378 protein-coding genes, 5 pseudogenes and 5 riboswitches (2 of these 388 cut by a window edge) are annotated in these 461,373 nt (G+C 39.0%); of the genes and pseudogenes, 78 read left to right on the forward strand and 305 right to left on the reverse strand.

All coding sequences use genetic code 11. The features are described 5' to 3' along the window. From NST91_RS22490 to NST91_RS22610, 25 genes are all read right to left on the reverse strand, one after another. Positions 1 to 940 carry the start of a lamin tail domain-containing metallophosphoesterase family protein gene (locus NST91_RS22490; RefSeq protein WP_341332929.1) on the reverse strand. 2,819 nt of this gene lie to the left of the window's left edge, so the window shows 940 of its 3,759 coding nt (coding positions 1–940); the start codon lies at positions 938 to 940; its stop codon lies off the left edge, out of view. 318 nt (positions 941 to 1,258) lie between these two features. Next, entirely contained in the window at positions 1,259 to 2,062 is an 804-nt protein-coding gene (locus NST91_RS22495) for a YfjC family protein (protein ID WP_341332930.1), read from the reverse strand. Between the two features lie 374 nt (positions 2,063 to 2,436). Next, the gene (locus NST91_RS22500) at positions 2,437 to 2,595 is read right to left on the reverse strand and encodes a hypothetical protein (RefSeq protein ID WP_341332931.1); all 159 of its coding nucleotides are present in this window, start codon (positions 2,593 to 2,595) and stop codon (positions 2,437 to 2,439) included. A gap of 55 nt (positions 2,596 to 2,650) precedes the next feature. Then, a complete protein-coding gene (locus NST91_RS22505; RefSeq protein WP_341332932.1) occupies positions 2,651 to 2,992 on the reverse strand; it encodes a hypothetical protein in 342 nt (113 codons plus the stop codon). A gap of 23 nt (positions 2,993 to 3,015) precedes the next feature. Beyond that, a complete protein-coding gene (locus NST91_RS22510; RefSeq protein ID WP_341332933.1) occupies positions 3,016 to 4,248 on the reverse strand; it encodes a hypothetical protein in 1,233 nt (410 codons plus the stop codon). A 257-nt stretch (positions 4,249 to 4,505) separates the two neighbouring features. Next, positions 4,506 to 9,881: an Ig-like domain-containing protein gene (locus tag NST91_RS22515; protein WP_341333589.1), complete on the reverse strand. Its 5,376-nt coding sequence runs from the start codon at positions 9,879 to 9,881 to the stop codon at positions 4,506 to 4,508. Positions 9,882 to 10,113: 232 nt separating this feature from the next. Then, positions 10,114 to 10,671 (reverse strand): hypothetical protein, encoded by a 558-nt coding sequence (locus NST91_RS22520; RefSeq protein ID WP_341332934.1) that lies wholly within the window; start codon positions 10,669 to 10,671, stop codon positions 10,114 to 10,116. Between the two features lie 60 nt (positions 10,672 to 10,731). After that, on the reverse strand, positions 10,732 to 12,672 hold the full coding sequence (locus tag NST91_RS22525) for a protein kinase domain-containing protein (RefSeq protein ID WP_341332935.1): 1,941 nt from the start codon (positions 12,670 to 12,672) through the stop codon (positions 10,732 to 10,734). 31 nt (positions 12,673 to 12,703) lie between these two features. Then, on the reverse strand, positions 12,704 to 13,471 hold the full coding sequence (locus NST91_RS22530) for a PP2C family protein-serine/threonine phosphatase (protein WP_341332936.1): 768 nt from the start codon (positions 13,469 to 13,471) through the stop codon (positions 12,704 to 12,706). Between the two features lie 202 nt (positions 13,472 to 13,673). Beyond that, the gene (locus NST91_RS22535; RefSeq protein WP_341332937.1) at positions 13,674 to 14,930 is read right to left on the reverse strand and encodes a DUF6382 and FHA domain-containing protein; all 1,257 of its coding nucleotides are present in this window, start codon (positions 14,928 to 14,930) and stop codon (positions 13,674 to 13,676) included. Positions 14,931 to 15,057: 127 nt separating this feature from the next. After that, positions 15,058 to 15,360 (reverse strand): pore-forming ESAT-6 family protein, encoded by a 303-nt coding sequence (locus NST91_RS22540; protein WP_099354912.1) that lies wholly within the window; start codon positions 15,358 to 15,360, stop codon positions 15,058 to 15,060. Positions 15,361 to 15,400: 40 nt separating this feature from the next. Continuing rightward, a complete protein-coding gene (locus NST91_RS22545; RefSeq protein WP_099354911.1) occupies positions 15,401 to 15,703 on the reverse strand; it encodes a WXG100 family type VII secretion target in 303 nt (100 codons plus the stop codon). Between the two features lie 102 nt (positions 15,704 to 15,805). Further along, complete coding sequence (locus NST91_RS22550) at positions 15,806 to 15,997, reverse strand: hypothetical protein (protein WP_099361338.1); 192 nt, start codon at positions 15,995 to 15,997, stop codon at positions 15,806 to 15,808. Positions 15,998 to 16,033: 36 nt separating this feature from the next. Next, positions 16,034 to 16,750 carry a hypothetical protein gene (locus NST91_RS22555; protein WP_341332938.1) on the reverse strand — a complete coding sequence of 239 codons (717 nt, stop codon included), beginning with the start codon at positions 16,748 to 16,750 and terminating at the stop codon, positions 16,034 to 16,036. Between the two features lie 2 nt (positions 16,751 to 16,752). After that, positions 16,753 to 18,150, reverse strand: coding sequence for an Mbeg1-like protein (locus NST91_RS22560; RefSeq protein ID WP_341332939.1), 1,398 nt, complete (start codon positions 18,148 to 18,150; stop codon positions 16,753 to 16,755). Positions 18,151 to 18,155: 5 nt separating this feature from the next. Next, positions 18,156 to 18,881: a hypothetical protein gene (locus NST91_RS22565; RefSeq protein WP_341332940.1), complete on the reverse strand. Its 726-nt coding sequence runs from the start codon at positions 18,879 to 18,881 to the stop codon at positions 18,156 to 18,158. Positions 18,882 to 19,301: 420 nt separating this feature from the next. Further along, entirely contained in the window at positions 19,302 to 19,553 is a 252-nt protein-coding gene (locus NST91_RS22570; RefSeq protein ID WP_099354906.1) for a methyltransferase, read from the reverse strand. Next, entirely contained in the window at positions 19,546 to 24,156 is a 4,611-nt protein-coding gene (gene essC, locus NST91_RS22575; RefSeq protein ID WP_341332941.1) for a type VII secretion protein EssC, read from the reverse strand. The genes NST91_RS22570 and essC overlap by 8 nt, the downstream gene beginning before the upstream one ends. A gap of 550 nt (positions 24,157 to 24,706) precedes the next feature. Beyond that, complete coding sequence (locus NST91_RS22580) at positions 24,707 to 25,051, reverse strand: kinetochore Spc7 family protein (protein WP_121445802.1); 345 nt, start codon at positions 25,049 to 25,051, stop codon at positions 24,707 to 24,709. 667 nt (positions 25,052 to 25,718) lie between these two features. Then, complete coding sequence (locus tag NST91_RS22585) at positions 25,719 to 26,699, reverse strand: substrate-binding domain-containing protein (protein ID WP_121445801.1); 981 nt, start codon at positions 26,697 to 26,699, stop codon at positions 25,719 to 25,721. Between the two features lie 79 nt (positions 26,700 to 26,778). Continuing rightward, on the reverse strand, positions 26,779 to 27,822 hold the full coding sequence (locus NST91_RS22590; protein ID WP_341332942.1) for an aldose epimerase family protein: 1,044 nt from the start codon (positions 27,820 to 27,822) through the stop codon (positions 26,779 to 26,781). 175 nt (positions 27,823 to 27,997) lie between these two features. After that, positions 27,998 to 29,494, reverse strand: coding sequence for a UDP-glucose--hexose-1-phosphate uridylyltransferase (gene galT, locus NST91_RS22595; RefSeq protein WP_341332943.1), 1,497 nt, complete (start codon positions 29,492 to 29,494; stop codon positions 27,998 to 28,000). 10 nt (positions 29,495 to 29,504) lie between these two features. Then, positions 29,505 to 30,494, reverse strand: a complete 990-nt coding sequence (gene galE, locus NST91_RS22600; RefSeq protein WP_341332944.1) for a UDP-glucose 4-epimerase GalE — start codon at positions 30,492 to 30,494, stop codon at positions 29,505 to 29,507. A gap of 153 nt (positions 30,495 to 30,647) precedes the next feature. Then, entirely contained in the window at positions 30,648 to 31,811 is a 1,164-nt protein-coding gene (locus NST91_RS22605; protein ID WP_341332945.1) for a galactokinase, read from the reverse strand. A gap of 156 nt (positions 31,812 to 31,967) precedes the next feature. Then, positions 31,968 to 32,792, reverse strand: a complete 825-nt coding sequence (locus NST91_RS22610; RefSeq protein WP_445724520.1) for a sulfite exporter TauE/SafE family protein — start codon at positions 32,790 to 32,792, stop codon at positions 31,968 to 31,970. A gap of 182 nt (positions 32,793 to 32,974) precedes the next feature. Between NST91_RS22610 and NST91_RS22615 the strand changes: the two genes are divergently transcribed. Beyond that, positions 32,975 to 33,859, forward strand: coding sequence for a LysR family transcriptional regulator (locus tag NST91_RS22615; protein ID WP_341332947.1), 885 nt, complete (start codon positions 32,975 to 32,977; stop codon positions 33,857 to 33,859). A gap of 140 nt (positions 33,860 to 33,999) precedes the next feature. Here the strand turns inward: NST91_RS22615 and mgrA are convergent, their stop codons facing one another. From mgrA to NST91_RS22630, 3 genes are all read right to left on the reverse strand, one after another. Next, on the reverse strand, positions 34,000 to 34,995 hold the full coding sequence (mgrA, locus tag NST91_RS22620) for an L-glyceraldehyde 3-phosphate reductase (protein WP_341332948.1): 996 nt from the start codon (positions 34,993 to 34,995) through the stop codon (positions 34,000 to 34,002). 86 nt (positions 34,996 to 35,081) lie between these two features. Continuing rightward, positions 35,082 to 36,578: a methyl-accepting chemotaxis protein gene (locus NST91_RS22625; RefSeq protein ID WP_165918116.1), complete on the reverse strand. Its 1,497-nt coding sequence runs from the start codon at positions 36,576 to 36,578 to the stop codon at positions 35,082 to 35,084. A 113-nt stretch (positions 36,579 to 36,691) separates the two neighbouring features. Next, complete coding sequence (locus NST91_RS22630; protein WP_121445793.1) at positions 36,692 to 37,435, reverse strand: DUF4230 domain-containing protein; 744 nt, start codon at positions 37,433 to 37,435, stop codon at positions 36,692 to 36,694. 453 nt (positions 37,436 to 37,888) lie between these two features. On the opposite strand from NST91_RS22630, the gene NST91_RS22635 reads away from it, so the two are divergent. Further along, the gene (locus NST91_RS22635; protein WP_341332949.1) at positions 37,889 to 38,020 is read left to right on the forward strand and encodes a hypothetical protein; all 132 of its coding nucleotides are present in this window, start codon (positions 37,889 to 37,891) and stop codon (positions 38,018 to 38,020) included. Positions 38,021 to 38,055: 35 nt separating this feature from the next. Further along, complete coding sequence (locus tag NST91_RS22640) at positions 38,056 to 38,214, forward strand: Fur-regulated basic protein FbpA (protein WP_121445792.1); 159 nt, start codon at positions 38,056 to 38,058, stop codon at positions 38,212 to 38,214. A 185-nt stretch (positions 38,215 to 38,399) separates the two neighbouring features. Here NST91_RS22640 and prfB read toward each other — a convergent pair. From prfB to NST91_RS22675, 7 genes are all read right to left on the reverse strand, one after another. Next, positions 38,400 to 39,501 (reverse strand): peptide chain release factor 2 gene (gene prfB, locus NST91_RS22645; protein ID WP_341332950.1). Its coding sequence is split into 2 segments (ribosomal slippage): positions 38,400 to 39,428 and positions 39,430 to 39,501, totalling 1,101 coding nucleotides; the frame shifts between segments, so codons are not numbered across the junction. 322 nt (positions 39,502 to 39,823) lie between these two features. Beyond that, complete coding sequence (secA, locus tag NST91_RS22650; protein WP_341333590.1) at positions 39,824 to 42,334, reverse strand: preprotein translocase subunit SecA; 2,511 nt, start codon at positions 42,332 to 42,334, stop codon at positions 39,824 to 39,826. A 186-nt stretch (positions 42,335 to 42,520) separates the two neighbouring features. Beyond that, a complete protein-coding gene (locus NST91_RS22655) occupies positions 42,521 to 43,588 on the reverse strand; it encodes a GGDEF domain-containing protein (RefSeq protein WP_341332951.1) in 1,068 nt (355 codons plus the stop codon). Positions 43,589 to 44,131: 543 nt separating this feature from the next. Then, positions 44,132 to 44,689 (reverse strand): ribosome hibernation-promoting factor, HPF/YfiA family, encoded by a 558-nt coding sequence (gene hpf / locus NST91_RS22660; RefSeq protein WP_121445788.1) that lies wholly within the window; start codon positions 44,687 to 44,689, stop codon positions 44,132 to 44,134. 760 nt (positions 44,690 to 45,449) lie between these two features. Further along, positions 45,450 to 46,574 (reverse strand): IS110 family RNA-guided transposase, encoded by a 1,125-nt coding sequence (locus tag NST91_RS22665; RefSeq protein WP_341331531.1) that lies wholly within the window; start codon positions 46,572 to 46,574, stop codon positions 45,450 to 45,452. Between the two features lie 331 nt (positions 46,575 to 46,905). Beyond that, positions 46,906 to 47,265 (reverse strand): winged helix-turn-helix transcriptional regulator, encoded by a 360-nt coding sequence (locus NST91_RS22670; protein WP_341332952.1) that lies wholly within the window; start codon positions 47,263 to 47,265, stop codon positions 46,906 to 46,908. 294 nt (positions 47,266 to 47,559) lie between these two features. Next, the gene (locus tag NST91_RS22675) at positions 47,560 to 48,789 is read right to left on the reverse strand and encodes an IS110 family RNA-guided transposase (protein ID WP_341330810.1); all 1,230 of its coding nucleotides are present in this window, start codon (positions 48,787 to 48,789) and stop codon (positions 47,560 to 47,562) included. Positions 48,790 to 49,224: 435 nt separating this feature from the next. Here NST91_RS22675 and fdhA point away from each other — a divergent pair, with 435 nt between their 5' ends. Together fdhA and NST91_RS22685 are read left to right on the forward strand one after the other, a co-directional pair. After that, on the forward strand, positions 49,225 to 50,442 hold the full coding sequence (gene fdhA / locus NST91_RS22680) for a formaldehyde dehydrogenase, glutathione-independent (RefSeq protein WP_341332953.1): 1,218 nt from the start codon (positions 49,225 to 49,227) through the stop codon (positions 50,440 to 50,442). A gap of 28 nt (positions 50,443 to 50,470) precedes the next feature. Beyond that, entirely contained in the window at positions 50,471 to 50,890 is a 420-nt protein-coding gene (locus tag NST91_RS22685; RefSeq protein ID WP_341332954.1) for a GlcG/HbpS family heme-binding protein, read from the forward strand. A 103-nt stretch (positions 50,891 to 50,993) separates the two neighbouring features. Here NST91_RS22685 and fliT read toward each other — a convergent pair whose 3' ends face one another. From fliT to flaG, 4 genes are all read right to left on the reverse strand, one after another. After that, on the reverse strand, positions 50,994 to 51,344 hold the full coding sequence (fliT, locus tag NST91_RS22690) for a flagellar protein FliT (RefSeq protein ID WP_341332955.1): 351 nt from the start codon (positions 51,342 to 51,344) through the stop codon (positions 50,994 to 50,996). Next, positions 51,344 to 51,745, reverse strand: a complete 402-nt coding sequence (gene fliS, locus NST91_RS22695; RefSeq protein WP_341332956.1) for a flagellar export chaperone FliS — start codon at positions 51,743 to 51,745, stop codon at positions 51,344 to 51,346. Before fliS ends, fliT begins: the two co-directional genes overlap by 1 nt. Positions 51,746 to 51,900: 155 nt before the next feature. Further along, entirely contained in the window at positions 51,901 to 53,475 is a 1,575-nt protein-coding gene (locus tag NST91_RS22700; RefSeq protein WP_341332957.1) for a flagellar hook-associated protein 2, read from the reverse strand. A gap of 15 nt (positions 53,476 to 53,490) precedes the next feature. Next, on the reverse strand, positions 53,491 to 53,853 hold the full coding sequence (flaG, locus tag NST91_RS22705) for a flagellar protein FlaG (RefSeq protein ID WP_341332958.1): 363 nt from the start codon (positions 53,851 to 53,853) through the stop codon (positions 53,491 to 53,493). A gap of 151 nt (positions 53,854 to 54,004) precedes the next feature. Here flaG and NST91_RS22710 point away from each other — a divergent pair, with 151 nt between their 5' ends. Then, on the forward strand, positions 54,005 to 54,859 hold the full coding sequence (locus NST91_RS22710) for a DNA endonuclease (RefSeq protein ID WP_121445784.1): 855 nt from the start codon (positions 54,005 to 54,007) through the stop codon (positions 54,857 to 54,859). 397 nt (positions 54,860 to 55,256) lie between these two features. Here the strand turns inward: NST91_RS22710 and NST91_RS22715 are convergent. The 24 genes and pseudogenes from NST91_RS22715 to NST91_RS22830 form a co-directional block, all read right to left on the reverse strand. Next, positions 55,257 to 55,370, reverse strand: a pseudogene (locus tag NST91_RS22715) (flagellin); the annotation flags it as partial. A gap of 345 nt (positions 55,371 to 55,715) precedes the next feature. Beyond that, on the reverse strand, positions 55,716 to 57,047 hold the full coding sequence (locus tag NST91_RS22720) for a flagellin N-terminal helical domain-containing protein (RefSeq protein ID WP_341332959.1): 1,332 nt from the start codon (positions 57,045 to 57,047) through the stop codon (positions 55,716 to 55,718). 201 nt (positions 57,048 to 57,248) lie between these two features. Continuing rightward, positions 57,249 to 57,482: a carbon storage regulator CsrA gene (csrA, locus tag NST91_RS22725; protein WP_341332960.1), complete on the reverse strand. Its 234-nt coding sequence runs from the start codon at positions 57,480 to 57,482 to the stop codon at positions 57,249 to 57,251. 11 nt (positions 57,483 to 57,493) lie between these two features. Then, positions 57,494 to 57,937 (reverse strand): flagellar assembly protein FliW, encoded by a 444-nt coding sequence (gene fliW / locus NST91_RS22730; protein WP_341332961.1) that lies wholly within the window; start codon positions 57,935 to 57,937, stop codon positions 57,494 to 57,496. 16 nt (positions 57,938 to 57,953) lie between these two features. Beyond that, positions 57,954 to 58,544 carry a DUF6470 family protein gene (locus tag NST91_RS22735; protein ID WP_341332962.1) on the reverse strand — a complete coding sequence of 197 codons (591 nt, stop codon included), beginning with the start codon at positions 58,542 to 58,544 and terminating at the stop codon, positions 57,954 to 57,956. Between the two features lie 42 nt (positions 58,545 to 58,586). Then, a complete protein-coding gene (gene flgL, locus NST91_RS22740; RefSeq protein WP_341332963.1) occupies positions 58,587 to 59,465 on the reverse strand; it encodes a flagellar hook-associated protein FlgL in 879 nt (292 codons plus the stop codon). A 9-nt stretch (positions 59,466 to 59,474) separates the two neighbouring features. Next, positions 59,475 to 61,025, reverse strand: coding sequence for a flagellar hook-associated protein FlgK (gene flgK, locus NST91_RS22745; protein ID WP_341332964.1), 1,551 nt, complete (start codon positions 61,023 to 61,025; stop codon positions 59,475 to 59,477). Between the two features lie 141 nt (positions 61,026 to 61,166). Further along, the gene (locus tag NST91_RS22750; protein ID WP_341332965.1) at positions 61,167 to 61,649 is read right to left on the reverse strand and encodes a flagellar protein FlgN; all 483 of its coding nucleotides are present in this window, start codon (positions 61,647 to 61,649) and stop codon (positions 61,167 to 61,169) included. A gap of 20 nt (positions 61,650 to 61,669) precedes the next feature. Further along, positions 61,670 to 61,930 (reverse strand): flagellar biosynthesis anti-sigma factor FlgM, encoded by a 261-nt coding sequence (gene flgM, locus NST91_RS22755; protein ID WP_341332966.1) that lies wholly within the window; start codon positions 61,928 to 61,930, stop codon positions 61,670 to 61,672. Between the two features lie 72 nt (positions 61,931 to 62,002). Continuing rightward, positions 62,003 to 62,410, reverse strand: a complete 408-nt coding sequence (locus NST91_RS22760) for a TIGR03826 family flagellar region protein (RefSeq protein WP_341332967.1) — start codon at positions 62,408 to 62,410, stop codon at positions 62,003 to 62,005. Between the two features lie 84 nt (positions 62,411 to 62,494). Then, positions 62,495 to 63,199, reverse strand: a complete 705-nt coding sequence (locus NST91_RS22765; RefSeq protein ID WP_341332968.1) for a ComFC family protein — start codon at positions 63,197 to 63,199, stop codon at positions 62,495 to 62,497. A gap of 3 nt (positions 63,200 to 63,202) precedes the next feature. After that, positions 63,203 to 63,484: a late competence development ComFB family protein gene (locus NST91_RS22770; RefSeq protein WP_341332969.1), complete on the reverse strand. Its 282-nt coding sequence runs from the start codon at positions 63,482 to 63,484 to the stop codon at positions 63,203 to 63,205. A gap of 187 nt (positions 63,485 to 63,671) precedes the next feature. After that, positions 63,672 to 64,259: a class D sortase, LPxTATN-specific gene (gene srtD / locus NST91_RS22775; RefSeq protein WP_341332970.1), complete on the reverse strand. Its 588-nt coding sequence runs from the start codon at positions 64,257 to 64,259 to the stop codon at positions 63,672 to 63,674. Positions 64,260 to 64,325: 66 nt separating this feature from the next. Next, positions 64,326 to 65,816 (reverse strand): ATP-dependent helicase ComFA, encoded by a 1,491-nt coding sequence (locus tag NST91_RS22780; RefSeq protein WP_341332971.1) that lies wholly within the window; start codon positions 65,814 to 65,816, stop codon positions 64,326 to 64,328. Positions 65,817 to 65,869: 53 nt separating this feature from the next. Continuing rightward, a complete protein-coding gene (locus NST91_RS22785) occupies positions 65,870 to 66,712 on the reverse strand; it encodes a DegV family protein (RefSeq protein WP_341332972.1) in 843 nt (280 codons plus the stop codon). Between the two features lie 143 nt (positions 66,713 to 66,855). Then, entirely contained in the window at positions 66,856 to 67,392 is a 537-nt protein-coding gene (locus tag NST91_RS22790; RefSeq protein WP_341332973.1) for a BsuPI-related putative proteinase inhibitor, read from the reverse strand. 92 nt (positions 67,393 to 67,484) lie between these two features. Further along, a complete protein-coding gene (locus NST91_RS22795) occupies positions 67,485 to 71,987 on the reverse strand; it encodes a S8 family serine peptidase (protein ID WP_341332974.1) in 4,503 nt (1,500 codons plus the stop codon). Positions 71,988 to 72,436: 449 nt separating this feature from the next. Next, positions 72,437 to 73,279 (reverse strand): hypothetical protein, encoded by an 843-nt coding sequence (locus tag NST91_RS22800; RefSeq protein WP_341332975.1) that lies wholly within the window; start codon positions 73,277 to 73,279, stop codon positions 72,437 to 72,439. A 71-nt stretch (positions 73,280 to 73,350) separates the two neighbouring features. Continuing rightward, positions 73,351 to 74,247, reverse strand: coding sequence for a hypothetical protein (locus NST91_RS22805; RefSeq protein WP_341332976.1), 897 nt, complete (start codon positions 74,245 to 74,247; stop codon positions 73,351 to 73,353). An 89-nt stretch (positions 74,248 to 74,336) separates the two neighbouring features. After that, entirely contained in the window at positions 74,337 to 75,407 is a 1,071-nt protein-coding gene (locus NST91_RS22810; RefSeq protein WP_341332977.1) for a hypothetical protein, read from the reverse strand. A gap of 97 nt (positions 75,408 to 75,504) precedes the next feature. Then, positions 75,505 to 76,047: a signal peptidase I gene (locus NST91_RS22815; protein ID WP_341332978.1), complete on the reverse strand. Its 543-nt coding sequence runs from the start codon at positions 76,045 to 76,047 to the stop codon at positions 75,505 to 75,507. Between the two features lie 218 nt (positions 76,048 to 76,265). Then, positions 76,266 to 77,216, reverse strand: a complete 951-nt coding sequence (locus tag NST91_RS22820; RefSeq protein WP_341332979.1) for a DUF4145 domain-containing protein — start codon at positions 77,214 to 77,216, stop codon at positions 76,266 to 76,268. Positions 77,217 to 77,338: 122 nt separating this feature from the next. Further along, positions 77,339 to 78,028, reverse strand: a complete 690-nt coding sequence (locus NST91_RS22825) for a response regulator (protein ID WP_341332980.1) — start codon at positions 78,026 to 78,028, stop codon at positions 77,339 to 77,341. A gap of 191 nt (positions 78,029 to 78,219) precedes the next feature. Next, the gene (locus NST91_RS22830) at positions 78,220 to 79,359 is read right to left on the reverse strand and encodes a histidine kinase (protein WP_121445763.1); all 1,140 of its coding nucleotides are present in this window, start codon (positions 79,357 to 79,359) and stop codon (positions 78,220 to 78,222) included. A gap of 238 nt (positions 79,360 to 79,597) precedes the next feature. On the opposite strand from NST91_RS22830, the gene NST91_RS22835 reads away from it, so the two are divergent. Both NST91_RS22835 and NST91_RS22840 read left to right on the forward strand, forming a co-directional pair. Further along, a complete protein-coding gene (locus NST91_RS22835; RefSeq protein ID WP_341332981.1) occupies positions 79,598 to 80,230 on the forward strand; it encodes a YigZ family protein in 633 nt (210 codons plus the stop codon). Between the two features lie 30 nt (positions 80,231 to 80,260). Further along, a complete protein-coding gene (locus NST91_RS22840; protein ID WP_341332982.1) occupies positions 80,261 to 81,286 on the forward strand; it encodes an LCP family protein in 1,026 nt (341 codons plus the stop codon). Between the two features lie 30 nt (positions 81,287 to 81,316). Here the strand turns inward: NST91_RS22840 and NST91_RS22845 are convergent, their stop codons facing one another. From NST91_RS22845 to NST91_RS22920, 16 genes are all read right to left on the reverse strand, one after another. Next, the gene (locus NST91_RS22845; protein ID WP_341332983.1) at positions 81,317 to 82,003 is read right to left on the reverse strand and encodes a hypothetical protein; all 687 of its coding nucleotides are present in this window, start codon (positions 82,001 to 82,003) and stop codon (positions 81,317 to 81,319) included. Next, complete coding sequence (locus NST91_RS22850; RefSeq protein ID WP_341332984.1) at positions 81,984 to 83,474, reverse strand: O-antigen ligase family protein; 1,491 nt, start codon at positions 83,472 to 83,474, stop codon at positions 81,984 to 81,986. Before NST91_RS22850 ends, NST91_RS22845 begins: the two co-directional genes overlap by 20 nt. 146 nt (positions 83,475 to 83,620) lie before the next feature. Next, the gene (locus tag NST91_RS22855; RefSeq protein WP_341332985.1) at positions 83,621 to 84,328 is read right to left on the reverse strand and encodes a DapH/DapD/GlmU-related protein; all 708 of its coding nucleotides are present in this window, start codon (positions 84,326 to 84,328) and stop codon (positions 83,621 to 83,623) included. Between the two features lie 14 nt (positions 84,329 to 84,342). After that, entirely contained in the window at positions 84,343 to 85,410 is a 1,068-nt protein-coding gene (gene wecB / locus NST91_RS22860) for a non-hydrolyzing UDP-N-acetylglucosamine 2-epimerase (protein WP_341332986.1), read from the reverse strand. Between the two features lie 3 nt (positions 85,411 to 85,413). Next, positions 85,414 to 86,529 (reverse strand): DegT/DnrJ/EryC1/StrS family aminotransferase, encoded by a 1,116-nt coding sequence (locus NST91_RS22865; protein WP_341332987.1) that lies wholly within the window; start codon positions 86,527 to 86,529, stop codon positions 85,414 to 85,416. Continuing rightward, complete coding sequence (locus tag NST91_RS22870; protein ID WP_341332988.1) at positions 86,526 to 87,773, reverse strand: glycosyltransferase family 4 protein; 1,248 nt, start codon at positions 87,771 to 87,773, stop codon at positions 86,526 to 86,528. The genes NST91_RS22865 and NST91_RS22870 overlap by 4 nt, the downstream gene beginning before the upstream one ends. A 31-nt stretch (positions 87,774 to 87,804) precedes the next feature. After that, the gene (locus NST91_RS22875) at positions 87,805 to 88,899 is read right to left on the reverse strand and encodes a glycosyltransferase family 4 protein (protein WP_341332989.1); all 1,095 of its coding nucleotides are present in this window, start codon (positions 88,897 to 88,899) and stop codon (positions 87,805 to 87,807) included. 66 nt (positions 88,900 to 88,965) lie between these two features. After that, positions 88,966 to 90,297 (reverse strand): nucleotide sugar dehydrogenase, encoded by a 1,332-nt coding sequence (locus tag NST91_RS22880; protein WP_341332990.1) that lies wholly within the window; start codon positions 90,295 to 90,297, stop codon positions 88,966 to 88,968. Between the two features lie 229 nt (positions 90,298 to 90,526). Then, positions 90,527 to 91,432 (reverse strand): NAD-dependent epimerase/dehydratase family protein, encoded by a 906-nt coding sequence (locus tag NST91_RS22885; RefSeq protein ID WP_341332991.1) that lies wholly within the window; start codon positions 91,430 to 91,432, stop codon positions 90,527 to 90,529. Then, a complete protein-coding gene (locus tag NST91_RS22890; RefSeq protein ID WP_341332992.1) occupies positions 91,429 to 92,787 on the reverse strand; it encodes a flippase in 1,359 nt (452 codons plus the stop codon). Before NST91_RS22890 ends, NST91_RS22885 begins: the two co-directional genes overlap by 4 nt. Continuing rightward, positions 92,753 to 94,027: a glycosyltransferase gene (locus NST91_RS22895; protein WP_341332993.1), complete on the reverse strand. Its 1,275-nt coding sequence runs from the start codon at positions 94,025 to 94,027 to the stop codon at positions 92,753 to 92,755. The genes NST91_RS22890 and NST91_RS22895 overlap by 35 nt, the downstream gene beginning before the upstream one ends. Before the next feature lie 57 nt (positions 94,028 to 94,084). Next, positions 94,085 to 95,143 carry a glycosyltransferase family 4 protein gene (locus NST91_RS22900; protein ID WP_341332994.1) on the reverse strand — a complete coding sequence of 353 codons (1,059 nt, stop codon included), beginning with the start codon at positions 95,141 to 95,143 and terminating at the stop codon, positions 94,085 to 94,087. 317 nt (positions 95,144 to 95,460) lie between these two features. Continuing rightward, positions 95,461 to 96,960, reverse strand: a complete 1,500-nt coding sequence (locus NST91_RS22905; protein WP_341332995.1) for an N-acetylmuramoyl-L-alanine amidase — start codon at positions 96,958 to 96,960, stop codon at positions 95,461 to 95,463. A gap of 163 nt (positions 96,961 to 97,123) precedes the next feature. Next, on the reverse strand, positions 97,124 to 99,109 hold the full coding sequence (locus tag NST91_RS22910; protein WP_341332996.1) for a cell wall-binding repeat-containing protein: 1,986 nt from the start codon (positions 99,107 to 99,109) through the stop codon (positions 97,124 to 97,126). Between the two features lie 253 nt (positions 99,110 to 99,362). Continuing rightward, positions 99,363 to 100,232 carry a UTP--glucose-1-phosphate uridylyltransferase GalU gene (gene galU, locus NST91_RS22915; protein ID WP_341332997.1) on the reverse strand — a complete coding sequence of 290 codons (870 nt, stop codon included), beginning with the start codon at positions 100,230 to 100,232 and terminating at the stop codon, positions 99,363 to 99,365. 75 nt (positions 100,233 to 100,307) lie between these two features. After that, on the reverse strand, positions 100,308 to 100,952 hold the full coding sequence (locus NST91_RS22920; protein WP_341332998.1) for a sugar transferase: 645 nt from the start codon (positions 100,950 to 100,952) through the stop codon (positions 100,308 to 100,310). 288 nt (positions 100,953 to 101,240) lie between these two features. On the opposite strand from NST91_RS22920, the gene NST91_RS22925 reads away from it, so the two are divergent. Both NST91_RS22925 and tagU (NST91_RS22930) read left to right on the forward strand, forming a co-directional pair. Then, complete coding sequence (locus tag NST91_RS22925) at positions 101,241 to 103,589, forward strand: cell wall-binding repeat-containing protein (protein ID WP_341332999.1); 2,349 nt, start codon at positions 101,241 to 101,243, stop codon at positions 103,587 to 103,589. A 152-nt stretch (positions 103,590 to 103,741) separates the two neighbouring features. Continuing rightward, positions 103,742 to 104,698: a polyisoprenyl-teichoic acid--peptidoglycan teichoic acid transferase TagU gene (gene tagU / locus NST91_RS22930; RefSeq protein ID WP_341333000.1), complete on the forward strand. Its 957-nt coding sequence runs from the start codon at positions 103,742 to 103,744 to the stop codon at positions 104,696 to 104,698. 44 nt (positions 104,699 to 104,742) lie between these two features. On the opposite strand, the gene wecB (NST91_RS22935) is transcribed toward tagU (NST91_RS22930), so the two are convergent. From wecB (NST91_RS22935) to NST91_RS22945, 3 genes are all read right to left on the reverse strand, one after another. Beyond that, a complete protein-coding gene (wecB, locus tag NST91_RS22935; RefSeq protein WP_341333001.1) occupies positions 104,743 to 105,885 on the reverse strand; it encodes a non-hydrolyzing UDP-N-acetylglucosamine 2-epimerase in 1,143 nt (380 codons plus the stop codon). Between the two features lie 140 nt (positions 105,886 to 106,025). Then, positions 106,026 to 108,047, reverse strand: a complete 2,022-nt coding sequence (gene tagH, locus NST91_RS22940) for a teichoic acids export ABC transporter ATP-binding subunit TagH (protein WP_341333002.1) — start codon at positions 108,045 to 108,047, stop codon at positions 106,026 to 106,028. Between the two features lie 217 nt (positions 108,048 to 108,264). Next, positions 108,265 to 108,540, reverse strand: coding sequence for a hypothetical protein (locus NST91_RS22945; protein ID WP_341333003.1), 276 nt, complete (start codon positions 108,538 to 108,540; stop codon positions 108,265 to 108,267). Positions 108,541 to 108,922: 382 nt separating this feature from the next. Between NST91_RS22945 and NST91_RS22950 the strand changes: the two genes are divergently transcribed. The 5 genes from NST91_RS22950 to istB (NST91_RS22970) all read left to right on the forward strand — a co-directional run bounded on the left by NST91_RS22950 (position 108,923) and on the right by istB (NST91_RS22970) (position 115,133). Next, positions 108,923 to 109,939: a DUF6270 domain-containing protein gene (locus tag NST91_RS22950; RefSeq protein WP_341333004.1), complete on the forward strand. Its 1,017-nt coding sequence runs from the start codon at positions 108,923 to 108,925 to the stop codon at positions 109,937 to 109,939. Between the two features lie 86 nt (positions 109,940 to 110,025). Further along, positions 110,026 to 111,588 (forward strand): IS21 family transposase, encoded by a 1,563-nt coding sequence (istA, locus tag NST91_RS22955; protein WP_341330073.1) that lies wholly within the window; start codon positions 110,026 to 110,028, stop codon positions 111,586 to 111,588. Then, a complete protein-coding gene (istB, locus tag NST91_RS22960) occupies positions 111,578 to 112,327 on the forward strand; it encodes an IS21-like element helper ATPase IstB (RefSeq protein ID WP_341330072.1) in 750 nt (249 codons plus the stop codon). Before istA (NST91_RS22955) ends, istB (NST91_RS22960) begins: the two co-directional genes overlap by 11 nt. Positions 112,328 to 112,831: 504 nt before the next feature. Further along, positions 112,832 to 114,394 carry an IS21 family transposase gene (gene istA / locus NST91_RS22965; RefSeq protein ID WP_341330073.1) on the forward strand — a complete coding sequence of 521 codons (1,563 nt, stop codon included), beginning with the start codon at positions 112,832 to 112,834 and terminating at the stop codon, positions 114,392 to 114,394. After that, entirely contained in the window at positions 114,384 to 115,133 is a 750-nt protein-coding gene (istB, locus tag NST91_RS22970) for an IS21-like element helper ATPase IstB (protein ID WP_341330072.1), read from the forward strand. The genes istA (NST91_RS22965) and istB (NST91_RS22970) overlap by 11 nt, the downstream gene beginning before the upstream one ends. Positions 115,134 to 115,751: 618 nt before the next feature. On the opposite strand, the gene NST91_RS22975 is transcribed toward istB (NST91_RS22970), so the two are convergent. The 13 genes and pseudogenes from NST91_RS22975 to tagD form a co-directional block, all read right to left on the reverse strand. Continuing rightward, on the reverse strand, positions 115,752 to 117,770 hold the full coding sequence (locus NST91_RS22975) for a DUF6270 domain-containing protein (RefSeq protein WP_341333005.1): 2,019 nt from the start codon (positions 117,768 to 117,770) through the stop codon (positions 115,752 to 115,754). A gap of 59 nt (positions 117,771 to 117,829) precedes the next feature. Beyond that, positions 117,830 to 118,915 carry a hypothetical protein gene (locus NST91_RS22980; protein ID WP_341333006.1) on the reverse strand — a complete coding sequence of 362 codons (1,086 nt, stop codon included), beginning with the start codon at positions 118,913 to 118,915 and terminating at the stop codon, positions 117,830 to 117,832. A gap of 16 nt (positions 118,916 to 118,931) precedes the next feature. Further along, a pseudogene (locus NST91_RS22985) lies at positions 118,932 to 119,831 on the reverse strand (CDP-glycerol glycerophosphotransferase family protein); the annotation flags it as partial. A gap of 382 nt (positions 119,832 to 120,213) precedes the next feature. Further along, on the reverse strand, positions 120,214 to 120,963 hold the full coding sequence (gene istB / locus NST91_RS22990; protein ID WP_341330072.1) for an IS21-like element helper ATPase IstB: 750 nt from the start codon (positions 120,961 to 120,963) through the stop codon (positions 120,214 to 120,216). Then, the gene (istA, locus tag NST91_RS22995; RefSeq protein ID WP_341330073.1) at positions 120,953 to 122,515 is read right to left on the reverse strand and encodes an IS21 family transposase; all 1,563 of its coding nucleotides are present in this window, start codon (positions 122,513 to 122,515) and stop codon (positions 120,953 to 120,955) included. The genes istB (NST91_RS22990) and istA (NST91_RS22995) overlap by 11 nt, the downstream gene beginning before the upstream one ends. 86 nt (positions 122,516 to 122,601) lie before the next feature. Further along, entirely contained in the window at positions 122,602 to 124,011 is a 1,410-nt protein-coding gene (locus tag NST91_RS23000) for a glycosyltransferase family 2 protein (RefSeq protein ID WP_341333007.1), read from the reverse strand. Positions 124,012 to 124,130: 119 nt separating this feature from the next. Further along, positions 124,131 to 125,291: a CDP-glycerol glycerophosphotransferase family protein gene (locus NST91_RS23005; RefSeq protein ID WP_341333008.1), complete on the reverse strand. Its 1,161-nt coding sequence runs from the start codon at positions 125,289 to 125,291 to the stop codon at positions 124,131 to 124,133. A 127-nt stretch (positions 125,292 to 125,418) separates the two neighbouring features. After that, positions 125,419 to 126,579, reverse strand: a complete 1,161-nt coding sequence (locus NST91_RS23010) for a CDP-glycerol glycerophosphotransferase family protein (protein ID WP_341333009.1) — start codon at positions 126,577 to 126,579, stop codon at positions 125,419 to 125,421. 34 nt (positions 126,580 to 126,613) lie between these two features. Beyond that, positions 126,614 to 127,639, reverse strand: a complete 1,026-nt coding sequence (locus NST91_RS23015; RefSeq protein ID WP_341333010.1) for a ribitol-5-phosphate dehydrogenase — start codon at positions 127,637 to 127,639, stop codon at positions 126,614 to 126,616. Next, a complete protein-coding gene (locus tag NST91_RS23020) occupies positions 127,632 to 128,348 on the reverse strand; it encodes an IspD/TarI family cytidylyltransferase (protein WP_341333011.1) in 717 nt (238 codons plus the stop codon). Before NST91_RS23020 ends, NST91_RS23015 begins: the two co-directional genes overlap by 8 nt. A 179-nt stretch (positions 128,349 to 128,527) precedes the next feature. Then, positions 128,528 to 129,334 (reverse strand): ABC transporter permease, encoded by an 807-nt coding sequence (locus tag NST91_RS23025; RefSeq protein WP_341333012.1) that lies wholly within the window; start codon positions 129,332 to 129,334, stop codon positions 128,528 to 128,530. A 17-nt stretch (positions 129,335 to 129,351) separates the two neighbouring features. After that, positions 129,352 to 130,533, reverse strand: a complete 1,182-nt coding sequence (locus tag NST91_RS23030; protein ID WP_341333591.1) for a CDP-glycerol glycerophosphotransferase family protein — start codon at positions 130,531 to 130,533, stop codon at positions 129,352 to 129,354. Further along, complete coding sequence (gene tagD, locus NST91_RS23035; RefSeq protein ID WP_341333013.1) at positions 130,526 to 130,927, reverse strand: glycerol-3-phosphate cytidylyltransferase; 402 nt, start codon at positions 130,925 to 130,927, stop codon at positions 130,526 to 130,528. Before tagD ends, NST91_RS23030 begins: the two co-directional genes overlap by 8 nt. Before the next feature lie 288 nt (positions 130,928 to 131,215). Between tagD and NST91_RS23040 the strand changes: the two genes are divergently transcribed. Further along, the gene (locus tag NST91_RS23040) at positions 131,216 to 131,968 is read left to right on the forward strand and encodes a WecB/TagA/CpsF family glycosyltransferase (RefSeq protein ID WP_341333014.1); all 753 of its coding nucleotides are present in this window, start codon (positions 131,216 to 131,218) and stop codon (positions 131,966 to 131,968) included. 46 nt (positions 131,969 to 132,014) lie between these two features. Here the strand turns inward: NST91_RS23040 and NST91_RS23045 are convergent, their stop codons facing one another. The 3 genes from NST91_RS23045 to NST91_RS23055 all read right to left on the reverse strand — a co-directional run bounded on the left by NST91_RS23045 (position 132,015) and on the right by NST91_RS23055 (position 136,220). After that, on the reverse strand, positions 132,015 to 133,097 hold the full coding sequence (locus NST91_RS23045; protein WP_341333015.1) for a Gfo/Idh/MocA family protein: 1,083 nt from the start codon (positions 133,095 to 133,097) through the stop codon (positions 132,015 to 132,017). Between the two features lie 141 nt (positions 133,098 to 133,238). Next, a complete protein-coding gene (locus NST91_RS23050; RefSeq protein WP_341333016.1) occupies positions 133,239 to 134,054 on the reverse strand; it encodes an SGNH/GDSL hydrolase family protein in 816 nt (271 codons plus the stop codon). A gap of 150 nt (positions 134,055 to 134,204) precedes the next feature. Continuing rightward, positions 134,205 to 136,220, reverse strand: coding sequence for a penicillin-binding transpeptidase domain-containing protein (locus NST91_RS23055; RefSeq protein ID WP_341333017.1), 2,016 nt, complete (start codon positions 136,218 to 136,220; stop codon positions 134,205 to 134,207). Positions 136,221 to 136,712: 492 nt separating this feature from the next. On the opposite strand from NST91_RS23055, the gene NST91_RS23060 reads away from it, so the two are divergent. Continuing rightward, positions 136,713 to 138,881, forward strand: coding sequence for a N,N-dimethylformamidase beta subunit family domain-containing protein (locus tag NST91_RS23060; RefSeq protein ID WP_341333018.1), 2,169 nt, complete (start codon positions 136,713 to 136,715; stop codon positions 138,879 to 138,881). A 527-nt stretch (positions 138,882 to 139,408) separates the two neighbouring features. Here the strand turns inward: NST91_RS23060 and NST91_RS23065 are convergent. Then, positions 139,409 to 140,533 carry an IS110 family RNA-guided transposase gene (locus NST91_RS23065; RefSeq protein WP_341331531.1) on the reverse strand — a complete coding sequence of 375 codons (1,125 nt, stop codon included), beginning with the start codon at positions 140,531 to 140,533 and terminating at the stop codon, positions 139,409 to 139,411. Positions 140,534 to 140,815: 282 nt separating this feature from the next. Continuing rightward, a riboswitch (cyclic di-GMP riboswitch) is annotated at positions 140,816 to 140,901 on the forward strand. 19 nt (positions 140,902 to 140,920) lie between these two features. Between NST91_RS23065 and NST91_RS23070 the strand changes: the two genes are divergently transcribed. The 3 genes from NST91_RS23070 (at position 140,921) to NST91_RS23080 (ending at position 145,281) form a co-directional block, all read left to right on the forward strand. Further along, positions 140,921 to 141,052, forward strand: a complete 132-nt coding sequence (locus NST91_RS23070; protein ID WP_341333019.1) for a hypothetical protein — start codon at positions 140,921 to 140,923, stop codon at positions 141,050 to 141,052. Between the two features lie 425 nt (positions 141,053 to 141,477). Then, on the forward strand, positions 141,478 to 141,936 hold the full coding sequence (locus tag NST91_RS23075; RefSeq protein WP_341333020.1) for a VanZ family protein: 459 nt from the start codon (positions 141,478 to 141,480) through the stop codon (positions 141,934 to 141,936). Between the two features lie 666 nt (positions 141,937 to 142,602). Further along, positions 142,603 to 145,281, forward strand: coding sequence for a GTP-binding protein (locus NST91_RS23080; RefSeq protein WP_341333021.1), 2,679 nt, complete (start codon positions 142,603 to 142,605; stop codon positions 145,279 to 145,281). Positions 145,282 to 145,341: 60 nt separating this feature from the next. Here the strand turns inward: NST91_RS23080 and NST91_RS23085 are convergent, their stop codons facing one another. The 15 genes from NST91_RS23085 to NST91_RS23155 form a co-directional block, all read right to left on the reverse strand. Beyond that, positions 145,342 to 146,067, reverse strand: a complete 726-nt coding sequence (locus NST91_RS23085; RefSeq protein ID WP_341333022.1) for a CBS domain-containing protein — start codon at positions 146,065 to 146,067, stop codon at positions 145,342 to 145,344. A 231-nt stretch (positions 146,068 to 146,298) separates the two neighbouring features. Further along, positions 146,299 to 147,249 carry an acetylxylan esterase gene (locus tag NST91_RS23090; RefSeq protein WP_341333023.1) on the reverse strand — a complete coding sequence of 317 codons (951 nt, stop codon included), beginning with the start codon at positions 147,247 to 147,249 and terminating at the stop codon, positions 146,299 to 146,301. A 52-nt stretch (positions 147,250 to 147,301) separates the two neighbouring features. Then, the gene (locus tag NST91_RS23095) at positions 147,302 to 148,360 is read right to left on the reverse strand and encodes an SGNH/GDSL hydrolase family protein (protein ID WP_341333024.1); all 1,059 of its coding nucleotides are present in this window, start codon (positions 148,358 to 148,360) and stop codon (positions 147,302 to 147,304) included. Positions 148,361 to 148,449: 89 nt separating this feature from the next. Beyond that, positions 148,450 to 150,318 (reverse strand): beta-N-acetylhexosaminidase, encoded by a 1,869-nt coding sequence (locus NST91_RS23100; protein WP_341333025.1) that lies wholly within the window; start codon positions 150,316 to 150,318, stop codon positions 148,450 to 148,452. Positions 150,319 to 150,371: 53 nt separating this feature from the next. Continuing rightward, on the reverse strand, positions 150,372 to 151,103 hold the full coding sequence (locus tag NST91_RS23105; protein WP_341333026.1) for an alpha/beta hydrolase: 732 nt from the start codon (positions 151,101 to 151,103) through the stop codon (positions 150,372 to 150,374). A 19-nt stretch (positions 151,104 to 151,122) separates the two neighbouring features. After that, complete coding sequence (locus NST91_RS23110; protein WP_341333027.1) at positions 151,123 to 152,001, reverse strand: ROK family protein; 879 nt, start codon at positions 151,999 to 152,001, stop codon at positions 151,123 to 151,125. 83 nt (positions 152,002 to 152,084) lie between these two features. Next, positions 152,085 to 152,777, reverse strand: coding sequence for an N-acetylmannosamine-6-phosphate 2-epimerase (locus tag NST91_RS23115; RefSeq protein WP_341333028.1), 693 nt, complete (start codon positions 152,775 to 152,777; stop codon positions 152,085 to 152,087). A gap of 14 nt (positions 152,778 to 152,791) precedes the next feature. Continuing rightward, the gene (locus NST91_RS23120; RefSeq protein ID WP_341333029.1) at positions 152,792 to 153,973 is read right to left on the reverse strand and encodes an alpha amylase family protein; all 1,182 of its coding nucleotides are present in this window, start codon (positions 153,971 to 153,973) and stop codon (positions 152,792 to 152,794) included. Positions 153,974 to 153,988: 15 nt separating this feature from the next. After that, positions 153,989 to 155,563: an FAD-dependent oxidoreductase gene (locus NST91_RS23125; RefSeq protein WP_341333592.1), complete on the reverse strand. Its 1,575-nt coding sequence runs from the start codon at positions 155,561 to 155,563 to the stop codon at positions 153,989 to 153,991. A gap of 57 nt (positions 155,564 to 155,620) precedes the next feature. Beyond that, positions 155,621 to 157,186, reverse strand: a complete 1,566-nt coding sequence (locus tag NST91_RS23130; protein WP_341333030.1) for a DUF4127 family protein — start codon at positions 157,184 to 157,186, stop codon at positions 155,621 to 155,623. Between the two features lie 42 nt (positions 157,187 to 157,228). Beyond that, complete coding sequence (locus NST91_RS23135) at positions 157,229 to 158,062, reverse strand: carbohydrate ABC transporter permease (RefSeq protein WP_341333031.1); 834 nt, start codon at positions 158,060 to 158,062, stop codon at positions 157,229 to 157,231. Between the two features lie 13 nt (positions 158,063 to 158,075). Next, the gene (locus NST91_RS23140) at positions 158,076 to 158,975 is read right to left on the reverse strand and encodes a carbohydrate ABC transporter permease (protein WP_099361259.1); all 900 of its coding nucleotides are present in this window, start codon (positions 158,973 to 158,975) and stop codon (positions 158,076 to 158,078) included. A 243-nt stretch (positions 158,976 to 159,218) separates the two neighbouring features. After that, entirely contained in the window at positions 159,219 to 160,505 is a 1,287-nt protein-coding gene (locus NST91_RS23145; RefSeq protein WP_121445708.1) for an extracellular solute-binding protein, read from the reverse strand. 204 nt (positions 160,506 to 160,709) lie between these two features. Continuing rightward, on the reverse strand, positions 160,710 to 161,306 hold the full coding sequence (locus NST91_RS23150; RefSeq protein WP_341333032.1) for a DUF624 domain-containing protein: 597 nt from the start codon (positions 161,304 to 161,306) through the stop codon (positions 160,710 to 160,712). A 337-nt stretch (positions 161,307 to 161,643) separates the two neighbouring features. Next, entirely contained in the window at positions 161,644 to 162,501 is an 858-nt protein-coding gene (locus tag NST91_RS23155; RefSeq protein WP_121445706.1) for an SIS domain-containing protein, read from the reverse strand. Positions 162,502 to 162,834: 333 nt separating this feature from the next. Between NST91_RS23155 and NST91_RS23160 the strand changes: the two genes are divergently transcribed. Continuing rightward, positions 162,835 to 163,905, forward strand: coding sequence for a hypothetical protein (locus NST91_RS23160; RefSeq protein WP_121445705.1), 1,071 nt, complete (start codon positions 162,835 to 162,837; stop codon positions 163,903 to 163,905). Between the two features lie 221 nt (positions 163,906 to 164,126). On the opposite strand, the gene NST91_RS23165 is transcribed toward NST91_RS23160, so the two are convergent. The 3 genes from NST91_RS23165 to NST91_RS23175 form a co-directional block, all read right to left on the reverse strand. Further along, positions 164,127 to 167,000 carry a family 10 glycosylhydrolase gene (locus NST91_RS23165; RefSeq protein ID WP_121445704.1) on the reverse strand — a complete coding sequence of 958 codons (2,874 nt, stop codon included), beginning with the start codon at positions 166,998 to 167,000 and terminating at the stop codon, positions 164,127 to 164,129. A 545-nt stretch (positions 167,001 to 167,545) separates the two neighbouring features. Further along, on the reverse strand, positions 167,546 to 168,685 hold the full coding sequence (locus NST91_RS23170; protein ID WP_341333033.1) for a M15 family metallopeptidase: 1,140 nt from the start codon (positions 168,683 to 168,685) through the stop codon (positions 167,546 to 167,548). An 11-nt stretch (positions 168,686 to 168,696) separates the two neighbouring features. Further along, the gene (locus NST91_RS23175; protein WP_341333034.1) at positions 168,697 to 169,437 is read right to left on the reverse strand and encodes a TraX family protein; all 741 of its coding nucleotides are present in this window, start codon (positions 169,435 to 169,437) and stop codon (positions 168,697 to 168,699) included. Between the two features lie 342 nt (positions 169,438 to 169,779). On the opposite strand from NST91_RS23175, the gene NST91_RS23180 reads away from it, so the two are divergent. Continuing rightward, positions 169,780 to 170,304, forward strand: a complete 525-nt coding sequence (locus NST91_RS23180; protein ID WP_341333035.1) for a hypothetical protein — start codon at positions 169,780 to 169,782, stop codon at positions 170,302 to 170,304. Positions 170,305 to 170,523: 219 nt separating this feature from the next. On the opposite strand, the gene NST91_RS23185 is transcribed toward NST91_RS23180, so the two are convergent. Then, positions 170,524 to 171,921, reverse strand: coding sequence for a VWA domain-containing protein (locus NST91_RS23185; protein ID WP_341333036.1), 1,398 nt, complete (start codon positions 171,919 to 171,921; stop codon positions 170,524 to 170,526). A 312-nt stretch (positions 171,922 to 172,233) separates the two neighbouring features. Here NST91_RS23185 and NST91_RS23190 point away from each other — a divergent pair, with 312 nt between their 5' ends. Next, positions 172,234 to 173,211 (forward strand): M20/M25/M40 family metallo-hydrolase, encoded by a 978-nt coding sequence (locus NST91_RS23190; RefSeq protein WP_341333037.1) that lies wholly within the window; start codon positions 172,234 to 172,236, stop codon positions 173,209 to 173,211. A 101-nt stretch (positions 173,212 to 173,312) separates the two neighbouring features. Here the strand turns inward: NST91_RS23190 and NST91_RS23195 are convergent, their stop codons facing one another. Next, complete coding sequence (locus NST91_RS23195) at positions 173,313 to 175,130, reverse strand: sulfatase-like hydrolase/transferase (protein WP_341333038.1); 1,818 nt, start codon at positions 175,128 to 175,130, stop codon at positions 173,313 to 173,315. A 1,273-nt stretch (positions 175,131 to 176,403) separates the two neighbouring features. Between NST91_RS23195 and NST91_RS23200 the strand changes: the two genes are divergently transcribed. Then, a complete protein-coding gene (locus NST91_RS23200) occupies positions 176,404 to 177,609 on the forward strand; it encodes an IS256 family transposase (RefSeq protein WP_341332423.1) in 1,206 nt (401 codons plus the stop codon). A 324-nt stretch (positions 177,610 to 177,933) separates the two neighbouring features. After that, positions 177,934 to 178,812, forward strand: a complete 879-nt coding sequence (locus NST91_RS23205) for an N-acetylmuramoyl-L-alanine amidase (protein ID WP_341333039.1) — start codon at positions 177,934 to 177,936, stop codon at positions 178,810 to 178,812. Between the two features lie 98 nt (positions 178,813 to 178,910). Here the strand turns inward: NST91_RS23205 and gloA2 are convergent, their stop codons facing one another. From gloA2 to NST91_RS23255, 10 genes are all read right to left on the reverse strand, one after another. Continuing rightward, positions 178,911 to 179,297 (reverse strand): SMU1112c/YaeR family gloxylase I-like metalloprotein, encoded by a 387-nt coding sequence (gene gloA2 / locus NST91_RS23210; protein ID WP_341333040.1) that lies wholly within the window; start codon positions 179,295 to 179,297, stop codon positions 178,911 to 178,913. 226 nt (positions 179,298 to 179,523) lie between these two features. Further along, positions 179,524 to 180,939, reverse strand: coding sequence for an L-arabinose isomerase (araA, locus tag NST91_RS23215; protein ID WP_341333041.1), 1,416 nt, complete (start codon positions 180,937 to 180,939; stop codon positions 179,524 to 179,526). Positions 180,940 to 180,955: 16 nt separating this feature from the next. Beyond that, a complete protein-coding gene (locus NST91_RS23220; protein WP_341333042.1) occupies positions 180,956 to 181,651 on the reverse strand; it encodes an L-ribulose-5-phosphate 4-epimerase in 696 nt (231 codons plus the stop codon). Next, positions 181,645 to 183,261 (reverse strand): xylulokinase, encoded by a 1,617-nt coding sequence (locus NST91_RS23225; RefSeq protein ID WP_341333593.1) that lies wholly within the window; start codon positions 183,259 to 183,261, stop codon positions 181,645 to 181,647. The genes NST91_RS23220 and NST91_RS23225 overlap by 7 nt, the downstream gene beginning before the upstream one ends. Positions 183,262 to 183,420: 159 nt before the next feature. Continuing rightward, on the reverse strand, positions 183,421 to 184,584 hold the full coding sequence (mmsB, locus tag NST91_RS23230; protein WP_341333043.1) for a multiple monosaccharide ABC transporter permease: 1,164 nt from the start codon (positions 184,582 to 184,584) through the stop codon (positions 183,421 to 183,423). Then, positions 184,568 to 186,118 carry a multiple monosaccharide ABC transporter ATP-binding protein gene (gene mmsA / locus NST91_RS23235; RefSeq protein ID WP_341333044.1) on the reverse strand — a complete coding sequence of 517 codons (1,551 nt, stop codon included), beginning with the start codon at positions 186,116 to 186,118 and terminating at the stop codon, positions 184,568 to 184,570. Before mmsA ends, mmsB begins: the two co-directional genes overlap by 17 nt. A gap of 77 nt (positions 186,119 to 186,195) precedes the next feature. Further along, positions 186,196 to 187,287 (reverse strand): multiple monosaccharide ABC transporter substrate-binding protein, encoded by a 1,092-nt coding sequence (gene chvE / locus NST91_RS23240; RefSeq protein ID WP_341333045.1) that lies wholly within the window; start codon positions 187,285 to 187,287, stop codon positions 186,196 to 186,198. Between the two features lie 140 nt (positions 187,288 to 187,427). Next, a complete protein-coding gene (locus NST91_RS23245) occupies positions 187,428 to 188,645 on the reverse strand; it encodes a response regulator (protein WP_341333046.1) in 1,218 nt (405 codons plus the stop codon). Next, complete coding sequence (locus NST91_RS23250; RefSeq protein ID WP_341333047.1) at positions 188,638 to 190,467, reverse strand: cache domain-containing sensor histidine kinase; 1,830 nt, start codon at positions 190,465 to 190,467, stop codon at positions 188,638 to 188,640. The genes NST91_RS23245 and NST91_RS23250 overlap by 8 nt, the downstream gene beginning before the upstream one ends. 24 nt (positions 190,468 to 190,491) lie before the next feature. Next, a complete protein-coding gene (locus NST91_RS23255) occupies positions 190,492 to 191,487 on the reverse strand; it encodes a substrate-binding domain-containing protein (RefSeq protein ID WP_341333048.1) in 996 nt (331 codons plus the stop codon). Positions 191,488 to 191,783: 296 nt separating this feature from the next. On the opposite strand from NST91_RS23255, the gene NST91_RS23260 reads away from it, so the two are divergent. Continuing rightward, entirely contained in the window at positions 191,784 to 193,253 is a 1,470-nt protein-coding gene (locus NST91_RS23260; protein ID WP_341333049.1) for an amidase family protein, read from the forward strand. A 75-nt stretch (positions 193,254 to 193,328) separates the two neighbouring features. Here NST91_RS23260 and NST91_RS23265 read toward each other — a convergent pair whose 3' ends face one another. The 7 genes from NST91_RS23265 to NST91_RS23295 all read right to left on the reverse strand — a co-directional run bounded on the left by NST91_RS23265 (position 193,329) and on the right by NST91_RS23295 (position 201,672). Continuing rightward, the gene (locus tag NST91_RS23265; RefSeq protein WP_341333050.1) at positions 193,329 to 194,966 is read right to left on the reverse strand and encodes a xylulokinase; all 1,638 of its coding nucleotides are present in this window, start codon (positions 194,964 to 194,966) and stop codon (positions 193,329 to 193,331) included. Between the two features lie 131 nt (positions 194,967 to 195,097). Then, entirely contained in the window at positions 195,098 to 195,802 is a 705-nt protein-coding gene (araD, locus tag NST91_RS23270; protein ID WP_341333051.1) for an L-ribulose-5-phosphate 4-epimerase, read from the reverse strand. Positions 195,803 to 195,909: 107 nt separating this feature from the next. After that, positions 195,910 to 196,986 (reverse strand): alcohol dehydrogenase catalytic domain-containing protein, encoded by a 1,077-nt coding sequence (locus NST91_RS23275; RefSeq protein ID WP_341333052.1) that lies wholly within the window; start codon positions 196,984 to 196,986, stop codon positions 195,910 to 195,912. A gap of 87 nt (positions 196,987 to 197,073) precedes the next feature. After that, positions 197,074 to 198,045 (reverse strand): ABC transporter permease subunit, encoded by a 972-nt coding sequence (locus NST91_RS23280; protein ID WP_121445685.1) that lies wholly within the window; start codon positions 198,043 to 198,045, stop codon positions 197,074 to 197,076. Further along, a complete protein-coding gene (locus tag NST91_RS23285) occupies positions 198,042 to 199,541 on the reverse strand; it encodes an ATP-binding cassette domain-containing protein (RefSeq protein WP_121445684.1) in 1,500 nt (499 codons plus the stop codon). Before NST91_RS23285 ends, NST91_RS23280 begins: the two co-directional genes overlap by 4 nt. A 75-nt stretch (positions 199,542 to 199,616) precedes the next feature. Next, on the reverse strand, positions 199,617 to 200,576 hold the full coding sequence (locus NST91_RS23290) for a substrate-binding domain-containing protein (RefSeq protein WP_121445683.1): 960 nt from the start codon (positions 200,574 to 200,576) through the stop codon (positions 199,617 to 199,619). A 499-nt stretch (positions 200,577 to 201,075) separates the two neighbouring features. After that, positions 201,076 to 201,672 (reverse strand): response regulator, encoded by a 597-nt coding sequence (locus NST91_RS23295; RefSeq protein ID WP_121445682.1) that lies wholly within the window; start codon positions 201,670 to 201,672, stop codon positions 201,076 to 201,078. Positions 201,673 to 201,970: 298 nt separating this feature from the next. Here NST91_RS23295 and NST91_RS23300 point away from each other — a divergent pair, with 298 nt between their 5' ends. Then, positions 201,971 to 203,824, forward strand: a complete 1,854-nt coding sequence (locus tag NST91_RS23300) for a histidine kinase dimerization/phosphoacceptor domain -containing protein (protein ID WP_341333053.1) — start codon at positions 201,971 to 201,973, stop codon at positions 203,822 to 203,824. Between the two features lie 188 nt (positions 203,825 to 204,012). On the opposite strand, the gene NST91_RS23305 is transcribed toward NST91_RS23300, so the two are convergent. The 6 genes from NST91_RS23305 to NST91_RS23330 form a co-directional block, all read right to left on the reverse strand. After that, the gene (locus NST91_RS23305) at positions 204,013 to 205,029 is read right to left on the reverse strand and encodes a zinc-binding alcohol dehydrogenase family protein (RefSeq protein WP_341333054.1); all 1,017 of its coding nucleotides are present in this window, start codon (positions 205,027 to 205,029) and stop codon (positions 204,013 to 204,015) included. Positions 205,030 to 205,087: 58 nt separating this feature from the next. Continuing rightward, positions 205,088 to 206,371: a TRAP transporter large permease gene (locus tag NST91_RS23310; protein ID WP_341333055.1), complete on the reverse strand. Its 1,284-nt coding sequence runs from the start codon at positions 206,369 to 206,371 to the stop codon at positions 205,088 to 205,090. Between the two features lies 1 nt (position 206,372). After that, a complete protein-coding gene (locus tag NST91_RS23315; RefSeq protein WP_341333056.1) occupies positions 206,373 to 206,855 on the reverse strand; it encodes a TRAP transporter small permease in 483 nt (160 codons plus the stop codon). Between the two features lie 129 nt (positions 206,856 to 206,984). Further along, a complete protein-coding gene (locus NST91_RS23320; RefSeq protein WP_341333057.1) occupies positions 206,985 to 208,028 on the reverse strand; it encodes a C4-dicarboxylate TRAP transporter substrate-binding protein in 1,044 nt (347 codons plus the stop codon). A 92-nt stretch (positions 208,029 to 208,120) separates the two neighbouring features. Beyond that, the gene (locus tag NST91_RS23325) at positions 208,121 to 209,296 is read right to left on the reverse strand and encodes a UxaA family hydrolase (RefSeq protein WP_341333058.1); all 1,176 of its coding nucleotides are present in this window, start codon (positions 209,294 to 209,296) and stop codon (positions 208,121 to 208,123) included. Continuing rightward, entirely contained in the window at positions 209,283 to 209,594 is a 312-nt protein-coding gene (locus tag NST91_RS23330) for a UxaA family hydrolase (protein ID WP_341333059.1), read from the reverse strand. Before NST91_RS23330 ends, NST91_RS23325 begins: the two co-directional genes overlap by 14 nt. 488 nt (positions 209,595 to 210,082) lie before the next feature. On the opposite strand from NST91_RS23330, the gene NST91_RS23335 reads away from it, so the two are divergent. After that, positions 210,083 to 210,775 (forward strand): FadR/GntR family transcriptional regulator, encoded by a 693-nt coding sequence (locus tag NST91_RS23335; RefSeq protein WP_341333060.1) that lies wholly within the window; start codon positions 210,083 to 210,085, stop codon positions 210,773 to 210,775. A 284-nt stretch (positions 210,776 to 211,059) separates the two neighbouring features. Here the strand turns inward: NST91_RS23335 and NST91_RS23340 are convergent, their stop codons facing one another. The 15 genes from NST91_RS23340 to kdgT all read right to left on the reverse strand — a co-directional run bounded on the left by NST91_RS23340 (position 211,060) and on the right by kdgT (position 227,828). Next, positions 211,060 to 211,671, reverse strand: a complete 612-nt coding sequence (locus NST91_RS23340; protein ID WP_341333061.1) for a flavin reductase family protein — start codon at positions 211,669 to 211,671, stop codon at positions 211,060 to 211,062. Between the two features lie 297 nt (positions 211,672 to 211,968). Continuing rightward, positions 211,969 to 213,198 carry an FAD-dependent monooxygenase gene (locus tag NST91_RS23345; RefSeq protein ID WP_341333062.1) on the reverse strand — a complete coding sequence of 410 codons (1,230 nt, stop codon included), beginning with the start codon at positions 213,196 to 213,198 and terminating at the stop codon, positions 211,969 to 211,971. A gap of 57 nt (positions 213,199 to 213,255) precedes the next feature. Then, the gene (locus tag NST91_RS23350) at positions 213,256 to 213,951 is read right to left on the reverse strand and encodes an ABC transporter ATP-binding protein (protein WP_341333063.1); all 696 of its coding nucleotides are present in this window, start codon (positions 213,949 to 213,951) and stop codon (positions 213,256 to 213,258) included. After that, positions 213,944 to 215,731: a branched-chain amino acid ABC transporter ATP-binding protein/permease gene (locus NST91_RS23355; protein ID WP_341333064.1), complete on the reverse strand. Its 1,788-nt coding sequence runs from the start codon at positions 215,729 to 215,731 to the stop codon at positions 213,944 to 213,946. The genes NST91_RS23350 and NST91_RS23355 overlap by 8 nt, the downstream gene beginning before the upstream one ends. Next, positions 215,728 to 216,603 carry a branched-chain amino acid ABC transporter permease gene (locus NST91_RS23360; protein WP_341333065.1) on the reverse strand — a complete coding sequence of 292 codons (876 nt, stop codon included), beginning with the start codon at positions 216,601 to 216,603 and terminating at the stop codon, positions 215,728 to 215,730. Before NST91_RS23360 ends, NST91_RS23355 begins: the two co-directional genes overlap by 4 nt. An 11-nt stretch (positions 216,604 to 216,614) precedes the next feature. Beyond that, positions 216,615 to 217,766 (reverse strand): ABC transporter substrate-binding protein, encoded by a 1,152-nt coding sequence (locus NST91_RS23365; protein ID WP_341333066.1) that lies wholly within the window; start codon positions 217,764 to 217,766, stop codon positions 216,615 to 216,617. Positions 217,767 to 217,942: 176 nt separating this feature from the next. Further along, on the reverse strand, positions 217,943 to 218,989 hold the full coding sequence (locus NST91_RS23370) for a 2,5-dihydroxypyridine 5,6-dioxygenase NicX family protein (protein WP_341333067.1): 1,047 nt from the start codon (positions 218,987 to 218,989) through the stop codon (positions 217,943 to 217,945). After that, positions 218,986 to 219,828, reverse strand: coding sequence for an alpha/beta fold hydrolase (locus tag NST91_RS23375; protein WP_341333068.1), 843 nt, complete (start codon positions 219,826 to 219,828; stop codon positions 218,986 to 218,988). Before NST91_RS23375 ends, NST91_RS23370 begins: the two co-directional genes overlap by 4 nt. Positions 219,829 to 219,945: 117 nt before the next feature. After that, positions 219,946 to 220,611 (reverse strand): isochorismatase family protein, encoded by a 666-nt coding sequence (locus NST91_RS23380; protein ID WP_341333069.1) that lies wholly within the window; start codon positions 220,609 to 220,611, stop codon positions 219,946 to 219,948. Between the two features lie 78 nt (positions 220,612 to 220,689). Continuing rightward, positions 220,690 to 221,478, reverse strand: coding sequence for a maleate cis-trans isomerase family protein (locus NST91_RS23385; protein WP_341333070.1), 789 nt, complete (start codon positions 221,476 to 221,478; stop codon positions 220,690 to 220,692). A gap of 318 nt (positions 221,479 to 221,796) precedes the next feature. After that, positions 221,797 to 222,576: an isochorismatase family protein gene (locus tag NST91_RS23390; RefSeq protein WP_341333071.1), complete on the reverse strand. Its 780-nt coding sequence runs from the start codon at positions 222,574 to 222,576 to the stop codon at positions 221,797 to 221,799. A 484-nt stretch (positions 222,577 to 223,060) separates the two neighbouring features. Then, on the reverse strand, positions 223,061 to 223,960 hold the full coding sequence (locus NST91_RS23395; RefSeq protein ID WP_341333072.1) for an AEC family transporter: 900 nt from the start codon (positions 223,958 to 223,960) through the stop codon (positions 223,061 to 223,063). 227 nt (positions 223,961 to 224,187) lie between these two features. Further along, the gene (gucD, locus tag NST91_RS23400; RefSeq protein ID WP_341333073.1) at positions 224,188 to 225,657 is read right to left on the reverse strand and encodes an alpha-ketoglutaric semialdehyde dehydrogenase GucD; all 1,470 of its coding nucleotides are present in this window, start codon (positions 225,655 to 225,657) and stop codon (positions 224,188 to 224,190) included. Positions 225,658 to 225,686: 29 nt separating this feature from the next. Next, entirely contained in the window at positions 225,687 to 226,589 is a 903-nt protein-coding gene (locus NST91_RS23405; protein ID WP_341333074.1) for a fumarylacetoacetate hydrolase family protein, read from the reverse strand. 246 nt (positions 226,590 to 226,835) lie between these two features. Beyond that, complete coding sequence (kdgT, locus tag NST91_RS23410) at positions 226,836 to 227,828, reverse strand: 2-keto-3-deoxygluconate transporter (RefSeq protein ID WP_341333075.1); 993 nt, start codon at positions 227,826 to 227,828, stop codon at positions 226,836 to 226,838. Positions 227,829 to 228,255: 427 nt separating this feature from the next. Between kdgT and NST91_RS23415 the strand changes: the two genes are divergently transcribed. Continuing rightward, on the forward strand, positions 228,256 to 229,485 hold the full coding sequence (locus tag NST91_RS23415; RefSeq protein WP_341330810.1) for an IS110 family RNA-guided transposase: 1,230 nt from the start codon (positions 228,256 to 228,258) through the stop codon (positions 229,483 to 229,485). Positions 229,486 to 229,814: 329 nt separating this feature from the next. On the opposite strand, the gene NST91_RS23420 is transcribed toward NST91_RS23415, so the two are convergent. The 3 genes from NST91_RS23420 to NST91_RS23430 are packed head-to-tail and all read right to left on the reverse strand — an operon-like array spanning position 229,815 to position 232,293. Then, positions 229,815 to 230,717 (reverse strand): fumarylacetoacetate hydrolase family protein, encoded by a 903-nt coding sequence (locus NST91_RS23420; RefSeq protein ID WP_341333076.1) that lies wholly within the window; start codon positions 230,715 to 230,717, stop codon positions 229,815 to 229,817. Positions 230,718 to 230,731: 14 nt separating this feature from the next. After that, entirely contained in the window at positions 230,732 to 231,505 is a 774-nt protein-coding gene (locus NST91_RS23425; RefSeq protein WP_341333077.1) for an SDR family NAD(P)-dependent oxidoreductase, read from the reverse strand. After that, complete coding sequence (locus NST91_RS23430; RefSeq protein ID WP_341333078.1) at positions 231,502 to 232,293, reverse strand: IclR family transcriptional regulator; 792 nt, start codon at positions 232,291 to 232,293, stop codon at positions 231,502 to 231,504. The genes NST91_RS23425 and NST91_RS23430 overlap by 4 nt, the downstream gene beginning before the upstream one ends. A gap of 237 nt (positions 232,294 to 232,530) precedes the next feature. Between NST91_RS23430 and NST91_RS23435 the strand changes: the two genes are divergently transcribed. Beyond that, positions 232,531 to 233,367 (forward strand): isocitrate lyase/PEP mutase family protein, encoded by an 837-nt coding sequence (locus tag NST91_RS23435; RefSeq protein ID WP_341333079.1) that lies wholly within the window; start codon positions 232,531 to 232,533, stop codon positions 233,365 to 233,367. Positions 233,368 to 233,735: 368 nt separating this feature from the next. On the opposite strand, the gene NST91_RS23440 is transcribed toward NST91_RS23435, so the two are convergent. Then, positions 233,736 to 235,571 carry a diguanylate cyclase gene (locus NST91_RS23440; protein WP_341333080.1) on the reverse strand — a complete coding sequence of 612 codons (1,836 nt, stop codon included), beginning with the start codon at positions 235,569 to 235,571 and terminating at the stop codon, positions 233,736 to 233,738. Positions 235,572 to 235,732: 161 nt separating this feature from the next. After that, a complete protein-coding gene (locus NST91_RS23445; RefSeq protein ID WP_121445628.1) occupies positions 235,733 to 236,326 on the reverse strand; it encodes a DUF5317 family protein in 594 nt (197 codons plus the stop codon). Between the two features lie 232 nt (positions 236,327 to 236,558). On the opposite strand from NST91_RS23445, the gene NST91_RS23450 reads away from it, so the two are divergent. Continuing rightward, on the forward strand, positions 236,559 to 238,778 hold the full coding sequence (locus tag NST91_RS23450; protein ID WP_341333081.1) for a YhgE/Pip family protein: 2,220 nt from the start codon (positions 236,559 to 236,561) through the stop codon (positions 238,776 to 238,778). 246 nt (positions 238,779 to 239,024) lie between these two features. Here the strand turns inward: NST91_RS23450 and NST91_RS23455 are convergent, their stop codons facing one another. The 28 genes from NST91_RS23455 to NST91_RS23590 form a co-directional block, all read right to left on the reverse strand. Then, positions 239,025 to 239,660: a YesL family protein gene (locus tag NST91_RS23455; protein ID WP_341333082.1), complete on the reverse strand. Its 636-nt coding sequence runs from the start codon at positions 239,658 to 239,660 to the stop codon at positions 239,025 to 239,027. 53 nt (positions 239,661 to 239,713) lie between these two features. Continuing rightward, positions 239,714 to 241,120, reverse strand: coding sequence for an FAD-dependent oxidoreductase (locus NST91_RS23460; RefSeq protein ID WP_341333083.1), 1,407 nt, complete (start codon positions 241,118 to 241,120; stop codon positions 239,714 to 239,716). A 13-nt stretch (positions 241,121 to 241,133) separates the two neighbouring features. Further along, a complete protein-coding gene (locus NST91_RS23465; protein ID WP_341333084.1) occupies positions 241,134 to 242,471 on the reverse strand; it encodes an extracellular solute-binding protein in 1,338 nt (445 codons plus the stop codon). A gap of 26 nt (positions 242,472 to 242,497) precedes the next feature. Further along, positions 242,498 to 243,385 carry a carbohydrate ABC transporter permease gene (locus NST91_RS23470; RefSeq protein WP_341333085.1) on the reverse strand — a complete coding sequence of 296 codons (888 nt, stop codon included), beginning with the start codon at positions 243,383 to 243,385 and terminating at the stop codon, positions 242,498 to 242,500. Positions 243,386 to 243,401: 16 nt separating this feature from the next. Then, positions 243,402 to 244,286, reverse strand: coding sequence for a carbohydrate ABC transporter permease (locus NST91_RS23475; RefSeq protein WP_341333086.1), 885 nt, complete (start codon positions 244,284 to 244,286; stop codon positions 243,402 to 243,404). Between the two features lie 203 nt (positions 244,287 to 244,489). Further along, a complete protein-coding gene (locus tag NST91_RS23480) occupies positions 244,490 to 245,986 on the reverse strand; it encodes a response regulator transcription factor (protein ID WP_341333087.1) in 1,497 nt (498 codons plus the stop codon). Positions 245,987 to 246,050: 64 nt separating this feature from the next. Continuing rightward, positions 246,051 to 247,793, reverse strand: coding sequence for a sensor histidine kinase (locus NST91_RS23485; protein WP_341333088.1), 1,743 nt, complete (start codon positions 247,791 to 247,793; stop codon positions 246,051 to 246,053). A gap of 346 nt (positions 247,794 to 248,139) precedes the next feature. Beyond that, positions 248,140 to 249,129, reverse strand: a complete 990-nt coding sequence (locus NST91_RS23490) for a C-terminal binding protein (protein WP_341333089.1) — start codon at positions 249,127 to 249,129, stop codon at positions 248,140 to 248,142. 108 nt (positions 249,130 to 249,237) lie between these two features. Beyond that, complete coding sequence (locus NST91_RS23495; protein ID WP_341333090.1) at positions 249,238 to 250,248, reverse strand: Gfo/Idh/MocA family protein; 1,011 nt, start codon at positions 250,246 to 250,248, stop codon at positions 249,238 to 249,240. Positions 250,249 to 250,330: 82 nt separating this feature from the next. Next, the gene (gene nagA / locus NST91_RS23500; RefSeq protein WP_341333091.1) at positions 250,331 to 251,470 is read right to left on the reverse strand and encodes an N-acetylglucosamine-6-phosphate deacetylase; all 1,140 of its coding nucleotides are present in this window, start codon (positions 251,468 to 251,470) and stop codon (positions 250,331 to 250,333) included. Further along, positions 251,430 to 252,530 carry a LacI family DNA-binding transcriptional regulator gene (locus tag NST91_RS23505; protein ID WP_341333092.1) on the reverse strand — a complete coding sequence of 367 codons (1,101 nt, stop codon included), beginning with the start codon at positions 252,528 to 252,530 and terminating at the stop codon, positions 251,430 to 251,432. Before NST91_RS23505 ends, nagA begins: the two co-directional genes overlap by 41 nt. A gap of 90 nt (positions 252,531 to 252,620) precedes the next feature. Continuing rightward, a complete protein-coding gene (locus tag NST91_RS23510) occupies positions 252,621 to 253,934 on the reverse strand; it encodes an ABC transporter substrate-binding protein (RefSeq protein WP_341333093.1) in 1,314 nt (437 codons plus the stop codon). Positions 253,935 to 254,004: 70 nt separating this feature from the next. Continuing rightward, positions 254,005 to 254,829: an ABC transporter permease subunit gene (locus tag NST91_RS23515; RefSeq protein ID WP_121445613.1), complete on the reverse strand. Its 825-nt coding sequence runs from the start codon at positions 254,827 to 254,829 to the stop codon at positions 254,005 to 254,007. Between the two features lie 16 nt (positions 254,830 to 254,845). Next, positions 254,846 to 255,784 carry a carbohydrate ABC transporter permease gene (locus NST91_RS23520; RefSeq protein ID WP_341333094.1) on the reverse strand — a complete coding sequence of 313 codons (939 nt, stop codon included), beginning with the start codon at positions 255,782 to 255,784 and terminating at the stop codon, positions 254,846 to 254,848. 43 nt (positions 255,785 to 255,827) lie between these two features. After that, positions 255,828 to 256,580 (reverse strand): glucosamine-6-phosphate deaminase, encoded by a 753-nt coding sequence (locus NST91_RS23525; RefSeq protein ID WP_341333095.1) that lies wholly within the window; start codon positions 256,578 to 256,580, stop codon positions 255,828 to 255,830. Between the two features lie 1,119 nt (positions 256,581 to 257,699). Then, positions 257,700 to 258,683 (reverse strand): agmatinase family protein, encoded by a 984-nt coding sequence (locus NST91_RS23530; protein ID WP_341333096.1) that lies wholly within the window; start codon positions 258,681 to 258,683, stop codon positions 257,700 to 257,702. Next, complete coding sequence (gene hutI / locus NST91_RS23535) at positions 258,655 to 259,944, reverse strand: imidazolonepropionase (RefSeq protein WP_341333097.1); 1,290 nt, start codon at positions 259,942 to 259,944, stop codon at positions 258,655 to 258,657. Before hutI ends, NST91_RS23530 begins: the two co-directional genes overlap by 29 nt. Before the next feature lies 1 nt (position 259,945). Continuing rightward, positions 259,946 to 261,619 carry a urocanate hydratase gene (hutU, locus tag NST91_RS23540; RefSeq protein ID WP_341333098.1) on the reverse strand — a complete coding sequence of 558 codons (1,674 nt, stop codon included), beginning with the start codon at positions 261,617 to 261,619 and terminating at the stop codon, positions 259,946 to 259,948. A gap of 61 nt (positions 261,620 to 261,680) precedes the next feature. Beyond that, positions 261,681 to 263,204: an HAL/PAL/TAL family ammonia-lyase gene (locus NST91_RS23545; RefSeq protein ID WP_341333099.1), complete on the reverse strand. Its 1,524-nt coding sequence runs from the start codon at positions 263,202 to 263,204 to the stop codon at positions 261,681 to 261,683. Between the two features lie 40 nt (positions 263,205 to 263,244). After that, positions 263,245 to 264,825: a BCCT family transporter gene (locus tag NST91_RS23550; RefSeq protein WP_121445837.1), complete on the reverse strand. Its 1,581-nt coding sequence runs from the start codon at positions 264,823 to 264,825 to the stop codon at positions 263,245 to 263,247. A 290-nt stretch (positions 264,826 to 265,115) separates the two neighbouring features. Next, positions 265,116 to 266,600: a helix-turn-helix domain-containing protein gene (locus NST91_RS23555; RefSeq protein ID WP_341333100.1), complete on the reverse strand. Its 1,485-nt coding sequence runs from the start codon at positions 266,598 to 266,600 to the stop codon at positions 265,116 to 265,118. A gap of 422 nt (positions 266,601 to 267,022) precedes the next feature. Then, positions 267,023 to 267,547: a type 1 glutamine amidotransferase domain-containing protein gene (locus NST91_RS23560; protein ID WP_341333101.1), complete on the reverse strand. Its 525-nt coding sequence runs from the start codon at positions 267,545 to 267,547 to the stop codon at positions 267,023 to 267,025. A 309-nt stretch (positions 267,548 to 267,856) separates the two neighbouring features. After that, complete coding sequence (locus tag NST91_RS23565) at positions 267,857 to 268,603, reverse strand: GntR family transcriptional regulator (protein WP_341333102.1); 747 nt, start codon at positions 268,601 to 268,603, stop codon at positions 267,857 to 267,859. A gap of 118 nt (positions 268,604 to 268,721) precedes the next feature. After that, positions 268,722 to 269,540: a PfkB family carbohydrate kinase gene (locus NST91_RS23570; protein ID WP_341333103.1), complete on the reverse strand. Its 819-nt coding sequence runs from the start codon at positions 269,538 to 269,540 to the stop codon at positions 268,722 to 268,724. Between the two features lie 17 nt (positions 269,541 to 269,557). Then, on the reverse strand, positions 269,558 to 270,412 hold the full coding sequence (locus NST91_RS23575) for a carbohydrate ABC transporter permease (protein WP_341333104.1): 855 nt from the start codon (positions 270,410 to 270,412) through the stop codon (positions 269,558 to 269,560). 1 nt (position 270,413) lies between these two features. After that, the gene (locus NST91_RS23580) at positions 270,414 to 271,298 is read right to left on the reverse strand and encodes a carbohydrate ABC transporter permease (protein ID WP_341333105.1); all 885 of its coding nucleotides are present in this window, start codon (positions 271,296 to 271,298) and stop codon (positions 270,414 to 270,416) included. A gap of 129 nt (positions 271,299 to 271,427) precedes the next feature. Further along, positions 271,428 to 272,699, reverse strand: a complete 1,272-nt coding sequence (locus tag NST91_RS23585) for an ABC transporter substrate-binding protein (protein WP_341333106.1) — start codon at positions 272,697 to 272,699, stop codon at positions 271,428 to 271,430. A 211-nt stretch (positions 272,700 to 272,910) separates the two neighbouring features. After that, positions 272,911 to 273,885 carry an SIS domain-containing protein gene (locus tag NST91_RS23590; protein WP_341333107.1) on the reverse strand — a complete coding sequence of 325 codons (975 nt, stop codon included), beginning with the start codon at positions 273,883 to 273,885 and terminating at the stop codon, positions 272,911 to 272,913. Between the two features lie 267 nt (positions 273,886 to 274,152). Between NST91_RS23590 and NST91_RS23595 the strand changes: the two genes are divergently transcribed. The 5 genes from NST91_RS23595 to NST91_RS23615 all read left to right on the forward strand — a co-directional run bounded on the left by NST91_RS23595 (position 274,153) and on the right by NST91_RS23615 (position 278,768). Next, the gene (locus tag NST91_RS23595) at positions 274,153 to 274,638 is read left to right on the forward strand and encodes a DUF2062 domain-containing protein (protein WP_341333108.1); all 486 of its coding nucleotides are present in this window, start codon (positions 274,153 to 274,155) and stop codon (positions 274,636 to 274,638) included. Positions 274,639 to 275,075: 437 nt separating this feature from the next. Next, on the forward strand, positions 275,076 to 275,621 hold the full coding sequence (locus tag NST91_RS23600) for an RNA polymerase sigma factor (protein ID WP_341333109.1): 546 nt from the start codon (positions 275,076 to 275,078) through the stop codon (positions 275,619 to 275,621). A 4-nt stretch (positions 275,622 to 275,625) separates the two neighbouring features. Then, positions 275,626 to 276,954 (forward strand): LolA family protein, encoded by a 1,329-nt coding sequence (locus NST91_RS23605; protein ID WP_341333110.1) that lies wholly within the window; start codon positions 275,626 to 275,628, stop codon positions 276,952 to 276,954. A 344-nt stretch (positions 276,955 to 277,298) separates the two neighbouring features. Then, positions 277,299 to 277,787, forward strand: coding sequence for a hypothetical protein (locus NST91_RS23610; protein WP_341333111.1), 489 nt, complete (start codon positions 277,299 to 277,301; stop codon positions 277,785 to 277,787). Positions 277,788 to 277,892: 105 nt separating this feature from the next. Then, positions 277,893 to 278,768 carry a M15 family metallopeptidase gene (locus NST91_RS23615; protein ID WP_341333594.1) on the forward strand — a complete coding sequence of 292 codons (876 nt, stop codon included), beginning with the start codon at positions 277,893 to 277,895 and terminating at the stop codon, positions 278,766 to 278,768. A 225-nt stretch (positions 278,769 to 278,993) separates the two neighbouring features. Here NST91_RS23615 and NST91_RS23620 read toward each other — a convergent pair whose 3' ends face one another. From NST91_RS23620 to NST91_RS23640, 5 genes are all read right to left on the reverse strand, one after another. Continuing rightward, a complete protein-coding gene (locus NST91_RS23620; RefSeq protein ID WP_121445595.1) occupies positions 278,994 to 280,442 on the reverse strand; it encodes a sodium:solute symporter family transporter in 1,449 nt (482 codons plus the stop codon). 145 nt (positions 280,443 to 280,587) lie between these two features. Further along, positions 280,588 to 280,734, reverse strand: coding sequence for a hypothetical protein (locus NST91_RS23625; RefSeq protein WP_165918107.1), 147 nt, complete (start codon positions 280,732 to 280,734; stop codon positions 280,588 to 280,590). 28 nt (positions 280,735 to 280,762) lie between these two features. Then, on the reverse strand, positions 280,763 to 282,502 hold the full coding sequence (locus tag NST91_RS23630; RefSeq protein WP_121445594.1) for a hydantoinase B/oxoprolinase family protein: 1,740 nt from the start codon (positions 282,500 to 282,502) through the stop codon (positions 280,763 to 280,765). Then, a complete protein-coding gene (locus tag NST91_RS23635) occupies positions 282,483 to 284,576 on the reverse strand; it encodes a hydantoinase/oxoprolinase family protein (protein ID WP_341333112.1) in 2,094 nt (697 codons plus the stop codon). The genes NST91_RS23630 and NST91_RS23635 overlap by 20 nt, the downstream gene beginning before the upstream one ends. A gap of 20 nt (positions 284,577 to 284,596) precedes the next feature. After that, positions 284,597 to 285,718, reverse strand: coding sequence for a tyramine oxidase subunit B (locus NST91_RS23640; protein ID WP_341333113.1), 1,122 nt, complete (start codon positions 285,716 to 285,718; stop codon positions 284,597 to 284,599). A 221-nt stretch (positions 285,719 to 285,939) separates the two neighbouring features. On the opposite strand from NST91_RS23640, the gene NST91_RS23645 reads away from it, so the two are divergent. Further along, complete coding sequence (locus NST91_RS23645) at positions 285,940 to 287,736, forward strand: sigma 54-interacting transcriptional regulator (protein ID WP_341333114.1); 1,797 nt, start codon at positions 285,940 to 285,942, stop codon at positions 287,734 to 287,736. 840 nt (positions 287,737 to 288,576) lie between these two features. Here the strand turns inward: NST91_RS23645 and NST91_RS23650 are convergent. Beyond that, complete coding sequence (locus NST91_RS23650) at positions 288,577 to 289,758, reverse strand: M14 family zinc carboxypeptidase (protein ID WP_341333115.1); 1,182 nt, start codon at positions 289,756 to 289,758, stop codon at positions 288,577 to 288,579. Positions 289,759 to 290,158: 400 nt separating this feature from the next. On the opposite strand from NST91_RS23650, the gene NST91_RS23655 reads away from it, so the two are divergent. Next, the gene (locus NST91_RS23655; protein ID WP_121445589.1) at positions 290,159 to 291,088 is read left to right on the forward strand and encodes an ATP-binding cassette domain-containing protein; all 930 of its coding nucleotides are present in this window, start codon (positions 290,159 to 290,161) and stop codon (positions 291,086 to 291,088) included. A 1-nt stretch (position 291,089) separates the two neighbouring features. Continuing rightward, the gene (locus NST91_RS23660) at positions 291,090 to 292,211 is read left to right on the forward strand and encodes an ABC transporter permease (RefSeq protein ID WP_341333116.1); all 1,122 of its coding nucleotides are present in this window, start codon (positions 291,090 to 291,092) and stop codon (positions 292,209 to 292,211) included. A gap of 142 nt (positions 292,212 to 292,353) precedes the next feature. Here the strand turns inward: NST91_RS23660 and NST91_RS23665 are convergent, their stop codons facing one another. From NST91_RS23665 to NST91_RS23695, 7 genes are all read right to left on the reverse strand, one after another. Then, positions 292,354 to 292,947, reverse strand: a complete 594-nt coding sequence (locus tag NST91_RS23665; RefSeq protein ID WP_341333117.1) for a ribulose-phosphate 3-epimerase — start codon at positions 292,945 to 292,947, stop codon at positions 292,354 to 292,356. 146 nt (positions 292,948 to 293,093) lie between these two features. Next, the gene (locus tag NST91_RS23670) at positions 293,094 to 293,900 is read right to left on the reverse strand and encodes a BtpA/SgcQ family protein (protein WP_341333118.1); all 807 of its coding nucleotides are present in this window, start codon (positions 293,898 to 293,900) and stop codon (positions 293,094 to 293,096) included. A gap of 26 nt (positions 293,901 to 293,926) precedes the next feature. Further along, positions 293,927 to 295,267 (reverse strand): PTS galactitol transporter subunit IIC, encoded by a 1,341-nt coding sequence (locus NST91_RS23675; protein WP_341333119.1) that lies wholly within the window; start codon positions 295,265 to 295,267, stop codon positions 293,927 to 293,929. Positions 295,268 to 295,291: 24 nt separating this feature from the next. Then, positions 295,292 to 295,567, reverse strand: coding sequence for a PTS sugar transporter subunit IIB (locus tag NST91_RS23680; RefSeq protein WP_341333120.1), 276 nt, complete (start codon positions 295,565 to 295,567; stop codon positions 295,292 to 295,294). Further along, a complete protein-coding gene (locus tag NST91_RS23685; RefSeq protein WP_341333121.1) occupies positions 295,564 to 296,682 on the reverse strand; it encodes a M42 family metallopeptidase in 1,119 nt (372 codons plus the stop codon). The genes NST91_RS23680 and NST91_RS23685 overlap by 4 nt, the downstream gene beginning before the upstream one ends. 4 nt (positions 296,683 to 296,686) lie before the next feature. Continuing rightward, entirely contained in the window at positions 296,687 to 297,166 is a 480-nt protein-coding gene (locus NST91_RS23690) for a PTS sugar transporter subunit IIA (protein WP_121445584.1), read from the reverse strand. After that, complete coding sequence (locus NST91_RS23695) at positions 297,167 to 297,955, reverse strand: DeoR family transcriptional regulator (RefSeq protein WP_121445583.1); 789 nt, start codon at positions 297,953 to 297,955, stop codon at positions 297,167 to 297,169. A gap of 477 nt (positions 297,956 to 298,432) precedes the next feature. Here NST91_RS23695 and NST91_RS23700 point away from each other — a divergent pair, with 477 nt between their 5' ends. Both NST91_RS23700 and NST91_RS23705 read left to right on the forward strand, forming a co-directional pair. Further along, the gene (locus NST91_RS23700) at positions 298,433 to 298,873 is read left to right on the forward strand and encodes an SRPBCC family protein (protein WP_121445582.1); all 441 of its coding nucleotides are present in this window, start codon (positions 298,433 to 298,435) and stop codon (positions 298,871 to 298,873) included. A gap of 402 nt (positions 298,874 to 299,275) precedes the next feature. After that, on the forward strand, positions 299,276 to 299,509 hold the full coding sequence (locus NST91_RS23705) for a hypothetical protein (RefSeq protein WP_341333122.1): 234 nt from the start codon (positions 299,276 to 299,278) through the stop codon (positions 299,507 to 299,509). Positions 299,510 to 299,615: 106 nt separating this feature from the next. On the opposite strand, the gene NST91_RS23710 is transcribed toward NST91_RS23705, so the two are convergent. From NST91_RS23710 to NST91_RS23845, 28 genes are all read right to left on the reverse strand, one after another. Next, positions 299,616 to 300,251, reverse strand: a complete 636-nt coding sequence (locus NST91_RS23710) for a PAS domain-containing protein (RefSeq protein WP_121445581.1) — start codon at positions 300,249 to 300,251, stop codon at positions 299,616 to 299,618. Between the two features lie 69 nt (positions 300,252 to 300,320). Then, positions 300,321 to 300,698 (reverse strand): Rid family detoxifying hydrolase, encoded by a 378-nt coding sequence (locus tag NST91_RS23715; RefSeq protein ID WP_121445580.1) that lies wholly within the window; start codon positions 300,696 to 300,698, stop codon positions 300,321 to 300,323. Between the two features lie 13 nt (positions 300,699 to 300,711). Then, on the reverse strand, positions 300,712 to 301,761 hold the full coding sequence (locus tag NST91_RS23720) for a serine hydrolase (protein ID WP_121445579.1): 1,050 nt from the start codon (positions 301,759 to 301,761) through the stop codon (positions 300,712 to 300,714). Then, positions 301,762 to 302,919: an ArgE/DapE family deacylase gene (locus NST91_RS23725; RefSeq protein ID WP_121445578.1), complete on the reverse strand. Its 1,158-nt coding sequence runs from the start codon at positions 302,917 to 302,919 to the stop codon at positions 301,762 to 301,764. A 14-nt stretch (positions 302,920 to 302,933) separates the two neighbouring features. Further along, positions 302,934 to 304,190 carry a threonine synthase gene (locus NST91_RS23730; RefSeq protein ID WP_341333123.1) on the reverse strand — a complete coding sequence of 419 codons (1,257 nt, stop codon included), beginning with the start codon at positions 304,188 to 304,190 and terminating at the stop codon, positions 302,934 to 302,936. Positions 304,191 to 304,205: 15 nt separating this feature from the next. Continuing rightward, positions 304,206 to 305,051, reverse strand: coding sequence for an ABC transporter permease (locus NST91_RS23735; RefSeq protein WP_341333124.1), 846 nt, complete (start codon positions 305,049 to 305,051; stop codon positions 304,206 to 304,208). A gap of 14 nt (positions 305,052 to 305,065) precedes the next feature. Next, positions 305,066 to 305,983, reverse strand: a complete 918-nt coding sequence (locus NST91_RS23740) for an ABC transporter permease (RefSeq protein ID WP_341333125.1) — start codon at positions 305,981 to 305,983, stop codon at positions 305,066 to 305,068. Between the two features lie 23 nt (positions 305,984 to 306,006). Then, a complete protein-coding gene (locus NST91_RS23745) occupies positions 306,007 to 307,524 on the reverse strand; it encodes an ABC transporter substrate-binding protein (RefSeq protein ID WP_341333126.1) in 1,518 nt (505 codons plus the stop codon). 31 nt (positions 307,525 to 307,555) lie between these two features. Beyond that, entirely contained in the window at positions 307,556 to 308,677 is a 1,122-nt protein-coding gene (locus tag NST91_RS23750; RefSeq protein WP_341333127.1) for an amidohydrolase family protein, read from the reverse strand. An 18-nt stretch (positions 308,678 to 308,695) separates the two neighbouring features. Then, a complete protein-coding gene (locus NST91_RS23755) occupies positions 308,696 to 309,664 on the reverse strand; it encodes an ABC transporter ATP-binding protein (protein WP_341333128.1) in 969 nt (322 codons plus the stop codon). A gap of 28 nt (positions 309,665 to 309,692) precedes the next feature. Continuing rightward, the gene (locus tag NST91_RS23760) at positions 309,693 to 310,658 is read right to left on the reverse strand and encodes an oligopeptide/dipeptide ABC transporter ATP-binding protein (RefSeq protein ID WP_121445571.1); all 966 of its coding nucleotides are present in this window, start codon (positions 310,656 to 310,658) and stop codon (positions 309,693 to 309,695) included. A 199-nt stretch (positions 310,659 to 310,857) separates the two neighbouring features. Then, on the reverse strand, positions 310,858 to 312,048 hold the full coding sequence (locus NST91_RS23765) for an enolase C-terminal domain-like protein (protein ID WP_341333129.1): 1,191 nt from the start codon (positions 312,046 to 312,048) through the stop codon (positions 310,858 to 310,860). 14 nt (positions 312,049 to 312,062) lie between these two features. Beyond that, positions 312,063 to 312,728, reverse strand: a complete 666-nt coding sequence (locus NST91_RS23770) for a GntR family transcriptional regulator (RefSeq protein ID WP_341333130.1) — start codon at positions 312,726 to 312,728, stop codon at positions 312,063 to 312,065. Positions 312,729 to 313,176: 448 nt separating this feature from the next. After that, positions 313,177 to 314,055 carry an ROK family protein gene (locus NST91_RS23775; protein ID WP_341333595.1) on the reverse strand — a complete coding sequence of 293 codons (879 nt, stop codon included), beginning with the start codon at positions 314,053 to 314,055 and terminating at the stop codon, positions 313,177 to 313,179. A 267-nt stretch (positions 314,056 to 314,322) separates the two neighbouring features. Further along, positions 314,323 to 316,710, reverse strand: a complete 2,388-nt coding sequence (locus NST91_RS23780) for a GH36-type glycosyl hydrolase domain-containing protein (RefSeq protein ID WP_341333131.1) — start codon at positions 316,708 to 316,710, stop codon at positions 314,323 to 314,325. A 76-nt stretch (positions 316,711 to 316,786) separates the two neighbouring features. Beyond that, positions 316,787 to 317,677, reverse strand: a complete 891-nt coding sequence (locus NST91_RS23785; protein WP_341333132.1) for an ROK family protein — start codon at positions 317,675 to 317,677, stop codon at positions 316,787 to 316,789. Between the two features lie 80 nt (positions 317,678 to 317,757). Further along, complete coding sequence (locus tag NST91_RS23790; protein ID WP_121445565.1) at positions 317,758 to 319,197, reverse strand: family 1 glycosylhydrolase; 1,440 nt, start codon at positions 319,195 to 319,197, stop codon at positions 317,758 to 317,760. A gap of 219 nt (positions 319,198 to 319,416) precedes the next feature. Continuing rightward, positions 319,417 to 320,571 carry a response regulator transcription factor gene (locus tag NST91_RS23795; RefSeq protein WP_341333133.1) on the reverse strand — a complete coding sequence of 385 codons (1,155 nt, stop codon included), beginning with the start codon at positions 320,569 to 320,571 and terminating at the stop codon, positions 319,417 to 319,419. Then, entirely contained in the window at positions 320,568 to 322,289 is a 1,722-nt protein-coding gene (locus tag NST91_RS23800) for a cache domain-containing sensor histidine kinase (RefSeq protein ID WP_341333134.1), read from the reverse strand. Before NST91_RS23800 ends, NST91_RS23795 begins: the two co-directional genes overlap by 4 nt. Before the next feature lie 88 nt (positions 322,290 to 322,377). Beyond that, complete coding sequence (locus NST91_RS23805; protein WP_440273038.1) at positions 322,378 to 323,226, reverse strand: carbohydrate ABC transporter permease; 849 nt, start codon at positions 323,224 to 323,226, stop codon at positions 322,378 to 322,380. A gap of 12 nt (positions 323,227 to 323,238) precedes the next feature. Then, a complete protein-coding gene (locus NST91_RS23810) occupies positions 323,239 to 324,114 on the reverse strand; it encodes an ABC transporter permease subunit (RefSeq protein WP_121445562.1) in 876 nt (291 codons plus the stop codon). A gap of 57 nt (positions 324,115 to 324,171) precedes the next feature. Continuing rightward, complete coding sequence (locus NST91_RS23815; protein WP_341333135.1) at positions 324,172 to 325,455, reverse strand: extracellular solute-binding protein; 1,284 nt, start codon at positions 325,453 to 325,455, stop codon at positions 324,172 to 324,174. Between the two features lie 452 nt (positions 325,456 to 325,907). After that, complete coding sequence (locus NST91_RS23820) at positions 325,908 to 326,420, reverse strand: P-loop nucleotide/nucleoside kinase family protein (RefSeq protein WP_341333136.1); 513 nt, start codon at positions 326,418 to 326,420, stop codon at positions 325,908 to 325,910. Positions 326,421 to 326,467: 47 nt separating this feature from the next. Next, positions 326,468 to 327,340, reverse strand: a complete 873-nt coding sequence (locus tag NST91_RS23825; RefSeq protein WP_341333596.1) for an ROK family protein — start codon at positions 327,338 to 327,340, stop codon at positions 326,468 to 326,470. A 132-nt stretch (positions 327,341 to 327,472) separates the two neighbouring features. Next, positions 327,473 to 329,980 (reverse strand): beta-mannosidase, encoded by a 2,508-nt coding sequence (locus NST91_RS23830; protein ID WP_341333137.1) that lies wholly within the window; start codon positions 329,978 to 329,980, stop codon positions 327,473 to 327,475. Positions 329,981 to 330,017: 37 nt separating this feature from the next. After that, the gene (locus tag NST91_RS23835; RefSeq protein ID WP_341333138.1) at positions 330,018 to 331,088 is read right to left on the reverse strand and encodes a glycoside hydrolase family 130 protein; all 1,071 of its coding nucleotides are present in this window, start codon (positions 331,086 to 331,088) and stop codon (positions 330,018 to 330,020) included. Between the two features lie 89 nt (positions 331,089 to 331,177). Beyond that, complete coding sequence (gene manA / locus NST91_RS23840) at positions 331,178 to 332,128, reverse strand: mannose-6-phosphate isomerase, class I (protein WP_341333597.1); 951 nt, start codon at positions 332,126 to 332,128, stop codon at positions 331,178 to 331,180. Between the two features lie 122 nt (positions 332,129 to 332,250). Next, positions 332,251 to 333,261: a LacI family DNA-binding transcriptional regulator gene (locus NST91_RS23845; protein ID WP_341333139.1), complete on the reverse strand. Its 1,011-nt coding sequence runs from the start codon at positions 333,259 to 333,261 to the stop codon at positions 332,251 to 332,253. A 354-nt stretch (positions 333,262 to 333,615) separates the two neighbouring features. Between NST91_RS23845 and NST91_RS23850 the strand changes: the two genes are divergently transcribed. The 11 genes from NST91_RS23850 to NST91_RS23900 all read left to right on the forward strand — a co-directional run bounded on the left by NST91_RS23850 (position 333,616) and on the right by NST91_RS23900 (position 345,799). Next, positions 333,616 to 334,941, forward strand: a complete 1,326-nt coding sequence (locus NST91_RS23850; RefSeq protein ID WP_341333140.1) for an ABC transporter substrate-binding protein — start codon at positions 333,616 to 333,618, stop codon at positions 334,939 to 334,941. Then, on the forward strand, positions 334,941 to 335,819 hold the full coding sequence (locus NST91_RS23855; protein WP_121445554.1) for an ABC transporter permease subunit: 879 nt from the start codon (positions 334,941 to 334,943) through the stop codon (positions 335,817 to 335,819). The genes NST91_RS23850 and NST91_RS23855 overlap by 1 nt, the downstream gene beginning before the upstream one ends. Next, complete coding sequence (locus NST91_RS23860; RefSeq protein ID WP_341333141.1) at positions 335,806 to 336,633, forward strand: carbohydrate ABC transporter permease; 828 nt, start codon at positions 335,806 to 335,808, stop codon at positions 336,631 to 336,633. Before NST91_RS23855 ends, NST91_RS23860 begins: the two co-directional genes overlap by 14 nt. A gap of 14 nt (positions 336,634 to 336,647) precedes the next feature. Then, positions 336,648 to 338,273, forward strand: coding sequence for a glycoside hydrolase family 13 protein (locus NST91_RS23865; RefSeq protein WP_341333142.1), 1,626 nt, complete (start codon positions 336,648 to 336,650; stop codon positions 338,271 to 338,273). Continuing rightward, entirely contained in the window at positions 338,273 to 339,217 is a 945-nt protein-coding gene (locus NST91_RS23870) for an MTP-1 family protein (RefSeq protein WP_341333143.1), read from the forward strand. Before NST91_RS23865 ends, NST91_RS23870 begins: the two co-directional genes overlap by 1 nt. Positions 339,218 to 339,256: 39 nt before the next feature. Continuing rightward, entirely contained in the window at positions 339,257 to 340,222 is a 966-nt protein-coding gene (locus NST91_RS23875) for a DUF1861 family protein (RefSeq protein ID WP_341333144.1), read from the forward strand. Between the two features lie 70 nt (positions 340,223 to 340,292). After that, entirely contained in the window at positions 340,293 to 341,351 is a 1,059-nt protein-coding gene (locus NST91_RS23880; protein WP_341333145.1) for a BtaManbiosPhlase, read from the forward strand. A gap of 288 nt (positions 341,352 to 341,639) precedes the next feature. Next, the gene (locus NST91_RS23885; RefSeq protein WP_341333146.1) at positions 341,640 to 341,993 is read left to right on the forward strand and encodes a helix-turn-helix domain-containing protein; all 354 of its coding nucleotides are present in this window, start codon (positions 341,640 to 341,642) and stop codon (positions 341,991 to 341,993) included. 121 nt (positions 341,994 to 342,114) lie between these two features. Then, positions 342,115 to 342,615: a competence protein ComK gene (locus NST91_RS23890; RefSeq protein WP_341333147.1), complete on the forward strand. Its 501-nt coding sequence runs from the start codon at positions 342,115 to 342,117 to the stop codon at positions 342,613 to 342,615. Between the two features lie 163 nt (positions 342,616 to 342,778). Then, positions 342,779 to 343,798, forward strand: coding sequence for a DnaD domain-containing protein (locus tag NST91_RS23895; RefSeq protein WP_341333148.1), 1,020 nt, complete (start codon positions 342,779 to 342,781; stop codon positions 343,796 to 343,798). Between the two features lie 1,425 nt (positions 343,799 to 345,223). Beyond that, positions 345,224 to 345,799: a hypothetical protein gene (locus NST91_RS23900; RefSeq protein WP_341333149.1), complete on the forward strand. Its 576-nt coding sequence runs from the start codon at positions 345,224 to 345,226 to the stop codon at positions 345,797 to 345,799. A 451-nt stretch (positions 345,800 to 346,250) separates the two neighbouring features. Here the strand turns inward: NST91_RS23900 and NST91_RS23905 are convergent. The 6 genes and pseudogenes from NST91_RS23905 to NST91_RS23930 form a co-directional block, all read right to left on the reverse strand. Next, a pseudogene (locus tag NST91_RS23905) lies at positions 346,251 to 346,604 on the reverse strand (GDP-mannose 4,6-dehydratase); the annotation flags it as partial. 193 nt (positions 346,605 to 346,797) lie between these two features. Next, the gene (gene srtD, locus NST91_RS23910; protein ID WP_341333150.1) at positions 346,798 to 347,361 is read right to left on the reverse strand and encodes a class D sortase, LPxTATN-specific; all 564 of its coding nucleotides are present in this window, start codon (positions 347,359 to 347,361) and stop codon (positions 346,798 to 346,800) included. Between the two features lie 89 nt (positions 347,362 to 347,450). Continuing rightward, positions 347,451 to 348,620, reverse strand: a complete 1,170-nt coding sequence (locus NST91_RS23915; RefSeq protein WP_341333151.1) for an LPXTG cell wall anchor domain-containing protein — start codon at positions 348,618 to 348,620, stop codon at positions 347,451 to 347,453. Between the two features lie 138 nt (positions 348,621 to 348,758). Next, entirely contained in the window at positions 348,759 to 350,966 is a 2,208-nt protein-coding gene (locus NST91_RS23920; protein WP_341333152.1) for an O-antigen ligase family protein, read from the reverse strand. Positions 350,967 to 351,005: 39 nt separating this feature from the next. After that, entirely contained in the window at positions 351,006 to 352,598 is a 1,593-nt protein-coding gene (locus NST91_RS23925; protein ID WP_341333153.1) for a transglycosylase domain-containing protein, read from the reverse strand. Positions 352,599 to 352,888: 290 nt separating this feature from the next. Further along, the gene (locus NST91_RS23930; RefSeq protein WP_341333154.1) at positions 352,889 to 353,053 is read right to left on the reverse strand and encodes a hypothetical protein; all 165 of its coding nucleotides are present in this window, start codon (positions 353,051 to 353,053) and stop codon (positions 352,889 to 352,891) included. 48 nt (positions 353,054 to 353,101) lie between these two features. Beyond that, positions 353,102 to 353,188: riboswitch (cyclic di-GMP riboswitch) on the reverse strand. Positions 353,189 to 353,643: 455 nt separating this feature from the next. Beyond that, positions 353,644 to 353,729, reverse strand: a riboswitch (cyclic di-GMP riboswitch). A 226-nt stretch (positions 353,730 to 353,955) separates the two neighbouring features. Between NST91_RS23930 and NST91_RS23935 the strand changes: the two genes are divergently transcribed. Further along, positions 353,956 to 354,525 carry a hypothetical protein gene (locus NST91_RS23935; RefSeq protein WP_341333155.1) on the forward strand — a complete coding sequence of 190 codons (570 nt, stop codon included), beginning with the start codon at positions 353,956 to 353,958 and terminating at the stop codon, positions 354,523 to 354,525. Between the two features lie 99 nt (positions 354,526 to 354,624). Here the strand turns inward: NST91_RS23935 and NST91_RS23940 are convergent, their stop codons facing one another. Both NST91_RS23940 and NST91_RS23945 read right to left on the reverse strand, forming a co-directional pair. Next, entirely contained in the window at positions 354,625 to 357,651 is a 3,027-nt protein-coding gene (locus NST91_RS23940; protein ID WP_341333156.1) for a fibronectin type III domain-containing protein, read from the reverse strand. Positions 357,652 to 358,014: 363 nt separating this feature from the next. Next, on the reverse strand, positions 358,015 to 361,146 hold the full coding sequence (locus tag NST91_RS23945; RefSeq protein WP_341333157.1) for a S8 family serine peptidase: 3,132 nt from the start codon (positions 361,144 to 361,146) through the stop codon (positions 358,015 to 358,017). 651 nt (positions 361,147 to 361,797) lie between these two features. Between NST91_RS23945 and NST91_RS23950 the strand changes: the two genes are divergently transcribed. Next, on the forward strand, positions 361,798 to 363,183 hold the full coding sequence (locus tag NST91_RS23950) for an SGNH/GDSL hydrolase family protein (RefSeq protein ID WP_341333158.1): 1,386 nt from the start codon (positions 361,798 to 361,800) through the stop codon (positions 363,181 to 363,183). A gap of 66 nt (positions 363,184 to 363,249) precedes the next feature. Here the strand turns inward: NST91_RS23950 and NST91_RS23955 are convergent, their stop codons facing one another. From NST91_RS23955 to NST91_RS23985, 7 genes and pseudogenes are all read right to left on the reverse strand, one after another. Next, on the reverse strand, positions 363,250 to 366,396 hold the full coding sequence (locus NST91_RS23955) for an FIMAH domain-containing protein (protein ID WP_341333159.1): 3,147 nt from the start codon (positions 366,394 to 366,396) through the stop codon (positions 363,250 to 363,252). Between the two features lie 409 nt (positions 366,397 to 366,805). Next, positions 366,806 to 367,576 carry an SDR family oxidoreductase gene (locus NST91_RS23960; RefSeq protein ID WP_341333160.1) on the reverse strand — a complete coding sequence of 257 codons (771 nt, stop codon included), beginning with the start codon at positions 367,574 to 367,576 and terminating at the stop codon, positions 366,806 to 366,808. Between the two features lie 202 nt (positions 367,577 to 367,778). Continuing rightward, positions 367,779 to 368,408 carry a GTP cyclohydrolase I FolE gene (folE, locus tag NST91_RS23965; RefSeq protein WP_341333161.1) on the reverse strand — a complete coding sequence of 210 codons (630 nt, stop codon included), beginning with the start codon at positions 368,406 to 368,408 and terminating at the stop codon, positions 367,779 to 367,781. Between the two features lie 440 nt (positions 368,409 to 368,848). Continuing rightward, on the reverse strand, positions 368,849 to 369,934 hold the full coding sequence (locus NST91_RS23970; RefSeq protein ID WP_341333162.1) for a hypothetical protein: 1,086 nt from the start codon (positions 369,932 to 369,934) through the stop codon (positions 368,849 to 368,851). A 127-nt stretch (positions 369,935 to 370,061) separates the two neighbouring features. Next, positions 370,062 to 371,258: pseudogene (locus tag NST91_RS23975) on the reverse strand (glycosyltransferase family 2 protein); the annotation flags it as partial. 37 nt (positions 371,259 to 371,295) lie between these two features. Next, positions 371,296 to 373,050: a DUF2334 domain-containing protein gene (locus NST91_RS23980; RefSeq protein WP_341333163.1), complete on the reverse strand. Its 1,755-nt coding sequence runs from the start codon at positions 373,048 to 373,050 to the stop codon at positions 371,296 to 371,298. Further along, complete coding sequence (locus NST91_RS23985; RefSeq protein ID WP_341333164.1) at positions 373,047 to 374,660, reverse strand: DUF2334 domain-containing protein; 1,614 nt, start codon at positions 374,658 to 374,660, stop codon at positions 373,047 to 373,049. The genes NST91_RS23980 and NST91_RS23985 overlap by 4 nt, the downstream gene beginning before the upstream one ends. A 445-nt stretch (positions 374,661 to 375,105) precedes the next feature. Between NST91_RS23985 and NST91_RS23990 the strand changes: the two genes are divergently transcribed. Beyond that, positions 375,106 to 376,662: an ATP-binding protein gene (locus NST91_RS23990; RefSeq protein ID WP_341333165.1), complete on the forward strand. Its 1,557-nt coding sequence runs from the start codon at positions 375,106 to 375,108 to the stop codon at positions 376,660 to 376,662. A 99-nt stretch (positions 376,663 to 376,761) separates the two neighbouring features. Here the strand turns inward: NST91_RS23990 and NST91_RS23995 are convergent, their stop codons facing one another. Next, positions 376,762 to 377,946 (reverse strand): acetyl-CoA C-acetyltransferase, encoded by a 1,185-nt coding sequence (locus NST91_RS23995; protein ID WP_341333166.1) that lies wholly within the window; start codon positions 377,944 to 377,946, stop codon positions 376,762 to 376,764. A 590-nt stretch (positions 377,947 to 378,536) separates the two neighbouring features. Here NST91_RS23995 and NST91_RS24000 point away from each other — a divergent pair. The 7 genes from NST91_RS24000 (at position 378,537) to NST91_RS24030 (ending at position 385,787) form a co-directional block, all read left to right on the forward strand. Continuing rightward, positions 378,537 to 379,016, forward strand: a complete 480-nt coding sequence (locus NST91_RS24000) for a sigma-70 family RNA polymerase sigma factor (protein ID WP_341333167.1) — start codon at positions 378,537 to 378,539, stop codon at positions 379,014 to 379,016. 229 nt (positions 379,017 to 379,245) lie between these two features. Continuing rightward, positions 379,246 to 379,776, forward strand: coding sequence for a hypothetical protein (locus NST91_RS24005; protein ID WP_341333168.1), 531 nt, complete (start codon positions 379,246 to 379,248; stop codon positions 379,774 to 379,776). 848 nt (positions 379,777 to 380,624) lie between these two features. Beyond that, on the forward strand, positions 380,625 to 381,908 hold the full coding sequence (locus tag NST91_RS24010) for a M20 family metallo-hydrolase (RefSeq protein WP_341333169.1): 1,284 nt from the start codon (positions 380,625 to 380,627) through the stop codon (positions 381,906 to 381,908). 361 nt (positions 381,909 to 382,269) lie between these two features. Continuing rightward, entirely contained in the window at positions 382,270 to 382,734 is a 465-nt protein-coding gene (locus NST91_RS24015) for a CBO0543 family protein (RefSeq protein WP_341333598.1), read from the forward strand. 3 nt (positions 382,735 to 382,737) lie between these two features. Continuing rightward, positions 382,738 to 383,223, forward strand: a complete 486-nt coding sequence (locus NST91_RS24020; protein WP_121445519.1) for a CBO0543 family protein — start codon at positions 382,738 to 382,740, stop codon at positions 383,221 to 383,223. A gap of 458 nt (positions 383,224 to 383,681) precedes the next feature. Beyond that, positions 383,682 to 383,783, forward strand: a riboswitch (purine riboswitch). Positions 383,784 to 383,892: 109 nt separating this feature from the next. Continuing rightward, entirely contained in the window at positions 383,893 to 384,483 is a 591-nt protein-coding gene (locus NST91_RS24025) for a xanthine phosphoribosyltransferase (RefSeq protein ID WP_121445517.1), read from the forward strand. Beyond that, the gene (locus tag NST91_RS24030) at positions 384,483 to 385,787 is read left to right on the forward strand and encodes a solute carrier family 23 protein (RefSeq protein ID WP_121445516.1); all 1,305 of its coding nucleotides are present in this window, start codon (positions 384,483 to 384,485) and stop codon (positions 385,785 to 385,787) included. Before NST91_RS24025 ends, NST91_RS24030 begins: the two co-directional genes overlap by 1 nt. A gap of 70 nt (positions 385,788 to 385,857) precedes the next feature. Here NST91_RS24030 and NST91_RS24035 read toward each other — a convergent pair whose 3' ends face one another. The 6 genes from NST91_RS24035 to rbsK form a co-directional block, all read right to left on the reverse strand. Next, on the reverse strand, positions 385,858 to 386,994 hold the full coding sequence (locus tag NST91_RS24035) for an SEC-C metal-binding domain-containing protein (protein WP_341333170.1): 1,137 nt from the start codon (positions 386,992 to 386,994) through the stop codon (positions 385,858 to 385,860). 120 nt (positions 386,995 to 387,114) lie between these two features. Next, positions 387,115 to 388,065: a ribose-phosphate diphosphokinase gene (locus NST91_RS24040; protein ID WP_341333171.1), complete on the reverse strand. Its 951-nt coding sequence runs from the start codon at positions 388,063 to 388,065 to the stop codon at positions 387,115 to 387,117. Between the two features lie 162 nt (positions 388,066 to 388,227). Further along, the gene (gene purU, locus NST91_RS24045; RefSeq protein ID WP_121449185.1) at positions 388,228 to 389,115 is read right to left on the reverse strand and encodes a formyltetrahydrofolate deformylase; all 888 of its coding nucleotides are present in this window, start codon (positions 389,113 to 389,115) and stop codon (positions 388,228 to 388,230) included. Positions 389,116 to 389,286: 171 nt separating this feature from the next. Beyond that, positions 389,287 to 390,435 carry a M20 family metallopeptidase gene (locus tag NST91_RS24050; protein WP_341333599.1) on the reverse strand — a complete coding sequence of 383 codons (1,149 nt, stop codon included), beginning with the start codon at positions 390,433 to 390,435 and terminating at the stop codon, positions 389,287 to 389,289. Positions 390,436 to 390,635: 200 nt separating this feature from the next. Further along, positions 390,636 to 391,562 (reverse strand): nucleoside hydrolase, encoded by a 927-nt coding sequence (locus NST91_RS24055; protein WP_341333172.1) that lies wholly within the window; start codon positions 391,560 to 391,562, stop codon positions 390,636 to 390,638. A gap of 41 nt (positions 391,563 to 391,603) precedes the next feature. Then, complete coding sequence (gene rbsK, locus NST91_RS24060) at positions 391,604 to 392,536, reverse strand: ribokinase (RefSeq protein ID WP_341333173.1); 933 nt, start codon at positions 392,534 to 392,536, stop codon at positions 391,604 to 391,606. 358 nt (positions 392,537 to 392,894) lie between these two features. Here rbsK and tagU (NST91_RS24065) point away from each other — a divergent pair, with 358 nt between their 5' ends. Beyond that, the gene (tagU, locus tag NST91_RS24065) at positions 392,895 to 393,827 is read left to right on the forward strand and encodes a polyisoprenyl-teichoic acid--peptidoglycan teichoic acid transferase TagU (RefSeq protein WP_341333174.1); all 933 of its coding nucleotides are present in this window, start codon (positions 392,895 to 392,897) and stop codon (positions 393,825 to 393,827) included. Positions 393,828 to 394,005: 178 nt separating this feature from the next. Beyond that, positions 394,006 to 394,461, forward strand: a complete 456-nt coding sequence (locus tag NST91_RS24070) for a hypothetical protein (RefSeq protein WP_341333175.1) — start codon at positions 394,006 to 394,008, stop codon at positions 394,459 to 394,461. Between the two features lie 88 nt (positions 394,462 to 394,549). Here NST91_RS24070 and NST91_RS24075 read toward each other — a convergent pair whose 3' ends face one another. The 11 genes from NST91_RS24075 to NST91_RS24125 all read right to left on the reverse strand — a co-directional run bounded on the left by NST91_RS24075 (position 394,550) and on the right by NST91_RS24125 (position 407,487). Next, positions 394,550 to 394,699 carry a hypothetical protein gene (locus tag NST91_RS24075; protein WP_341333176.1) on the reverse strand — a complete coding sequence of 50 codons (150 nt, stop codon included), beginning with the start codon at positions 394,697 to 394,699 and terminating at the stop codon, positions 394,550 to 394,552. Between the two features lie 185 nt (positions 394,700 to 394,884). Further along, complete coding sequence (locus tag NST91_RS24080; RefSeq protein ID WP_341333177.1) at positions 394,885 to 396,561, reverse strand: methyl-accepting chemotaxis protein; 1,677 nt, start codon at positions 396,559 to 396,561, stop codon at positions 394,885 to 394,887. Between the two features lie 88 nt (positions 396,562 to 396,649). Beyond that, positions 396,650 to 396,735: riboswitch (cyclic di-GMP riboswitch) on the reverse strand. Between the two features lie 338 nt (positions 396,736 to 397,073). Beyond that, positions 397,074 to 398,045, reverse strand: coding sequence for a Gfo/Idh/MocA family protein (locus NST91_RS24085; RefSeq protein ID WP_341333178.1), 972 nt, complete (start codon positions 398,043 to 398,045; stop codon positions 397,074 to 397,076). A 317-nt stretch (positions 398,046 to 398,362) separates the two neighbouring features. After that, complete coding sequence (locus NST91_RS24090) at positions 398,363 to 398,491, reverse strand: YwzD family small protein (RefSeq protein ID WP_341333179.1); 129 nt, start codon at positions 398,489 to 398,491, stop codon at positions 398,363 to 398,365. A gap of 129 nt (positions 398,492 to 398,620) precedes the next feature. Further along, entirely contained in the window at positions 398,621 to 398,986 is a 366-nt protein-coding gene (locus NST91_RS24095; protein WP_341333180.1) for a hypothetical protein, read from the reverse strand. A 145-nt stretch (positions 398,987 to 399,131) separates the two neighbouring features. Beyond that, positions 399,132 to 400,226: a YecA family protein gene (locus NST91_RS24100; protein WP_341333181.1), complete on the reverse strand. Its 1,095-nt coding sequence runs from the start codon at positions 400,224 to 400,226 to the stop codon at positions 399,132 to 399,134. A gap of 846 nt (positions 400,227 to 401,072) precedes the next feature. Next, entirely contained in the window at positions 401,073 to 401,357 is a 285-nt protein-coding gene (locus NST91_RS24105; protein WP_341333182.1) for a LysM peptidoglycan-binding domain-containing protein, read from the reverse strand. After that, positions 401,354 to 406,459 (reverse strand): LysM peptidoglycan-binding domain-containing protein, encoded by a 5,106-nt coding sequence (locus NST91_RS24110; RefSeq protein WP_341333183.1) that lies wholly within the window; start codon positions 406,457 to 406,459, stop codon positions 401,354 to 401,356. The genes NST91_RS24105 and NST91_RS24110 overlap by 4 nt, the downstream gene beginning before the upstream one ends. A 313-nt stretch (positions 406,460 to 406,772) precedes the next feature. Continuing rightward, positions 406,773 to 406,943: a YvrJ family protein gene (locus NST91_RS24115; protein ID WP_121449195.1), complete on the reverse strand. Its 171-nt coding sequence runs from the start codon at positions 406,941 to 406,943 to the stop codon at positions 406,773 to 406,775. Positions 406,944 to 407,004: 61 nt separating this feature from the next. Further along, positions 407,005 to 407,220: a DUF2922 domain-containing protein gene (locus tag NST91_RS24120; RefSeq protein ID WP_341333184.1), complete on the reverse strand. Its 216-nt coding sequence runs from the start codon at positions 407,218 to 407,220 to the stop codon at positions 407,005 to 407,007. A gap of 36 nt (positions 407,221 to 407,256) precedes the next feature. Beyond that, entirely contained in the window at positions 407,257 to 407,487 is a 231-nt protein-coding gene (locus NST91_RS24125) for a DUF1659 domain-containing protein (RefSeq protein ID WP_121449197.1), read from the reverse strand. Between the two features lie 259 nt (positions 407,488 to 407,746). Here NST91_RS24125 and NST91_RS24130 point away from each other — a divergent pair, with 259 nt between their 5' ends. Next, positions 407,747 to 410,107, forward strand: a complete 2,361-nt coding sequence (locus tag NST91_RS24130) for a putative bifunctional diguanylate cyclase/phosphodiesterase (protein WP_341333185.1) — start codon at positions 407,747 to 407,749, stop codon at positions 410,105 to 410,107. Between the two features lie 349 nt (positions 410,108 to 410,456). Here the strand turns inward: NST91_RS24130 and NST91_RS24135 are convergent, their stop codons facing one another. After that, positions 410,457 to 410,993 carry a glycerol-3-phosphate responsive antiterminator gene (locus NST91_RS24135; protein ID WP_341333186.1) on the reverse strand — a complete coding sequence of 179 codons (537 nt, stop codon included), beginning with the start codon at positions 410,991 to 410,993 and terminating at the stop codon, positions 410,457 to 410,459. Positions 410,994 to 411,822: 829 nt separating this feature from the next. On the opposite strand from NST91_RS24135, the gene NST91_RS24140 reads away from it, so the two are divergent. The 3 genes and pseudogenes from NST91_RS24140 to NST91_RS24150 all read left to right on the forward strand — a co-directional run bounded on the left by NST91_RS24140 (position 411,823) and on the right by NST91_RS24150 (position 414,811). After that, on the forward strand, positions 411,823 to 412,284 hold the full coding sequence (locus NST91_RS24140) for a hypothetical protein (RefSeq protein WP_341333187.1): 462 nt from the start codon (positions 411,823 to 411,825) through the stop codon (positions 412,282 to 412,284). Between the two features lie 345 nt (positions 412,285 to 412,629). Beyond that, positions 412,630 to 413,789: pseudogene (locus tag NST91_RS24145) on the forward strand (IS3 family transposase). A gap of 317 nt (positions 413,790 to 414,106) precedes the next feature. Further along, a complete protein-coding gene (locus tag NST91_RS24150) occupies positions 414,107 to 414,811 on the forward strand; it encodes a YwaF family protein (protein ID WP_341333188.1) in 705 nt (234 codons plus the stop codon). A gap of 108 nt (positions 414,812 to 414,919) precedes the next feature. Here NST91_RS24150 and NST91_RS24155 read toward each other — a convergent pair whose 3' ends face one another. The 3 genes from NST91_RS24155 to NST91_RS24165 all read right to left on the reverse strand — a co-directional run bounded on the left by NST91_RS24155 (position 414,920) and on the right by NST91_RS24165 (position 417,930). Beyond that, positions 414,920 to 415,570: a response regulator gene (locus NST91_RS24155; RefSeq protein WP_341333189.1), complete on the reverse strand. Its 651-nt coding sequence runs from the start codon at positions 415,568 to 415,570 to the stop codon at positions 414,920 to 414,922. Beyond that, positions 415,527 to 417,401, reverse strand: coding sequence for a GAF domain-containing sensor histidine kinase (locus NST91_RS24160; RefSeq protein WP_341333190.1), 1,875 nt, complete (start codon positions 417,399 to 417,401; stop codon positions 415,527 to 415,529). The genes NST91_RS24155 and NST91_RS24160 overlap by 44 nt, the downstream gene beginning before the upstream one ends. Positions 417,402 to 417,768: 367 nt before the next feature. Further along, positions 417,769 to 417,930 (reverse strand): YwzD family small protein, encoded by a 162-nt coding sequence (locus NST91_RS24165; RefSeq protein ID WP_165918276.1) that lies wholly within the window; start codon positions 417,928 to 417,930, stop codon positions 417,769 to 417,771. Positions 417,931 to 418,275: 345 nt separating this feature from the next. On the opposite strand from NST91_RS24165, the gene NST91_RS24170 reads away from it, so the two are divergent. The 3 genes from NST91_RS24170 (at position 418,276) to NST91_RS24180 (ending at position 422,929) form a co-directional block, all read left to right on the forward strand. Continuing rightward, positions 418,276 to 419,874 (forward strand): SWIM zinc finger family protein, encoded by a 1,599-nt coding sequence (locus tag NST91_RS24170; RefSeq protein ID WP_341333191.1) that lies wholly within the window; start codon positions 418,276 to 418,278, stop codon positions 419,872 to 419,874. A 12-nt stretch (positions 419,875 to 419,886) separates the two neighbouring features. Then, positions 419,887 to 422,640 carry a DEAD/DEAH box helicase gene (locus tag NST91_RS24175; RefSeq protein ID WP_341333192.1) on the forward strand — a complete coding sequence of 918 codons (2,754 nt, stop codon included), beginning with the start codon at positions 419,887 to 419,889 and terminating at the stop codon, positions 422,638 to 422,640. A 163-nt stretch (positions 422,641 to 422,803) separates the two neighbouring features. Next, positions 422,804 to 422,929, forward strand: coding sequence for a hypothetical protein (locus NST91_RS24180; protein WP_262983929.1), 126 nt, complete (start codon positions 422,804 to 422,806; stop codon positions 422,927 to 422,929). A gap of 78 nt (positions 422,930 to 423,007) precedes the next feature. On the opposite strand, the gene NST91_RS24185 is transcribed toward NST91_RS24180, so the two are convergent. The 8 genes from NST91_RS24185 to ssb form a co-directional block, all read right to left on the reverse strand. Further along, positions 423,008 to 423,631, reverse strand: coding sequence for a hypothetical protein (locus NST91_RS24185; protein ID WP_341333193.1), 624 nt, complete (start codon positions 423,629 to 423,631; stop codon positions 423,008 to 423,010). A 71-nt stretch (positions 423,632 to 423,702) separates the two neighbouring features. After that, complete coding sequence (locus NST91_RS24190; RefSeq protein WP_341333194.1) at positions 423,703 to 424,248, reverse strand: RNA polymerase sigma factor; 546 nt, start codon at positions 424,246 to 424,248, stop codon at positions 423,703 to 423,705. Between the two features lie 81 nt (positions 424,249 to 424,329). After that, complete coding sequence (locus NST91_RS24195; RefSeq protein ID WP_341333195.1) at positions 424,330 to 425,520, reverse strand: hypothetical protein; 1,191 nt, start codon at positions 425,518 to 425,520, stop codon at positions 424,330 to 424,332. 16 nt (positions 425,521 to 425,536) lie between these two features. Continuing rightward, positions 425,537 to 426,367: a hypothetical protein gene (locus NST91_RS24200; RefSeq protein ID WP_341333196.1), complete on the reverse strand. Its 831-nt coding sequence runs from the start codon at positions 426,365 to 426,367 to the stop codon at positions 425,537 to 425,539. Continuing rightward, complete coding sequence (locus NST91_RS24205; protein WP_341333197.1) at positions 426,364 to 427,053, reverse strand: ABC transporter ATP-binding protein; 690 nt, start codon at positions 427,051 to 427,053, stop codon at positions 426,364 to 426,366. Before NST91_RS24205 ends, NST91_RS24200 begins: the two co-directional genes overlap by 4 nt. An 11-nt stretch (positions 427,054 to 427,064) precedes the next feature. Further along, positions 427,065 to 427,430, reverse strand: a complete 366-nt coding sequence (locus tag NST91_RS24210; protein WP_341333198.1) for a GntR family transcriptional regulator — start codon at positions 427,428 to 427,430, stop codon at positions 427,065 to 427,067. A gap of 819 nt (positions 427,431 to 428,249) precedes the next feature. Continuing rightward, the gene (locus tag NST91_RS24215; RefSeq protein WP_341333199.1) at positions 428,250 to 428,426 is read right to left on the reverse strand and encodes a hypothetical protein; all 177 of its coding nucleotides are present in this window, start codon (positions 428,424 to 428,426) and stop codon (positions 428,250 to 428,252) included. A 31-nt stretch (positions 428,427 to 428,457) separates the two neighbouring features. After that, positions 428,458 to 428,799 carry a single-stranded DNA-binding protein gene (gene ssb / locus NST91_RS24220; RefSeq protein WP_341333200.1) on the reverse strand — a complete coding sequence of 114 codons (342 nt, stop codon included), beginning with the start codon at positions 428,797 to 428,799 and terminating at the stop codon, positions 428,458 to 428,460. A gap of 303 nt (positions 428,800 to 429,102) precedes the next feature. Here ssb and NST91_RS24225 point away from each other — a divergent pair, with 303 nt between their 5' ends. After that, entirely contained in the window at positions 429,103 to 429,540 is a 438-nt protein-coding gene (locus NST91_RS24225) for a YwpF-like family protein (RefSeq protein ID WP_341333201.1), read from the forward strand. Between the two features lie 44 nt (positions 429,541 to 429,584). Here NST91_RS24225 and NST91_RS24230 read toward each other — a convergent pair whose 3' ends face one another. Next, positions 429,585 to 429,941, reverse strand: coding sequence for a hypothetical protein (locus NST91_RS24230; protein ID WP_121449212.1), 357 nt, complete (start codon positions 429,939 to 429,941; stop codon positions 429,585 to 429,587). 428 nt (positions 429,942 to 430,369) lie between these two features. Between NST91_RS24230 and NST91_RS24235 the strand changes: the two genes are divergently transcribed. Next, a complete protein-coding gene (locus tag NST91_RS24235; RefSeq protein WP_341330810.1) occupies positions 430,370 to 431,599 on the forward strand; it encodes an IS110 family RNA-guided transposase in 1,230 nt (409 codons plus the stop codon). A 310-nt stretch (positions 431,600 to 431,909) separates the two neighbouring features. Here the strand turns inward: NST91_RS24235 and fabZ are convergent, their stop codons facing one another. The 21 genes from fabZ to NST91_RS24340 form a co-directional block, all read right to left on the reverse strand. After that, positions 431,910 to 432,344 (reverse strand): 3-hydroxyacyl-ACP dehydratase FabZ, encoded by a 435-nt coding sequence (gene fabZ, locus NST91_RS24240; protein WP_099354540.1) that lies wholly within the window; start codon positions 432,342 to 432,344, stop codon positions 431,910 to 431,912. A gap of 152 nt (positions 432,345 to 432,496) precedes the next feature. Beyond that, positions 432,497 to 432,793 carry a DNA-directed RNA polymerase subunit beta gene (locus NST91_RS24245; protein WP_341333202.1) on the reverse strand — a complete coding sequence of 99 codons (297 nt, stop codon included), beginning with the start codon at positions 432,791 to 432,793 and terminating at the stop codon, positions 432,497 to 432,499. A 280-nt stretch (positions 432,794 to 433,073) separates the two neighbouring features. Continuing rightward, positions 433,074 to 433,916 carry a flagellar hook-basal body protein gene (locus NST91_RS24250; protein ID WP_341333203.1) on the reverse strand — a complete coding sequence of 281 codons (843 nt, stop codon included), beginning with the start codon at positions 433,914 to 433,916 and terminating at the stop codon, positions 433,074 to 433,076. A gap of 94 nt (positions 433,917 to 434,010) precedes the next feature. After that, a complete protein-coding gene (locus tag NST91_RS24255) occupies positions 434,011 to 434,847 on the reverse strand; it encodes a flagellar hook-basal body protein (RefSeq protein ID WP_341333204.1) in 837 nt (278 codons plus the stop codon). 398 nt (positions 434,848 to 435,245) lie between these two features. Next, on the reverse strand, positions 435,246 to 436,247 hold the full coding sequence (locus tag NST91_RS24260; protein WP_099354544.1) for a rod shape-determining protein: 1,002 nt from the start codon (positions 436,245 to 436,247) through the stop codon (positions 435,246 to 435,248). Positions 436,248 to 436,510: 263 nt separating this feature from the next. Continuing rightward, the gene (gene spoIIID, locus NST91_RS24265) at positions 436,511 to 436,786 is read right to left on the reverse strand and encodes a sporulation transcriptional regulator SpoIIID (RefSeq protein WP_010677153.1); all 276 of its coding nucleotides are present in this window, start codon (positions 436,784 to 436,786) and stop codon (positions 436,511 to 436,513) included. A 293-nt stretch (positions 436,787 to 437,079) separates the two neighbouring features. After that, a complete protein-coding gene (locus NST91_RS24270) occupies positions 437,080 to 437,742 on the reverse strand; it encodes a 3'-5' exonuclease (protein ID WP_341333205.1) in 663 nt (220 codons plus the stop codon). A gap of 14 nt (positions 437,743 to 437,756) precedes the next feature. Then, the gene (locus tag NST91_RS24275; protein WP_341333206.1) at positions 437,757 to 439,637 is read right to left on the reverse strand and encodes a DUF294 nucleotidyltransferase-like domain-containing protein; all 1,881 of its coding nucleotides are present in this window, start codon (positions 439,635 to 439,637) and stop codon (positions 437,757 to 437,759) included. An 80-nt stretch (positions 439,638 to 439,717) separates the two neighbouring features. Further along, positions 439,718 to 441,376: a sodium:solute symporter family protein gene (locus tag NST91_RS24280; protein WP_341333207.1), complete on the reverse strand. Its 1,659-nt coding sequence runs from the start codon at positions 441,374 to 441,376 to the stop codon at positions 439,718 to 439,720. A 174-nt stretch (positions 441,377 to 441,550) separates the two neighbouring features. Next, positions 441,551 to 441,853, reverse strand: coding sequence for a DUF4212 domain-containing protein (locus NST91_RS24285; protein ID WP_341333208.1), 303 nt, complete (start codon positions 441,851 to 441,853; stop codon positions 441,551 to 441,553). Positions 441,854 to 441,946: 93 nt separating this feature from the next. After that, positions 441,947 to 442,126, reverse strand: a complete 180-nt coding sequence (locus tag NST91_RS24290; protein WP_341333209.1) for a hypothetical protein — start codon at positions 442,124 to 442,126, stop codon at positions 441,947 to 441,949. Between the two features lie 394 nt (positions 442,127 to 442,520). Further along, a complete protein-coding gene (locus NST91_RS24295; protein WP_341333210.1) occupies positions 442,521 to 443,048 on the reverse strand; it encodes a chromate transporter in 528 nt (175 codons plus the stop codon). Then, positions 443,045 to 443,596, reverse strand: a complete 552-nt coding sequence (locus NST91_RS24300; RefSeq protein ID WP_341333211.1) for a chromate transporter — start codon at positions 443,594 to 443,596, stop codon at positions 443,045 to 443,047. Before NST91_RS24300 ends, NST91_RS24295 begins: the two co-directional genes overlap by 4 nt. 199 nt (positions 443,597 to 443,795) lie before the next feature. Beyond that, on the reverse strand, positions 443,796 to 444,398 hold the full coding sequence (gene pcp / locus NST91_RS24305; RefSeq protein ID WP_341333212.1) for a pyroglutamyl-peptidase I: 603 nt from the start codon (positions 444,396 to 444,398) through the stop codon (positions 443,796 to 443,798). After that, on the reverse strand, positions 444,395 to 445,270 hold the full coding sequence (locus NST91_RS24310) for a PhzF family phenazine biosynthesis protein (protein WP_341333213.1): 876 nt from the start codon (positions 445,268 to 445,270) through the stop codon (positions 444,395 to 444,397). The genes pcp and NST91_RS24310 overlap by 4 nt, the downstream gene beginning before the upstream one ends. A 134-nt stretch (positions 445,271 to 445,404) precedes the next feature. Then, complete coding sequence (locus NST91_RS24315) at positions 445,405 to 445,935, reverse strand: chromate transporter (RefSeq protein WP_341333214.1); 531 nt, start codon at positions 445,933 to 445,935, stop codon at positions 445,405 to 445,407. Beyond that, positions 445,935 to 446,516, reverse strand: coding sequence for a chromate transporter (locus NST91_RS24320; RefSeq protein ID WP_341333215.1), 582 nt, complete (start codon positions 446,514 to 446,516; stop codon positions 445,935 to 445,937). Before NST91_RS24320 ends, NST91_RS24315 begins: the two co-directional genes overlap by 1 nt. A gap of 48 nt (positions 446,517 to 446,564) precedes the next feature. Further along, complete coding sequence (ggt, locus tag NST91_RS24325) at positions 446,565 to 448,175, reverse strand: gamma-glutamyltransferase (RefSeq protein WP_341333216.1); 1,611 nt, start codon at positions 448,173 to 448,175, stop codon at positions 446,565 to 446,567. 117 nt (positions 448,176 to 448,292) lie between these two features. Continuing rightward, entirely contained in the window at positions 448,293 to 449,810 is a 1,518-nt protein-coding gene (locus tag NST91_RS24330; protein ID WP_341333217.1) for a tripartite tricarboxylate transporter permease, read from the reverse strand. A gap of 20 nt (positions 449,811 to 449,830) precedes the next feature. Beyond that, positions 449,831 to 450,304, reverse strand: a complete 474-nt coding sequence (locus NST91_RS24335; protein ID WP_341333218.1) for a tripartite tricarboxylate transporter TctB family protein — start codon at positions 450,302 to 450,304, stop codon at positions 449,831 to 449,833. A gap of 20 nt (positions 450,305 to 450,324) precedes the next feature. After that, complete coding sequence (locus NST91_RS24340) at positions 450,325 to 451,332, reverse strand: tripartite tricarboxylate transporter substrate binding protein (protein WP_341333219.1); 1,008 nt, start codon at positions 451,330 to 451,332, stop codon at positions 450,325 to 450,327. Between the two features lie 289 nt (positions 451,333 to 451,621). On the opposite strand from NST91_RS24340, the gene NST91_RS24345 reads away from it, so the two are divergent. The 3 genes from NST91_RS24345 (at position 451,622) to NST91_RS24355 (ending at position 453,943) form a co-directional block, all read left to right on the forward strand. Beyond that, complete coding sequence (locus tag NST91_RS24345) at positions 451,622 to 452,071, forward strand: Lrp/AsnC ligand binding domain-containing protein (protein ID WP_121449226.1); 450 nt, start codon at positions 451,622 to 451,624, stop codon at positions 452,069 to 452,071. A gap of 179 nt (positions 452,072 to 452,250) precedes the next feature. After that, complete coding sequence (locus NST91_RS24350) at positions 452,251 to 453,351, forward strand: BMP family lipoprotein (RefSeq protein WP_341333220.1); 1,101 nt, start codon at positions 452,251 to 452,253, stop codon at positions 453,349 to 453,351. A 226-nt stretch (positions 453,352 to 453,577) separates the two neighbouring features. Continuing rightward, entirely contained in the window at positions 453,578 to 453,943 is a 366-nt protein-coding gene (locus NST91_RS24355; RefSeq protein ID WP_341333221.1) for a cupredoxin domain-containing protein, read from the forward strand. Between the two features lie 33 nt (positions 453,944 to 453,976). Here the strand turns inward: NST91_RS24355 and NST91_RS24360 are convergent, their stop codons facing one another. The 5 genes from NST91_RS24360 to spoIIQ all read right to left on the reverse strand — a co-directional run bounded on the left by NST91_RS24360 (position 453,977) and on the right by spoIIQ (position 457,603). Further along, positions 453,977 to 454,756, reverse strand: coding sequence for an ABC transporter permease (locus NST91_RS24360; protein ID WP_341333222.1), 780 nt, complete (start codon positions 454,754 to 454,756; stop codon positions 453,977 to 453,979). Next, positions 454,753 to 455,664 (reverse strand): ABC transporter ATP-binding protein, encoded by a 912-nt coding sequence (locus NST91_RS24365; RefSeq protein WP_341333223.1) that lies wholly within the window; start codon positions 455,662 to 455,664, stop codon positions 454,753 to 454,755. Before NST91_RS24365 ends, NST91_RS24360 begins: the two co-directional genes overlap by 4 nt. Position 455,665: 1 nt before the next feature. Next, positions 455,666 to 455,854, reverse strand: coding sequence for a PLDc N-terminal domain-containing protein (locus NST91_RS24370; protein WP_121448478.1), 189 nt, complete (start codon positions 455,852 to 455,854; stop codon positions 455,666 to 455,668). 194 nt (positions 455,855 to 456,048) lie between these two features. Continuing rightward, a complete protein-coding gene (locus NST91_RS24375) occupies positions 456,049 to 456,480 on the reverse strand; it encodes a DMP19 family protein (RefSeq protein WP_341333224.1) in 432 nt (143 codons plus the stop codon). A gap of 187 nt (positions 456,481 to 456,667) precedes the next feature. Further along, the gene (gene spoIIQ, locus NST91_RS24380) at positions 456,668 to 457,603 is read right to left on the reverse strand and encodes a stage II sporulation protein SpoIIQ (RefSeq protein WP_341333225.1); all 936 of its coding nucleotides are present in this window, start codon (positions 457,601 to 457,603) and stop codon (positions 456,668 to 456,670) included. A gap of 142 nt (positions 457,604 to 457,745) precedes the next feature. On the opposite strand from spoIIQ, the gene NST91_RS24385 reads away from it, so the two are divergent. Together NST91_RS24385 and NST91_RS24390 are read left to right on the forward strand one after the other, a co-directional pair. Then, complete coding sequence (locus NST91_RS24385) at positions 457,746 to 457,898, forward strand: hypothetical protein (protein WP_341333226.1); 153 nt, start codon at positions 457,746 to 457,748, stop codon at positions 457,896 to 457,898. 799 nt (positions 457,899 to 458,697) lie between these two features. Next, a complete protein-coding gene (locus NST91_RS24390) occupies positions 458,698 to 459,144 on the forward strand; it encodes a VanZ family protein (RefSeq protein ID WP_341333227.1) in 447 nt (148 codons plus the stop codon). Positions 459,145 to 459,155: 11 nt separating this feature from the next. Here NST91_RS24390 and spoIID read toward each other — a convergent pair whose 3' ends face one another. Together spoIID and murA are read right to left on the reverse strand one after the other, a co-directional pair. Next, the gene (gene spoIID, locus NST91_RS24395; protein WP_341333228.1) at positions 459,156 to 460,175 is read right to left on the reverse strand and encodes a stage II sporulation protein D; all 1,020 of its coding nucleotides are present in this window, start codon (positions 460,173 to 460,175) and stop codon (positions 459,156 to 459,158) included. Between the two features lie 396 nt (positions 460,176 to 460,571). Then, positions 460,572 to 461,373 carry the 3' portion of a UDP-N-acetylglucosamine 1-carboxyvinyltransferase gene (gene murA, locus NST91_RS24400; RefSeq protein WP_121448482.1) on the reverse strand. Its footprint extends 497 nt past the window's final position, so only the last 802 of its 1,299 coding nucleotides appear in the window; its start codon lies off the right edge, out of view; it ends in the stop codon at positions 460,572 to 460,574.

The following is a 461,373-nucleotide window of genomic DNA, read 5'->3' on the forward strand; positions in this document are numbered from 1 at the left end:
GAACAGGCTTTTTCGGTACCTGGTAGCTTTCTACCTTACCAGGAGTCGCATCCTTTGTGCCGATTCTTTTAGAGACCGTGGATTTGTTGGTTGGATATCGGTATATAATTGCCTTGTCAACTTCTGTCTTGTTATAGTATGCAACTGAAATTTCACGATGCGTATTCGTTCCAATCACGACACCCCGCATGCTTTTGTTTGCCATACCGCCACTGTAAACCCGCACAATATCCTGATTTTCCTTCAAGTTAGTTCCATAATGTGCATTAAAATCCTCCACCGTCTGCTCGCTATTTTCGCCATTGATGATCCAGAGCACAAGTGTTTTGCGGGCAGGAATGACCACATTCTCTTTTACAGAAGGCCACATCACATCTGTTCGGGGATTCTTTCCATATCGATAGTAGAGTTTATAATCCTTAAAGTTGATTGCTTTGTTGCTGTTATTGTAGATTTCTACAAATTCAAATCCATCTGCACTGCCCACATTCGTTGAGTCTGGAAGAACCTCCGTCACAAGCAGCTGAGGCATTTTGGTATAATCGATTTCTTTTTGAATAACTTGTATGGTGTTCTCGTCCGTTTTTTCCGTATTGGTTCCGTCACTTGCCTCGATATAATAAGTGATTTCATCATATACGTGAAAGCCCGGGATTTCGGCAATGTATGTTTTTTCCTCGTTCAATTGCATCGGGATTGCTTTGAAGTCATCTGAGTTACCTGTCTTATAAAAAAGTGTTACATGTTGAATGGTGGTGTCATCCGTTACACCAGCCTTTATTTTGATGGGTAATAGCGGCTCACTTGTTGTTTTCGGATTATGTGTGATGACAGGTGAATGTGTGTCCCGTTGTGCAACTACCATGTCTGGGCTTACTGTAGTTGTTAAAAGTAGTAAGAATAGAACAGCTATTTTCAGCACGTGTTGCCAAAAAATCATACAGCATACCCTCCAGAATTATTTTCCAATCTTAGTTTGCCAATTGCTTATAAAATGATGTATTAACTAGAATGAAATAAGCAAAAAGGACTAGATTCTGGATAAAAAAAAGACGACTTATGAAAGTCATCTTAATCAGATACGCCAAGGCGTATCTGCGCCCAGATTTTTTCGCGCCCACGCGAAAAACTTCATTTGAAAATCTGTGGCATCCGCCGGAGGCTTTAACTTTATTCAAATAAGGTTAAAACAACACTTAATATAATTCCTAGCACTTATCCTAGTTACAATATCTAGGGGAAATAGTCCTGAATAAAGTTAAACTTCAATAGCGGCTGCCACGGTGCCTACTGCATCGAGCATTTCGTGCCATTCCTCGTATGTATTTAGTTTAATGTGGACTGGATTTTTAACATCCTCTTTATATTCCACAATCCACATTCCTTTTTTGGATGGTAAAAAGAAGACGATGTTCGCGAGTAGAAAATCACCTTCAATGTTCGGAATCTCGAAGTGTGAAATATTATAAAGTGACCATTCATGCTCTTCTAGATCCTCAATGAATAAATTGAAGCTCTGTTCCTCAGTCGGTGTTAACTTTGCTTTCTTCCGGACCTTCTCTGTTTTTGACTGGTCACTTAGCCAATCGAATAATTTGTCTGTGAGGAAGAATTCGTGTGTCCCCTCGATTTTTGTACCTTCGAACGAATAAAAGTCTTTGATCACCGTTGGAATTTCATCATTTGATAATAATGCAAATTCATGCATGATGTCTTCTGCGATGACATGGGCAAGCCAGATATCTTCTTCGAAATGGTGGATCATTAATACGTTTCGCCCCATCATATTCGAGCAACGGATCATCCATTTGGATTCTACGTATTGCTTGATAAAAATTTGCATTTCTTCGCTAAGTGGATGCTCATCCTCACCTGTTTTATTTGGGTCCCATAAGGACTTGATTACCAACTGGTGGATCGTGGATTCCATGATGGCGTCCCATTCTTCAGGAGACTTCTCTCCGTACGAAGCTTCTGCAATACCTTTGGCAACAGTTGGGTATCCACACACTGTAACCAATAATGCCAATTCCTCCGTCGTACATGTTAAAGCATGTTTCATGACGGGTACCTCCTTTGTTTTTTGAATGCTATGTTGTAGTTTAATTTATGGTGTCTAGCGGTTTCTTTGTTTTGTACCGTCATCCCTTTAGGTGCTTAGTGGGTGGGGGACGATTACGATTGAGGAATTTTCTTACCCTCAATCCCTCGATTGCTTGACTGTGAGGGTACGAGTACGACCTATTCTTACCCTCGACCACTCGAGCGCTTGATTGTGAGGGTACGAGTACAGCATTTTCTTACCCTCAATCCCTCGCTTGCTTGCCGGTGAGGGTATGATAAACATTTTTTAGCATCACTCAATCAACTTAATTCCTACTAGAAAACGAGGTCGTTTTACAGTGTAATCTATTAGGATAATAAAGGTGATAAATTTTAGAATTGGATTTTTGTGTTCCTGGAAATACCTAATTCCACATGTTCAACCAGTGCATCCCCTAGTAAAATGGTTAATGCGCTGATACCAACTTGAAGTGAGAGCCACCAGATTAACAAAGTTGTAATTATTTCTATTATTTCTACTGAATTGTTCATAAAAACTCTTCCATTCTATATTAGAAACTTGTCCTCACATACCCGCCTTGATCATCTATAAAAATACTGCATGCAGCGCAGTTTTAATAATATAGTAGACAAGCATAAACAGAAGTCCCAAAACGAGTGTAATGACTAACATGAACAGTCTCCGCACAATCCATGAAAATCGGTCTAGCTTTTTGTAAATGAGTGGACCTATTCCAAATAAGAATAAGACAATAAAGGTAAAAAATTTGAGAAAGGGATTCTTTGTGTTTCTAAAAACCCCTGTTTCTACGTGTTCCACCATCACATTTCCTAGCAAAAACGTAACTATACATACGACGAACTGAAGTGTTAACCAAGCACCTATAACAGTAGTGATTAATTCAATTATTTCTGCAGTACTATACATAATTTTCATCCTTCAATTTTGATTTAGTCAAACCAACTACTAACAGATTTGAAGACTGATTTCCCAAAATCCTCAACTGCTCCACCAATCTTTTTACCAACATCCTCTGCAAATCCAGCTGCTTTCTGACCAAAATCCTTTATTTGATCACCATACTTAGAGCTGACAAATCCACCTACTAGTCCTCCAACAGCTCCACCAACTACGATTCCCACAGGGCCACCGAAGCTTCCAATCATAGCGCCAAGCTTCGCACCACCTGCGATTGCAACCATATCTGCTCCAACTCCTGCACCAAATCGGACAAATTTTTCAGTCATTGATAAATTGGCGTTTTTGGGGTCTACAAACTCTGTTGCATTCGCCCCTACAGAGATGACCTGACTCAAAATTGGTATTCTCTTTGCAACACTTGTAAATCCTCTTGCATTAGCTAAGCTCTTCGCTACGTCTTTCGAGCCAATTGTAATACGATCTTGGAAACGCCCCATTAATGTTGAGCCATGCATGGCTGCATTTACATTTTTCGAAAAACCTGCAGCATGCTTTAATAGAGCAGCTGGCCCATTATAGGAGCTGACGAAGGAATGTATGGTTCTTGTAACAGCATTCGAAGGTGTGGACCTTGAAAAATTATGGATATACCTTGCTATTTTCGAACTATAGCCACCTCGACTCGTCCAGGAAGGCTTTGCAGTTACAGTGAATTTATATCGACCGCGAAATTTTTGCCATATGGTAGGCTTTCCACCAATATAGTTTATTTTTAAATTGCGCATTAAAAAAGAAGATGTTGCCACAGATAATAACTGTGACCCTACTAATGCGACGTCCCCCGCACTTAACCCTTTATTAACGGAGTCAAAGTAAGAAAGGATTTTATGTGCTAGTGAAGATGTATCCTTGCTTGAGGATTCAACATTTTTACCATTTGCTGGCTGATTTGCCGGGGCCATACCCCGAACTGCCTCCATCGCCATAAACGAGGTGTTTAAATATCGCTCTGTTGACGAATAGCGAGTTACAGCTAAATTTAAAAAGGACTGCAGCTTTCTTACTTTTGCTTCCAATTGATCAATTGAAGAAGTTACCTCTGTTAGTTGCGGCCGGATGGAGGTTCTAGCTAAGATTCGATAATCAATGGAATTTCTGACAGAAGCCACGCCTCCTTCAACCTGTGAAAGTTTTGAGGCTACAGACCCTACCATGGGACTTAATCCGATAACTTGATTCGGTTTAATCGTGATTCTAGACAAAACGATGCCTCCTTTTATTCTATTATAAATCAAATACGCCTTGGCGTATTTGCGCCCGGTTTTAGGCCAACACGACGTGGGTCACAAAGACGTTGCCACAGGAAGTGGCGTCCTTAGTCTTTGATCTTACCGCTCGAAAATTCCCTCTAAAAAATCGTGGCATCCGCCGGGGCTTTAACTTTATTCAGCCGGGTTTGCTGAATGAAGTAACTTTCTTTAAAACAGGCATCCGCAAAATGCGAATGCCTACATTTTTGTTACATATCTTTCTCGTCTTTTCTGCGGATGATGGTTCTGCGGAGAGCGACAGCACCTGCTGCTGCAATTCCAACAAGACCTACCATTGCGCCCGCAAATAATGGTTTGTTTTCATAGAACTTTACAAGTACGCTTTTCTCAACGATTTCGAATTCAACGACTTCGTTCATTTCATTACCAGCTTCGTCTTCTGCTAATACTTCCACCTTGTATTTGTTGATATCAGATAGTGTTACGGAAATGACTTTCGTTCCGTTCACATCTTTTACCTCACCATTGAAGAGCTCTCCATTAATCATGACAGACTTGAGTGTATCACTAGGATTATCAAGGCTGATTGAGAGAGTTACAGGGTCACGGTATGTTTCGTTTTTCTTGACTCCATCGACGATGACTTTCGGAGGAGTTTTATCAATAATAAACTCAACACTTAGCTGTTGGATATTCCCTGCTTTGTCCTTCACCTCAAAGAAGAGCACATGCTTTCCTTCTTCCTCAATTGGGTCACCAAGATTATAAGGCTGACCATTCAAGGTCTGTGAGATGATGTCATATGCATTTAAATCCTCAATGAGCAATTCAGGAAGTAAGCTTTCCTTGAAGTACCCCTCAGAAATAGCTTCCTTAAATTTGATCACTGGTGCTGTTTTATCAATCGTAAACACTATTGTTCGGGAAGAAACATTGTTAGCTAAATCATAGATCTCAGCTTTTAAAATGTAATCTCCTTCTTCACTTAGCTGCACCCCATTTACAAATGGGCGTCCATTTAATGTGACACTTGAACGACTTGAATCGAGGTAACGATCCGAGTAGGTCACAGTCGGCATTTGATTGTTATTAAAGAATCCATCAATAACGCCTGTGATATTCAAGTTTGGCTTTGTCGTATCAAGGATAAAGCTGATATCAATGGTCGACTCGTTTCCTGCTTTATCTCGTGCAAGAACCCTGAAATCGTACTTCATTTCCAATGTAGCCGTTGGAATTCGACCTGTTACATTTGAGCCATTCATTGTTACTGAAACGATGGTGTCCTCACCTTGGTCTAGCGCAAATTCCGGTGTGAATACTTCATTAATATATTCGCCATTCTTGATGACACGGCTTTGACCTTTAAATTTCGGTGTGATGACCGGAGCTGTTTTATCAATTGTAAAAGCAATCTGTCTGCTGAATTGGTTACCCGCTTTGTCAATCGCTTCTACGTTGATCGCATAGTCACCTTCCTGGCTAAAGTTGTGGCTGAGTCGAGCAGTTTGATTCGCTACTCCAAATCCACCAGCGTTATAGCCTCTACCATTTCGAGTCACGGTGATGCGGTTCACATCTAAGTTCACATCACGAATTTCCACGCTCACTGGCTTATCAACGTTATAGTGTGCTGCATTTTCAACACCTGTAATATCAATTGCTGGCTTTGTTGTGTCAATTGTGAATGTCTTGTTCGCTGTGATTGGACCATTGCCAGCCTTATCTTCAGCGCTAATTGCAATGGTGTACAAGCCATCATCATTAAAATTGTAGCCTAAGCTTGAAAGCTTGTTGTTATTCTTCCAAGTTCCAATATTAAATACTTTGCCATCCTTTGTTACAGAAAGCACTACGTAATTCGTACCAAAGTTCAATTCATCAACAGAAACAGTTACGCGCTTGCCAGTTGGATTGAAGGATTGGTGATCAACACCGTCAATTTTGACAACTGGATTTGTTTTGTCGATGATGAATGCAATTTCTTCATGCGTTGTTTTGTTACCGGATTTATCCGTTGCATTGAAGTAAAGCACATAGCTGCCTTCTTCAGCAAAATTGTGTTGTAAGCTCGCTTTTGTTCTCGATTGTTGTAGTGCTGGAATCTCATATTCCTTGCCGTTCTTTGTTACGTGTAATGAAGTTTTGTCAATGTTCGCATCCGTTACTTCAAATGAAACTAGCTTCGTAACATTGTAATTCGTCATGTGGTCGACACCTGTGATTTTGAGGGTCGGGAAGCTTTCATCAACAGTGAACTTCACTTCTTTTGTGTCCGCAATGTTGCCTGCTGCATCCTTTGAAGACACCTTAATCACATAGTCACCGTCTTCGTTAAATGGAATCGCAAGACTTGATTCAATACCTTGGTTTTTCCACTCGTACGGCTTATTGTTTACTTTTACTTCTACTTCATTGTTTGCAAAGTTCAGCTCGTTAACCTTGATCGTAGCTGTTTTCTTTTTATCGTAAAATGTTCCGTCTTTTAAATTTTCAATCGTGATAACCGGTTTTACGTTATCCACTGTGAAATTGTGTTTTTTCTCCGTTGCTTTGTTACCCGCAAAGTCTACAGAACGAACCGTTACTTCATATTCTCCATCCTCTGGAAAGCTTTGTTTGAACTGATAACCTTTTGCAGTTTCTTTCCACTGGGCATTCTTAACCGGTTTGCCGTTTACAAGGACTTCATTTTTACTTTCGTCAAAATGAAGGTCATTGATGTCTACGACTAACTCATTGTCACCTTTTACAAATCCACCGTTCGGGATATTCCCGCTGATTTGAATTTCAGGTGATGTGCGGTCAATTGTAAAGCCAAGATCCTCAGTGCTTTCAGCGCCAAAGTAGTCCTTTGCTTTTACCTGAACGGAGTAAACTCCTTCGTCTTCAAGTTCAACACTTAGTTCTTGAGTGATTAACCAGACGATTTTTTTCATCCATCCGTCTGTTGGAACCTTGATGTCTTTATCCCCATTTTTCACTGTGATTTCAGGAACAAATGGTGTGTAGTCATCGACAGTAACAGTTAGGCTCACTTTTTTATCATTAAAATACGTACCATCTTTAATCGAGTATTTAATCGCAGGTCCTGTTTTATCGACCGTGAATTTTATAGTTTCTGAGCTTTCGTTTCCTGCTTTATCCGTTGAAACGACGTGAAGCTCGTAAACCCCTTCTTCAGTGAAGGTGTGTTTAGTTGTTGCCATCTTGCCATCAAGTACGAGTGGGTCAATCTCATATGACTCCCCATTGTACTTAACTGTTGCATTTGACTCACCCATATTTAGGTCAGTTACCGTAATGGTTACTTCACGATTATCATTGTATCTGCCATCTTCTCCGATGTTTGTTACAACAATCTCAGGCTTGATTTTATCGATTGTAAAACGAACTTCTTTTTCTGCTGAAATATTTCCTGCTTCATCAGTTGACTTGAGTTTTACAACATAAACGCCATCGCCGGTAAATGTATGCTCTGCCTCAGCGTATCGGTTCCTTTGTTTCTTGAATTTGATTTCATCCGTCGGATAAGCCTTGCCATCCTTCGTAATAGATAGTTCAATATTGTCTAGGTCGATATGTGAGTCCTCAACCGTAAACTTGACTTCTTTGTCTGTATTCGCGAACTCATTTTCATTTACACCCGTAATATCAACCTCTGGCTTCGAGTTGTCGATAACAAATGTAATCGTTGAAAAATCAGCTTTGTTTCCAGCTTTATCAAAGTAGTCTACATTGAGTTCATAGACACCTTCTTGTTTAAAGCTATGTTTCTCATGTGCCTTTTTACCTTCAAACGTTTCTGATTTCCCATCTTTTGTTACTGTTAAAATGGTCTTGCTATCATCTTTGTTTGTGTCTTCTCCTACAATCTCCACATCTACTTGACGGTTGTACTTCTTATTATTTTCAGCGCCAGTAAGAGAAACAGTTGGCTTCGTTTTGTCGAGTGTGAATGTTTTCGTGATTTTGTCTGCATCATTTCCAAATTGGTCTGTTGCATTTAACTCGATTGTGTATTTTCCTTCAGTTTTAAACGTATGACTTGCTTCAGCCACTGTACCATTCTGTTTTAATTTGATTTCTTCCTCATAATCGGTATCGTTGTGCTTTACAACAAGTGTTGTTTTCGCTAAATCAAGTGTAAGATCTTCAACTGAAAAACGAACAGTTTGGTTTTCAGGATAATACTTCCCAGTTTCAACTCCTGAAATCTTTAATTCTGGCTTCTTGGTATCAATTGTAAAATTGAGTGCTGGGGATTTTGTTTCGTTCCCTGCTTTATCAAACACACTTAGTTCAACAGAGTATACTCCATCTGTTAAGTTGCGTTTTTCAAGAGCTTCTTTTCCAGTGATTGTTTGAACTTTTCCGTTTTTCGTTAATTTTAAAACGGATTTGTTTTGATCTAAATATGTGTCAGTTGCTGAAATTATGATGTCCTTAGATTCTGTATATTTGCCACCATTTTCAACACCACTAATTGTTAATTCAGGTGCTGTCTTGTCGATAATGATATTTTCATAGGTTCCGAGATCAAACCCAGTTGGTCTCCAATAGTCTGTTATCTTTGCACTAAATTCATATTTTCCTGCTTCAGTTAGAGTGTAAGTTGCTGTCTTAGAAGAAAGGGAATTTTTAATTTCCATATCCACAGTCTGTGGCTCGCCGCCATCCTTCGTATAGGTGAGCTTCGCTGACTCGATAAAGAGTGGATTAGTGATAACGATATTTACTCCATCGTTATAAAAATCATTTTCCGTTTTATTTTTAATGGCCAATTGCGCAACCTTGCTGACATTTGCAAAGGAGATGGACTTAGTGTCACTTACGTTTCCAGCCTTATCCTTAGCGGTTACTGTTACTTCATATTTCCCAACTTGGTCAAATGCAATAGAAGCTTTCTTCCCATCCCATTCGGTTGAAGGCGTTTGGAAATCTGAGCCATCTTTTTTAACCTTTATATCTACTTTATCTTCTGAGAAATTTTCTTCTTTTACATCAATTTGAAGGTTGACTGTATGCTCAAAAAACCCGCCCTCATATGCACCTGATAAATTAACTATTGGTGCCGTAGTGTCTTTTATTACACTAAAAGTAGAATTGTTTGGTGGATCAACTACCCATGTGTCATCTTTAAAGGTGATTTCCATCGGGATATCACCATCTTTATGATTGGCACCAGAGATGGTTACTTTATACAGACCTTTAAATCCGCCATCTGTGATTGGGGTAATAGTTGCATTTCCAGGTCCTTTCTTTACTTCTACATCAAAAGGTGACCCACCTTCAGGTACCTCACCTGCTACTGGAGTTGCCGTTTCCTCAGCTGTTTCAGTTCCGTCAGGATTTTCCGGCTCCTCCGGTGTTTCTTTTGGCTTTAGGTAATTCTCATAGTCCTCACTTAAATCAACCTGGACTTGAAAGGTGTCTCCATTTATGTACCATTCATTTGAGAACTTTTTCCCAATTTCCCATTGTTCATTGTTATATTTTATATACTGCTTTGTTTCAACCTGGGATGATACGTTCAGGCTAAACAGTACTACCGAAAGCACCATAACCAATGCAATCGGTAACCAGAGTACCGATTTGTTTTTTCGGTAGCTTTTTGAAATCATTGCTATCACTTTACTACGCTCCTTTTATTATCAAATGCGCCTTGGCGTATTTGCGCCCGATTTTTAGGCCCACAGGAAGTGGGTCATAAAGACGTTGCCACAGGATGTGGCGTTTTTAGTCTTTGAACTTACTGATCGAAAAACTTCCTTTAAAAAATCGTGGCATCCGCCGGGGCATTAACTTTACTCAGCCAGGGTTTAACCCCAGCAGTAGTGTTTACTCCTTTTACATTCATCCCCTTATTGAAGAAGCAGGGGACTTCTGCTGAGTAAAGTTAATTACATTATTTGTATGGACTATCATGACATCGACTTCGATTTGGAAATCGGATTCTTCTTCTTTTTCAGTGAGGATTGCGGTTTCGCCATCGCCTTCAAGGAGAATCGTTGTTTCGTCATCCCCGACTAGCAATGTCGTCTCATCGTCATCCTGTAAGAGAGCCGTTTCCTCTGATAGAAGTGAAGTTTCTTCTACCAACAATTCCGTCGGTGCTTGTGAACTTTCCTCAAGTAATGAGGTCGGTTCAAGTCCCTGGCTCATGAGGGCTGTATCCTCAACTGATGCTGCAACTGGATCATCTTTTTTCCGAAGCTTGATTTCACTTGTTGTTCGTTTTGTTTCATGAGCCTCAAGGGAAGTGCGGCTGTTTTGCTTCTTTCTCATAAACCGGTTTCCCGTGATATCCGCAAAAACCTGAGAGATTTGTAGTTTCATATAGACGATGATGGAGATGATGAGCGTGACCACAGCGCCCGCTAATCCCCCGTAAAACATAATTTGGTATTCCAATTGAGAGCCCCCCTTCTTAGGAATTCGCCGCTGGGACAAGGGACCTGTCCCTTTGTCCCACTATCTGATATTTAGATTGCTCATGCGTCTGGATAGTTTTTTGTAGGCTTCATTGTCTTTAGCGCCTTCAAGCTTTCCTGCTTTGTCAAAGACTTCCTTTGCCTTGTTGTAGTTGCGCTTGTCTTCTTGTTTACCTTGCTCAATGTCTAGCAAAAGATTGCCTAACTTCACGTATGCATTTAGGCTTTTCGGATATTCCTTAATCGTTCCTTCAAATTGCTCAACCGCTTGTGAATGCTCACCCATCTCCTGATAAATCACACCGATATTGATCATAACCTCTTCCTTATTCGATACGTTCAAATCAAGAAGATTGTTGTAGTGCAGTGTTGCCTGTTCGAAATCGTCACGGGCAGCAACTTGATCCCCAGAGTTTACGCCTCTTGAGTAAAAGGCTTGAGCGAGTTTTTGCTCGAACTCAATCTCGTATTTTAACTGCAGTTGCTCATCTGGAGCCAACTCGAGAACCTTCTGCGCCTTCTGGACAACCGTGATGGCTTTCGTATTGGCGTCCGTGATTTGACCTTTATAAGAAATGTAAATGTTCGCCAGCGAATTATAGTTATCCACTTTTTTCGAGTTGTTTGGAAGGTTGTCATTGAATGACTCGAACTCTAAGAGATTCGTAGAAAACTGGTCATAATCAATGTTCATGCCGCCCAATGTTGTCGCAAGAGTAATATAGTAACTCGCGTCCGGAATTTCTTTTTCACTCACCTGCTTAAAATACTTCAGTGCAACAGGGTAATCGCGTTTTCGGTCAAAATAGGTCATCCCCAGTTTAAAAAGAACCTCACTATTCTTATGGATGTTGCCGTATTCGTCATTCACATAGGCCTCAATTTTCGATAGTCCTGTGTCCACTTCATTTCGGTTAATGTACACATCTAGCAGATTGATATAAGCAGCAGCACGTCCCTTGTCGACTTTAATGGCTTGCTCTAGAAGCTTAATTGCCTCCGTATCATTGCCCTCGATTAATGAAATACTAGATTCATTGACTAGTCCGATGTAATCCTGGAATTGCTCATTTTGCATACCTTGATAGCCAAGTACTGACGTCGTTGAAAAACCAAGGCATAATACGGCTGGAACCAAAAAGAGATAGAGCCGCTTCATCATTTTTTTACGGTAACCTGCTGTCAGTTTGTTGATATTTTCAAGATCGTATAGGAGCTCCTCACTGGTTTGATAGCGGTTCTCCGGTTCTGCCTGGGTACATTTTAGAATGATATGCTCGAGTCCCTCTGGTAAGGTCGGGTCCCATTGGCGAATCGGCCTTACCTCATACGGCGGGTCTGCTAGGCTTTTACCAGTTATGAGCTGATACAAGGTTAGACCTAGGCTATAAATGTCCGTTCTGGCATCTGTTCGTTTGCCTGACAACTGCTCGGGTGCCGCATAGGTTTTCGTTCCGAGATTCGTCGTATCGGTCAGGCTCTCATCCTTAAACTCACGCGCAATCCCGAAGTCTATCAGTTTGATTTTCCCTTCCGGTGTAAGCATGATATTGTCCGGCTTCATGTCCCGGTAAATAATCGGATGTGGCTTTCTCGTATGCAAATAATGAAGAACCTCTGCAAGCTGCTTTGCCCAGTTAATCACAAGCTTCGCCGAGATGATTTTTTCCCGCTTCAACTTTTGCTTGAGCGACTCACCCTCGACATAGTCCATGACCACATAGATATCACCCTCAGATTCGATGATGTCGTAAATCTTTGGAAGTGAACCGTGGTCTAGTTTTTTCAGCATGTTCGCCTCGACAACTAGACTATTAATGAGGAGCTCGTTGTTACTGTTGTCGCGCTTACGGATATCCTTGACGACCAAAGACTTATTAAGTCGGTTGTCCATCGCCAAATAGACAATACTCATTCCACCGCGTCCGATTTCCTTCAATATTTCGTATCTGTCATCTATAAAACTTCCGATTTTAATCAACGTAATTCCTCCTATGAATGGCCTTGACCATTCATACTACATGCGCAAGAACAATTGAGATATTGTCGACCTCTTTTCGTTCCTTCACCGCATCGACGAGTTTAATCGCCTTGTATTTTAATTGCTTTTCATTTAAAAATTGGTTCGGACGAAGCTCCTCAAGTATCTCTTTATCCGTGATCTTATGGTAAAAACCATCCGTACAAAGTAAGAACACGGTTCCTGGCTCTGTCTCACCTGTTAGAATCACGACATCAAGCTCCCTTGTCGCTCCAACACATTGTAAAAGGACATTGCGCCGCGGATCCTTCAGGGCTTGCTCCGGTGTAATGTTTCCGCGCTCTACTTCACGTTCCACCAAGGTTTGATCCTTCGTCAACCTTGTCACTTGCTGCTGAATTTGATAAGCACGGCTGTCTCCGATATGTACGATATAATAACGCGAATGAATGATGAGGAGTGCAGTCACCGTTGTTCCGACCTGGGTGTTTGTTTCGTCCCCATATTCTAAGATTTTTTCATTTTGCTCCGTAATACAGACTTCGAGCGCTTGGCGGATGTCTTCATCCTGTTGGTCAGAATGAAGTAATTCAGGTAACTTCTGTTCGAACCAGTCGGAGAGCCCGCGAACGACTGTTGCACTGGCGAGTTCCCCATGGTCGAGTCCACCCATTCCGTCACACACGACGAACATTCCGACATATCCATTCGGTGTTTTTGCGGTCTTAACGAGCAACGCATCTTGGTTTGTTTTCTTTTTTATTCCCACATCCGTGTGGTATGCATGTATGAACGACACTTATTTCACCTCTTTTGAAATGCGTAAGGCGCCCCCAATTCCAGCTAAAGGCATGCACGTCCTGTGCCTAACGCTGGAATCCTTGCCATCCTGGCATGAGCGACAAGCACAAGACAAGCCCAACCTTCCGAAGCGATTGGCTTGTGACCTCGAGCCGATGGCGCCTGAAGCTAGACAATAAAAACCATTTTATCTTCGTATTTTAAAAAAGCCTAAATACGTATTCTTCGTTCGCAAGCTTGATTTTGTCTTCGTGCTTGATTTTTACCTTGTTATTAGGAACTAGCTTGACGCCATTTACATAGCTGCCGTTTCGCGATTCTTGGTCGACAATAAAATATTCCCCGTTTTCGGTAATCACCTCCGCATGAACACGCCCAATGACTTTATTGTTAGATGTATAATCAGTAACCCCTGGATCACGGCCAATCTTAAACACTCGCTTGGATAGGATAATTTTTTCCTGAGTGGTCGTTAGTAGGAATGGCTGCTGCTGTTGGAAACTGGTGCCTACACCCAGCGCCGTTGTTCCTTCTTCCTCTTCTGGCTCTTTATAAGCGGTGAGGACAGTTGTCCCCTCTTCCTCATCAGGTTCATCTGTATCAAACGAAATTGGACTTCCCACATTTGGCTTGATGTTGATGGAAGTTCCACCTGAAAGGAGTGGATTTCCTTCGCCTAGTTCGGTGCGGGTGATTCGCTTGTACTGAACTTCTTCCTCGATTTCAAGCTTTTGTTTTGTTTTTTTATCAACCTTTTTACTGCTATATTCTGAAGTAATCACGCCGTTTTCTTCAGATGCCTTGATTTCACTGCTAGGACTATAATAGTTTGGTGTTTTGGGTTCTTCATCCTGAATCGGCAGCTTTCTGAAACTTTGTGGTGATGTTGGTTTATTCATAAGAAACTCATTAAGCTTTTGTTGAAGCGCATATAAGTTGATTTCCTCAGATGTTGCGAAATAATTATGTAGCCGCACAAAAAAAGCAAGGTCATCATTTTCATCATAGGAGTGGGAGTGTAAGAAACTGGTGAAGTATTCCCGGATTGATACCTTTTCAAAAATATTATTTTTAATCGGCATGTACAGTAGAATTAATCTGTTTGAAAAATTATCAATAAAGATGTAGTTCTCATCAAAAACAAAGTTGTTCACATTTAACCCAAGTCGCTCAGCTTCGATTAATGTTTCGATGATATTTGAAAAATAGCTATGGAGCTGCTCCTTTGTGAGTGGGTTTGTTGTCTGTTGGTTAAGAGTCACTTCAGAGACTAAGTCATAGCGAAAATACCCCTCATCTTCCTTGTTAATCACAACACATGGCAAAAGCCCTGGAACCTTGTTGTTTTTAAGCTTATCAGCTTCTGTAAAATCAACACGAATCGCAGGTGGCACCTTGTAAAATATGAACTTCGAAACACCGTAATTTTCAATATGTAAATCAACATGTTTGATCATTTTCTTGCACTCCCATTGTTTATCAAATGCGCCATTTGCGTATTTGCGCCCAGATTTTTTTCACGCCATTCCTGAATAAAGTTATGAGTTGAGGACAACCGGCGAGGCCAATTGCCCTCCTCATGGATTATTTAAATGCGCTAGCGTTATTGTTGATTGCAGTTTCTGCAGCGTTGTAGTTTGTAACTGTGTTATCTAGAAATTTCGCATAGCTATCAATAACTTGGCGATACTCCTCAAAACGTGGAGCCAACGCATTGAAGTTTCCGCGAATTGTATTAGAAGCATCGGAGTTCCATGTAGCAGATAAGCCATTCATTTCCTTCTTAATGTCTTCTAGTGCAGTTGCAAGCTGTTGGTTTAGGTTACGGATTTGCCCAGCGGTTTTACTAACCTCGCCAAGGGAAATCTTGATTCCATCAACTGACATCGTGCCACCTCCTTTTTTGGTAGTTTTATAGGTATGGAGATTAGTTAGTTAAGCGACGAGCTTGGTTCACTACCTCGCTTTGTGTTTCACGGTATGTTTTTGCGCTAAGCTTTAAGAACTCAGAGTATTGTCTCATCAAGTTCGTCATTTTTTGGAAGTCATCCATGAAGCCCTTGATTTGAGAAACATATGCCTGGTTATCAGTACCTTGCCACGCAGCACCCATGCCCTCAACCTCTGTGTAAAGAGCCTTGTAAAGTCTCTCATAGTCAGCAGATTGTTGGTCAATTTTAGTAGCCGCAGTGTCTAATTTCGCTGGATCAACTGTGATTGAACGTGCCATTGTTTTTTCACCTCCTTAAAATGAGATATGTATGAGTTAACTCGGTTTTGGCCGAGAGAACTTTGGATTGCAGTGGTCTAGTAATCTAGAATTCTATATAACTTAAATCCTTCTAAGGTCATTCCCGACTCTGCGGTATTTGTCCGCTGCACTCTGCAAGCTTGATGCACTTTTTGTAGAGCCAATCCCTTTGAATTCACGGTTGAGACCATTTGAGATTTCATCAAGTTCCCTTGAGATGGCATTGATCTCATAAATAATGCTATTAATCTTTCGTCGAACATGAGGTTTCATTGGGTTACCTCCCTTACAATTTAAAATCTCTGATCCTTAGAACTTCTGATAATGTTTTTCTACATCTTCCACATCTTTTAAAATCAAATTAGGGTCTACCAATGTACTAGGATAATCTGCATTATGTCTTTCATCAATTCCTAATTCTCCGTATACGGTAGCGTCTAAATTTGACCAGCTCATATTATTGACATAAGATGTTTGGATAAACTCTGAAATATCTTCAGAATTATTAACAAACCCAACAGAAATTAAATAATTCTTTAATCCAAGACTTTTTAAGAGATTATATAGATTATAAAGACCTTGACTATATTGATTAATATCAGGTTCTCCCGCTGTCTTAATCCCTACAACTAAATCAACACCCATATTCTTGTTTTGCTCTATTAGTTCATTAATACTCATATCAGCCATGGATTCGTTAAAACTTGTTCTACTTAAAACAAGTTTAAATTCAGAATTGGCAGGAAGCTCTTTTTCGATATCAACCTTTAGCTTTTCCTGTAACTCTTGAGCCCATTTTGCTGGCAGGTATGTGTCAACATAACCATTGCCATCTTCTTGGATTGAAAAAACCACATCTGTTTTACCCTTTGGATGAACAGTAACGAGATCATCATTCACCCACATAACCTCAAATTCTTCAGCATATTTATCTTCCAAATACTGAAGTGCTTTTTCTTCAGTGTTACTGCAGCCAACAACTCCCATAAAGAAAAATAGTAACATCGTTATTTTTACTATTTTCATAGCTATTGAATAATCCTTGCCTTTCCGACTAGCTTCGTTTCGTTCGCATCTAGTAACCGGGCAGCCGTATTTAGGTAGTTAATGTTTTGATTGAGCCTGTATGAGAAGGACGTTAAAATATCGGCGCTCAACACATGACGGATATCTAGAAGGTCAACCTCCCAGTATAGAGAGTCAATCTGATTATTAAGTGCATTCACTCGGCGCTTGATACTTTCAAGTCGTTGTGCATAGTAGTAGAGCCTTGCAACATTGACTTTCAGGTATGGTTCAACTGGGAAGTAACCACCAATCTTTGCTGCTACTTTTACAAAAAGTATTGCCGCCTTCGTTGCCACATTCGTGATGAATTGGTTAATTTCGTTTTTCACCTGTTGTGAAAGTTCTTTTACTTTCGCAATAAATTTTGTTGCTTGATCTTTCACCCAGTTAACTGCTTTTTCAAGTCCTCTTTGTGCAGCTTCTAAGATGTATAAAGTAGCATCGCGAATCGCCGCTGCTGCTCGATATGCCAATACTTTTGGATGAAGTGAAACCGCTAGAAAAATGGCTCCAGCAACTGGATTTGCAATATCACGTACTAGTGAAGCACCATCAGATGCATTATTAAAGTCTCCACCTGGGGTAAAATCAACACTATCAAGTCCATGTGCATACATAAGACCTTCTTCAGTGCTATTTAATTTAACTGTTTTATCCACATAAGGTGCGTATCCTAGGGACGAAACGAAGTCACCCTCGTGTACGATAAATGTATTTCGACTACTTAATGCATCTCTTTGCTCCTGTGTTAGAGTCCAATAATATAAAGGTGCACCATTCACAATATAAGAAGTCAATTTTTCATCCTCTAGATTATTGACAAGTACGAATTCCGCCAAATTTCCACCCTTCGAGTGGCCAAATACATACTGTTCCCCATCTAGACCTTTAATGTATCGTTCATAAAATTCATTTGCTTCCCTTTGCTGCTGGATCGTTACTCCAAGACCAGCCTCAACATTGGATACCCAGTCTGTTGCTATGTGAGCGACATTTGTTAAATCTTCACTGCCTCGATAAACAGCTGTACCGTTCCCTTCCTTATCGGTAAAAGCATAGCCTACAAATCCGGTATGGGAATTCCCACCTGAATTATTACTTGTAGTAGGGTTATTATTTTGATATCCTACCAGCTTAACGTCATGGAGTGGGGAATCACTATTTTGGTGCAGATACTTCTTTATTTCAGCAAAATTAGTATCCGATGCATCCGGTTTATTCTGATATTCGATCGACTTAATCATATCCTCGATGGTTAGAGGTTTTTTTTCATTAATTGGTTTTCTTAAATCTAGGTCATAGTACGAAAGCTGTAGTAAAAGATATTTTTCCTTTTCACTTAAATTAGATAGCGACATCTTCCTCACCCCTCAAAAGGCGTGTAATTTTCGACCACGTTATTTTCACTGTTAAGGATTAAAGTAGGGTCAAAACTTTCGCTCGGATTGTCAGGATTATTTCTCTCATCCAAACCAAGTTCACCATAAACCTTAGCATTTAAATTAGACCAGCCCATGTTATTCACATTAATTGTGCGAATATACTCTGAGATATCTTCAGATGAATCAACGAACCCAACTGAAACAATATAGGATTCCACACCAAGTCCTTTTAGAAGATTGTAAAGGTTAAAGATACCTTGACTATAGGCATTCACATCAGGTTCCCCAGATGATTTTATACCCGCAGTCAACACGACTCTTACATTTTTATTCTGTGATAAGTATTCATCCACTGTCATACTAGCCATTGATGGATCGAATTCTTTTGAATTCACATGAAATGTAAGCTTATATGGACTATCCTCAGGCAATTCGTTTTCAATGCTATCTGCAAGCTTGCTCTGCAATTCTTGCCCCCATTTTGCTGGAATATAACTATCCATTAAATCGCCTTCGGTGTTCGCTTCCTCAACTAGGAAAATTGCCTCAGAATCATCCTTGGGGTGAACAACCACTTTATCTCCCCCATATAAATCCTGAAAAAGTTTACTTCCCTCTTTTGCAAACATGACCTCAAATTCTTTGTCATACTTCTCCTCTAAATACTGGATTGCTTTTTCCTCGGTACTCGCATTACTCGAACTCATACACCCTGTTCCTCCTATTATGAGAATGAATAGAAGAAGGAATAAGACTACCCTCTTTTGTAACCTCATTTTGCACCTTCCTTACGTAAAAATGACTTTGATTCCTAGTAAAAATTGTTTGTTGGACATTGTTGACTTAGGCTGGCGGGGGGCGGGACCCTTTTTCGAAGTGGCCCAGGCCCGCTTTTTTGAGATATCGGACATAGTTTTGAGTTTATCGGACATTTTCGGCAAGATATCGGACAAACTTTTCAATATATCGGACAAAGCCGTCATTTCCGTTTGAGCTGGCGGCGGGGATAGTGCCCGAACTCCGATTAATTGTTCCCTAACTTTCAAGAATTGTGCCCTACCCGCCGGGAATTCTGCCCTAACTCCAACTCATTATGCCCTAAGCCAAAATTCAGCTCTAACCCCAATCTAAACCAGCATCAATTTCTTCCCGTTCATAAATCCTAGTTCTTCCACTGTTTGGTTAATGTCGAAGATCTTTCCGGTTTCGCGGTCGCACACCACGGTGGTGTCGGTTGCGACGAAGTAGCCGTTGGATAGCTCGGTCATGGTGTTTGCGAGTAAAAAGGTTACTTCATAGAGCTTGCTTTGGGCCGGGATGAAGACGTCGTAGGATTCACCGGCTGCTGGAATGAATACTTCGACCAACACTTTATCCATTGAAAACTGCCTCCTCTTCACGAACTGCCGAACCCGTCAATAACTTGACTAACTTTGGTTTTCCTTTAGTGAGCACATATCCGAAGTCTTCTGGAATCTCTTGGTACATGCTGTTTGTGACTTTTGAAACTTTTAATAAAAATTGATCAGTAATTCCGTTTCCAACCCAGATGCCGTCGCTAAGTGAGACTTGCTTTTTAAACCAAGGCTCAAATGCAACTGAGTTCAGTGCATCGGCGCGGTCTGAGATGATCATAAAGACATTGAGTCCGTCAATTCGTTCTAAGAATACCTTCAGCTTATCTTGACCATCCTCGGATAACATCAGCAACATGTCGTTGAAGGAATGAACGATGCAGTAAAGCGGTTCGAAAACTGGTGGTGTCGTTCCTTCCGCAATTGCATCCTTCATTGTGTTGTTGCGGAATACTAGTGTGTTAAACAACTCAACGACCGTTTCCTCAATCTCCGTTGGACTAGAAACATGTTTTCCACCAACTTCAATCAGTTCCCCATTCGGGTCGATCACAATCACTTCATTTTTCTCATTCTTCGTAACAATTTCTGAAATTCCCTGCATCACTTCTAAGCAGGCATCGCTGCTACTGCCAAGGACTAGATTTACAGGTGAATCACCGAAATCAAAATACGTGATAGCGAGGGACTCTTTTTCAACACCAACCGGTAGTTTACTTGACTTGTTGTACTGAATTTCATCTTGTAGATACTCAATATCTACTTTTTCAGGCAAGACTGGAATTCGTTTCGCAGCACCCTTGCCCCAATTGTCACGCAGGTTGCGACAGTAGTCCGTAATGTATTGGTACATGTCCTCAACACCCTCGGTAATGAGGGCCACTTGGAATTCATACACACTGTCCGCTTTGAAAATGCCTCGACCTTTGTGCTTCGATGGGAAGACGCCGTCCACATTTCCAAGTACAGCTGAATATTCAGATGTGTCATTAAGCTGTAACACATACAGTTGCTTGAAGTTTTGCATCAAGCGGTAACGAACCGCGCCGGTATGTGCCGCGGTCACGATAAAATAAATGCCATACTTTGTTCCTTCACGGGTGAGGAAAGAGATTGCCTCTTCGTGTGACTCGTACATTTCAGAGAACGCAGCATAGTTGTGAATTACAATTACAATCGATGGTAGGCCATCCTCTGACAGACGATTGTATGTCTGCAAATCACCGCCATAATTGGACAACTGCTTTTTACGTTTCTCAATTTCGCTGTTAAGCATTTTAAAGAGATTATCAATCTTCTCACTATCATGGGATAACAGAACATCCCCGATATGTGGCGCATCACGGAACCAACTTAACGTCTCCGAGCTAAAATCTAGTAAATAAGCGTGTAGCTCATCTGGCGTATGGGATTCCATTAGCGAGTACATTAACGTTGCAATGAACGTGGTCTTACCGCTACCGGCAACTCCATAGATGATAGTATTGCCATCCTGTGTGATTGGTAGTCTCATAACATTTTGGCGTTGGTTCGCCGGATCGTCATATTCCCCAATCACAGGGTTCAGTTCAAAGCGATTCGTTGTTTCTTCACTGTATTTTTCAACTAACTGATCTAAATAGATCCTTGCAGGTATCGGCTCGAGCCATAGCTGCTTGACTTTGATATTTTCCTGTTTTGCTAGAGTTTCTAAGTACTTTGTGACTTCATCAATTTGCTTCGGTGGGTTTTTCACCATCGTTTTACGGTCAATTTTTGCACTTTTGATGACACGACCTAGGTGGTCAATGACACGAATGCTTTCATCCACCCGTTTTTCAATCTTATCGGATGGATAATACGGTGCCCCAGCCCATGCCGATTGACCAAGCTCGAACAACTCGTTATACCCCACTTGCAGGTAAAAACGACCGGTCGTTGATAGCTCGGCAGCATCTGGTCGCTTGATGACTTCCATACTATCGGCTTTTTCCTGTACCTTCAGACTGATTCTGAATTTCGAGTTACTCCAAATTTGATCGTCCACGACACCAGAAGGCTTCTGAGTAGCTAGTATCAAGTGGACACCTAAGCTTCGTCCGATACGAGCCGCACTCACCAGTTGCTCCATGAACTCAGGTTGCTGGGTTTTTAGCTCGGCGAACTCATCGGAAATCATGAATAAATGCTGAAGCGGCTCACTCACTAAGCCTTCACGGTACAGCTTTTGGTATTTATAAATGTCAATATTACTTGTATTCATACGTCGACTCGTCTCACTGAAAATGGACTGACGACGCTTTAGCTCACTTTGGATTGAAATCAACGAGCGTTTCACCGCTGCCCCATCGAGGTTTGTAATCGTTCCAGCTAAATGCGGCAGATTTAAAAAGGCGTTCGCCATTCCGCCACCCTTATAGTCGATTAAAATAAAGGCAACCTCATCTGGGTGATAGTTCACCGCAAGCGATAAAATGAACGTCATAATGAACTCAGACTTACCAGACCCGGTCATACCAGCAATCAGCCCGTGTGGACCGTGGTATTTTTCATGAAGGTCTAATTTGAACGACTCACCCATCGTGTCGACCCCAATTGGTGTTTCAATGGAGAGCACAGGGTTGTTTTCCTTCCAACGAGTCAATGCGTTCAAGTGCTCGATTTTACTTACACCAAACATCTCAAGGAACGTAATCATGTCTGGTAGCGTGTATGCCTCAACGGAGGATGCAAGCTGGATGTTCGCTAGGCGAATCGCAACCTCTTCCGCATCCTCACGCTCATAAAATTCCGCATCAAATGCAGTGTACAAACCGGAAATGTCGTCCTTGTCATAAATTTTGGACATATCATCCGCAAGCTCGACAACCATCGTACATTCCTTCGGTAAATTTTTAAGCTCATCGTATAACGTGACAAGGCTAATTCCAATGTTCTTATTTTCCTCTAAAAGGAGGTTGATCATCTCAGCCCTTGATGCGAGTGACTTACTCATGGAGAAAATCAAATAATGCTGGTCAAGGTCCTGTATCTCTGCCTCATCAAGGCTTGCGCGGTAGGCAATTTCCTTTTCAAAATAGGAAGACAGCTCCTTCACCTCAGTCGCATCTGTTGCGATATAACGAATCTGCATCGCTTCATCCCATACATGTGGTAGCCATCTCGCAAACTTCCAATACTCTTCCTCATTTTTGTCGTAAAGAAACACTAGCTTCAGCTCGTCATAACTATGTAAGGCTGTTAATTGAAAAATAAGTCCCTTCACAAAATCCTGCACGCGACTGCGGCGTCCAATCACCCCACTGACATACTCCTCAACAAAACTTAAGGTTACGGGCACCTGTTTTAAAATGTGAGGTGTCTCAACCAATTTATAGAGTTCATCCTGGAGGTTGTCGTCCTCTAGGGTGAATTTCTTCTCAGGGTATTTTAGCTCTGCATTTAATGGAAGATCGCCAATCCCAAGACGAACCTTAAGGAAATCATCTTGACCAATGGCGCGCTCCCACAGATTTCTTTTTCGCATTGTAATTCGTGAAATTAAATTTTGGAGGGCGACATGGTTTTCATGAAGAATTTCACTTTGACGTTGACATTCTTCTTCTATCTCCTGCGCCATTTCTTCAATGTATTTTGAGTATTTTTCCTGACGTTTGCCTTCAAGCTTTATCCGCTGCTTCTTCTCATATTTCTTCGTTAAAATTGGCCAAAGCACTGTTCCGATCAACATACTAAAGGACATGATCAATGTCGGCATCGCGTATGTAAGACTTTCGCCGCGTGCCAGTACGTTATTTAGCATAAATATCCCCATGGACAAGGATGCCATTCCCATTGTGAGAGAAGGTCCGAGGATGAACATCAATGGAGTCTCATCGATATTCGGCTTCGAAGGCGGTGGGTCGATTCTAATTTCTGTCCTTTTAATATCCCGCTTAAAACGTGGTGAACGATAAAAGAGGTCATCATTTAATTCCTCGGTTTCGAAATCGTCAAGTGGCTCCTCTTCTTCTATAATCGGCTTTTGCACTTCAAACGGACGAAACGCATTTCGGTCTAAAAATACTAATTGATGTGGGTTATTCAGAGATAAGAGCTTGCCGTTGTAAATGATCTTCAATCCCATGATGTAAATAACATCACCTGTTGAAAGAACTTTCTCCGTCACACGTTCTCCGTTGACATATGTACCGTTCGAACTATTGTTGTCACGAATGATCGCATGGCCTTGTGCATCATACTGAATCACGCAGTGGGAACTAGAGACAAGCTTATTCGAAAATCGGATGTGGCTGTCATTGCCTCGACCAATCCGAATGCTACTTCCCGTCACCTCATGCTTTGTAAACTCATTTCGATCGTTTGTCGGTGGCTCTACATAAAGGAGAGCAGATGCATCATTGTTCCGTGAAATCGAGTATGTTTTAAACGGCTCTATTTCCTGTTTGACAAGTATTTCTTGCTTATCACTTGCCAAAAATGCCGACTTGTTCGATTTCAAGAACCATTTGCCATCTTCTGCCTCGATGGCAATTAAATCTTTCGGTTCCCCATGAGCATCTTCAGAGGTTAAGATATAGCGGCCTGTGATGCGCTCTGGCAGTACATATGTAAATGCCTTTTCCCGATCAAATAGAGTTAATATCAAAGCAAATCTCTCCTATCAATAAGTACGTTTAAAAAACTACTTTTTAAACGACTTCTTTTGAAACCTTAGGGACGTATCCCTTTTCCCTTTTTTCTTTCTAAATACTTCTAAAATATTAAAATTCCACCAAAACACAGCAGATATCAGACCAGTTATAAGGATGAAGTAACCTACAACATCGTCAAAAGTACGTCTACCGGTTATGAAAATTAGTAAATAAATGATGAAAATAATACTAATCAGGGTTAATATTCCATTCAAAAAATACAACCCTGGGTATGAGACAGGGTACTTACTCATCCATTTTAAAATCCGATAGTTTAATAGAAATAAGATGATGAGCATAATTAAACCGCCCGTAATATTCCCAATATAGATACTCTCCAAGGCCTCGATATAAAAAATCATCACACAAAATAAGGAGAGGTATTGAACTAATTTTTTGAGTATAAGCAAGGCTTTTTACCGCCCTTCATTGCATGCAATTCAAACGTTTGACTAAGAAAAGCAAAAGAAAACACACATTACCACGACAGCAAAAGTATTAGATTTAACGAAGATGCGGTGCCCTTGCGTCAGCTCTTTTTTGTGCTTCTTCTTCAGCCTTTCTTCTCGCTTCCGCTGCTGCACGAGCAGCTGCTTCTTCTTCTCGCTTAATTTGGTTTGCAACAGATATGATGTCTGGAGCAACAGAGTCTAGTTTAGAGGCAATCGAATTTAACTCTCGGTTAATCTCGGCGATCGCTTGGTTGATATACTGAACCTCTGTTGCCTGCCAAGCTGAATTGATATTTCCTTGAAACCCATTTAAAGAGGTTTTTAGATTCCGAAGCTGTGTGGCATAATTGCGAAGTTGGTTTGCCTGTGAAATTGCTGCCGAAACACTAATTCCCATAAAAATCACCTGCTTATCGTAAATAAGTTTTATATAGTGCAATGCCCTTACACGGGGCAAAATTGACATAGTACGGTCACATTTTTTCCAGATATATACTAAAAATTACTTGATATTTAGGATTAGGTCAATTTTTCCAGAATATTCAACCAACTTAATAACCGAGACGAAAGACCTGTTTATTCTACATTTTTCTACAAATTGTCGTTTCTTTTGGAGCCACTTACTACATAAGGTGTACTACCCCACTAGTACTTTTGAGAAATTCATTAGACTGAAGAACGTTGATATCCCTCGACATAATATCTTGGTTTCAAGCCTCTTGACTCCCTTTATTACAATTAGTAGGAAATTAGTCCTTTTATCATTAATGTTTGTAACATAAATGTAACTTGACAGTATTCGGCGCCTTAAATTTTCTTGTAAGCACTTTCATTCGTGTGAAGGAATAATTTCGTCTTCCTCTTAAAATGAGGTAATGTTTTTGTAAAATAGGATTTTATTTTCGAAGAATGATTATTTGAAGTGGTAAATGCTGGTGAATAGGTAAGGAAAAGGTACGAGAATTCGACTTAATTCTCTAGGAGTTTCGTGGTTGTTATAGGGAAAGTTGGTAATCTTTCTTTCCTATTATATTGGATTGTAAAAAACCTAGTCAGTTGGTTGACTAGGTTTCTCGTATCACTAATTTAGTAGTAATGAATACCTTTTTTGCGATTTGTCTACCAGAAATCCGTTCAAGAATCGTGTCGACGGCGGTTTCACCCATGACTTCGGTATGGACTTTGACCGTTGACAGTGGCGGGAAGACGTATTTGGAGACGCTAATATCATTGACCCCAATTAGACTTACACGGTCCGGCACGGCGAGTTTTTCTTCATTTAATGCACGCAATGCACCGATTGCAATCAAGTCATTAGCAGCAAAAATAGCCGTTGGGAGATTGTCTCCTTTTTCTACGATCGCCTGTTTCATCAACTGGTAACCGTCCTCGACCGTAAAGCTTCCTATATAAATATTGCTCTCATCTAGTAGATTGGCTTCGGCAAGATAGGTTCTGAACGTTTTTTCTCGTATTTCTTCAATTTCAGCAGAGTGATCTTTGAATTCCTCACGGCCACCAAGATAGCCAATATTCGTATGACCATTCTCGATAAAATGCTTCAACACCGTTCGGGTCGCTTTTTCAAAGTCCACAACAACCGCATCGTACACATCCTCATCAGGGTTTGAATCAACAAACACGATGTGCTCGGCCAATTTCGATAGCTCATCAATTTGATTTGTGCTGAACTTACCAACCGCAATGATTCCCTGAAACTCCTCTTGCTTCATGCTGTCAATGCTATTGTAAAAATTCGCTACTTGGATACCATGCTGCTCACAACGCTGCTCAATCCCAAGACGAATCGACATGTAATAGAGATCGTTGAGCTCCTCTTTTTCCGTGTACCAAAGGAGAATGCCAATCCGAGCAGAAGATGACTTTTTAGTGGAACGTTTTTTATAAGAAAGCGCCTCAGCAATCTCAAAGATCCTCTTTTTAGTTTCATCACTGACAGATAAGCTGGAATCATAGTTGAGCACTCTTGATACCGTTGCAATAGAGACACCCGCTTTTTCCGCAATATCTTTTATTGTTGCCATGTTTCATCTCCTTTCTATTAAAAATGTCCTGAGTTTTATGGAAACGCGCTCGGGAAATGGTTTTAGCCCAAATACAGTTTCACCGGAATTTATTCACCGAGAATGTGTACTTCGTTTCCCAATTGTATTCTCCACCCTTTTTGACGATCGTGGATGGGAAGTTCGGATGATGGATTGCATCAGGTGGTGCTTGTGTTTCTAGGCAAACGCCAAAATACGGACGTGCACTACCATCGCGCATTTTAAATCCTTTCATTGTGTTGCTTGAGTATACGACAACGGCAGGCTGGTTCGTTTCTACCTTCAATAGGCGACCGGATGCTTCGTCATAAAGCGTAACCAATTTTTCATCGAGCAAAAATGGATGGTCATATCCTTGACCGACAATGGCAATCTGCTCATCAGCTGAATTCGGGCCGTCTGCTATTTTTCGACCTTCTCGAAAATCAAAAACAGTGCCAGTGACATCAAGGAGTTCACCAGTAGGAAGAAACTCTTGGTCTAATTCGAGAAACTTACTACTATTAATTGTAAGTTCATGATCAAGCACATCATTTTTCATGTTACCTGATAGGTTAAAATAAGCATGATTTGTGATATTTAAAATAGTGTCTGCATCAGGAACACCTACTGCAGAGATCGATAATTCATTTTCATTATTGAGTGAATAAGTGACTGTCATTTCAATCGTTCCAGGATAGCCACCTTCACCGTCCTTACTGACATACTTAAACTCAACGCCGACATGATTTTCTTCCTTTATAATAGTGGAATCCCACATGACTTTGCTAAACCCTTTTACTCCACCATGGATATGGTTTGGTTTTTCATTTTTATCTAATGAATATGTTTTACCGTTTAGCTCAAATTCGCCACCTCTAATACGGCCTGCAATCCGACCCACAATCGTCCCTTGATAGGTTTGGTCTGCAAGATATCCATCCAGGCTATCGAATCCGAGTACAACATTCTCCTGTGCACCGTTTCGATCTGGAGCGAGGATTTCCGTAATAATGCAACCATAGTCAATGCAGGTAACGCTTAGCCCGTGGTCATTTTTTAACGTATAAGCTTGAACTTCTTGGTTATCATGCTTTCCGTAGGGATGTACTGTAACTTCCATATTGATAATCTCCTATCTAGTATCAAATGCGCCTTGGCGTATTTGCGCCCAGATTTTTTTCGAGCGCGCTCGAAAAGTTTCCATTGAAAATCTGTGGCATCCACCGGAGGCTTTACCTTTATTCAGCCAATTTAAGTGCGAAAAAAATATATTCTACAAAATACTATTTAAGAGATTACTGCTGAATAAAGGTAAAATGGTCTATAAATCTCTTAAATGCATTTTGGCCAACTTCATCACGTTTGTATACGCCTCCGTCTTCAAGCACACGCATGAACTTTTTGCCGACTTCTTGTTTTACAAACTCGTGAGCATTTTCTATTGTTGGGTTATAAGTTTTCAGTTCATCCACCCATTCTTGGTGGATTGGATTGACTGAGTCTGCTTCGCCGATTAAATAATTTTCAACTTCTTGCAGCTCTGTTTTGAGTCGAGCCGGAAGTACCGCTAATCCCATAACCTCGATGAGACCAATGTTTTCCTTTTTAATATGATGCACATCGGCATGCGGATGGAATATGCCTAGTGGATGCTCATCATTTGTTCGGTTGTTACGAAGAACAAGGTCGAGCTCGAATTTGCCGTCTCGTTGCCTAGCAATCGGTGTAATCGTGTTATGCGGCGTGTCGCCCGTAAACGCGATGATGTCGACTTCAGGGTCGCTGTAGTTGCGCCATGCTTGTAAAATGTGGTCACCCGCTTCTATCAAGGCATCCTTATCCGAGCTTCTTAGGCGCAGAACTGACATTGGCCAGTTTACCGTTGAAAATTCGATGGTGTCATAACAATCCCACGTGAATTTGATATCGTCTTTTGCCTTTGCCATCGCAAAATCATAGTTTCCACCCTGATAGTGATCATGGGTTAAAATCGAGCCCCCCACAATTGGGATGTCTGCGTTTGAACCTATAAAATAGTGTGGAAACTTTTCAACAAAACCAAGTAATCGTGCAAATGTTGCCTTGCTAATTTTCATATCACGATGCTCTTCGCAAAGCAGGATACTGTGTTCGTTGTAGTACACATATGGCGAGTACTGCAAATACCAGTTTTCTCCCTCAAGTGGCACCGGGATGATGCGGTGATTGGAGCGAGCCGGATGACCGATGCGGCCCGCATACCCTTCATTTTCTACACAGAGCAGGCATTTCGGATACTTCTCACCGCTGATTTTTGTCTCTTTTTCAAGCGCAATCTGCTTTGGATCCTTTTCAGGCTTAGACAAATTGATAGTAATATCAAGCTCGCCGTACTTTGTTTCTACTTTATATTCAATGTTTTTTTCGATTCGCTTCATTTGAATGTAGTTGCTATTTTTACTCAACTCATAAAAATAGGTGGTCGCTGCTGCCGGGTCTTGTTGATAAAGGTCATAAAACTGGCGTGTCACCGCGGACGGCAGTGGAATCATCACGTTCATGATTTTACTTGCAAGTATTTCTTTTGCGTCAAAATAGTCCCCGATAACACCTTGTTCGCACGCGTATTCAACTAGATCCTCAACCAGAGTTGGAATGTCTTTTTCAGGTGAGACATGTTCGGTTGGGACGAAATCCTCTAAGTTTAATAAGGAAAGGACTTGGTTGCGAACATAAATCTTATCTTCTTTTTCAATAAGTCCAACCTTGATAGCCTGTTCCGTTAGCTGTTGTACAGCTCCGTAGATCGTCAAGTTACTCCCCTCAGCTTTCATACCCATTTGGGTGGTTTACATGCCAGTTCCACGCATCCTTGATGATTTCGTTGATAGAAGTACGCTTTGGCTCCCAGCCTAGCACTTCCTTCGCTTTTCCTGATGATGCGATTAGAATACTTGGGTCACCTGCACGGCGCTCGCCAATATTGACAGGGATATTGCGTTGTGTAACCTCTTTAGCTGCTTCAACCATTTCTTTTACAGAGAATCCACTGTTACTTCCAAGGTTAAAATAGTTACTCTCGCCTCCGTTTTGGAGATATTTAAGCGCTAGAATGTGCGCATTAATTAAGTCCTCAACATGAATATAATCACGGATGCATGTTCCGTCTGGCGTATCATAGTCCTCACCGAAGATTGTGATGGCATCTCTTTTTCCTAACGCCGCTTGTAAAATAACCGGGATCAGATGTGTTTCTGGATCATGATCCTCCCCGATTTCACCAGTTGCGCGAGCCCCAGCTACGTTAAAATAGCGGAGTGAAACAAATTTAATGTCATGCGCAATCTCAGACCACTTCATCATTTTCTCCATCGCAAGCTTCGTTTCACCGTACGTATTTGTTGGAACAGTCGGCATTTCCTCCGTAATTGGCACCTGCTTCGGTTCACCGTATGTAGCTGCAGTAGATGAGAAAACGATATATTTCACATTATTGTTTTTCATTGTTTCAAGTACAATTTGTGTTCCAAACACATTGTTGTCATAGTATTTTAACGGGTCGACCATTGATTCGCCGACAAGTGAATTTGCCGCGAAGTGAATCACCGCGTTAATATCTTCTTTTTCAAAAACAGATTGCATAAACGCACGGTCACGGATGTCACCTTGATAAAACTTCGCTTTCGGGTGAACCGCCTCCTTATGACCTGTTTGAAGATTGTCAACAACCACAACATCCTCGTTTGCGTCAATTAACTGATAAACCGCGTGTGAGCCAATATAACCCGCTCCACCTAATACTAAAATACTCATATTCATTCGCTCCTTTTTTTGTTCAGGGGGTTTTCACCCTGGCTCGGTCATGGGCCTGCTGGGTCAGGTGCTTTCACCCTAAATTGGGTCAGAGGGACAGTTCCCTCGTCCCCCTGACAGCCTGTGTCCCACCCGAACTTGTGTCCTACCCTGTTATATTTCTTTTGCGCCGTCGCCGATGCTTACTTCATAGAAGGATGCTGGGTAGCCGATGGTTTTTTCGTATAATTTTCCGATGGCATCTATGATTGCTTGCGCTTTGTCTTTTTCGACGAGGGCAATCGCACAGCCTCCGAAGCCAGCGCCTGTCATTCTTGCACCAAGCACACCCTCTTGCGCCCATGCTGCTTCTGCTAACGTATCAAGCTCTTTTCCGGTTACTTCATAATCATCACGCAATGATGTGTGTGATGCATTTAGTAAACGACCGAATTCTACGAGGTCCCCCGCTTTTAGGGCTTTTAGCGCCTCTAATGTTCTTTCATTTTCGTAAATCGCATGTTTGGCACGCTTTTGTAAGGTTTCGGTTTCGATTAGATACTTGTACTGTTCAAATTTTTCGCTTGTGATATTACCAAGCGCTTGAACATCCAGCTCCTTTCGAAGTTGAGAAAGTGCCTGTTCACACTCACTACGACGCTCATTGTATTTAGAATCCGCTAGCTCACGGCGCTTGTTTGTGTTCATAATTAAAATGAGATGATCATCCAACTCAATTGGTGCGTATTCATACTTTAATGTATCACAATCTAGTAAAATTCCTGCATTCTTTTTACCCATTCCGATTGCAAATTGATCCATGAACCCACTGTTCACACCAATAAACTTATTTTCTACAAGTTGACCGATTTTTACAAGTTCAACACGATCAATTTCAAGGTTAAATAATTTTTCGAACATCACACCTGACACAAGCTCGATAGATGCCGATGAGGATAAACCTGCACCATTTGGGATATTGCCGTAAAAAAGCACGTCAACACCAGTTGCAATGTCATAGCCTTTTTCACGTAAATAACGGAGCATTCCCTTCGGATAATTCGCCCAATCATGGGCTTTATTGTAGTCAAGGTCGCTTAAGTCAAACTCGATTACCCCGAGGTCTTCAAAGTTCATCGAGTACATTCTGAATTTGTCATCGTCACGTTTTCTAGCAAGCGCATACGTTCCTTTTGTGATTGAAGCCGGAAAAACATGGCCGCCATTGTAATCAGTATGCTCACCAATGAGATTAATACGCCCAGGCGCGAAGAAGCTTCTGTAATCGGTTTCGTTAAATACTTCTATAAATCTATTTGAAAGTTGTTCGTGATCCATAGTGGATTTGCCTCCAATACTTTGGTTTCTATCTACATTGTAGAGTCATTAGTAAAAAAGGTCAATGAATTTTAGTTAAAGTTTTACTAAACATTTAATTGCGGTTTTCTGGGTCCATACAAAAAAAAGAACCAAAGAGGTATCCCCCTTTGGTTCTTAATGAAAATACATTCGAAACCCTATGATTATTAATAGAAAAGATAGCATTTGCATGATGACTCGACTTGGTATTTTTTGTGAGAGCAAGACGCCTAGCTGTGAACCAATGATAATCCCGGCTCCACCAAACGCAACGATCAGCCAATCGATATTCCCATGCCAGACCTGAAGAAAAACACCCACAGAAGAATACAAACATAAAGAAAAGATTGAGGTTGCGGTTGCGATATGGGTTGGTACACGAAAGATGTATACTAGAATTGGGACAAGCATCCAGCCTCCACCAATCCCAAGATAGCTTGAGAGAATCCCCATGAATAAACCAAGTGGAATGAGCCATTTACCTTGTAATCTTGTATTTACTTGTAGATTAGAGCTGACGTTATTCTCTGATTCCCCAGTTGCTGCGGTTTCTTTTTTTGCTTCCTTCGTCATATTCTTCTTTTTTAGCAGATTTGTATTTTTCACGACTAAAAAGAAGCCCAAAAAGACAAGTACACTAGCAAAGAAAAAATAAAAATACGTAGAAGAATAGGCTTGAAGAAGTTGCACACCGATAAAAGTCCCTGGGAACGCCCATATACCTAGCATGATTCCGGTTCGATAATCAATCCGTTTCTGTTTTGCAAATCCAAAAACACCAGACAATGAGTTAATGAGTACAATGACTAGTCCTGTTCCTGCGGCAAGAACGGGATCAACATGAAAGAGAAGCAAGAGTGCCGGTACAAATAGAAAACCTCCACCTGCCCCAACAATCGCTCCATAACCACCAGCAAATATCCCGATTGCCACAAGTAAAACACCTGTTACGATATCCATCATTACGTTCCCCCTATGTATGACTCTCTATTAACCTATCAAACCTTTAAGTTGTAGTAAAATAACAATGTATAATAGGTCATAACAAAACGTAATACTGCTCACGATATAGAATAATACGAACTCATTCTTATATAATGAAAGTAATGAATATGGAAATTACGTATGAAAGGAGGGATACCATGAACATTGAAAATCTTAAACTCTTTTGCCTCGTGGTAGAAGAGGGAAGTATTACAAACGCTGCACGGATAAGTTATATCTCTCAACCAGCTGTCACGAAAAAGATTAGCCAGCTTGAAAATGAATATGGCACTTTGCTTTTTGAGAGAAATGGCGGGAGACTTGAACTAACAAAGGCTGGGGAAGTCCTTTATCCTTATGCGAAAGAAGTTATTGAAAATATCAAAAGGTCTTTCGATGCTGTTCAAAAAATGACTGGCAATGAGGAAGTCAATTTACATATAGGCGCAAGCTTAACGATTGGTGAATATCTATTACCTCAAATACTTGGCATGATCAAAAAAGGACATCCACATATCACATTCAGTCTTACAATCGGGAATACTCCAAATATGATTGCAATGCTTGAAAACAATGAAATTGATATCGCTCTTGTGGAAAGTCAAATAGAAAATCCAAACCTAAAAATTGAAAAATTCGCTGAAGATGAGCTTATTTTAGTCACTTCGAATGACCATCATTGGAAGAATCGAAAAACAATTACGATAGATGAATTAGTAGAGGAAAAAATGATTTGGCGGGAGCCTGAATCTGGTTCACGTCTAATTGTTGAAAATTACCTTCGTGATTTTGGAATCCTTGAGGACATTGAGAGCGAAATGGAGCTAGGGAGTATTCAATCTATCAAAAGCGCCGTAGAAGCAGATCTAGGAATCAGCATTCTTCCAAGGATTACTGTTTTAAAAGAATTAGAACTAGGAACATTATGTCAGATTAACATGGCCGATTTTTCTCTCACACGGTCACTATGGATGGTTCAAAAACCACATCGTTTTCCAAAAATAGGATTGCAACATTTTGTAGACTTTATCCGAAATCACTAAATACATCTTCTTTGGGGTTATTACCATTCGGCCATGTAAAGAGAGTGTGCACTCCCCAATTACCTTTATTGGAATATAAAAGAGGAGTAACCTATCACTCACAGGCTACTCCCCTTTTATTATGCGCTGTACTAGTATAACTAGTTTTGCGCCAAAATATCCTCAATTTTGGTTAATTCCTCTTGAGTGAAGGAAAGATTTCGTAAAGCCGAAACATTGTCCTCGAGTTGACTCACTTTACTTGCACCAACCAGCGCTGATGTTACACGACCTTCACGGAGAACCCATGCCAATGCCATTTGCGCAAGACTTTGTCCTCTTTCTATCGCAAGAGCGTTTAACTGTTGGATTTTCCCTAATATATTCTCTGTGATTTGATCTTTTTTAAGGAATGTATTTTGCTTAGCAGCCCTTGAATCAGTTGGAATGCCGCCAAGATATTTATTCGTTAATAATCCTTGTGCCATCGGGGAGAACACAATCGATCCCACACCATTTTCGGCCAACACATCCTGCAAGCCGTCCTCAATCCAGCGGTCAAACATCGAATATCTTGGTTGATGAATAAGGAGTGGTGTACCTAACTCTTTCAGTATCCGAATGGCTTCTTGTGTTTGAGTCGGACTATAATTTGAAATTCCCACATATAGCGCTTTTCCTTGTCGTACGATCTGATCAAGAGCACCCATCGTTTCTTCAAGTGGTGTATGAGGATCCGGGCGGTGTGAGTAAAAAACATCAACATACTCAAGGCCCATCCGTTTTAGACTTTGATCAAGGCTTGAAATCAAATACTTTCTTGAACCCCAGTCCCCATATGGACCTTCCCACATCTGGTAGCCAGCCTTTGTGGAAATAACCAATTCATCACGATACGGGGCAAAATCTACCTTCATCATTTTCCCAAGCATTTCTTCAGCACTGCCTGGTGGTGGACCATAATTATTCGCTAAATCAAAATGAGTAATCCCAAGGTCAAATGCCTTTCTTAAGATGTTTCGTCCATTCTCAAAAGAATCGACTCCCCCGAAGTTGTGCCATAACCCTAATGAAATCGCTGGCAAAAATAAACCTGACTTTCCAACCCGATTATACTTCATCCCACCATAACGCCCTTCACTTGCCACATAAACCATTTGTATCCTCCTTTGGGACAGAGGGACAGGTCCCTCGTCCCACTTATTAATGATTGTGGGACAGTGGACCTTGTCCCCTTGACCTACTATTTTTCTTTAAAAATTTCCATCAATTCGGCTGTTGCGTCGTCTGTGTTTTGGACATAGGAGACGAGGTGTTGCATTTGGCCATTCTGGTTTTCGATGGATGCCGTAATTTCCTCAAGAGAAGCTGTTGTTTCTTCTATGATTGCAGCAAATTCACTCACTGATGTTTCAATGGAAATCGATGACTGGCTGATTTGGTTTGAGATTTTTTCGAAATGCTTAACGGCATCGTTCAGTTCGGACACTGTATCATCGATAACAGTGAAAACTCCTTTTGCATCCTTTGTAAGTTGAACACTTTCGTCCATTTTTATCGCATTTTCTGCCATATGCTTCTGCGTTAATGTCGTACTCTCGTTTACTTCTTTTAAATTCTCAGAAATGAGATTCGCCGTATTTGATGTCACCTCTGAAAGTTTTCGTATTTCAGATGCAACTACCGCAAATCCTCTACCACTATCACCTGCTCTTGCCGCTTCAATCGAAGCGTTAAGCGCTAATAAATTCGTTTGTGACGCAATTTCCTGAATTCGATCCGTAAACCCATTTGTTTCATTGATTTTTTCAACTAATAAATTCATTGTTTCAGACATTGAATGGACAGATACTTGAAAGTCTGTAATTTTTGAGAGTAAAAGGTCAATGGATTTATTTCCATTGTCAGCTGCTAAATTCGTATTCTCGGTCTGATTACTTAGGTGGTTCGAACCTTTTACAAGTTCCTGGACAATACGATTAAGATCTTCGATGGATTCAGTAATGGTTGTCGCTGCCTCATTTTGCGTGTTCATTCCAGATGAGATTTCCGTAACGGCGATTGTCATCTCGTTAAAGGAGTGCATTTGCTCCTCACCTTGGCGACGGATGTTTGTGATGTTCTCGCTGATCACTTGTGAGTTTTCCTCAAGCTGTGCCGCATGATGCCGTCTCATCTCAAGTAGGTGCTCGGTGTGCTTATGCGTTGCCTGAATATCCTGAGTCAACCTTCCAGTAACAATACTCTGGAAAAACAGAGTCGCAATAATTACCGAAAAGATCAAATAATAAATCACAATTTCCTTTGAGGTGTAGTTGAACTCATGTCCACTTGTAAGAAAAAATAAAACCGTTAATGCAATGGCACAAACTACGCCAAAGATTAGCGTTTTCCGTTTATTATAGATTGCAACCGTTGTTAATAGGTATAACGGTAAAAGGACAATTGGCGCCGATTGTGAGCTAGACATAATCACAAAGATAACCACCGAAATCCCTACGACCGAAATATAAGGTGTTTGTGTTAATAGGAGTTTCTTGTAAATCAGTAAGCATAAGATAGCAAGAAAGATCGCACCGCCAATTCCGATTATGAGAATCATTTGAAGTGGCTGACGAATCGAAACCTCAACAATAATTGCTAGAATGATAGAAATAAGTGAAACAATGCCGACCAATTTGTTTTTTCGGATAAGATCCTCTCGTTTTAACTCCTCAATAGATAAAACCGTTTCGTTCATAAGGTTGTCCCCCATTATTGATATCACCCTCTATTTTACCGTTTTTTAGGAGGTTTGAATATAGTAATTATGGGAAAGTGGGATTCAAACCAACTTGTATTGAGAGTGACATATTATTTAAAGGTTAGGTTCACTGTATAGTCTAGATTGTTAAAAAAGCTAGTCAAAACGTTTTCTGCGTTTCTTTCGGCGGTTTCTAATAGTCCCATCTCGATTGCCTCTTTCCGAATATCATCCTGGGCTTCAGCCACTAAATCAAAGCCTTCATCCCATTTCACCTCACCACGGAATATTCCTTCGTCTGAATATGTGATTAACTTTTCCATCTGTATTGCTGGATCTTGGATTAGCTCAGCATGTGGGAGAACAATATCTAGCACTTTTTCTTTTTCATTTACTTTTAAATCATCCTTAGTAATTCCTTTTAAATCAACACCAGCAATCACGGTGCCCGGAACAATTAAAAATATCTCTCTCTTTGTTCCTGGAAGATTAATTGATATATCATTTCCAAACAACTTATTATCCTCTTGCTTGATAACTGCTTTCACAGAGGCTTCAGCTGTTGCGAGTGTAGCGAGTTCTTTGATATCTTCAACAAAAAACGTACTTTCTTTCTTAAACGTACTTCCAGATATAAGCCAAACACTCCCTACTGAAACCGCAACGAGAATGACAGCAACTAGAAGAATCCTTGCTCCTAGAGCTCGAAATAGAAACTTAAATAGTGTCCCAGACATGTTGCGATTTCGTCTTCTCTGGCCGACCACCGCAGTGGCCGCACTTTCTTCATTTGCTGTTTTTAGTTCTTTTAAAATAGCTTCCAACTGGGCTATTGTTTCATCCTTTTTCCTCATAGAATCCAACCCCTTAAATGATAGTTTACTAGTTTTTTAAATAGGCAGATGAAAGGCTACACCTAACAGGGGTGTAGCCAAAGATATATGTGATATTAAAATGCAGTTCTTTCGTCATATTCTGAGTCATTTCTACTATTTTTTACAGTTTTCACTTATGGTTATTTTATCACAGGTCATTTTTAGCTGTCACTCATTGATTGATACAAATAAGATTGAAAGTTTTGAGGTGATGTTGGGTAATTTTTATAGAATTGACAAGGGGTATGAATCATTACAAGTTTTTCTTTTATTAATGAAAGTTAACAATTCATTTAAGAGTTGTAAATTACAGATGAATCGACAAATTTTAAAGGTATGATTGTATATAATGACAAGAGTTGGAGGTTAGGAGTCAAAATTTGTTTTGCGCCTTTCTATGAATTGGAAAAGGACAAATGGTGGAGGTAATTTATGATGACTGTCGTTAACTTACTTGGTACATATATCTTGGGTGCCGTTATGATTATTTGGCTTTTGAATATCGTTTTTAAACAGCTAAGTAAATATAATACTCGAATCAATGAAAATAAACACAATGAATGACCTACATATTATTTTTACTAGATAGAGGTGTTAAAATGGGAAATCTACTGCGAAAAGCTAGTCAGTCAAAAAAGAAGGTTCTAATTAATAAGTTGATAAAACAAGGAATTTATAAAAAAAATGAAAAGCATCTTTATGAATTGACTTTAAGAGAGCTTGAAAATGAGTATAAATTAATATACGACCGTGAATGACCTTCGTTCCTTTTACATATCAGTGGCTCATCGAACTGCTTATGGCCGATAAATCGAGTTTATGGCTGTTAGCTTAAGGGTTATGGACGATAATTTTCATTTATGGCCGTTATTTTACTTTTTTGGCCGATAGCAAATTTCCGCTTAAAAAAAGAGACAGCCACAAGGCTGCCCCTCTCCACTTATTAATTCAATTTCGATCTCAAATATGCATCAATAAACAAGTCAATCTCGCCGTCCATCACACTTCCAGTATTACCAACCTCTACATTTGTGCGGTGGTCTTTTACCATGGAATATGGGTGGAAGACATAGGAGCGGATTTGGCTGCCCCAGCCGATTTCTTTTTGTTCACCACGAATTTCGTCTAGTTCGGCTTGTTGTTTTTCAATCTCAAGCTGATATAACTTAGACTTCAACATTTTCATTGCTTGTTCGCGGTTTTTGATTTGTGAACGCTCAGTTTGACACGTTACAACCGTATTTGTTGGGAGATGTGTGATCCGAACAGCTGAGTCAGTGGTGTTGATGTGCTGACCACCCGCTCCACTCGCACGGTACGTATCAACTTTTAAATCTTCAGTGCGGATATCAATTTCGATATCATCGTTAAACTCAGGCATTACTTCACATGACACGAATGATGTGTGACGACGGCCAGAAGAGTCAAACGGTGAAATACGAACTAAGCGGTGTACTCCTTTTTCAGCCTTCAAATAGCCGTAGGCATTGTGTCCTTTGATTAAAAGAGTCACACTCTTAATACCAGCTTCGTCACCTGGAAGATAGTCCATTGTTTCCACCTTGAAGCCTTTTTTCTCGGCCCAACGAGTGTACATACGAAGAAGCATGGAGCCCCAGTCCTGTGATTCGGTACCACCTGCACCTGGGTGAAGCACTAGGATCGCACTATTTTTATCATAAGGCTCGCTCAATAGGAGCTGTAATTCGAAATCACTTAAGCTTTTAGACAATTGTTGAATTTCTTCGTCTAGCTCGGCTTGCAAATCTGCATCAGGCTCTTCCTTCACAAGTTGATAGGTGAGCTCAAGATTCTCATAAGAATCGTTTAAATTCACAAATTCATTGACTTGATCCTTTAATGCATTTGCTTCGTTGATGACAGTTTGGGCAGCATTCTGGTCATTCCAGAAGTCGGGCATTGACATAATTTCGTCAAGCTCGGTGATGCGCGCTTGTTTGGCCTCTAAGTCAAAGAGACCCCCTAAAACCCGCTAATTTCTTAGCCATTTTATCAAGTTCGTGCTTAATTTCTACTAATTCCATAATTTTTCCTCCAAGATGTAATCATTTAGTCAAATTCGCCTTGGCGTATTTGCGCCCAGATTTTTTCGAGCCTGCTCGAAAAGTTACCTTTGAAAATCTGTGGCATCCGCCGGAGGCTATAACTTTATTCAGTGAGGTTTTTAATCCCCTACTGAATAAAGTTATATCATGATTCCTACTTCATTATCTTACTCATTTTTAAATGATTAGTCTCTGATTTTTTTCGAAACAAAAGGTGAGAGTTGGCTCTCACCTTTTTCAATATTCATGTCTGGGACAAGGGACCTGTCCCTCTGTCCCAATTTGGGAAATCTCTGTCCTTTTATTGACCGTGACAGTTTTTGAATTTTTTGCCGCTTCCGCAGTAACATGGGTCGTTACGGCCGATGTCAACGGATTTTTGAACTGGGCGTTTTTTTGGCTTTTCTTCGCCGCCTTCTTTTGGTTGAACAGCATGGCCTTTCGCCACTTCTTCACGCTGAAGGTTGCTGCGGATTTGTGCCTTCATTACAAACTTCGCAACATCGTCTTCAATGGAAGCAATCATGTTTTCGAACATTGCAAAGCCTTCAAAGTTGTATTCACGAAGTGGGTCGTTTTGACCGTACGCACGTAAATGGATACCTTGGCGAAGCTGATCCATTTGGTCAATGTGATCCATCCACTTACTGTCAACAGCACGAAGCACGACAACACGCTCGAATTCACGCATTTGCTCAGGCTCAATTTGCTCTTCTTTTTCATCATAGCGTACTTTAACCTTTTCAAAAATGAGCTCGGACATTTCTTCAGGTTCTTTTCCACGAAGGTCGTCAATTGAAATGTCACCTTCATTTAGAAGATTCGCATTCACATGATCAACGATTCCTTTGTAGTTCCAGTCTTCTTCTACCTCATCCTTTGGTGTATGAGCGTGAATGACACGATCAAGTGAAGACTTAATCATATTTTCAACAACATCACGAAGGTTCTCAGAATCAAGAACTTCATAACGTTGTTTATAAATAACCTCACGTTGCTGACGAAGAACATCATCATATTGTAAAAGTTGTTTACGTGCATCAAAGTTGTTACCCTCAACGCGTTTTTGCGCAGATTCAACTGCTCTGGAGACCATCTTACTTTGAATTGGCTGGGAATCATCCATGCCAAGGCGCTCCATCATATTTTTCATATTGTCAGAACCGAAACGGCGCATAAGTTCATCTTCCATTGAAAGATAGAACTGTGTTACCCCTGGGTCCCCTTGACGACCTGCACGTCCACGAAGCTGGTTATCAATACGACGGCTCTCATGTCGCTCAGTACCAATTACCGCAAGTCCACCAAGTTCCTTAACACCCTCGCCAAGCTTGATGTCCGTACCACGACCAGCCATGTTTGTCGCGATTGTTACCGCGCCTTGTTGACCAGCTTGCTCAATGATTTCAGCTTCACGAGCGTGGTTTTTCGCGTTCAAGATATTATGCTTAACGCCTTTTTTCAATAAGTACTTCGAAATAATTTCAGATGTTTCAATCGCAACCGTACCAACTAAGACAGGTTGTCCCTTCGCATGGCGCTCAGCAATATCCTCAGCAACCGCGCGGAACTTGCCCTCGATGGACTTATAAATTAAATCAGGACGGTCATCACGGGCAATCGGACGATTCGTTGGAATCACAACAACATTCATATTGTAAATATTGCGGAATTCTTCTTCCTCAGTCTTTGCCGTACCCGTCATACCAGAAAGTTTCTCATACATACGGAAGTAGTTCTGGAATGTAATCGTTGCTAGCGTCATGCTTTCGTTTTGAATTTCGACGCCTTCTTTCGCCTCAATTGCTTGGTGAAGGCCTTCGCTATAACGACGTCCCTTCATGAGACGACCTGTGAATTGGTCAACGATGACGATTTGATCTTCCTCAACTACATAGTCAATGTCACGGTGCATACTCGCATTCGCTTTTAACGCTTGGTTGATGTGATGAATCAACGCTACATTCGAAATATCAAATAGGTTTTCAATACCGAAGACACGCTCAGCCTTTGAAATTCCTTCTTCAGTGAGTTGAACACCTTTTGTTTTTTCATCATAGGTGTAGTCTTCTTCTTTTTTAAGAGTTGTCACAAATCCGTTCGCTTGAACGTAGAGTGCTGTTGATTTTTGAGCAGAACCGGAAATGATTAACGGTGTACGCGCCTCATCGATTAAGATTGAGTCAACTTCGTCAATAACGGCAAAATAAAGCGGACGTTGCACCATTTGTTCCTTATAAAGGACCATGTTATCACGTAAATAGTCGAAACCAAATTCATTGTTCGTACCATACGTAATATCAGCACGGTATGCTTCAATTTTTTCATCACGGGACATGGAGTTAAGGTTTAACCCAACACTTAGACCTAAAAACTCATAAAGTTGACCCATCTCGTGCGCATCACGGCTTGCAAGGTATTCGTTGACAGTGACAACGTGAACGCCTTTTCCAGTGATCGCATTTAAATAAACAGGCATAGTGGAAGTTAACGTTTTACCTTCCCCTGTTTTCATCTCAGAAATATTTCCTTCATGAAGGGAAATCCCCCCCATTAACTGAACGCGGTATGGGTGCAGACCCAACACACGCTTTGCACCTTCACGAACAACAGCGAAAGCTTCAACTAGTAAATCATCAAGTTTTTCACCTTTTTGGTATCGTTCCTTGAACTCTTCGGTTTTGTTGCGAAGGGCTTCATCAGAAAGCTTCTCCATCTCAGGATGAAGGGCCTCAATTTTATCTGCAAGTGTTTCCAAGCGCTTGATTGTGCGTTTGTTTGGATCAAAAACTTTGTTTAAAATTCCAAGCATCATGTACGCTCCTCTATCGTAAGTTTCATTCATTACGGGATTATGTATATCATCCATTTTACCACTAAAAGGGACAAGGGTAAAATATTATCGAGTTTCGTGATGTGAGGGGATTCGACAAAATCGAGATGCACGAGGTGCTTAGTGCAAGCCAAATCAAAAAGTACCCCGCACTTAACGAGATACTTATATCGCATAACTGATTTGATTCCGGCCATTTTGCTTAGACGCATAGAGGGAGTTGTCCGCCTTTTCAATGGCGTGATAAAGGTGATCCGGGTCTTTCAGTTCAGAAACACCGATTGATACGGTAATAGATAGCTTTTTGTTATCTGCCCAAAACGGCGTTGACTCAATCCCGCTACGAATATCAGAAACGATATTCATCAGCTTTTCTTTTGATTCTGCCTCTAATAGTAAAATAAATTCCTCCCCACCATATCTTCCAAGTATCGATTTATAGGGGTGAACTTTTTTATACAAGGTTTGTGCGACATTTTTCAAAACAGAATCGCCATTTAAGTGGCCGAACGTGTCATTAACTTTTTTAAAATGATCGATATCAATCATTACAATGTATTTTTTACGTTGGTTTGAGACTTTCTTAACGCGACTTTCGAAACAGCGCATATTGTATAGGCCTGTAAGAGGATCACGTTCTGCATAAAATCGAAGCTTTCGTTTCAACTCAATTTCTTGATTAAGTAGGTTAATGAAAAAATATAGGATAAATGCTGATACCTGTAGGGCAATCATCCGAACAAGATGGATTTCACTGAAAATCTCTAATCCATTTGGTACGAGAAAGATAATCGGGACATCCGAGATGAGCCAGCTGGCTATGATTAAAATGAACAGGGTATACGGCTTTGGCATGACTCGATCTTTTCTATGAAAAAGAAGAGCCAGCAACACAGGTAATACCATACCAAATACCACGCCTGGCATAGCTCCCACGCCAGCCATGCCAAGCCTCCAGCTAACCGTTATGATTAGGATAGGAATCGCATGTTTCCACCCCAGCAAAAGTGAAAAAACCACCAATGGCACAAGGCGGAGATCGAACTGATATCCTTCAAAACGGATCGGCAAATAGAACAGAAAAATAACACAAGTCGCGGTAAGAATAAGAATACTCGCTGAGAAAAGATACTTGTGAATGGATTTTCGGTTGGATACTAATAGACTAATACACATATATAGAAATAAGATAATTGCAATATTTGAAAGAGTAGGTTGTAGGATAGTTGTCATTTAGATCCCTGCTTTAAAATCATTTAGTAAGGGTTGTCCCTCAATTTTATTATCAATGTTGTGGGAGTATTTGGCCATGGGGGATTTACCCTATTTTTTAGTATGGTAGGAATGTCCTTTACATAAAGGCTCTGTTAATTAATAGTGTTGATTTCCGCTGCAGGTACTCGCTTTCCGCGGGCGGTCCGGAAGCCTCCTTAACGAATGTGGAGGCGGCTTGCACAGAAACGAGAAAATTGGAAACTCCGACAAAGAGGCGTATTTTGCCTCTGAAGGAGGAGTTGAAATTTCTCGAGTTTCTAGCCGCTGCAACTGGACAAGTCGCTATGCTCCTGCGGGGTCTCCCTTGGACACGCTTTTCCCGCAGGACGTTGAATTTGCTTCCTTGAAACTACACCGCACGAAGAAAATGCCAGCATTTTCGAGGATCTCGTACCTTCCACTCCAATCAACAAAATATAAGGTTCAACATCGACATTTAACACAGCCTACATAAAAGAGGCACAGTCTGAATTCAGACTGTGCACTCGTAAGTTAGTTTTATTAGTTAGGTTCAATGATTCCGTATTTACCATCTTTACGACGATACACGACATTGGTTGTATTGGTTTCCGCATTTGTGAAAACAAAGAAATTGTGGCCAAGCATATTCATTTGAAGAATCGCTTCTTCACTATCCATCGGTTTCAAATCAAAACGCTTGGTACGAACTAATTCGTAATCCTCGTCCTCGATATCCTGAACCGCAGTAGCAGTAGCTGCCCCGCCATTCTCAAACAGAGTGCGAGTAGAGCCTTTCTCACGAAGCTTACGGTTGACTTTTGTTTTATGCTTGCGGATTTGGCGTTCAAGCTTATCAGTCACAAGGTCAATCGCTGCATACATATCCTCATTAGACTCCTCCGCACGAAGCACAAGCTGTGTCATCGGAATCGTAACCTCTATTTTATGGTCCTTCGCATTATTTACTTTTAAGTTAACATTTACTTTTGCATCTGGAGTGCCATCGAAATAGCGTTCAAGCTTTCCTACCTTTTTCTCAACATACTCTCGCAATGCTGGAGTTACCTCAATGTTTTCACCACGAACGTTGTAATTCATACATGAACTCCTCCTTTTAACTCTAATGCATTGGACACAGCCAAGACCCTTTTTAGGGTAACCAACCTGTGTAACAATATAACCCTTTTTAAATTAAGGTTATATTAACTAATTCTACACACCCCTCCCCAATTCCTGCTTTTTTGTAAAATAAATATGGAGAAATTGTGAAATTGTAAACAATGTTTACACAAACAAAGCTATCCCCGTGGGTCACGGATGCGCCTTGGTTGGGTCACAGGGACAGGTCCCTGATATGAACGAAACTGTCAAGTTCCCCTCGAATCCCTAATTATAATTGCCGTTTTTTGGCGCACTTAAGAAGAGAAGCATTTTTGGGCTTCTTTTCTTTTTTATAAATGTTGGAGACATTTTATGTCTAGGGATTACCCTTCTCAGCTTACTGACTACTCCTCAATCTATGGATTGCCTGTCAAGTGCTCTCCTTGACTGGTAATCCATAGATTGAGACACTTTTTAAAGCTGAGAATTAAATTCCTCCTTTATTCAGAAGTTAAGAACACGGCACGAAGGCAAAAATCTAAGCTTCGGTAAGCACTCTGATATTCGTGGATTCTCACATTTTATCTTTCCGTATAAAGGATCTACCACCAACTCGTCACGTGCGTTAGCCTATTTAGACATAGCACAAAGGGACCACGTGGATTATCCTTTCCGGTGTTATACTTTGCCTTCGAGCCCTACTCTTAAAATCACATAATTTAACTGCAGTTTTTTATAAACGAATTTTTATAATAGATTAAGATTCAATTAAAACTCTAGAGTTTGTTTCTATTTCCTGCGTGACTGCCCAGATAAACCCAGCTAGTTCTCTTGCCACTGCCGTTACGACTTTCCCACTTTCTTTACCCCTTGATAATAATCGGAAATACTTTTTATGAAGACGATTTTGAGCTTTCCATGATATAGCTTGAACAACGGCCGACTGACCTTCTTGTCTTCTTTTTAATTCTCCTTTTACTGCAGGTTGATATCGATAACTCCAGGCTGCTTCTATCAGAAGACGGCGAACGTGTTTATTCCCTGTTTTCGTAATCTTACCTTGTCTTCGACTCTCACCACTAGAATATTCGCTTGGGATAAGACCTACATATGACATGAATTGTTTAGCCGAGGTAAATCTTTTAAAGGACCCAATCTCTGCCACTAAACTTGTGGCTGTAATAGTTGCCACACCTCTAAGCGATTGAAGTGCTTGAATTACAGGAGCGTGTAAACCTTCGGTTGCTTGGATATCTATTTCTTTCTCTAACCGTTTTATCCGTTGTTCGATCTCTTGAAGTTGATAGTAATATTCTTGGAATACAATTCTAGACGTAGAACGAGTAAATTTTAACTTGTTTAACCATTCCCGATACTTAAGGGTCCATTTGCGAACACCAGTAGGAGGCTTAATATTGTGTCTTAATAAAAACTTAGTGAGTCGATGTTTTGCCCTTAATTCATCCTCTTTGGCATCTTCACGAGCACGAACTAAATCTCGAAGAGCTTCATCGTCTTCAGTTGGTACATAAATAGATGTTAATTCACCAGCACGGAATAATTGAGCAAGCCTAACCGCATCCCTTCGGTCTGTTTTAATCCGTTCTCCTGGCTTAGAAGGGATTAGGGATGGTGCGATTACAAAACACTCTATTCCTAAACTTAAGAAGAAGCGGTACAATGGGTAACCTGTTGGGCCTGCTTCATAACATACCTTTATCTGTTTTTTATCTCCTAATTTCTTAACTAATTTTCTAATAGCCTCTAAAGAGTGTGGGATCATTCCATAATATCTAGGTGCGTCTCTTCCTTCTTCAGCAATCGCAACAGAAATTTTTTCCTTTGAAACGTCTAAACCTACGTATTTTATGGTATCCTTCATAATATAACTAGCTCCTTTCGTAATGTAGCTCTGATTTGGTTTGATTTTTTAATCTCCGTTAAACAGTCTAACCAAATTAACCTACGGGATTACGACAAGGGGCTAGTTTCGTTCATGTTAACTTGTCCCACCAGAAAATGGATAAAATCGTCCCCGTTATCCTTTTTTCCTGCTAGTAATGTGAATTTGTAAACATTATGTGTAGGTGTAAAAATATATGCATGTCTAAGGTGAGTTATGAATGGAACTTGTGTGGTGTCTTAGATGGGATTGCTTGAAGAATTCTTCAGTAGTAGTATGTCCAACTATTTATTTTTTACCAGCGTTTACCTTAATTAGTAAACGATTTGATATTTTGTTTTCCCCAATCGTACATCATGAAAACAATCGGCATTAGGCTTTGACCTAAATCTGTCAATGAATATTCCACTCTCGGAGGAACTTCGGGATATACTTTCCGATGAACAATGCCATCTTCCTCCAACTCTCGAACCTGGGTCGTTAACACCTTATGCGTTATTTTCGGAAATAATCGTTTAATTTCACTAAAACGTAATGGACCACCAGTTGCTAAATAGTAAATAATCGTAATTTTCCATTTGCCGCTAATAATGGATAATGTCAATTCCTTTTCACAATTAAATTCACCATTCTCAAGTTTCTTTCTGACTTCCCTCCGTAAATCATCCATTAAATACTTCTCCTCCTCACTGGCTCAAAAGTATCCTTAAGGTAATCTTCTCACAAAAAAGTGCGTTCTTCCAAACAAAAGATTTATTTTTTAGACTAGATGTAAGGTAGAGAATATTCAAATTCAAGGGAATTAACTCTATCAAAAGTCCTGCGGTAATATGTCAAGTACCAAAATCTAAGGAATTGGAAATTGTAAGCCAACCAATACCTAAAAAAGACAATACTTAAGAAACCCAGTAAGATATTAAACCATTTACTGGAAAACATTGAAGGATTTAGGATGTTTTATCCTTTAGTTATTCACCTTCCTTCTTGGCGTGTAGACTTGATCGTTGCGTAGCAGCGCATCGACCAACCGCACAAGTTTTCTTGCCGTTAAGACGAGTGCTCTTTTGTGTTGATGCTTAGGAACCTCACGATATTTTTTCAGGTAGTATGCCCGAAATTCAGGTTCATTTCGTTGAACCGAGTTGGCAGCTTCAACAAGGTAATAACGAAGAAATCTATTTCCTGAACGTATCATTTTGGTTTCCTCAGCTTGGAACTTGCCTGATTGATGCTTGGACCATGTAAGTCCACTATATTTGGCAATGGAAGCTTGGTTATCAAAGCGATCAATTTGTCCAATTTCGGCTAAAATACCAGCGGTATAGACTGGGCCTATTCCTGGAATCGTCTGTAAGGTATTAGGGATACCTTCTAGAAGCTTTTGGATGGCTTTGTCAAGTTCTTTAATCTGTTTAGTTATACTACGGATGGACTCTATTGAAGTCCCTAATAATAGGTCGATAGAATCTTCCACACACTTTGATAATCGGTAGGAAGATCTCGCAGCCTTTTGAATGGATTTCGCCACACACTCGGCGTCAGTAAAGCGATTTTTGCCCTTATCTTGAAGATAATTCGCAAGTTCTTGAAGATCCATTGAGCTAATTTCATCTAAGCTATATTGTTCAAGAAATAGCTCTAACATGGCATTTCCAAAAACCGAACTATCCACTTCAGTCGTAAAGGAACTACACTTATAAAATAAGTGTTGCAGAAAATATTGCTTTTCTCGCGTTAGGTTATGAACGAGATGATATCTCATTCTTGTCAACCTTTGAAGAGCAATAAATTGTTCCTGCATGACCGCCGTTAGTGGAAGACGTCCAAACCGTAAGCGATCTGCAATAATCCAAGCATCGACTTGGTCTGTTTTATCCAGGTCAACATATGACTCTTTAAATTTTTTAATTAGTTTTGGATTAATAGTAAAGACTGTTGTTTTAAATTCTTTAAGAGATTCATCCTCGTGAAAAAACATAGCAGGATGCCAACTATAGACTGAAGTGGCCTCCATCCCGATTTGAATCTCGGAAATTGAGTTACTTTGGGCTATCTTGACAATCAGATCTTTCAGATAAGATGCCCCTGTCAAATTGTTGTCAACAGTGAGAGCAGTTAATGCTTTTCCTTCAAAATTCATGACACAAGCTTTCATATCTTGAGAGCTAACGTCTATTCCAACAAATAATTTCATGGTGGCTAACCTCCTTTCAATCTAGGATCAAGGGAAGGACTCTTCGGGATATCCCCAGTGTACTTGTCGGTCAATCACCCTCGCGTATTAGAACTCACTTTGGTCCATGAGCTGCCTGGAAGCTGCAACTTCCAGCATGGGCTGCCAAAGGGAACAGCCTGCGGGTTAGAAGTTCGAACAAGGACTGGGGAGACAGACTTTTGTAGTAGTCAAAGCTACAGGAGATGATAGAAATCCCCCAAACGATCCTAAGACCATTATCTAGGGACATCACGAAAAGTCCACCCTTTGGAAAACTTTTTCAGATGGTGGGGGGCTAGCCCCCCACTATCTGAACTAACATCTATAGAATTATCAAAGAACAATATTTTAATTGGAAATTACCTCGAAAGAGGACTATAAACTTACTATACGAGGAGATTGGGGGAAGGAAAAATGGCAGGAAACAGAGCTGTAGTATACAAAGGTCCTGGACGTGTAGCGATTGAAGATATTACCTACCCAGATTTGATTCTTAGAGACGGACCGGGAGTAAATCCTTTAAATGTTGGTCGTAAGTGTGACCATGGGGTCATTATAAAAGTTGTTACCACTAATATTTGCGGAAGTGATCAGCATATGGTTCGTGGTCGGACGACGGCTCCATCGGGGCTTGTTCTCGGTCATGAAATTACGGGTGAGGTCATTGAGGTAGGACGCGATGTCGAATTTATTAAAAAAGGAGATCTTGTTTCCGTACCTTTTAATATTGCGTGTGGCCGTTGCCGTAGTTGTAAAGAACAGAACACACATATTTGTGAAAATGTAAACCCAGACCGTCCAGGCTCCGCTTACGGATATGTCGACATGGGAGGCTGGGTCGGTGGACAATCCGAGTATGTAATGGTTCCTTATGCGGACTTCCAGTTGCTGAAGTTTCCAGATAAAGATCAAGCCTTAGAAAAAATCCTTGATTTAACGATGCTTTCTGATATTTTCCCAACAGGCTATCATGGTGCGGTGAGTGCTGGCGTAAAGCCTGGTTCAACTGTATATGTTGCGGGAGCAGGCCCTGTTGGCTTGGCTGCAGCCCATTCTGCTCAACTTCTAGGCGCTTCGGTTGTAATTGTTGGTGACTTAAACAAGGAGCGTCTTGCACAAGCGAGAAGTTTCGGCTGTGAAACTGTAAACCTTAGAGAGCATCCAGACCTCGGCGAGCAAATCGAACAAATCTTAGGTGTTCCAGAGGTAGATTGTGCCATTGACTGTGTCGGTTTTGAAGCCCACGGGCATGGTGCTGGCGCTGGTGAAGCGCCTGCTGCTGTTTTGAACTCCATTATGGAAGTAACCCGTGCCGGAGGTCGACTTGGTATTCCAGGATTATATGTTACAGGTGACCCAGGTGCAGTAGACAAGGATGCGAAAATCGGTACGTTAAAAGTTCGACTGGGACTTGGATGGGCGAAAGCACATACTTTCGTAACGGGCCAAACACCGGTTATGAAATATCACCGTGACTTGATGATGGCAATCCTAAGTGGGAAAGCACAAATTGCAAAAGCTGTAAATGCAACACTCATCTCCTTAGATCAAGCACCGGCCGCGTATGCTGAATTTGATCAAGGTGCTTCCAAAAAATTTGTCATCGACCCTCATGAAATGTTGAATAAATAAGATATTTGAAAATAAGGAGGTTATTATTATGAGTAAAATCACATTAGATTTAGCTAAAAAAATCATTGCAGGTGCGGAAGAAGAAGCCAATAAAATTGGAGTATCCATGGTGATTTCAGTTGTGGATGAAGGTGGAAATCTGATTGCGATTCACCGGATGGATGATGCTTGGTTAGCGAGCATTGATATTGCTCAAAATAAGGCCTGGACATCTGTCGCATTAAAAATGCCGTCAGCAAACTTAGCAGATGCAACGGTTCCTGCAGCAGAACTTTATGGATTGAATACAACAAACAATGGACGCCTTGTCGTGTTCGGCGGTGGGATCCCACTTGAGATTGACGGAAAAGTTGTAGGAGCTGTCGGAGTAAGTGGTAGTACAGTTCCTCATGATGTTCAAGTGGCGGAGGCTGCTGTAAAAGCGTTTAATAATTCGGTAAATCTGTAATAAATTGGTGGGACCTAGGGACAGGTCCCGCGTCCCACCATTATAGCAATTCTTATTTTGAGTAAATACGTCATAGAAAAAAGCCACCTTTTCTAGATGGCAACTATTTCTTCTTATCAAAGAACATTCCGTCAGAAGGTGCCGATTGATAAGGATTGACGTATTTGGTTGTCGTTACTTTTCGCTTTTTTTGGTTGGCGATATCCAATTCGATCTCTTTTTTTAGACAAACTAGTTTACTATCTATAAATACATTCATTTGGACAATTTCAGCACCAAATTTCCCCTCTTCCTCGGTGAAAGGGGGTTTTACTTTTGATATTAGCTGCTCCCGTTCATCAAGGAGACCCGTAATTTTTTCAATGACCTCATCACGTTTTTCCTGTGGAACAGGTTCCGACAAGATGCCATGTAATTCCTTTGTAATGCGGTACAGACTATTTACCGGATTCACTAGATTTGTCCACCTTGACCGTGCTGACGTTGACGATTCAGTTGAATAACTTCCTTCCATGTGTCACGGAAGTCTGTTACAAGTTCCTCTACCTCAGCCAAAATCTCAAGGTCATTCTTAAGATTTACTTCCATTAGGCGGCGATTCATATAGTCATACATCGCCATCATGTTTTTGGATACTTCCACATCCATGTTTAACGTGACCATGAACTCACGAATGATGTTTTGGGCCTTTTGCAAATTTGTATTTTTTGCTTCAATATTATTTTCCTCAATCGCTTTGTGTGCGAGTTTAATGAATTTCAAACAACCATTGTAGAGCATTAACGTAAGCTCACCTGGTGATGCAGTCGTAACTGAGTTTGATTGATATGCTTGATACGGATTTCCAATTGCCATTTACGTTACACTCCTTTTATCCCTCTTAACGGGCAGTATATCCCCCACCTCAAAATTTTGTGATCCAATAAGGATGAGTAGTGGGAGATAACTGCCCATAAAACTAACAATCTGTCTGGGTTGAAAATCCCCCTCACTGATGAAGTTTCACTTTATTATCCACTGAAAAAGTTCTGCATGAGGTATGCGGATTGTTGATTCGCACGTTGAATTGCTTTTTCCATCGCTGTAAATTGACGCCAGTAGCGATCTTCGATTTGCATGAGACGGTCTTCGAATCGATCGATTTGGCTATCTATATTTGTTAAATTTCTACCAATCGTAAACTGCTGGTTTGTCATGGTAGATTTCCCTGCCTTAGATTCAATATTTGTAATTGTTCCTTTAATCGAATCTCTTAGGCGTCTAGCAATCCCTTTATCTTCATAGGCTGTCCCTTCAGCAGAAAACATCTTATAAATTGCATTTGGGTCTTCTGCCAGCTTTTGCTTCAATTTATCAGGATCGTCGATAAATAACTTTCCTCTATCCAAATAGTTAGATGAAGTTTTAATGCCAATCTCAGCTAATTGACTAAATCCTTCTTTAAGGCCAGAGATAGGTGAATAAAAGTCCATTCGCATTTGGTTAAGGCCACTGGATAAAATAGAATCGTTCCTCAATAAGCCACTTTGAGCCATCTCGTCCCATTTTTCAGCTTGCTTATCGCTCATTCCTTCGCGTTCTTCATCGGATAACGGATGATAATCTCGGTATCGGGTTTCACCGAGTTTACTATTAATTTTTTCAATGACTTCATTGTACTTATCAACGAATTTAACGATTTTATCAAAGGCATCTTCGGTATTTTGAGAAACTGTAATGGTCTCTTCGCCAGTAGTAACTGCATTGAATTTCAATGTAAGGTCGTTTATTGTATATTCATTTTTAGTTGGCTCAACCGTCAAGACACCATTATAAGTGAATTTCGCATTGGTACCGCCAGTTTCATTTTTTGTCCAATTACCTGTTACAGGATCCTGATTACCAGCTTTTATTTGTAATGTATTCGCTAAGAAGCTAGCCGTAGTACCGTTGTACCCAATCTCTGCTCCTAAAAATTCTGTATTATCTTCTGTTTTATTAAAATCACCAGTAACTGTACGTTCAAGGACCACCTTATCAGAGGTACTATCATAGAATGCACGCACTCCTAAATCGGAATCTGTAATCTTTTTTAAAACAGTATTTAGTGTATCTTTACTAGGATCAATTTCAAACGTTACAGGTTCTTTTCTTGTGCCATCCTCATTATATGTGACGATTGTAAAATCACTAAAATCATTTCCACCAGCAAAGGATTGTGTATTTAATGCCTTATTTGGGTCAATTTTTGTACCAGTAGCAGAAATCCCAGTTTGACTAACTCGTGTTGCGGCTGTTGCTAGCTGGTCTACTTTAATTTTATAATTACCATTCGATGCTGCAGTACTTGCAGTTGCTGTAACAGCGCTTGGATTCGAACTAATTGCTGTTTTCGTTTGATAAGTTCGTTGCAATGTCATATCAAATGCCATCGTATCAAGTTCAGCCAACAATTTATTCATATCACGATATTGATCACGTTGCCACTCATAGATTTGTTTTTGTTGATTGAGCTTGTTTAACGGAATACGCTCAGCCTTCATTAAATCAGTAACAATCTGATCAATATCCATTCCACTTGCCAATCCACCAATTCTCATATTCATGGGTGCTCACCACCTTTAAATCTTTTTATCTACCACAAAACCAAGAAACTCAGTCATTGCAGCATAGATATCTAGTATTTTCTTTGAAGGGATTTCACGTACTACTTCATGTGTATCGTTGTTCACAATTGTCACGTAGTATTCGTTTAATTGCTCATGAAGCTCAAACTTTAAGGAAGTATTATTTGGTTCTAAAAATTTATTAAGGCTATCAATGACCTGTTGGACGTTATCTTTTGAGTATATTTGGGACGAAAGGGTTGGTTCCGTGTCACTCAGGGTAGCCCCTTTGAATTCAGATTCATATGATTTTTTTGATTGAGTATAGTCTGTGTTGAAGTTCATCGTTGTGCCAGAAGAGACTTTATCGATCGACATTTAATTTCCTCCTAAATGAACTGGCCTTTATTAGTTATATCGGTATGATAAAAAAAATATTAAGCTAACTTCATTATGTTCTACATTATTTTAATTTACCTCTTATACAGGGAACGTACGTTTGGTATAATATGTACAGGGAGGGGATACGATGGATTTTTACAATCTTACAGATATTCAACAAAATGTACTAATTGGAAGTATTATTGGAGATGGTGAAATAACAAAGTTGTATAAAGGCTCCAGAAGTAAAAATAATAGTTACCGTGAACATTTTGGTATCAAACAAATAGACTATCGAAAATGGAAGATGTCATATATTCCTGATTTATTGTACATCACACCTAAGAGCAATACATTAAGGTCAAAATCACTGCCTCTATTTACTGAATTATATCCGCATTTCTACAATCCTTCTGGAGAAAAAGTTATACCAATTGAATTATTATCTAAGTGTACACTTTTACACTTTTTAGCTATTATTTACATGGACGATGGAACTCTCTCAATTACCTCAAGAATAAACCACAATAAAAAGATTATATATTTAACTCCAAATGTATTTCTGTATTTGCAAAACTTTCAACTTGACCAATTACAAATACTTAATAATCATATTCAAAAAACCTTTCAAATAAAATTTTCAATTAACAAACGCGGAGATGGATATGGCCACATCTTAAGGTTCACTTCAACAGATATTACATACGATTTTCTAAAAAGAATATCCCCAATCACCGCTACTTGCCAAAGTATGTACTATAAAACTAACTGGGAGTGGCGGCTTCAACAAGAAACAGAAATCTATCAAAAAAAATATCCAGGTTATAAAGTTCTTTCCTCCAATAGTGATAGGAATAAGAATTATACAGAAACTGAAATTCAAAAAATAGTTCAGCTGAAATTGAATGGAGAAAAAGACAGGGGTATAGCAGAATGTTTAAATAGATCTTATTGGTCAATAGTTTACAAATTAAAAGAATTAAGAAAAGATGGCCGCCTTTAATGGTAGCCATCTTTAATGAAAATTTATTAACGAAGAAGTTGTAGAACTCCTTGTGGTTGTTGGTTCGCTTGCTTTGCGACTGTATCTTTCGATGACAGAATAGACTATATCTTCATCCATAATCTTTATGGAGCTGGGCACTTCGAACAGAATTTGCTGCCCTACGAGATTCATAGTCATAGCTCTCGCCTTAGACCGTTTTCCCTAGTCGTTGAACCTTCTCCAGAGTTTCCTCACAGGAGCTTGGCTGCTGATTATCCATTGTTTCATCTACATCATTTTCACACCTTCACGTTTACCGTTTCCAGTTACGTTGTGGTTGATGAGGCTTTAGGAAGTTCCAGCAATTCACCCAGTTATACTCTAGCTCGTTACCAAGCTAGACGCCCTTCAATCATTATCTCAAGAGTTGTAATACTCCTTGAGGCATTTGATTAGATTGAGCCAACATTGCTTGTGCTGCTTGAGAAAGAATAGAATTCTTAGTTTGGTTCATCATTTCTTTCGCCATCGTGCGAACATTTGCTTTCACAAATGACTAGACTATATCTTCACCCTCTAGCAATCTAGTAGGGGTCGGGCACTACGGATTCACAATGCTGATGTACATTGTTTCACCTATGGATTTCATCATCATAGCATTTGCCTTAGATGGTCTATCCTAGTCGTTGAACCTTCTCCACTCTTTCGAGACAGGAGCTTGGCTGCTGATTGCCCATATCTTTTCTTTTTTCAAACCATCACGCATGTCGTTTCCAACTACGTTGTGGTAAGAAAAGCTCTAAGGGTTTTCCAGCAATTCACCCGATCATAATCACTAGCCGTTACCAGCTAGGACGACTGTGCTTGTCACTGCTTAAGCAGCTAAAGCATAATCTACGTCACGGATACGAGATTCCGCAGCAGTTAGGTTTTCAGAAGACGTACCTAGGTTGTTTATTGTGTGTTCTAGACGGTTTTGGAAGGCACCAAGTTTAGAACGCTCAGCCGAAACACTTGTAATAGCATCATTAATTGCTGTAATCGCAGTTTCCGCACCAGCTTGAGTTGTAACATCAATATCTTTAATGCCTAGGATTTCAGTGTCCATTTTATTGATATCAACTTTCATTGTTTGGTTCTCATTAGCACCAATATGCATAGACAAAGAACTGTTTGAAGTTACTACTTCTGTATCACCAGTGGCTAATGCAATATCGGTGGTCATCTTAAATGATAACCCACCTGCTTCAAAATCACTATCATTGATAGTTAGGCTATCATTACTTTCAAAGGTAGTTGTTCCTGCAGTATTTGTAATTGAAAAGTCATCTGCTGCTGTAGCATAAGTTGCATTTAAGTTAAATGTCATTTCACCAGCTTGTACAGTAGATGAACCAGCTGAAATTGTGAATTTTTTACCATCTGTGCTTTGAAGAACAGCATCATCGGCTGTACTATCTCCAGCAACGTCGTTAAAATCTACACCCGCTGCTTTAGCAACTTCTGTTCCATTTTCATCAACTAATGAGAAATCAAATTTTCCACCTGCAGCATCTGACACTTTTAATGTGTAATTACCTAGTTCTAAACCTGCAATATCACTTGTAGCTGTCATTGCAAAATCACTGCTAGCATCTAAACCAGTTGTATTCGTTTTAACATCTGCTGCTAATTCAGCAGCATTATTTGTAGTTATAGTATAAGTATCTGATGCTAAACCTGAGTCAGTAACTTTAACACCTGAAATACCCAATTCATTTGTAGATGTAGTATTAGCATTATTTCCAACACTACCGTTTAATAATTTCTTAGTATTAAACTCAGTATCAGTTGAAATACGATTTACTTCATCCTTTAACTGACTGATTTCTTTTTGAATTTCTTTACGGTCAGAATCAGTATTTGTATCGTTAGAAGATTGAACTGATAATTCACGCATACGTTGAAGAATGCTTTCTGTTTCGTTTAAAGCTCCTTCTGCTGTTTGAATTAAAGATGTTGCATCTTGAGCATTCTTAGAAGCCATATCCAATCCACGAATTTGACCACGCATTTTTTCAGAGATTGCAAGACCTGCTGCATCATCTGCTGCATTGTTAATACGAAGACCTGAAGACAATTTCTCCATTGATTTTGATTGAGCTGTTGAAGCACTATTCAACTGACGATACGTGTTAAGCGCCGCAATATTATGATTAATTCTCATTTCTTATTTCCTCCTTGAATGTTTGTAATCCCACATCCTTGTGGAATTTAATATATTTACAAATAGTACAAAAGTCGGCCGCCTTTTATACTTATTTGTTTTACATACTTAATATCGACATGTTTTGTAATTGTTTAATAGATTTTTAGATTTTTTCCAACAAATATTTCGCGAATAAAAAAACCCGCTATCATTTTTAGTTTAACGGGTTTTCTTAAAATTGAGATTCAGTTGTTTTAACAAATTAATTGAAGTTTGGGAGGCTTGGTTGTTTTCATTTTGAATATCTAGGTAAACTTCTTTCCTGTGGATTTCAATATATTTTGGTGCTTCTATTCCGATTTTAATTTGGTCTCCACTCACTGATAATATTGTAATTTCAATATCATCACCAATTTTTATTGATTCATTGATTCTTCTAGTTAATACAAGCATTCTCCCACCTCCTATTTAGCTGATACTTTTCCTTTTTCAAAAATCGAATGCTTTGTTTGATATGAAGTATTTGTTAAAATAACTTGCTTAGCTAATTGTTTTTTTGTATTTATAATAACAGGAGCTTGCATGTTCGCTGTTGTTTTTTCGAATGGATCTTGAACGGTTAGTATCACATAAACCGTAACATCTTTTTCTGATTCGAGTTGGAGCTGTTCGACCACTTGATCGTCAATTGTAAAATCATATTCTTTTAAGAAAAGGAATGGGTTAGTAACAACGAAGGCTAGTCCAGCATTGCTAACAGATTGCATAATTGAAATACCTGTATCTTCACCAAAGGGTAAAAAGATAAATTTCTTTTCTTCTAAAAATCCGGGTATTCCATTCGCAAACGTAATAATATCCTTTTCTTCTATATGTATCTCACCATGATATTTCGTTTCAATTTTCATTTCTTCACAACCTTTTTTAAATCTGTTGCTCGTAGTTTACACCGATATATTTTAAATTAGCAAAATCTACTTTCAATGATTGTTTTTGGTCCAAAGTTATATCTACTTTTCCAGGAGTGTATTCGTGAATTGGTTTGTTAATCCCAACATTTATATTTGGTTTTTTCACATTCACTTCAATGTCTACCTCGGCCGGAACATAATTAGTCTTAACACTAAAGTGAGATGGTATCCATCCTACGTTAAACTGGAGCTCTGGTCCTTCACTATTTCTTTTGGCAATTTGTGCGATTGGATTTCCACCATTCTCTATTGTCATGAGTTCCTGGCCTTCTTGTGCTCGTCTCGCAATTCCTTCAAGGGAATCTTGGTACCCTTTATCAGCGGCTTCCGCGATACGACGTGAAATATGCTTTAAATCCATATCTGCCCATGCTTCAGTTTGATCAATTGTCAGCTTTCCCGGTGTAGTTTCGATCTTCAACTCGGCCTTTGGCTGTTCGATTGATAAATCCGCTTTAGGTTGCTTGATTTCTTGAACTGGTTTTGTAGTTCGCATACCTATTTTTGCATTCTGAGATTCTAAACGTATTTGAGCTAACTCCATAGTTTCACCTCTAATAAAAAAGCTATCTCCTAAAAAGATAGCTTAACGTAAAAAGTCCATAAGTGTTGGCTGCATAATTTTTGCGCCTACTCCAAGAGCTGCACGGTGTACTGCTTCTGCTGTTGTTAAGTTAATAATCACTTTTTCCATTTCAGCATCCTCATTTTCAGAGATAATCTTAGTTGCAATCACCTCTTGCGAACCTAGTCGTTCATCAATGAGTTCTATGCGGTTATATCTTGCCCCCAAATCTGCACGATTTGCTACGACATTGGATACATGAGAATCTATTGTATCTAGATATTTTCCAACATCTCCGTCGGAGTTAAGATCATTAATTAAATGATCAAGCTCGGTAAAGATATCATTTGTGTTACTGCCTTGTAAAAGGTCCTTAGCTTTTACATTCACATTCATGTGTATGCCTTTAGAAACTTCAAGCAATACATCACTATTTGACATTGAAATATTAGAAGTAGCTAAATCAACCGGTGCTTCTGTTGTATTTGTACCATTGAAAATAAACTTATTCCCAACCTTTGTATTCGCAATCGTTGCAATGTGCTCTTTTAATTGCTCAATCTCAACTGCAATATTAGCCTTTTCATCAGGTCCATTCGTTCCTGTACTCGCCTGCACCGTTAACTCCCTTACCCGATGAAGTGCCTGTGTCATTTTATCCATCGCATCATCGGCTGACTCCATCCAAGTGTAAGCTTCAGATAGATTGCGCTGATATTGCTCAATTTCCTTAAGGTCTGTACGATAACGCATTCCCTTGATTGCCACTACTGGATCATCAGAAGGCTTTGTGATTTTCTTTTGTGTATTTAATTGGTCCTGGTATTTTCCAAGTCTTTCATAGCTGTTGCTTAGATTTCGCAACATGTTATTCGTTAGCATCGATTGTGTTACGCGCATTTTTTACACCTACCTTCCACCAGTTCCTAGGCCGTTAATGACTCGATCAAGCATTTCATCGAGTACTGTAATCATTCTTGCAGACCCGTTGTAGGCATGCTGGAATTTGATCATGTTCGTCATTTCTTCATCTAATGAAACCGCACTAACGGACTGACGGCGGTTTTCTACAGAATCCTTCAGTACTGCCGCATTATCCGCCATACGGATTGCTTCCTGTGAATCAACTCCCATAGAACCGATAAGAGATTCATAGAAGGACTGAATACTACCTGCCTTAATTTCTGAACCTGGTATATTGCTAAAATCAGTGTTCTTTACATTTGCTAGATTTGTAGAATTCAAGCCATTTCCTGATTCCCCAGGGGCATTTGAAGCAGCGATATTACTTAAATTGTCTATGTTAGAAGAAACGCTTATTGTTGCTGCTGCGTTTTTATATCCATTGTTAAACGGTTCAAAGAAGTCGCCACCAGGATTACTTTCATCTGTTGAAGTCTTCAATGTATACCCCTGACTATGCACAGCATTGAACTGTGTGACAAACGAATATGCCATTTTATCCAAGTCATCTAGCATTTTGTTGTAGATGCCTTTTTCCTCGCCATTTTCCACATAACCGTAAGCATCAACTAATGCCTTCATTTCTCCGCTACGAATAAATGGAACAGCTTGTCCATCTAATTGAAATCCAGTAACAGGACCCGTTGGCTGATCATTTACTCCGTCACCATCTGAATCGATTGCTGGTACGACAGAAAGCTTTTTAAAATTACTTCCTTCTATCAGTTTCGTCTCAGTCCCATTTTCACCAACAATTGAAATATCTAGAATACCCTCTGCAACTGGTAATGAGTCACCACCGCTACTTCGTGGAGGATGAACCTTAACTTCAACATACTTCGAAAGCTCATCAATTAACCGATCACGTTCGTCGTATAAATCATTTGGTAAATAACCAACTGGTTCAATCTCTGAAATTTGCTTATTAATTTTACTAATTTGGTCAGAAAGCGAGTTTACTGTTTTCACAGTTACACTGATTTGCTTGCCAAAATCGTCCTTTATCGCAGTTAATGAGTTTGATAGATAGTTGAACGTGTTTGCCACCATTTCACCACGCTGGCGCACAACCGAACGTGCACCTTGGTCTTCTGGGTTAGCCGCTAAATCCTGCAGGGATTGCCAAAACTGATTCAATGTGTTTGCAAGACCCGTTTCCGTTGGCTCGTTCATTATTTCTTCCATCTTTCCTAAGGCACTTGCGCGTGTTCCCCAGTAACTGGTTTTCGTTTGCTCACCCCGGAATTGTGCGTCTATAAAGCTCTCACGCACACGTTGAATCGTACCAGCCTCAACACCTGTTCCAAGCTGACCTGGAAATTTTGGTGCATTTAGACCAGGAGATGGATATGGAGTTGTCTGGGTGAAGTTGACCCGCTGTCTTGTGTAGCCAGGTGTGCTCGCATTCGCAATATTATGTCCAGTTGTATATAATGCACTCTGCTGGGTCATCATGCCACGGCGTGCTGTTTCTAGTCCATGAAAGGTTGATACCATTTTTCCATCCTCCAATAAATCAAATGCGCCTTGGCGTATTTGCGCCCAGATTTTTTCGAGCTTGCTCGAAAAGTTCCTTTAAAAATCTGTGGCATCCGCCGAAGGCCTTTACTTATTCTCGGTAAACCACCACTGAATAAGTTAAGCTTTCGAATCGAACATTGAGCGTGTTTGCTTTTTCTCTTTTGTACCCGCTGGGTTTCCGTAAGTAGCAGTTTGTTCCTGTGGCAGTAACATGTCCAACGACATGTTCACATACTGCAATGACTGGTGTGTGAGCTGTTGATTTAATTCATTAACTGCTTTTAATTCTTGTGTCACTTTAAGCAGGTCTTCTTGTAATTCGATCAACTCCGAACGAATTGGGTCTTCAGCAACTTCGATACATTTTGATAATGTCTTCTCTTGAATTCGTGGTCCAAGCCATTTATCAACAATAGTCATCCGTTCATTTTCCATTTGCTTGATTGCTAAAATGTATTTTTGTTCTTCCTTCATTTGTTCGTTGAGGGCATCGATGTCGCCTTTTTTCAGAATTTCTTTTTTTCGCTCGGATAGCTTAAATAGGTTTTGATGTAAAATAAGTATCTTTTTGAGCGTTGAGACTAAGTTTTCAGCTGACATAATGACCCTCCTTTTTTACATTACTTTTTAAAATAAAAATCGTAAACGCTCTTCGCAACGTCCTCTACGTTCACTTTATATGTACCACTTTGTACTTGTTGCTTTAGGGCTTCAACCTTTTGTTGACGTTCAACGGTTATAGGTGAAGTTTCCTGCAACTGTTTTGCAGCCGAAGAAATCTCAACTTTATCCGTTTGAGTTGACTTTTCTGTAGCAGCTACCTCGTTCATCTGCTTCTTATATGGATTCATTCCGACTGGTCCGAACTGGTTAATTTTCATTGTAAAACCTCGCTTTCTATCCGAACTTTATTTCTTTTTACTTATATCGGCAGCGACATGAAAAAGTTTAGATTATTTATCAACAAAATACGTTCTTTTTTCACGATTTCGTAGTTCCTGGATTCGTTTCTGCTCTTTTTCGAAAGTTGATAATTCACTGCGAAGTTCATTTACACATTCATCACATAAATTTCCTTCCCTAATTATAGTACGACATTTTTGACAAGGATATCCAAGGTTTGGAAATTGCGCCAGACGCAATCTGCCTGTCTTAATAAATTTGATGATTAATTCCTCATCAACACCCGTGCCCTCTGAGGTCTCAAAAATGGTAGCTGTCCGATTTTCTTTTTTTCTAATGAACGTATAAACTGTTTCGAATGCGATTTCTTCTTCTTTATAGCATGTTTCACAAACATCACGTAGATTCGTTTTCACAAAAACACTGCCACAATTTGGGCAATTCGCTAGTTCTGCCATTTTGACTCTCTCCTCAATCACCTTTTTTCTATCTATTATATCGGTGGTTTTAAAGGAGTTTATAGTGAAAGTTTTTTGAAATGACTATCCCCTCATCAAAGTCAAAGCGGAGACCGATTTCGCCCCAGCCTCTAGCAACACTTTCCCCGCATGCCTCAGCGTCGATCCCGTTGTATAAATATCATCCACTAACAAAATTTCTTTACCCTGAACCTCTCCAGTCACACGGAATACATTTTCGGCAAGAATTCGCTCGGAACGGCTCTTTTTCGATTGCTTCTCAAGGTGAGTCCTCGCCAGCACTTCATGTACCTGCACATCTAACAATGCTGCTAACGCCTTAGCCTGGTTAAATCCACGTTCAAACAATCGCTCGTCACTTAATGGAATGGGAACAACAAGATTGGAAGAATTAAAATGAGTTTTGAAAGCTTTTTTAAGAGGGGTTTTAAAGATGGAAGAAATCACATAATCACCGCGGAATTTATAGAGAGAGATCACATCTTTTGCAAAGTCATTATAGAGATAAATCGACCGGTTCTTTGTGAGGACACCCTGCCAACGAGAATCCTGGTCCCACCGAACGCAGTCATAGCAGAGGTTTCCTTCGCGATATTCATCTGCCACACCCGAAAAAGGTCGTCCGCAACATTCACAAAGTTCACCTTCTATCATTTCGAATTTCTCACTACAAGTAGAACAAAGTGGATCAGGCTCTACTAGAGAAAACAAGGATGCCCATGAATCCACTTCTTCAAAATATTGATGACAAAGTATACATGTAGACATCGGTTAGTTCCTTTGAAAATTAGCGCATTGAGGATTTTTTGCTACGATGTTCACGGCTTCTGCGATTTTCACATAGATATTAGCCATCATTTGTTTATTAAAATATTGAGCACGAACATACGCCATACCACTATCTTTCGAGACATAACGCGGCTGTATATTATTAAGCGTGAGGGCAAATACATCATTTTTACACTGTTCACATTTACAAGGCAGGTTAAATTCAGACCAATTATCATTAATTGCTTCAGCTACTAATGGCTCCATTGCATTAAAAACCTTCATATGAACCTCTCCATTCTCTTTATCTTTTTTCATTATTACATGATAAACATAAATTGGAAATGATTTTGTCCTCCTCCATTAATTTGACATCACTTTGTAATATTCCTTTTAAACGCTTGAAAAACTATACTTTGGACCTATCCAAAAACCCCTATGCCAGATTCCGTCCGGCTTAGGGGTCACAAGGTCAATTCACCATTTTTCCATAGAAAATAAAGCGGTGTGGCGCGTTTCCAATGTATCCGAATGGATAACAGGTTGTCACTACAAGCTCCTCATTTGGGGCCGTTGATTTAATGATGGTCCGGTCGTCCGCATCCACGATTTTTGTGTCCACAATTTCATAGGTAAAATCACCGTATGGCATTTTCACAACAAAAGTGTCACCAATCTCGAGCTCATCAAATCGTCTAAAAGTTGTATCGCGGTGACCGGATAGAACGATTTGATCATTTTGCGTAGGTAGCGCGGTGCCGAGATAATGCCCCACACCCTTTGCCAGCTCATCCTCATCCGTTCCCTCGATAATTGGCATTTTCTCACCAAGCTTTGGAACTTCTAAAACTCCCATTGTCTCGCCTTTTTCAAAAGTTGGAATTACCATATCCTTCTTTGCTTCTTCCTCTACAGGATTCGTTGAAATGAGTTCCTCCGCCTGAACCAATGCTTCTTTTTGTGCTTGATTTGAATCCCAAATTTGAAAAACCGAGTAACCTGTCAATGATACTCCACCGATGATTAACAAAAGCGCAAACGTATAAACAACCTTTTTCACTGGAAACCACCACCATATTCGTTCTTTGTCCGTTACCTTTAATCATAATCAAAATGGGCTGCAAAATCAATCAATGAAGCCATTTTGGAGAGCCTCTTTGTTCATTTTTTCGATATGCTGTTTCGCCTTCACCATTTCCATTGTTCTTCCAAAATGAAAAAATAATATCTGACCGGTTGGAAATTGAGCGCTGCGGCCAACCCGGCCTGAAATTTGCACTAAGGCACTCTCCGTAAAAATTCGATCCTCTGCGCCCAGGACGGCCACATCAATATTCGGAACAGTTACTCCTCTTTCTAAAATGGTCGTTGTGACGATAATTGGGATTTCGCCAGTACGAAATCGAGCTACCTTTTCTTTACGATCGGGGGCCTCAGCATGGACACCTTGTATTCGTGGTTCGATAGACTGCAAAACTTGGACGATGCTTTCCAGATATGTAATACGTGGGACAAACAAAAAAGCCTGTTTCCCCTTTTCAAGATGTTCCTTAATCCAGGCCATCAGATTCCCTGGCAATCTCTTCTTTTTTAGTCTTTTCTCCCAGTTCCCGCACCATACATACTCAGGCACAGGCAATGGTTGACGATGGTACCTCGCAGGAATCGTGACAGCTTTTCTTTTCCCGGCTGAAATTTCTTTTTTCCATGTTTTATTTGGAGTGGCGGTAAGGTAGATGGTGGACGAGATATCCTTTTTAGCTTGGTTGACAGCATATTGAAGCATCGGTTCCACGGAATACGGGAAGGCGTCCACTTCATCGATGATGATCATGTCGAAGGCTTTGTAAAAGCGAAGCAATTGGTGGGTTGTGGAGAGTGTAATGGGGGCTGTTTTGTTACGATCCTCGCTCCCTCCATACAAGGCGATGACATCAACCTGGGGGAATGCGGCTTTTATCCGAGGGGCTAGCTCAATGACAACATCGGTTCGTGGTGTAGCGATACAAACTCTTTTACCAGCTTGAAGTGCTGTTTCAATTCCTTCAAACAGAATCTCTGTTTTTCCCGCTCCACAGACGGCCCAAATCAGAAGCTGATCATTTGTCTGAACAGCCCGTATAAGTTCAGTTGAAGCTTTTTGTTGTCCAGCTGAGAGTGATCCTTCCCACACAAGAGGTTTAGCAGGGATTTCACCCGTCGGACTTGGCCCCGCCCAACTTACCATAACTGTACATTCACTCATCCGCCCCATATTAATGCACTTCCTGCAATACGTACATTCCTGCTGACATCGCGCACATTCAAACAAGGCAAAAAGCTTTTGGTCCGAATTCCCACAGCGAACACAGGAATACCCTTCTTTAGTTTTTGTGATGCATTTTCGATAATGCACAAAACCATTCACATAATGTTGTTGTATGTCTTCAAGAGAAAACGGAATTTCTTCGAGTAGGAGTTGCTTGCCGTAGAGTAGTTGTTGGAGTTCCGGAGAGTAGTCATAAGAGGGATTTAGTGGTTGGGAGTGGCCAGATTCATGATCTGAAATTCGTTTGACTCCAGGCTTGTCCGATAAATGTTCGGGGATTAATAGTTCGTTTTCTAGTAAAAATCTCATAAGGTTCCTCCAACTTTTTTAAAAAACAGCGCCGCAAAGTACGGCGCAATCTTTTATTTCATATACCATCCTAACCCAATTGCACCTTCACCAAGATGGGTTCCAATTACCGGGCCAAAATAGCTTAGTAAAAATTCAACATGTGGATATTTCTTTTCAAGCTCAGCCTTTAATTCCTTTGCTTCCTCTTCAATGTTTGCATGAATCAATGCTGCACGCATTGGCACACCCTTACTCGCATCTTCATCAAATAATTCGAATACACGATTCAATGCTTTTTTACGAGTGCGAATTTTTTCAAAAGGTACAATCAATTTATCATCAAAGTGAAGGATCGGCTTCACTTGAAGCAAGCTACCTACAAAAGCCGCAGCCCCGCTCAAACGGCCGCCACGCTGAAGATTCGTCAGATCATCCACCATAAAATAGGCGCGAACAGTTTTTTTAATTTCTTGAAGACGTTCCATAATTTCGGCCGCATCTTTACCTTCATTCGCCATTTCTGCAGCTTCCAACGCGTAAAAGCCCTGTACCATACAGCTGATTTCAGAGTCAAATGAGTAGACCTTTACACCTTCTACCATCTCGCCCGCTGTCACGGAACCTTGGTAAGTCCCACTAATTCCACTTGAGAGATGAATGCTGATGATTGTATCATTTTCTTTTCCGAGCTTTTCAAACAACTCTACGAACTCTCCAATTGGCGGCTGTGAAGTTGTTGGCAATTCTTTGCGCGCCTTTAGTTCATCGTAAAACGCCTCCGCAGTAATGTCGACTTCTTCGCGATAGCTTTCTTCACCCAATACGACACTTAGCGGAATCATATGTATATTAAGTTTTTCACGGAGTTCCAGTGGTATGTAAGCTGTACTATCAGTTACAATCGCCGTTTTCATATATTTTACCTTCCTGTCTGAGTTTCTTTATAATTTCCATTCTAAATGAAATTGACGGGTATGTCACTTGTTTATCTGTATATAGTTACTGGATGAAATATGCTCAGCAAACTGTTAATGACCCCATGAAAACCTAATAAGATTTATTCAACCCGAAAAGTTAATTCTTCTTTCAGACTTTCCATTCCCCTTGCAGCTGCCCAAATGGATATTCTATATTCACCTTTTTCTAATTTTGGAAGTCCTGCTTCAAAAGTTAACGTCTTTCCTTTAGCAAATAAAACATCCCTAATGACTTGTGCAAAAACATGTTCATCTGAATAACGGTACACTAAATCCCCAGCTTCATTATATATTTCATAGTCATACTCCTGAGCAGATGGGAATTGCAAACGAATATCTTGATCCCCCGCATTATAAATTTCGTAAATTATTGAAATTCCATTGTTCATTTCCTTTTTTGAAATGGATGCTTTTAGATGATTCGGCCCTATGACCTTTTTCCTTGAACTAATGATTTTTCCTAACTTTTTACGATTATCTCTCATATCTCCCTCACCCTCCGTTATTATCGTTTCCTTCTCCTCTTTTATTACATCATCGGATTGCTCTTGTGTAATAAATATGATGAAACAAATGAATGCGACCCCGCCAATCAGATAGAGTAGGATTTTCTTCATTTTCATCTCCTTTTAAAATTTATGTGTGTTCGTATAAAAAAACCTACCTCTACTATAAATTTTTTGCAGTAAAGGTAGGTTTCGATTAAGAATTATAGTGTAACATTTTTATTTCTTCTGTTCAGAATAAACAGTGCAATAACGCCAGCAAGTAGTAAAGCTCCCCCTATTAAAAGGTAATTGAACATGGAAGTTGCTGTTGTTGGAAGCTTTCCTCCTTTGTTATGGTTATCGCCATTCTTACCTGAATTATTAGGTTGTTTTCCTGTGTTGTCCGGCTTCGGATCTTGTGGTTTAGGATCTTCTGGTTTCGGATCTTGTGGGTCAGGATTTGGTTGTGGATCTGGATCTCCCGGTCTTGGATTCTCCGGCTCCACTTTCGGTTTAATATTGTTCACTTTTATTACTTGTACTGCTTCAGTTCCATCGCTATTTTTCACGTAAACTGTGTACGAACCATTTTTAATGACTGTAAAGGATTTTTCCTCAAGGTCAATATCCATTCCAGCATCTTGGAAATCAGCGACTGTCTTTTCACCTTCTAACCATTTCATTGCAACTACATCACCATCTACATCAACTTTAATGATAACTGGACCTTCTGTTGGCTCAGTAGTGGATGGTGTAAGTTCAATTGTAACTGGTTCAGTTGGCTCAACAATATTTTCCACTTTAATGGTTTTTAGTGCTTCTGCACCCTCAAGGTTTTTCACATAAACTGTATATGTGTCATTTACAACAACATCAAACGTTTTTGTTTCTGGGTCAATGTCTGCCCCAGCATTGTCAAAGTCTGTTGCTGTTTTTTCACCTTGTAACCATTTCATTGCGACTAGATCACTTTCGCTATCTGTTGCAATTGTAATCGATACAGGACCTTCTGTTGGTTCTGTTGTTGATGGAGTAAGTTCGATTGAAATTGGTTTTACTGGTTCAACAATATTGTCCACAACAATTGTTTGCACCGCTTCTACACCTGCAGTATTTTTCGCATATACAGTATACGTACCGTTAGCAGATACATCAAATGCAAGCGTTTCAAGATTTACTTCATTTCCAGCCTCTGCAAAATCAGAAACCTCTTTCTGTCCTTCTAACCATTTAACCGCTTCAAGTTCTTCTTCACTGTCTGTTGTAACAGTTACAGTGATTGGACCTTCAGTCGGTTCTGTAGTTGATGATGTTAATTCAATCGCGATTGGCGCTGGTGGCACAACGATATTCTCAACAGTAATTGTTTGTATTGCTTCTACACCCACACTATTTTTCGCATAAACAGTGTACATGCCATTTTCAACTACATCAAATTTCTTTTCTTCAAGGCTAATATCGATTCCGCCTTCAACAAAGTCTGCTGCTGTTTTTTCACCTTTCAACCATTTAAGAGCAACAAGTTCCTCTTCACTATCAGTTTCAACACTTACAGTAACTGGTCCTTCTGTTTCTTCAGTTGTAGAAGGTGTTAATGAAACAGCAAATTCTTTTGGCTCCTCAGCTTCTTTTACTGGAAGCTTGACTTCTTGAGTTGCAGAGTTTGCTACACTATCTTCAACTGCAAGTGTCAACGTATTTTCACCCGCCTGAAGACCTGTCAACGGAATTTCAAATGAACCGTCTTGTTCAATTGTAATTGAATCCTGACCAATTGTACTACCATCTTTATTTGTTACTACATACGAAACATCTAATTGTTCATTTACGTCGTATGGAATACCAAACAAACCTTCAACAGTTGATTTAAAATCAATAAATTTATCTGTGATTAACCCTTTCACAGTAATTTCAGATCCTTCAATTTCTCCTTCAACTGTGTCGAACGAAATTTCTGGAGAAGACGTTTTAATAAACAATGGACCATCATCACCAAGTAATGTTTCTGGTTCAAATGTCTCAGCATTCCATGACAGCATGTCTACTGTGTAGACGCCTTCTGGTGCAACAGCAGGCTCACCAGTCGGCCACTCGAAGTATGTGCCATCAATTCCGTTTAATGTGTAATACCCAGCTGAAAGGGAATCTAGATACATAAACCCTAAATAACCATCTCCAAATGCACCGCCTTCTGGATTTACTGCATCCCATAATTCAATGGTTACTAAATCCTCATCCCCCAACAACCCTAATTCAAGGCTTGCTTCTTCATGCTTTCCATCACCATTAGGAGAGATTCCATACTCATTAAGGAAGTAGTACTCCAGCCCTGACGGACCTTCGTCAGAAAATGCTACTGCAAATGGTAATGCTAGTTTTGTTCCTTCACTTACAATATGGATATACCCTAGTAATTCATTACCTGGTGAATCCTCACCCGCAGGTACGGTTAATGCAACCGTAAGAGTTTCTTTGCCGTTAAGCGTAAACGATGATTTGTTAACGGTAACCTCAGCGTCTTCTAATGCACCTGTTGCAGCTTTGGTCACTTCCACACTTACATCAAAGTTTTTGGTCTTACTAACTAGGTCTTTTACTTCAATTTCCTTTGTAATAACTGTTTCTTTTTCTGGATTAGGAACAACCTTTCCAAATGTAACGGTTCCTTTTTTATGATTATGTGTCTGGCCTTCAAACTCTGTTGTATCTAATGCATATGCTAAAGCTTCAGCATTAATAGCCTCTAGTGGTTGAACTCGACCAGCACCTTGTGCAAAGACATCATATAATTTTTTGTCTAATTGTTTTGCAGTATTAGATAATGCTACTTTAATATCAGATGGTTCCCAATTTGGATTTTTTGATAAAAGCAATGCTGCGATTCCCGCTACATGCGGTGTTGCCATACTTGTACCAGTAAAACGATCATAGCTTTCCGAATAATCTGCATCAGGATAATCCTTTCCGTATGCAGGCACAGAAGACATGATATTTGTCCCTGGTGCTGAGACATCTGGCTTAATATCAAAGTTTGGTGTGGATGGACCACGTGAGCTTGAATCGTTAATATCGTCTCCCGCAACCGTACCTTTTACATAATTACTGAATGTTACTTGACCAAGCTTGTTATCCGTAGCAGCAATGGCGTCTCTGAATTCCTTTCCTTTTACGGTTGGAATATCGTATGTCGGGATAAACTTGAATGAATCCCCTAATAAGAATCCTGCCGGACCTGCATCTGGAACATTATTATGTATAATGATACCTAATGCACCAGCTTCCTTTGCAGCAGCAATCTTATCAACAAACGCAATGTCCCCACGTGATACAAGGGCTATTTTTCCTTTTACATCTAGACCGTTATAGTCTGCAGGTGCACCCAGTCCTGGTACTGCAACTACATCAAACGTTCCTGATAATGTCTCTTCTGGGTCAGAAGCGAAAGTCCAGCCCATTAAGCCTACATTATACTCGTCCTCAAAATCGCCAGCCTTAACATTGATAGTAGATTGTATTGTTTCAGAAGGTAAAGTAGAGTTTCCAACTGAAATAGCTAGAGAAGCAGTCGATGGATTTCCGATAGACGAACGTCCTGGCCCACTATTACCTGTTGCAACTACTGCTGTTACACCTTTAAGAACAGCATTGTTAATCGCGATAGAATCCGGCGCAGTTTCGCTATTACTTCCTCCACCTAATGAAAGATTAATAATATCCATACCTTCTTCTACAGCCTTCTCAATTCCAGCAATAATTCCAGAAGTTGCTCCACTACCATAAGCACCTAGAACACGGTACGCGTAGAGGTCAACTTTTGGTGCAATTCCTTTAATTCCATATGGATTGGCACCGATAGCAGCAATTGTGCCTGCAACGTGAGTACCATGATCTGTATAGAACGTGTGACCAGTTGAATTGACTTCTGGCTTATGATCTGGTCGATCCTCCGGCGTTGTTTCATATGGGTCATTATCAGCACGACCGCGAGTATAATCGCTACCATGTATTACAAAGTTGTATCCACCTTTATAAACACCTTCAAATTCAGGATGATTGTAATCAATTCCAGTATCTAATACTGCTACTTTTACATTTTCACCTTCATAGCCCATATCCCAAATTGCAGGTACATCTAAGTAAGAATTACTAGTGTTCATCGTTGCAGAAACGTCATCATCAACAGGTGTGATATCTTGTAACGCATAACGTTCACTATCCGGCTCAACTCGTACAACACCTTTGATATTCACGAGCTTTTGGATGTCCTTTGCTGGTAATGTTAAAGACACACCATTAAATACTTTTTGATAGGAGTATCCTTTCTTCCCATCAATCCTTGCTTCCTTTAGTTTCTTATCAAATGAAGCCTGTTGTTCAACAACTTTCTTTTCAGCAGCCGCCTCCTGTGATGCTGAAAATGTTTGTCCCTTCAGTTCTTTTTTCCCTTTTTCAAGAGCAACTGGATTCTCCGAAAGTTGTACAATGACAGAAACCTTTTTGTTTCCATTTAAGTTCACCAAGGATGGGTGAATCGTTGGTTTTTCCGAAACAAGAGCTTCCTGCGCTTCAATAACTTGCTTTATTGCTGATCTCCGTTCGTCTAAATTAATATCTTTCGTTGAGGTAGATTCCGCGGATACAAGTCCTGGAGCAAAAAATGAAAAAACGAGCACAAAGATTAGTAAACTGGTAAAGAGCTTATTAAACTTCCTATTTTTCGACAATACCTATTCCCCTCTCTTATCTTTATATCTTTAAGGACCATATCTAGTACTCTATTTTCCCCTCCCATCGTTACCCAATAAATGGTAGCTATTGAAACAATCTAAATGTTACTATAGTCAAACCCTTCTATAAATATTTAAAATTCGGAAGAATACGACAACTATTGTACTTTTTTGTAATAAAATGTTTACAGTGAATATACAAACTTTAGTGAAATATCCCTTTACTACAATAAATCTAAATCATTTAAAACAATTACTTAACTTGTCGCTTTATGTCTATAAGTTAGTTATAAAGCACTATACGAATGACCCCCATAAAGTGCAACTACCTTAATAGATATTCTATAACCAGCATTTACTAATCTTTAAAAAACATAAAAATAACGGGATTACGATATCGTCTCCCGTTCTTCTAACTATCTATTATTTTTTCGTTTCGAAGCATGCTACTCAACTTCCTCTGTTGTTTCATCTTTTGTTTCAGGTTCTACAGGCGGTGCATCTAAAGCTTTTTGCTCTTGTTCAAGACTTGTTTGGAGCTCCTTTTTTTCCTGTTTTAGCTTATCAATTTCCTTCAATAGCTTTACTATTTCATTGTTTCTTTCATCCAATTGTTTCTCTTGAGATTCAAGCTTTTCTAGTAAATCCGGAGCAAGAGTTTTAACGATAACTTCACTCGATTCTTCTTCCAAATTCACACCCTTAGCTAAAAAAGCAATCAGGTTTGCTAGGTCTTCAATGGCTTTAGGATCATCAACCTTGTCTAATTTCGGATAGTTTCTTACAATTTCATCATCAATTCGACCTAACAAATAATCAATGTCTAGCTCAATATCCTTTGTTGCGATAACTTGACCATCAAAATTCTTTGCAGTGAGTTTTCCTTTGACAGTTGTTTCCTTTCCAGAGAACTTCATCGTTAAAAGCTCTAAAAATTGATAGGCGTTAATATTGGCTTCGAGCGGAATAGAGTAGGTTCCATTTTTTTCAGCATTGATTGGATTGATATGTAAAATGTATTCGGCCAAATCTCCTTCAATCGAAAAGCCGACATCGGGTCGATAACCATAATCACTATCACGGACCACCTCAACTACTAAACTACTATCATTTTTCTTAATCACTTCTACATGCTTAATCAGGTCTTCCGCTGAAGCAGTCGAAACATTGATTACATCTTGATATTGGGTGGTAAAGTATGAGAATGTAGGAGTATTTGCTTGTAAAATGGCGGAGATTAATATGCCCGCTGATAAAAATCCAGTTGCTCTTAGAATCGTTTTTTTCAATCAAGTCACCTCCCGATTATGGTGATGCATAGACTGACAATTTTAAATGTCAGCCTATGCCATTGTAAAAATTAGTTTGAAGTAAACCAATTGTATAGAGCTTTAGATTCGATAGATAAGTATGGTCCGAGAACAGCATTAAACCTTACTACCCCATCAACAGATGTATCAACAGTACTTGTTCTCCATACCTGAGATTCACTCGCATAGTATTCTTTTTCTGTATACACACGGTAATATAGTTTGCCATTAAAGGTTTCCCCAACTACTTTTACATTACCAACCTTAGTTTCAAAATCTCCAGCTGTTTCACCCTTGTTGATTTCAATTACCTTATATCCTTCTTTATTCACATAAAAATTAACTTCTTTCTCAGAAGTCTTTCTAGTAGAACCGTTCGGTGTTGCCTTAAATGCAACTGCCCCAGTATAATACGGTGGTCCTTCAACTTCCTCTTCAGGATCAACCTGGGTTGCTGTAACCTCTAATTTCATGTTTCCAGTCTTACCTTGGAATGCAATGTCATTGTCACCATGTGGCCAGCTTGCAAGAATGCGGTAGCTTTCAGAGTCATTTTCTGGCTTAAATGTGGTGGAGTAGTCAACCTTCGTCCACACACCCGCTACATCCTTCTGAAGTTCAAGAGCAATAGGTGTATCTCCAGTCAACAATTCGCCACTTGGCGTGAAGTTCACGCTGTACTCAACAGGAAGCTTCGTGTCGTTTTTGTTAATTGTAAAGTTGTACACTTCAACAGGCTCCATACCTGGATAGAAATCTTCCCCTAGATTGAACTTTCCGTCCCCAATAGTTTGACCATCACTATCCACAACATCCACATTAAAAACAGCAGCCTTTGCTGGGTTATTGTCACTAACGAACTGCTTCGTAAAATAAGCTGTTGTTGCAACAATCGCAATTGCAATAATTAAGAGGGAAGCTAGGCCGAATAAAGCTTTTTTCTTCATTGTGGTTCCTCCTTTTTCAAACGTTATAGATCGTCATAATGCACATGTTTTTCTTAATAAAGAACAAAAGGACAAAACTTATCCCTCAATTATTTCTTTTCTACTAACCAATCACTCTCAATTTGCCATTTGCCGTCACCAAGGTTTGTGAAAGTTACATCGATATTTTTCACGTTATTGCTAAACCTTAAGTTCAAATCTACCTTATCACCGACTGTAGGTTTAACAAATGAGAAATTAGAGTATCTTAAATAAATTGTGTTTTTCTCTCCACCAGAATTTGTATACATCGGATTATTATGTTGTGTTCTTCCATTTGCAGTGGAGAATAGTTCTCCAGAAATAGATAGCTTAAGCTGCTCAAAATGTGTTTCCTCTTCCACAACTTCATAATACACATAGCGAGATGCCACTTTTTCATCTAGGGCTTTTTGTAAATCTGCTACTTTCGCCTTTAATTCAGTCTTTGTTTTTCCGTCTACTAATCCATCAACGTAAGCAGCTAGCTCATTAATTGAATCTTGCACTGCGTCTGATTGAGCTTTTGTAAAGTTCCCTCTATTAAAAGAAGTGTTATTATGAACTTTATCTAATGCAAGGAACGCTTCGTTTACTGCCTCATACTTTTCTTTTGCTACCTGAGCGCTACTTGCTTCAACTTGTGTTGCAATAACCTCTAAGCGGATGTTTCCACTTTTACCTTCAAAATTAATATCATTATCACTGTGTGGCCAATCAACTAAAATACGATAGTTTTCTACGTCAGCTTCCGGTTTAAATGCAGTTGAATGATCTAGAGATACCCATTCGCCATCAAGTTGACGCTGTAATGTAAAGGTAACTGGAGAATTCGCATTTGCAGGGAACAATTCACCAGATGGAGTTAACTTCACTTGATACTCTACTGGTACTTCAGTACCTTTCTTATTCACTTCAAAGCTATAGGCTTCTATTGTTTCCATGCCTGGATAAAGCTCATCTAACTGAAATTGTTCATCACCAATCGCCTGTCCATTATGCTTTGCTTCAACCTTAAAGCTAGCAGCTGTTGCCATATTCTTGTCACTTTTAAAACTGAGCGAGTAGTAAGCAATCGTACCAACAACTGCAATACAAACTACTAACAATGAAACTAATCCAATAATACTTTTTTTCTTCATGGTATCCTCCCGTTTCTACTAATGTATTAAACTGCTAAAAATAGTTAAATGACACCTCCTTCATCAAATAAGTTATGAGTAATAACGGTGGAATGCATTATGTATGACTAGTTTCTTCTCGCTGTGCTGTTAGCATCTTTTTGATCATTCCAAGCGTTATTATCAACAAAATTAAAAGAGAGATTATGATAATACCAGTAGGGGTTTGTAAGATTTGGGCCAAATGCCCAGCCTTAGGTATCGTAAAAGCTAAAACGCCTACAATTTGGTCTGAGGACACAAAGTTTTGATCCACCACATTATTGGCATCACCTTTTGTTTGATAAAGGGTTTCCCCATCCTTTTTTACCAAATCAACGATCCGATGTGTTACGAGTGTTTGTTGGTTCATTTGATACGTGATGACGTCCTCTACTTGGAGTTTACTAGGATCCTTCCCCTTGACGATAATCATATCTCCGGGGTGTATTTCCGGCTCCATACTACCTGTCATCACGGTCATGATTTTAAAACCAAGGATGGAGGGAACTTGTCCAATCTGATTTTTTGATTGAAAGGTCGACACCAGCACTAAAACACTTAACAGAACGAATAAAGCAAATAATACATTTCCACTCCATCTTAATGTCTTCTTTAGCATATTTTCACTCCTTTTTAAAAAAGGGCATCTCGGATTTTGTTCTTTTAAGAGAACAATCTGTATATACCATAACGTATTCATTCTTTGATTTCAAGCATTTTTTAACAGATATTTCTTTAATAAGAACGATTTGCTATGAAGTTAGATTAATAGTTTCTCCTTCCTGAGCAAATAAAAAAAGGCTAACCTCATCACATGAGGAAAGCCTTCCAACTATTTTATATTACCTTTTCAGATTCTAGCACTTCTATTATTCTCTTCAATAAAAACTCTAGTTCGCCATTTGTTTGGAACGTAAATGGATATCCATAATTTGATTTAAGTTGGCCGTCTTCCTCTTTTTTCGGGAAGCGTCTTAAAGCCGTATTTTTAAGTGGTTTCGTCTGCACTTCTTCAAACAAGTTGGCTTTTTCAACTAACCAAGGATGTACAGTTATTGTTGGATTAATATTATCCAATAAATAAACAAACCCTGTTTTGAAATCATCAAATTGGAATTCAGCCGCTTTTTTTGAAAGGTTCGTAAAGTTAAAGTGGACTTTTTCAAATGTTTGTTGAAATCTGTCCAAGGGAACATGTCGCTCTTTTGTCTTTTCCGGAGAAACATGTGATCTCTTTTCAACAACTGGTTGCTGTTTCTTTTCTTCTTTCAATTCCTTTAGTTGTTCTTCTATTTCCCTTAACTGTTGCTGTGTTTCTTTAATGTAATCGTCCATCCATTGTCTCATCACGTCAAAGTCTTGGATTCGCTGGGAAGGTAATTTGTATGCAGGTGCTGTAAAGGTGTGGCTTACATAGACTTCTGCGTACCATACCCCTAAGTCAAAAATGGTCCGATGTGCTTCTTTTGCTACTTCTTGGTCTATCTCAACCACTTGATGAACCGCAATATTGCCATTCTTTCTGATATATTCTAGCTTTTTATATACGTCGTCAGAAATAATATCATGACTATATAACTTTCTAATCTTTTGTACCTGTGTGAGTGCAAATCCTTCGTTCATATTCTCTTGCTCCAAAATCATCGTAACAATTAATTCTCCGAATAAGCGCGCTTGAGTTAAAGCCACCTGTGGTTGTTCCCATAATAGAGCTTCTACCCTTAATGCTGCTTCTTCTAATTGGCTTGAGAACTCTCCTAAAAAATGAAATACACTATTCTTCTTCATTTTATTATCACTTCCTATTTACTTATAGCTAAATTTTACTATAAACATCACACCATTCCCATAAAAAACAAAAAGCCAAGCTCCATCACAAGAGCTCGGCCTTCTACTTTATTCGTATTCTATTATTTAACCTCAACCCAGCCATTTTTAATTGCAACTACAACGGCTTGAGTACGGTCATTTACGTTCATTTTTTGTAGAATATTACTTACGTGGTTTTTAACCGTTTTTTCACTGATATATAGGTCGTCACCAATACCGCGGTTGCTACGTCCATCCGTTAATAACTGGAGAACCTCACATTCTCTTCTCGTTAATAGATGCAATGGACGGCGAACCTCTACCGCTGCATGAGAATGCGCTGAAACGGATTGACCACTTGCAACTGCAAGTCGACGGAATTCTTTTACTAGGTTATGCGTTACTCTTGGATGCAAGTAAGATCCACCCTCTGCGACAACTTTAACCGCTTCGACTAGAGAATCCGCATCCATTTCTTTTAATAAATAACCAGTTGCTCCAGTTTTAAGGGCATGCGTCACATAGCTTTCATCATCGTGGATGGATAAAATAATGACCTTCGTATCAGGGTAAGTGTCAATCAATTGTTTCGTCGCTTCAATCCCATTCAAGTTCGGCATATTGATATCCATGATGACAACATCAGGCTTATGCTGCTCAATGAGTGCTAGTGCCTGTTCCCCATCGTCACCCTCTGCTACGACTTGAAAGGTTGGTTCAAAATCTAGTATTCGTTTTACACCTTCGCGAAATAATTGGTGATCATCAATAATAACTATGCTTGTTTTCATAAATAACGCCTCCCCCTTTCATTTTACAATCGAGGCAATTTCGGTCAATACTCCTAAAGCAGTATTAACAGACAATATTAGTAAGATTATTCTTGTTTTTCCTATATAAATAAGCAGCTAATAGTAGTTGGACCATTTCTTGTAACGTATCATGAATTACCGAAATTTTCTCACGGATTGAAAAGGGAAAATCAAACTTCAATCGGTACTTGTATCATTACAATTGTACCAGCACCAACACTTGAATCAATGGTAAGATTTCCATCTAGTAAATCTACTCGTTCTCTCATCCCAATTAAGCCGAACGAGTCTTTTTTCTTTTCGCGAATATCAAAGCCTTTTCCATTGTCTTTTACGATAACCGTTACATGATTTCTACTTATCTCAAGCTTAACTGCGATTTCACGAGCCTCCGCATGTTTTAGTGCATTTTGGACAGCTTCCTGAACCATACGGAATAGAGCTACCTCAAATTTTGAAGGTATTCTCTGCTCCGAACCAATAAATGTAAAAGAAATCGTAGTGTCTCCATTATATTCTTCGATCGTGGATAGGTACTTTTTGAGGGTAGGTACTAATCCAAGATCATCCAATGCCATCGGACGTAAGTCATAAATAATTCGACGAACCTCATACAGCGCCGACCGAACCATTTTACGCAAATCATGAATTTCCTTCACGCCTTGCTCAGGGCTTTCGCGGTAGACCTTATCGATAATTTGGGAACGCAGCATCACATTCGCTAGCATCTGGGCTGGTCCATCATGAATCTCACGAGAAAGCTTACGACGTTCTTCTTCCTGCGCTTCAATGATCTTAAGTCCGAATGCCTGCTTTTGCTTGGCATCCTCTAAAATCTCGCCAACCATTTTAAAATCACTATTTAAATAATTGAGAACAACGGAAATTTGACCGACAAGATGATCCGCACGCTCAATTGTTTCATTTAGGCCTACTAGACGTCTTTCAAGCTCATCACGACGCTCGCGCAGCTGCTTTTCTTCTTGCCTTACAACAGTCAATTGCATCTGCAGGTCATGAGCCTTTTCATATGCATTGCGTATTTCCTCTTCTGAATACTTATTAAAATGGCTACTAACCTCAGAGAGCCGTTTCCTTGCAAAACGAGTATGGATTTCTAGCTTATCCACTTCATCAATAATCGTCCCAACACGTTCTTTAATTTCCTTTAACTCGTCCGTTAAACTGATAAATTCTTGGCGTGATTGCTCACCAATCCGAAAAATCTCTTCTTTACTATGATCAACGGTATGAACCATTTTTTCCAATATTGAATCCAGAACTTTACTATCAAGCCCCTTGGTGGCCATCTCTCCACCTCCATCTAAATTATATACGGATTTGTTTTTTACAGCGTTTCATAACAGTTACATTTGTATTACATTCAGCCTATGCCAAAAACAAACCATTGATGTAAAAATTATGTCGTTTTATAATAGAAGAATGGGCAAAAAATTACAGAAAAACTAGATTAGTGTCGAATTACGTCGCACTACTTTTACCAAGCCTATTTTTCGCAACAAAGCCCAGGATAGGAGGTATTTCATAATGCTTCATTCCTATTATACAGTAAAAGGGTATGGCGAGCATGAAATAAATATTCAAAAATCACGCTTTATTGCATATATTGACCGCGCTACAACCGAACTAGAGGCTCAAGAATTCATCCAAAAAGTAAAAAAACAAAACTGGGATGCAACCCATAATTGTTCCGCTTATCTCATTGGAGAAAACGATCAAATTCAAAAAGCAAACGATGATGGCGAACCAAGTGGAACTGCTGGTGTGCCAATCTTAGAAGTCCTTAAGAAAAAACATTTAAAAGATACAGTTGTTGTCATAACTAGGTATTTTGGAGGAATAAAATTAGGAGCAGGGGGACTTATCCGCGCATATGGAAAAGCAACCTCAGAAGGCCTCCAAGCAACTGGAATCGTAGAGCGCAAGCTAATGAGAATTATGCATACGAAAATCGATTACACTTGGCTGGGCAAAGTCGAAAACGAACTTCGCTCGTCCATTTACCAAATCAAAGAAATCAAGTATATTGACGCAGTAGAAATCGAAACCTATGTAGAAGAGAACCAAACACCCCAATTCACTGAATGGATGACTGAGCTAACAAATGGACAAGCAGATATTTCTTCGGGGAATGTGGAGTATTTAGAGACAGATATGTAGTGTGACTCAGATAAATTGAGGAGAAGTGGTATGAATAAATATGAAAAAAAGAACAGAGAAGCCATTAAGAAACGAAAACGTAAAGTAAGGAGACGTAGAATCCTTGCAGTATTCCTATTTCTTTTAGTAATCATAGGTTCAGCTGCTGGATATATTCTCTATCAAACATATAATGCGGCAAAAGAATCCTATACAGAAATCGAAAATCGTATTGATGGGAAATCTGAGCTTAGAGAAGAACCAGTTCACATTTCAAATGACCCAGTTTCAATTCTACTTCTTGGTATTGAAAATTATACGGATGAGTATGATAGGGGTAGGTCTGATACCATCATGGTTGCAACTTTTAACCCATCAGACCAAACTATGAAATTGCTCAGTATTCCTCGTGATACAAGAGTTAAAATTGGAGATCTTGGATACAAAGATAAAATAAATCATTCATATTCTGAAGGTGGCAAAGAACTAACCATTGAAACAGTTGAGGGCTTTCTAGATATACCTATTGATTATTTTGTTACAGTAAATTTTGATGGTTTTATCAGTATCGTTGATTTATTGGGTGGAGTTACCGTTGATGTTCCATTCGATTTTAATGATATTAATGCAAAATGGGAAAGATTCTACTTTACCGAGGGAGAAATGGAATTAGACGGTGAAGAAGCATTAGTTTATGCACGAATGAGAAAGAAGGACCCCCGTGGTGACTTTGGTAGAAATGATCGTCAAAAACAAATTGTAACAAGTGTAATTGATAAATTATCATCACCAAAAACAATTACGAAAATTGATGATATTGCAAAAGAAATTGGCAAGAATGTAGAAACAAATATTAAAATAAGAGAAGCAATTGCATTTAGACAAAAGTTTGCTGATTTTAATTCTTCTCGTATTGAACAACTTGCACTTCAGGGCTACGATTTGGATATAAACTCTATTTATTACTTTGACCCTGATGATCAAAATCTAGAGGAAATCCAAACAGAATTGAAACAGCACTTGGAGCTTTTACCTCCTGAAACGAATGAAACAACTTATAATGAAAAAAATCAATAAGAAAAGAACCTCCAAACGGAGGTTCTTTTCTTATTTTTCTTCCTTAAACAACTCAGGGAAGATTAAAATGACAATATTTATCATAATTCCCACTAGAAAACCAAGGATTGCTCGTTGTGTTGGATTATTGCTATCCGTAGATATCACTTGGACATCCTTGTTCAAGACTGTAGACATTTGTATTGATTTAAGCTTATCATTTAGGTCATATAAAAATCTTTCTTTTGATATAAGTTCTTCAGTAGATGCGTTTATATTTTCTATTTCCGCAATTTTATTTTCGATGAGTGATATTTCATCACCTTGGACCCTATTACTTTCTTTTATAAAGCCTTGAATAAGTAATTCAAGCTGATTAATTACTTTAAGTTTATCCGGCCCTACCATGGTAAACTCAAGAACTTTACCTGGCTTAGCACTTACTGTTAGGTTTGAAAGTACATAGTCCGTATCTAAATTTAAGTGATGTTTTTCGTCCAAATAGGTTAAAAATGCACGGTTAGGAATTTGATCACGCATTAATTCCTGATGAGTCAGACCCTCTTTTTGGAAATTACCGAGCATAACTTCAGCAGTTCCTGTATAAGATACAGAAGTGTTCGGCTGAAGAAAATAAGCAATAACCGCTGTTAAAATCGGCAATAAAATCATTAATATCGCCAATCTTTTCATCCTTTTAAAAACATTTTTTACAAAGTCATTTTTTAAAACCAACATCGTTTTCCTCCAGTTTTGTATGACTATAATTTTGATAAAAATTAATAAAACCTATTACAAATGCAAATAGTAACCAATTATAAGGCAAAGCCATCATGGAGCTTGGACTAATACTTGCTAATGCAAAAGTAATCAAGCCCATAAACAACCCTTCACTAATCATCTTTATATTCTTGGTTAATGCATTTTTATAAACGTGATATAGCTTATAAATTAAACATAAGTAGATTAAAACATAAATAGTGAATATGAGTAAACCATAATTAACTAATATTTCTGCCCACCAATTGTGTATGTTAAAATCCCCGTATGTATTAAAGACTTGGAAATGTTGCATGTAATATTCGGCGTTCCCTGCACCTACACCAAATCCAAATGTCTCTTGTAAAAAGACAAGAACATTTTTTAAAAGATTAACCCTGATTTCCACGGATCCACCCTCAGCTGAGGCCTGTCCTATATTTAAACTTGTGATTTCATGTATCACCTTTTGTAAAATAGAAAGCACTCGGTTAAAGAAGATCAAGATGACCACTGGTCCTGCTATTACAAGTAATCTAAGCAAGCTAATTTTTGTTTTCTTATCTGCAATAATCAAGTACCAAAATGCAAAACTGATCATTACAGCAAGTAAATTTGCCCGTGATGAGGTTACCATTATGATGTATAAGCTTATTCCAATAAAACCGAGCCCTGCTAAAACGGATACCAATCTCCTATAATGATTCATAAACGCCAAACATAGAAAAACACTAATTGTTACAAAGCTAGCATAATCATTTTCATTTGTAAAAACAGCTGTCGGAATTGTTTTTTGATACGCTGATGCAGTGTATATCCGAGAAACTGGTAAATGAATCTGTAAAAAGTGATTGATTAAACCGATAAGTAAAAGAAAGGCAGCCATCAATAACCAAATATAATAAAAGCTTATGTAATGTTTTTCTCGAACTAGATAGGCGACTACTATGAAAATAATCCCGATACCAAATAGAAGAAATACAATATCCTTTATACCACTTGTCAAATCTTTAACCCACAGTAAAGAAATAAAAGCATACACAATCCAAAATAGAAGGAAAGTCAGAATCCCTTTTACAAATGCATCATTTGTTAGTGAAAACTTACTAAGATATATTTTGATAATACTTATCCCAGCTATAAATAAGAATAAGACCCGGTATGGAAATAAACTAAAAGGCCCTAAATCGATAGAAACTATAGCTCCTACAAAACTGCTCATGATTAACAAATACATCAAAACAATGAAGAGCGGACTTTTATTTATGATATATTTTTTAAAAATGTATAAGCCAACCATACCTGCAGCGACAACCAATACTAAAATTACATTTATTTTATAACTTGAGATGGAATGGATGTTAACAACATACCAACCTAACACAAGTGAGACAATAACAGAAAGGATGATTTGTGCTATCAAATTCTTTCGCTTGTGTGTTCGTTTCATCTTTGCCCCCTGTTTCCCAAAAATATAAGAAAATACTTTTATATTATTTCAAGTTATGGACAAAATATCAAGAAGATATCATAATTCATAATATATATCTAAAGAAAAAGTCACAAAATGAATGCATTTGTGACTTTTTCCTTTTTTTATTGATTTTTTAATAACTGGCTCTCTGGGACATTGCGTAATTTCTTCGCCGGTGAACCAATAACCAACTCTTCTTGCTCTACATCCTTCGTCACTAAACTCCCTGCACCAACAGCACCGTCTTCATGAATGACCTTTCCTGGAAGGATAGTTGAGTTAGCACCAATACGGCCGCCTTTTTTAACGGTTATACCTTTGAACTTACCTAATCGTTCTGCAGATCTAGCCATATAATTATCATTTGTTGTAACAACACATGGTGCTATAAACACATTATCTTCAAGTGTTGAATAGGCTGTAATATAACAATTGGTTTCGAGCTTGCATTTCACTCCAATTGTACAATCATTTTCAACAGCGACACCGCGGCCAACGATAGTCCGTTCACCAATTGTAACTCTCTCACGAATCGTTGCTAAGTCAGCTACAAATACGTCATTTCCTATTGTCGCATTTGCGTAAATAATGGAAGATGTTCCAATCGTACAGCCTGACCCGATAATCGTAGGAGGAAGTTCTCCAACCTCTGGTAAGATTGAATTCTTTGCTCTAGCAGGCATTTTACCAATCACAACATTGTCTTGTATGACAACATTATCTCCGATTCGTGACCCTTCATAGATAATAACATTATTACCAATCCGAACATTCTGCCCAATTTCTACATTATCCTTAATTAGGACATTTTGCCCTTTTTCTACTGACATAAGGTCACCTTCAATCAAAGAAAATTTTTAATATACTCAACTATTTTTTCAGAAGCTTTTCCATCACCATACAAACCCTCAACATAAGGCTTTTCTTCATACGAATCAACAAGTTCTTTCAAATCGTCCTTGATTGGATTTACTAGTGTATTCCAACCAACATTAACGGTCTCAACCCATTCAGTTTGATCACGCAATGTAAAACAAGGTACTTTAGCAAAGTAAGCTTCTTTTTGTACTCCTCCTGAATCAGTTACAATTGCACTTGCATTAGATTCAAGGAAAAGCATCTCTAGGTATGGTGCAGGCTCAATGATTTTAATTGTAGTTGAATTTTCAACTAGATCAAATATACCCTGTTCTTTTAGCTTCTTTTCAGTTCTTGGATGTAATGGTAATATTACTTTCTTACTTAATTTATTTAATGACATAAAGATAGCTTTAAGTCTCTCAGGATCATCAGTATTTTCTGCACGGTGGATAGTAGCTAAAATGAACTCTTCATTAATACCGAAGTCCTCAATTTTATGATTTTCTTGCGCAATTTTCGCGTTATAGATCACTGCATCGTACATGACATCCCCGACATTATGAACGCCACTAGATGTTCCCTCTGTAGCTAGGTTCTTAACAGCAACCTCGGTCGGTGCAAATAGCAACGAAGAAACATGATCAGTGAGTACACGATTTATTTCTTCTGGCATCACTCTGTTAAAGCTCCTTAATCCCGCTTCAATATGGAAGATTGGTATATGAAGCTTACTAGCAGCGATGGCAGCTGCTAGAGTTGAGTTTGTATCACCATAGACTAGAACTGCGTCAGGTTCTTCCTTTAGAAGCACTTCCTCAATTTTAATAATCATTTCACCGGTTTGCGCACCGTGATTTGCCGAACCAACTCCCAGATTATAGTCAGGCTGAGGAATATTTAATTGCTCAAAGAAAACACCTGCCATTTTATGATCATAGTGTTGCCCCGTATGAACTAGTACCTCTTGAAAAGATTGGCGTAACACTCGAGAGACAGGAGCCACTTTAATAAATTGTGGACGAGCGCCTACAATTGTAACAATTTTTTTCATTTCCTACTCCCCTTTGTAAAAGCTAGCGATTTTGCTCACAACATATTCTTGCTGTTCAGATTTTAATTCAGGGAACATTGGTAATGATAAAGCTTCCTGACACGCCTTTTCAGTTTCAGGTAAATCTCCCTCTTTATAACCAAGATTTGAGAATACCGGCTGAAGGTGAAGTGGTTTTGGATAATAAATCATCGTTTCTACTCCTTGTTCCTTCAGGTATGCCTGTAGCTCATCTCTTCGCTCAACACGAATTGTATATTGATGAAAAATATGATGACAATTTTCGTCCTGATAAGGGGTTATTACCTTATCCCCAAGCTGTTCATTTAATAGTTCTGTATAGGTGTTTGCCTTTTCATGACGAAGATTATTCCATTCATCAAGATGCGGAAACTTAACATTTAAAATAGCTGCTTGGAGTTCATCCAAACGACTATTATAGCCTAGAACATGGTGATAATACTTTGGCTTACTTCCATGCACACGAATCACGCGCATACGCTCTGCAATATCAGCGTCGTCCGTTACAATCATCCCTGCATCACCATAAGCACCTAAATTTTTAGTTGGGAAAAAGCTATAGCAAGCTGTTGTTCCTAATTCTCCAACTGATTTTCCTTTATAAGTAGCTCCGATTGCTTGTGCAGCGTCTTCAATGATAGCAAGGTTATGTTTTTTTGCAATTTCTACAATTGGGTCCATATCTACCATTTGTCCATAAAGATGAACGGGTATGATGGCTTTTGTTTTTTCTGTGATTGCTGCTTCAATTTTAGAAGGGTCAATGTTAAAGGTCTTTGGATTAATGTCAACAAAAACAGGCTTTGCTCCAATACGTGCTATTGCTCCTGCCGTTGCAAAGAAAGTAAATGATGGAGCAATTACTTCATCTCCTTCTTCAACACCACAGCCTAAAAGCGAAATATGTAATGCATCACTACCGTTCGCAACACCAACGCCGTAGCCGACATTACTGTATTTGGCCACATCTTGTTCTAAACTTTTCACATTGTCTCCAAGAATAAAATGGGCTTTTGACATAACTTGATCAAGCGCTTCACTAATTTGACCTTTTAAACCTTGATACTGTTCAGTTAAATCTAGCATAGGTACTTTCATGATCCAATTCCTCTTTTCTTCACAGTGTTAGTGTTTAATTGACATATGTCTAAAAACATCTTCGCTAATTTTTTCATATCATGATTTTCAACAAGATATTTATAGCTATTTTCTTTAATACGCTCTTTATCTTCTGTTGTTAATTCGAGCAATTCTTTTATCCCATTGGCCATTGCCTCAGCATTTTCTGGCTCTACTGTAATACCGGCATTCGCATTGTTAATAATATTATTTAATACGTTGCCAGCAAATAGTACGGGCTTTCCAACCAATAAATAATCATTTAATTTATTTAAACTAATTCCGTATTTATACAAAGGAGTATTTAGCATTGAAACCACTAAAACATCTGCCATTGAAAGGGTAGATAGTACTTCATGTTTCGGAATGCTATCGAAAAAGTAAACATGATCAAATTCTTTAGCCATTGCTTTTAATTTAGGTTTCTCTGGTCCATCTCCTACAAAAACATATGCAACCTGATCACTCGGTATATAAGCGGCACTCTCAACAATAGTTTCGAGAGAATTTGCCATACCATGTGCACCAACATACATAGCTACCTTTCCGTGCTTCTCCTTAATTTCATTAATCTCGTCAGTTAGTGATGGTTTCTTGCTTAATTCTTGCTCACGTTCAAGATTAATACCATTCGGAATGTAATAAATTTTATTTTTATCAATTCCTAAACTACTTATGTAATCTATAGCACCGGGCAAAGTAACAATAATTCGATCAGCCCGTTTATACACAAATTTTTCAATGGCTCCAAACATGATTGCCGCAGGATGTCTCTCTGACATCGAGCCGAAATCAATTAAAGTTCTCGGCCATAAATCTCGAATTTCAACGATATACGTTGCCTTTTTCCATTTACTTAAATAATATCCTGCTAAACAAGCGAACAAATGGACAGAGGAACCAACAATAGCATCAGGTTTCTCCTTCTTTTGTAAACCGCGGAAAATGGACATAAAAAAGTAACTAATCATATTTATAATTCGCCTGACTCCGTTTCCCTTGTATGGAAAAGTCCATAGCCATTCGAATAGAACACCATTCACGTTTTCTTGGTAATTTTTCCTGTTAGGATCTCGCCATTTAAACATATAGGCTAAAAAACTGCTAGCAAAAATGGTGATATCATGCCCCTGTTGCTCTAAAACCTTTGAAATATCATAATGCCTTGTAATACCACTTTCATTCGGTTTTAGCGCAACATGGTTTAAAATCCATATCTTCAAAAGAGATTACACCACCTCTATTGTTCAATTATTAGATTGATTCATATAAACCAACTAATTTTATACTTTCTTGCTCCCAATTATATTGCTGTTCAATAGCTTGTCTACCATTGACACCCATTTGCTTTGCTTCTTCTGGATGATCAACAATCCATGAAATTGCTTCTGCTATAGCATTAGGGTCTAATGGATTGACACAGATTCCGCAGTTATTACCTTCTATTATTTGTTTCCATAAATCGAAGTTAGAAGAGATTACTGGAATCCCAGCCGACATGTATTCAAACATTTTATTTGGCTGTGCATTAATATGGTTTGGCTTAGGATGAAATAAAACAAGTCCTGAGTAAGAATTAGATAGTGTTTCTGCAACTTTTTCTCTACTTACAAAACCTAAGTCAATTACATTTTTCCAACCATCTGTTGTCATTAAGTTCTCCTTTAATGATGGAGGAGAAAACTTTCCACCAACAAACAGCTTTGCATCGGTTTTACCAATGGCCTCAACCATTTCTTTTGCACCACGTATTTCATTGATTCCACCAATATAGCAAACAGCCTTAGTTTTCTGAGACCAATTCGTTTCAGGTATATAAAGTTCACTAAGAACAGGATAATTGTTTACATTAACAGCATGACAACCCATATTAACAAATCGCTCTGTTATATATGGTGTTGCGCCAACAATGGCAGAAAATCGTTTTGCGGCAAAGTTCTCGAATTTTTCAAATGTCCAAGAAATAATACCCCTTAAAGCCTTTGGAATCCAAGCCTTTGAGAGAATTTGTCGTGGAACATCTTCATGAACGTCATATATGACCCTTTTTCCCTTTGATTTTAATAATAACCCAAAAGGAAGTAACTCTGGGTCGTGGAAATGATAGACATCCGCATTTTGTTTTAGCGCTGTCTTATACACACTCACAGTAGTTTTTAACATTCTTGATAATTTACCTTTACTATTGGACTTTACCCCAATAATATGTACGCCTTTATCTTCTTCTGTTTCAGCGTTAGCAACAACTAAAGATACGTCATGTCCAGCTTTTGCTAATGATTGGCACTCTTTTATGAAAATACGAATATCCTTTGCCGGATGAGCTGACGTAAAATGACAAACCTTCATATAAAAATCCACCTCATATATCATAACGTGCATAAACCAGACCAAAATAGGTCTGGCTTACACTTTTTACAAACGGTAATATTTTGCGTGATCTGTTGAGTACTCTTTAAGTGCATTTCTAGTATCAAAAATCACCTTAGATTTTTCAGCAATTAATTGATAATCAAAAGCTGAATGGTTTGTTGTGATTATAACTAAGTCAGCTTCTTCTAACAATTCTTCATTCAGCTGTAATGGTTCAATTGTTCTTCCATTTAGTCTAAAAGAAGGAACATGCGGATCCACTACATTAAAGTCAGCACCAGCTTTTTCAAGTTCATCTAGGATTAATAAAGCTGGAGATTCCCTTACATCATCAATATCTTTCTTATAAGCAACACCCAAAACAAGTACCTTTGAACCGTTTAGAGCCTTTTTCTCTTTATTCAATATTTGCATACAACGATCAATAACAAAGTCAGGCATGCTGTTATTAATTTCTCCAGCTAGTTCAATAAGTCTTGTATGGTAATTATACTCTCTTGCTTTCCATGTTAGATAGAATGGATCGATTGGAATACAGTGTCCACCAAGTCCTGGTCCTGGATAGAATGGCATAAATCCATATGGTTTTGTCGCAGCAGCATCAATAACTTCCCAAACATCAATGCCCATCTTATTACATAAAATCGCCATTTCATTTGCTAATGCAATGTTAATATGTCTAAAAGTGTTTTCAAGGATTTTTTCCATCTCAGCAACCGCTGGACTTGAAACCTGATGTACATCCCCTTCTAAAACATTTGAATACATAGCAGCAGCAATTGTAGTACATGCTGGTGTAATCCCACCGACTACTTTAGGCGTGTTTTTTGTATTATAAAATTTATTCCCTGGATCAACACGTTCAGGTGAATATGCTAAGAAAAAGTCCTCCCCACATACTAAACCTGTTCCCTCAAATATTGGCTTTAATACCTCTTCAGTAGTACCAGGGTAGGTTGTACTTTCAAGTACGATTAACATTTCTTTATGCATATATTTTGATATTTCTTTACCAGAACTTTCAACATATGAAGTATCCGGCTGTTGATACGTGTCAAGTGGTGTTGGTACACAAATAGCTACTGCGTCTACCTCTTGAATTCTAGAATAATCCGTAGTTGCAACTAATTTTCCTTCTGCAGTAAATTCTTTTAACTCTTCATCAACAACATCACCAATATAATTAATACCTTCATTAACCATATCAACTCTTTTTTGTTGAACATCGAACCCAATTACACGATAACCTGCTCTTGCTTTTTCTACTGCAAGAGGGAGACCAACGTAACCCAAGCCAACTACACCAATTGTAGCTTGGCGATTTTCTATTTTGTTTAATAGCTCACGACCATTTTCATTAAGCTGTACTGACATTTAAAGGACCTCACTTTTTTATTAAGAAATCAATTATCTTGATACAGATAATTTATCTATTCCTTATTCTATACTACAAAATTCGTAGTCAATCGATAAATTTTGACCCTATTCTTTAAAGATTTGGGGTCAACATTTATATTTTAAAGGTTTTTACTAAAATTACAATTACTTTCATCGAATGTTGTTTTACAACTTCATTACAATTTCATTAATTTCTATATCGTTATTATTCCATTACTTTCAAAGTTAATGCTAGGCCTTCCTCAATTGAAAAAACAGGCTTCCATTTAGTCAATTCTTTAAACTGAGAATTATCTAGTGAACTTCGATAAATATCACCTTCGCGTTCATCCTTATACTGAGGTCTTATATCCATCTGCATTAACTTCGTTATAGTATTATATAGCTCATTAACGGATAATTCGGTATTCGAACTAATGTTATAAATTCCACTTTTGGCATTAAGTGCATGCAAATGAGCTCTAGCGATATCTTCAACATAAATAAAATCTCTTGTTTGAGAACCGTCTCCGTATATGGTTAAAGGAAGTCCAGCCAAAATATTTTCAATAAATATTTTAACAACCCCACCTTCACCTTTTTCAGATTGTTTCGGCCCATATACATTCGCATACCTTAATATGATATGGTCGATATTATTTTGCTCGCAGAACGTCCCGATGTAATACTCACTTGCCATTTTTGAAATTCCATATGGAGAAGTTGGTGCTAGTTTTTCGTCTTCTTTAATTGGGAGACTTTCATTATCTCCGTAAACAGCTGCAGTGGATGCAAAAATGATTCGTTTAACATTGTTTGATTTTGCAAACCTGAGAATGTTTAAAGTGCCTTCAATATTGATATGCATGTCGTAAACTGGGTCTTTTACTGAATCAGGTACACTCGTCTGGGCTGCTAAATGAATAATCGTATCGATATTCTTCAAATATTGATTGCTTATTTGATTGATTTCTCTTACATCTCCTTCAACCAAACAGTCATCAGATTGGATATTTTCACGACTACCAGTAATAAAGTTATCAAAGATAACAACATTATGGCCTTCTTTCTTCAACAGTTCTTTTGTATATGTTCCAATAAAACCGGCACCACCAGTTAGTAATATATTCACGAAGATCCCTTCCTTGCTACGTTAACACGTATTTTTTTCTGAATAGCTTTAAGCAAAGATTTGTATAATACAATATCTTCTTTTTGAATTAATAACAATTTACTATACGATTGACTACTGATTTTTCTAAATATAATCAATTTAATAATGAAGCTTATAAAATAGGTTATCGTTGTTGCATACGCAGATCCCATAATCCCAAATTGAGGAATTAGAAGAATATTTAATCCAACATTCATAATAACATTAAAAATTGATGTATACATATTAATTTCCGGCTTACCTCGGCCCGCGATATCGTTAGAAAAAATCTTTTCGACTGATAGAAAAATGATTCCAATCATAATAATTTTTAATACATCGGAACTCTGTATATATTCTCTGCCAAAGAATAATCCAATAACGAAATCAGATACGATTAATAAAGCAATAGAAGCTAAAATCGAAATAAGAAGTACATTCCTACTTACAATAGAAGTCAGTCTGTTTCGTGCATCCTCTGTATCTTCAGAGGCTATTTTAGGAAACAGAACACTAGAAATAGCTGTCGAAACCATTGTAATCCTTTCTCCTACATTCACTGCAACCGTGTAAATCCCGACTGAAGCAGGAGAAAGGAAATAACCAACTATAAAAACGTCCAATCTGTAGTTTAAAAAAGTGGCAAGATTACTTACATAAGCCTTAAATCCATAGTCGACTGATTCCTTTAAATAAGGTCTTGAAAATTGTCCTGATGATAATCTTAACTGTTTTTTCTTAAGTAACAAATATAAGATAACAAAGACAGTCGTAATATTCCCTAACACAAAGCCTATAATAGCTCCTATAAGTCCATAATCAAGAACAATGATAAATAATGAGATAAACCCTAATATGGCAAACTGATTAATAATCATCAACGTATTATAGCTTTTAAAATCCTGTAGACCGTGAAATATCGTTTGGAGAAATTCCTTTAAAAAGATAAACGGAATTGAAAACAAGACCATATAGAGTAATGAAATTTCAACTCCTTCAAATAAGGCTTCAGAGAAGAAAACAATAACCACGAGTCCTGCTACAACGGCAACCAAACTCAATAAAATTCCGACTAAAATATTTGTTTTAAGAACGGTCTCCAAAAGAAATTTGTTTTTACTAACAAAATAAATCGTTGATGTATTAATCCCAATGCTGATAAACATCATGAGCATCAAAGGTAGTAGTGTTACAAGAGAATATTTACCTTGATCAACCGGCCCTAGGAAACGAGTTAACACGACAAGCAGAAGAATTCCAATGCCAATATTCATGACCTGCCGAGTCAGTGTAATGATGCTATCTGAGATAAACTTTTTGTTGTTGGCTTTCATTTGCATTCTCCAATATGTTTTCTAATCTTGTTGAAAAATCTCGATAGTTGAGTTCCGCATTATACCTAGAGTTCCAAATGGTAAATGCAGACGTGCTTCTTTTCTGTTTTTCAATGCTCGTTAGATTTCTATACTCAGTAAGATATTTTGCCAATTTTTCTGGCTTTATATCTTTTTCAATTAACTTCCCGCTGCTATTATCTACAAGCTCCGAGGTTCCTCCCACATCTGTTGCCATGACTGGAATACCACAACTAAATGCTTCCATAATCGAGACAGGAATCCCTTCGCTCTCACTTACATTGATAAATAGATCGGCCGCTTCTTTTTGATAGTTCTCTAATACTTCAGTATTGGAAAGGTTCCCTAAAAACCTTACCTTACTATTTGAAGGTAAGCTTTTTGCCTTTTCTTTCAACTCATTTTCGAGTGGTCCGCCACCAATATGTCTCCACTCAACTGGAAAATCTACCAACTTTAGTGCTTCAAGAAGTAAATGAAGTCTTTTTACAGGCACCATATACGAACAGGTAACGATCCGAAGAATGTTGTCATCAGAAAATGTAGCCTTTATATTCTTGTTTAAAGTACCCAATCTGCTTATTTCCAAGATAGAGCCTACTGTTTGGTCTTTTTCGTATAAATAGTCATAACCATTTTGTGAAATTAAAAATAATTGATTCAGCTTATGAATGACATTGAATTGAAAAGGAATATAAGCAGGATTGTAACGTTCCAAATATAAGTCTCCACCGTGTGCTCTTGAAACAACAGGAATACGGATATGCTCTTTTAGCATAACTGCACCTAAAGCTCCAGGATTTTGCCAATACGAATAGATGATTGTTTCACCTAGCTCTAATTGGAGCTCTTTTTTAATGGAATCTTTAACGACCTTTGCAATACTTATCCAATTTAAAGCGTTAATATATCCCTTCATTCCATGCTTTTTAAAGAAAGGCAATTCTTGAGACAACCACTTCATACATTGAGTGTCAAAAAGGGCACTAACTATCCTCTTACCCCTTTTAAGGGTACCTTTTTGGTCAAAATCATTCAAAAAATGAATCGAAGCATTTGATGGTAATTCTCTTGTCGGTCTCGCTGAACTCTTAGATATATTTATTGGAAATATGTGTATCTCATCAAAAACCTGACTAAGAAATGGTATTTCCGTCTCCAAAAATGCTTCACTTTGATTAAATGGATACTGGTGAGTTAATAAAATTAGTTTTTTCATTATTCTAACTCCTGCTTCTTAATTAAAAAAACCGTTGGTGATATTGTCACAAACGGTTTAATGCTTCTCAAAAACTCGACGATACATCTTTAGAAATGGCTTATAACCCTCATTAACAAGACCAACTAATTCTGCAATGATCTGGAAAAAAATCAACAGTCCAGCAACAATTAATAGCGAACCCCATAATGTTGCCGATTCAAACACAATCGCACATATACTAAATAGAATTCCCATCGCATAAATAATCAAAACTGTATTACGATGTGAGAACCCCAATGCCAAGATACGATGGTGCAAATGAGATTTGTCTGGAGCTGCAATTGGCTTCTTATTGACAATACGACGTATAATGGCAAAGGTTGTATCAAAAATAGGAACACCTAAAATAAGAATCGGAACAACAAAACTAAATAAGGTTACGCTTTTATATAAACCCAACAACGAAAGAATGGAAATGGAATATCCAAGGAAAAGCGCACCTGTATCCCCCATAAATATCTTGGCAGGATGAAAATTATAGAACAAGAACCCAATTGTACTTCCAAGTAGAATCAATGCTAACGGTAGAATCAAACCTTTACCAGCAATACCTGCCATAATTGCAATTGTTGCAATACCAATTGACGAAATACCCGCTGCTAGTCCATCCAAACCGTCGATTAAATTAATGGCATTAGTGATAGCTACAATCCAAAAAATAGTTACCGGTATTGCCCATATGCCTAAATTAATTTTTTCAACAAAGGGTATACTTATAAAATCAATTGTTAATCCCGTACTTACAATTATACCTGCAACACCAATTTGCCCAATAAATTTTACTTTTGCAGACAATTGGTATTTATCATCGAGAATCCCAATAATAATAATTATAAGAGCTCCCAAAATAATACCGGTCATTCTTTCTTTGTAAAGACCGCTTGCAAAAAATCCAACAAAAACGCCGATAAAAATAGCTAACCCTCCAAGACGGGGCATAACTTTCTGATGAACCTTTCTATGATTTGGCTTATCAGTTGCACCAATCTTTATAGCAAGTTTTATAACAAACGGAGTCGCGATTAGGACAGTTATAAAAGATGCGAAAAACGCTATAATTAAACGAATGTCCATTGGAAGATCTCCTTTAAAATCATTTTCAAATTCTCCAATTAGTGTATCATATCCCTAAAATATTTCAATTTAAGTTTTTGTTATTGATACGTAATACTAAATTTGTCATACTTCTACTATTTCCTTAATACATCAAGGTTAGAAGTGTTAATTCATTACATTTTTGACTTCTATTTAATAAGACGACTTTTTTACAATTTTGTTACATATTCGCTAAAGAAATTCAGGTGAATCATTTTTTATTTCTAATCCATCACTTAATTTATTTCGATAATAAAACAAACAGAACGTTTAATGATCTGTTTGTTTTATATTTCTTAATTTTTTCCGTAATAGTTGAGAATACCTTGATAAATTGCATTGGTTGCCTTTTCTCGATAAGCTGCGCTTGCAAGTTTTTGAGCATCGTTTTGATTTGTAATAAAGGCTACTTCTACAAGAACACTTACCATAGTAGTTTCTCTTATTACCTTAAAATTCCCTTCTTTTACACCACGGTCACGAGTACCAAGCTGCTTTACTAGTTCTTTTTGTATTTCTGTAGCTAATTCTTTACTTTCCTGACCAGCATAGGTGTCATTCCAATATGTCTCTGTACCGTTTGCCGAGCCATCAGAATAAGCATTATTATGAATACTAATAAACGCATTCGCTCCGATATCATTCGCAGCTTTTACTCTATCATCTAAAGTAATATATTTGTTAGTTGCTCGGGTCATAACAACATTTACACCTGCAGCTTCAAGTTTAGGTTGAAGTCGTCTGCTAATATCTAACACAATATCGCTTTCCTTTAATCCATTCCCAATTGCACCTGGATCTGTTCCACCATGTCCGGCATCGACAACAATTGTTAATCCAGCGAGCTTACCTGATAGTTGTGCAACTATTTTTTGAGGAATAGATCCTAATCCACCGAGTACTACATAATTTGAAATTTTGCGTTCACTAATTATTTTCCTTGTTGGATCTGGGATTTTATCACTCCTGGTTAATAAAATAGGAGCATTCTCTTTTGCAGCTAAAACAGAGCCTGTTAGTGCATCAGCGAAAGTAGCGCCAGTTGACAAGTAGGCTTTTCCTGTTGGCAATTTTAACTGTCTTATAATATTGGCAGCTACTTCATACCGATCTTCACCTGAAATTCTCATCGGAGTAGGCAACTGACCATATACTGTCTTGCTAACACTTGCTTCTCCACCAACAACTATTGTGCTAGTGATACCAAGAGAACTTAATGTTTGTTTTGTTGCTTGAGGCATAGCCTTAGGTCTCGTTAGTAGGATTGGAATCTTGTTTTGAGATGCATAAGGGGAAATCGCAAGTGCGTCTGGAAAGTTTAATCCATCAGCGATAACAGCCTTTTTATTTCCAGGTAACTGTTTTGCAACATTTGCCGCTACTTCAAAACGGTCTTCTCCATTAATACGTGTAACTTCTTTAATTCCCATTTTGCGCAGCTCGTTCAACACAGAATCAGCTATACTACCTGGTCCACCTACTACGACAACCCGATTCGGTTTAAGTCTAGCAATTTCTTTTTTTGTAACATCTGTTAAATTATTATTGTGAGTTAATAGAATCGGAGCATTATAGTGATAGGCTAACGGGCCAGAAGTAAGAGCATCGGCATAAGCATTATAGAATGAGAGAACTACAGTGTCTGACTGCGTTGGCCACCCCTTTTGAGAGAGATTAACAGCCACTTGGAACCTGTCTTTTCCATCTACTCGTTCTGCCGTACCACTTGCTATGGCGCTATTTGCAAACAAAAGTAAAACAAGCGGAAGAACTAGTAATATAAAATATTTTTTCAACTTTTGATACCTCCAATTAAGAAACGTCTATCGACAATATACCAAAACATTCCCTCTTTTTCATCAAAATCCGCAATTTATTTACAAAAAAGTAATCTATTGAAACTTGTTGACATAAAAAAGTGTAGACTTACGCCTACACTTTTCTGATAGATTCGCATCATTATTTTATTTCTTTACTTCCAAGCGCTTTATCAATTTTATACATATGACCTGCCACTCTAGAACCCCAATTTGGGTCAGATGCATACCATACATTGATTCCACTACCCTTATTTCCAGGATATGGGCCACTAAACTTCCAGCTATTAGGATTCGTGTATCCATTTTTCATATAGTCTAATGCAAATGCCTTAATACTATCTTCAAAGCTAGCAAATTTTTTAGCATTCGTTGCTGGATCTATATCTGTTGCTTCAATACCAAACAGGTTATTTTTCTCGGTTGCAATATCACTTACTCCCCAAGCACTTTCATGAATGGCAGCACCTAGGATAAATAATGCATTAATCCCGTAATCCTCTTGCGCTTTAAACATAGCATCAATAACCTTTTCATCTAATAAAGGACTTGTCCTACCTTCTTTTCTCTCCCAAGTAGCACGTTCCTGACTAGTTTTTACAAAAGACAGAAATTGTTCTTTTGTATACTGTGTTTTTGAAGTAATAGAAGCAAATTGGAAATATTGTTTTTGTGTTCCTACTTGCTTATTACTTGAATTAAAGAAAGTAAATCCATCCCAACTATAGTAGCGTTGTCCACCTGCCATAAATGAAGGGGCCTTTCCAATTACCGTTTTCACATTGTTTACAACATGATTCAAATCTCCGTTAATAGATTCATAGTGTGATCGATTAGCATTCATTACGACAGGAGGGTACATTTTAACTTCTGACTGCTTCACCCATCCAATTTTATCTGCATACTGAACTTTTACCTTTTTAGCATCAGCTTCTATGAACTTTAATTCTGCTCCAGGCACTACATACGTGCTTCTTTGCCAATCATACATTTGTGAACCATAATATAGGTTGACAGTTGTATTCCCGTATGAAGGGGCAGCTTTAACTAATCCGCTTGTCATGTTAACAATTTTGTTCCCAAAAACGACTACTTGATTGGAATTCGCTAGTGGCACCTGTTCAAAGCTAGAATAGTTCTTAGGATTAATAGTTAGGGTACCGTTAGATGCAACTGTTGCCAGACGGTAACTAACAAGCTTCTCCACAATATCTTGTGGAACTGAACCAGTTCCTCCTAAGACAGTTAAGTTAAACATTTGTTTCTCAAAAATGACAGATTGAATAGATTCAGGGATATAAGTCGGACTTGATAATAACATCGGTGCGTTATTTTTTGCAGCCAACACAGATCCTGTTAGCGCATCGGCAAATGTAGTACCAGTTGCAACGTAAGCTTTTTCGGTATTATAGCCTAATTGTCTAACGATATTCGAAGCGACTTCATACCGATTTTGTCCACCAATTCTAGTTGGATTTTTCAATTGATTGAAAACTGCCTTAGAGACACTTCCTTCTCCCCCAATAACAAGAGTATTACTGAAGCTAGCAATCGCGTCTTTTGTCTCTTGAGGAAGTGCAGCTGTACGGGTTAGAAGAATTGGATATCCGTTTTTTGCAGCATAAGGAGCAATTGCTAATGCATCAGAAAAATTTAGACCATCTGCAATAATCGCCTTTGAACTACCTTTAAATTCTTTTGCAATATTTTGAGCTACTTCATAACGGTCATGACCATCAAACCGAACTACATTAGTTACGCCAATATCCTTCACTTGCTTGACTACCTTTTTAGAGACACTTCCAGTACCTCCAATTACAATTACCTTCGTTGCTTTTAATCGTTTAATTTCATTCTTTGTAACATCAGTTAAATTATCCTGATGAGTCAATAGGATAGGAGCATTATTTTTATATGCTAGAGGTGCTGCTGAAAGAGCATCTGCATATGCATTATAAAACGATAAGACAACTGTATTAGATGTTGTCCAGCCCTCTTTCGAAACATTTACAGCTACCTCGAATCGATTTTTTCCATCGAGTCGGGTAATTGTTGTATCTGCTGATACCGATTCTACGCCTATCAAAAGCAAGAACGTTACTACGATTAAAGAAATAATTTTACGCAAAAACTTGTCCCCCTCATTAAAAGTTAGAGAAAAAACGTACCTAAAGGTCTATAGTAATCTATGACTCTTTCTTTCTCTCATGTTTACTCTATTAAAAAACTTATCAAAAATTGTCAGTTAGGTAAATAGGTAAATAGGATATTATCGAATTTTGACTAAAAAGATAATATTTAGCAAATAAAAAACTGTATAGAAAAACTCTACACAGTTAAATCGAATTCTATTAAATTATCAATAGCTGGTCATCTATATTTTATTTTTCCATTACTAATTGCTTTAAATAGTCCATAAGTTCTTTTTTTAGGTTATCTCGCTGTAATGCAAATTCAATTGACGTTTTTATATACCCCAATTTATCGCCAACATCATAGCGTGTTCCTTCAAATTCATAAGCAAACACCCTTTGTCTTTCGCTTAATCGTTGAATCGCATCCGTTAATTGAATTTCTCCACCTACCCCAACTTCTTGTTCGTCGAGAATCTCAAATATGTCAGGAGTTAAAATATACCTTCCCATTATCGCAATATTTGAAGGTGCCTCACTAACCTTGGGCTTTTCTACTAAATTAGAAATCTCGAATAATCGTCCATTCCTATCTAGTGGATCCACTATTCCATAACGATTAGTTTCAACCTCAGATACAAGTTTAACTCCCAATACGGAACTGTTTAATTCGTTATAAACGTCGATTAGCTGTTTTAAACAAGGTATATCAGACTGGACAACATCATCACCTAACAAAACTCCAAATGGTTCATTGCCAACAAATTTTCTCGCGCACCAAATGGCGTGACCTAAACCTCTAGGCTCTTTTTGTCGAATGTAATGTATATCAACCTTAGAGGATTGACGAACCTCCTCCAATAAATCGTACTTTTGTTTTTTAAATAAATTGTCTTCTAACTCAAAGGCGTGATCAAAATGATCTTCAATGGAACGTTTCCCTTTTCCAGTAACAATAATAATATCTTCAATTCCTGATGCAATCGCTTCCTCAACGATATACTGAATCGTTGGTTTATCAACAATCGGGAGCATTTCTTTAGGCATTGCTTTTGTTGCAGGAAGAAATCTCGTTCCTAAACCAGCTGCAGGGATGATTACTTTTTTAATTGCACTCATAGAACTCCCCCTATAAAAAGAATTAGTTTAATCATATAATAGTAGACTCTAATGAATATGTGAAATTGTATTATATTATGATTGTCGAAAAACTCTTTGCTTGGGTTCTATGCTGTTTTCTGAATTTATTTGAGCTCCCTCACGTACACCATTTGATTGAAGAACATTCAAAATCGTTTTTACTAGTATTTTTACATCTAGTGAAAAAGAAAGATTACTAACATATTCGCTATCGAATGCAACCTTTTCTTTTATAGAAATTGTATCTCGGCCATTCACTTGTGCTAGTCCAGTTAATCCTGGTTTTACTTTATATACTCCATTATGTTCACGTTTTATAATCAAAGCCTTTTCATCTTTTATTACTGGTCTCGGACCTACAATACTCATATCACCCTTAATGATATTCACTAATTGAGGGAGTTCATCAAGACTTGATTTACGCAAGAACTTTCCTAATTTAGTGATATGTTGTTCAGGGTTAGTGAGCAGTGCTGTTGGCATATTATGTGGCGCATCCGCCTTCATCGTTCTAAACTTTATTATATAAAATTCTTCCCTATCTTTCCCAACACGTTTCTGTTTAAATAAGACAGGTCCTTTTGAATCTAGTTTTATACAAATAGTAATTAGCAGGAATGCCGGAAGTAAAAATAACAATGCAATCATTGAGAGAACAATATCCAAAAATCTTTTTAAAAAGCGATTATAAACTCTCATCGTTCACCCCATCATTTTTCCTTATTTATTAATATCTCAGAAGAACATTTATTAGTAGGAATCATTTTTTTCTAGTCAGACAAATACACATCTTGATTATCTTAACAAATTACACGCAAATAATCTATGCCTATAATCTGGTTATTACAAAGCTTTAATTGTAAACGCCTTGAAGAAATCAATACTCAGAATAATAATTGGATAATAATGCTGAGAGCACTACTCTACACATTAAATTTTTTATTAAAGAAATACTACGAGTATATATTCTAAAAGGAAGTGCAGCTTATGGATTTCTTTCACTCCTACAAAATAATACAAAATAAAGATACTGTCGAGCTAATTCTTTATGTAAATCCTAATTCTACTGAGTTCGCTTCAGAATTAGGCGAAATAACGGAGCATAAAAAAGAAAGTCTCCAACAAATTGTAAATAAGTATGTAAAAGAGAAATTTCCCAATATGGCTGTAAAATCAGTAAAAATAATGGCAGGTTCATTATTGTTTGCTACCCTTTTAATGGATACACCCAAGGCAAGCGCTGCAACTGATTTTAATATGGGTTATTTATATTTTGGCTCAACGGATTCATTTATTACTCAGGTCGACAGAACACAAGGTGTTATTAACGAAACAGCCCCAAGTTATTTTGATTTAAATGCTGATGGCACTTTAAAAATCACATCGAAAATGGATAAAGATAATGCATTTGTGAAAGAAATGCACAAGCGTGGAGTAAAAGTAGTCCCATTTGTCAGTAACCACTGGGATCGTGACATCGGCAGGGCTGCACTGGCAAATCGCGAACTACTTTCCTCCCAAATTGCTAAAGCTGTTATAGACAATAATCTTGATGGAGTAAATGTCGATATTGAAAATGTTTCAGATATCGACCGCAATAATTATACAGACTTCGTTCGGTTACTTCGGGAAAAGCTTCCAGCTGATAAATCTGTCTCCGTAGCTGTTGCTGCGAATCCGAACGGGTGGACAAAAGGTTGGCACGGATCTTACGATTACCAGAAACTTGCACAATACTCCGATTATTTAATGATTATGGCATATGACGAAAGCTGGCAAGGGAGCGAACCGGGTCCTGTTGCAAGTATCTCTTTTGCAGAATGTTCGATAAAATATGCATTAGCACAAGGTGTACCTTCTAGCAAAATCGTCTTAGGATTACCCCACTACGGTCGATATTGGATTGAAGGACAAGCAGCAGGCGGTTACGGAATCTCAAATAGTCGAGTTGAAGAAATAATAAAGAAATATAATGGCAAAGTTACATTTGATGTGAAAAGTCAATCACCCAAAGCTACTGTAATAATAAAAGAAGGTGATCCAGCTACTATTATTAATGGAAAAGCGTTGGCTGCGGGGACATACACGATTTGGTATGAAAATGCACAATCAATTAAAGCCAAGGTAGACCTAGTCGATCAATACAACATCAAAGGAACCGGCAGCTGGAGTCTCGGTCAAGAAAACACTGCTCTCTGGTCAGAATTCAAAGAATGGATTCCCAAACAGGCTGTAGATGAAGGAATTCCACAACAAAATCTAGCTGAATTCCCCTCCAGCACATTGACTACTGTTAATTTGCGAGTAGCACCTTCTATTAGTGCGGGGATAATAAGTACTTTAGAAAAAAGTAAACCTTTAAAGGTTCTCGAAAAACCAATTACTCAAGAAGGTCACGATTGGTATAAAATTCAGCTTCAGGATGGAACGGAAGGATATGTTGCAGGTAATTACATTAATGTCGTTAACCGTATATCAGGAAAGAACCGCTTTGAGGTAGCTGTTAAAATTTCAAATCAAGGTTGGCCGGAAAAGGCAGATACGGTTATTCTTACAAATTATACGGCATTTGCTGACGCTCTAGCCGCTTCCCCTTTAGCCTATCAAGAAGATGCTCCCATTCTTCTAACACATCAAGATCGACTCTCTGATGAAACAAAATCAGAGCTAAATCGATTAAAACCGAAAAGAATCATTATTGTGGGCGGGGCTGGAAGCGTTGGTGAAAATGTAGTAAAAGAGGTTACGAATGAAGGGTTTTCGAACATTGAGAGAATCGGTGGTAAGAATAGATATGAGGTTAGCTATCATATTGCACAAAGGTTAGGAAACACAAGCACAGCCATTGTTGCAGATGGCAGGAACTTTCCTGACGCCCTAGCAATCGCACCATATGCAGCAAAAAATGGATACCCCATTTTACTAGCAAAGGGAAATAATTTACCAGATGAAACAATGCTGGCTCTGAAAGAAAAACAAATTCAAAATACAATTGTTGTGGGTGGAGATGCTAGTGTGGGAAATGTTGTCTATAACCAACTCCCTTCTCCTCAGCGAATTTCTGGCAAGGACCGCTATGAAGTGGCCGCAAATGTTATTCGGGACCTAGACCTAAATCCTTCAAGCGTTTATATTGCAACAGGGACTACATTTGCTGATGCACTAACTGGCTCTGTCCTTGCGGCAAAAGAAAATGCATCACTAGTTCTTACTAGACAAGACAAACTACCCGATAGTTCATTATCCATTCTTTCTGAAAGAAAAATGACGAAACATAAAATATTAGGTGGCACTGGTTCGGTAGGATATTCAGTTGTCGATCAACTAAGAAAATAGGAATGGTTTGAGTAAAAACAACAAATGGTTTGCAACTTTATTAATAAAACAAAAAGCCCATAAAAATTCCATATTATTTCCATTGTTATAAATTCAAATCAAGCTTATAATTCATAGTTGTTGACATTTTTAGACAAAAAGGGAGAAAGAATATGGGGAGACAACTTAAAAAGAAAATGAGCACAGGTAAGAAGGTACTACTCTCAATCCTTAGTATTATAATAATAGTAATTTTAGGTATTGGTGGATATGGCTTTTATCTATACAATTCAGTAGCGAAAACAGTGGATTCAATGCATACGCCAATCGACCGCGAAAAGTCGGAAAAGCGTGTGGAAGATGTTGTTTTTGAAAAACAAGATCCAATTTCAGTATTGTTAATGGGCGTTGATGCTCGTAAAGGCGACAGAGGTCGTTCAGATACATTAATTGTCCTAACAGTTAACCCAAGTGACAAATCAATGAAAATGGTAAGTATTCCAAGGGATACAAGAACTGAAATTGTCGGTAAAGGATTCCAGGATAAAATCAATCATGCTTATGCATTTGGTGGACCAGAAATGTCAATTAATACCGTAGAAAACTTCTTGGATATACCGATTGATTATTATGTGCAAGTCAATATGGAAAGTTTCAAGGATATTGTAGATGCTGTTGGTGGAATAACGGTTAATAACGACTTTGATTTTAGCTTTGAGGGTTACACATTTAATAAAGGTCAGCTTTCATTGGATGGAAAAGAAGCCTTGGCATATTCTCGAATGAGAAAAGAGGATCCACGAGGAGACTTTGGACGCCAGGATAGACAGAGACAAATAATTCAAGGTGTAATTGAGAAAGGCGCAAGTTTTACTACTTTAACAAACTTTAGTGATATTATGGGAGCCATCGGCAAAAACATCCAAACCAATTTAACGTTTGATGAAATCGTTGGTATCCAAAAGAATTATAAAGATGCGAGACATAATGTAGAACAATCGATGGTTAAGGGACAAGGAACAAGAATCGACGGAATTTATTATTATTCTGTTCCTGAAGAAGAACGGACTGCCCTTTCCTCTATGTTAAAAGAGCATTTACAGATAAGTGATACTATAACAAAGAGATAAACCCTTAGGGTTTATCTCTTTTTTTGGCCAAATTTTATTAAATGTTATTGGAAAGGTTCAGGAACCTTATCTATTTTTCCAAATCGATACAGGATTGCCTGGACGATTCGATGTGCGGCTTGACCGTCCCCATAAGGGTTTGATACATTAGCCATTTTTTCATATTCAGACTTATTAATAAGAAGCTCGTTCACTGACTGGTAAAGTGTATCTTCGTTAGTCCCTACTAGTTTTAATGCTCCTGCCTCAATTCCTTCCGGTCTCTCTGTTGTTTCTCTCATAATTAACACTGGTACTCCAAATGAAGGTGCTTCTTCTTGAATACCTCCTGAGTCCGTTAAGATTAAAGAAGCTCTCGAAGCTATATTATGAAAATCGATAACACTAAGTGGCTCAATTAGATGGATGCGCTCAATTCCATCAAACACTTCGTGAGCAATATTTAAAACGATCGGATTTAAGTGAACTGGAAAAATAACATGAAAGTTTTGATGCTCCATAACAATTCTTTTAATAGCCCTGAACATATTTTTCATGGGCTCTCCAAGGTTTTCTCTCCTATGGGCCGTTAGCAGAATAAAACGATCATTCCCTATTTGGTCAAGAACCTCATGGGTAAAGTTTTCTTTTACTGTTGTTTTTAACGCGTCAATAACTGTATTCCCCGTAATATAAATATTGTTTTTCTTCTTATTTTCTAATAATAAGTTTTCAAAAGACCTTCTTGTAGGAGTAAAATGTAAATCGGCAATAACTCCTGTTAATTGGCGGTTTACTTCTTCAGGAAAAGGTGAATACTTTTCCCAAGTCCTTAGTCCAGCTTCAACATGAGCCACCTCTACTTGATTGTAATATGCTGCCAAACTTGCTACAAATGAAGTTGTAGTGTCTCCGTGGACCAATACTAGCTTTGGATTCACTTCCTTAATTATCGTATCAAGCCCTTCTAATGCGCGAGTGGTTAATCCTATTAAGTTTTGACGGTCCTTCATAATATTCAGATCGTAGTCTACATTTATTTCAAACACTTCTAGTACTTGATCAAGCATTTGGCGATGCTGTGCAGTGACAGCTACAAACGATTGAATTAATTCCGGATATTTTTCTAGCTCCTTAATAAGTGGGGCCATTTTAATCGCCTCAGGTCTTGTTCCGAATATAGTTAATACTTTTAATCTACTGGTCATGAAATCTCCTCCTTTCCTTCGAATTTATTTTTTAGGTAAATGACTTCGGTTCAATATTACTTCTTCTAAATTTAATTTCATAATAAGTGTAAAAAATTGCAACAAGAATAATCTTGTTGCAATTACAGATTCCATCTTTATTATGGACTACCTGGAGAGGTTGGTTCAGAAGGCGGAACTTCTGTATCCCCTCCGGTTTCTGGTGGTGTACTCCCACCGGATTCCGGTGGTGTATTTTCTTGTGGTGGTTTCGGTTCTTCCGGTTTTACAGGTTCGGTCGGTACCGGATCTGGTTTCACTACCGGTTCCTCTGGTGTAGTAGGTGCGGTAGGCTTCGGTTTGTTTTCAACTGGCTTAGTCGGTGTACTTGGCCTTGTAGTTGTACTCGGTCTTGTAATAGGTCCAGTTTGGCTCGGCGCCGCATCCACTATATCACCTTCAGACACATTTCCATTAGTTTGGGTAGACTCATCAGTTTCCGTTATCTCGTATTCACCAACATTAACAATATGATCCTTATCCGTAATCACAGGTCTAATTACCAAGGTATTTACATTATTAAAGTTATCAGCATATACCACAAAGTCGTAGTTCTCACCATGATACAACAACACAGATTCTTCACTTCGAAGGTCTGGTGCACCTGTGTTCTCGCTAAAATCATCAATATTAAAATTGGTATTTAGGTTATAAGTAATCTCGTCTACTTTACCGTCTTGGTCAAAACTAAATTCTTGATTACTTTCCTGGTTAGGAACGTTTTCCTCAGTGAGTGCAAAAGATGAATCTAGGTTAGAAAGATCTACATTTAATAATTCTGAAATTGTAGATATGTATTTTGAATCACCATCATTTTTGACTTCTAACTTAGTGACGATTTGTTCACTTATCCATACTTCTTGGTTACCTTCAATATTTAATTTCAACCATTGAAAGTCTTCTACTGGATCCTTTTTAATTTCGGATACATAGAAGGCTTGCCCAAAATACAACATATTTACGCGATTGCTATTAGCCATATCTGGGGTATCTCTTACAAAGGCCGCAGAGACATTCACGTACCGGATATCAAGAACCTCCTCAATGATTGCAGGCTCTTTTACTTCCTCTGTATTTATTTTAGGTGGCTCTTGCTCGACGGTAACTTCACTTTGAATTTTTGGATCCTCAGATTGCTTACCAGCCATTAGCTTGTCCCACCCCATTACTACTCCTGCACCAAGTAACGCAACAAAGAAAATGCCTATTAACCAGAACTTACTTTTACCTCGTTTGCGCCTTATTCTACTATTTGATGGAGGGACTACCTTATCATTACTATCGCTATTATTATCATCGTCTTTACTTTTATTAACAGGTTGGGGGTTGTTCTTTTTCTTACTTCTTCTTTCATTTATTTGCTTTTTTAATTCATCTTGTTCTTGCTTTGACATCTTTTTGAAATCTTTAATAAATTTTTCGTATTGTGGAACAACTTCTTCAATTTGGCCAAAGGCTTTTATTTCCCCACCCTCAAGCCAAAGTGCTTTTTGACAAAATTCTTTAATTTGGCCAATCGAATGGCTTATAAAAAAGATGGTCTTTCCTCTTTCTTTAAACTCGTTCATTTTTGCCAAGCTTTTATCAGCAAATGTTTTATCTCCTACTGAAAGGGCTTCATCTATTACGAGAATATCTGGGTCGATTGTAACAGAAATCGCAAAGCCAAGGCGAGATTTCATCCCACTCGAATATTTTTTTACTGGCTGGTCAATAAAATCACCAATATCTGCAAAATCAATGATTTCGGGCATCATATTCGTGATCTCCTGCTTCGAAAAGCCTAACATTAAACATTTTAACTCTATGTTCTCTCTTCCTGACAACTGGTTATTTAATCCTGTCGCGATTGAAATAAGTGAAACATCGCCTAATATATTAATTTCGCCAGAGGTTGGAGGAATTACGCCTGAAATAAGATTAGATAGGGTCGATTTACCTGATCCATTGATCCCTATTACCCCAATAACGTCTCCTTTTTCAGCAGTAAAGCTTATATCCTGAAGCGCATAAAAATCTTTACCATAACCACTTGGCAAAGCTATATCTAACAACTTATCGGATGTTTTACGATACATCTTGTATTTTTTTGTAACATTATTAAAAATAACTGAACTACTCATGTTGGCTCCTTTAAACTTTCTTTCAATTACCGCATACAGACTTTATAATATGTACTCTTCATATTAACACAAATCATAAAGAACATTCATTGTAAAAATAGTGAAATTCAAATTTTCGTTACCTTCCCATTTTATAAAATTCCCTAAAACGGAAGAATATATAGAAAAAGCGAGACACAATTATTTAAAATTAATCGTATCTCGCCTGTTTGTTCTTTTATAATAAGTGGTCGCAACCCATAGATTTAAGTTCGTCATAGTACTGTTCCTTTGTTGAGTTTCGTAAGTAGTGGCCAAATGTATTATAGTAATTTTCGTTTAACTGAACAATCTCTAGTTCATCATAATATACAAATGCATCAAGCTTGCCTTCTGCTCTAACCCAAACACCAAGCTGTTCTTCTTTTATCACATCGTATTCATTACCGATCATATGCATAGGAGTTTCATTTCCATTTCCATCCACAATTGAGTTTACAACTTTAATTCTCATCTGTTATCCTCTCCTCAATTTTATAGAATTGCCTTTAAAAATGAATACTATTTCGGTAAAATAATTTACTACCATATATTTTGCTTATAATTACCGTATCATGTATTTTTTTTCATTTCAATTAATGTTTATAGTTATTTTACGACAACAACATTAAGTTTATTCGCAGTTTTTGTAACTTTTTTGTATAATTTATATATATTTAGTATATCTTCTTCATCTAAATACCTAATAAGGAAATATTTTAAGCTGCTTATTCCAGCTGTTCATGTTATTATTATTGGGTTATTTTATGCTATATAAACAAATGAAATACTTATTAAGTATAATTTTAACAATAAGTGAGTATTTAGGAATGTTTTAAAGTATTGGGGGGGGTATTATGCTACCTATAAATGTAGCAGTATTAGGAAGTTGCGTTACTAGGGATGTTTTTAATTCGAAATTTATAGAGAACTATAAAAAATACTATGACTGTGTAGTTACACAAAACCAAACGTCTATAATAAGTCTCATGTCTGATCCTGTCGATTTTGATGAGAAAGATATTGATAATCAAGCTGATGCTTACTCTATAAGTAATGTTAAATCTGAATTAACCAAAGAAAATTTACAAAAGTTAAAGGAAACACAACCTAAGTATATTCTATTAGATTTTTCTGGAGATATACGTTTTGGTGTCATAAAAATTTCTGAAAATCAATTTATTACTAATAATAGATGGAAAGTTAGAAAAACAACTTTCTTCAAGAAACTTAGTGACGTACAAGTATTTGAAATAAATACAGATAAGGAATCCTATATTGAATTATGGAAAAGATCCGTTGATAGATTATTTGATTTTTTCAATAAAGAATTACCTAATACAAAAATTATTGTTCATAAGACCAGAAATACTGATTATGCAATTAATGAGGATGGAAGTCTATTTAAATTAAGTGAAAGTGGAAAAATGAAAGCCGAAAATGTTAAAGAACTGAACAAGACTTGGTCTACTCTAAACGATTATGTTGTTCAAAAGTATAATACCTTCATTATCGACATGACCGATAGGTATTATTTATCCTACACCAAACATCCATGGGGGCCTTTTTATACACATTTTACTATGGATTACTATCAAGATTTTTTCCAAAAATTAAACCAAATTACGATTAAGGATAATCCAGAAATACTAACTAAGATAATTGAAGATATGTATAAAGAACAAAGTGAATTAACAAAACCATTTTTAGGGATTATTGATGAAAATAATAAATTGAATCGTGAAATTACGGAACGTGGGATGAGAGTAGCTGAGTTAGAATTAGGTATAGAAAAATTAATAGAAGAAAATGAATATTGCCACCCAGTAGACCCTCCTTTGCCATGTTTTTATCCCATTAATGACAAGTTTTAGACCCACCTCTGCCAAACTGAGGACCACCCTCCTATATAATGGAATTGCACTATGCTGTGCAAATCTATTATATAGGAGGTTTTTTTGTGGTTAAATACCGAGAAATCCTTAGGCTACATGCCCAAGGAGTAAGTCAAAGGGGGATCGCTTCTAGTTGTGCCAACTCGAGAAATACAATTAGAGAGGTAGTTAAAAGGGCTCAAAAGTTAAATATTTCTTGGCCATTCGAGGAGGATATGACAGATAGCGATCTTCAAGAACTTCTGTTTCCAGAAAAGCATGAAGCATCTAATTTCAGGAGAAAACCAGATTGTGAACACATCCATAAGGAATTAGCTAAGCCGGGAGTGAACTTAGCTCTCCTGTGGGATGAGTATTGTTTAAGTTGTAGGGCGAGTGATGAAATCCCCTATAGCTATAGGCAGTTTTGCCGTTTCTATCATGATTACGCTAGGAAAACAAAAGCAACTATGCGTATTAAACGTAAGCCAGGCGAACAGCTGGAAGTGGATTGGGCTGGTCAAACTATGAGTCTAACAGATAATTTGACTGGCGAAGATATTCCTGTCTATATATTCGTCTCTGCCCTATCGTGTAGTCAGTACGCTTATGTAGAGGGTTTCTTATCTATGGACACCGAAAATTGGATTACAGCCCATATTCACGCCCTACAATTTTTTGGTGGTGTACCTCGGATTATTGTTCCTGATAATTTAAAGACTGGGGTAATCAAAGCCTCTCGATCTGAGCCTATCATTAATCCAACCTATCAAGAGATGGCTGAACATTATCAAACAACGATTATTCCAGCACGTGTACGTCATCCAAAGGATAAACCGAGTGCTGAAGGGGCAGTTGGAGATATATCAACTTGGATTATTGCTTCACTACGAAACCAGAAATTTTTCTCTCTGGCGGAACTAAATGAAGCTATTAAAGAAAAGCTTCAAGAATTTAATACAAAACCATTTCAAAAGAAAAAGGGGAACAGGCATACAGCCTTTACAGAAGAAGAAAAGTTTGCGCTAATGCCGTTGCCTGTTTCCCCGTACGAGATGGCCACTTGGCTAAAGGCGACCGTACAATATGATTATCACATAAATGTAGACAATATGTCTTATTCTGTTCCTTATGATTATATCCAACGTCGTGTAGATGTTCGTGTAACGAGAACCATTGTGGAGGTTTTTTATAAAAATTTTCGAATTGCATCCCATAAAAAACTCACTGGTAAACTCGGACAGTCAATTACTATTCCAGATCATATGCCAAAGGAACACAAACAATTTCTTGAATTCAATAAAGAGTATGTTTTGGATTGGGCAACCTCTGCAGGTGAAAGTACACTAGCCACGGTTAAGAGTATACTAGCTTCTTATAAAGTGGAAAAACAAGCCCTGAAATCCTGTCTTGGATTAATAAAACTGTCAGATAGGCATTCTATAGAGCGTGTTGAAAAAGCGTGTGAAAGAGCTCTATCTTATACTCCAAGACCTACACTTAAAAGTATACAAACGATATTAAAGACTGGACAAGATAAACTATCTGAATCGAAAGAAACAAAAGATCCAAAAAAGGAAAAGCAGACAAATGATTATGGATTCACTCGTGGATCCGAATATTATGGAGGTAAGAACAATGACAAATGAAAGCACATTAACTAAATTAAACGAAATGAGAATGTCTGCCATGGCAGAGATGTATGTAGAGCAGTTAAAAAACCCTGATTATCAAGACCTATCTTTTGAAGACCGTTTTGGAATACTTGTTGATTTGGAATGGACCCGCAGACAAAATAGTAAACTAGAACGATTGATTAAAAGTGCGGAATTGCGTGACACGCAGGCTTCTATTGAAGATATCGAATATCACCCAGATAGAAAGCTAGATAAGTCACAAATTCTTCGCCTAGCCTCTGGACAATATATTGAGGACCACCACAATATCATTCTTAAAGGGGCTTCAGGAAATGGAAAGACATATCTAGCTTGTGCATTTGGCATTGCAGCTTGTCGCCAATTCTACAAAGTTCAATATACTAGATTGCCAGATTTATTAGATGAACTCTCTATCGCAAGAGGAGAAGGTGTTTACCGCAAGGTAGTGAAAAAATATAAAAAAGTCGATTTACTCATCCTTGATGAATGGCTTCTTACACCATTAAGGGAAAGTGAAGCTAGGGATCTCTTGGAGATTGTAGAAGCTAGACACCAACAAGGTTCTACAATATTTTGTTCCCAATTTGACCCTAGAGGGTGGCATGAAAAGATTGGAGAAGGTACTCTAGCTGACGCAATTTTAGATCGCATTGTCCATGACTCTTATCAAATTTTGATAGATGGTGAAATATCCATGCGAGAGCGTCATGGATTAGGTGGACAAGCTTGATATGACTAATATAACGAGAGATGACCTAATGAAAATAGAGGATTATTATTATAAGACTGGATACAAGCACTGGTGCCGATTCCCTGAGGAACTAAAGACAAATCTATTAGATAACCATTCCCCCAGATCTGGACTGAGCAGGATATTTATAAGGGCTCAAGAAAAATAATTATGGGGTATTTCAATAAAAGGTTTAATTAAGGTTTTATTAAGAAAGGCCCTGCAGATATAAAATTGGCCCTGTAGGGCTTTTTCTAGGCAATGGTACTCTTTATGTCAGTAGTGGGTCATTTTTATGGCAGAGGTGGCTCAAAAAGATGGCAACACTGGAACTATCCCATGACAATATTCAAATGAATATTGCCACCCAGTAGACCCTCCTTTGCCATGTTTTTATCCCATTAATGACAAGTTTTAGACCCACCTCTGCCAAACTGAGGACCACCCTCCTATATAATGGAATTGCACTATGCTGTGCAAATCTATTATATAGGAGGTTTTTTTGTGGTTAAATACCGAGAAATCCTTAGGCTACATGCCCAAGGAGTAAGTCAAAGGGGGATCGCTTCTAGTTGTGCCAACTCGAGAAATACAATTAGAGAGGTAGTTAAAAGGGCTCAAAAGTTAAATATTTCTTGGCCATTCGAGGAGGATATGACAGATAGCGATCTTCAAGAACTTCTGTTTCCAGAAAAGCATGAAGCATCTAATTTCAGGAGAAAACCAGATTGTGAACACATCCATAAGGAATTAGCTAAGCCGGGAGTGAACTTAGCTCTCCTGTGGGATGAGTATTGTTTAAGTTGTAGGGCGAGTGATGAAATCCCCTATAGCTATAGGCAGTTTTGCCGTTTCTATCATGATTACGCTAGGAAAACAAAAGCAACTATGCGTATTAAACGTAAGCCAGGCGAACAGCTGGAAGTGGATTGGGCTGGTCAAACTATGAGTCTAACAGATAATTTGACTGGCGAAGATATTCCTGTCTATATATTCGTCTCTGCCCTATCGTGTAGTCAGTACGCTTATGTAGAGGGTTTCTTATCTATGGACACCGAAAATTGGATTACAGCCCATATTCACGCCCTACAATTTTTTGGTGGTGTACCTCGGATTATTGTTCCTGATAATTTAAAGACTGGGGTAATCAAAGCCTCTCGATCTGAGCCTATCATTAATCCAACCTATCAAGAGATGGCTGAACATTATCAAACAACGATTATTCCAGCACGTGTACGTCATCCAAAGGATAAACCGAGTGCTGAAGGGGCAGTTGGAGATATATCAACTTGGATTATTGCTTCACTACGAAACCAGAAATTTTTCTCTCTGGCGGAACTAAATGAAGCTATTAAAGAAAAGCTTCAAGAATTTAATACAAAACCATTTCAAAAGAAAAAGGGGAACAGGCATACAGCCTTTACAGAAGAAGAAAAGTTTGCGCTAATGCCGTTGCCTGTTTCCCCGTACGAGATGGCCACTTGGCTAAAGGCGACCGTACAATATGATTATCACATAAATGTAGACAATATGTCTTATTCTGTTCCTTATGATTATATCCAACGTCGTGTAGATGTTCGTGTAACGAGAACCATTGTGGAGGTTTTTTATAAAAATTTTCGAATTGCATCCCATAAAAAACTCACTGGTAAACTCGGACAGTCAATTACTATTCCAGATCATATGCCAAAGGAACACAAACAATTTCTTGAATTCAATAAAGAGTATGTTTTGGATTGGGCAACCTCTGCAGGTGAAAGTACACTAGCCACGGTTAAGAGTATACTAGCTTCTTATAAAGTGGAAAAACAAGCCCTGAAATCCTGTCTTGGATTAATAAAACTGTCAGATAGGCATTCTATAGAGCGTGTTGAAAAAGCGTGTGAAAGAGCTCTATCTTATACTCCAAGACCTACACTTAAAAGTATACAAACGATATTAAAGACTGGACAAGATAAACTATCTGAATCGAAAGAAACAAAAGATCCAAAAAAGGAAAAGCAGACAAATGATTATGGATTCACTCGTGGATCCGAATATTATGGAGGTAAGAACAATGACAAATGAAAGCACATTAACTAAATTAAACGAAATGAGAATGTCTGCCATGGCAGAGATGTATGTAGAGCAGTTAAAAAACCCTGATTATCAAGACCTATCTTTTGAAGACCGTTTTGGAATACTTGTTGATTTGGAATGGACCCGCAGACAAAATAGTAAACTAGAACGATTGATTAAAAGTGCGGAATTGCGTGACACGCAGGCTTCTATTGAAGATATCGAATATCACCCAGATAGAAAGCTAGATAAGTCACAAATTCTTCGCCTAGCCTCTGGACAATATATTGAGGACCACCACAATATCATTCTTAAAGGGGCTTCAGGAAATGGAAAGACATATCTAGCTTGTGCATTTGGCATTGCAGCTTGTCGCCAATTCTACAAAGTTCAATATACTAGATTGCCAGATTTATTAGATGAACTCTCTATCGCAAGAGGAGAAGGTGTTTACCGCAAGGTAGTGAAAAAATATAAAAAAGTCGATTTACTCATCCTTGATGAATGGCTTCTTACACCATTAAGGGAAAGTGAAGCTAGGGATCTCTTGGAGATTGTAGAAGCTAGACACCAACAAGGTTCTACAATATTTTGTTCCCAATTTGACCCTAGAGGGTGGCATGAAAAGATTGGAGAAGGTACTCTAGCTGACGCAATTTTAGATCGCATTGTCCATGACTCTTATCAAATTTTGATAGATGGTGAAATATCCATGCGAGAGCGTCATGGATTAGGTGGACAAGCTTGATATGACTAATATAACGAGAGATGACCTAATGAAAATAGAGGATTATTATTATAAGACTGGATACAAGCACTGGTGCCGATTCCCTGAGGAACTAAAGACAAATCTATTAGATAACCATTCCCCCAGATCTGGACTGAGCAGGATATTTATAAGGGCTCAAGAAAAATAATTATGGGGTATTTCAATAAAAGGTTTAATTAAGGTTTTATTAAGAAAGGCCCTGCAGATATAAAATTGGCCCTGTAGGGCTTTTTCTAGGCAATGGTACTCTTTATGTCAGTAGTGGGTCATTTTTATGGCAGAGGTGGCTCAAAAAGATGGCAACACTGGAACTATCCCATGACAATATTCAGAAAATAATGAATTAAAAAAAATCACAGATAAACAAATTAATAAGAAAAGTTTATTTGCAGTATTTAAAAAGTAGGAATAATTGCTTAAAGTGAAAATGAAAAATGCTTAACTTAGGGACAAGCAGAACTTACCTATAGTATCGTTACTAGTTCTGCTCTTAAATTTAAAAGTTTAAAGGCAATTGGGGTAAACCTTTCCCCAATTGCCTTTTTTCTAATCTTTAAAGCATCTAAAATTGTTCTCTTCATGTTTACGTAACTTTATTTAAACTCGGTTAAGTTTTTCTTTTAAAATAATATATGATAGATCTTTATAAAGATCTTTGTAGTAATTTGATTCATAATGTGAAAATGAATTTCCATATGGATAATTTATATCCCCAATATAAGGTTTATTCCTAATGTCTAATATTTGTGCTGTTGGTAATTTGGATTGAAAATAGTTATCCAACTTGTCCCAAAAATAATTATTTCTCTCAATTAACATCTTATTTGGAAAATCTGTTTTCTTACGACTTTTGTCGTAATAAGACGTAGTAAAACGACCTTTATTAAGGATTATTCGTTCGGGCGGTAATATTTCTGTTAATTGTTCAATGAACTTATCTGCATATTTTTTCCACTCGTTAAAGAAAGTATAATTATCTATATGATCAAGAATTCTTTTAACAGGAATATCATTCAATAGCTCACTCTCTTCGATTACGTAGGATAAAGTAACAGCAGCCTGTTCCGTTACCCAAATAACAGGTCGAATTACATCAGGATATAAATCGATTAATAGATATTCTGCTTTTGAATCTCTAAGATTTACAAAAAATTCTTTTGCAAAATCATCTTTTACAAAATTTCGTTCACTAATTGACATATCTTGATACTGGTCCAAATCCATCTCAAATGGTTCAGTCATTATACTAATTATCGATGAATGAAATTGAGTAAATACACAATTTAGAACATTTTTATAACCAGGGTTAAAATAAATGCCCGAGTTAAACATATTTCGACTAAAGCAAGTTCCCATTACAGCAATATTAATCGCATTTGTAGACTGTTTATCTGATAATATTGTATAGCAAGATAAAGTTTTCGTAGGGGCAATAAATAATTTTGTTTTATAGTTTTGATTTTGAACATAAATATAGTCAGATTGAAAGGAGAGTGAATCAGGGACCATAATATAATAATCAATATTAGCTATTCTTAAGAAGAAATCCCAAGTACTTGCATGTATTAAACCAGGTGTTGATAAAAAAGTGTCTTTTGGAATTCTAAACTTACCACTTTCTACATTACCCAAATTAATTTTCATTACATATTCAAAAGTTATCCCTTTTTTATCCCTACGTTTTAGTATAAGCTGACTTCTTTTTTCATCTACAAGATGGTCACTTAATATAAAGTCTAAATAGTAATATGTATCATCCTCAGAATAGGAAGCCAACTTAACCACGTTTTTGTCATCTTTCAAAGCATAGAAAGATAATCGTTTTGAACCTGTTATATATGGTTTTATTAAACGAAAACTATCAGAAAGACGAATTGGAACTTCAATCATTTCTTTCGTAAAACCTTCAGGTATATCTAAAAAAGCCGTTACCTCATGACCATATTCATTATAGACTTTAATAACAAAATCACATACATTCTTTTCATCCATATAAAAATCATGCGGTAAACTTTCCCACTCTAACTCAACCTCAAATTCTCTAATCTCAGGTTTAAATTTTATAGGAAATTCGCAAATTTCCTCATGGAAGTTGTATAGCGATGTATTTGGCCTTCTTTTTGCTTGCAAAATTAGTTTATGATTATCTAATTGAAGAATTTCTGTATTTAATATTCCTGAAATATAAGTTTTCTTTTCTTCGGTCTTAAACTTATTTATTTTTGCACTAATAGGTATCAACTTAATATATAGTTGGGTAGTAGCCTTTTGGCCAAATGATATTGTCAAAAGAGGTAATAGATTAATTATCCCTACTTGTTGTAAAATTGATTCAGAAGTATTTATATCATATGTTTTCATATGATCTTTAGCAACGATATTCCAAGTAGTTGGAGAACCAGAGAGCATTTTACTATACAGATCTAATAAAGATATTTCTCCGTAAAACTTATTCCCACTATTCGCTACGGGTACTTCTATACTGACTTTTGGATGTTTATATTCCTTTATTTGTTGAAAAGATAACATTATGGAAGTTATCTTCACTTTAGAGATAACCTCAAACCGAATTTTTTTATTTATCACGTCAACAGTAATATTAGATAACTCTACCATCTTTTTTACTCCTTACAATTTTAATAATACAACTTCTTCTATTTTGTTATTCATGGTTATTAGCCTTTTATTTTTTTAAACTTTCTCTTTATTAAATACAAATAAATTGGAATGGTTGAGTTTATTTTTGCAGCATTTAAAGCAGCTGGATACATTTTATTGTGTTTTTGTATATAAGTCTGATGAGTGTCAAAATGCATATTGCTTATTATATATTTTAATACATTTAGATGTTGTCTTTTAGCAGCATAACTAAATGATAAATAGTTATCTATAGTCCACCTGATAAAATAATATCTAATTGCAGGTATAAAGCTTAAAATTCTTATATCAATTTCCTTTAACCATTTATAAAATTGATTCAAAAAGTTAACCTGATTATTTGAATTAGATTCTTTAATAATTTTTTTATATGTTAAACCAATTTGATTACCTATAATGATTTCATACAAGTTTTTTAGTATTGCATTCCTTATATAAATATTCATCTTTGTTTTACTTAATAAATTTTTAACTCTTTTAATTTGTTCACTATATGAATTGAAATAAGTAGCTAAATCTTGGTCATCATCGTTATTTATTATATTTTGTTTAATTGGATTAATCGAAACAAATTGCGAATTTAATAAGCAGTTAATTTTCCAGCTAAATTGATCAGGATATTCAATTGAGTTCTCTAATATTGAACGTGCAAACATAATATTATTTAAACTTTTATCAACAAATAACAATGGGACATCCTCTATTAAATACTGATCTTTGCGTCTAACTGGAGTTGTTTGAGCAACAACGTCGGGACTACTTTCTCCATGTTTACTAATGATTTCAGTGAATTGGTCAATATCATATACATCTTCAGCGACATTTTGAAATATAAAATAATTTGTTTCACAAATTTTTAAGACCTTCGAGCTAATAAGATTAACCGAATTTTCCCCTTTGTTCACACCTAATAATTTTATAGAATGATCATTATTAATAGTTAATTCTGAAGTAGAAGTGTTTCTTTTGTTATAAACAACAACTAATTCATAACTATCCTTTCTGGGGTATAACCTCGTAATTTTATCTACTTTATCTATTTTTTCTCTAGTAGATCCTCCAAACAGCACTAAACTGAACAAAGGTTTTGGATTTGCAGCCATTTTTATAACTCCTTACTTAATTAAAAAATCGATTTGTAAACCGCTCCGTAGATAGTCCGTCCTGGTTATCAAAAAAGTATTTAGCAAATGCTTCTATTTGGCGCTTTGAAAAGTTTCCATTTTTAATATGCTCGATAATCTCATTAGTAGAAGACACTATAGGACCTGGAACTAACTCTTCATAATCGTAGTAGAAGCCTCTTTCAGAAAGATAGTATTCTAGGTCATATGCAAAAAAGATCATTGGTCTTTTTAATAAACTATATTCAAAGATAACAGAAGAATAATCCGTTATTAATAAATCCGTTATTAATAGTAGCTCATTTATGTCACCTATATCGGATAGGTTTAACACAAAATTAGATAGACTTTCCGTAATTTCTATACCTTCTTTAACAGATGGATGCAGTTTTAAAATTAGAACATATTCATCTGACAATGACTTTCTCATTTTTTCCAAGTCCATTTCTAAATCGAACTTTACACGGTCTCTTGCATTACCTCTGAATGTTGGAGCGTACAAAATAATCTTTTTATTTCTCAACTCGGGATATTTGAGAAGATAATTTCTTTTAGTATATTTAATAAGATCGGTATCGAAAAACATGTCAGTTCTTGGTACACCCAAGGGCAATACCTGATTATGTTCCTTTCTGAAAGCATCTGCATAATGAGGTACTATTTCCGAAGAGCTAGTTATAACCTTTGTATACATAGAGTGAGCACCTGTTTCAAAATATAAAGAATTTGAATCTCTGTACCCTTGAGCACTGAACCCAAATTTTTTAAATGCGCCACAAGCATGCCAAGTTTGAATTACTTCTGTGCCTTTTCTAATTTTTAAATGGTATAACTGATTATAATAATCATCTAGCAGAATAATTTTTGCATTTCCCAAATGAAAATACTGTTTACACTTTTCTACAAAGGTTCGATCTTTCTTTACTGAATATTGTCATGGGATAGTTCCAGTGTTGCCATCTTTTTGAGCCACCTCTGCCATAAAAATGACCCACTACTGACATAAAGAGTACCATTGCCTAGAAAAAGCCCTACAGGGCCAATTTTATATCTGCAGGGCCTTTCTTAATAAAACCTTAATTAAACCTTTTATTGAAATACCCCATAATTATTTTTCTTGAGCCCTTATAAATATCCTGCTCAGTCCAGATCTGGGGGAATGGTTATCTAATAGATTTGTCTTTAGTTCCTCAGGGAATCGGCACCAGTGCTTGTATCCAGTCTTATAATAATAATCCTCTATTTTCATTAGGTCATCTCTCGTTATATTAGTCATATCAAGCTTGTCCACCTAATCCATGACGCTCTCGCATGGATATTTCACCATCTATCAAAATTTGATAAGAGTCATGGACAATGCGATCTAAAATTGCGTCAGCTAGAGTACCTTCTCCAATCTTTTCATGCCACCCTCTAGGGTCAAATTGGGAACAAAATATTGTAGAACCTTGTTGGTGTCTAGCTTCTACAATCTCCAAGAGATCCCTAGCTTCACTTTCCCTTAATGGTGTAAGAAGCCATTCATCAAGGATGAGTAAATCGACTTTTTTATATTTTTTCACTACCTTGCGGTAAACACCTTCTCCTCTTGCGATAGAGAGTTCATCTAATAAATCTGGCAATCTAGTATATTGAACTTTGTAGAATTGGCGACAAGCTGCAATGCCAAATGCACAAGCTAGATATGTCTTTCCATTTCCTGAAGCCCCTTTAAGAATGATATTGTGGTGGTCCTCAATATATTGTCCAGAGGCTAGGCGAAGAATTTGTGACTTATCTAGCTTTCTATCTGGGTGATATTCGATATCTTCAATAGAAGCCTGCGTGTCACGCAATTCCGCACTTTTAATCAATCGTTCTAGTTTACTATTTTGTCTGCGGGTCCATTCCAAATCAACAAGTATTCCAAAACGGTCTTCAAAAGATAGGTCTTGATAATCAGGGTTTTTTAACTGCTCTACATACATCTCTGCCATGGCAGACATTCTCATTTCGTTTAATTTAGTTAATGTGCTTTCATTTGTCATTGTTCTTACCTCCATAATATTCGGATCCACGAGTGAATCCATAATCATTTGTCTGCTTTTCCTTTTTTGGATCTTTTGTTTCTTTCGATTCAGATAGTTTATCTTGTCCAGTCTTTAATATCGTTTGTATACTTTTAAGTGTAGGTCTTGGAGTATAAGATAGAGCTCTTTCACACGCTTTTTCAACACGCTCTATAGAATGCCTATCTGACAGTTTTATTAATCCAAGACAGGATTTCAGGGCTTGTTTTTCCACTTTATAAGAAGCTAGTATACTCTTAACCGTGGCTAGTGTACTTTCACCTGCAGAGGTTGCCCAATCCAAAACATACTCTTTATTGAATTCAAGAAATTGTTTGTGTTCCTTTGGCATATGATCTGGAATAGTAATTGACTGTCCGAGTTTACCAGTGAGTTTTTTATGGGATGCAATTCGAAAATTTTTATAAAAAACCTCCACAATGGTTCTCGTTACACGAACATCTACACGACGTTGGATATAATCATAAGGAACAGAATAAGACATATTGTCTACATTTATGTGATAATCATATTGTACGGTCGCCTTTAGCCAAGTGGCCATCTCGTACGGGGAAACAGGCAACGGCATTAGCGCAAACTTTTCTTCTTCTGTAAAGGCTGTATGCCTGTTCCCCTTTTTCTTTTGAAATGGTTTTGTATTAAATTCTTGAAGCTTTTCTTTAATAGCTTCATTTAGTTCCGCCAGAGAGAAAAATTTCTGGTTTCGTAGTGAAGCAATAATCCAAGTTGATATATCTCCAACTGCCCCTTCAGCACTCGGTTTATCCTTTGGATGACGTACACGTGCTGGAATAATCGTTGTTTGATAATGTTCAGCCATCTCTTGATAGGTTGGATTAATGATAGGCTCAGATCGAGAGGCTTTGATTACCCCAGTCTTTAAATTATCAGGAACAATAATCCGAGGTACACCACCAAAAAATTGTAGGGCGTGAATATGGGCTGTAATCCAATTTTCGGTGTCCATAGATAAGAAACCCTCTACATAAGCGTACTGACTACACGATAGGGCAGAGACGAATATATAGACAGGAATATCTTCGCCAGTCAAATTATCTGTTAGACTCATAGTTTGACCAGCCCAATCCACTTCCAGCTGTTCGCCTGGCTTACGTTTAATACGCATAGTTGCTTTTGTTTTCCTAGCGTAATCATGATAGAAACGGCAAAACTGCCTATAGCTATAGGGGATTTCATCACTCGCCCTACAACTTAAACAATACTCATCCCACAGGAGAGCTAAGTTCACTCCCGGCTTAGCTAATTCCTTATGGATGTGTTCACAATCTGGTTTTCTCCTGAAATTAGATGCTTCATGCTTTTCTGGAAACAGAAGTTCTTGAAGATCGCTATCTGTCATATCCTCCTCGAATGGCCAAGAAATATTTAACTTTTGAGCCCTTTTAACTACCTCTCTAATTGTATTTCTCGAGTTGGCACAACTAGAAGCGATCCCCCTTTGACTTACTCCTTGGGCATGTAGCCTAAGGATTTCTCGGTATTTAACCACAAAAAAACCTCCTATATAATAGATTTGCACAGCATAGTGCAATTCCATTATATAGGAGGGTGGTCCTCAGTTTGGCAGAGGTGGGTCTAAAACTTGTCATTAATGGGATAAAAACATGGCAAAGGAGGGTCTACTGGGTGGCAATATTCATTTACAAATACAAATTTCTTCCAGTCCATTTTTTTGTACTGTAAATCATTATAAATACTCTTTAAATTTCCCTCTAATGTTTCAGTTTTATTTGTCGCAAAGACAACCTTATTTCTTTTTAAAGGCATTAGAGTAGAGAATGTGTATACTACCCTTTTCAAGAAAATAGCTTCAAATCTTTTATAGTTATACTTCTTTTTAAATTCCTTTTTCTTAGTATACTTTAAAATCGGTAAGGCACTTTTTCTGTTAATCGATTCTATTGCAAGATTCATAAATAGTTCATGATTTTTTTCATAAGCCGATCTTACGTTTTCATTCATTTTTGAAATAACATTTTCAAGTAATAAAATATACGAGCCATAAGAACGCAAGGATAAAAACCTTGCTTGTTCTATAATACCCCTAATAAGAAAATACCTAATAGCTGGGACAGCATTAAACAAAGAATCGTCAAGTGACATTATCCAATCGTTTAATATATTGCACGCTGTAACTTGTGTTTTGGTGTTTTTAGATTTTATTGCTTCCCTAACTGCAGGCCATATCTCATGAGTCATTACCCGCTCATAGTAATTAGCTTGTAATTCTTTTTGATTTGATATTTCCTTAAGGTTTTTATCGTTAATATTTAGCATTTCTAATACAAAATTTAGTATTTCAATTGGATTTTTATTGATACTTTGCGTAAGAGATTTATTGTCGCCCTCTCTCAACCGATAAAAGTATACTACTGAATCTACAGTATATATTCTCTTTGCATGCAAATATGCATATAAAACAAATGGCTGATCTTCTGCAAACCGAATATGTTCTGGAAAGTAGATTCCGTTTATTAAATCCCGTTTATATAGTTTTGCACAAGGCCCAATTGAGTAGAACAATTCTGGATTTTTTGTGATATGCTTAAGCCCCGGTACCATTAAACCTTTATCAACATGTGCTTTAATATACCATTTTCCTTTGCTATTAAAACGTACAGACCCACCTGTGACTAAATCTGCATTATTTTGAATGGCCGCTTTATACATAACTTCTAATGCGTCCTCAGCTAACAAGTCATCTGAATCTACAAAGAAAATATATTCCCCTTTGGCTAGTCGTAATCCATGGTTTCTTGCTGAAGCTGGTCCTCCGTTTTGTTGGTGAACCACCTTAAATTTCGGATTATCTTTAGTTAGTTCAAGGGATAATTCATATGTTTTATCTTGAGACCCATCATCAACTAGGATGAACTCAATCTCCTTTAGAGTTTGATTTTGGAGCCCATTTATAGTTTCAGCAATCAATTCTTCCACATTATAAAGTGGAATAATTACTGATACCTTAATATTGTTTTGATACACATTATTCTGCTTGGTCATCTATTTCAACCTTTCTAATTATTTAGGTTATCAATTTTCACGTTTATTAAATGCTGGAAGTGAAAGCATACAATCATATTAAAAACATTTTTTTGTCTTTGTTATGAGTATTCCTTACCTACTATAATTTCATTTACAAATCTTTCACTTGATTTTCCATCTTTTTGATCAAAAAATTTATCAACAAATGGCTTTATTTTCTCAGTCATAAAATCGTTAGAATGTATAACATTAACAAGTTCAGTAGATGTTTTCACAATTTTCCCCGGAACAAACGAGGTATATTCATAATAAAAATCTCGTTCCATTGTATATTTGTCTAAATCAAAGGCAAAGAATATCATAGGTTTATTTAATAATGCGAATTCAAAACAAACTGATGAATAATCGGTAATAAGAATGTCAGCTACTAATAGCAAATCATTTACCTCTTTATAGTTAGAAAAGTCAACAAAAAATTCGTTATACATTTCTGGAAAAATTTTTGTGTTTTTTATAAAAGGATGTAATTTATAGATAAATATATAATCTGCATTTAATTGTTCATATAATAAACTTACATTTATTTCATCAATTGGAAAATTAGCTGTGCTTTGACCATTACCTCTAAACGTTGGCGTATATAAAATTATTTTTTTTTTCTCAAGGAAGGGAAAAAGAGAATAAAGCTCCTTTTTTGTTTTATCAATAAATTCTTTTGAAAAGAATATATCTGTTCTAGGAACACCAATTGGGTAAATTTTATCCTCAGAAACCCCAAACCCCTCTGCATATTGTTTAATAACATTTTTTGAACTTACTATTACCTTAGTATAATTTTTATGATTTAAGGAGGTAGGTGAAGGGCCTCCGGGTAAGCCCATTCTGCTGTATCCAAACTTTTTAAATGCTCCTGCCGCATGCCAAACTTGTATTAAATCTGCACCTTTCCTAATTTTCAAGGGATATACCATTGGATAAAAATCATCGATAAGAATAAATCTTGATGTCGCCAAAAGGTATGCTAAGATTGCTATTTCTTTAAAGGTTTTTTTAGTGTCTATACTATCCTTTAGAGCAAACCTATAATCTAAATCTAAGTTTTTGATGATCATTTCTTCATAAATATATTTAAAATTCCCACTTAACTCAGACCTACTGTCTGATGCAAATAGAATTCTTTTATGCTTTAAAGGTAACAAACAAAAAAGTCTATATAAAAATCGGAATCCTTTAGAACGTACTAATCTATATACAAATGTCTTACATTTTTCAAAAGACATCTTAGACCACTCCAGAGTTAATAAGTTATATGTTAAAAAATTTAAGCTATACAAAAATAGGCCATTGGCCCATAATAATCAACTTTAAATACTGCCTTTTTGTTAAGAAAGTAATCATTTTATTTTTTTATTTAAAAATTGTTTCTACAATTCTTCTGCTTACATTTCCATCAGAATCTGGTAAAAAACGGTTTTTAAACTTTCTAATTGGTTCTATATTATAGTTTTGACTTTTTATCCAATGTCCCAGTTCTTCTGTTCTTTTGAAAATTGGTCCCGGACAAAACTCTTCGTATGAAATATAAAAATCACGTTCTTTTAAATAAGAGTCTAAATCAGTTGCAAAAAACGCCATAGGTCTACATAAAATACTGTAATCAAAAATAATCGATGAGTAATCAGTTATCAAAATGTCTGATAAGATGAGTAACTCCTCAATAGTATAATTCTTCTCTATATGATAAATAAAACTGGATAATTTTTCTTCGATTAATATTTTATTGTTGATATATGGATGCAAATGAAGTAAAACAACGTATTCTTCATGTAACATCTTATTTAAAACATTAAAGTCAAAAAAATAATCAAATGTATGAATTTGACGATTTTTCCCCCGAAATGTTGGTGCGTATAAAATTAATTTTTTCTCTTTCAGTTCTGGATACTCATTATAAAAGCGTTCCTTTACAAGGTGTTGTTTTTCCACTTCAAAAAAATAATCAGTCCTTGGTATACCAAGCGGAAAAATATTTGAAGGAGGCATATTAAAGGCCTCCGCATAAATTGGTATTACTTCATTTGTACTTACTATCACTTTTGAATAATTTGAATGAACCCTAATAATGTTGAGATAATCTTGAGATGGACCGTACTCTTTGCCAACTGTACTATAACCAAACTTTTTAAACGCACCAGCAGCATGCCACACTTGAATTACTTCTATCCCTTTTCTTGGTTTTATAAAATATAGGGGTAAATAAAAATCATCTATAACAAAGTACCTAGAGGTTGTTAGGTGAAATAGTGCCTTTACTGTATATTTTATAAATTTTATGTTTCCCATTAGATTATTTGGAAATTTTTCAAACAATACTATATGATCATAGCCCTTTTTAGATCTCTTTAATTCATTTAACAAATACAGTAAATTCCCTTCAATAGAAGCAGAACGATATGAGGCAAACGTTACTTTCCTTGGATTAATAGGAAATATAATTGTAAATAACCGATATAATATTCTAAAAAAATGTTTTAACAAAATTGTTGGAAGAAATTTCAATGACCTCATATTAAATTCCTTTTCTAATTAATTTTAAGGAAATTTATATTTTCCATTCCATTACGGTTTTTCCCCAAGATGTCGATAAGTCTTTTTCAAATGCATTAATGACATCCTGGATACATCTAATTTCATTTACAGATCCAATTAGAGTTTCAAGATAATCAACTACGTCAGGATTCTCTGACAAAAAGTCCACTGTGTTTTTGAAATCATGATAACCACTTCTGCTACTTCCAATCAGAGTAATCCCTTTTTCCAAAACCATTCTTGTATTAATTTCAACAGGATACTCAGATACACCTAAGATTGAAATTGATCCTTCCGGTGAAATATGATCAATAATTTGGTTTATTGCATATTGACTTCCAATTCCACCTACACATTCAAATGCATGATCGAATGTTACATTTTCCGGAATCTCATTTATGTTATATACCTCATCTACAAATGAAAAGTTATCCAGCTTGTATTGGGTTTTCCCACAACTAATTACTTTACAACCTTGAAATTTCTTTTTCAGAATGAGGGAAGTGATATAACCAAGATTTCCATCTCCCCATACTGCAAATGTCTTTCGTCGACTATGTGCCAAACGTTCAAATCTTGTAATAGAGTGCATTGCAATTGTGATAAGTTCAGTAAAAGCGGCCACATGTTGATTCACATTTTCTGGTAGTACAACAAAACGGTCTCTTTTAAGAAATACATAATCTTGCATAAATCCGTCATAGCCACTTGAACGAAACTTACTCGAACGCAAGTAATTTTCTGCAACTATTTCATCCTGTTCAATAGGGGTGTTCGGAACCATAACAACTTTTGTACCTGGTTGAAATTCTCCATCAGGGTCATACACAATTTCTCCAATTGCTTCATGAATCAAAGCCATAGGGAGTTTTTTGGATAATGCTTCTTCACCACGAGTTCCAGTATAATAGCGTTGGTCCGCGGCACATATCGATAAATTTGTAGGACGTACAATAACGCGGTCAGATTGAATCGAACGGTCTTTATAGCTAATTTCAAATTGTCGAGGCGATACTAGTCTATAGACTTGATTAATCATTATTAATCCGCTCCTGTATAATTGCATTCGCTACCTTTAAGTCATAAGGAGTTGTGATTTTAATATTAAATACTTCTCCTTTGACAAGTTTCACTTGTTCACCAAATAGGGAACATATTTTACAAGCGTCTGTTAAAATCTCTTTTTGCTCTTGTGTTAATTTATTGTAGTATTCTACAAGCGTTTTAATATGAAAACTCTGTGGCGTTTGACCTTGATACATGATATCTCTTTTCGGAATATTAGAGATTATCTCACCATCCTCAGATTCAATGATTGTATCAATAGCTTCAATTACTGTATCAACAGCCTTATATTTTTTAACCTGTTCAATATTCTCCATAATAATTCGATGTGTAAGAAATGGACGAACAGAATCATGGGTTACAATATAATCGTCTTCAAATAAACCTACTGTCGATTCAATATATCGAATTCCATTCATAATAGATTCGTTTCGGTCTCTACCTCCTTCTACTACAATGATCCTATCTGTTTTTCCAATAAACTTATTGATAATATCCTTTGTATGGTTTATCCATTCACGTGGAGTAACGACAAGAATCTTTTCAAATACAGAATTCAACAGGAATTTTTCTAATGTATGAATAATAATTGGTTTTTTATTCAATGGTAGAAATTGTTTCGGCATATTTACATTTCCCATCCTCGTCCCTTTTCCACCTGCTAGAATTTCTGCGTAAATCATAATTAACCATCCTTTCCTTATAAAATCTCTGTTACCAAAATCCAAATTGGTTAAATCAGTTAATTTTATCGAACGTTACCATTTTTGTTGTATATTGTCTTAATATGTCATATATATTTTTACTATAAAATATAAAATTTTAAAAGGAAAATCTTTTCCATTTTTTAATAAAAGCTTATTTATAAATAATCCACGAAATGCTTTCTAAACTTAACATGAAGTATAGAGCCTATGAAAAAAAGTACAAATACTAAGCACCAAAAGTAAATAGTATAAGTCAGATTTTCAACCACATACCATCCTTGTCCAAGTAAAGCAGAACGATAACCTTCTACAATATAATAAAAAGGATTAACCTTCATTAAAAGTTGTATTGATTTTGGTAGTTTATCGACCGTCCATAAAATGGGTGATAAATACAAAAGAAATCTAACAATTGATTGAACAATCATTTGTATATCCCTAACAATTGTAGCTAATGTTGAAGTAATTAAAGAAATTGAGATTAGAACCGCAAATGTTGCGATTGAAAAATAGGGTAGTTGTACTATATATAGAGTAACCGGAAAATTGTATGAAAATAATATTAAGATAATAATTAAAACAAGGATGATATGATGATAAAATTTAGAAACAATTACGAATGTTGGTGTAACACTAATTGGGAAATTTAATTTTGAAATTATATTGATCCGCGAATAAATCGATCTAGAACCTTGTAATAGTGCTTGATTAATAAAAAACCAAACTACTATTCCGGACAACAACCACGGTAGAAAAGGGATATTCCCCACATTCTGTCCACCGCGTATACCAAATCCAAATACAAACCAATAAATCAAAATTTGAATTGTGGGATTCAATATCTCCCATAGAATGCCTAAATAATTATCATTATTACTACTTTTAACTTCAAAAAAAGATAAACGTATAATTAAATAAAAGTTTTGGATATGCTCTTTAACTACTGTTAGCATTGATTTCATTTTGTTACCCTTTCTATTTAAACACTATCTAGTTTGTTTAGTATGTACTTAACTAGTTGTTTCGATGAGGTCCCTTTTGAATATTCATTCCACTCTATCGAAAAATCATGAATTTTACTCTTATCAAAACTACAATGCAATATTAATTCAATAAGCTCTTCCGTATTTTTAACAATTGGTCCTGGAACGACCCTTTCATATTTATCTATTACTCCTTGTTCCCTTTTATATTCTTCCAAATCATACGAATAAAAAATCATCGGTTTCCTCATGATTGCAAACTCAAATGGAATTGACGAGTAATCAGTTATTAAGTAATCCGTGATAACGAGCAATTCGTTTACATTTTTATATCTTGAAAAATCATAGATAAAGTCTGGATACAGTTTTTCAAAATCTAGATTAACTTGTACAGCAGGATGTAATTTTACAATAAAAACGAACTGTTCTTTTAACTCATTATATAATTCATCAAAATCTAGATTAACTTCTTGATTGTCTAACCGTCCATGACGAAAGGTTGGTGCATATAAAATAACTTTCTTCCCTTTGAAATTTGGATAATCCTGATAAAGTTTTGCTCTAATTTTGCACTGTTGCTCACTATCGTAGAAAAAGTCTGTTCTAGGAACCCCTGTTGGCAACATTCTTTCATATGGTAGTCCAAAAGACTTCATAAAAATCTGGCCCATCTTTTCCGAACCAACTACAACCTTATGGAATTGATTGTATACCGAATGAAATCGTTGATGCGCTTTTTTAGTTCTTTTGGATATTGCCTTATCTTGGAGGCCGAATGTCTTTAATGCTCCCGCTGCATGCCAAATTTGAATACACTCCACATCCTTTTTAAAAGTAATTGCTGCTAGGAATGGAAAATAGTTATCAACAATTAGAACTTTGGATGTAGCTAAATGAAAAATAGACAACAACCACTCTTTTATGTTTTTAAGTGAGATGTAGCGGACTTTCACAGATGGGAATTTATTTCTGATTGCACGATAAACAGCAACATTACTACAAAGGAAAACGACATCAAAGGACACTTGCTGACATTGCATTTCCTTATATAAAAATGTTGCATTTTCTTCAAATGAAATTACAAATGATACCTTCTTTTTAGTTAGAAAAAGTTTACATGCGTTAAAAATTATCTTGAAAAAAAATAAATAAACGGAAATAACAGTTTCTTTACCCATTGTATTCAATCGAAAAATTATCCTTTTTTATTTTTGTTGTTGAAATGATTGGGGTCCTTGGAAGATACAATACTTCACAATATTCTTTGAGATAATCAAATCTCCCTTCCCAGTCGCTCCCCATAACAAATAAATCTATTTTGTGCTTTTTAACATCTTGAATTTTTTGTTCCCAATTTTGCTCAGGAATGACTAGATCTACATACCGAATCGCTTCTAAAATAAACTTCCTATGTTCAAAGCTATGGTATGCCATCTTATTTTTCACTTGGTTAAATTCATCTGTGGATAAACCGACTGTAAGATGCGTTCCAAGCTCTTTACATCTTTTCAACAAATTCACATGTCCCCAATGCAATAGGTCAAAGGTCCCGTATGTTATGATTCTGGTCACAACATGACCTCCTTCAAAAAATTAGCAGTTTTAATTGTTGGTACTAGTATATTTTAACCCATAAAAAATACTATACTATAAAAAAGTAGTATTTTATTAAAAAATGTAAAATTTCCACACATTTTCTTTACAATGTGGTAATATTATCAATAATATACTACCAAAGAACTATTTTTGTTTACTTTATGAAAATAAGAGATATCTATAAATTTTTAGTATGTTTTTCTCATTGAGGTTAACGATAACAATAAATATAATAATAAATAGATGAATAAGTGGGGAAGAGAAATGCTTAAATATGAAAAAGTACTGGGGTACGATTTTGTAAACAATTCAATGAATGAATTCGTGGATGAAATGCATCTAAGAATCAAGAATGGCAAAAAGACATTTGTTGTCACAGCTAATCCTGAAATTATTACGTATGCTAATACACATCCACATTATGAAAAAGTACTAAAACAGGCAAACTTCATTATTCCTGACGGTGTTGGGATTACTATTGCCTCTAAATTACTAGGCAACCCACTTCAAGAACGAATCACAGGTTTTGACTTTATGACAGAGCTTTTGCGTATTTCAGATAAAAAACAATATAAAGTTTATTTTCTTGGAACACAACCGGGTGTTATTGATCAAACTGTTCACAACATTAAACAAGTGTTCCCTAATATAGATGTTGCGGGGTTCCATCATGGTTTTTTTGAGGAAGATCAGCAGATTATTAATGAGATTAAAAAGACAGAACCAGATATTATTTTCTTAGGACTTGGCTTTCCTAAACAAGAAGAATGGATTGCAAATAATAAACACCATTTCCATAAGGGACTATTTATTGGTCTTGGGGGATGTTTTAATGTTTGGGCGGGTGTTGTTAAACGAGCTCCAAAGTTTTGGCGTCAACTTAACCTAGAGTGGGCTTATCGTATAATAAGTGAGCCTACAAGACTTAAACGTTCCATTGCAATACCTCAGTTTGTTTTTCGAGTTATTAATTCAAAATATCGAAAAAGCACTAAAAAAGGTGTTTCAAAAATCTAATGAAATTGATAAAAAAGGAGAAGGCGGTTGCCATTCTCCTTTTGTGTTATTTATCAAATCTTCCTGTAAAATCTAAAGTACTACATTTTTCTAAAGGAAGCTTAACTCCCTTGCCTTCTGCCGCTGATTTGTAAATCGCAAGCACAAGTTCTAATGCATCTCTTCCGTCTTTTGCTGTTACGTATGGATCGCGATCGTTTTTAATAGCGTCAATTACGTCAGTATAAAGTGGATTATGTCCAAATCCGTAGACACTTGGTGGGTTTTCTTGATATTTTGCTTTTACTTCTTCTGGATTATCTTTATTATCAGCAAAGAGCCATTCCTCAATGATATTTACTGACTTTCCTCCAGCCTTTACTGTCCCCGAATCACCGAATATGTAAAGTGTTTCTTCTAGATTGGTTGGGAAAATGTTAGTTGTACCTTCAACGATACCGTAACTTCCATTTGAGAATTTGATTAAAGCTAATCCAAGGTCCTCTGCCTCAATAAATCCATGCTTTAGGTTATCTGTCATACCTACAACCTCGGTAATTTCTCCACCCATCATCCAGCGAAGAAGGTCGATATTGTGGATACATTGGTTCATTAATGCACCACCATCTTGTTCCCATGTTCCACGCCAAGGAGCTTGTGTATAATAGTCTTCTCCTCTGTTCCAACGGATATGAGCAGTCCCATGTAATAGTCGCCCAAAACGTTCAGCCTCAACTGCTTCACGGATTTTTTGAATGGATTTGTTAAAACGATTTTGATGACATGCGCTTACTTTCACATTTTTCTCATTTGCTTTTTTGATGATTTCATCCGCATCTTCTAGTGAAAGAGCGATTGGCTTTTCGATAATAAGGTTAGCTCCTGCCTCGATGCAGTCTAATGCAATTGCTGCATGCTTACCACTTTCCGTACAAATTGCAATTAATTCAGGCTTTTCTTTTTCTAGCATTTCTTTGTAATCAGTATATAAGTTCGTTGATTTCGGAAGATCAAACTTCTGTAATTTATCTTCCATATTTTCAGGTTTAACATCACATAAGGCAACAATTTCAAGATCATTTTCCAATGCAGCTGCGATATGGTTAGGTGAAATACGTCCACAACCAATTAATGCATATTTTAAAGTCATGTTGCTCCTCCTTAATAATAAAACAAAATTTGTTTTTTTGACGAATGATGGCAGTTTTTCTGCACACACTCTTATTTTAGTATAAATTGGCTTAACTGCCAAACTAAGAAGTACCTATTTCCAAATACTCTGTCCTCGAAACTAATTTTCACCATCTTGAGCAATAAAATACTTCGACAAGTAGTCTGCCCATAGTTTGTGACCTTTTTCGCTTGGAGCACCATTTTCCTTTAAATATTCAATGATTTCATCTGACTGATAGTCAGGCCATGCTTCCCAATGATTGAGATATGGATAATTGTTTTCTTTTGCGTAAACTTCTAATTTATTAACCTCAATTGGGTAATATCTTGCATTATGCAACGGGTTTGCTGGCTGAATCAAAATAGATACCTTGGGAACTTCCTCCTTAATTGTTCCTAGAATTTCAGTAATATTATCTAGTCTTCTCTCTAAGGGCACCACATTTCCATTATCGTATAACATAAATGGCTCAAATAATAAGATATCAGGAGAAAGATCGATGATTTCTCTATATAATTCCTCTTGAACAACCTGCGTTGATGTTTTATCAGCAATTTCTTTAATTGTGATAGTAAGAATATCCTTTCCGTATGTATCTTCTAAGCTTTCCTTTAATAATGTTGGCCAAGCTGTTGGACCCTCGGGTGTCGAGTCCGATCCTGCTATAATGAAGTTAATTGGTATACCAGTTTGGGCAGCTTCTACAAGCTTTGTTTGTATTTCTACTGGTAAGTTCTTTGATCTCTTTTTTACTGTTTTGATTTTATTCTCATCCTCTTGATTTTCATCAACTGCTGTTATTAATTGTTCATCGGGCTTTTCAGCTTGAGCAGTCTTGGCCGTTGCTTGTAATTTATTGTTCCAATGTATTTTCCCTGTTACAACTGTAGCAATAGATAGCACAATTACAACAAGCACAAGTATTTTTTTCATAATATAACCCCCAGACAAAAGATGACTAATTACCTATATTATACAATAAATTATCATATTTTTTGGATTATCTGGGTAATTCATGTAGTATTTCCTCGGAAATTGCAATTAGAAATAAAGAAAGTTGACGAAATTCGTCAGCTCTAAAATTTACTTTAAGACACTTTCAAAAATAGCTTTTACCTTCGGTGTCACATCATGACTACCTTTTTTTACGTCTTCAATAAGCATTGCTACTAAAAGACTTGGATTGTCAGTATTTACCGCCACAAACAACCCGTTTTCTTTTCCATCTTCGTCTTTACTTGTTTTAAGTTCAGCTGTTCCAGTCTTTCCGGCAAGCCTGATGCCTTCGATTTTTGCATCATTCGCTGTACCTTTTGGATCTTCAACAACTTGAATTAAATCATTAAGTATTAGTTTTGCCGTTTCAGGTGTAATCACATTTTCTTTCCAAGTTTCTTTTTCCGAGCCATCCAAAATAAGTTTTGGTTTTAATAAGTTTCCTGAATTTAATAATGGAGTATAGGAAATTGCCAAATGCACTGGGCTCATTTCGAGTTGACCCTGTCCATAGCCAGTGTCTGCAGTCAGGATCTCTGTATTTAAACCTTTATTTGAAACTTTTGATTCATATATAGGATACTCGAATGGAAATGGTTCTCCAAACCCATACTTCTTTAGTTCCACTTCAAATTGCTCTCCACCAATTCCGAGTGCAGCCTGGGCAAAGTAAATATTGTCCGAGTATACGAATGCGTCTCTTAAGTTCACTGGTTTGCCTGGGTCACTAACTCTTGTTATTGAATAGCCCCCCCATGAGCTATCCTTTTGCCACTGTTTCCCCTTGATATCTATTGTTGTTTCAGGTGTAATCACTTGATGCTCAAGTGCAATTCCTGCTGTAACTGGCTTAAAGGTGGAGCCAGGAGCATATGTTGCACCAAAACGATTAATTAACGACTTTAATGGATCCTCATTTAATCGATTCCATTCTTCTGCTGATAATCCAAGAACAAAGGCATTTGGATCAAAGGAGGGACTACTAACAAGAGCTAATGTCTCCCCGGTTAAAGGATGAATTGCAGCAGCAGCCCCAGCGTTTCCACCAAGTTGATCATATGTTGTTAGTTGAACGTCAATGTCGATAGCTAATGTAATCGTTTCTCCGTCCGTTACTTTCTTTTCAGCAAGGGTGACCTTTCCATCGCCGTCCGCTCTTCTAATGAAGACTTTTGCTCCCTTTTCTCCTTTTAATCGATCTTCTAGTACCTTTTCAAGCCCCTTTTTACCGACAACATCATTTGCTGTATACCCTTTTTCTTTTAGTTCTTTTAAGTCTTCAGCTGTCACATTTCCGATATAACCAATTAGATGAGAAGTTGCTTCTTTAAATGGATATACACGAGACTCAACCTTTTTTGAAAGAACACCATTCAGTTGAGTGACCTTTGTTACAAGTTCCTGTTCCTGTAAAGACAATCTCGTGATCGGCACGAAATAATCAGGTTTTACCCACGAAGCATTTAATTTCTTTTCAATTGACTCAGGTGTTAGTTTTAGTAGTTCTGCTACAGTAGCGATAGTTGCAGCCTTATTTTCACCAAGGTCCTGAGGAACAAGCCCGATTTCATAAACTAGTCCATTTTCCGCTAGTTTTACACCATCTCGGTCTAGGATTTCCCCACGTTTTGGATAAGAATATTTGAGTCCAATTCCATCCCCTTCTTCCATATCCGGAAAGAACATCGAAGGTTTCCATCTTACTGCCCATTTTTTCTCATCGTCGTTTTCTTCTAGTACAAGAATTGTTTTCTCACTAAACTCAATTGGCCCTGCAACTGTTTCCATTGAAACATCATAGGAAAATCTAACCTCTCCTTTTTCGTTGGGTTTTATTTCCTCCTCTGGTTTTTCGAAGTTAACTACTAGTTCATCCACTCCAATATCACTGTAAATCTTGCTAAAGCGCTCTGCGAATTCATCCTTTTTTACGGTTTCTTTTACATCAGCAGAAAATTGATCATACACTTTATTGAAATCCTGTTTTTCCCAATCTTTTATGAATGCTTCGAAGCGTTCTTCTGGAAGAGGATCCTTATTACAGCCTGTTAATAATACTATGCTTAATGCGAAACCAATTAATAACCATATGTACCGTTTCAATTCCTTCACTCCCTTATACAACTTTTACAATTTTATGTTCTCCAACTATATTATAGTATATTTTAAGATTCTTCAGAGTAGGTCTGTACTCCTAGTTATACTCTAATTTGATTTGAATCCACCAAGAATTGGGGAGATTATTTTCCATTTTGTTTTTCTTAGGGTCCTCATATACTGCTTTATAAGCAAAATTAATACTAACTTTTACCTAGAAATATAGTATATTAGTACTATCATAATTTTAAAAAACCTGAAGATACTAATACATAATTTGTAAAAAATGTTCAAATAAAAGAACTACCGGAAAGTAGGCAACTACATTTTTCTTTACCTTTTATAATGCAAATATTTATTAGATGCAAAGTTGTTGCACATTCAAAAAATTAAAAAATGTTGAGAGTATTTCTCAGCATTTTTATTTATTTTTGATTTTTTCAATTTAAGTATTTTTAAGATTCCTAACCAAATTATTAAATAATGGGGGTATACATAATGAGAGTAATCGTAAGTTTTTTATTACTTTTTGTTTTATTTACTGTACCAACAGATTTGACATCTGCTGCGTCTAATGTAGAACGATTGTCTGGGTCAGATCGCTTTGAAGTCGCCGCGAAGGTTTCACAGAAAGGCTGGCAAAATGCAGACACAATTATTATCGCTAATTATGTTGCATTTGCAGATGCACTATCAGCTGCACCGTTGGCTTTCCAAGTAAATGGCCCCATTCTTCTATCAAGAAATAACACGTTAACAGCTACTACAAAAGAGGAAATACGAAGGCTAAAACCGAAAAAGGCAATCATAGTTGGTGGAAATGGTAGTGTTTCTGATAAAGTAATAAATGAATTTAAATCAATGAATATTAAGACTGAACGAATCGGTGGTAAAGACAGATATGAAGTTGCTTTAAACATCTCAAAGAAGCTTAAAGACTCAGATACAGCGATTATTACTAACGGTTTGGTATTTTCTGATGCGCTGACAATTGCTCCATATGCAGCCAAAAACGGTTTTCCGATTCTACTAACTGCAAAAGACAGCATACCCGCTTTTACCACAGAAGCATTGAAAGGAAAAACACAACGAATTGTGATTGGTGGAGAAGGAAGTGTAGGCAAAAAAGTATATGAAACAATTGGGGCTCAACAGCGAATCGGTGGCAAAGACAGATATGAAGTTGCAGCGAATATTGCTACACAATTTACGTCTTCGAATGACCATACATTTATTGCAACTGGCTTAACATTCGCCGATGCTTTGACTGGTTCAGTTTTAGCGGCAAAGAATAATGTGCCATTATTACTAACTAGACCTGACCGTTTACCAAAGGAAACATATAATGTCATCAAACAACAGTTTATCACGAACTATAACATTCTCGGCGGGCCAGGTTCAATTCAAGATAAAGTAATTAAAAATGATTTACCTGCAGCAAATACCCATTCAATTGAGGGATACAGTGAAAAGATTAGCTTTTTCCCCGGAGAAACAATCGACCTAAGGGTTCATGCACCTGAAGGGAAATTTTCAATAGACTTTATGCGATTTGGGAAAGAACAGAAATTATTACACCAAGTGCAAAATATTCCCGGTAAGGCTCAACACTACTTCTCAGACGCCTATAAAGAGGGTGTTATGTGGACAAGCTCCTATCAATTTACGATACCTAAAGATTGGGAAACAGGTATGTATGCCGCACGTTTATATGATCAAGCTAAGGAATTCTATGTCACCTTTATTGTAAAAGATAAAAATCCATCTGAGAATGATATAGCGGTTCTTGCATCGACAAATACTTGGCAGGCATACAACAGCTGGGCTGGAAAAAGTCTATATAGCAATGAGTATATCAACGGGGCCAATCAACCAGTGTCATATGTAAGTTTTAATCGGCCAAATCCAGGTGCAACTCCATTAGGAGATGAAGGCCATTTAGCAAATGGTGAAAGACATATTCTATCTTGGCTTGAACAGAATAATCATAATTATGACATGTTATCAGACCATGATTTTCACGAAAATCCAGATATTTTAAAGCCTTATAAAATATTAATTATTAGTACTCACAGTGAGTATTGGTCAACAACTATGTACAATGGTTTAGAGAAATTTTTAAACCAAGGAGGTAATTTATTATACCTCTCAGGAAACGGTGTTTATTGGAAGGTAGCAATAAAGGATGACAAAATAGAGGTTAAAAGAGATGGGAGTAAGCACACCTTATCAAATGAAGCAGGGGGATTGTTTTATACATCCGGAAGTCCAGAATCTGCCCTATTAGGTGTCGGATACCGCCATACAGGTTTCTCTGTTCCTGCACCATACAAGGTTATAGACAGCAACCATTGGATTTTTAAGAATACAGATGTTCAAAATGGTGATTTAATAGGTCAGGTAGGACTTAATACAACAAGACAGTCTACCGGAGGTGCATCGGGTTGGGAAACAGACCAGGTTGACCAATTTACACCGAGTAATTATAACCTGTTAGCACAGGGTACGAATACGGTAGGAAAAGGAGCAGACATGATCTATTATGACCATCCCGGCGGTGGCGGGGTCTTCTCTGTTGGTTCGATCACCTTTGGTGGCAGCCTTATTATAGATCCAACCCTATCAACAATGGTCAATAACGTCATAAACAAATTTCAATCAGAATAGGGACACAGGGACAGGTCCCTGATATGAACGAAACTGTCAAGTTCCCCTCGAATCCCTAATTATAATTGCCGTTTTTTGGCGCACTTAAGAAGAGAAGCATTTTTGGGCTTCTTTTCTTTTTTATAAATGTTGGAGACATTTTATGTCTAGGGATTACCCTTCTCAGCTTACTGACTACTCCTCAATCTATGGATTGCCTGTCAAGTGCTCTCCTTGACTGGTAATCCATAGATTGAGACACTTTTTAAAGCTGAGAATTAAATTCCTCCTTTATTCAGAAGTTAAGAACACGGCACGAAGGCAAAAATCTAAGCTTCGGTAAGCACTCTGATATTCGTGGATTCTCACATTTTATCTTTCCGTATAAAGGATCTACCACCAACTCGTCACGTGCGTTAGCCTATTTAGACATAGCACAAAGGGACCACGTGGATTATCCTTTCCGGTGTTATACTTTGCCTTCGAGCCCTACTCTTAAAATCACATAATTTAACTGCAGTTTTTTATAAACGAATTTTTATAATAGATTAAGATTCAATTAAAACTCTAGAGTTTGTTTCTATTTCCTGCGTGACTGCCCAGATAAACCCAGCTAGTTCTCTTGCCACTGCCGTTACGACTTTCCCACTTTCTTTACCCCTTGATAATAATCGGAAATACTTTTTATGAAGACGATTTTGAGCTTTCCATGATATAGCTTGAACAACGGCCGACTGACCTTCTTGTCTTCTTTTTAATTCTCCTTTTACTGCAGGTTGATATCGATAACTCCAGGCTGCTTCTATCAGAAGACGGCGAACGTGTTTATTCCCTGTTTTCGTAATCTTACCTTGTCTTCGACTCTCACCACTAGAATATTCGCTTGGGATAAGACCTACATATGACATGAATTGTTTAGCCGAGGTAAATCTTTTAAAGGACCCAATCTCTGCCACTAAACTTGTGGCTGTAATAGTTGCCACACCTCTAAGCGATTGAAGTGCTTGAATTACAGGAGCGTGTAAACCTTCGGTTGCTTGGATATCTATTTCTTTCTCTAACCGTTTTATCCGTTGTTCGATCTCTTGAAGTTGATAGTAATATTCTTGGAATACAATTCTAGACGTAGAACGAGTAAATTTTAACTTGTTTAACCATTCCCGATACTTAAGGGTCCATTTGCGAACACCAGTAGGAGGCTTAATATTGTGTCTTAATAAAAACTTAGTGAGTCGATGTTTTGCCCTTAATTCATCCTCTTTGGCATCTTCACGAGCACGAACTAAATCTCGAAGAGCTTCATCGTCTTCAGTTGGTACATAAATAGATGTTAATTCACCAGCACGGAATAATTGAGCAAGCCTAACCGCATCCCTTCGGTCTGTTTTAATCCGTTCTCCTGGCTTAGAAGGGATTAGGGATGGTGCGATTACAAAACACTCTATTCCTAAACTTAAGAAGAAGCGGTACAATGGGTAACCTGTTGGGCCTGCTTCATAACATACCTTTATCTGTTTTTTATCTCCTAATTTCTTAACTAATTTTCTAATAGCCTCTAAAGAGTGTGGGATCATTCCATAATATCTAGGTGCGTCTCTTCCTTCTTCAGCAATCGCAACAGAAATTTTTTCCTTTGAAACGTCTAAACCTACGTATTTTATGGTATCCTTCATAATATAACTAGCTCCTTTCGTAATGTAGCTCTGATTTGGTTTGATTTTTTAATCTCCGTTAAACAGTCTAACCAAATTAACCTACGGGATTACGACAAGGGGCTAGTTTCGTTCATGTTAACTCGTCCCACTTGCTCAATAAGCATGCTGCTTATTGGGCTTTTTTTAAGCTCAAAAAACCACTTTCTCATTCATACTAATATATAACTTTATTATAGTGCTTTATACCTATTAACAATTCGACAAAATACGACGATAATAAAACAGGATTATAAAAAGTCGTTGGTAACATAGCAAAATCATGGAAACGTGAGGACGCAAAGCTATAGGGACTAAAGTCCTATCGACTAAGTCAGCCAGCTACCGAAAACGAGGAGGAAAAAACGCATGAGCACATGGGTAACCCCAGAAGAAATGGAAAGAAAAAGAAAGAGAAACAAAACTCTTCTTTATCTTCTACTTCCAATCGCAGCAATTATTATAAGCGCAACAATGACAATACTCGCAAATAGTTTATAATAGATCACAATTCTAGCCACAACTTGATTGGAACATATTTCTTCCCAGAAACATTAGAAATATATACTTAGCGTAACGAACTTAAATACATTCGTTGCGCTTTTTTATTCAAAATATTACTTAGAAAACCAAACATATCATGCCTTTTTATACCTACTTGATTCATTCTACTAGATTTTTAATTCATATTTTAATCCCCCATTTTTCAAGTCAATCATAAAACAAAAACATAGATTAAAATTATAAACATTGCTTTATGTTGATGATATCAAGGAAACATTTTATTCCATAAACTAGAAAAATACCTTATTGATTTTACGAGTAAGAGTGGAAAACTTTGAAAAAGCACCCACATAAAATTCCTTTATATCCAATCATGTTTATACCTCTCCCTTTGAGTACATAATCCTGATAGGGTGATTAAATTGAACATAAAGTATAATCTTGTTTTCGGTTTCGATAAAGTTGGACATTTCTTGCTGTTCTTTTTCATTTCTTTTTTCGTCGGAGTTCTAATCCTTTTGATTATTGCTCGGTCGTGTATGGTTAAAAGTTTTCGAATTGTGTGGTTGTATATAGTATTGCTAGGTATTTTTGAGGAGTATCAACAGTTTTACATTGTCGATAGAAGTACGGAGTTTTTAGATGCAGTTGCAAATTTAATCGGAGTAACTGGTGGATTGATGGTGCCCATGCTGATTGCATTGATTTTACTTAGAAAACAACAACAGCAAAATAGTGGTACAGTGTACTTAATTTACCTTATTATATTACTCCCCCTTCTCATTGGACTTTGGCAACTCAATGAACTACCATTTTGGGACGCAGGGACAGGTCCGTCGTCCCACCACATTTTTAAAGGGTCAAGAGACCTGTCCTCTTGACCCATTTTTTTGCAACTATTTAGGAATACTTAAATTACGCAAGTATGGTAAAATACAGAAGTACCCGTCCGATTCTCAGAGGTAGAAAAGTGGAGGATATCATGAGGAAAATTCTGCTTATTATTAAACTGATAACATTAACAACAATTTTTTTAAGAGAACTTTTTAAATATAAGGTGAAAAAGAATGATACTGATAAAACATTAAATAGAAAAAAAAAAAATTATTAAATACGAAAAGGGGCCAAGTCAAATGATTTGGTCCTTCTTATTGATTTGGCGAGAGACCTGTCCGTTTTATTACCATTTTTTCACATCGCGCATGTGACTCCTTTAATTCTTTAACACACACCACTAAAAAGACATTTAATTGAACTAAACACCCCTATTTAGTACAATCCTTTTAAGGCAAACTTCATTTTAATAGTTTAGTATTTTGAATTCACCAATAATCGACATAAAATCAGCTTTTAAAACGTATTAATATATGATTGGGTATACGAATACCCATAAAAGGATAAATGAACCAAATTAAACAACAAAAGACAGTGGGCCACAGGGACAGGTCCCTTGTCCCAGAACGTGGCGAGACCTTGACATGGGACTTTGCCCATTGGGCGAGACCCACCCACTCAATTCCACTGTCCTAGCATTGGAGGTTTTACATATGACATCTGAGCATGAGTTTATTACAAAGACGTATTATCAAACGTTTATTTCTGAAAATGATACGAGGCATCCGGTTGAGATTCTTGGTGAGGCATATATGGCTGAGCAGGAGAAGGAGCTGTATGACCTGTCTTATATACGCTTTGCGCAAGGGGAAATTTATTTTCATTACAAGGATTTTGAGGCGGCGATTTATAAGTGGGAGAACATCTCGAACGACTTAGAGCCGTGGGCGAAGAAAAATATTGCGGATGCGTATTATGAGCTTGGACTGCTTTCAAATGCGGAAGAAGTGTATGGCTCGATTATTTCGACAAATAAGATTTTGACAAGTGAGGTTTCGTTGAGCCTATTCTCACTTTATCTTGAGGATAACAAAATTGACGCAGCTTACCGCGTGATACAGGAAGCAGTTGAAGGAAATCCGGATTACCCTAACATTACAACGGTTGCCAAGCATTTTTACGAGGAACAAGAAGATTGGAAAAATGCGATCGAACTGGCTATCAATGAAACGAAGCGAACAGAGGGGCTTGAATGGTTTGACGCCTTAATTAATTATTGCGAAGCAGGGCATTGCAGCACATTTGCACCCGATACATTTGTTCCAGTATTGCGTAAGTTATATGAACTTGACCAGGCCAGATTTAAACAGCTAATGGCTGTTGTTTGGAAAAGTTACCAGAATACGAGCGAATATCTAAACTGGCTTCAAGCGGTCGTAAAAATCATGAAGGATTTAGAGATCAATCCTTACGAGCAGTGGCATACCATTACTCATTTATTCGAGGAAGCGTATCTTGGATTAACGACTGGTGATTATTTACTACGTGATATCGGACAGCTAATGCCAAAATTACTAGTCAATTGGTTAAACACAACGACTGCAACGAATGGGTTAGCTGCAGCGGCCGCCGTCCTTGCGTGGGATGATATTTTCCCTTCTGCCATCAAAATGGTCATCGTAAAAGAGGCAGAAATTGTCCTAGAAAATGCGCATAGCCGTTCATTATCCCTGGATGAATGCCAACACTTCATGAAAACAATCATTGATTGGGCTCAAAAAAATAATATCGAAACGAGCGACCGTTTAGTATGGGGCTTTGATCAACTTTTTGATACGAAAACAACGAATTTACTCGTTTTAGGAAAAGGTAAGTTTTCATTTGTAAATTCGATTTTAGATGAGGAATTATTGACTCCAACTCTTACTAATTATACAAGCATTCAATACGGAGCAGAAAAAGGAATAGCCGACGTGTCGGACGCTGGTCGTCATCCCCTACCAAGTCCGGAGGAAGCCATTTCTCCAGACTCTATTATAGAGGTGACGGTGCCATCTGCCCAGTTAAGAACGTCTGAACTACGATTGAATACCACTGGATATAAAGAGTATTTTATGGAGAAGAGAAAAACGTTCGGCTTCTTACCAGTTGTCGATGGCGTATTATTCGTGAGCGATGCAGAAAGCCTGTCAGAGGCTGACTTTGACTATCTCGCGCAAATCAAACATAGCGCAAAGGATACCCCGGTACATTTTGTATTGCGTAATACATTGGACACAGTGAAGATAAATGAGTATTTCCCTGAAGCGGTGATTCATTCAGTACGAAACATGAACTTCTTACGTGATATTAAAGTAAGCTTCGGAACGAATTACCGAGTTGGAAAGACACTATTTTTACTGAGAAAAGTGATTTCCAGCCTGTTAAAAAAACGTGCCGATGCAGAAAACAAATTACTCGAAGTAATTGCGCATAATGAAGAATACAATACTAGGTTAGCTGGATTTTTAAATAGCCTTCATGATAAGGAAACCGAGAAGAGTAAGGAGATTACGGATTCATTCTCCAAAGTAATCGCGGACGTTAAACGAGATCTTTCTGAAAAAATACCAAAGATCCTTACTGGCTGCTCAGAGATTATTACAGAAGACAGCAACCTCAACCAATTGCATATTGAATTAAATGAAAAAATGAACGAAGAAATTCAGCGTTTATTCCATCAAGATGTTATACCAGGTCTCTCAACTAAGCTTCAAGAGTGGCTTGAAAACTCAAATTCGAAGTTGGTTGCGACTCAAGAATATTTAGATGACATGACTCAGTCACTCTCTGAGGTCTATCCTGAAAAAGAGCTCAAGTTGGAATGTGACTTTAAAGTCGTTGAGGACTGGCGCCGAGACATTGGCCGCATGACGTATCAAATCCAAATTGATAAGGAAAACATCATGCTTCGCCATAATCCAGCGCAAGTATTGCTGAAGGGCGCAGGCAAAGTATTGGGCTTGCTACCACAAAAGCAGCAATCATACATGCTCAACCAGTATAAAAAATATGTAGAAAATGCGTCTTACTCGGAAGTAGTTGAATCCATTCAAAGTAAGTTCTGGCAGCAATTCGACTTCTTCAAAAGATCTCTGCCACAGGATGTCGGTCTATTCTACAAAGAACCTTTAGATGGACTTTCACAAGCTATCGAACAAACAAAAGGCCGTATCGAACAAGACAAAGAAACCTTGGCAAAAATGAAATCAAACCCAGAAGTCTACTACGACCCATTAAAACTATTCGAAACAAGACTCGTACACTACGAAAAAATAGTGGGACTTAGTGACAGGTCCCTTGTCCCAGCAACTGGGGACACGGGGGCAGGTTCCTTGTCCCAATCTCAATAAACACAAAACAGGCCCAACGAGCATAAAAAAACAGCTCGTTGGACCTTTTTTATAAGATCATTAGTCAATGGTATAATCAATTTCAATCAAATCCCATGCAGTAACCAAACCTAGTGGAATCTCATCGTTTTTTCCATTTTCCGTGATAATAACGGCTTCTAAATCTAACTTTTTCTTGTGCTTTTCCTCAAAGATATCTTCAATTGAAAAAATATCAATCGATTTTGCAACAAAATCTATCGGGTGATGATGAACCCTGGATAGGACATCCTTTACTTTAATACCTGACAAGTCAACAATTGTAGTTGTTACGTTTTCAGTCACCCATCTTACAATGTCCCCTGTATTAAGAAGTCCCACACATTCTTTCCCTTTATAAACAGGATATTGGGAAAATCCATACCTTTTAATAGTTTGAAACGTATAGATGAGATCATCTTCATAACCAACCGTTATTACCTCTTTTGTTGCAATCGAAAGTGCAAAATTAGGTCGACTAAAGATAGCCGCATTTTTTTCAATTTGTTTAACAACATTGATATGAGGTTCAGCAATATAAAACCCTAGCTGTTTTTTATCATGAACAAGAGAGTTCCGAAGTTTAGCATATTGTTTTAAGTCGTCGTAAAATTCCCTAATGATTTGATGCTTCCTCGAACCAACATCTAATAGTACTTTGAATCTATCATCCGGTATCTTAACAATAGATTTTAACGAGTCATGTATTTGATTAAAAGCCACTTCAAACCTTTCTGAAAGTTGATAGGATGTATAAATCGTGCTCATTTTAAATTCTCCTTAAAAACTCATTCTTTAACAAACTATTATGTATTTCATTTGCTAACCTATATCTTAAAATACCAGAGATTCCATCTCAACTAAAAAATATTTTGGGACACAGGGACAGGTCCCCTGTCCCAAACCCAATAAACACAAACAGGCACAATGCGTGGTTTTTTATCCACTTATTGTGCCTTGTTTTTTCTTATATAATTTTGCGTGGACTTCTCCACACCTTTATAAATTCTCACCCACATATGTAAGCGTATCATCAAGATGTGAGCTAATGCCTCCAACGTTATGTCCAGTAAACGGATATACGACATAACTCTTCTCTGCTTGGATGTGATTGTATACGCCAAAAATCGATTGTGGTGGACAAACCGGGTCTTTCAACGCAATTGTTACTCTCGTTTTACTTTTTATCATGGAAGCAAAATTCAGATTATCAAAGTAACTTAGATTATGGAAAACCTGTTGTACTTGTTCAGGATACCTTGCAAAATAATTCTCGAGGCTAACTAACGATCCTTCTAGCTTCAGCTGAATAGCTAGTTCAATATTACACATATTCGGCACATCAGCAATGACTAACTTAGGCCGATTATCTAAGGCTGCCACGGCTAGGGCGATTCCTCCACCCATGCTTCCACCATAAATACAAATCCGACTTTTATCGATTTCAGGTCTTGTAAACAGAAAATCGATTGCGCGTTTATTATCGATGTATACTTTTCGATAATAATATTCGGCTTTGTCTAGAATGCCATGTAACACCCATGTACCATTTGTTCCAGTCATGTAGCCAGAGTCGTCGCTACTCTCACCATGCCCCCGATTATCAATCGCTAAAACGGCAAATCCCTGTATGACCCATTTCATATAGTCTGAGATGGATCCCTTATCCATGCCATAGCCATGGTATAAAATGATACATGGCAGGTTTTCCTTAGCTTCTTGCGGTAAAATATAATGCCCTCTTATTGGTGTTCCACCAAATCCTTGGTAGGTAACCTTATAGGCGTCGATCTGCTTAATCGGGTATTCTTCTTTTACTAAATTGCTTTGCAAAGGGAGTTGCTCAGACTCCTTTAACGTATCATCCCAAAATGTATAGAAGTCCTCCGTCTTTGTTAAAGGTGGTTTATATGTTTCATAGTCTTTGATTTGTTGTTCAAAATATAACAAAATAACCCTCCCAATTACTTATCATAGTTTGATGAGCAGTGACTAGGACCCATTAATCACCTTTATGGGTCTTTAAAAATGCAAACGCACTCTCCATACGATTTGCCATTTCCATAAATCCTAGGTCATTCGGATGGATTCCATCGACTGTGCATTCATGCCAGTATTCCCCTAACAACGTAGATCCATCTATAAAAGAAATATTTTTATCGCCTTGTTGCTTTAACTTTTCCACAGTTGATTTCGAGTACTCTCTACGGTTTTGATAATCCTCGTACTCTCCAATTTCTTTATCCTGTACAAATGGAATTCTCGACACTATGACAATAGGAACATCCGGATGAACTTCCCGATAGGTTTGGATAAAAGGAAGTAGTGTCTCCTTATATTCCTTGTATGAAACATTAGCCTCATAATCAAGGACAAAGCAGGCTGGCCGTTCAATTTCTCTGATGGTTAAGGCCACTCCTTGCTCACCTCTCCCGCTTCCGGAGAATCCTAGATTAATAAATTCAAAATTAAATCTTCGGTTAAGGATATTTGTGTACGACATGCCGGGCCTACTGGCACATGCCCCCTGCGTAATGGATGTACCATAGAAAATCACTCGTTTATCTGAAGAATATGGAGTAGGCGGTTCAATAACAGCACTCGGATAAGTTCCGATTAAAACCTCTTCTACCCCTTGATACAAAGGAAAATACAACGTTACCTCTCTGAAATGCTCACTCGAGTGCTGATTACTATTGGTAAAATCCCAAACCGTTTTCTCATAAGATTGATCGAGTAGTGATGGAATGGCAGTTGTATAATACTGTTGTTGCCCTGATTCCCCCACGTATACATCGAAGCCACATTGACCAGAGGCCGTCATATGCCCCATGTAAGCTGCATCCGTTAGCTTTACTTTTATTTCAAGCTTGGAAGCATTTGTCCGAAAACTAATTTGCCCACCAGAAGTATGATCCGCTAATTCATCCACACGTGGCGGAATATGATATTCCGGATTTACAGGAAGTCGCCGATATCGTTCTTCCTCATTAAACCACGCAAAACCACTTAAACGAAAAGGCTTTTCTTTTGGACTGTACCACTGCAACTCCTCTTGCACCTTTCATCCCCCCATTTGGGTCAAGGGGACAGGTCCCTCGTCCCACCATTTTTTTACAGGGACAAGGGACCTGTCCCTCTGTCCCAGATTTATGTTGCGCTTGCTGTGGCGATTCGGTTGTAGGTTTCGCCTCGACCTAGAGTTACGTTTTCAGGGAATTGTTCTGGACCGTCGTAACGAAGTCGCACTTCTTCTAATTCGGCTAGTGTTGAAATGTTACCATTCAGCCACAGATTCAATCGATATTGTGATGTTTCCATTCTTGTTAGCAGGCCGCCGTAGCGCATGTCTAGAACTTCCCATCCGAACGGTTTATTGACGGTAAACCACACATCTCTGTGTGCCTTTCGTAAAGCATCAATTTCTACTCTAAGAAACTCTAATTTTTCAAGACACACCTTAACCCCTGTTTTATCCCCGTTATCATAAGCAAGCTTTAGCTCAATTCCGAGCTCAGCCTTTTCGCTTAAGACTTTTGCTAGCTGTTCATAAAAGCGGAACAGCAATTCAGCGCCTAGATTGCGTTCCTTAGCTGTCTTTAGCTTTTCCACTAAACCTTTGTAATGGTCAGCAATCGGTAATCCTTTTATATTTTCATCAAACAGTCCCATTAACACATCCTGCCAAAGCAAGAATTTAGACGGATTTGAGGAATATAAATTATCCTCCATGACTCCGGGAATCTCATCCATTTGATTTAACAGAAAGAAATCATTTAACTGATAACCTGTGCAGTAGTAAAAACGTTCTTCCAAATGCTCTCTGCTCACTTCTTGATGATACGTGTGCTCAGCAAACAATTGCAGTCCTGGAAGCGCAGTTTGGATTGGGGTTTCCGCCCCATTGTCACCCCACATTGTTGTAAATACTTCTTTAATTCCTGTTTTTCTACAGGCATTTAATGCGGCCTCCGAATTTCGAAAGGCCCTCGCATAGTTAGGAGAGATTCCATTCCAGGTCCATATTCCGCCTGCAAAAAGTGGATCCGATACGATTCGTTTATGGGTATTTAACATTCCCTCATAAAATTCCTCTTCGGCATGATAGTAATCCCAATACACCATTTGGACGTTAGGAATAGATTGTTTAACCTGTTCCAATAACGTCTCATCAAAGTCATAATAATTCCCGTTTTTAGAAGCTAAACGAAAATACATATCGCTCCAAATCATTGGTTCCAAGCCGAATTCCTCGGTAATTGATACAACTTCCTGAAGATGCTTATTCATAATTTCAAAACGGTCATCATACCCATTTTTCTCCATATACTTACCGCGACCTAACTGCAAGGCTTCATCCATTCCGATATGGATCCTTCTTGTCCGATACGGTCTAACAGCTGCCTCAATCAAATGTTTTAAAAACTCATAGGTTTTCGTTTCACCGACGAGCAGTATATCATCTGTATCCTTAATTTCATTCGCATAGCCCCACTTTAGGGCTTCCTTTAAATGCGCCAATGTTTGGATACACGGTATCATTTCGATCCCTAATTGAACTGCATACTCATCACAATCACGAATTTCCTTTTCCGTATATCTCCCACGCATATATCCGAAATAAGGGACTTCTGGAACCTCATACGTATCCTCTGTATAAACCATTGCCATGTTTAGGCCCATCACGGCCATTTTTCGCAACAGCATTTTAATGCCATCTACTGTTAGAACCGCGTTTCTAGATACATCAATCATCGCTCCACTTGTTTCAAATTGAGGCTCTTCGGTTAGATGGAACTCATTGTTCCTTTCCATATGTTGAAGCCATAGTCCTAACCCTCTGAAAAAGTGAATCTTCTTATCAAAGATGATCTGTTTGTTCGTCACGACTAACGGACCTTGGCGATTTACCACTTCAATCAGGTATCCGTCCTCCGCCATTTCTAATCCCAAATCATTACAAAGAATGCGAACCCCATCTAGTACCTCAGCTAAATCACCTGTAAAATGAATCCTCATCTCAAACCTCCTTCACTGGGTCACGGGGACAGGTCCCTCGTCCCACCATATTTTTACAGGGACAAGGGACCTGTCCCTCTGTCCCAACAGAAAAATTCAAGCGCGAGGGGTAGATCCCGCTCCCACACTTTCCACAGATGCTCGTCATCTGTTTCGATGTATTTAATATTGATATTTTTAGATGAGAAGCTTTTATATAACTCTCGGTTTCTAGTTAAGATATACAATTTTTCATTCGATATCGAGGATACAAATTCATCTTCATAAGTCCCAACGGTTTGAAGCACATTCCAACCAGAAATGTTCGTTTCTTTCACCTGTTGAATATCCCCATCAGAAATAGCCGGAGACTGTAGCAATAAATGCGTCCAGCTTTCCGGCTTCTCCAATGCGATATTTATACTTATATTCCCCGCTAATGAGTCGCCAAGGAGACCTCTTTTAGAAATATTAGCGCCTAGGTTTCTTTCAAACTCAGGAATGAATTCATCATTCATAAAACGCAGGTATCGATGAAAGGACGATCCTGATCTACTGAACGATTCCCATCTATCAATCGAATCCCCAGGGTGAATCAGCACGAGAACAAGGTGATTGGCCAATTCAGGATTCACACGTACTAAGTTTTGAATCGCCTTTTCCATTCCACCTAGTTCTAAATAGTCACGGCCATCCTGCACATATAATAGATAAGCATCCTCAATATTTTCGTTTAACGTTAGTACCATGTAATCTAGCGTCTTGTTTAAATGAGAACTATAAATTGTTCGATTGGATTTATTCATTGTATTTAGCCCCTTATAGCTAAATTTTGTGAAGCGAAATCGCTCCGTAAAGCCCAGATTTATTGCCATTTTTGGATCTCAAAATTTCAACACCTGAATAACTGTCCATAATATGTTTTTGAACCTTTTCAGATACGAGTTTGACAGCTAAATCCTGTTCCATAATGCCTCCACCCAAAATGACACAAGGAGGGTTGAAGATATGAATTAAACTAGCAAGACCCAGAGCCACTTCATTCGTCCAATTATCAAAAACTTCATATAACTGTTCATCACCATGCTGAATCATTTCAAACAGCTGTCTACCGTTCGTACAGTCGGGATTAACCTTTTTCGCTTCCCTGATAAGGGCTGTTGTAGAGCCATATTGTTCATAGCAACCTAACTTTCCACACCCGCAATCGATACCATTCGGATATAGATTCATGTGACCAAATTCTCCTGCACTGCCAGTAAAACCGCGATACAGCTTTGAATCAATCACAATCGCACCACCGATACCTGTTCCAAAAGTTAAAAACAGAAAATCACGATATTCCTTACCAACCCCATAATATTTTTCACCAAGAGCTGCTGCATTCACATCGTTTTCTACCTTCACAGGTACGTTAAACCTTGATTCTAGTAAATCCTTTATCCGAGTACCGGTATAGTTTGGTAGATTTTCATTTGCAAAGATAATATACCCTTCTTCACTATTCACCTGACCAGCCGTACTAATGCTGATTGCATCTATGTCTGGGTAGTTGGCGATGATATCTCCCAATTTCTGAATAATATGTGGGCCGCCTTTTTTACTTTCCGTTTCAACCTCATCAAAAATCTGTGCCGTACCGCTCTTATCAGTCACACAGATTTTGATCGAGGTCCCACCAATATCCGCAGCAAATATTTTCATTTCTCTCTCACCTCATGGGTCACAGGGACAGGTCCCTCGACCCACCATATTTTTACAGGGACAAGGGACCTGTCCCTCTGTCCCTATTCCTGTATAACTTTTATGAATCGTTTTGTGATTTCTTGTGGTCGTGTGATTGCGGATCCAACTACTGCTGAATGAACTCCCGTTGCCATGACTTCCTTTAATTCCTCGGGTGACGAGATTCCACCCTCAGCAATGATTGGTACACTCAGATGTTCTACAAATTGTTTTATCAAGTCAATATTGGGTAGTTTTACATCCTTCGTGTATTCGGTATAGCCTGACAATGTGGTTCCAACCGCATCAAATCCTAGTTTTTCTGCTTGAATGCCCTCTTCTAAGGTAGAGCAGTCCGCCATAAAAAGTTGATTGGGATATTTTCGTCTGATTTCTGGAAAAATCTCAGTAATTGTATGGCCATCTGGTCGTACCCGGCTTGTCGCATCTAGTGCAATCATATCGACACCTTCATTTACAAGAAGCTCAATTTCCTTCAATGTTGGTGTGATAAAAACCTCCGAGTTGTCGTAATCCTGTTTAATGATTCCGATGATTGGGAGATCTGTTACCTTCTTGATCTCATGGATATCCTCAACACTGTTAGCCCTGATACCACTTGCGCCTGCTTGAGTTGCAGCCACCGCCATTTTACTCATAATATAGGAGCTATGAAGAGGCTCATCAGGTAAAGCTTGGCAAGACACAACTAACTTTCTATATATTTTGTCAAAAAACCCTTGTTTGTTTTCCATGTCATCCACTCCAATTACTTACTAATGGATTTTTCTAGCTCATCCCACCACTGATAATCCTCTAAATACACTGTGTCAAACAGCATAACTCCATTTGATTTTTCCTTACAAAGCTGCACAGCCTTCTTAAATTGGTCAACATTATCGGTATAATCTTTTAAATATAAGCTAGCAATCACTGGAATTTGTCCGTTAATCGCTTCCTTACTCATCTCAATCGCGCCCTCAACACTATACCAAGTTGCAGGTCTCTCATTGACTAACGCTTCCTCAATCGTTACCTCTGGGTAATAGCAGCCTGTCATGATAAAATCAAATTCCTCTGCATATCCAGACGTATTGTACGTTTCACCTGTCCACTCGAAAGAAGGATGATAGGTCTCACTTCCCCAGTTAACGCCTTCGTTATAATATAATGGATACCACGATCCCACATAGATTGTGAAAATCAAATCTGAATTCCTTGTTTTAACCACATTTTTTGCTTTTTGAACAAAGTTTTTAATATTCTTCGCACGGAACTCCGCCCATTTCGGAAAAAGGCGACCAAAAACAGGTTTCTTATCCTCAACAGTCATAATATCCTGCGGCCAGTTGATAACTTCTTGACCGATATAAGCTTCAAACTTTGAACGACTCAGGCTACTAAAATCTCCATATATATTCGGATAGCGGCATCTGTCTAAAACAACACCATCTATTTCATACTTGCTTACAATCTCTTGAACGATATTTAGTTCATAGGCCTCTACTTCTGGATGAATCGGATTCACAAAAACCGTAGGATCATTGTGATTTTCCGCAGCTGTCGGCATATTTGAAAGGGCTTGGTCATAGTGAACTACCTGCCACTCAGGCTTGGCATAGACCATTCCTTCTTTATCGATTCCATTTCCTTCTGCAAATACATCGACATTGGCGATCACTTTCATCCCAGATCCTTTTGCATAATGAATCATTTCTTGAAGAAAGTCTCGGCCTTTCCATTCGTGATATTGCTCATCCTTCAATTCACTTACATGATAGGCAAACTCACTTGGGTACGTTGTAAATCCATATGGAATTTTTGCATCCACTACAAGATGTGTAATCTCGCATCTAACGGCATGTTTGATTAACTCTTTCATTTTTTCCGGGTCTAATAATCGAGAACCATTTGCTAAAAAGTCAACCCATAATATATTTGGTTGTTCCATTTGGTCTTCTCCCCCTCATAGGTCAATATCATCTGGCCAGTGTAGCTGAACGCCATGATTTACTAATAGATTTTGATAGTCATCTAAGTACTCCTGCTGTTCTCTCACCTGATGCGGAGTCACATTGTTTAAGAGTGAATACGCCACTAAGTAACCTGCTGATTCTCCAATATTCCATTCTGTTGGATGAAGCCTGTAGCAACCATTCGTAATTTGGGTAGTCCCTATGTTTTTACAAGCAGGGATCAGATTCTTTACACGCACTGGCAATAGGGCGCCAAGCGGTATCTCATATGGGAAATTCGGGATATAAAAGCTTCGGTTTGATACCGTTGTGTGATGTAAATCTAGATGATAGCTACCAACACCAACGCTATCGTAATACTCACAAATCCCTTGGTCTCCTCTTATTTCTTTACTAACATCATGTTCGGTAATGGTGTAAACAGCTTTTATTCTTCTTGATTCACGAATGTAAGGATATTTCGCTAGGCCATCCTCTGTATCCAATACATCTTTGCGAAGTCTTAATCCAGGGAATCCTTTCCCTCCATCAAGTCTAGGTGCTTCTGTTTGCAGCCAATATAAAAGAGACAAGCTTTGTTGTTTTGCATTAAATAGGTTTTTTTCAATTTCCTCTTCAGGTACTTCATAAATTGGACCTAGAAAATAGTCATTTTGGGCCCAATTGATAAGGGAAATATCACCTTCATATAAATTCCCTTCCAAATTCTCTGTATCTAGTATTCTTCGATATGTAAATAAGGAAGGAATACCTTCATCATTTGGAAAAAGTGTAAACTGCTTAAGCTTCGATGTATCATCCGCATCTGTTGCATACCAGCTAAAGAGAGGCAAATGAGAGAAACTCGGCATATATTCACGCCAAAAGTCATACTGTTCTGGCTTATCGATTACAAAATGTCCACCCTCTACATAGTCCACTGCGAACACATAGGTAAAGGATTGCATATCGATTGGATTCGCTTCTTCTAAAGCATGCGGTTCACCAGTTTCTTTAATTGATTCTGCTCCAGTTACATATTCGACACCGGCAATTGGTAAAACATCTCCACATTCTGTAGCATCTAAGAAATATTGACCAATCAACTCAATCTTTTTAGGCTCACTGATGTGAGTAACGGTGACAGATTTTACAACATCCTCTTCAGTCTTTGCTTCTAAAGGCTTATAGTTGTAAAGGACTGTTATTTTCCCACTGTTAATGTAAGGAGCAAGCATATCCTCCATCACCTTCAATGAAACCTTTGGTTCATGAGCTAACCGGCTTACCCAACCATTTCCAGGGTTCAAAATGTCATTCTCCAATGCTTCCTTCGTAAGCGGATAGTTATCGCGATAATATTGGCGCACACGATCTCTAAATTCACGAAAAGTGGCTGTACAACCATATCTTTCAATCCATTTATGTTCATCCGGAGGTACCGCCTGACTCGTAAGCTGTCCGCCTAGCCAATCTGTTTCTTCCGTCATAATGACCTTTAACCCCATTTTGGCAACAGCCAAGGAAGCCATACACCCTCCTAAACCTCCACCAATCACAACAACATCTGAAATTCTGCGCTCCATCACTAGCAGCAACTCCTTTTTGGGACACAGGGACAGGTCCCTTGTCCCACCATTTTTTTACAGGGACGAGGAACCTGTCCCTCCGACCCGGATATGTTCAACTTTTAAGCCAACTTCAAACATTCGGCTCCATGGCATGTGGCAGTCTGCAATTCGTAGTTCATTTTCTTCATCGATAAGATTTTCTTTTATAAACGCAGTTAGCTGTTCCTGCACAATTTCAGAAACCTTTCCACGTTTTCCGTCAACAAGGAAATAATCATATCCTAACTCTGGCAGGATGTTATTTGTAACATTTTTTCTAACTGTGCTACAATATCCCGCATCTTCGACATAGCGTAGTGCTAGAAAATCCTTATGAGTTTGTGTATTTCCATAAACATGATAGAACATCCCTTGTGCAATGCATGTTCCAAGTGTATTCGAGCTCGTATTCCAGCCTGCATACCCCGCTAATTTAAAAAGAAGATTCTTCCTTTTTAATAACTTGAGAAGGCCTAAATCTGACCCATTGGCAAAAGCAACATCAGCCACCACGCACGGAATGTTTCTTTCCTTTACTGTAAATTCGAGCTGCTCGACAAAATCAATTAAGTTACGATTCACCTGATATTTTGTACTTAGACTATCTTGATAGGCAGCCTCCATCATTGGCTCGACTGGTGAATTTAAAAAGAGAGCAAGATCAGCTTCAGCAAGACTTGAAGTCATCAGTCCACCCGCTGCTAAAATTTGATATTTGAGAGTCTCCATTAATGGGCGATCCTCATACAAAGGTGTGACAGAGGGGCCTTGCGTACTTGAGAAAACTGGATAGACCAATGGTCTTTTTCCTTTAAAGTTGTTGAGCATTCTTGCTAGCATCGTACAACCTACCTCATCTGCACCTGGATACATGTATACATCTAGCTCGAGATGATGAGTAGCAATCGCCCCCCTTACCTCCTGCTGGTCGATCGCCGTCCAACCGTAAGGAGCAGAATCATCTTGTGGAATGATCATAAAATCAATCGTTCCATTATTCACATATTCAAGGGCAAGCTTGTTTACTTCAACATTGACTTTTCTGCGAGAAAGATAGTCATCTACAACCTCTTTTGGAAGCTGTTGCTCAAGTTCTTCGTACTGTTTTTCATCTTCTTCAGATGCAAGATTGGCAGAAAGTAAGTGATGTAATCTGCCATATTGGAAGATTTCACTTCCCCAATCCTCGTAATAGTCCGGCTCTTCATCACTGCTTGAATATTTCGGACATCTCATGATTAAGTTGAATGCGTATATTTTTACTTCTGGATTAACTTCCTTAATTCGTGAAAGCCTCGCTAACACATCTCTGCACTCATCCAATGTTAAATGGTGCAATCTAGACGGAATAATTCCGCCATATAACAATGTATCGATTGATAGAATGAGACCGTCTGCATCCACTGCTTCTTCGAACAGCCATTCCCAAATCTTTTCGGTATTTCCAGGTGTTTTCTTATCCCCCATCAGACTCAAATCTGGTCGTACGAGATTCACTTCACCGTGGGACGAGGGACCTGTCCCCCTGTCCCACAGAAGGCTTGGGAAGTCATAGTTACATGGGCGTTCGTCTAGTGGGATGTAAGCAATTTTATACATTTGATATCTCCCTTTTTCTTAGCACTTTTTATTTCAGGTGGTTTATCCTTTAACCGCTCCTGCAAGTCCTTCCATATAATATTTCTGAGTGAATAAAAACACGAATATGATGGGTATTACTGAGATTACTGTACCTGCAGCAATCCACCCAAAGTTATAGGAGAACTGACCATTTAAAAAGCTTAATGCTGAAGCTAATGGGTATTTTTCTGTATCCAGGACAATGATCGGCCAGAGGAAACTATTCCAGTTCGCCATAAATTCAAACAAGCCCACAACTGCGACTGCTGGTTTGATCATTGGCATCATTAATTGAACCCAAATCCGGAATTCGGAAGCGCCGTCCATTTTTCCAGAATCCCTGATATCGCCTGGAATCCCCATGAATGCTTGTCTAAAGAGGAAGACGTTAAATACAGAGACCAGTGTTGGAAGGACTACCCCGGTAAATGTATTAATTAACCCCAAATTATTAATCGTTAAATAATTAACAACAAGTCCTGCAGCTGCAGGAATAATCATTGTCGATACGAGTAACATGAAAATGACATTTCTTCCTTTAAAATTGAAAATAGCTAACGGATATGCTGTTAAAGCACTAAATATAATACTTAATGTGACACCTAAGAAGGTGATGATCACGGTGTTCCAAATATATTTAAGAAAATCCATATACTCCCAAACTTCTATATAGTTTTTGAAGTCAATAAAAGTTGGCAGTATCGCAGGTGGAAACGCGAAAATATTCTTACCAGGCATGAGTGACACACTGATTAGCCAAAGAAATGGCCCCATCATGAAGATGGCAAATAAGATTAACAACACATAAACGATTGTTTTACTGACAATTTTTTTAAATAGATTCGTATTTTTCATAGGTTCATCCATATTAATATGGATTTACACCACCCTTCTTGTTAAACAGGAAGACGAAAATACTGAAGAACATGATAATGAAACTTACGACTAATCCTAGTGCAGATGAATAGCCAAATTCAAATTGTTCGAATCCCTGTTGGTAGATGTAAACACTACTTGTTAAAGTTGCATTACCAGGTCCACCAGACGTTAATACGAATACCTCATCAAACACTCGAATCGCTGCCATTAAGGAGACTAACGTACATAAGAATACATATGGCTTTAATAACGGAATCGTGATTTTACTAATGATTTGCCAGTTACTAGCACCATCGATTCTTGCTGCCTCAATACAATCGGTTGGGACTGCTTGTAGGCCAGCAAGATAAATCATCATATAATAACCCAAGCCCTTCCATAATGTGATAAACATGAGGGCCCATAGAGCGGTATCTTTATCCGATAACCAATTTACTTTTTCATCTAATATTCCAATTGACATTAAGAGATAGTTGAGAACCCCGTTTGAACTCATCAACCAACCCCAAATAATGGCAACAGCAACCATTGATGTAACAACTGGAATATAATAAGCCGTTCTAAAAAACTTAATACCTACCATTTTTCGATTTACTAGAATTGCCATCAAGATGGAGATAATTTGGATAAAAGGCACAATAATCATATAGAGTAGAGAGTTTTTAAGCGAAGCAATAAAATCAACGTCAGAAAATGCACGTTTAAAGTTGTCCAGTCCTACGAACGATGTTTCTCCTATAACCGAATAGTTCGTAAATGCCAAAGGAAGACTGAAAATGATCGGCCAAAAGGTGAATAGAGCAAGCAATATCAACCCTGGCGCCATAAAAAGCCATGCAGTTTGTACCTCGTTGAATCTGCTATAACTGTGGGCTCTTTTCTTTCCCATAGGTTATTCCCTCCTAATCTTCTAAAACCTTTTCGTATTGCGCAGATTAGTAAGTCCACATGATGTGGGTCACAAAGACGTTTCCACAGGAAGTGGGGGTATGAAGCCTTAGTCTTTGGATCTTACTTTATAAAAAGTTCCATGATAAAATCTGCGGCAACGCAAAAGGCTTACCTCTTATTCAGCTTTTGCTGGATAAAAGTAAATGGGCAGATGTTCATCTGCCCATTCAATTTTCATATATTAACGAGCTAAAATATCATTAACTTCTTTTTCAGCTGCTTCAAGCTCTGCATCAAGGTCTTCATCATTGATGTAGATATTTTGTAGATGTTTATTGATTGCACTATCTACATCGCCTGCGTTTTCAACACCAAGGTAGAAATCTGTTGCTTTGTCTAAACTTTCAACAGATGCTGTTAAAGCTTGTCCTTCTAAAGTTCCATCATTTTTATAGAAGTGCTCATCCTTCGCAGCTTCTTTAGTAGATGGAAGTGTGTTTGCTACTTTCGAGAATGCTAATTGATTCGCATCATTTGTTACATAATGTGCAAATGCTGTTGCAGCATCTACATTCTTAGATTCTTTAGGAACAACTAGGTTCATTGTGTTTGTAAAACGAATGCCCGCTTTTCCTACTGGTGCTGGAACCGCGATTGTATTTTCATATACATCTGGTGAAGCTGTTTTTAATTGGTTAATAAATGAAGAACTTGAGATGATCATCCCTACTTGTTCACTACCAAACAGCTCAACCTGCTTACTAAAGTTCGGAATATCCTTTGGAATAACCCCTGCTTCGATTAAATCGATATTGCCTTGGATATATTCTTTTACTTCGTCGTTATTGAAGATTGCTTTATCGCCTTCTACAATTTTGAAACCTTCTTCAAGGATAGAGCGAGTTTCCATTGTGAATACGTATCCAAAAGAATCTGTTTTGTCAGCAATTTGTTTACCCCATGCTGCTAGATCTTCTTTTGTTTGTGGCGGATTATTTAAATCGATACCTGCTTTTTCTGCTAATGATTTATTGATATAAAGAACCGGAATACCTGTATACCATGGAAGGGCATATGCACCATCACCTTGTACAGTAGAATCATAGATTCCTTCAAAATATATACCCTTTTGCTCATCTGTTAATGCCTGATTGAAGTCTACTAACGCACCTTTTGACGCCATTTGATGAGCCATAACTGTATTTAAGTTAACTACATCTGGAGCTTGCTTACTTGCAATACTTGTTAATAATTTGTTTTGTACTGCATCATAAGGGAAGTCCTTCCAATCGATTTTTACGTTTGGATTTTCTTCTTCATATTTCGCAATAAGATCATTGAAGTAATCATTAAATGTTGGTTGAAGCGAAATGGTCCAAAATTCAACTGTTGTCTCTTCGTCCCCGCCTTTTGCTTTATCTGAGCCTGAATCTTTTGTTCCTGAATCTTCAGAACTACATGCAGCTAAGACACCTAAAACAAGTAAAAACACCATTGCTACGGATAGTACTTTTTTGAATCTACTCATTTTTTCCCCACCTCATTTGGAATTTTTTGAATTTTGATCTCTAATAGCAACTCTCTTTGTGTACCCCCTACTAGACTTCAAAACCCTTTTTGATTAAACGCTTTCAATAGAGAATTTTCTATCTATTAGAAATGTATCACCTTTTGGAGATTAAATCCACCTTTTTTATAAAAAAATAAAAAAATCTCCATTTTTTATTTTAATCTAACTATTCTCCGTCTCATAATCTCTTGCCATCATGACAAAATAGTAGGTAAAGGCAAGAAGACTGAAAGAGATTAAAAAAGGAACGTATCTTAAATAGATTGATAAAATCACAATCATTGTATTGATTATGATGATGAGTAAAGGCTTTAATGGTTTTCTAAAAAATAGAACAAAACTCCGAAATACTAAAGGTTTTAAACGATGCTCACCCAATATAAATAGTTTTGTAAGATAGCTAAATATCCCGAAAAATAAAAGAATCATAATGATATTAAAAGGAAGAAGAAAATTCTGTAACTCATTTGGTAAATAAAAGGAGGCGAAAATGTCTCCTATGATGACGACCGAAATAAAAAGAAGAGTCATCCAGACTTTCATCCCTTTTATTAAATACTGAATAAATAGCTTAAAAAACATTTTCCATGCAGGTAGCGGTTCGTCTTCTGATGTATATTTAATCGCCCCCACCAATGCAACAAAGGCAGGGTATGCAGTTACGAGAGGAAGTGAACATATAATAAATAGAAAGTTTAATAGAACCAGATCTACTATATATTCGAGAACCTCAAATAGCTTATTATTTGAAGTAACCATGATTTTCACCTTTCTCTATTCGATTAGATTCTTGTTCAAAAAGGAGGATGAAAAGGACCCGTCGTCAACAACGCTACGTCCTGTGCAACTGTCTACACTAGCCCATCCTGCGCGTTAATAGTTCGAGGCGGTGCAGATTTGAACAGCGCAACGTATATTGTGAATACGTAAGCACAAAGAATGTTCCTTCCTTGAATCCGTTTCGCACGCCGGAAAAGTGGTTACTTTTCCAAGGAACTAAAAAACCAAGCCAACGAACTTCCACTGGATGTGTCAGCTTTTAGTCGAAGTTCCTCCAGCGCTATGACATTTTCGCCAGCCGTTTTGAACATCCACTCTAGTACAATTTATCAAGAACTGATTCCGCTGTATTTTTTATCGCTCTAAATGTTTGTTCTTTATTCTTAAGAGCTGCATTTGTTGCTAGAACATCTAATAGTAAAAGCTGAGCAATCTTTGAAGAGAAAATACCACCTTCAAATGGGGATTCCTTATTTGCAGCCAACAGAATTAAATCCGCATATTTTGTAATCGGTGACCTCGCCTGGTTTGTAATACAGATGATAAACGCATTATTTTCTTTCGCAATTTCAATTGCATCAACGACGTCCTTTGTGCTTCCTGATGAAGACAAGGCAATAATTAAATCTTCTTTGCCTAATAACGAAGCAGTCATTGACATGATATGTGAATCAGAAACATGTTCTGTATCATAGCCCAGCCTCATAAATCGATGTTTGCCGTCTAATGCCGTGAATCCTGAAGAACCAACCCCGAAAAAATAGATTTTCTTGGCGCTATTAATCTTTTCGACCGCTGTCTGTATAGTAGGATCTTGGAGTAGGGCGACTGTATCATTTAAAGCACTTACATTTTGATTCGCTATCTTTTTCGCAATCACATCAAGGGAGTCATTTTCCTCAATCTTTCCATATACTTGTTCATCAACTTCCATTAGGTTTTGTGCGACAGCCAATTTAAACTCTTGAAAGCCACGATATCCTAGTTTTCTACAAAAGCGCAAAACAGTAGTTTCTCCAACCCCTACCACTTCCGCTAAATCGGTAACAGACGAATAGACTGCTTCCTTGTGGTGTTCCATTATATAATCCGCTACCTTTTGCTCTGTTTTCGTAAGCGAGTTATATACAGATGTAATAATTAAAAGAGGGTTTACGTTCTCTGTCTTTGGCATTATAAAAATCTCCTTTTTTACTGCTAAAATAGTTTGAAGGAATATTCCTCCATTTTACACAAAAGAGAATATATCCTCCAACTCAAGAATACAAAATTCTCCCCGCTGGGTCAAGGGGACAGGTCCCTTGTCCCACCATTTATTTACATGTAGACGTTAACTTGTTCATCACTCATCTGTTAAAAATGGGGACTTTTTCCTCATTTATATAAAAAATGGAGGAATAATCCATCAAATATCGAAAGTAAATTAATATTGAATTCCCATCCCAACCTCTAAATGATTGAACAACTGTCATTGGGATTTCAATAAAATGGATAGGAGGAAAACAAAATGAAAATGAAGTCTGCTTTAGTCTTAGGTACTGTTTTATTGGCATTTCTTTTGCCAAATCAGACATTCGCCAATGAAAATTATGTACCAATCGAAACACTTCAACCCGCTGTTCATCTAGAAAAGCCTGAATTAAAACAAACAGGAGGAAAACTGATACTGAGTGATTCTCCAGAAACATACTCTGACAGTGGTGCGTTTTATCGCGACTCCGCTACAGGAGAATTTCGTGTATTTTGGCATCATCAGAATACAAGTGGAGAGACTCGAATCGTCAGCGTTGCCCTAACCAATACCTCGGCGGAACCAGTAATGTTGTTCTCTAAAGGAGTTGGCGCTACAGCTAGTATTTATCCAGACGTTGCTGGGAAGGAAGCGTTAGTACAATTCCTAGAAGAAAAGGCTGAAAAAAAATACATTCAGACCCTACAGCCTGGTGAGAGCTATTTCTTGGAAACAAGTGCACCCGACGGAGAAACGGTTAGTGGGATTGCCCAATATGATGTTTATACAAAACATGGGAATCAGCCAGCCACTGTCACTGCAACGATTCTTAATTACGTAGAACGACCAGCTGACCCACTTTCTGTTGATATCTTACCGCCAGACTCACATGTTCGCGGAAGTTTTCCACACTTTGATCGTGAAGGTACACTTACGTATGATACTGCTTTAGGAAATGCCTATATTCGCCTCTCATCTGCTGCCTATGGTCAATGGAGCGATAAGTTACCGGGAGAATATGAAGAAGGTATTAGTGTTGTGGATGGAAACAAGCCGGTAATTAACAATGGGAATTATGGTGTGTTATATGATTTAGACGTTAAAGTAGAAAACAGTTTACATCGTCCACTGCAACTCTCAATCTATGATAATCCATCAGGTGGATTTGGCCATTTTGTGATGCAATGGAACGGTCACCTTAACACGACCGGCTTCCTAAGCTATGTAAATGCATGGAAGTTTGCGTCTGAAAACATTGGAGCCAACGGGAATCAATATGATTTTGTTACAAGTCTTCCAGGCGGCGCATCAGGTCCATCTGTGATTTACTTTGTTCCAGAAAACTAAAAGATAGAAAGGCTGCCATGATCAACATGGCAGCCTTTTTTTGTGTCACCGGTTCAGTTGCGCCTCACAATTTCAGCTGTGGGACACGGGTTCTTCCTGCTCACGAATTCAGTTGTGGGACTCGGGCTCTTCCGGCTCACGAATTCAGTTGTGGGTCACGGGGACAGGTCCCCCGTCCCACCATACTTTTACAGGGAAAAGGGACCTGTCCCTCCGTCCCATTATAAATTTTTTAAATATGATACTAGTTGTTCAGCCACTTCTTCTGGTATGTGTTTACCAGCATGTTTTTGAACAAACTGCTGAAGTTCTTCTAGTTTTTGGTTACCACTCGCTTTTGCTTCCTCAGATTGCTCAACTAAGCCATCTTCTTTAAGCTTTTCTGCTGAATCAAAATCCTTTTGTGCACTTTCTAATTGAGCGAGTACCGCTTGTTGGATACCTTTATTCGTGAAAGTAGCATTTTCAACAAATTGGATTACTTCATCAAATGTAAGTTCTTCACCAATAACTGTTACCGTTTGTTGATGTGTTTTGAAACCATCGACAGTAACGACAATTTCAATTTGATTTTCACCAGTCTGAAGCGTAAGCTGTGCAGTGAATTCACCGTTAGATTGAAGTGTTGCTGGTGAACCATTCACTTGTACCTCTGCTTCTCCAGGTCCGACTACTTGCACTTTTCCTTGATATTCAAAACCTACAGTTGGAAAGGTTTTCCCCTCATAGTCTAAGAATCCTTTTAATAACGCGGAACGAACCTCATCACCAATATCAAAATTAGTACCAACAAGGACCCTTTTTTCACGGGCACCGGATCGATCAAGTGCTGAAACGACAAATCCACCTTCAGGAATGAGACTATTGTTATCTTCTACAGCAGCCCAGTTCCAGTTCATTGCTTGTTTTTTATTGACCATCTTAACAACTTTACCATTTGCATCAACTACTGCTTCTACTCCCCATTTATTGGTTCCTGTTGAAAGTCCAAACGAGTCAGAGTAAACATTTAAATTATCATCATTACGATTGACATTAAAGAAATCGCCAACAAAAGGACTTTCTGGTTGGATTGGATTACTGATTCCTAAAACATAATCTTTCACGTATTCCTCGTCTGCAATAGAAGCTTTAATGACAGGGAAGTTCGCTTGTGAATAGTCAAAAAGCATAAGTCCACTTGTATTTTGAAGACCAGCTTGGAAGACTTCTCTTTGTAGGGCTGGATCTTGTACATTCACCAATGCCATTCCTGCATATAGAGGTACTTGTCCATCAGTTAAAATATTTCCTAACGTAATATATTTATTGATTTCCTGTGATGTCGTTTGGTACGTACCAATCATTAGGAAGTCTAATTTATCTGTATAAGCCGTTTGTCTATATTCTTCCCCATATAAACTCTCTTGTGGAAATTGCAAGCGAGAATCATATGAAAAGGTTGGGCTCGACCAGTTTACACCGTTTAGATAATACGATTCATACCATGAACCAACATATGCAGACAACTGAATATCTCGATTTTCACTACTATTATATTGGTCAACTAATTCTCTTGTTTCTTCTACGTAACTATTAATGACACCCGATCTAAACGTATACCATTCATTAATGAGTGGACCATCTACACGGTTACTACCTTCATAATAGAAGATATCTTCTGGCCAATTTGTTAATGTTTTTCCTTTTTTATCAAGGAAATCTTCAAATTGCGCTCTAGTAAGATCGCTAAAATCAGCAAAATAATTATCATATCTTCCACGGTCTAATAAGACGCCGTCAACATCATAGTTTTTCATTACTTCTTCAAATGTTTTTAATTGATAGTCACGAACCTCAGGGTTAGATGGGTTCACAAATGTAACTAATGCACCACTTTTACCATACGTACTTTCTCTTAAAGGTAAAATTGCTCCGTTATCTTCAGAACGATAGACTTCCTCTTCCCATTCTGGATGATCATTTAAAACGGCAAATTCATTATGAGCAATAGAGCCTTCTGCAAACACGTTAAAAGAAGCATGAACCTCTAATCCTAACTCATGGCCATGTTTGATAAACTCTTCTAGTAAATCTAAATCTGGGTTCGAACCACTTCTACCTTCTGCTGTCATCTCACTTACATATGGACGATTTGTTAAATCATTCTTTTGATAGGAAGCGAATCCTTCAACACCTTTTACATCTAACACAACAGCCGTTACGCCTGCATCTTTCGCCTCGAGGAGCATATTACGTACATCCTCACTAGACTGAAATCTTCGAGCGCTTGGTCCTTGCTCAACCCAGAGAAACACTTCCTTCTCCTCTACAGATGGGTTGTCCTGATAGTAAACAACTAAAGACTTTACATCATGTAAAATATCATTCTTGTAAATTTCTACATCAATATAATTCGTCCCTTTTGCCAGTTCATAAACATACTGGAAGGAACCATCTTCTTGAAGCTCTACCTCCTGCCCATTTACAAGTAATTGATAGCTTTGATCACTTTCAATGTTTTGAATGGAGCCAGAAATATCAGCCTGCGATTTAGTAAGCGTATACATTAATTCATTTTCTAAATCAATACTTGCTTTCAATCCATCACCAGTCATAAATTCTGTAATAGGAACTTCATTTCCGTTTTTCCTTAACTTAATCGTATCGCCTACTTTAAAATTTGTGGCTAAGAATTTACGGAAGTTTTTCGTTGCCCAAGAATCGTCATGAGCTAAAAGCACATATCCACCTTCTGGTATTGCTAAAGACTGTTCTTCCTCCCAAACAGGTGGTGCCCCATTTACAGATTGACTAACAACGTCTGTAACTTTATTATTTGCATCCACTTGAACAGCAACCCAGAACTGTTTCACTAAAATCTCTTTTGCATACTCAGATGTATAAAGCATGATAAAATCTGCTTTACCCTCAACATCTTCATCAATATAACTTATTGGATGCTTAAGCCCCATTGGATCAATTGAAGGGTCTAATGGTGCTGCCTCAACCTCAATCAAATCCTCACTTTTCGTTTCAGCAAGTGGTGAAACCGGAAATAAGGAAATCAGTAATAGCAATGATAAAAAAACACCTAAAAACTTTTTGACTTTCACAACCTTCACTCCCTTAATTTTGTAAGTTAATTTGGTAAGTAAAAAAAATTACTTTACACCTCCCATAACCATTAGAAGGTAATAACCTCCTAAAAATAAAATAAGTTAGGAAAAATCCTCCTGAACTCAACATACAGAAGTACATTTAAGAGGTCAATGAAAAAGTTGAATTTACAAATAAATAGGAAAAAGGTAATAGGACATGAGTTGGGTCGCAGGGTTAGGTCCCCTGTACCACTCCCATTAAACAAAAAAAGGCACAATAAGTGCTTTTTTTAGCCACTCATTGCGCCTTATTTATTTCTCATAAAATTTCGTTTGCAATATCAACATTATAACTGCCTATTTTCACACATCAAAAATTCGTCCAAACAAACGATTGATTGAATTTCATATTTCTGCTGATATTGAATTAGAGTGCCAATCAAACGTTTGTTTGAAATTAAAGTTCCAGATTCATACTAAGTTAATTAAAGCGAAATTTCACTATAGTAGAATAGGGACGAGGGACCTGTCCCTCTGACCCACCGGGGGCCTTTGTCCCGTTATGGGCTCTCGCTTAATATGTCAGTTAGTAGGTAACCCCCGTCGCTTGGGTTTTGTTTAGTTTGGTTCATGGCATCTAGATCGTTAAAGTGCCACCATTCGGATGCGAGTGGTGTGAGTCCAGCGTTTGTCAAATAGGATTGGAGTGTTTTCGCCGATTCGTTCATTGTGTCTGCTAAAACTGCATTTTTCCATGCTGTTGGCGATGATGATGGGACAGGCTTTGTAAATGTAATGGATGCCAAGCTTAGTTCGTGAATAGGTGTTGGCATCGTATATTCCGTGTAATCCGTGATGTCGGTCACTAAATATTCACCAATTGCTATATCTTCTTTTGATTCGACTCTGGCTAAAGTTACATCAATCGCATAGCCCATTTGATGGTTCGAAATGTTTTTAGCGATAAACCAACCTGTGCTCCAAGGAGCTGTATTTATACCAGCCATTACAGCCATATCCTCATATGCCACAGAAGTCAATGCATCTACCACTGCTTTTTGAACGGAATAAGGTCGATATCCTTCATATATGACAAGTGTATCGCCATGCGCCAAAGCTTCTTGTTGGGCAAGATATATCTTTTTTGACATGGAATACAAAACCGGTACAATGAATTCTTCTTTCCCAAATCTCTCATTAAAAGCTTTACCTTCATACAAAGTTTGTCCAGTTATTCCTGGGATTTCGATTCCGGACGAAACGAACTTAGATGAATAGGTGTTGCTGCTATTATAGGCAATGGAAGGCATCACGTCGGGAAGATTAATGAAACAATACGTATGATCAATCCATCCCTCTGAAGTGGCATCTTTCACAAACCACCAATTTCCTTCTTCTTCTAAAATTGTAAATGCTGTTCCAGCATTAAGTGTTTCAATAGTTTCCGAGTCTACATTTGGAGAAGTTTTTAGGTTTAGATCAACAGATGTATATCCTGTTGCACCATGAATCGGCAATTCCAAATCACCTTCATATTTTTCAGGAGTTGGGATTGGCTCTAACTCTTCGAGCGAATCTGTCTCTTGAACGTTCGCCACAGCTTCTACCGACTCTTCAACTTTCACATTTCCTGTAACATTTGAACAAGCTGCAAGTACCAGTAAAAATGAAATAAGTGCAAGTATCTTAGATCTGGACATATACCCGCCCCCTAAGCGTAAATTACGTATTTTATAATATATAAAACGATTAAATGTAATGGATAAAAAACATAAAATCCCCATTTTAAAAGGTTCGATTTTCTCCCACGCCTGCCTTTGTACAACAGTAACAATGGGATGGCCAGGAAAATGCCAATTTGATACGCATGATGCCAGCCCATATTCAAAATTTGCGGTATGATGTGAGCAAATATCCCGATAAGAACAAAGCTAATAATTTGTTTTTTCAATTGTCCTCGATAAATGCCAAAAAATACAATCCACAATACACCCACGAAGTTCCAATCTGCTGGATACGCGAGCATACAACAAAAAAACACCAGGGCTAGCTTCGCATACATGGGAAGCTTTTCACTTTTTACGATTGTCAAGGCGATTAACCCCAACGCGAGGCTCCACATGACACTCGTTGTTTTCCACCATGGCAAATTAAAGTATAGTACATACGGGAAGTGAGAGATAGCTGCAAATATAACCAGTCTTTCGATATACTTTCTAATATTGGATGTGTAAAAATATCCCATTGCAATAAAATAACAAAATATCGGTGCGACAACCCTTCCTGGAATCCGCAAAACAAAACCAGCTACCGTTTCCTGAGGGATAAAGCCCGCAACAAGATGGTCAAAAAACATCGCAATCAGAGCTATGTACTTCAAAGCATTTGACGTCAAATCCCTCTGAAAAATAGTATCCTGAAACATATCCTTCTGATAAGTAGTATACTGCATCCATTCTCCCTCACTTATTGCGGGACAAGGGGACGGTCCCTCGTCCCAAATTCATCAACCACATGCAAAAAGGCACAACGAGCATTTTTATTACACTCATTGTGCCCTAATCATATTTAAATTATTGGAGATAGCTCGGTACTAAACTTTTTTCTCATACCCAGGTTTTAGTATCACGGGTTAATTCGTCTAGATCCACTATTTTTTATAAAGTTAAACTTCCTAATTATATCCTTTCGGAAGATGGAAAAGATAAAGCAGATGTACCATTAGTATTCTTCGCTAATACATTTTTAATGACTATATAAAAAAAACATAAAATGAATGGCCGAGGTGTATAGAATGACAATTGAGATTTCCGATATAAGTTATTCATTTTCTTTTGAAACTGACTTAAATATGATGAATGGCTACGGTGAAATCAAAATATTTTCAGATGAAGATTTTGAACAAGAGGAAACAATTGGAGGTATTTCATTCCACTTTTATAATGGCTATGAATTTGATAGCAATCAAGAACTCCTTATCAGCTCAGACTCTGTATCTGGTGATGAAATTTATATGATACATTCATTCTTGGAAAGTGACTTCGATCGAGGAAAAATTGTTACACTAGACCGAATAGATGTACAAGAAACTTACCATTCAGTTGAGATAGAACTGCAGATTTTAGAAGAATTTGTTGAGTTCTGTAACTACATGGATTTTGACTACATAGTAGTAATTGCAGCAAACCCGAAACATCACGATAAAAAAGGAATCGTTGAATTTCCTCAATTAAAACCGTATCGTGAACTCAATTTTACGAAATTGGGAGGAACTGATAATCGATTACCCGTTATGATTAAGGTTCTAGATGAGATATAAGTTACATGCGGACAGGTTGCACTGCTCTTTGCAAAAAAACACAACGAGGCATTCTTTGCGACTCATTGTGCTTCCGATTTATTAGTAATATTGTTGTGGGTCACAGGGACAGGTCCCTCGTCCCACCATATTTTTACAGGGACACGGGACCTGTCCCTCCGTCCCACATGCTCGAAAATGCAACTCCACAAAAAAGACCAGGAGCAATTCCCTGGCCTTTTAGTTCCCATTTTTCTTATCAATGGTTTCTCGTATTTTTTGGTTTCCTTCGTCAATGTATTCACGTCTCTCACGGTTCCCATTGTCAATAGATTCCCTTCGGAGTTGGTTACTTGTATCGATTCCATACCGTCTTTTGTCATTCGTGTAGTCGATCACCATAGAGCGTACATTTCGGACCGGATGGTCAAAGTCCTCGAAACGATCCTCGAGATACTCCTGCGCCGCCTTCATCCGCTCTTTTTCGCGAAAGGCCTTTTCCTTCACGCTTTCTTTTGTGTCAAAGGCAATTTTCTTTTTCTCTTCTTTTATATCGAATGCTTGCTTCTTCCCAGCTTCTTTCCACTCGAACCATTTCTTTTGAATCTCTTGATATTGGGCTCTCATATACTCTTTAAGATCCCGTTCGGAGTTAACATACGTAAACTCGCCATTTCCAGCACTTGCTACTTCCTTAAGAAGCTTTTGACCCTCGTTATCGACATCAAATCCAATGATATTGACAACTGTTTGGATATCGGATGAAACGAGATCTTTCGCTTCCTTTACCGGATCGCCGTTACAAGTTTCAATCCCATCACTTACAACATAGACCACTACATCATCCGTGCCCTCTGGAATATCTCCCTTTACCATTTGCAACGCAAGGGCGATAGGTGTCCAGCCCACCGGTTTCACTTGTGATAACGCAGTTTGGAATCCTGCAGCTTCAAAATTGTTATTATATAAAACTTCCGTACTGTCACAGGACAGCCCTTTATCAGAATCACTGTTCGAGCCCTTGTGTCCGTATACTCGTAATGAGATGGTCGCGTTTTCTGGGACTTGTTCCGCGAATTCCATAACGGCTTCCTTCGCAGCTTCCATCCTTGTCTTGCCTCCAACCTTTGCCGCCATACTGCCACTAGCATCCACTAAAATGGCATAATGGGCTGTTTTTAAAGTTGGCGCATCAACAGATTCATCCGGACGATCTATGTCAACCTCAATGGTCGAATCAAAGGTAAGGAGCGTCTCCATTTCTTGATGGTAATCCTCAGTCAATAAATACTTCAGTTCTTCCATATACTGCTCCTTGGTAAGGTCATCGGGTAACTGTTCGAGCGCTTCCTGAACATTTGCCTCGTCATACTTGTCACCACTAAAAACTCCCGGATGACGCAGCATCTCCTGCTCAAGCTCCGTTAATTCACGCTCGACACCTTCAACTTCATAATAGGCAACCTCTCTTGGAGTATAAGTTTCCTCCGTTGGCTCTTCATCTCTCTCGGCCTTAGTTGTTTTTGCTTCCTCCGTTTTTGGTTCCTCAGGTTCAGCTTGTGCAGGCTGACTCTCATCCTTCGAACACGCAGACAGCAAAAGCGCCAACAAAACCAAACTTATTAAAAGTTTCTTCAATCCTATTCTCCCCTCCAACAATGGGTCACGGGGACAGGTCCCTCGTCCCACCATATATTTACAGGGACAAGGGACCTGACCCTCCGTCCCATATCAAAATCACACCATTTACATACTACTACAATCAACACCCATAATTTCCTAAATTAGTAAAAATAGGTAATAAGTATTATCTGTGGGTATTCAAGGACAGGTTTTATATCCCTATACGGGACAGGGGACCTGTCCCTCTGTCCCACCTTTCGCCCTATTTCACCTTCACTATAAATATATTAATCTATAAATTAATACCTATATGAAGGAGGAATGGGAATGAAAAAGAAGTTGGCTTTGATTTTGATTGTTTTGATGGTAAGTTTACTCGGTTTTGTTGGAGGTGTCTCTGCACAGACGGTTACGTATCATCCGTCCTTAGTCCATAAAGATGGGGCAATGGCCTATGAGCACATGAAGTATCTGGCATATGAAATTGGGCCTAGGGTTGCCGGAACTGGAAATGAACGAAAAGCTGAGCAATACGTTAAGAGTCAATTTGAACGCATGGGTTTCACTACTGAGGTTCAGGAATTTAACTACACAAGAGGTGGAGCTACTATCTCATCTTCTAACGTGATTGCCTACAAACCAGGCAAATCTAGCAAGCAAGTAATCGTTGGCGCACATTATGATTCCGTTTCTGCCGGCCGTGGAGTGGATGATAATGCATCTGGCGTAGGAGTTATGCTCGAGGTGGCAGAGGTATTGAAAAAAATCAATACCCCATACTCCATCGTATTCATTGCATTTGGAGCTGAGGAACAAGGCTTAAGGGGTTCTAACTACTATGCAAGTCAGATGACAGAAGATGAAATTGAAAATACAGTTGGCATGATTAACCTTGACAGCCTAGCGGTCGGGGACCAAATGTATGTCTATGGCAGCCCAGGGGAAGATGGATTCATTCGTGATCAAGCATTAAAGATAGTTGAGAAAAAGAAACTAAATATCGAAACAAATCCTGGACTAAATCCGGATTATCCTGCTGGCACAACAGGCGACTGGAGTGACCATGCTCCATTCAAGAGGGCTGGTATTCCAATCGGATATCTTGAGTCAACGAACTGGGAAATTGGAGATTTAGATGGATATACCCAAACGGTTAAACACGGAGGAGTATGGCATACAAAAAACGACACCATTGAATTTATTGAACAAGAATTCCCTGGTAGAATCCAAGAACACCTCTCCTCATTCAGTGTATTACTAACCGATCTACTAAAATTCATGAACAAAACAAGCACCGCAAAATAAAATAGCACCGCAGTTTGCTTTGAGTGGGTCACGGGGACAGTTCCCTCGTTCTACCATATTTTTACAGGTACATGGGACCTGTCCCTCCGTCCCACCTCTTTTTATTTTTCTTTTTTCCAGTAGTATTGAATTTGCAGAAATTCATTTAACTTTTGTTGGGAATCGGTGGAAAGTTCCGTCGTTAGGACACCTGATTTTTTGTAACGACCTGAAACATGAATAACATCCAAAACATCCCTCATGTTATTTGAGTACTTCATAAATTCATTTCCCTCATAACCTGCCAGATCAAAAAATTCATTCATTAAGAAGTAGGGACCAATTGTAGGTCCATCCCCTTTTAAATCTGAATGAAGCACTTTCTTCGCACTTTCGTTTCCCCAGATAAGATACGGTGTATTGTAATAGTTATAAAAGCCTTCTTCTGTACTTACATCCAAATTAATTCCCAGTTTATGATAAACACTGTTGTTATCACCAAGCCAAGGATTGTGGTCCCCAAATAGGATAACAACAACTGGCTCCTTTTCTTTTTTAAAGTAATTAATTAGGACTTTTAATTGTTCATTTGTTTTGTGAATTCCTGCAAAGTAATTATTCAGGATATTATATTCTGCATCCGAGTACCCTTTATTTTTAATGTACTGGACATCAGTCATGGAGTTAACTGAATATGGTCCATGATTTTGATAGGTAACACTAAAACTAAAATATGGCTTGCCGGTTTTCTTATTTTCTTCATAGAACTTGATAATTTGAGGAAATAAAATATCATCACTAGCTATTTGGCCATCTGCTAGTTCTGAATAATGATTCTCGAAAAAGTAGTAATTTTCAAATCCAAGGTATTCATTAATATTTTTACGGTTATAAAACCATTCATAACTTGGATGACTTCCCTCAACTGTGTAGCCCTGCCCTTTAAAATAATGGACATATGAGTTCACTTTTGTTCTATAGTTAGAAAGGGATGTGTACCCAGTAAGAAAACTCCGTTCGGTATCAATGGTACCCCCTGCAAATATATTTGTAACTAATTCACCTGAATATCCCTCTTCCTCCAATTGATGAAAATAACCATATACATCTTCATTAAACTCAATTTGTTCAAACTTTGAAAAGTCATTATAGGCTTCTAGCATTATGGAAATAACATTAACCTTTTTGTCGTTTGGGATATTTGATGATTGATAGGTATTTAACGTCTCTTTTGCTACATTTTTATTGAACCCTTCAGGCTCTACATCAATTGCCGATTGAATGCTGTGGATGAAAGGATAAATAAAGCCTTTTGAAATGTACACCTGTGTGGCTGACCAGCGATTGATTAAACCAAAATTCTGAGTAGCTGCGTAAATGTCTTTGCTCATATAATAATGATTAAATGAATAAACACCTATAATTACTAGGACAATTACTCCCAATACTCGAACCCGTAGGTTTGATTTTCCTCTAACGAAAAAAATAGCAAAGACTGTCCCTAGAATACATGCAATTACAACTAAGATGATTTTCCAATTAAGTTCAATTTCATACTTACCAGCCATATCCATCGATTCAAAAAACAAATTTACGTCAGCTGCCAATAACGGATCATTTCGAATGAGTAATTTGAAATAGTTAATCCAAGTCAACCCCAACGTCAGAATGGAAGTAAGTAGGAAACTAACCCAAGCTCTATTGAAGATGAAGTACAGTAAAAAGATACACAAGACAACCGGAAAAATATTTAAAACCGGTAAATAGTCCACTTTAAAATAAGAAAGAAACATTGGCATAATATATTGCGCAGCACCAAAGTACATACTGATTACTCCCAAGCAAAGTCCCATTGCTAGCAGCATAAAATAGGTATAGAGGGTAGATAGAATAGTAGTACCACTTGCCCTTCTGTGTTCAGTATCAAACACTCTTTTCATTTAAAAACCCCTTCTTAATCAGATAAACCCAAACCTATAATTACCTTTATACCCCTAAAACATCGTGCAAATACTTATTTGGGTCACAGGGACAGGTGCCTTGTCCTACCAATTTTTTATAGGGGCACGGGGACAGGTGCCTCGTCCTACCAATTTTTTATAGGGGCACGAGGACAGGTTTCTCGTCCCACTGTAAATTGAACGCAGGTCCAACTTTGGAGTTTTCGGGATCACTGAGCCATCCTACACACTATTCACCTCATCCCAATTTTAACCAAACGTAAAAAAGGGGCATCACCAGCTTTTGTTGATGCCCTTTTTCACCTTGTTTTGTCTATAACAATCGTAGAAGGGGGTTCAGAAGATGCTGAAAGTAAAAATAGGATCTAGCAATGAACTTCAAGTTTATTCACAGTTTCACAATTATGAGGAATTTATAACCACTATTGAGATTTGGCTTTTCGATTATCAACAGTATTTCATGCGAGGAGAATTGTACGGATTGAATTAATTAATTCGATTATCTTTTCAGACAAAGAAGTGGTAAAAAGGAAAGATTGTGTCCAAAGACTAGTAAACTTCGGAGTGTGGAGGTGGCGAAATGGCGAGAGTGTGTCTGAAGACGAGCGAACTTCGGACAAAGAATCAACGAATAGGCAAATTTGTGTCCGAAGACTAGTAAACTTCAGATAAAGTAATGGCAAAAAGGAAAGATTGTGTCCGAAGACTAGCAAACTTCGGACAACGAAGCAACGAAAAAGCAAGTTTGTGTCCGAAGACTAGCGAACTTCAGACAACGAAGCAACGAATAGCCAAGTTTGTGTCCGAAGACGAGCAATCTTCGGACAAGGTAACAACGAAATGCCGACGGTGTGTCCGAAGACGAGCAAACTTCGGACTAGGATGCAACGATTTGCCGTGATTCTGTCCGAAGACTAGCAAACTTCGGACAACGAACCAACGAAAAGGCGAGGGTGTGTCCGAAGACGAGCAACCTTCAGACAACGAACCAACGAAAAAGCTAGTTTGTGTCCGAAGACTAGCGAACTTCAGACAACGAAGCAACGAATAGCCAAATTTGTATCCGAAGACGAGAAATCTTCGGACAAGGTAACAACAAAATGCCGACGATGTGTCCGAAGACGAGCAAACTTCAGACAACGAAGTAACGAAAAAGATTAAGTCCATATAATTGTGTAAAAAGAAAATGAGTCAAATTAGTTCCTCTTGTCTACAATGTTAACAGCGACGAAAACAATGAGGAGGAATTAATATGACTCAGTTACAGTTTAACCTAAATCTAGATGTTTTAAAAGAATCCGTGATGAATTCTGACCTTGATTCTATTATCAAGGCATCCGTTGTTCTTGTCCTCAATGAGTTTATGGAAAAGGAACGGGATGCCTACCTACAAGCAGGTGTCTATGAGCGCACCAGTACGCGTCAAGATTACCGCAATGGTTACTATGATCGAGAGCTTTTAATGAGTTTTGGAAAAATTACGCTAAGAGTGCCTCGGACTCGTAACGGAGACTTTTCTACTACAGTTTTTGAAGAATACGCTCGTTGTGACCAAGCCTTTGTTCTAGCTATGCTCGAAATGGTTGTTAATGGTGTTTCCACTAGACGAGTTACTAATATTGTGGAACAACTGTGTGGAAGAAAGGTATCTAAATCTTTTGTATCAACACTTACTGAAAGGTTAGACCCTATAGTCAATCAATGGGCGAATCGCCCACTGAACACAATGTACTATCCTTATGTTTTCGTTGATGCCATGTATATTAAAGTGAGAGAACACAATCGAGTAGTTTCTAAAGCCGTCTATATCGCAACTGCGGTAGACAAAAATAATAGACGTGAAATCTTAGGCTTAAAAGTAGATCACGTTGAAAGTAAAGAGGCTTGGGAACGTTTTTTCCAATCCTTAAAGTCTAGAGGTTTACACTCGCCCAAACTGATCATATCTGATGCGCATAAAGGATTAAAGGCTGCAATTGGAACAGAATTTGTGGGTTCTTCTTGGCAACGCTGTACAGTTCATTTTAAAAGGAATATCATCACTCATATGCCGAAAAAGGACATGGTAGAAGTTAAGATGGGCCTAAAAAGGATCTTTGAAGTTACTACAGTAGATGATGCAAGGAAATATAAACAAGAGTTTATTGATCTCTTTGGAACCAATCGAAAACTTGAAAAAGCAATTGAAATATTAGAAGAGGGCTTCGAAGATGCCGTACAATATCTAAATGAAGATTCAAAATTACATAAGCATATACGTAGCACTAACTCAGTAGAGAGAATAAACGAGGAAGTCCGACGAAGAGAAAGAGTTATACGAATCTTCCCAAATACTCAGTCAGCTTTTAGACTCATTGGTGCTGTCTTAATGGATTATGCCGATGAGGTCTCCAATAGATTTATCGGGAGCAAGTTAGAAGAAAAGAAGGAAAAAAAGAAAAAGAAAAAACAAAAATAGTCTGCGCGATAGCGCGCGAATTTTTGGTTACTGGAAGGGGGTACCCCCTTCCAGTAACCAAAAACAAATAAGATCGTTTAACACTGTTTTTCATGAGGAATGAATTTACACATAATACAGGACTTGACAAACGAAAAAGCTAGTTTGTGTCCGAAGACTAGCGAACCTCGGACACGGCACCAACGAATAGGCTTAGTTGTGTCCGAACACCACTTAGAACTTATACATCTGTCCCAACTATAGCCCCTATTCCACCAAAACAAGGTATGTGCCTGTACAAACAAAACACTTTTTACATATTTTAACAATAAAGGGGTGATTTTTATGAGTTGGATTCAAGATGCCGGGCATGGTGGTAGTGACCCAGGTGCGGTGGCGGACGGGAATACGGAGAAGGTTTATACACTAGAAGCTGCACTTTATGTGGACAAACGGTTGGCTGAACTGGGGATTGCAAGTGACTTGACCCGTTCAAGTGATGTTACTATAAATCCCGAGCCAAGGACCTCGAAGGTAAAGAAATACAAAAAGTGTATTTCCCATCATTTTAATGCTGGCGGAGGTAGTGGTGTTGAAACCATCCACTCGATTTATGCTAATGGCAAGTTTGAGCAAATGTTAATTGAGGAATTTAGAAAAGCTGGATATCCAGTTAGACCACGTCCTGTGTACACACGTAAGAATTCTTCGGGCGGGGATTATTACTATATGCATAGACTTACTGGAAATTGTCGTACTACTATACTAGAATACGAATTTGTGGATGGCCCACAATCCGATAAAATCAAGGATAAAGCATACCGAGAAGGGATGTATGAATGCGTGGTTCGCGCTATTTGTCTTGATGAAGGTGTTAAATATGCTGGACCTGGTTCTGAACCAAAACCAGCACCTAAACCCGAACCAACACCTGTCAATCCTCCGAAAGAAAATCTCGCAGTTGACGGTTATTTCGGGCCGAAAACAATTAGTGCCCTCCAAAGATATTTTGGAACACCTGTAGATGGTTACATTAGCAAACCATCTCTCGTCATAAGAGCATTGCAAAAATGGCTCGGCGTCACACAAGATGGCTACTTCGGGCCAATTACAATCTCAGCCCTACAAAAACGACTAGGAACACCAGTTGATGGGGTCATAAGCAAACCATCACTCGTCATTAAAGAACTGCAAAGACGTTTAAACAAAGGAAACTTGGGATAATATTGAAGGCCACAGGGGTTTCTGGTGGGTCACGGGGAAAGTTCCCGCGCCCCACCATTTTTTTCCTTTTGGGACAAGGGACCTGTTCCTCTGTCCCATTATCTTTCGTAGAGTTCTAATGGTAAGTCGTCTGGGTCTCTAAAGAAGGTGAATTTTTTACCCGTCACCTCGTCAATTCGCAAATCTTCTACTATGATTTTTTTGGCAGTTAACTCTTTCACCGCTTCTTCTATATCATCAACTTCAAAGGCTAAATGACGCAGACCCGCTGCCTCCGGATAACTTAGTCTTTTCGGTGAGTCCGGAAATGAGAACAACTCAATTTGATAGGTATCCCCAACAGCTAAATCAAGTTTGTAAGAATCACGGTCTACACGAAACGTTTCATTTAAAATAGTAAAACCAAGCTTATTGACATAAAAGTCCTTTGACCTCTCATAGTCAGTACAGATAATGGCAATATGGTGAATACGGTTGATTTTCATAGTAACCATCCTATCCTAATAGTAATTAGTAGTTGATTCATTAATAAATAGTTGGAACTTCTGGCCCTCTATAAAACAGAGTATAATAAAAAAAGAAGTGTTTGAACACTTCTTCTGTACCCTTAACGATTAACTATTCTCGAAAATATGGTAGCAATATTAAAATAAGGATAGTACTTCATGCCAGGGCTGGGACAGTGGACCTGTCCCTGCGTCCCAAAATTTTTTATTTTATTAGGACGTATTCGAGGTCGACTAGGTTGGCGTAGGTTATGATTTGGTCTGTTGTTAACTTCAACGAGACGACTGTATGGTGACCCCCGCCGTTTTCAATCCAGGCTTTTACGCCATCTTGAAAGTTTGGCTTTACCTCCCAAAGGACACGCGCTACCGGAAGGTTTGGAGCTGGGGTGGTTGGTTCAAATGCGCAAACTTCATTGATTAATAGTTTGTAATGGGTACCAAAGTCGGCCATTGAGACGACGACACCGTCTCCTGCCTTCCCGTCAAATACTAAGCGTGCAGGATCCTCTCGATCACCGATACCAAGTGGCGATACAACGATTCTCGGTCTATTGCTTGCTAAGGTCGGATCGACCTCAAGCATATGCGATTGAAGGACTGCTTCCTGACCAGCAGCTAATTCATATGTGTAATCTTCCATAAACCCCGTTAATTCGTTATGGCTCATTACCTTTAATAAGCGATCGAGTGCCGCCGTTTTCCAATCGCCTTCCCCCGCAAATCCATATCCTTGAGCCATTAATCGTTGAACAGCAAGACCAGGTAATTGCTTCATACCATATAAATCTTCAAAGTTCGTGGTAAAAGCATTGTAGCCACCGTCTTCAAGGAAACGCTTAATCGCGATTTCATAGCTTGCTTGTACTTTAACGCTAGCTTCCCAAGCCTCTCTCTCGTAACTGCCATAATCAAACTCATAGTGCTCTTCATATTCGGTAAACAACGCATCAATTTCTTCTTCCTTAACCCCATTTACATATTGAACAAGATCACCTATACCAAAATAATCAACTGTCCAACCAAATTGAATTTGCGCTTCTATCTTATCTCCCTCGGTTACACCAACATTTCGCATGTTGTCCCCAAACCGAGCGACTTTTATGTTAAAACTTTCATTAAAAGCAACCGCTACATCCATCCAGTCTGCAATCTGCTTCTGTAATTCGGGGCGCTGCCAGTACCCGACTACCACTTTATTTTTCTTTTTCAAGCGAGCATTGATAAACCCATATTCCCGGTCACCGTGAGCGGATTGGTTTAAGTTCATAAAATCCATATCAATCGATGCCCAAGGAATACTTTCATTAAATTGGGTTGCCAAATGTAAGAGTGGTTTTTGCAATAATTTTGTTCCCCGAATCCACATTTTTGCAGGTGAAAATGTATGCATCCATGTGATGACACCGGCAACCTCATCCCGGTAGTTTACTTCTTTCATAAGGTTTGTAATTTTATCTGCACTAACAGCTAATTCTTGTAGAATGAGTCGATAAGGTAATATACCACTTTCATTTAAGGCGTCCGTCATCTCTTGAGCATGTGCTTTCACTTCTGCCAATGCTTTTTCCCCATATAGATGTTGGGAGCCTACGATAAACCAAAATTCTTTTTTCTCCATCCTAATCCCCTTTCAATCACTTTTGGCCGTAATATGCGTTTTTCCCGTGTTTTCGTAGATAGTGCTTATCTAAAATCCGTTGTGGCAGTTCTGATGCGAGGTCATTTAGTCCCCTTGCAAACAGGTTCATCTTCGAAACTTCATCCAAGACAACACTATTCACCACTGCAGCCTTTACATCTTTCCCCCATGTAAAAGGACCATGTCCGCGCAGCAAGACACCCGGAACCGCTAAAACATCGATCCCACGCTCTTCAAATGTTTCAATAATAACCTGACCAGTTGCTGCTTCATAACCACGATCAATTTCCTCTTGTGTCAAAAAACGAGCACATGGGATTGCACCATAAAATGTATCGGCATGAGTTGTTCCCATCGCCTGAACATCAAGGCCTGCTTGCGCCCAAATTGTCGCCCATGTTGAATGAGTATGAACGATGCCACCAATTTCAGGATAATGCCTATATAGCACGGCGTGTGTCAGTGTATCTGATGAGGGATTAAAGTCTCCTTCAACAACATTCCCATCTAAATCAACAACCACCATGTCACTTGGTTTCATCGTCTCATACTCAACACCACTAGGCTTGATCACAAATAAACCACGGTCATGGTCAATCGCACTTGCATTTCCCCACGTGAATTTTACAAGTCCATGTTTGGGCAATTCTAGATTCGCCTGGTATACTTCTTCCTTCAGATGTTCTAACACGTTACCCCTCCCTCATTTTTGACATACAACAAATGTTCAACAGCAGCTCGCTCAATCTCAAGTCCTTTTCTATATCGCTCAATAAACACTTCAAATCCCACTACGTCCTCAGGGTCAGGATCGATTTTGTCCCCTACCACATCTTTAAAAACTCTGTTATCTAGAAAGTCTTCTAAACTTTCATTCTTGTTTTTATTCATCATATAAGAAGCTAGGATTGCCATTCCCCACGCACCGCCGTCACTGGCCGTTGCCATAACAGAAACGGGAGCATTCATTGCAGCTGCCACCATCTTTTGTCCTACTACAGGTGTTTTAAATAGTCCACCATGCGCGAGAATACTATCTATCGCAACATTTTCTTGCTTTGTTAGAATATCCATTCCCATTTTCAACGCACCAAAAGCAGTAAAAAGATGTGTCCGCATGAAGTTCGCTAGATTAAAAGGACTTTCCGGAGAACGAACAAATAATGGTCTACCTTGATCTAATCCAGTGATATTCTCACCTGAAAAATAACCATAGCTTAGCAATCCGCCACCATCTCGGTCTGCTTCCAAAGCTTTGTTGAGCATCACGTTGAATAGTTGAGCATTATCAATCTCATATCCCATCGCTTCCGAAAACTCTCGGAACAGTCCCAGCCACGCGTTGATATCACTTGAACAGTTATTCGCATGAACCATCGCAACAGGACTCCCGTTCGGGGTCGTAACGATGTCAATTTCCGGATATACTTTTGAAAGTTCTTTTTCTAACACAATCATGGCAAAAACGGAAGTTCCTACGGAGATGTTTCCGGTGCGTTTCCTTACACTATTTGTCGCTACCATCCCTGTTCCTGCATCACCTTCTGGTGGGCAAATTGGAATTCCCGGTTGCAATTGCTGTGAAGGATCTAGGATGTTTGCTCCCTTTTCTGTTAAAAGACCTGCTTGTTTTCCTGAAATATAAACGGTCGGAAGAATATCACTAAGCTTCCAAGGGTACTTTTTCACGGCCAAAAGTTCATCAAATTGCTGAAGCTTTGCTTCATTGTAATACTTCGTTTCTTCATCAATCGGGAACATCCCAGAAGCATCGCCAATTCCGATCGCTTTGTTGCCGGTTAGTAACCAATGAATATAGCCAGATAGCGTAGTGATATAATCAATTCGAGGTACATGTTCCTCTTCATTTAAAATGGCTTGATAGAGGTGAGCAATACTCCACCTTTCCGGAATATTGAATTGAAATCGATTGGTTAACTCATTCGCTGCAGGACCTGTCGTCGTATTCCGCCAAGTTCGAAATGGAACCAGCATCTCTCCAGTCTTGTCAAAAGCCAAATACCCATGCATCATGGCAGAAAAGCCAATCGAACCAATTGTTCGTAGTGTAATTCCAAATTTGCGTTCAACTTCCTGTTTCATTTCACGATAAGCCGCTTGCATACCAGCGATAACATCCTCTAAGCTGTACGTCCAATACCCATTTTCCAGCCGATTTTCCCACTCATAACTGCCAGACGCGATTGTTTCAAAATGCTTATTAATCAAAACCGCCTTTATCCGGGTGGAACCAAACTCAATCCCAAGCGAAGTCTCACCCTTAGCAATCGCCAATTGCATCTCATCATAATTCACCCTCACATCACATCCCTCCTCAAATGGGTCACGGGGACAGGTCCCTCGTCCCACCATTTTTTTCCTGGGACAAGGGACCTGTCCCTCTGTCCCAAACCAAGCGAGCACAACCTCATTGGAAACTACCGGAAACATTTCGCCCCGCTATTTTCCAGCCCGATTTTTATTGTAGATATCAAATCCTACCGCGAGTAGGAGCACGAGTCCTTTGATGGCTTGTTGCCAGTCGATTCCGACGCCAATGAGTGACATACCGTTGTTCATGATCCCCATAACGAGTCCACCGACAATGGCACCGATGACGGTTCCTACGCCTCCTGCCATAGAAGCACCACCGATAAAGACGGAGGCAATGGCATCAAGCTCGAGCATGTTACCCGCTGCAGGTGTTGCAGAATTAAGACGCGAAGCAAACATTAAACCAGCTAAGGCTGAGATGACTCCGTTGTTCACAAAGACCCAGAATACGACACGCTTTGTTTTAATACCGGATAAATCCGCCGCTTTCTGGTTACCACCTGTTGCATACACGTGACGGCCCATAACTGTGTTTTTCATGACGAATGTGTAGACCACGATTAGAATGATAACAATGATTAACACCGTTGGAATTCCTTTATTTAACGCCAATTGGTACGCGAACCAGTTAATCACTGCGATAAGTAATGCCATTTTTGTAACAGATAGCCATAACGGACTCACTTCGAGGCTATATGTTAATTGTTTTTTACGGTTTCTGAACTCCATATAGATTAAGATAATTGATAGAATAATAGATAAAATGATTGTTAGTAAGTGCAACTCCCCTGAACCAATCGAAGGTAAAAAGCCACCGCTCAGCATGCCAAATGACTCAGGAAATGGTGCAAGTGATTTTCCATCTAATAGATACAAGGTTAACCCCCGGAAAATTAACATGCTGGCCAAGGTCACGATAAAGGAAGGTATCCCGACATACGCGATCCAAAATCCTTGCCAAATTCCAATGATTGCCCCAACAACAAGTGATAGAATAATAGCCAACCACACTGGTACATTGTGATTAATCATGAGGACCCCTGCAATTGCGCCGACAATAGCAACAACGGAACCGACTGATAAATCAATATTTCCCGTAATGATGACTAAAACCATTCCAATTGCTAGGACGAGGATAAACCCGTTTTGCAAGATAAGATTGGTCAAGTTTAATGAACTAAAGGATATCCCATCCGTTAAGATCCAAAACAGCCCTGCAATGAATACAAGTGCAATGATCATTCCATATTCCCGGATATTGTTGCGAAATAAATTACTTAGTGTTTGCACGTTTCGTCCCTCCTGTTCCCGTCATATAACGCATGACACTCTCCTGGTTCGCCTCTTCACGACCGAGCTCACCTGTTATACGACCTTCATTCATGACATAGATACGGTCTGATAGCCCCAATACCTCAGGTAACTCCGAAGAAATGACAAGGACACCCATTCCTTCAGCCGCTAGTTCATGGATGAGTGAATAAATTTCAAACTTAGCCCCTACATCAATTCCTCGAGTCGGTTCATCCAAAATTAAGATATCTGGCTCTGTAAAAATCCACTTACTTAAGACAATTTTTTGCTGATTACCACCACTTAAATTTCCTGCAAGTTGAGCCAATGATGGAGTTTTAATATTTAATCGGTCTCGTAAAATTTGAGCCTCCTGAACTTCCTTGTTTTCATCAATCACTGTATTCGTTGAAATTCGTTTGAGATTTGATAGAGTTATATTCCGTTTGATATCATCAATTAAATTTAGACCATATGTTTTCCGGTCCTCTGACACATAAGCAATTCCATGCTCAATCGCTTCACTAACTGTATTTACCTGTATTTCTTCTCCATTTTTGTATAATAGGCCGGTAATTTTTTTCCCATACGTTTTCCCGAAAATACTCATCGCAAGCTCTGTTCTTCCAGCTCCCATTAAGCCTGCTAAGCCGACTATTTCCCCACGACGAATATGAAGATTGACATTGTCGATGACTTTCCGATCACGCTGCAACGGATGATAGACATTCCAATTTTCCACTTCAAAAATAATGTCACCAATGTTCGGGATTCGTTCTGGATACCGGCTTGTCAACTCACGACCTACCATTCCTTTAATGATACGATCCTCTGATGCCTTTTCACCCTTCACTGCAAACGTCTCAATTGTTTGTCCATCTCGTAAAATCGTAATGTTATCCGAAATACTAGATACTTCATTTAATTTATGAGAAATCAGTATGGAGGTAATCCCTTGTTTTTTCAGTTCAAGTAAGAGGTTTAATAAGTTTTCGCTATCTGTTTCATTTAGGGCTGCAGTTGGTTCGTCTAAGATTAAGAGTTTCACATTTTTAGATAGTGCTTTTGCAATCTCTACGAGCTGTTGTTTCCCAACCCCGATATCCATTACGGCCGTGTTAGGTGATTCTTTTAACCCGACCCGATCTAACAACTTTTTTGCCTCAGAAAAGGTTTCCTGCCAATTGATAACCCTTTTGGATTGTCTTTCGTTCCCTAGAAAAATATTTTCTGCGATAGATAAAAAAGGACTCAAAGCCAACTCTTGATGGATGATCACAATCCCAATTTGTTCACTTTGTTTAATATCTTTAAAGTGACATTCTTCCCCTTCAAAATAGATGCTACCTTCATAGGTTCCACTCGGATAAACACCACTTAATACTTTCATCAAGGTTGATTTTCCAGCACCATTCTCACCTACTAGTGCATGAATTTCTCCCTTTTTCACTTTTAAATTCACGTTGTCTAATGCTTTAACTCCTGGAAATGTTTTTGTGATGTTTCGCATTTCTAAAATATACTCAGACATATCCTCACCACCTCGTTAAAATCCGGAATGAAGTAATTTAGTGGTGACATGAAAATCACCACTAAATAGGGGGGTACTTATTTCACTTCGTCTTCTGTGTAATATCCGCTATCAATTAACACTTCTTTGTAGTTGTCGATATCGACTGACACAGGGTCAACTAAGTAAGAAGGAACGACTTTTTGACCATTATCATATGTCTCTGTATCATTCACCTCTGCTTCTTCACCAGCTTCAATCGATTTAATCATTTTTACCACTACAGCAGCTAGATTACGTGTATCTTTAAACACCGTTTGTGTTTGTTCACCCGCAATAATTGACTTAACAGATGCAGACTCAGCATCTTGTCCAGTAACAACTGGTAGTGGAAGGTCAGCAGAACCGTAACCTACACCTTTTAATGCTTGAATAACCCCACGGCTAATTCCATCATAAGGTGATAAAACGGCGTCAACCTTTTCCCCGCCAGAGTACGCTTTACTTAAAATGTTTTCCATACGTGATTTTGCGGTGTTTCCATCCCAGCGCATTGTTGCTCCTTGTTCAAATTCTGTTTGACCACTTTGAACAACCAATTTCCCGCTATCAATATGTGGCTTTAGAACAGACATCGCGCCATCCCAGAAGAAGTAGGCATTATTATCATCTGGTGAACCACCAAATAATTCAATATTAAATGGTCCAGCTTCTTCCTTAAGGTTCAGTGCTTCTTCAATATAGGAAGCCTGTAAGACACCTACTTGGAAATTATCAAATGTTGCGTAATAACTTACATTTGGTGTTTCCATAATTAAACGGTCATACGCGATGACTTGTATGTCTTGATCGGCAGCTTTTTGTAATACATTGGTTAAAGCAGTACCGTCAATCGATGCCACAACCAAGATTTTTGCACCTTTTACAATCATGTTTTCAATTTGCTCGATTTGCTTATCGACATCATCTTCCGCATATTGTAAATCTGTTTTATAACCAAGTTCTTCTAATTGCTTCACCATATTGTTTCCATCATCCACCCAGCGCTGTGATGACTTTGTAGGCATCGCAACCCCGATTAACGTACCCTTTGAATCGCCCCCAGAACCTGACGATTTGTCGCTTCCACTACAGGCCACTAACGCAAATACCAAACTAATGATTAGTGCTAAAAAACCTAATTTCTTCATACATGTAACCCCTTTCATATTTTTGCTACTATTAAATTATCATTTCCGTTAATGAAAGGGCTTTACATAAAATTAAACACTTTTTATAATTTTTTAAACTTTCCGTAACATTTGTTATGAGTGCATAAAAAAAGCACCTTCTACGAAAGGTGCACGTTTTCTACATCGTTCTTGAATTGCATTGGTGAAATACCGACTACTTTTTTAAAAGTGGTGCTAAAGTAATGTTGTGTATCATATCCAACCGTTTCTGCTATATCTCGGATCGATAAATCCGTCGTTTTCAGTAAATCAACGGCTTTGTTAATTCGCATTTGAGTTAAAAGTCCAACGTAGGAAATACCCAGCTCATGCTTAATCATCCGACTTAAATAGACACTAGTGATATGTAATTCATCCGCTACTCGCTCTAGCGTGAGGGAAGAATCCTGATAATGCTGTTGAATATAGGTTAGAGCCTGTTTTACAATTGGGGACATTTTGATTTGCTGTTCAACCTGCCGTTTGCATTGATCATAGATTTTATACAAATGAACAAAGTCCTGAATAAAAATATCTTCCATATGATAATAGATTGTGAGATTAAAATAGGTTTGCACGACTTCTTCTATTTTTGTGAGGAGCTCCCGGTTGAGTTGCTCCCATACACACACATTAAGCAAATGGGATTGGTCCCAAAAAATAACCGTCTTTTCTGAACCAATCATTTCTTTTACGATATTCTCTATCGCAAATAAGTACAACTGACGGTCATTTTCTTGCATAAACGTTTGATTCAAATGATAATCAGGCCATTTAATCACGAGATATTGTATTGGATGTGCGACTGGCAGGTGTAAAAACTCAAGTTGCTCTCTAATCTCTTCATTCGCTAACTGACCTGCAATCCAATCCTGAAAAAAACGTTCCCTAAGCTGGACATGATTCCTTTTTATCTGTATGGCAGCTTGTTTGATATATTTCTTCTGGTTAACTTCCAGATCAAGTTTTTGTTTAAGATCTATGATTAACTCTTCCAGTTTTCCCGGATTGATTGGTTTTAATAAATAATCTTCGACCTTTAATCGAAGGGCTGCTTGTGCATAACGGAAATCATCATATCCCGAGATGACAACCATTTTACAGTTTGGCAATTGCTCCTTAATCTCTTCCATTGCTTCAAGTCCATCCATGATGGGCATATTTAAATCAACTAGTAAGATATCAATCTGGTGTTTAATCGCTAATTCAACAGCTTCTTCACCATCCTCTGCTTCCCCAATGACCTCCATATTGTACTTCTCCCAGTCAATAGAAGAATGGATTCCATCCCGAATTATATACTCATCATCGGCGATTAAAACCTTCCATTTACGCATGTTGTTTTCGCTCCTCTTCCCATTCAATATCTTCTTCTAAAATAGGTAACACTAACTCGAGCGTTGTCCCAACCTTTTCTTTACTCTCAATCGTAATCCCATACTGTTCCCCGAATGCAAGTACGATTCGAGCTTGAACGTTCAAAATCCCATATCCCTTCTTATGCTTCGATTCAGTTTGATTCTCTGTCCTTCTAACAGCATCCTTAAGGGCGACACGAATTTCGTGAAGGTGTGATTCTGACATTCCAGCACCGTTATCTTGAATCGATAGGCGTAAATTTCCGTTCATTTGTTTTGCAGAGACCATGATTTGACCCGGCCCCCGTCGCTCTTTTATTCCATGGTAGATTGCATTTTCGACAAGTGGCTGCAGAATAAATTTGAGAACATAAAGCGAAGCGGCACGTTCGTCCACATCAATCTGATACTGTAATTTTTCACGATATCTCGTTTGTTGAATTTTTAAGTAACTTTCAATATGCTCTATTTCCTTATCGAGTGGTATCCGATCTCTTCCCTTACTTAATCCAATTCGGAACAATTTTGCTAACGACTCAACCACTTCGGCTATTTCAATCGCCTTTTGCTTTCGAGCCATCCATTGAATCGTATCGAGCGTATTATAGAGAAAATGAGGATTGATATTGGCTTGTAAACTTCTAAATTCGGCTTCTCGCTTCTGTCTTTCGTGCCTCTCCGTTAAGCGCAGCAATTCATTGATTTGTTTTAGCATTTTATTAAAACTTCGGCCAAGCATACCAATCTCATCATCTCGTTTTTCTGTATACCGGACCCCAAATTCCCCACTTTCGGCTTTCCGCATAAACTTCATTAACTGGCGAATTGGCTTAGAGATCGAATTGGATAAGAAGTACGATACCGGAATTCCAAATAAGAGAATGATAAAGACAAAAACGACTAAATAAAACTGTATCTCCCTTATTTCGAATATGGATTCCTCGGTTGGAAAGACGCCGATGGTGGTCCAGTTCGAATATGGTGATTCTTGAAAAATAAACTGTACCTTCTGTGAACCTATCTTCTTTGAAAACGTACCTGACCTTTTTTCATCCAGCCATTCATTTGGGATCGTTTCAATTAAAGGATCTTTGGGCTGATAAATCGGTCTACTTTGTTCATCAATCACCGTCAAATAGCCGGTTTTTCCAAGCCGCACATCGACTAACGTTTCAGCAACCGTCCTAACCTTTAAATCGATTAAAATGACCCCTAGTACTTCCTGTGAAATTGGATCAATCACAGCGCGAACGCCTGACACCACTTCATCATTTTTGTAACTGACCAATGATGAGAGACGGCGGTCCTTCGGTTGACCAATCATTCGAAAGATCCCTTTATTTTCTACCGCCTCTTGATACCAAGACTCTTCCGTTAAATTCTCTGAAGCCGGAGCGTACAGTTCATTACTCACATACTCCCCTGCGCTGTTCACGACTAAAACCCCTGCTACTTCAGGCATTAACGTTGTAAAATTACGAAGATAGCGTTGAATCTCATATTCATTTGTTTGATATTGACCAGGTTGCTGACCATTATGATGAAAAAAGTCCTCAATCCGCTCATTATAGGAAATAAAGTAGGTAACACGTTGCATGTTGTTTATGTAGAATTCAAGTGTTTCATTCACTTTACTAATAAGCTGTAAGGTATTCTGATTGACTTGCTCTTCCACAACACGCTCAACCGTCCAATTAATTAAAAAACCTAAGCAGATAATCGGGATGATACTAATAATTAAAAAATGAGAGATCAGTTTATATCGAATTGGTAAATTATTTATTTGTATGAAGTTCTTCAATTCAACCAATCCATTCCTAGAAGTTTATTGTGGATAGTAGGAGTTCACATTTTCCTTTGTAACAATGGTCACACCTGTATCCACGTATCGAGGTAAAGGTGCATTTTTTCGGTCTTGTTCATGAATGCCATGTTGCAAATGAAACAAAAATTGCAAGGACCAGTACCCCATTTCCCATGTTCCCTGTGCAATGGTGGCGGAAATCACATCGTCCTTAATCATATCGAGGGTTCCCTTATCTGTATCAAAACTAATGATTTTAACAGAGTCTTTGAGTTTATTGGCGATGATGGTTTGTCCAACTCCAACTCCACCGTTCGCCTCCGTCACGAAGATGCCTGCCACATTCGGATTCTCGTCAATCATCGATTCTGCTACCTCTTTTGAAATCACTTGATCGCCTCTTCCATCTTTGACAGAGACAACCTCCATGTCAGGATATTCCCTGAAGATCGTATCTTGAAATCCTTTGGTACGTTCCTGATGGTTTAACTGATTGGGGAGGGTAATCACACCAACCTGTCCCTTTTCATTTACTAACTCTGCCATTTTGTGAGCCGCCTCTACACCTGCCTTGTAATTATCCGTTCCTAGAAACGAATACGCCTTACTTTCTGGTGCATCTGCATCGAACATGACGACTGGTATTCCAGCCTCAACCGCTTTATCAATCACAGGATTTAAAGCTTCTGGATCCATTGTGGAAATTGCAATTCCCGCTGGATTCTTAGCGATTACCTGCTCGAGGACTGTCATTTCCTCGTGTACATCATATTGCGTCGAACCCCGGTACTCAATCGAAACATTTAACGCTTCTGCCGCATCCTCAAAACCTTTTAACGCTCGCTTCCAGTAATCAATCCCCACCATAAACGTGACCATTACATACGTTTCATCCACATCCCCGACCAGCTCATTCTCATTCCAGGCACGTTCCGTCGAACTCTCCGCTTGATAGTTATATATATAAAGAACAAACAATCCAATGAGCAACAAATACACGAAAAGCAGCTTCTTCATCTATGAAACCCCTTTCATAAAAAGAGTGATTAGTAGATTCGATTTCAATATATGCCTATTATAGCGTAACTCTTTCAAAAATTCTTATTATTTTAGAGAGAGTTATAGAATGGAGGGGTTGGGTTGGCGTTGGTAGTCGTGCTGGGCCACGAAGTTAAAATCGGCCGTTGCTGGGTCACGGGGACAGGTCCCACCTCGAAAGAAAGGACTTGTCCCATTTTTTGTTTTAAATAGGTTAGCCATAGCATATAATTGGTTTGTAATATTCAAAATAATTCGATAGGTGGCGATGAGGTTTGGAACGATCTTCAGTACAATCTCGTGCATCTCAGGTATTACATAATCAAGGTAAGGATGAATTATGGCGTTGGTCGGCAACAGATTTGGCTCATGGCATTCGAACAAGACTCATTTCTTCTCGCGAGGCTGTTGAGAGCTGTTTGGACAGAATCGAGGAAGTCAATCCAGTGCTTAATGCCCTGGTTGAAGTTCATGCAGAAGAGGCAATTGCTGCAGCTGATCAGGCAGATCTTGCTGTAAAAAAAGGAGAGCTACTTGGACCACTACATGGTGTGCCTGTTTCTACAAAAGTGAATGTTGACCAAGCTGGACATGTAACAACAGATGGTGTTGTGGCTTTTAAAGATAATCTTGCTGAAAAGGACAGTCCCCCAGTGGCAAATCTCCGGAATGCAGGAGCCGTCATTGTTGGCCGCAGTAATACGCCTGCTTTTAGTTTCCGCTGGTTTACAAATAATGATTTGCACGGAAGAACCCTGAACCCTTGGGATAAAACACGTACACCTGGAGGGTCGAGTGGAGGCGCTGCATCAGCTGTTGCTTCTGGGATGATGCCAATTGGGCATGGTAATGATATTGGTGGTTCTGTTCGACACCCAGCATATGCTTGTGGAATTACTGGAATTCGACCAACTATAGGAAGAGTTCCTGGCTGGTTTGGTCCTCCGGATGGAGATCAATCCTTTTCAGGACAACTGATGTCAACTGATGGTCCGCTTGCCCGTAGCGTTGGGGATCTTCGCCTTGCACTTCAAAGCATGAGTGCATTTGATCCCCGTGATCCACTTCATGCTTCAGTACCGTTAATTGGCGAACCCCTTCAAAAGCCAATTCGAGTTGGGCTTTTACGTGATATTGGTGTCGCTACTCCATCTACAGCCGTTAATCAGGCTTTGAATGAAGCAGCCGACCAGTTGACAGAAGCAGGTTATGTAGTGGAAGAAGTGAAGCTCCCTCTATTTACTGAAGCCTACAGACTTTGGTATTTATTAGTGCTTGAAGAATTCAAATTGAATATTTCGCTTATAGAGCAGTATGGAGACGAAGGTATGAAAAAGGCTGCTTTGCATTATTCCGAAAATGCAAAAGAATGGTGGGGAGAAAACCCTGGACTAACCGACTATATTAAGGGCTATGCACGTCGCGGAACGCTAATTGTACAACTTCAGGAGTTTTTACAAGAATACCCACTATTGCTCATGCCAGTCTCTGCAGAACAGGCATTTGAACAAGATGAGGATATCAAAAGCATTGAAAGCATGAGGCGTGTTATGGATGCACAATGGTCCATGATGGCCATTCCAGTGCTTGGTTTCCCTGCTATTTCCGTTCCTACTTCTGTTGCTGATGGTCTACCAGTTGGAGTTCAACTCCTCGGAAGACGTTTCCGGGAGGATACACTATTTGATGCTGCTGAAGTAATTGAAGCACACGCACAAATCCAAACACCGATTAATCCAAGATAAAAGGTGGGACACAGGGACAGGTCCCATGTCCCACCATATTTTTCCTTTTAGGACGAGGGACCTGTCCCTCTGTCCCTACAATTTTACTGTTTTCTCGTCTTTTGTTAGATGTAAATTATCAACCGCTGCCTTCTCAATTTCTATTCCTTTTTTATAGCGCTCAATAAATACTTCAAACCCTTTTACGTCTTCAGGATCAGGATTGATTACGTCCCCAACCACATCGTTAAAGACTCTTCTGTCGAGGAAGTCTTCTAAGCTTTCATTCTTGTTTTCATTCATCATATAAGAAGCTAGAATAGCCATTCCCCACGCGCCACCTTCTCCGGCTGTTGCCATGACAGAAACAGGCGTATTCATGGATGCCGCCATCATCCTTTGTCCCACTACAGGCGTTTTAAATAAACCACCATGCGCCAAAATACTATCTATCGCAACATCTTCCTGCTTAGTCAGAATATCCATTCCAATTTTCAATGCACCAAATGCTGAAAATAGATGTGTACGCATAAAGTTTGCTAAATTAAAGTTACTCTCTGGTGAACGAACAAACAATGGTCTGCCGTGTTCTAATCCGGTAATAAATTCGCCTGAAAAATATCCGTAACTTAGCAATCCGCCACCATCTGGGTCAGCTTCCAATGCTTTGTTGAACATGACACTGAATAACTGATTGGTATCAACCTTATACCCCATTGCCTCCGAAAACTCACGGAACAATCCAATCCAAGCGTTAATATCACTTGAGCAGTTATTCGCATGAACCATCGCAACAGGACTTCCATTTGGCGTTGTGACCATGTCAATCTCTGGGTATACTTTTGAAAGTTCTTGCTCTAATACAATCATGGCAAAAACAGAGGTCCCTACTGATACGTTTCCTGTACGTTTTCTTACACTATTTGTCGCAACCATCCCTGTGCCTGCATCACCTTCAGGTGGACAAATAGGAATACCAGGCTGTAAATCATGTGATGGATCTAGAATTTCAGCTCCAACATCCGTTAATTTCCCGGCATACTCACCAGAGATATAAACTGGAGGAAGAAGGTCTCTTAGCTTCCAAGAATATTTTTTCTCGGCAACGAGTTCATCAAATTGCTCGACCATTGCTTCATTATAATTCTTTGTTGCTTCATTAATCGGGAACATACCAGAAGCATCACCAATCCCAATTGCCTTGTTCCCAGTCAATAACCAATGAATGTAACCAGATAATGTTGTGATGTAATCAAGTTGTGGTACGTGATCCTCTTCATTTAAAATCGCTTGGTATAGGTGAGCGATACTCCATCTTTCGGGAATATTATATTGAAAAAAATCTGTTAATTCTTTTGCTGCTTTACCAGCATTTGTATTCCGCCACGTACGAAAAGGAACGAGTAGCTCTCCCGTCTTGTCAAATGCCATATAACCGTGCATCATGGCAGAAAATCCAATAGAACCAATCGTTCGTATCGTGATTCCGTATTTTCGTTCAACTTCGTTTTTCATTTCGTGATAAGCTGCCTGTAAACCAGTAGTTATATCTTCTAGGTCGTACGTCCAATAGCCATTTTCCAGACGATTTTCCCACTCATAACCTCCAGATGCAATGGTTTCAAACTGCCTATCAATTAGAACCGCTTTAATCCGTGTCGATCCTAATTCAATCCCAAGAGAAGTATCACCATTCATAATCGCTTGCTTAATGTCTACCTGATTCGCTTTCATGTCACATCCCCCTCCAGTAACAATTTCAATGTGTAAATAGGATTCCAAAAGCGCCATTTATTGGGTCAGGGGGGCAGGTCACCTGTCCCACCTATTTTTCCTGGGTCAAGGGACCTGTCCCTCTGTCACATTTAGTTGTTTACTTTTTTGTGTTGGCCATAGTATGCGTTCTTGCCGTGTTTTCGCAGGAAGTGTTTATCTAGTAAGTGTTGGTCAATTGCTTCTAGTTCTGGTGATAGACTTTGAGTATAGTAAGCAAATTTCGCAACTTCCTCCATGACAACTGCATTTTCTACAGCTTTCATTGGATCTTTCCCCCAGTTAAAAGGACCGTGGTTATTTACTATAACTCCTGGAATAGAGGCTGGATTGATATCTTTAAATGTTTCTACAATGACTTCCCCTGTATTGTGCTCATAGTCATTGTCAATTTCAAACGGAGTCATATGTCGTGTACAAGGAATGTCTCCATAAAAGTAATCAGCATGTGTTGTTCCATATGCAGGAATCGCCCTTCCTGATTGCGCCCATTTTGTACACCATGGTGAATGGGTATGCACAACCCCTCCTATTTCAGGAAATGCCTTATATAAAACTAAGTGTGTCGCAGTATCTGATGATGGGTTCAGTTCACCCTCAATGATATTTCCTTCTAGATCGATTACCGGCAAATCTTCTGCTTTCAAATCTTCATAAGCAACGCCACTTGGCTTAATTACTACTAGGCCTTTTTCTCGATCAATTCCACTTACATTTCCCCAAGTAAAGATGACTAAGTTTCGTTTTGGCAGCTCAAGATTTGCTTCTAACACTTTTTGCTTTAAATCTTCTAACACAATCATTCACTCCGTTCTATAAAGAAAACTCGGCAAATGCCGAGTCTTCCTTTATTCTTTATTATCAATACTCGCGACATATACCCTAATGTTTTCTAACAGCTAAATTAAGGTTTTAATAATACTTTAATTGCTCCTGGATTATGTGCCATATCCATAGCTTCAGCAAAGTCTTCTACTTTGTAACTATGTGTAACAATACCTTCAGCTGTTAATAAGCCACGTTCAAATAGGTCGATTGCAATTGGGTATGTGTATGGTCCTAAGTGAGACCCTCTAATATCCAATTCTTTTCTGTCCCCGATAACGCTCCAGTCAGTAGTTACTTCTGATCCAAATACGCTAAATTCGATAAATCTTCCAAGTCTTCTTACCATTTCTAGGCCTTGTGTTACACCACTTGGATGACCAGTTGCTTCAATATATACATCACAACCATAACCGTCTGTTAAATCCTTAACGATTTTGATTGCATCCTCTTTTAATGGATTAATGACAAGGTCAGCGCCTAATTTTTTCGCAACAGCTAGTCGGTTTTCATTTCCATCTAGTACAATTAATTTCTTAGGTGTTTTTAATTTAATGAGTTGAAGCATACATAATCCAAGAGTTCCAGCACCTGCTAACACAACTACATCTTCAAACTCAATTGTTGCTCTTTGGATGGTATGAACGGCACAAGCCATTGGCTCAACTAAGGCAGCTTCTTCAGGAGTAACTCCATCCGTAATTTTATATATAGTTGCTGTTTCGCTGAATTTCATATATTCAGCCCAAGCTCCTTCAGCAATGTCTTTTTGGAAACCATAAATGTTATGAACATCACACATCCAGTACTTACCTGTTTTACAGAACTTACATTTTCCGCACGGATTAATTTGGTCAGTTGTTACGCGATCACCAACTTGTACTCCGTGTTTTTCTGCAGCCCCCACTCCTAATTCAGCCACAATTCCGTAGAATTCATGTCCTGGAATAACCGGTGCTTTCATCCAAGGGTCTTCTCCGCCCCAATACATTGCAGAACCATGATATGCCTTTAAATCACTACCACAAATACCACAAGCTTCGACTTTGATGATAACTTCCCCTGGTCCAGCCTTAGGAACTGCAACTTCCTCTACTCGATAATCCTCTGGACCATGTGCTACTACAGCTTTCATTGTTTCTGGTAATACTGACATTGTTCTACATCTCCCTGTATGTTTAGAATTTTAATAGATTAAGTAAACTTACATATTGTTAACGCCAGTGCTTAGCATTCTAGTATATTAGTCTTTTTGACGAGTACTACTATAGTAGATCGCACCAACGATAATCACACCTTTAAGTACACGTTGTACATATGGCGATACACCCATAAGGTTTAATCCATTACTTAATACTCCTAATAGAAGAGCACCTAGTAACGTTCCAAAAATATGTCCTCGGCCACCTGCAATGCTTGTTCCGCCTAATACAACTGCTGCGATTGCATCTAACTCATACCCTTCCCCAGCCATTGGTTGTCCGGAAGAAAGTCTTGAAGTCATGATCATTCCACTGATAGCAGCTGTCACACCACTGAATAGATAGACAAACGTTTTGATACGTTTTACTTTTACTCCAGATAATCTTACTGCTTCCTCATTACCACCTAATGCGTAGATATAACGACCAATTGGTAAATGGTTCAAGATTATATAAGCTGCGATAAAAACAAGAATCATAATGACTGCAGGCATTGGAATTACCCCAAATAGATAGCCTCTACCAATAAACGCATATGATGATGGCAGACCTGAAAGCGGATATCCACCTGTATATAAAAGGGCTAAACCACGAGCCGCCTCCATCATTGCTAATGTGACGATAATTGCCGGGATTTTCGCATATGCGGTAAACAAACCATTGATATAACCTAGTGCAGCACCTAAAACAATCCCAATTAATACTGCTACAATTGGAGGTAATCCAGTATTAATCATCATACCTGCAATAATGGTCCCGGTAAGTGCCATTACCGATCCAACGGATAAATCAATACCGCCTGTTAAAATAACAAAGGTCATCCCTACAGCGAGGATCCCGTTTATTGAAACTTGTCGAACAATATTCGAGACATTATCTGCCGTTAAAAAACTTTCTGCTGCAATGGAAAAGAATATACATAATACTAAAAATCCAATCAGCGTTAGCATCTCTGGGTACTTAAATATTTCCTTAGCGCTAAACCCTTTTTTCTTGTAATCTAATTCACTCATCCTTCAGCACCACCCGTTGCGTAATACATTACTTTTTCTGAAGTTGCTTCACTTCCCGGAAGTTCTCCCTTGATTTTCCCCTTATGCATAACAAGAACTCGGTCACTCATCCCTAGAATTTCAGGTAATTCTGAGGAAATCATAATGATAGAAAGTCCTTCGTCTGCTAGTTTTCTCATTAGTTTATAGATTTCTTCCTTCGCCCCTATATCAATTCCACGGGTAGGTTCATCGAAAATTAACACTTTACAATCGGTATTCAGCCATTTTGCTAAAACAACCTTTTGTTGATTTCCCCCACTCAGGTTTTTTACTAACTGTGAGCTGCTAGGTGTCTTGATCAATAAGTCCTGAATGGATTGCTCGACAATTTCGTTTTCTTTCTTCTTATTAATAATTCGTACGAAGTTGGTCAAATCTCTTAAAATTGGAATACTAATATTGTTTTTAATAGACTGGCTAAGCACGAGACCTTGCGTTTTTCTACTTTCAGGAATTAATGCGATTCCATGTGCTAGTGCATCTGTTGGATTCTTGATTGACACTTTTTGACCGTTGATATATACATCTTTCTCTTGTGCATCATCAGCGCCAATAAGTGCCCTTACAACCTCTGTACGTCCTGAACCAACGAGACCAGCAATTCCGATGATTTCACCCTTTTTCAGGTTGAATTGAATATCATGAATCTGTTTATTTTGCATTCTCTTAACTTCTAAAAATACTTCCTCATTTCCTGTTTTCACTGGCTTATCAGGAAACGCATTGACAATCTCACGACCTACCATCATTTTGACAATGTCTTGTTTAGTTGAATCCTTCACTTCACGGGTTCCTACAAACTCACCATCCCGTAAGCAGGTATAGCGGTCGCACATTTTTAGAATTTCCTCTAAGTGGTGCGATATATATATAATGGTTACACCATCAGCTTTCAATTTGGCGATTAATTCAAATAACTTATCAATTTCTTTTCCTGTTAAACTAGCTGTTGGTTCGTCGAAGATTAATACCTTTGTATCAATTGCAATCGCTTTAGCAATTTCGATAAATTGTTGATTTGCCACACTTAAATGTGCAACAGGTTTATTGATATCAATGTCTGCATCAAGTCTTTGTAATACTTCCCTTGCTTCCTTACGCATCTGTTTTCTATTTAATAACCCATTTGCTTGCCTTTTCTCACGACCTAAGAAAATATTATCCACACCACTTAAGTAAGGAATTAAACTAAATTCCTGGTGAATAATACTAACTCCTAATTGTTGTGCTTGCTTAGGATCTTTGAATGTGACTTCTTTTCCATCTAAACGAATTGTTCCCGAAGTAGGTGTGTAAACACCAGATAGTATTTTCATCAATGTGGATTTTCCAGCACCATTTTCCCCAACTAATGCATGCACTTCACCACGTCTAATAGTAAAACTAACTCCGTTTAAAGCTTTTACCCCAGGAAATTCCTTCGTAATATTCTCAATCTCTAGAATGTTATCCATAGCAATCACCTTCCTTCTTACACATATTTAGGAGAGGCGCTATGCAAGTTTGCAAAAGCGCCCTATTTTGTTAGATTACCAGCTAAAGTCAGCTGCGTTTTCTTTTGTTTGTAGTTCTACATCAATTGGAACTTCAGTTGGTACTACTTCTGCACCCCAAAGTTTAGCCAAAGCCATACCAAGACCAATTCTTACTTGGTCACGTGGGAATTGAGCAGTCGTTGCCTTGAATGGTCCACCCTTTGTGATTGCTTCAATTGCTTCTGGGTGTCCGTCAACACTATAAATCGCTACATCTTTACCAGATGCTTCAATTGCTCCTAGAGTACCTAATGCACCTTCATCGTTAACACTGAAGATTGCATTTAAATCTTTATTTGCTTGTAGCATGTTTTCTGTAACCTTCATTGCTTCTGCTCTATCTTGTTTACCGTTTTGCTTGTCAACAATTTCGATTCCTGGAGCCTCTTTAACTGCATCTTCGAAACCACGTACACGCTCTAGAATAGGAACAACTGGAATACCATCAAGAATTGCAACTTTACCTTGTCCACCTAAATCTTCTACCATTTGCTTACCTGCTAAATAACCAGCGTCATAGTTTCTTGAACCTACGAAAGAGTCGATAGGACCTTTTGCCTGTGCGTCAACAGCCACTACGATAACTCCAGCTTTTTTCGCTGCCTCTACTGCTCCTTCAACACCGTCACTGTCAGTCGGGTTGATTAATAAAATATCAATATCCTTTTGGATCATGTCATCAATATCATTAATTTGCTTTGTTACGTCATGTTGAGCGTCAGCAATAAATGTTTCTGCACCAATCTGTTTAGCCGCATCTTCAAATGCTTCTTTCATTGAAATGAAGTAAGGATTGTTCATTTCCTGGAAAGACATACCGATTTTAATATTTCCTTTTTTTGCTTCTCCGCCTCCATCACTTTCGCCACCAGCGCTGCCTTGACTTGAGCAACCCGCTGCGATGAATAGAAGTAAAACGAGTGAAAGTACAACGAACTTTTTCAAATGTTTCATTTGTTAGTTCCCCCTATTTTTTAGTAGAAATTTAGTAAAATCATATTGTAAACAGAATGAATATAAAGCGGTTACATCTTTCTTGAGTCAGTCTAGTTAACTTGCCATATACCAGAGATCAAGTAACGTGTTACCAACTCTATTCCATCCCCATCACAACCACTTGGTTAATCAGCTAGTTCTTGAAACATCACCCCTTTCAATGGATTGAACACGTTTGCATTTCTTGTAAAAAACAAAAGGGGTGCCTTAGACACGTAATCCTAGTAAACTCTACAAAATGAGAGAATAACAGATTAACGTATATAAGGCACCCATAGCCATTATAAATTTTATACCAGCCATAAGTATAAAATTTATCGTATATGAAATTTGATTGTAAACGGTTGTAATTTTCTATACCAATCATTAGTATAGATTTCAACTAACCTTTAAATTTGTAACGTTATTGTAAATTTAGTATATTTCCTTAAAATCGAATAGTCAAGAATTTTTTTCTCTATTTTTGATCTGAATGGAATAAAGAATCCGCTTCAATGAGCTCTTTCGCAATTACAACTAATTTCTTGTTTTTATCTCGACTCATTTTCTGTAACCGTTTCATGGCCTCTGGTTCTTTCAAGTTCATCCGCTCCATCATAATCCCTTTAGCTTTTTCAATATATTTACGGGCTTCTAATGCATTCTTAGTACTTTGCAACTCTTCCTGTAGTTTCTTAAATTCCTCAAATTTAGCTAAACTTATATTGATGGCTATTTTTAATTCTTCTATATCAATAGGTTTTAGTAAATAATAGAGTACACCCTCTTCTGTTGCTCTATTAATTAATTGTTCGTCATGATAACCGCTTACAATTATACTCGGGATAAATAAGGTTTTATTAATCTCTTTAATGGCATCAATCCCATCAAGGTTAGGCATATTAATATCCATAATAACAAGGTCAGGCTTTTTTTCTAATGCTAATTCAACTGCTTTTTCCCCGTCTGTTGCCACGCCTACAACTTCGTGACCAAGGCTTTCTACATAAGACTTCGTCGCCATTAAAACCAAAAATTCATCCTCTGCAATCATAACTCGTAAAGACTGTAACAAAGCTATCACCACCCTATTTATTCATTGTTATATCCACAAAGAAACATGTATTTAAAAGTTCATTTATCTACCTAAAGTATATAGAAATCAGTCTAAAAATGAAAGCGAAAACAGTCGAAATTTGTATTATATTATAAATATAACAAAGATTACTAGTATATAACTACTTGAAATAAAAAGTTGGATTTGTCGTACTCATAAAAATGATTTATCATCAAATAAGGTAATTAAACTATTTTAAAATAATAGTACCTTCCATTTTAAAAAACACGGTTTTCTTACGATTGGGGGTATATGCTTGAGTGAGTATATTTTGGAATGTAATCGTGTAACATTTAAAAGTCCTGATGGAGATATAGATAACCTTAGCTTTAATCTAAAATATTCTGAAATACATGCTTTTATCCTAAAGAATAGTTCTGAGCAAAAGGTGTTCGTACAGGCACTTAAGAACATAGTAGAGAAACCAAGTTTGAATGGTGAAATGAAAATAAAGGGCAAAGTGCTAACGAATGATAAACATGTAATAAATAAAATTGCTATTTTACAACAAAAACCGTCGTTGATAAAAAACTTTTCTATTGCTGAAAATCTTAACTTATCTAGTTTGCCAAGACGGAGATTTCTTCCATTTGTCGATTGGAAAAAAGTGAATAAAAGAGCAGAAAAGGTGTTAACCCTACTTGATTTTCAATTTGACTATCGGAAGAAGGTAAAATACCTCTCGGATGAAGAAAGAAGAATCGTTTATATTGCACGGGGCTTTATGCAGGATCCCGAAGTCCTTGTGATTCAAGAACCAATGGAAGGTCTTTCTGATAGCAATGCTTCAAAACTATATAACACAATGAAGCAATTTAAGAATGATGGCAAAAGTATAATCTACATTACAAAACAATGGGAGGATGCGTTAAAACTTGCCGACCGAATAACCGTAGTAGCCAACGGAGAAATTACTGCTGAAATGACAGCAGATGAAGCAAAAGCCGATCCTCAAAAATTACTTAAAAAAATTGAGAATTACAATTTTAACGATAATGATGAGTATAAAGACGAAGAAACGCAAACGGTTCTTGACGCTGTCTTTAAGGCCGCCGAATTTCTTACATCTGAATATGAGTTGAAAGATGTTTTGTTACTATTAGCGAAAGAAGTTACGAGAGTGATGAAAGCTGACAGCGGTTCAATTAAATTAATTGATGAGATCACATGGACGATTATTGATGATTACGAATATAAAAATAAACAAAACGTCAGCGCTCAACTAACGCAAGATGCCATTTTACAGATAGCGAAGGGCAATGAAGTCTTTTACGCAAATAAAAATGATACGTTCTATCCCTCTTTGTTTGAAAAAGTTGAGAATGTCAAAACGATTATCTGTATTCCCGTTTTGATACGTTCCCAAGTAACGGGACTTATTCAGGTTTCCTATGAAGACTTATATGTTCATTCAAAAGAGGAGACGAAATTCTTATCAGCACTGGCACGACATGCAGCAATTGCAATTGAAGATACAAGATTGTTGGGGAGATCAGCGCTACTCCAAGAAAGCCATCATCGAATTAAAAACAATCTACAATCAATTGTTGGATTGATTTCTTTACAAAAAATGTTTGTAACAAACAATCCGGAGCAACCTGTTGATGAATTACTTGATAGCATTATTTCACGAATCAAAAGCATTGCCTCCGTTCATAACCTTCTGTCAAAGGACAAATTAGGCAGGAGTATCATTAATGTGAAACAAATTATCGAGTCTATTATTCACATTATCGATAACAGTCCCAAAGTAACGATTCAACTAGAGCTTGATGATATTTTCATTCCGTATAATAAGGCTACATCAATCGCACTGGTAATTAATGAGTTAGTGATTAACTCCTTTAAGCATGCATTTGCTGATGATGATATCGGAGAAATAGTAATCAAATGTAAGAGGGTAGATCAAACCATCTACTTATCAGTTACAGATAATGGCCGTGGCTTCCCAGAAAACTTTGACATGACCAAGTCTGCATCCTTAGGATTATCCATCATCCAAGGTATCGTCACCAGCGAGTTCCAAGGTCAAATGAGCTTTGAAAGTAAAAAAGGAAACACACTCGTTGAAATTAAACTGCCAACAGAGCGGATTTTTCTGCACCAATAGATGGTGCCACTTTCAGTTTGGCAACTTGCTGGGTTGGGGTGGTGGGTCACGGGGACAGGTCCCTTGCCCCACCCTATTTTTCCTTTTGCGACAGGGACCTGTCCCTCTGTCCCAGAGGAAGCTTGGATTCTTGCTTTTTTTGAATTCTGAGTTGTCTATGGCCCCTTATCTTTGAAAGGAAATTGGTCCTAATCAAGTTCGATTAATACTTTATTCGTATTGTACATTTTGGCTTGGAAATAGTCTGGGACTTTTTCAAATCGAATTTTTTTAGTAATGTAGGTGTCAATATCAATATTACCTTGATTCATGCAATCAATGACATATTGGAAATCCTCAATTGTTGCATTTCTGCTTCCCATTAGAGTTAATTCTTTGGCGTGAAAATCCGGGTCATTAAAAGTAATTTGATCCTTTATAAGGCCTACATATATAAGCTTTCCGCCATGTGAAACGTAATTGAAGGCGCTCATCATGGAATGCTTGTTTCCAGTTGCATCAAAAACAATTGCAGGTAAGTCACCCTCATTTATGCTCGTAAGTTCTTTAACAAGTTCAAGCTCATTTCCAGCAATTAATACTTGGTCACACCCCGTCCATTCCTTAGCAAAAGCTAAGCGTTCTATACTAATATCCATCATGATTGTTTTCGCCCCTTGCAGTTTTGCAAACCTTGCAACGCCAAGTCCAATTGGACCTGCTCCAATAATCAGCACACTATCCCCTTTTTGTATTTGTGCTCTTCTCACTGCATGAGCTCCTATACTCAAAGGTTCAATGATTGCTGCAGCATTTAATGACAGTTCATTTACTTTTAAGACATGGCTCCCAGGCAGTACTAGGTATTCCGTCATGCCCCCATCAATATGTACTCCAATCACTTGCATTTTTGTACAACAATTTGTTTTTCCATTTTTACATGCAATGCATTCACCGCAATGCATGTAGGGAATAACCGTGACTTGATCTCCTATATCAAGAGTTTGCACATTTCCACCGACACTTTCCACAATCCCTGAAAGCTCATGACCAAGTATTCGGGGGTATTGAAAGAAAGGCTGGTTTCCTCCATATGCATGTAGATCCGTACCACAAATCCCGATCCTTTTCACCCGAATCAGGACATCCTTTTCCCCAAAAGATGTGGGTGCTTCCCTTTTATGCATTATCATTTCCCCAGGATTTTGGCAAATAATCGTTCTCATCTTTTCATATCTCCTTCCAATAGATTAAGGACCTATCCCATATAGGCCCTTAATTTGTCTAGAATAGTGTATTTGGTAGAAACATAGAAATTGCAGGAATAAACGCAAGCAACAGTGCTACAATTACCAACAGTAGTAAAAATGGCCAGCTATGCTTCACAAATTCCTCAACTTTTGTTCCGGTAATTGAACAAGTTGCAAACATGATTGTCCCTAAAGGTGGTGTTAAAGTCCCAATACTAATACAAACAATAAAGAAAATCCCAAAATGAACTGGATCAATTCCATACTGCATTAACATCGGCATAAATAGTGGTGTTAGAATAATAATTGAAACGTTTCCTTCAACAAACATCCCTATAACTAGAAGGAATAAAAGGACTACGATAAAGAACATAATGGTAGAAGAAACATTACCAACCATAAACTCTGTCATTCTTTGTGGTACCTGTTCCAAAGTTAGTACCCAAGCGAACGCAGAACCTGCTGCAATAATAATTAAAATGGATGCTGCTGTGTGTGCTGTTTCTAGCAATGCTTCCATTAACTGTTTTATCTTCATTTCACGATACACAAGCATTCCAAGTACTAAAGCATACAATACCGCAAATGCTCCCGCCTCAGTTGCACTAAATACACCAAAGCGAATTCCCCCAATGATAATAACAGGTAGAAGTAGGGCTAATAAGGCGTCTTTAAAACTGAGCAAAAATTCTTTAAGTGTGATTTTGTCTTGTTTTTCCGTTTCTAGGTTATGTTTTTTGGCATAGAAATGGACGTAAATCATAAAAGATAAACAAAGAACGATTCCAGGAATGATTCCAGCCAAAAATAATTTACCAATTGAAACGTTTCCTACATAACCATACATAATTAATGCAATTCCAGGTGGAATGATTGGGGTAATTAATGAAGTTGATGCTGTTAATGCAGTAGAGAACGACTTTGAATAACCCTTTTTAATCATTTCAGGCACTAGGATTTTTGATTGCATTGCTGCATCTGCAATATTAGAACCGCTCAAGCCGCCCATCAAGGTACTAAGAATAACGTTTACTTGAGCAAGACCCCCAGGGAGTGGTCGAGTAATTACTTGAGCAAATCGAAGCATCCTTGAAGTGATACCTGTGTAATTCATCAGAATTCCAGCAGTCATAAAGAAAACAATTGCTAGCAATGGTACAGACTCTACCCCACCAATCATTCTTTGGATGAGGACCATCGTAGAAAAACCATCCGAGAAGAAGAAATAAAACGCCGAAGCAACAATCATGGCAAATGCGATAGGAACATTAATTAAGAATAATATCAGAAGTACGATTAACATGAGAGTTAAGGCCATATCATGCTCTCTCCTTTTTCTCTGGATTGGTTTGGAAAGAACGAATTAGCTTAATGGTAAAATGAATAGCTGTTAAAAACCCTCCAATAGGAACAGCAAGATCAATATAGGTGTAGCTAATTCCTAATACAGGAGTTACTTTGCTTCCGGCTTGAGAAGCGAGCTCAAAACCCCAAAATATAAATATGTATATGAGTACAAAATAAATTGCCGCAGCACCTATGATCGTACACACATTACGAATGGCTTTCGGCATCTTTTGAATGAAATAATCTACTCCGATATGCCCATCTCTTTTCATTGCAGAGCTTATCCCTATAAAAACGAGCCAAATAAAACAACCAAGTGTTATTTCTTCTGCCCACGAGATGGGGCTATTTAATACAAAACGACAAATAACATTAATAATCGTCAAGAACGATATTACCGAAATTGCTATAACGGATATGATATCATCAATTGGGTTAAACCATTTTTTAATCATTATCTTATCCCTCCTGTAATCTAGAATAATTAATTATGAGAATAAAAGATTAGGAGACTTCCGTACCTGACGTAAAGACTATAAAGCCATACTGAGAAAAGGTAATAGCTTTTCTCAGTATGGAACTAATTAGGAAGGCCTATTTTCTAATAATTCTAGAATTCTATCGTATAAACCAGGAGTCCATTCTGGAAACTCTTCATATACGCTTTGAAATTTTTCCTTAAATTGTTCTACATCAACCTCGTGTATTTCAACGCCCTGACCTTTAAATTCATCTAAAACGCTCTCGGTTTGTTCTTCTAGTACACCTCTACCATAATCTCCAGCCTCATCACCTGTTTCTTTGAGAATCTGTACTACATCTTCAGGTAGGGTTTCGATAAAACTTTGTCCAGCAATCCAAGTTGTAATGAACTTTTGATGGCCTGTAAGACTGAGATGTTTTGAAACTTCCTGTGCCTTTACACCTTGTAGAACTGGAAGTGGATTCTCAGCACCATCAATAAGTCCCTGTTGGAGGGAAGTATATAAATCCCCTAGTGGTGTTGGAGTTGCTGTTGCCCCTAAAGCTTCAAATGTTGCAATCGACATTTGGTTGTTAGGTACACGAATTTTCATTCCATCCAAATCCTCAGGTGTTGTAACTGGATCATTAGTTAACAGGTGACGCTCACCGTAAACAGTATTTGTTGTAACAATATGAATCCCCTTCCCGTTTAAAGCTTCATGGAGTTCAGTAAACCAGTCGGTTGTTGTTAAATATAACAAGTCATCAACACTATCCGTAATATACGGAGCAGTCAGAATCCCAGCATCTGGTACATAATCCATTAGGAAATCATATCCCGCCATAACAATTACGTTGTTCCCCATAGTTGCTTGTTCAACAACATCTTTTTCAGATCCTAACTGGGAACTTGGGTAAAGCTTTAATTCAATTTTTCCATTACTTTTTTCCTCAGCTAGTTCTTTCCACTTTTTCGCTAATAAGTCAATTGGCTCCCCTGGCTGATTTCCATAAGCAACGTTTATTGAAATTTTTTCATCGCTGCCTTTACTATCACCTGAACCTTTTTCGGAACTGGAACTTGAGTCTGAAGAGCAAGCAGTTAAAAAGGCGACCAACATTGCAACAACCAAAACAGACATCCATTTAGATCTTCTCACCATACGATTACCCCTTTTTCTTATTATTCATTTTTAAACAAGTAAACTTGTAATCTCTCCTGAATCATGTAAAATGTGACATTACACTTTATAGATTAGAAGGTTGGTCCGATTCTCCAGATGCCAAAATCATGTTGTTTTAATATTTCAGCCTTCGTTAATTTCCCGGAACTAACTAATGCAATTTCGTCAAATATTCTTTTACCAACTTCTTGGACCGTTTCTGTTCCTTCGATAATCGTTCCAGCATTGAGGTCCATATTGTCACTCATTCTTTCAAACATACCTGTATTTGTTGAAATTTTAATAACTGGGGCAATCGGTGAACCTGTTGGTGTGCCTCTTCCACTCGTAAACAGGACAACTTGGGCACCACCAGCAACCATACCCGTTAATTGTTCAATATCATGTCCTGGAGTATCCATCCACACTAGACCTTTTTCTGTTGGCTCTTCGGCGTAGTCTATTAATTCTTTAAGCTCACTTTTCCCAGCCTTATTTGCTGCTCCAAGGGACTTTTCTTCTAATGAACTTAATCCTCCGGCAATATTTCCAGGACTAGGGTTTCCAGTTCTAATATCCACTCCCATGAGAATAGAGCGATTTTCCATTGCCTCAATAACCTCGTATACCCGTTTCGCCACTCGATCATTTGCTGCTCGATTTGCCAACAAATGTTCTGCACCAATTAGTTCTGTCGTTTCTGCTAGAATGGAAGTTCCGCCTCGTTCTACAATCATGTCACTAACGGCACCTACAGCAGGGTTAGCAGATAATCCGGAACATGCATCAGATCCGCCACATTCCGTACCAATAATTAATTCACTGAAATCACATATTTCCCTTGGTTGGGCGGAAGCCTCTTGAACAAGCTTTGCAGCTGCTTGTGCTCCTTTCGCAATAGTAGTTAATGTGCCTCCATGGTCTTGAATCGAGATGGTTACTACAGGTTTTCCTGACTTAGCGATTTCTGCAGCAACGCTTCTGGCCTGATGTGTTTCACAGCCTAACCCTAAAACCACAACTCCATATACATTTGGATTTTTTCCTAAACCTACGTACGTTCTAAATGTTTGTTCATAATCAACTCCAACTTGTGCACAACCATGTTGATGGATAAAAGTCACTGTTCCATGAACTAGTTCAGTAATCCTTTGGGCCGTTTGTGTTGCGCAAGTAATTGTCGGTAAAATTAAAACGTGATTTCTCACCCCTACCTTACCATCTGGACGACGATATCCTAAAAACTTCCCTTCATTATTTAGTTCCAATTTGGTCACCTCTTCCTCGTGTTCCTTCAAGATTGTGAACATGTACATGCTCACCTTCTGCTATATCCCTAATCGCTTTGCCAATGATTTCTCCATACTTTAAGATAGTCTCTCCCTTTTGGATTGACTTAATGGCGAATTTATGGCCAAAAAGTATTTCGTCCTTTAATAGAATCTTCTTTGATAATTCACTAGAAAGTTCTACATTAACCTCTTCATTTTGAGGAATATCTTGCAGTGAAACTGCAACACTATCTGTCGGTTGCATAACTAGTGTTCGGTATTTTTTCTCGCTCATCTTACTCATCCTCCTTAGTGAAGGTATTAATGTTAAAAAATAGTTTAAAGACCTCTTACGTACACGAGCACAAGCTTTTAGTTTTCATTTTTTTACAATTACTAGGAATTTCTATGTAATTCGTTTGGTATTGTGGTAGTACCATAGACGCAAAAAAATACTTATTATATTTAATCAACTCTCCTCCTTGGGAATTTATTTTGATTAACGAAACTACCGATAAAACGCTTTCATATAATGAAAAGGTTCTGTGGTAGTACCAGTAATTTGATGTTACCACGTAGTTTTTCCGTTTTCAACAAATTTTCAAATTTTTTTAATTAATTAATATATTTATATAAATAGACACAATTTCATTTCCTTTCTATTCTTCTCCGTTTTATCCACGAACTTTTCACATAATTCCTAATCATTTTAATTCTATTCTTGCTTACAATGTGGTATTCTGGTGGTACCAATAAAAATTTCATTCACTAAGGGTGTTGTATATGGTAAAAATCAATCCAATTAAAAGAGTAACTTTAACTGAGCAAATTTTAGAACAAGTTGCATCATGGATTATCTCAAACGAATTAAAACCTGGAGACAAGCTTCCAAATGAGAGATTATTAGCAGAAGAATTCCAGGTAAACAGAGGACGAATCCGAGAGTCTCTGAGAGCCCTTGCACTTATCGGCTTAATAGAAATCAAACCAGGTGAAGGCAGTTTTGTAAGCGCTAAAGAATCGGTACTGCCCGCTGAAACTATTCTTTGGATGTATCATGATGAAGTGAATAATTTAGAGGAAGTTTATGCTGCAAGGAAATTAATTGAGTCTGAGGTTTATTTAGAAGCAGCTGATCGCATGACAGAAAATGAGATTACAGTACTAGATGATATTATGAAGAAATTAAAAAACACCCCAAAAAATAACAACGAAGAATTTCAACGGTTATTAGACGACTTTGATCTGTATATGGGCTCATGTAGCGGCAATAAAATCTACAACAAGTTAATGCAAACAATTGTCCATCTTCGCCATCAATCTATGGTAAAAATCTTAAATGTCCCTGGTGCACGTGAGAACAGCATTAACTCTCGTACAAAATTAATTAAAGCCATTAAATTACGCAATCTTGAAGAAGTAAAGGAAGCTATTGATTTAAACTTTACAGGAGCAAAGAAATTTTATAAACAATAAAATAAACCCAATACAAAAATAAGACCAGAATCATCTGGTCTTATTTTTGGGTCACACGGACAGGTCCCGTAACCTACCATATTTTTCCTTTTGGGACGAGGGACCTGTCCCTCTGTCCCATAAAAAGACAGAACAATTCTGCCTACAATGGAGCATTATATGCGGTATATTATGGGGGAATTTAGTGGGCAGTTGAAAGACTGGCATTAGAGTTAGAAAATATTCGTAGTAGAAAGATTCGTCTTATTAGGTAAAAATGCCAAATCGTTTAAAATCAAACGAGCTTATGATTTCAGTACTTTATCTGGATTATAAGTTCTTTTTAATGAATATGGTTTTATATTCGTATACATATTCCCAGCTAATCGGCCAACTGGGTTTAACTTTTCAAAATCAATTTTGAAATTACCTTGGTAGATTGTATCATCTATATCAAAGTGAACCACCTCTGCAAGGACCATATTACTATCCTTTACCTGAATAATGCGATCTAGCTTGCATTCCATTTTAATAGGAGCTTCCTTGACGGCTATACCATCAATAACTTTGGCAGTAGCTGGAGTGAATCCTACTTCTTCAAACTCACTGATTTCCGGTAAATATTCCGAACCGGCATTATGAACTTGTTGGGCCATTTCAGCATTAACAAGATTGATGACAAACTCCGAATGTTGTTCAATATTAAGGACAGTATCCTTCTTTCTATTACCTTTCCTATTTCCAACCGAAAACATAACCATTGGTGGGTGGATGACATTGAAGAAACTGAATGGGGCAACATTGTAAATGCCTTCCGCACTTTTGGTGGAAACGAGGGCAATTGGCCTAGGGACAACCGTTCCGGACATTAATTTATAGAGCTCAGTTGGAGAACAGTCCTTTGTATAGATCTCCATATTAGCTCCCCCCTAACTATTATGTATTTCAGTCCCATATATAGAGTATTATCGTTCAAACCTTCATTTTCGTTCGTACTTAACTTATTAAACCTTCAAATACTCCTAATAAATCCGTAACTTACAAGAGGCCAAGTCACGAAAGAGCGCATCTACATCTATACCCTTTTCCAGACTAGAACCTCTTATTGTTACAACAATTGATAATCCAGCTTTATTTATCAGTACGATTCTATTTTTTCTAGTAAAGCAGGATGTTTATTTAACTAATTTGCTTCACTTCAACATTACTTTCATCTAAACTGACGCGTTCGATGTCCCAAAACGTTGACGACATGCTATTGCGTCGTACTCATAAATCCACTCAGCACTAATGCCAACAGCATTCGGATTCTGATTTTGCCTTTCACGCATTTCAAGATCACGCTTGCGTTGCTCCTCCGGGGATTCCAGATGATAGGTACGTCCTCTTTCACGGGCCTGTAATTGCACATTTCGGGTCCTATTGCGGCGCTCTGCTTCGTATGCGTCTAACGCCACAGTTACTTTCCTTTCAAAATAATCTAGGGCTTCTGCAAGAACATATGCATCTTCTATCGCCATCGCTGCACCTTGAGATAAGTATGGAAGCATTGGATGTGCGGAGTCTCCAAGGAGAGTCGCATGACCTCGGGACCACTGATCCATAGGATTACGGTCATACAAGCCCCACTTGAAAACTTGTAGATTATCTGTTTGTTTGAACAGATTAATCAAGTCAGGATGCCACCCTTCGTACGCATCCAAAAGTTCATCAGTTGTACTAGGTTCAGTCCACGATTCTTTCACCCACTCATCTGTCTCTTTGCAAGCTACAATATTGACTGCTTTACCACCTTTGACATAGTAAGTAACCACGTGAGCTCTCGGACCAAACCAAAAGTTCACAGACGGATCAACGAAAGGGAGGGGATGATTTTCGACCGGAACAAGGGCACGCCAGCACATATGCCCAGTAAATGTTGGAACATCCTGGCCGAACAATGCGCCCCTGACAGCAGACCGGATTCCGTCTGCACCAACAATGAGGTCTGCTTCGAATTCAGTTCCATCATCAAACACTGCAAGTGCCTTATCACTCTTTAATTTCACGTCTACACATTTCACATTAAACGTAATACTATCCTCTGGTATACCTAATGCTAAAATACTGTGAAGGTCAGCACGATGTACATGATAGTACGATGCACCAAACAGTTGTTCAAACGTACCCTTTAAGGGAGTTCGAAATAATTCTTCACCTGTTTCTCCACTTCGTCCAACCATCGCTTCTGGTAAAAAGCCAACCCTCTGAATGGCATTTTCCAAACCAAGAGAATTCAGTACTTTCACAGCATTAGGTGTCATTTGGATTCCGGCCCCAACTTCTCTAAACTCTGTTGCTTGTTCAAACAAGTGGAAGGAAATCCCTCTTTGTTGTAACGCGCGCGCTAAAGCTACCCCACCAATACCTCCACCGATAATACCGACAACTAAAGACTTTTTCATCTTTTACATCACCTCAATATTATTTTTGAAAGATAAAAATCAGCCAAATACCCCTGTTCATCCTAAATAAATAGATTGGATTTTCTGATCGTTTCTTAAAGCTTCACATTCTCCGGATAAGACACAACGACCAAGTTCAATAACATAAGCCCGATCGGAAACATCCAAAGCTAGTTCTGCATTTTGTTCAATTAGTAGTATCGTTGTTCCTGCCTTTCGTAGGGCAATAATAGAATCAAAGATCATATCAATGATTTGTGGAGCCAGACCTAGGGATGGCTCATCAAGCATTAGGAGTTTCGGTTCCCCAATCATAGCACGGCCAATTGCTAACATTTGCTGTTCCCCACCGCTCAAACTGCCCCCTAATTGGTTTCGGCGCTCTTTCAAACGCGGAAAGATACTATAGATTTCCTCTATTCTGGATTTAGTTACTTTTCGTTTGAGGAAACCTCCCAGTTTCAAATTCTCTTCCACGGTTAATGTAGTGAAAATCCTTCTTCCTTCTGGGACTTGTATGATTCCTCTGGAAACAATTTGATGAGGTGGTAGTCGAGTAATGTCCTCTCCATTAAAAATAATGGTTCCTTTCTTTTGTTTTACAATTCCACTAATTGACATCAAGGTGGTGGATTTACCTGCCCCATTGTTTCCAATGAGACAGACAATCTCCCCTTCATTTAAGGTGAAGTTGATATCCTCAAGTGCCTGTGCATTTCCGTAAAAAGCTTGGAGATTTTCAACATTAAGCATGCTTCTTATCTCTCCTTCCCAGATACGCTTGAATAACTTCTGGATCACGCACCACAGCAAGAGGCAATCCATCCGCGATCTTCTTTCCAAAGTTTAGAACAGCCATATGGTCACAGATCTTTGTTAATAAGTTTAGGTCATGCTCTACAATGAAGATTGTGATACCAAAATCATTACGTAAACGAATAATCAAGTCCTTTAAATTTTCTCTTTCCTTAAGGTTTAGACCGGCAGCAGGTTCATCCAAAAACAGCACTTTCGGTTGAGAAGCAAGAGCTCTGGCAATTTCCACTAGCCTGCGATGTCCGTAAGCAAGATTTGCACATAAATCGAACGCTTTATCTTCCAAGCCGACCAGCTTCACCAAGCTCATTGCAATGCTATAAGCCTCTTGTTCCTCATGATGAAACTGCTTATTTTGCAATAAAGCTAAACCAATATCATTTTTAATCATGGTCGAAGTTCCAACCATGACATTCTCAACGACTGTCATACTGTTAAATAGCTTACTAACTTGGAATGTCCGAACCATCCCCATTTCACCAACGTAATGCATCGGCTTGCCGCTGATGTCCTTGTCCATGAAAGTGACTTTACCAATAGTCGGCTTCTCTACGCCTGTAATGGTGTTAATAAAAGTTGTTTTACCCGCTCCGTTCGGACCAATTAGACCAAATACTTCACCTTGCTTTACTTCCAAATCCACATCATTAAGAGCAACCACACCTCCAAACTGCTTTGTAACATGATCCATTTTCAATATGGTCTGATTTGTATTAAACGGTTGGGACAAGTAATTTTTTAAGTTCAAATCCAATTTCGTGTACTTGATAATGGATTCCATCGTCTGTTTCTTGAATTTTTTCACTAGGCCATATAATCCGTTAGGCCAGAAAATCATCATTACTGCAATAAAAATTCCATAAATGATAGGACGGTAAAGTGGGATTTCCTTTAACAATTCATTTAAGAACGTAACCCCGAAGCCCCCAAGAAACGCCCCGAAAAATGAACCAAGACCACCTAGTACGACCATAAGAACAACGGTTATAGATTCATGGAAGGAAAAGGGCTCAGGACTGACGAAGGCATACATATGTACCATGACACTTCCCGCTAAACCAGCCCAGAAACAACCTAAGATAAAGCCTTTGATTTTTGTCATTCCAATGTCGATGCCCAGTGAGGAAGCAGCCATCTGGTTATCACGAATAGCACGGAAATTACGGCCAAGCCTTCCTTGAGTGATTCGGATAACAAAGAAAAATTGAACCAAGAGAATAAGAGAGGCAAGAATAAAAAATTCTTTCTTTGAATCTACTACCCAACCGAAAATATTCGGAAATGGGATACCTGGAAGTCCATTCCACCCTCCAGTGAGGCTGCCTCCGTTGGCAAATATAATAGTTAAAATGATATTGAATGCTAGAGTTGACATGGCAAAGTAGGTTTCATTTAACTTGGCCATAGGTGATAAAATGAGTGATGCTAGAGCAGCAACAACCCCTGCTGTTAAAAAGGCAAGGACGAAATTCCAGTCATAATGATAGGTTAAAATAGCTGAAGTATAAGCCCCGATTCCAAAAAAACCAGCGTGAGCTAAACTTACCTGTCCTACATAGCCAAAGATTAACTGCAGTGAAACGGCAAGGATGGTATAGATAACTGCTTGCGAGAGTAAAGACAACATATAATTCGACTGAACAAAGAAAGCGAGTAACGCTAAAATCGCTAAGGCACCGATTAATGTCCCATATTTCTTCACTACGGATTGACTCATGCTGTATCCCTCCGTTGTTTAATTCCCAAAATACCAGTTGGGCGAAATAACATAACTGCGATTAATATCACATAAAGGATTAAATCACGGAACTGCGAACTGATCATGGTACCACCAAAAGCTTCAATAAGCCCAAGTAAGATGCCACCAATAACAGCACCCGTTACATTTCCAAATCCTCCCACAACAGCTGCGGCAAAAGCCTTAACCCCAATAGTCCCCATATCATAAGAAGCGTAATAGATAGGTCCAAGGAGCACACCAGCTACCCCTGTTAATCCTCCTGCAATAAGGAAAATGAAGGCGATGTATTTATGGTTGTTTATCCCTAGTAACTGAGACATAATCCGATCGTCCGCAATCGCCCTCATCGCTTGCCCGAGACGTGTATAGCGGAAAAAAATCTGGAAGACTACCATTACAATAATACTTAATACAATAACGAGGAAGCTCATTCCGGAGATTTGTGTTACACCAATATTGACTTGGCCCTGCGAAATATTGTTTGGATAGCTTAAAGGCTCAGCCCCCCATATCAAAGCACCTAATTGAGGTAGGCTGATTAAAATTCCTATGCTGGCAATCAGGACATGAACGTCCTGACCGCCTCGCTTTTGGATTGGATGAAAAATAAGTGTGTTTGCTAGATAACCAACGATACCAGCAATTAACATTGCTAGAATGATAGACACATAATAATTTGCCGAAAAACTGCTGATAACTGAATATCCTACTAATCCACCGATCATCACAAACTCGCCAGTACCAATATTCAACACTCCAGATGACCGAAAAATCAAACTGAAAGACATGGCGATTAAACTATAGATACAACCAACAGCTAGTCCGCTTACTAATATATCTAAGTACACGATATCCCCCCTTAATAGGATCCTGGTTCGAGTGTTTTCTCCAATTTTAATTCTCCATTATCCCATTTGATAACATAGATTGGTTTTGTTGCTGATCCATCAGAATTAAAGCTTGTGATACCTGATGCTCCTACATAGTCTTTGATATTCAATAATTCTTTTTGAACCTTCTCCTGGTCTAAGCTACCAGCCTTTTCAATCGCACTTTTCAGAATATAGACAGCATCATACCCATGAACCTGATAAACGTTCGGATCAATTTTGAATTCAGTCTTCCACTCTTCAATGAATTTTTTTGTTGCATCTCCAATGGTTTCGCTTGAAATATACGCTGAGCCGATAAATGTATTGTTAGCAGCATCTCCTGCAATCTCCAGATATTGAGGATTCGACATAGGATTGGTTGCAAAAATAGGTTTGTCATATCCATTAGCTCTCGCCTGCTTTGCGATTAAACCACCATCTGCTGCGTATCCAGTAAGAAAGATAGCCGCATTAGGATATTCACTAATTCCTTGACTAATATAAGAATTAAAATCCTTTGCATCAACTGGATATTTAAATTCTTTTACAATCTTACCTCCATTTTCCTCATACTTTTCTTTGAATGCCTTTAAAACGCTCGTTCCATAGGCATCATCCCGAACAAAGACAATCATTTCTTTAATGCCCATTTCATTGGCTGCATAATGAGCAGATGACCAGCCAAACTGGTTATTGTTTGCCAAATTAACAAAGAAACGAGGGTCTTCTGACACGACATCTGGGTCAGATGCAATAGGTGATACAGCAATCATATTATTTGCTTTGACCTTTGCTACTTGAGATAAAGCTACCGCACTACTTGATCCACTTATAACAAACTTAATGTCACTGTTCGCAAATTTATCAATGGCCTGCTGCCCTTTGAAGGGGTTTCCTTCATCATCATCTTTTACAAGTTCTACCTCTTTACCATCTATTCCACCGTTTTCGTTAATCTCATTGATCGCATATTCTACAGCTTCATAAGTTGGAATCCCAAAAGCAGCCGTGGGACCACTTAGCCCGCCAACATATGCCAACTTTATACTCGATTCATCTCCTGACGTACCACTACTTGAACAACCCGTAACAATTGCAATCAACGATAAACATACAATAAAGGACCTCAGTTTTAACATATTTCTCCCCCTTTAAATCTATTATTTTGTTCACATAATCTCTAATTAAAAAGGTGACACCTGTTCTTTTGTAATGGATTAGGTACCGCTATTCTTCAAAAGAAATAGGTGTCTTTTTCTGCTATTTTTAATTTTCCAAAAATTAAATTGATAGATTTCTACAATATGAAACAGCCTTACCTTTTCGCTAATTGCGTATTAACTGGTTGCATTTCTTCAATAACAACGTCCCCATCTTTAACGATTAATTTGCCATCGAGATATAATGTGCAATTTTTCATTGGCAAATCAAGGTGACATGGAGTATCATTGCTTCCACCTAATTCGGAATTTGGACCTAACGAGAAAAGAACGTTTCCGTAAAATGCACGGCCATCCATACCAAATACTTGATCATCGAAGGCTAAACTATGCCATTGTGCTCGTTCATTTAATCCCCAGCCAATATGAGAGATCGCATATGCCCTTGGGTCATTAAAGCTTTCCATATAATCTTTTATGAGCATAGCGTCAAAACCGCCCTCTATATTTGTCACATAGCCATCTTTGATTGTAAAGGTCACTTGCTCTTGTAAATATCGATTAAACGGAAATAAGATATCTCCTTTATCCATAACAACAACACCGTCAACACCACCATCGTTTGAGGTAGCTGCTGCAAAGCAACTTGGGAGATGGTCCCATCTTCCCGGCTCATCAGCAAAAGCATACTCTGTTAGGATCGGATATTGTCCTAATTGATAGGTAACATCTGTCCCCGCCTGGTTTGTCACTCTTAATTCCTTTGCATTTTTTAGAAGATTAGTTGCGTATAATACTCTGTCCTTGTCGCTTTCTTTTGGAAACATTCTTTTAATAACATCAAAAGGTTCAACTACTAGTAAAATTCGGACGCCTGCTTCTTGCAGTTCCAATTGTTCTTTTGAAAACAAGAGAAGCACTAAATCTATAACAAGGTCGGCCTTTTTCAGACATTCAACAGCGACTCGATTATCTGTTAACGGTGTGATACCAAAAGACCCTTCAGCTCCACGATTATTAGGAGGAAGTTTTAATTCAAATGCATTTGCTCCGATTTGAGAAGCAGCCGTCAAAAAAGCCTTTGCATAATCTGCTCGAATGTCACCAGAAGTTAGAACTGCCATTGTTTCTGTAGGCTGTAACTTACATAATTCAAGTTCCTTTTTAAAAAGCTCTACCATTTCATCAAATTCTACTGTCATTTTAAAACACCTCTCCCATTTAAATTAAATACTTTATCAACAAAAGATGTAATATATTTCGCTGTTTCCACAGGTGCATCCTTATATACCATATGTCCAACATCTTTGACCAACACTGTCTCCATCGATGGATTTATCGACTTCAATACTTGTAATTCATTTTCACGGATTGTATCTCCATGTTCTGCAACTAATAGTAGGGTAGGAACCGAAAGCATTTTTACATGCACTTGAAATGGCTCTTTCAGTAATGATTCGTATGATTGAACAATTGCTTGGAAACTATTATTTCTGTATTCCTCTGCTCTTTCTGAAAGCTGTTCTTCAGTAAATGCAGGAAAATAACTACGGAAAACATCCATCTCTCCTTGATCAACAGCCTCTTTTTGCTTGATAAACATGGAGAGCGGATTCGGATAAACTTGTCTTTGTCCAGGTCCGTTAATTGGTGGATCAATTAATACAACTCCAGAAATAAGGGACGGGTAACTGCTAGCGAACGAAGCAGCGATTCTAGCCCCCATTGAATGTCCGACTAATAATGGAGGGTGAGGGTTATCAATAATTGCATTGATAACATTCAGTAGGTCTTCAGAATAATCTTGTAGTGTGTATCCATCTTTAGGGACATCTGAAAGCCCTCTGCCTCTTGGATCCATGGATAAGAGATAGCAATCATCAGGCATCCTATTTAAGATGTTTCGAAATGAATAACTGTAACTCGTTATTCCTGGGAGAAAAATAATAGGAACTCCCTCTTTTTTTCCTTTTGTGATGAGGTGAATTTTTGCATGTAGCCCTTCTACAAATAAATCTTCAAAAGAATCACTATGATTCATTATACTAGCCCCTTCCTACGAAGACTTTCTACGTGTATTTATGTGAAAGTATATGAAGTGAATGATATTTTAATAGAATCCTATATTCCTACTTTTCTTACCTTGAGAAAGGCAGCGTTACATCTGATAATCCTTTGTGACTTGCTTTTTAAATTTCGACATATTTTCAATGACTTCACTTGTCTTTAGAACATCCGCGTATTTTTGACGAAGGTCAAATAGACTTTGTTCATGTGATGCCCTTGAGCGATCCCCAACAGCATCTTCAACAACTATTGGTCGATACCCTAATTGCAATGCATCAACAGCTGTTGCTCTGATACAACCGCATGTTGTACAGCCAACAATAATGACAGTATCAATATTGTTCGCATTGAGACGAGCAATGAGATCTGTCCCGAAAAACGCTGAAGCGTATTTCTTTACAATAAGGCCGTCACCAGATTGGAAGTGTAACCGAGAATCGACTTTAACTGCTTCGGTACCAGAGATTAATGTCTCTAGTCCTCTCATTTTCTGATACCAAATACCAGAATCCGCGAGTGACTCATCATCATAAGAGATAGTCGTAAAGAATACTGGAAGTTTTAACTCATGCATGACACTTAATAATTTATTTGTCTGTTCAATTTGTTGCGTTAAATCAGATCCCATCGGCATGGTTGGGTCTGTAAACCCCTTTATCATATCTACTACGATTAAACCAGGCTTCTGGCCAAACCCTAATAATTTTCCAAAACCTTTTTCTTTAAAAAAGGTTTCATCGTCTAAATGCTGTATCACCAGGCTCCCCCTCTTCACCATCAAATTGTTCCTTACATTAATGATTGAGAAAAAATAATAACTCCCGCATTTTTACGCTTATTCTCCCCCTTCCTTTGTAGAAACCCCTGCTAATAGATTTCCTGAAAGTAGTCTTCCTGCATTTGGTACATAGGGATCTATATTTAATGTTTTAAGAATCTTGTAAACTGTCGCTACAGAGGCTGAAAGAACGGGCTTACCGATGTTGTCTTCCACGATTTGGATGGCTTCTAATGAAGGCATTTGAACACAAGCTGATAATACAACCGCATCTGCTTGGCTTATATCTAAATTCTTCACTATCTCTACAAGACGTAATGGATCTTGGCGTCCAACTTCAAGATTATCGGGAATTTCTAAACTAATAGAGTCCGTAACTTGAATTCCGCTTGCTTCTATATATTCAATCACTTGATTTGTTAGAGGCTTCATATATGGGGTAATAATGGCTACTTTTTTTGCTCCTAATTCCTTTATCCCTTCTACAAGGGCTCCTGCGCTACTAACTACTGAAGTAGCTGCACCATTATCCTTGGTCTTTGTAAAAAGACGCTGTTCGGATTCTTTATGGTACCCAGGTCCTTGGCACATAATAGCAACCAGACACGCGTAGGCAATTACATCACATCTTGCATCTGAAAGTTCAACTGCACATCTGTCACTTTCAATGTCCATTGATTTTAATTCTTCTTTTGTTACCTTTTTCATCCGCATTCGACTTGAATGAAATGTAAATGTTGAATCTGAAACGATTTGTTGTCTCCTTTGAAGCATGGCTGGTATTTCAGTTTCCATTGTTGTGTTAGAGCTAGGAACAACTAGCCCGATCCGGTAGTTCTTCGTCACAAGTTCACACCCTTTTGATCGTTTTATTAAAATACCTATAGTTAAGCGATTTTGTCATATTCACTCTTCTTGTGGTGCTTTGTTTTTATTATTTCCTATACAACTTCCGTTTTTTACGTTCTCTCTCCCCTCCCATTTTTTTAGATTTCTAATCCAATTACTTCTAAAATTAATTAAACTTATCAAAAAACTTTAAACTTACCAAACTTACCAAACTTGTTAATTCACATTTTACTCTACACTTTCAATGGTGTCAATATTAAAACTAAATAAAATTTTCAGTAAATTAATGATAAAAAAACTGTGAATGGTTTTCATTCACAGTTTACTAGACCTTTTCATTCCTTTTATAGTTTTATCTAAACTAATCACATCTGCATATCTTGCGTTTAAATCTAACAAAGTTGAGTTCTGTAACGTCTGATTCCGATCGCCCACAGCTTCTTTCGGAATAATAACTCGATATCCTTTTTGAAGCGCTTCCACAGCAGTCGCTCTTATGCTTCCACTTGTCGTTGCTCCTGCCAAGATGATTGTGTCTATTTGTCTGGTTTGCAAAAAATCATTTACTTCGTTATTATACAAATCCGTAATATAGGCCGTAGGATTAATAAGATCATAGGGGTAATCTCTAAATTCTGGGTGAATCTGGGTCCATGTGCTTTGATGATCTAAAATTTGAAGCGATGGGAATTTCTCACTCCACAACCTAGATACCTTATTATCAGGTTCATAAACCGTTTTGCTAAAGATAATTGGCATCTTATGATCGAAGGCGACTTCAATCAACTTCTTAACAGAAGAGAATTGATTCTCGAGTTGAATAGATAATTGGGAATGCGGATCGGTGAAACCATTGGTCAAATCTCGGATTAACAAGGCAACCTTATCCCCAAATCCAATTTGTCCCGAAAACCCCTGATTCGAATAGAGTTGCTGGATTTCATCCAATATATATCTCCTCTGACCACCAGGTGTATAGATAACCTTTAATCCATATTCTTCAATATAGCCGTTCTTCTCCAATCTACGTAATGTACTTGGCGAAACACCCAATAGTTTTGATGCTTCAGATATATTTAAAAGATTCTCATACATCTCAATACCTTCTTCCATCGTATTCTTTTTATTACAATATTAAAATGATACAAATGAACATCTTTATCGATAAACAAGTAGTCATCTCTGATTAGCAAGATTACAACTTCAACATTTCTACCAAAGTCTTTGATAACTTCCAAACTTACCAAACTTACCAAATAGTATATCATATTATTTCACTTTTTCTCTATAATTCACAAAAAATACAAAGTATCTGGTTCCTTTTTTAAGGAAGCAACTAGGTATTTATATTACAGACCTTTTCAAAACAACCGAGAAACCTAACCCTGGTCTCGAGTTTTCAACAATTACTTACCAGTATATGGCGAACAGTTTAGTATTTTGGAATTTCTTATAACTTGTGAGGCCTTTGAAAAGGATGGTCATAGGATTTTAAATGGGGTAATCTTGTTGGCATACAAGATTAGTTTCTAGGGGGTGTATAAAGAATTGGGATGAGGGACCTGACCCTCTATCCCACTTAAAGCAGAAAGATTACAAACGGGATTGAAATCAAGCTAAGTAAAGTTGTGACTAGTGTTGTAAATGATATTAAGTCTGGCTTGCAATCGAATTGGACGGCTAGCATGGTTGTGTTAGCTGCGACAGGCATCGCGGCCAAGAGAATAAAAACGTTTTTGATTATGTCGCTCACTGGCATGATCTGAACTAAAGCTAAGGCAAGAAGCGGTGATACAACCATACGTAGGATTGTAATACTACTAACATATTTCAAATTAAATTTTTGCGGTTTGATTTCAGCCAATTGCATGCCAAGGATTAACATAACAATTGGAATGGATGCATCTCCCACCATACTTATTCCACCTATTATTGTAGATGGTAATGGTATGTTCAAAATCTGAAATAGAATCCCCAATATAGCTCCATACATGACGGGCATTCGTATCAACCGAATAAATGCACCTTTCATTCCAGTTGAGGTGTCCCCACCGAGGGATGCAAGAAAGATACCCAATGAATTGATTAAAAATGCATGAATCACCATAATAATGATGGCATAATCAAAGGCCAAACTGCCGAATGCAAACAAAGCAACTGGGGCTCCGTAATTCCCGCTATTCGGAAAAATACTCCCAATCTGCAAAGCAGACATATGAGGTCGGTCTACCTTTAATAGTTTTCCAGTCAAGAAGGTTATACCCACTAATAGAACAGTAAGCAATACTGTAAAAACAAACATATAAAAATAATCGGCATTTAGTTGATTGGTATAAAACGTATCAAATGTTAAAAAAGGTAATAACAAATATAAAGACAGTTTTGAAATAGATTTAATATCAAATTTGAGGACCTTTTGACCAATAAATCCAGCAGTGAAGATAAGGAATGCAGGTAAAACGATTAATAATAACTCCATCTGTGATTTCCTTCCATATTTATACTAATATCTTATTCTAACATAGTGGAGCAAGGATCGGGTTGGTCACGGGGATAGGATCCGTAAACTACCATAGTTTCCTCATAGACTTCCCTATTAAAAAAAGCCCGATTGTACAGATTACTCCATAATCGGGCCATTCATATTCTATTATAATATGTGATTTAAACCCATTGTTTTGGGACGAGGGACTTATCCCTTTGTCCCTAGCAACCTTTTACGAAGACGGTTTTGATTGCTGTGTAGAATTCTTTTGCAGCTTCTCCCTGTTCACGGGAACCAGAACTAGAAGATTTCATGCCACCGAATGGCGCTTGTAGCTCAACACCAGCACTTTCAGCATTGATTCTTACTAGACCTGCTTCGATATCTTCAACAAATTCTAAGATATTACTAATATTTGAAGTAAAGATTGACGCGCTCAAACCGTATTTAGTATTGTTCGCAACATCAATAGCTTCCTCTATATCTTCAACTTTAATCAAAGCAATAACAGGTCCAAAGATTTCATCTTGGGCAATTGCCATTTCCGGAGTCACGTCATCAAAAATTGCAGGAGTGATGTAGAATCCATTTTCGAACTCTGCCCCTTCAGGAACATTGCCTCCAAATATAAGAGATGCACCTTCCTCTTGGCCTTTCTTGATATAACTTTTTACGGTATCTAATTGGCTTTCGCTAGCAGACGGCCCCATCCAGATGCCTTCCTGTAAGCCGTTGCCCACTTTAATTTTCTCAGTTTCCTTGATTAGTTTTTCTTTGAATACCTCATATACCGGCGCTTCCACGATGACTCGGCTGGATGCTGTACATTTTTGGCCGGAGGAACGGAATCCACCACTGATTACGGCTTCCACCGCCTGATCGAGATTGGCATCTTTCGCTACGATGACTGGGTTTTTACCGCCCATCTCAGTTTGGAACTTGATGCCTCTTGCAGATGCAGACTTAGCTACACCTCTGCCAATTGCCTCTGAACCCGTAAACGTGATTCCGTTGAGCAACTGATGATCAATTAAAGCCTGCCCTACAACCGAACCGGAACCAGTTACAAAGTTCAAAACTCCTGCAGGAAGTCCGGCTTTTTCAAAGCACTCCACCACTTTCGCAGCGGTAACTGCAGCCTCTGATGCTGGCTTGAAAACGATTGTATTACCATATACTAGGGCAGGAGCAATTTTCCAAATTGGAATGGCAACTGGGAAGTTCCAAGGTGTAATGACTCCTACGACACCAAGCGGAGTTCTCTTCGTGAACATAAGAGCTTCATTATCAGAGGAAGGAATGACATCTCCTTCTTTTCTCATGCCTTCACCCGCATAATAACGAAGAATAGCGACCCCACGGGCTGTTTCCCCCTTTGCCTCCGGAAGTGTTTTACCCATTTCTCGAGTCATAGTTTCAGCAATTTCTTCTATGTTTTCTTCGAGAACATTTGCAACCTTATAGAGGATTTGACCACGTGCTGCTTGACCAATCCTTCGCCATGCCTTCTTAGCTTGGTGAGCTGCTTGAACCGCTTTTTCAAGATCTCCAACCGTGGACTTTTGAACATATCCTACGGTTTCGTATCGGTTTGCTGGATTGATGCTTTTGATCAACTCATTCGATTCCGATTTGACCCATTCATTGTTAATGAAATTGCTGTACGTAATTGTTTCTGTTTCCACTTTCACTTTCATTACCTCCTGATCAATTCGTAAATTTATTCAGCCACGAGAACTTCGCTCGGTTGCTGCTTCTTAACTGGGTTTCTTAGAATTCCGATTTCAGGAATCTCAATTTCTACTTGATCCCCATCTTGCAGAGTAAACTCGTTCGGCGGAACGATACAAGTGCCCGTCAACAGTACTGTGCCATCGAAAATGATATTATCCCTAATCAGATAAGAAACTAACTCATCATACTTCCGCTTTAACTGGCGGGTGTTGGCAGTCCCTTCGAATACCAACTGATTGTCCCGATAGATTCTGCAAATAATATCCAATTGATAGGCATCCTCAACGGAATCCGCTAATAATAATGCTGGTCCAATTGAGCAGGATTGCTTCCAGATTTTCGCCTGTGGTAGATACAGCGGATTTTCTCCCTCAATGTCTCGGCAACTCATATCATTTCCGATGGTGTAGGCGAGGATTTCCCCCTCTCCATTGACTACCAGTCCTAGTTCAGGCTCGGGAATCTGCCAGTTCGAATCACTTCTTATATATACATCCTGATTTGGCCCTACCGTACGATTAACAGTTGACTTCAAAAAGATTTCAGGGCGTGGTGCATCATACACTTTATCGTAAAATGTTTGCGCATCTAACTTTCCGTTTGTTGCTTCATAGTTTCTCGCTTCTCTACTCTTTTCGTATGTCACACCTGCTGCCCATACTTCTGGAGCATCAATTGGCACTACCAATTCAACTTCTTTCATTCCATAATCAACTGGTTGAAGGTTTGACACTTTATCCTCCACAAAAGCTAGGATAGATGTTTTGCGAGCTTTTGCATCACGAGTGATGTCGATAAAACCTTCATAAGGAAGCGGATAGATCGCACCGTCGGACGTGACCGCCGCAATAATTTGCTCTTCTTCTTTTCGGTAACGGATAATTTTCATCAACAATACCCCTTTCGGTATGTTTTTATCAGAAAAATTTAGTCTTCTATTTTTATATAGGGGATTGAAATGTGGAAATCTCAATACCCCCACTTCAAGTCACTTTTGTTTATTTTTCATTATTCGATAGTATAATAGATGTGTGTGTGTTGGTATCAATAGATGTCATTCAAAGAATCGCTTTGCACCACAAAACGATTATTGATATCTGTTGATGCCTTTTTTTGTCTATTAAACTCATCATTTTTACACTGCCTTTTTTATATTGTCTATGCGTTTGTTAAGAATTGAATTCTTGTTTGCAAACTTGTGATATACACCCGTCACGATTGGAACAACAATTGATGTTACAATTAGTGAAGTTGCAACCAATGCTGTTGCTGCTGGTGCTACTGGTGCAAGTTCTGGAACCATTTCAGCTACCAATAGTGGTGTAGCAACTGCTGCTCCTGCAGTACTTGAAGCAGCAATCCCCGCAGTACCGTTACCCTTACCAACAAAGATATCTGCTAGGATTAGAGGTATTCCTGTTACGACAATTACTAAAAGTCCAAGAATAATACCAAAAAGACCTGTTTCCGCAAGAACCGTCAATTTAATACCGTTACCGAGCGAGAATGCGAAGAAGGGTATCAGAACTGGAATGGCACGGCTAAGGAATTCACGAATGTCCTCATCTAGATTCCCAAGGATATAACCGACGATGAATGGTAAAATCAAACCGACTAACACTTGAGGTTCGAATGATGCAACTCCTGCAGTACCAAGGATAATCATAGTCATTAGTGGGCCAGATTCAATGTTCATGAGTACGAATGCACCTGCTTCTTCTTTTGAACCATATTGATCCATTAGAGAAGCGTAAAGACCTGTATTGGTCATATCCATGGCTGCTACCAAGGCGAGGGCAGAAACACCCGCGAAGAATCCGGATTCAATCATCCCGTTACCAAGATAATGTGAGGCTACAAAGCCAACAACCCATGCAACACTCAGTTTTGTTACCAATAGAACCCCTGATTTTCTGAGGACAATGCCTGTCGACTTCAGACGAATAGATGCCCCTAGACAGACGAACCAGACAGCTAGTATAGGAACCGTTCCTGATGTCAGACCAAACGTAAAGGATCCCAAAGATTTACTTAAATTAGGAAAAAACGTATTCAGCAATGCTCCTATAAAGAGCGGAACGACCATCAAGCCACCAGGAATTCTATCAATCGTTTTTTTAATTTTCATATATTGACCTCCTCGTATAGTAAGTTTATAGTCCTCTTTCGAGGTAATTTCCAATTAAAATATTGTTCTTTGATAATTCTATAGATGTTAGTTCAGATAGTGGGGGGCTAGCCCCCCACCATCTGAAAAAGTTTTCCAAAGGGTGGACTTTTCGTGATGTCCCTAGATAATGGTCTTAGGATCGTTTGGGGGATTTCTATCATCTCCTGTAGCTTTGACTACTACAAAAGTCTGTCTCCCCAGTCCTTGTTCGAACTTCTAACCCGCAGGCTGTTCCCTTTGGCAGCCCATGCTGGAAGTTGCAGCTTCCAGGCAGCTCATGGACCAAAGTGAGTTCTAATACGCGAGGGTGATTGACCGACAAGTACACTGGGGATATCCCGAAGAGTCCTTCCCTTGATCCTAGATTGAAAGGAGGTTAGCCACCATGAAATTATTTGTTGGAATAGACGTTAGCTCTCAAGATATGAAAGCTTGTGTCATGAATTTTGAAGGAAAAGCATTAACTGCTCTCACTGTTGACAACAATTTGACAGGGGCATCTTATCTGAAAGATCTGATTGTCAAGATAGCCCAAAGTAACTCAATTTCCGAGATTCAAATCGGGATGGAGGCCACTTCAGTCTATAGTTGGCATCCTGCTATGTTTTTTCACGAGGATGAATCTCTTAAAGAATTTAAAACAACAGTCTTTACTATTAATCCAAAACTAATTAAAAAATTTAAAGAGTCATATGTTGACCTGGATAAAACAGACCAAGTCGATGCTTGGATTATTGCAGATCGCTTACGGTTTGGACGTCTTCCACTAACGGCGGTCATGCAGGAACAATTTATTGCTCTTCAAAGGTTGACAAGAATGAGATATCATCTCGTTCATAACCTAACGCGAGAAAAGCAATATTTTCTGCAACACTTATTTTATAAGTGTAGTTCCTTTACGACTGAAGTGGATAGTTCGGTTTTTGGAAATGCCATGTTAGAGCTATTTCTTGAACAATATAGCTTAGATGAAATTAGCTCAATGGATCTTCAAGAACTTGCGAATTATCTTCAAGATAAGGGCAAAAATCGCTTTACTGACGCCGAGTGTGTGGCGAAATCCATTCAAAAGGCTGCGAGATCTTCCTACCGATTATCAAAGTGTGTGGAAGATTCTATCGACCTATTATTAGGGACTTCAATAGAGTCCATCCGTAGTATAACTAAACAGATTAAAGAACTTGACAAAGCCATCCAAAAGCTTCTAGAAGGTATCCCTAATACCTTACAGACGATTCCAGGAATAGGCCCAGTCTATACCGCTGGTATTTTAGCCGAAATTGGACAAATTGATCGCTTTGATAACCAAGCTTCCATTGCCAAATATAGTGGACTTACATGGTCCAAGCATCAATCAGGCAAGTTCCAAGCTGAGGAAACCAAAATGATACGTTCAGGAAATAGATTTCTTCGTTATTACCTTGTTGAAGCTGCCAACTCGGTTCAACGAAATGAACCTGAATTTCGGGCATACTACCTGAAAAAATATCGTGAGGTTCCTAAGCATCAACACAAAAGAGCACTCGTCTTAACGGCAAGAAAACTTGTGCGGTTGGTCGATGCGCTGCTACGCAACGATCAAGTCTACACGCCAAGAAGGAAGGTGAATAACTAAAGGATAAAACATCCTAAATCCTTCAATGTTTTCCAGTAAATGGTTTAATATCTTACTGGGTTTCTTAAGTATTGTCTTTTTTAGGTATTGGTTGGCTTACAATTTCCAATTCCTTAGATTTTGGTACTTGACATATTACCGCAGGACTTTTTAAACAGCTAATTGTTTTAGGTACTTTTTCGTTTTGGGCACATTAATTTACATGATGGTCCAGTAAGTCTTCTTAGCTGTTTTACTCTAGTTGGTCTTTTCAAAGTTTGCTTTTCCTGTAGATTCGTGCCTCCATTTCAATCAACATACTAAACTACTTTTTAAGTAAGGGTTTTCAATTAAACTAAAACTTTTTCTTCGACAAACTTATTGGTTAATGTACCAAGCTTCTCGATTTCAACAGTGACTACGTCACCAGGCTGGATGTAAACTCTCTCTTCTTGTGGAAGTCCAAGAACGACGCCTTCTGGTGTTCCTGTTAGAATTAAATCTCCCGGCAATAGAGTCATATGTTTAGATATATAACTCACAATTTCTGCACATGAGAAAATCATATCTGATGTGTTTGAGTTTTGTCTGAGTTCACCATTCACATACGTTTTAAGTGTAAGATTGTTGGGATTTCCAACTTCATCCGATGTGACTAGGTAAGGACCCGCCGGGCTAAAGCCATCACAAGATTTCCCGAGCAGCCACTGCGGCGTTCTCATTTGTAAGTCTCGTGCGGATAGGTCATTGACCGCGCAATATCCGAATACATGAGAGAGTGCTTCTTCCTCTGATATGTTTTTCGTTTCCTTGCCGATTACAATACCAAGCTCAACTTCATAATCCAATTCATTGGTAACACCCGGAATTTCGATTTCAGCATTATGACCAGTCAGTGTGTTGTCAAATTTGTTAAAAAGAATTGGCACTTCAGGGTAAGGAGCATTTGTCTCGTCAGCATGCTTCTTGTAATTCAAACCAACACAGATAATTTTATGTGGTCGGGTTACACATGGACCCCAGGTTACTTCCTCTTCGTTGACCACTGTTGCCTGCCCGTTATGTACAGCTTGTTTAATCTGTTCCTCGAAATGTTTGAATTCATCTGATGGCATACCAATTACGTTCATGATATCCTCAGGTACTACATTCCAATTATTCTGTTCAGCTGTCTTTTCGACATCAATTAGAGAATGATTCAATTTAACTGCCAGTCGTTCTTGCTGGTTGTATAGATACGTTCCTAATTTCATTTCAAACCCTCCAGTTAAGCATTTTTTCCAAATACAACTCCACCATCGATATATAGTGGTGCACCCATCATAAACGAAGACTCATCAGAAGCGAGAAACAGTGCTGCTTTTGCAACATCATCCGGACGACCAAGATTACCGCTTAGCTGCCTCTTTTTAATCCCTTCAATCGCCTCTTCAGGATCATCATAGGAGTTTTTAAGGTAGTTCTCTACAAAAGGCGTCAAGATTGTACCTGGAAGTAGAGCATTTACCCGAATATTGTATGGAGCGTAGTCGACCTGCATAGATTTCGTCAATGATAGGACAGCTCCTTTAGTTGTTGCATAAACAGCTCGTAGCTTTAGTCCGATTTCCGCAATACAAGAAGACATATTAATGATTGTACCTTCATTTCTCTCAATCATGTGCGGTATGACGTACTTGCTTGTCATATAGACACCCTTAATGTTAACGTTTACAACTTTATCCCAGAGTTCTTCGCTCGTTTCATGTAGCATACCAACTCCTGAGATTCCTGCGTTATTAAAGAGTACATCGATTTTACCTGTGTGACGGATGATTTCATCAACCATTCGTTGGACGTCATCCGCTTTTGTCACATCAGCTTGAATGAAGGTTGCTTCCCCACCATTATTCTTTATGAGCTCTAGTGTCTCCAAACCGCCTTGTTCGGAAGTATCATTCACAACTACCAAAGCACCTTCTTTGGCGAAGAGTTGAGCAGTTTCTCTTCCAATTCCTGAACCTGCTCCAGTAATCAAAGCTACTTTTCCTTGAAGTCTCATCTAACCACTCCTTTATCTAAGTTTTGAGTTGTACTGTATCCTGCCTTTAGTGAAATCCTGTGGGCTAGATCCAGAATCTCCTTCTCCACCTGCTTTTGTTTCCGTTCCCAGTTCACCGGGAGCATCGTGACGCTAACTGCTGCGATAATATCTCCCTTATTGTTTCTGATTGGAACACTGATACAAGTGAAACCCTCAACAGCCTCTTGATATTCCCTAATATATCCGTTTTCCTTTAGGGATTCGATTTGTTGCCAAAGCTCATCCAAGGTCTGGACTGTATATGGAGTCTTTGCTTCCATCTTCTTTCCAGCATATAACTCTTCAAGTTCATGATAATTATACTTGGATAGCAGAACCTTTCCCATTGCGGTTGCATGGGCAGGATATCTCATACCCGGACCAGATACAACTCGAATTGGAGAGGATCCTTCTTTCTTGGCGACGTAGAGAATATCTGTCCCGTCAAGAACTGAAAGCTGCACAGTTTCGCCTAGATTTGATACTGTAATCTCTGACTCAATCAAAAATGTATCAACAAAATCGAACTGGCTTACATACAACGTACTAAATAATCCGAATCTCATACCCAACGAATAGGTGTCATCCCTATCCTTTTTAACCCACCCCAGGCTCTCCAAGGTATTCAACATAGAAAAAAGGGAGCTCTTGTTCATATCCAATTCCTTGGACAAATCTATTAATCTATACTTGTTTGGACGATACGCAATCAGGTCGAGAACTTTATCTGCTCGCTCTAAAGCTGGAACCCAATATTTCTTTTCCAATCTAGTCCCCCCTTTTTTGTTGGTTTTATATAGTAAACCTGATTTAGTATCCAAAACCAATTTATCACTATTATTTAAAATAGTCAAATAATTTATTTTATTCCCAACAATTTTGGTGGGTCACAGGGACAGGTCCTTTGTCCCACCATATTTTTCCTTTTGAGCCTGTCCCTTCACCCCAGAAATAAGTTACAATAAGATTATAGTTTTGATTCGAAATTAGAAAGGAGTTTGGCGATGATAAGTGAACAGCTAGTAGCTAAAGCAGAGCGTTTTCGGGCTCTCCATAAGGGGCCAAATACCATGATTCTACCGAATGCATGGGATGTAATCAGTGCAAAAATGTTCGAGGAATGCGGATGTGAAGCAATTGGTACAACAAGTGCAGGGATTGCGATGTCACTGGGGTATCCTGATGGACAAGAGATTCCATTTGAAACGATGTTACGTATTATCAAGAATATGGTTAACGCGGTTGACGTACCAGTAAGCGCGGACCTTGAATCAGGTTATGGAGAGACGACGAAGGAAGTTTTACATACAATAGAACAAGTTATATCAGCTGGTTTGGTTGGTATCAATCTCGAGGACGCTACTGGTGATGCTAGTTCTCCGATTTATGATCCACAACTGCAGAAGGAAAAGATTGCTGCCATTAGGGAGTACTGTGATTCAATTGGGTTTCCGTTGTTTATCAATGCACGCACGGATATTTTTTGGCTAAATATTGGCGAACCAGAATCTCGTATTGACGAAGCGATCTACCGCGTAAAGCTATATGAGGAAGCTGGCGCAGATTGTGTCTTCGTCCCCGCTCTGAAAGATATCGATGAAATTAAAAAACTTAGAAAAGCAGTCAATTGTCCAATTAATCTATTAGCCGTCCCGGGGCTTCCTTCATTAGAAGAGTTATCTGAAATAGGAATTGAAAGAGTAAGTACTGGCTCTAGTCCATTCCGCGCCAGTGTATCCCTCTTGAAACAAATCGGCGACGAGATCGTGAACCAACGTACATTTAATAAAATAACAGATAATGTGCTTTCCTATGGTGAAGTATCCACTTTAGTGAAATAATGGGTCAAGGGGACAGGTCCCTTGACCCACCATTTTTTTCCTGGGACAAGGGACCTGTCCCTCCGACCCTTTTTCAGAATACCAAATTGATAGTATAACAGTTTCATTTGCAATACCGATTACCTAGCGAATTAAATTCAAACAAACGATTGATTGAATTGAGAGTTTCATGCCACTGCTGATTTAGACCATTAAACAAACGTTTGTTTGAAATCGATAAATTCAAAAAAGGCCCGATTAGTACAGATTACTGCTAATCGGGTTTTTGATATTTTAGTATAATATATTGTTTGACACCTAGATTTGGGACAAGGGACCTGTCCCTCTGTCCCAACCCCAAAAAACCAGCAGCCACCGACCACTGGTTTTTACGAACTTATGACGAGTTCTTCTTTTATTTGGTTTGCATATTTCTCTTCGATCATCCCGATGAAGGGTTCGACTAATGTTGGATCGAATTGACTTCCTGAGCATTTTCTTAGTTCGTCGATGGCTTCGGTGAAGGTTTTTGTCTTTTGGTATGGGCGTTCTGTTGTCATGGCGTCAAAGGAATCGCACACACATAGTATGCGAGCCAGTTTCGGAATTTTTTCACCTTGTAGGCCATGCGGATATCCCTTTCCATCGAAACGTTCATGATGAAGCTCAACTAATGGAATCAAAGGCTCCAATTTTTTATTGGTCGAGATAATTTCTTTCCCCCAGGTTACGTGTTTCTTCATCATTTCCCATTCATGAGGTTCGAGTTTTCCTTTTTTATTGATAATATCACGAGGAATCTCTAGTTTACCGATGTCATGAATCAGGGCACCTAATATTAACGTCTTCTTTTCAGATTCACTTAAATCTAGTCTACTACTGAAATCAACCGCATATTGGAAGACACGTTTACTATGACGATAGGTGTACACATCTTTCGATAAGAAGATCTTTAGCTGTTGTTCAGCTTCGGTTAACTCTTGATCGAGATTAATCGCATTTTGAGCAAAGTATTGAGAATTCTCATCGAATACCTGAACAATGTTTTTTCCTTGTGCTTTCGCATAATACATCGCTTGGTCGGCTTTATTCAATATTTCGGATGCATCATACATCCCTTTTTCCCACTCCACAACGCCTGCTGAAAAAGATAGACAGCCATACGGAAGTGCTTCTACACCTTTGAAGTAGCTATTATTCACTTTTTTTCGCAATGAATCAATGAAAGCTAATCCGTCGTCCACACAAGTGTTCGGCATGACAATTGAAAATTCTTCTCCACCGTATCTCCCAACGATATAGTCATGTGAATTTGCTTCTTCTTCTAAGATTGAACCGAAAAATGTTAGTAAATGATCACCTTGAATATGACCATATAAATCATTATATTTTTTAAAATCATCTATATCTAAAAGTGCTAAGCTGACAGGCGTTCCATTTTCCCTAGCACTTGATATTTCAGCATCAAATAATTCTTTAAAATAGCCATGATTATTTAAACCTGTTAAGAAATCCTTATTCGCCTTATCTGAAATCTCTTGATAGAGCTTAAAATGCTGATCAAATGCAGCTGATAACAGTAAAGCAATACAAACGAATAAAAAAAGGCCAAATATACCTTCTGCTTTTAGCAAAATTCCAAGAATCAAGGGTAGTAACAACGTCGTAAAATAACTAATCACAAAAGTTTTATCAGTAGTGACCCCTTTAATTACGTTCTCAATACTACCACTACCATAAAGAAAGAAATAAGAAATAATAAAGAGCATGTTGCAAATAAAATACGTACATAGAGATAGAATATATGGCAACAGATGATGTGTATCGATTTCTCCAACTGATCCTCCAGCAAAAACAAGTGAAAAATAGGAGGCGATAATCATAATGCTGTACATCGAGAAATTAAATAAATGCTTCCACCAAGCTATTTTCCGTTGGACAAAAACATAGATAAGACTGGACAATGCCAGTACAAAAAGGGTAACGTCTAGTCCATACATAAACAAACTAGCGAGATAAATAGAAGAATCTAGAGAAAGTGAATTATCCTTTGGCGGGATATGGATAACATGATAGTTTAAAAGAGTAATAGAACCGATTAATACAAATATGATCACCCAATCTGATAAGGTGATATTATAATCATAAAAATAGAGGAATGAAAATACTCCTACTATAATGGTAATGCTCGTGTATACATGTATGGGTTTAAAGTTTAATTTCATGTTTTATCATCCCTCGGGTTAAAAGGTAGAGGAGGACTCATTGGATATTCAACATCCTCCTCCTAGGTTAATCATTTATACTAGTTTCCAACCAGAAGTAAAAGCAAGTACAACAGATCCAAGGATAACTGCATTTAGTAAAATACGAGTTACTTTTGTTTTCATGATTTCACCTCCTTCAATGAAGGGGTTTCATCTTCTAATGATGTGTGTTTATTTTTATGTACCATTAAATATTGGATAAATTGGAAGACGCCAATGTTCATCACAACATCTCCAATACTAATGACTTGAGAACGCGGATACGGGTCCGTTAGAGGTATTATATCACCTAAAAAACCTAATCTACTACTCTCTGTGAGCAGTGTATGTTTCGCATAAAGCTCATTTTTTAATGTGTCTAAGTAATGCGGATCTAGTAGCGTTGCAGCAGACTCTAATACTGGCATTCTACCTCCGTTCAAAGCCATGACAAGGAAGTTTAGGAATGTCCCGATTAAAATAAGAGTAAAACCAGAATTATGTCGGTTCACCCAAAGAAACGCCATCCCAATCACATAGACAACCATATAAATATAGCCACTAAGAGACCCCAGCATTTCATACTTATTCTGTAGAAAATAAACAAAAAACTGCAGAAAAACAAGAATCGGAAAAATCCATCCGAATTTTAACTGTAAATCAGCCAATCCTCGCAAACTACCTTTTCGAAAAAAACCCACAATAATCGCAATGAGAATCCCATCAAAAACCATTTTTTACCCACCAATTTGTTAAATTTAAAATTACGTATTTCCTGCTTCTAACGAGGAGTAACCCCCATATTTCACCAATATACTACAAATTATATCAGAAAGTTTCAACTTTTACGGGAAAAATTCCCATGGAAACAAAATTTATGAAAACAGCCTTTCAAAAAGAATTTGATAATAAGTAAATATTCAAGGCATTACTAAAAGGAACGTCTTTTTAGAAAGGAACAACTCCATGAAAAATATCAGAATGATTTTTTTCAATGATCTCCGAAATACGTATACAAATTGGGTTGCAGCAGTTGTGATTACGGCTCTTATTCTACTTCCTTCTCTTTATGCCTGGTTCAACATTAAAGCGTCATGGGACCCATACAGCAATACAAACCAAATACCCGTTGGGATTGTGAGTGAGGATCAAGGGGCATCAGTAGAGGACAAGGAAATTCATATTGGTTCTGATTTAATGAAAACATTAAAGAATGACAACTCGTTTGAGTGGCATTTTATTGACCGCAACCTAGCAATGAAGGAAGTTAAGTCTGGCGACCTGTACGCAGTTATGATCATCCCCTCAGACTTTTCAAAAAAGCTTGGAACCGTCATCAGTGACAATCCTACGAAGGCAACTATTGAATATTATGTCAATGAAAAGGTCAACGCCATTTCACCCAAAATCACGGAAAAAGGGGCAACCGTGATCACCGAGCAGATTACCAGTCAGTTCGTTTCAACAGTAAATGGGATCATATTCGACGTTTTTAATCAACTCGGAACTGAAATAGAACAAAATTTACCAGATATTGAACGATTTCAATCCTTTATTTTTTTATTAGAAGAAAAATTGCCTTCCATTAAAACTACACTTGACGATGTTTACAGGGATATCATTCAAGCAGAATCAGTCATACGAGATAGTCAAGAATTGATTCCGAAAGTAAAGGACAAAACGAATCAAGCCTTACATACAATCGAGGATGCGAATACGTTCCTAACGAAAGCAGAAACTCGTTTTAATGAATTGTCGCCTATCGTAAAAGCGGATCTGACAAAGGTGCAAAATGCAACTCATCTCGTAGATGACTATATCCAGTCTGTAGATGTCAATCTTACAGAATTAGTGAATGCTGCCAACGCAGCCAAATTAGATATCGATAACCTACAAAACCTGCTAGCTGATTTGAAAAGCGTCGTATACAGCCAGGGTATCAACTTTAGTCAACTTGATTCACTCATGCAACATCCAGAATATGAACAATTACATGAAATACAGAATGAACTAAATCATTTAAAAGAACAATTCAATGACCAAGCCATAGTTCAAAACAATAATTTAGAAAATGCGATTACCAACGCAGACGCCTTAGAACAAAAAATAAATGATATTCAGAAGATAATTCAGGAAAACAAAGCGGAAATACCAAGCCTAGAGGAGATCAAAAGTTATTCAACAAACACAAGAGATCAAATCGATACATTCATTACTCAATACAACAATGAAATTGAACCGAGAATTCAAGCCCAGTTAAAAAATATGAAAGAGGTTTTACAAGGAGCAAAAGAGATCATAGTAAAAGTTCAAAAAATCATACCACAAATCGAAACAATCCTTAAGAACGCGAATGATCATCTACAAGAAGGGAAAAACACCATCGTGGCAGCACGAAATCAGTACCCTTATCTCAATCAAAAAGTCCATGAACTTGCCAAAAAAATACGAGATCTCAATCAAAAAGCTGATATCAATGACATGATCGAATTACTGCGAAATGACCCCGAGGCAGAACGAGGTTTCTTCGCCGAACCTGTTATTTTAGACTCCCACAAGCTATTCCCGCTTCCAAATTACGGGACTGGGATGACTCCATTTTATACAGTCTTATCATTATGGGTTGGCGGATTATTAATGATTTCACTTCTTTCGGTTGAAGCACACGGAGTTGAGAACATCACTGGCAGACAAGAGTATTTTGGAAAAGGATTCACATTTTTGGTGATTGGTATTTTACAAACCATTATCGTAACGATGGGAGATATGTGGATACTGGGAGTCGAGGTGAGTGCTCCCTTCTATTTTATCTTGTTTAGTGTATTTATCAGTGTTGTCTTTGTTGCGATGATCTACACCCTAGTATCTGTTCTTGGCAATGTAGGAAAGGCGCTCGCGATTGTGCTACTTGTTTTGCAAATCTCAAGTTCCGGCGGCACATTCCCAGTTGTCCTGTTGCCACACTTTTTTCAGTATATTCATCCCTACCTTCCATTTACGTATGCAGTTAGTTTAATTCGGGAGGCCGTAGGTGGCATTGTCTGGGGAACGGTCTTCAATAATATCTTAGTCTTAAGCCTATTTGGGATAGTAGCCGTTATTATTGGTGCATGGCTCAAAGAACCGCTAAATAAAATGGGGACCCCTATCAAACAAAAATTAAAAAAATCTGGACTGTTTCACTAAGTCCAGATTTTTTTATTTAGCTTTTAATTTCAATAGTGCTCCAAAATACTGGGAAGCAGGGGTAAGGTAATGAATCATATAGTTCACTTATTTCCTTCTTGAAATATACTATTATGGCCTTATTCCCTGTTTGAATGTGGTCAAAGCTCTATAACGATAGTTTAATCCGCGTGAAAAAATAAAAAAATCCCGATTAGTATAGGTTCCTACCAAACGGGATTTTAATATTCTGATCTAATATCGCATTTAACCTATGATTGGGGACGAAGGACCTGTCCCTCTGTCCCGCAGGAACCCCCAGTTGTATGCGATGTAGGTGGTCCATAGTGCTGAGAGGCTGCCAAATAGAAAGAAAAAGGTGGCTGAGAAGAAAGAACATACGACAAAGATAAAAGCGCAACCACTAACTATCACAAGGCCTTGCAAAATATGAGAAATCCCAATGATGAACGCACTTTTTATATATGTTAGAAGCTTCATGTCAAAATGAACATATATTGGAAATAAAAAAAGGATAGAGACTAAATAGAGTAGCATTAAGCCTAACATTGAAAATTTACCAAAAATAATATTTTGTTCCGAAAAGAAATGATAATTAAATAAAAGAAGGAATCCTACCGTTCCAAAAATGAGCCCTAAGGCTTGCATTTGCACAAATTCACATTTATATTTCTCCCAAAATAACGGAAAGATTTGAAAATCACGTTCTCCCATGACCCATTTTCTTGTTACATGGAACATGGCTGCAGTGGAAGGCATAATTCCAAAAATCCCTAAGCCTAAAATGGTAAAGACAATCCATAAAATATTGACATACACGAGATTCATAATCCATTCAAAAAGGACATTGATTCTACCTAATAATCCCACGTTATTTATCATCCGGAAACCTCCTTATTAAAAAGAAAGGTCTGCTTCTATGCAGACCTCCCTAATCATCTACTTACTTCAAGATCGCCAGCAACAATTGCATCTTGTTGCCGTAAATAACTTTGAAGTTCACGAACTGATACTTCGCGGGTTTTTACTCCTTGCTGGGCAGATAATGCTGCTGCCACACCGGCTGCTTGCCCTTGTGCCATGGAATGCGATTGAACCCTAGCAGAAGCAAGTGCTTCATGCGTTGCCGAAATACAACGACCTGCAATCAAAGTGTTTTCTAAACCAACCGGAAGTAGACAACGGTACGGAATATCATATGCGTCATCCAATTCAACCCAGACATTCTTTTTATCCGTCGGGCTATGAATGTCTACAGGGAAGCACCCCTTTGCAATGCCATCGTCAAATTTTCTCCCTCGTAACACATCTTCTTGAGTTAGAACGTAATCGCCAATAATTCTTCTTGTCTCTCTAACACCAACATGTGAGGACGCTCCAGATAAAACGGCCTTTTCAAACCCTGGTAAATACTTTCGGGCAAATTTAGTTAAGGACATCACTTGTTCTTTTAAATCTAAACTTGCTTGAATGAGTTCATTGTTGTTTAGCGCATTTACTTTATTCAATCTCGTTGCATTGAAAAGTACATCACCCTTTTTAAAATCAGAAAAGATGGTGATTCTTTCTCGTCCCAAATTCAGCTCCCCACTTTGCTGACCTTTCGCAACTAGATCATTAAAGCCCGTTACAGCTACCATTTTATCAGCAAAATAGTCTGGTAGATTGTCAGGAAGAACTGGGTATGTTAACCAAACAAACTCATTTCGATTCTTATCTGTATACTCGATAAAACGATCAATATCCACATAACTCATTCGAAACATGGTCGTTACAGGCTGGCTTAACCCATCTTGCTTCCGTCCAAATTCAAATTCAGCACCCGCCTGGACGGCAATATCCCCATCACCTGTACAATCAATAAAAACCTTTGCTTCAAGTGTACTGCGAGAAGATTTTGTCTTAATACTAACGGATTCAATCTTCCCATTATTACTTGTAACAGTGTCAACATATGTGTTTAATAAAAGGTCTACTCCTGCTTCAATGACCATTTTGTTCAAAACATATTTTAGGATTTCACCATCAAAAGGTGTAATATGACCACCTGTACCTTGCGTATTACCAGGATCATCGTAAGGACATTTAAGAGTCCCCGTTGAACCTTCATGCTTAACCAGTTCATCCACAATATCTTGGAACACACCTCTAATGACCTGTGTATCCTGGTGATAGTTTGTCATCCAAGGTCCTACCATACTAGCAGTTCCAGCTCCACCTAAAAATGGATTTGGTTCAATTAATACTGTTTTTACACCCATTCTACCTGCAGCAATCGCTGCGGCAACCCCCGCAGGACCGCCGCCTATTACTGCAACATCATAGTTTTTTTCAAAAGTCATCTGTTAGCAACTCCTATTCTAATGCGCTATCGATCGCTTTTTTCATTTCTGTTATTGCTTCATCCGACGTTTGTTCACCAATTAAGACCTTCTCACCTTGCTCTTCAACGATTTTTTGAATTTCTGCCAAGTTATCAAATTTTGTATCTACAACAATGTCAATATCTTGATTTAGTACAACACGTTTGAAAGAATCAACATCAAATAATTTTTCTGGATTTTCACCTAATACTAATTCAGCTACTTTATTTGGATCTGCCTTTTTCCATGCCGGTACACGTCCACCAGAAATAAGCGGTTCATTTCCTTCTGTCACATACCATTTAACGAATTTCCAGGCTGCTTCTTTATTTTTTGATCGTGAGTTAATTGCAACGAAGTCTAAATAACCTGTTCCTCCACCAAGATATTTGCTATCTTCAGTCATCTTAGGTGGTGGAGCAAATGCAGTCACAAAGTCGTGCGGGTAATCTTCTAGGTTTTTAATACTTCGAATAGCAGCAGTTCCACTCCAGTTCATAGCCGCTTTTCCTGTTAAAAATAAGTCAGTACCTTGCATTTTGGTTGCTTTCGCTTCTGAGAATGGTGGCTGTACCTTCAATTCACGTTCCATGTTAACCATTGTATCTAAATACTTCTTGAAGACTGGATGGTCTACATTACTTGTTCCATCTTCCTTGAAAAATGCATTTGAACCAAGCTCTGTTTTAACTGCCTTATCCATCCATTCATAGATTTTAGGTTCAAGATTTCCAACAAATGAACCCCAACGCTTGTTTGGACCCTCTCCTTGGGATAGGGTAGTCGCATATTCCACATATTCATCCCATGTCCAATCAGTTGGAACTTCGAGATTTGCTTCATCTAAAAATCCTTTGTTGATCGTGACAAAGTCGTTTAAGATAATGGCTGGTATATAGTGTGTTTTCCCATCAATTTTAACAATTGAATTTTCACCAAAGTTTTCTTCAATATTAAAGCTATCTTTCTCAATAAATTGATCAAGTGGTTCTGCCATGCCTGCTTTAATACGTTTATCAAGCTTATCAATACGATAATTAACAAACACGTCGACTTCCCCACCTGCTAGAAGGGAGGTTTCTAATTTGGTATTACCCGCTTTATCGTTAACATACCTTACATATTCAACTTGAATATCAGGATTCGCTGCGTTCCAGTTATCTACTGCTTCTTGTGGTCCACTTTCAGCAGGAACAGCTCCCCAAAACTTCAAATGAACGACATCATTGTCCGATTTTTCATTCCCTCCATTGCTTGATGAGCTTGCGCAGCCCACAACAAAACTAGAAACTAACAACATAAAAGCAATTAAAGTTAGAAACTTTTTCAATTAAGACACCCCTTACATCTTTTTGTTTATCCCTTTATACCACTTGCTGCTACACCTGCAATAAACCACTTCTGACACGCTAAGAATAAAATAAGGACTGGAAGAATTGCACTAACGGCCGCCGCCATCATTAAAGTATAATCCGTACCAGATTCATCTATAAAATTAGAAAGTCCTAAAGGTACCGTAAATAATTCTTCACTTGTGATAAAAATGAGCGGATTGACAAATTCATTCCAATTCAGAGTAAAGCTTAAAATAATGAGCGAAACAAGCGCTGGCTTTGAAAGAGGAATAATGATTTTTGTCCAAATTTGAAAATGATTTGCCCCCTCCATTTGCGCAGCCTCTGAGAAATCCTTTGGTATAGACAAATAAAACTGCCTTAGTAAAAATGTGCCCAATGCGGTGAAAATACCCGGCAAAATAAGAGCCCAATGCGAATTATAAATCCCCATGTAATTAAATAAAACAAATCTTGGAATGAGGGTTACTTGCTCCGGAATCATTAGCGTTGCTAGATACAAGAGAAAGATAGCGTCTCTTCCCTTAAATTGAATTCTTGAAAATCCATACGCAGCAGCAGAACTGAATATCACAATTCCTATTACAGTGATGCCTGTCACTTTAATCGAGTTCAAATAGTACACCCAAAATGGCTTCGTTCCAAACCAAACCTCTTTATAATTACCCCATTCAAACGTAGTAGGAATCCACTCAATCGGAAAAGTAAATACGTCAATTGGTTTTTTAAATGAGGTTGATAACATCCAAATAAAAGGAAGGACCATACTGAGCGCAAACAACAATAATAGTGATGTAAGAATAAGCTTCTTCCAATTTTTCCTCAGCCATGACACGTTCTGCGTTTTTACATCAACACTATTTTTTGTGGTTACAACTTGCGCATCCATCACACCACTCCTTTCATTAGTAATTTACCCATTTCTTCTGTCCACGCCATTGGAAAACGGTTACAAGAAAGACGATTAAAAATAATACCCAAGCCATTGCTGATGCGTAACCCATGTCATAAAAACTAAACCCTGTTTGATAAATATAAAAAGTAATTACGCTTGTGGCGTTTCCAGGTCCACCTTGTGTCATGATAAAGATGGCAGCAAATACCTGGAATGACTGAATAATACATGTAACGAGAACAAAAAACGAAGTTGAAGATAATAATGGTACTGTGATCTTAAAGAAACTTGTAATCGGGCCAGCACCATCTATTCTTGCTGCTTCATACAGTTCCTTTGGAATTCCTTGCAACCCTGCTAAATAGATGATCATGTTATATCCAATATTCATCCATATTGTCATAATGATAATCGCCGGAAGAGCCCAGGTTGTACTTGACAACCATCCAGGTAAATCCGATATTCCTAGGCTTGCAAGAAATGAATTAATGGGACCGTATGATGGACTATAAAGAATGGCCCATACGACAGATACTGCAACAATACTAGAAATATAAGGCATGAAGATCATTAACCGAATTGTTGACTTTAAAAAGACTTTATCGTTTAGAATAACTGCTGTGATTAATGATAAAATCATCGTACAAGGAACTACGACAATGGTAAAAACGATATTATTTACCAAACTCTTAGTAAACCATTCATCGGACCACATCTTGATAAAATTTTCGAAACCAATAAAGCGGATCCCCTTAAGGCCTTCAAGAAAATTCCAATCTGTAAAACTAAGAACTAATGAAAACAGAATGGGAATTAACGTTAAGAGGCCAAATCCTATTAAACAAGGAAGTATAAATAACCATCCAGTTAAAGCCTCTCTATGCGTACGAATCAACCTACCTCCACCTTTCCTAGACCTTTTGTATATCTTTGATTGTAAGTGAACGATAAAGAGATAGGTACCGACATATGTTTGAAGATGAGGGACTATTCCATGAACTTGAAAGCCCTTACCTACAATTCTTTGATATCGCACTCCAATTCACAGAAAAGTCATAAAAATAGTATCAAGTGAATAACTTGATACTTTAACTTAGACTAGTTTTTTCCATTTTGAAATTGTACCGGAGTTAAACCCACGTATCTTTTAAAGATTTTTGAAAAATACTTTGGATCCTCAAATCCTACTTGAGCTCCTACTTCTACCCAGTCTGCTTGTCGATTTCTTAATAGTTCCTTTGATTTTTCGACCCGAGTCTCCTGCAAATAATGGGTAAAGGTTTTCCCAGTTTCTTTGGTAAATAAATTACTAAAGTAATTTTCACTTAGGTTAACCAAACTAGCGATATCTTGAACTCGCAATGGATCCATATAATGAATTTTTAGATATTCAATTGCTTTTTGTATTTCAAATCTACTCTTTGAAGATTTTATTGCTTGAAGCATTTCTTGAATCACAAGATGAAGGCGGTAACACCATTCACGAAGTTCAAAGTACGTTTTGAATTGTTGAATTTGCTCAAATGGAGATTGACCTTGGAGCATTCCCTCAAGATTTCCCCCCCAGTCTCTTAACAACATAATATTTGTTGATAACCACTGGTACACACTGTCCCGTACAGATTGTGGGGGGATAGATTCATCAATTGCAATAGGGAATAACTTGTTAAAAGCATCGTCAGCTTTATCAGTTGCATCTCCCTCAATATACACTTGATAATCTTTAAGCGATTGAGACTCAAAGAATGTAGAGTATTCTCTTTTGGAGGGGTGTACTTCCTGATAGAGAATGACATGTCCATCTCCTCTATGGAATCTGTATTCATTTGCTTGGATAGCTTGTTCTAAGGCTACTTTTCGATTACTGACGTCTCCAAAAATTTTACTTAAACCAATAGAGGATTTATTATAATTCTTATGTAACAGCAATACTGCATTTTCAAGATATTCCGCATCTATTCCACTTATAAAGAATAGGAAATGATCCAATTCTAGCTCTTCAACTAGTGAAAAAGTTACTCCTTTGGACTGTTTCAGAATTGATTGGATTTCCGAGTAATCCATTTGATTTCCACTAAGAATACCTACCTGATACAGATTACTTTCCCTAAGAGATTCATCATCTACCATTGAGGTACCCAATAACCAATCTTCTAGTTTATGGTTCTGCCCATTTTTCGCAACTTGATTTTGAATATTCGAAGATGAAGTGTCACTTTGATCTATTGTATTTTTTAGATTTAAGACCACACGCAATAACTCCTCAGGCTCTGTAAGTTTATTGATGTAGTCATTGACACCTAAACGTAATGCTTCTCTAATGGTACTAAAATCATCTAGAACACTTAATATTAGTATTTTTATATGTGGAAGTTCTTGTCGAATTAAACGAATCATCTCTAACCCGTCCATATTCGGCATGCGGATATCTGTAATGACTATATCTGGGATATGCTTACGGATTAATTCCAGACCGGACTTACCATCTGAGGATTCGCCAATTAGTTCGATATCGTACTGGTCCCATGAAATACTTGAAATAATCCCTTTTCGAACAAATACCTCATCATCAATAATGACAATTCGAGTTTTCACTTAAAATCCCCCCTACAGCATTGCTAATTTACCATTGGATGACTGTTGGCTCTTCTAATAATGGTTAGAATCGTTTAACAGGTAATGATAATGTCACATATGTTTTTTCTTCTATATTATCACGCCATATCTTAATCCCATATTGTTCACCGAACATCATTTGAATCCGCTGATGAACATTTTTAAGACCTATACCAGAGAGTCCTTCATGTTTTTCTTTTTGTATGTCATTCATTAATTGACTAGCCTTCTCTTGATCCATATTTTTTCCATTATCTATAACATGAATTTCTAGGATGTCATTCGTTGATTGAGTGCGAATTTCCATTGTCCCCCCATGTAAAAACAATCCGTGATTGTATACATTCTCTACTAAAGGCTGAAGGGACAATTTAGGAACAATACAATCTACAGTATCAGGATTAATTTCTTCAATCACCTTAATTGAATCACCAAAACGATATTTTTGTATCGTCAGGAAGGCTTCAACATTCTCAAGCTCTTCTTTTAATGTAATTTCTTCTTGTCCTCTATGAATACTCATATCTAGTAGTTGTCCTAATGACATCAACATTTTAGTTATATTTTTTGTTCCAGCCATAACTGACATCCACCTTATGGTATTCAATGTATTATAGAGAAAATGGGGATTGATTTGTGCCTGGAGTGCTTCTAATTTAGCTTTTTCACGATTCCTTTCAAGCAAAACTCGCTGCTTTACATTATCTCGTGTCTGCGAAATCATTGTATTAAAACTCTTACCTAGGAGCCCGATCTCATCATTGTTTTTACTTGTAAATGTAACATCTAAATCACCTTCCTCGACTCGCTTCATTGTCTCACGAAGTTTGATTAAAGGACGTGTCAGCATGGTTGAAAAAAGAATAATAATCCCGATAAATATAGCCATACTTACCAACAATATAATAAAGACGATATTTTGAATTTTGCTGACATCCGTAAATATTCCATCATGGGATACAATTTGCAAAACCCTCCACCCCGTAAGTGGGATATGATAGGTACTAACAATCGCCTTCTTACCGTCGACCTCCCAATTAAATGTATCAATTCCCCTTGTAAGTGTTGGCTTAATATATTGATAGATTTGGTTAATATTCTTGCTTTCATCACCTATCATACTTCCTTGTTCATCCACCATAAAACCGTAACTGTCAGGAATATTCGTTCGAACTTTTAAGATATTAATATAGTTTTCAACAGGCTCACTTATAATTAAAACTCCTAAATTCTCGGTTAAACTTTGACTTTTGATCACCCTTGATACAGTTATAAACCCCTCTTTTTGGGGATGAATGTAATTTTCTTGGTTCAATGACCACACCATGAAGCCGTTTTGATCGACCGTCTGCTTATACCATTCCGAACGAAGGATTCTCTCATACGACGATTCCGAACTTCCCCAATTTGTATACATATTTCCATAATTATCGATTAAGGTTAAATAGACATTATCTGATATAAGAGTTGTGGAGATTTCGAGGTATTTATCATTAATTAGTTTACTAATATCAAGCTGCTCTCGTTCGGTCGTGTATGGTCGCTTTAATAATTCACGAATATGATCCTCCAACACAATTGAATTCGAGGCATACATCATTGCTTTTAATTTCCGCTCAATATTCATATTTACCTGATGTAACCGGTCAGACGTGGTTGATTCAATTTGATTGCGAAGTACATTTTCAACTTCTTTATATCCTATTATACTTGCTGCCAAAATAGGGATTAAGATAAAGGTAATAAATGCCACAATAAGCTTTGTTCGTAAGCTGATAAATTTCATAAAATCCCCCTACTACACATTCATTAAAAAATCGCTTACATTTCGTTTTCCTGAATATATATTTCGACAAATATCTACTATATCCTCTAACAAGCATGATTGGCTTTAGAAATGGGCAGGGTTTTTAATCTACTATGTAAATAGAGTAAGCGTGAGGTTGATTGCTACCATTGTTCCTTTCACCTAGTAATACTGTCCTTAAAATTCCATTACACAAGAAAAAGAGCACCTTCATATTTGAAGATGCTCTTTACAAAAAGGATGTCTATTTAAAAACAGTTCAAAACGTACAATGCAGCCCCTTCCCTATATTTGGATAGGGACAGAAGATCTCTTTACGAATACCCTATCGTTTTAAGGAGAACTTTTCTTGAACACTTCTATTAACCAAGTATTTTGGTAGTTGCCCTTTTAGGACATCCACTACATTTTGTGCGGTTTTTTGTTTTAAATCCATTTCCGACTCCTCCGAATAAAAGGCGACGTGCGGGGTTAAAAGGACATTCTCCATCCTAAGTAGTGGATGATCGCTATTGATTGGTTCTTTTTCCAGAACATCTAATGCAGCCGCTGCAATTTTTTTCTGTTCTAAAGCTTCAATGAGTGCTTGTTCATCAATGATAGGTCCACGTGCTGTATTAATAATACATGCCTCTTTTTTCATGAGGTTAAACTGTTCAAAGCCTACCATTCCCCTTGTATGTTTGTTAAGCGGAGTATGAATCGAAATAAAATCAGAACGTCTGCACAGTTCATCCAATTCCACTAAATCAACATTCATTTCTTCAGCAACTTCAGCTGGAACAAATGGGTCATACGCAATCACTTTTAATCCAAAGGCTTGGGCCTTTTTTGCAACATTTCTCGGGATGTTCCCAAAGCCAACAAGACCTAGGGCTCTATTTTTCAATCTATAAATCGGTTTACTTACTTTATAATCCCATTCGCCACTTTTTACAGAGTTATTTAAAGTTACTATTTTTCTTGCCAATGTTAGTAACATAGCAACGGCATGGTCCGCCACTTCATCAAGACAGTAATCCGTTACATTGGTGACGAATATCCCTTTTTCAGTTGCTGCATCGATATCAACTGTATCAAACCCTATTCCATATCTCGCAATCACTTTACAATTTTCTAATTGATCAATGACACGCTTGGTAAAAGGTGCATATTGGTGGATGATGCCATCTGCATCTTTCGCGATATGTATGACGTCTTCCTCGGTTTTGCATTGCGCTGTTATGATTTCTGCATTTAGTTGTTCTAACACTCTCATTTCAGGTTCGAGTGTGTCGTATTCGTAATCCGTGAGGACGACTTTAAATTTTTTCATTTTCCGGCACCTCTATGTAATAGAATGAAATGCAGATGCTAAAACAGGAAGGATGAGCAACCCGAGTGGGCCAAGAAAATAACCTCTGACCCACAGGAGCTATGTCACTTAATCAACTACTCTTTCTGGTTTACCCGATTCAATCGACTTATGGGCAGCACTAAGGATTGCGGTGACATGATGAGAGCTTTCAAGGCTAATGTGGGTAGGTTGATTATCGAGTACGCAATCAACAAAATGTTCGATCGCTAAAGGGACAGCGCCTATTCGTTTACCCCCGATTTCAAAGTTTAGTTGGTTTCTTGGAGTCGCAAACCCATCAGGGCCACCATATTCGATATTCTCGATTTTTCGATCGAGGTAAATAACCTCTTCTTCTGTAACCACTTCGACAAAGGAATCAACAATTGTAGGATATGTATTCGGATAGATCCAGCAGGATTCAAAGGTTGCAATCGCCCCGTTTTCATACTTTGCCTGAATCTGGACTGCATCAGGGGTATCTATTCCTTTCCCTTTAAGTACTTTATGAACAGCTGTCGCATAGACTTCGACTACCTTTGAGTCAAATAACCAGTTCATTAAATCAATATCATGTGAGGACAAAAAATAAGCCGGCGATGTTTTATTCGACCATGTGATCATTTCTGTTGGGACAGCGATTCTATCATTCTTTCGGGCATAGCCCATAATTGGAGACAGATTTTTCTTTTGCAGTAGCTGTTTTGCCTGAGCATATGAGGATAACCATCGATTACTGAATAATGTCATCACTGTTAGGTTCTTTTGTTGGGCGAATGCAACGATTTCCCTACTTTCTTCAACACCTATGGTTAAGGGCTTTTCTACAAGCACATGCTTTCCAGCTGCCAATGCATCCATCACAATAGAAAAATGCGCGAAGTCTGGAGTAGCAATACTTACTGCATCGATGTCCTCTTTTTCTAGCATTTCTTGATGATTTTCATAATACGTAACACCAAATTGATCACTTATCTCTTTTCCACGAGTGGGGTTCGGGGTTGCCAACGCTTTGATTTGGCTTCGATGGTATTGCTGATAAATCGTCATGTGCTGCTGCCCCATTATTCCTCCACCAATTTGTCCTACCTTCAGCATTTTATGAAAACCTCCCAGTTTATTAGGGACCTTGTGTAAATCGGATCCCGTGTGGGACGAGGGACCTGTCCCTGCGTCCCAGTTATGACCCCATTGATATTGTTTGTAGAATGGTAAAGTCTTTTGCTTTATCGAAATTGAATAGGATAAAGTCTGCTGGTGAGCCTACTTCAAGGGTTCCGACTCCGTCATCAGCTAGGCCAAAGAGTTCTGCGGGGTGTAGTGAAGCCATATTGATGACTTCTTCAAGTGAAAAGATTTCATTTTTTAACACCTTTGCAATTCCTACATGTAGTGGAGTTGCAGATCCTGCAAGGATGTCTGGTGTACTTGCTAAATGTAGAAACCCATCTTTTTCAAGGACTACATCATCATTAATATGCGTGTGATAGCGACCTGGTGGTAAGCCTGCTAAATTTACAGCATCACTTGTTAAAATGGCCTTCTTGCCTTTAGCTCGAACCATGACCTTCAACGTCGAGTATGGCAGATGATGTCCATCTGGAATCAGTCCTGCCCAAAGTTGATCCTCTGCAAGTTGAGCCCAAATATAATTTGGATGACGCTTAATATAAGGATGTGCCCCATTGCCAAGATGAGTACTCATGGTAGCCCCTGCATTTACAGCTTTCTGTATATCTTCTTCCGTACTATTGGAATGTCCGATTGCTGCAACTACCCCTACTTTTGCTAGGTTTTCTATAAATGGTATTGCTCCTGGCTTTTCAGGCGCCAGCGTAACTTTGCGAATACGTCCCCCTGCAGCCTCTTGCCATTCTAAAAATTCATCCCAATCCGGATCTCGAACCCAATCTCGGTTATGTGCTCCTCGAGGACCATCCTCCGTTGAAATAAATGGTCCTTCAACGTGAATGCCAATAACCGCATGATTGACAACAGGGTCTATCTCACACGCCTTCGCTATTGTTTTAACACAGTGAAGGATCCTTTCTTTTGTTCCTGTTACAACCGTTGGACAAAACCTCGTTACGCCACCTTCTTGTAACACCCTTACAACATTTTGAATGGTCTCTACCGTAGAATCATGACTATTGATGTCAAAGCCACCAATGCCATTTACTTGAACATCAATCAGCCCTGGCGCAATCCAATTTTCAGCCTCTTCCGTTGCTTTCGTGATCGAAGAAATTCTCCCATCCTTGACTTGAACTTCAATCGTCTCACCGGTAACCCAATGCTTTCCAACCCATTTTTGTACCATGTAACTTCCTCCCAACATCAATTTCCTTTATGGAACCTCTTTCAATAAGCTTCGGTTGGAGCAAAATATCAACTTCATTAAATTCTCCATCCAGTACTTCCAGTAGGATTTTACAAGCGATTTTTCCCATTTCATAGTTTGGTTGATGAATGGTTGTGAGGCCTGGCGAAATCATTGAGGAAACTTCAATATCATCAAGGCCCATGACACTCACATCATCTGGTATTTTTAAGCCCATCTCATTCAACTGTTTGTAAACACCTAGTGCAGTCATGTCATTACAAGCAAAAATGGCAGTTGGTGGATTCTGTAAGTTCATCAGTTTTTCAGTCAAGTTTCTCCCATTTTCGAATTCGTAACTATTCTCAATCGATTCATATTCATTTGTTGAAATAAGGATGTATTCTTCAGGTAAATCAATTTGATATTGAAGCATCGCGCTGCAAAATCCATCAAAAACACTTTTTCGACTAAATCGATCAAGTGGAGCAGAGATAAACCCTATTTTTCGATGGCCTTTTTTTAATAAATACTCGGCAGCCATAAAACCTGCTCTTTCATAGTCAAATAGAATTTGCTGACAATCAAAGTTTTCCATTTTTTGATCCAATGCTACAAGAGAAACACCTCTCTCCTGTATCTCAGAAAACATGGAATAGTCATCTGAAATGGATGAGACAATGATTCCTTTCACTTGATTTTCATATAACGTTTGTAAATAACCCTTTTCAACATCCGCACTTCTCCCTGAATTACATAACAAAACCTGCTTACCCGCTTGCCTCGCTACTTCTTCAATTCCCAAAAGAAGTTTCGGATAAAAAGGATTACTTATCGAAGGAAGGATTACCCCGATATTTGTAGTAATTTTCTTCTTAAGCTGACGTCCAATCATATTAGGCATATACCCCAATAAATCAGCCGCTTCTTCCACTCGTTTTCGAAGTAACGGTCTAACTCCATATCCACTATCACTTAAGACCCTCGAAACAGTGGCTGGAGAAACTTTTGCTTCCTTAGCAATGTCGTATATCGTAATATTTTTTTTAGATTCATTCATCATAGTTCTCCTCGTTAGACTACATCATATAAAGAAGGGTACATCCTCAAATGCTGATTAAAGGAATGTACCTCGACTTTTTTAATTACGTTATTTTACATTTTTATCAATATCATCGATCATCGCTTCAACTTCTTCAATGAATGTATCAAGATCCATCTCACCTGTTAAATATTGTTGAAGTAGTTTTGGCACCTCATTGATTAGCACTGGGTATTCTTTATAGAATGGAGCAGTGACAGACTTTTCAATGATTGCAAGTAAGTTGTCTTTCCATTCTGCATCAATTTGATCGAAATGCTCTTTAATTACAGGAAGTTTCCCCCACTCCGTACCAGCTGCAATTTGGGTTTCACCGTCCATTAAAGCCTCTTGAATAAATTGAACAGCTGCTTCTTGATTTTTAGAAGCTCTAGGAACAATGATTCCTGCTGTAAATGCATAAGAGCCATTTACTTCTGAGCCAGGAATTGGGATAACCGTTGTATTTCCTTCACCTACAGTTGGTTCTGCCTCAGGAGCGTGTGAACCACTCTGTAAAAGCATGGCAACTTGATCCGCTTTATAGTTGTTACGGCCCGCATCTTTGTTTGTGAATGTATCGATTGAGAAAACGCCTTCGTCAGCACCCTTTTTCCAAATCTCTAGCATTTCTCTCATTTCAGGTGTATCAAATGTTAATACACCATCCTTGTCGTAAAAGGTTCCATTCATGGCTTGTGCAACTGAAATTAATGTGGATTGTGCATTTGGTCCCCACTGAATTGTCATACCTTGTTGGGTAACCTTACCGCCTTCAACCTTTGTCATTTTCTTTGCATATTCATAGAGTTCATTCCAATCTTTCGGTTGAATCACTTTGCCATCGGCATCTAAAAGACCAGCTTCTTCAAACATTTTCTTATTCACATTGATTGCATATGTTTCTAAGCTGATTGGAATCGCAAACTGGAAGCCGTCAATCTCACCAAAGCTAACCGAATTACCAACAAAATTTTCTTTTGCAGTAGGACCTTGGAAAAAGTCCGTTTCATTAAAATCAATTAGTAAATCCTTTGCGAGAAACTGGACAGCCGTTGCAGTTCCATCAACCATTGCGATATCAACATCTGTTTTTCCTTGCGACCATTGTAAGGCAAAAGTAGATAGTACCGTTCTGTCTGCATATGGAGAAATTTGAACTTGGATATCTGGATGATTCGCATTGAACTTTTTAACTGCCTGATCTAATTTTAGTTTTTCAACCATCCACGCATCGGCCCCGAGTTTTAATGTTACTTTTCCGCTCTCTTTCTCTCCTTCACCTGATATCCTTTGAGTTGGATCTTTCGATGAACACGCTATAGGGATTAATAACACAATGGAAATAACAATCAAACCTAGTAATCTAGCAAATCTCTTCATACATCTACCCCCTGCAATTTTTTATTATCATTGAGAACCTACTCGCCTAAATAACAACAGCTCCTCCCTTCTACCCTTTAATTGACCCTTGTGAAATACCTTCTACCATCTGCTTTTGGAAAATAATAAATATGATAATTGGCGGTAGCATCGATAAGACGATTACTGCAGCCAAGGTACCAAACGCCCAAACCTCTCCTTTAAAAAGGGTTAGACCAACAGTTAATGGCATGGATGCCTGGTCAGTCGCTAATGTTTTGGCTAATGTGTATTCACCCCAAATGTTATAAAAGCCATGGATGATGATAATAATTAATCCATTTTTGGCCATCGGCAGCATCACTCTCCACCATGTTTGGAAGACGCCACAGCCATCGATTGCTGCTGATTCCTCAATTTCTTTTGGAATGCTTAAGAAGGTTGCCCTCATAATAAAGATGGCAAATGGAAGCCCCACCGCAACGTTAGGCAGGATCAGTCCTAGGTTTGTATTTAAGATTCCTAAGCGATTTTCCATAAGGTACATCGGAATAAGAAAGATCGCTAGTGGAAGAGTGATTGTCATTAGCAAAGCAACAAGTAAGATATCTTGTCCTTTAAACGGCAACCTTGCAAATGCATAACCAGCTAATGCACTTAAGACTGTGATCAAGATAACCCCAACAATGGTTATGATGGCACTGTTTACAAAGTAATTTGAAAAGCCTTCCGTAAATATCTTGATATAGTTATCAAAGATGATATTATTCGGGAAAAAGCTCTGTGGTACCTGAAAGATCTCTTCTTCTGATTTAAATGAATTGAATAATGTATAAATGAACGGAGTAATGAAAAACAAAGCTGCTGCGAATAAAATAAAATACTTAATCCCACTACTTAATCTTGAAACTCTCATCATATTCCCCCCTTCATTACGCCTTTTCTTTCGTACGGTTAATATAGAAATTAATTAACGAGAATACGAGTGCTAATGTTCCAAGGATATAAGCCATCGCTGAAGCATAGCCCATATCAAAATACGTAAAGGCCGTATAGTAAATTTCTTGGTAGAGTACAAGTGTTGAGTTACCAGGCCCACCATCCGTCATGACCATCGGTTCTACAAACACCTTCAAGCCATGTAGGATTGCCCAGATTCCGGTTAAAATATAAGTCTCCTTCAAATTCGGGAGGATGATATAGAAGATTCTTTTAAAACCACTAGCTCCATCCACCTCAGCAGCCTCAAGGATATCCCTTGGAATCGATTGCAATCCTCCTAGGAATAGAATGGTTTCAAATCCGATTGTTGCCCAAAGACTCACTCCGATAATACTCGCCATTGCCGTATCCCCATTGTTCAACCAGGCATACGTCAAAAATGGCATATTTAAGACGTCACCTAATATATGGTTTAACAGACCATAGTTTTCTTGTAGAATCCATAGAAATACAAGTGCTGATAAAGAAACAGGAACAACAATGGGTAAAAAGATGATCGTACTAAGAAAATTATTGAATCGCTTCGTATGGAATATAAGTAAGGCTAATGTTAATGAGATAACCATTACGAACACAAAATAGGACGTTCCAAACACAAATGTATTTTTTAATGAAACGATAAAGTTTTTGTCTTTAAGTGCTTCAATATAGTTTTCCAATCCTATAAATGTTGGCTTTGCATCATATACAAAATTGTAATCATGTAAACTCATGTAGAACGAATAGACAAGTGGATAAACCATAAAAGAAAAGATAAATAAGAAGGCCGGAAGAATAAAAAGGATGCCATATAGTCTTTTTTTCTGATTCATCGATCTAATTTTTTTAGGTTTTACCACCTTGTTCTCTAGCATCGGCTGGCTTTCCATAGGCTTGCCTCCCTACAAATAGAAATCGATTTCTAAAAAATGGTTATTGGTATTGTTTTAGGCTTTCTTTGTTTAGTTCGGAAGAAGAATGTTCGTCTAAAAATAGAGTAATGTCTGGGTGGGTTTTAAGAATGGTTGCGGGAATCATGTTAGTTACATCTTTTTCAAAAACATCTTTGATTGCTTTTGCTTTAACTTTGTGAGGTACACAGGAGATGATTGTTTTACAACTCATAATTTGATGAACTGACATTGAAATGGCTTGATTTGGCACTTTTTCTACAGACTCAAACCATCCTTCTCTTACTTGCTGTGCTTTGCAATCTCCATCTAAGTTTACAATTATGTAGGGGTCCTTTGTGTCAAAATCAGCTGGAGGATCATTAAAAGCAACATGGGCATTTTCACCAATACCAATTAATCCTAGGTCAATTGGTTCTTTTCTTATTTCTTTGGATAGCTCTTCGACCTTTTCTTGATAATCGCCTTCTCCATCTACAAAATGGGCTTTCTTTAGGGATACAAAATCTACAAATCTTTCTTTCAGATACTTTCTGAAGCTGGCTTTGTGGGATTCAGGCAGATTCACATATTCATCGAGATGGAACATTTCAACCTTACTCCAATCAACCTCCATCCTTATCAGATGATTGATGGTTTCAAACTGGGAAGCACCGGTAGAAAGCGCAAGTCTAGCACAACCCTTTTCCTTAATAGCTCGATTTAACACTTCCGCTGCTTGAGCCGCAGCCTCTTTTCCAAGTTTCTCAGGAGTTTCTAGTATTTTTACATTCATATTAATTCCTCCATCCGTTTTAGAAATCGATTTCTTTTTAATATTGTTAATTATCTAAATATTGATTAAATAATAGCACGTTCGAAAGTCTGTGACAACGCTTTCAACATATTTTTTTTCGGAAACTGTGATACTTTCTTCCTAGATGTTTTAAAATACGTTGAATTTCCGTATGTTATTCCTAGTTTTTAAAATAAAAATTGATAAAAGTTTTATTAGTTACCACGTTCGGTTTCAGGCGAATTTCTAGAAACTTTTCTAGGATAGGGAGAAACATTTCAATTTTTCCTGTTCTTTCCAGATTAAAAATGTTTGAATAACACATTCTAATAAAAAATAGTAGGGTGGTTATGTTGATAGCAAATTTTTTTAGAATTGCAAATGCAATTGTCTTATGGGCTATAGTTATATACTTTCTTCCAAAAAAATCGTTTAAAAGATTTTTGCCAGTTACTTTATTTTGTTCGTGTCTTTTGTTAATACAAACACTCTTAAATCCAATTTTTAACTGGTGGAAGGTTAAAGGAGGTACCAAATACATGATATTTGATGCCTTAGCCTTTATATTTGGTCCCTTTTTTACAATTAATCTGTGGGTGTTTCATTTTACTTATGGGAAATTTTCGCTCTATGCATTAAGCAATTTAATCATGGATATCATTTTTGCCTTTCCCTTAAACGCTTTTTTTCAAAAGATCGGTCATTATAAACTAAAAAAGTTTAATTCTAAAATCATCTTTTTAATTTTCTACTCATTTTCTCTTTTGAATTATGCTTTTCAGAAATTCTTCGAAAAGAATAACTCGGAATTAACTAACCCTGAATCCAGTAAATAAACTGGATTTTTTTTAGTGTGCCTTATTCTCATGTTGAAATGTGATCAAATCTCTTGATTGGTTAAGATTCAAAACTTACTAAAAAACGGCAACCATATAGGTTACCATTTTAATCTTTTGCATTTTATTCTCTGGTGTAACGGGACCGTCAAAATGTTATTCATACCGATCTATTCATCTTAGAAATTCTAAAAGTTAACAAAAAAGTCCATCACCAATAGGCGATGAACTGAATTGAACTAGATAAACTTTTTCTTAAATATAAATATGTGTTGTTTTAAACTTAAACACTACCACTTTCATCACGGCAAACCAGTCCTGTCACAAATTGTAACCATGCATAGACTCCGGTTTTAACCGTTTCTGATACAGCAGAATCCTTACTTGGATCTAAGCAAACAAAGTCAATATGACGAACAGAAGAATGTCTACCAATCTCTATCAAAGAATCAAACAACTCAGTGGTAGATAAGCCTCCTGGTGTGGAAGCAGGTACCCCTGGGGCAACCGATATATCGAGTACATCCATATCAACTGTTACATACACCCGGTCCACTTTTTCCGATAACTTGTTAAGTGCTTCTTTTACAGTTTGAACAAATCCCGCTTTGCGAGCTTCTTTCAACGTTACCATTTGAATAGAATGTTCTTTGGCGTATGTAACCAGTGGTCTTGTATTAAAATAGCCATGCAAACCTATATTGATGATATCTTCTCCTCGGACGGTTGAACCATCCACCAATTGTCTTATTGGAGTTCCGTTTGCAGGTCCTAATTCAGCCGGATCACGTACATCCAGATGGGTATCAAGTTGCAGGATTCCAATGGACTCACCTGGAAAAGCTTCCTTAACCCCTCTTACTGCACAGGCTGTTATGGAATGGTCACCGCCAATCATTGAGGTGATCGTATTAGGATAGGATGATGCTAAGTAACTCGTGACTTCTTGTATTCGTTGGTGGGATAAGGGAATGTCAGTAGTATGCATCACGATATCCCCTGCATCTGCAACCTTGTAATCTACTAAATCAATATCCTCATCAATGTTATAAGTGGAAAAGCCTTTCCATATCCGCCGAAATTCCGTTGGGTATAAGGATGCACCTGATACACTAATTGAAGAACGTGAAATCGGTGCACCATATAGAAGAAGATCCGGTTTTTCCTCCATATGATTAATTTGTTTGACCCACTGGTGAACATAGATCGGGTCATCTGTATTCACATTCCAAAGCCATTCAGGTGGTTGTAGCCACTGTTTGCTCATAGTTACCTACCACCTTTACACCTTTTTTCCAGACGGCCTTTACATGGTTAACACCAAACAAATATTGTAATTCCTGATAGTTCTTCACATTCCATAACACCACATCTGCTTGCTTCCCGATTTCTAGCGAACCTATTTGATGTTGACGATTAATTGCACATGCTGCATTATACGTTGCAGCCGTTAATGCTTCTGCAGGTGTCATTCGCATAGAGATACAGGCCAAGTTCATCACAAGCGGCATCGATGTAGTCGGGGAAGATCCTGGATTACAATCAGTAGAAATCGCAACAGCTACACCTTCATCAATCATTTTTCTTCCATCTGCTGCTTCTTCTCGTAAATACAAAGCGGTTGCTGGTAGTAAGCAAGCAATTGTTCCAGCTTTGGCCATTTCTTTTATTCCATTTTCAGAGGCCTTCAACAAATGTTCCGCTGAAATGGCACCAACCTTGGCTGCTAATTCCGCCCCGCCATATGATACAATCTCATCTGCATGTATTTTCGGAATCAATCCGTATTTTTTCCCTGCTTCTAAAATTCGTTCTGATTGCTCAGGCGTGAAAACATCCTTTTCACAAAAGACATCATTAAATTCCGCTAATTGCTCCTCTGCCACAATTGGAAGCATTTCATTAATTACATAATCAACAAACTCTTCCTCTCTCCCTTTGTACTCGGGTGGAACTGCATGTGCTCCCATGAAAGTTGGAACAAGGTCAATCGGATGTGTTTCTTGTAGTTCTTTCATGATTCGAAGTTGCTTTAGCTCGGTTTCAATGTCCATACCGTAACCACTTTTTCCCTCGACTGTTGTGACACCATGCTGTAAAAAGGAATCTAAGCGCTTCTTTGTTTGAGTGATTATCTCCTCTTCTGTGGCCTGTCGGGTCATACGGGTGGTTGCATGAATTCCACCACCCTCATTCATAATCTCCATATAAGAGACACCTTCAAGACGCATTTCAAATTCACGCTCACGGCTTCCACCAAAAGCAACATGTGTATGGGGATCAATTAATCCGGGCGTCACCAAGTAACCAGATGCATCAATTACTTCAGCCGTTTCTATTCTAGTTTTAAAATTCTGTTCCACTTCTTGAGTCGAACCTACCCCTTTAATCATTCCGTCTTCGATCCATAGGCTCCCATCTTCAATTATTCCTAATTGAGACATGGCTTCCTTTGAACGGGGACCTGCCTCTTCGGATACAAGCGTTGCCAGCTGTCCAATATTTTTAATCCAAATCGGATTTCCCATTTTATTTACTCTCCATTTCTAACATCGGAATGTTTACTCCTCTTTCACGTGCCGTTTTCTTCGCTAGCTCGTAGCCAGCGTCTGCATGGCGTACTACACCCATTCCTGGATCTGTAGTTAGAACGCGTTCAATACGTGCTTCCGCTTCTTTCGTTCCGTCCGCAACAATTACAATTCCTGAGTGGAGCGAATATCCCATTCCAACTCCACCACCATGGTGAAGGGACACCCATGTTGCCCCACCAACAGCATTGATCATTGCATTTAAGATCGGCCAATCCGCTACGACATCAGAGCCATCTTTCATTGCCTCTGTTTCCCTATTTGGTGATGCTACAGAGCCTGAGTCAAGATGATCACGTCCAATTACAATTGGAGCCTTTAATTCGCCATTTGCTACCATTTCATTAATAATTTTACCGAAACGCGCTCTTTCTCCATATCCTAACCAGCATATTCTGGAAGGTAATCCTTGAAACTGGATTTTTTCCTGGGCCATACGGATCCAATTACATAAATGGTCATTGTCACTGAACTCACGTAAGATTACTTCATCTAGTTTATAGATATCTTCTGGATCTCCTGAAAGTGCAACCCATCTAAAAGGCCCTTTTCCTTCACAAAATTGAGGTCGGATATAGGCTGGGACAAATCCAGGGAAGTCAAAAGCGTTTTCTACACCTTCGTCCTTGGCAACTTGGCGAATATTGTTTCCATAATCAAATGTAACTGCGCCTTTCTCCATCATTACAAGCATCGCCTTTACATGCTTAGCCATTGAAGCCTTAGATTCCTTCACATATTGGGTTGGATTATTTTTTCGTAACAGTGCTGCTTCTTCAAGGGACATGCGTGATGGTACATACCCGTTTAAAGGATCATGCGCAGATGTTTGGTCTGTAACGATATCTGGAATAAATCCTTTTTCAAGCATCTCCGGAAGAATATCTGATGCGTTTCCTATTAGTCCAATTGATAATGCTTTTCCTGTTAATTTCGCCTCAATAGCAATACGAATGGCTTCATCTAATGAATCTGTTTTTATATCTGTATATCGGGTTTCAATTCTTCGATCAATTCGAGTTTCATCAACATCAATACCGATACATACTCCGCCATTCATTGTCACAGCAAGAGGTTGAGCACCGCCCATTCCTCCTAGACCCGCAGTTACTGTAATCGTGTTTTTAAGTGTGCCACCAAAATGTTGCTTCCCTATCTCTGCAAATGTTTCGTATGTTCCTTGTACAATTCCTTGAGAACCAATATAAATCCAACTTCCCGCAGTCATTTGGCCATACATCATAAGCCCTTTTTGGTCGAGTTGATGGAATGTTTCCCAATTTGCATAGGCAGGGACAATATTGGAATTCGCTATAAGTACTCGTGGTGCATCTGGGTGAGATTTAAAAATAGCAACTGGTTTCCCTGATTGAACCAATAATGTTTCATCATTTTCCAATTCTTTTAACGACTTGACGATGGCATCAAAACAATCCCAGTTACGTGCCGCTTTTCCAATTCCACCATAAACAACTAAGTCCTCTGGCTTTTCTGCAACCTCATGATCTAAATTATTCATTAACATACGAAGAGCAGCTTCTTGCAGCCAACCTTTCGTATTTAATTCAGTTCCACGATATCGAATTACTTTTTGAGTTTTTGTTTGTTCCATCTCGATGGCCTCCTTTGATATAAAAACATAGTGATTTAGTTTCGTTCATATTTTTTAAACGTTAGAGCAGCTTACCAACCTTCTCTTCAACCACTGAAATAATCTCTCCCGAATGTATAAATTCCTTCAAGATTTCTAAATAAGGGTAAAGATATGTATCTTCGTCCATTTTTGGTATGGATTGTTCAATACGTTCTAGCACAGCTGTTGAAGCTGAGCCGGGAGTCAAATTACTTTCAACAAATTGATGTGCATTATATATTGCCAAAAGCTCAATCGCTAAAATATATTCCAGTTTTCTTGCTATTTCTCGTGCCTTTTTCGCCGAGTTATAACCCATGGCTACATAATCCTCTTGATCTGCACATGTAGGAATACTGTCAACTGTTGCAGGTGTGGATAATAATTTCATATCATTTAGTAACCCTGCTTGAGAGTACTGTGGAATCATTAACCCTGAATTAAGACCCGCATTCTGAACAAGGAATGGGGGGAATCCTGAAAGATGTTGATTGATAATCCGATAGTTCCTGCGTTCAGACATTTTCGCTAATGCAGTTACTGCAATACAAGCTGAGTCCAATTCAATGCCTACGTAGGATGAATCGCAATTACTTCCTGAAATGGCACCACCATCTACCTCATCTGGCCATAATACTGGGTTGTCACTACATGCATTCATTTCTATTTCAAAAGTATTCAAAGCATCAAAAAGTGTTTTTTTGGCAGCTCCATGAAGCTGCGGAATGGCACGTAAAGATAAGGCATCTTGTAAACGGTGATTAATCGACTGTTTTGCAAGTACCGAGTCCTCTAAGATCATTCTTACATTTGTAGCTGTGTTTTTTTGATGTGGGTGAGGTCTGACTTTCATCAAACGATCGTCAAATGCACGTGTGGTTCCCCTTAATACTTCTAATGACATTGCCCCGATGATATCTGCTGCCATAACAGCTTGTAACATGTCATACAAAGCTAAGGCTCCAATAGCAGTTGGACTAGTTGTACCACTAATTAACGCTAATCCTTCTTTTGCGGAAAGTTCAATTGGCTCTAATCCTACTTTTTGAAGGGCTTCTTGTGATGGCAATAACTCACCATCTACATAGGCCTTTCCTTCCCCTAGCAGAACCAAGGCGATATGAGCTTCAACACTTAGATATCCAACGGAACCTTCACGAGGTGCGAAGGGGATGACACCACGGTTTAAAAATTCTCGGTACATTTCCAACGTCTTGAGTCGGACCCCCGAATACCCTTGGCCTAAATTTTGTAACACCATTAGCATAATAGCCCTGACACTTTCCTCTTCTAGTGGTTCACCAACTGATGTAGCGTGAGACAAAAGAATATTCCTTTGCAAAACCTTCGTTTGATCGGCAGAAATAATTTTTGTGGATAGAGCGCCAAAGCCCGTATTGACCCCGTACATAATCCGTTCTTCATCAATCCACTTGTTTACGAGCTGACAGGACTTTTCTACCCGCCTTCTGTATTCGTCCGAAAACTCAACTTGAGTACCAAAACGCGCTATGGAGACGAACACATCTAATGTAATTTCATGACCTAATACTACTTTTTTCATCTTGTTGCCTCCATTAACTTTTCTATTTCCTTAATCAAGATTATTTTTCAATTTTATCGAAAAAGAACATTTTGATTGCTGAACAAACTTGAAGTACAAAAATGAATAAAACAGCAGAACCACCTAGCGCAGCAAGGTATTTAACACCATCTACCCCTTGTTCCCCTCCTGCAAATGCAACCATTACGTAAGCAATAATAGCAATTGAAATCGCCCATACTAGCATTTTCCATTTTGCCGGTTCTTCATCAAAACGAATATTCACAGTACATAACGTTGCAATTGAACGAACCATTGAATCTGCTGCTGTTGCAAATGAAAGGATTAATGCGATCATCACCACAGGAATAATAATTGCTCCCAAAGGTAGATTGGCTAAAAAGGCCCATAAACCGGCAACAGCTCCACTTTCTTTAATGGTTGAAACGAGATCGACTGTATTGTTTTGTTGCCAATGTAGGGCTGTCCCACCGAAAACACCGAACCAAACAATACTAAATACAGCCGGTAGGATCCAATTGATTAACATGAACTGTCGAATCGTTCTTCCATATGAAATGACTGCAAGAAATATCCCCATTAATGGTGCGTAGGCAATCCAAATCGCCCAATCATATAATGTCCACCACATAACAAGTGCTTCTCCACCAATGATTCCCGGATCAAGACCCCAACCCCAAAAATTTTGGAGCCAGTGTGAAAAACCTGCCGTAGTCGTTTGTAAAATATAAAGGGTTGGACCAATAATGATAAGTGCTACTAAAATGACGTAGAATACAGTTGTATTGATGTTCGCCATTCTGCGAATCCCTTTGTCTAAACCATTCAAGGCTGAAAGCGTAAACATTAAAGTTATGACAAAAACCAGTACGAGCCAAACGATAGGTCCTTGCTTGATACCATAGAACGTCTCAATACCTGAACCTACTAAAGCTAAACCAGCTCCAAGCGAGGAAGCTAAGCCAAGCGCGATTGCCAACACAGATAATGTATCAATAATCCCTGGCCAAATTCCCTTTGTAATTTTTTCACCAAACAATGGCGTTAAGGTCCCTGTAACAGACAATGATTGCTTACGGTTAAAATACATATATGCAACTACTAATCCACTCAGCGAATACATTGCGTAAGGAATGAATGTCCAGTTATATAGGGAACGTCCCATTGCATAAATGGCCGCCATAGAGGTACCTGGCTCGATTCCCGTGTTTTCCATTTCCCCATATATGTTGCCAAAGTATATGATTGGTTCATTAACTCCATACGTAATAACTCCCGTAGCTATTCCACCAGTCAAAGCCATTGCAAACCATGCCGAAAACGGATATTTAGGTTTCGCCTCTGAACCTCCTAAACGAATGTTACCTAACTTTGAAAAGGTTACGATTGCCACAAGAATTAGTGCAACAATGGATATAATTTGATAAAGCCAACCGAGTCCGCGTAACGATCCTACAAACCCATTCATTGAAATATCCGTCAACAATTGATTGTTCACAATTCCGAGAATGGCCCCTCCACCTACAACAAGAAAAGCCGGTACAAAAACCGATAATCGCGTCAATTGCTTTTTGTCTACAACGATTTTAGTAGCCTTATCATTTTCTGTTTTCAATGACATCATAGATTCCCCCCTACTAATAATTTTCAAATAGATAAAGAAGCGAAAAACGAAAGGACAACCCTTAGACTTAAGATACTAGGCGCTCGTTGACCTAACAGATAATTATTCCTTATCCTAATATACTGAAAATTTTAACGAATTTTTCCTCATAGAAATAGGTGATTCATTTTCGAATTATGATATTTTCTTTCGAAATTTTATATAAAATGGGCTTTAAATATCCAAAAACTTATAATTATTTACGATTATTATAATTATTTACGTTTTTTTAAAAAGAAAGGAATTGTTTATTCCATATCCTCTCTTATTTGCATACGAAATTCTCGAGGAGATATCTTGGTCATTTCCTTAAATATCCGAGTAAAATAACTAGGATTTCGAAATCCAACATGATATGCGATTTCTTTAATCGATAGCTGCCCATCATGAAGGAGGCGCTTTGCTTCATTAATACGTATATTTGTTAAATACTGACGAAACGAAATCCCCTGCTTTTTCATTAATAAGTGGCTGTAATACGATGTACTCCTCCCGACAGCTACTGCAACATCTTCTAATGTTAAATCAGGATTAGTATAATGCTTTTCGATATAAAGGAGGCCTCTTTCAATTACATCTTTCTTTGAAAACACTTCACCCGTTTTAGCACGATCAAGTAATTCGTATAAAAACAAAAGGATTTCCTGAACAATTCGATATAGTACACGATTGAATAAAATCTCTGAAAATATTTTCATATAATATTCTTCCATTTCATCGTGATCGAGTTGATAGGTTTTCATGAATCTTCTGATCTGCGCTAGGATGCTTGTTAGCCTTGTCCTTAATTTTTCCGGATTTGGAAAAGGCGTTTCCATATGTAAAAACTCCTGATGCATCCACCTTTTTATTCGATGTTTATCAAAACCGTTTAGCATCTCTACCCATTCCCGCTGTTCAGCAGAGGTTAAAAAGGGGTCTATTTCACGCCAGTGTTCATTAACTTCTTTTGGTAAAATGACTTGACGATACCCAATAAAAAACGTCATTTCTAACAGCCTTCTAGCCGCTTTATACATTTCATACACAGACTTCATTTCATTATTAGGCGGGATCACGACTGCAGCAAGAGGTTCGATGTTTGAAGCCTCCCACTCCCTTAAGATTTTAGATGCTTCTTCTTTTGTATGCTGTGTTGGATTTTTGAACAAACATACAACCATGTCTGATAAGGGTAGAATTGTTGGATGATCCCTGAATGGAAAATAAGTCAAAAATTGTAGCAAATCCGAAATCTTTTTGTTATTCTCGGCATGTAAAAGCATTATTGAAATATCACCATTATTTTGTTCTTGATCTAAAAATATAGATTGATATGAATAGCCTTCATCCTTGTTAGGTGAAAAAGTATGGATTGGTTCTCGACTTGTATGTAGTGACAATGCCATCCTTAGACATTGCTTGATTTTTACCGGATCGAGTGGTTTAACAAGTAAATCTACACTACCTAATTCAATTGCCTGCTTTGCCCGTTCAAAGGTCGCTTCTGCTGTAACAGCAATAATTTTGGGTGAAAAATTTTTCACACTCCGTCTAACTTGTGACCAATGCTCAGCCGGTATCATATCTAATTCCAAATACAGAAGTTCAGGAAGTTCTTTTTCAATCACAGCCATTGTTTCCTTTACTGTGTTCGTAACGAAAACTTTATTAATCGGGATCGAGTAAGTCGATATAAGCCATTCAATTGCAACACCTTCATTGTAATCCCGTTCTGCAATGACTATTTTCATAGTTTCCTTCACTCCTTAAAATTAGTAATCTCATCTATACTTAACATCAAGGCAATCCTACCTTGACTGGAGTCCTCATCCTAAATACATTATAGCAAAGTGAAATCTGAGCCTCCTCTACTATACTAAGATTTTTATATAACAGTATAACAGTCTCACCCAGGAGTCCCTTTTCCTCACAAAACCAATTCAAACAAACGATTGATTGAATTGAAAGTTTCCCGATAGCATTGAGTTCAACCGTTAAACAAGCGTTTGTTTAAAGTCGACGAATTCAAAAATGGCCCGATTAGTACAGATTACTGTAAAATCAAGCCATTGTTTTTCTACTATAATTTATACTGACATTTCTTTGCGTAAAAAAAAGCCCCTCAAGGCTTTCAAAAATTATAGTGGGTCGCGGGGACAGGTCCCTTGTCCCACTATTTTTGTTCGAGGACTTTTATAAATTCTCTCATGTAATCTGGAAGGTCTGGTGGGCGGCGACTTGAAACGAGATGTCCATCCGTCACAACAGGTTCGTCATACCAAGTTGCACCTGCATTTTCCATGTCATCCTTAATTCCTGGAGTACTCGTTACTTTTTTCCCTTCCAGAATCTTAGCTGAGATTAATACCCAACCTGCATGACAAATTTGTCCGATCGGCTTTTCGGCATCGTTCATTTGCTGAAGCATCGATAATACCTCAGGAAACCTACGAATTTTATCTGGCGCCCATCCTCCTGGCACTAAAATCGCATCGTAATCGTCTGCTTTTATATCACTATACGCAAATTCGGAAACGGCAGGAACACCGTACTTCCCGATATATTTCTGATTCGCCTCTTCACCAACAAGGTCCACAATAGCCCCTTCTTCTCTCAACCTCATAACGGGGTACCATAGTTCTAGATCTTCAAAGTCGTGGTGAACAAGACCTATAATCTTTTTTCCCTTTAATCGCATTACATAACCATCCTTTCATTTCTAGTTTCATTCATTGTACCATTTCAAAAGGCTATCTTAAACCGAGGAGGTTTTATATAGGGTCAAAGCGAAGAAATGTATAATATAAAGGTTTGGTGAGTCCCTTCTTCCTATTCTTCAATAGTAAAAATTCAAACAAACGTTTGTTTGAAATCGGTATATACAAAAATAGCTCGATTAGTACAGGTTACTGCACTATCGAGCTATTAGTACTCTAGTATAATTTCTTATAAATCAGATATGAAGTGGGACGAGGGACCTGTCCCTCTGTCCCACTTCCGTGTCTATTTAGTCCATGCCAATGTCGATGTAGAAGTTGACGCGGCTGGCGAGTAGGTAGTATTTGGAGTAGTGCACGGGTTGGTCGTTTTCGCCTTGTATCACTTTTGTGACTTGGACCAATGGATCAATTCTTGTGATGTCCATTAAATGACTTAATTCGCTTGTTGGCATGACGACTTCTATGTTTTTCTTTACTCGTTTGAATTCGATGCCATAGTCGTTATGAATGAGTTGAAAGGTTGAGATGTTATCTTTAATTTTTTCGGAAATTCCCTTATAGATGTCGTTTGGAAGATATGCATAATCAAGACTAAAGACACCGTTTACATCATGTACGATACGTACTAACTCGACGACTTCAAAAGTTTCGTTCCGATTGAAGATTTCCATCAAATGACGATCTGCGGTGATGATTTTATTGGAGATAATCTTTTTTGAAAAATTGTTCTCTTCCTGTGCCGAAAGCCCTTCAGTAAATCCTTTTAGATTTAAGATATGAAGGGATTGCTTGATACTTTTGACAAAGGTACCCTTTCCATGCAGAATTTCAATGACTCCTTCGTTCTCAAGCTCTTTTAAAGCTCTACGGACGGTAATTCTGCTTGTATCAAACAGAGTACATAGTTCTTGTTCATTTGGTAATTTTTGTCCTGGCTTGATTTCTCCATTAGCAATCATATCTTTGATTCCAAGCATGACTTGTTCATATAATAGGACGCGACTCTCTGAACTAACGGATTTGTCATTTTTCATAAGCTACCTCTTTTACAAATATTCCTACAACTTAAATATACCTAATGTTGAATGGTCTTTCAAACATATACTAGACTTTTTGACCAAGCCAAGACCTTTCATTTTTTTTACCCTATACCTACTCCAATTTATTCGGATAACCGAAACCACCGTAAAATGTACAGGTAGTACTTGCACTTTGAGCTGCGGCATATAAAGAATCTTCCATACTATTATGATTGTAAAAGGAAGTTAAGAATGCAGCGATAAAGCTGTCTCCCGCTCCCATCGTGTCCACGACTTCTGTCTTTAGTATCTCTTGTTTATAGAGCTTGCCATTATGCGCGAAGATCGCTGGTTTGGAACCTCTCGTGATTCCAACTACTTTCAGATTATACCCATCTAGTGTTGCAAGAAGATTCTCGATTTCTTCATCACGTAAGTCTGCTCCTGAGAAGAAGCCGATGGAAATGTGCGGGCAGACCTTCTGTAAGTATTCTGGGTCTCTATTTTCAGAGAAGTCAAAAGAGACATCGATTTGTTTTGAAAGAGTTGGTAACTCGTCCTCAAGCCATGAATAGCAGCTTGTATGGCATACATCAAAGGATTTTATATAGTCATAATCTCCCTCTACTAGCCTTATTTTAACGAGATGTTGAACAGTATCCTTCGGGCTAAATACGAAAACTCGGTCGCCTTCTTCTGTTAGGTTGACACGTGGTTGCCCACTTTTACCCTCTACCACTCTTGAGCGGTGGTAGCGAATACCCTCCTTCGTAAGAACTGCTTTAAGATGTTGGGCTTTATCATCTGTTGCAAAAACACCAATATAGCCTACCTCTTCTGCACCTGAGCGCTTGCCATTTACTGCAACATTAACAGCATTTCCACCTGGGTAGTATAGCCCCTGATCCAAATAACAATCTACTACATTATCACCAATTGCGATTAGTTTCATCATAACTCACCTTTCTATTAACCTTTTACAGAACCCTCAGATAGCCCTCTTACTAGATATTTTTGAAGGAAAATAAGCAGTAAAACCATTGGAGCAGCAGACATAACCATACCTGCTAGAAGAACACCCCAATCCGTACGTAACGCATCTCGGAAGTTCATCAACCCTGAAGGAATCGTCTTTAAGTCGTTTGATTCGATAAAAATGGTAGCAAATAAGAATTCATTCCATGCATAGTATGAAGTTAATACTATAACAGTAATGATAATTGGTACAGACATTGGAAGATAGATTCTCCGATAAATTCCAAATTCACTGCATCCATCGATTATCGCTGATTCTTCTAGTTCACGAGGTATACTCAAGAAATAAGCTCGTAGTAGTAAAACCGCCAATGGAAGCCGGTAGGAAATATACGTAAAAATGAGTGCCCAGTGCGTATTGATTAATTCCAAACTACTAAGTATATTAAACAACGGTATCAAGGCAACCTCTGGGTTCATCATCATACCCCCGATGATAAAAATCAAGGCAAAATCGATCAACTTTGTCCGATATCTTGCTAATACAAATGCCGCCATTGACCCAATCAACACGACCGAAATCACTGTTATTGCTGTAACAAAAATGCTATTTACGAAATAGCTTGATATTCCCTTCGACCAAGCGGTTGCATAGTTTTCAACGAGCCACGTACTTGGAAATCCCCAGACATTATTATAGATTTCTTTATAGCTTTTCATAGAGGAAATAACCATCCAGAAAAGGGGATAAAGGATAATAACCGCATATACAATTAATCCGATTGTGATAAAAAGTTCACCAAGACCGAATCTCTGGTACTTACGAGTGGATTTTACTATATTCCCCATGTTAATCACCCTTTCCTGTACGCGACAATCGTATTTGGATAACTGCAAGAATGGCCGTAATCATAAAAATAACAATCGCAATCGTCGAGGCGTACCCCATATTATCCTTCACAAAACCTTGTTGATACATATGAACAGACATCGTGATGGAACTAAAACCGGGACCACCGTTTGTTAAAATGTATGGTTCGTTAAATACAAGCATCGACCCTGTTACCGTGATGAGGGTGTTAACGAAAATAGTCTCCCTAACTTGGGGAACAGTAACACTTATAAATTTGCGAATTTTCCCCGCCCCATCAATATCAGCAGCTTCATATAATTCTTGAGGTATTTTCTGAATCGCCACAATAAATAGCATCATGATAAAACCAATACTTTGCCATTGAGACATTGCAATAACTGCATATATTGCTGTACTAGAATTACCCAACCAAGGCTTGGCCCATTCTGTTAAACCAATTAATTCTAAGAAACTATTTAAAATACCCATTTGTGGATTATAAATAAACCCAAAAAGCAATGCGATTACAGAAATAGACACCATTACCGGCATAAAATAGATGACTCTCAAAATAGGAGCAGCTTTTCGAAAGATTTTATCCTCTAAGATATACGCCAACACTAGTGCAAACCCGACCTGTAGAATAACGGAAATGATCATATATTTGAAGTTGTTACCAATCGCGGTAAGAACGACTTTGTCACCTATTAAATTTTTAAAGTTCTCAAACCCTACAAAAGTCTTCTTTTGTGAAAAAACAGAAAAGTCGAAGAAGCTATTGTAGAAATTTTGAACGAGAGGAAAATAGACAAAAGTGGTAAGAAAAACAATACTCGGTAGTAAGAAGAGTACAGGGATCAATATACTTCTCTTTCTTAACATACGCTTCACCCCCAACAATCAAATTAGCCTGGAATATTCTCTAAAGAATCATTTTATCTACTATTTGAAGTGAAACTTAAGATTCAGAATAATGATACTGAATCTTAAGTTTCAATATAAAGGCGTTTACTATTTTAATTTAGCTGCTTCAGATTGAACTTCTTTCATGATATCTTCAGGTGTTGCATCACCAGTTGCTAACGATTGTCCGCCTCTCATAAAGATATCTGCAATATTAATATTGACTGCATTATCGAACCATGGAGCAGTTGCGCTTGCGTTAAGAACGATATCATATGCTGCCATCCTTGTCTCGGAAGTATTTTCAGCATCCACAGCTCCTTTAATTGCATTCAACTGACCATCTGTTTTTGTAAAATCATACGCCGTTTCCTCAGATGTTAGGAATTTCAAGAATTCCACTGCCTCTTTTGGTGCGTTTTTACTTAACATCCAACCTTCTGGTGCACCTGTTAAAGCTTTAGAATCCCCTTTTCCACCCTCAATCGCAGGGAAGTCAAAGAAACCAATGTCTGATAGACCCATTTCTTCTACCATTTTGATTTCAGCAAATTGCATGTATACAATCGGAACTTCTTCATTACCAAACATATTACGTGCAGCTTCATGGTCAATCGCAGTTGAAACGTCGCCCATGTAAGATGTGAGTTCTTTAAAGATTTCTAAACCACGGATATAACCGGGATCAGTAAATTCTCCTGAATCGTCCACATAATCAGTAGCAGTTACGGCAGGGTCTAATACCCGTTGAAAAATGGTTCCTAAATAATGAGAGATTGCCCAACCATTTGTTAATCCTTCCACAAGTGGCGTTTCATAACCAGCTGCTTGCAGGGCATCTAATACATCAATTAGTTCATCATAGGTTGTAGGTGCTTTGAGATTATGTTCCTCAAAAATCTTTGTATTGTAGAAAAATGCTTTTCCATCAATCGTAAATGGAATACCGTACGTTTCATCATCAAAAGTGAAACCTGAAAATTGGGATTCAATAATCTTTCCAGACCATTCCGTATCCTCTTTAATGATCTCGTCCAAAGCCATAATTCGTTCGGAAGATACAAGATTCATAGCAAATGAATCAGACCAAGATGTGAAAACATCTGGAAGGTCATCGTTTGAAACAAGGACTCTAATTTTTTCCTTATAGGAATCATTTAAGACAGCATCAACATTGATTTTGACATTTGGATGAGCAGCCTCAAACTCTTTAATTTTTTCATCATAAAAAGATTTACGAGGTTCGTTTGGCCATCTATGAAAAAAGTCAATCACGACCTTATCTCCTTCTGCTTCTTTTGTAGAAGAAGAATCAGAGCAAGCTGCTACTACCGGAACTAGAATAAGTAAAATGGCTATAAGTGACAGAAACTTTTTCATCTATATTCACTCCCTTTTAATTATTTATCTATTCAGATAATTTGAGACAGGAGTGAGTTCATTAGCTGTCTATTCCAGTCATACCTATCGTCGTTCGGTATGTATGACCACGATTGTAATGTCTCACAAGGAACTACTCCTATGAATCACAGGTGTATTTAATCAGAATGCTAGCAATCTATTATCCTACAAAACTCTCATACCGCACTAATTAATATTCCATTTTCCACATATACCTACGTACTGAAAGTGGGTGACCTGTGTATTCAGCTAGACCGTCCGCATATTGGCGTAATACAGCACCCACAATGGCTGGTCCAAAGTATTCTTTAAGGTCCTTATCTACACCCGTGAAATCCAACTCTGCCACATCAACAACCTCTATATTTTTACTAAACTTTTGAGCAAACGTGATTGCTCTTTCATCCAATGGGCGATTGGCTCCTTCACCTTTCACAATTAGGAACGGTACATTATCATCCGTGATTTCGAATGGTCCATGGAAGTACTCCCCAGCGTGAATAGCATTTGAATGAATCCATAGCATCTCCATTAATAAGCAGCTAGTAAAGGAATAGGCTTGGTGAAAGTATACACCACTTCCCATGGTATAAATTAGTTTTTCTCTCTTATTTTCCTTGCCCCACTCAAATGCACGATCAATCGTTTGTTTTTTATTTATATCTAAAAGTGTTTCTAAATTCTCTAACTGTTTTAGCACTCTTTCATATTTTTCGTTCGGGGAAAGCGCTTGTAAAAGATGAAAGATAAGACTGAAATAGATTCCAACTTCTCCATCAATTGCATTCGAACCATCTTTATAGTTGTAATGTATGGTGTATTCAGCCGCTTTGCAAAGTGGAGATTCAACCTCCATAGAAATGGCAATTGTTAATGCACCTTGTTCCCTAGCAAATCTCGCAGCTTCTACCGTTTCAGGTGTAGTACCAGAATGCGAACGTAGGATAACCACACTACCTTTTCCTAGTCCCTTTGGAGCACTGTGAACAAATTCATTTGATGTATAGAGTCTAGTTGGTATATCAAGTTCACGATCTACAAAGTAATCTCCCGTCCCTAGTGAAGCCATTGAACCTCCACAGGCTACAAAATAAAAATTCTTAACCTCGATTTCCTTTACCGCTTTTACTACATCAGAAATTTGCTTAACATGTTCTTGTTTCATTTCTAGCACCTCCGCTTTTATATAACATCATATGATGTCTTAATAAAAATATATAACCTCCAATATCGAAAGTCAAATACTTTTTAAATTTTCTGTTACTTTTTTGAAGTGGGTCACAGGGACAGGTCCCTTGTCCCACTACGCCCCTCTCGTCTCTCTCCCTTTTATACTTGTCCTCATTAAAGTGTTTAGCGTATGATACACTAGACACACAACAAGCATTGCTGGATAAAGTGTTTGTCTTGAGCAATTGGAGGCGTGATCAATATGAAATTAGGCCGAAAAGTTAAATATAATCTTGTGCGTTTACTTAGAGTTAACGATAGCCCTCATCAGGTGGCGTTAGGTTTTACATTGGGTTTTATACCAAATTGGTATCCTACTTTTGGACTTGGCGTGATTCTCTCGGTCGGCCTAGCAAAATTAGTTAGGGCGAATACAGTGGCAGCCTTTGTAGGTGGTGTGATTGGGTCTCCCTTGTGGCCCGCGTTATTTTTATTAAATTATAAAGTTGGTAATCTTCTTTTAGATAGGAGTACGAGAGTAGATGAACTCGAGGATGTTGACTACGCAGATGCTCTGGAACATACGTTAGATGGAGTAAATAGCTTTTTTTCAAAAGGATTTACATTTCTAGAAGGGGCTTTTATTAATACCGTTCTTTTCTCCATATTCTCTTATTTCATCGTGAAATTTCTATTTAAAATGTACCGTAAAGGTTTATTACGTATGATCAGAGGGAAGTTTCACTGACCGCTCCTGTGGTTCTAGAAAGCTAGGCTTTCCTCCCCAAACACTTCACATACATCTCCTTTCATCTATTTGATGTTTGGGGTCTAGCCCCAAGAATCAGAATAGTAATTCACCTCGTTTCACCACTATAACAGCATTTCTACTCCACCCAAAAAGTCGTCCAATCAAGCGTTTGATTGAAATTGAAAGTGCTTGGTACTGTTGTGTTAGACCGCTAATCAAACGTTTGTTTGAAATGAAATTTTACAATTAGTACAGGTCAAAGTGAAGTAATAGTACCGTAATATTCTTTAACACTTGGTTCTGGGACGAGGGACCTGTCCCTCTGTCCCTCCAAGGCATCACTGTGAGGGCAAAAAAAAAATGTAACGTTTTAGCCTTGTATGACGTTTTTATTAGTATGAGAAACCTGGCCAGGGAAAAAGGAGTTACGTCTTATGTCCGACAACAAACATGCAAGGAAAAAAGGACACGATGCTGACTTGAATTCCATTGAGGAGATTTGTTCTGCGACATGGGAAAAAGTATATCGATATATATATTATAAAGTTCAAAATCGTGAGGAAGCCGAAGATATTACGCAAGAAACGTATGCAAAGGCCCTCCCCTTTTTACAAAAGGGAGGCATTCAACCAGAAAAATATAGTGGTTATTTGAGAAGTGTGGCATTAAATTTGCTTCGTGATGTATGGCGCAAAAAAAAGCGGAGAGGCACACACGTTAATCTCGAAATGATAAACCCACTGGAAAGTGCCATAGATGATGCTACCGAATTGAGTGCACAGAGGATGGTTATTGAAAAAGCATTAACTCAACTGAAGAAAGAGCAGCGCACCATTATCGAATTAAGAATTCTACAAGGATATTCCGTAGCGGATACAGCTAAATTGATGAAAAAAACAGAAGCAAACATACGTGTAATACAGTATCGGGCCATCCAAAAACTTTCTGAAATCCTTAATGCACAGGAAAAGGAGGAATAAATGAATGAACGACAATCATAGAAAACTATCTGATTATATAGATGATTTAAATGCAGAGCAAAAACCAGATGCACATGAAAATCCAACAAACAATGAAGAACTAAATGAACTTTACGATACTGTAAGGAAAATTCGTAGCCTAAAAGAGCCAAGTATGCCACGGACAGATTATGAGAAAACATTAGTAAAATCTATTAAAAGGAACAGACCAAAAAAGAAAACATCATACAGGAAAAAACGTTTATGGGTTACAAGCGTGGCAAGTATCGCAGCCGTACTGTTCTTAGCAATTGCACTGAATTTCTTCTTGCCTCTTACTAACAACGCCAACATCGTTCACGCCATGGAAGAAGCTTTTCAAGAAGTAAAAGCATATCATGGGAATCTTACAATCGTCGAAACCAATGCGAATGGGGATTCGGTCACACAGTCAACATTAAAAGTATGGGCAAATCAAAATGGCGACTATTATACGGAGGGATTGAAAGGCGCGCATAAAGACTTAGTTACAGTAAATAATGGGGAAAAGAAATGGCAAATTGTGCCTGATCAGGAGCAAGTTCATCTATTCGCACCATTTCCTGATACGTATCGTTTTACATTTGAACTTGGACGTGAGATTGAAGAAGTGAAAAATGCACTATCGACTAAGATTATTGGGGAAGAATCGGTTGATGGTCGTGAAGCCACTATTATGGAAGTCGTTCCACAAGGTGGAGAGCCTTATCGGATTTGGATTGATCGTGCTACAAATCTACCGATCCAAAAAGAAACGACGATGTACAATGCTCTTCAATACAAAATAACATTCACTGATTTGGAAGTTACTGAACAGATTCCAGATGAATTACTGACATACAATGTTCCAAGCGACTATGAAGAAATCGGGTCAGATGGTGAGCAAGTTTTAAATAATTGGATGGAAGTTAAGGAATATGTCGACTTTACACCTCGATTACCACGTGGAAATCCAGCTGGCTTTTCATTAGAGAGGATTGCTATCTTAACAGATCATGAGACTTTGAAGCTTTATTATATGAATCCTACTCAAGACACATTAATTACTGTCATTCAAGGAAAGGCTACCGATGAATTCACTCCTGATTCTAATGCCATTTTAGGTAAAATCGAGAATCAAACTGCAGAGATTCTGTCTCCTATAGCGGATCATGGAATCCTTGTAGGCTCCATTCCGTATGCTAGTACAACTGACCTTCACTCTATTCGATGGCAGGAAAAAGATCTAGAGTTTACGATAATTGGAAATACGACGTTAGATGGATTAGCTGATTTTACAGAAAAAATGACAGATGGTGATGTGAATATCCAATAACAGAAAGCGACTTAAAAGTCGTTGAAAACACAGGAAAAGATGCCATAGTTGAAGTAACTGGAAAGAATACTCCTATAAAAAGAGTTTACCTAAAGAGGTTAGTCAGACAAGATTCTACTGGAATATGGACGGTTGTAGGATACGACCCCAAAGAATAGACGCTATGGTTGGCAAATAGAAAGCTGAGAGCTATAGATGCTAAAAAGTTACTTATTGTTAATTGGAAAAACTGTCTTAGTTAGACAGTTTTTTTCTTGTATTTCGGATATCTTTATTTGTAAGGAAGAAGGAAGTAGCATAGAATGAAAAGGCGTTCTTATCCATTTTATAAGGAGTGATAAGCATTGAGAAAAGCCTATATTTTGTTTGTTTCAGTCTTGTTTTTCATTTTCCTAACAGGTTGCCAATCGGAAGAAATTATAAAGAAAAAGGAGAAAGAACCTCTTCCAAATCATAGTGTATTTAACTTAGATGAAGAAAGTATCAAAGAATTAGAAAATGGAAGTTTAAAAGGCACCCCTTTGAAAGTCGCAAAAGATGTTGTGATGAGCGACATTGAAGAAGCGTGGGGAACACCTCATGAACATCACGACTACGAGGATATCCAAACTTACTCCTACATCATTGATAATCAACGATTTGTTATCAACGAAGATGAAATGAAAGAAATCTATTCCGTTCATGTCGAACTCGATTACACCAAAGAACAAATCCTCGAACTAATGGGCGAACCTACGCAAGCAGGCAACATCTTTCTTTATGAAAAAGAACATCATGTGATTCAATTTGAAAAGTTCGGTGACAAATGGAGATTAATCATCAGAGTGAAGTGATATCACTGTTAGTAAAGCAAAGAAAACGCACAAATCTTCGACAAACTTCGGGGAGAATCGGAGCGTCACTGTGACTTTCTTAGGAGGTGAAAAAAATTGCAACGAATAAAAAAATGGATATGGACTGCGGTCTTGATTATTACAGTTGTTGCGGCTTTTATGATTTTCAGTCCATTCCTTCAAAATAAAGAATCACAGTCAGAAGTAAAAACCATTTCCAATATGATGAAAAGAGAGCCTCCCGTAAAGAAGATCAAAACCATCAACATAAACGAGAATCAGATTTTCCAAGGTGACTTACTATTAGCCAACAATACCTACCCGATAAAACAATCGAGTATAAAAGGAGATATTGCCCCATTATCTGAAATAGCGGAACTGGGGCAACAATTCGGGACGAGCGTTGATACTATTTCTATATCAAAAGAGGCGGGACTCGAATTCTCAAAGATGATAGAGGCTGCAAAAAAGGATGGGCTGGTTCACTTTTCGGTGAATAGTGGGTTTCGTGACTTTGAGGAACAAGCAAAACTCTATAAAGAGATGGGATCTAGTTACGCCTTGCCACCAGGTTATAGCGAGCATAATCTAGGATTATCACTCGATGTTGGTTCGACCATGATGAAAATGGAAAATGCCCCTGAAGGAAAATGGATGGGAGAAAACGCATGGAAATACGGATTTATTCTCCGGTATCCAAGGGACAAAACAGATATTACCGGAATTGAATATGAGCCTTGGCACTTCCGTTATGTAGGCTTGCCCCACAGTGCGCTTATGAAGGAAAAAAATTTCGTGCTGGAGGAATACATAGATTATTTAAAAAAAGAAAAGAGCGTGATGACAACGGTTGGCGAAACAGACTATTACATCTCCTACCACCCTGTTTCAGACACACTTGAAATCGTAGAACCAATTCTTTCTCAATATGAGGTTTCTGGGAATAACGTGGATGGGGTTATTGTGACGAGGTATCGGTAGTGATTTCCTGATTCATTCTAAATTAGAAGCATTCTATGTGTACGACCCAAGATTCACTTCAACTAAATAAAAAAATAGTAGTGTTACCCAATGCCTTGGTCTGCACTACTATTTTTTATGTTTGTGATACCTTTTCTGAACCTATGAAAGCTAAGCCTGTACCTCTTTCCCACAACAAGTTTCAACCAGCTGATTTTTCGAAAAAACTCGGGGCGTCACTGTGAACTATTCCCCTAATGCAATGTCTTCGTTGAGTGCTTTGTTTGCTTTATAGCGATTTTCAATGAAGGTGCCGATAATTAAGACTAGGAGTGTGACAGGGAGCCCCATTAGAACTGGGTCGAGTGCCCAGACGAATACGACACCACCTTCTCCACTTGATGCAGCACTGTTACCCAAAATAATTCCGTATATTGTAGTTATTGCACCTAAAATCATGGCAATTATTGAAGAATAATAGGCCGTCCTAGACGCTTTCCAAAAGACAATGGCTAGTAATACAGGAGCTAGCGATGCTGCCATGATTCGTCCACCTGTTAGTAGTAACTCCAAAATGTATGGTATCGACCTACCGATGAGTGTACCGATTATCGCTACTACAACAACCGATACCTTCGTTACATTTAATATTTGGCGATCAGTTGCATTAGGATTAATTAAACGCTTGTAAATATCTAATGATATATTAGACGCAGTCGTTAAGATGGTAGAGCTCAATGTTGAGATACAGGAAGCGACAATAATAATGGCAAAGATAATACTACCAAAACTTCCAAACAAGGTTGTCATCTGCAAGAAGGCGTCGGATGGTAAGATGTCTGGGAAAATAACAAGGGCGAGAATCCCTGTAATGAATGGAACCATATACCAAACAATCGCTGTAATTCCACCGTAGAAAAATGATTTCTTAGCTACCTCATCACTTTCAGCTGACAAACCACGTTGGAGCATTGTTTGATAACCCGCACACGTTAACGCTCCAGAAATAATCCAGCCCACAGTTTGAGACATTCCAGCATTCAATACGTTAGTATGTGTATCCGGAATTAGATTTACAAATGCATCCCAACCTCCGATATACGCAATTCCTAATGGAATCATAAGTGTTGTACCGATTAGTATCATTGCTGCTTGAATCGTGTCTGTAATCATTACCGCCCACATTCCACCTAAAACAGTAAAAGCAAGTGTAACACCTAAGGTAATAAGCAATGCTACATCAAGAGGTATATCAAATACTGTTTTAAAAACAACCGCCATCCCTATGGCAGACCCTGCTGTTACTCCAAGGTCACGACAGACAACAAGTATAACAGCTACCACTCGGTGCGGCCATCCGAAAAACTTCTCAAACAATTCTGGAATGGTGGTAATGTTCGCTCTTCTCAAACGAGGAATAAACCAATACCCTGACCACATTAAAATAACTAAGAATCCTAAACTCGCAAAATACCCAGATATGCCTAGCGAGTACCCAGATCCACCGTAACCTAATAGAGTAGCAGAGTTAATGAGCGTGGCTACAATTCCCCCAACGACTAACCACATTGGTACAGCCCTTCCTGCCAAAATAAAGTCACTAGAATCTCTCTTTTTCATTCGTTTGGCAGCAATGGGTCCAATGGCGAGCATAGCTCCGAAATACACAACAAACAAAATAATGGCTAATCCCATTTTTATATCCCCCTTTTCTTTTGAGTGGAGTAGTTGTGGTAGCTAAAATGAGTACTTTGGATGACTATACAGCACCTGCTCGAAGTACACTCGGTCCCGCTCTTGCCACCACAATTTGTCTCCTCTCAATAATTAATATTTCGCTCTACGATAAAATCACTGACCATAAGCCCACATATAAAATAGCTACAATCGTAAGTCCAAGAAATAATCCGATAACCTTTAATGGAGGTGCCTCGACTTGATCCATCTCAGACTCTCCTGGTTGTAGTTGGTTATCTAATTTACTCATGTTCATCTCTCCTTTCATTTTCCAAAGCTTACAAACTAGTTTTTAATAGTTCTCGTTGTTCATTTGTTTTTACGTCATCCACTTTATTATCAAATATAATGACACCGTATTGATTTGCAGCCTCATCAGCTGTAATATTGCCTTTAATTACATCATCCAATACTAACTCTGGCTCACGTTCAAGTGGACCGAAATAGCCTCCGCCACCCGCTGTTTCAATAATCACCGTACTATCCTTAGGTACCTCCATCGTGACCTTAGAGGATAAAGCTACCTTTTCTCCTTCAGGTGTAATAAGTGTACAGGCTGACGTTTTTCCCTCTTTTCCTCCAAGGAGCCCCCATGGTCCAAGCTTTTGACGGTCAGTCATCAAGGTGATTGTTGCTCCATCTTCCAGGAAGTGCATTTCTCTTGTTAAGCCCATGCCGCCACGATACTTACCAGCACCACTGCTGCTATCAACCAACGCATATTTCTTTACTAGAATTGGGAAAGTTTGTTCAATGACTTCAACAGGTGTGTTAAGTGTGTTTGTCATATTCGTATGAACACCATCCATACCGTCTAGCCCGTCAACAGCACCTTGACCTCCTCCGTATGTTTCAACATAGGAGAAATATTCATTGGTTTGTGCATTGAAGCCACCAATCGCAATTCCGCTCATCGTACCTGAACATGCAGCCATCGACCGCTCTGGTAACACCTTCGCCATTGCTCCTAAAATCGCATCTGTGATTCGTTGCGATGTATTTGCATTTGCATTTGATACGGCAGCAGGGAAGTTAGGATTCACAATCGTACCCTTTGGTGCAATGATTTTAATAGAACGGTAGGTTCCTGCATTAGGCGGAACATCTGGGTCTAAAATTGACTTTACCGCATAATACACACAGGCACTTGTTACTCCATGTGTCGAATTAACAGGGCCACTTGCTTGTTTTGATGAACCTGTAAAATCTACCGTGATTTCATCGTCATGAATGATGACCTTTGCCCGTACCTTGATAAAGTCCTCATTAATTCCGTCTCCCTCTAGATAGTCCTCAAATTCGTAAACTCCGCTTGGGACCTCTTTTATCGCTACTCGTAATCGGCGATCAGAATACTCAATAATCTCTTTCATGCAAGCTTCGGTATGCTCGAAGCTATATTTTTCAAACATTTCCTTTAACCGAGTTTCTGCTACATTATTAGCTGCTAGCTGAGCGTAGAGATCTCCAATAACTTCTTTTCCTGTTCGTACATTACTGGAAAGTAACCGGATAACCTCATTGTCTAGTACCCCTGCTTTTCGTACTCGAATGGCAGGTAGGCGCAGTCCTTCTTGGAAGATTTCAGTTGCTTTTACAGACATACTACCAGGTGTTTGCCCACCAACATCAACATGGTGGGCAATATTTGCAGCTAGAGCTGCTAGCTTGCCTTGATAAAATACAGGACTAATCATAAAAATATCTGGTAAATGTGATCCACTAATATAAGGGTCATTGATTAAAATCGCATCACCTTCCTGTAACTCATCCGCAGGATAAATTTTAAGAACCTCCTCCACCACTGAAGGCATCAAACCTAGGTGCAGTGGAACGTGCTCTGCTTGGGCCACAAGCTGACCGTCCCGTGTATATATAGCCGTAGAGCAGTCCATACGGTCTTTAATATTCGTAGATAAAGAAGTACGAATTAACGTCACACCCATTTCTTCTGCGATGGTATGAAAGGCGTTTTTCATAACTTCTAGTGTGATTGCATCAATACGCATTTCGCTCATAAACTTCTTCCCCCTTCTTGCTAACGCTTTCAACCTTTGAAATGATAAAGTTTCCATCTTGATCAACTTTTGCCTGATAATGTGGCGGAATAACAATGGTTGAATCTAATTGCTCGATAATCGTAGGTCCTTGTACCTGATGCTGAACACTTATATCAGCTCGACGATAGATCGGCGTCTCCTCATATCTACTATTGAAATAAGCTAATCTTGTATCAATTTCTTTTAAATCATCACAAACGGCTGTTTCGAGTCCCTCTATTTTCAGTTCTTTAATTTTTCCGATTCCAACCACGCGTAAATTGATAATTTCAATTTCTTCATCTCGTCTACTAAAGCCATATATTTTTTCATGGGCTTGATGGAAGGATTCAATGGCTTCTAGTAAAACACTTGAAGTAACCTGTAAAGAACTAACAGGAACATTGATTTCGTAGGCTTGCTTTTTATATCGAATATCGATACTTCCTTGGACCTCAGCTGTTCCTTGTGAAAATCCTTCAGTGAGGAGTTCTTTATATGCTTTTTTACTCAATTCCTCATAAATTCGATTAAGTTTGTCTAAGTGAAATTCAGAAGAACGGTTCGATAAAGTACGGACATAATCATGACGTACATCTGCCATTAACATCCCCATGGCACAGGTAATCCCTGGATTTGGCGGAATGATTACATTACTGCAGCCAAGCTGCTCTGCGATATCGACTGCATGAACAGGACCAGCACCACCGAACGCTACAAGTGCGAAGTCCCTAGGGTCATGCCCTTTTTCTATCGAAATTACCCGAATACCTCTCACCATATTTGCATTAACCACTCTTAAAATTCCTTCTGCTGCTTCCTCAACGGTTAGATTCAAAGGATCTGCTATTTTTTCTTTCATAACTTTCCTTGCTGCTTCCACATCCATCTTCATTCTTCCACCTAAGATAGAATTTGGATTCAAACGACCTAAAATGACATTCGCATCACTAACAGTTGGCTCAGTACCCCCATGACCATAACATACAGGACCTGGTCGAGCGCCTGCACTATGAGGCCCTACACGTAGGGCTCCGCCTGGGTCAATCCAAGCAATACTACCTCCACCTGAACCAATTGTATGCATCTCAATCATCGGTAGCTTAATCGGATGACCCTCTATATTACTCATTGTTGTAAACTGAGGCTGACCATTTTCGATGAGAGCTGTATCTAAACTTGTGCCTCCCATATCAATGGTAATTAAGTTTTTATACTCCGTATTCTTCGCAATGATCGAACCTGCTAACGTCCCACCCGCAGGTCCAGATAGAACAGTTTTTGCTGGTGTTTCCATGGCAGCTTCCGCACTAATGATTCCACCATTTGACTGCATGATATATAGGTTACTTGAAATCTTTAAATCTTTTAGGTTATCTTTTAAATGATTTAAATAATATTTCATTTTTGGTAATACATAGGCATTCGCAACAACCGTACTTGTTCGTTCATACTCTTTGAACTCTGGTAGTACTTCACTTGATAAAGTTAATGAAAGATGTGGTAGCTCCTTTTCAATAATTTCTTTAACAAGCTTTTCATGTTCAGAATTGACATAAGAATTAATGAAACAAATGGCCAATGATTCAATTCGGTTCTCTTTCAAGACCTCAATAATTTCGTATACTTCTTTCTCGTTAACTTCCTTTAACACATCCCCTTGAAAGGAGATTCTTTCATCAAGCTCCAAACGTAAATTTCGCGGAACTAGTGGATTGTTTTTACGAGCTCTGAAATCATATAGTTTTGGTCTTGTCTGTCTTCCGATTTGTAACACGTCTTTGAATCCCTTTGTTGTTAAAAGGGCCGTATTGGCTCCCTTTTGCTCAAGAAGTGTATTGGTTGCAACCGTTGAACCGTGAATGAAAAAGCCAACATCCTCAAAGCTTAGGTTGTTTTCTTTAATGATTTGCTTCGTTCCATCAATCACCGCTAAAGATGGGTTATGGGGTGTTGACGGTACCTTTGTTACGTAGATTTTTCCAGATTCCTCATGTACAAGTGCAACATCTGTAAAAGTTCCACCTGTATCTACACCGATACGATAACTCATTCTTCATCTCCTCCTTTTTATTAAGCCCAATGAGCCTTTTCCCATAATAGTAGTTGTGTTCCGAGGCCTTTTTGAAGGGCATTTTGATACACTTGATATCCCCAGGCTACATCATAGACAGGCATACCACCTGTTACAAATAAGATAACCTCATCCTCATTATTTCTCGCTAGTTTCTGACCAGACACTACATCACCCAGATTAATAATGTCTTCACTATTCTTTTGTTGCTGTTCCACTAATTGTAATAACTGACCGGTCGGCGCCCAATCTTTAATACTATCAAATCCAAGCGGATGCTCTCTCGCATCTTGAAGCCACGCCTCATGCATTTTCCAATTATCAGCAACAACTTTATGTTCGAGATATACCTCATCATCAAAATCGGCAGGTCCAGTAAGAGTCACAAGACAGCCTGGTTTAAGCCACTGCTTCTCAATTCGCGCTTTATTTTGCCCACTTGTAGCAACACTAATAATATCTGCATCTACAATCGCATCCTTTAAGGTATGTACAGGTACGACATTTAACTGTAACTCCTCACTCATCTGCTGGCTAAATTCCTGAGCCTTTTCAAAAAATAAATCGTAAACTTTAATTTCCTTAAGAGAACGCTGTGTTTCTGCAATCGCCTTCAAACATGCCTTACTGATAACACCCGCACCTAGTATGCCAACTGTTTCTGCATTCGGTTTGGCTAAATATTTTGCTGCAACCCCTGGAATCGCGCCAGTTCTCGTTGCGCTAATAAGGTTTCCGGACATATGAGCAAGTGGCTGTCCCGTGTCAGGATCATTCAAAGTAACCATTAAGATAGATCGAGGTAGTCCCTTGCCACGATTAGCAATATTAGAGCCATACCATTTGTCTCCACACACATTAAAATCTCCACCGACATAAGCAATCATCGACATAAATCGGCGATCTGGTCCTGCTACAGGCATATTTGGTCCTCTTTTTTCTGTTGGAAACCATAACATCATTCCATGTTCATTTTCCAGAGGTCCCCCCATTAAATAATCACCGGTCGCCATTAATTCAAATACCTTTTCAATTGTTGATACACAATTCTTCATATCTAGTACTCCCGCTTCAATTACCTCGGGTTCAGACAAATATAAAAACTCAAGTTTGTCACTCATAAGTGCAAGCCTCCTATTAATGGAAAAAGTTTTTTGATTCATTATTTATTAATGCAAAAAGCATGCCAACTTTAAAAAGCTACTAAATTAGGAAAGTTTCAATTCTCAAATTGAGAAATTTCTCATAACGAGAATTATTTTTCTAACTTTGAGAATTTTTATATTATTTAAGAAATGGCTGTTTTATAATAAAAATAATCCATACTTTAGAGGAGGAGCCTATGAATATCTCAAAGATCAAACACGTTGCACAGGACATTGCAGAAGCAATTTATGCAGCTTTTCAAATGGATGTAGAAATAGTCAACTCAGATGCTGTTAGAGTTGCAGCAACTGGTAGGGCCTTCCCTAAAATAGGAAGGAAAATGCAGTACGGTACCGGAAGCAAAATGGTCATGGAAACCAACCAATATGTATTTATTGATAATACGCAACTGAGTAAGGTCTGTTTAAGTTGCCCTGGTTTGGGAAAATGTTCGTATCTTGGAGGTATTATTACCCCGATACATTACGAGAACGAAATTATTGGCACAATCAATATGGTTGCATACGATTATGACCGATTACATACGATAAAACAAAATCTAGAAGGTATTGCAGACTTTCTAGAAAAAATGTCCGATTTATTAGCAACCAAAATGTCTGAACTTGAATTAATTGAAAAAGAGTCGAAAATGAATAGTGCATTACGAACCTTAATTAATACGATTTCAAATGGGGTAATCGCTATTGATCCAGGCGGAGACATCACACAAATTAATGAAAAGGCGAAGGAAATGCTTTTCTTTTCGAATGTCAGGGTAGAAGTTCAATCAATTTATGAGCTATTTGAGGATTTTCCTACTCATGAAATAAAAACGGGCCAAGAGTTACAAAATTATGAACTGACGTATAAACGACTTCATACAAAGCACCGATACTTAGCCAATATTAAATCAATTATAGTAAACCAAAGGTACGAGGGGGCAGTTATCTCGTTACAAAATTACAAGGATGTCCAAATTATGGCCTATGAAATGATGAATAGTAACCGGGATATAACCTTTAATGACATTATTGGTGAGTCACCAAAGATAAAGGAAATAAAATCATTAATTGCCCATGTTGCAGATGGAAACTCTACCATTTTGATCACAGGTGAGAGCGGAACAGGAAAAGAAATGTTCGCAAGGGCCATCCACCAAGCCAGTTCACGAGCATCAAAACCATTCATCTCCATAAACTGTGGTGCTATACCTGAAACGCTTATTGAAAGTGAGCTATTTGGGTATGAAAAGGGTGCATTTACTGGGGCCCATGCGAAAGGAAGAGTGGGAAAGTTCGAGCTGGCAGACCAAGGTACCATATTCTTGGACGAAGTTGGGACAATGCCCCTCTATTTACAGATTAAACTATTACGTGTTCTGCAAACGCGGGAAATCGATAAAATTGGGGGAAAAGAAACAATTCCAGTCGATGTCCGGATAGTTGCCGCAACAAATAGTAATCTTGAAAAAATGGTGGAAGAGGGTGAATTTCGAGAGGATCTATACTACCGACTGAATGTTATCCCGATTAAACTCCCACCACTCAGGGATCGCAGCGAGGATATCATCCATCTGTCACACTTTTTTATTGCAAGATATTCAGAGATGTTGGGTCGAAATATCACATACATATCCCATGAGGCAGAACAAACACTACTATCCCATCAATGGCCAGGAAACATCCGCGAGCTTGAAAATGCAATTGAGTTTGCCATCAATCTTGCAGGGCATGAAGAAACCATCCTCTCAGAAAAGCATCTTCCATCTTCAATAAAAAACAATACGAGTAGAACGAATGTAACACAGCATGCTAGCAATCAAGATCTACAAATAACCCAACTGGCCATCTCAATTGACGAATATGAAAAAAACCAAATCTTACACCTATTAAACAACATCGGTTCATCAACGACGGCCAAAAAAAGAATTGCCAAACAACTTGGAATGAGTCTGGCAACCCTCTACAGAAAAATCAAGCACTATGGAATTTAGATTGTTGAAGTTAAAGTGGGAATTAATCTGTCTTCTGGGAGATTCGTTCCCAACCTAGTAGTATAATAGATATATACAATTATAAGGCAGGTTCGTCTGGTGCAAGGAAGTATGCTAGGTAGTTTACAGAGATACACACGTAAGGAGTAAGGGTTTAATGCACGTTATTTGGGAAACCACGAAATTATTTATATTGAAGATGCCTTCGCTGTTTTCCAAAAAGCTCGTTTAAACATTTATCGGTTAGATGAGATTGAAGATTACGTTAATACAAAAGGATATTTCTCTGAAGTCGGGTGGAAATATTGGAAGAGGCAAAATTAATCTTCGAAGAAAACAATTTGACGAATTAGAAGCTAGAATGGGCATAAACACTGTTAAATCTATTATTAGTGTTTCAAGAGGCCATGCTCAAAACACACTCGATCTTAAAGAACTTATCACATTAATAAATGCCTACCTTATTTTAAGATTGAAAAAACGGTTTTATCTGTTCAGCGTTTTTTGCTGACACTACTCAAAATGAAACACAGACAGGTTAAAGTCATGGTAGGTACCATAACTGAGGTTTTCACCAATAAAAATGTGGAACTTTGCAAGTTAAAATGCAAAGTTCCACATCCTGTAACGACCATTTACGAAACAAAAACAAGAGATGCCTGTAAAATGACAAGCATCTCAAAAAATATGATTATCACTTTAATATAGTAACTTTAACTTATCCCGAAGCGATCTTGCACTGGTATCCCTAGACGTTACTGTGAGAAAGAAGTGGGACAAGGGACCTGTCCCTGTGACCCACACTTTTGACAACTTTCGAATCTTCAACATGACCTCCGCCTATTGTCTACCTTTGGTCAATGGAATAGATTCGTATTCTTCAGGGTTAATGTCGTACACGGTACCGTCAGCTACGCCGTTGATAATTCCGTATAGACCTCTTTCAACCGCTTTTACTAATTCACCCTTTTTCTTTTGGCCCATGCTTTGTGTTTGGCCTCTTACTTCAAACAACACGGCACCACTTCCGTTTAGCGCAAATGTTCCTAATGCTGTACCTGGTAAGTCTAGGCCTTGTGGATAGAGGGATATGTTTGCATTCCCTTTTTCTTGTAAGGCGTCAAATACTGCAACATTCAGCTGGCGCGAGAAATCATAGTCGTATGTATCCGCATATTCGGCGTATTTTTCAGTTGTAGATGGGTCTGGGACGAATTGGCCGCTGATAGAGAACGTGACTAGATCGTCTGTGCCTTCTACCTCATAGTATGGTGCTTGATGGTGTAAGTCTACAAATACATCAACCTTGCCAAACTCAGCTTGAAGGTCCTTATACACGTCTCGAACGACCTGAGATTCAGGCGTAATGAACCATCCTGGTTGAGATGAATTCCCTGGGAAGTCCTCAGGTTGTGGGACATAATCAAGGTTTGGATTAAAGTCACGGTTAACATCAAAGCCTGGCTGTGATGCATAATCAAAAGTCTGATTCTGATATATATAGTAGTTCCATGTTGGTCTTACGCTTGCTAATTGTGGAAAGTCCTCTACTACCTCTGCCCATGTTAAATCATTTCCACGACGACTCAACTCAGACGCGTCTGGGTTCATTTTCGGTAGCGCTACAATCGTAACCTCTTCACGAATCTTTTGTGCTTCAGGAGAATTTGTACCTAAGAATTGTAAAATGTTGAGTATGGCCTCCGTTCCTGTCGGTTCATTTCCGTGAATTTCACTTTCGAGTAAAATGACCTTGTCTCCTTGGCCAACTGTCGCCTTGTAGATTTCTCTACCTCGGTTTGAGTAACCCGCTACCTCAACCTGAACCTTTCCTTGGCTGCTCTTTGCGATTTGCTGCAGTTTTTTCCCTAACTGCTCATGATTTGTGAACCCCTCTACAGATAAAACTTGCTCATCAGGTGTCCCAGGTGATGTTTCCGGTTGTTGTGCAAACACCGGCGTTACCAAACTTGCCGATAATGCAATAACTCCTAACGTAGAAATAACCTTTTTCTTCTTCACTCCTACCACTCCACTCTACTATTTTTTCTATGAATACAACTAGATTGTATAAATTTAGTAGATTTACATATGTCGATTTCCGCTGTCGAAACTGTACTAGTTTTGACTATTTCTATCAAATTACTTCGAAAACCGAAACTTTTATTAAAAATGATTAGTTGGTCCTATCCTATCAAATCAGCGGAAATACCTAGTTTTTATGTAGAATTGTAACTTTTGGAGTATAGGGTTTTAGATTTGATTACGGTCTAAATCTTCGACAAACTTCGAGAAGTTAGCGTGACCTAATCAATTCATTACGAATTTTTCCTTTGCTCACATCATAGGAATAAACGTGGTACTACTTTTGGTGTAGGGCTTTTGCAAAAATGGCTCGATTTCAAGGAAAGGTGATGTAAGTATGAATGTGTTAGAAGTTCGGAATTTAAAGAAATCCTTTGGTTCCATTCAAGCCGTTAAAGATATTAGCTTTTCTGTAAAAGAAGGTGAGATTTTTACCATTATCGGTCCAAATGGGGCAGGAAAAACAACAACACTAGAAATGATAGAAGGCTTGGTCACACCAGATCAAGGAGAAATACAGTTTGGTGAACTGAACTGGAAGAAGCATGCACTAACGATCAAAAGGAAAATTGGTGTACAGCCACAATCGAGTGCCATGTTTGATTTATTGACACCGGAAGAAAATTTGAATCTATTTGCTACATTCTATGATAAGGCGCGATCAACGGAGGAAATACTCAAATTGGTTAATCTTACGGAGCACCGTAAGAACCAAGTAAAAAAATTATCTGGCGGTCAGCGGCAACGACTTGCTATTGGGCTTGCCATGATTAGTGATCCCGATATTGTATTCCTGGATGAACCGACAACTGGCCTCGATCCTCAGGCACGACGAAATGTGTGGGACATTATTCTTGAGCTTAAGAATTTAGGGAAAACGACGATTCTTACCACTCATTATATGGAAGAAGCTGAAAAACTGAGCGACAGAGTATGTATCGTTGACCAGGGTTTGGTCGTAACCTTGGACTCCCCTTCCGGTTTAATCGAAAAACTAACAAACGAAAGAGAGGTACGATTATCCTTCCTTGATGGAGAGAAAGCCGCCCAGGATGCGGAGCTTTTTGCCAAATCTCTTGAGTCTGTAACACGGACAGAACGGGAAGACACGACACTTAATCTATGGACAATAAAACCCGAGGATTCACTGTTAAACCTCTTTAAATTCACAAATGAAAATGAATATCAAGTCGAACAAGTTTCTATTCACGAAATGAGTCTTGAAGATGTCTTTATTGCTTATACCGGTAAGGAGTGGAGGGATTAGGATGAATAATCTCAAGCAATTTAAACAAATGTTCCTTGCTCAGCTAAAATTAACCTTTCGTGAAAAACAAGCTTGGTTTTGGGGGATTTTCTTCCCAGTCATTTTAATGGTTATCTTTATGACGATATTCAGCGGTGGTTCAAGTGATGATTTCAACACGAAGGTGGTGATTGTAAATGAATCCCCGAATGAAACATCTACGATGATGGAAAAGCAACTGCAACAAGTTCCGATTATCGAAGAAAGCGGAGATGGTACGGTTAGTGAAGATAAAGCAAAAGATTTAGTAATAGAAAAGGAAGTAGATGCTGCCATCATTTTGCCGGAATCGGCACAGTCAACATCGATAAAACTGATCGTAAACAAAGAGAATGAACAAAGTGTATCAACCCAAGTCGTGTCGGGGATTCTCGATAATTTCATTCAGCAGGCAAACTTACAAGCCGTTGGTGCCACCCCAACTTTTAACCAGCAATTCGAGACGGTTTCCTCAGGCGATCCGGAATTAGATTATACTGACTTTCTCTTAACTGGAATGATTGCTTTATCCATTGCTCAAGGTGGCTTGTTCGGAATGGTTGACTTAGTGGATATGCGTAGAAAAGGATTAATCAAAAGGTTACGGATGACCCCAGCAAAAATGGGTATCTTTGGCCTTAGTGATATGATCATGCGTCTGGTATTTAGTATCATCCAAATCACGCTCTTATCCTTGATTGGCGTATTCGTATTCGGGGCTAATCTGTTTATTAACTTCCCTAGTTTACTATTAGTCTTCTTAATGGGAGCTCTCGCTTTTAATGCAATTGGCTATTTTATTTCTTCTTTTAGCAATACGAATGAAGCCTATATGGGAGTCGCAAACATTGTTAGCTTTCTCATGATGTTTGTTAGCGGCATTTTCTTTCCTATTGAAACAATGCCTGAATGGCTGCAACCTATCTCAAACATCCTTCCGCTCACCTATTTTGCAGACGGCCTAAGAGACAGTATGGTCTATAATACTCCTATACTTTCATCCCCACTTTGGCTTGGTTTTGGGAACATGCTTCTTTGGGGTGGGGTCGCCTTTATCTTGGGTTCCTTGTTATATAAAAGACAATCAATTGTATCAACGAGGTAAAATGATGAAAAAGGAGGGCAGATACCTGCCCTCCTTGGTGTTACCTGGACTCGAAAGTGGGACAAGGGACATGTCCCTGTGGCCCAGGTCATGCTACGAAATACAATCAAAGTCCGAAATCCCACGTGCCGCTATAGTCCAGCTATTCTCCAAAAACGGCCCTACCCATTACTGCGTGTGTAGCGCCTGCCTCGCCTAAGAGATGAAGGTGCTCGTATTTAATGCCACCATCAACCCAAATTTCTCCCTTAAAGTTGTAGTTCTTAGCCACCTTCTTAACCTTTTCAACCATTGCCACATTAAACAATTGTCCTTGTCCGTCGGGTTCCGAGGTCATAATTAAAATGCCATCTACATGATTCATTAAGTAAGAATAGGGATCCACTGGTGTTTTTGGATTGAAGGCTAAACCGCACTTTTGATTTCTCTTACGTATCTTTGATATAAAATCACTAGGATATAGAAGTGACTCAACATGGGCAAATATGATACTTGGTGATAAATCTATGATTTGATCCAAGTAATCATATGGATTGGTAACCATTAGATGAAATGAGAATGGAAGTTGTGTAACACTTCGAAGAGCTTTTATGGTTTTATGTCCAAAGGTGATATTCGATATAAAGTTTCCGTCCTCAATATCTATGTGAAGATCGTCATAATGCTCTTGAACTCTCTTTACTTCTTCGCCTAGTTGCAATGGATTTGCAGATGCAATCGAAGGTGAAATCTTCATGTGTACCTCCATTATTTCTCTATGACAGTTATGTTTTAACGCAGAAATTACTCTACGGAACATCCTCGAGGACCAATCCTATCATTCGTCCCCGTCACCAAACATCAATGGGACAAGGAACAGTCCCCTTGCCCCACCGGCATCTGTCAGTTCCTGAATCTTTTTACCTCGTCCATGAATTCTTTGACTCTCTTTTTATCAACATGATTATGGAAGTTCCCGTCGTATTTAAATGTTGTTCCAACAATGGCTCCATCTGCCACTTCTAACTGCTGTTCAAAATTGGTAAGCCTCACACCCGTATTCGCAAATAGAACAGTTTCCGGAACAGTTTTCTTCACTCGCTTCATAAGTTGAGCATCTGTCTCCACACCTGCCGTTAATCCAGAAACACAAAGTGCATCAGGCTGATTATTAAAGACGGTTGACTTTGCAATACTTTCAATTGTTCTAGGTGCCAGATAACTAGCTGCCTCAGGAATAATATTGAATAAAACCTTCACATCACCTACACCTAGATGATGCTTATGACGAATGGTGTCCCCTACATTGGTATTCCATATCCCGAAGTCGCTTGCATAAGCACCAGTAAAGATTTCTCTAACAAACAACGCATTCGTTGCGGCTGCTAAATCTAGTGACTTCTTGGCATCCCATAAGACATTTACACCAAATGGAATTTTAATTTCACTTTTCAATTCACCTATGATTCTCGCCATTGCAGCAACTGTCTCGGTTCGTACATCTGTTAGATACGGCAGGCTAAACTCATTGGAAAACATAACCGCATCTACTCCACCATCTTGAAGGGCATGTAGGTCCTTTCGAGCCATCGATATCACGTAGTCCATCCCTTTTTCGTTGTCAAAATTCGGGTCTCCAGGAAGTGGTAATAGATGACACATTGCAATAATACATTTCTCCGTTCCAATTACTTCTTTTAACCAAGTCATACCTGCACCTCTTGTTAGTCATATTTTTAATTCGTATTCCCTGATGTTGATGGTTTTCTGAAGAAGAATAATACCGCTGCTACGAAGGCTACGATTAAGAACACGCCAACTATTTTTAACTTGGCGAATAAGGAAAACACATAGGCTACTAGATTACCAGCTGATAATGCAGTAATGTCGGTTGCACCTTCAGGGAAGTCAAAGCCTGTATTCATAGCTGTTTCAGTAATAACCGAAGCAAAATAGCTTGCAAGCATGAGAATGATAGCCATTACAATGGTTCCACTTATTAACGTTCTAAAGAAATCCCCTCTATGAATAGGAGTGGCCATCGCGATAAAAAATGCAGTTGCAGCTAGATCACCGAAAGGTAAGGTTGTATTTAATGGGATAATCATTGCTAGGAGTAGGGTAATTGGAATGAGTAGGATCCCGATTGTAATTGTGGTTGAATGTCCAAGAGTTACGGCTGAATCAAGTCCGATATAAAACTCCGAGCCTTTAAAGCGCTTTTCCAAGAAGGCTTTTGCCGCGTCTGAAATAGGCACTAGACCTTCCATAATCACTTTAACCATTCGTGGTAAAAGGAGCATAAGGGCAGCCATCGCTACACCTAATTCAATCGTTTGCTTCACATCATAGCCAACTACTAAACCGATTAAAATACCTAGGAATAACCCAATCATAAATGGTTCTCCGAATATCCCTAGTTTTTGGTTAATGGCGGCTGAATCAATTTTCCTATTTTTAAAGCCTGGAATCCTGTCATATATCTTATCGAGGAGCATGTAAATAGGGACGGTCGTAATTGCAAACCCCTGCGGAATGGAGATACCTGGTATACCGATCTCTTTTTGAACCCTTTCAGCAGATACATCGGCGATTTTCAGAGCAATGATAGCGTGCCCTGCTGCCCCAAGTAACCCATACCAGAAACTATTTGTGATCGACATAATAATTGCACCTGAAAAAGCAAAGTGCCAATAATTCCAAATATCGATATTGACAGTTTTGGTTTGCTTTGTCAGAAGCATGAGGAAATTAACAATAATAATAAAAGGAATGATAACGGCTCCTACTTTTGTAGCGAATGCTACGCCAGCTGCAGCAGGCCAGCCCGCATCTACAACAGATAAATTAAGGTCGAATTTTTCTATTAAAATAGTTGTTACTGGACCAACATAGTCCCAAATAAGATTTAACACTAGGTTTAGACCGACAAACCCAATACCTACTAGAACACCGGCACGAATTGCCTTTCCGATACTAAGTCGGAAAACAAGCCCAACAATTGCAATGATGATTGGAATCATAACAGTGGCACCTAAACCACTTATATAATCAAACACACTAACAATAAAATCCATACACGATCCCCCTTATGTGATAAACTAAGATAGACTCTCTAAAATTTCTTTTTCTGTTTGCTCTACACCCACTCCAGTAATAAAGGAAATACCTAAAACTATAGGAATTGAGTAAGAACGATCGACTTTCATCGACGTAACAATCACATTTGCTTGATCTACATAGCGTGAAATATCACCAAGTGTGCATTGGATAATGTTTGCTTGAATATTTTGAGAGCTAAGTAATTTTTGGACTCGATCACAAATTAAGGTTGAAGTTGCAACACCTGCACCACATGCTACGATTATGGTCTTCATTGTGCACCTCCTTTCTCGAGTATGTATTGTTTTCCAAATGATGTATGAGTAGTTAGAGACTGTAGAAAATGGAAGAGGACGTGTATGAGTGCTTTTACATCAGATAGACATACTGTTTCAATTGGAGTATGAGTATATCTTGTAGGAATCGAAAAACCAGCTGTCATTATGCCTTGTTCAGCAAATGAAATAAACGCATTTTCAGTAATAACTCCGAGTGCGACTTCATATTGCAGGGGTATATTCTGCTGCTCGGCAATCGTAACGATTTGATTAAATAATCCTTCATCAGGGAGTACCCCGGCTAATGTCCCACGGCCATGAAAGTTCATACACGTTATGGCTGGTCCATTGCCAATGATCACATCAGAATATCCGCTCATATCCGGTGTATCACAAGAAGGAGTGACATCAATCCCTATCGAAACATCTGGTGATAGTTTTCGCACTACTGGCATGATGCCCCGAATATTAAACTCTTCTTGCACACATGCGACTAGATGAATATTCCATTGGAGTTTATCTTTTATCTGAAATAGTTCCTGAGCTAACAGTAGCAAGCTTGCACAAGCTGCGCGGTTATCCATGGCTTTATTGGAAATCAAGTCACCTGCTAGTTCCGTAAAATCAGAATGGTAGGTGATAAAAGAACCAACGTTGACTCCAAGTTCCTTCACATGTTCCCTCGTTCTTGCCCCAATATCAACATACATTCCATCAGTGGGTACTTTTCCTTTTTGATCTTGCTTTGTAAAATGATGGGACGTGGTTCCAATGAGCCCCGGGATAACTCCTTTGGAACCAATTACATCCACTTTTAGCCCCGGCAACACATTTACATGTACTCCACCAATTCGTTCAACCCGCAAAAACCCGTTCTCTTCAACCTTTCGGACAATAAACCCGATTTCATCCATGTGAGCAAATAGCATGAGCTTTTTAGGATTCGAAACACTAGAGAAAAACGAACATGTAACATTCCCTAAAGGGTCAACCTCGATTTGATCTCCATATGGCTTTAGACTTTTTATCATATAAGAAATGACCTTATCCTCACGAGAACTTACTCCAGATATGGATGTGAGCTCTTTAATGATTTGTTTGAGCTGTTCCACCGATTCACCCCCTTTTCTCTAGTAAGATTGATTGAAACAACTCTAGAACGTCTTCTTTTGTCTCTGCCTTTTGAATGTTATTCATAAATGCTTCGTTTTGAAAAAGGGACGTTACTGCCTGTAATACTTCTAGATGTTGTGACGAATGCTTTAATGCTAATAGAAACACAACACGCACTAGCACTTCTTCGTCTAACGCCCCCATGTTTCCAAAAGCTACTCCATCTTCTAAAATACCTATAGCAATTCTTTCTTTAATTACATAGGACGGTTCAGCATGTGGAATCGCAACCCCACAGCTGGTTGTCACTAATCCAGTAGGATACAAAGCCTCACGTTCCAAGAGTGCTTTTTCATACCCCTGCATTACGTAGCCCTTTTCGACTAATTCGTTTCCAAGCCAACCTAGAAGTTGTTCTTTCGAATTGCATTTCAACTTAAGAAAGATTAACTCTTCATCCAATAAACCATTAAGTAGATTCACTCATATACCACCTTCCTCTTTGCCAGCTGTTATAATATCTTTAGAAAAACTGTTCCAAGACTCGAGATCAGATAATTGTAAAAAACCTTCATCTGTAATAATGGTTTGGACCTCAAAGATATCCGCAATTTTAAAAAAAGAAATTGAACTGAATTTGCTACTATCTACTAATAAAAATCGTTCCTTACAAATGTCTATGAAAGCCTTTTTCACACTAGATTCCTCTATATTTGAGTTCGTAATTCCCTTGTGAATATGTATCGCATCTGCAGTAAGGAACACCTTATCTACATGGAATTGACTTGTAAGCATTTCTGTAATGGGGCCAATTAGACTGTATACACCTTTTCTCTTTTGACCGCCAAGAACGACTAACTCTATTCCATCATTCTCGGCCAGAACCATTGCAACCTTAATATCATTTGTAATGACTGTTATATTTTCCATATCCTTAAGCTCGTTAGCTAACATTAATGTAGTAGTCCCGCTATCAAGCAGAATGGTTTCACCAGGAAAAATATATTGTTTTGCAACTTTAGCAATCTGTTTTTTGCTCTCATTTGCAATTTGTTCCTTCAAGCTTTGTTTTGGTTCAAAATTAGTCCCCTTCTTTACACTCTTTGCGCCACCATGTGTTCGAATAATAGCACCTTCTTTTTCAAGTACTTGCAAATCACGAATAATAGTGGGTTTTGATACTTTGCATAATTCAATCAGTTCTGTTGTTTTGACAAATCCTTTCTCATTGATGAATTGCAGTATTTTTTCAGCCCTTTCAGCCTGAAGCATAAAAAATAACCACCCTTCTTACCAGATTCTATGAACCGATATGATTGTTTATGAATTCATTTGAGATGTTTTGATAAAAAAATATAAGTGGTTTTATTATCGTACCGGAAGGAATGTTTAGGAAAAAACGCTTTTGGTCCACTAGGGTGGGAAAGAACGTAGCAAATATTACAACATTTTACAATTTGATTTATTATGACGGGTTAACATGCTTTACAGGGTGAAACAATTTGATTATTTAGACCTCGGATTGTTCTGGGACAAGGGGACAGGTCCCGTGTCCCAGCTTGAATTCAGCTACATGATTTTTGTAGGATCTAATATATCCATTTTAGACCAGCCCTAAAGGTCTACCCTTTTAGGAACTATATGGGTTTGCCCCCCTACAAAAGTAATGTTAGTTCATGTCTTTTATGTAATAATATTCTTGTAGATATCTAAATCTACAATTCATACATAACGAAAGTAGGAATCAGAATGGCGACAGGAACTCATACAGTAGTAATTCCAGTAGATGTACAAGCAGTTTGGGACTATGTCAGTGATCTTGAAAAGTGGGCAACGACAGTACCAGCGTATAAAGAACATGAAATCATTAATGACAAGCAATCAATTTGGACGTTTGAAGGTAATGTAAAAGGAATTAAAAAGACGGTAAAAGCGCAGGTAGATATTACTGAGTGGAATGAGCCTTCTAATATTAAGTTTGAACTGAAAGGGTTATCAGATAACTTTACAGGTAGCGGTCACTTTACTGCAGAAGATGGTAATGGGAAAACAACCATGACTTGTACCGTGGAAGTCCATGCAGGCGGATTATCGGGTGCCGTGTTAACACCGATTATTAAATGGGCTGTTCCAAAAGTTGCAACTCGTTTAACAGAATCAATCGCTCGTAAAATTCCAGTGTTTTCATAGTTTTATAGATGAAAATCTCTCAAGCAAAGTAGAAAACAATCTGATATAACCAAAGTAATTTTAAAGATATGCATTAAGAAAGAAGATGAACTACATGATTGTATGGATTCATCTTCTTTTTTATTTTAAAGGTAATTATCAACAGCTATCTGCTAGTAACATTAATAAAAAGCCAATGACACTATTCAGCCCTACATGATTTATGTATAGTTATAGGAGGAGAGTGAAGATATGAGGTTATTAAAATTTCTTTTTTTCACCATAGTTGTATTTGTGATTCTAGGTTATGGGGTTTACTATTTTGGAACCAAAATAGTATCTGATTAGTCAGAATTAGAAAATAGCGGAGAAATCGAAGATATTAAAAGGGCAATTGTAAACGATCCAGAGTTAATGACCTTTTTGAAAGACGCAAAATCAGTTGATAAGAGTAAACTTCCATTTACAACAAAAGAGGAGGCGACTAAAGTTCTGATTAATAAAGTCGGTATTACTCAACTAAACGAGATTAGACACCAAGTACAAGAAGGTACAATTTCTAATGAAGAAGTACTTGATGAAGTACAGAGCAAATTAAGCGAAGATGAAATTCTAGCATTAAAAGTAATTGCCTATAAAGAATTATATAATCAATAATGTAAAAGAGAGCTTCTTAATAGCTCTCTTTTTATGATTCTCCATTCTAGCTCGCAACCTCCGACAAATTTCGGGGTGTCACTGTGACCCAGTAAACCCAGAAGTATTACTCACGACCATTGTCTAGGTAGGTATATAATGTGTATTTAGAAATGTCTAAAAAGCGGCATACATGATCCCCTGCCTTTTTAATTAAGAAGGCACCGCGTTTGTCTAGGTATTTAATCGCTTGTATCTTATCTTCCTTTGTCATATGGACAACTGGTTTACCGATTTCCTTTTGGCACTCCTGAATGAGGTATTCTAGGAGCTCATTTACATCTTCTACAAAGACCTCTTTCACCTCTGAATTTAGACTATGCATAGTGATTGATTGGATTGTTTTTTCTGCCATAATTAAATCAGAGATATCAAGATTTATACAGATTGCACCAATAGGTGTACCTTCACTATTATTAATATATATGGAGGTTGACCTTAGAATCTTACCACTCTTTGTATGTGTAATATAATTATAACGATCTCCATCCTTTACTGTTCCACGAAGAACCTCAAGACCTAAATTTGTGCCACTGTCTCCGATTTTACGACCAGTAATCGTAGGATTTTCAATCGCCACGATAGAATTCTCGTAATCACCCGTTAAATCATGGAGGACCACTTCACATTTATCCCCAAATTGTGCACTTATTCCTTTGATGATTTTTTTGAGTAACTCCAATTCATCTTTTATATTTTCCACTGCCTTTACCTCGATTCACATTCCACTGTTTTTCTTAGATAATGATTTGATTTTACTCCAATTGAAGATTTAGTCAATGATTTCTGCAATCACATCAATCTCCACAAGTATATCCATCAACTGACTTCCAACTGTTGTACGAACTGGATACGGTTCACTGAAAAACTCCCAATAAACTTCGTTATATTCGTCAAAATACTTTAAATCGGATAAATGTGCTGTCACTTTGACAACATCGGACATTTTTGCGCCTGCCGCCTCCAATATTTGTTGGATATTATGCAACACCTGTCTTGTTTGTTCTTTTATTGTTGCTGGTGTTTCTCCTGTTTCAGGATTTTTTGGCCCTTGACCTGCTACATAAACTCGATTACCAACCTTTACTGCTTGTGAATATGCCCCCACTGGAGTGGGTGCTTGACTTGTTACAATACCTTCTTTCACCATATATCCCTCCAAATTAATTATTATCCATATTAAGTACAACTAGATTGTGAAAAAGACGGCGTATACGTTGAATAGAATGATTCTCACGTGTTGGGTGAACACGATTTGTTAGCAGAACGGCAAATAGATCTTTTTCTGGATCCATCCAGATACTTGTTCCTGTAAAACCAGTATGGCCATAAGAGGATGGAGAAAAGAGATCTCCTGCTGGAGAACCATGTTGATCTTTGGCCTGCCAACCTAATGCTCTAGCTAGATTCAATGAAGATGTAAAATTATTAGTCATAACCCTAACAGTAGGAGCCTTTAGGTAGTCTTCTTGGTCTGTTGCACCCTTTCGTAACATCATTTGACAAATAGTGGACAAATCTTCCGCCGTTCCGAATAACCCTGCATGACCTGCAACCCCTCCTAGCACCACACAGTTTTCATCATGTACCTGACCTTTTACCATTTGGTTTCGCCATGGACAGTTTTCGGTTGCAGCAATTCGATTTTTTAACATTACTGGTGGATTAAATAGGGTATTCTTTACTCCAATAGGATGAAAAACGAGCTCATTCATTGCTTCATCAAGCCTCTTATCCACTACTTGTTCAATGATATCTCCTACAATCATAAACCCCTGGGATGTGTATTCTACATAAGTTCCTCGTTCATGTCTAAGGGGCAATTGCCGGACGGCCACTTTCATATCTTCCACTGTCTTTGCATGTTTGTATAAGGGCTGCTGACCTGGTATCCCGCTTGTATGTGCTAGTAATTCAAACAGCGTAATCTCAGCCTTATCTGTCCCCTCATAGCTCGGTAGAAAATAGGAGATAGTATCTTCGAGTGAAAGCACACCTTGTTCAAAAAGCTTCATAAGAGCAAGGGCAACTAGCGGTTTTGTAACGGAAGCCAAATCCCACAAACTATCAATTTCTGTCTTTTGGCCACCCCATACTAATGTTCCTATTGCACCTTGTGCCACTATTTCATGGGAATTTCCATATGCAAACACAGCTCCTGAAAAAGACTTATTATTTCTTGCTTGTTCAAGTAACTTTACAACATTCATCATTTACTTCACCTTCTTCAAGAAACTTCGCGCTATATTTTCATAGATATCAACGGCTTGTTCCACCTGGGTTATCTCAACGAACTCGTTTGGAGCATGTGCTTGCTTCAAACTCCCCGGTCCGATAATAACAGTCGGAATATTAGCAATGGTAACAAGCTTACTCATATCACATCCTGCCGGAAATCCTTTCAGTTGATGAATTGATTCTGTTACATTGTTTATAGTATTGAGTGCCACTTCAACAATCTTCTCTGAAGAATGTGTCTCTGATGGAATCGTTGCTACTACCGTCTCTATTTTTTCAATATGTAAATCAGATACAGTTTCTTTGATATTTGCTAGAACCCTATCTAACTCTCGATCTGCCTTAGCATGTGTTTCTCCGGGTAGGAGCCGTCGATCAATAATCATTTCGGTGTAACCTGGTATAGTGTTCTGTCTTGTACCACCTTGGATAATCGTTACTTCTGCACTTGCAGGACCAAGTAAAGGGTGTGGAAGTCGAATCAGTTGTTTATTTAACTTCTCATATTCCAAGACAAAATGTGCGGCATGGACAATAGAATTAATGCCTAAATCAGGTCTTCCTGAGTGTGATTCTAGTCCTCGAAAACCTAGCCTTCTCATGTATGTACCTTTGTGAGCAGTACAAACCTCTAAATGTGTCGGTTCACCTACTACAGCCCCATCTGCTTCTATACCCTGATTGACTAGGTGTAAACTACCTAGTCCCCCAGCTTCTTCTCCCATTACAGCCGTCAATATGAGTTTTCCGCTAAGTTCATTCTGATTTCCGGTAAGCCGTTCCATGGCTGCAATCATGCTTACAAGACTTCCCTTGGCATCACATGCTCCAAGTCCGTATAAACGATTACCTTTAATCTTAGGTTCGAATGGAGGATTACTCCACTTTTGACCCTTTGGATTGTTCACATCCATGTGTGAATTGAACACCAAGGTTGGTCCTGGACCGAACTCTAAAGTCATTATTAGATTATCCTTTCCTGGTTCTACTGTTTGACGTTCGATGATGGCTCCAAAATCCTTTCCCCATGCCTCGATCCAATTTGCAACATCAGCAACATCTCCTGGTGGAGTGGGACTTTTAAGTGCCATACATTCCATTAATCTTTGAATAACCTGACTTACATTTGACATAAAATCTCTCCTTTTTATGTCCGGTTTATTTGTGCGATCAATGCTTCAAGTTCACTAATAGTAGCATTTAACTTATGTGTAGAAACTTGGGCAGACTGTTCAATAATGGATGCTTGTTTCAGACCACTACCAGTAATGACACATACCACTGTGTCATTTGGTTGTATTCGACCGTCTTCAACACTCTTTTTAACTGCTGCTAAAGATGCTGCAGATGCTGGTTCGGCGCATATTCCATCATGACCAAGCCAGCGTACTGCTTCTACTATTTCAGCATCAGACACATTTTCCGCAAAGCCACCTGAGTCGTAAATAGTATTTAATACACGTTCACCGTCTTGAATGGGTGCATTTCCAGAAATACTTTGGGCAATTGTTTTTGACGAATCACCATGTTTTACTGCTTTTCTTTTCCCACTTTGATATGCTCTCGTAATTGGCCCAGTTGCTTCGGGTTGTACAGCTACCATCCTTGGTAATGTATTTATCCACCCAAGCGTTTTTAATTCTCGAAACCCCTTCCAAGCTCCATAGATTCCCCCACCTGTTCCAACTGGATGAACCATGAAATCTGGTGCCTGCCAGCTAAACTCCTCACTTATCTCATATGCATAACTCTTCATTGCTTCATGTCTAATAGGATTAATAAAATTAACAAACTGGTATAAGCCAAGCTCTTGGACAGCCAGTTCCAGCATTTTAGTAATCTCTTCAAAGTTATTAAAATGAAGTGTTGCGACATTTGCACCATATAAGGAAATTATCGCCTTTTTCACGGGATTGGCTAAATATTCGACAAGTACAGTTGCATCAATTGCAGCCCGTGAAGAATAAGCTGCAAAAGATGCCCCAGCATTACCAGAACTATACGTTAGGCCCTTCGTTATCCCCAATTCCTTAGCAAAGCTAATAGCAAGACTGAAACCACGGTCTTTAAAACTTCCAGTTGGCATTAAGGTATCATTTTTAAAATAAAGATTCCTCATTCCGAGCTCTTTTGCTACGTAGACAGACTTTATTAAGGGAGTGCCACCTTCTCCCAGTGATACTATATTTTCAACTTCCTTCAATGGATAAAACTCGTGCCAGCGCCACATGGAATTTCCACGTCCCTTGAATACATCGGGGGATATATCCTGCTTCATTTGTTGTAAATCGTATTGTACTTCCAGTAAACCACCACAACGCGGACATGTATTTAATGGGAGAGATAGTGAAAAATCGGCTGTACATCGATCGCATACATAGTGAGTCGCATATGACCAAGACATGATATATCCTCCTAATTATTTGGCATTGGGATTAAAACCTTCTCGGATATAATCTCCTAATATATTAATAGCTAAAACGACAAACATAATCATTAAGCCTGGGAAGAGCGACATCCACCAGGCAGAGCTAACATATAACTGACCTTCACTAAGCATATTTCCCCAGCTTGGTATACTGATTGGTACTCCTAGCCCTAGGAAACTCAGGGAGGATTCTGCAATAATTGTAGCTGCCACATGGAATGTAGCAATTGTTATTATAGGTGCTAAAATATTCGGGAGGATATGTCGGAATAATAACCTTCCATCACTTGCACCAATTGTACTTGCTGCAACAACAAAGTCGCTTGTTTTCATACTAAGAACCTCAGAACGAATGACCCTTGCATATTCAACCCAGCCGGTTATACCTAACACGATAATAAGATTTCCTAATCCACCACCAAGTACAGCAACAATCGCAAGTGCTAATAGAATAGTAGGAAACGCTAATTGGATATCTGCAATTCTCATCATAAAACCATCGAAAATTCGATAATATCCTGATAATAATCCAATAAATACACCAATCGTTCCCGATATTACAACAGCTAGAAGACCAACTAAAATAGATATGCGTGTTCCGTAAATAACTCGACTTAATATATCACGACCGAGATTATCTGTACCCAATAAATAGCCGGGTTCCGCGCCTTCTGCCCAAATTGGTGGTTTCAAACGTGCTAATAAGTTTTGTGCATTCGGTTCATGGGGAGCAATTAGTGGTGCGAACACTGCAATTATGATAAATAGTACAAGAGTAATGATAGAAAACCAGTTAAAGAGATTACCTATGTTTCCTTTACGTTTTTTCTTAGCCATAAGTATCCCCCTTTCTACTTGTACTGAATGCGTGGATCAATAACAACATATAGTAAGTCCACAATCAGATTAATTAACACAAATATTCCTGCTAATAAAATGATGGCTGTTTGAACTAATGGAAAATCACGAAAGTTAATTGCCTGAATAATCATTTGACCAACACCTGGCCACGCAAACACCATTTCAGTTACAACAGATCCTCCTAATAGAGCACCAACCTGTAATCCTACTATTGTAACAACAGGTAATAGACTATTTCGTAATGCATGTTTAGCTATAACTTTAAAGGATAGTAACCCCTTTGCCCTAGCTGTCCGAATATAATCCGAGCTAAGCACTTCAATTAATGAGGAACGCAGTAATCTTGTAATTAATGCCATCATGTGCAGGCCTAGTGCAAATGCTGGTAATATTAAATGCTCCCAACCGCCAATACCTCCGGTTGGCAGAAGCCCCAATGAAACAGAGAAAAAGAGGATGAGCAATATACCCACCCAAAATACTGGAAAGGATTGCCCAATTAGCACAAATGACATGATTAAGCGATCAAACAAAGAACCTTGCTTAAGAGCTGAAATAATTCCAGCTGGAATGGAAACGAGCAATGCAATAATTAATGATGTAGAGGCTAGTTGAAGGGTTGCAGGTAACCGTTCCAAAATTAGTTTAAGAGTTGAATCATCGTATCGTAAGGATTCTCCTAAATCAAAGTGAAGTAAATCCCAAATGAATATACCGTATTGAGTTAGTAAAGGCTTATCCATGCCAAGCTCTATTCGTAATTCTTCCATTTGCTCAACAGTTGCATCGGGAGGCAACATAATCGCTACCGGATCACCTGTCATTCTAGTAATGAAAAACACTACTGTTGCTACTCCAAATAAGACAAAAATTGCATATAAGCAGCGACGAAGTATATATGATAACAAAGATTTCACCTCCCATTGTTTGATTATTTTAGTGATGCATTATACATATTTAATACGCCTATTACGTTTGGTTCCCACTCAACATCATTACTCATCGCATATAGACCATCAAGTTGCCACAAATATACATATGGTGCTTCTTCAATAAGAAGCTCTTGAATTCCAGTTAATGCTTCTTGTCGAATTTCTGGATCTATATTTTGCTCTTGAACATCCATTAGCTGGTCTGCTTCATCATTTTTCCAGACATTATATCGTCGGTCACTCTTGATATAAGATTGGAAGTTACTAATCGCATCCATTGTCCAGCCAGTATTACCTAAATAGTAAAGGGGTGCTGAGGTTTTAGCCGTTATATTACTCATAAGTGTGGTACGATCCATTAAGTTTACTTTTACTTTAATGCCGACTTTTTCTAATTCCGCTGCAATTGCTTGAACAATCGCTGAATCTGTATTAGCAGCATCTAAATCTACTTCGAAACCATCTGGATATCCTGCTTGTGCCAATAGCTCTTTAGCTTTTTCAAGGTCATATTCAAAAGGCTTAATATCTGAGTCAACTCCAAAGTTCTGTGATGGAATTAATGTAGCTACACGTTTGGCATATCCGCCAAGTACTGTATCTATAATTTGCTGTATATTTACTGCATGATTCATAGCCTGACGTACTTCCTTCTTCGCTAATGGACCATCCTTTGTTGTATCAATTACAAGATAGAATGTACGAATCCAGTCTGCAGCAACAACGCTAATATTTTGATCACCTTCAAGCTGTATCGCAACGTCAGATGTTAGACCTGTTGCGATATCAATTTCACCCGTCTTCGCAGCAGCTACCATATCGGCGATATTTGGAATTGTTCTAAACACTAATTTATCGATTTCCGGTGCGCCTTTAAAATAGTCATCATTTGCTTCTAAGACAACCTCATTATCCTTTTTCCACGAAACAAATTTGAACGGGCCAGTTCCTACCGGATTCTTTGCGAAGTTATCCTCGCCTTCCTCTTCAATATATTGTTTCGGTACCATTACCCCACCGAAAAGAACTGTTTTGTTAGGGAGAATTGGATCTGGAGCTTCCGTTACAATATTAACGGTATACTCATCAACCACATTGACCTCCTTCACATTACGGAGTTCAACAATTTCATTCAAACTATTTAATCTTTCAATACTATATTTTACTGTCTCGGCATTGAACTTCTCCCCGTTGTGGAACGTCACATCATCTCGAAGCTTGAATTGCCAAGTTGTATCATCAATTGCTTCCCATTCCGTTGCTAAACTTGGTGCAAGATTATTATTTTCATCACGTGTCACCAGCGTGTCAAAGATATTAATTAAAATATTCATATCTGGCATGCTACCTTGGTTTTGTGGGTCCATTGTACTTGCATCAGATACTTGGGCCACAACTAGCTCTTTTTCACTACTGTCCTTCTCCTTCTCCTTCTCATCACCTGAACTAGTGTTATTAGAGGTACACCCAGTCAAGATGACTAGTAATATCAAAATTATCGATAATGCCTTTTTCATGTAAAAAACCCCTCCCTTAATTATGAAAATACTAAACTATACTTTTTTCTCCTACTATGGATTTAAAGCCTTTTGCAGTAATCACTCCTGTTGGAACAATATGTCGATCTAATTGTATAGTTTTTCCATTTGAATCCTTAATTTCTCTATTTCTTACTGGATCATGCGAAATTCGGAATAGCGTCGCATTCGTTATTATTCCATCTAGTCTGCACCAATTCTTTATACCAAGGACTTCTGAAGGTGCGAGTGTGACAGATGCAATAATATCCATTAGCGACAATCCACAATGCAAAGTTTTCGTCATAGTTGTAGCCAGATCATAAACTGGTCCTTGAATATTACGGATATGCACATCAGTACTAATTGAAAACGGGAAATATCCATTATGAATTGCTTTGCGGCATACATCAAAATTAAAACTTGCCGCTCCGTGCCCTATGTCCATTTTCACCCCCCTTGCCAAAGCCTTTTCTAAAGCCATCACGGGGAGTCCATTAGATTTCCAAGGAGTACCAATTTTCCCATGATAACAATGTGTTATAACATCCCCCTCGTCAAGAAGCTCTAGAACATCTTCAATAACGGGAGGAGCTTCACCGATATGAACCATCAATGGTAAACCTGTTTCACGCGCTACTAGCTTAGCTAGCTTTAATGGCTGGGTACCCATTTCACCAACAATAGCACCACTTGAACGTACTTTAATACCACAAATAAATGGGCGATATTCAAGCACTGCCTGCACAGTGCGTTCAATATTTATTAAATTTAGATTTGAGACTTCTTGTAAATGAACTAACCCAATGGAACTAATATTTAACCAAGCTCTAATTTGTGTCTCATAGTTGGGAACAATGTATTTTTTAAAGCCTGCAATTGTGGCTTCTCCAGCACTTCCCGCATCCACAACTAGATGAACCCCCGTATCCAAACCTACATCATCTGGAGGCACACTTAGCGAAGTAAATCCATCGAAAACATGGGTATGTAAGTCAATCCAACCTGGGCTCAAATATAAGTCAGATTGTGGAACTGCATCTTGATATGTAGAATAATCGATCCTGTATCCTCTAGATGTTTTTTCTATGTGGCCAGGCTTACAAGTTCTTGATATGGGGTCGATTACATTGACGGTCAAACCCTCATTCATAATAATATTTGCCCCCTTTTAATGATGAAGATGACATGCAACTGAATACTCAGAGGATACCTCTTTTAGAATTGGTCGGACCTCCTTGCATATGCCCATCACATATGGACAACGTGTATGGAAAGGACAACCTGAAGGTGGATTTGCTGGACTAGGTACCTCACCTTTTAAGACGATTTTTTCTCTTTTTACATTTCGCTTCGGTTCTGGAGCCGATGATAGCAGGGCCTGTGTATATGGGTGTAATGGTTTTTTATATAGTTCACGCTTACTGCCTATCTCTACTAAATTACCTAAATACATAACGCCAACTCGGTCACTTATATGTTTCACAACGCTTAAGTTATGTGAGATAAAAATATAAGAAAGATTTAATTCCTCTTTTAAGTCTCTCATTAAGTTAAGGATTTGAGATTGAATGGACACATCCAACGCTGAGACGGCCTCATCTGCAACAACTAGGCTAGGATTTAATGCAAGTGCACGTGCAATGCCAATACGCTGTCGTTGTCCACCCGAAAATTCACTAGGGCTTTTACTACGGTCAGTTTCCTTTAGACCAACTCTTGTAAGAAGTGGCCCCACACGTTCTTTTGCTTCCTTCCAATCTGCAATTTTATTTACGTAGTAAGGTTCTGCCAGTATTTGTTCAACAGTCATTTTGGGATTGAGTGATGAATAGGGATCTTGGAAAACCATCTGAAATTGACTTCTGATTTTTCGCAGTTCCTGTCCCTTAAGATGAGTAATATCTTGATTATTAAAGAGGATTTTCCCATCAGTGGGTTCAAGAACACGCATAATCATCCTTCCTAAAGTTGACTTCCCACATCCAGATTCACCAACTATACCTAGCGTTTCCCCCGATTTCAGGGTGAAAGAAACATCATCAACTGCCTTTACATGACCAACAGTTCTTAACAATACTCCCTGCTTTATCGGGAAATATTTTTTTACATGCTGGACATCTAATAAAATTTCACTCATATCTGACTCCCTTTCTGTATCATTCCTGCTATAGTAAATCACACCGTACGAAGTGACCTGGTTTTAATTCTCTAAGTTCAGGCATTTTTTCAAGACATGATGGTTGAACCATTTCACAGCGACTCGCGAAACGACAACCAACAGGAAAGTCTGAAGCATCAGGAACTGTTCCCGGTATCGAATAGAGGATATCTTTTTCTTCCTCCAAAGAAGGAATTGACTCCATTAACGCATTTGTATAGGGATGCAAAGTGTCTTCAAATATCGAATCTGCATCTGCAGATTCAACAACTTGACCGGCATACATAACTGCAACATGATCAGCTATTTCCGCGACAACTCCTAAGTCATGAGTAATCATAACAATGGAACTATGAAATTCATCACGCATTTTTTTCATTAGTTCGAGAACCTGGGCCTGGATGGTAACATCGAGTGCAGTGGTTGGTTCATCCGCGATTAATAGCTTGGGCTCACAAATCATTGCCATTGCAATCATCACACGTTGACGTAAACCACCTGACAACTGGTGTGGGTATTCTCTTACAATCTCTTTCGCGCGTGGTACTCCAACAAATTGAAGCATTTCAATCGCCTTCTGTAGTGCTTCTTTTTTTGAAATCGAACGATGACGCAAAAGAACTTCAGAGATTTGATCACCTATCGTTAGAACAGGGTTTAGAGAAGTCATAGGTTCTTGGAAAATCATCGAAATGTCATTCCCTCTGATTGCTGCAATTTGTTTTTCGCTTAGTTTCGTTAAGTCCTTTCCATCGAACATAATTTCTCCTGAAACAATTTGTCCCGTAGGTTTAGGAATTAACTGCATAATAGAGAGCGAGGTAATGCTTTTACCAGAACCTGATTCCCCTACAACACAAACGATTTGCCCTGGATAAACTTCTAAGTCAATTCCATCAACTGCTCGTATTTCTTTCTCTTTACTAAAAAAATAGGTTCTTAAATTTTTCACTGAAAGAAGAGGCTCTTTCAAAAAATAACCCCCTTTTTATGTAATAGGTTTCCACCTCGAATTGGAAGCGTATTCAATTATCTATAAATTCTTTATACATTAAAAATTTAAAATTATCAACAAAAACTTTTTTGTTGCATAAATTTTTTTTTGGTGACAATTAATCTAGTAATAAAAAAGACTACTAGAGATCCAGTAGTCGGTTCATTATATGAAGATATTAAAACATAACCTTTTTGGGTATCCAATTCGGATTAAATTGGTCTCCCGTCCCTGGTAGTACCCCTTGCTCCTTATAGCGTTCAGCGAAAAGTCCAAACTTATCTTCATCGAGCTCTACACCAAGTCCTGGTTTGTTGGGTACATCTAGCATACCATCTTTAAATCTAAGTAATCCGCCCTTTAAGATGTCATCTGTTAAATGCATGTAATGACTATCTGCGGCAAAGGAAAGAACAGGCGTAGATGCAGCCACATGTGCATAAGCGAGAGTAGATATTCCAAGCTCACACCCGCTATGTAGGGAAAATCCAAACTGAAGTGTTTCACAAACTGCTGCTAACTTTTTTGTTGCAAGAATGCCTCCCCATTTATGGGTATCTCCTAAGATAACATCAACCGATCCCAGACGAAAAGCAGGTGCAATTTGGTCAAAATCAACCACACACATATTTGTAGCCAAAGGAATTGGAACATCCCTTCTTATCCGTGCCATCCCTTCTAAATTTGGAGTAGGATCCTCTAAGTATTCCAAATTATATTCTAATAGTTTCCTAGATACTTCTAATGCTGTTGATGGCGACCACACAGCATTAGGATCAATTCGAAGACCCATGTCATCTCCAAATTCCTGTCTAATGGCAGCAATCGTATCAATATCATGATTAGGTGCAAAAACTCCCCCTTTTAATTTTATATCTGAAAAACCATAATCACTTACTAACCTTTTACAAAATCCCACAATTTCGTCAGGTGTTGTTTCTCCACCTTCTTTCACTCCTGGATAGCGATAGAACACATATGCAGAGAATGGAACTCTACTTCGATATAATCCTCCCAAAAGTTCATAAAGTGGCTTGTCAACCGACTTTGCCATTACATCCCATAAGGCTGTTTCGATACCGGCAATTGCTGCTAATCCTGCATATCCTGAAAAATAAGAAGTTAATTGAAACTTTGAAAGAATGAGTTCTAAATCAAATGGGTTACTACCAATAATAGACTCAGCCATTCCCTTCATTAAACTTTCAATTTGTGTCCCGCCCATCGTTTCACCATAACCCACTAGTCCATTATCCGTATGCACCTTCACGATATTTCTAGTAATACCCGTACGAATCCCCCATGGCCAACGTATTGGTGCTTTTAATGGTATATTCACCGGAGTAATCTCAACCGAACTAACTCTCATTACAATTCCTCCCTTTATCTCATTTTCTCAAAATCAATTACCTCCTGTTTCACTCGACGAATATGGTTAGACAACAGTGATATAGCCTCATTTACTTGTTCTTTCTTCAGTGCATTAATTATGGAAAGGTGTTCGCTTTGACTTTGATCACTCCTTTTCGTCTTAGTTAACGGAACTCTAGTCCAAAACAAATAATCATTAATTGACTTCATTGTTTTGGCGATCCAGCTATTCATTGACTTATCTATAAAAAATTGATGAAACTCGTCATTCCACTTATTATAAGTTATTACAAATTCATCTTCTTTCCCTGTAATCTTTTCAACAGTTTGCATTGCATTTTGTTCTAAAAATATTAAGTCCTCTTTTGTTATACATGGAGATGCCTGTTGTAGTGCCAGGATTTCAAGAGAATTTCTAACATCATAAATATCACATATCTCTTTGAGTGAAATTTGCTTAAGGACATGGCCCCCATATGGTTGATACTCCAAAAAGCCATCACTTCTAAGTCTTTTTAACGCCTCTCTTATTGGAGTCGCACTTACTTGATACATTTCAGAAAGCATACTTTCACCTAACTTAGACCCAGGAGCAATCTTATGTACTAAAATATCCTTCTTTATTTCCTCATAAACCTTATCAGCCAATGTTAAGTGGTTTACCCTTTGATTGATCATTCAATCCACTACCTTCACGTTTTCTATATTATATATTCTATAGAATATTCTTTTATGAGTACGAAACGCAGAAGAAGCGGTTTATTTCTAGTATTATAATGGAATTGGAGTGGATGAGAAGGCAGTGATGGTATGGGTTAAGGGACATAATATGAGGAAAAACATTGCTGATAACAAATAACTTCATCTATTTTATTCTAGAGTTTTACTTAGCCATATAAAAACCGCACCTACAATTGCTTACTTTGTGTCTAACATTCAGGGTGCAGTTCACGTTGGAGGGAGGTTTAAGTTGTCTACTGCACAATTCAAGAATTGTTTCCACGATCATCACCTCCCTTCCTACTGGAAACAAGTGCAACAACCAACCTTCCTCCGATATTCAGTTGCAATAACAGCCTTTTATTTTATACTTACTCATTATCAACCTTCGACAAATTCCAAGGCGTCACTGTGACATCGAACCCGCTCCCAGCGCAATCGCACCAGCCAATCCAGCGTTATCCCCGAGACCAGGTAAAACAATGTAGTCGTCTATATTTTCTGGAGTTATTTCTGGAACGGCAATGTAACCATTAAGCAATTCTAGTACTTGTTTACGCACAAGTGGAAGTAAGTGCTCTTGCTTCATCACGCCTCCACCGACTACGATTTTTTTCGGAGATAGGACTAAAATATAATTCATTAACGCTTGCGCTAAATAATAGGCTTCCATGTCCCATACTTCTGGTTGGTCAGTTAGCTCTTGGCCTTTTTTGTTCCATCTTTTTTCAAGGGCTGGTCCCGCTGCGAGACCTTCTAGACAGTCCCCATGATACGGACAGAATCCTTCAAATGTATCGTTCGGGTGACGTTTCACCAAGATATGGCCCATTTCAGGATGGGTTAATCCTTGGAATGGCTGACCGTTGATGACAGCACCGACGCCGATTCCTGTCCCAACAGTCATATACAAACAACTGTCAACGCTTTTCGCAGCACCCCAAGTCGATTCGGCTAATGCTGCTGCGGTTACATCTGTATGGAAACCGATGGGTACATCAAACTGTTTTTTCAGTTCCCCTACGATATTATAATTTTTCCACTTTACCTTTGGTGTTTGGGTAATATATCCGTACGTTTCGCTCGCCTTATCTACATCGATCGGACCAAAAGAGCCAATCCCAATCGCCTCGACCTCTTTATCACGAAAGAAAGCAAAAACTTTAGCCATTGTTTCTTCTGATGTTGTTGTTGGGAACGTCACTCTTTCGATGATTTCTCCGTGTTCATTCCCGATTCCACAAACGAATTTTGTTCCGCCGGCTTCAATCCCGCCAATTAACATAACATCCAACCTTCTTTCTACTTTATTTTGCTATGTACAGTACAGGGTATACTTCGTGTAAAAAGGAGGCATTAAATGCATCCTTTCCCCCACAATATTTTTCCAATACACTAACACTAGATAATAATTTGATGGCTTGCAAGTCCTTCTTTATATAAAAAACAAGTGCAGAGTCTAGAACATTTACGTTCCAAACTCTGCACTACAATTTTTCAATCCCATTATTATTCTTTTAGCTTGTAAAAATAACAACTAAATTTAATTCCATTATTTATCCAACACTGGCAGTTTAACAAGTACATTCAAATGTTCACCAGACTTGATGTCCTTTAAGATGCCGTCTTCAATATGCTGACCATTTACATATACTTCTACCATTCTTACATTCTCGTCTCGCTTCATTTCAATATGGAGTTCTGCCCCTCTAAAAGTACGTGTAACAGAGGCTTCATTCCAACTTGAAGGGAGCTGAGGGTTGATACGAAGTCCTTCTTTTGTTCCTTTTATTCCAAACAATCCATCAATGATAGAACGATATACCCAAGATACTGTTCCCGTATTAAATAAATGGCTAGAGCGACCTGCCGTACGTGGGAATTGTCTATACGCACCACGGTAATAGTTCGGAATGAACACAGGTAATTGTCCACGTTGAATCACGTCATTCATGTCAGGGCCAGGAATCATTTTTCGAAGTAAACGGAATGCATTTTCTGACTCACCTGCGTGGTACAGTGCATAGATATAGAAAATTGCCGCATGATTATAGACAGATCCATTTTCTGCTGAACCTGGATGTTTTTGAGTGACCCGACCTACATCCTCACGCATCGCAGTATAAGCTGGACCGAGCATTTCAACTCCATATGGAGACTCCAACTGGTCAATGACGGCTTGTAGTAATTTCTGTTTTTTTGCTTCATCAGCTGCTCCACTTAATAGTGCCCAACCTTGTGAATTTAAAAAGATCCTACCTTCCTTATCTTTGCTAATCCCAAAGATCACGTTATCATCAGTGATACCGCGTGCGTACCATTCTCCATCCCAGAGATACTTATTAATCACTTCGTTTGTGTTTTCTGCTTCCAGGCGATATTCCTTGCTGAGTTCACTTTGCCCTGCAGTTTCACAAATTTCAGCCCAAATGGCAAATGCGTATGCAGAAGCTGTTGTTAGCCAACCTGAAACACCTTTCCCTTTATACCCCACCATATTCATAGGGTCACACCAGTCGCCTTGATTAATATAGTTAAGCCCCCGCTCATCACGATCACGGATCAGCCATTGCATAGCTAGATGAATATGTTCAAAGACAGTTGCCGTTTTGTTTCCGCCTTCAAAAGGAACAACTTCTTCTAAAATGCTATAATCATTTGTTTCATCTAAATAGGCACTCAAGCAAATTGGTAACCAAACACAATGGTCTGTATGTGGTACTTGGTTGATATATTTTAATTCTGCATCGGGATGCAAAATGATTCCATCAGGCATTGCACCAGTTTCCTTTTGCTGACTTAATGCTACTAGAAACGCATTTCTTGTCATCTGTGGCTTAATATAACTCATCCCCATATTATCCTGAAGATAATTACGTGTTTGAGGATCTGTCGAAAGGCGATTTGTTATACCATGGTAGTACATTTGACGTGGAAGCCAGTGATTTACGAAATTATCTAAGTGTGCATCCGGTGTCTTAATTTGAAGAATGCCTTTACCGTCCGCAATATACTCTGCATATTCTTCCTCAGCCATTGTAAATCCATCTAAACCGTTTTCCGATTTTGTTTCAAAATATTTTTGACGGATTGTTAAAATGTCCTCATCTGTTCTGGCTGCTCCAAATAGGAAACGATATTCTCTTTCCTCTCCAGCATCTAGTTCCTGCTTGTACTGAAGCACTGCAGTTGGCATTTCATAACGTGCATCTCCTTTTGAGAGTTCGTCTTGTTGGATGGCTGTTGGAGATGTGATACCACCTTCACCTTCAAATGCCTCCTGATTGACTTCCCAAGAGAAAGGCTTTTGATCGGCTACTAAAAACGTTTTATCCTTAAAATATTTGATCTTATCATAATCTTGGTATTTCTGATAAGGCGTAATGGAGGAACAAATAATCCCTTGTAATGCTTCGTTATATTCACCAGACTGGTTCATCCATGACATATACCCAACGGAGAAATAAGGATAGATGCTTAGTTTTCGTTTCTCGGACGAAAGATTTGTCACTTTCACACGCCAAAGCTCCATCGCTTCATCTTTTGGTAGACTCAAGGTCATTTCAATCAAAATATCATTTCGTTGAACTTTCCAAACAATGTTTTTCTTCCCTACCTTAAATGAATACTGATCAGGAAGGATACGCATAGGTTCATAAGGTGCAGAAAACGTATCGCCATTTTCTTCATCCTTAATAAAAACGAAACGACCAGGATGATGAGCATAATAAGGTTGTTCTGGCTGCATAAATGTCTTTGCTTCCAAATTGGGTGCATGTGAGTATTTAGCAGGTTCTGGTTGCATAAATTGCGAAACGGCATAGCCACGACAATTGACATGAATCATCATCTTATTGTTCCATAAAAAGCCTGAAGCCTTAGGCATACTTGTAGGACTCGTTAATTCATACGATTCATTGTTATCTGTTGCTCTAATCATGTTATTCCCTCTCTTCTGTTGCCTTGGTAACTGATATTTATCTATTACTTTTAAGCTAATGGTTTGTAATTGGTATTTATATGTGATTTTGTTGCTTCAATAATCCATAGACTGCCCCTAATAAATTGGCATGTTGACGAAGTTCACAGGTCGCAATTGTAGGTTTAATCTTTGCAAGGTCAATGGCTGAAATAATAGCATCTAGTTTTTTATTGACATTTGTGATCAAGTCTTCTCTAGCACTAATGCCGCCACCAATTAGGATGATTTCAGGGTCATAGATATAGTGGAGATTATAGATGCCAACAGCAAGCAAATGATAAAATTCATCAATAGCTTTCATGCAATCTTTGTCTCCAGCATCCGCCATCGCAAAAACCTCTTCTCCTGATAATTCTTCAGGGTCCAATTGTTTGGCTTTTGCCACCTTCCGGACCAGTGCTTTAGTTGATGCGGTTCGAGCCCATACATCATTACTATCGGAAAAATTGGTGTTAAGTAACATGTATCCAAACTCGCCACCATGAAGGTTTGCGCCTTTATGGAGGTGACCATCTTTAAAAATAGATCCGCCAATTCCAGTTCCGATGACCATGACCATCACATCTTTTTTCCCCTTCGCTCCACCCTTCCAGACCTCTGCATAGCCCGCACAGTTGGCATCATTTTCGTGAAATACAGGAAGGTTTGTACGTTCTGATACGAGTTTCTTGATATTGGGACCATGGATATAAGGGAGCGCGCTCGAGCCATATACCACCCCTTCATATGAAACCGCACCACAGCTGCTTATCGCAATTCCTTCTGCATCTGAACATGTTTTGCTATAGGTTTCGAGTAAATCTAGTAAACCATCGAGAGTTTTAGGTGTTCTCTCCTTCGATGAGTGAAGGATCTGCGCATCCTCATCGACAATTCCGCATTTCACATAGGTTCCACCAATATCAAAGGCAATGTATTTTCTCATGTTGTTTCCCTCGTTTGTTAGGATAGGACTAGACCCTTGGAATCTCATCGATTTCAAGGGTCTGACAGTGCTTTTTCAGCTTATTTATAGAGTTCGTCATTCTCCACTTCGAACTCTTTGGTTTCGATGAGTTGCTTGTACCAGTACGCAGACTTCTTAAGTGAACGATTTCGGTTATTTTCTAGATCAATGGACACAAGTCCATAGCGATTCTTGAAAGCGTTCATTGGTGATACATTATCAGTGAATGCCCAAAGCATGTATCCTTTACAATTTGAGCCTTGTTCAACTGCTTTTAATAGCCATTTCAAGTGCTCGCTAATGAACTCAATTCGGTAATCGTCTTGAATGATGTTCTCTTCATTCTTGAATCTTCCTTCGTTTTCAACACCCATACCATTTTCAGCGATGAACCATTCAATGTTTCCGTACTCTTCCTTCATTCTCATGGCCATGTCAAACATGATTTGCGGGTAGATTTCCCAGCCACGGTACGGATTCATTTTCTTACCAGCAAGCTCATGTTTTTCGTAGTAATATTCCGGATGGAATGGTGTGTCTTCATTCCACGCAGATGTACGAGCTTTTACACGGTGTGGGAAATATAAGTTAATACCCACATAATCAACCGTATTTTCCTTGATCAACTGAAGCTCTTCTGCTGTATGTTCGAACGTAATATCGTGTTTTTCCATTAATTCAAATAATTCTTGAGGGTATTCCCCTTTAATCGCAGGATCTAAGAAGACGCGATTGAAAAATAAATCATAAATTCTTTCCGCTTTTTTGTCATGTTCTGAGGATGAACGAGCATAGGTAACCTCTGGATTTAGGATAGATCCAATTTTGGCACCTGTTTTTTCTTTTAAGCCCATTTCTTTGAACAACTTAACAACCTTCGCAGTAGCAAGACCTTTGTTATAGTTCCATTGCATCCATTTTTTTGTATTTTGTTCAAATGGCCAACGAATGGAGTCTAAATATACACGCGTTTGAACAACAACTGGCTCATTGAAAACAAACCAATGCTTCACACGGTCGCCGTAGCGTTCAAACACTTTTTCAGCATATTTAACAAATAATTCTACAACATGCTTGGAGCCCCAACCGCCGTATTTTTCAAATAAGTATGCTGGTTGCTCATAGTGTTCAAGACAAATCATCGGTTCAACACCATTCGCAATCAGTTCATCGATCACATTTCCAATATAACTTGCATATTCCTCATCTACGATTGCATTCTCATAATCTGTTAAGAAACGTGACCAGTTGATGGAGGTACGGTAATGAGTAAGTCCGATCTCCTTCATAAAGCCAACATCTTCTTTATATCGATTGTAAAAATCAGTTGCAACTGCTGGGCCATAGCCGTTATGCCATACATTTTTATTGTTTTTATACCATAGGTCTAGGTAAGAATCTTGGAAATCCTTTTTCCCCGTCCAGCCTTCTGTTTGCCAAGCTGAAGCTGCAGCCCCAATGATAAAATCCTCCGGTAGCCTCATTGTTTGTTTTTCCATTTCTCATCTCTCCCCATGTTATGTTTTTTTATCAAATGCGCCTTGGAGTATTTGCGCCCGATTTTAGGCCCACAGGAAGTGGGTCATAAAGACGTTGCCACAGGATGTGGCGTTTTTAGTCTTTGAACTTACTGCTCGAAAAGTTCCTTTGAAAAATCGTGGCATCCGCCGGAGGCTTTAACTTTATTCAGTCGGAGTTTGATCCCCGACTGAATAAAGTTACAATTTCACAAATTTCCGGTAATCTGTCGGAGTCATTCCTGTCACCTTTTTGAACACGGCAACAAAATACTTATATTCGTGAAATCCTACTTGTTCCGATATCTCATTCACTTTAAACGGTGTTTCCGCAAGTAACACCTTCGCTTCTTCTACCCGTAACTGGTTCACATATTCATTAAAGTTAACGCCCGTTTTTTGCTTAAATAAGGAGCTAAAGTAATTCGGAGTAATATTAATGACATCCGCTACTTCGTGAACCTTAATATTCGTCCGGTAGTAATCCCTAATATAGTTCTTCGCCTGATCGATTAGCATATCTTGCTTGTCCAAACCTTTTAGAAGTAAATTCTTTGTCTGTTCTACAAGTCTTGCATAAGTTCCCTTCAATTCCCCAATGGAAATGGATCGATCACTCCAAACAAACAATAGCTCAAAAGATTCGCTGTGAATTTCTTTTGAAAAGGGTTCCTCTCCAAGAATGCAGGTAAGTAAGATATTCTCCTCTGTAAAAAATGAGATAGAGTTGAGTCCATACTCTTGTAACCCATGCTCTATTGTTTTCTTCCACTCATTTTTAAAAGACCGAATCTCTTCAGAAGAGAGGTTTGCTACTTTTTCCGTATATTGCCGTTGCATACTGACAAATGGAAAAATAGGTATGTGCACATACCTTTCTAGTTGAGTAGGATTGTCCCCTTGCAGATCAGATAGCTGCTGAATAATAGCATTCTGCAATTCAACTTCGTATTGTTCCTTTTGCCTCTGTTGTTCTAAATTGATTTCTTTTTTGATTTGGTTTACCACTTCAACAAGTTCATCAATATCAACCGGTTTTAACAAATAATCTTTCACACCGACCTGAATTGCTTTTTGTGCATACGCAAACTCATCGTATCCGCTAATGATAATGATACGAATATGTGGGAAGTGTTCATGTAGATAGGTTGCAAGTTGCAAGCCGTCCATCCTCGGCATCCTAACATCGGTAATCACAATATCAATGTTTCCATGTTGGATTACTTTCTGAATGGCATCTTCACCATCGTGTGCTGTATCAACGACTTCCACACGGATGGTTTCCCAAGGAATCGTTTGCTGCAACCCGCGAGAAATTATAGGCTCATCATCCACTATTAACATCTTACATGTCATGACTCATCACCTACATTCTCTACCTGTTTTGTGTCCCATATAAGGGGAAGTACAAGCCTAACCAATGCGCCTTCTTCGGGTTTTTCGATACGTAATCCGTAAGGTTCTCCAAACACAATGGATAGTCGCTCATTTATATTACGAAGTGCGTAGCCTGTATCCGTTCGTTCACTCTTGAAACCCCATCCGTTATCAATCACGTCAATCCAAATCTGATCATCCACTTTATAGCAACGAATCGTGATGACTCCTTGATTAGGCAGTTCGTAAAACCCGTGCTGAATGCTATTTTCAACGAGGGGCTGAATCAATTGTTTCATGATAAAAGTCCGCTTGATGTCATCATCCATATCCACATAGAATGCAAGGCGTTCTCCAAGGCGGCTCTTTTGTAGTTCTAAATAAGACTTAATATAATTCATCTCTTCTTCGAGCGTTACCCATGTTTTTCCCTGATTAAGATTCATCCGGAACACTTTCGATAATTGCTCGATTTGTTGCCCTGTTTCCATTGCGTTTTCAAGTCGTGCTGTCCACCGAATCATGTCTAATGTATTGTAAAGAAAATGTGGATCAATTTGGTTTTGTAGGGCCTTTAACTCTGATTCTTTTTGCTTAATCTTCAGCTTGTATTCTGTATCAATGAGCCTTTGGATGGTCTTCACCATTTTGTTAAAGCGCATCCCCAAGCTCCCAATTTCATCATTTGACGTTACCTCTACACTTGCAGTAAAATCTCCTTTTTCAACCTGTCGTGTTTGGTAAGTTAAGTCGATGATACGTTTGATATGGGTGCGATAAAAACCAACTAATGCAATAGCGCCAAAGATCAGAAGAAGGAAAATCATATACCCTACTGAGCTCCGAACCTTATAAAGCCCTTTAACCAGATCCTTTTCCTTGACCATCACAACCGAAGTCCAATTTGTCCCACTGAGCTTTTTCTTAACGACTTTGTACTCCTCATCCTCTAACGTAATGTCATACGTAGGCTGTTCCCCTTGACTTAGCCAGTCAATAAACTCCCGATCCGGAAATGTTTGTCCGATAAGAGATGGATTTGAATGGAGAATGACTTCACCCTTACTTGACATTAACAGATAATTTCCTTGTTTCACATCAAAGGCTTTGAGAATCTTTTCTTGGTCAAGACGTATTCGTACCATCCCAATCGGTCGATCGATATCGTTTATATCGTTAATCACCCGAGATAGGCTTATGACATATTTCTCTCCACCCCAACCGCTCTCAACCTTGTAGGAATCACTCCATATAGGTAATCCCTTGCCCTCCTCTGCAGCCAAGTCTAAGCCACTTTCGTCTGCAGAAACCGGTTCACCAAATGTTAATTCACCACTAACCCCTTTTAAAAGAATGGATGAAATATACTCATTTGACATGAGCTGAAAGGTAAAATAGCCTTTCATTCCTTCCACATTTTGATTAAAGGAGGTGGAAGTTTCTACTGATGAATTAAAAAACGTACGGAAGTCCTTATTGTAAATCATGTAAGCGGACATACTCTCGACATCGCGGATGATGGACATAAGTTTTTGTTCATCTTTACTAAGTCGGTCTAAGATGTCTTCCTCCACTTGTTTTTTTAGCACTTCCGTTGTTTGGTTGTAGATAAGTATTCCAAATAATGCTGTTGGAATAGTGATAAAAACAAGGAAAATGAGTAAGAACTTTCGTCTTAAGCCCCAGTTTTGGATCATTTTGCATTCAACCTTTATGTTATACCCCAAGTTGTGGGGGGATGAAGACAGGAACGGTAACCCATAAGCTGGATTTCAAAACCCAGCCTTATCCTTTTACCGCACCAGCCGTCATACCTTTTACAATATTCTTTTCAAAAATGATATAGAAAATTACAATTGGAATTAATGACATCGTTAATCCAGCCATTTGTGCGCCATAATCTGTTGTAAACTGACCAGCAAATTTCGCAAGTCCTAATGGCAGTGTTTGTAGTTCTGGATCATTAATTAATACTAACGCGAACGAAAATTCGTTCCAATTGTAGATAAAGTTCAAAATCATAACTGTCGCTAATGCCGGACGTGACATTGGCAAGATAATAGACCAGAAAATACGGAATATTCCACAACCATCCATAACCGCTGATTCCTCAATATCCTTAGGAAATGCCTTCATGAAGCTTGTTAAAATAAAAATCGTAATTGGCAAATGGAATGCGATATAAGGGAACAGTAGTGTAATAGGTGTATTTAATAGACCTAAATTTTTCATCAAAATAAACATAGGTACTAATGTTGCATGAATTGGAATCAATAATCCAAACACGAAAAATCCATATAACCATTTACTCAACTTGAAATCAAATCGAGATAAGAAATAGGAAGCTAATGCCCCGATAAAAACGGTTAAAGCTGTTGCTGTTACCGTAACAAAAATACTATTTTTAAATAGTACTCCCAGGTTCGCAATTTCCCAAGCATTCGCAAAGTTATCGAATACAAACTCCTTAGGGAATCCTAACTGGTTCACCGCAAATTCCTTATCGGATTTAAAGGCGTTGATTGCCATCCATAGAATTGGATATGCATTTATTATAGCGAAAAAGATTAACGCAAGATAAATAAGTGGTTTCTTACTACTTTTTTGCTTCGATACTTTATTCGTTTTCTCCACTATGTCCACCTCCTATATCATTTTCTTTCCTAATACTTTGTTGACGACAGCAATTAAGATAAGACTAAAGAAGAAAATGAATACAGACACAGCACTACCATATCCATATTGTAATTTCGAGAATGTTTCATTAAACATATAGAGTGCCATTACATCAGTTGAGTGGGCTGGTCCACCATTTGTCATGACATAGATTAAGTCAAATGTCTTCAAGCTACCTGAGATACATAGGATAACCGCAACTAATATGGTATCCCAAATCATCGGAACCGTGATTTTCCAAGTGGTTGCCCATTCAGATGCTCCATCCATCTTGGCTGCTTCTAATACTTCACCAGGTACATTTTGCAAGGCTGCTAAGAAGATGATCATGTATAGACCAACGAACTGCCAAATGACAACAACTAAGACAGCGATCATGGTCCATTTGGTATCCCCTAACCAGTTTTGCGCTAGAGAATCAAGTCCAACTGTTCGTAACACTTCATTGATTAACCCGTTTCGAGAATTATAAATTAAGCTCCATGTTAATGAAATGACAACTGTTGATAAAACAACAGGTAAAAAGCCAATCGTTCTAAATAGCTTTGCACCTCTTATTTTACGGTTAAGTAAGAGCGCAATGAATAATGCGATCGGAACTTGCCCCAATACTGAAGCTAATACGACATAAATATTATTTTTTACAGAATTCCAAAAAAGAGGATCCGAGAATAACTTTTTAAAATTGTCTAATCCAATAAAAGTCATTTCATTGAATCCGTTCCATTCCATTACTGAATAATAAAAGGACTGGAGAATTGGATAGATGGCAAACACAACGTAGAGGATGAAGGCCGGTAAAATTCCTAATACGATTGCGACCTTACTAGTCTTTGTTAATTTCATGTTCTCCCCCCTAAATGCTCACAGGTTACTTAGAAATCAAGTAACCTGTGATGGACATTATTTGCTTTCTGCTTCTTTTTGCATTTCTTTTGCAAGTTGTTCAGGTGTTTTGTCACCTAATGTAATGGATTGAAGACCATTGTTGATAATATCTGTTAATTCAGGTGTTAATGTTGCATCGTATACAGGTGCTAATCCACCTTTTACATAACTATTTGCATCCTGGAAGATTTGTGGAATGCTGTCATCCATCTCAACATCTGCAGGTACAATAATGTTTGCTTTAATTAAACCTTGGTATAATTCTTCACCATAGTAGTATTTAAGGAATGTGAATGCTGCTTCTTGTTCTTCTTCACTTAACTGGCTGCTAACTGCGATACCGCCACCTGCAACACCCGCGATTTTTGCTTGATCTCCATTTCCACCTTCAAAGCTTGGGAATGGTGCTACACCGATGTTATCAGCATTTTCAACACTGTCTAAAATTGGACCAATTGCCCATGAACCTGCAAAGTGCATTGCAGAAGTACCTTTAATAAATTCATTTCTTGATTGAGCTTCATCAAGAGTATTCATATCTTCATTAAATGCATTCATTTTTGTTAATTCATCAATTACTGATAATGCACTAACAAACTGTGGATCTTCAAAAGAAGCTTCTCCGTTCAATGCTTTGTTTAAGAAATCACTTCCTGTAAAACGATCTCCGATTGTAGAAATGTATACAGACTGTAATGGCCAGATTGCTTTGTTACCTAAAGCAATTGGAGTAATACCTTTTTCATCAAGTGCTTTTACAAGTTCTTTAAACTCTGCATATGTTGCTGGAAACTCATCGTATCCAACCTCTTTTAGCATTTCTTTATTGTAATAAATTAAGCTTGTAATACTTACGTTACCTGGGATTGCGTAATAGTTTCCATCAACCGCATAGTCTTGAAGGATTGAATCTGGAATAACCCCTTCCCAATTATCAATGATTGGGTTAAGTGGAAGAATTGCTCCACCTTCAGCTAAAGGCGCTGTTCTTGCACCAGGCCATACACGCATTAAGTCAGGTAATTGATTTCCTGCAGCCTGTGTTCTAAGTTTTGTTTCATATTGATCATGAGGAATCTCTTCGATTTTCACTTGAATATCTTCATGCTCTTCGTTAAATTTCGCAATAATGTCTTTGGAAAGCGTATTTTCCGGACGATCTTCAGTCCAGTCCGTCCAAAGATTTAACTCAATTGCGCCATCCTTTGAAGAACCTTTACTTTCTTCGTCCTTGCCACCACATGCGGCTAGTGCCAACAGCATTACAGCTGCCAGTAGGATAAATCCTAATTTCTTCATATATATTCCTCCCTTTTTATCTTCCGTTGAAGCGTTTTCATCATCTTACAATGATTATTATACCGCTTTCATTTTTTTCAACTATCCTACAAATCTATAAAAACATCCAAAATTCTCGGCGAGGTGATTTCGGTTAAATACCTGGACTAAACGCCTGAAAATCAACGTTTTCATATAGCAAAATATTAATTTCACAGTATAACAGCTATGCTTACATACTTCTTTTCCACACAAAATCAATTCAAACAAACGATTGATTGAATTTATAGTTTCATGACATTACTGGCTTAGACCATTAAACAAACGTTTGTTTGAAATCGACTTTCATAAGAAAAGCCCGATTAGTACAGATTTCGTACTATCGAGCCGTATTTTTTCTACTATAATATAAGATTGTGTTGGATTAGTACATTAGGTAAAACAAGGGGACAGCGGAACCGTCCCCCTTGTTTCTATTTGTCAACTACAAAATGAGGATTGTGTAGGATTTCATCAACTATCTCTTCCGTATTTCTAAGATTCGTGTCTAATAAGTATGGATGATTTTGAGGACTGGATTCCAATTGTTGTATTAAAAATAAGGCGCGGTCAATTAATTCAATATCTCCCCGCTTGTTAATCCGTTCAATGAGTGTCTCCTTATCTGCTCTCAACACAATATAGTTCAGTGTAACTTGCAAATCAGAAATTTGTTTGTTAAACCACTCAAGTTCATCTTCTACCACAAAGTCAATGACGACATTATAGCCATTTTGAATAAAACGTCTGGTTACATGGAGGATATTCTCCCACGCTAATCGCAAGGATGTCTCCCATGATGCTTCTGCTCCATATTCAAACATGTGTAAGAACGTATCACCTTCAATAAGAATACAGTTTTCAACCTTTTGAGCTAGACTTTTTGATGTTGTTGATTTCCCGACACCAACTGGACCTGAAACGAGAAAGATTTTTTGATTTGACACTGGTACGATTCCTTCCTAAGCTTAATTTCGTATGACAAAAATCATCCTCATCTTCCATCTACACCGAGTGCAATTGCCCCAGCCAATCCAGCATTGTCTCCCAATCCCGGTAGTACAATGTAGTTGTCTATATTCTCTGGTGTTATTTCTGGAAGTGCGACATAACCATTGAGCAATTCCAACACTTGTTTACGTACTAACGGCAGTAAGTGCTCTTGCTTCATCACGCCTCCGCCAACAACAATCTTTTTCGGTGATAAGACCAAAATATAATTCATTAATGCTTGCGCTACATAATAAGCTTCCATTTCCCATACTTGCGGATGGTCTGTTAATTCTTGGCCTTTTTTGTTCCATCTTTTTTCAAGGGCTGGTCCCGCTGCAAGACCTTCTAAGCAATCCCCATGATACGGACAGAAACCATCAAACGTATCATTCGGATGACGCTTCACCAAAATATGGCCCATTTCAGGGTGAGTTAATCCTTGGTATGGCTTACCATCAATGACAGCTCCGACACCAATTCCCGTTCCTACTGTCATATATAAGCAACTGTCAAAGCCTTTCGCAGCACCCCAAGTTGATTCAGCTAATGCTGCTGCGGTTACATCCGTATGAAAACCAATGGGGACATCAAACTGTTTTTTAAGTTCACCGACGATATTATAATTTCTCCATTTTACCTTGGGTGTTTCTGTGATATATCCATACGTTTCGCTTGCCCTATCTACATCAATTGGACCAAAAGAGCCAATCCCGATTGCCTCAACCTCTTTTTCATGGAAAAATGAAAAAACCTTTTCCATTGTTTCTTCTGGTTTGGTGGTTGGGAATGTCACTCTTTCGATAACTTCCCCGTGTTCATTTCCGATTCCACAAACAAATTTTGTTCCGCCGGCTTCGATTCCGCCAATTAACATATCATCCAACCTTCTTTCCAGTTTAGATTGCTACTAACGAGACAGGGTGAGCATCCCATATCCCGCTTTTTTATACTGCTGGACAAATTCCATTGTAAAGTGATGGTTTGATTACCCGTTCGACACTCTACCTTACTGTATCGAATTGATTGCTGATACACGTAACTTACCAAGATCAACTTTTTCGTTTTCGAGATGACCGATTTCTATGGTTTTCGTTTCATTTGGCAATAAATCAAAGAAATTATCACTAAAATGAATTTTCTTTGCTGGTATTTCTAGTTTTACCATCCTTGCAAGATTATCTGTTTTAATCGTAGCCGTTTGGTTCTCTTTGTCTACGACTACATCCAGTTGAGCTTGCGGAAGGGCTAAGTCTTTTTGGTCTCTTAAATAATACACATTGTGTTGTGCTTTACCATCTGTAGAAGAAAGGTGTACAACCACCTCATTAGCTGGGTACCCTTTTAGCACCTCTTCTTCTGTAAAACTTGTAATCTCAACCGAAGAATTCCCCATAACCTCAACAGGGATAGTCGTCTTAAATAATTCTTCCCCACCAAAACTTTCAACTTTTAACTCTAGTACATCTGTATATGCCTTTACATAATCGTTAACAACCCATATCTTCAGGTCACTTCCTGCATCATGATCAATCGTTAGCAATAACGGGTGGAAAAACTTCTTCGCATAGAAGTATGATGCCTTAGGTAGTTGATAGTAATCAATCATCGACCAGCTTGTACCAGGCCAGCAGTCATTTAGCTGCCATACTAACGCCCCGCTTGTATATGGCTTGTTACGACGATAATGCTCAATTCCACATTTTAATCCTTCCGCCTGGGTAAGCATGGAAAAATTCATGTATTCCTCAATATCCGTTGGGATGCCCGTGTAACCTTCCATTAACATGATGCCTTTTTGGTGATGATAATCCTTGTTGCGATAAGACATCTCATCACTGCCCCAGTAGAAGGTTCCTTCAGGAAGATTATCTTCTAATGTAAAACGATTGGCTGAAGCATGCATACCAAACTCACTACTAAAACGGGTAAAATCCTTTTTATAGTTTTTGAAAGATACACCTTCAACACTGTAATTCTGCCCTAGGTTCTCTCCGAATTTACGGGGTTCGACATTACCATGCCATACCTGCCAATTGTGACGGTCTCCCACTTCTTGAGAATCATGGTCATTCCCACCAAATGGAGAGCTTGGCCAATAAAGACGACTCGTATCCAACTCATCTAATAATTCAGGAATCAGCTCATGGTAGATTTTTTCTCCGTAAAATGGGGTGTTGATGTTTCCTGCTGTATATTCCACTTCATAAAGCCAATCATTTTCGTTGTTTCCACACCATAAAGCAATACATGGGTGATTACGTAGCATTTTGATGGCTGCCTCTATTTCAGTTCGTACATTTTGCATATAGTTATAGTTGTAATCTGGGTATAGCGCACATGCAAACATGAAGTCCTGCCAAACGAGCATACCTAGACGATCACATTCCTGATAGAAAATATCTCTTTCATAGATTCCACCGCCCCACACACGAATCATGTTCATATGTGCCTCTTTTGCTTGCGTTAAGAGCTGGCTGTATCTTGAATCCGGTGTAGCTCCGATAAAACTATCAATTGGAATCCAGTTCGCACCTTTCGCGAAAATTTCTACCCCATTTAATACAAAGGTAAAACGGTTATTTCCTGCCGCATCCTTTTGCATCACCTCAATGGTACGAACACCAACCTGTGTTGTTTCCAAATCAATCGTCTCGTCTTCACACAGTAGTTCAACATCAAGCGTGTACAGGTGTGGTGTACCTAAATCATGCGTCCACCAAAGCTTTGGATTTTCTAGTTCGATTGTAAAATTCACATGGTTTCTCGTTACCTGAGCTGTTTTGATCATCCCATTCGACCCATCATGAAACTTCACGTTCACAGCTAAAGGCTGATTGCGAACAAACGTCTTCGTGTTGACATCAATTTCAACGATTGCTCTATCATTCTTGATTTCTACTGTTCTTGCAAAAACACTATCGATCTTGGCAATTTTTCTTTTTTCGAGTCGAACCTCTTTCCAAATACCTGCCGTTACGATTTGCGGACCCCAATCCCAACCAAAGTGAGACTGCGCTTTACGAGCCCAAATGCGGTCTTTTCCGTAACCGGCCCAGTAATTCTTTTCCTTTTCCTTTAATACATCAGACACCACATCAAATTTAACTCCAATGATGTTCTTCCCATCAAGGACCTCTCGTGTGACATCAAACACATGAGGAATATACATATTTTCAGTGGAGGCAATTTCGCATCCATTTAAATAAACCGTTGCATACGTATCGAGTCCTTCAAAGATTAATTCTAAGCGCTCATCAGATTGGAGATTTTTCTTATCATAGTGAAATTCTGTGCGGTACCACCAAATTTTTTCTGAAACCCATTTTGATTTCAAATCATTATGTCCGAAGAATGGGTTATCGATTAATCCCTTTTGAATTAACGTCGAATGAACATCACCAGGTACATTTGCTGCCATCCAAAAATGATCAATATAGTCTGGGGCAGCGATTACTAAATCACGTTCCTGGCCTTGGTCAAAATACTGGATTTTCCAGTTAGGTGCTAGTTTCATTTGTTGTCATCCTCTTCGCTTCCATTATTCAATACCTTCAAACATTCAATGCTCGGTAGATTTCCTCAATATGAACCTCAGCTAGTGCCATTACATGATCTGCACCGCCATAATAGATTTTCACGATATCATCTTCGAATAATGCACCACATGTGAAGACAACATTTCCAAAGAATCCTTCTACTTCGTATGGTGCTTCAGGAACAAGAATTGGGGATTCTGTTTTTGCTAAAATCTTATTTGGATCTTCTAAATCAAGTAATACAGCACCTAATGTGTAACGATTGTCACGGTCTGCACCATGATAGATTTCAATCCAGCCTTTTTCCGTTTTGAACGGAACAGCTCCACCACCAATTTTTTGTGATTGCCAGCCTTCTTCCACACCCATAAGGAATTTATGCTCTCCCCAATGTGTTAGGTTTGGGGAAGTGGCCGTCCACATTTCGCCACGTCCAATTTGCTTTGGAACCGGACGATGAAGTGCAAAATAATTCCCATTAATCTTTTCAGGAAAAATCGTCACATCTCGATTTTCGGTTGTAAAAATAATCCCAAGTCGTTCTACTGATTTAAAATCCTCTGTTCTCGCCAACGCAGTTGTAATCCCTTTATCTGAAACAGCTGTATAGTTAATATAGTAAAAGCCATCAATAAAGGTAATTCGAGGATCTTCAGCACCAAATGCTTCATAACGATTGTTCGGAAAGATAAATGGCTTTTCTTCTACGATAAAGTCGACACCATTCTTGCTTCGCGCAATACGTAAATGGGACATCGAAGTTAAATACACATATGTATCAATATCAATTTGCTTCACTTTTCGAGGGTCGGAATAATCATACGCTGGATTGTTACGGTCAAGATCCAACACATCTACATAAAACTCTTCCCCATCACTCTTTAAAACAGGTACAGTTAGTACATCAGGATTGGTTTGTACAGGCCGCTCTGCTACACGCATCAGTAAAATAATCTCATCTTCATATCGTGCAACACCCGCGTTGAAAACGCACTCAATTGTAAAATCAGGACGTGACGGTATGACATCTTGCGGCCTAATGAGAGGGTTCTTCACACTTCTCTTTATGTCCATTTTTGTTTTCATTTCGTAACTCCTCCTTATGAAACCCAATCGAATCGTATTGTTCCAATAATAATGGGGCATGAGAAAAATCCCCTGCCCCATCGTCCCTTTTATGGATGAGAAACAATTAATTCCAGATTCCCTTTCACTTCAAAGTCACCTAGTCCCGCTGGCAAGATAAAGTGACTGCCTTTCTTAATTGAAAAACTACCTTCTTCTGTTACAATTTCGGCAGTCCCGTTCAATACACTGCAGATTAGAAATGGCTTGTCCTGATGGAAGGCTGCAGAATCCTGAATATCCCATTTGTACACAGAGAAGTAATGTTCCTTTACAAAAGTAGTAATCGTAGCACCTGGAATTTGTTCAATGCTAGGCTTTACCGTGATCTCTTCATGTGGGATGGTGCTTACCTCAATTGATTTCTGAATATGCAGTTCGCGCTTATTTCCATTTTGGTCGACTCGGTCATAGTCATAGACGCGGTAGGTTGTATCGGAGCTTTGCTGGGTTTCCAAAATAAGAACACCCGAACATAGGGCATGAATGGTTCCACTTGGCACATAAAAGAAGTCACCTGGCTTTACCTTTACACGACTCATTAATTGGTCCCACTTGCCTTCTTCAATCATCGAAACAAACTGTTCTTTCGTTTGGGCTGTATGACCATAAATAATTTCTGCATCATCCTCACAGTCAATGACATACCAACATTCAGTTTTTCCAAGTTCGCCATTCTCGTGTTTATTCGCGTATTCATCATTTGGGTGCACTTGAATCGATAAATCATTGTTGGCATCTAGAATTTTGGTTAGAAGTGGAAATACGTCCCCTTCCATATCACCGAAGAGTTCGCGATGTCCTTCCCACAGTTCCCCAAGGGTTTTCCCTTCATAGGGACCTTGATTTACAACACTCTGCCCATTTGGATGTGCAGAAACAGCCCAGCACTCTCCTGTTAAGTCTGATTCGATTTGATAGCCAAATTCCGTTCGTAATTTAGTACCTCCCCAAATTCGTTCCTGAAATTGTGGTGTTAGAAAAATTGGTTGTTTCACAATAGCACTTCCCTTTCCATTACTTCCTTTAATTAATCGGATAAAAATAAATGTAGGATTTCTTCAAATCCATTTTCTACAATAAATGAATCACGTGAGACAAAGGAACTGTACCCCCAAAGCTACTATTTACATTCACTTGTGGAATGTCTTTGAATTAAATTAGCCGGGAGTAATATTTCTTGCATCGGTTCATTTGGATGATCAATTCTCCAGAGTAACTGTTTAAACGCATAAGATCCAAATAACTTTAAATCCATTGCCATTGTTGTGATTGGAGGATCAGATAGTTGAGATAATTGACCGTTATCAAAACTGCATACTGACACATCATCCGGTATTTTACGTCCTATACTCTTTAGTGATGAACTAACCATAAAACCATATCCATCATTGACACATAACCAAGCACTTGGCACGTTAGTTAACGATTTAATCGTTTGGTCAATTGCAGCACTATTTTCTTCTATATGAAGAAACATGACTTCCTCATTTCGCGTGATATTTCCATCCTTCAATGCTAATAAATACCCTTCCATCCGTTCGTAGTAGCTTGGTGAGAAATCAATATTCCCCACAAAAGCAATGTCGCGATGCCCCAAATCAATAAGGTGTTTCGTTGCTGTATAAGCTCCAAACCTATTATTCGTTAAGATTGCATCAGCTTGTATCAATGGATGATGATGATCAATTAATACGGTAGGAATACCTGTGGAAATCACTTTGTTGATATATTCCAAACTGATATGAGATACAATGATAATCCCATCTACTCTTTTTTCTTCTATGAAACTTGGTAAAATCAAATGTTCCTTCGAAGATTCCGAAATCGATTGTATCAGAAGGTCTACTTTGTTATTAATGGCATTTTGTTCGATCGATAAAAAGATTTCTCCGAAAAAACTCTTAAGGGAAAAGGCAAATTCCGTAGCAATCAAACCAATCGTTAGATTCCTTTTCTCTTTTGAGACTGTCTTTTTTCCTTTATATACATATCCTAGTTCCGCTGCAGTTTTTTCAACTAATCGTTTGGTATCTGCACTCACTCCACTTTTTCCAGTTAAAGCTTGTGATACGGAGTTTTTTGAAATCCCCAATTTATCTGCAATATCTTGCATCGTTACTTTCTTTTTCATATTTCCTCCTAGATTCATTACGAAATCTTTTTGTAACGTTACAACAATAATACCACTAAAAATATCAATATGGAAGATAACAATCTAAATTTGACAAGATGTTGAAGAACTCCTTCTTCCTTGACACTAACGTTACATTAACATTATAATCAAAATGTAATTAATTCTAGTAACATTACAAATTAACATTTAACAACCTTGTAATTACCTTTGTAATTATAAAATGCTATTTACGTATTTTATTAAGTTACTAGGAAAAAATAATTAAAACAACAACGAAACCTACCTTACGAACGCATTTTGTAAGCGATTAAACAAGGTAAGAGTAATTGTAAAACAAGGGGGAAATAAAAGATGAAGTTCAAAAAAACAGCTACACTTTTGGCCACAATTGGATTAACTGCAACTGCTTTATTCGGTTGTAGCACAGGTAATGATTCTTCTTCGGGCAATAAGGAAGAAGGAGTGACTACAATTGAGTTTTGGGCAGCTCCTAACCCAACTCAACAATCTTTCTGGTCTGAAATGGCGAAGGAGTTTGAAAAGGAAAATGCTGATATTAAAGTCAATGTATCGGCTATTAAAGAAAGCCCTACTTCCGAGGCAAGTATTCAGTCTGCTATTGCAGCCAAACAAGCACCAACAATGTCAGAAAATATCAACCGCGGATTTGGTGCGCTTTTAGCTGAAAGTAAAGCCATTGTACCTCTAAATGAAATTGAAGGTTTTGATGAGTTAGTTAGCACACGTCAAATGACAGAAACCATTGAAAGCTGGAAATCAGGCGATGGTAGTCAATACATCTTCCCGATTTACTCCAATTCCATGTTATTTGGCTGGAGATTGGATATTCTAAATGAACTTGGATTTGAAGAAGCGCCAAAAACATATAGTGAAGTTCTTGATGTCGCTCAAAAGTTAAAAGAAAAATATCCTGATAAATATGTGTGGGCAAAACCAGATTTAGCAGACCCAACAGCATGGAAGAGATGGTTCGACTTCTTTATGCTTTACAATGCCGCTTCTGATGGTAATGCATTTGTACAGGGCACTGAGTTTGTTGGAGAAAAAGAAGCTGGAACTGAAGTATTTGAATTTGTCCAAAATCTTGTAAACGAAGATGCGGTATTAACTGCACAAGTAACAGATCCGTTTGAAGAAGGCACAGGAATCTTTACAGATGTTGGACCTTGGACTCCAGGTTCTACTTGGAAGGAAAAATATCCTGAATTGGTATATGGCGAAACTTATACACTAAGTCTACCACCGGTTCCAGATAATATGGACCCAGAAAATGCAAAAACGTTTGCTGACGCAAAAGGTGTCGTAGTGTATGCTTCCGCAACAGAAGAAGAACAAAAAGCAGCAATGGAGTTTTTAACTTGGGTGTACTCTAATCCAGATGCTGACTTAAAATGGCTTCAAACGACAGACCTTCCTCCAGCAAGAGATGATTTAGGTTCAAATGAAGCATTTGCAGCTTATTTTGAAGAAAAACCATTTATGAAAGCTTATGCAGAAGCTGTAGCCTTAGGGGTTCCATCAATGGAAAATTCTAAATACAACGAAATTCAAACAGTTATCGGACAATATGCATTCAATAAAATTGTGAAAGGCGAAATCGACCCTGAACAAGCCTGGAACGATATGGTGGATGCTATTGAGGGGGAACTTAAGTAATGCAAAAAACATCAAACGGTATGGGCTGGCTATTCACTAGCCCATACGTTCTTTTTGGGATTATATTTTTCTTTATACCTCTTATCTGGTCATTATTTTTAGCATTTACGGACTGGAATTTGATTTCACCAGAGTTTAACTTTGTTGGCTTTAGTAATTTTATTGATGCCATCAAAAGTCCTGGTGTACAAGCAGCGTTTTTTAACACCTATAAATTCCTTATTATTTACGTACCAATCGTTGTGGCATTGTCATTGACGGTTGCCATTGTTGTCAATGGGCTACCAAAATTTAAAGGGTTTTATTTAATAGGTTTCTTTCTTCCCTATTTATCTTCTGGCGTTGTATCTTCATTAATTGTCAATGGAATTCTTTCATATAATGGTCCACTGAATACGTTTCTTCGAGAAAAGATGGGTATTAATATTGACTGGCTCGGGACGCCTACGGCCGCATTAATTGTTGTGTCTTTCATGCTTGCATGGAAATTCACAGGTTATTATGGGTTGATTTTATTCTCTGGATTAGCAGGGATTAACAAAGAAATCTATGAAGCTGCAGCAATTGATGGTGCATCCAGATGGCAAACCCTTTGGAAAATTACCATCCCTCAATTATACCCAGCATTGTATACAGTTCTCATTTTGGCAATTGGTGTTAGCTTCGGTATCTTCACAGAAGTGTATCAATTAACGGGTGGAGGCCCTAACAATGCAACCAATACATGGCAAATGGAAATCTTCACAAGAGCGTTTACGAACTTGCAAGCTGGTTATGCATCCGCAATCGCTTTAATAGCAGCCGTTGTTACATTTGTCTCTATTTATATTATTAGAAAACTTATTGAATTGTGGGGTAAACGAAATGGTTGGAGCTAAGAAAAATTATATCGTTCGCTACCTTATTGCATCTATCTTGTTACTGATTATGGTTTATCCGTTTATCTACCTTATTCTAAATTCATTTGCGGATTGGTCTCAAGTTGATAAGAAATTAATCCCGTCAGAATTCACATTACGTTCCTATGAATGGTTATTTTCAGGTGGAGATGTTGGTATAGCTCGTCCATGGCTTAACGCCTTCTTTAATAGCGTGGTCGTTTCCCTTGCATCAACCTTTTTAATGATGCTAGTCGGAGTATTAGTTTCTTTCGCACTATCAAAGTTAATTTTCAAAGGAAGAGATTTCGTCAATAACTTTGTATTGTTCCATATGTTCTTCCCTGCCTTAATTTTATTAATTCCTACCTTCTTATTAATCGAACGAGTAGGTTTATACGATACGTATCTTGGTTTAATTATTCCAAAGGCGGTTAGCTTATGGGCGATATTCATGTATACCAATTTCTTTAAAGCAATACCCAATACCTTTATCGAAGCTGCGAAATTAGACGGAGCAAGTAATTTGCAAATCTTATTTAAAATCATTCTACCAATGTCGAAATCAATCACAACTGTTATATTCCTATTCTTATTCACAGAACGCTGGACGGAATTATTATGGGATATGATCGCGGTTCGTAGTGATGATATGTTGACATTAAACGTATTAATTTCTCAAATGTTCGGCCCTTACGGTGGTTACCCAGGACCAATGTATGCAGCTTCTGTTCTCTTAACCATCCCAGTTATTATTTTATTCTTGTTCTTCGCGAAAAAGTTCCAAGAAGGGATGCAATTTACACTTAAATAATCAGGAGGTTTATTGTGGGTAATTGGTGGAAAAAAGCAGTCTTTTATGAAATTTATATGCCTAGCTTCTGTGACGGTAATGGCGATGGGATTGGAGACTTTATTGGAATCACATCGAAATTGGATTATCTATCTAATTTAGGGATAGACGGAATCTGGTTAACTCCTTTCTATCAATCACCAAAAGTAGATAATGGATATGACATTTCCGATTATTATTCTGTTGATCCAGACTATGGCACAATGGGTGACTTTGAGAACTTTCTCAAAGAGGCTCATGCAAGAAACATAAAGGTCATTGTTGATATCGTATTGAATCATACTTCATCTGATCACCAATGGTTTCAGGAATCAAAGTCATCAATAGATCACCCAAAACGAGACTGGTATATATGGAAAGATCCTGTGGACGGCAAGGAGCCAAATAACTGGGAATCTTTCATGGGTGGATCAGCTTGGAAATGGGATGAAGCGACTGGCCAATATTACTATCATGGGTTTGCTGAGCAACAAGTAGATTTAAACTGGACAAACCCAGAAGTAAAAAAGGCCATGTTTGATGTGATGAAATTTTGGCTTGATAAAGGCGTTGATGGTTTTCGCCTCGATGTGATTAATCATTTAAAAGTGAAAGATCATTACCCAAATAATCCAATTGATCCAAATACGAATAAGCAATTACATGTGAATGATAAGGATCAGGACGGAATTCTTGACGTCATCAGAGAAATTTCAACGCTTGTACATTCGTACCCTGATACATTTTTGGTGGGCGAAGTTGGCTCGGAAGATTTAACCGTATTAAAAGAATACTGCGGTACAAATAAAATGGATGTCGTCTTTCAATTTAATCTAGGTAGTATATCAACGCTTGATGTTAATCATATCTATCAACAATTGGTCGATATGGAAAGAGAATATCGTGATGATCAAACCCCTACCCTGTTTTTTGGTAGCCATGATATGTCACGATTCATATCAAGGTTTGCGATTCCTGGCTATGAAGAAGAAGTTGCGAAACTCATGGTGACTCTTATGTTAACTGCTAAAGGGGTTCCATTTATCTATTATGGAGATGAAATCGGAATGCGCGACCTGATCATTGAGGATATTTCCAAGATGAAGGATGTTCAGGGAGTTATTGCTTATCAGCTAGCGCTTCAAGCTGGTAAAGAGGAAAATGAGGCGTTAGTAGAAGCGAATCAACATGGAAGAGACAGCTCAAGGTCTCCTATGCAATGGGCGTCCACAAACTATTTTGGTTTTTCCGAAGTGGAACCGTGGATTTCATTACCCGATAACGATATAACAGTGGAGAATCAGCTAGACAATGCTGAATCGATGCTCACTTTCTACCAAAAGGTAATCAAGTTAAGGAAAGCTATTCCTGCATTAGCTATTGGAAGGTATGAAACTCTTCAACTAGATAACAAGGTAATGATGTATAAAAGAACAGATGAGCATTCAACGATCATTGTGTATTTGAACTTTAATCGTGATTGTACAACGATTTCGCTGGATGCTGCTTGCAATGTCTTATTATCTTCGCGAAGAGTCTCCGTGGTGAATAATCAGGTGTTAGAGATAGAACTTCTACCATATGAAGCTATCATATTCGAGGAAAAGAGAGGAAGAGAGTAGTGCTCAAACACAATGAAAGAAAAGTGAATTCTAGTATTCAATTACTTGAAGAATACCGTGCAAATAGAAAACAACCTTATAAAAAAAAGAGAATTGATTTTTCAGGAGTAACGGACAGAGATATCTATAACATTACAGCCCCTTTTCAAGATGAAGGAAAATGGGTGATTGCAGGACGAGTGGAAAAAAGGGATAGCGAGGCTTCTGAAGTCATGTTTTTTGAAAACCATGATGATCAGTGGATCTTGCGTGAGAATAGTCCGGTCTTTCAATTGCAGGATCCTTTCTTCACAAAGATTGGGGAAGAGTTGATTTTAGGAGGAGTAGAAACTTTCCCACACCCTACCCTCCAAGATGCATTGAGCTGGAGAACTGTTTTTTATCGCGGGAAAAACATTGCCACTTTAGAAAAGTTCTTTGAAGGCCCTGATGGCATGAAAGATTTACGTTTGGTGGAGTTAAAGGATGGCTCTATCGGTATCTTTACACGCCCTCAAGGAGAAAAAGGCGGCCGAGGAAAGATTGGCTTTACCAAAGTACGTACACTGGATGAGTTATCTATAGAAAGTATCGACAGTGCCCCCTTATTTCAACAATTTTTAGATGAAGAATGGGGTGGCGCAAATGAGATCCACCTTCTTTCAAATGGCCTGCTTGGTGTCTTAGGACATATCGCACGGTTTGATGAGGCTGGGGATCGTCACTATTACTCCATGATTTTTGTCGTTAATCCAGAAACTGGCGATTACAATAACATGCAGATCATTGCAGAGAGAGCCGATTTCTTGGAAGGACCCACAAAGCGCCCGGATTTAGTAGATGTCGTGTTTAGTGGAGGATTGGTTCGAAAAGCAAACGGAACAGCAGAATTATATGCTGGCATAAGTGATGCAGACGCACAGGTGCTACTCATACCAGATCCTTTTCAATCATTTAAACAATAAAAGCATAGACAAGGATTAGGAAAAGGAGGTTATTCACACTTGAACTTAGCGAAAAAAAGGGCACAGTTTGAACAAACCAAAACAATATATGAAACCGCAACACTCACCTTTATTGGTGTAGACGGTTATGACGTCTATAACACATCCATCCCCTTTTCGTATCAGAATAAAACCTATCTCTTTGGAAGAGTAGAGAAACGTGAAGAATGGGCACGATCTTGGGTTCGTTTATTCGAGAATACCGGAAAGGATGAATGGACATTAGTGCAGGATTCCATGATCTATCAATTGGAAGATCCTTATATTTCATTTATTGATCATGAACTCGTGATGGGTGGCACCCACGTTCGTTATAAACAAGGTGAAGTGGATACCTTTTACGGTTATTTTTATAAGGGTACCGAATTAGACAATTTATATTACTTTACAACCGGTCCTGATTATATGAAGGACATTCGCCTTGTTCAGTTACATGATAACAAGATTGGCGTTTTTTCAAGACCAAGAAGCGAAGAAATCCGGAAAAAGTATGGCAGCGAGTCGATTGTAGGGTTTACAACCATCAATCATGTAAATGAATTAAATGCAGAAGTGATTGAGAATGCCTCTATTATCGAAGGGTTATTCGATCAGGATGAATGGGGTGGTTGTAACCAATGTTATCTATTATCCAGTGGGTACATCGGAGTCATTGGACATAAATGCTACAATCAATCCACTGATAACGGAGAAGAACGTAAGGTGTATATGAATGTTTCGTTTGTTTTTGACCCTCATACACATACATTACTAGATGAAAAAATCATCGGAACACGATCTTGTTATCCAGAAGGACCTGCGAAACGACCAAATCTAATCGACTGTGCCTTTACTTCAGGTATCGTAGCGAGACCTGACGGGAAGGTAGATCTATATAGTGGGATTGGTGATACAGAAGAAGGAAGAATCACCATTGATAATCCTTTTGAAGGATATGGAGATATCGTCGAAGGAAAAATCAGATAGTTTGAATACGAATAAAATAATGTCTTTGAATTAGCTTTCTAATTCAAATTCAACAATAGGAGTTAAATTGATGAATATCTATCGTTATGAAGAAAATCCATTACTAACACCAATGGATGTCACACCGTATCATAATAACTTTGAAGTAATTGGTGCATTTAATGCCGGAGTCACAGAATATAATGGTGAAACCATTCTTGTACTACGGGTTGCAGAGAGACCTCTTAGTGAAGATCCGAACATTGTTAAAGCACCTATATATAATCCAACAACGAACGAGCTGGAAGTAATTGAGTTAAGAACAGACGATCCAAGGTATGACTTTTCAGACCCTCGTGTGATTATCGATGTAGAAACAAACAAATTTGCCTATTTAACATCGCTCTCCTATTTACGATTAGCAAGAAGTAAAGATGGGCGTCATTTTACAATGGATGAGAAACCATTCGTGTATCCATCGAACCAACACGAAACATTCGGAATTGAGGACCCGCGTGTTACCAAAATAGAAGACACGTATTATGTATACTTCAGTGCCATTTCTCCAATGGGTGTAGGAGAATCCTTAGTATCTACGAAGGATTTAGAAACGATTGTCCACCATGGCATGATCTTTAGTCCAGAAAATAAGGACGTTACAATTTTCCCTGAAAAAATAAACGGAAAATACTATGCCTTACATCGTCCTGTACCTAGTGCAACAGGCGCACCTCAAGTGTGGATTGCTGAATCAGATAATCTACTCTACTGGGGTAATCATCAATTTATATTTGGGCTACGTGATAATATGTGGGACGATGCACGGATAGGCGCAGGAGCCGTACCAATCAAAACAGATAAAGGCTGGCTAGAACTCTATCATGGCGCAAGTAAAGATAATCGATATTGCATGGGTGCCGTCTTACTAGACTTAGAAGATCCTACAAAAATAATCGCTCGCTCCGAAAAGCCGATTCTTGAACCAGAAGCAAGCTATGAAGTCGAAGGATTCTTCGGAAACGTCGTATTTTCATGTGGAGCATTGGTTGAAGGTGACATTGTAAAAATGTATTACGGAGTTGCAGATACCTCAATGGCTTGTGCCGAATTAAGTCTAACTGAAATACTCGATTCATTAAAATATGAATGAACTAAAAACGACTTGAAATAGAAATATTAATAGAGGACCGTACATTCACAATATATGTAAATGTGCGGTCTTTCTTTTTTCTGTGTTCAACGATACTCTATTTATTAAAATCATTCCTTAACCTATTATTCGGGTCTATCCCTGTCGTGGCGTTTCGGGGCGTCACTGTGACCTAAAAAAGAAATTTTCCAAAAATCAAACTGATAGTTTGATTTCCAACACACTCCAACTAACAGCGTGTTTCCATTTTGTTTTTTCTAGGATTTACTAATCCTAGAGGTGATCTTTATGATAGATGTTGCAGTTATTGGTCAAAGTATTAAAAGGTCTCGTAGAAAGAAAAAACTAAGCCAAGTAGAACTAGCAAAAACATTAGAAATATCCAATAAGTACTTAAGTGAAATTGAGCGTGGCATTGGAACACCTTCAGTAGATCTGTTATTGAGAATTGCAGTTGAACTTGATATTCACCCTGGAGAACTATTTGGGGATTTTGAGTTCACGAGCCAAATCAAACACCCTGAGTTAATGCTTAAATTAGATGAGATCTATCAAGATATCCCAAAGAAATACCACGAAGATATAGTAACCATGAACAGAACAATGGCGAAGTTCATTATTTCTGATCCAAAGATGAAATAATAATTGGTAATCTTATTACCTTTACTCCAATATTGTTGATAATTCACCTCTCCACCGACCAATAACGTTTCTCTTGAATAATATCCCCCGCACCACCACCACAAAAAAAGGAGCAAACCACATGAAAAACATTCAACTCACTTACGAAGTGAACCCCCACACAATGGCTATCCGTCCCGCAAAGGAAATCGAGTACTCAGCGATTGTCAAAGAGGAAAATCAAACCCTCTACATAAGACAAACTCCACTCCAAATCATTAAAGCAGCTTGCCTCGAGGGCGGCTCTACATACGAAGGCCGACGCAAAGCCGTCACCCATCTGACTGGAGCAATTCAAAAGGTACCTATTCCAATCAATCCCCGAAGAAATATGTTTGCGTTTCCCACTCACTCTCCTACCGCGTTTGAGTGCAATTGGATCTTCTACCACCATATAAAATCAATCGTACCTTCTCACCAAAGCAACACAATCCAATCCATTATTCATTTCAAAAATCAACAACAACTGCTTATGAACGAATCTTATTATCTATTAGAAAAGCAATACACCCGGACAACTATGTGCGTCTTACAATATTCAACACAAGAAAAAATGCAAGCGTATCCAATGCTAGGAATGTAACTATAGGTTATGAGGACTGGTCCCATGAATCAACATCATCTCCCTGAGACGCTGGACCTGTCCCTCAGACTTACTATTGACGCAGCAAACTGAACATAAAAACCCCCTGGATGCGAAACTACTGTCCCGCTCCCTCAAATTAAAACAAAAAGGATGAACGAACATGTCTGGAAATATACTACTGAATGAACGACCAATAATTGTTGTACCGACTCTTGCCAAATTGCTCGGTACGAATGAAAGTATTATCCTTCAACAGATCCACTACTGGCTCCAACGTAGCAAACATATCAAACTTAATCGAAAATGGGTATATCTCACCTATGATCAGTTGGTCGAACAAATTCCTTTCCTCTCAAAAAGCACGATTCGAAGAACAATTCTTAAACTAGAAAACAAAGGCTACCTAACCTCACAAAACTTCAATCGATTGAAACTAGACAAAACGAAATGGTACTCGATAAATTATGAGAATCTGAATGAATTAAAGGATGAGGGTTTTGGCGAGGACCTTACTTCCTTGGAGGAAAAACTTATTCCATCAGACCAACCTGAACAAGTGGAATGTTTAGATAGAGCAGACGATGTGCTCAACCTGGACAGCCCATGTGTTCAAATTGAACAGTCGAGCAGTCCAACTTGGCACGTCGAGGAGTTCAGTTTGATCACACCTATACCAAAGATTACTACAGAGATTACTACAAAGATTACATCAGAGACTTCTTCTTCTTCAAAAGAATTACAGCAAACCAATGAAAAAGAAGACCCGTTCCGATTCTTCGAGCAAAATGGATTTGGTACAATCGGAAGTTTTCTAGCTGATAAAATTAAGGCCTGGTGTAATGACTTATCAGACGAACTCGTGATTGAAGCTATGAAACTTGCTGTAGAAAATTCATCGAAGCGCTGGAATTATGTAGAAGCTGTCCTAAGAGATTGGGTGGATAAAGGCTATCAATCCCTGGATGATGTACATGCTGCACGGCTTGCCTATAAACATCAAGCGAAGCATCCAACTATGAAAAAGACTACCAGACAAGAATTCCTTCCTGACTGGTTTCATACTCGTGATCAGAGCAAAGGACCTGTACATACTCCTAGCTTCGAAGAGAAAAAAAGATTGTTTGAGGAACGCCTTAAAAAGCCTAGGGAAGATGGTGATATAAATACGTTAGGATACTGAAAAATGACCTGTTCCCCTGTCTGCAAACGTCAGAGTGATAATGCAACCTAAAATTCTTGTTCTTGGCGACCGTTGTAACCTCAATTCTCTACATTTCATACTAGTTTATTTGTCGATATCTACTCATAATTTGTAGATATTTCCCGGGAATTTGTTGAAATTTGAAAAATAGTAATATTTATTGGGGACGAGGGGAAATTTTCTAATGTTTCTGGTACCACATTCTCATATATCGCCCAGGAAACGAATCAAAAAAAAAATGTGGCCAACCCCTTTCCTGTTGAACACTATTAAAGAGTTGCTTATACTGTTAAACCTTTATTCTAAACTCAAACATCTCACTAATAGGATGGCTCTCTCTTCGCACATGAGCGTTTTAATCGTAGCGTATATCGCCCATCGATACAAAAAAACACAAAAAATTACTAGTTCCACGTCACCATTTAATTTACTTTAACACTATAAAACTTTACCTCTTTGGAGGCCTAGCCCCAACTTTAGATTTCTTGATCTTTGATTTATGTAACTGATCTTTGTCAGCATAATTTTTAGCTTTCCTCCAATTAATCTCTAAAGTTTCCTTAATTTTCGTTATTGGTAATCCTTTTTGTTAAGTAAGTGTTTGATTCAATTAATATCAGAAATTGCTAGTATCCTTTCTACCTCCACTACCAAATTTCTTGACACAATTAATGTAGTGGGACTTGGGGTGACTGGCAAGTCTTTTTATAGGCACTTATAAAATAAAGTGCAGGACTCTTCATTTTCTGTTGCAAAGGTCTTTACTTTTATTTTGCAATAAACAGGTAGATTTGGGTTGAATGGAATTTATAAGAACTTAAATCCTAATATTTGCTCCTAGAGCTGAAATGAAGTAAAACTTCAAACAGTAGAACCCTCTAAAAATAATACACAAATCACGTATTATATTGTTCAAATTTAACCATAGGTATATTAAAGATGGACCGATTTCTCTGGAGATTGTTCCTTGTGTATCGGTTACAAGTGATTATTATTTACATATTATTTTTTTTACTTTGTATGGGTCACTTCTCGCTATTTTTATTCGCAACAAAAGAACCATAACCTTTTGGTTATGGCACTCTTCATTCTCTCCACTTGTACACCATTGTTCCTCGTTCTTATTTTTACATAATAAAACTTACTTCTTATTATTCTCCTACTTGGTTACCCAATTACCAAAAAGCATTGCTCCGATTACTAAACGATATGAACCTTTTGTTGCAAGTAGACTATTAAATTTCTAACAAATATCGACTTTATGTTTTGTTTGCAGTACTCTCCATGTATACAATTATCATTTTTTGTAAAAAAATGTAATAAGAGGAGCGGGTATTTTTCTTTATTCACTGTTTTATCACTTCCAAAAGCATTGCTCCGAAAACAATCTTTTGGAGGATGATTATGATGAATAGAAAACAAAAAGAAGAGTACGTAGTCTTAATGGTGAAAAAAACGAAAGACTTCTCTAACTTACTGGAATCGCTTAGATTAAAGAACATTCTTGTTGATTATGCTGCTGACATTCCTATTGGTTTGGGCTCACCCTTAGAGGCTATGAAAAATATGTGGTGTCTAAAAAAAATGGGTAAAGGGCTTCCGATTCCTTTAGGGGACATGGATGCTCAGGGACTTTATTTAGGTCAAGCACTAGGGCAAGAACACAAAAAGCACTTCGGTTGTTTGAACCGTTTTCAACTTGCCAACCACATGTATTTAGCGCATTATTTCAACTTCACGTTTTTCTACTATTTTGGTGACAAGAATAATCCTAAATGGCAATTCAAACTTGAACCAGGCTTTAGTTCACTGCCGTTTGTATCACCAGCTGATACTACTTCAGTAATACTGAACAATGAGCTTTGGACAAAATACTGTAATGATGAAAACGTGAAGACGAAAGGGCGAAGCAAATTCAAAGAAATGTTGGATTTAGCTGATGAATTGATCGCTAAAATAGGCCAACAAGACTGTTCATAACTTTATTAAGCGTACCCTCTCCTTTAATAAAAGGAAGAGAACTTTCTCTTCCTTTTGATATTTAAATTAGTTTAGTACAATTTACTTCAGACGGATATTGAAGATATCAGCTATCACTATAATTCTAACTTCGTTTATGAAGGTAATTATTACTATTCTAAAGGTTTAGTACAGATATTTAATTAGTCTGTCTAAGATTCATAGAAGGTAAAAAGTGTTTTAAAAAACAACTTTGTTTTTGATGTTTAAATGATTTTAGATGGTGATGTTTTTCCCTAATAAAAATTTAACATCTCCCCTTCTATTAATAGAACTATATATTAAATTTGCTCTCCAAAATTTAATGTTTTTTCAAAAAAAGTGGTACCCTGCAATCCTTTATGCAAAGTTCCACATCCATTAGTTTTAACTGACTTAAATACAGCAGTATCTAAATTGTAAAGAATACTTTTTATTCCTTATAATTATTCTCAAACCGCCAAGCAACCCTGCACATTGCAATAAGGTCACGATTAGCTTCCCAGCCTAGTTCTCGCTTTGCTTTCGAAGCATCTGCATAACACTTATCTATATCTCCAGGTCTCCGTTCCACAATTTCATAGAGAAACTCAATACCATTAGCTTCTTCAAAAGCTTTCACTAATTCTAGTACACTAGTACCTTTTCCGGTTCCCAAGTTATATACATGAACACCTTCTGTTAGATTTTCCAGAGCAGTAACATGGCCCTCAGCAAGATCTAGTACATGTATATAATCTCTTACCCCTGTGCCATCTACTGTTGAATAATCATTCCCAAATAATCTTTGGTCCCCGTGAAGTTTTACATGATATGGAATGTTCCGTTTGCGGACATGATGAAGTCTACTACATAAACCCTACTACGAAGCAACAGATTTGAAGAGCGTGCAGTGGATGTGGATATTTTCAGAAGTTTGAATGAGTTGACCCCTCACTTTTTGAGGGGCTTTATTTTAAATTCCGATATTCATGTAGAAATTACATTCTTTCTGCGTAGATGATATATCGATAAGGCGCATCACCAATATAGCCAAATGGATAACAAGTCGTCACGATTAGTTCTTCCTCATCGTTTTGAAGTGTAATGATTGTCATATCATTTGCATCGACAATTTCGGTATGCTTGATTTTATAGGAATAATCACCATATGGGACTTCGACTTTCATTTCATCGCCAATTTCTAGTTCTCCAATATGCTTAAATACTGTGTCACGATGGCCTGATAATACAATTTGTCCATTTTCATCAGGGTAATAGGCCCCTTTGTAATGTCCTACCCCTTTCCCTAATTCATCTGGGTCTGTGCCTTCTATGATCGCTAAATCCGCATCTATTTTTGGTATGGTTAAGAGACCAACAACTTCCCCCTGTTCAGGAACAAACCTTTCTCTCTTTTTTTCTATTACAGGTTCCTCTATGACCTTTTTTGCCTCCTCATATGTTTCATTCGCTTCTGCCTTGGAGTGCATGATTTCCCATGATGCATATCCAATTACACCGATGCCAATCGCTAATATGAGGTAAATGAGGTATTTTCCCATCCCACTCCTCCATGTACCTTTTATTTAGGAAAAAGGATCCACTTGAATACCAAGTAGATCCCCTTGTTCTTTCTATTATAGATATGTCATTAAGCCATTCTACGGTTTCTTACGAAAAGTAGAACTCCACCAATTGCAACAATCAGTAAACCAAATGCTAATAGGTTATAGCTATTAGTTGCAGTTACTGGAAGCTTGTGACCTTCAGTCGTTTTGTTTGTGTTACTATCAGAAGTATTATCTACTGACCCTTTATTTGAATCGTTAGTTGTAGTAGATGTATTGTCTTTTGTTCCAGCTGTAGATTTGTCATCTGAAGACTCGTCTGTATCAGCTGGAGCAGAAGCAACCTCAAATACTCCATATTCACTGAAGTGAACAACTTGAGCAGTAACTTCTTTAGTCGCTTTATTAATCGTTACATTATAAGCTTCTTCTACTAATTTACCTTCTTTAACAAAGTAAACACTTAAGTCATTCCAGTTATTCACTTTTCCAGTAATAGGGAACGTTAAGGTAATAGGATTATTTTTGAAATCAATATTTTTCCCAGTTTCTAGATTCACTAACGTAAAATCATAAACAACTGACACAGCACCTTTTACATTTCTAGGTTCTGCATTTAATTCTAAACCTTGCATAGCAAGTGCAACAGGTAATTGAACCTCTACTGCTCCACCAATGTTAAGTGTAATCGATTTTGTGTTAGGACTTTCTTGTAATAATTGCTCAATGCTTTCTTTTGTTACAGTTACGTTAACAGCAGTGTGTGCGGAATAATCAAGTACAAGCTCACCTTTGTCATTTGTCTGTAAGACAGCTTCTGCATTATAAACGTCTGTTGTTACTTCTTCACCGTATACATCGTCAGTAACATTGTCGCCATAGACATCATCTGTTACTTCTTCATATACGTTATCTGTTACATCTTCTCCATACACATCGTCTGTTACTTCTTCGTATACATCTTCTGTTACTCCATCTCCATATACGTTGTCAGTAACGTCTTCCCCGTACACATTGTCTGTTACTTCTTCGCCGTATACGTTGTCAGTTACATCACCATAGTATACTTCATCTGTTACGTCACCACCATATACAACGTCTCTCACGCCGTACACATCAGCTGGTACTTCGTATACATTATTTACAACTGTTGAATTATCTTCATGTTCAGCTGCAAATGTACTAGTTGCAAAAGGTGCAACTATTAAACTAAATGCTGTTAAACCACTAATAAATGATAGCTTTTTCTTCATTTCCATTTCCCCCTATAAACAATACATGTTATAGTACGAGACTTTCCACACCTCCTTCTATTAAACTATTTGGAAATACCAATTATCCCAACATTTACTAATATATACTACTTTTTTACTATTTGTCCATATTTTACATCAATTTCCTGTAAATTTCTGAATCAAAAGTTGGATTTCTTTGTCGATTTTTGCTGAATCTCGGGTTCTCTCTAGTTCTTTAGCCTTATCTATTTCACCGATTCGATAATAGGCTAGGGCAGTTATTGCCGCTAGATTAAGAGAATTTTCTTCGATTTCATTATAGATATCTATTATTTCCTTATAATTTTCATTTTTGAAGTGTGCTAGGCTCGCTTGATAATGCACCGCAGGTGTTAAACCAAACTTGCGGCTATTAAAGGCTGCAGGCAAGGAACTTTCAACGATTAGCTGATGCTCGTGTTTCATCACTTCATAATCATGAAGTGCAGATTCTACTAAGCTTGGATTATTCGTTTTGATTGCCTGATTTATCTTCGCGGACATGCTTAATTCATATAGCTTCGTATTATATCGATCAACTGCTAATGCTGCATCATAATAGGCAATCGCTTTATCAAAGTCCCCAAGCCTGTTATATGTAGTCGCGGCTTTGACTAGCACACTTGAGTTATTTGGTTCTAAGATTACCATCCTCTCAAGAAGGGCCTTTAGCTTTTCCACTATCTCTACTTCCGACCCCTTCGACTTAAGTGATTGAATATAGACATCACTAAGATCGAATAGATATTTCGTATTTTGTGGATGCTTACGTACCGCGTTCTCCAACAGCACTTGTTTTGCATCGAGAGTCTTTGTCAGTTTCGACTGCTCAAAGTCTTGTGAAGCCTGCATAAATTGGAACGTGAACACTAAGCATACCGCTACAACAAAGGTAAACAGAGAGACACATATTATAGAAAGTCTTTTTGGTACCTTTATTTCCTCCGTTACTTGTGTGGAAGTTGCCATAATGAGTAACCAAAAGACAAGTAACCAAACTGTCCCGTAGGAAAAGTTAAAATCTATAAAACTATGAACAAAAATAGTAAGAATAGAAAGCAAAACAGCGATATAGATTGGATTATCTTTTTCTCTCAATATGGACCGGAATATATTTACTAGAAAATAACCAAAAACAGCAATAAAAAGTAGTAAGCCGAGCCAGCCCGTATCTATTAGCCATTCTGCAAACCCATTATGTGCCTTATTCGACAAATAGGGGGTTTGTTGATATTGTCTATAAACAGCACCCCAAGCCTCCCCACCTAGCCCAATAACGGGGGAACTTTTACTCATCGTCACCGCATCCTCTAAAAAGTTTAATCTTTCTGCGGCAGACGCTGTCGTTAAGTTAATATTGTCCACTCTATCCTGAAGTTCTCCAGGCAAAGCCTGATAAACAAGACCATCATTTTTTATATCCAGAACCCCAGCAATTCCGATGACTAGAATGAGTGCTGGAACGATAAAGCGAAAGACTGGTTTTACTTCTTTCCTTTCTAAAGCCTTATCTAGTAGATATACCACAAGGAAAGTAATTGCTGGTGATAGTAGTAGAATCGCCCAAACACTAAGGGGGACTGACTCTTTACCTGTCATGATTCTATATGCTAAAATTGCCGAAAGTGAAGAAATGATTGAAATTGCTAGATAAATTACTTGTTGTTTTATTGATAGTAGCCATAAACCTAAAAATATAACAAATGGAAGAACTAGTAGCATCCCTCTTGATTCTGACAAAAGAACATTCAAAAGATGCGGAACCAATGGTATGGAATAGAAGACAATGTATTTGTAAGGAAGTTTCCGCTTTGTCAGCATTACAAGTGAAAAGAGGAAAAAGACCCCCAATACCATTGAAAATGTATTTGGATATTGAAAAACTCCCGAAGAACGACCCGCTATAAAACTATTCTTGAATGACATCCACCCAGAGTCGATAAAAAGCATATGGAATGAAATCCACAATCCCGTGAAACTAAAGATGATTGGCATCCACTTTTTGATTTCATGGCTCAATGTTGCCCAATAGAGACCAAGGAAAAAGGCTGTATAGGTTGTCCATCTGATCATGGAATCCCAAGCACCTCTTGGACTCTCTGCAAAAAATAGAGGGAGTAAGTAACATAAAGGTAATAATAGAATTATGATTACGTAATTTAATTGCGCTACTTCCTTATAAAGAATCCATCTAAGGAAAAGCACAAGAAATAGAGTTAACACGAATATACTGATTGGATAAAAGTCTTTGGCAAAATACAAACCCTTCTGATAGGGAGTAAGAATGAATAATAATGCCAATATGACAAAGGTAAACCATCTCATAAATAAATCCTCCGTTACAACTTACATAGAAGTTCAGTTTCATTTTTCTCCTAAATCTTGAAAAATACGTTTAAACAAACTTGATGGAGACGATCCAAACCACATTCTATTTTCTGGCACGACTTCATCTGGACCCATCCAGACTGCTCCCACATATTTTTCGTTATATCCAACAAACCAGCCATCAAAAGAAGTCGTTCCTGTTTTTCCAGCAATCTGTTGGCCTGAAATTTGGGCATTATCAGCTGTACCCTCCTGCACGACATCCTGTAACAAAGAGGTCATTGTATCAGCTGTTTCTTTCTCGAAAATTTTCGTTTTCTTGACATTTGTTTTGTATTTCACTTTTCCACTTTGTGTTTCAATACGTTGTATGGTTTGGGCGTGCACCATTTTACCTTCATTAGCAAATGATGTATATGCTTGTGCAATCGCTAGTGGAGAGGTTCCTACCCTTGTAAATCCTAGGGCTAGTTTATATTCGTCAGTCGGGTCAATTTCAAACAAATCAAACTTATTGATGTATGCTAGGCCATTTTCTAACCCTATTTTGTACAGTAACCACGCCGTTGGAACGTTATAGGACATAACTAGACTTTCGTGGAGTGAAACTTCACCGTGAAATGTACCATCATGATTTTTTGGCTCATATCCATTAAACGATAGCGGCTTATCCTCTAGCGTGTCTTCAGGTTTCCAACCTAGCTCAATCGCGGGTCCATAAGCGATGAGTGGTTTAAAGGTTGATGCAGGCTGTCGAGTTGTATCAGTTGAATGATTGTACGTAGACAACTGATATTCACGACCACCCATAAGACCCGCTACTTCCCCTGTTTCACTTTCAAGGACGACCATCCCGCCTTCTACAAATGTGTTTTCATTTTCGGGGAATGTTTTCTGATCCATAAAAGAATCATATAGGTGAAGCTGAAGATCGCGATTAAGATTTGTTGTAATGATGTACCCTTTTCGGAAAATCTCACTTTCCTCCTGGCCAAATATGTCTCTTAACTCATCGGATGCAAGATCCACATAGGTTTGAGCAAATGTGTTCTTATGGTGTAAACCTTTTAACAGTTCTGGAATATCAGATTGATAGGTGTCTGTTTCGATATAGTTATCGTTGACTAGAGTCGTAATCATGTTTTCTAAATCAACCTGGATATTCTGTGATTCAATATTTTTAGATTTGTATAAGAGATAGATCTGTTCCATAACGGATGTATCCTTTAACCTTTTATCGAAATAATAATTTGCTGCATTTTCAAAACCTACTATTCCATTGTCGAGGTAGGCCTTGTTTATGTAGACTTCGAATGTTTCGTCTTTCGAATATGTAATCATGATTACGCTTGTTAGTAGTCTCTTTATCGTTTGGGTAGGATATAATAGTTGCTCCAGGTTATCCTTTTCTTTTTTCATATATGTAGTAATAAGTTCCGGTACATCCTCAGAACGTATCCATGTATTGTTCTGCTCTACTATTTCTTCACCATTGTTATCTAGAAGGATGGTACTTGTTGGACTTTTTAGATTTTCATTGACCTCCAAGACTTGATTGAATATAAATATGATGAATACGAATACACTACCTGTAACAGCAATTAGTAATAATCGCTTATGTTTTTTCATTTTTGCCCCCCAAAAAACAAAATCTAACAATATACTACAATAAAATGACAAAGAAATGTTAAAAAAGTACCAGTTCTTACAAAAAGTTCTGGTACTTTTTTCTCACTAACAACATACATGTTTTATTCTTTTGTTAAATGTGACAAGCCTTTTACTATCATATACTTCACTACCATAATCCTCATAACAGACCTTTGTGAGATAGGGACAGAGGGACAGGTCCCGTGTCCCAAAAGCGCGCAAAAAACCCAGGAAGTATGTTCTTCCTGGGTCTATTTTGGTTAGGAGTTTTATAGCTTCACCATATAATTGAATGCTGCTCGCTTATGATAGTACATTTTCATTTCAATAGTATATTTGAGATTCTCACAGAGGCAATCCTCCAATAACGCACGATTCTTGCTAAATTGAAAGGTATGCCAATAATACTTTGCTTTGTAAATCGTTTTTCTCATGCATATCTCCCCTTGCGATTTGTGTACACATAAATCAACGGAGTCGTGTTCGGAAGTTGGCTGGCATAGTCCAAAAAAACGTTAGCCCCTGTAGTTTTGCGTCATCACTTTTCAATGATTTTGCCGTTTCGTACGATTAATGTATGCCCTATCACCACTATAAAATAGAGTGTACACCTGCCAAAGGGGCTTAAGTTCTATTTTCAATGCAAATAGAGCTTTTGTAGTATGAGACAGAGGCCTTCCAGCGTGGGACAGGTCCCGTGTCCCATGGTTTGGTGAGGTGTGAAGGAGCGGTAATGCTTTAAGCCCTAGAGAACGTAAAAAACCAAGATCTTCGGGACCTTGGTTTGTTGTTTACATTTATAGGGGTTTTATAGTTTGGCTATGTAGTTAATAGCCGCACGCTCATGGTAGTGCATTTTTGATTCGATATTAGATTTCAATTCTTGACAAAGGCAATCCTCTAATAGTGCTCGATTCTTGTTAAATTGTATGCTGTGCCAAAAGTATCTCACTTTATAAATGACTCTTTTCATGCATATCTTTCCTTCCGATTTGTTGTAATCATAAATCGACGGAGCCTCGTGTTCGGGAACTGGCTGGCGTAGTCCAAAAGACCTTAGCCCCTTTAGTTTTGCGTCACCATCTTTCAATGATTTTGCCGTTATCGTACGATTTATGTATGCTTCATTATTACTATAGACTAGATTGCGAATCTATTAAAAGGGACTTTAGGACTATTTTAGATCCAAAAGATGATTTTATTGTAGGTTTTTGTCGTTTTCGCTCGAAATTTAGCAGCTATTAAGCCTTGCCACTAGTCGTGAATTTGATCGTAATGGAGTGAACTGGTGGTTTATAATAAAACAACATAAATAAAAGAACGGAGAGGCAATTATATGGGCAAAAGAATATTTGTTATAGCCATATCCTGTTTAGGTATCTTGTTCACTCTTTATTTTTTTACATTCCTCTCAAGTGAACCTACCCACCTTGCAATTCCAACAACATCATTAGAAGAGAGCATTTGTAAAAAGATAACCGAACAATTCGGTGACTGCCAAAGAATTCTTATGTTTGATGCTCGGTCAAACCTAGTTTTTGTTGAAAGTAGTTCTGGTATCATTCCCGTATTAACTAACCAAGAGTTTACTGATTTTAAGAAGTTTATTTCCCCCATAATGGACTTTCAGGAGTTCAATGAAGAGAAAGTTGAAAGAGGTCCGATTGATTGGCGGGCTGACAATCATGTCCAAGAGGATTTTTCCATCATTTATGGATTTGCTGAGGATGGTGCAAAGACGATCGTTATTAACAGTGAAGGCAATATCCAGCCAAACCGTTTTTTAGTGCGAGATAACTTGTGGGTCTGGTATGCGACTTTTAAGAATGACGTTCAATTGCCAGTTGACGTTACTGTCTACGACGGAGATGGTCAGATTATTTATGGTGAAAAGGCGGGGGAATAATGTTGGATTCTAAAACTTACACTTGATGGTTAGCGGATAGGTTCGATGTCCCACCGTTTGATTAAAAAAGCCCTTGCGAAGTCGCAAAGGGCTTTATGTTTATTTTATGGCTTGTTTCTTGCGTGTTGCAGTAAAGGCAATGATTCCAGCGCCAAGTAACAGCAGGCCAAATAATAGTATGTTGTAGCTATCTGTTGCTGTTTTCGGAAGCTTCTTGTCATCGTTTTTCTTGTTGTCGTTCTTTTTGTCTTGATTTTTATCGTTTGTTTCTTTTGGCGTGTTGCCATTCTCTGTATTTTTACCTGGAGTTGTTACTTCGTCTTGGTCATCACCTGGTTGTTCTTCAGGTGTTTCGCCATTTTCAGGATCTGTTTCTTCACCTGGTTCTTCACCAGGCTCATCCACCGCAGCTTCTGTTGTGACTAAAGTTGTTCCAAGAATGAAGCGATCCTCGTTGTTTTCGTCATACCCCATGATTTCGATGGTATATTCTGTATCAGGCGTAAGGTCCCTTAATAGGTAACTTGTATCCTTTGTTTCTTCTATCACCATTTCCCCATTCACAAAGACCATATAGGTAAAGTCTTCAAAATCATCGGTTGTGACAGGCTTCCAGCTTAATTCGATTTCTGAATCTGAAACTCGATCAATGGAAATATCGACGTATTCATATAATACAAGTACCTCCTTTTCCTCGAGTTCTTTAATGATTGATAGTGTCTCAGAACCCGGCGTGAGATCAAGTGCATTATTCATGATTAGTACAAACACTAAATTCGGTAACGTTAGCAGACTAGAAATATCCGTAATTTCATTGTATCCCAGATTAAGGTACTCGATATTTACGTTTTCTAATGCAGAAATATCCTTTATTTTATTGTTCTGTAATGATACAAATAATAGGTTTGTAAGTTCTGATAGAGCGCCAATATCCTCAATATTATTCCAATCAAGGGTCAGCATCTGTAAGTTTACTAAATTTTTCAATGGAGTAATGTCTGAGATATCATTGTTGATTGCAGATAAATAGGCTAGATTCGATAGGCTTATTAGCGCTTCAAGGTTTGTGATCTCATTTGAATCTAATGTCAATTCCTCAAGATGAACCGCTTGTTCCAACCCAGTTAAGTCAGTAATGCCTCTGTCTGTTGCATCAAGACTTGTTAAAATGGTTAAATCACTTTCAACGATATCACGTGAATGAATGCGTAACGCATCTCTCACCGCATCTTCTAAAGCTGGGTCAGCAAATTGAACTAGTTCGCCTGATGGAGTCGGTGGCGTTGATACATACGTATAAGCATTTCCCCATATAAAGCCGTCCTCGTCCACTCCTTCAACACTGATATCAAGATCCGTTAAAGGTGCAAGACCTGTTAGCTTGTAAAATGGCTTGGATGCAGGTGTTTCTCCAACTTGATCACCATTTACATAGATAATGTACTTTGTAATGTTATCCACTACTTCTGAAAAGTTGAACTCCACTTCAACTGTAGATTCAGTTACATCCGTCACTTGAATCTCGTGCTCAAAGTCACTCCACTCTACATAGACGCCATTTAGGTACAATTCTTTAATGACTTCCATGTCCTCGGATCCTTTTGTAAAATCAAGACTTGGGTTTCCAAACACAGTTGCGTAAGTTAAATTCGGTAATTCAAGCAACACTTTGATATCTTCTAGTTCGTTATACGCTACATAAACTGAATCGAGATTTTCCAAGTTTGCTAGGATTTCAATACTAGAAATCTGGTTTACATCTAAATCAAGGTACACAAGTTGTTCCAGATTTTTAATTGGTGCTATATCCTTTATTTCATTACCGCTTAACATAAGGTCTACAAGATTTGTTGCCTGCTCAAGTCCAGTTAAGTCTTTGATTTCTAAATAGCTCGCATCAAGCGATGTTAATCTTTTCATATCATCCACATGGATGTCACGGTGATAGATTTTTAACGCATCCGCGACGGCCGTTTTTAGATTTTCATCTTTAAATGTGACCTTTTCTCCTGCAGGTGGTGCAGTCGTAGTCGCTTCGGCTTCGATTGTCTCAATGGTGCCATCCTTGTAGAAAATATCAACTTTTAATTGATAGGCCGTTTCTTGTAAAAGGTCTGTGTACGTGTAAGTTGTAGAATATGGATCTGTAATCGTTTCTACTGCTTCGTTATCGAGGTACACTCGGTATTTATCAAAATCCGTCTCGTCCCATGGTTCTTCCCAAGAGATTGAAATGGACTTTTCTGTAACGCCATCAACGTACAATTCCTTTTTAATGATTAGTTTTTCATCGTCTAAAAGAATCTCAATTGGATTTGTCAGGTAGTCGCGCTCACTTTCCACCTTGAATTCAGCTGTGATCTCTTCGTCCGTTGAACCATTGTATGTGTTAAGTTCATAGGTTCCGATTGGTAGTTCTAGATTCTTAGTCTCTTTGTCAAAATCAACAAAATAACCCTCATCGTCTAAGTAACCGTAGTATTCGACGTCTGTTACATTTTCACTAACTCCTATGATAGAGAAATCAAATTCCCATGGGATGTTTCCATTATTAGTGGAAACTTTGATATTTGTTACCACAGGTTCCTTTGTAACTTCCACTGCAGGCGGTTCTGTTGGCTCAACAAGTTCCTGTGTTTCTGGAGTAGTTGAAGCTTTTACTGAATCTTGAGTTTCTGGCGTTTCTGCTGCCTCAGTCGGTTCTCCTACTTCTTCCTGTTCCGCTTTTTCGCCATTTTCTTGCTGAGGTTCTCCAGAATTGAACACTACTTTTTCACTTGTTAGTAGATTTTCAGAAGAAGTCACTGCTGTGATTTCATATGTATAAGTGGTGTTTGGCTCAATTTCTGTGTCCTCATATGAGTACTGTTTGATGTCTCCATTTACATTTTGGACAGTTGGCTCTATTTTGTTCGCTTGTCCATTTTTACTAAGTTGATAGCTTGTGATTTCTTCATTTTGTGGGAGTGACGCTTCCCACGATAACGTAATGCCATTCTCTGTTTCTGTCAAACTTACTTGGCTTAGCTTGTTTTGCGCATGAGTCTTACTGATGGTCAATGGACTCACGAGCGAAAGCAGTAATACTAGGACCATACTTACATGCAGCCATTTTCGATTACGCATTCTTTCTTCCTCCTACCGGAATTACCATAATAATAGAAAACCATCCAGATTATTATATATTAGCAACTATGAAAATAATATATAATTTTTCCTATATTTAACATATTTCGGTGGGTGAAATATTTGGGACAAGGGACCTGTCCCCGTGACTCAAAGTTGGTGTTGCGCCTCCATCTGGAAGGATTGCGTTATAGCAATTTTTGGAACTAGGCCATTGCTAGTTTTATAGCAGATTAAGAGACAAAAAAACTAGCAATCAATGATATGATTGCTAGTTTTTATGGAATTTATTGGTAGGGAAAAGACCTCTTGGTACTTAGCCCTGGACCCGGTTGGACAAACCGCTGGGCCACCCCGCATTATTTAGTTTTTCTTGTTTCCTGTGTTTCCGTTGTTGCCTTTGCTTCCGATTTTTACGTCGTTTGTTGTTACATTACCTGCGTTGTCGACTGCAACGATTGTTACGGTTTGGCCTTTGTCTAGTGCGTCAGCAAAGACGTGTTGTGTTTCACCGTTTACGTATGGTGCTTCAAGAACAGATTGACCGTCTACTAATACTGTCCAAGAAGCAATGCCACTTGTTTTGTCTGAAACATCGACTGATACTGTTTTACCGTCTTTTTCTAGCTTTGTTTTTACTTTAGGTGTTGTTACGTCTAACTTCACTGGGAATGTTAGAGTTTGCGATTTTGCACCTTCATAGTCAAGAGTCGCAACCGCTTGTAAGAAGTATTGACCATCTGGAGCTTTTTTGCCGTTATGCATTGTACCATCCCATGTCCAGTCGGAGATGAGGTAGTACATTGTTCCTCTGCCAGCGTCATAATAGTTCTTACGTACATCCACTTCAGATGCGATTTCTTTTACTACTTTACCATCTTTATTTACTACGCTTAGTTTTAAATCTTTTGCATTACGTACTAACGAGAATAGGTAAGTTGCACTGTCATTTGTTCCGTCACCATTTGGTGATATCGCGATAAGGTCTGGATTAAGATCACCTGTCGCTTGGTCGACACCTAAGAAATTATAGTTGCCTCCACCCGTATGAGTTAGAACACCTGTATTTCCATAGAATGATGTCGGATCCCAAGCTGGCGTGTCAAAGATTGGTGCTGCTGTCCAATCGCCTTTGAAGCCAACATATGGTACAACTAATTCTGGATTTGTGTCAGTTGGGTCCGTTAATTTTACAAAACCTTCTAACCAATAGCCATTTGTAAAAATTGATTTTAAATCTGCATCTACGTCACTCACATCAATCGATACATCAAATGTTTTTGTACCGTTTGCTGGTACTTCTATTGTGCTTGTAGCTTGACCGTTAACTGTTGCAATGTTTCCTAAATCCGTAGCACCGAATAAGTTAGGTGCTGATACTAACACACCGCCTCCATTAACAGGCGTGTCTGTTTGTGCATTTGCACTTACTTCATATGAAACTGCTTCATCAGAGTGATTTTCTGCTGTTAGTGTGAATGTAACTGTATTTCCTTTTACTTCTTTAAGCGCTACCTTAGCTTCGCCAGTTGTAGAATCCGTCACCGTTACAGGAGTTGATAATGCTGCATGAAGTTGCATTAAACCTGCACCTTGACGACGTGGAGAAACAAGTGCTCCGTCAAACTCAACTGGTTTTGCTGTGTTTAATAATAATTTTTTAGCAAACTTAGATCTGTCTGCATTTTGAAGACCAAATTCCTGGTCGACACGTTCTAATACTAGTGCGGATCCGCCAGATACATGCGGTGCTGCCATTGATGTACCACTCATCGTTTGGTATTCATTATGGTCAGCCGTTGAGTAAATTTGTCCACCTGGTGCTGTGATTTCTGGTTTGAAATCAAGGTTTGGCGTAATACCCCAAGAAGTGAACGCACTCATTTTTCCAGAATCCACATTTGGTAGAGACGTTTTTTCACCATTGAATGCGATTTCTACAGTTTGTCCATCTTGAAGTGCTGCTGCAAAGCGGTCTCCATCTGCTTTTAACATAAATAATTGTGGAATCGTAATCGCCTGGTCTGATGCCATATTTACAGTTCCATCCGTATTGTTGTAGATGATAACCCCTGCTGCTCCAGCCTGTTGAGCGTTTAGAGCTTTTGTAACGAAATCTAAAGTACCGCGTTGGATTAACGCAAATTTTCCGTTTACATCTTTACCTTCGAAATCCTCAGGTGCTCCAATACCAGCATGAACTAATTCAAAGCTTGTCCCAACTTCAGGAGGTGTTTGGCCTGCAGATAAGAATGCAACCGGTTCTGCGTCACCTTCACCAATTTTAGCTGTCGCTTGGTCTGTGGTTAGGAATGTATTTTCAAAAGATGCGACTGAAATCGAATCAAAGGAAACACTTGGTGAACCTACAACCCCATAATCAGGATTTGAAGCATATGGATAAAAATATCCGTCTGCAAAGAGCGCAGAGTTACCAGCTGAAATGGACACAACCACTCCATTGTCAACCGCACGCTTAACTGCTTGTTGCTCAGGAGAATCTGAATCTACGAATCCAGCTGTCGATCCAAGACTCATGTTCAGAACGTCTGCACCTAGTTTAAGTGCATCATCAATTGCCTTGATGTAGATATCGCCATATGTTGATGGCACTCCTTCACCAAATACACGCAGAGCAAGTAATTGTGCTTCTGGAGCTACACCTTTAATGCCGCCGTTTTCTTCATCACCGTTAGCAGCTACTGTTCCAGCAACGTGCATTCCGTGCATGCCAGTGTCGACATCATCGTCGAGGATATCATCATTGCCATCCATGTAGTTCCAACCATAAGGAACTTTTTCATTCCAATACTTACCTGGAAGATCGAATTCAGAGATGTCGCTGCCGACTTCAGCTTGGGTAAGTTTTGCTGTTGAATTATCAGATAGGATCATGTCTTTGTGAGAAGGGTCGATACCAGAGTCAATGATTCCGACTACCATACCTTCTCCCTTGAAACCGTAGTCTCTCCACGCTTGTTGAGCCTGAACAAGCTCTTTACTGTATTTCATATCTGGTTCTTCATTTGGAATTTTGTATTCCGTTGCGATGTAAACTTCTTTTACTTCAGGAACTTCTTCGATTTTAGCGATATCCGCATATTTTACCTTACCGCTGAATCCGTTCACAATCGCATCGAATTCTTGCTCATATTTAATGTTGATTTTCTTCCCTTTGATTTTATCTTTAGCTGTCTTTTTTTTGTTTTTTGCAGCCTTCTCTAATTGTTTTCTTTGACCTTTTGAAAGCTTATCGTACTTTTTCCCCTGTTTTGTTGCTACCTCAACCGGGGCATCGCCTTCCATTTCTACCACGACACGAACCTCTTGATCAGGATCGATGTTTTGTAGATTTGTCGCTTTTAAATCGGTGTTTTCTTGTTTTGGCTTCTGTGCATCTAGCTGAGCTGGCGTAATGCCACCCGTAACCGCAAACGCGCTACCGCTAAATGCTAATAGTAAAACTAGTAATAATGCCGTGATTCTCTTCCCCATTTTCATCCTCCCTTTTAAATCGGGACACTAGACCTGCCATCTTGTCCCATGAAATTCCAAGACTAGTAAATCTTCTAAATAGTCCCCCCTCACGAAAATTTCGGCCCCAAAATCATACAAAATTTTCGGTATATTCACACTATACTAAATTACTATTTCTGGAACTAGCGCTAAAAGTCATAGGAAAATTCAACCAAAACAACAGCGAGTTATGTTGCAATTTGTCGTAATAGTTCAATCGCAGGATAAATAAATGGGTCATAGGGACAGGTCCCTTGACCCTGCAATAGTGTAAAGGGATGAAGTGCTGTGGGTACAGGTGGTTGAGTTTGATGCTTGAGGGGAATCACAGGGTCAGGTTTCCTACCCACAGACTATGCTCGAATTGCATCCGTGGGACAGAGGGATATTACGGGTGCAGTTTCCTGCCCCCCTAATATCCCAGACCACGCTCGAACTCCGTTCTCGCACGTCTGGGCCGGAGGGGCAGGTCCCTCGTCCCACAGAATGTCGTCGAACTTCACTTTAGGAAATAAAAGTTTTTTGTAGTATTTTGTATGAATTTAGCGAACGTTTTACATTGATAGTTCTGAAGATTAAAAATAAACTAATAAAGACTATGAATATACTACAAAAGGAGGAGTACTTTAGATGCAATTTTTTAAAAAGAAAAAGCTTAGTATTTTGTTTTTGCTAGCTTTATTGTTTCAGGCTGTCGTAGCTCCGATGGCGTTTGCTGAGGATGGGCCGGTGGACAAGCCCTCTCTAGTAGCACTTGGTGATTCAATAACCTTTGGTTGGAATCTATATGAGGGGGAGAATCCAGACACTTCAAAACCATCCACTCATGCGTTTCCAAATTATATACTAAATGGTGGCTTTGATGTCACAAACTTGAGTTATCGCGGTTGGACTTCAAGCGATTTATTAGCCAAGTTTACAAGCGATCCATCGTATCTACCCGCTATCGCTCAAGCTGATGTCATTACGTTGAATATTGGAAATAATGACTTGCTTCAGGCCGCCGACGTTTCGACGCTCATTAAAGAAGGGCAATCGTTAACGCCAGAAAAAATAGCGGAAATTACACAAAAGATTGAAGTTGCTTCTCTTCAATTAGCTAGTAATCTCGCACAAATTATGGGTGCCATTCGTGGGGTTAATCAAGAGGCGCCAATTCTCTTCTATAACGCCTATAACCCATTTGGTGCACATATCGAACAAATCGTGCCGAATTTACATACGATGGGCGAAATGATTATCACAAATGTGAATCAAAAGGTAATCGCACCAGTTGCAGCTAGTGTACCTGGAACGTTTTTAGTAGATGCTTATTCGGCTTATAATGGAAAACAAGCTGCTTACATTCTACCTTTTCCTGATGTACACCCTACCGTTGATGGCCAAAAGGCATTGGCTGCATTAGCGGACCAAGTATTACTTTCATTGTTGCCGCCAGAACTTCCTGAACTGGAAATCCTATTAACTGCTACACCGACGGATTCTACTGAAGGCCCTGTCACAATAAATGTTGCTACAAACCACGAAGAAGTCTTGGAGTTAAAATGGCTTCCGGGTGAATTGCCTGTAGAGGATTTTGAAACAGAAGGTAATGAAATTGCGTTAGACAATCCAGTGTTTGAAGTAACTGAAAATGGATTCTACACAGTTTATGTGTTGAGCGGAAATGGTGAGGAGAAGGTCGCTTCCATTGAGGTGAAAAATATTGTTCCACCGGTTGAAGAACCGCCTGTGGAAGAACCTCCAGTAGAGGAGCCGCCGGTCGAGGAACCTCCTGTTGAAGAGCCTCCAGTGAATGAGGAGCCACCAGCAGAAGACCCTAAGGAAGATCCTAAAAAAGAAGAGCCTGTTAAGGATGAGCAAAAAGTAACACCTGAAAAAACAGAAACAAAATCAGGTCCAAAGCTACCTAACACTGCAAGTCCACTCTATAATATGCTTGCGATTGGAATCGCAACTCTTCTATTCGGCTCAGCCTTATTGTTTGTGTACGTGAGAAGAAATAGAACAGCTTAATAAAAAGCCTATCTTTCTATCGAAAGATAGGCTTTTTTGTGGGACAGAGGACAGGTCCCGCCCCGCTTATTCCCAAATTGCATTTACGTTGTTGTTGAGCATTTCTTTAATATCATTCGCAGCATTACTATTATTTAGGTGCTTCGTGAAGTCTTGCAAGTGCTTTTTTGCTTGCTGCACATCGCCTTTATCATAATGATGCTGGGCTTGTTCTAATCGGTTTGTTAGTTGTTTCATTAGTGAGTGTTCGATTTGTTTTGATTCCGCAAGCTCTCCAATTTGCTTGGCTAATGTAGCTGTTGTTACATTAACTGTCACGGTAATTGTGTTAGACGTATATTCTTCATCTTGATAAGTCACGATTCCCTGTATTTCCGTAGTTCCTGCATTTTTACCGGTAATTTTACCGTTCTCTACTGTAGCAACCTGAAGTGAGCTACTTACCCATTCCACATCAACTTCACCTAAATCGACTTGTTCTCCATTTGTTAGGAGGACAGAAAGGTCAGTTTCCATTTCCTTACCTTGAAGAAGGGTATCCTCTGCCGAAATAACAACTTTATCTAGTACTACTTCTCTCTCAAACGTTAGTTTGAAGTCATCGTAATAGGCGCCTGACGTTGTAAAGAAGTTAGAAGCTCCTCCAAACAATCTAACAGAAACAGCATTTTCAGGTGCAGTGACTGTTGCACGAACGGTTTGCCACTGTTTGTGTCCGCCCCTAACATGAATGATATTGACACCATCCACATCCTTCCCAACTTGCTTACCCGTTGCATCGAAATAACGGAGGAAGAAGCTTGCACTGCCATCCTCTAAATACATTTCAACTGAACCTGTATATTCCACACCAGCTGTCACCGGAATCGGATCTGATACAACAAATACGGTTTCATTTTGAGATCTATCCGTGATTTTTAAAGAATTGTTTCCTGTCTTGGCCTTTTCATTCGTTACCCCGTATGAAACATTACTGGTTACGGTAAATAAAGACGACCAACCCGGAATCGAATTGTTTTCCCCTATTGTTCCTTCAAATCCTTCGTTTTCAAATGAAACGGGAACGGTTTCGTAAATAGGTACAACAGGTAGTTTCCCACCATCAATGACAGGAATCATTTTTAAATAATAGCTGTCACCGTCGATAAAATAAATATTTTGATTGCCTTCGTTATCATAGGCAAGTTCGATAAACGATACTTCAGGTCCTGATTCGATTAAGCTTACATGCTTGAGGTCGTCTGATTTCGGATCCACAACGGCTAGTTTTCCGCCAATATCCGTATACAGCAAGCCATCATCGCCGAATAAAATATGAACTGGTCGCCACATTCCTCTATTTTTGATATTTGGATAGAGATTCTTCGATTTTACAATTTCGTACGTATCTGGGTTCATCGCAAATAAAATTCCATCGACGGCTCCCCATAACAATCCATCTTCATCAAACGTTAACCCGCTTATCATTGGAGGTGCATCCAATTCTGGGAAGTCTAATTCAAATTCAGTTATTTTCTTCTTACCTGCGACATCCCACACAAACATTTTTGCCTTTTTGGCAGTTGGTTCGATGTCTAATCCACCTCGAATGGTAGTTGATCCATAGATTTTTCCATCTTTATAAGCAAGCCCTACAATACTTTGATCTTGGACTACATTTCTATGCGTCTCTCTTTCACCTGTAATAGGGTCATAGATTGTAAACGTTCCACCTAATTTTTGATAGTATGGTATGGTTCCAATTAGCAATTTTTCATTTTCGAATTTCATGATATATGGACGGTCTTGTTCATATTCATCATATAAATTAAAAAGTGTTTCAACTTCTAGCGTATCTGTATTCATCTTCTGAATAGACGCTCCGGAGTAAATTCCGAAGTACATATCAGAGCCATTTCCAGAAATCATGCCCTCTGCTTGGCCTTGTGAATACGTCGTAACTTCACCTGTTTTCGTGTTATACCTTGCCCCTTTTGGTCCCCCTGGGTAGGTCGTCATGTACAGGTTCCCATCAGGACCAAGTCCAAGACTATGTAAAGCGATCGGCACATTCCCATTCATCGCTAAAGGTAAATCGATGATTTTTTGAGCGTCCAAATCCACTGTCATGATTTCTCCAGTTCTTTTGACCGTAACAAGTCGTAAATCCGTGGCATCGTTACTAAAATCAACGAATGCACTACCTCGCCATCCGGCAGGATAACGTATACCTGTTTCCCTTGTTTCTAATGTGTTTACATCAACTTCTAAAATATGGCGTTCGTTAATTACATATGTTTTGCCATCATTCACAGCTAGTTGAGAATATCCAAAAGCTCCGAAGTCGTCCTCTGAACCATCGCCTTTTATACCACCGATTACTTGATCAACCCACTCTTGCGTCGTTAAATCATATAGCAAAATCGCACTCACACCACTAAATCGTACAAATAAGTAGTTTCCAGCGACCTCCATATCATAGGCGAACTGCATTTCTTCAAGTGTACTCCCCATGATATCCGCTACATTTTTCGTGATATTTTCTTTTTCTAGAGTCTCCGTGTTGATGCGGTACACACTTCCAGTAACCCCAAGGCCCGCGTAGAGGTAACCATCGTGGTAAGTCAACGATCGTACATAACTCGCGTCACCCTCGGCATCTATTTTTCCGAGATCAATAAATTTTTGCTGAGTGACATCGTATTTGAAGATTTTACCTTCTTTTTCTTTGTAGGTTCCGATATAGACGTTTCCTTGGTCGTCTACTGTGCTGCTCCAGAATTGATGGCTCGCATCCGGAATCCCTAGATTCTTAACAGACTTTGTTTCTGGTGAATAGCTCCAAAGTTCACCCGCATTGCTTTCTGCCAATCCAGCAATGTAGACCGTTCCATCAGGAGCAATAATATGTGTCCAAACCTGGCTTACTTTTCCTAGTTGCGCATTAAAGAGAACCGTATTGGTTTTCACATCAATGACATTAAATAATCCTCCATTTGCTGTTGTGTAGACAACGTCTTCTCCACTCTCTTTCCCAAATACAGCATCTGTCACAACAGCACCTGTAGCAGGCGTACCCAAATTCTGTACCTCTTTAAAACCACGACCATTCAATTTTGCAACCACCGTCTCGTCCTGAATTGCTTCAGCACTTACACTGAATTGAAAGAAACTGGTGATTAACACTGCAATTAAGACACTTGAGAGCAGTTTGCGATAACGTTTTTTCCCCATAGTAGATCTCCCTTCGTTTTTAAAAAATAAAGATGGTAGCGCATTCATTTGTGAATACTTCACATACCTCCCCTAAAAAAAGAATTGATGGTGTTCTCCTAGGTGAAAATTCCGAGTCTTGAACTAATTATATAGTTCACCTTCTAACAGGGACAGTCCATAATAAGTCGATAAATTGTCTTTATGGTGTCTTTAAGAAAGGGTAGAGGGAGGGGTCGAGGGGGTGGTTATCAAAACTCCTACATAGGTCCTATAGAGTTGTAATGGGTATATTATCCTATTTTACAACCAATTATATATAGTTCGAACGAATACTAGTCTATGATAATAGCTCATGAACATAAAAAAACACCTATCTAAGATAGGCTGTGGGACACAGGGACAGGTCCCTTGTCCCAGTCCAACTGGGTCAACGGACCTGCCCCGTTATTTTATTTACAACATTCACTCCGCCCGATGCCGAGATGACACTACCGGTGATAAAATCTGAGTTTTCCTCGCAGAGAAAGGCTATGATTCTGGCAATATCTTCGCCTGTGCCTGGACGGCCGATTGGGGTTTGTGGGTCTATTCGTTTACGGGCAGTGGTAATAGTGGCTTCTTTCATATCGCCAGTGATGTCTCCCGGGCACACCATATTTGCAGTAATTCCGTACTCGGCCTCCTCAAGGGCGATCGACTTAGTCAGCGAAACAAGGCCAACCTTCGCAGCACTGAAGGCCGCTCGATACATCCAGCCAGGCGAGCTCTCGGCATCCTGAAAGCCATAGGTGATAATTCTACCGAATTGCTGCTTCCGCATCACAGGAATCGTCAGTTTGAGGAAATGAAACACCGAACTCAAATTACCGTCAAGCATCTCATTCCACTCGTGATCCTCGTAATCTACTAATTTTTTACGTTCAAAAATATATGGTCCAGCGTTGTTGATGAGGTAATCAATTCGGCCAAAGCGGTCCATTGCTTGGGTGAAGATGTTGGTGATGTCCTCTTTATTCGTGACGTCACCTTGTACGAATTGAATGCATTCTAAATAAGAATTCCATTCCTGTTTCAGCTCTTCAACGCGCGCGACGTCACTCCTGTAATTCACCGTCACCGAGCAACCCAATTTCAAAAATTCCTCCGTTACTCTTCTGCCTAACCCCTTCGTTCCCGCTGTAATAACAGCATGTCTCACCAATCTCACCTGCCTTTCTGGGATAGAGATATGTTTATTGGATGGTGTGGGACAGAGGGACAGGTCCCTTGTCCCTGTAAAAATATGGTGGGACGAGGGACCTGTCCCCGTGACCCACAGTGAGTCGAGGATCCCTATAAACCATGGCGCTCAAGCCACCAAGTCACCCACGCCCACCGTGAACCCCCGGCCCACTTGTCCCTTATCGATTTAATAGTGTTAGGAATTCGAGGCGTGCGTCTGAACGCTGCTCGAATTGGCCTCTGACGGCTGTTGTTGTAGTTTCGGAGTTTGTTTTTCTGATTCCACGCCCACACATGCACATGTGCTTCGCTTCAATAACCACCATGGTGCCCTGCGGCTGGAGGATTTCTTCGATGGCATCTGCGATTTGATTTGTCAGTGTTTCTTGAACCTGAAACCGTTTCGCGTAGCCTTCTACCATTCTTCCAATCTTGGAAAGTCCGGTTACCTTATAGTCTGGGATGTAGCCAACATGCGCGACACCAAAGAATGGTGCAAAATGATGCTCACACATAGAGTGGAACTCGATATTTTTTACGAGCACAAGCTCACGGTGTGCAACATCAAATACTTTTTTTAGATGGTCCTTAGGATCTTCTTGATAGCCTTCGGTGTATTCGAGAAATGCTTTGAGTACCCGCTGCGGCGTTTCGATGAGCCCATCACGTGTAGGTTCGTCCCCACAAAGTTCGATTAACCCTTTTAGCCCATCCGTGACTTGCTGAGCTTGTTTGATTTTTTCTGGCTTCCCTTCAAATATACGAGGAAATTTTTCAATTATGTTTCTTTCGGCATCTGTTATTGACATGTGTCGAACCTCTTTTCGTCGATAAGCATTAATTAAACTAGTAGTTCTCCTTTCGGGCTCGATTTCCTTCCTACGAAAGGACTAATTGCCTAACGGAGAGGTTGGTTAAAAGAAGTAACTTAGGTTTTGGTTTTAACCTAGGCTTGGCCGATGGATGTGACCGTTCGGGTATTTCAGTCTCTGAGACATATTCTGAGAAACCCGGGTTCGTTTTGTCTTTGAGACCTAGTCTCTAAGACATTTCCCGTGAAACCCGGTGCAGTTTTGTCTTAGATGCCCCATCTCAAAGACATTTCCTATAAAACAAGGCTAATTTTCGTCCTTGAGCCCCACTCTCATAGACAAATTCAACTAAGCCAGGCATCATTTTGTCCGCGAAACCAAATCTCAAAACCAATTCAACCTGCTATACAGCCCAGTTTGCCCCTGAAAAACCTCTCCTACCTCCCCAAATACACCTGCTCCGCCAACATTGGCACGAGGTTGTCAAACACATGCGTGTTCCCGCTCTTGTCCACCGAGTAGCCACCGTAATACGGACTATCCTTCTCATCATTTCTGAACGCAATCATCCGATTGTAAATCTTCTCCGCTAACTCTTTTTCCCCTATCTCCATACAGTACATCAACAAAAATCCGTAAACTGATGGAGATTCATACTCGACAGTAGGCTGACCATTCCCCAATTTGTACCGCCCGTAAACCACGCCTGCCTCTGATATTTCCTTTTTTACAAACGCCAAAAAATCTTCCGACACAATCCCAAGCTTAGCTTGGTGATAGGCTGCCAGTCCTTGATCGACCATATGAACCTCGTCTGTGAAACGATAGCCGCTGGCCCCATATGATTTTGGATAAAATCCCCCCTTCATAGGTGCCTTCCGTAAAATTCCAATCGTCCGTTGAGCCTTTTCCGCATCGAGCAATCCCCGCTCCCACATCGACTCAATCGCAACTGGATCAATATAGGACAAACTTATCGTTTTCGAGCTATACCCATACTGCAAATCATAATAATCCGTTAAAAAGTCAACCTGGGACTGGGTGTTCCAAAACTCGCCGATTATCACAGCGGTCATTCCATAGTTCCCGCCCCATTTTCTCTGAGCTTGAAATAAAGCTTCCATGATTCTCAGGTCGTCCACGAGTGCATTTGTATAGACCTGACTCGTTCCCAATTCATTGAGTTTCCAGTAAATAAACCCTTCTTCCTCCATAAAATAAGCAATCAATGTCTGGTGTGCTTTTTCGAAGAGCTTTCGATTATCAACTACGATTGCGTATTGCATCCAAAGCCCAAGGGACTCTGACAGCGCCTCTCTTCCTTTTGCAAGGTCGGTTTCGAACTCATCGTCTGGAAGGACATAAGTCGCAATTGTTCCGTTCGGGTTCGTCAGCCATTTTTCAATAAAGGCCTGGGTTGGCGACGAGGATTTATTATTCCAAAATAATAAAACGATGCCGATAACAATGACAATAATGAGTAGTGCAGCGAATATTCTCACTCCTTTAACCTGAACGTTCACCTTTAACCTCTTCCTTCAAAGTTTTCTGGGACGAGGGACCTGTCCCTGTGTCCCGCGGGCCACCGACAGCCCGCGATGAGCCGACAGCACCCCCGGATGAGCCACCTCCCACAGCTCCCGCACCTGCGAATCTCTTTGTTTTGTACCATTTCACTTCTTGGCGGAGAAGGATTCTCTTTAGTTCCAAGAAGGTTGAGTAGGCGACGAGGAGAATCCAGAGCTGGGAGTAGGTGAAGTACATTAGGATGACGGTGAAAAATGTTTTCGTATTGAGTTGGTCTTTTTCCATGCTGAGGGTGAGGATGCCCTCGGTTACGAACAGTAAAAATCCAAGGATCAACAAGGCGTACGATACGTACCCAATCGTTAGGTTCAAATCAACAAATAGATTCATAATAAAAATGACGTGTGACACCATGACGCCGCCGAAGAATAATAGATACGTAAAGAAAAAGTAAAACAGGTCGACACCGACTTTTTTATTTTTGAGCTTAAAAAAGCGGAGCATGTATTTTGCGATGACGTACAGATTGCCGCGTGCCCAACGTGTGCGTTGTCGCCACCAGACCCGTAACGTCTCAGGTTCCTGTTCCCAGGTGACTGCCTCTGGGAAAAAGCGGATGTAATAGCCGAGGTTGTAGACACGAAAACTGAGTTCGGTATCCTCTGACAATGCCTTTTCATCCCAGCCGCCAAGCTCCTCGAGAATCGATCTTCTGATTGCAAAATTCGTCCCCGGGATGGTTGTCATTTTAAACCAATACCATCTTCCTGCTTGGGCGAGCCACTGGAATGTGAGCGTCTCGATGTTGATTAAACGTGTTAGAAGGTTTTTCCCCGCATTGATAACCCGAAACTTCCCGACACTCGCACCTGCCTGTGAATCATTCATTAACGCAATCGCGTGCCAGTAAATCGCATCTGGCTCTGGGGTATTGTCGGCATCATAGACACAAATAATGTCACCAGTAGCTTGTGCAAAACCAATGTTCAGTGCGGCCGATTTCCCTTTCCCACCAAACGGTGGCTTCGTGTGGATGGCTTTTATAAAATCATAATTCCGCGTGAACTCGTCAACAATTTCGCCAGTTCGGTCACTTGAATTATCGTTAATCACAATCACTTCAAGCCGATCGAGCGGATAACGTAATGAGCACATCGACTCGAGTGTGTCGCGGATGACAACCTCTTCGTTGTGCGCCGGAATGAGAATGCTCACCCTCGGGAACGGGGTGCGATTTTTCTCCCATTCACGCGCCTTTTTGCGATACTTGACCGAGTGGAGGTATCCACCCTGCATCAGGAACATATGGTAAAACAGCATCGACCAAATCTAAAAGAGGGAAATATACATAAATGTGTCAGCCATAATACCCCCTCCTCCATTTCCATCGTAAAAATAGTCCATATAGTGTAAATAGAACAACAGCGAGCGCACCCGCTCCAACCAGCACCCATGTTAAATGTTGCGCAAAGTATTTAATTTTGTAAAAAAAATAGTTAGGCGACGATTCAAACAGACCCCTATAACTGATGTCGACTTTGACGAGACCCTCCCCAGACTCAATCGTGACATTCTCGGAGCGAACTGTATTGACCCTCTCCTTCAAGTCAATCCACTCGACATTCGGAATTTTTTCAAGTTCGGCTAAAAGCATTTCAAAGCCCTCCACCCCGAGGTACGGATGGTAAAATCCAGCAACAAAGCCGTCGCGCATAACCGAGTAGCGTTGCGCTTCCTTGATCATCGTTTCAATTGCGTTCGGGTCCTTAGGGTCGACGAAGCCTATTGTTTCAGGCAGCAAGGACATGCCGTTAAAGATACTTGGCGTCGTCTCAGCTGGCGCAGTCCCCATCACCTCCCAGTTCTCGTCACTGAGCTGGACTTGACCGACGTATGTTGAAAAGTAGTCCGACAAAACGTTGTATCCGTTTTGCGACATCGTGTAGTGCGGCGCTTCAAACGCAAGTGGGAACAAACCGTAATTCACGAGCTCATCAATCCCGCGCTGAATTTTTTCTTCTATATAATCTCTCTCGAATTCGAGCTGTCTTTTTCGGAATGCCTCATATTCAGCATCAGTCGCGAAATCACGGCGCGTTTTTTTTACGGCATCTTCATTTGCCCTATGGTAAATTGGCATATTGTTATTGACATCCCAAAACTCAAAGCCTTCCCCTGTCTCTTTTGCATTGAATTGATGGGTGTAACCATGGAGCACAATGCTGCCACCATTGTTTTGCATATATTTGAGCGCTTTTAATAGATTAGGAGAGTCTGAAAAATGGTACTCTTTTTCCGTATCCGGATTGGTATAAACCGGGATGACCGCTACCATATACGGAATCTGCTTTTCTTTTAAAATCTCAGCGATTTCCATGACCTTTTTTGGGTCCGCCATTGGGTGAATGTCTTCTAGCCGGATATAGCCCGGGCGAATGCGGGCATGCTCATCCTCAAAGACCGTATGAAGCGCATCTCCAAGGAAAATCGCCTTTGTATACTCGATAATCGGTGCAGCATAGTAGTACGATTCATTTCTCCTAAGAAACAACGGATATTCATTTCCTGCACCATGACTTGCTCTCACAATTGTTGTTGCGCCCTCCGCTGTCACCTGCGAAATGGTCTGCGGAAAAATATTGATGGAGTCCGTTTCATTCGTAATTTTCGAAACCGACACATCTCCTTCGACCTTCATAAAAGAAAATCGGTCCGCAAGCTGTTCAGAGTTGTAGCCGATGGCAACGAGAGTTCCGTTAAAATTCGTGAGTGCATTTTTAAAATTATCCGGCAGTGTTTCCTTGACCTGCCCGTGATAAAAGAGGTGTGTAACGTTCGTGAGATCCTCGGGTTGTACCACTTTCGTATTTTTAAACGTTATGTCATCCGTAAAATGCCCGATAAGAAGATCCAGCACCCGCTGCTGATCCGTCATCTCCCCCGTCTGAGACGAAAATACCACTAACACCCGGTGGGATGATTTGGCATCGTGGTTCTGGGTAACGGGGACAGGTCCCTTATCCCCATCCTGGGCGAATGCCCTGTGGGATGCTAGACCTGTCCCTATGTCCCAGATTAGTAATACGGCGAGTAGTAGTGGAATGATTTTCATGTCGATTCACCTCTTTTTAGGGAGGCAACTGCAACGAAAAGTGTAATCGCGGCTCCCATTAGTACCCAAAGTGTATTATCGCGAAATAAATGGAATAATTCAGTTAGGGATAGAGGAATCACTGTCTCGTCGGGGAATGAATCACGATCGAAGTCCCCATCTACTTTGCCGTTATTCGATTCAATCCAGATCCCATCTGCCTTCACTGTGTTCTTCAACTTTTTCAAGTCAATCCACTGGACACCTGGTATTTTTTCAAATTCTTCTAAGATCTCAATAAGTCCACGTGCCCCCAAGAACGGATGATAAAAGCCGCCAATGACGCCATCTCGAACAGTTGTAAAATCATGAATGCGGGACTTCATTTCCTGAATTGACTGCGGCTCCTCATAGCGCACGTAGCGAATCGTCTCAGGCAAAAGCTTCATGCCATGAAGATAGGTCGGCTTCGTGATGTATGGCGACTCGGTCATGATGCGCCAGTCCTTGTCTGTAAGCTGAACCTGACCGATAATCGTTGAAAAGTGTTCAGACAATGTTTCATAACCCGCTTGGCTCATCGCATAATGTGGTGCCTCGAATGCAAGTGGGTAAAGCTCATACTCAACAAGATCCTGGAGCCCCTGTTGGATTCGATTGTCGATGTATTGTTGTTCATTTTGAACAATTGGCGAATTTCGTGTTGCATCCCAAAACTCGAAACCATCACCGGTTTTTGTATTTTCGTATTGGTCTGTGTACCCGTGAAGAATGATGCTGCCGCCATTGTCCTTCATGTATTTGAGGGCCGCGCGAACATCTGGCGCATCCTTGATGTGGTACTCCTCGTCCGTTTCCCGGTCGAGATAGACCGGGGTGACCGATACCATATAAGGAATATCGCGTCGCTTTAGAATTTTCGCAATCTCCATCAGCTGGTTCGAATCTGAGGCTGGATTGACGTCCTCTAGTCTCAGATAAACCTGGGTTGGCGCTCGGTGTTCCATGTTGAATACTTCATGCAAGGCCTCAGCTAAGAAATTGGAGATAGGCGGAAACAAATTATTTGTCGCGTAATAATATTTATTTTCCTTATTGACTAGGAGTGGGTAGGATTGGTTGGATTGTTTCGCTTCGATTAGAGTTTTGGCGGTGGATTCTATTTGGATGATGGTGGTCGGGTCAACTTTAATAGTCTTATTTTCTTCTGGAAGATAGAGTTCCTCAGTATACATCTTGGTTTTACTCGCTTTTATAAACGGAAAAATTGCTTGTTGCTGTTCGATATTGAGACCTATTGACATGATCGTGCCGTTGAATGTGGCCATGATGTCGATAACCTTGGGTGGCAGCTGTTCCTGCGTTTGTCCATAGTAAAAAAGATGGGTCACACCCTTCATATCCCCGGCCCCAACCTCGCTGCTATTTTTGAATGAAATGTCTTCTGTAAAGTGGCTTATCAGCATGTCCAGAAGGCGCTGATGCTCATCGACTTGGTTGGTTTGCGATGAGAAAATGACCAGCACTTTCGGATCTTTCGCAGCCGCTTTCGATGTTGGTGCATAAACGAGACCAATGATTAGGGCAATGCTCATGATGATTTTCCAATTAATGTAGGTTTGTTGATTCATACCATTACCTCACATTTATTGCGTCCTATAACGAGTACTCAGACAGGTTGGGGGTTGGAAAGCCTCCATGGCTGGCCTCCCTTCCTTTCCTCCTACCCAGACGAAAATGGACCTTTCGCTGAATGAAAAAATACTCATGTAAGTAAATTTATGAGACCTCTTTCTAATTTAGTATCATAATGTACATGTTCTCAAAAAAGAATTTTTTGGGACAAGGATGTGGGTCACAGGGACAGGTCCCTTGTCCCGGGACCGTGCTTGGGACGAGGGACCTGTCCCTCCGTCCCATTTTTGCCGTACTACTTTTGTAGTATTTTGCTTGGAATGGTATGGTTTTCCAACCTTTTTCATTGCGGTACCGAATGTTTTATGAGTAAACTTTTTATGAAATATTTAAAAAGTTTAATAATATTAAAGATTTTTAGTTTTGGGGGGCACTCTTTTTATGGTTTTAAATGAAGTGAAAAATGAGGAGCAAAGGAGGGATTCTCATTTAAGTCAGTTGGCTTCGGTTGGCCAAATTGCGGCGGGGATTGCCCATGAGGTGCGAAACCCATTGACAGCCGTGAAAGGATTTTTGCAACTTCTTCAGCAGGAGGAGGAGCATGCTTATCTCGATATTGCGCAGAGTGAACTCGATAATGCGCTTGTCACCTTGAACAATTTGCTTCAGGTGTCCAAGCCTGATTTGGAGGACGAGGACGCGCAATCAATCCATCTTGCTACAGAGTTGGAATCCATTCTGACCCTATTTTTAGATAAATTATATGAAATTGAGATTGTTACGGACTTCCAAAGTACAGACGCAACGATCGTTGGCAAGAAAAATCAGTTTAAGAAAGCTTTTTTTAACCTGATAAAAAATGCAATTGAATCCATTGAGGGGTCGGGAAACATTTCAATTACACACCGTGCTGACGAAAAGGAAGTCATGGTCATTATTCAAGATTCGGGTGTCGGTATCCCAAAGGAAAAAATGAATCTACTCGGAACGCCGTTTTTTTCAACAAAGGACGCCGGAACCGGGATGGGACTCGCTCAAGTATTCTCCGCAGTATACCAGCATGGCGGTGATATTTCGGTCAAAAGCGAAGAAAATGTAGGAACAACTTTTACAATCAAACTACCAAGGCATCACAATACGATAAATCGGGGTGTACGAAAATTGGACGTTGTATACAAAGATTCCATTAAAGAGTATTTCCTAGCAAACAAAGGACTTTTTGAAGAAAAGCTACTTGAAGAAGCCATCAACGTGAAGGATAAAATTCAAGATATTCATAGAATCGGGGACATCAATCTTCTCGAGAACGCGCACAAACTCGTAGTCTTTATCGTTGAAGAGCGCCAGCATGAGTTGATTACTTTCGCAAAACAAGAAGGTGTCGCCTGGGCAAAAAATTCGCTGACAGTTGCGTTTAAGCTTGAGTGGGTCCAAGCCATTCGGCGTACACTATGGGACTTTCTGTACAATTATGATCTATTATCCAATATTGAAACCAACCGAGAAGACTTCTTCTCACTTGAAAAAAGGGTAAACGTTCTATTGGACTACTTCTTTACACACTTTTTCATCAGTTATTCAAGGTTCAAGGACGAACTACTTGAGTCGCAGAGACAGCTTGTTGAAAATCTGTCTGTGCCGATTATCCCTATCAACCAGGAAACGCATATCATTCCGCTAATTGGAGGAATTGATAAAATACGTATACTGACAATTGAAGATAAAATATTAGCTAGCATTGAAAATGAACATATTCGCACGCTAATCATGGACCTATCCGGGGTAGCGTTTATGGAGAATGAAGTCATTTTTCGCTTTATGAAGCTGATTGAGGGCGTTAAAATGATGGGTTGCCAAACAGTCCTCACTGGCATCCGCGCCGAAATTGTGAAAAAGATGATTGCGTTGGACGTCAGTATTTCGGATATCGCCGATTCGAAAGGTACGCTGCAGCTGGCATTGAATGACTATTTGTTTACTGGGGTTGCTGCGGAGTAGTTTTTCATAAATCGCTTCTGTTCGTGGGACAAGGTACCTGTCCCTCCGTCCCATTGAAAAAAGCCTTCAGATTATTTTCTGAAGGCCTTTAGTATCTGACTAGTTAGTATTTTCGATGATCATGGCGATTCCTTGGCCTCCGCCGATACAGAGGCTAACTATTGCATATCTTTGGCCACGTCGTCTTAGTTCATATGCTGCTGAGAGCAGGATTCGAGTGCCGCTTGCGCCGACTGGGTGTCCAAGTGCGACGGCACCTCCGTTAACATTCGTTTTCTCTCTATCTAGTCCGAGTTCTTTTTCGACTGAGAGGTATTGGGCGGCAAATGCTTCGTTCACTTCGACCAAATCCATATCAGCTAAACTGAGTCCCGCTCGTGCAAGAGCTTTTTGAATGGCCGGTACTGGTCCAATTCCCATGATGGTTGGGTCGACCCCAGCTACTCCCCACGAAACGACTTTCGCAAGAGGTTTCAGCCCATTTTCACGAACGGCTTTTTCACCCGCAACAACTACCGATGCAGCACCATCATTGATGCCGGATGCATTCGCGGCGGTAACTGTTCCGTCTGATATAAACGATGGGCGAAGTTTGCTCATCGACTCCAAATTCGCTGTTGGTTTGATGTGTTCATCTTTATCTATAAAAATACTACCTTTTCTTGTTTTCACCTCAACCGTAACAATTTCTTCTGCAAAGGTTCCGTTCTCAGCGGCCCTAGATGCTCTTTGGTTTGATTCGACCGCAAAATTGTCTTGTTCTTCACGGGAAATTGAATACTGATTGGCTAGTTTTTCAGCTGTCATGCCCATACCTTTTCCTGTGTATTGGTCAGTAAGGGTTGTTAGCAGCATGTCTTCAAACTGAAGATTACCCATTTTTGACCCGCCAAATCGTTGCTTAAAATTTGCATAAGGGGATTGGGACATGTTCTCAGTTCCCCCTGCCAGCACGATGTTGGCATCATCTACTAAAATATGATGAGCGGCCGAAACCACTGATTGCAGACCAGATCCACAAAGGCGGTTGACCATAAACGCGGGTACTTCCTGAGGAACTCCACTATGTAGTGCAATATGCCGTGCCAGGTAGGATGCATTTTTTTCCGTATGAATCACGTTTCCGTAAATCACATGATCAATTTGCGCCGGGTCGACCTTTGACCGCTTCATAGCCTCAACTGCCGTCGCACGTCCTAATTCGGTTGCTCCTGTTCCTGCAAACGATCCTCCAAAACTAGTGAATGCCGTACGGGCTCCATCAATAATAAAAATTGGTTCCATGACAATACCTCCTTTTACACTAGTTTACCATGATATCAACCACATTGTAATGAATATTCTGACTAGTACACTTTTAGAAGGAGGTGTACATTTCTGCACACCTAAGCTTAGACTCATTCAGTTGTCTTATGCCGAATCGTGGTTGCGTTTCTGTCGATTCATGGATGCACTTAAGTTTGTCGAATTCTGGCTGTTCTAATCAGAGGGAGAACTATAAAAATATGAGAGCTATGTATTCAAAATGAAACGCTGGGATTATGATATGTGGACTTTTTAGAAGTAGGTTCGCTGCGTTTCAGCAAAGCGGATGTAGGTCTTAAGTAGTATTTCTGTTTTTATAATAATCGACAATTCGACAAAACATCTGTGAACTTGGTCACTTTTTTTAATATTTTTTGCAATTTTTTTAAGTTTTTCTTTTTTCAATTTACTCAAACGTGAAGTATCACTATATCATACGTTACATACGACACCTTCCCTACCCCCTCGTACGTGAAGTTTACCATTTGGACTCCCCTCCTTATAACCTAGTAAATTGGTGTTACCGGCGGAATAACTGAGGAACGCGTTTTTTAAAAGGACCATTTTACATGGAATTTGAGGAACTTGCAGAACAATATAAACCATTAATTTTTCAAGTGATCAAAAGCTTGCGCTTGTACGGAGACAGAGAAACATTTTTTCAGATTGGCTTGATTGGACTTTGGGAAGCATCGACCCGCTTTAACCCTCGGAAAGGTGTTGAATTTTCGACATTTGCCTTTTCAACCATTCGAGGGAAGCTCCTGGATCATTTAAAAAAGGAGGTTCGATATCAGGAACACTACCAGCCATCAGGGGAACAGATTTTTATGAAACTCGCGGATTGTTCGGAGGGCTTTCAAGAGGATTTGATCGAGATGTATGGGGATAAATTGACGAAAAATCAGGTGAAATGGGTTCAAGGCCGGATTATTGAGGATAAAAGTTATAAAGAAATCGCAATTGAGCACGGTGTTACTGTGGAATCGGTGAAATCTTGGGGGAAGCAGGCCGTTAAAAAGTTACGAGAAATTATTATTTTAGAATAGTAATTTCAGAGGTGTTTTTCCCAAACAAACATTTGATTGAAATACGATTTTGTGTTCACACAAACGTTTGATTGAATTTTACGTTATTCAGTTTGTGAGATTGCTAGTTCAAACAAACGTTTAATTGAATGCAAACAAGCGCTTGTTTGAGTTTTTGGCTCATTTTTTGAGGATAATACATGATTAGGATTGTGTGGCAATGGGCAACAATGTATGGTGAGGTGAGAACATGATTAAGAGGTTGCTAATTCTCGCAATCATTGTGGAACTTGGCGTGTTTTGGGCTGTGATTCAGGAAAGGGAATCGGTCCAAGTCCAAGTGACAAAATTGCCGCATCGCGAGCTTCATTTGGATAGGAAAAAGGTCCCTGCTGCTGAACCGGAACCTGCGGTTGAAACAGCGGCGACGACTGACCCTTTGGCGGTAATAAAAGACAAATATACGGTTGAATTTGAGAGTCTGGAGAAGGAAACAAAAAAGAAAGCGAAGGAATTGTTAGCTCAGGCCAAGGCAGACTTTGTTGAGGAATCCGCTGATGGAATGGCCGTATTGCAGGTCATGAGCAGTTATTATAATGAGTTCAAGACGCTGGAAAAAGATACGGATGTGGCTTTCGAGAAGATTTATTCAGAGCTTGAGGCCGAGCTTGAGGCAGGCGGCTATTCGAAGGACGAGGCCACCCCGTTCCGGGATGAATACGAGGAAAAGAAGAAGAAAATGCTGAAAAAAGCACTCGAGGTTCAGGGTAGTTATGAGTGAGGGCGTGGGGCTGTGTGTTGAATTGAGAGGATTACGACCTATGCGGTGCGAATTGTGCTCTAGGTTGGGCGGTTTTTGCCATGAGTTGATAGGATTGCGCACTATGTCCGAGCATTTGCGCTTTATTCGACGGAATTGCGCTTTATTCGACGGAATTGCGTTTAAAGCTCAAAGAATTGCGTAATAACCATTCTAGGAACTCCCCCGCTTTTAATACGCTGTAGAATCGGCATATAAAAAAGATCAGGTGCGGTTAAACATTGAAAATTGACAAAAGGAAGTATTCACCAAACTACCTTGGTTTGGCGTGCTGATTACTTCTTTTTCAACATTCTTCTTTTTTTGCTACTAATGCCACCTCAACAAGTTGAATTAAGCGATTATTAAGATTATAATAAAGATATAATAAAAAAGATCAGGTGCGCTAACACCTGATCAACACAGTTACATGCCGCAAGTGAGCGGCTTGCCCATGAACATAGTAGTGATACCAAAAAGAAGTAACTACCTAAATCCTAGGCGTGGATAGGCGGTTACTTCTTTTTGTTTTCAACGAACAACATTACCACAATTGTGATGACCCCTAGCAAAACTAAATTAGCTTCCATTGCCACGGTCATTGCCTCGTATGTCGTCATCTTTACCACCTCCCTTCTACCAGGAAGTGGCTAACCGCCCACCGCTTTATGTAACTGCAACTCTATTTTAACATTTCAGATAATAGATTACTAGCAAAAACAGAACATTTGTTCCTACTTTGTTCTACCCTCAAAAATATTATTTTTGCGCGATAACAGTTACAAGATGTGGTAGAATTATAAAAAAAATCAAAAAAGGAGTATCCTACCTTGAACTTATTTGACAAGTTAGTTTCAACTTATGATCTATCATTAGATAAAAACGGTGTAAGTGGTGAGCGTTTGGCGTCTCGCCTGTCTGCTCTTTCAGAAATTGGGTTAACTGCAGACAACGGTTCACACCGAACTGGATTTTCCCCCGAGGAACAGGCAGCAAAAGATTTGGTAAAGCAATGGATGGAGGAAGCTGGTCTCGTTGTAACTCAAGACGGAGCTGGAAATGTTTTCGGCCGCATCGATGGTAAAAATCCAAATCTACCAGCGCTTATGTCTGGTTCCCATGTTGATAGTGTTCCAAACGGCGGACATTTTGATGGTCCACTTGGTGTACTTGCGGCGCTTGAGGTGGCTAGTGCATGGAAACAAACTGGTTTTGTGCCGGAACGACCATTTGAAGTTGTTATTTTTACTGATGAAGAAGGCGCCCGTTTTAATGGAGGTTTTAGTGGAAGTGCAGCCATGATTGGGGAAGTAACAAGAGAGGAATATCTTGCAAAAACTGACTTCAATGGCGACTCTTTTACAAATGTTTTAGAGAATATCGGACTTTCAGTTGACGGATATTTTAATTCAAAAAGAGATCTTTCCAAACTTGAGGCGTTTGTGGAATTACATATTGAACAAGGTAAAAGATTGGAGAAAGCTGGGGTGCCAGTTGGAATTGTGACTGGAATCGCTGGTCCATGTTGGTTACGAATGACATTTTCGGGACTTGCCGGACATGCGGGCAACACCCCAATGGACGACCGCAAAGATGCGTTGGTTGCAGCAAGCCAGTTCATTCATGAGGTCCAATCTCTGCCTGGACAGGTAAGTTCATCAGCGGTTGCAACCGTTGGAAAAGTCGATGTACTGCCAAATGGCGCAAACGTCATCCCGGGTGAGGTTCGCCTGACAGTTGACATTCGTGATATCAAAAAGGAAACACGAGACCGACTTATTGAATTGGTGATTGAAAAAGCTCAAACAATTTCTGAAGCACATGGGATCGCACTTCAATATGAAGAAACTTTCCGTGAAGCACCTGTTCCGATTAGTGAAGACATGCAGAAAAAGCTTGAAAAATCTGTGGTTGCCCAAGGAATTGAGCCGGTCTATTTACCAAGCGGTGCTGGGCACGACGCGATGATTGTGGGACATGTATTGCCGGTAGCGATGATTTTTGCTCAGAGCAAAGACGGCATTAGCCATAACCCAGCTGAGTGGACTCCTTTGAATGACTGCGTTCAGTCTGTCCATGTGTTGAAAGATTTTGTGGAGAAATTTGATCATTGATTAGAGTAAGCTTGTTTTAATCTTATAAATATTACAAGAGGATGCACGGATTTTTGTGCATCCTTTTTATAATTTCAGCAGGTCTCCCACCCCATAGTTGTATCCTTTTAAGGTGTGGTCCCTTACGGCTTGATTGGCTTTGTGGATCTCTTTTTCTCAGTGTATTTAATGATGACTTCGTGTTATTGAATGATTTGCCTTTTTCGCTCTTTACTATATAGCTGGCAATTCGGTTATGTATTGGTAGGTGTCATTACATACAACTGAAGAAAATGGATAATATTAATAATGTTCGTTTTGCACCATTATCATTAATCGGGGGTCAGGCAATATGCAGATGGAGCATTATATCTTGGGAGCCATGTGGCTATTCGGATTTGGTTGTTTTTTTCTTTTTATTCCCCGCCAAAATCGGCGCGAGGGAGTTTTGGCGCTGATTATGTTTCAAGGCATTATTTGGCTTTGTGACATGCCTTCCTTTTATTACGGGTTAATAAGCGCCCCAGTCCGATTGCTCCCTAAAGCAACAGATCTTGCCCTTACCATCGATTATATTTTCTACCCAGTCTTGTTTTCTATCTATTATGTTCAACAGAGAAAATATGTCCATAAAAGAAAAAAGCGCAACTGGACAACCTTCTTTTCATGGGTCACAATTGTGACGGTTTTCGATATTCTAATCGAGAGATATACAGATTTATTAGAATATGGATCACTTACAAGGTACGGAATGGTGGTTTATATCGCCTTTCTTTTTTACGTAAGCGAGGTCTGCTGTAACTGGTTCTATCGTCAAAATTCTATATCTCAAGCAAGCGGTGGATGACCCATGAGAATTGAATGGTGGATCCTGATATTAGTTTATTTCGTATCAACAGGAATTCTATTTTTCATCCCAAAACAAAAGATTCGTTTGGCAGTTGTTGCATTTTTATTCAAACAGATTATTACTTTTCTCATTGGCTTAGTGGTCGTTGAGTTAGGATGGCTTGAATACCCAATACGATTATTTCCTTCCATTAATCGAGCAAGTTTCACGTTTGAGTTTTATGCATTTCCTGTTATCTGTGCCCTCTTTAACACACGGTATCCCAATAACCGGAGTGCCCCAATTATATTAAGTTATTATGTTCTTTTTTGTTCAGTGATGACAGTTGTAGAAGTTATGATTGAAAAATACACTGAGCTCATCACATATGTACACTGGGAATGGTATTTTACCTGGATTTCGTTATTTATTACATTTTATCTGTCTCGTTTATTTTGTCTTTGGTTTTTTTTAAACGAGAAAGCTATATATTTCAATGAGGAATAAGGATTTATAGAGCCATTTCGCAAACGCCAAGAAATATCTTCATGTACTACTCGTAATCATGGTTTACATCTTATTTGCTACTTTTTTTGTCGATGGGAAAAATGCAACTAATCAACTATCTACACCCATTTTTCTATTATTCTTGAATCCCGTTTGTATGTGGTTTTTTCTACGTAACCATGACTATAAGTCTTTAGTTTTTGTATGTCATGGTTACAGCAGCTGAAATATAAATTACGGGGAAATGGATATTATCGCTTTTATCCGCAAATTTGCGTCTCGCTAACTTACTCATACACATATTTCGACAATTTTCATCAAGTTGTACAATCCTATAAAACCCTGCTATTTCAGCATCCAGTATGTTACACCTCATCTATAGCCACCCTCTTCCTCTTACATTTCCAACACCAACCATTTACAAATTTCGCGTGCCGTAATAGAATAAGTACATACCATTTTGAATATCGGCATTCACTCATATAATCACGGGGATATGGCCCGTAAGTTTCTACCAGCGTACCGTAAATGCGCTGACTATGAGTGAGCAATGGGAATGCATTTATGCTTATTCCGCTTCCTTCGTGAAAGCCTGAAGGTCATTGACTCACTCGTAAATGAGGAGTGCAATGATGTTCAGGCTTTTTTATTTTAAAGGAGGAAGTTTGCTTGGAACTTTTACAGCAGAAAATTATCAATGAAGGTAGAGTCCTTTCCGACCACGTTCTTAAGGTTGACGCCTTTTTAAATCACCAAATAGATCCTGTGTTAATGGTGGAAATCGGTAAAGAGTTTGCACAACGATTTCAGCATGACCAAATCACCAAGGTTTTAACAATCGAGTCCTCAGGGATTGCGCCTGGCATGATGGCAGCGCTTGAACTTGGGGTCCCTGTGATTTTTGCTCGAAAAAGAAAATCTCTTACTCTAGTAGATGACCTACTCACAGCGTCCGTACATTCTTTTACGAAAAATGAGACCAATGAAATTTCCGTTTCTCAAAAGTTCCTTGAACCAACAGATAATGTGCTAATCATTGACGACTTTTTAGCAAATGGGCAAGCTGCTCTAGGCCTAACTGAGATTGTTGAAAAAGCTGGCGCTAAAACAGCCGGAATTGGAATTGTAATCGAAAAATCCTTCCAAGATGGTGGAAAAATGCTTCGCGACAAAGGTTTCAAAGTTGAATCACTTGCTCGCATCCAATCACTACAGGGTGGAAAAGTTACATTTTTAGAAGAAGTGGGGGCTGGTCGTTAATGAAGGAGAACTTATTTAAAACCGCATCTCTTGGAATTCAACATGTACTCGCGATGTACGCAGGAGCCGTGATTGTGCCACTTATCGTCGGAGGCGCTATCGGGTTAACTGGTGAACAGCTCACGTACCTCGTTGCAATCGACCTTTTAATGTGTGGAATTGCAACCCTGTTACAAGTTTGGAAGAATAAATACTTTGGAATCGGGCTACCAGTTATGCTAGGTTGTACGTTCACAGCGGTTGGACCGATGATTTCAATCGGCGCAGACTACGGAGTATCCGCGATTTACGGTTCGATTTTAGTTGGCGGAGTATTCCTCGTCCTTGTTTCAACGATATTTGGTAAGTTAATAAAATATTTCCCTCCAGTTGTGACAGGGTCAGTTGTTACCATCATTGGTATCACACTTATTCCTGTTGCGATGAACGACATGGCAGGCGGACAAGGAAGCGCAGATTTCGGTTCGCTTCAAAACCTTGCATTATCATTTGGAACACTTATTTTCATCTTAGTGTTATACCGTTTTGCCAAAGGATTTATGCGTCAAATCGCCATTCTACTTGGATTAATCATTGGAACGATTGTATCTTACTTCTTAGGGCGCGTTGATTTTTCAGCTGTCACTGAGGCGAATTGGTTGCACATGCCAGAGCCGTTTTACTTTGGTATGCCAACATTTGAACCTTCCGCAATCATTACGATGATTCTCGTGCTAATCGTGGGACTTGTTGAAGCATCAGGCGTGTACTTCGCACTTGGTGATATCACTGGTAGAAAGTTGTCTGAAAAAGAATTGTCAAAAGGCTATCGTGCAGAAGGTATTGCGACTATTTTAGGTGGAATTTTCAACGCATTTCCATATACAACGTACTCACAGAACGTTGGACTTATCCAACTTTCTGGTGTAAAAAAGAACACCGTGATATACGCAGCAGGCTCATTTCTAATCATCCTTGGATTCATCCCAAAAATCAGTGCATTCACAACTGTCATCCCAACACCAGTTCTTGGGGGTGCGATGCTTGCGATGTTTGGAATGGTTATTTCTGCAGGCATTAAAATGCTAAGCAAAGTTGATTTTTCATCACAAGAAAATCTATTGATCATGGCATGTTCAATCGGTATGGGCCTTGGTATCACAACCGTCCCAACCCTATTCTCAAATCTACCTGAAGGCGTCCAAATCCTAACAAGCAACGGAATCGTCATCGGAAGCCTAACAGCCATCATCATGAACCTAATTTTTATGAAAAAACCGGCCAACCAAACAGTCCAAATCCTAGAAGGCCAAAAAGCATCCTAGGAACACAGGGACAGGTCCCTCGGTTCAAAACAAAAACGGCGAATCCCCAAATTGGATTCAGCCGTTTTTTTTATTTTCCACAGCATTTTTTATATTTTTTTCCGCTGCCGCATATGCATGGGTCGTTTCTGCCTATTTTATTTTCGTTTATAACTGGAGTTATTTGAAGCGCTGGACCTTCTTTTTCCATTTCATTTTTCTTCCACTCGAGTAGGTCTGGGTGCTTTTCGCCAAGGATCGTGTAAAAGCTGTAGGCGACGTGCTCAATTTCCACTAGTGAAAAATCATATTCATACTCCATATGGGCGTTCATTTCAGGAAGTCCCTCTTTTGAAAAATGGAAGCTAAGCGCCTCAATAATGGGTTCTTGTACATCCAATTCATCTGTTTCATGATAGGCCTTTTTTAATTCCTGAAGTGCAAGGTCGGTTTTGATATTTCCTAAGATCGAGGCTGCATATATGACAGACTCTGGCTTTCTTACATAAGGAGCAACCGCTTTTACTACTTGATCTGAATCAAATTGGATTAACGCTGCATTCACTTCCTCCAATAAGGCGTCATCATCTCTCATTAAGAAACTTGAAAAAAGTGGGATGTGTTTTTCTAGTTTTAGCAATCCAGCCATATAGACATTCATAATCCCATTTTCAGAAAACCACTCTTCGTTGGTTTCCTCTGCAAGAACACCGTCAATCTCTTCCTCCGTTATCCAACCCTTTTCTACAATACACTTAGATATCTTTTTCGCGATTGGGTAATAGTCATACCCTGGGGAAAGAGATCGTTCAATTTTATTCAATACCTCACCGTACATGGAATATACGTCTTCTTCCTCGCCATGTTCGATAACCTCATGAATTTCCCAGATTTGTTTTGGTATATATTTTTCAAGTTGCTTTTTATACTTTAAAGCAAGTGGAGTATCAATATTATTTATTAACCCCAAAGCAAGATGACGGTCATTCTGCTTCATGGTTGGAATATTGTCGATTATTATAGCCAGTGCTTCTTCATTGATTTTTTGTTTATCTAGGTACATTAATATGTCAGCTTGCTTCGCTTCATTTCTGAATGCTTCCTTCAGTAACTCAACTGTCCACTCTTCAGGAACACCTGGGTATTCATGTAGCGCATGCAAAACTGTTCTTTGAATCAAAATATCATCCGAAAGTAGATGTGGCTTTATTTTTTCTAAAAATGTCATAACAATCTATCCTTTCTTGGGACACAGGGACAGGTCCCTCGTCCCACCATATTACCATATAAAAGTGGATTGTCCCAAAAAGGGCCGTTCCAAATGTGGAACAGCCCGGGTTAATGTATTTTATTCGAATAAAGGACTTACGGCTTTTTCGTTGTGTATACGTTCGACAGCATCTACTAACAGTGGTGCTACTGAAATTGTTGTGATTTTGTCGATCTGTTTTTCTTCAGGCAGTTGGATGGTATTTGTGATTACCAGTTCCTGAATTGGTGATGATTCTATTCTTTCAATCGCTGGGCCAGATAGGACTGGATGCGTACAGCATGCATATACTTCTTTTGCCCCCATTTCCTTTAATGCTTTCGCAGCTAAGGTAATGGTTCCAGCTGTGTCAATCAAGTCGTCAATGATGATTGCATTTTTACCTTCAATGTTACCAACGATATTCATCACCTGTGCCACGTTTGGTTTCGGACGACGTTTATCAATAAATGCGATAGGTGCATTTAGTCGGCTCGCAAGTTTTCTAGCACGAACAACTCCACCTTGGTCTGGCGCAACTACGACAACATCCTCAAGCCCTTTTTCACCGAAATACTTCGCTAAAAGGGGTACTCCAAGTAATTGATCAACAGGAATATCGAAAAATCCTTGGATTTGTGGTGCGTGTAGGTCCATCGTTACAACCCTAGTTGCTCCCGCTTTTTCCAGTAAATTTGCTACAAGCTTAGCAGTGATTGGTTCACGTGAGCGCGCTTTACGGTCTTGTCTCGCGTATCCATAGTATGGGATTACAACATTGATGTTCTTTGCTGAAGCGCGTTTTAACGCATCAATCATAATTAATAATTCCATAATATGTTCATTTGCTGGCTGTGAAGTTGACTGTACTAAATAAACCTCACTTCCACGAACACTTTCTTCTATGTTTATTTGGATTTCTCCGTCGCTAAAACGTGTAACTGAACACTTTCCTAATTCGCACCCTAGTAACGTCGCCATTTCCTCTGCAAGTTTAGGATTCGAATTTAAAGTAAACATTTTAAAACACTGATTTAATTGGTAAGCCACTGTTAGTCCCCCATGCAAAAAATATTCTATATATAATATAACCTAAATTCGCATGCTTACATAGGGTCGAATCACAAATTTCGACAAAAAACTAAAAATGGTTGGACAAATTCCGTGTCCAACCCATTTTTCACCAGGGACAAGGGACCTGTCCCTGTGACCCTAAAACACAATTGTCTTGTTGTTATCCACGATAATTCGGTCTTCCAGATGCCATTTTACCCCACGTGCGAGCACGCTTCGTTCCACGCTTTGTCCGATTTTTTTCAGTCTTGCTACATCGTCACGATGGTCAACACGAGCAGTATCCTGTTCAATAATCGGGCCTTCGTCTAAATCATTTGTTACATAATGGGAGGTTGCACCGATTAATTTTACCCCACGAGTATATGCACGCTCATACGGTCTAGCCCCGACAAACGCTGGTAGGAACGAGTGATGAATGTTAATGATTTGGTTTGGATACTCAGCCACAAAGTCAGGTGTTAACACCTGCATGTAACGAGCCAATACGATCAAATCAATATCATACTCTTTTAAAATTTGCAGTTGCTGCTCTTCCACCTGTTTACGGATGTCCTTGTTTGCCGGTATGTAAATAAACGGAATGCCAAGATTTTCAACAACAGGTCTTGCGTCCTCATGATTACTCACGACGAGCGCAATGTCTGTCATCAAGTCTCCGCTTTGCCATTCCCATAAAAGTTCATGCAAACAGTGAAGCTGCTTTGAAACAAAAATCGCTGTTCTTTTCACATTTTGAACGTCAATTAGCTTCCACTTCATTGAAAACTTGTCCACAATCTCTAAAAATGCGGACTCCATCTCAGGCTTTTTCTCCGTTAAAGATGGGCAGTCAAACTCGATTCGAAGATAAAATGTACCCTCTTCATGGTGGGTTGAATACTGGCTTGATTCAATAATATTCGCGTCAAACGAATATAAAAATTGAGAAATCGCCATCACAATTCCAGGCTGGTCAGGACAACTCACCAACAACCTTCCACGATTCTCATTCTTACGCTGAAACTCTTCCCTATTAAAAAACATATCCATAACCTCACATTTGGGACGGAGGGACAGGACCCTCGTCCCACCAATTTTTTCCTGGGACAGTGAACCTGTCCCTGTTTCCCATATTGGGATAAGCGGATCTATTTACGGCCAATTTTCTCTGGGACACTGTACCTGTCCCTGTGTCCCACCTGGCTTGTGTCGCGCTTATTCGTTTGCTAATTTTGAGATGAGTAGGGCGACTAGTGCACTCCTTACCGGCATTTGCGAGATAAGGAGGTGCTCGTTTGATGCATGTGCACCATCACCTACTGGTCCTAGACCATCTAAGGTTGGGGCAAATTGTGATGCAAAACTGCCGTCACTACCTCCACCACTTGCTTGTTCTTCTAGTTCGAAGCCAAGATGTTCCTTCGCTATATCTTTTGCTGTTTCGAACATTTTACTGATTTCCGGCGTTTTTTCCATCACTGGACGGTTGATTCCACCAGTTACCTCTACCGTTAAACCTTCTTTGGTTGGCTTTATACCTTGAATTAATGGAATAACGCGTTCAAATTCTGCGTTATTTTTCACACGTAAGTCCAATTCTGCTTCTGCTTCTGCAGCGACTACGTTTGAAGCACTTCCACCTTTTACAAGCCCGATATTGAGTGTTGTTCCTTTTTCAAAATCCGTTAGTCCGTGTAAATATATGGTTTGTCGGGCTAACTCCTCAATTGCACTAATTCCTTTTTCAGGCTCAATGCCTGAATGTGCTGCGCGACCCTGTACTTTTATTGTAAACATGCCGACGCCCTTACGAGATGTTTTGAGTTTCCCTTGAGTCGAGGCTGCCGCGGATTCTAGAACAAGCACATATTTGCTCTTTTTCGCCTCTGCTTCAATTAAGTCACGCGATGACTCGCTACCAATTTCCTCATCCGACGTAAACAACATGACAACCTTCGTTTTCAAAGGAACATTAAGTGCTTTAAGCGCATTTACCGCAAATAATCCTTGCACAATGCCACCTTTCATATCAAATGAGCCTGGCCCAAAAAGCATGTCTCCGTCAATCCGGAATGGGAGTTCTTCAAGTGTTCCCTTTGGCCAAACTGTATCCATATGAGCCAAAATCAAAATTTGCTCATCTCCCTTACCGAATTCACAGCGGAAATGATCCCCAAAATGCTCATTATCAAACTTTTGGATTGAGCCACCCACATACTTTTTATAGAGCTGCTGAACCTGCTCACCGACTTGGTCAACCGCCTCTTTATCATGAGATGGAGATTCTATCTCGACTAACCCCTTTAGAACCTCCACCATCTCAGACTCTTTCTCCTTTAAATACGCCACAACCTGTTGTTCCATCACAATTCATGCCACCTTCATACGTGGGACCAGGGTTTTTTGCTTCCCTGAGTCAGAGGGACAGGTCCCTCGTCCCACCATTTTTTTCCTGGGACAAGGGACCTGTCCCCGTGTCCCAAACCCATTTCCCGTTTATTATTACAATATTACAACAACTGAGCCCACGCTACTAGTTTTAAGAGCATGGGCTTGAAATTTTTTTATTGGCCTGCAGGCATTCTTTTTAGAAAGTGTTCTAAGAATCTTGGTGCGTCAACCTCTGTACAGACATTGATTTTAGGCTCTTCTTCTTCTGAAAGTGGCACCGTTCTGCCGTCTTCTTCTCCTTCAGTAATGACGCCAACTCCTATGTAATTTGTTTTCACTAAACTCGGGTCAATAGCCACACCGACTGCCAACGGGTCATGGAGACCACACCCGCCAATTCCAGGATTAGCACATTCATAAAAATCATGATAAAAGCTGACCATATTCGCAAAAAACTCCCCGACTTCGGAGCCAGCATTTCGCCACGCATCCACATTTTGTCTTGGCAACAAGGTTTGCATCGTCACGTCTAATCCGACTAAGGTGATCGGTAATCCTGATGCGAACACGACTTCCGCAGCTTCAGGATCTGTAAAAATATTCGCCTCTGCATATGGGTTTACGTTCCCTGGTACAAAAACTGCTCCGCCCATAATCACCACGTCGGAGACCAGCTCCACAATCTCCGGTGCCTTTTGAACCGCTAAGGCCAGGTTTGTCAACGGCCCAACGGCAATAATTGTTACTTCATGAGGTAGCTTTTTGACCTGTTCAATGATGTAATCTACCGCATACTCTGATTTCGCTGATGTTTGAGGTTCAAAATCCAATACATTCCCTAATCCATCTTCCCCATGCACATGTTTCGCAAAGCCTTCACGCGGATTTCGATTTAGGGGCTTGTCCGCACCCGCAAATACCGGGATGTTTCTACCTAGCTTTTCTAAAACAGCCAATGTGTTTCTGGTTGCCTCATCAACTGCGACATTTCCATAGCATGTCGTTAACCCAATAATATCAAGCTCCGGCGAGTTCACTGCATACGCAATCGCCATTGCATCATCAATCCCCGTATCTACATCAAAAATAACCTTCTTCATCATTTACCTCCCTGGGACAGAGGGACAGGTCGTGTGACCCACTACTGGCCATTGTCACCTGTCCCTAGTAATTTGTTTGTTTCTTCTAGTGTTGGCATTGAGGCTTGAGCGCCTTTTTTGGTGACGGTTAGGGCACCAACTGCATTTGCAAATTCCGTTGCTTCTTGCAGACTTTTGCCGCCAGCAAGCGCTGTGGCAAGTGCGCCAGCGAATGCATCACCAGCTGCTGTTGTATCAACCGCATCCACAGCGTGAGGTTTGACAGCAAACGTGTCTTCTTCCCTAGACACAACAACGCCTTTTCCGCCAAGCTTAGCAAAAACAGTCCCAACACCTCTATCCAATAGCCAACTGCTAGCTTTTTTAGCGGATTCCACATCCGTAATTTTCGTATCCGCTACAACTCCTAGCTCGCTCTCATTCGGAACAAGGTAGGTCACTTTTTTTAATAGCTCATCGGGAAGCTTTCGTGCAGGTGCAGGGTCGAGCATAACTGGGACATTATATGTATGCGCGATATTCGCAACTTCGATGACCGTTTCCAAAGGAATCTCCAACTGTATCATCACAAGCTTCGCCTTACGGATGACCTCTTCGTATTTAGACACATATTCTGGTGTCACATGGTCGTTGGCGCCTGGTGAAACAACGATACTATTTTCTCCTTCGGCATTTACACTGATCACCGCAACGCCGGAAGAAACGCCGCTTATCTTTTCAATATTTGACGTGTCCACCCCGACTTCATTCAATCCTTCTAAAAGCTGCTTACCAAAAAGATCGTCCCCGACACAGCCCAACATTGCGACCGATGCCCCTAATTTCGCAGCTGCATACGCTTGGTTACCACCTTTCCCACCGTTTCCTGTAAAAAAGCCATGACCGAGTACCGTCTCACCCCATTCTGGTCGCTCCTTCACATTCACCACCATATCCACATTCAAACTACCCACCACAACAACATCCGCACTCATTTAATATCCTCCCATGGGACAGAGGGACAGGTCCCTCGTCCCACCATTTTTTTCCTGGGACAAGGGACCTGTCCCCGCGTCCCATATTTGATATAGATTATTATAGTCAATGTAACGGGTACTGGCAAAAGTGAGTTTAATTTTTTGAGTCTGGCTTTTTTCTCTTAAATCTCTACTAATCTATAAGGAAGAGCTTACATATTATTATTACTTTTTTGTACCTTTTTGAACATTTTCGACATAATTCGTACAAGACAGACAATATTTTTTCAAAAAATGAAACCTTTTCTTTCTATAAAACGTCTAATAAAATATGCAGTTTTTGATTATCCTAATCTAAAAAAAGGTGTTGATTGAAATGAGTCGTGTTGACCGACATTCGAAACAAAAGCCGAAACGGAAATGGCCAAAGGTTATTGGAACAATTGCTCTTGTTTTATTGTTAGCCGTCGGTGGTTATGCCGTTTATTTATATCAATCTGTTGCGAGTACTGTAGGAAAAATGCATGAGGAACGGGGCCCTTCAGATAAACGAACAAATCAAATCGATATTAATAAAAAGGATCCGATTTCCATTCTGCTCATGGGTGTTGATGAACGCTCGGGTGACAAGGGTCGTACTGATACGTTAATAGTTGTTAGTGTTAATCCTAAAACGAATTCCATGCAGATGTTGAGCATTCCACGTGATACACGTGTTGAAATTGTCGGCAGAGGAACTCAAGATAAAATCAACCATGCTTACGCATTTGGTGGCGTCGATATGACAATTGATTCCGTCGAGAACTTCCTAGATGTACCGATTGACTACTATGTAAAGGTAAATATGGAAGGATTACAGCAAATCGTTGACGCGCTTGGCGGAATCCAGGTGAACAGCTCATTCGCGTTCTCTTATGAGGGTGCTTCATTCTCAGAAGGAACACAAACTCTAAATGGGGAAGAAGCCCTTAAATATTCAAGAATGCGCTATGACGATCCTCGTGGTGACTTCGGACGACAAGATCGCCAAAAGCAGGTCATCCAAGGGATTATCAACAAAGGAGCCAGCTTCTCCTCCGTTACAAAAATTGATGATATTCTCGGAGCACTTGGCAATAACGTCAAGACCGATATTTCCTTCGATGAAATGAAAACTATTCAGGCGAACTACAAGGATGCACGTCAAAACGTTGAACAATTCAGCATCGATGGTGTCGGCAAAACCCTAGACGCATGGTACTGGATCGTCTCTGAAGACGAGCGCCAAGCAGTCTCTTCCCGCTTGAAAAAACACTTAGAAATTGAATAGGTAGATATGCCAAGGGGTTCAGTGGGACACAGGGACAGGTCCCTTGTCCCACCACATCTTGGAATTAGAAGTTGTAAACAACCGGTTATAATACCGGTTGTTTTTTTATGCCTTACATGTTTTCCTCCTTTTTCCACATACTAATGGAACAGACTCATTGTTTCAAAGGAGGGTCCTAATGATGAAATTCAAATTTTTACTTTGTATAGCATTATTATTTCTTTCGGTATCGCCTGCTTCTGCTGCGGAGAAGAAGTCACCTTTTTTTGGTGTGAGCGCTACGGTCGTACAGGTCGAGGAAGGTACTTTTGAGGTAAAAACGAAGGGCGCTGAGGAAAACGAAGGATTTGTTTTTTCACCTAGAGGGGTAAAAGGTGGAGAAACAATTATATTTGAGGTGCAGGTGAAGGGAGAGGCCGCCGTTTACTTACTTGTGGATGAGACTGATGCAAGAGGAACTTTTTTAGCTGAGACGGTATCGCCGGTGATTGGCTTGCATGATCCGTGGCGGACGGTTCAGCTTGAGGTCGAGCTTCAGGATACCACCTCCCAGATTGACGCGATGGTACTCACGAACAAACAAGAAAAAACCAAATTCATGTTTCGTAATGTAAAAGTAAGTGTTAAAAAATAAAGGATGCCAACACAGGCATCCTTTTTCTGAGATAAAAACTGGTCACCAACACTCTCAGAAAAAAAGACTTGGGATTCTCTCCCAAGTCCTACTCTACTTTTTTCGATATTTCATCTAGCTTCGCTTCCATTCGTTTAACCCGCTTTGAGAACCGTACCACATAAACGAGTACCACTATTATGCTAATTGGAACGAGAAGTGCAAATAATTGAAAAAGAATGTCACCGATATTTACCACTACTGAAGTTCCTCTCTTCCCTTTTTTCTATAATATACCATTTCGCTGGTGGAGGAGTCCATCAGCCTTCTGGGACAAGGAACCTGTCCCTGTGTCCCAAGGTTCAGCTGGGACCCAAAGTGGAGGTTACAGCGGCGGCTGGAACCCTGGCACATGAAATTGCCCTAAGGGTCCTTCCCCCAGCACTATTTGTCCCAGGCTTGGATGAGTTCGTTTAGTTCGCCGGCGTTTTCTTCGAGTTGTTTGGCGCTTTTGGCGACTTCTTCCATGGAGCTACTGGATTGCTGGGCGGTTGCGGATACTTGTTCAACGCCAGCAGCTGATTCTTCAGCGACAGCCGCAATTCCTTCGATGGCACCGCTAATCTCTCTTGTATCGTCAAGTACCCCGTATAACGAGCTTGACATTGCTTCTATTTGTGTACCGATTTCTTCAATTGTTCGTTTCAATTCATTAAAGGTTTTTCCGGTCGTTTGAATTTGGTTGGTGCCTTCTTCAACGGATTGATAGCCGTCATCTAAGGATTGAACGACCTGCTTTGATTCTGTTTGGATACCTTTTACAATCTCTGTGATCTCTGCGACCGATTTACCAACCTGTTCTGCAAGCTTTCGAACCTCATCGGCAACAACCGCAAATCCTCTTCCGTGTTCTCCTGCGCGGGCTGCCTCGATTGCTGCGTTTAATGCTAAAAGATTCGTTTGCCCCGCGATCTCCTGAATAACTTTAACAAGCTTCGTAATCTCGTTTGTTTTATGGTCCAGACCAACAACAAGCGCGTGTGACTGTTTCATTTTTTCATAGATGCTCGACATTTGTTGAATCGATGTTTCCATATATGAACTGCCGTCGTTTGTCATGGCAAGCATGCCTTGTGATTGTTCCTTAATACTATCGCCCTTAACCGCTACATGCATGATTTCGTCCGAGAACGTGGACATTTTTTCAATTAATGTGGTAGCAGACGTCGCCTGGTCTTCTGCACCGCGTGAAAGTTCCTCCATTGTGACTGCTATCTGCTGACTGCCCGCCATAACCTCATCCGCATACTGGGTCAATTCTTCACTTTGACCAGTGACACTGTCGGAGACGACAACCATTTTCTTAAACATGCCTTTTAAATTTTCATTCATCTCATTAACCGCCAAAACAAGCTGACCAATTTCATCTTTGAGCTTCGTTTTAATTGGTTCCGATTGAAGATTGCCATTGGAAATCGCCTTCATTCGACTTGCGACACTTTTTACCGGTCTAGCAATCACCACAGAGGTATAAATCGAAATCACAATTCCTAAAATAATCACAGCAGCTGTGACCAGAAGTCCTACGAAGTTCACTGATTGACCATATTTCACAACGTCCGTACCCGTTGAGACAATCTGTCTTTCTCGATCATCCGTGAGCTTTTTAACTTGTTCCATCAATTCATTTGACTTCGGTTGGATATACGTCTTCAAATTATGCATCGCAAGCTCAGTATCCCCGCTATCATAAGGGGCAAAAACTTTTTCCTTCATCAATTCACGCCAATTTTTCATTTCCCTTATAAGCTCTTCAACCTCTTTTACCTTCATTGCATTTAATTTTCGATCCGTTAAATCAAATTCTACCGAGTAAACATCATACTCATTTCTATAGGTATCATCCCCATACAGTACATACGCCCTCGCAAGCGCAATACTCTGGGCAATATTGTATTTCAAACTATCATATTCTAGTAAAACTGAGAGTTCCTCCGACACAACATCGTCCGTTTTCTGATTCATATTGGACACCGCTATGTAATTATAGGTCGCTAAGCCTATACAAAGGATGATAATGGCAAAAAAACTAACAAATAACCTTGTTCGAATACTTTTCATCTATGGTACCTCTTCCTCGTAGAATAGTAGAAATTCAGGCAAAAAAATAAGACCAATCACTAAAAGAATGGCCCAACAAGCGTACATTATTGGCAGCCAGGCGATCATGGTACAGTGTACGGTAGACCCTAGGCTTTGCGTCCAATCCTTTCGGAGAGTTTGCCCTATTCTGATATACGTTTTCTTCTATTAGTATATAAGTTTTTCTACTCTTCAACAATAGACCACATCATAATTCCCATTACTTTTTCACTACTAATTCTAGCAACAATTTCATAAAATCTTCCTTATTCGCCGGTAGAACCTCAGGTAACTCCACATTCACCTTCATCATCATCGAATCCCTCCATTTTTCTGGGACAAGGGACCTGTCCCTGTGTCCCATCTTCTAGTAATCTAGTATTGCCGGATTTTTGATAGATATACATGTTTGGGAGAGAAATTTTGATAGATTTGAGTAAGGGGAGATAAAAAAGGAAGAAACGAAAAAAGCCAGCCCGGGGGCTGACTTTTTAGTTACGAGCGGAAGCAAGTGCCTGCTCGATCACGCGCATATTTTTCAACGTTTCATCGAGGTTGTACATCGGTTGTTTATTAGAAAGAACACTTTCTGCAAAATGCTCCACCTGAAGCTTATACTGGTCACCTTGTACCGTTTCTTCACGTTGGCCTCCTTCGTTGTTCACCACAAGCACACCGTTTCCACCTTCATTGTCAGGACGGAATGCATGCTTCACTACGATCGAACCTTTCGTGCCGACCACTTCATACTGCTCCTTAAATGATTGCTCAAAGCTAACATCAAAGTTCGCAATTACGCCACTTTCAAACTTCAGCGTACCTGCTGCCGTAATGTCGACGTCATGTGCCGGGTGAATGTTTGCAGCTGCCTTCACTTCAACTGGCTCTTCACCCGTAATCAAACGACTTGCATGGATGCAATAGCAACCCACATCATATAACACGCCGCCACCAAGATCCTTTTGCATCTTAATGCTTCCAGAATTCAAATCATGGAGGAAGGAGAATGTTGAGCGAATTAACTTCACATCACCAATTTCGCCTGTTGCGATCATTTCTTTCACACGGTTATGCTGTGGATGGAACTGATACATGAACGCTTCCATGAAAATCACATTGTTTTCTTTAAAAGCTGCCGCCATCTCTTCCACGTCTTGTGAGGTCAATGCTGCTGGCTTTTCACAAAGCACATGTTTTCCGTGCTTCGCAGCTTCAATCGCCCATTGTTTATGTAGTTGATTTGGAAGCGGAATGTACACCGCATCAATTTCAGGGTCATTCAATAAATCGGTGTATGATTCATAATGCTTTGGAATGCCAAGGTCAACAGCAAAGTCTTTCGCCTTCCCGCTTTCACTCGCAACAGCCACAACCTCTGCATTATGTGCACGCTCCATCGCTGGAATCACTGTATTTCTCGCAATTTTCGCGGTTGATAAAACACCAAAACGAACCTTTGTCATCTGAGTTCCTCCTAAATTATTGAATCAAATGCGCCTTGGCGTATTTGCGCCCGATTTTTTTCGAGCTTTCTCGAAAAAAGTCCACTGAAAAATCGTGGCATCCGCCGGAGGCATAACTTTATTCAGCCAAGGGTTATACTCCTTAAATTGTAAACTCTTTTACCATTGTCTTACTAATATAAGTAGTGGACTTCTAAGCAATAAAGTTACTAAACAATTACATATTCTCATATTTTAGGAGATTACGAAAGGTTTTATCTTGAAACAAAAAAAGCCAGAGTTCATCCTCTGACTTCATCCTTAAAGTTCATATCGAATTATGCAGACTGGCAATCTTTTAATTTACCAATTAGATCCTGCATAACCTCTTCAGTTGTGATAGAAGATGTTTCTTCTACTTTTTTCTGAATGTCTACCATTATTTTTAAAAGTTGTTCAGAACTCATACTTTTTACCTACCATTTTCATTTTCCAATTAAAATCCATTTTACACTATTCAGCAAACTTTGCAAAGGAAAATTGTGACAAAATTTTAACAAAAAAACCCTAACGATTTGTCAGGGATCAAAACTTACTTATTGTATTGGAGGAGGTCCGTCACCCATATGAACTCCATCCGCAAAAACTGATAATAACACTTCGCCATTTTCGTGAACAAACGGAACAGCGACCATTGTGTAGACTTTCCCCTCAGAGTTAGGCATTTTTATTGCCATAATCTGATTAGCCCCGACAAACTGGTATCCGTTACTCTTTTTATCTGCTTTCACCACTTTAAATTCATTCGATTTCAATATGCTCGCAACCGCCTTGTTACGCTCTGCTCCTTGCAAATAGTCGCCACATCCGCAATCATCCCCATGAGCAAATGCAGTATTTCCAGGTAGTACAAGCATTAACAACACAAGCACGATTCCCAAAACTTTGACAAAATTCCTCATTTCAAACCCTCCCTTTAGTAGCTACATTCTACAGATTACACAGAAATCGACAAATTCCTTTATTTTCTGTAAAAATGGTACTAAGGTCGGATGCACACTTCTTTTAACCCCAAAAAAACAACCCATCAAATGGATTGTCACGGTTTTAATCGAATAAAAATTCATCATCTAGATCAGGGCCATTGATCATTTCATCGTATTTCTCAAGCTCTTCCTGAAGGACTTTTTCGAGTTCTCTAAATTTTGTCGAGATGCTGCTTGGCGACACATCAAATTCTTCCGCAAGTTCCTCATGCGTAGAAAGACCTTCATACGGATAGATCATTTCAAGCATATAGACCAAAGCTGCCTCATAAATGCCTGTTTTAATAATCCTTGGGTTTTTGCGTTCGCAGTATTTATGCCATAGTGAAAGACCAATTCCTACGATTTCCTCGTCATAATCGTACTCTTTCATCCGAATCTGAAACATTTCGGCGACCTCTCGCTGTTTGGAGGTCTGCCAGTGGTAATCATCCGCCGTTACTTTCGCCTTTCCGAACATAAAAACCATGAATACATCGATAAATTCATTGGACATAAACTCAACTGGACTGGTCTCACTGCTTTTTTCAAAGAGTTCAAGAATCATGTTTCGCATATCGCCCGCATATTCCGTTGGCAATTCAAGAAATGTCGGGAAAAAGATTGAATTCGCACCTGCAGGCAACAACGTTCCGAACACAAAATAGCCTGCCTCCACATCTGTTTCCATCTCATAAATTCGCACTTGATGCTGCTCACCCGTAAAAATATCCTGAACCTTCATATACGTTCTTTGCTCATCAAGCTCTGTCACGGTATATGCAGACGGTCTTGCAGCCTTCCATCTCTGTAAAAGGTCGCGTGTTCGTGGGCGGCTATATTTTGGACCGTAAATATCAACATACTCTTCCAAAATCGTTTTTCCATCAGTCGGAATCGAACTAATGATCCAAACGCGCGAAAAGAATGAAAATAAATCATAGACATCATCTGGAAGCTCATCAAAAATATCACTATACTGATCCAGAACGTCATCAAAAAACTCTTCATACAAATGGATGGCGTACTGGAACATATCATGTTGGACATCGTTCAGTTCATTTTCAACGACTTGATCAATGGAAACAACCGTAGACCGTCCGCAGCATCTTTTATACTTTTTTCCACTCCCGCACGTGCACTGGTCATTCCGTCCCGCTACCTTCATGAAATTCATTCACCCTTCTCTGTTATCCTATGACACTATCATATCACATCTTCTGGATATATCAGTGGGTGTTGTGGCCAATTGGCGATAAATTCATTCTATTGTTAATATTTCTTATCTTACCTGTGAAAATCAGCATTATTATACTTGCTATCGGCAAAGGTAGATGATTGTTTTTATTAAAATAAAGACAATCTAATAACTTGAACAAAGATTTACGGCTAATATTTAAATTTTATGGCCAATAAATGACGTTTTCGGCCGATAATCGAAAAATATGGCTGATAAACAGAATTTATGGACGATAGCGCTTGCCTCAAATTTTGCGAGGTAAATGCATTGTCGATTTACATATAAGGAGGAGAATAAAATGCGTAACTATAGGGTGTTTTACGGAATAGAACCTCCAAATATTTGGAGGTTCTAATTTTATAATATCAACTTCAACACAACCATTAAAATAAAGACAATCTAATAACTGGAACAAAGATTTACGGCTAATAATTAAATTTTATGGCCAATAAATGATTTTTTCGGCCGATAATCGAAAATTATGGCTGATAAACAGAATTTATGGACGATAGCGCTTCGCCTCAAATTTTGCGAGGTAAATGCACCGGGGATTTACTGTCACTAATCTCAAAATACTATCACTATCCCAGAAATACTGTCACTGTTTGAAATTTACTGTCACTAGCCGGAATACTGCCGCTATTCCAGATTTACTACCACTAATCTCAAAATACTGCCACTAGCCCAAAAATACTGCCACTAATCAAATTTTACTGCCACTAGCCCAAATTCGCTCCCACTACCAAAAAACCGAATGCCACAAAAGGCATTCGGGTCTTCAATCTAAACCTGGATCTTCAACGTTTGTCCGATACTGAGTATGTCGCTTGTTAAGTTATTGGTTGTCTTAATGTTTGCAACGGTCGTGTTATATCGCTTGGCGATACCATACAAGGTTTCGCCGGATGCCACAGTGTGAACCACAACGTTTGTTGGGACTTTTAATACTTGCCCAATGTAGATCATGTCCGATGTTAAGTTGTTGGCATTTTTAATGGCGGTCACGGTTGTGCCATTTTTAACAGCAATTCCTGACAGCGTATCGCCCGCTACTACTGTATAATTCACCGTATACACCGGTGCAGTAGTGCCAGTTTCAGGCGTAGCAGGTGGTGTAACCACACTAGCCTCGTCCGTTGGAATCCGTAAGACTTGACCACATACAGTAAATCTGTCGTTAGGCCATTCGCTTCCCGCAATTCGCTTACGGTTGTATCGTTTCGATTAGCGATTCCCCAGAGTGTATCGCCTGCCGATACGGTATATGTTTTATAGTTTTGAGTTGGCCCCGTATACACTGGTGACACGACAGGAACGGTGTTTGGCAATGTCGTCGTGTAACTGTTCCAGACATTTTTATTTTCCTGGCCGAGACTCCAGTTGCCGACACCGCGAATATTATATTTGCCGACAAGCTCAAGCTTCTTACTAATGGACTCTTCATTTTCAAACCATATCGTATAAGTGCCCGGAGAAAGTGTCGTGCCGTTTATTACTGTCACAGGATCGCCTTTTTTAATCGTGATAATCGCTTTTGGCGTTTTACTCACTTCGTCAAATACAACGGTCCCATTATAGCGATCAATCATCGTCTGGACCTGCGTGTTCGAAATTCCGTAACCGCCATAGCTTTGACCCTCAATCCAATAGCGTCCAAAATGCGCAATGCCAAGGACAATTTTATCTGGCGCTACATTTTGCGCGAGCGCATACTGGATTGACTTTTCAACCCACGAATAACTTGCGACTGACCCAGGATCTCCTCCCTGATAGCTCTCATCGTACGCCATAATCATGAGATAATCGGCATACTTCGCAAGACTTGTGTAGTCATATGACCCATGCCAGCCTGCTGTCCAGCCATTTGGATTCGCTGCCACCGCAACTGAAACTTCCTTTGTCGGTGGGATTTTTTCACGTAGCAATCTTACAAATTCCGTATAATTTGCACGGTCAGCATCCGTCACATTTTCAATATCTACATTGACACCATCCAAGTTGTAGCGCGCGATCGCATCGGCAATTTGCTGAGCCGCAAGCTCCTTGTTTGCAAGCATGGCACGACCGACATCACGATTCCAGTGATTACTTAAAAACGGAACAACACGAATTCCTTGGCGGTGCATTGTCTCGACAAAATTCGGATCTACCTGGTAAGTAAGTTTCAGCGTTCCATCCGCGTTAATATCAAAATAACTTGGCGACACAATGTTTACCGCATGTCCTGTGGAATTTACCGTACTCACATACTGCTTCGTATTACCAAAATACATGTACCCAAGATTGACAACTTCACTCGCCGTAATCGGCAGGCGCAATGTCTGATTCGGCTGTATCGTACTACTCGTCAAATTGTTTAGCGACATCAATGCATCAACGGTTGTATTATAGCGCTTTGCCACGGCATACAAGGAATCGCCCTGCGTAACTGTGTATGAACTTAACGAAACATTCGTCACCTCACTCTTATTTCCAGCGACATCGGTTTGGATAACAGATGCCGAAGCAACCTTAGAGACATTGTCGACAAATATATCTAAGGAATAAAATCCATTTTTGTCTGCATTCGCAATTCGCGTTACCAGCACCTTCTTATTGGCATCAAAGAGGGAAACCTCCACCTTTGCATTTGCCTCAGCGGTTCCAATGACGGTATAAATGTACTGCAGGTTTTCATAACGGAAGCCATTTTTCGTTGCGATTGCATTTTCAACCACCGTATCCTTCACAATTGTTGTCGCTTCAACGATGCTTCTATTTCCAGCACGGTCAGTTTGTCGTGCTTCAAAGGTTAATGGCCCGTCCTTCAGCCCCGAAAGGTTAAAACTGGCCCGGAAAGCCCCGTTTACAACCTGAGCAGTCTGCCTCACCGTTGTCGTCCCATCGCTCACTACCATCTCAACAGTTGCGCCTTCTTCAACGCTTGAGCCCGTAATTGTAAAATTGGACATGTTCCCGCTGTTGACATATACAGGCTTATTCGTCACTACACCGGCCGGTGCTGCTGTATCTTTTTCTAGCGTAAATGTTTGCGCTTCACCAACATTCCCTGCGTTATCTGTCGCACGGAAAGTAGCCTTGAGTTTGCCATCCCTGAGCGTACTTAGGTCAAAGATTTCCTCAAATCTGCCTTCGCCATCCGTTTCAATCTTTTTGGTAATCGCATTGACACCATCGGAAATTTCAACAACGACTGTGGCATGTGGCTCCACAACACCTCGAATTGGATACACCAAAACATTATCTGAAAAGATCGGCAGAGGTGTTTCCATCTTAATCTCGTCTGGTCCCACGGTATCCTTGATCAAAGTCTTCGTCACTGCAGGACTCACATTTCCTGCTTGGTCAACCTGGGTTAATTCAAACGACAAATCCCCATCTAAAAACTCCGTTAGGTCAACTGGCACACGGTATTCCCCGTTTTCATCTGTAGTTGCAGTGACCATTTTTTCCTGTCCATTGCCGTTAAAAATGCGAATTTGGATGTCCGTGTTTGCCTCTGCTTTTCCGAGCAGCTCGTAGTTCGCCTGGTTTTCTGTGGTGATGAAATGATCGTTGTGAAAAATGGGTGCAGTTGGCGCCTCGGTATCTTTATCAACCGTAGTATTGCTGGCATTACTTGTAATACCGGCAGCGCTCGTTTGGAACGCCGTAATCGTGAGGCTTGTGTCTAGCAAGGTGCTCACATCAACTGCGATATTGTACTCACCGTTTTCGTTTGCTGTTGTAGATGTGATAATATCAGGATTCACCCCATCAGACACTGTGATATCAACGGTTGTACCTGGCTGTGCCATACCAAAAATGTGATAACTTGATGCATTTTTACTATTAATTATCTCGGTATTGCTAATCACTGGCGGCGCAAGAGTCGTTTCCTTGATTAAGGTCGTTTGCTCAATTTTGCTACGATTTCCGTGCTCATCGATTGCACTTGCCGTGATAAAAATTTCCCCATCATTCAAGTTGCGCAGGTCAACATTGGTCCGAAACTCACCACTGTCGTTCGCTACAGCTTTTACTGTTATCTCAGGGTTTACCCCATCAGATAGAACAATTTGTACAGTGGAACCTGAGTCGGCCATCCCAACCAACGTATAGCTATTCGCATTTTGTGTCGTAACCGTTTGCCCTGTATCAAGTACAGGCTCACCTACGAAAGTGTCTTTTGTTACGGTTACCTGCTGCTGTTGCGAACTATTTTGAGCTTCATCAGTGGCGGTTGCAGTAACCATGATCGCTCCATCCTTTAGACCTGATAAATCTAAATTTGTCCGAAACTCACCATTCGCACCTGTTGAAGTCATCGTTTCTACGGCTGTGTTCACACCATCTGTGGCGCGAATCGTAATGGTTGAGTTTGGCTCCGCTGTTCCTGCAAATGTATATCCGTTCGCATTTTCATTCGTGATGCTCGCAAGTTCCTGAAAAACGGGTGCATCAATAGTGGTATCTTTTTTCACTGTTAGTTTTGTTATACCACTTTCGTTACCAAATGAATCCACGGCCTTTGTGGTGATTGCAATTGGGCCATCACGCAATTGACCAAGGTTAACTAACGCACTAAATTCTCCTTTTTCATTCGCCAGTACCTCAGTGGTAATTGGTGTATTCACTCCATCAAAAAAGACAATTTGCACTCGCGACGCAGGCTCAGCCGTACCTCTTACAGGATAAGCAGACGTAGATTGACTATTGATGATTTGCGTATTAACCATGGTTGGCGCATCTATTTTTGTGTCTTTTTTAATGGTTTGGATTGCTTCCGTGCTCTTGTTTCCTGCTTCATCCGTCGCTGTTGCTGCGATTGTTAGTGAGCCATCCTGGAAACCGGAAAGATCAATTCCTGTCTGAAACGCACCATTTCCATCTGCTTTAACCTGAATCGTCTTTGGCTCGTTAACTTCGTTAGTTATTCGAAGCGTTACTAACGCGTTTGCCTCGGTTGCACCCGTCACCTTAAGATTTGATTGATTCGCTGTTGAAACCAATGGAATTGACGCAAGTGTAGGCACGATTGGTGCAGTAGTGTCTGCAGGCGGTGACTCAGGCTCTTCTGGTACAACGGTTGGCTCCTCTGGTGGAGGCAACGGTGCTTCTGGAGCAGTCACCTCCCCCGGTATCGCCAACACCTGGCCGATCGATAAATTTGTTGAAGATAAATTGTTTGCTGCTTGTATATCGCCTACCGATACGCCAAATCGTTGCGAAATACTATATAAAGTATCGCCTGCCACAACCGTATACGATGTAGCCGGAGCTGGATTTGTCGGTGCAGGTTCTGGTTCAGTCGGTGTAGGTGCCGTTTCCTCAGGCTGTACTTGGCTCGTCGTCCCTGGAACCTTCAATACCTGCCCAATGCTAAGCACATTTGTCGTCAAATGATTAAGTGACTTCAACTGATCAACGGTCGTACCAACTTTTACAGAAATCCCATACAACGTATCACCTGCTTTAACCGTATAGGTTGATGTTTCCGTCGTTGGTGCCGGTGTAGGTATAGTTTCTCCGACGGGTGGTGTTGCAATTGTCCCTTCTGTCGGCGGTGGTGTTGCTACTGTCTCTTCAGCTGGCGGTGGTGTAGTCGTACTTGCCGCCTGGAGTTGCGGAATTCTCAGTTTTTGGCCAATCATCAGCATGTCAGATTTTAATTGGTTTGTACTACGAATTTGGTCTACTGTCGTGTTATATCGCTTTGCAATACTATACAATGTATCGCCTGAGCTAACGTTATATGTAAAGAACGGTAGCCTTAGTTGTTGACCGACAAATAACATATTTGATGTAAGCCCATTGATTTTTTTGATCGAATCGACCGATACATTGTAGCGAGTCGCAATCGAGTAAAGCGTATCACCCGCTTTTACTGTGTACATATCATAGATGGACTGTGTTTGCCCACTAGTGGTTTGCGCTCCCACATTTGGCGCTGTTGTTCCTAAGTAAAAAGTGGTGATTAGCATCGAACCCGCTATCACCTTTGCCATCCTAACCGGCAGGTGCGGGAACTTTTCTTTTGCAAGATGGCGAATTTGTGTGTTCAGTTCCTTTCTTTCCTCATGAATATGGTTGCCAAACTCAGAGGCGAACTCTGTCATATGAGACTCCACATAGACAACTAGTGTATATTCATTATTATTTTTTTCTAGCTTATACCCTCGAATCTCCAAACGAAACACCTCCTAATCAAATGCGCCCTGGCTTATTTGCGCCCGATTTTTTAGGCCCACACGATGTGGGTCACAAAGACGTTGCAACAGGATGTTGCGCTCTAAACCTTTGTTCTTCGCTCGATAGGTTTCCTCAAAAAATCGTGGCATCCGCCGGAGGCCCGTTATTCAGACAGATTCGAATCCACTGAATAACGTTGATACTTCTCGTCTTAGTTTCTCAACTTCCATTTTATTCATTCCTTTTTTTAGACTTTCGACCAGTTTACCTCTATAAAAAACACCCGACTCATCCAAGTCAGGTGTCTGCTCTCTACGATATATTTTTCTTCGTATCAAATGGTGGTTCGGCCTTCATGCTTTGTGGCAGCATTTGAATCGAGTCTATGACACTATCAAGCTTTGTTTCGATTCGATGCAGCAGATAGAATGTCACGACGACTGGAAAGCCAACCTCCTGGATAAAAGGCAGTAGCTGATCCACCCCATTTTCCTCCTTTCTAAAAGTAAAGCCAACTCTCAAAAGAGAGCTGGCTCCAATTTCATTACAATTGAACTTCTTCAACATTGCGCTCTACAATACGTGCGCCTTTTTTTGCTACAATTGGTCCACCAGATGTTAGGAACGCATCCGTCGCTACGATTAAATCCATTGCTGCATTGACAGCTTGTACATCTACTGGTTCCACTGGATTTTCAATCGAAACGGTTGCTGTTTTCCCACCCAAATTCGTAAACTGCATTTCTAGTGTTTTTGCCATTCGTTACTCCCCCTTTCTTAAAATTCAACATAAAGATTACTCTGCAGTGCCTACTAACATAAAGCTATCGTTACGCTCAATGTCAGATAGTTCTAATGTTTGAAGACCGATGATTGCTGTTGCAACTGCATGTAAATCATCCGCAGATACAGAAGGGTTAATGTTGTTATAGTTTTTGTTTTTATAGATAAGCTTACCCTTACTGTCCACACCGTTTTCAAACACAAGACGTAACTGTGTATCTAGAATCTCTTGTTTTGCTGCCATGTCCCTCACCTCCTTTACACTATTGTTATAGAGGGGGAAGGGGCAAAAAGGGGCATCATTTAAAAGAAATTTAGGCAAAAAAAATACCTCCACTAGGGAGGCCAACAAAAATATATAACAAAGGGGGGGAATACATTATACAGCATGACCCCTTTTCACCCATCTTATACCTAAAAAAGAAAAAATTATTGGAGGTCCCATTAAATTCCCCCTATTGGCTCATACTAATCGTACATTTGCATGTCGCTGAGGTGTACGTATGATATCTATTTTTATGTCTGAACTCAATATTGCATACTCTCTATTTTCCATTTTCATTGCGCTTTCTGCAAGCATCATTTGCTTTGATATCGCGTTAAACCTAGTCCCGAAGTCTACTAAACGAAACGAGATCATTTGGCTTCTACTCGCTACCCTAACCTTTAGCCTTGGAACCAAGACAGCTTATGTCGTCGGAATTTCTGGTCTTTTCGAATTTTCTACTGTGAATTTTCGGATTGCGGCATTCTGTGTATCTTTTATGGTGATGTTCATAACGAGCTTTTTAGGTTTAAAATTACAATTAAATCGGAATACCCCGTATCTTGTACCGGCAACCTTATTTACAATCGGAAACAGTGCTGCCTATTTTATCATCATCGTATCAAACAGTGCCTTCACTCTGTCTTTTTATAATAAATGGTTTTTATTTAGCGTGCTTACTAGCCTCATTCTTAACACGGTTGCCAGCTATTTAGTTAAGCAGAAACTACTTAAAAACCATTCGGTGAAAATAGGATTAATTGGTGTGTTATTTGGAATTTCCATGATAAGCATTCATCTGCTCTCGATAAAAGGACTTCAGCATGTGATAACATACGATGATCAAGTCTATACGAGCAATGTTATTGTGCCATTCCTTTTATTAAGTGTATTTTTGTTTATGTTCATTGCATTAATCGGCAATAGGTATCAGCAAAAACTACTTGCTGAACAAAGAAAATTAGCAAGTCAGGAGCGCTATTATCGCTCCCTCTATGAGTTAAATTCGCTCGCAATTATCATGATGGACCTTAAGGGAACCATTATTGATTTAAATCTAACTGCAGAAAACCTTGCAGAGATGAAAAAAGAAGAAATGATCGGAATGCATTATCTACAATTCATACCTGAACATGACCAAGCATTTGCGAAACGGCAATTTGAGAAAACGTTGACAGGTGAAGTGGTTGAGTATGAAGTTCAAATGTACAATTCTTCTGGTGAAATCATAGAATTAACTGTCAGAAATATTCCAATTTCTGTCGATCATAAGATTCATGGAATCTACGGGATGATTAAAGACATCTCAGAAGAAAAAAGAAATCTGGAAAAGGTTCAATTCATGGCTTATCATGCCCCCCTCACAAATCTGCCGAACAAACGAAGGCTTAGTGAGGATATGGCCAAAAACATGGCGGAACAAATCCCTTTTAGCCTTGTATACCTTGATTTAAATGAATTCAAAAAGACAAATGACCGCTACGGACATTTAGCTGGAGATGCTGTTTTAGTTGAGGTCGCCAACCGACTTAGGGAAACAAAAGATTACGGTACTGCCTATCATATCGGTGGAGATGAATTTGCCGTTGCTTTTTCAGTTGTGAATAAAGAAACACTAAAAAAAATGGTCATTCAAATTGCAGATAAAATTCGCCTGCCGATCACCTTTCAAGAGTTTACTTTAGAGGTTTTTGCTAGTATTGGGATTGCACGTTTCCCATTTGATGCTAGAAACGTAGAAGAATTACTTCAGAAGGCAGACCTTGCGATGTATGCATCAAAGGAAATTGACGGAAGTGACATTGTGTTCTATCATGAAACTCTCTTAAAAAAGGTCGAGGAACGCTTTCTTCTTGAGCAGAACTTAAAAGAAGCCCTTGAGAAAAATCAATTTGAGCTGTATTATCAACCACAATTTGAAATCCAAACAGGCACTTTTCGTGGCGCAGAGGCTTTATTACGCTGGAATCACCCTGATAAAGGTTTGGTTAGTCCAGATGCCTTTATCCATGTGTTGGAGGAAACAGGCCTAATTGTGGATGTCGGTGAGTGGGCTATTACTCAAGTGTTAGAATCGATTCATTCATGGGCGAAAGCAGGTTTTACGATCGGAAAAGTTTCGGTAAATATCTCAGCAAAGCATTTTGAAAAGCAGAATCTCTTTCGTTTTATCCAGGATGTGAACGCAGGAGGAGCTGCCTGTCTCAGTTGCTTAGACATCGAAATCACAGAAAGCGCCTTACTCAATTTGGAAAAATCAATTGATCATGTCCTGCAATTGAAGAAACTAGGAATCAGCATCAGTCTTGATGATTTCGGCACAGGCTATAGCTCCCTAAGTGTACTTCACCAATTGCCAATTGATTTTGTGAAAATTGACCAATCTTTCATCAAAGCATTTAATAAAGACGCTAAAAGCATCATCAAAATGATCATCCACATGTCTAATAATCTGAACGTCAAGGTCGTCGCCGAGGGCATTGAAACAAAGGAACAACTCGACTTCCTCATCCAAGAAGGCTGCAGCTTTGGCCAAGGCTACTATTACAGCAAGCCACTCCCAAAAGCAGAATTCGAAAAAAAATGGCTAAAAAAATAAGTGGGTCACAGGGACAGGTCCCTTGTCCCACCATTTTTTTACAATGAGGGTGAGGTTTCTTAAGTCCCACCAAATATAAAAAAGGTGGTCCTCTTTGTAAGAGACCACCCCCAAAATCCGATTATAAGAAGAGCTGTGATAGAAGCTTTATCCAACCAAAAAACGCGATCCACAAGGGAATGCTCAATGTTGTTCCCCACACCATACCAACAGCTAATTGATTCGTATTCTCTTCCATCACTTCGCCCCCTTCATTTCTCTTATGAACATTATAACGGAAAAATGATAGCGTTTTCATAAAGACTTACCAACAAATTATGCCAAAATAATTCAAAAAGGAGCTTTCGCGTTAGACCCAAAGCTCCCTTTTAGACGTCGTTATCGCTGTCGCTCCTGCCTTAAGTGCTCTTTGGACATCGTCTTTCGTCCGAATGAGACCACCTGCTAGCACTGGAATGTTCAATGTTTCTTTGACCTCTTTAATCATCCAAGGCATGGCTCCTGGCAGCACCTCAATGTAGTCGGGTTTATTTTTTCCAATCAACTTATAGCTTTTTTCAAGAGCATGCGTATCAATTAAAAACATCCGCTGAATCGCAAAAACTCCTTTTTGCTTCGCCTTTAGGATGACACTTGATTTTGTCGAAATCAGCCCATACGGTCGAAACTCTTGGCAAATAAATTCGGTTGCATACTCATCACTTTTTATCCCCTGTACCATATCCACATGATAGATCATCTTCTTCCCATGTTTCCTTGCCATTCGATTAATATTTTTCAGCTGAGCGATGTGAATTTCCGTGAAAATCCCAATTTCATATTTGCTTTTTAAAAAGGACTCGAATTCCTTCATCGTAGTAGACGCGGGCAATATCTGTTGATCCAACTGTCTCCCCTCTTTCTTCCGTCTTTTATAAGTAGTATACACTCCCTTCACCTATTGAAAAACAACAAAAAAAGACCCTACTCACACTGGAGCAGGGCAAAAGAGAAAAAAGTCTACAGGTAAAAAATTTATAGTCAAATGTAGAAAACTCCATTCCCTACATTAACTAACAAGAATGAATAACTAGTTTAACATGAAATTATCCAATGTAGTATTTTACTATAATTATATACTAACAATGTATTAGAAAAATGTATATTGGGAAAATCGATGTAATTTTATAGCGATTATTGGGGTATTTTTAGGGTAACTTTCCTAAAACAGGCCTTTTTTGATGATATTTGTCTAAAAATGCATAAAAATTTTAATTTTTTTCTACAAGTTTCCACATTTTATGCAAAGTGGACATGCTATCCTATAACTATAAGTTTCAGATAATTCTAAAATTAAGACAGTAAATAGAGATCACTATTAAGATTAGGGGAGGAGTTCTAAAAGTGTCTTATTATACGTTTAAAGAAATCTGGACACCCTTAAGTATCATCGGAGTTCGCTTTTACAAACGACTCCAAGATCGGATTTATTTCATACGAGTCAAAAACGGTCCACGCCGTCCATTTCTAACCCGATTCAGTAAAACCAGCGCTAGAGTTTAAGCTCTAGCTTTTTTTATTGTCTGAGGGACACAGGGACAGGTCCCTTGTCCCACATGCGCGGGACGAGGGACCTGTCCCCCTGACCCATAAAGTTATTCTGTTCTTGTACTAGGACAACTTTCCGAGGGCATATCCATATTAGTAAACAAGCTTAAGGAGGCTTTTGTTTATATATGAGACGACGACGCGGCGTGCCGATTCAACTGATCCTAGTTTCAGTTGGGGCCATTCTGATTGTGATTCTATTTTTTTCAATGTTTCGTTCATCACCGGAGGAGGATGCAAAGGAGATTGTCCACTCCTTTTATAAATTTGAGCAAGATGCGGATTTTGGCAGCTCATGGGAATTGTTCCATCCCCTGATGCAGGAGCGGTTTGAAAAAGCCGACTACATCCAGCAGCGCAATCATGTCTTCGTGGGTCACTTCGGGACCGATACCTTCAAATATACGGTAGAGGAAGTTGAACATCTCAAAAGCTGGCAAATGGCCAAAAACACTAAAACTTTTCAAGACGTCTATAAAGTGCCCATCACCCAAACATACAAAAGCGCATACGGCACCTTCACCATCCACCAAGACGTCTTCGTTGTAAACGAAAACGGCAACTGGACGATTTTGTGGTCGTATCATTAGGGGTGGTGACTGAACCACGGGGCCGATTCTCGTCGTTTTCGCATATGGCGGACAGTGTGCGAAGGATGAAGGACTCTATCAGGAGATTTCGCCGCGCTTATAGGGACTCTATGAGTCTCTTTTTTGCTTGAAAATGCCTCATCCCGAGGGAACATTTTTTGTCAGGGGCAAGGGACCTGTCCCCGCGACCCACTGGCAACTCCGAACCATAGTGGATTTTGGGGTATCGGACAAAATTGTGAATATATCGGACAGAGTTGATGTTAGACTAAAAAACGGACACTATAAATTGGGCACTTTCGTTATAATGAGTGACAAAGGCTAATTTAAAGGACGTGTCTTGTAATGGGAAAACACTTTGATCTTGAATATAAAATACAAGTAGCTCAGATGGTAGTGGAGGATGGAAAAAAGGCAACACAATTGGCAAAGGACCTTGATATCCCAATAGGAACCATTCGTAACTGGGTGGATGCCTACAAGAAAAAGAAGAAGCAAGCCTTTGTGGGAAGTGGCAATACCCCTCCTGAACAAAAGCCATATAGAGACTTAGAGAAAGAAAATTTAGAACTGAAACAGGAACTTGAAATATTAAAAAAAGCTTTGCACATCTTCAGCAAAAACCCCAAGTAATTTATGAATTTATAAGGGACTATAATGAAGGGCTCCCAATTGCGAAGATGTGCGAATTATTAGGGGTTTCATCAAGCGGATACTATGACTGGCTTAATCGGGAACCGAGCGAGCAGAAAAAGAAAAGGGAGTTTCTGACGAAGGAAATTAAAAGAGTCCATAAGGAGTCGCGGGAGATCTATGGTAGTCCGAAAATAACTAAGCAGCTAGGCAATGAGGGTATAGAGGTCTCAGAGCGTACTGTACAGAGGATTATGCAGGATGAGGGAATATCATCAAAGACCGCCAAGAAGTTTAAGGCCACCACCAATTCTAATCATAATCAGTTTATTTACCCGAACATTTTGAACCAAAATTTTACTACTGTCGCACCAGGTAAGGTGTGGGTTGCGGATATTACGTATATATGGACGAGAGAAGGGTTTCTTTATTTAGCTTCCATCATGGATTTATATTCCCGCAAAATCATTGGATTCCACATGGGAGATAGGCTTAAAAAAGAACTTGTGGGAACAGCCTTAGACAGAGCAATAAAGCACCAACCACCCCTAGAAGGTCTTATACACCATTCTGACCGAGGAAGCCAATATGCATCAAAGGATTATACCAATAAACTTAAAGAAAATGGAATTCAAATCAGCATGAGTGGTAAGGGAAACTGTTATGATAATGCGTGCATAGAGTCATTTCACAGTGTCATTAAGAAGGAACTAATCTATCAAACTACTTATCTTACAAGAGCTCAAGCAACAAAAGACATATTTGAATATATCACCTGTTTTTACAATTCGAAGCGTATACATTCAACTAATGGGTATCTGCCACCATTAGATTTTGAAAAAGCATATTTTCTAAAAAAACAAAGTGCTTGATTTAAACCTTTTCCTTAATGAATGGTGAGAGAGCACCAGTTCTCTCACCATTCATTAAGGCCACCAAGCGGAGCGCGGTAGGGATCTTTTAAAAAAATGACCAATTTAATTTGTCCGTTTTCTTGACAGAGGTACATAACTCTACTTATATCGGACACAAACCACAATTTATCGGACACAAACCACCCCTCTTCCCAAGTTCATCAGCCATCTTACAAACCTACAAAAAAATCCACTCCCCTCAATTTGTCCGAACGTCTAAACCATACCAACCTCCGAATAGACTAATAGAAACCATTTAGAAATGGGGTGACAGCATGTTTTCAGCTGATGGAATGCAGACGTTTGAGTTGTTTTCCGGTACTCATCTCGTGACGCTATTCATTTTCATGGTTCTTACCTTCCTATTAATCGCCCTCAGAGAGAAGCTCGGCCCTTATCAGTCAATCATCAAATGGACATTTTTCAGCATCTTGGTCGCTAGTGAAGTGTCACACCAAATTTGGCTAGTCTCGACCAATCAATGGGAAATTAGCTCCCTTCCGTTACACCTTTGTTCAATTAGCACTTTTATTTGTATCTTCCTATTCTTAAAGCCTAGTAAAAAAGCATTTTACCTCGTGTTCTTTACAGGATTGCTCCCACCGATTCTAAGCATGGTGACTCCCGAACTATTCCATGATTTCCCGCATTATCGCTTCCTAAAGTACTTCCTTCATCACGCCACAATTGCTTGGTCCGTACTATATTTCATTTTTTACGAGGGCTATCGTGTACCGCGAAAAGCTGTCTGGACCGCATTCTTACTCCTTAACCTAATCGCTGTTCCAATCTTTTTTATCAATCTCCTTCTCGACACAAATTTCTTCTATCTCGCAAACCCAACCGAATCCACAACGATCCTGTCCTATTTCGGCTCCGGCATTACGTATTACCTAACCCTTGAAATCGCTGGTATCATCGTATTTCTCATCACCTACTTCCCGATGGCGATTTGGATGAAAAAAGAAAAAAGCCATTAAGTCATTTGACTTAATGGCTTTTGGGACGAGGGACCTGTCCCCGCGACCCAACTGAGGAGACTCGCGGACTCAAACACAGACCCACTATGTTCCCCGCACACTTCCACCTCAAATCCCAGAGTTTTGCATGGGAACTAGTTTGTTTTGTACGGCGTAGATAACAACTTGAGAACGGCTTTTGACGTCGAATTTTTTGAATATCTTGCTGACGTGAATTTTTACCGTTTTGTCACTGATGAAGAGACGATCCGCGATTTCCTTGTTGCTCATCCCTTCCACCAAGCATTGTAGAACTTCCATTTCCCTCTCCGTTAGCACATTTTCCTTTGGCTGCTCCTGCTGCTGTTGATGGAAATTGAGGAGCTTTTTCGTCATAGATGGATGAATCACAGACTCGCCTCGTGCGACTGTACGGATCGCTTCGACGACCTGCTCTGATGGTGCATCTTTTAGCAAATACCCGTCAGCACCCTCGCGAATCGCCGCCATGAAATACTCGTCATGGTTGTGCATGGTCAGTACCAGTACCTTGATTGAAGGATATTTTTTCTTCAGGATGCCTGTCACTTCAACTCCATTTTTCTCAGGCATATTGATATCCATTAAGATCACATCTGGTTCGCACATTGGTACATTCTTTAGTGCATCATCACCTGAAACCGCTTCGCCGACAACACGAATGTCGTCCTCGAGCTCTAATATATTTCTAAGTCCGTCACGTAACACAGCATGATAATCCACCAGCATAAGCTTGATCAATAGTACTACCTCCTTCAAGTCCCATCTTTGGAACAGTTAATGTGATATCAGTACCTTCGCCCTCTTTAGAATCAATTTGGAGGGTTGCATTGATTTTTTCCGCGGCGTCATTCATATTTAAAATGCCAAAATGAGGGTTGTTTTGCGCCTTGACCATTGCCTGAAACAGTGAAAACCCTACGCCATTGTCCTTGATTTTTAAAACAATATGCTCCTTTTGATAGCTTAACAGAATTTCAATTTCTGTGGCCTTTGCATGCTTGATTGTGTTTTGCAAACTCTCTTGAAAAATATCAAATAATTCCTTTTCGACCATCGAGCTGAGCGGAACTTCTTGGCCTCTTATATCAAATGAAAACTTGATATTGTATTCACTTTTTACCATTTCAATTCGCTTTTCGATCGCCGCTGACAAGCCAACCCGTTCGGTCGGATACGGTCGCAACTCGTAAATAGATTCACGAACTTCTCGTAAACTAAGTCTTAATTTATCCATACTTTCTACGATAAGTTTTCTCGTTTCCTCCGGATTTCGATTGAATTTTCGTTCGGCTGTTTCTAGCTTCATGACTGCACCTGCAAGAGTCTGGGCAACCCCATCATGAATCCCCCGTGCAATCCGGTTTCTCTCCTCGAGAATTATCCGTTTTTCTTTTTCTTCTATTAAAAATCTTGTCTTTACCGCAACTGCAAGCTGGTTCGACAGTGTAGCAATCGAGTGGATTTCGTCGTCCCCAAAGCTACGTGCACGACTTTTTGCAACCACGAGCATTCCAATGGTTTCATCCTCGACGACCATCGGTGAATACACGAAGGCCTTCATATCCTTTTTAAAAAATTCATCAATGGGTCCAAGCTTTCTTACCCTGTCCTGATAGACAATGGGTTGCTTTTTTCCATCAAAACGAGCCAACGCCTCACCTGTTAAGACATCTTTGGGAGTAACCCTTCCATCATAATACAAAATCTTCCACACATCATTTTCCTTCACCCAAAGCATAAGAGCTTGCACATCAACGATTTGAGAAAATGTATTTTTAAACGTCTCAATCCACTCGGTTGAATGGATTTTCTTATTCACACCTGTTGTAATCGCAAACAGCGCATTTAAACGTTTCTTTTCATTTTCAAGTGTGGAGATGACCGAATACAGTAGCGATACAGCTACCAATGGCGAGAAAAAGAAGAATAGTGAGAAAGCGTCAATCGTCCGACCATCAAGGTAAGCCATAACAACCCCATATAACAAGGAAATCAATGCACTTCCCAACTCGGTTAATGTCTTTCCTTTAAACATGTAAAATGGATAAGGTTGTGGACGAATCAGCAGGACAATATCAACAATTAGATTATTTATAATAAAAAAGAGTGCAACAAAAAGACCATATGTAAGGATACCTGTCAAAAATTCACTATTCGTCGCAAGAACCTGGGTGATTGTTGTATGTTTTATAATGTAGTTTGCAAGAAATACACTGACTGCTAGCTGAGCCGGGTTAAACAGGACAATTCTTAGCGGACGTTGACGAAGGATATTAATGATTAACACGATTGTCACATAAATGATAATTGGATACGATATCCCAAATAGCGCTTGCATGACGAAGATAAAAGGAAACGTAATCGTCGTGGAGCCTCTCAAGAGCTGAATCGGAAAATACTCGATTAACGCTAAAAATGCTGTAAGTAATAGGAGAATCGCAATTTCATCAGTTGGTTCAATAATAAAAAACGAATACCCTACAACTGTCCAACCAAGTATTGCGATTAAAATCATATAGACCCTTGCATAGTTCTCACGCTTATGGGAGGACACCATTGGAAGCTTCACACTTCTCCCCCTTATCATAACATTCTGTAAATTTTTGTCTGTTATTATTATAATATATGTACTATGAAAAAATAACAAATGATACCATTGAAAACGAATACACTAAAACCGCATAAAAACCCAGACTAGTCGAATGGCTTGAAAACCACTGACCAATGCTGGGTAACCACAAACAACTGTAATGTTTGTGGAAACAATTATGCCAAAAAAACACACGATTATCTATGACCCAAATTTATTATTTCTATAAGCCAAAAGTAGTATAACATGTCCTTTTATGCCCAATAAAAAAACTGCCGCCTCAAAGGTAGACAGTGTTAGACAGGTCCCTTGACCCAAATCTATGTGTTGGCTTACACGATATTGGCTATGCTGTAGGTGAGCCTTTAATATCGTTAGCTATGTCTTTGATAAATTTCTTCATATCTATATCTGTACTTCTTTCGCCTTTCATATAAGCACGAATTAACGCTCTTCTAACCTGGTTCTGATCAATCGAAATATCCTTACCCGAAGATTTAGGATCCAAATTATGTTCACTCCTAGCTGGAAAAATACATAGGTTTCAAACTCTGCTATGGTGAAGGATGGAGACACCTCCACGCAGCAGAGTTCGATAAGTGCCTGAGTGGCCAGGACACTATGGGAGAAAATGATTTCTTGGGGAGTTTGGATGGAGAAACCAGCTCCGCCAAGTAATTACTATACATGTACGCTGAAGACTTCTTTTTTGCGACTGTCTATTGAAAAAACTTTCTAAATTTAGGTAATACGCAAACACTTTCGAAGGCCAAAATGCCAATTCATTCTATTTTGCGGTATAATAAAAAGATATGATTTCATCAATCTATGCAACATGGGGAGTGAGACTAGCTTGCTTCAAAAAGATATTCCAAAGGATGCGGTCATGCATTTTTCCGAAAAGCTTCGGGGCATGATTACATTCGACAATGAAGTTGACCGGACATTAATCAAAAAAGGACTAAACCTCTTCCGTCAGGGGAGTGTTTATAATGTAAAATACAACGGGCAGAAGTTGGAAGGACGCGTTCAGGATGTCACACCTGTTGATGTTACACTGGATCTCGACTCTCTCGAAACGAGCAGCTGTTCGTGCCCAACTACTGCTTTCTGTCGTCACCAGATGGCTTTGTTTTTCTATATGTATGCGAGTGTTGACCGAGTCGGGTCTTTGCTTGAGCAGTGGAAAGAAGGCAGTAAACCGAAACCTACCCTTGAATCCATTCCTGTAAAAAAAGGAAGCATCCTAGAGCGTGTGGAATACAAGGAAAATTCACTCGAAAGCTGGCTTGCCCTTTTTGACAAGGAATACGCACGGTTTGAATCAGGACACCCTGAAAAAACGATATACTTTTTCGCAACGCTGTACCATTCTTTTTTTCAAACATTAAAAAGAAAAGCCCCTTATTCTGAGGAGTACAAGCGCTTATTTCATATTCATGCAGCCCTTTTTTGCATTCGTAAAACAGTCGAGCTACTTGAGCAAATGGAAGTGCGAAACTATCAGGTGGACACATATATCAAGCCTTATTTTCATAATTTCACAGACATCGTACTTGATCATTCATTAGAAATGAAGAAGGTGTCTCTGCCATTTTCCTTTGACACTCTCCTTGAGGAAAGCATCCAACCAGTTCGTGAGACATTGCTTTGTCAGTCGATGTTTCAATATGAGCGCATGCAAATGTACCGTTTGCTATGGGCGACCTTTTTTAATCGAAAAAAATGGATTGAAATCGAACAGAGCGCTCTAGACACGGATCATCCAGTACACCAGATTGCTTTTGCCCATCTTCGTTTTTTACTAAAGGATGATACGAGTGCAATCGAATCAATGAAAAAGCTTGGGCAGGATGCGACGCCTTATAGTTTCTGGTGGATTTCCTATCTATCTGAATCAAAAAGTTGGGACCGTGTTCGTCCTTGGATTGACCATGCTTTAGAGGGCATTCGGACGTTTATTTTTGGCATCCAAAGCTATGAAGGCCGCCGTCATATGACAAGATTGTTTTTACAAAACATAATGCCGTACGCCGAGGAACAAGATGATACGGTTTATATGGATGCCGTAAAAAAGCTCCTCCCGTACAGTTATGTCGAGTACAATGACTATTTGCTTGAGACTGAACAATTCCGGAAATGGGTCGAACTGCAAATCATGCTCGGCTATGATATCGATGAAATAGACCGTTATATTTTAAAAGAAATTGAAAGCCACGATCGGTGTGCATTGTTCCCTCTATATCACCAGGCCGTCGCAAAGGCGATTGAGGGCAAAAATCGGCCAAGCTATAAAAAAGCCGTCAAATATTTGCGCAAGATTCGAGCTCATTATAAAAAATGTAAACAAGAAGACGTCTGGGAGGACTATATTGCGAGACTTGCCACGATGAACAAGCGATTACGTGCCTTCCAACAGGAGCTGTTACGGGCTTCTATGATTTCGGATTAAAGGGGTGAGATGATGGTAATTGGAGAAACATTTGTAATCCATGCAGAATGGGTTGCGGACAATGGTTTTTATATTTGGTGCACCACAGAAGATGGCAACGAGCTTACAGCTAACAATTGGAAGCGAAATCTCTTTGCTTGGCATGAGGCCACCTTTTACGGGACCTTCCTCGAAGAGAACAACTTTCAACATCACGATGCCGTCCTTCTTTCACCCTGGCAGGCATTTACCTTTTTTGGAGAGTTACCGGTTAATTCCCTGATCGAAGTAGAGCTTAGCGAGAATGCACAGCATTATCACACCATTTCGAAAAGCTTGTTGCCACTTATTAAGGAAGGCGATTTTATGCCCGACTTTGATTATTGGCGTAAGTCTGAGCATTTTGGCTGGAAACCGATTGGCACTGAGGTAACGGGATTTGCGGAGGAGTGGTTTTCTGAGGCAATCACCGATTGGATTCAAAGTGATTCCACGCTTTCTGACGCCTGGCAGGAAATTGCCTCAACCTTCCCGCTTGTAAAAAGTACCGCTGGCGCTGAGTTTGTCGTTGATGAAAACAATTGGCTTGAACGGATTGGCTGGAAGGAAGATCACACCCCATTTGATTGTCTCATCCAAATTGAGGAACCGGAAATGGACAATGGCACGTGGAAGCTACAAACTGTGCTTCGAAGCAAAAAAAAGCCCTATAAGACGCATTTGGCTCTACCTAAAGAATGGGCGCCTTTTGAGGAAAAAATCACGAGTGACCAGGAGATGTGGTGCAAACTTGTGCCATGGCTTCGTGATGAGGAAGGAATCGTTCACGAGTTAACTGAGCGCCAAGCCTGGGACTTCTTAACGGAAGCAAGTTCAAGGCTCATCGATGCCGGAGTTGGAATCCTGTTACCAGCATGGTGGCAAGCAATCAAGGACGCTCAACTTGCAATTAAGGCGAAAGTAAAAACAAATTCAGGTGCCGGTCGCCAATCATTCGTTGGCCTGCAATCCATCGTCAATTTTGACTGGCGTTTTTCAACAAACGGTGTAGAGCTATCCGAAGAGGAATTCATGTCACTGGTGAACGAGCAAAGACGATTAATCAATATCCGTGGAAAATGGATTAAGCTTGATCCTGCATTCATCAAACAGGTTCAATCGATTTTAGAACGTGCGAATAAAGAAGGGCTCCATATCCGTGATGTCCTAGAGCAGGAACTACTATCACTTTCTGAAAAAGCTGAACATGAAGAACAGGAAGCAGCACGAGCATTTGCAGGCGTTCAAATTGAACTCAACCGCCATCTGTCGCAAATGATTACGCAGCTAACGGACATCAAGGAGATTCCACAAGCCGTCATTCCAGAGACCTTCAAGGGTGAGCTTCGTCCATATCAGCAACAAGGTGTCGACTGGCTCTTATTTTTACGTAAGTTCGGTTTCGGGGCCTGTCTTGCCGATGACATGGGACTTGGAAAGACGATTCAAATGATTGCCTACTTTTTAACGGTAAAAGAAAGTGGTGCCAAGCCTTCACTAATCATTTGCCCAACATCTGTACTTGGCAACTGGCAAAAGGAGCTTGAGAAATTCGGACCGGATTTACGCGTCCACCTTCACTATGGATCGAACCGCTTGAAGGGTGAGGAGTTTACCCAGCAGGTGAATGAAGCTGACATCGTGCTCACCTCTTACGGATTGTCCCATTTAGATGAGGAGGAAATTTCCTCTTACGACTGGGGTACGATTTGCTTGGATGAAGCCCAAAACATTAAAAACGCACAAACGAAGCAATCACGAGCGATCCGCAAGCTAAAAAGCGACCATAATATCGCATTAACCGGAACGCCAATGGAAAACCGACTGACTGAGCTTTGGTCGATTTTCGACTTCATTAACCGTGGCTATTTAGGCAGCCTTGGTGGATTCCAAAAACGATTTGTGTCACCAATTGAAAAGGATCATGACCAAGAAACAATTGCTCAACTGCAGCGCTTAATCAAGCCATTTTTACTAAGACGTACGAAAAATGATGAGGCCGTTGCATTGAATTTGCCGGACAAGCTCGAGCAAAAAGAATACTGTCCGTTAACAGTTGAACAGGCATCGATTTATGAACAGCTCGTGAAGGATACATTGGAACAAGTCGAACAGCTTGCAGGCATCCAACGTAAAGGGTTGATTTTAAAAATGCTTGGGCAATTGAAACAGGTTTGTGACCACCCGGCACTTTATTTAAAGGAAGCTGCTCCGAAAAATGTGGATGATCGATCTGCAAAAATGGAAAAGCTCCTTGAATTGGTCGACCACATTCGGGACCAGAACGAGAGCTGTTTGATCTTCACCCAATATATTCAAATGGGGGAAATGATTCAGGATGTGCTGTCAAAACGCTTTAATGAACCGGTGCGATTCTTGAACGGAAGTGCTGCGAAAGTACAACGTGACAAGATGATTGAAGGGTTTCAAAACCGGGAATACAATATCTTGATTCTATCACTCAAGGCTGGCGGAACCGGATTGAACTTAACAGAGGCAAACCATGTCATCCACTATGATCGCTGGTGGAACCCTGCCGTCGAAAACCAAGCCACTGACCGTGCCTACCGCATCGGCCAAAAACGCTTCGTCCACGTGCACAAGCTAATTGCAACCGGCACACTTGAAGAAAAAATCGACGAAATGCTGGAGAATAAGCAGTCACTCAATGACGAAATCATCACCAGCGAAAACTGGATCACCGAACTCTCCACAACCGAACTAAAAGAACTCTTAGGCGCGTTCTAGTTCAGGTCATAGGAGACTCAGGTACTAATCTCAGACTCTGGGTCACGGGGCTTGGTTCAATGTCCCAGGCCATACAGATGGGACACAGGGACAGGTCCCTTGTCCCAGAACAAACGGATTATCAAATCTTGCTGTCGCGCAAAAACCAAAGGAGCTGATTCATTTGGCCGAAAAAACAACCAAACCCAAGAAAAGAGCAAAAAAATTTGTGCCAAGTGAAAAGCACAAAGACAAAACCGAACCTTGGCAAAAATTTTACCACCTTGTCGAAGAAAAACTAAAGAAATAAGCAAAGGGTGGTGACTGTTGTCACCACCCGCTTTTTATCTAGAATCCCTTTGCTTGCAAGAGACCCCAGCCCACTCTATTAACCTACCTTTATATCTTCCTCAAATTGTTTATATAAAATATACCGCTGCATTCCCCGCGTTTTTTCATAAGCCTTTCGGATTTCAGCAACATACTCATCATGATTGCCTTTCTTTTTAGCAATCCCAGAAGCCAAGGCATGCTTCATCCACTCGGACTTCACCTGATTTCCAAGCTCAGTCGCCTGCTCCAGCTTCCCCTCCTCCACAGCAACAATCGCCTGATAATAGGCTTTATACTGTAGGGGACGGATGTCCTCAATGTCCTTTTTTACTCGTAAAATATCATCCTCGTATAAGGCATGCAATGTCTTAAACAACGCCTGTCTTGCGGAATCTTTATATTTTCGAAGCAAGGATTCTGTCGCTTCCTTCACGTCCTGGTCAATCCGATTGCCCATTCCGTAATAGAGCTTAAACGCTGGATTTTTTCTACGTTTCTCCAGATAGGACTCTATCTTTCTTACATTTTTCTCCCAGTAAATCGGATAAATAAATAAGTAAGTACCAAGAACAGCTATTACGATAATACTTATAATCATACTTGTCGGTTGACCTAGCTCCAAAAACCCTAGCAAGACTCCTAACAATAACGATATCCCAAACAAAACTGCAACTCTCACCACAATCATCCCCAACAATTTGTCATTATTGGATAATTATACCTCACTAGACTCCCATAAAAAAAGACCAATCATGTCGTTTTCCATGATTGGCGGGACGAGGGGACAGGTTCATTGTCCCAGCTTTCATAAATTTGCTTCAACATTCGCTTTCCGCGAAAAAGTTTATTCTTCACAAACGAAATATCTTTACACAATAATTGGCTAATTTCCTTGTAGCTATAATCACTAAAATAATAGAGAGATAGTGTTTGTTTGTAATCCTTGGGTAACGCTTCGATTTGTTGGTAGAGCCTTTCTCTTTCGAACCTTTCCAATATTTCGTTCTCCACCATTTCATCGGTCGAATATCCCAAATCCTCCATCTCATCAACCAAGACAGTTGCTTTTACAACCTTACTCCGAAGATAGTCAATACATTGATTACGTGTGATTTTATATAACCAGGATTTCAATTTAGACTGTTCTCTAAATGAATTCAATTTTAAGAAGATCTTCAAAAAAACTTCCTGCATAATATCATCAACTACTGCCCAATTTCGAACATATCGAAAGGCCACGTATCGCAATTCTGTTCCGTAATTCGTAATGATTTCTTCCATTTTATGTTCCGTCATATTCTCACCTTATTGAGTGGGACACGGGACCTGTCCCCGTGACCCATTTTTTGGGGACACGGGACCTGTCCCTCTGTCCCACTAGTTGTTAATTTCGTAAATGTATAGTTTGTAGTCTTGCTGTTCCTTCTTTTGGTTTTTGACAACAAGTGTTCCTTCGTATAGGGACTGCCCGGTATTTAAGTCACTGATTGCGAGCGGATATTTTCCATCAACTGAGCTTATGATATAGATTTTTCCGTTTTGCAGCTCGATAAAAGGGGCATGTTCGCCTTTTTCATGTTCCACTTTAAATATTTGCTTTTCACCCCAGCTGTCATTTTCAATATTATACTGATTCACTTCTATTCCATTTGGCGATTGGTTTGGAATATATATTGTAGTGTCATTGATAGCAAACGAATCAATGCCATACCCTCGTTCTTCCGGACTCATTTCTAGCTTTTTCAATTGATTGGTCTCGATGTTATAGACCATGATTTCGTCCTCAATGATTTTTGGTTCACCCATTTCCACCGCGTCTTCATATGCAGGCTCTTCATGTGCGTACACTTGGAACAGCAGATATTTTTTCGGTTCAACTGAATAATATTCATCAACGACTCTAATATCTGACCATCCATTCTCAATTTTTGGCGATCCATATACGGTTTCATCGCTTACGGCCTTTTTGTCCAAGTCAATTGTATATACATTAAGATCCTCACCGCTTTCAGTGCGAAATCCTCTTGCGATAACCTTTATTTCGTTATTGATGGATTGGACATCCATCACCTCGACCCAATGATAGTTGTCATCATTAGGAACATCTAACTCCATTGATGTCGTTTTGTCTGTTTTAACGTCTAAAACCTCTATTTCGAAATACATATTTTTAGAGACATTTCCATTACCTTCAACATTTACATACACAACAAAATTCTCATCAGCATATAAGCTATTTTCTAAGTAACTTTTTCCTCTCATAAAATGGCTATACTTATCTTTTAGCTGATTATAAGCAGGTACCGTACTCGTCCTTGTCAATTCTTCAATTAACGACTGGTTACTTAAATTAATCGTTTTATCTTTCGAAATAAGCAAGGAATGATGAATATCATTACCGCTAAGATCTCCGTTAATCCTTATGTTCTCTATTTCTTTTTCATTTCCACTTACCTTTTCGATGCCGACTACAATATTTTCAGCTGCCAAACTAGAATTTATATAAAAAGCGCCAATCACAAGCACCGTAATTACACTAAGCGTGATTATTTTCCAATATCGTTTCATGCTTTTCGACCTCCTATCATACCCTTATTTTTTTGTTCATGAGGTAATTCCCGATCCATATTGCCCCAGCAAGGGTAAGTAAGCATGTACCAAGTTCCATATAGAACAATTCATTCGCATAAAAATAATTACGTAAGATAAGTTCATTCACTAATATCGGTGCAAAAAAGACTAAAATGGATACTGCGGCATAAAGGATTCCGAGGAAAATCCCTTTTAATCGATATGAACGTTCAAATAGAATCCCTGTAAACACGACACATACCGCTACAATCCCAACACCGTATATGAGAATAAAGTCTGCAATTGTCATAGGGAATAAAACACCTAAGTAATAATGGTTGGAAATTGTGGCAATTGAAAAATCAGTACGTAACTCATCTGGAACCAACCATTTTATAATCTGCATTTCAGCAGGAACCAATATTAATTGTAAGGCAATGAGACCCAAAACAAACAATAAAACCGTTGTAGCCTTCGCCAAGTAAATATTCAATCTTGCGGTTGGTAAAACGAGCAAACGATAACTAAACGTGTTCTTTCCAAACCAATCTCGGTACCAAATAAAGAATACATAGATTAGTAAAGTAACCCCAGCTAGCATAATCGGCCCCAAAAACCACAATGTTTCCGAAAAACGAAAAAAGCTCATTGTGCCATATTGAGAAATAAAATCACTCTTTGATAATAAATCCTCATATATCGCCTTGTTCGCACGACCTACATATCGTCTGGCTTCAAATATGACGCCCACCATTTGACATAACACCGTAATTCCTACTAAAACAAGATATAGTTTAAAAAATCGAGAAAACTCGAAATTGACTAGCTTCAAAAATCGATTCATGCTCTATACACCTCTCTCATCACATCGATGACCGATTTCCCCTCATTCTCCCTGACTTCTTCGGTATCGAATTCCCTTAACACAACGCCATTATCTAGCAACACCACTTTATCAATTAAATGCTCGATATCATTGATCTCGTGAGTTGTAATGATTACGCCACGATCCTCAATTAAATGGCTTGTAAATACATCCGCGATCTGCTCTCGACTAAAAATATCAATCCCCGAAAAAGGCTCATCCATTAAGACATAATCGACATCTAATGCCAATCCAAGGATCAAGTTTACCTTAGCCGTATTTCCCTTTGATAGATCCGAGATTCGGTCCGTTTCTTTTAATCTAAAAAATTCGAGTAGCTCCTCGGCACGTTTTTGATTCCATGAATCATAGAAATCAGCCATAAACATGAATGCTTCGTGAACTTTCATTTGTGGCAGCATCGTGATTGTATCAGGAATAAACGTAATTTTTTCATAGCTACCTTTGTGAATCTTTTCCCCATCTATAAGAATCTGACCTCCATCAATTGGAGTTAATGCCATAATCGCCTTCATAATGGTTGTTTTCCCAACACCGTTAATCCCAATCAAACACGTAATCTTCCCTTTTTCAGCAGTAAAGTTTACACCGTTTAACACGGTCTTCCTACCAAACTTCTTGGTTACGTCCTTTACTTCAATCACCAAAATCCCCCCTATTCCTTCTCATACTCTTGTTCAACTATTTTCAATGCCTCTTGCAAAGGCATATTAATTGACCGAACTGAATGAATAAAAGTGGTAACAGCCTCTAATACCAATTCCTCACGAACCATCTTCAATACTTGTTCATCCTTCGTAATGCGACTAGGTAAATTTCCCTCTGTAAAAATCAACCCTTGTTCCTCCATTTCTTTATACGCACGCTGAGCCGTATTTGGATTTATCTTTAATTGATTCGCTAACTCTCTCCTTGAAGGAATCTCCTGACCTGGTTCAAAAAAGCCTTTCGCAATTTGTTCTTTAAAGAACTGAATGACTTGAACATATACAGGATCCCGATTATTAAACTTCACATCCATAGACCCATCTCCATTCATCCCCTGTATCAAGGGGTTAATACACCAAACTCAAAAATAAGCTTATTTTGACGACTGTATTAAACACACCATACAGCTGTGATAAAAAAACTGCGGTGTATCAATCAGTTAATACACCTTATGAATGTATTATATGGTTAATACACTCTAACTGTCAACACTAAAAAAAAGGCTCTTTTCTAAAAGATTGTTGCTTTTTTGTTAATAAATTTCAAACCAAGTTGATTGGAGCGTAAGGTGGCGACTCCAGCGGGAAAAGCGTGAGACTTGAGACCCCGCAGGAGCGGCAGCGACCTGTCCAGTTGCAGCGGCTAGAAACTCGAGAAATTTCAACTCCTCCTTCAGAGGCAAAATACGCCTCTTTATGGAGTCTCCGACGCACACGACGTGCTAGTGCCGACTTCTCCACAGGACGTGGCGCTTTAGTCGGCCAATTTTCTCATTTCTGTGCAAGCCGCCTCCACATTTCGTTGAGGAGGCTCAAGCCACGCCCGCGGAAAGCGTCCAACTGAAGAGGAAGTCAACGGTATAATAACAGCAAATCTTACGAAAACAGCCAAAAAGAAAAAAATGTAAACAAGCCTATTGACCAACAGGAACGAATGTTCTATCATGAAGGTAAGAAAAAAGCCAACCATGTTGTGACCATGATTGGCGAGATTTGAAGAATTACTGGAGCATCCATCTATCTCTAGAGGAACCTTTTTGAAATGACGACTGAGGCTGCTTATTGCGAGGTACATGGATAGTGGGGATATAGAAAAAGTTCATATTCTAAATCTCTTTATTATCGTTCTCAAATTACAAAACCTTCCTTTCTAAAAGACGATTGATCTGTAAAAGTCTTTCCTTATAGTTTTGATCAATCTGATCCATGCGTTCTCCAATTTGGCCTTGTAATATTTCCAGATGCAATGCGATTCCCATAGCAAGCTTATTCAGCTTATCGTTAATATTCTTTATCTCATCATTGTTCATACATACACCTCCTAAACTTAGGCATCAAGGATCAATTTTCTACAAGCTCCCTAGGCTTTCCACCAAGAAATTTGACAGAGTCTGCTAACACTTCCGTCACATATACTCTTTTGCCCTCGTTGTTTTGATAGTTCCGGGTTTGAATTCGACCTGTAACACCTAGAATAGAACCCTTTTTACAATAGTTTGCCGTATTTTCTGCCGTTTTCTGCCACAGTGTACAGTTAACAAAATCGGTATTAATTTCGCCTCCTGCATTTTTAAAATTCCGGCTAACCGCAAGTGTTACATGTGCTACAGCTCTCCCGTCCTGGGTGTAACGTAAATCAGGATCACGAGTCAATCTTCCAACTAATATTACTTGATTAATCATATTTATTCCCCCTTGGTTACATCTAACAGGGCTATCATACTTCATGATTCAATAGAGGTAAAATTAGGAAAAATAAATTATTTCAAGGATGACTCTATAAAAAATTGAATTTCGCTACACCTCTTTTACATTTTTAATTGTAAATAGATTAAACCCAAGAATTATCTAAGATTCTACAAATTTTTTCAAAAAAGGACACAACTTTCAGATTCATTTCATCTTCATCTACATATAATAACCAAGTAAATATGCTATAATTTAACCATCTATTTAGTACGAAAGATTTATAAGGGGGTCAGGGATATGAAAACGTTTAGGTTGGTATCACTTAAAGTTCTTCATCAGGATGAACAGCCGGATCGGGTCGAGGATATTCCGTTGATTGATGGATTAATCATTAATCGGGAGGATGGGGAAAACCGTTGGATTGTGGAGGCATTTATTGAAAAACCGTATAAGGCCATTTTCGAAAAAGCAAAACAAGCCCAAGAAAAGCTTAATCTCCAAGTAACCATTTCAAAAAAATCAAATGATCCTGCCCCCTTAATGGGTGAAGTAAAGATCATTAAGGAAATGGAGAATAGTGTGAGTGTCCTTTTAGACGGAAACTTAGTTCCAAATCGACTCAACATCGCTGAAATCGTTCTTACCGACCTTATTAACCAAGGCTTAGAAGGAGAAGGTCTCCTTGCTGAATTTAAAAATAGACTCCAAGAAAAGAAAAAGACGTTACAAAGTTAAAAAGGCAGGACACAAATCCCGCCTTTTTTCATAACTATTGAGACTTATTTGCCTCCACCAGCACCGTTAGTACCACCATTGTCTTCATCAGGAACCAAATCATTGTCACCTAGCTCATCATTGTCATCCTTGCCCACGTCTAGGTCACCATCATTATTGTCATCTTCAATTAGATTTCCGTCACCATTTAAGTCATTATCATTGTTATTCATGTCATTATCACCAGGAACAACATCTTCCTCAGGAGTTACATCGTTATCTAGCTCGTTGTTGAAATCCTCACCAGGTGTTTCTAGTCCATCATCCTCTGGAGGCGGATCTTGGTCATCGGCATTACATCCGGTTACTAAAAACACAGCAAGTAGAGATCCCATCAACTTAAGGAACCATTTTTTGTTCATTTGCAAAATCTCCTCGTATAGTAAGTTTATAGTCCTCTTTCGAGGTAATTTCCAATTAAAATATTGTTCTTTGATAATTCTATAGATGTTAGTTCAGATAGTGGGGGGCTAGCCCCCCACCATCTGAAAAAGTTTTCCAAAGGGTGGACTTTTCGTGATGTCCCTAGATAATGGTCTTAGGATCGTTTGGGGGATTTCTATCATCTCCTGTAGCTTTGACTACTACAAAAGTCTGTCTCCCCAGTCCTTGTTCGAACTTCTAACCCGCAGGCTGTTCCCTTTGGCAGCCCATGCTGGAAGTTGCAGCTTCCAGGCAGCTCATGGACCAAAGTGAGTTCTAATACGCGAGGGTGATTGACCGACAAGTACACTGGGGATATCCCGAAGAGTCCTTCCCTTGATCCTAGATTGAAAGGAGGTTAGCCACCATGAAATTATTTGTTGGAATAGACGTTAGCTCTCAAGATATGAAAGCTTGTGTCATGAATTTTGAAGGAAAAGCATTAACTGCTCTCACTGTTGACAACAATTTGACAGGGGCATCTTATCTGAAAGATCTGATTGTCAAGATAGCCCAAAGTAACTCAATTTCCGAGATTCAAATCGGGATGGAGGCCACTTCAGTCTATAGTTGGCATCCTGCTATGTTTTTTCACGAGGATGAATCTCTTAAAGAATTTAAAACAACAGTCTTTACTATTAATCCAAAACTAATTAAAAAATTTAAAGAGTCATATGTTGACCTGGATAAAACAGACCAAGTCGATGCTTGGATTATTGCAGATCGCTTACGGTTTGGACGTCTTCCACTAACGGCGGTCATGCAGGAACAATTTATTGCTCTTCAAAGGTTGACAAGAATGAGATATCATCTCGTTCATAACCTAACGCGAGAAAAGCAATATTTTCTGCAACACTTATTTTATAAGTGTAGTTCCTTTACGACTGAAGTGGATAGTTCGGTTTTTGGAAATGCCATGTTAGAGCTATTTCTTGAACAATATAGCTTAGATGAAATTAGCTCAATGGATCTTCAAGAACTTGCGAATTATCTTCAAGATAAGGGCAAAAATCGCTTTACTGACGCCGAGTGTGTGGCGAAATCCATTCAAAAGGCTGCGAGATCTTCCTACCGATTATCAAAGTGTGTGGAAGATTCTATCGACCTATTATTAGGGACTTCAATAGAGTCCATCCGTAGTATAACTAAACAGATTAAAGAACTTGACAAAGCCATCCAAAAGCTTCTAGAAGGTATCCCTAATACCTTACAGACGATTCCAGGAATAGGCCCAGTCTATACCGCTGGTATTTTAGCCGAAATTGGACAAATTGATCGCTTTGATAACCAAGCTTCCATTGCCAAATATAGTGGACTTACATGGTCCAAGCATCAATCAGGCAAGTTCCAAGCTGAGGAAACCAAAATGATACGTTCAGGAAATAGATTTCTTCGTTATTACCTTGTTGAAGCTGCCAACTCGGTTCAACGAAATGAACCTGAATTTCGGGCATACTACCTGAAAAAATATCGTGAGGTTCCTAAGCATCAACACAAAAGAGCACTCGTCTTAACGGCAAGAAAACTTGTGCGGTTGGTCGATGCGCTGCTACGCAACGATCAAGTCTACACGCCAAGAAGGAAGGTGAATAACTAAAGGATAAAACATCCTAAATCCTTCAATGTTTTCCAGTAAATGGTTTAATATCTTACTGGGTTTCTTAAGTATTGTCTTTTTTAGGTATTGGTTGGCTTACAATTTCCAATTCCTTAGATTTTGGTACTTGACATATTACCGCAGGACTTTCTGTTTTCTTCTAAGTATTGTAGTGACCACTTGGTCTTCACTTAGCTTTCCCAGAAGTGTACAAATGTATCAAAAAAATTACATCATTTATCTTTACTTTTTGAGTTTGGCCAAATAAAAAAACCAGATGATTCCTCTCATCCGGTTTCTACGTTATTCCTTATTCCGTTTTTTCACCTAGTGCAAACATAATTTCTGTTTCGCAAACGAGCTCGCCGTCAACCGTTGCAATCCCTTTTCCTTTGCCGATAGACCCTCTTAGACGTGTGATTTCAACTTCTAGACGAAGTTGGTCTCCAGGAACTACCTGTCTTTTAAAACGGCAGTTGTCAATTCCAGCAAAGAAAGCAAGTCTGCCTTTGTTTTCTTCTTTTTTTAGCATAGCTACTGCGCCAACCTGTGCTAATGCTTCTACAATTAACACACCCGGCATAACTGGGTATCCAGGAAAATGTCCGTTAAAAAACTCCTCATTCGCTGTAACATTTTTAATGCCGAGCGCACGTTTGCCGTCTTCCATTTCAAGGATACGATCGACTAATAAAAATGGGTAGCGATGCGGAATAATTTCCTTGATTTCATTAATATCGTACATCTTTACAATTTCCTCCTCTATGTATATAAGGACTTACTGAATAAAGTCAGTATCTTATGCCTATTATAATACAAGTGTTGTGGAAAATCTAAATTTCGTCGGGAAAGCCGTAAATTTCTAACCATAAAAAAAGAAGGCATTGGCCCTCCGTTTTATTTTTCTGCATCCTTATTTACAATGTCAACAATATGCTGCCATGTTTCTTTTTTCAAGGCATCACTTGGCTTACCATCCCCAATGACTCCGTAACCCACAACCACACCGATTATAATGCTGGCTGCAAAAAGAACAACGACAAGCAAAAGTCGTACCCAAATCGGAATTAAACGGATTCTAATTTTTGGTTCGCGCTTTTTCTTAGGTTCTTTTTCCGTATTCTTTTGTTCATCACGCGTTTTTCGAAAATCCTCGCGTGATTTTACTTGTGTATTGTTTAGTTCACTAGTCACTGAGATTACTCCTTATCTATAGGGTGTTCCAAGATTTACGATTGTCTGCCTTAATTTATAGTATTCCGTAGGTTTCTATTTTTATCAATAGTACCAAATCAAATACGCCAAGGCGTATTTGCGCCCGATTTTTTTTCGAGCCCGCTCGAAAAACTTCCTTTGAAAAATCGTGGCATCCGCCGGAGGTTATAACTTTATTCAGTCATTGTTAAACCCCAACTGAATTTATCATACTACTTTTATTCCTGGCTACGAATGAAGATGTTCACGCTGAATAAAGTTATCGTAGACCGTTCACAAGCCCCATCATTTGGTCTGAGATGGAGATTGATTTTGCATTGAATTGGTAGGAACGTTGAGTCAGTAGCAGATCTGACATTTCGGTTGTTAAATTAACGTTCGACTGTTCGAGAGCTCCTTGTTGCATACTCACTTGTTCACGGAGAGCGCCTTGAAGAGAAACGAATACGTCATCCGCTGCGATTCCAAGCTCCGCTAAGTCAGGTAACGCAAATTGATTTTGACCTACCGCTTGAAGAAGTTGTGGTTTTTGCACTTCAACAACAGACAGATTAAAACGTTGCAGCGCACCTGCTTCAGGGACAACTGTTATTTCCCCGTTTGCTGATATCTGAATTTCCTTAAAACGGTCTACAAACACAATCGGTTCCCCGTCTTGATCTAGTACAGGGTTACCATCGCTAGTCACTAGGGCAACACGATTTGTTCCGTCATTAGTTGGTGATAAATAAAGCGACCCATCCCTAGTGAATCGAGGAACTTGGACCCCATTTTCATCCACTACTATTTGAAGAAATTGATTTTCCTTTGTAAAGGCAATATCAAGTTCACGGTTAGTTTTTTTTATCGCACCTTGGCTCATCATCATATTGGTTGATCCAATTTTTGCACCAACACCTACACGAACACCATTTGGGGTTAAGCGGCCTTCTTCCTGCGCAGCAACTGGTTGATTATTAAACTGTTGGGTTAAAAGCTCACTAAAGGTGACCTGACGTTTTTTATAACCGGTCGTGTCAGTATTGGCTAAATTATGCCCAATTGTATCAAGCTGTTTTTGTAGCTGACTCATCGTATTGGTTGCTGTAATCATCGAGCGCATCTGAAGACCTCCCTACATTTTTCTATATATCTCGCTCAAGGCCCTATTAACTTCTAGGTTACAAGCCAATCATCGGGCATGCTTAGTGCTTTTCTTATAATCTTCCAATCTCGTTAACTGCTTTATCCATACTCTTATCATACGCCTGAAGAACTTTTTGGTTGGCTTCAAATGTGCGGTATGCTGTCATCATTTCCGTCATTGCTTGTGTTACATCCACATTTGAGCCTTCAATAAAACCTTGTTTTACCGTGAATGCTACTTCAGGATTTGCGGTTGCATTTGGTAACACTAAGCCATCATTTGTACGGTATAATCCATTCCCCTCTTTAATCAGGTTTTGTGGATTTTCTGAGTAAACAATGCCAAAACGCATTTGGGCAAGTCCGTCTACAAGAATACGGCCATCCGCAGTAACCTCAAATTGATTACTATCGACCTGGATTCGGTTCCCATTCTCATCTAGAACGAAAAAACCTTCGCTTGTTGTTAAATAACCGGTTGGATCAACAGTGAAGTTCCCATTTCTCGTGTATCTCACATCACCATTTGCATTTTGAACTGCAAAAAACAAAGAGCCCGGTTTGTTAGTCTCAGGATTGATCGGTAAATTTCCGTCCACTAATGCCATATCTGTGGAGAGTCCTGTTTCGCGGATATCTCCTTGCTTGAACAGCGGAATCATTTCTTGCATATACACACCGGTATTTAGTCCACCAATCGTACTTGCTGTCCGAAAGGTACCACCATTTTTCGCAGGACTTGGTACACCCTCAAGACGTTGCATTAACATTTCAGGAAAAGCACGTAAAGAACCTTGGTCCGCTTTGTAGCCAGGTGTATTCGCATTTGCAATGTTGTTCGTTAACATTTCCGTACGACGCTGCCCAGCAAGCATACCAGCCGCTGCAGAATAAAATCCACGTAACATAGACTCACCTCATTTTTCCATATCCCATATCCGAACAAATAACTACTATAGGTTGTTCAAAAAATGGGCCGTAAATGACACTTCGAATTTCTGCTTACATTGCTCCGAGAACTGGGTGAAAACCAAATTATGCGCTTGCGTCTACTAGCTTATTCACGCAGTAAATTCCTCAGCGCAAGGCTGCAAGGGAGTTAACTCAAGCAGTTGCCTCGCTCCGGTACTCAAAGCTGCGCCGCCTTGAAATTCTCGGTCCTTTTCATCCTCATTTTTGAACTCATACTACTATTAATTATAGTAGGAAATTCCTATTACTTCATCTGTAAATTTTAGCCACGTAGTAAAAAGGTAGAAATGTTAGAAAGGACCTGCCGGTTCGGAAAGGTCCTCAATTACGTATATTAGACTAATTTTCTTCGTGGAAGCTTGTCCAAGTTTTCAAGCATGACGCCTGTACCGATTGCAACACATTCCATAGGGTTTTCAGCAATTAATACAGGTACACGCAATTCTTCAGCTAAAAGCTGATCGATTCCGTGAAGCAATGCTCCACCACCTGTTAAAATCACACCACGGTCAATGATGTCTGCAGAAAGCTCAGGCGGTGTACGTTCAAGTACACTTTTCGCTGCTTGTACAATTGCAGAAACTGGCTCACGTAGTGCTTTTTCAATCTCACCAGATTTAATTGTAAGTGTGCGCGGCAAACCAGTAACCATGTCACGACCACGAATGTCAATTTCTTCATTACGTGAATCCGGGAATACCGTTGCAACCTGGATTTTAATATTCTCAGCTGTTCTTTCACCGATTAATAGCTTGTACTGACGCTTGATATAGCTCAAAATTTCCGCATCAAAAGTGTCCCCAGCCATTTTAATTGATGAGGCGGTGACGATATCGCCCATTGATAATACAGCCACATCTGTAGTACCACCGCCAATATCAACTACCATATTTCCGCTTGGTTGGAAAATGTCCATGCCTGCACCAATCGCAGCCACTTTAGGTTCTTCCTCAAGATAGATTTTCTTCCCGCCGCTTTTTTCAGCAGCTTCCTTGATTGCCTTTTGCTCAACAGAAGTAATATTTGTTGGACAACAAATAAGGATTCTTGGTTTTGAAAGAAATCCTTTGACATTTAACTTATTAATAAAGTGCTTTAACATAGCCTCTGTTACATCGAAATCTGCAATAACACCGTCTTTTAAAGGTCGAATCGCAATAATATTACCAGGTGTACGACCGACCATGCGTCTTGCTTCTTCACCAACAGCTAAAACCTTTCCAGTGTTTTTATCTAATGCCACTACAGATGGCTCGTTTAATACAATTCCTTTGCCTTTTACGTGTATGAGTACGTTTGCTGTCCCTAGATCAATACCGATATCCCTAGCTAACATTTGAGTAACTTTCCTCCTTGCATTTTAAACAAAAATGCATCTATTTTCCTAATAATATATTGTATCACAATTTACCATATAAAATAGATATTTTGTAATTTTTTTGTAGGAAAATGTCGTAACTTAGAATAGCTTTGTGCTTGCCTCGGCCACAAGCATAAGACAAGCGCTGACAGAAGGTGTGTTTTACCTTCAGAAGCACTTGTCTTAGACTTTGATAGTGCCTAGAGCTAGCCATTGCAAGAAAGAAAGTCACAGGCATGTTATTTCACTGGTTCTTCTTGTAGTTCTTCCTCTTTTTTGTACTTTAGCTTTGTCGCTTCTCCACCCCGTAAATGTCGTATTGATTTATGATAATCAAGAATTTCTTTTACTTCATTTGCTAGTTCGGGATTGATTTCAGGTAGCCTTTCGGTTAAATCCTTATGGACAGTACTTTTGGAAACGCCAAATTCCTTCGCAATGACGCGAACTGTTTTTCTTGTCTCCACGATATACTTTCCAATCTTGATAGTTCGTTCTTTGATGTAATCGTGCACACTACTCGCCCTCCCTATATGGATGTGAGAAGTGTGAAATGAGACGCGTTCATGCTTCAACGAAGAAGAAGTAGTACTTGAACTATATTCGTCAAATGTTTTGCTGGAACTTTGAAGACGGTATACGCCCCCTCACCTCAAACACTCTCTTTGTTAGGTTTGTAACCATTTTATTAGCTTGGTTGAGGGATTATGCTATAAAAGTCAAGAGGGACAAGGGTTTTATCAAAATATTTTTAAAAATTGCTTGTTCTACCGATTGAGACAGGCTATTTTTGCCATTGGACAACCTGTTATCTAAAAAAATGATTCTGATTATTTTCTGTTGCTTGGAGAAGATCACCCCACGTTCGTTTTCCTCGGCTTTTAAAATGATGAAGGAGTTCGACAAAAAGATATGCTGTCGTTAAAGCATCACCTGTCGCTGAATGACGATTATACATTCTCGTTCCAAAATTCTGGGCGTATCTGTGCAGATCCCGCATATCATAAGACGGGGAAATATATCCGATCAAATCTAACGTATCAATCGTTGGCATCCGCACTAAACTGAATTTTTCCCGTTTCAGCTCACTTTTTAAAGTTGCAATGTCAAACGATACATAATGTCCAACCATACAGTTGCTGCTCTGTTCTTTTATAAAATGAAAAAGATTTGTAATTCCTTCAATCGATGAGGGAGCGTTTTCGACCTGTTTATCAGTGATTCCTGTCAATTCGATTATTTCCTGAGAAATTTGTCGTTTTGGGTTTATAAAAGTATGAAATTGTTCCTCTTCACAAACCCTCAATCCCTTTACCTGTACAGCAGCAATTTCAATTAGGCGATCAACAGTCGAAACCCGAAATCCAGTCGTTTCTGTGTCAAAAACCGTAAACGAAATTTCCTCAAGCGCTGTTGATAACGGTATTTCCTTATGAAGTTGCTGAAAAAGTGGCTTTTTACCAAAAAACAAGAGACTCCCTCCTTTTATATTTGGAAGTGGGCATTTACTAGAGTTTGTATCTCTTTTAAGATTTTCACACTTAAAATAAGTTCTTCCTTTTCCTTCGTTGTTAAGTGGGAAAAATGAAGAACTGATGTTAGCTTCTCCTTGTTTTTATATTGGCGCCATCTCAGTTTTACGTAAATATGCATCACATCTGAAGCAGCCGCTTTTACATCTCTTCCAAAACTATCGCTAAATGCCTTCTTCTCTACTAATCTATCAATTCTCTCAAATGGAGTCCCCGAGATGATTCCATATTCCAGAGAAAGAATTTGCAAGCAATGGTGGTATGGAAATAAAATTTCTTTTTTAATATCCAGCTGCTTTCGTTCCAATTTAAAAAGAGCACGAATCGGGTGATCTAATGAAGGGATTTGATGTTCCTGTTCTTGTAGGCGATACAGAAATATTTTTGCTTTTTTCATTTGTTCTAGAAGTCTTGCTTCAAATTCCTTATGGAGCTTCTCATCTCCATATAAAAAGCGATACGAAAAGAAATTCCGAGCGAGTAGCATATGCTGATTAGTTGCCGTTGTGCTCCATGTTTGTACTCTGTTCACCCATGTCTCCAATGATCCGCGCCAGCTTGGGTTGCTCGCCATCATATCTCCTAAACAGCGTGCATACCCGGCTTTCTCTAATATATGAACGATTTCTTCTCCTAATTTTGAAAAATAACTCTCTATCTTTGGGCTTTTGTTATCATATATAAGAAAATGGTCCTGATCGGTTAACAAAAATTGCTCTTCACGGCCTGCGCTCCCCATTTGATAAAAGCAAAATGCAGTAGGTGGGCGTAGTCCTTCTCTTTTTGAGAGTGCTTCAACAGCCATCTCTATACATCTCTTCACGAGCCGGTCATATAACCTTGTCACACTATCTAGTACTTTGAAAATGGGTACATCGTCCTGTAATAGAGTATCCATAACATCATAAATAGCCATTTTTACAGAAGGTAAAGTATCTTCTGTTGCAGATTCGATGGTCTTAATCGTTCTCATCATGCTGTCCTTGTTTTGCCTTAATACATCTGAAAGTGTAATAATTCCAGTGATATTTCCATTTTCGACAACTGGCAAATGTTTAACGCCATGTAAAAGAAAAGCGGAGATTGCCTCATAATAATAGGCATATTTCGAAATAGTGACAGGGTTTTTCGTCATCACTTCAAATGCAAGTGTGTTTCCATTTTTCTTTTCAGAAATAACTCTTGAAACGAGGTCACGCTCTGTAATGATTCCTAGTAATTTATTCTTTTCAATGACAAGAACAGAGCTTGTGCGGTGCTCAGTCATTAGACTTGCTACATCGCTGATAGCTGTATTTGAGTTCACAGAAACTAGTTTTTTTGTCATGATATCCTGTACTCTTCGAATAAAGGTACCATTCTCCTTCGCCATTCTCGTAATGGACACCTGTTCTGCCAAAGAACTGTAGATTTCTCTAAGACGAATGGCAAGCTGAGTGAAAAGATAATGATGGAATTGTTGATCATGCAGGCGTTTTTCAACGACATGAATCGGGATTAATAAACATTGTCCAGCTTCCGTTGCCATTACACCCACCCGATACTCTAGGAGGGGTTTTTGCTCGCCAATTAAATCTGCAATACCGGAAAGCCCTATCAATTCGCCTGGTTTTACTATTTCAAGAACCTCCCGATTATCAGGCGGCCCAACAAACACTTCGGCAACACCAGAAAGCAGCAGAAGTAACCCCTCCCGCTGCTCATTGGCATGAAATAGTAAATCTGATTCCATATACACTTTTTGCTGGCATAAGGATAAAAAGTGGAACGCATCTTCTTGTAATAGTCCTTGAAAAAGCGGATGATCCTTCACCATTTTATATAGCTTCTCCATGGTTTCTCCCTCTTTTAAAAACGGTTCTACAGGAATATTCTGTAGAACCGTCAGTTATTCTTTCTATGTGCTAGACTTTATTAAGCCTCATCTTTAAGCCATACTTCGCCATCCTTGTAAACCATTTGTTCAGGGTAGCGCATATCGACAACCTCGTCCTGCTTTGCTTGTGATGGCGCCTCGGTCATTAATGAAACAATAATGTTTCCTAAGAAACCAGCTGCTGCCCCAAAGATACCTGCTCCTGTATCAATAATGCCTAGGATGGTGAAGCCGCCGTATTTCGCTGCGAAAATATACGCTAATACGACTACTAAACCAATAATCATTCCAGAGATAACACCTTTTGCATTCGACCGCTTCCACCATACTCCAAGAACGAGTGCAGGGAAGAACGTACTAGATGCAATCGCAAAGGCCCAGGCCACGATTTGCGTAATCGCTCCAGGTGGATTTAACGCAACTAAGCCTGCGATTAAAGTTGCAACCGCAATTGACCAACGTGCTACACTTAAACGGTTTTTCTCTGTTGCATCTGGCTTTAAAACACGATAGTAAATATCGTGAGCAAATGAAGAGGAAAGGGCAATCATCAATCCACCCGCCGTAGATAATGCTGCCGCCATTGCACCTGCAGCCATTAATCCGATAACAAACACTCCAAGGTTTGCAATCTCAGGTGTTGCCATAACGACGATATCATTGGCGATTGTCATTTCTTGCCACTGCAAGATTCCGTCACCATTTGCATCCGCAAGCTTTAATAGACCTGTATCAATCCAACTTTGGGTCCAATGAGGAAGCTCCGACATTTTTTGACCAGCAACCTGTGTCATTAGAATGAAACGTGAAAAGGCTGCATATGCAGGAGCTGATAAATATAATAACCCGATAAATAAAAGAGCCCAAGCTCCTGACCAACGAGCTGCTTTCATTGTAGAAACCGTATAGAAACGAACGATAACGTGTGGTAATCCTGCCGTTCCACACATTAACGTAAACATTAACGCAAGGAACTGCCATTCTGAACCTGTTGCAAACGGTGCAAAATATTCAGTGAAACCTAGCTGACGATCTAACTCACCAATTTCCTCAACAATTTTCCCGTAAGATAACCATGGTAAAGGATTGTTGGTTAATTGCAAGGAGATAAAAATAACTGGAATCAAGTATGCGACAATTAACACGATATATTGCGCTACCTGAGTCCATGTAATCCCCTTCATTCCACCCATTGCTGCGTAGAAGGCAATTAACACAACCCCAATCATTGTTCCAACCTTCGCGTCAATTTCAAAAAGACGCCCGATTACAACCCCTGATCCAGATAACTGGCCAATCGAGTATGTAAAAGAAATAATGATTGTACAGATTGCTGCTACAATACGAGCTGAATGGCTGTCAAACCGGTCCCCAATAAACTCCGGTACCGTGTATCGTCCATATTTACGAAGCTGTGGCGCAAGGAGGAATGTTAATAATAAGTATCCACCTGTCCATCCCATAATATAGGCTAGGCCGCCATAACCGAGCGCCATGATCGTTCCGGCCATTCCTATGAATGAAGCAGCACTCATCCAGTCTGCCCCAATCGCCATTCCGTTGTAGACAGGCGGTACTCCACGTCCTGCTACATAAAAGTCCGAAGTCGCCCGTGCTCGGTTGAAGATGGCAATCCCAATATAAAGAGCAAACGACGCTAAAATAATAATTAATGAGACCAGAAATTGTGTATCCAAATTTCCTCCCCCTTTTGGGTCAAATTTAAGATTTGTATAGGTTTGTGACATGCTGTGTGGGATGATTCTTGCATTTGAATCTTTTCATCTTCAAGAAACGTCTTTAGGAGTAGGGGTTATTGTTATATCCGTAGATTCTATGTTTGAGAGAATGTTTGTTAGGTTGGTTTGTTTTTAATGATCTAGCACTTTTCCAGAACTGATTTGTTCGTTTTTCTCTTCGTCGATGCCATACTTTTGGTCAATTTTGTCGCTTACCTTCGCATTCACAAATAAGATTATGATAAAAGTTAAAACTGCTCCCTGCGCCCCCATGAAATAATGGAATGGCAGCCCGTTTACCGAAAACGTGGATAGTGGCTTTGCAAACAGGACAACACCAAATGAGACAAGAAATCCAATAATTAAATAGATAATAATATTCCTTGTTCTCTCCCTAAAGTATCCATCCGCAATCTTCTTATCAACTTTTTTCAACTACTAGCACCTCCATAAGAATATAATTGGACTTTCGGTTACACCCTTTAGTTTTGCATCACCTCCTTCAAGATTTATTAAACTCCAATACTTTTATCCAAGATTAAAAATAAAACGAATCGTCTCCCCAAGCGGTGCCGGAAAACGAATGATTTCAAAGATAAAGTACCCAAAAATAGACACAAACGGTAGAAGTAAAAACAAAGGGCGCTTATGCTTTAACGCCATAAAAAGGCTGAAAATAACAATAAACAGCATCAAGTATAAGATCATGACAGGTTCACTCCTCATAATGTAAGCGTTGTCAATTAATAAAGATTGAAACAAGTACATTTACTATATGTACGACATACATTTTGTAATATTACGAAAATTACCACATTTACATTATCAATTTTTTTCCAAGGCTCGTCAAGAAAAGATTTTAGCGAAATTTGGAGGGTGGTTACCTTTCGAAATCACCTAGAGCACCACCATCCTTGCTAAAGACTGGAAAGTGACAACACTCGGAAGCAACTGAAGCACTTCCGACTCTCGAAAACACATGGAGCACCGCCAACCCCCTAATAAAAGGAAAACGGCGTCTTTCACCTCTAATGAAACACGCCAACTTACAAAAAAGAGAGTTCAGTTTTCAGCATAAGTAAGATAGGTTCAAATAAAAACCCTACAACAACACAGCCCCATACACAAGTGACCCAACGATTACATACGCAGGGTGGACCTTCCATTTTTCAAGCAACAAAAAACTCAACACAACTAAAATAAGCGTATGCACCGAGCCTGCGTCCACATAGGATTCCTCAAAAAAGCGATACGCCATTGCCCCTAGAAGTACAGCGATTGTCGGACGGATATAGTTCGTCATCCGTTTAACCTTTGGAGAATGCTTGAACTTTTTCAAAATGCTAAGCAAACCGATCATTAAAAGTAACGAAGGCGCAACCGTGGCAAAAACAGCAACACCTGCACCCACTATGCCCGCTTGCTGAAAACCAATGTAGCCGGCCATCTTCGTTGCAATTGGTCCTGGTAGCGCATTTCCGATCGCAATCACCTCACTGAATTCATGAACGGAAAGCCAATGATAGCGATGAACAACTTCATTTTCAACAAGAGGAATCGAGGCTGGCCCGCCACCGTAACCTACAATACCTGGAATTAAAAAGGCAAGAAAAAGCTGCAAGTAAATCATTGTTGTTTCTCCTCCCACTTGTCCTTTTTCAACAAGGCAGCTACTAGTAAAACACCCACTAAGATTCCTGGGTGCACCCCCAACACATCTAAAACTAGTATGCTGGCGACCCCAAGCAAAATTGTTTTCGTCCAACCAAGACCTTTTTTCGCATTCATGAAAAATTCCCAGGTGAGTTGGGCAAGCATGACCCCAACTACTGCCAGCACTGCTTTTGTCATTCCCTGTACCCAACCAAGATTTTTAAAAGAAGTCAATGAGGTAAGTAGTACAATCATTAATAATATGGTTGGAACGGATGTTGCCAAAACAGCATTGATCAGACCAAGCCAGCCTCCAACACGATACCCAATATAGCCGGCCATTTTTGTTGCGATTGGCCCGGGCAACGTATTACCGAGTGCAAGAATATCACCAAAATCGTCATCATTTAGCCATTTGTAGCGATCTACCGCTTCCTTATGCACAAGTGGAATGGATGACGGACCACCGCCATACCCCAGTATGCCAACCTTGAAAAACGCGTAAAAAATATGTAATTGCTTCATATTTAATTCCTTTCGAAGCTTTATGAATGTAAAAAGAGGAAGCCCATATTAGGCTTCCTCTTAGTGTTTTCAATTATTTTTCTTGTATTCAATAGGCTATTGGCTATAATTTAGATTTATTAGCCGTAAATCTAAATTATCAGCCATATTTTTCATTTATCAGCCATCATTCAAAATTATTAGCCATAAATCCATTCTACTAGCCAAGCACCTCAATCATCGCGCGAATAGACTCTGTTAAATCTGCCAACGACCAACTCGGGATACCCGATTTCTTAAGCGCAAGTTCATGTGAAGCAGGGATATGGATGAATCCTGCTCGCATTGGAAGTTGTTCTTGCTCAATTTTATGCAAAACGGAGTACATCACATTGTTGCAAAGATACGTCCCTGCTGTGTTTGAAACAGCGGCCGGGTAGCCTTTATCAATGGATACATTTACAAATTCCCGAATCGGTAATGTCGAAAAGTAACCCGCTGGACCGACTTCTTCAATTGGAGCATCCTGTAATCTCACACCACTATTATCTGGTTCACCATCGCGGCAATTAATCGCAATCCGCTCAGGTGTGACTTTATTTCTTCCCGCTGCTAGGCCTAATGAAATCACGACATCAGGCTTAACGTCATTGACATGCTCGATACATTGTCTTGCTGACTCTGCAAAATCAACCGGCAGAATCCTTCCAACAATCTCGTATCCTCCAATCGTTTGCCCTTCCAATGCCTTCACAATCTCCTCAGTCGGATTGATTGGATTATCTAAAAATGGGACAAACCCTGTTAATAATAGTTTTTTCATTGTATCCTCCCGCTTTGTAGAATAATTGCGTTCCCGCTTATTCTTGTACGTATTATTTTTTTATTTTCAACTTCTATTTCCGCTTGAATTTTACTTGGTTTGCCCATTGTTTCCCCCTGATAGATATGATAAATATTCCAACCTTCCTGGCTAGTACCACACACATTATATAGGGTTACATATACACCAAGTGAGCTTGCTGCTACACCAGTTGCAGGGTCTTCATCATATCCAGATTGATTAGGGAATTGTCTTGCTTTTAGCTCATTCTTGCATAAAACAGCAAAGGGATAAAAACCAGTTATCTTAAATTTATCACATACTGACCATAATTTTTGAAAATTTGGCTTAAGATTATGTAAAATCACAGAATTCTTAATAGGAATCATTAACTTCGGCCTTGACGTAGATACTGACTTAATTGGAAATAAGGGGTTTATGTCATTTTCAGGAATACTTAATGCTACTGCAACCTCTGCAATACTTGGATTATCCGTTTGTAAAGTTGGTTTAAATTGTTCAACCGTTACAACGACACTCTTCTCTTCCATTTTCCAATGAACAGGTACTACTCCAACACTTGTCTCTATAAGTAGCGATTGTTTTAAGCATTCTTCTTGTTTGACTAAAACCGTTACTGCTGCAATTGTGGCATGTACACACATTTCCATTTCATGTTTGGGCGCAAAATAACGCAGTCTATAATCACATTCCTTTGCCCTAGATTCCAAAATAAAAACTGTTTCAAAACCAAATGTGGCTGCCATGGATTGCATCATTCCTATTGATAAGTGGTCAGCATTACGCACAACTGTACAAGGGTTGCCACCGTTTTTCGAAATGCCAAATACATTTGTTTGTACGACGTTCATTCTATTCTTACCCTCCTAAACAGGGACTTCTACTTCTACTTCCTCACCTCTTGCCCTTACTACTACAACATAGGCCAGACCCGAAAAGGATCTGACCTTGTTTTACGATATTAAGTTGGACCAGTACCATTGGATTATGCAAGAAAGATAGCACCATATCCTAGAGCACCGATAATCACATATGCTGGATGAACTTTAAATTTCTCTAATAATAAAAAGCTGACTACAATTAAAATCAACGTTTGCCAAACACCAACATCCACGTAAGCTGTTGAGAAAAAACTAAATGTCATGATACCTAATAGTACTGCAATCGTTGGTCGTACATAACTTGTCATTCTTTTTACTTTTGGTGAATCCTTAAATTTATATAAGATACCTAGCAATGTAATCATCAATATTAAGGAAGGCGCCACCGTTGCAAAGACACCAACTAAAGAACCTAAAATACCGCCTTGTTGATATCCAATATAACCGGCCATCTTTGTTGCAATTGGTCCTGGGAGTGCATTCCCTAATGCTAGAACCTCACTAAATTCAGAAACAGTGAGCCAACCGTAACGGTCAACAACCTCGTTTTCAACGAGTGGTATGGAAGCTGGACCACCACCATATCCGACAATACCTGGAATAAAGAATGCTAGGAAAATTTGCCAGTAAATCATTACATCCCTACCCCTCTTTCAACATTTTGAGGTGTTTCCACATCTTTACTCTTGTCTTTCTTAAGAAGTGCAAAGAGTAAAATTCCTCCTATTAATATACCTGGATGAACACCTAAAATGGAAAGAAGGATAAAGCTTCCAACGACAACAGCGCTTGCCGGTAGCCACCCTAAGGAATCCTTCGATTTCTTAAAAAAGTCCCAAGTTAAGGTAGCGAGCATAACTCCAACGACTGGTACTACAGCCTTAGTCATGCCACTAACCCATGGTTGGTCTTTAAAAGAAGCTAAAGATGTTAATAGTACAACCATTAAAATTATCGTCGGTACAATAGTTGCTAACACTCCGATAATCATGCCAATTACACCTGATACACGATAGCCAATATAGCCAGCCATCTTAGTAGCGATCGGCCCAGGAAGCGTATTTCCTAGGGCCAACACGTCTGCAAATTCATCATCATTCATCCATTTGTACTTATCGACTACCTCTTTATGAACAAGGGGGATAGATGATGGTCCCCCTCCGTACCCCAACATGCCCACTCGAAAAAATGCCAAAAATAACTGAAAATGTTTCAAACCGATCAATCCTTTTTTTAATGGTGTATAAACTTTGAAGCAAATACATTACCAAGCTGCTATTGCACCATCTGTTCTTGATTCAGTACCTCCATATAAAACACCTGATACAGAATCTCTCCAAATAATTTGACCACGACCAAAGCTTCCACCGTCAAGCGCAATCTGAATCTGATGACCTTTTCGTGCAAGTGCCTGTGCAATATGCGGTGAGAAACCAGGCTCCACTGAAACCTTCTTACCTTCGGACCACTGCCATCTTGGTGAATCTAGTGCCGCTTGAGGGTTTAAATGGAAATCAATTGTATTCATAATGACTTGGGCATGACCCTGCGGTTGCATGTAACCCCCCATTACTCCGAATGGTCCTACAGCTTCATTATCCTTAGTTAAAAATCCTGGGATAATAGTATGATAAGTCTTTTTACCAGGTTCAAGTGCATTCTCATGATCTGAATCAAGTGAGAAGTCATGACCACGGTTTTGTAAAGCAATACCAGTTCCAGGAATTACAATCCCTGACCCAAAGCCCATATAGTTACTTTGAATAAAGGAAACCATATTCCCTTCTCCGTCAGCTGTTGCAAGGTACACTGTACCTCCACTTGGTGGTGTTCCTGGTTCAGGAGTTAAAGCCTCATCCCCGATTAAACTTCTACGATCATCTGCAAACTGATCTGATAATAACTGTTCCACACTTACAGACATCTTTTTTGGATCTGTTACATATTTCTTAGCATCTACAAATGCTAGTTTCATAGCTTCGATTTGCTTATGATACGTTTCAACAGACTCCTTCTCTTTTAGCTCAAAGCCTTTTAGGATATTAAGAGCCATTAACGCGACAATCCCCTGGCCATTTGGTGGGATTTCCCACACATCATAGCCACGATAATTCACTTTAATTGGGTCTACCCATTCAGGTTGATAATCAGCTAAATCTTCTTTTCTTAGGAATCCGCCATATGCATTTGAAAACTGGTCAATTTTATCAGCCAACTCACCACGATAAAAACTTTCAGCATTTGTCTCTGCGATGGACCGTAATGTGCTTGCATGATCTGGTGACCTCCATACTTCCCCAATTTCAGGAGCTCGACCATTTGGGGCAAATGTGTCGAACCAGTTCTTATATTCGTCACCCTGAAAGATTTCTTTAAATCTATTAAATGACACTTTCCAATTTTTGCCCAATATAGGTGATATCGGATAACCATTTTCTGCGTAATCAATTGCTGGCTTTAGCACTTCTGACAGTGGTAATTTTCCAAACCTTTTTGAAAGCTCAGCCCATGCTGCCGGTACACCAGGAACCGTAACAGGGAGTAATCCATGAGTTGGCATAGAGGTATGTCCCTGCTCTTTCACCTTATCAATTGATATACTTTTTGGTGCCGGTCCACTTGAATTTAATCCATGTAGTTCACCTTTTACCCAAACTAATGCAAAGGCATCCCCGCCAATTCCATTTGAAGTTGGCTCCACTACTGTTAAACATGCAGCAGTTGCAATTGCTGCATCGATTGCATTACCACCCTTTTTTAAAATATCTAAACCCGCTTGGGCGGCCAGTGGTTGTGATGTAGCAACCATTCCATTTTTGGCAATCGTTGTTACCTTTTGTGAGGCGTATGGATGATTCAAATAATCAAAGCTCATCTTTTTGTACCCCTTTCATCTTAATTAATACCGAATTTCTTCATAGATTTTGTTTTACATTGTTAACTATTTTAACACATTTACTTAACAAACGGATGAAGGACTTCCACTTACCGATTAGCCTTTTATACTATTAGACGATTCTGTTTGAAGTTTTCTTTCATTCCTAATCTCAGAAACAACTGCATATATAAGGGAAGCAATTGTCAGTCCCAAAAGTACACCAGAAATCGGTCGAGTAAAAAATAATGTTAAATCTGCATCAGTAGAAATTGCCCTACGAAGGTTTACCTCTGTCATCGGACCTAAAATAACGCCAAGTACAAAGGCAGCTAAGGTAAAATTGAACTTTTTCAAGAAATAACCAACTACTCCAAAGATCAACAAGACCCAAATATCAAAAACTCGGTTGTTTACTGCAAAACTACCTAAAGCACATAAAATAAGAACAACCGGCAGTAAGTAATGCATTGGAATGTCTGTAATTCTCAAAAACAATCGAATTCCAAATGCTTGAATGAGTAACATAAAAATAGCAGAAATAAAGAATGCAAGAAAAATACCATATGCTAACACCGGCTCAGAAACTAGAAAGTATGGACCCGGTTGGATACCGTGGACTAAAAGCGCCCCCATCATCATCACTGTAACTGCACTCCCCGGGATTCCCAATGCCAATGTTGGAATTAACGCCCCACCCTCAGAAGAGTTATTCGCCGCTTCTGCTGCAATGATTCCTTCCTTTCTACCCGTTCCGAATAGCTTTGAATGTTTAGACATCTTTTTTTCAATATCATAGCTAAGGATATTGGCAATACTTGAACCCGCACCCGGTAATGCCCCTACAAATGTGCCTACAAGTGAGGAACGGATTACGCTCACCCATGAAGTTGCTAAGTCTTTAATAACTTTACTTATTGGGTAATGAAGATTAATATTTTTATCCAACGTAAATTTATCAGCTGAACTCTTCGTAACCTCTGATAAAAGCTGAGAAAATGCAAAGATTCCAATTAAAATAGGTAAATAATTGAACCCAGAAAGCAGGTCAGTCAAACCAAATGTAAAACGTTGTGCTCCCCCAACAGGGTCCAATCCAAAGGTACCAATAAACACTCCTAGTAATCCCGCAATTAAGCCTTTGATTAGATTCCCATTACCAAGTGTTGCAATTGCACTTAATCCAAATACCATTAGACTAAAAAATTCCCATGGTCCAAATTTGATGGCCCATGAAGATAATAAAGGAGCTGCCAATACGAGAATAATTCCTCCAATTAATGAACCGGCAAAGGATGCCCATAGTCCAAGTGACAAGGCACGGCCAGGTTCCCCGTTCTTTACCATTGGATACCCATCAAAAGTGGTCGCCATAGCAGATGGTGTACCCGGTATCCCTAATAAACAAGCTGAAATTAATCCTCCAGAGGCACCTCCTAACCAAACTCCCATCATAAGGGAAATTCCCTGTAAAGGTTCGAGTGAAAAACTAAATGGGAGTGTTAAGGCAACCGCCATTGTTATCGTAAATCCAGGAATACATCCGAAGACGATTCCTGCAATTACCCCAACAACCATTAACAACAATGTATCCCATTGTAAGATAGCTTCAATACTTAATAATAAATTCTCCATGATGATTCCCCTCCTTCACTTTAGAAAAACAGCCCTTTTGGTAAGTAGACATGTAGTACACCTTGGAAAAATAATGTAATTCCTAAAGTAATAGCTAGTAGCCCACCTATAGCAACAAGGTGTTTTTTCCATGACTTTTTCTGTTGCACAATTAGTAGATAAACAGTCGCCATATACAAAAAGGAAGAAGTAATAAAACCAACAACGTCAATTAAAACTAAATAAACAGCAAAAAGGCCAAAAAGTACCCAAACAATCCACTCTTTCTTGCTCTTACCTTCTGTACTATCACTTTTTTGGGTCACTTTAGTAGGGACAAAAAATGATTTTATCAGCATGATCACAGAGAGGAAGGCAATAATCCCTAGAATGAGCCTTGGAAAGAACGTAGCTGGTAATCCTGATAGCTCTTTTGATTCAATTAAGGTTGATTGATAGTAGAAAAATCCACAAAATAGTAGTAATCCAATGCTTACTAGCCGATTGTTTGCCATGTTTGACACCCCTTAAGTCCTTAATCGATTATCCCTTGTCGCTTCAACATTTCTTCCATGAACGCAACATCATCCTGTAAGTACTTTGTATATTCCTCTGTATCCTTAAAGTTCACATCTATGCCCATATCTTCCATTTCTTTTATGTAGTCGGGATTCTCTGAAACTTTCTTTAGAGCATCGTTCATGATCTTCACAATTTCTTTCGGAGTACCTTTCGGAAAGAAATAACCACGATTAGTAGCATTCACGAAGTCAATTCCCTGTTCCTTTAATGTTGGAACATCTGGTAATGCAGGGTTTCTTTCCTCGGATGCAATTGCAAGCATTTTTAACTGATTTGCTTTTATGTACTCTTTTGCAGCAGGAATCGTTGTTGATCCTAAATGTAAATGATTACCTAAAAGGGCTTGAGTACGTTCAGCTGTACCTTCATAGCTAACAATGTTAAACTTCACATCTGCCCGATCCTGAATTCCTAACGGAACGATATGTGTAGTTGATCCAACTGTTGCACCAAAGCTAATTGATTCTGGATCTTCTTTTAGAGCGTTTATTACGTCTTCCATGCTGTTCCACTCATTGTCAATATGAGTTGCAATTAACTGATTTGCTGTTGTAATTAATGAAACTGGTTCAAATTCAAAGTATGAAAAATCAGATTTGCCCATTAGGTGAGAAACGGCTATTGAATCATGACCTGCTATTAATGTGTATCCATCAGGATCAGCTTGCATCCCTTCTTGTGCACCAATGGTACCACCAGCTCCACCAATATTTGTAACGATGAACTTTTGCCCTAATTCCTTTTCTAAATACTTGTGTGTAATACGGGCTATTACATCCGAATCGCCACCTGCAGCCCAAGGAACGATTACATTGATCGGTTTTGTTGGATAATCAATTGCAGTGTCCCCCGATCCCTCAGAGCCTCCCGAACTTGACGAGCCACAACCTGCAAGTAATAGAGCGACAATCGACATAAATACAATAATTGCAAAAGCTTTACTTCTAAACATGTTTTTCATTTCTATTCCCCCTTTTGAAATAAAAACATACAAACGTAACCTTTATACACACTATGGTTTCGTTTGTATATTAAATTATTATATATTCTTACCTTTTGTATGTCTAGGAATATTCCGAATAATTTTTATATACTGTTTCTTTAAACACAGGAATTTCGATTAATCTTTGTAATTCCTGAAAATACGTCAATATTTTTATTCAGGCAATATTACTTAATTTAATTGATTCTCGTATTACTTCTAAGGTAAGATTGTTTTACTACAAATCTCGGTAAAAGTGGTGACCTAAATGAAACTCGATGAAACGGATAAAAGGATTCTCGAGCTTTTGACGATAAATGGAAGAATGTCCTATGTGGATATTGGAAAAGAACTTGGGCTATCAAGGGTATCGATTCGCGAGCGCGTGAATCAACTGATTGAAAAAGGCATAATTGAGAAGTTCTCTGTTGTGATTAATTCTGAAAAAGTCGGAAAAGGGGTGTCAGCCTTTTTCGAGGTCGATTGTGAGCCAGCCTCACTTGTGAGGGTTGCAGAAACTCTTGTTAACAATCCTAGTGTTGCGAGTTGCTACCAAATGACAGGGCCTAGTACCCTGCATATGCACGTTCTTGTGGAGGATTTTGCGAAGCTTGAAAAATTTATTAACGAAGAACTCTATAGTTTGGATGGGATTACGAGGGTGGAAAGTCATATCTTATTGAGACGATTTAAGAGTCGGACAGGTCTAAAATTATAATGGTTCCCGGGTTCTTTTCAGAACATCTACAGCTGCTAACATTTGAACGATGAAAAATTTCCCCATTTATAGAAATATAGAATAGCCCTTTGGGTCATTGGTGCTATATAATTAGGAGGGGTTTGCAAACGTTTAATTCAAAGTATGCAAACTAAAAATATAAATTAGGGGGGCTTTACATGTTTAAAAAGAAGTTTGCTCTGGGACTTGTGTCTCTATTAACTGCAAGTACTTTACTTGCTGCATGTGGTACGGATACGAAAGAAACGAGCGGAGAAAAAGTTGAAAAGTCTGATTTGAAGGTTGGTATGGTTACTGACGCAGGTACTATTGATGATAAATCATTCAATCAAGGTACTTGGGAAGGAATTCTAGCAGCGAAAGAAGAGCTTGGTATTCAAGAAAAATATCTAAAGCCAGCTGGAGAAATTGAGGCTGAGTATTTAAAAGAGATTGGAAATCTTTATGATGCCGATTTCAAGTTCATAGTTACACCTGGCTTTAAATTCGAAACGGCAATCTATCAAGCGCAATCAAAATATGAAGATGCAAAATTTGTGATTCTAGATGGTAATCCACATAACGGTGACTTTGTTCCAGATGTAGCGGATAATACTGTTTCTATTTTCTTTGCTGAACATGAATCCGGTTTCTTGGCTGGTGTTGCTACAGCATTAGAATTAAAAGAAGGTGAAGCTGGTTTTATTGGCGGTATGGAAATTCCAGCTGTTCAAAAGTTTAACTGGGGATTCCAACAAGGTCTTAAGTATGCGAATGAAAATTTAGACACTAACCTTGTTATTAATAAAGAAAATGTTCTCTATCAAGGTTCATTTAATGATGTTGCTGCAGGCGGACAAATTGCTGCTCAAATGTATGATAAAGGCGTTAATGTAATCTTTGCTGCCGCTGGTGGTGTTGGTGTTGGAGCAATCAACGAAGCAAAGACACGAGCTTCAAATGGTGATGATGTTTGGGTCGTTGGTGTTGATGTTGATCAATATGCCGATGGTGAATATGCGGATGGTAAGTCTGTCGTTCTAACATCTGCTATAAAGAAATTAGCCCATGCTACACAAGAGCTTATTAAACAAGAATTGGATGGAAAATTCCCAGGCGGAGAAACACTTACGTATAGTGTTGAAAATGATGGTGTTGGTATTCCTGAAGAAAACCCTAACTTAAGTGAGGACACAATTACTAAGGTAAAAGAGGTTTATGAGAAAATTAAATCAGGCGATATCGTCGTTTCTTCTGAACAAGGTGATCTAATTAAGTAAGTAGTTTCATAGAGGAAAAGAAAAGATTTCATGGGGATGCGAGTTTTTATTCGCATCTCTTTTTCATTTTTTCAATAAATAGAAGTTTGCGTCCTTCATAACATACCTCCTCTTATTTGTACCTCTCCTACATTCACCAAAATCTATACGTTTCCCAACTCTTTTTTATTTCTGATAATATTTTACAAATTAGAAAAAGATATTATCAAGAAAGGAGGGATAGCAAATGTCTGTAATTAAATGGTTAGTAGGATTGTGTGTGGCGATGTCGCTTCTTGTGGTTGGTTCACTTGGTGTATTTGCCGAAACACAGCCTTTGGAGCCAATTCAAAAAATTGAGGTCGGGTTGAACGATGATTACTTTAACCCGAAAGCCATCACGATTCCTAAAGAAAAACCAATTGTGTTGGTTTTAAAAAATAACGGCGTTAAAGAACACACCTTCACAGTAGAAAAGCTTGGAATTGACTATGACCTCAAACCAAAACAAATCAAAATTGTAACTGTGGAACCGAAAAAGCCTGGTACATATGAACTGATATGTCGATACCATGCCAAAGAAGGAATGGTCGGACAGGTAATCGTAAAATAATAGGCACGGCCAATTTGGCCATGCCTGTTTTTATTACGCTGCTCTTTCTTTTTTTGCAAATAGGTAAATAGAACTCACAAGTAGGAGAAGAATCAAAAGTAGGGAAACAGTCAAAGATAAAGCGAATTGTTTGTCTGGACTTCCTGTTAAAAGCAGTGAACTTGCGTGTGTTGAGAGCCTTGCTGGACTCCAGGTCATCCATTTAGATAATAATGAAGTGAGTGCTGACAACCCAATCGCAACCAGCAATGACATACCTGCTACAAAGATATTACTTTTAAATAATGAGCTTAATAGAAGGGTAACGGTCACGAGAAACACAAGCCACGTCCCATACACGAGTGAACCTTTCAGTAGTTCGCCAAATTCTACGTCACCGATTAATACTCCAGTGTAATACCAAGACGCTAAGATACCTAGTAAAAATGAACCCAATGTCATGATTGTGACGCTTACCCATTTTGCTGTGATGTAATTAGCGAACGAAACAGGTTTTACAAGAATGATATCCGAAACGCCACTGTTTTTTTCCGCTGCAACAATCCCCATAAACGCTAATACCAACACCAAAATCCCGATTTGGCTGTACTGTCCGAAGGTTTGCACGAGCACCTCCTGTGGGGTTGGCATCGGGATTTCAAAGACCGCTCCTTCTGGCAACTCACCCGCTGCTTTGATAATCTCGGGCAAATAATAAGAAGTTACAGGTTGCATGATCCCAAGTAAAATGAAAACAAGTGGGATCCACAGGATTTTAAAATTCCGCGTCATCTCAATCCATTCTTTTTTAAATAATACTGTCCACTGTCTCATGCCTTCACCACCTTCATGAATACATCCTCGAGGGACGATTGCCCGATTTTAAATGTTGATACCGGTATATTTTTAGTCAATATATCTTGTAAAATAGCATTTCTTGCAGGTTCAAGTCGAGAAACAACAATTGTTGCATTCGTGCGTTCAACCGACACTTCATGAACCGAGTCAATTGCGGTTAAACCTTTTGCCCAAGTGGTGATATCCTTTTCTGCTTCAATAATGATTACATCATGCTGGTGCTTTTTTCGTAGACCCGAGAGCGTATCACTTAATGCCAATTCTCCCTTTCGGATAATGACAATATCATCACAAACTTCTTCAGCGTCATGCAGCACATGTGTTGAGAACAGAATCGTGGTTTTCTTTTTCAATTCACGCATCATTTCAATGACTTCGCGGCGACCGACAGGGTCTAATGCGGAGACTGGTTCATCAAGCATAACCAGCTTGGGTTCATGAATCATCGCCTGTGCAATCCCAAGGCGCTGCTTCATTCCGCCTGAAAAACCGCCAATTCTCTTTTTCTTTGCATCAATAAGTCCTACCAACTCTAGTAATTCATCCGCTTTTTGCTGGGATTCCTTTTTCGATAAATGTGCAAGTTGCCCAACATAGATCAAAAATTCATTTGCCGACATCCAGTTGTAAAAAACAGGGTGCTGCGGCAGGTACCCGATGTATTTCCGATGGTCGCCATTTTCCATACCATCAAAGGCAATTTTTCCTGATGTAGGATGAAGCAGGCCAGCCAACATCCGTAAAGTCGTTGTTTTCCCCGCTCCATTCGGACCTAGTAAAGCTGTACAGCTTCCTTTTTTTATATCAAAGGAAAGATCATTAACCGCCGTTTCCTTTCCAAACCGTTTCACCAAATTTTCAATAGAGACCAATGTTTCTGTCATCCTATCTCTTCCTTCCAATTACAAAATAGAGAATCGGGCCAAGTATACTGACCAAAAGGATGACAAACACCCATAAAATCTTTGGTCCATTCGTTTCTTCACTTCTTGCAAGATCAACTATGGCCGTTACCAATAAAATTAATTGAATCACGATGATTGGAGCAATAAGCGCCCAGTTAATACCCGTCATACCCGAATCACATCCCCCTCAATTGTTTTTCCAAAGATAATACGACCGACAACAGGAAAAAGTTCAGTACAAATAAAAGTTTTTTTGGGACACGGGGACAGGTCCCTCGTCCCACCATTTATTTACAGGGACATGGAACCTCTGTCCAGACATAAAAACAGCAACCATTTCTATCATGGTCGCTGTTTAGTCATTTATTCTATTATGTCTGTATGGATGCTAACAAAATAAGATTCTAGTAGGTGTTGGAACTTGTCCTCCAACTTATAATATTCCCTGTCGGCTTTTTCAACTACCTGATAAAATGAGTACTCGTCGATTTCTCCGTTTTCCAAAGCAACAAAATTTTTCCACATTTCTTCGCCGTATTTTTGTAAAATCACAGCATATTCTTGTGCAGCAATTTTTTCGAGTACTTTGGTGAGCTCTTTTATGTAAGCCGTAATGCCCACTTCTGAAATATACTCACTCCACCAATTAAGCAAAGCCTCATGCCCACCACTTTCAAGTTCTGAGTAGTATTGAAAAACAAGAAACGCCTCGTTTAGCACTTGATTTTCTGTTGGAAAATCGATACTGCAAACCTTGTGAATGACTTCATTCCAGATATCGTCTGAACTTTTCATGTTCACTGCCCTCTTCTATTTTTACCTGATTATACCATGAGAACACTGGGACAGTTCTCTCGTCCCACCATTTATTTACAGGGACATGGAACCTCTGTCCCATAAAAAAACCGACTACCCTATTGGGTAATCGGTTGGATTATTAGCTAAAGTTGCCACCACAGGCTAGACTACTATTTCTCCTAGCTTACGCTTTTGCCATTCCGATTGAAGCATCAGTTGAGTGTGCATTTTCCTCTTCATTTGAGTTTGCATCTTCCTCATCTTTTGATCCTTCATCGTCAGCAGGAGTGCCTTCATCTGCAGGCTTTTTACTATCTTCTGGTTTCTCTTCTTCATTTGGTTGCTTATCTTCTGCAGGTTGCTTGTCTTCTGCAGGCTGCTTGTCTTCTTCCTTCGTTGCAGCTTCTTTGTCTTCTGTCCCTTGCTCACTTTCTTCAAGTGCAGTTAGGGATTGTCCAAAGTACTCAATTGGATTAACAGCAACACCGTTGTTACGGATTTCAAAGTGAACGTGAATAGCTGCTTCTTCATCATATTGATTTTCGCCAGCCATTCCAAGGACTTCACCTTGTTCAACTACATCACCTTTTGCAACTTTTAGGTCTGCAAGAGATTGATACATTGTTACAACACCGTCAGAGTGCTCAATTTCCACAACATTTCCGTGTAGTGGATCTTTTTCAGCACGTGTTACAGTTCCAGCTAATGATGCAACAACTTCAAATGTCTCACCATTTTTAGCGACGATATCAATTCCTTTGTTAGGGGAATAAATATTGTTATAGACTACAAGAGCTGCTTCTTGCTTTTCTGCTGAAGCTTCTGCATCGTAGAATTCCCTAAAGACTTGGATTGCATCTTCGTCAATGACAGGCATCTTAAAGTTTTCTGACGCTTGGTTTACCGGTACACTTGGCTCTTCACCTGTAGCAGTTCCTGGTTGATTCTCACCATATTTCAAATCATCCTTCGCTACATCGTTCTTGCCTTGGAACCATAAAACCGCGGTTAGAATGAGTGCTGCACTTACCAAATAGATTGCTGGGAATACCCAACGCTTTCTAAAAAAACTTTGTAAACTTGATTTTTGAGAAGTACGTTTCTTTTCTTCCTCTCTCATGTTTATCACCTCAGCAACCATTCTGAACACATTCGCGGAATTATATACATTTTCAAAAAATTTTTTTCGATTATTTTTCGACAAAGCCTAAAATATTATTCATAGAATCGAAATTTTTTTCGAAAAGGGGTCCAGTTGGACGTTGCTTTTTCGGGTTTCGTATGATTTATCAGGTTTTGGAGTTGGTGATGATCTTTTGATTGGATGCGGTTTGGGAGCTAGAATGGGGGTTGACTTTTTAACTTTTGATGATGGACTTTGCTTGCTGCCTGGGCGTTCGTTCGGGACTTCATAACCTCGATGAAGAACTTTACTCGCTGCCTGGGCGTTCGTTCGGGACTTCATTACCTCGATGAAGAACTTTACCCGCTGCTTCGGCGTTCGTTCGGGACTTCATTACCTCGATGAAGAACTTTACCCGCTGCTTCGGCGTTCGTTCGGGACTTCATTACGCCGATGAAGGACTTTGCTTGCGGCTTCGGCGTTCGTTCGGGACTTCATTACGCTGATGAAGGACTTTGCTTGCGGCTTCGGCGTTCGGGCGGGACTTCATTACGCTGATGAAGGACTTTGCTTGCGGCTTCGGCGTTCGTTCGGGACTTCATTAAGCTGATGAAGAGGATTCGTACGACAACTTCCTTCTGATTTCCTCTTCATAAACTCTATGAAGAGGATTCGTACGACAACTTCCTTCTGATTTCCTCTTCATAACTCGATGAAGAGGATTCGACACCAAACTTCCTGCCGTTTTCCCCTTCATAACTCCGATGAAGAGGATTCGACCCCAAACTTCCTTCCACTTTCCCCTTCATAACCTCGATGAAGAGGATTCGTACGCAAACTCCCCCACGTTTTCCCCTTCAAACTCTGATGAAGAGGATCGCACGACAACTTCCTTTCGCGTGCCACATTACAAGCGTTACACAGCGGCCTTCTCTAGCTTTCCCCTTCATAACTAAATCTGATATACCAACTTTTCAGACGACGTACCACGCTTCGGTACCGGTAAACCCGAGTAAGTACGCAAAAACTCCTCCCTCACACCTTCAATGAATGCTATACTATGTAGGTACATTTTTTAAAGGAGAATTTTCATGAGAGCATTATTACGACTTCTACTATTAATTGCACCATTTTTATATATGATTTTGATTTTTATATTGTCGAGTCTTCCGTCGGATGCGATTGTGAACACTCCGTTTTCCTGGGACCGGGCTTTTAAAGAATCGCTGCACCTCATCGAATTTGGTATTCTTTACGGGCTTTGGGTATTGTTTTTCCTTGTGCAAGGAAAGTTCAGCCCTAAAGCGAGTCTCGTTTCCGCTGTGATTGCCATTGCCTACGGCTTCTCAGATGAGTTGCACCAGTATTTCGTCCCTTACCGATCTGCGACTGTAATTGATCTTGTTAAGGACACAATTGGCGTGCTTGTGCTTTATATGATTGTAAAAGTTAGTTATTTTGGAGAAAAACTGCCGAGGATAAGAAAGCTCCTCTACTGGGTGGAGAGCTTAAACAGCAAAAATGCAGAGGGGAAGTAACCCCTCTGCCTTTATTTTTTCACGGTTAATTTATTTAAAAAGTTCTCTGTGGATGAAATTTCAACGCCTTGGTAGTAATGTGTCACAATGTCCTTGTAACTCTTACCTTCCTTCGCCATTCCATCGGCACCATATTGACTCATGCCAACACCGTGGCCGTAGCCCTTCGTTTGAATGACGATATGGCTGCCTTTACGCTCCCATGAAAAATCACTAGAACGAAGGCCTAATGCATCACGCACTTGCACCCCTGTGAATGTCTTGCCCCCGACTTCAACAGATGCTACACGATTTGATTTCGTTCTTGAAGTAATCTTGCCAATATCGTTACCATTGCCAAGCTTAATCCCTAATTTAGATTCAAATTCGGATACAGGCATATTGACTTGAGAATGAAACTTTTCTGTATTGACATCCCACGGGCTCTCCACACTTTTTAAGTATGGTACTTCATTTTTCCAAACGTTCTCCGAGTCTTCAGTATATCCATTACTTGTTGAGTAAAATACGGCATCAATTGGTTCACCATTAAAGGTTATAATTTGTCCTTGTGTTTCGTTAACGGCTTGCCTAATTTTTTCGATTTTCCAATCATAGTCGCCTTTCCATTGGACCTTTAGTTCCTCATTGTTTTTATAAACCTGATGACTGACCGTATCTGAAACATCTGCACCATTTGGCACCTTTAACTTTTGATCACTCAACATTTGTCTAACCACGTATGTTCTTGCTGCCAGCGCTTGTGCCTTTAATGCTTCTAACTCAAATTCTGCAGGCATTTCCATCGCGAGCACGCCTACTACATATTCTTCTAGTGGCACATTTTCAATTTTCTGAGCACTGACACGGTGAACGGCAACCTCCACAGTTGGCCCTGAGGCGATTTGAGGCGGTTCCGGATTTGATTGTCGCTCTTCAGCTAGCTTTCCCGCATCTTTATCAGAGAACGGAATGACAAGCATTGATGGAATCAATAAAATTAAGACGAAAAGGACAGAAACTAGTACAATGATTGGTTTAATCTGTTTCATGAATGCAAGCCTCCACTTTGAAATTAATGCACGAACGTAAACATGCACCTATATATCAATATCTATGGTAGTGGACAAGCTTTTATGACATTTAATAGCAGAAAAATATTTGTGTTCTATTATCTACCACTCATAGTATAATTTTCCTATTACTACCATTATCAAATAAAAGGGGAAACAAATAAGATGAGTAAAACCGAATTAGTAGACTATGTCTTGGCATTTTCTTTTCATCATTGAGAATCCAGACTCTCACGCGACTAACGTTATATTACTACTTCTTATCATTGCAAATATCATTCCTGCTATAAAAAATAATAAATAATAGGAATAAAAATAAAAAAGCTAGAGATATTACCATGTATGGGTAATGTCCCTAGCTTTTTACGTGGTTAGTTAGAAGTTTACCTTTGCTTCTTCCACTAGGCTATCTGTTGCTTCATTTATACGTTCAATGTCAGCACCTAATGCCGCAAGCTTTTGGTGGAAGTCCACATAACCACGGTCTAAGTGCTTAAGTTCTGTAACACGTGTGTATCCATCTGCAACCAATCCGGAAAGAATAAGGGCAGCAGCAGCACGTAAATCAGTTGCGGCTACTTCAGCTCCTTGAAGCTGGGATTCTCCGTTGATGATAACAGAACGACCTTCAATTTTGATGTCACCGTTCATGCGTCGGAATTCCTCGACGTGCATGAAGCGATTTTCAAATACAGTTTCCGTAATCATACTTGTGCCTTTTGCACGAAGTAATAATGCCATCATTTGTGATTGCATATCAGTTGGGAAACCAGGATGTGGCATTGTTTTGATATCCACAGCATGTAATTGATCTGGACCAATGACACGTAAACCATCTTGTTCTTCAATGATGGTAACGCCCATTTCTTCCATTTTTGCAACTAATGAGCTGAGGTGTTCTGGTACTGCGCCTTGAACAAGAACATTACCGCCTGTGATTGCAGCTGCCACCATGAATGTGCCTGCTTCAATGCGATCAGGGATAATACTGTGAGTCGCTCCATGCAATTCTTTTACACCTTCGATGCGAATTGTACCAGTACCTGCGCCTCTAACGTTAGCTCCCATTGCATTAAGGAAGTTGGCTAGATCAACGATTTCCGGTTCTTTCGCACAGTTTTCAATAGTCGTCATTCCGTCTGCTAATGTAGCAGCCATCATGATGTTTTCAGTAGCT

This window comes from Ferdinandcohnia sp. FSL W7-1320 (genome assembly GCF_038050315.1).
Taxonomy (GTDB): domain Bacteria; phylum Bacillota; class Bacilli; order Bacillales; family Bacillaceae_L; genus Ferdinandcohnia; species Ferdinandcohnia aciditolerans.

Bases quoted from the DNA above. Each gene is read 5' to 3' on its own strand.
- NST91_RS22495 (WP_341332930.1), bottom strand. From the start codon at position 2,062: ATGAAACATGCTTTAACATGTACGACGGAGGAATTGGCATTATTGGTT.
- NST91_RS22500 (WP_341332931.1), bottom strand. From the start codon at position 2,595: ATGAACAATTCAGTAGAAATAATAGAAATAATTACAACTTTGTTAATC.
- NST91_RS22505 (WP_341332932.1), bottom strand. From the start codon at position 2,992: ATGTATAGTACTGCAGAAATAATTGAATTAATCACTACTGTTATAGGT.
- NST91_RS22515 (WP_341333589.1), bottom strand. From the start codon at position 9,881: ATGATTTCAAAAAGCTACCGAAAAAACAAATCGGTACTCTGGTTACCG.
- NST91_RS22535 (WP_341332937.1), bottom strand. From the start codon at position 14,930: ATGATCAAACATGTTGATTTACATATTGAAAATTACGGTGTTTCGAAG.
- NST91_RS22540 (WP_099354912.1), bottom strand. From the start codon at position 15,360: ATGTCAGTTGATGGAATCAAGATTTCCCTTGGCGAGGTTAGTAAAACC.
- NST91_RS22545 (WP_099354911.1), bottom strand. From the start codon at position 15,703: ATGGCACGTTCAATCACAGTTGATCCAGCGAAATTAGACACTGCGGCT.
- NST91_RS22550 (WP_099361338.1), bottom strand. From the start codon at position 15,997: ATGAAACCTCATGTTCGACGAAAGATTAATAGCATTATTTATGAGATC.
- NST91_RS22555 (WP_341332938.1), bottom strand. From the start codon at position 16,750: ATGAAAATAGTAAAAATAACGATGTTACTATTTTTCTTTATGGGAGTT.
- NST91_RS22560 (WP_341332939.1), bottom strand. From the start codon at position 18,150: ATGTCGCTATCTAATTTAAGTGAAAAGGAAAAATATCTTTTACTACAG.
- NST91_RS22565 (WP_341332940.1), bottom strand. From the start codon at position 18,881: ATGAGTTCGAGTAATGCGAGTACCGAGGAAAAAGCAATCCAGTATTTA.
- NST91_RS22570 (WP_099354906.1), bottom strand. From the start codon at position 19,553: ATGGATAAAGTGTTGGTCGAAGTATTCATTCCAGCAGCCGGTGAATCC.
- NST91_RS22580 (WP_121445802.1), bottom strand. From the start codon at position 25,051: ATGGGAATTAGTGTTTCGGCAGCAATTTCACAGGCAAACCAACTTCGC.
- NST91_RS22585 (WP_121445801.1), bottom strand. From the start codon at position 26,699: ATGGCAACAATAAAAGATATTGCGGAAAAAGCGGGTGTCTCTATTGCA.
- NST91_RS22590 (WP_341332942.1), bottom strand. From the start codon at position 27,822: ATGGAAGTTACAGTACATCCCTACGGAAAGCATGATAACCAAGAAGTT.
- galE (WP_341332944.1), bottom strand. From the start codon at position 30,494: ATGAGTATTTTAGTATTAGGTGGAGCGGGTTATATTGGCTCACACGCG.
- NST91_RS22605 (WP_341332945.1), bottom strand. From the start codon at position 31,811: ATGGATCACGAACAACTTTCAAATAGATTTATAGAAGTATTTAACGAA.
- NST91_RS22610 (WP_445724520.1), bottom strand. From the start codon at position 32,792: ATGGATATCGTAACAGGTGTTTTACTTGTGGCAATCGGGATATTTGCT.
- NST91_RS22615 (WP_341332947.1), top strand. From the start codon at position 32,975: ATGAACATTGAAAATCTTAAACTCTTTTGCCTCGTGGTAGAAGAGGGA.
- mgrA (WP_341332948.1), bottom strand. From the start codon at position 34,995: ATGGTTTATGTGGCAAGTGAAGGGCGTTATGGTGGGATGAAGTATAAT.
- NST91_RS22625 (WP_165918116.1), bottom strand. From the start codon at position 36,578: ATGAACGAAACGGTTTTATCTATTGAGGAGTTAAAACGAGAGGATCTT.
- NST91_RS22630 (WP_121445793.1), bottom strand. From the start codon at position 37,435: ATGAGGAAAAAGGATGAAACAATAGCCCAGTTGGAAGCTATTTTAAAA.
- NST91_RS22635 (WP_341332949.1), top strand. From the start codon at position 37,889: ATGATGACTGTCGTTAACTTACTTGGTACATATATCTTGGGTGCCGTT.
- NST91_RS22640 (WP_121445792.1), top strand. From the start codon at position 38,056: ATGGGAAATCTACTGCGAAAAGCTAGTCAGTCAAAAAAGAAGGTTCTA.
- secA (WP_341333590.1), bottom strand. From the start codon at position 42,334: ATGCTTGGAATTTTAAACAAAGTTTTTGATCCAAACAAACGCACAATC.
- NST91_RS22655 (WP_341332951.1), bottom strand. From the start codon at position 43,588: ATGACAACTATCCTACAACCTACTCTTTCAAATATTGCAATTATCTTA.
- hpf (WP_121445788.1), bottom strand. From the start codon at position 44,689: ATGAATTACAACGTTCGTGGTGAAAACATTGAGGTAACTCCAGCATTG.
- NST91_RS22665 (WP_341331531.1), bottom strand. From the start codon at position 46,574: ATGAAGGATACCATAAAATACGTAGGTTTAGACGTTTCAAAGGAAAAA.
- NST91_RS22670 (WP_341332952.1), bottom strand. From the start codon at position 47,265: ATGGATGATTTACGGAGGGAAGTCAGAAAGAAACTTGAGAATGGTGAA.
- NST91_RS22675 (WP_341330810.1), bottom strand. From the start codon at position 48,789: ATGAAATTATTTGTTGGAATAGACGTTAGCTCTCAAGATATGAAAGCT.
- fdhA (WP_341332953.1), top strand. From the start codon at position 49,225: ATGGCAGGAAACAGAGCTGTAGTATACAAAGGTCCTGGACGTGTAGCG.
- NST91_RS22685 (WP_341332954.1), top strand. From the start codon at position 50,471: ATGAGTAAAATCACATTAGATTTAGCTAAAAAAATCATTGCAGGTGCG.
- fliS (WP_341332956.1), bottom strand. From the start codon at position 51,745: ATGGCAATTGGAAATCCGTATCAAGCATATCAATCAAACTCAGTTACG.
- NST91_RS22700 (WP_341332957.1), bottom strand. From the start codon at position 53,475: ATGAATATGAGAATTGGTGGATTGGCAAGTGGAATGGATATTGATCAG.
- flaG (WP_341332958.1), bottom strand. From the start codon at position 53,853: ATGTCGATCGATAAAGTCTCTTCTGGCACAACGATGAACTTCAACACA.
- NST91_RS22710 (WP_121445784.1), top strand. From the start codon at position 54,005: ATGGATTTTTACAATCTTACAGATATTCAACAAAATGTACTAATTGGA.
- NST91_RS22720 (WP_341332959.1), bottom strand. From the start codon at position 57,047: ATGAGAATTAATCATAATATTGCGGCGCTTAACACGTATCGTCAGTTG.
- csrA (WP_341332960.1), bottom strand. From the start codon at position 57,482: ATGCTTGTATTAACTAGAAGAATCAATGAATCAATAAAAATTGGTGAT.
- fliW (WP_341332961.1), bottom strand. From the start codon at position 57,937: ATGAAAATTGAAACGAAATATCATGGTGAGATACATATAGAAGAAAAG.
- NST91_RS22735 (WP_341332962.1), bottom strand. From the start codon at position 58,544: ATGGAGTTAGCTCAAATACGTTTAGAATCTCAGAATGCAAAAATAGGT.
- flgL (WP_341332963.1), bottom strand. From the start codon at position 59,465: ATGCGCGTAACACAATCGATGCTAACGAATAACATGTTGCGAAATCTA.
- flgK (WP_341332964.1), bottom strand. From the start codon at position 61,025: ATGGTATCAACCTTTCATGGACTAGAAACAGCACGCCGTGGCATGATG.
- NST91_RS22750 (WP_341332965.1), bottom strand. From the start codon at position 61,649: ATGTCAGCTGAAAACTTAGTCTCAACGCTCAAAAAGATACTTATTTTA.
- flgM (WP_341332966.1), bottom strand. From the start codon at position 61,930: ATGAAAATTAACCAGTTCGGACCAGTCGGAATGAATCCATATAAGAAG.
- NST91_RS22760 (WP_341332967.1), bottom strand. From the start codon at position 62,410: ATGGCAGAACTAGCGAATTGCCCAAATTGTGGCAGTGTTTTTGTGAAA.
- NST91_RS22765 (WP_341332968.1), bottom strand. From the start codon at position 63,199: ATGTCTACATGTATACTTTGTCATCAATATTTTGAAGAAGTGGATTCA.
- NST91_RS22770 (WP_341332969.1), bottom strand. From the start codon at position 63,484: ATGAAGGTTTTTAATGCAATGGAGCCATTAGTAGCTGAAGCAATTAAT.
- NST91_RS22780 (WP_341332971.1), bottom strand. From the start codon at position 65,816: ATGAGATTTTTACTAGAAAACGAACTATTAATCCCCGAACATTTATCG.
- NST91_RS22785 (WP_341332972.1), bottom strand. From the start codon at position 66,712: ATGAAAACGGCGATTGTAACTGATAGTACAGCTTACATACCACTGGAA.
- NST91_RS22790 (WP_341332973.1), bottom strand. From the start codon at position 67,392: ATGAAGAAAATCCTACTCTATCTGATTGGCGGGGTCGCATTCATTTGT.
- NST91_RS22805 (WP_341332976.1), bottom strand. From the start codon at position 74,247: ATGAAGAAAAAAGCTTTATTCGGCCTAGCTTCCCTCTTAATTATTGCA.
- NST91_RS22810 (WP_341332977.1), bottom strand. From the start codon at position 75,407: ATGAAGAAAAAAAGTATTATTGGATTAGTTTCATTGTTAGTAGTTTGT.
- NST91_RS22815 (WP_341332978.1), bottom strand. From the start codon at position 76,047: ATGCTAAAGAAGACATTAAGATGGAGTGGAAATGTATTATTTGCTTTA.
- NST91_RS22820 (WP_341332979.1), bottom strand. From the start codon at position 77,216: ATGAAGAAGAATAGTGTATTTCATTTTTTAGGAGAGTTCTCAAGCCAA.
- NST91_RS22825 (WP_341332980.1), bottom strand. From the start codon at position 78,028: ATGAAAACAAGCATAGTTATTATTGATGATCACCAATTATTTCGCGAA.
- NST91_RS22830 (WP_121445763.1), bottom strand. From the start codon at position 79,359: ATGGCCACCAAGGGGCTTGATAGTAAAGTTCTGGATTCAATATTGGAA.
- NST91_RS22835 (WP_341332981.1), top strand. From the start codon at position 79,598: ATGCTTCATTCCTATTATACAGTAAAAGGGTATGGCGAGCATGAAATA.
- NST91_RS22840 (WP_341332982.1), top strand. From the start codon at position 80,261: ATGAATAAATATGAAAAAAAGAACAGAGAAGCCATTAAGAAACGAAAA.
- NST91_RS22845 (WP_341332983.1), bottom strand. From the start codon at position 82,003: ATGTTGGTTTTAAAAAATGACTTTGTAAAAAATGTTTTTAAAAGGATG.
- NST91_RS22850 (WP_341332984.1), bottom strand. From the start codon at position 83,474: ATGAAACGAACACACAAGCGAAAGAATTTGATAGCACAAATCATCCTT.
- NST91_RS22855 (WP_341332985.1), bottom strand. From the start codon at position 84,328: ATGTCAGTAGAAAAAGGGCAAAATGTCCTAATTAAGGATAATGTAGAA.
- wecB (WP_341332986.1), bottom strand. From the start codon at position 85,410: ATGAAAAAAATTGTTACAATTGTAGGCGCTCGTCCACAATTTATTAAA.
- NST91_RS22865 (WP_341332987.1), bottom strand. From the start codon at position 86,529: ATGAAAGTACCTATGCTAGATTTAACTGAACAGTATCAAGGTTTAAAA.
- NST91_RS22875 (WP_341332989.1), bottom strand. From the start codon at position 88,899: ATGAAGGTTTGTCATTTTACGTCAGCTCATCCGGCAAAGGATATTCGT.
- NST91_RS22880 (WP_341332990.1), bottom strand. From the start codon at position 90,297: ATGTCAGTACAGCTTAATGAAAATGGTCGTGAGCTATTAAACAAAATA.
- NST91_RS22890 (WP_341332992.1), bottom strand. From the start codon at position 92,787: ATGAAAGCCAACAACAAAAAGTTTATCTCAGATAGCATCATTACACTG.
- NST91_RS22895 (WP_341332993.1), bottom strand. From the start codon at position 94,027: ATGAAAAAACTAATTTTATTAACTCACCAGTATCCATTTAATCAAAGT.
- NST91_RS22900 (WP_341332994.1), bottom strand. From the start codon at position 95,143: ATGGACATTCGTTTAATTATAGCGTTTTTCGCATCTTTTATAACTGTC.
- galU (WP_341332997.1), bottom strand. From the start codon at position 100,232: ATGAGTGCAATTAAAAAAGTAATCATCCCTGCAGCTGGTTTAGGAACG.
- NST91_RS22920 (WP_341332998.1), bottom strand. From the start codon at position 100,952: ATGAGAGTTTATAATCGCTTTTTAAAAAGATTTTTGGATATTGTTCTC.
- NST91_RS22925 (WP_341332999.1), top strand. From the start codon at position 101,241: ATGGATTTCTTTCACTCCTACAAAATAATACAAAATAAAGATACTGTC.
- tagU (WP_341333000.1), top strand. From the start codon at position 103,742: ATGGGGAGACAACTTAAAAAGAAAATGAGCACAGGTAAGAAGGTACTA.
- wecB (WP_341333001.1), bottom strand. From the start codon at position 105,885: ATGACCAGTAGATTAAAAGTATTAACTATATTCGGAACAAGACCTGAG.
- tagH (WP_341333002.1), bottom strand. From the start codon at position 108,047: ATGAGTAGTTCAGTTATTTTTAATAATGTTACAAAAAAATACAAGATG.
- NST91_RS22945 (WP_341333003.1), bottom strand. From the start codon at position 108,540: ATGAGAATTAAAGTTGTAAACTCAATTGTGGATGGAAATGGAAATGAA.
- NST91_RS22950 (WP_341333004.1), top strand. From the start codon at position 108,923: ATGCTACCTATAAATGTAGCAGTATTAGGAAGTTGCGTTACTAGGGAT.
- istB (WP_341330072.1), top strand. From the start codon at position 111,578: ATGACAAATGAAAGCACATTAACTAAATTAAACGAAATGAGAATGTCT.
- istB (WP_341330072.1), top strand. From the start codon at position 114,384: ATGACAAATGAAAGCACATTAACTAAATTAAACGAAATGAGAATGTCT.
- NST91_RS22975 (WP_341333005.1), bottom strand. From the start codon at position 117,770: ATGGTAGAGTTATCTAATATTACTGTTGACGTGATAAATAAAAAAATT.
- NST91_RS22980 (WP_341333006.1), bottom strand. From the start codon at position 118,915: ATGGCTGCAAATCCAAAACCTTTGTTCAGTTTAGTGCTGTTTGGAGGA.
- istB (WP_341330072.1), bottom strand. From the start codon at position 120,963: ATGACAAATGAAAGCACATTAACTAAATTAAACGAAATGAGAATGTCT.
- NST91_RS23005 (WP_341333008.1), bottom strand. From the start codon at position 125,291: ATGTCTTTTGAAAAATGTAAGACATTTGTATATAGATTAGTACGTTCT.
- NST91_RS23010 (WP_341333009.1), bottom strand. From the start codon at position 126,579: ATGAGGTCATTGAAATTTCTTCCAACAATTTTGTTAAAACATTTTTTT.
- NST91_RS23015 (WP_341333010.1), bottom strand. From the start codon at position 127,639: ATGATTAATCAAGTCTATAGACTAGTATCGCCTCGACAATTTGAAATT.
- NST91_RS23020 (WP_341333011.1), bottom strand. From the start codon at position 128,348: ATGATTTACGCAGAAATTCTAGCAGGTGGAAAAGGGACGAGGATGGGA.
- NST91_RS23025 (WP_341333012.1), bottom strand. From the start codon at position 129,334: ATGAAATCAATGCTAACAGTAGTTAAAGAGCATATCCAAAACTTTTAT.
- NST91_RS23030 (WP_341333591.1), bottom strand. From the start codon at position 130,533: ATGGGTAAAGAAACTGTTATTTCCGTTTATTTATTTTTTTTCAAGATA.
- NST91_RS23040 (WP_341333014.1), top strand. From the start codon at position 131,216: ATGCTTAAATATGAAAAAGTACTGGGGTACGATTTTGTAAACAATTCA.
- NST91_RS23045 (WP_341333015.1), bottom strand. From the start codon at position 133,097: ATGACTTTAAAATATGCATTAATTGGTTGTGGACGTATTTCACCTAAC.
- NST91_RS23050 (WP_341333016.1), bottom strand. From the start codon at position 134,054: ATGAAAAAAATACTTGTGCTTGTTGTAATTGTGCTATCTATTGCTACA.
- NST91_RS23060 (WP_341333018.1), top strand. From the start codon at position 136,713: ATGAGAGTAATCGTAAGTTTTTTATTACTTTTTGTTTTATTTACTGTA.
- NST91_RS23065 (WP_341331531.1), bottom strand. From the start codon at position 140,533: ATGAAGGATACCATAAAATACGTAGGTTTAGACGTTTCAAAGGAAAAA.
- NST91_RS23070 (WP_341333019.1), top strand. From the start codon at position 140,921: ATGAGCACATGGGTAACCCCAGAAGAAATGGAAAGAAAAAGAAAGAGA.
- NST91_RS23080 (WP_341333021.1), top strand. From the start codon at position 142,603: ATGACATCTGAGCATGAGTTTATTACAAAGACGTATTATCAAACGTTT.
- NST91_RS23085 (WP_341333022.1), bottom strand. From the start codon at position 146,067: ATGAGCACGATTTATACATCCTATCAACTTTCAGAAAGGTTTGAAGTG.
- NST91_RS23100 (WP_341333025.1), bottom strand. From the start codon at position 150,318: ATGAGGATTCATTTTACAGGTGATTTAGCTGAGGTACTAGATGGGGTT.
- NST91_RS23105 (WP_341333026.1), bottom strand. From the start codon at position 151,103: ATGAATAAATCCAATCGAACAATTTATAGTTCTCATTTAAACAAGACG.
- NST91_RS23110 (WP_341333027.1), bottom strand. From the start codon at position 152,001: ATGAAAATATTTGCTGCGGATATTGGTGGGACCTCGATCAAAATCTGT.
- NST91_RS23115 (WP_341333028.1), bottom strand. From the start codon at position 152,777: ATGGAAAACAAACAAGGGTTTTTTGACAAAATATATAGAAAGTTAGTT.
- NST91_RS23120 (WP_341333029.1), bottom strand. From the start codon at position 153,973: ATGGAACAACCAAATATATTATGGGTTGACTTTTTAGCAAATGGTTCT.
- NST91_RS23125 (WP_341333592.1), bottom strand. From the start codon at position 155,563: ATGGAGCGCAGAATTTCAGATGTTGTTGTGATTGGTGGAGGTTTAGGA.
- NST91_RS23130 (WP_341333030.1), bottom strand. From the start codon at position 157,186: ATGTATAAAATTGCTTACATCCCACTAGACGAACGCCCATGTAACTAT.
- NST91_RS23135 (WP_341333031.1), bottom strand. From the start codon at position 158,062: ATGAAAAATACGAATCTATTTAAAAAAATTGTCAGTAAAACAATCGTT.
- NST91_RS23140 (WP_099361259.1), bottom strand. From the start codon at position 158,975: ATGGGAAAGAAAAGAGCCCACAGTTATAGCAGATTCAACGAGGTACAA.
- NST91_RS23145 (WP_121445708.1), bottom strand. From the start codon at position 160,505: ATGAGTAGATTCAAAAAAGTACTATCCGTAGCAATGGTGTTTTTACTT.
- NST91_RS23150 (WP_341333032.1), bottom strand. From the start codon at position 161,306: ATGGTTACTTCAAATAATAAGCTATTTGAGGTTCTCGAATATATAGTA.
- NST91_RS23155 (WP_121445706.1), bottom strand. From the start codon at position 162,501: ATGCCAAAGACAGAGAACGTAAACCCTCTTTTAATTATTACATCTGTA.
- NST91_RS23160 (WP_121445705.1), top strand. From the start codon at position 162,835: ATGAAAATGAAGTCTGCTTTAGTCTTAGGTACTGTTTTATTGGCATTT.
- NST91_RS23170 (WP_341333033.1), bottom strand. From the start codon at position 168,685: ATGTCCAGATCTAAGATACTTGCACTTATTTCATTTTTACTGGTACTT.
- NST91_RS23175 (WP_341333034.1), bottom strand. From the start codon at position 169,437: ATGCAGTATACTACTTATCAGAAGGATATGTTTCAGGATACTATTTTT.
- NST91_RS23180 (WP_341333035.1), top strand. From the start codon at position 169,780: ATGACAATTGAGATTTCCGATATAAGTTATTCATTTTCTTTTGAAACT.
- NST91_RS23190 (WP_341333037.1), top strand. From the start codon at position 172,234: ATGAAAAAGAAGTTGGCTTTGATTTTGATTGTTTTGATGGTAAGTTTA.
- NST91_RS23195 (WP_341333038.1), bottom strand. From the start codon at position 175,130: ATGAAAAGAGTGTTTGATACTGAACACAGAAGGGCAAGTGGTACTACT.
- NST91_RS23200 (WP_341332423.1), top strand. From the start codon at position 176,404: ATGACTCAGTTACAGTTTAACCTAAATCTAGATGTTTTAAAAGAATCC.
- NST91_RS23205 (WP_341333039.1), top strand. From the start codon at position 177,934: ATGAGTTGGATTCAAGATGCCGGGCATGGTGGTAGTGACCCAGGTGCG.
- gloA2 (WP_341333040.1), bottom strand. From the start codon at position 179,297: ATGAAAATCAACCGTATTCACCATATTGCCATTATCTGTACTGACTAT.
- araA (WP_341333041.1), bottom strand. From the start codon at position 180,939: ATGGAGAAAAAAGAATTTTGGTTTATCGTAGGCTCCCAACATCTATAT.
- NST91_RS23225 (WP_341333593.1), bottom strand. From the start codon at position 183,261: ATGCAATTGGCGATTGCTAAGGGTGAGACTTCGCTTGGGATTGAGTTT.
- mmsA (WP_341333044.1), bottom strand. From the start codon at position 186,118: ATGTCTGAGTATATTTTAGAAATGCGAAACATCACAAAAACATTTCCA.
- chvE (WP_341333045.1), bottom strand. From the start codon at position 187,287: ATGAAGAAATTAGGTTTTTTAGCACTAATCATTAGTTTGGTATTTGCG.
- NST91_RS23245 (WP_341333046.1), bottom strand. From the start codon at position 188,645: ATGCGTAAATGGAAGGTTTTAATCGCCGATGATGAGTATATAATTCGG.
- NST91_RS23255 (WP_341333048.1), bottom strand. From the start codon at position 191,487: ATGAAGAAGCTGCTTTTCGTGTATTTGTTGCTCATTGGATTGTTTGTT.
- NST91_RS23265 (WP_341333050.1), bottom strand. From the start codon at position 194,966: ATGAAAGCGAATCAGGTAGACATTAAGCAAGCGATTATGAATGGTGAT.
- NST91_RS23275 (WP_341333052.1), bottom strand. From the start codon at position 196,986: ATGTCAGTATTACCAGAAACAATGAAAGCTGTAGTAGCACATGGTCCA.
- NST91_RS23280 (WP_121445685.1), bottom strand. From the start codon at position 198,045: ATGAGTGAATTAGATTACAAGAAAAAAGGGTTTAGCGCTAAGGAAATA.
- NST91_RS23285 (WP_121445684.1), bottom strand. From the start codon at position 199,541: ATGGATAACATTCTAGAGATTGAGAATATTACGAAGGAATTTCCTGGG.
- NST91_RS23290 (WP_121445683.1), bottom strand. From the start codon at position 200,576: ATGAAACATTTGAAAAAGTTCGTTGTACTTTCACTCGTTTTACTTCTA.
- NST91_RS23305 (WP_341333054.1), bottom strand. From the start codon at position 205,029: ATGAGAACGATTATTTGCCAAAATCCTGGGGAAATGATAATGCATAAA.
- NST91_RS23310 (WP_341333055.1), bottom strand. From the start codon at position 206,371: ATGGCCTTAACTCTCATGTTAATCGTACTTCTGATATTATTCTTAATT.
- NST91_RS23315 (WP_341333056.1), bottom strand. From the start codon at position 206,855: ATGATTAAAAAATGGTTTAACCCAATTGATGATATCATATCCGTTATA.
- NST91_RS23320 (WP_341333057.1), bottom strand. From the start codon at position 208,028: ATGGTGAGAAGATCTAAATGGATGTCTGTTTTGGTTGTTGCAATGTTG.
- NST91_RS23330 (WP_341333059.1), bottom strand. From the start codon at position 209,594: ATGAGCGAGAAAAAATACCGAACACTAGTTATGCAACCGACAGATAGT.
- NST91_RS23335 (WP_341333060.1), top strand. From the start codon at position 210,083: ATGGTAAAAATCAATCCAATTAAAAGAGTAACTTTAACTGAGCAAATT.
- NST91_RS23340 (WP_341333061.1), bottom strand. From the start codon at position 211,671: ATGGAGATCTATACAAAGGACTGTTCTCCAACTGAGCTCTATAAATTA.
- NST91_RS23345 (WP_341333062.1), bottom strand. From the start codon at position 213,198: ATGAAAAAGTCTTTAGTTGTCGGTATTATCGGTGGAGGTATTGGTGGG.
- NST91_RS23350 (WP_341333063.1), bottom strand. From the start codon at position 213,951: ATGCTTAATGTTGAAAATCTCCAAGCTTTTTACGGAAATGCACAGGCA.
- NST91_RS23355 (WP_341333064.1), bottom strand. From the start codon at position 215,731: ATGAGTCAATCCGTAGTGAAGAAATATGGGACATTAATCGGTGCCTTA.
- NST91_RS23365 (WP_341333066.1), bottom strand. From the start codon at position 217,766: ATGTTAAAACTGAGGTCCTTTATTGTATGTTTATCGTTGATTGCAATT.
- NST91_RS23370 (WP_341333067.1), bottom strand. From the start codon at position 218,989: ATGACAGTAGAATTTGATGAAATGGTAGAGCTTTTTAAAAAGGAACTT.
- NST91_RS23375 (WP_341333068.1), bottom strand. From the start codon at position 219,828: ATGAATCATAGTGATTCTTTTGAAGATTTATTTGTAGAAGGGCTACAT.
- NST91_RS23390 (WP_341333071.1), bottom strand. From the start codon at position 222,576: ATGTATGAGAATCTTTTAAATATATCTGAAGCATCAAAACTATTGGGT.
- NST91_RS23395 (WP_341333072.1), bottom strand. From the start codon at position 223,960: ATGGAGTTATTATTAATCGTTTTACCTGCATTCCTTATCTTCACTGCT.
- NST91_RS23405 (WP_341333074.1), bottom strand. From the start codon at position 226,589: ATGAAAATTATCCGTTACCGAAAAGAAGAAGAGCAAATTATTGCGGCG.
- kdgT (WP_341333075.1), bottom strand. From the start codon at position 227,828: ATGAAAATTAAAAAAACGATTGATAGAATTCCTGGTGGCTTGATGGTC.
- NST91_RS23415 (WP_341330810.1), top strand. From the start codon at position 228,256: ATGAAATTATTTGTTGGAATAGACGTTAGCTCTCAAGATATGAAAGCT.
- NST91_RS23420 (WP_341333076.1), bottom strand. From the start codon at position 230,717: ATGAAATTAGGAACGTATCTATACAACCAGCAAGAACGACTGGCAGTT.
- NST91_RS23425 (WP_341333077.1), bottom strand. From the start codon at position 231,505: ATGAGACTTCAAGGAAAAGTAGCTTTGATTACTGGAGCAGGTTCAGGA.
- NST91_RS23435 (WP_341333079.1), top strand. From the start codon at position 232,531: ATGATAAGTGAACAGCTAGTAGCTAAAGCAGAGCGTTTTCGGGCTCTC.
- NST91_RS23440 (WP_341333080.1), bottom strand. From the start codon at position 235,571: ATGAAATTAAACTTTAAACCCATACATGTATACACGAGCATTACCATT.
- NST91_RS23445 (WP_121445628.1), bottom strand. From the start codon at position 236,326: ATGGTTTTTGATGGGATTCTCATTGCGATTATTGTGGGTTTTTTTCGA.
- NST91_RS23450 (WP_341333081.1), top strand. From the start codon at position 236,559: ATGAAAAATATCAGAATGATTTTTTTCAATGATCTCCGAAATACGTAT.
- NST91_RS23455 (WP_341333082.1), bottom strand. From the start codon at position 239,660: ATGATAAATAACGTGGGATTATTAGGTAGAATCAATGTCCTTTTTGAA.
- NST91_RS23460 (WP_341333083.1), bottom strand. From the start codon at position 241,120: ATGACTTTTGAAAAAAACTATGATGTTGCAGTAATAGGCGGCGGTCCT.
- NST91_RS23470 (WP_341333085.1), bottom strand. From the start codon at position 243,385: ATGGATGCGCAAGTTGTAACCACAAAAAATAGTGTTGATGTAAAAACG.
- NST91_RS23485 (WP_341333088.1), bottom strand. From the start codon at position 247,793: ATGAAATTTATCAGCTTACGAACAAAGCTTATTGTGGCATTTATTACC.
- NST91_RS23490 (WP_341333089.1), bottom strand. From the start codon at position 249,129: ATGAAAAAATTTAAAGTCGTCCTCACGGATTACGAATACGACACACTC.
- NST91_RS23495 (WP_341333090.1), bottom strand. From the start codon at position 250,248: ATGCTGAAGGTAGGACAAATTGGTGGAGGAATAATGGGGCAGCAGCAC.
- nagA (WP_341333091.1), bottom strand. From the start codon at position 251,470: ATGGTACAAAAATGGGTTGGAAAGCATTGGGTTACCGGTGAGACGATT.
- NST91_RS23505 (WP_341333092.1), bottom strand. From the start codon at position 252,530: ATGAATGAATCTAAAAAAAATATTACGATATACGACATTGCTAAGGAA.
- NST91_RS23510 (WP_341333093.1), bottom strand. From the start codon at position 253,934: ATGAAGAGATTTGCTAGATTACTAGGTTTGATTGTTATTTCCATTGTG.
- NST91_RS23515 (WP_121445613.1), bottom strand. From the start codon at position 254,829: ATGAGAGTTTCAAGATTAAGTAGTGGGATTAAGTATTTTATTTTATTC.
- NST91_RS23520 (WP_341333094.1), bottom strand. From the start codon at position 255,784: ATGGAAAGCCAGCCGATGCTAGAGAACAAGGTGGTAAAACCTAAAAAA.
- NST91_RS23525 (WP_341333095.1), bottom strand. From the start codon at position 256,580: ATGAATGTAAAAATACTAGAAACTCCTGAGAAACTTGGAAAAGAGGCT.
- NST91_RS23530 (WP_341333096.1), bottom strand. From the start codon at position 258,683: ATGAGCAAACAGTGGCTACAACCACCTGAATGGCTTTGGAATGTGAAT.
- hutI (WP_341333097.1), bottom strand. From the start codon at position 259,944: ATGGGAAATCCGATTTGGATTAAAAATATTGGACAGCTGGCAACGCTT.
- hutU (WP_341333098.1), bottom strand. From the start codon at position 261,619: ATGGAACAAACAAAAACTCAAAAAGTAATTCGATATCGTGGAACTGAA.
- NST91_RS23545 (WP_341333099.1), bottom strand. From the start codon at position 263,204: ATGAAAAAAGTAGTATTAGGTCATGAAATTACATTAGATGTGTTCGTC.
- NST91_RS23550 (WP_121445837.1), bottom strand. From the start codon at position 264,825: ATGTCATTGAAAACAGAAAATGATAAGGCTACTAAAATCGTTGTAGAC.
- NST91_RS23555 (WP_341333100.1), bottom strand. From the start codon at position 266,600: ATGAAAATAGTCATTGCAGAACGGGATTACAATGAAGGTGTTGCAATT.
- NST91_RS23560 (WP_341333101.1), bottom strand. From the start codon at position 267,547: ATGCGATTAAAGGGAAAAAAGATTATAGGTCTTGTTCACCACGACTTT.
- NST91_RS23565 (WP_341333102.1), bottom strand. From the start codon at position 268,603: ATGAAAAATGACAAATCCGTTAGTTCAGAGAGTCGCGTCCTATTATAT.
- NST91_RS23570 (WP_341333103.1), bottom strand. From the start codon at position 269,540: ATGAAACTAATCGCAATTGGTGATAATGTAGTAGATTGTTATTTGGAT.
- NST91_RS23575 (WP_341333104.1), bottom strand. From the start codon at position 270,412: ATGGGGAATATAGTAAAATCCACTCGTAAGTACCAGAGATTCGGTCTT.
- NST91_RS23580 (WP_341333105.1), bottom strand. From the start codon at position 271,298: ATGTTAAGAAAGAGAAGTATATTGATCCCTGTACTCTTCTTACTACCG.
- NST91_RS23585 (WP_341333106.1), bottom strand. From the start codon at position 272,699: ATGAAAAAGTTTCTGTCACTTATAGCCATTTTACTTATTCTAGTTCCG.
- NST91_RS23590 (WP_341333107.1), bottom strand. From the start codon at position 273,885: ATGAAACAAGAACATGTTAAGCAAATTTCTGATGTAGTAAAAGCGGTA.
- NST91_RS23595 (WP_341333108.1), top strand. From the start codon at position 274,153: ATGAAATTAGGCCGAAAAGTTAAATATAATCTTGTGCGTTTACTTAGA.
- NST91_RS23600 (WP_341333109.1), top strand. From the start codon at position 275,076: ATGTCCGACAACAAACATGCAAGGAAAAAAGGACACGATGCTGACTTG.
- NST91_RS23605 (WP_341333110.1), top strand. From the start codon at position 275,626: ATGAACGACAATCATAGAAAACTATCTGATTATATAGATGATTTAAAT.
- NST91_RS23620 (WP_121445595.1), bottom strand. From the start codon at position 280,442: ATGGGATTAGCCATTATTTTGTTTGTTGTGTATTTCGGAGCTATGCTC.
- NST91_RS23625 (WP_165918107.1), bottom strand. From the start codon at position 280,734: ATGAGTAAATTAGATAACCAACTACAACCAGGAGAGTCTGAGATGGAT.
- NST91_RS23630 (WP_121445594.1), bottom strand. From the start codon at position 282,502: ATGAGCGAAATGCGTATTGATGCAATCACACTAGAAGTTATGAAAAAC.
- NST91_RS23635 (WP_341333112.1), bottom strand. From the start codon at position 284,576: ATGAGTTATCGTATCGGTGTAGATACAGGTGGAACTTTTACAGATGTT.
- NST91_RS23640 (WP_341333113.1), bottom strand. From the start codon at position 285,718: ATGAGTGACAAACTTGAGTTTTTATATTTGTCTGAACCCGAGGTAATT.
- NST91_RS23645 (WP_341333114.1), top strand. From the start codon at position 285,940: ATGAATATCTCAAAGATCAAACACGTTGCACAGGACATTGCAGAAGCA.
- NST91_RS23655 (WP_121445589.1), top strand. From the start codon at position 290,159: ATGAATGTGTTAGAAGTTCGGAATTTAAAGAAATCCTTTGGTTCCATT.
- NST91_RS23660 (WP_341333116.1), top strand. From the start codon at position 291,090: ATGAATAATCTCAAGCAATTTAAACAAATGTTCCTTGCTCAGCTAAAA.
- NST91_RS23665 (WP_341333117.1), bottom strand. From the start codon at position 292,947: ATGAAGATTTCACCTTCGATTGCATCTGCAAATCCATTGCAACTAGGC.
- NST91_RS23670 (WP_341333118.1), bottom strand. From the start codon at position 293,900: ATGACTTGGTTAAAAGAAGTAATTGGAACGGAGAAATGTATTATTGCA.
- NST91_RS23675 (WP_341333119.1), bottom strand. From the start codon at position 295,267: ATGGATTTTATTGTTAGTGTGTTTGATTATATAAGTGGTTTAGGTGCC.
- NST91_RS23680 (WP_341333120.1), bottom strand. From the start codon at position 295,567: ATGAAGACCATAATCGTAGCATGTGGTGCAGGTGTTGCAACTTCAACC.
- NST91_RS23695 (WP_121445583.1), bottom strand. From the start codon at position 297,955: ATGCTTCAGGCTGAAAGGGCTGAAAAAATACTGCAATTCATCAATGAG.
- NST91_RS23700 (WP_121445582.1), top strand. From the start codon at position 298,433: ATGGCGACAGGAACTCATACAGTAGTAATTCCAGTAGATGTACAAGCA.
- NST91_RS23715 (WP_121445580.1), bottom strand. From the start codon at position 300,698: ATGGTGAAAGAAGGTATTGTAACAAGTCAAGCACCCACTCCAGTGGGG.
- NST91_RS23720 (WP_121445579.1), bottom strand. From the start codon at position 301,761: ATGATGAATGTTGTAAAGTTACTTGAACAAGCAAGAAATAATAAGTCT.
- NST91_RS23725 (WP_121445578.1), bottom strand. From the start codon at position 302,919: ATGTCAAATGTAAGTCAGGTTATTCAAAGATTAATGGAATGTATGGCA.
- NST91_RS23730 (WP_341333123.1), bottom strand. From the start codon at position 304,190: ATGTCTTGGTCATATGCGACTCACTATGTATGCGATCGATGTACAGCC.
- NST91_RS23735 (WP_341333124.1), bottom strand. From the start codon at position 305,051: ATGGCTAAGAAAAAACGTAAAGGAAACATAGGTAATCTCTTTAACTGG.
- NST91_RS23745 (WP_341333126.1), bottom strand. From the start codon at position 307,524: ATGAAAAAGGCATTATCGATAATTTTGATATTACTAGTCATCTTGACT.
- NST91_RS23750 (WP_341333127.1), bottom strand. From the start codon at position 308,677: ATGAATGAGGGTTTGACCGTCAATGTAATCGACCCCATATCAAGAACT.
- NST91_RS23755 (WP_341333128.1), bottom strand. From the start codon at position 309,664: ATGAGTGAAATTTTATTAGATGTCCAGCATGTAAAAAAATATTTCCCG.
- NST91_RS23765 (WP_341333129.1), bottom strand. From the start codon at position 312,048: ATGAGAGTTAGTTCGGTTGAGATTACTCCGGTGAATATACCATTAAAA.
- NST91_RS23770 (WP_341333130.1), bottom strand. From the start codon at position 312,728: ATGATCAATCAAAGGGTAAACCACTTAACATTGGCTGATAAGGTTTAT.
- NST91_RS23775 (WP_341333595.1), bottom strand. From the start codon at position 314,055: ATGTTAATTGGCGGGATTGAAGCCGGCGGAACAAAATTCGTTTGTGGA.
- NST91_RS23780 (WP_341333131.1), bottom strand. From the start codon at position 316,710: ATGATTAGAGCAACAGATAACAATGAATCGTATGAATTAACGAGTCCT.
- NST91_RS23785 (WP_341333132.1), bottom strand. From the start codon at position 317,677: ATGAGAAAATACATTGCCTTTGATATTGGTGGAACCTATGTGAAATGC.
- NST91_RS23790 (WP_121445565.1), bottom strand. From the start codon at position 319,197: ATGGAAAAACAAACAATGAGGCTACCGGAGGATTTTATCATTGGGGCT.
- NST91_RS23795 (WP_341333133.1), bottom strand. From the start codon at position 320,571: ATGACATGTAAGATGTTAATAGTGGATGATGAGCCTATAATTTCTCGC.
- NST91_RS23800 (WP_341333134.1), bottom strand. From the start codon at position 322,289: ATGATCCAAAACTGGGGCTTAAGACGAAAGTTCTTACTCATTTTCCTT.
- NST91_RS23810 (WP_121445562.1), bottom strand. From the start codon at position 324,114: ATGAAATTAACAAAGACTAGTAAGGTCGCAATCGTATTAGGAATTTTA.
- NST91_RS23815 (WP_341333135.1), bottom strand. From the start codon at position 325,455: ATGAAGAAATTAGGATTTATCCTACTGGCAGCTGTAATGCTGTTGGCA.
- NST91_RS23825 (WP_341333596.1), bottom strand. From the start codon at position 327,340: ATGTTAATTGGCGGAATCGAAGCCGGCGGAACAAAATTTGTTTGTGGA.
- NST91_RS23830 (WP_341333137.1), bottom strand. From the start codon at position 329,980: ATGAAACTAGCACCTAACTGGAAAATCCAGTATTTTGACCAAGGCCAG.
- NST91_RS23835 (WP_341333138.1), bottom strand. From the start codon at position 331,088: ATGAAAACAAAAATGGACATAAAGAGAAGTGTGAAGAACCCTCTCATT.
- NST91_RS23845 (WP_341333139.1), bottom strand. From the start codon at position 333,261: ATGAAAAAGAAAGTAACGATGCAAGATATTGCAGATAAATTGGGGATT.
- NST91_RS23850 (WP_341333140.1), top strand. From the start codon at position 333,616: ATGAAGTTCAAAAAAACAGCTACACTTTTGGCCACAATTGGATTAACT.
- NST91_RS23855 (WP_121445554.1), top strand. From the start codon at position 334,941: ATGCAAAAAACATCAAACGGTATGGGCTGGCTATTCACTAGCCCATAC.
- NST91_RS23860 (WP_341333141.1), top strand. From the start codon at position 335,806: ATGGTTGGAGCTAAGAAAAATTATATCGTTCGCTACCTTATTGCATCT.
- NST91_RS23880 (WP_341333145.1), top strand. From the start codon at position 340,293: ATGAATATCTATCGTTATGAAGAAAATCCATTACTAACACCAATGGAT.
- NST91_RS23885 (WP_341333146.1), top strand. From the start codon at position 341,640: ATGATAGATGTTGCAGTTATTGGTCAAAGTATTAAAAGGTCTCGTAGA.
- NST91_RS23890 (WP_341333147.1), top strand. From the start codon at position 342,115: ATGAAAAACATTCAACTCACTTACGAAGTGAACCCCCACACAATGGCT.
- NST91_RS23895 (WP_341333148.1), top strand. From the start codon at position 342,779: ATGTCTGGAAATATACTACTGAATGAACGACCAATAATTGTTGTACCG.
- NST91_RS23900 (WP_341333149.1), top strand. From the start codon at position 345,224: ATGATGAATAGAAAACAAAAAGAAGAGTACGTAGTCTTAATGGTGAAA.
- srtD (WP_341333150.1), bottom strand. From the start codon at position 347,361: ATGGGAAAATACCTCATTTACCTCATATTAGCGATTGGCATCGGTGTA.
- NST91_RS23915 (WP_341333151.1), bottom strand. From the start codon at position 348,620: ATGAAGAAAAAGCTATCATTTATTAGTGGTTTAACAGCATTTAGTTTA.
- NST91_RS23920 (WP_341333152.1), bottom strand. From the start codon at position 350,966: ATGAGATGGTTTACCTTTGTCATATTGGCATTATTATTCATTCTTACT.
- NST91_RS23925 (WP_341333153.1), bottom strand. From the start codon at position 352,598: ATGAAAAAACATAAGCGATTATTACTAATTGCTGTTACAGGTAGTGTA.
- NST91_RS23930 (WP_341333154.1), bottom strand. From the start codon at position 353,053: ATGAGAAAAACGATTTACAAAGCAAAGTATTATTGGCATACCTTTCAA.
- NST91_RS23935 (WP_341333155.1), top strand. From the start codon at position 353,956: ATGGGCAAAAGAATATTTGTTATAGCCATATCCTGTTTAGGTATCTTG.
- NST91_RS23940 (WP_341333156.1), bottom strand. From the start codon at position 357,651: ATGCGTAATCGAAAATGGCTGCATGTAAGTATGGTCCTAGTATTACTG.
- NST91_RS23945 (WP_341333157.1), bottom strand. From the start codon at position 361,146: ATGGGGAAGAGAATCACGGCATTATTACTAGTTTTACTATTAGCATTT.
- NST91_RS23950 (WP_341333158.1), top strand. From the start codon at position 361,798: ATGCAATTTTTTAAAAAGAAAAAGCTTAGTATTTTGTTTTTGCTAGCT.
- NST91_RS23955 (WP_341333159.1), bottom strand. From the start codon at position 366,396: ATGGGGAAAAAACGTTATCGCAAACTGCTCTCAAGTGTCTTAATTGCA.
- folE (WP_341333161.1), bottom strand. From the start codon at position 368,408: ATGTCAATAACAGATGCCGAAAGAAACATAATTGAAAAATTTCCTCGT.
- NST91_RS23980 (WP_341333163.1), bottom strand. From the start codon at position 373,050: ATGAAAATCATTCCACTACTACTCGCCGTATTACTAATCTGGGACATA.
- NST91_RS23985 (WP_341333164.1), bottom strand. From the start codon at position 374,660: ATGAATCAACAAACCTACATTAATTGGAAAATCATCATGAGCATTGCC.
- NST91_RS23990 (WP_341333165.1), top strand. From the start codon at position 375,106: ATGGTTTTAAATGAAGTGAAAAATGAGGAGCAAAGGAGGGATTCTCAT.
- NST91_RS23995 (WP_341333166.1), bottom strand. From the start codon at position 377,946: ATGGAACCAATTTTTATTATTGATGGAGCCCGTACGGCATTCACTAGT.
- NST91_RS24000 (WP_341333167.1), top strand. From the start codon at position 378,537: ATGGAATTTGAGGAACTTGCAGAACAATATAAACCATTAATTTTTCAA.
- NST91_RS24005 (WP_341333168.1), top strand. From the start codon at position 379,246: ATGATTAAGAGGTTGCTAATTCTCGCAATCATTGTGGAACTTGGCGTG.
- NST91_RS24015 (WP_341333598.1), top strand. From the start codon at position 382,270: ATGTGGCTATTCGGATTTGGTTGTTTTTTTCTTTTTATTCCCCGCCAA.
- NST91_RS24020 (WP_121445519.1), top strand. From the start codon at position 382,738: ATGAGAATTGAATGGTGGATCCTGATATTAGTTTATTTCGTATCAACA.
- NST91_RS24030 (WP_121445516.1), top strand. From the start codon at position 384,483: ATGAAGGAGAACTTATTTAAAACCGCATCTCTTGGAATTCAACATGTA.
- NST91_RS24035 (WP_341333170.1), bottom strand. From the start codon at position 386,994: ATGACATTTTTAGAAAAAATAAAGCCACATCTACTTTCGGATGATATT.
- purU (WP_121449185.1), bottom strand. From the start codon at position 389,115: ATGTTTTTTAATAGGGAAGAGTTTCAGCGTAAGAATGAGAATCGTGGA.
- NST91_RS24050 (WP_341333599.1), bottom strand. From the start codon at position 390,435: ATGGAACAACAGGTTGTGGCGTATTTAAAGGAGAAAGAGTCTGAGATG.
- NST91_RS24055 (WP_341333172.1), bottom strand. From the start codon at position 391,562: ATGAAGAAGGTTATTTTTGATGTAGATACGGGGATTGATGATGCAATG.
- rbsK (WP_341333173.1), bottom strand. From the start codon at position 392,536: ATGAGTGCGGATGTTGTTGTGGTGGGTAGTTTGAATGTGGATATGGTG.
- tagU (WP_341333174.1), top strand. From the start codon at position 392,895: ATGAGTCGTGTTGACCGACATTCGAAACAAAAGCCGAAACGGAAATGG.
- NST91_RS24070 (WP_341333175.1), top strand. From the start codon at position 394,006: ATGATGAAATTCAAATTTTTACTTTGTATAGCATTATTATTTCTTTCG.
- NST91_RS24080 (WP_341333177.1), bottom strand. From the start codon at position 396,561: ATGAAAAGTATTCGAACAAGGTTATTTGTTAGTTTTTTTGCCATTATC.
- NST91_RS24085 (WP_341333178.1), bottom strand. From the start codon at position 398,045: ATGACAAAGGTTCGTTTTGGTGTTTTATCAACCGCGAAAATTGCGAGA.
- NST91_RS24090 (WP_341333179.1), bottom strand. From the start codon at position 398,491: ATGAGTTCTGAACAACTTTTAAAAATAATGGTAGACATTCAGAAAAAA.
- NST91_RS24095 (WP_341333180.1), bottom strand. From the start codon at position 398,986: ATGAGGAATTTTGTCAAAGTTTTGGGAATCGTGCTTGTGTTGTTAATG.
- NST91_RS24100 (WP_341333181.1), bottom strand. From the start codon at position 400,226: ATGAATTTCATGAAGGTAGCGGGACGGAATGACCAGTGCACGTGCGGG.
- NST91_RS24120 (WP_341333184.1), bottom strand. From the start codon at position 407,220: ATGGCAAAAACACTAGAAATGCAGTTTACGAATTTGGGTGGGAAAACA.
- NST91_RS24125 (WP_121449197.1), bottom strand. From the start codon at position 407,487: ATGGCAGCAAAACAAGAGATTCTAGATACACAGTTACGTCTTGTGTTT.
- NST91_RS24130 (WP_341333185.1), top strand. From the start codon at position 407,747: ATGATATCTATTTTTATGTCTGAACTCAATATTGCATACTCTCTATTT.
- NST91_RS24140 (WP_341333187.1), top strand. From the start codon at position 411,823: ATGAGACGACGACGCGGCGTGCCGATTCAACTGATCCTAGTTTCAGTT.
- NST91_RS24150 (WP_341333188.1), top strand. From the start codon at position 414,107: ATGTTTTCAGCTGATGGAATGCAGACGTTTGAGTTGTTTTCCGGTACT.
- NST91_RS24175 (WP_341333192.1), top strand. From the start codon at position 419,887: ATGGTAATTGGAGAAACATTTGTAATCCATGCAGAATGGGTTGCGGAC.
- NST91_RS24190 (WP_341333194.1), bottom strand. From the start codon at position 424,248: ATGACGGAACATAAAATGGAAGAAATCATTACGAATTACGGAACAGAA.
- NST91_RS24195 (WP_341333195.1), bottom strand. From the start codon at position 425,520: ATGAAACGATATTGGAAAATAATCACGCTTAGTGTAATTACGGTGCTT.
- NST91_RS24200 (WP_341333196.1), bottom strand. From the start codon at position 426,367: ATGAATCGATTTTTGAAGCTAGTCAATTTCGAGTTTTCTCGATTTTTT.
- NST91_RS24210 (WP_341333198.1), bottom strand. From the start codon at position 427,430: ATGGATGTGAAGTTTAATAATCGGGATCCTGTATATGTTCAAGTCATT.
- NST91_RS24215 (WP_341333199.1), bottom strand. From the start codon at position 428,426: ATGAACAATGATGAGATAAAGAATATTAACGATAAGCTGAATAAGCTT.
- ssb (WP_341333200.1), bottom strand. From the start codon at position 428,799: ATGATTAATCAAGTAATATTAGTTGGAAGATTGACTCGTGATCCTGAT.
- NST91_RS24225 (WP_341333201.1), top strand. From the start codon at position 429,103: ATGAAAACGTTTAGGTTGGTATCACTTAAAGTTCTTCATCAGGATGAA.
- NST91_RS24230 (WP_121449212.1), bottom strand. From the start codon at position 429,941: ATGAACAAAAAATGGTTCCTTAAGTTGATGGGATCTCTACTTGCTGTG.
- NST91_RS24235 (WP_341330810.1), top strand. From the start codon at position 430,370: ATGAAATTATTTGTTGGAATAGACGTTAGCTCTCAAGATATGAAAGCT.
- fabZ (WP_099354540.1), bottom strand. From the start codon at position 432,344: ATGTACGATATTAATGAAATCAAGGAAATTATTCCGCATCGCTACCCA.
- NST91_RS24250 (WP_341333203.1), bottom strand. From the start codon at position 433,916: ATGCGCTCGATGATTACAGCAACCAATACGATGAGTCAGCTACAAAAA.
- NST91_RS24255 (WP_341333204.1), bottom strand. From the start codon at position 434,847: ATGTTACGTGGATTTTATTCTGCAGCGGCTGGTATGCTTGCTGGGCAG.
- NST91_RS24260 (WP_099354544.1), bottom strand. From the start codon at position 436,247: ATGTTAGCTAGGGATATCGGTATTGATCTAGGGACAGCAAACGTACTC.
- NST91_RS24275 (WP_341333206.1), bottom strand. From the start codon at position 439,637: ATGGAGAAGCTATATAAAATGGTGAAGGATCATCCGCTTTTTCAAGGA.
- NST91_RS24290 (WP_341333209.1), bottom strand. From the start codon at position 442,126: ATGATCTTATACTTGATGCTGTTTATTGTTATTTTCAGCCTTTTTATG.
- NST91_RS24295 (WP_341333210.1), bottom strand. From the start codon at position 443,048: ATGATTTACTTGCAGCTTTTTCTTGCCTTTTTAATTCCAGGTATTGTA.
- NST91_RS24300 (WP_341333211.1), bottom strand. From the start codon at position 443,596: ATGAAGCAATTACATATTTTTTACGCGTTTTTCAAGGTTGGCATACTG.
- pcp (WP_341333212.1), bottom strand. From the start codon at position 444,398: ATGAAAAAACTATTATTAACAGGGTTTGTCCCATTTTTAGATAATCCA.
- NST91_RS24310 (WP_341333213.1), bottom strand. From the start codon at position 445,270: ATGAACGTCGTACAAACAAATGTATTTGGCATTTCGAAAAACGGTGGC.
- NST91_RS24315 (WP_341333214.1), bottom strand. From the start codon at position 445,935: ATGATTTACTGGCAAATTTTCCTAGCATTCTTTATTCCAGGTATTGTC.
- ggt (WP_341333216.1), bottom strand. From the start codon at position 448,175: ATGAGCTTTGATTATTTGAATCATCCATACGCCTCACAAAAGGTAACA.
- NST91_RS24330 (WP_341333217.1), bottom strand. From the start codon at position 449,810: ATGGAGAATTTATTATTAAGTATTGAAGCTATCTTACAATGGGATACA.
- NST91_RS24335 (WP_341333218.1), bottom strand. From the start codon at position 450,304: ATGGCAAACAATCGGCTAGTAAGCATTGGATTACTACTATTTTGTGGA.
- NST91_RS24340 (WP_341333219.1), bottom strand. From the start codon at position 451,332: ATGAAAAACATGTTTAGAAGTAAAGCTTTTGCAATTATTGTATTTATG.
- NST91_RS24345 (WP_121449226.1), top strand. From the start codon at position 451,622: ATGAAACTCGATGAAACGGATAAAAGGATTCTCGAGCTTTTGACGATA.
- NST91_RS24350 (WP_341333220.1), top strand. From the start codon at position 452,251: ATGTTTAAAAAGAAGTTTGCTCTGGGACTTGTGTCTCTATTAACTGCA.
- NST91_RS24355 (WP_341333221.1), top strand. From the start codon at position 453,578: ATGTCTGTAATTAAATGGTTAGTAGGATTGTGTGTGGCGATGTCGCTT.
- NST91_RS24360 (WP_341333222.1), bottom strand. From the start codon at position 454,756: ATGAGACAGTGGACAGTATTATTTAAAAAAGAATGGATTGAGATGACG.
- NST91_RS24365 (WP_341333223.1), bottom strand. From the start codon at position 455,664: ATGACAGAAACATTGGTCTCTATTGAAAATTTGGTGAAACGGTTTGGA.
- NST91_RS24370 (WP_121448478.1), bottom strand. From the start codon at position 455,854: ATGACGGGTATTAACTGGGCGCTTATTGCTCCAATCATCGTGATTCAA.
- NST91_RS24375 (WP_341333224.1), bottom strand. From the start codon at position 456,480: ATGAAAAGTTCAGACGATATCTGGAATGAAGTCATTCACAAGGTTTGC.
- spoIIQ (WP_341333225.1), bottom strand. From the start codon at position 457,603: ATGAGAGAGGAAGAAAAGAAACGTACTTCTCAAAAATCAAGTTTACAA.
- NST91_RS24390 (WP_341333227.1), top strand. From the start codon at position 458,698: ATGAGAGCATTATTACGACTTCTACTATTAATTGCACCATTTTTATAT.
- spoIID (WP_341333228.1), bottom strand. From the start codon at position 460,175: ATGAAACAGATTAAACCAATCATTGTACTAGTTTCTGTCCTTTTCGTC.